Annotated in this window: 446 protein-coding genes, 3 tRNA genes, 1 other RNA gene and 1 pseudogene; 216 read left to right on the top strand and 235 right to left on the bottom strand. The window is 70.9% G+C overall.

The genetic code is table 11. The features are described from left to right. Positions 1 to 30: 30 nt before the first annotated feature. Positions 31 to 318: an accessory factor UbiK family protein gene (locus tag EFJ44_RS07095; protein ID WP_125256496.1), complete on the bottom strand. Its 288-nt coding sequence runs from the start codon at positions 316 to 318 to the stop codon at positions 31 to 33. A 180-nt stretch (positions 319 to 498) separates the two neighbouring features. Here EFJ44_RS07095 and lgt point away from each other — a divergent pair, with 180 nt between their 5' ends. Genes lgt through pgeF form a run of 3 tightly spaced genes read left to right on the top strand, consistent with a single transcriptional unit; the run spans position 499 to position 3,214 of the window. Beyond that, entirely contained in the window at positions 499 to 1,371 is an 873-nt protein-coding gene (lgt, locus tag EFJ44_RS07090; RefSeq protein WP_125256495.1) for a prolipoprotein diacylglyceryl transferase, read from the top strand. Further along, entirely contained in the window at positions 1,368 to 2,447 is a 1,080-nt protein-coding gene (locus EFJ44_RS07085; protein WP_125256494.1) for a class I SAM-dependent methyltransferase, read from the top strand. Before lgt ends, EFJ44_RS07085 begins: the two co-directional genes overlap by 4 nt. Then, positions 2,444 to 3,214 (top strand): peptidoglycan editing factor PgeF, encoded by a 771-nt coding sequence (gene pgeF, locus EFJ44_RS07080; RefSeq protein ID WP_125256493.1) that lies wholly within the window; start codon positions 2,444 to 2,446, stop codon positions 3,212 to 3,214. Before EFJ44_RS07085 ends, pgeF begins: the two co-directional genes overlap by 4 nt. A gap of 41 nt (positions 3,215 to 3,255) precedes the next feature. On the opposite strand, the gene lpxC is transcribed toward pgeF, so the two are convergent. From lpxC to murC, 8 genes are all read right to left on the bottom strand, one after another. After that, the gene (gene lpxC, locus EFJ44_RS07075; RefSeq protein ID WP_125256492.1) at positions 3,256 to 4,155 is read right to left on the bottom strand and encodes a UDP-3-O-acyl-N-acetylglucosamine deacetylase; all 900 of its coding nucleotides are present in this window, start codon (positions 4,153 to 4,155) and stop codon (positions 3,256 to 3,258) included. A 181-nt stretch (positions 4,156 to 4,336) separates the two neighbouring features. After that, positions 4,337 to 5,911, bottom strand: coding sequence for a cell division protein FtsZ (ftsZ, locus tag EFJ44_RS07070; protein ID WP_125256491.1), 1,575 nt, complete (start codon positions 5,909 to 5,911; stop codon positions 4,337 to 4,339). Between the two features lie 236 nt (positions 5,912 to 6,147). Beyond that, positions 6,148 to 9,486 carry a TonB-dependent receptor gene (locus EFJ44_RS07065; RefSeq protein ID WP_164511876.1) on the bottom strand — a complete coding sequence of 1,113 codons (3,339 nt, stop codon included), beginning with the start codon at positions 9,484 to 9,486 and terminating at the stop codon, positions 6,148 to 6,150. A gap of 229 nt (positions 9,487 to 9,715) precedes the next feature. Further along, positions 9,716 to 11,029, bottom strand: a complete 1,314-nt coding sequence (gene ftsA / locus EFJ44_RS07060; RefSeq protein ID WP_277596063.1) for a cell division protein FtsA — start codon at positions 11,027 to 11,029, stop codon at positions 9,716 to 9,718. Continuing rightward, a complete protein-coding gene (locus EFJ44_RS07055; protein ID WP_125256489.1) occupies positions 11,016 to 11,942 on the bottom strand; it encodes a cell division protein FtsQ/DivIB in 927 nt (308 codons plus the stop codon). The genes ftsA and EFJ44_RS07055 overlap by 14 nt, the downstream gene beginning before the upstream one ends. Next, positions 11,930 to 12,868, bottom strand: coding sequence for a D-alanine--D-alanine ligase (locus tag EFJ44_RS07050; protein ID WP_125256488.1), 939 nt, complete (start codon positions 12,866 to 12,868; stop codon positions 11,930 to 11,932). The genes EFJ44_RS07055 and EFJ44_RS07050 overlap by 13 nt, the downstream gene beginning before the upstream one ends. 93 nt (positions 12,869 to 12,961) lie before the next feature. After that, positions 12,962 to 13,864 carry a UDP-N-acetylmuramate dehydrogenase gene (gene murB / locus EFJ44_RS07045; protein WP_125256487.1) on the bottom strand — a complete coding sequence of 301 codons (903 nt, stop codon included), beginning with the start codon at positions 13,862 to 13,864 and terminating at the stop codon, positions 12,962 to 12,964. Then, positions 13,861 to 15,306, bottom strand: coding sequence for a UDP-N-acetylmuramate--L-alanine ligase (gene murC, locus EFJ44_RS07040; protein ID WP_125256486.1), 1,446 nt, complete (start codon positions 15,304 to 15,306; stop codon positions 13,861 to 13,863). Before murC ends, murB begins: the two co-directional genes overlap by 4 nt. 135 nt (positions 15,307 to 15,441) lie before the next feature. Here murC and EFJ44_RS07035 point away from each other — a divergent pair, with 135 nt between their 5' ends. From EFJ44_RS07035 to EFJ44_RS07020, 4 genes are all read left to right on the top strand, one after another. Next, on the top strand, positions 15,442 to 16,365 hold the full coding sequence (locus EFJ44_RS07035) for a hypothetical protein (RefSeq protein ID WP_125256485.1): 924 nt from the start codon (positions 15,442 to 15,444) through the stop codon (positions 16,363 to 16,365). A gap of 64 nt (positions 16,366 to 16,429) precedes the next feature. Continuing rightward, the gene (locus EFJ44_RS07030) at positions 16,430 to 17,509 is read left to right on the top strand and encodes a site-specific DNA-methyltransferase (protein WP_125256484.1); all 1,080 of its coding nucleotides are present in this window, start codon (positions 16,430 to 16,432) and stop codon (positions 17,507 to 17,509) included. Positions 17,510 to 17,642: 133 nt separating this feature from the next. Further along, positions 17,643 to 18,758: a glycosyltransferase family 4 protein gene (locus EFJ44_RS07025; RefSeq protein ID WP_125256483.1), complete on the top strand. Its 1,116-nt coding sequence runs from the start codon at positions 17,643 to 17,645 to the stop codon at positions 18,756 to 18,758. Positions 18,759 to 18,856: 98 nt separating this feature from the next. Beyond that, entirely contained in the window at positions 18,857 to 21,016 is a 2,160-nt protein-coding gene (locus EFJ44_RS07020) for an amylo-alpha-1,6-glucosidase (RefSeq protein WP_125256482.1), read from the top strand. Here the strand turns inward: EFJ44_RS07020 and EFJ44_RS07015 are convergent. Next, positions 21,013 to 22,086, bottom strand: coding sequence for an A/G-specific adenine glycosylase (locus tag EFJ44_RS07015; protein WP_125256481.1), 1,074 nt, complete (start codon positions 22,084 to 22,086; stop codon positions 21,013 to 21,015). The two genes, EFJ44_RS07020 and EFJ44_RS07015, sit on opposite strands and share 4 nt — an antisense overlap. Before the next feature lie 63 nt (positions 22,087 to 22,149). Between EFJ44_RS07015 and EFJ44_RS07010 the strand changes: the two genes are divergently transcribed. The 5 genes from EFJ44_RS07010 (at position 22,150) to EFJ44_RS06990 (ending at position 27,810) form a co-directional block, all read left to right on the top strand. Beyond that, positions 22,150 to 22,692, top strand: coding sequence for a DUF721 domain-containing protein (locus tag EFJ44_RS07010; RefSeq protein WP_125256480.1), 543 nt, complete (start codon positions 22,150 to 22,152; stop codon positions 22,690 to 22,692). Continuing rightward, the gene (locus EFJ44_RS07005) at positions 22,692 to 22,988 is read left to right on the top strand and encodes a hypothetical protein (RefSeq protein WP_125256479.1); all 297 of its coding nucleotides are present in this window, start codon (positions 22,692 to 22,694) and stop codon (positions 22,986 to 22,988) included. Before EFJ44_RS07010 ends, EFJ44_RS07005 begins: the two co-directional genes overlap by 1 nt. A gap of 106 nt (positions 22,989 to 23,094) precedes the next feature. After that, positions 23,095 to 23,754, top strand: a complete 660-nt coding sequence (locus EFJ44_RS07000) for a thioredoxin domain-containing protein (RefSeq protein ID WP_241209707.1) — start codon at positions 23,095 to 23,097, stop codon at positions 23,752 to 23,754. 2 nt (positions 23,755 to 23,756) lie between these two features. Then, positions 23,757 to 24,362, top strand: coding sequence for a DsbA family protein (locus EFJ44_RS06995; protein WP_125256478.1), 606 nt, complete (start codon positions 23,757 to 23,759; stop codon positions 24,360 to 24,362). A 10-nt stretch (positions 24,363 to 24,372) separates the two neighbouring features. Further along, entirely contained in the window at positions 24,373 to 27,810 is a 3,438-nt protein-coding gene (locus EFJ44_RS06990; protein ID WP_125256477.1) for an AAA family ATPase, read from the top strand. Here the strand turns inward: EFJ44_RS06990 and EFJ44_RS06985 are convergent. Next, positions 27,807 to 28,658 carry a WecB/TagA/CpsF family glycosyltransferase gene (locus tag EFJ44_RS06985; RefSeq protein WP_125256476.1) on the bottom strand — a complete coding sequence of 284 codons (852 nt, stop codon included), beginning with the start codon at positions 28,656 to 28,658 and terminating at the stop codon, positions 27,807 to 27,809. The genes EFJ44_RS06990 and EFJ44_RS06985 overlap by 4 nt on opposite strands. Before the next feature lie 48 nt (positions 28,659 to 28,706). Next, positions 28,707 to 29,816: a mechanosensitive ion channel family protein gene (locus EFJ44_RS06980; protein WP_125256475.1), complete on the bottom strand. Its 1,110-nt coding sequence runs from the start codon at positions 29,814 to 29,816 to the stop codon at positions 28,707 to 28,709. Between the two features lie 275 nt (positions 29,817 to 30,091). On the opposite strand from EFJ44_RS06980, the gene EFJ44_RS06975 reads away from it, so the two are divergent. Further along, the gene (locus EFJ44_RS06975) at positions 30,092 to 30,448 is read left to right on the top strand and encodes a hypothetical protein (protein WP_125256474.1); all 357 of its coding nucleotides are present in this window, start codon (positions 30,092 to 30,094) and stop codon (positions 30,446 to 30,448) included. Here EFJ44_RS06975 and murG read toward each other — a convergent pair. From murG to sppA, 14 genes are all read right to left on the bottom strand, one after another. Continuing rightward, positions 30,445 to 31,521, bottom strand: coding sequence for an undecaprenyldiphospho-muramoylpentapeptide beta-N-acetylglucosaminyltransferase (gene murG / locus EFJ44_RS06970; RefSeq protein WP_125256473.1), 1,077 nt, complete (start codon positions 31,519 to 31,521; stop codon positions 30,445 to 30,447). The two genes, EFJ44_RS06975 and murG, sit on opposite strands and share 4 nt — an antisense overlap. Beyond that, a complete protein-coding gene (locus EFJ44_RS06965) occupies positions 31,518 to 32,714 on the bottom strand; it encodes a peptidoglycan glycosyltransferase FtsW (RefSeq protein WP_125256472.1) in 1,197 nt (398 codons plus the stop codon). The genes murG and EFJ44_RS06965 overlap by 4 nt, the downstream gene beginning before the upstream one ends. A gap of 6 nt (positions 32,715 to 32,720) precedes the next feature. Next, complete coding sequence (gene murD / locus EFJ44_RS06960) at positions 32,721 to 34,103, bottom strand: UDP-N-acetylmuramoyl-L-alanine--D-glutamate ligase (protein ID WP_125256471.1); 1,383 nt, start codon at positions 34,101 to 34,103, stop codon at positions 32,721 to 32,723. Position 34,104: 1 nt separating this feature from the next. After that, entirely contained in the window at positions 34,105 to 35,214 is a 1,110-nt protein-coding gene (gene mraY / locus EFJ44_RS06955; protein WP_125256470.1) for a phospho-N-acetylmuramoyl-pentapeptide-transferase, read from the bottom strand. Continuing rightward, positions 35,214 to 36,632, bottom strand: coding sequence for a UDP-N-acetylmuramoyl-tripeptide--D-alanyl-D-alanine ligase (locus EFJ44_RS06950; protein WP_125256469.1), 1,419 nt, complete (start codon positions 36,630 to 36,632; stop codon positions 35,214 to 35,216). The genes mraY and EFJ44_RS06950 overlap by 1 nt, the downstream gene beginning before the upstream one ends. Then, entirely contained in the window at positions 36,625 to 38,082 is a 1,458-nt protein-coding gene (locus tag EFJ44_RS06945; RefSeq protein WP_125256468.1) for a UDP-N-acetylmuramoyl-L-alanyl-D-glutamate--2,6-diaminopimelate ligase, read from the bottom strand. The genes EFJ44_RS06950 and EFJ44_RS06945 overlap by 8 nt, the downstream gene beginning before the upstream one ends. Continuing rightward, the gene (locus EFJ44_RS06940; protein ID WP_125256467.1) at positions 38,079 to 39,803 is read right to left on the bottom strand and encodes a peptidoglycan D,D-transpeptidase FtsI family protein; all 1,725 of its coding nucleotides are present in this window, start codon (positions 39,801 to 39,803) and stop codon (positions 38,079 to 38,081) included. Before EFJ44_RS06940 ends, EFJ44_RS06945 begins: the two co-directional genes overlap by 4 nt. After that, positions 39,800 to 40,189 carry a cell division protein FtsL gene (ftsL, locus tag EFJ44_RS06935; RefSeq protein WP_125256466.1) on the bottom strand — a complete coding sequence of 130 codons (390 nt, stop codon included), beginning with the start codon at positions 40,187 to 40,189 and terminating at the stop codon, positions 39,800 to 39,802. The genes EFJ44_RS06940 and ftsL overlap by 4 nt, the downstream gene beginning before the upstream one ends. Continuing rightward, positions 40,186 to 41,127 (bottom strand): 16S rRNA (cytosine(1402)-N(4))-methyltransferase RsmH, encoded by a 942-nt coding sequence (gene rsmH / locus EFJ44_RS06930; protein ID WP_125256465.1) that lies wholly within the window; start codon positions 41,125 to 41,127, stop codon positions 40,186 to 40,188. Before rsmH ends, ftsL begins: the two co-directional genes overlap by 4 nt. Continuing rightward, complete coding sequence (locus EFJ44_RS06925) at positions 41,124 to 41,597, bottom strand: division/cell wall cluster transcriptional repressor MraZ (protein ID WP_125256464.1); 474 nt, start codon at positions 41,595 to 41,597, stop codon at positions 41,124 to 41,126. Before EFJ44_RS06925 ends, rsmH begins: the two co-directional genes overlap by 4 nt. 300 nt (positions 41,598 to 41,897) lie before the next feature. Next, positions 41,898 to 42,274, bottom strand: an RNA gene (gene rnpB / locus EFJ44_RS06920) — RNase P RNA component class A. 44 nt (positions 42,275 to 42,318) lie between these two features. Continuing rightward, a complete protein-coding gene (locus EFJ44_RS06915; protein ID WP_125256463.1) occupies positions 42,319 to 43,083 on the bottom strand; it encodes an N-acetylmuramoyl-L-alanine amidase in 765 nt (254 codons plus the stop codon). A 7-nt stretch (positions 43,084 to 43,090) separates the two neighbouring features. Then, on the bottom strand, positions 43,091 to 43,408 hold the full coding sequence (locus tag EFJ44_RS06910) for a hypothetical protein (protein ID WP_125256462.1): 318 nt from the start codon (positions 43,406 to 43,408) through the stop codon (positions 43,091 to 43,093). 91 nt (positions 43,409 to 43,499) lie between these two features. After that, the gene (gene sppA, locus EFJ44_RS06905; protein ID WP_125256461.1) at positions 43,500 to 45,281 is read right to left on the bottom strand and encodes a signal peptide peptidase SppA; all 1,782 of its coding nucleotides are present in this window, start codon (positions 45,279 to 45,281) and stop codon (positions 43,500 to 43,502) included. A gap of 220 nt (positions 45,282 to 45,501) precedes the next feature. On the opposite strand from sppA, the gene panD reads away from it, so the two are divergent. Next, positions 45,502 to 45,858: an aspartate 1-decarboxylase gene (panD, locus tag EFJ44_RS06900; protein WP_125256460.1), complete on the top strand. Its 357-nt coding sequence runs from the start codon at positions 45,502 to 45,504 to the stop codon at positions 45,856 to 45,858. Here the strand turns inward: panD and EFJ44_RS06895 are convergent, their stop codons facing one another. The 9 genes from EFJ44_RS06895 to EFJ44_RS06855 all read right to left on the bottom strand — a co-directional run bounded on the left by EFJ44_RS06895 (position 45,859) and on the right by EFJ44_RS06855 (position 52,676). Continuing rightward, complete coding sequence (locus EFJ44_RS06895; RefSeq protein WP_125256459.1) at positions 45,859 to 46,368, bottom strand: methylated-DNA--[protein]-cysteine S-methyltransferase; 510 nt, start codon at positions 46,366 to 46,368, stop codon at positions 45,859 to 45,861. Next, complete coding sequence (locus tag EFJ44_RS06890) at positions 46,358 to 47,458, bottom strand: bifunctional transcriptional activator/DNA repair enzyme AdaA (RefSeq protein WP_125256458.1); 1,101 nt, start codon at positions 47,456 to 47,458, stop codon at positions 46,358 to 46,360. Before EFJ44_RS06890 ends, EFJ44_RS06895 begins: the two co-directional genes overlap by 11 nt. A 55-nt stretch (positions 47,459 to 47,513) precedes the next feature. Further along, positions 47,514 to 48,638, bottom strand: coding sequence for an HAAS signaling domain-containing protein (locus EFJ44_RS06885; protein ID WP_125256457.1), 1,125 nt, complete (start codon positions 48,636 to 48,638; stop codon positions 47,514 to 47,516). Between the two features lie 13 nt (positions 48,639 to 48,651). Next, on the bottom strand, positions 48,652 to 48,981 hold the full coding sequence (locus EFJ44_RS06880) for a PadR family transcriptional regulator (protein WP_125256456.1): 330 nt from the start codon (positions 48,979 to 48,981) through the stop codon (positions 48,652 to 48,654). Positions 48,982 to 49,062: 81 nt separating this feature from the next. Continuing rightward, the gene (locus EFJ44_RS06875) at positions 49,063 to 49,272 is read right to left on the bottom strand and encodes a helix-turn-helix transcriptional regulator (RefSeq protein WP_125256455.1); all 210 of its coding nucleotides are present in this window, start codon (positions 49,270 to 49,272) and stop codon (positions 49,063 to 49,065) included. Further along, the gene (locus EFJ44_RS06870) at positions 49,265 to 49,936 is read right to left on the bottom strand and encodes a hypothetical protein (RefSeq protein WP_125256454.1); all 672 of its coding nucleotides are present in this window, start codon (positions 49,934 to 49,936) and stop codon (positions 49,265 to 49,267) included. The genes EFJ44_RS06875 and EFJ44_RS06870 overlap by 8 nt, the downstream gene beginning before the upstream one ends. Positions 49,937 to 50,002: 66 nt before the next feature. Further along, positions 50,003 to 51,298, bottom strand: coding sequence for a dicarboxylate/amino acid:cation symporter (locus EFJ44_RS06865; RefSeq protein WP_125256453.1), 1,296 nt, complete (start codon positions 51,296 to 51,298; stop codon positions 50,003 to 50,005). Between the two features lie 39 nt (positions 51,299 to 51,337). Beyond that, a complete protein-coding gene (locus EFJ44_RS14065; protein WP_125256452.1) occupies positions 51,338 to 51,865 on the bottom strand; it encodes a methylated-DNA--[protein]-cysteine S-methyltransferase in 528 nt (175 codons plus the stop codon). A 58-nt stretch (positions 51,866 to 51,923) separates the two neighbouring features. Then, positions 51,924 to 52,676: an extensin family protein gene (locus EFJ44_RS06855; protein ID WP_125256451.1), complete on the bottom strand. Its 753-nt coding sequence runs from the start codon at positions 52,674 to 52,676 to the stop codon at positions 51,924 to 51,926. 128 nt (positions 52,677 to 52,804) lie between these two features. Here EFJ44_RS06855 and uvrB point away from each other — a divergent pair, with 128 nt between their 5' ends. The 8 genes from uvrB to EFJ44_RS06815 all read left to right on the top strand — a co-directional run bounded on the left by uvrB (position 52,805) and on the right by EFJ44_RS06815 (position 59,965). Next, positions 52,805 to 55,144: an excinuclease ABC subunit UvrB gene (gene uvrB / locus EFJ44_RS06850; RefSeq protein ID WP_125256450.1), complete on the top strand. Its 2,340-nt coding sequence runs from the start codon at positions 52,805 to 52,807 to the stop codon at positions 55,142 to 55,144. A gap of 226 nt (positions 55,145 to 55,370) precedes the next feature. Next, entirely contained in the window at positions 55,371 to 55,802 is a 432-nt protein-coding gene (locus EFJ44_RS13810; RefSeq protein ID WP_164511875.1) for a hypothetical protein, read from the top strand. 649 nt (positions 55,803 to 56,451) lie between these two features. Next, the gene (locus EFJ44_RS06845) at positions 56,452 to 56,670 is read left to right on the top strand and encodes a hypothetical protein (protein WP_125256449.1); all 219 of its coding nucleotides are present in this window, start codon (positions 56,452 to 56,454) and stop codon (positions 56,668 to 56,670) included. 27 nt (positions 56,671 to 56,697) lie between these two features. Further along, a complete protein-coding gene (locus tag EFJ44_RS06840) occupies positions 56,698 to 57,501 on the top strand; it encodes a DpnI domain-containing protein (protein ID WP_125256448.1) in 804 nt (267 codons plus the stop codon). 368 nt (positions 57,502 to 57,869) lie between these two features. Continuing rightward, on the top strand, positions 57,870 to 58,328 hold the full coding sequence (locus EFJ44_RS06830; RefSeq protein WP_241209706.1) for a DUF305 domain-containing protein: 459 nt from the start codon (positions 57,870 to 57,872) through the stop codon (positions 58,326 to 58,328). Between the two features lie 585 nt (positions 58,329 to 58,913). Next, complete coding sequence (locus EFJ44_RS06825) at positions 58,914 to 59,222, top strand: hypothetical protein (protein WP_125256446.1); 309 nt, start codon at positions 58,914 to 58,916, stop codon at positions 59,220 to 59,222. A gap of 84 nt (positions 59,223 to 59,306) precedes the next feature. Beyond that, positions 59,307 to 59,531 (top strand): hypothetical protein, encoded by a 225-nt coding sequence (locus EFJ44_RS06820; protein WP_125256445.1) that lies wholly within the window; start codon positions 59,307 to 59,309, stop codon positions 59,529 to 59,531. A gap of 23 nt (positions 59,532 to 59,554) precedes the next feature. Continuing rightward, positions 59,555 to 59,965: a hypothetical protein gene (locus EFJ44_RS06815; RefSeq protein ID WP_125256444.1), complete on the top strand. Its 411-nt coding sequence runs from the start codon at positions 59,555 to 59,557 to the stop codon at positions 59,963 to 59,965. 56 nt (positions 59,966 to 60,021) lie between these two features. On the opposite strand, the gene EFJ44_RS06810 is transcribed toward EFJ44_RS06815, so the two are convergent. Further along, the gene (locus tag EFJ44_RS06810) at positions 60,022 to 60,816 is read right to left on the bottom strand and encodes an RNA methyltransferase (protein ID WP_241209705.1); all 795 of its coding nucleotides are present in this window, start codon (positions 60,814 to 60,816) and stop codon (positions 60,022 to 60,024) included. Further along, positions 60,789 to 61,811, bottom strand: a complete 1,023-nt coding sequence (locus EFJ44_RS06805; protein ID WP_125256443.1) for a phospholipase C/P1 nuclease family protein — start codon at positions 61,809 to 61,811, stop codon at positions 60,789 to 60,791. The genes EFJ44_RS06810 and EFJ44_RS06805 overlap by 28 nt, the downstream gene beginning before the upstream one ends. 271 nt (positions 61,812 to 62,082) lie before the next feature. Here EFJ44_RS06805 and EFJ44_RS06800 point away from each other — a divergent pair, with 271 nt between their 5' ends. After that, positions 62,083 to 62,619: a 3D domain-containing protein gene (locus tag EFJ44_RS06800; RefSeq protein ID WP_241209704.1), complete on the top strand. Its 537-nt coding sequence runs from the start codon at positions 62,083 to 62,085 to the stop codon at positions 62,617 to 62,619. Here the strand turns inward: EFJ44_RS06800 and EFJ44_RS06795 are convergent, their stop codons facing one another. Together EFJ44_RS06795 and EFJ44_RS06790 are read right to left on the bottom strand one after the other, a co-directional pair. Then, positions 62,620 to 62,943, bottom strand: a complete 324-nt coding sequence (locus tag EFJ44_RS06795) for an Mpo1-like protein (RefSeq protein WP_125256442.1) — start codon at positions 62,941 to 62,943, stop codon at positions 62,620 to 62,622. 38 nt (positions 62,944 to 62,981) lie between these two features. Continuing rightward, a complete protein-coding gene (locus EFJ44_RS06790) occupies positions 62,982 to 63,659 on the bottom strand; it encodes a winged helix-turn-helix transcriptional regulator (protein ID WP_125256441.1) in 678 nt (225 codons plus the stop codon). 65 nt (positions 63,660 to 63,724) lie between these two features. Here EFJ44_RS06790 and EFJ44_RS06785 point away from each other — a divergent pair, with 65 nt between their 5' ends. The 4 genes from EFJ44_RS06785 to EFJ44_RS06770 all read left to right on the top strand — a co-directional run bounded on the left by EFJ44_RS06785 (position 63,725) and on the right by EFJ44_RS06770 (position 65,481). After that, a complete protein-coding gene (locus EFJ44_RS06785) occupies positions 63,725 to 64,120 on the top strand; it encodes a hypothetical protein (RefSeq protein WP_125256440.1) in 396 nt (131 codons plus the stop codon). Between the two features lie 68 nt (positions 64,121 to 64,188). Then, complete coding sequence (locus tag EFJ44_RS06780) at positions 64,189 to 64,680, top strand: VOC family protein (protein WP_125256439.1); 492 nt, start codon at positions 64,189 to 64,191, stop codon at positions 64,678 to 64,680. Between the two features lie 29 nt (positions 64,681 to 64,709). After that, complete coding sequence (locus EFJ44_RS06775) at positions 64,710 to 65,063, top strand: DUF1428 domain-containing protein (RefSeq protein ID WP_125256438.1); 354 nt, start codon at positions 64,710 to 64,712, stop codon at positions 65,061 to 65,063. Between the two features lie 70 nt (positions 65,064 to 65,133). Continuing rightward, positions 65,134 to 65,481, top strand: coding sequence for a DUF1428 domain-containing protein (locus tag EFJ44_RS06770; protein WP_125256437.1), 348 nt, complete (start codon positions 65,134 to 65,136; stop codon positions 65,479 to 65,481). 61 nt (positions 65,482 to 65,542) lie between these two features. On the opposite strand, the gene EFJ44_RS06765 is transcribed toward EFJ44_RS06770, so the two are convergent. Both EFJ44_RS06765 and EFJ44_RS06760 read right to left on the bottom strand, forming a co-directional pair. After that, positions 65,543 to 66,073 carry a hypothetical protein gene (locus tag EFJ44_RS06765; protein WP_125256436.1) on the bottom strand — a complete coding sequence of 177 codons (531 nt, stop codon included), beginning with the start codon at positions 66,071 to 66,073 and terminating at the stop codon, positions 65,543 to 65,545. 71 nt (positions 66,074 to 66,144) lie between these two features. Then, the gene (locus EFJ44_RS06760) at positions 66,145 to 67,008 is read right to left on the bottom strand and encodes a helix-turn-helix domain-containing protein (RefSeq protein ID WP_125256435.1); all 864 of its coding nucleotides are present in this window, start codon (positions 67,006 to 67,008) and stop codon (positions 66,145 to 66,147) included. A 195-nt stretch (positions 67,009 to 67,203) separates the two neighbouring features. On the opposite strand from EFJ44_RS06760, the gene EFJ44_RS06755 reads away from it, so the two are divergent. Beyond that, positions 67,204 to 68,328, top strand: coding sequence for a hypothetical protein (locus tag EFJ44_RS06755; RefSeq protein ID WP_125256434.1), 1,125 nt, complete (start codon positions 67,204 to 67,206; stop codon positions 68,326 to 68,328). A gap of 67 nt (positions 68,329 to 68,395) precedes the next feature. Here the strand turns inward: EFJ44_RS06755 and rpoD are convergent, their stop codons facing one another. Both rpoD and dnaG read right to left on the bottom strand, forming a co-directional pair. Next, positions 68,396 to 70,339: an RNA polymerase sigma factor RpoD gene (gene rpoD / locus EFJ44_RS06750; protein ID WP_125256433.1), complete on the bottom strand. Its 1,944-nt coding sequence runs from the start codon at positions 70,337 to 70,339 to the stop codon at positions 68,396 to 68,398. A 304-nt stretch (positions 70,340 to 70,643) separates the two neighbouring features. Then, positions 70,644 to 72,521: a DNA primase gene (gene dnaG, locus EFJ44_RS06745; protein ID WP_125256432.1), complete on the bottom strand. Its 1,878-nt coding sequence runs from the start codon at positions 72,519 to 72,521 to the stop codon at positions 70,644 to 70,646. Positions 72,522 to 72,813: 292 nt separating this feature from the next. Here dnaG and EFJ44_RS06740 point away from each other — a divergent pair, with 292 nt between their 5' ends. Together EFJ44_RS06740 and EFJ44_RS06735 are read left to right on the top strand one after the other, a co-directional pair. After that, a complete protein-coding gene (locus tag EFJ44_RS06740) occupies positions 72,814 to 73,077 on the top strand; it encodes a hypothetical protein (RefSeq protein ID WP_125256431.1) in 264 nt (87 codons plus the stop codon). A 65-nt stretch (positions 73,078 to 73,142) separates the two neighbouring features. After that, positions 73,143 to 73,601, top strand: a complete 459-nt coding sequence (locus EFJ44_RS06735; RefSeq protein ID WP_206426883.1) for a nuclear transport factor 2 family protein — start codon at positions 73,143 to 73,145, stop codon at positions 73,599 to 73,601. Here the strand turns inward: EFJ44_RS06735 and carA are convergent. From carA to EFJ44_RS06710, 5 genes are all read right to left on the bottom strand, one after another. Further along, positions 73,598 to 74,755, bottom strand: coding sequence for a glutamine-hydrolyzing carbamoyl-phosphate synthase small subunit (gene carA, locus EFJ44_RS06730; RefSeq protein ID WP_125256430.1), 1,158 nt, complete (start codon positions 74,753 to 74,755; stop codon positions 73,598 to 73,600). The two genes, EFJ44_RS06735 and carA, sit on opposite strands and share 4 nt — an antisense overlap. Before the next feature lie 45 nt (positions 74,756 to 74,800). Then, a complete protein-coding gene (locus EFJ44_RS06725) occupies positions 74,801 to 76,111 on the bottom strand; it encodes an amino acid permease (protein WP_125256429.1) in 1,311 nt (436 codons plus the stop codon). Beyond that, on the bottom strand, positions 76,108 to 77,103 hold the full coding sequence (locus EFJ44_RS06720; protein ID WP_125256428.1) for an aromatic ring-hydroxylating oxygenase subunit alpha: 996 nt from the start codon (positions 77,101 to 77,103) through the stop codon (positions 76,108 to 76,110). Before EFJ44_RS06720 ends, EFJ44_RS06725 begins: the two co-directional genes overlap by 4 nt. 37 nt (positions 77,104 to 77,140) lie before the next feature. Then, on the bottom strand, positions 77,141 to 77,911 hold the full coding sequence (locus tag EFJ44_RS06715; RefSeq protein ID WP_125256427.1) for a hypothetical protein: 771 nt from the start codon (positions 77,909 to 77,911) through the stop codon (positions 77,141 to 77,143). Positions 77,912 to 78,021: 110 nt separating this feature from the next. Next, positions 78,022 to 78,708: an SDR family NAD(P)-dependent oxidoreductase gene (locus EFJ44_RS06710; protein ID WP_125256426.1), complete on the bottom strand. Its 687-nt coding sequence runs from the start codon at positions 78,706 to 78,708 to the stop codon at positions 78,022 to 78,024. 79 nt (positions 78,709 to 78,787) lie between these two features. On the opposite strand from EFJ44_RS06710, the gene EFJ44_RS06705 reads away from it, so the two are divergent. From EFJ44_RS06705 to carB, 3 genes are all read left to right on the top strand, one after another. Next, on the top strand, positions 78,788 to 79,489 hold the full coding sequence (locus EFJ44_RS06705; protein WP_125256425.1) for an HAD family hydrolase: 702 nt from the start codon (positions 78,788 to 78,790) through the stop codon (positions 79,487 to 79,489). 148 nt (positions 79,490 to 79,637) lie between these two features. Beyond that, the gene (locus EFJ44_RS06700) at positions 79,638 to 79,916 is read left to right on the top strand and encodes a ribonuclease E inhibitor RraB (RefSeq protein WP_125256424.1); all 279 of its coding nucleotides are present in this window, start codon (positions 79,638 to 79,640) and stop codon (positions 79,914 to 79,916) included. A gap of 10 nt (positions 79,917 to 79,926) precedes the next feature. Next, positions 79,927 to 83,232, top strand: a complete 3,306-nt coding sequence (carB, locus tag EFJ44_RS06695; RefSeq protein ID WP_125256423.1) for a carbamoyl-phosphate synthase large subunit — start codon at positions 79,927 to 79,929, stop codon at positions 83,230 to 83,232. On the opposite strand, the gene mnmH is transcribed toward carB, so the two are convergent. Next, the gene (mnmH, locus tag EFJ44_RS06690) at positions 83,217 to 84,281 is read right to left on the bottom strand and encodes a tRNA 2-selenouridine(34) synthase MnmH (RefSeq protein ID WP_125256422.1); all 1,065 of its coding nucleotides are present in this window, start codon (positions 84,279 to 84,281) and stop codon (positions 83,217 to 83,219) included. The two genes, carB and mnmH, sit on opposite strands and share 16 nt — an antisense overlap. Next, the gene (gene selD / locus EFJ44_RS06685) at positions 84,278 to 85,387 is read right to left on the bottom strand and encodes a selenide, water dikinase SelD (protein WP_241209703.1); all 1,110 of its coding nucleotides are present in this window, start codon (positions 85,385 to 85,387) and stop codon (positions 84,278 to 84,280) included. The genes mnmH and selD overlap by 4 nt, the downstream gene beginning before the upstream one ends. Between selD and EFJ44_RS06680 the strand changes: the two genes are divergently transcribed. From EFJ44_RS06680 to EFJ44_RS06650, 7 genes are all read left to right on the top strand, one after another. Next, on the top strand, positions 85,386 to 87,221 hold the full coding sequence (locus tag EFJ44_RS06680; RefSeq protein WP_125256421.1) for a family 43 glycosylhydrolase: 1,836 nt from the start codon (positions 85,386 to 85,388) through the stop codon (positions 87,219 to 87,221). The genes selD and EFJ44_RS06680 overlap by 2 nt on opposite strands. A 44-nt stretch (positions 87,222 to 87,265) precedes the next feature. Continuing rightward, positions 87,266 to 87,457 (top strand): cysteine protease, encoded by a 192-nt coding sequence (locus EFJ44_RS06675; RefSeq protein WP_125256420.1) that lies wholly within the window; start codon positions 87,266 to 87,268, stop codon positions 87,455 to 87,457. Between the two features lie 50 nt (positions 87,458 to 87,507). Then, the gene (locus EFJ44_RS06670; protein WP_125256419.1) at positions 87,508 to 88,170 is read left to right on the top strand and encodes a glutathione S-transferase family protein; all 663 of its coding nucleotides are present in this window, start codon (positions 87,508 to 87,510) and stop codon (positions 88,168 to 88,170) included. Between the two features lie 63 nt (positions 88,171 to 88,233). After that, positions 88,234 to 88,881, top strand: coding sequence for a hypothetical protein (locus EFJ44_RS06665; RefSeq protein WP_125256418.1), 648 nt, complete (start codon positions 88,234 to 88,236; stop codon positions 88,879 to 88,881). A 33-nt stretch (positions 88,882 to 88,914) separates the two neighbouring features. After that, positions 88,915 to 89,103 (top strand): hypothetical protein, encoded by a 189-nt coding sequence (locus EFJ44_RS06660; protein WP_125256417.1) that lies wholly within the window; start codon positions 88,915 to 88,917, stop codon positions 89,101 to 89,103. 122 nt (positions 89,104 to 89,225) lie between these two features. Continuing rightward, entirely contained in the window at positions 89,226 to 89,699 is a 474-nt protein-coding gene (greA, locus tag EFJ44_RS06655; RefSeq protein WP_125256416.1) for a transcription elongation factor GreA, read from the top strand. Then, positions 89,690 to 90,676 carry a mitochondrial fission ELM1 family protein gene (locus EFJ44_RS06650; RefSeq protein WP_241209702.1) on the top strand — a complete coding sequence of 329 codons (987 nt, stop codon included), beginning with the start codon at positions 89,690 to 89,692 and terminating at the stop codon, positions 90,674 to 90,676. Before greA ends, EFJ44_RS06650 begins: the two co-directional genes overlap by 10 nt. On the opposite strand, the gene EFJ44_RS06645 is transcribed toward EFJ44_RS06650, so the two are convergent. Further along, positions 90,673 to 90,960: a glycine zipper domain-containing protein gene (locus EFJ44_RS06645; RefSeq protein ID WP_125256414.1), complete on the bottom strand. Its 288-nt coding sequence runs from the start codon at positions 90,958 to 90,960 to the stop codon at positions 90,673 to 90,675. The two genes, EFJ44_RS06650 and EFJ44_RS06645, sit on opposite strands and share 4 nt — an antisense overlap. Positions 90,961 to 91,029: 69 nt before the next feature. Between EFJ44_RS06645 and trxB the strand changes: the two genes are divergently transcribed. Then, positions 91,030 to 92,040: a thioredoxin-disulfide reductase gene (trxB, locus tag EFJ44_RS06640; RefSeq protein ID WP_125256413.1), complete on the top strand. Its 1,011-nt coding sequence runs from the start codon at positions 91,030 to 91,032 to the stop codon at positions 92,038 to 92,040. 6 nt (positions 92,041 to 92,046) lie between these two features. Here the strand turns inward: trxB and EFJ44_RS06635 are convergent, their stop codons facing one another. The 4 genes from EFJ44_RS06635 to EFJ44_RS06620 form a co-directional block, all read right to left on the bottom strand. Next, on the bottom strand, positions 92,047 to 92,454 hold the full coding sequence (locus EFJ44_RS06635) for a response regulator (RefSeq protein ID WP_125256412.1): 408 nt from the start codon (positions 92,452 to 92,454) through the stop codon (positions 92,047 to 92,049). Beyond that, complete coding sequence (locus EFJ44_RS06630; RefSeq protein WP_125256411.1) at positions 92,451 to 94,463, bottom strand: PAS domain-containing protein; 2,013 nt, start codon at positions 94,461 to 94,463, stop codon at positions 92,451 to 92,453. The genes EFJ44_RS06635 and EFJ44_RS06630 overlap by 4 nt, the downstream gene beginning before the upstream one ends. Positions 94,464 to 94,533: 70 nt before the next feature. Then, positions 94,534 to 95,715 (bottom strand): cell wall hydrolase, encoded by a 1,182-nt coding sequence (locus EFJ44_RS06625; RefSeq protein WP_125256410.1) that lies wholly within the window; start codon positions 95,713 to 95,715, stop codon positions 94,534 to 94,536. Between the two features lie 51 nt (positions 95,716 to 95,766). Beyond that, positions 95,767 to 96,246, bottom strand: coding sequence for a Dps family protein (locus EFJ44_RS06620; protein ID WP_125256409.1), 480 nt, complete (start codon positions 96,244 to 96,246; stop codon positions 95,767 to 95,769). Positions 96,247 to 96,433: 187 nt separating this feature from the next. Between EFJ44_RS06620 and EFJ44_RS06615 the strand changes: the two genes are divergently transcribed. Continuing rightward, complete coding sequence (locus EFJ44_RS06615; protein WP_125256408.1) at positions 96,434 to 99,295, top strand: PAS domain S-box protein; 2,862 nt, start codon at positions 96,434 to 96,436, stop codon at positions 99,293 to 99,295. A gap of 7 nt (positions 99,296 to 99,302) precedes the next feature. On the opposite strand, the gene EFJ44_RS06610 is transcribed toward EFJ44_RS06615, so the two are convergent. After that, positions 99,303 to 99,650: a DUF6481 family protein gene (locus tag EFJ44_RS06610; protein WP_125256407.1), complete on the bottom strand. Its 348-nt coding sequence runs from the start codon at positions 99,648 to 99,650 to the stop codon at positions 99,303 to 99,305. A gap of 120 nt (positions 99,651 to 99,770) precedes the next feature. Then, a complete protein-coding gene (locus tag EFJ44_RS06605) occupies positions 99,771 to 99,953 on the bottom strand; it encodes a hypothetical protein (protein WP_125256406.1) in 183 nt (60 codons plus the stop codon). Positions 99,954 to 100,403: 450 nt separating this feature from the next. Between EFJ44_RS06605 and EFJ44_RS06600 the strand changes: the two genes are divergently transcribed. Beyond that, positions 100,404 to 101,513, top strand: a complete 1,110-nt coding sequence (locus tag EFJ44_RS06600) for a cell wall hydrolase (protein WP_241209701.1) — start codon at positions 100,404 to 100,406, stop codon at positions 101,511 to 101,513. Here the strand turns inward: EFJ44_RS06600 and EFJ44_RS06595 are convergent, their stop codons facing one another. The 7 genes from EFJ44_RS06595 to EFJ44_RS06570 form a co-directional block, all read right to left on the bottom strand. After that, on the bottom strand, positions 101,514 to 101,744 hold the full coding sequence (locus EFJ44_RS06595; protein WP_125256405.1) for a hypothetical protein: 231 nt from the start codon (positions 101,742 to 101,744) through the stop codon (positions 101,514 to 101,516). 2 nt (positions 101,745 to 101,746) lie between these two features. After that, positions 101,747 to 101,923 (bottom strand): hypothetical protein, encoded by a 177-nt coding sequence (locus EFJ44_RS13805; RefSeq protein ID WP_164511874.1) that lies wholly within the window; start codon positions 101,921 to 101,923, stop codon positions 101,747 to 101,749. Between the two features lie 53 nt (positions 101,924 to 101,976). Beyond that, the gene (nadC, locus tag EFJ44_RS06590) at positions 101,977 to 102,852 is read right to left on the bottom strand and encodes a carboxylating nicotinate-nucleotide diphosphorylase (RefSeq protein ID WP_125256404.1); all 876 of its coding nucleotides are present in this window, start codon (positions 102,850 to 102,852) and stop codon (positions 101,977 to 101,979) included. Further along, entirely contained in the window at positions 102,849 to 104,363 is a 1,515-nt protein-coding gene (locus EFJ44_RS06585) for an L-aspartate oxidase (protein ID WP_125256403.1), read from the bottom strand. The genes nadC and EFJ44_RS06585 overlap by 4 nt, the downstream gene beginning before the upstream one ends. Beyond that, positions 104,360 to 105,199: a metalloprotease gene (locus EFJ44_RS06580; RefSeq protein ID WP_125256402.1), complete on the bottom strand. Its 840-nt coding sequence runs from the start codon at positions 105,197 to 105,199 to the stop codon at positions 104,360 to 104,362. Before EFJ44_RS06580 ends, EFJ44_RS06585 begins: the two co-directional genes overlap by 4 nt. Before the next feature lie 109 nt (positions 105,200 to 105,308). Further along, positions 105,309 to 106,388: a quinolinate synthase NadA gene (gene nadA / locus EFJ44_RS06575; protein WP_164511873.1), complete on the bottom strand. Its 1,080-nt coding sequence runs from the start codon at positions 106,386 to 106,388 to the stop codon at positions 105,309 to 105,311. A 139-nt stretch (positions 106,389 to 106,527) separates the two neighbouring features. Beyond that, positions 106,528 to 107,163, bottom strand: a complete 636-nt coding sequence (locus tag EFJ44_RS06570; protein WP_164511872.1) for a DUF2799 domain-containing protein — start codon at positions 107,161 to 107,163, stop codon at positions 106,528 to 106,530. Positions 107,164 to 107,257: 94 nt separating this feature from the next. Between EFJ44_RS06570 and EFJ44_RS06565 the strand changes: the two genes are divergently transcribed. The 4 genes from EFJ44_RS06565 (at position 107,258) to rpoH (ending at position 110,338) form a co-directional block, all read left to right on the top strand. Then, the gene (locus EFJ44_RS06565; RefSeq protein WP_420897382.1) at positions 107,258 to 108,265 is read left to right on the top strand and encodes an RluA family pseudouridine synthase; all 1,008 of its coding nucleotides are present in this window, start codon (positions 107,258 to 107,260) and stop codon (positions 108,263 to 108,265) included. Between the two features lie 107 nt (positions 108,266 to 108,372). Continuing rightward, on the top strand, positions 108,373 to 108,960 hold the full coding sequence (locus tag EFJ44_RS06560; protein ID WP_125256398.1) for a hypothetical protein: 588 nt from the start codon (positions 108,373 to 108,375) through the stop codon (positions 108,958 to 108,960). A 12-nt stretch (positions 108,961 to 108,972) separates the two neighbouring features. Continuing rightward, positions 108,973 to 109,251 carry a GNAT family N-acetyltransferase gene (locus EFJ44_RS06555; RefSeq protein ID WP_125256397.1) on the top strand — a complete coding sequence of 93 codons (279 nt, stop codon included), beginning with the start codon at positions 108,973 to 108,975 and terminating at the stop codon, positions 109,249 to 109,251. A 202-nt stretch (positions 109,252 to 109,453) separates the two neighbouring features. Next, the gene (gene rpoH, locus EFJ44_RS06550) at positions 109,454 to 110,338 is read left to right on the top strand and encodes an RNA polymerase sigma factor RpoH (RefSeq protein ID WP_125256396.1); all 885 of its coding nucleotides are present in this window, start codon (positions 109,454 to 109,456) and stop codon (positions 110,336 to 110,338) included. A gap of 17 nt (positions 110,339 to 110,355) precedes the next feature. Here rpoH and EFJ44_RS06545 read toward each other — a convergent pair whose 3' ends face one another. From EFJ44_RS06545 to EFJ44_RS06510, 8 genes are all read right to left on the bottom strand, one after another. Further along, positions 110,356 to 111,168: a response regulator gene (locus EFJ44_RS06545; RefSeq protein WP_125256395.1), complete on the bottom strand. Its 813-nt coding sequence runs from the start codon at positions 111,166 to 111,168 to the stop codon at positions 110,356 to 110,358. Between the two features lie 80 nt (positions 111,169 to 111,248). Next, a complete protein-coding gene (locus EFJ44_RS06540; protein ID WP_125256394.1) occupies positions 111,249 to 112,544 on the bottom strand; it encodes an adenylosuccinate synthase in 1,296 nt (431 codons plus the stop codon). A 70-nt stretch (positions 112,545 to 112,614) separates the two neighbouring features. Then, the gene (locus EFJ44_RS06535) at positions 112,615 to 113,766 is read right to left on the bottom strand and encodes a phosphoserine transaminase (protein WP_125256393.1); all 1,152 of its coding nucleotides are present in this window, start codon (positions 113,764 to 113,766) and stop codon (positions 112,615 to 112,617) included. A gap of 7 nt (positions 113,767 to 113,773) precedes the next feature. Then, positions 113,774 to 114,670, bottom strand: a complete 897-nt coding sequence (locus tag EFJ44_RS06530; protein ID WP_125256392.1) for a DnaJ C-terminal domain-containing protein — start codon at positions 114,668 to 114,670, stop codon at positions 113,774 to 113,776. A gap of 51 nt (positions 114,671 to 114,721) precedes the next feature. Then, positions 114,722 to 118,387, bottom strand: a complete 3,666-nt coding sequence (locus tag EFJ44_RS06525; protein WP_125256391.1) for a baseplate multidomain protein megatron — start codon at positions 118,385 to 118,387, stop codon at positions 114,722 to 114,724. After that, positions 118,388 to 118,813 carry an NlpC/P60 family protein gene (locus tag EFJ44_RS06520; RefSeq protein ID WP_241209700.1) on the bottom strand — a complete coding sequence of 142 codons (426 nt, stop codon included), beginning with the start codon at positions 118,811 to 118,813 and terminating at the stop codon, positions 118,388 to 118,390. 86 nt (positions 118,814 to 118,899) lie between these two features. Beyond that, entirely contained in the window at positions 118,900 to 119,532 is a 633-nt protein-coding gene (locus tag EFJ44_RS06515; RefSeq protein ID WP_125256390.1) for a baseplate hub domain-containing protein, read from the bottom strand. A 3-nt stretch (positions 119,533 to 119,535) separates the two neighbouring features. Continuing rightward, positions 119,536 to 120,132 (bottom strand): DUF2460 domain-containing protein, encoded by a 597-nt coding sequence (locus EFJ44_RS06510; RefSeq protein WP_125256389.1) that lies wholly within the window; start codon positions 120,130 to 120,132, stop codon positions 119,536 to 119,538. A 122-nt stretch (positions 120,133 to 120,254) separates the two neighbouring features. Here EFJ44_RS06510 and EFJ44_RS06505 point away from each other — a divergent pair, with 122 nt between their 5' ends. Then, positions 120,255 to 120,743 carry a DUF805 domain-containing protein gene (locus EFJ44_RS06505; protein ID WP_125256388.1) on the top strand — a complete coding sequence of 163 codons (489 nt, stop codon included), beginning with the start codon at positions 120,255 to 120,257 and terminating at the stop codon, positions 120,741 to 120,743. An 8-nt stretch (positions 120,744 to 120,751) separates the two neighbouring features. On the opposite strand, the gene EFJ44_RS06500 is transcribed toward EFJ44_RS06505, so the two are convergent. Genes EFJ44_RS06500 through EFJ44_RS06490 form a run of 3 tightly spaced genes read right to left on the bottom strand, consistent with a single transcriptional unit; the run spans position 120,752 to position 121,712 of the window. Next, on the bottom strand, positions 120,752 to 121,255 hold the full coding sequence (locus tag EFJ44_RS06500) for a phage tail tape measure protein (protein WP_125256387.1): 504 nt from the start codon (positions 121,253 to 121,255) through the stop codon (positions 120,752 to 120,754). Continuing rightward, complete coding sequence (locus tag EFJ44_RS06495) at positions 121,252 to 121,428, bottom strand: phage tail assembly chaperone (RefSeq protein WP_241209699.1); 177 nt, start codon at positions 121,426 to 121,428, stop codon at positions 121,252 to 121,254. The genes EFJ44_RS06500 and EFJ44_RS06495 overlap by 4 nt, the downstream gene beginning before the upstream one ends. Next, positions 121,425 to 121,712 (bottom strand): GTA-gp10 family protein, encoded by a 288-nt coding sequence (locus EFJ44_RS06490; RefSeq protein WP_125256386.1) that lies wholly within the window; start codon positions 121,710 to 121,712, stop codon positions 121,425 to 121,427. The genes EFJ44_RS06495 and EFJ44_RS06490 overlap by 4 nt, the downstream gene beginning before the upstream one ends. Between EFJ44_RS06490 and EFJ44_RS06485 the strand changes: the two genes are divergently transcribed. Beyond that, on the top strand, positions 121,711 to 122,190 hold the full coding sequence (locus tag EFJ44_RS06485) for a DUF805 domain-containing protein (RefSeq protein WP_125256385.1): 480 nt from the start codon (positions 121,711 to 121,713) through the stop codon (positions 122,188 to 122,190). The two genes, EFJ44_RS06490 and EFJ44_RS06485, sit on opposite strands and share 2 nt — an antisense overlap. Here EFJ44_RS06485 and EFJ44_RS06480 read toward each other — a convergent pair. The 5 genes from EFJ44_RS06480 to EFJ44_RS06460 all read right to left on the bottom strand — a co-directional run bounded on the left by EFJ44_RS06480 (position 122,187) and on the right by EFJ44_RS06460 (position 124,891). Beyond that, a complete protein-coding gene (locus EFJ44_RS06480) occupies positions 122,187 to 122,597 on the bottom strand; it encodes a phage major tail protein, TP901-1 family (protein ID WP_125256384.1) in 411 nt (136 codons plus the stop codon). The genes EFJ44_RS06485 and EFJ44_RS06480 overlap by 4 nt on opposite strands. Continuing rightward, complete coding sequence (locus EFJ44_RS06475) at positions 122,597 to 123,001, bottom strand: DUF3168 domain-containing protein (RefSeq protein ID WP_125256383.1); 405 nt, start codon at positions 122,999 to 123,001, stop codon at positions 122,597 to 122,599. Before EFJ44_RS06475 ends, EFJ44_RS06480 begins: the two co-directional genes overlap by 1 nt. Next, entirely contained in the window at positions 122,998 to 123,300 is a 303-nt protein-coding gene (locus EFJ44_RS06470) for a phage head completion protein (protein WP_241209698.1), read from the bottom strand. The genes EFJ44_RS06475 and EFJ44_RS06470 overlap by 4 nt, the downstream gene beginning before the upstream one ends. After that, positions 123,297 to 123,563 carry a head-tail connector protein gene (locus EFJ44_RS06465; protein ID WP_125256382.1) on the bottom strand — a complete coding sequence of 89 codons (267 nt, stop codon included), beginning with the start codon at positions 123,561 to 123,563 and terminating at the stop codon, positions 123,297 to 123,299. The genes EFJ44_RS06470 and EFJ44_RS06465 overlap by 4 nt, the downstream gene beginning before the upstream one ends. Before the next feature lie 116 nt (positions 123,564 to 123,679). Next, complete coding sequence (locus tag EFJ44_RS06460) at positions 123,680 to 124,891, bottom strand: phage major capsid protein (RefSeq protein ID WP_125256381.1); 1,212 nt, start codon at positions 124,889 to 124,891, stop codon at positions 123,680 to 123,682. Between the two features lie 159 nt (positions 124,892 to 125,050). Between EFJ44_RS06460 and EFJ44_RS06455 the strand changes: the two genes are divergently transcribed. Continuing rightward, on the top strand, positions 125,051 to 125,881 hold the full coding sequence (locus tag EFJ44_RS06455) for a hypothetical protein (protein ID WP_125256380.1): 831 nt from the start codon (positions 125,051 to 125,053) through the stop codon (positions 125,879 to 125,881). On the opposite strand, the gene EFJ44_RS06450 is transcribed toward EFJ44_RS06455, so the two are convergent. The 7 genes and pseudogenes from EFJ44_RS06450 to EFJ44_RS06420 form a co-directional block, all read right to left on the bottom strand. Then, the gene (locus tag EFJ44_RS06450) at positions 125,862 to 126,293 is read right to left on the bottom strand and encodes an HK97 family phage prohead protease (protein WP_125256379.1); all 432 of its coding nucleotides are present in this window, start codon (positions 126,291 to 126,293) and stop codon (positions 125,862 to 125,864) included. The two genes, EFJ44_RS06455 and EFJ44_RS06450, sit on opposite strands and share 20 nt — an antisense overlap. Beyond that, positions 126,290 to 126,514, bottom strand: a complete 225-nt coding sequence (locus EFJ44_RS06445) for a hypothetical protein (protein ID WP_125256378.1) — start codon at positions 126,512 to 126,514, stop codon at positions 126,290 to 126,292. The genes EFJ44_RS06450 and EFJ44_RS06445 overlap by 4 nt, the downstream gene beginning before the upstream one ends. Beyond that, complete coding sequence (locus EFJ44_RS06440; RefSeq protein ID WP_125256377.1) at positions 126,511 to 127,659, bottom strand: phage portal protein; 1,149 nt, start codon at positions 127,657 to 127,659, stop codon at positions 126,511 to 126,513. The genes EFJ44_RS06445 and EFJ44_RS06440 overlap by 4 nt, the downstream gene beginning before the upstream one ends. Positions 127,660 to 127,673: 14 nt before the next feature. Continuing rightward, the gene (locus tag EFJ44_RS06435; RefSeq protein WP_125256376.1) at positions 127,674 to 128,786 is read right to left on the bottom strand and encodes a DNA-packaging protein; all 1,113 of its coding nucleotides are present in this window, start codon (positions 128,784 to 128,786) and stop codon (positions 127,674 to 127,676) included. Continuing rightward, the gene (locus EFJ44_RS06430; RefSeq protein ID WP_125256375.1) at positions 128,731 to 129,297 is read right to left on the bottom strand and encodes a hypothetical protein; all 567 of its coding nucleotides are present in this window, start codon (positions 129,295 to 129,297) and stop codon (positions 128,731 to 128,733) included. The genes EFJ44_RS06435 and EFJ44_RS06430 overlap by 56 nt, the downstream gene beginning before the upstream one ends. 41 nt (positions 129,298 to 129,338) lie before the next feature. Continuing rightward, complete coding sequence (locus EFJ44_RS06425; protein WP_164511871.1) at positions 129,339 to 131,750, bottom strand: PAS domain-containing protein; 2,412 nt, start codon at positions 131,748 to 131,750, stop codon at positions 129,339 to 129,341. 34 nt (positions 131,751 to 131,784) lie between these two features. Further along, a pseudogene (locus tag EFJ44_RS06420) lies at positions 131,785 to 132,252 on the bottom strand (YcgN family cysteine cluster protein); the annotation flags it as partial. Positions 132,253 to 132,360: 108 nt separating this feature from the next. Here EFJ44_RS06420 and EFJ44_RS06415 point away from each other — a divergent pair. Beyond that, positions 132,361 to 134,190, top strand: a complete 1,830-nt coding sequence (locus EFJ44_RS06415) for an ABC-F family ATP-binding cassette domain-containing protein (RefSeq protein WP_125256372.1) — start codon at positions 132,361 to 132,363, stop codon at positions 134,188 to 134,190. 1 nt (position 134,191) lies between these two features. Here the strand turns inward: EFJ44_RS06415 and EFJ44_RS06410 are convergent, their stop codons facing one another. Then, positions 134,192 to 134,467, bottom strand: coding sequence for a hypothetical protein (locus EFJ44_RS06410; protein WP_125256371.1), 276 nt, complete (start codon positions 134,465 to 134,467; stop codon positions 134,192 to 134,194). A gap of 693 nt (positions 134,468 to 135,160) precedes the next feature. Here EFJ44_RS06410 and EFJ44_RS06405 point away from each other — a divergent pair. Genes EFJ44_RS06405 through EFJ44_RS06380 form a run of 6 tightly spaced genes read left to right on the top strand, consistent with a single transcriptional unit; the run spans position 135,161 to position 140,363 of the window. Continuing rightward, positions 135,161 to 135,730, top strand: a complete 570-nt coding sequence (locus tag EFJ44_RS06405; protein WP_125256370.1) for a hypothetical protein — start codon at positions 135,161 to 135,163, stop codon at positions 135,728 to 135,730. A gap of 37 nt (positions 135,731 to 135,767) precedes the next feature. Beyond that, complete coding sequence (locus EFJ44_RS06400) at positions 135,768 to 136,793, top strand: ABC transporter substrate-binding protein (RefSeq protein ID WP_125256369.1); 1,026 nt, start codon at positions 135,768 to 135,770, stop codon at positions 136,791 to 136,793. Then, entirely contained in the window at positions 136,786 to 137,538 is a 753-nt protein-coding gene (locus EFJ44_RS06395; RefSeq protein ID WP_125256368.1) for an ABC transporter ATP-binding protein, read from the top strand. Before EFJ44_RS06400 ends, EFJ44_RS06395 begins: the two co-directional genes overlap by 8 nt. Next, positions 137,535 to 138,308 carry an ABC transporter permease gene (locus tag EFJ44_RS06390; RefSeq protein WP_241209697.1) on the top strand — a complete coding sequence of 258 codons (774 nt, stop codon included), beginning with the start codon at positions 137,535 to 137,537 and terminating at the stop codon, positions 138,306 to 138,308. Before EFJ44_RS06395 ends, EFJ44_RS06390 begins: the two co-directional genes overlap by 4 nt. A 58-nt stretch (positions 138,309 to 138,366) precedes the next feature. Further along, positions 138,367 to 139,278 (top strand): hypothetical protein, encoded by a 912-nt coding sequence (locus tag EFJ44_RS14060; RefSeq protein WP_164511870.1) that lies wholly within the window; start codon positions 138,367 to 138,369, stop codon positions 139,276 to 139,278. Then, on the top strand, positions 139,275 to 140,363 hold the full coding sequence (locus EFJ44_RS06380) for a DUF2336 domain-containing protein (RefSeq protein ID WP_125256366.1): 1,089 nt from the start codon (positions 139,275 to 139,277) through the stop codon (positions 140,361 to 140,363). The genes EFJ44_RS14060 and EFJ44_RS06380 overlap by 4 nt, the downstream gene beginning before the upstream one ends. 62 nt (positions 140,364 to 140,425) lie before the next feature. Here EFJ44_RS06380 and EFJ44_RS06375 read toward each other — a convergent pair whose 3' ends face one another. From EFJ44_RS06375 to cysK, 7 genes are all read right to left on the bottom strand, one after another. Next, the gene (locus EFJ44_RS06375) at positions 140,426 to 140,854 is read right to left on the bottom strand and encodes a Ros/MucR family transcriptional regulator (protein WP_125256365.1); all 429 of its coding nucleotides are present in this window, start codon (positions 140,852 to 140,854) and stop codon (positions 140,426 to 140,428) included. A gap of 153 nt (positions 140,855 to 141,007) precedes the next feature. Next, positions 141,008 to 142,225, bottom strand: coding sequence for a DUF2336 domain-containing protein (locus EFJ44_RS06370; RefSeq protein WP_125256364.1), 1,218 nt, complete (start codon positions 142,223 to 142,225; stop codon positions 141,008 to 141,010). A gap of 25 nt (positions 142,226 to 142,250) precedes the next feature. Continuing rightward, positions 142,251 to 142,820, bottom strand: a complete 570-nt coding sequence (locus EFJ44_RS06365; RefSeq protein WP_125256363.1) for a hypothetical protein — start codon at positions 142,818 to 142,820, stop codon at positions 142,251 to 142,253. A 10-nt stretch (positions 142,821 to 142,830) separates the two neighbouring features. Then, positions 142,831 to 143,451, bottom strand: coding sequence for a TetR/AcrR family transcriptional regulator (locus EFJ44_RS06360; RefSeq protein ID WP_125256362.1), 621 nt, complete (start codon positions 143,449 to 143,451; stop codon positions 142,831 to 142,833). Next, the gene (locus EFJ44_RS06355) at positions 143,448 to 144,002 is read right to left on the bottom strand and encodes a DUF5655 domain-containing protein (RefSeq protein WP_125256361.1); all 555 of its coding nucleotides are present in this window, start codon (positions 144,000 to 144,002) and stop codon (positions 143,448 to 143,450) included. Before EFJ44_RS06355 ends, EFJ44_RS06360 begins: the two co-directional genes overlap by 4 nt. A gap of 71 nt (positions 144,003 to 144,073) precedes the next feature. Further along, a complete protein-coding gene (locus EFJ44_RS06350; protein ID WP_125256360.1) occupies positions 144,074 to 144,565 on the bottom strand; it encodes a hypothetical protein in 492 nt (163 codons plus the stop codon). Positions 144,566 to 144,630: 65 nt separating this feature from the next. After that, on the bottom strand, positions 144,631 to 145,608 hold the full coding sequence (gene cysK, locus EFJ44_RS06345; protein ID WP_125256359.1) for a cysteine synthase A: 978 nt from the start codon (positions 145,606 to 145,608) through the stop codon (positions 144,631 to 144,633). Positions 145,609 to 145,821: 213 nt separating this feature from the next. On the opposite strand from cysK, the gene EFJ44_RS06340 reads away from it, so the two are divergent. From EFJ44_RS06340 to EFJ44_RS06325, 4 genes are all read left to right on the top strand, one after another. Continuing rightward, positions 145,822 to 148,866, top strand: coding sequence for a GAF domain-containing protein (locus EFJ44_RS06340; protein WP_125256358.1), 3,045 nt, complete (start codon positions 145,822 to 145,824; stop codon positions 148,864 to 148,866). Positions 148,867 to 148,987: 121 nt separating this feature from the next. Further along, positions 148,988 to 150,334, top strand: coding sequence for a flagellar protein export ATPase FliI (gene fliI, locus EFJ44_RS06335; RefSeq protein WP_125256357.1), 1,347 nt, complete (start codon positions 148,988 to 148,990; stop codon positions 150,332 to 150,334). A gap of 4 nt (positions 150,335 to 150,338) precedes the next feature. Beyond that, the gene (locus tag EFJ44_RS06330; RefSeq protein ID WP_125256356.1) at positions 150,339 to 150,749 is read left to right on the top strand and encodes a flagellar export protein FliJ; all 411 of its coding nucleotides are present in this window, start codon (positions 150,339 to 150,341) and stop codon (positions 150,747 to 150,749) included. 5 nt (positions 150,750 to 150,754) lie between these two features. Next, on the top strand, positions 150,755 to 151,798 hold the full coding sequence (locus EFJ44_RS06325) for an endo-1,4-beta-xylanase (RefSeq protein ID WP_125256355.1): 1,044 nt from the start codon (positions 150,755 to 150,757) through the stop codon (positions 151,796 to 151,798). Here EFJ44_RS06325 and bglX read toward each other — a convergent pair. Continuing rightward, positions 151,795 to 154,050 (bottom strand): beta-glucosidase BglX, encoded by a 2,256-nt coding sequence (gene bglX, locus EFJ44_RS06320; protein ID WP_125256354.1) that lies wholly within the window; start codon positions 154,048 to 154,050, stop codon positions 151,795 to 151,797. The two genes, EFJ44_RS06325 and bglX, sit on opposite strands and share 4 nt — an antisense overlap. Before the next feature lie 213 nt (positions 154,051 to 154,263). Continuing rightward, positions 154,264 to 154,965: a response regulator transcription factor CtrA gene (gene ctrA, locus EFJ44_RS06315; RefSeq protein WP_125256353.1), complete on the bottom strand. Its 702-nt coding sequence runs from the start codon at positions 154,963 to 154,965 to the stop codon at positions 154,264 to 154,266. Positions 154,966 to 155,231: 266 nt separating this feature from the next. Between ctrA and EFJ44_RS13795 the strand changes: the two genes are divergently transcribed. Further along, the gene (locus tag EFJ44_RS13795; RefSeq protein WP_164511869.1) at positions 155,232 to 155,585 is read left to right on the top strand and encodes a chromosomal replication initiator DnaA; all 354 of its coding nucleotides are present in this window, start codon (positions 155,232 to 155,234) and stop codon (positions 155,583 to 155,585) included. Between the two features lie 26 nt (positions 155,586 to 155,611). After that, entirely contained in the window at positions 155,612 to 156,286 is a 675-nt protein-coding gene (locus EFJ44_RS06305; protein ID WP_125256352.1) for a DUF6456 domain-containing protein, read from the top strand. 1 nt (position 156,287) lies between these two features. Here the strand turns inward: EFJ44_RS06305 and EFJ44_RS06300 are convergent, their stop codons facing one another. Next, complete coding sequence (locus tag EFJ44_RS06300) at positions 156,288 to 156,713, bottom strand: SufE family protein (RefSeq protein ID WP_125256351.1); 426 nt, start codon at positions 156,711 to 156,713, stop codon at positions 156,288 to 156,290. Between the two features lie 176 nt (positions 156,714 to 156,889). Between EFJ44_RS06300 and EFJ44_RS06295 the strand changes: the two genes are divergently transcribed. After that, positions 156,890 to 158,578 (top strand): sensor histidine kinase, encoded by a 1,689-nt coding sequence (locus tag EFJ44_RS06295; RefSeq protein WP_125256350.1) that lies wholly within the window; start codon positions 156,890 to 156,892, stop codon positions 158,576 to 158,578. Here EFJ44_RS06295 and EFJ44_RS06290 read toward each other — a convergent pair. Beyond that, positions 158,575 to 159,432: a hypothetical protein gene (locus EFJ44_RS06290; RefSeq protein ID WP_206426882.1), complete on the bottom strand. Its 858-nt coding sequence runs from the start codon at positions 159,430 to 159,432 to the stop codon at positions 158,575 to 158,577. The two genes, EFJ44_RS06295 and EFJ44_RS06290, sit on opposite strands and share 4 nt — an antisense overlap. A gap of 56 nt (positions 159,433 to 159,488) precedes the next feature. Between EFJ44_RS06290 and EFJ44_RS06285 the strand changes: the two genes are divergently transcribed. From EFJ44_RS06285 to EFJ44_RS06275, 3 genes are all read left to right on the top strand, one after another. Continuing rightward, complete coding sequence (locus tag EFJ44_RS06285) at positions 159,489 to 159,815, top strand: DUF1491 family protein (RefSeq protein ID WP_125256349.1); 327 nt, start codon at positions 159,489 to 159,491, stop codon at positions 159,813 to 159,815. A 116-nt stretch (positions 159,816 to 159,931) separates the two neighbouring features. Beyond that, positions 159,932 to 160,312, top strand: coding sequence for a hypothetical protein (locus tag EFJ44_RS06280; protein ID WP_125256348.1), 381 nt, complete (start codon positions 159,932 to 159,934; stop codon positions 160,310 to 160,312). A gap of 67 nt (positions 160,313 to 160,379) precedes the next feature. Beyond that, positions 160,380 to 161,906: a hypothetical protein gene (locus EFJ44_RS06275; RefSeq protein WP_125256347.1), complete on the top strand. Its 1,527-nt coding sequence runs from the start codon at positions 160,380 to 160,382 to the stop codon at positions 161,904 to 161,906. Here EFJ44_RS06275 and EFJ44_RS06270 read toward each other — a convergent pair. Both EFJ44_RS06270 and folE read right to left on the bottom strand, forming a co-directional pair. Continuing rightward, the gene (locus EFJ44_RS06270) at positions 161,894 to 163,033 is read right to left on the bottom strand and encodes an acyltransferase family protein (RefSeq protein WP_125256346.1); all 1,140 of its coding nucleotides are present in this window, start codon (positions 163,031 to 163,033) and stop codon (positions 161,894 to 161,896) included. The two genes, EFJ44_RS06275 and EFJ44_RS06270, sit on opposite strands and share 13 nt — an antisense overlap. 49 nt (positions 163,034 to 163,082) lie before the next feature. Further along, positions 163,083 to 163,661 (bottom strand): GTP cyclohydrolase I FolE, encoded by a 579-nt coding sequence (gene folE, locus EFJ44_RS06265; RefSeq protein WP_125256345.1) that lies wholly within the window; start codon positions 163,659 to 163,661, stop codon positions 163,083 to 163,085. A 105-nt stretch (positions 163,662 to 163,766) separates the two neighbouring features. On the opposite strand from folE, the gene fliQ reads away from it, so the two are divergent. The 4 genes from fliQ to cckA are packed head-to-tail and all read left to right on the top strand — an operon-like array spanning position 163,767 to position 167,994. After that, positions 163,767 to 164,030, top strand: coding sequence for a flagellar biosynthesis protein FliQ (gene fliQ / locus EFJ44_RS06260; protein WP_125256344.1), 264 nt, complete (start codon positions 163,767 to 163,769; stop codon positions 164,028 to 164,030). Between the two features lie 4 nt (positions 164,031 to 164,034). After that, positions 164,035 to 164,808: a flagellar biosynthetic protein FliR gene (gene fliR / locus EFJ44_RS06255; protein ID WP_125256343.1), complete on the top strand. Its 774-nt coding sequence runs from the start codon at positions 164,035 to 164,037 to the stop codon at positions 164,806 to 164,808. After that, positions 164,801 to 165,901: a flagellar biosynthesis protein FlhB gene (gene flhB, locus EFJ44_RS06250; RefSeq protein WP_125256342.1), complete on the top strand. Its 1,101-nt coding sequence runs from the start codon at positions 164,801 to 164,803 to the stop codon at positions 165,899 to 165,901. Before fliR ends, flhB begins: the two co-directional genes overlap by 8 nt. A gap of 47 nt (positions 165,902 to 165,948) precedes the next feature. Continuing rightward, a complete protein-coding gene (gene cckA / locus EFJ44_RS06245) occupies positions 165,949 to 167,994 on the top strand; it encodes a cell cycle histidine kinase CckA (RefSeq protein WP_206426881.1) in 2,046 nt (681 codons plus the stop codon). Here cckA and EFJ44_RS06240 read toward each other — a convergent pair. Both EFJ44_RS06240 and EFJ44_RS06235 read right to left on the bottom strand, forming a co-directional pair. Further along, positions 167,991 to 168,314 (bottom strand): hypothetical protein, encoded by a 324-nt coding sequence (locus EFJ44_RS06240; protein WP_125256341.1) that lies wholly within the window; start codon positions 168,312 to 168,314, stop codon positions 167,991 to 167,993. The genes cckA and EFJ44_RS06240 overlap by 4 nt on opposite strands. A 72-nt stretch (positions 168,315 to 168,386) precedes the next feature. After that, positions 168,387 to 169,607: an NADP-dependent isocitrate dehydrogenase gene (locus EFJ44_RS06235; protein WP_125256340.1), complete on the bottom strand. Its 1,221-nt coding sequence runs from the start codon at positions 169,605 to 169,607 to the stop codon at positions 168,387 to 168,389. A gap of 168 nt (positions 169,608 to 169,775) precedes the next feature. Here EFJ44_RS06235 and EFJ44_RS14055 point away from each other — a divergent pair, with 168 nt between their 5' ends. The 5 genes from EFJ44_RS14055 to EFJ44_RS06215 all read left to right on the top strand — a co-directional run bounded on the left by EFJ44_RS14055 (position 169,776) and on the right by EFJ44_RS06215 (position 173,320). Next, positions 169,776 to 169,904, top strand: coding sequence for a hypothetical protein (locus EFJ44_RS14055; protein WP_277596057.1), 129 nt, complete (start codon positions 169,776 to 169,778; stop codon positions 169,902 to 169,904). Next, a complete protein-coding gene (locus EFJ44_RS06230; RefSeq protein WP_125256339.1) occupies positions 169,901 to 170,113 on the top strand; it encodes a hypervirulence associated TUDOR domain-containing protein in 213 nt (70 codons plus the stop codon). Before EFJ44_RS14055 ends, EFJ44_RS06230 begins: the two co-directional genes overlap by 4 nt. A 26-nt stretch (positions 170,114 to 170,139) precedes the next feature. Beyond that, positions 170,140 to 171,204 carry a DUF1176 domain-containing protein gene (locus tag EFJ44_RS06225; RefSeq protein ID WP_125256338.1) on the top strand — a complete coding sequence of 355 codons (1,065 nt, stop codon included), beginning with the start codon at positions 170,140 to 170,142 and terminating at the stop codon, positions 171,202 to 171,204. Beyond that, positions 171,201 to 172,106: an NAD(P)/FAD-dependent oxidoreductase gene (locus EFJ44_RS06220; RefSeq protein WP_125256337.1), complete on the top strand. Its 906-nt coding sequence runs from the start codon at positions 171,201 to 171,203 to the stop codon at positions 172,104 to 172,106. Before EFJ44_RS06225 ends, EFJ44_RS06220 begins: the two co-directional genes overlap by 4 nt. Before the next feature lie 227 nt (positions 172,107 to 172,333). Then, positions 172,334 to 173,320, top strand: a complete 987-nt coding sequence (locus tag EFJ44_RS06215) for a LysR substrate-binding domain-containing protein (RefSeq protein ID WP_125256336.1) — start codon at positions 172,334 to 172,336, stop codon at positions 173,318 to 173,320. Between the two features lie 163 nt (positions 173,321 to 173,483). Here the strand turns inward: EFJ44_RS06215 and EFJ44_RS06210 are convergent, their stop codons facing one another. Both EFJ44_RS06210 and EFJ44_RS06205 read right to left on the bottom strand, forming a co-directional pair. Next, positions 173,484 to 175,334: a DUF885 domain-containing protein gene (locus EFJ44_RS06210; protein ID WP_125256335.1), complete on the bottom strand. Its 1,851-nt coding sequence runs from the start codon at positions 175,332 to 175,334 to the stop codon at positions 173,484 to 173,486. Positions 175,335 to 175,346: 12 nt separating this feature from the next. Then, positions 175,347 to 177,143, bottom strand: coding sequence for a DUF885 domain-containing protein (locus EFJ44_RS06205; protein WP_125256334.1), 1,797 nt, complete (start codon positions 177,141 to 177,143; stop codon positions 175,347 to 175,349). A gap of 137 nt (positions 177,144 to 177,280) precedes the next feature. Here EFJ44_RS06205 and EFJ44_RS06200 point away from each other — a divergent pair, with 137 nt between their 5' ends. Together EFJ44_RS06200 and EFJ44_RS06195 are read left to right on the top strand one after the other, a co-directional pair. Next, the gene (locus EFJ44_RS06200) at positions 177,281 to 177,880 is read left to right on the top strand and encodes a DUF2939 domain-containing protein (RefSeq protein ID WP_125256333.1); all 600 of its coding nucleotides are present in this window, start codon (positions 177,281 to 177,283) and stop codon (positions 177,878 to 177,880) included. Positions 177,881 to 177,946: 66 nt separating this feature from the next. Beyond that, the gene (locus tag EFJ44_RS06195) at positions 177,947 to 178,498 is read left to right on the top strand and encodes a DUF2939 domain-containing protein (protein ID WP_125256332.1); all 552 of its coding nucleotides are present in this window, start codon (positions 177,947 to 177,949) and stop codon (positions 178,496 to 178,498) included. A gap of 3 nt (positions 178,499 to 178,501) precedes the next feature. Here EFJ44_RS06195 and alaS read toward each other — a convergent pair whose 3' ends face one another. Further along, a complete protein-coding gene (alaS, locus tag EFJ44_RS06190; RefSeq protein ID WP_125256331.1) occupies positions 178,502 to 181,150 on the bottom strand; it encodes an alanine--tRNA ligase in 2,649 nt (882 codons plus the stop codon). Positions 181,151 to 181,260: 110 nt separating this feature from the next. Here alaS and EFJ44_RS06185 point away from each other — a divergent pair, with 110 nt between their 5' ends. Continuing rightward, positions 181,261 to 181,611, top strand: coding sequence for a DCC1-like thiol-disulfide oxidoreductase family protein (locus EFJ44_RS06185; protein ID WP_125256330.1), 351 nt, complete (start codon positions 181,261 to 181,263; stop codon positions 181,609 to 181,611). Here EFJ44_RS06185 and EFJ44_RS06180 read toward each other — a convergent pair. Together EFJ44_RS06180 and recA are read right to left on the bottom strand one after the other, a co-directional pair. Then, entirely contained in the window at positions 181,595 to 182,065 is a 471-nt protein-coding gene (locus tag EFJ44_RS06180; protein WP_125256329.1) for a hypothetical protein, read from the bottom strand. The genes EFJ44_RS06185 and EFJ44_RS06180 overlap by 17 nt on opposite strands. A 389-nt stretch (positions 182,066 to 182,454) precedes the next feature. Next, a complete protein-coding gene (recA, locus tag EFJ44_RS06175; RefSeq protein ID WP_125256817.1) occupies positions 182,455 to 183,534 on the bottom strand; it encodes a recombinase RecA in 1,080 nt (359 codons plus the stop codon). A gap of 213 nt (positions 183,535 to 183,747) precedes the next feature. Here recA and EFJ44_RS06170 point away from each other — a divergent pair, with 213 nt between their 5' ends. Beyond that, complete coding sequence (locus tag EFJ44_RS06170; protein WP_206426880.1) at positions 183,748 to 184,230, top strand: PH domain-containing protein; 483 nt, start codon at positions 183,748 to 183,750, stop codon at positions 184,228 to 184,230. Continuing rightward, positions 184,224 to 185,753: a PH domain-containing protein gene (locus EFJ44_RS06165; protein WP_164511868.1), complete on the top strand. Its 1,530-nt coding sequence runs from the start codon at positions 184,224 to 184,226 to the stop codon at positions 185,751 to 185,753. The genes EFJ44_RS06170 and EFJ44_RS06165 overlap by 7 nt, the downstream gene beginning before the upstream one ends. Here the strand turns inward: EFJ44_RS06165 and EFJ44_RS06160 are convergent. The 4 genes from EFJ44_RS06160 to chpT all read right to left on the bottom strand — a co-directional run bounded on the left by EFJ44_RS06160 (position 185,750) and on the right by chpT (position 189,624). After that, on the bottom strand, positions 185,750 to 187,615 hold the full coding sequence (locus EFJ44_RS06160; RefSeq protein WP_125256327.1) for a M20/M25/M40 family metallo-hydrolase: 1,866 nt from the start codon (positions 187,613 to 187,615) through the stop codon (positions 185,750 to 185,752). The genes EFJ44_RS06165 and EFJ44_RS06160 overlap by 4 nt on opposite strands. A gap of 59 nt (positions 187,616 to 187,674) precedes the next feature. Beyond that, positions 187,675 to 188,490: a CheR family methyltransferase gene (locus EFJ44_RS06155; protein ID WP_125256326.1), complete on the bottom strand. Its 816-nt coding sequence runs from the start codon at positions 188,488 to 188,490 to the stop codon at positions 187,675 to 187,677. Continuing rightward, complete coding sequence (locus EFJ44_RS06150; protein ID WP_125256325.1) at positions 188,487 to 188,858, bottom strand: response regulator; 372 nt, start codon at positions 188,856 to 188,858, stop codon at positions 188,487 to 188,489. The genes EFJ44_RS06155 and EFJ44_RS06150 overlap by 4 nt, the downstream gene beginning before the upstream one ends. A 118-nt stretch (positions 188,859 to 188,976) precedes the next feature. Then, positions 188,977 to 189,624 carry a histidine phosphotransferase ChpT gene (chpT, locus tag EFJ44_RS06145; RefSeq protein ID WP_125256324.1) on the bottom strand — a complete coding sequence of 216 codons (648 nt, stop codon included), beginning with the start codon at positions 189,622 to 189,624 and terminating at the stop codon, positions 188,977 to 188,979. A gap of 63 nt (positions 189,625 to 189,687) precedes the next feature. On the opposite strand from chpT, the gene cysQ reads away from it, so the two are divergent. Further along, positions 189,688 to 190,473 carry a 3'(2'),5'-bisphosphate nucleotidase CysQ gene (gene cysQ / locus EFJ44_RS06140; protein ID WP_125256323.1) on the top strand — a complete coding sequence of 262 codons (786 nt, stop codon included), beginning with the start codon at positions 189,688 to 189,690 and terminating at the stop codon, positions 190,471 to 190,473. Between the two features lie 3 nt (positions 190,474 to 190,476). Here the strand turns inward: cysQ and EFJ44_RS06135 are convergent, their stop codons facing one another. Then, on the bottom strand, positions 190,477 to 191,682 hold the full coding sequence (locus EFJ44_RS06135) for a hypothetical protein (RefSeq protein WP_125256322.1): 1,206 nt from the start codon (positions 191,680 to 191,682) through the stop codon (positions 190,477 to 190,479). A gap of 146 nt (positions 191,683 to 191,828) precedes the next feature. Here EFJ44_RS06135 and EFJ44_RS06130 point away from each other — a divergent pair, with 146 nt between their 5' ends. Next, positions 191,829 to 192,935 (top strand): alkene reductase, encoded by a 1,107-nt coding sequence (locus EFJ44_RS06130; protein ID WP_125256321.1) that lies wholly within the window; start codon positions 191,829 to 191,831, stop codon positions 192,933 to 192,935. Positions 192,936 to 192,939: 4 nt separating this feature from the next. Here the strand turns inward: EFJ44_RS06130 and EFJ44_RS06125 are convergent, their stop codons facing one another. The 7 genes from EFJ44_RS06125 to flgB form a co-directional block, all read right to left on the bottom strand. Beyond that, complete coding sequence (locus EFJ44_RS06125) at positions 192,940 to 193,962, bottom strand: hypothetical protein (RefSeq protein WP_125256320.1); 1,023 nt, start codon at positions 193,960 to 193,962, stop codon at positions 192,940 to 192,942. A 75-nt stretch (positions 193,963 to 194,037) separates the two neighbouring features. After that, on the bottom strand, positions 194,038 to 195,669 hold the full coding sequence (locus EFJ44_RS06120; RefSeq protein ID WP_125256319.1) for a peptide chain release factor 3: 1,632 nt from the start codon (positions 195,667 to 195,669) through the stop codon (positions 194,038 to 194,040). A 33-nt stretch (positions 195,670 to 195,702) separates the two neighbouring features. Continuing rightward, on the bottom strand, positions 195,703 to 196,086 hold the full coding sequence (locus EFJ44_RS06115; protein ID WP_125256318.1) for a VOC family protein: 384 nt from the start codon (positions 196,084 to 196,086) through the stop codon (positions 195,703 to 195,705). 53 nt (positions 196,087 to 196,139) lie between these two features. After that, entirely contained in the window at positions 196,140 to 197,465 is a 1,326-nt protein-coding gene (locus tag EFJ44_RS06110) for an amidohydrolase family protein (protein ID WP_164511867.1), read from the bottom strand. 91 nt (positions 197,466 to 197,556) lie between these two features. Continuing rightward, a complete protein-coding gene (fliE, locus tag EFJ44_RS06105; RefSeq protein WP_125256316.1) occupies positions 197,557 to 197,862 on the bottom strand; it encodes a flagellar hook-basal body complex protein FliE in 306 nt (101 codons plus the stop codon). A 10-nt stretch (positions 197,863 to 197,872) separates the two neighbouring features. Next, positions 197,873 to 198,259 carry a flagellar basal body rod protein FlgC gene (gene flgC / locus EFJ44_RS06100; protein ID WP_125256815.1) on the bottom strand — a complete coding sequence of 129 codons (387 nt, stop codon included), beginning with the start codon at positions 198,257 to 198,259 and terminating at the stop codon, positions 197,873 to 197,875. Positions 198,260 to 198,305: 46 nt separating this feature from the next. After that, a complete protein-coding gene (flgB, locus tag EFJ44_RS06095; RefSeq protein ID WP_125256315.1) occupies positions 198,306 to 198,710 on the bottom strand; it encodes a flagellar basal body rod protein FlgB in 405 nt (134 codons plus the stop codon). A gap of 115 nt (positions 198,711 to 198,825) precedes the next feature. Between flgB and EFJ44_RS06090 the strand changes: the two genes are divergently transcribed. From EFJ44_RS06090 to EFJ44_RS06080, 3 genes are all read left to right on the top strand, one after another. After that, complete coding sequence (locus EFJ44_RS06090) at positions 198,826 to 199,095, top strand: flagellar biosynthetic protein FliO (protein ID WP_125256314.1); 270 nt, start codon at positions 198,826 to 198,828, stop codon at positions 199,093 to 199,095. Between the two features lie 11 nt (positions 199,096 to 199,106). After that, entirely contained in the window at positions 199,107 to 199,913 is an 807-nt protein-coding gene (fliP, locus tag EFJ44_RS06085; RefSeq protein ID WP_125256814.1) for a flagellar type III secretion system pore protein FliP, read from the top strand. A 115-nt stretch (positions 199,914 to 200,028) separates the two neighbouring features. Continuing rightward, positions 200,029 to 200,307 carry an HU family DNA-binding protein gene (locus EFJ44_RS06080; RefSeq protein ID WP_125256313.1) on the top strand — a complete coding sequence of 93 codons (279 nt, stop codon included), beginning with the start codon at positions 200,029 to 200,031 and terminating at the stop codon, positions 200,305 to 200,307. Positions 200,308 to 200,328: 21 nt separating this feature from the next. Here the strand turns inward: EFJ44_RS06080 and EFJ44_RS06075 are convergent, their stop codons facing one another. Continuing rightward, positions 200,329 to 203,232 (bottom strand): tetratricopeptide repeat protein, encoded by a 2,904-nt coding sequence (locus EFJ44_RS06075; protein ID WP_125256312.1) that lies wholly within the window; start codon positions 203,230 to 203,232, stop codon positions 200,329 to 200,331. A gap of 327 nt (positions 203,233 to 203,559) precedes the next feature. Here EFJ44_RS06075 and EFJ44_RS06070 point away from each other — a divergent pair, with 327 nt between their 5' ends. Together EFJ44_RS06070 and EFJ44_RS06065 are read left to right on the top strand one after the other, a co-directional pair. Continuing rightward, positions 203,560 to 203,970 carry a DUF983 domain-containing protein gene (locus EFJ44_RS06070; RefSeq protein ID WP_125256311.1) on the top strand — a complete coding sequence of 137 codons (411 nt, stop codon included), beginning with the start codon at positions 203,560 to 203,562 and terminating at the stop codon, positions 203,968 to 203,970. Between the two features lie 136 nt (positions 203,971 to 204,106). After that, positions 204,107 to 205,846 carry a hypothetical protein gene (locus tag EFJ44_RS06065; protein ID WP_125256310.1) on the top strand — a complete coding sequence of 580 codons (1,740 nt, stop codon included), beginning with the start codon at positions 204,107 to 204,109 and terminating at the stop codon, positions 205,844 to 205,846. A gap of 6 nt (positions 205,847 to 205,852) precedes the next feature. On the opposite strand, the gene EFJ44_RS06060 is transcribed toward EFJ44_RS06065, so the two are convergent. Next, positions 205,853 to 205,929, bottom strand: a tRNA-Arg gene (locus EFJ44_RS06060). Positions 205,930 to 206,185: 256 nt separating this feature from the next. Between EFJ44_RS06060 and EFJ44_RS06055 the strand changes: the two genes are divergently transcribed. The 6 genes from EFJ44_RS06055 to EFJ44_RS06030 all read left to right on the top strand — a co-directional run bounded on the left by EFJ44_RS06055 (position 206,186) and on the right by EFJ44_RS06030 (position 212,481). Next, on the top strand, positions 206,186 to 208,615 hold the full coding sequence (locus tag EFJ44_RS06055) for a helicase-related protein (protein ID WP_125256309.1): 2,430 nt from the start codon (positions 206,186 to 206,188) through the stop codon (positions 208,613 to 208,615). Positions 208,616 to 208,647: 32 nt separating this feature from the next. Further along, complete coding sequence (locus EFJ44_RS06050) at positions 208,648 to 209,970, top strand: MFS transporter (RefSeq protein ID WP_125256308.1); 1,323 nt, start codon at positions 208,648 to 208,650, stop codon at positions 209,968 to 209,970. Beyond that, positions 209,967 to 210,263 carry an RNA-binding S4 domain-containing protein gene (locus EFJ44_RS06045; protein ID WP_125256307.1) on the top strand — a complete coding sequence of 99 codons (297 nt, stop codon included), beginning with the start codon at positions 209,967 to 209,969 and terminating at the stop codon, positions 210,261 to 210,263. The genes EFJ44_RS06050 and EFJ44_RS06045 overlap by 4 nt, the downstream gene beginning before the upstream one ends. A gap of 62 nt (positions 210,264 to 210,325) precedes the next feature. Next, positions 210,326 to 211,198 (top strand): hypothetical protein, encoded by an 873-nt coding sequence (locus EFJ44_RS06040; protein ID WP_125256306.1) that lies wholly within the window; start codon positions 210,326 to 210,328, stop codon positions 211,196 to 211,198. A gap of 80 nt (positions 211,199 to 211,278) precedes the next feature. Then, positions 211,279 to 211,620, top strand: coding sequence for a ferredoxin FdxA (fdxA, locus tag EFJ44_RS06035; protein WP_125256305.1), 342 nt, complete (start codon positions 211,279 to 211,281; stop codon positions 211,618 to 211,620). Between the two features lie 309 nt (positions 211,621 to 211,929). Continuing rightward, entirely contained in the window at positions 211,930 to 212,481 is a 552-nt protein-coding gene (locus EFJ44_RS06030; protein WP_125256304.1) for a CarD family transcriptional regulator, read from the top strand. 63 nt (positions 212,482 to 212,544) lie between these two features. On the opposite strand, the gene EFJ44_RS06025 is transcribed toward EFJ44_RS06030, so the two are convergent. The 3 genes from EFJ44_RS06025 to EFJ44_RS06015 all read right to left on the bottom strand — a co-directional run bounded on the left by EFJ44_RS06025 (position 212,545) and on the right by EFJ44_RS06015 (position 214,485). Further along, entirely contained in the window at positions 212,545 to 213,669 is a 1,125-nt protein-coding gene (locus EFJ44_RS06025; RefSeq protein ID WP_125256303.1) for a putative peptidoglycan glycosyltransferase FtsW/RodA, read from the bottom strand. Beyond that, positions 213,666 to 213,935, bottom strand: coding sequence for a PadR family transcriptional regulator (locus tag EFJ44_RS06020; protein ID WP_241209696.1), 270 nt, complete (start codon positions 213,933 to 213,935; stop codon positions 213,666 to 213,668). Before EFJ44_RS06020 ends, EFJ44_RS06025 begins: the two co-directional genes overlap by 4 nt. A gap of 94 nt (positions 213,936 to 214,029) precedes the next feature. Continuing rightward, positions 214,030 to 214,485, bottom strand: coding sequence for a DUF3617 domain-containing protein (locus EFJ44_RS06015; RefSeq protein ID WP_125256301.1), 456 nt, complete (start codon positions 214,483 to 214,485; stop codon positions 214,030 to 214,032). Between the two features lie 208 nt (positions 214,486 to 214,693). On the opposite strand from EFJ44_RS06015, the gene rpmB reads away from it, so the two are divergent. The 3 genes from rpmB to EFJ44_RS06000 all read left to right on the top strand — a co-directional run bounded on the left by rpmB (position 214,694) and on the right by EFJ44_RS06000 (position 218,573). Next, a complete protein-coding gene (gene rpmB / locus EFJ44_RS06010) occupies positions 214,694 to 214,990 on the top strand; it encodes a 50S ribosomal protein L28 (protein ID WP_125256300.1) in 297 nt (98 codons plus the stop codon). A 155-nt stretch (positions 214,991 to 215,145) separates the two neighbouring features. After that, a complete protein-coding gene (locus tag EFJ44_RS06005; protein WP_241209695.1) occupies positions 215,146 to 216,840 on the top strand; it encodes a M1 family metallopeptidase in 1,695 nt (564 codons plus the stop codon). Between the two features lie 11 nt (positions 216,841 to 216,851). Further along, positions 216,852 to 218,573: a M1 family metallopeptidase gene (locus tag EFJ44_RS06000; protein ID WP_125256298.1), complete on the top strand. Its 1,722-nt coding sequence runs from the start codon at positions 216,852 to 216,854 to the stop codon at positions 218,571 to 218,573. Between the two features lie 2 nt (positions 218,574 to 218,575). On the opposite strand, the gene EFJ44_RS05995 is transcribed toward EFJ44_RS06000, so the two are convergent. After that, positions 218,576 to 218,770, bottom strand: a complete 195-nt coding sequence (locus EFJ44_RS05995) for a hypothetical protein (RefSeq protein WP_125256297.1) — start codon at positions 218,768 to 218,770, stop codon at positions 218,576 to 218,578. 230 nt (positions 218,771 to 219,000) lie between these two features. Here EFJ44_RS05995 and EFJ44_RS05990 point away from each other — a divergent pair, with 230 nt between their 5' ends. The 4 genes from EFJ44_RS05990 to EFJ44_RS05975 are packed head-to-tail and all read left to right on the top strand — an operon-like array spanning position 219,001 to position 222,158. Next, positions 219,001 to 219,405, top strand: a complete 405-nt coding sequence (locus EFJ44_RS05990; protein ID WP_125256296.1) for a hypothetical protein — start codon at positions 219,001 to 219,003, stop codon at positions 219,403 to 219,405. Beyond that, a complete protein-coding gene (locus EFJ44_RS05985) occupies positions 219,402 to 219,599 on the top strand; it encodes a helix-turn-helix transcriptional regulator (protein WP_125256295.1) in 198 nt (65 codons plus the stop codon). Before EFJ44_RS05990 ends, EFJ44_RS05985 begins: the two co-directional genes overlap by 4 nt. Further along, on the top strand, positions 219,592 to 221,178 hold the full coding sequence (locus EFJ44_RS05980; RefSeq protein ID WP_125256294.1) for a serine hydrolase domain-containing protein: 1,587 nt from the start codon (positions 219,592 to 219,594) through the stop codon (positions 221,176 to 221,178). The genes EFJ44_RS05985 and EFJ44_RS05980 overlap by 8 nt, the downstream gene beginning before the upstream one ends. 29 nt (positions 221,179 to 221,207) lie before the next feature. After that, complete coding sequence (locus EFJ44_RS05975; protein ID WP_241209694.1) at positions 221,208 to 222,158, top strand: alpha/beta fold hydrolase; 951 nt, start codon at positions 221,208 to 221,210, stop codon at positions 222,156 to 222,158. 34 nt (positions 222,159 to 222,192) lie between these two features. Here the strand turns inward: EFJ44_RS05975 and EFJ44_RS05970 are convergent, their stop codons facing one another. Together EFJ44_RS05970 and EFJ44_RS05965 are read right to left on the bottom strand one after the other, a co-directional pair. Next, a complete protein-coding gene (locus tag EFJ44_RS05970; protein ID WP_241209693.1) occupies positions 222,193 to 223,527 on the bottom strand; it encodes an MFS transporter in 1,335 nt (444 codons plus the stop codon). Next, the gene (locus EFJ44_RS05965; RefSeq protein ID WP_125256293.1) at positions 223,524 to 224,000 is read right to left on the bottom strand and encodes a cupin domain-containing protein; all 477 of its coding nucleotides are present in this window, start codon (positions 223,998 to 224,000) and stop codon (positions 223,524 to 223,526) included. The genes EFJ44_RS05970 and EFJ44_RS05965 overlap by 4 nt, the downstream gene beginning before the upstream one ends. Before the next feature lie 42 nt (positions 224,001 to 224,042). On the opposite strand from EFJ44_RS05965, the gene dapE reads away from it, so the two are divergent. Further along, a complete protein-coding gene (gene dapE, locus EFJ44_RS05960; RefSeq protein ID WP_125256292.1) occupies positions 224,043 to 225,185 on the top strand; it encodes a succinyl-diaminopimelate desuccinylase in 1,143 nt (380 codons plus the stop codon). Here dapE and EFJ44_RS05955 read toward each other — a convergent pair. Then, entirely contained in the window at positions 225,182 to 226,465 is a 1,284-nt protein-coding gene (locus EFJ44_RS05955) for an amidohydrolase (protein ID WP_125256291.1), read from the bottom strand. The genes dapE and EFJ44_RS05955 overlap by 4 nt on opposite strands. A gap of 82 nt (positions 226,466 to 226,547) precedes the next feature. On the opposite strand from EFJ44_RS05955, the gene EFJ44_RS05950 reads away from it, so the two are divergent. Genes EFJ44_RS05950 through EFJ44_RS05940 form a run of 3 tightly spaced genes read left to right on the top strand, consistent with a single transcriptional unit; the run spans position 226,548 to position 228,654 of the window. Further along, entirely contained in the window at positions 226,548 to 226,889 is a 342-nt protein-coding gene (locus EFJ44_RS05950) for a hypothetical protein (RefSeq protein WP_125256290.1), read from the top strand. A 4-nt stretch (positions 226,890 to 226,893) separates the two neighbouring features. Then, positions 226,894 to 228,183, top strand: coding sequence for an MFS transporter (locus EFJ44_RS05945; protein WP_125256289.1), 1,290 nt, complete (start codon positions 226,894 to 226,896; stop codon positions 228,181 to 228,183). 39 nt (positions 228,184 to 228,222) lie between these two features. Then, positions 228,223 to 228,654 (top strand): SRPBCC domain-containing protein, encoded by a 432-nt coding sequence (locus EFJ44_RS05940; RefSeq protein ID WP_125256288.1) that lies wholly within the window; start codon positions 228,223 to 228,225, stop codon positions 228,652 to 228,654. Positions 228,655 to 228,658: 4 nt separating this feature from the next. Here the strand turns inward: EFJ44_RS05940 and EFJ44_RS05935 are convergent, their stop codons facing one another. The 10 genes from EFJ44_RS05935 to EFJ44_RS05890 form a co-directional block, all read right to left on the bottom strand. Further along, the gene (locus tag EFJ44_RS05935) at positions 228,659 to 229,642 is read right to left on the bottom strand and encodes a type II secretion system F family protein (RefSeq protein WP_125256287.1); all 984 of its coding nucleotides are present in this window, start codon (positions 229,640 to 229,642) and stop codon (positions 228,659 to 228,661) included. Between the two features lie 9 nt (positions 229,643 to 229,651). After that, positions 229,652 to 230,635 (bottom strand): type II secretion system F family protein, encoded by a 984-nt coding sequence (locus tag EFJ44_RS05930; protein ID WP_125256286.1) that lies wholly within the window; start codon positions 230,633 to 230,635, stop codon positions 229,652 to 229,654. Between the two features lie 4 nt (positions 230,636 to 230,639). Further along, positions 230,640 to 232,286: a TadA family conjugal transfer-associated ATPase gene (locus EFJ44_RS05925; RefSeq protein ID WP_420897379.1), complete on the bottom strand. Its 1,647-nt coding sequence runs from the start codon at positions 232,284 to 232,286 to the stop codon at positions 230,640 to 230,642. Between the two features lies 1 nt (position 232,287). Then, positions 232,288 to 233,778 carry a CpaE/TadZ family protein gene (locus EFJ44_RS05920; RefSeq protein ID WP_125256285.1) on the bottom strand — a complete coding sequence of 497 codons (1,491 nt, stop codon included), beginning with the start codon at positions 233,776 to 233,778 and terminating at the stop codon, positions 232,288 to 232,290. Positions 233,779 to 233,784: 6 nt separating this feature from the next. Next, positions 233,785 to 234,453 carry a CpaD family pilus assembly protein gene (locus EFJ44_RS05915; protein WP_125256284.1) on the bottom strand — a complete coding sequence of 223 codons (669 nt, stop codon included), beginning with the start codon at positions 234,451 to 234,453 and terminating at the stop codon, positions 233,785 to 233,787. An 8-nt stretch (positions 234,454 to 234,461) separates the two neighbouring features. Further along, on the bottom strand, positions 234,462 to 235,868 hold the full coding sequence (locus tag EFJ44_RS05910; RefSeq protein ID WP_125256283.1) for a type II and III secretion system protein family protein: 1,407 nt from the start codon (positions 235,866 to 235,868) through the stop codon (positions 234,462 to 234,464). Continuing rightward, positions 235,865 to 236,776 carry a Flp pilus assembly protein CpaB gene (gene cpaB / locus EFJ44_RS05905; protein WP_125256282.1) on the bottom strand — a complete coding sequence of 304 codons (912 nt, stop codon included), beginning with the start codon at positions 236,774 to 236,776 and terminating at the stop codon, positions 235,865 to 235,867. Before cpaB ends, EFJ44_RS05910 begins: the two co-directional genes overlap by 4 nt. A gap of 100 nt (positions 236,777 to 236,876) precedes the next feature. Then, positions 236,877 to 237,395 carry an A24 family peptidase gene (locus tag EFJ44_RS05900; protein WP_125256281.1) on the bottom strand — a complete coding sequence of 173 codons (519 nt, stop codon included), beginning with the start codon at positions 237,393 to 237,395 and terminating at the stop codon, positions 236,877 to 236,879. Positions 237,396 to 237,521: 126 nt separating this feature from the next. Beyond that, entirely contained in the window at positions 237,522 to 237,701 is a 180-nt protein-coding gene (locus tag EFJ44_RS05895) for a Flp family type IVb pilin (protein ID WP_125256280.1), read from the bottom strand. 247 nt (positions 237,702 to 237,948) lie between these two features. Further along, positions 237,949 to 238,128, bottom strand: a complete 180-nt coding sequence (locus EFJ44_RS05890; RefSeq protein ID WP_125256280.1) for a Flp family type IVb pilin — start codon at positions 238,126 to 238,128, stop codon at positions 237,949 to 237,951. Between the two features lie 279 nt (positions 238,129 to 238,407). On the opposite strand from EFJ44_RS05890, the gene EFJ44_RS05885 reads away from it, so the two are divergent. Genes EFJ44_RS05885 through EFJ44_RS05875 form a run of 3 tightly spaced genes read left to right on the top strand, consistent with a single transcriptional unit; the run spans position 238,408 to position 239,932 of the window. Then, positions 238,408 to 238,851, top strand: a complete 444-nt coding sequence (locus tag EFJ44_RS05885; protein WP_125256279.1) for a pilus assembly protein N-terminal domain-containing protein — start codon at positions 238,408 to 238,410, stop codon at positions 238,849 to 238,851. A 5-nt stretch (positions 238,852 to 238,856) separates the two neighbouring features. Next, positions 238,857 to 239,384 (top strand): TadE/TadG family type IV pilus assembly protein, encoded by a 528-nt coding sequence (locus tag EFJ44_RS05880; protein WP_125256278.1) that lies wholly within the window; start codon positions 238,857 to 238,859, stop codon positions 239,382 to 239,384. Further along, the gene (locus EFJ44_RS05875) at positions 239,384 to 239,932 is read left to right on the top strand and encodes a TadE family protein (RefSeq protein ID WP_164511866.1); all 549 of its coding nucleotides are present in this window, start codon (positions 239,384 to 239,386) and stop codon (positions 239,930 to 239,932) included. The genes EFJ44_RS05880 and EFJ44_RS05875 overlap by 1 nt, the downstream gene beginning before the upstream one ends. On the opposite strand, the gene EFJ44_RS05870 is transcribed toward EFJ44_RS05875, so the two are convergent. From EFJ44_RS05870 to EFJ44_RS05855, 4 genes are read right to left on the bottom strand one after another with little or no spacing between them, the layout of a single operon-like run. Beyond that, complete coding sequence (locus tag EFJ44_RS05870; RefSeq protein WP_125256276.1) at positions 239,920 to 241,218, bottom strand: anthranilate synthase component I family protein; 1,299 nt, start codon at positions 241,216 to 241,218, stop codon at positions 239,920 to 239,922. The genes EFJ44_RS05875 and EFJ44_RS05870 overlap by 13 nt on opposite strands. Continuing rightward, on the bottom strand, positions 241,215 to 241,991 hold the full coding sequence (locus EFJ44_RS05865; protein ID WP_125256275.1) for a tyrosine-protein phosphatase: 777 nt from the start codon (positions 241,989 to 241,991) through the stop codon (positions 241,215 to 241,217). Before EFJ44_RS05865 ends, EFJ44_RS05870 begins: the two co-directional genes overlap by 4 nt. A 32-nt stretch (positions 241,992 to 242,023) precedes the next feature. Beyond that, complete coding sequence (locus EFJ44_RS05860) at positions 242,024 to 242,341, bottom strand: winged helix-turn-helix domain-containing protein (protein WP_125256274.1); 318 nt, start codon at positions 242,339 to 242,341, stop codon at positions 242,024 to 242,026. 2 nt (positions 242,342 to 242,343) lie between these two features. After that, on the bottom strand, positions 242,344 to 242,970 hold the full coding sequence (locus tag EFJ44_RS05855; protein WP_125256273.1) for a hypothetical protein: 627 nt from the start codon (positions 242,968 to 242,970) through the stop codon (positions 242,344 to 242,346). A gap of 128 nt (positions 242,971 to 243,098) precedes the next feature. Here EFJ44_RS05855 and EFJ44_RS05850 point away from each other — a divergent pair, with 128 nt between their 5' ends. Further along, the gene (locus tag EFJ44_RS05850; protein ID WP_125256272.1) at positions 243,099 to 244,070 is read left to right on the top strand and encodes a retropepsin-like aspartic protease; all 972 of its coding nucleotides are present in this window, start codon (positions 243,099 to 243,101) and stop codon (positions 244,068 to 244,070) included. On the opposite strand, the gene ypfJ is transcribed toward EFJ44_RS05850, so the two are convergent. Then, positions 244,067 to 244,900 (bottom strand): KPN_02809 family neutral zinc metallopeptidase, encoded by an 834-nt coding sequence (ypfJ, locus tag EFJ44_RS05845; protein ID WP_125256271.1) that lies wholly within the window; start codon positions 244,898 to 244,900, stop codon positions 244,067 to 244,069. The two genes, EFJ44_RS05850 and ypfJ, sit on opposite strands and share 4 nt — an antisense overlap. Positions 244,901 to 244,967: 67 nt before the next feature. Beyond that, positions 244,968 to 245,333 (bottom strand): hypothetical protein, encoded by a 366-nt coding sequence (locus tag EFJ44_RS05840; protein WP_125256270.1) that lies wholly within the window; start codon positions 245,331 to 245,333, stop codon positions 244,968 to 244,970. A 70-nt stretch (positions 245,334 to 245,403) separates the two neighbouring features. Between EFJ44_RS05840 and EFJ44_RS13965 the strand changes: the two genes are divergently transcribed. From EFJ44_RS13965 to gcrA, 12 genes are all read left to right on the top strand, one after another. Beyond that, positions 245,404 to 245,814 (top strand): hypothetical protein, encoded by a 411-nt coding sequence (locus EFJ44_RS13965; protein ID WP_125256269.1) that lies wholly within the window; start codon positions 245,404 to 245,406, stop codon positions 245,812 to 245,814. Next, complete coding sequence (locus EFJ44_RS13960) at positions 245,811 to 246,257, top strand: YbgC/FadM family acyl-CoA thioesterase (RefSeq protein ID WP_125256268.1); 447 nt, start codon at positions 245,811 to 245,813, stop codon at positions 246,255 to 246,257. Before EFJ44_RS13965 ends, EFJ44_RS13960 begins: the two co-directional genes overlap by 4 nt. Before the next feature lie 102 nt (positions 246,258 to 246,359). Beyond that, positions 246,360 to 247,106 carry a protein TolQ gene (tolQ, locus tag EFJ44_RS05825; protein WP_125256267.1) on the top strand — a complete coding sequence of 249 codons (747 nt, stop codon included), beginning with the start codon at positions 246,360 to 246,362 and terminating at the stop codon, positions 247,104 to 247,106. 3 nt (positions 247,107 to 247,109) lie between these two features. Beyond that, on the top strand, positions 247,110 to 247,586 hold the full coding sequence (locus EFJ44_RS05820) for an ExbD/TolR family protein (RefSeq protein ID WP_125256266.1): 477 nt from the start codon (positions 247,110 to 247,112) through the stop codon (positions 247,584 to 247,586). A gap of 4 nt (positions 247,587 to 247,590) precedes the next feature. Then, complete coding sequence (locus EFJ44_RS05815) at positions 247,591 to 248,349, top strand: energy transducer TonB (protein WP_125256265.1); 759 nt, start codon at positions 247,591 to 247,593, stop codon at positions 248,347 to 248,349. A gap of 133 nt (positions 248,350 to 248,482) precedes the next feature. Beyond that, entirely contained in the window at positions 248,483 to 249,844 is a 1,362-nt protein-coding gene (tolB, locus tag EFJ44_RS05805) for a Tol-Pal system beta propeller repeat protein TolB (RefSeq protein ID WP_125256264.1), read from the top strand. 101 nt (positions 249,845 to 249,945) lie between these two features. After that, on the top strand, positions 249,946 to 250,503 hold the full coding sequence (gene pal, locus EFJ44_RS05800) for a peptidoglycan-associated lipoprotein Pal (RefSeq protein WP_125256263.1): 558 nt from the start codon (positions 249,946 to 249,948) through the stop codon (positions 250,501 to 250,503). Between the two features lie 113 nt (positions 250,504 to 250,616). Further along, on the top strand, positions 250,617 to 251,726 hold the full coding sequence (locus EFJ44_RS05795) for a DUF3667 domain-containing protein (protein WP_125256262.1): 1,110 nt from the start codon (positions 250,617 to 250,619) through the stop codon (positions 251,724 to 251,726). A gap of 21 nt (positions 251,727 to 251,747) precedes the next feature. Then, a complete protein-coding gene (locus EFJ44_RS05790; RefSeq protein WP_241209692.1) occupies positions 251,748 to 252,608 on the top strand; it encodes a tol-pal system protein in 861 nt (286 codons plus the stop codon). Between the two features lie 62 nt (positions 252,609 to 252,670). Beyond that, the gene (gene tilS / locus EFJ44_RS05785) at positions 252,671 to 253,861 is read left to right on the top strand and encodes a tRNA lysidine(34) synthetase TilS (protein WP_241209691.1); all 1,191 of its coding nucleotides are present in this window, start codon (positions 252,671 to 252,673) and stop codon (positions 253,859 to 253,861) included. Further along, a complete protein-coding gene (ftsH, locus tag EFJ44_RS05780; RefSeq protein WP_125256260.1) occupies positions 253,858 to 255,783 on the top strand; it encodes an ATP-dependent zinc metalloprotease FtsH in 1,926 nt (641 codons plus the stop codon). The genes tilS and ftsH overlap by 4 nt, the downstream gene beginning before the upstream one ends. 213 nt (positions 255,784 to 255,996) lie before the next feature. Next, a complete protein-coding gene (gene gcrA, locus EFJ44_RS05775; protein ID WP_277596070.1) occupies positions 255,997 to 256,506 on the top strand; it encodes a cell cycle sigma 70 cofactor GcrA in 510 nt (169 codons plus the stop codon). A gap of 175 nt (positions 256,507 to 256,681) precedes the next feature. On the opposite strand, the gene apaG is transcribed toward gcrA, so the two are convergent. After that, positions 256,682 to 257,089, bottom strand: a complete 408-nt coding sequence (apaG, locus tag EFJ44_RS05770) for a Co2+/Mg2+ efflux protein ApaG (RefSeq protein WP_125256258.1) — start codon at positions 257,087 to 257,089, stop codon at positions 256,682 to 256,684. A 44-nt stretch (positions 257,090 to 257,133) separates the two neighbouring features. Between apaG and EFJ44_RS05765 the strand changes: the two genes are divergently transcribed. Beyond that, positions 257,134 to 258,159, top strand: coding sequence for a 2'-deoxycytidine 5'-triphosphate deaminase (locus tag EFJ44_RS05765; protein ID WP_125256257.1), 1,026 nt, complete (start codon positions 257,134 to 257,136; stop codon positions 258,157 to 258,159). A gap of 135 nt (positions 258,160 to 258,294) precedes the next feature. Next, the gene (locus tag EFJ44_RS05760) at positions 258,295 to 259,029 is read left to right on the top strand and encodes a transporter (RefSeq protein WP_164511864.1); all 735 of its coding nucleotides are present in this window, start codon (positions 258,295 to 258,297) and stop codon (positions 259,027 to 259,029) included. 133 nt (positions 259,030 to 259,162) lie between these two features. On the opposite strand, the gene EFJ44_RS05755 is transcribed toward EFJ44_RS05760, so the two are convergent. Continuing rightward, positions 259,163 to 259,513 carry a hypothetical protein gene (locus EFJ44_RS05755; protein ID WP_125256255.1) on the bottom strand — a complete coding sequence of 117 codons (351 nt, stop codon included), beginning with the start codon at positions 259,511 to 259,513 and terminating at the stop codon, positions 259,163 to 259,165. Between EFJ44_RS05755 and EFJ44_RS05750 the strand changes: the two genes are divergently transcribed. Next, positions 259,506 to 259,706 carry a hypothetical protein gene (locus EFJ44_RS05750; protein WP_125256254.1) on the top strand — a complete coding sequence of 67 codons (201 nt, stop codon included), beginning with the start codon at positions 259,506 to 259,508 and terminating at the stop codon, positions 259,704 to 259,706. The two genes, EFJ44_RS05755 and EFJ44_RS05750, sit on opposite strands and share 8 nt — an antisense overlap. A 63-nt stretch (positions 259,707 to 259,769) precedes the next feature. Here EFJ44_RS05750 and EFJ44_RS05745 read toward each other — a convergent pair whose 3' ends face one another. The 4 genes from EFJ44_RS05745 to EFJ44_RS05730 form a co-directional block, all read right to left on the bottom strand. After that, entirely contained in the window at positions 259,770 to 260,582 is an 813-nt protein-coding gene (locus EFJ44_RS05745) for a DUF3298 and DUF4163 domain-containing protein (RefSeq protein WP_125256253.1), read from the bottom strand. A gap of 90 nt (positions 260,583 to 260,672) precedes the next feature. Next, positions 260,673 to 261,659, bottom strand: coding sequence for a 4-hydroxybenzoate octaprenyltransferase (ubiA, locus tag EFJ44_RS05740; RefSeq protein WP_125256252.1), 987 nt, complete (start codon positions 261,657 to 261,659; stop codon positions 260,673 to 260,675). A 61-nt stretch (positions 261,660 to 261,720) separates the two neighbouring features. Next, positions 261,721 to 263,892, bottom strand: coding sequence for a 3-hydroxyacyl-CoA dehydrogenase NAD-binding domain-containing protein (locus EFJ44_RS05735; RefSeq protein WP_125256251.1), 2,172 nt, complete (start codon positions 263,890 to 263,892; stop codon positions 261,721 to 261,723). 17 nt (positions 263,893 to 263,909) lie between these two features. Continuing rightward, positions 263,910 to 265,115: an acetyl-CoA C-acetyltransferase gene (locus tag EFJ44_RS05730; protein ID WP_125256250.1), complete on the bottom strand. Its 1,206-nt coding sequence runs from the start codon at positions 265,113 to 265,115 to the stop codon at positions 263,910 to 263,912. Positions 265,116 to 265,214: 99 nt separating this feature from the next. Here EFJ44_RS05730 and EFJ44_RS05725 point away from each other — a divergent pair, with 99 nt between their 5' ends. Further along, positions 265,215 to 265,673, top strand: coding sequence for a hypothetical protein (locus EFJ44_RS05725; protein WP_125256249.1), 459 nt, complete (start codon positions 265,215 to 265,217; stop codon positions 265,671 to 265,673). Positions 265,674 to 265,694: 21 nt separating this feature from the next. Here the strand turns inward: EFJ44_RS05725 and EFJ44_RS05720 are convergent, their stop codons facing one another. Continuing rightward, a complete protein-coding gene (locus tag EFJ44_RS05720) occupies positions 265,695 to 266,909 on the bottom strand; it encodes a PQQ-dependent sugar dehydrogenase (protein ID WP_125256248.1) in 1,215 nt (404 codons plus the stop codon). Between the two features lie 169 nt (positions 266,910 to 267,078). Here EFJ44_RS05720 and EFJ44_RS05715 point away from each other — a divergent pair. Then, positions 267,079 to 267,155, top strand: a tRNA-Met gene (locus tag EFJ44_RS05715). A 13-nt stretch (positions 267,156 to 267,168) separates the two neighbouring features. Here the strand turns inward: EFJ44_RS05715 and EFJ44_RS05710 are convergent. Next, positions 267,169 to 267,525: a hypothetical protein gene (locus EFJ44_RS05710; RefSeq protein ID WP_125256247.1), complete on the bottom strand. Its 357-nt coding sequence runs from the start codon at positions 267,523 to 267,525 to the stop codon at positions 267,169 to 267,171. Further along, on the bottom strand, positions 267,522 to 267,893 hold the full coding sequence (locus tag EFJ44_RS05705) for a hypothetical protein (protein ID WP_125256246.1): 372 nt from the start codon (positions 267,891 to 267,893) through the stop codon (positions 267,522 to 267,524). Before EFJ44_RS05705 ends, EFJ44_RS05710 begins: the two co-directional genes overlap by 4 nt. Before the next feature lie 59 nt (positions 267,894 to 267,952). On the opposite strand from EFJ44_RS05705, the gene EFJ44_RS05700 reads away from it, so the two are divergent. Further along, positions 267,953 to 268,294 (top strand): hypothetical protein, encoded by a 342-nt coding sequence (locus EFJ44_RS05700; protein ID WP_125256245.1) that lies wholly within the window; start codon positions 267,953 to 267,955, stop codon positions 268,292 to 268,294. A 38-nt stretch (positions 268,295 to 268,332) separates the two neighbouring features. Here EFJ44_RS05700 and EFJ44_RS05695 read toward each other — a convergent pair whose 3' ends face one another. Beyond that, positions 268,333 to 268,953: a TlpA family protein disulfide reductase gene (locus EFJ44_RS05695; protein ID WP_125256244.1), complete on the bottom strand. Its 621-nt coding sequence runs from the start codon at positions 268,951 to 268,953 to the stop codon at positions 268,333 to 268,335. 61 nt (positions 268,954 to 269,014) lie between these two features. Here EFJ44_RS05695 and argH point away from each other — a divergent pair, with 61 nt between their 5' ends. The 3 genes from argH to lysA are packed head-to-tail and all read left to right on the top strand — an operon-like array spanning position 269,015 to position 271,890. Then, complete coding sequence (argH, locus tag EFJ44_RS05690) at positions 269,015 to 270,382, top strand: argininosuccinate lyase (protein WP_125256808.1); 1,368 nt, start codon at positions 269,015 to 269,017, stop codon at positions 270,380 to 270,382. Beyond that, entirely contained in the window at positions 270,379 to 270,609 is a 231-nt protein-coding gene (locus EFJ44_RS05685; protein WP_125256243.1) for a hypothetical protein, read from the top strand. The genes argH and EFJ44_RS05685 overlap by 4 nt, the downstream gene beginning before the upstream one ends. A 6-nt stretch (positions 270,610 to 270,615) precedes the next feature. After that, positions 270,616 to 271,890 (top strand): diaminopimelate decarboxylase, encoded by a 1,275-nt coding sequence (lysA, locus tag EFJ44_RS05680; RefSeq protein WP_125256242.1) that lies wholly within the window; start codon positions 270,616 to 270,618, stop codon positions 271,888 to 271,890. On the opposite strand, the gene EFJ44_RS05675 is transcribed toward lysA, so the two are convergent. Further along, on the bottom strand, positions 271,887 to 272,423 hold the full coding sequence (locus tag EFJ44_RS05675; RefSeq protein WP_125256241.1) for a phosphoribosyltransferase: 537 nt from the start codon (positions 272,421 to 272,423) through the stop codon (positions 271,887 to 271,889). The genes lysA and EFJ44_RS05675 overlap by 4 nt on opposite strands. Next, the gene (locus EFJ44_RS05670) at positions 272,416 to 273,318 is read right to left on the bottom strand and encodes an MJ0042-type zinc finger domain-containing protein (protein WP_125256240.1); all 903 of its coding nucleotides are present in this window, start codon (positions 273,316 to 273,318) and stop codon (positions 272,416 to 272,418) included. The genes EFJ44_RS05675 and EFJ44_RS05670 overlap by 8 nt, the downstream gene beginning before the upstream one ends. Positions 273,319 to 273,384: 66 nt before the next feature. On the opposite strand from EFJ44_RS05670, the gene EFJ44_RS05665 reads away from it, so the two are divergent. From EFJ44_RS05665 to EFJ44_RS05650, 4 genes are read left to right on the top strand one after another with little or no spacing between them, the layout of a single operon-like run. Next, positions 273,385 to 274,068 carry an ATP-binding cassette domain-containing protein gene (locus EFJ44_RS05665; RefSeq protein ID WP_125256239.1) on the top strand — a complete coding sequence of 228 codons (684 nt, stop codon included), beginning with the start codon at positions 273,385 to 273,387 and terminating at the stop codon, positions 274,066 to 274,068. Beyond that, complete coding sequence (locus EFJ44_RS05660; RefSeq protein ID WP_125256238.1) at positions 274,065 to 274,949, top strand: cell division FtsX domain-containing protein; 885 nt, start codon at positions 274,065 to 274,067, stop codon at positions 274,947 to 274,949. Before EFJ44_RS05665 ends, EFJ44_RS05660 begins: the two co-directional genes overlap by 4 nt. A gap of 12 nt (positions 274,950 to 274,961) precedes the next feature. Then, positions 274,962 to 275,609, top strand: a complete 648-nt coding sequence (locus EFJ44_RS05655; RefSeq protein ID WP_125256237.1) for a YdcF family protein — start codon at positions 274,962 to 274,964, stop codon at positions 275,607 to 275,609. Between the two features lie 32 nt (positions 275,610 to 275,641). After that, the gene (locus tag EFJ44_RS05650; RefSeq protein ID WP_125256236.1) at positions 275,642 to 276,355 is read left to right on the top strand and encodes a lysophospholipid acyltransferase family protein; all 714 of its coding nucleotides are present in this window, start codon (positions 275,642 to 275,644) and stop codon (positions 276,353 to 276,355) included. On the opposite strand, the gene EFJ44_RS05645 is transcribed toward EFJ44_RS05650, so the two are convergent. Next, positions 276,291 to 277,046 carry a hypothetical protein gene (locus tag EFJ44_RS05645; RefSeq protein WP_125256235.1) on the bottom strand — a complete coding sequence of 252 codons (756 nt, stop codon included), beginning with the start codon at positions 277,044 to 277,046 and terminating at the stop codon, positions 276,291 to 276,293. The genes EFJ44_RS05650 and EFJ44_RS05645 overlap by 65 nt on opposite strands. A gap of 78 nt (positions 277,047 to 277,124) precedes the next feature. On the opposite strand from EFJ44_RS05645, the gene EFJ44_RS05640 reads away from it, so the two are divergent. The 3 genes from EFJ44_RS05640 (at position 277,125) to EFJ44_RS05630 (ending at position 278,033) form a co-directional block, all read left to right on the top strand. Next, positions 277,125 to 277,319 (top strand): hypothetical protein, encoded by a 195-nt coding sequence (locus EFJ44_RS05640; protein ID WP_125256234.1) that lies wholly within the window; start codon positions 277,125 to 277,127, stop codon positions 277,317 to 277,319. Positions 277,320 to 277,495: 176 nt separating this feature from the next. After that, positions 277,496 to 277,705: a cold-shock protein gene (locus EFJ44_RS05635; RefSeq protein ID WP_125256233.1), complete on the top strand. Its 210-nt coding sequence runs from the start codon at positions 277,496 to 277,498 to the stop codon at positions 277,703 to 277,705. An 85-nt stretch (positions 277,706 to 277,790) separates the two neighbouring features. Continuing rightward, a complete protein-coding gene (locus tag EFJ44_RS05630; RefSeq protein WP_125256232.1) occupies positions 277,791 to 278,033 on the top strand; it encodes a hypothetical protein in 243 nt (80 codons plus the stop codon). A 3-nt stretch (positions 278,034 to 278,036) separates the two neighbouring features. Here the strand turns inward: EFJ44_RS05630 and pdeM are convergent, their stop codons facing one another. Further along, a complete protein-coding gene (gene pdeM / locus EFJ44_RS05625) occupies positions 278,037 to 278,768 on the bottom strand; it encodes a ligase-associated DNA damage response endonuclease PdeM (RefSeq protein ID WP_125256231.1) in 732 nt (243 codons plus the stop codon). After that, positions 278,765 to 281,287, bottom strand: coding sequence for a ligase-associated DNA damage response DEXH box helicase (locus EFJ44_RS05620; RefSeq protein WP_125256230.1), 2,523 nt, complete (start codon positions 281,285 to 281,287; stop codon positions 278,765 to 278,767). Before EFJ44_RS05620 ends, pdeM begins: the two co-directional genes overlap by 4 nt. Positions 281,288 to 281,355: 68 nt before the next feature. On the opposite strand from EFJ44_RS05620, the gene EFJ44_RS05615 reads away from it, so the two are divergent. Continuing rightward, a complete protein-coding gene (locus EFJ44_RS05615) occupies positions 281,356 to 284,202 on the top strand; it encodes an ATP-dependent DNA helicase (RefSeq protein ID WP_241209690.1) in 2,847 nt (948 codons plus the stop codon). On the opposite strand, the gene EFJ44_RS05610 is transcribed toward EFJ44_RS05615, so the two are convergent. After that, positions 284,186 to 284,620, bottom strand: coding sequence for a VOC family protein (locus EFJ44_RS05610; protein WP_125256228.1), 435 nt, complete (start codon positions 284,618 to 284,620; stop codon positions 284,186 to 284,188). The two genes, EFJ44_RS05615 and EFJ44_RS05610, sit on opposite strands and share 17 nt — an antisense overlap. A gap of 88 nt (positions 284,621 to 284,708) precedes the next feature. On the opposite strand from EFJ44_RS05610, the gene EFJ44_RS05605 reads away from it, so the two are divergent. The 4 genes from EFJ44_RS05605 (at position 284,709) to EFJ44_RS05590 (ending at position 287,876) form a co-directional block, all read left to right on the top strand. Next, a complete protein-coding gene (locus EFJ44_RS05605; protein WP_125256227.1) occupies positions 284,709 to 285,704 on the top strand; it encodes a DUF2125 domain-containing protein in 996 nt (331 codons plus the stop codon). After that, positions 285,704 to 286,372, top strand: a complete 669-nt coding sequence (locus EFJ44_RS05600; protein WP_125256226.1) for a hypothetical protein — start codon at positions 285,704 to 285,706, stop codon at positions 286,370 to 286,372. Before EFJ44_RS05605 ends, EFJ44_RS05600 begins: the two co-directional genes overlap by 1 nt. Before the next feature lie 11 nt (positions 286,373 to 286,383). Beyond that, positions 286,384 to 287,472 carry a histidinol-phosphate transaminase gene (hisC, locus tag EFJ44_RS05595; RefSeq protein ID WP_125256225.1) on the top strand — a complete coding sequence of 363 codons (1,089 nt, stop codon included), beginning with the start codon at positions 286,384 to 286,386 and terminating at the stop codon, positions 287,470 to 287,472. 74 nt (positions 287,473 to 287,546) lie between these two features. Next, positions 287,547 to 287,876 carry a hypothetical protein gene (locus EFJ44_RS05590; protein ID WP_125256224.1) on the top strand — a complete coding sequence of 110 codons (330 nt, stop codon included), beginning with the start codon at positions 287,547 to 287,549 and terminating at the stop codon, positions 287,874 to 287,876. A 3-nt stretch (positions 287,877 to 287,879) separates the two neighbouring features. On the opposite strand, the gene EFJ44_RS05585 is transcribed toward EFJ44_RS05590, so the two are convergent. The 3 genes from EFJ44_RS05585 to EFJ44_RS05575 all read right to left on the bottom strand — a co-directional run bounded on the left by EFJ44_RS05585 (position 287,880) and on the right by EFJ44_RS05575 (position 292,387). After that, positions 287,880 to 288,689, bottom strand: a complete 810-nt coding sequence (locus EFJ44_RS05585) for a TIGR02186 family protein (RefSeq protein ID WP_125256223.1) — start codon at positions 288,687 to 288,689, stop codon at positions 287,880 to 287,882. After that, positions 288,686 to 289,609 (bottom strand): sulfite exporter TauE/SafE family protein, encoded by a 924-nt coding sequence (locus tag EFJ44_RS05580; RefSeq protein ID WP_125256222.1) that lies wholly within the window; start codon positions 289,607 to 289,609, stop codon positions 288,686 to 288,688. The genes EFJ44_RS05585 and EFJ44_RS05580 overlap by 4 nt, the downstream gene beginning before the upstream one ends. 105 nt (positions 289,610 to 289,714) lie before the next feature. Further along, entirely contained in the window at positions 289,715 to 292,387 is a 2,673-nt protein-coding gene (locus EFJ44_RS05575) for a hypothetical protein (protein WP_241209689.1), read from the bottom strand. A 230-nt stretch (positions 292,388 to 292,617) separates the two neighbouring features. Here EFJ44_RS05575 and EFJ44_RS05570 point away from each other — a divergent pair, with 230 nt between their 5' ends. After that, a complete protein-coding gene (locus EFJ44_RS05570) occupies positions 292,618 to 292,812 on the top strand; it encodes a hypothetical protein (RefSeq protein WP_125256220.1) in 195 nt (64 codons plus the stop codon). Between the two features lie 66 nt (positions 292,813 to 292,878). Then, positions 292,879 to 293,382 carry a pyridoxamine 5'-phosphate oxidase family protein gene (locus tag EFJ44_RS05565; RefSeq protein WP_125256219.1) on the top strand — a complete coding sequence of 168 codons (504 nt, stop codon included), beginning with the start codon at positions 292,879 to 292,881 and terminating at the stop codon, positions 293,380 to 293,382. On the opposite strand, the gene argF is transcribed toward EFJ44_RS05565, so the two are convergent. From argF to EFJ44_RS05545, 4 genes are all read right to left on the bottom strand, one after another. Beyond that, positions 293,383 to 294,297 carry an ornithine carbamoyltransferase gene (gene argF / locus EFJ44_RS05560; protein WP_125256218.1) on the bottom strand — a complete coding sequence of 305 codons (915 nt, stop codon included), beginning with the start codon at positions 294,295 to 294,297 and terminating at the stop codon, positions 293,383 to 293,385. After that, on the bottom strand, positions 294,294 to 295,493 hold the full coding sequence (locus EFJ44_RS05555) for an aspartate aminotransferase family protein (RefSeq protein ID WP_277596054.1): 1,200 nt from the start codon (positions 295,491 to 295,493) through the stop codon (positions 294,294 to 294,296). Before EFJ44_RS05555 ends, argF begins: the two co-directional genes overlap by 4 nt. 99 nt (positions 295,494 to 295,592) lie before the next feature. Next, positions 295,593 to 295,997 (bottom strand): SRPBCC family protein, encoded by a 405-nt coding sequence (locus tag EFJ44_RS05550; RefSeq protein ID WP_125256217.1) that lies wholly within the window; start codon positions 295,995 to 295,997, stop codon positions 295,593 to 295,595. Beyond that, positions 295,997 to 296,815, bottom strand: coding sequence for an ABC transporter permease (locus EFJ44_RS05545; protein ID WP_125256216.1), 819 nt, complete (start codon positions 296,813 to 296,815; stop codon positions 295,997 to 295,999). The genes EFJ44_RS05550 and EFJ44_RS05545 overlap by 1 nt, the downstream gene beginning before the upstream one ends. A 151-nt stretch (positions 296,816 to 296,966) precedes the next feature. Between EFJ44_RS05545 and EFJ44_RS05540 the strand changes: the two genes are divergently transcribed. Genes EFJ44_RS05540 through folP form a run of 4 tightly spaced genes read left to right on the top strand, consistent with a single transcriptional unit; the run spans position 296,967 to position 299,973 of the window. Next, a complete protein-coding gene (locus EFJ44_RS05540) occupies positions 296,967 to 298,175 on the top strand; it encodes an acyltransferase family protein (protein ID WP_164511863.1) in 1,209 nt (402 codons plus the stop codon). Positions 298,176 to 298,234: 59 nt separating this feature from the next. After that, on the top strand, positions 298,235 to 298,864 hold the full coding sequence (locus EFJ44_RS05535; RefSeq protein WP_125256214.1) for a hypothetical protein: 630 nt from the start codon (positions 298,235 to 298,237) through the stop codon (positions 298,862 to 298,864). Between the two features lie 3 nt (positions 298,865 to 298,867). Further along, on the top strand, positions 298,868 to 299,170 hold the full coding sequence (locus tag EFJ44_RS05530) for a winged helix-turn-helix domain-containing protein (RefSeq protein ID WP_125256213.1): 303 nt from the start codon (positions 298,868 to 298,870) through the stop codon (positions 299,168 to 299,170). Then, positions 299,170 to 299,973, top strand: coding sequence for a dihydropteroate synthase (gene folP / locus EFJ44_RS05525; RefSeq protein ID WP_125256212.1), 804 nt, complete (start codon positions 299,170 to 299,172; stop codon positions 299,971 to 299,973). Before EFJ44_RS05530 ends, folP begins: the two co-directional genes overlap by 1 nt. Here folP and EFJ44_RS05520 read toward each other — a convergent pair. Genes EFJ44_RS05520 through EFJ44_RS05505 form a run of 4 tightly spaced genes read right to left on the bottom strand, consistent with a single transcriptional unit; the run spans position 299,970 to position 301,610 of the window. Continuing rightward, entirely contained in the window at positions 299,970 to 300,326 is a 357-nt protein-coding gene (locus tag EFJ44_RS05520; protein ID WP_206426879.1) for an iron chaperone, read from the bottom strand. The genes folP and EFJ44_RS05520 overlap by 4 nt on opposite strands. Next, a complete protein-coding gene (locus EFJ44_RS05515; protein ID WP_125256211.1) occupies positions 300,323 to 300,748 on the bottom strand; it encodes a DUF1579 family protein in 426 nt (141 codons plus the stop codon). The genes EFJ44_RS05520 and EFJ44_RS05515 overlap by 4 nt, the downstream gene beginning before the upstream one ends. Continuing rightward, positions 300,745 to 301,299, bottom strand: coding sequence for an SRPBCC family protein (locus EFJ44_RS05510; protein ID WP_125256210.1), 555 nt, complete (start codon positions 301,297 to 301,299; stop codon positions 300,745 to 300,747). The genes EFJ44_RS05515 and EFJ44_RS05510 overlap by 4 nt, the downstream gene beginning before the upstream one ends. Beyond that, positions 301,296 to 301,610 carry an ArsR/SmtB family transcription factor gene (locus tag EFJ44_RS05505; RefSeq protein ID WP_125256209.1) on the bottom strand — a complete coding sequence of 105 codons (315 nt, stop codon included), beginning with the start codon at positions 301,608 to 301,610 and terminating at the stop codon, positions 301,296 to 301,298. Before EFJ44_RS05505 ends, EFJ44_RS05510 begins: the two co-directional genes overlap by 4 nt. Positions 301,611 to 301,690: 80 nt before the next feature. Between EFJ44_RS05505 and EFJ44_RS05500 the strand changes: the two genes are divergently transcribed. Genes EFJ44_RS05500 through EFJ44_RS05490 form a run of 3 tightly spaced genes read left to right on the top strand, consistent with a single transcriptional unit; the run spans position 301,691 to position 303,401 of the window. Continuing rightward, on the top strand, positions 301,691 to 302,044 hold the full coding sequence (locus EFJ44_RS05500; RefSeq protein ID WP_125256208.1) for a DMT family protein: 354 nt from the start codon (positions 301,691 to 301,693) through the stop codon (positions 302,042 to 302,044). A gap of 36 nt (positions 302,045 to 302,080) precedes the next feature. Beyond that, positions 302,081 to 302,893 carry a bifunctional hydroxymethylpyrimidine kinase/phosphomethylpyrimidine kinase gene (thiD, locus tag EFJ44_RS05495; RefSeq protein WP_125256207.1) on the top strand — a complete coding sequence of 271 codons (813 nt, stop codon included), beginning with the start codon at positions 302,081 to 302,083 and terminating at the stop codon, positions 302,891 to 302,893. A 40-nt stretch (positions 302,894 to 302,933) separates the two neighbouring features. Next, positions 302,934 to 303,401, top strand: coding sequence for a cytochrome c (locus EFJ44_RS05490; RefSeq protein WP_125256206.1), 468 nt, complete (start codon positions 302,934 to 302,936; stop codon positions 303,399 to 303,401). A 2-nt stretch (positions 303,402 to 303,403) separates the two neighbouring features. On the opposite strand, the gene EFJ44_RS05485 is transcribed toward EFJ44_RS05490, so the two are convergent. Continuing rightward, positions 303,404 to 304,426 (bottom strand): YeiH family protein, encoded by a 1,023-nt coding sequence (locus tag EFJ44_RS05485; protein WP_125256205.1) that lies wholly within the window; start codon positions 304,424 to 304,426, stop codon positions 303,404 to 303,406. A gap of 34 nt (positions 304,427 to 304,460) precedes the next feature. Next, the gene (locus EFJ44_RS05480; protein ID WP_125256204.1) at positions 304,461 to 306,509 is read right to left on the bottom strand and encodes an OPT family oligopeptide transporter; all 2,049 of its coding nucleotides are present in this window, start codon (positions 306,507 to 306,509) and stop codon (positions 304,461 to 304,463) included. A gap of 181 nt (positions 306,510 to 306,690) precedes the next feature. On the opposite strand from EFJ44_RS05480, the gene mutM reads away from it, so the two are divergent. The 6 genes from mutM to EFJ44_RS05450 all read left to right on the top strand — a co-directional run bounded on the left by mutM (position 306,691) and on the right by EFJ44_RS05450 (position 311,117). After that, positions 306,691 to 307,554, top strand: coding sequence for a bifunctional DNA-formamidopyrimidine glycosylase/DNA-(apurinic or apyrimidinic site) lyase (gene mutM, locus EFJ44_RS05475; RefSeq protein ID WP_125256203.1), 864 nt, complete (start codon positions 306,691 to 306,693; stop codon positions 307,552 to 307,554). Between the two features lie 52 nt (positions 307,555 to 307,606). Beyond that, a complete protein-coding gene (locus EFJ44_RS05470; RefSeq protein WP_125256202.1) occupies positions 307,607 to 308,491 on the top strand; it encodes a TraB/GumN family protein in 885 nt (294 codons plus the stop codon). After that, on the top strand, positions 308,491 to 309,033 hold the full coding sequence (locus tag EFJ44_RS05465; RefSeq protein WP_125256201.1) for a DUF1697 domain-containing protein: 543 nt from the start codon (positions 308,491 to 308,493) through the stop codon (positions 309,031 to 309,033). Before EFJ44_RS05470 ends, EFJ44_RS05465 begins: the two co-directional genes overlap by 1 nt. Beyond that, positions 309,030 to 309,473: a hypothetical protein gene (locus EFJ44_RS05460; RefSeq protein ID WP_125256200.1), complete on the top strand. Its 444-nt coding sequence runs from the start codon at positions 309,030 to 309,032 to the stop codon at positions 309,471 to 309,473. Before EFJ44_RS05465 ends, EFJ44_RS05460 begins: the two co-directional genes overlap by 4 nt. Before the next feature lie 58 nt (positions 309,474 to 309,531). After that, a complete protein-coding gene (locus EFJ44_RS05455) occupies positions 309,532 to 310,254 on the top strand; it encodes a hypothetical protein (RefSeq protein WP_125256199.1) in 723 nt (240 codons plus the stop codon). 74 nt (positions 310,255 to 310,328) lie between these two features. Then, entirely contained in the window at positions 310,329 to 311,117 is a 789-nt protein-coding gene (locus EFJ44_RS05450; protein ID WP_125256198.1) for an enoyl-CoA hydratase-related protein, read from the top strand. On the opposite strand, the gene EFJ44_RS05445 is transcribed toward EFJ44_RS05450, so the two are convergent. Beyond that, positions 311,114 to 311,770, bottom strand: coding sequence for a cyclase family protein (locus EFJ44_RS05445; RefSeq protein WP_241209688.1), 657 nt, complete (start codon positions 311,768 to 311,770; stop codon positions 311,114 to 311,116). The genes EFJ44_RS05450 and EFJ44_RS05445 overlap by 4 nt on opposite strands. Positions 311,771 to 311,887: 117 nt before the next feature. Between EFJ44_RS05445 and rpsT the strand changes: the two genes are divergently transcribed. The 5 genes from rpsT (at position 311,888) to recF (ending at position 317,060) form a co-directional block, all read left to right on the top strand. Further along, a complete protein-coding gene (gene rpsT, locus EFJ44_RS05440; protein WP_125256197.1) occupies positions 311,888 to 312,157 on the top strand; it encodes a 30S ribosomal protein S20 in 270 nt (89 codons plus the stop codon). Positions 312,158 to 312,622: 465 nt separating this feature from the next. Beyond that, on the top strand, positions 312,623 to 314,032 hold the full coding sequence (dnaA, locus tag EFJ44_RS05435; protein WP_241209687.1) for a chromosomal replication initiator protein DnaA: 1,410 nt from the start codon (positions 312,623 to 312,625) through the stop codon (positions 314,030 to 314,032). A gap of 206 nt (positions 314,033 to 314,238) precedes the next feature. Then, positions 314,239 to 315,357: a DNA polymerase III subunit beta gene (gene dnaN, locus EFJ44_RS05430; RefSeq protein ID WP_125256196.1), complete on the top strand. Its 1,119-nt coding sequence runs from the start codon at positions 314,239 to 314,241 to the stop codon at positions 315,355 to 315,357. Between the two features lie 148 nt (positions 315,358 to 315,505). Further along, positions 315,506 to 315,850, top strand: a complete 345-nt coding sequence (locus EFJ44_RS05425) for a GIY-YIG nuclease family protein (protein WP_125256195.1) — start codon at positions 315,506 to 315,508, stop codon at positions 315,848 to 315,850. 46 nt (positions 315,851 to 315,896) lie between these two features. Then, the gene (gene recF, locus EFJ44_RS05420; RefSeq protein ID WP_125256194.1) at positions 315,897 to 317,060 is read left to right on the top strand and encodes a DNA replication/repair protein RecF; all 1,164 of its coding nucleotides are present in this window, start codon (positions 315,897 to 315,899) and stop codon (positions 317,058 to 317,060) included. Here recF and EFJ44_RS05415 read toward each other — a convergent pair. Then, positions 317,057 to 317,920, bottom strand: coding sequence for an alpha/beta fold hydrolase (locus EFJ44_RS05415; protein WP_125256193.1), 864 nt, complete (start codon positions 317,918 to 317,920; stop codon positions 317,057 to 317,059). The two genes, recF and EFJ44_RS05415, sit on opposite strands and share 4 nt — an antisense overlap. A 101-nt stretch (positions 317,921 to 318,021) precedes the next feature. Between EFJ44_RS05415 and EFJ44_RS05410 the strand changes: the two genes are divergently transcribed. Beyond that, complete coding sequence (locus EFJ44_RS05410; RefSeq protein ID WP_125256192.1) at positions 318,022 to 318,504, top strand: surface-adhesin E family protein; 483 nt, start codon at positions 318,022 to 318,024, stop codon at positions 318,502 to 318,504. 36 nt (positions 318,505 to 318,540) lie between these two features. On the opposite strand, the gene EFJ44_RS05405 is transcribed toward EFJ44_RS05410, so the two are convergent. The 4 genes from EFJ44_RS05405 to recQ form a co-directional block, all read right to left on the bottom strand. After that, entirely contained in the window at positions 318,541 to 319,659 is a 1,119-nt protein-coding gene (locus tag EFJ44_RS05405) for a hypothetical protein (protein WP_125256191.1), read from the bottom strand. Positions 319,660 to 319,814: 155 nt separating this feature from the next. Further along, positions 319,815 to 319,973, bottom strand: coding sequence for a hypothetical protein (locus EFJ44_RS13785; protein WP_164511862.1), 159 nt, complete (start codon positions 319,971 to 319,973; stop codon positions 319,815 to 319,817). A gap of 102 nt (positions 319,974 to 320,075) precedes the next feature. Further along, positions 320,076 to 322,502 (bottom strand): DNA topoisomerase (ATP-hydrolyzing) subunit B, encoded by a 2,427-nt coding sequence (gene gyrB, locus EFJ44_RS05400; RefSeq protein ID WP_125256190.1) that lies wholly within the window; start codon positions 322,500 to 322,502, stop codon positions 320,076 to 320,078. Between the two features lie 121 nt (positions 322,503 to 322,623). Continuing rightward, the gene (gene recQ / locus EFJ44_RS05395; RefSeq protein WP_125256189.1) at positions 322,624 to 324,504 is read right to left on the bottom strand and encodes a DNA helicase RecQ; all 1,881 of its coding nucleotides are present in this window, start codon (positions 324,502 to 324,504) and stop codon (positions 322,624 to 322,626) included. Positions 324,505 to 324,554: 50 nt separating this feature from the next. On the opposite strand from recQ, the gene EFJ44_RS05390 reads away from it, so the two are divergent. The 9 genes from EFJ44_RS05390 to EFJ44_RS05350 are packed head-to-tail and all read left to right on the top strand — an operon-like array spanning position 324,555 to position 332,764. After that, on the top strand, positions 324,555 to 325,454 hold the full coding sequence (locus EFJ44_RS05390; protein ID WP_125256188.1) for a class I SAM-dependent methyltransferase: 900 nt from the start codon (positions 324,555 to 324,557) through the stop codon (positions 325,452 to 325,454). Further along, positions 325,451 to 326,191 (top strand): pseudouridine synthase, encoded by a 741-nt coding sequence (locus EFJ44_RS05385; RefSeq protein WP_125256187.1) that lies wholly within the window; start codon positions 325,451 to 325,453, stop codon positions 326,189 to 326,191. Before EFJ44_RS05390 ends, EFJ44_RS05385 begins: the two co-directional genes overlap by 4 nt. A gap of 31 nt (positions 326,192 to 326,222) precedes the next feature. Then, complete coding sequence (locus tag EFJ44_RS05380; RefSeq protein ID WP_125256186.1) at positions 326,223 to 327,434, top strand: NAD(P)/FAD-dependent oxidoreductase; 1,212 nt, start codon at positions 326,223 to 326,225, stop codon at positions 327,432 to 327,434. Positions 327,435 to 327,465: 31 nt separating this feature from the next. After that, positions 327,466 to 328,104, top strand: coding sequence for a phosphoribosylanthranilate isomerase (locus EFJ44_RS05375; RefSeq protein ID WP_125256185.1), 639 nt, complete (start codon positions 327,466 to 327,468; stop codon positions 328,102 to 328,104). Between the two features lie 11 nt (positions 328,105 to 328,115). Further along, a complete protein-coding gene (trpB, locus tag EFJ44_RS05370) occupies positions 328,116 to 329,333 on the top strand; it encodes a tryptophan synthase subunit beta (RefSeq protein WP_125256184.1) in 1,218 nt (405 codons plus the stop codon). Between the two features lie 2 nt (positions 329,334 to 329,335). Beyond that, positions 329,336 to 329,755 carry a hypothetical protein gene (locus EFJ44_RS05365; RefSeq protein ID WP_125256183.1) on the top strand — a complete coding sequence of 140 codons (420 nt, stop codon included), beginning with the start codon at positions 329,336 to 329,338 and terminating at the stop codon, positions 329,753 to 329,755. Then, positions 329,752 to 330,582 carry a tryptophan synthase subunit alpha gene (gene trpA, locus EFJ44_RS05360; RefSeq protein ID WP_125256182.1) on the top strand — a complete coding sequence of 277 codons (831 nt, stop codon included), beginning with the start codon at positions 329,752 to 329,754 and terminating at the stop codon, positions 330,580 to 330,582. The genes EFJ44_RS05365 and trpA overlap by 4 nt, the downstream gene beginning before the upstream one ends. An 11-nt stretch (positions 330,583 to 330,593) precedes the next feature. Continuing rightward, complete coding sequence (locus EFJ44_RS05355; protein ID WP_125256181.1) at positions 330,594 to 331,484, top strand: acetyl-CoA carboxylase carboxyltransferase subunit beta; 891 nt, start codon at positions 330,594 to 330,596, stop codon at positions 331,482 to 331,484. A gap of 5 nt (positions 331,485 to 331,489) precedes the next feature. Further along, positions 331,490 to 332,764 carry a bifunctional folylpolyglutamate synthase/dihydrofolate synthase gene (locus tag EFJ44_RS05350; RefSeq protein WP_125256180.1) on the top strand — a complete coding sequence of 425 codons (1,275 nt, stop codon included), beginning with the start codon at positions 331,490 to 331,492 and terminating at the stop codon, positions 332,762 to 332,764. A gap of 4 nt (positions 332,765 to 332,768) precedes the next feature. Here the strand turns inward: EFJ44_RS05350 and trxA are convergent, their stop codons facing one another. The 7 genes from trxA to EFJ44_RS05315 form a co-directional block, all read right to left on the bottom strand. Continuing rightward, complete coding sequence (trxA, locus tag EFJ44_RS05345; RefSeq protein ID WP_125256179.1) at positions 332,769 to 333,101, bottom strand: thioredoxin; 333 nt, start codon at positions 333,099 to 333,101, stop codon at positions 332,769 to 332,771. 62 nt (positions 333,102 to 333,163) lie between these two features. Beyond that, positions 333,164 to 336,592, bottom strand: a complete 3,429-nt coding sequence (addA, locus tag EFJ44_RS05340) for a double-strand break repair helicase AddA (RefSeq protein ID WP_125256178.1) — start codon at positions 336,590 to 336,592, stop codon at positions 333,164 to 333,166. Further along, complete coding sequence (addB, locus tag EFJ44_RS05335; RefSeq protein WP_125256177.1) at positions 336,589 to 339,657, bottom strand: double-strand break repair protein AddB; 3,069 nt, start codon at positions 339,655 to 339,657, stop codon at positions 336,589 to 336,591. The genes addA and addB overlap by 4 nt, the downstream gene beginning before the upstream one ends. Beyond that, positions 339,654 to 340,343 carry an N-acetylmuramate alpha-1-phosphate uridylyltransferase MurU gene (murU, locus tag EFJ44_RS05330; protein ID WP_125256803.1) on the bottom strand — a complete coding sequence of 230 codons (690 nt, stop codon included), beginning with the start codon at positions 340,341 to 340,343 and terminating at the stop codon, positions 339,654 to 339,656. The genes addB and murU overlap by 4 nt, the downstream gene beginning before the upstream one ends. A gap of 17 nt (positions 340,344 to 340,360) precedes the next feature. Next, positions 340,361 to 341,449, bottom strand: coding sequence for an N-acetylmuramate/N-acetylglucosamine kinase AmgK (amgK, locus tag EFJ44_RS05325; protein WP_125256176.1), 1,089 nt, complete (start codon positions 341,447 to 341,449; stop codon positions 340,361 to 340,363). Beyond that, a complete protein-coding gene (gene tsaE, locus EFJ44_RS05320) occupies positions 341,436 to 341,900 on the bottom strand; it encodes a tRNA (adenosine(37)-N6)-threonylcarbamoyltransferase complex ATPase subunit type 1 TsaE (protein ID WP_125256175.1) in 465 nt (154 codons plus the stop codon). The genes amgK and tsaE overlap by 14 nt, the downstream gene beginning before the upstream one ends. Further along, positions 341,897 to 342,733 (bottom strand): GNAT family N-acetyltransferase, encoded by an 837-nt coding sequence (locus EFJ44_RS05315; protein WP_125256174.1) that lies wholly within the window; start codon positions 342,731 to 342,733, stop codon positions 341,897 to 341,899. Before EFJ44_RS05315 ends, tsaE begins: the two co-directional genes overlap by 4 nt. Positions 342,734 to 342,845: 112 nt before the next feature. Between EFJ44_RS05315 and EFJ44_RS05310 the strand changes: the two genes are divergently transcribed. Then, entirely contained in the window at positions 342,846 to 344,912 is a 2,067-nt protein-coding gene (locus EFJ44_RS05310) for a S9 family peptidase (RefSeq protein ID WP_125256173.1), read from the top strand. Positions 344,913 to 344,971: 59 nt separating this feature from the next. Here the strand turns inward: EFJ44_RS05310 and EFJ44_RS05305 are convergent, their stop codons facing one another. Next, complete coding sequence (locus tag EFJ44_RS05305; RefSeq protein ID WP_125256172.1) at positions 344,972 to 345,262, bottom strand: hypothetical protein; 291 nt, start codon at positions 345,260 to 345,262, stop codon at positions 344,972 to 344,974. Positions 345,263 to 345,432: 170 nt separating this feature from the next. Between EFJ44_RS05305 and EFJ44_RS05300 the strand changes: the two genes are divergently transcribed. Continuing rightward, positions 345,433 to 346,287, top strand: coding sequence for an alpha/beta hydrolase (locus tag EFJ44_RS05300; RefSeq protein WP_125256171.1), 855 nt, complete (start codon positions 345,433 to 345,435; stop codon positions 346,285 to 346,287). A 91-nt stretch (positions 346,288 to 346,378) separates the two neighbouring features. Then, a complete protein-coding gene (locus EFJ44_RS05295; protein WP_125256170.1) occupies positions 346,379 to 347,824 on the top strand; it encodes an AMP nucleosidase in 1,446 nt (481 codons plus the stop codon). Between the two features lie 3 nt (positions 347,825 to 347,827). Here the strand turns inward: EFJ44_RS05295 and EFJ44_RS05290 are convergent, their stop codons facing one another. From EFJ44_RS05290 to EFJ44_RS05280, 3 genes are read right to left on the bottom strand one after another with little or no spacing between them, the layout of a single operon-like run. Further along, positions 347,828 to 348,031 (bottom strand): hypothetical protein, encoded by a 204-nt coding sequence (locus EFJ44_RS05290; protein WP_125256169.1) that lies wholly within the window; start codon positions 348,029 to 348,031, stop codon positions 347,828 to 347,830. A gap of 47 nt (positions 348,032 to 348,078) precedes the next feature. Next, positions 348,079 to 348,825, bottom strand: a complete 747-nt coding sequence (locus tag EFJ44_RS05285) for an SAM-dependent methyltransferase (RefSeq protein ID WP_164511861.1) — start codon at positions 348,823 to 348,825, stop codon at positions 348,079 to 348,081. Beyond that, positions 348,822 to 349,646 carry an LD-carboxypeptidase gene (locus EFJ44_RS05280; RefSeq protein WP_125256167.1) on the bottom strand — a complete coding sequence of 275 codons (825 nt, stop codon included), beginning with the start codon at positions 349,644 to 349,646 and terminating at the stop codon, positions 348,822 to 348,824. Before EFJ44_RS05280 ends, EFJ44_RS05285 begins: the two co-directional genes overlap by 4 nt. Positions 349,647 to 349,710: 64 nt before the next feature. On the opposite strand from EFJ44_RS05280, the gene EFJ44_RS05275 reads away from it, so the two are divergent. The 3 genes from EFJ44_RS05275 to EFJ44_RS05265 are packed head-to-tail and all read left to right on the top strand — an operon-like array spanning position 349,711 to position 354,196. Next, positions 349,711 to 351,099 (top strand): glutamate ligase domain-containing protein, encoded by a 1,389-nt coding sequence (locus EFJ44_RS05275; protein ID WP_125256166.1) that lies wholly within the window; start codon positions 349,711 to 349,713, stop codon positions 351,097 to 351,099. After that, a complete protein-coding gene (locus tag EFJ44_RS05270) occupies positions 351,099 to 353,099 on the top strand; it encodes a TonB-dependent receptor (RefSeq protein ID WP_125256165.1) in 2,001 nt (666 codons plus the stop codon). Before EFJ44_RS05275 ends, EFJ44_RS05270 begins: the two co-directional genes overlap by 1 nt. A 38-nt stretch (positions 353,100 to 353,137) precedes the next feature. Next, positions 353,138 to 354,196, top strand: coding sequence for an FAD:protein FMN transferase (locus tag EFJ44_RS05265; protein ID WP_125256164.1), 1,059 nt, complete (start codon positions 353,138 to 353,140; stop codon positions 354,194 to 354,196). A 4-nt stretch (positions 354,197 to 354,200) separates the two neighbouring features. Here EFJ44_RS05265 and EFJ44_RS05260 read toward each other — a convergent pair whose 3' ends face one another. Next, positions 354,201 to 356,162, bottom strand: coding sequence for a M1 family metallopeptidase (locus EFJ44_RS05260; protein WP_125256163.1), 1,962 nt, complete (start codon positions 356,160 to 356,162; stop codon positions 354,201 to 354,203). Between the two features lie 55 nt (positions 356,163 to 356,217). After that, positions 356,218 to 357,477: a multidrug effflux MFS transporter gene (locus tag EFJ44_RS05255; RefSeq protein ID WP_125256162.1), complete on the bottom strand. Its 1,260-nt coding sequence runs from the start codon at positions 357,475 to 357,477 to the stop codon at positions 356,218 to 356,220. A gap of 117 nt (positions 357,478 to 357,594) precedes the next feature. Between EFJ44_RS05255 and arsC the strand changes: the two genes are divergently transcribed. Both arsC and EFJ44_RS05245 read left to right on the top strand, forming a co-directional pair. Beyond that, positions 357,595 to 357,957, top strand: a complete 363-nt coding sequence (gene arsC / locus EFJ44_RS05250; protein WP_125256161.1) for an arsenate reductase (glutaredoxin) — start codon at positions 357,595 to 357,597, stop codon at positions 357,955 to 357,957. Continuing rightward, positions 357,954 to 358,817, top strand: coding sequence for a class I SAM-dependent methyltransferase (locus tag EFJ44_RS05245; RefSeq protein ID WP_125256160.1), 864 nt, complete (start codon positions 357,954 to 357,956; stop codon positions 358,815 to 358,817). Before arsC ends, EFJ44_RS05245 begins: the two co-directional genes overlap by 4 nt. A 76-nt stretch (positions 358,818 to 358,893) precedes the next feature. Here EFJ44_RS05245 and EFJ44_RS05240 read toward each other — a convergent pair whose 3' ends face one another. The 6 genes from EFJ44_RS05240 to lepA form a co-directional block, all read right to left on the bottom strand. Then, entirely contained in the window at positions 358,894 to 359,595 is a 702-nt protein-coding gene (locus tag EFJ44_RS05240) for an SseB family protein (RefSeq protein WP_125256159.1), read from the bottom strand. A 31-nt stretch (positions 359,596 to 359,626) separates the two neighbouring features. Continuing rightward, positions 359,627 to 360,409, bottom strand: a complete 783-nt coding sequence (locus EFJ44_RS05235) for a hypothetical protein (protein ID WP_125256158.1) — start codon at positions 360,407 to 360,409, stop codon at positions 359,627 to 359,629. Between the two features lie 181 nt (positions 360,410 to 360,590). After that, on the bottom strand, positions 360,591 to 361,811 hold the full coding sequence (locus EFJ44_RS05230; RefSeq protein ID WP_125256157.1) for a type II restriction endonuclease: 1,221 nt from the start codon (positions 361,809 to 361,811) through the stop codon (positions 360,591 to 360,593). Beyond that, positions 361,789 to 362,262: a very short patch repair endonuclease gene (locus EFJ44_RS05225; RefSeq protein WP_125256156.1), complete on the bottom strand. Its 474-nt coding sequence runs from the start codon at positions 362,260 to 362,262 to the stop codon at positions 361,789 to 361,791. The genes EFJ44_RS05230 and EFJ44_RS05225 overlap by 23 nt, the downstream gene beginning before the upstream one ends. Then, on the bottom strand, positions 362,255 to 363,460 hold the full coding sequence (dcm, locus tag EFJ44_RS05220; protein ID WP_277596053.1) for a DNA (cytosine-5-)-methyltransferase: 1,206 nt from the start codon (positions 363,458 to 363,460) through the stop codon (positions 362,255 to 362,257). The genes EFJ44_RS05225 and dcm overlap by 8 nt, the downstream gene beginning before the upstream one ends. Before the next feature lie 86 nt (positions 363,461 to 363,546). After that, positions 363,547 to 365,361 carry a translation elongation factor 4 gene (lepA, locus tag EFJ44_RS05215; RefSeq protein ID WP_125256155.1) on the bottom strand — a complete coding sequence of 605 codons (1,815 nt, stop codon included), beginning with the start codon at positions 365,359 to 365,361 and terminating at the stop codon, positions 363,547 to 363,549. Between the two features lie 192 nt (positions 365,362 to 365,553). Between lepA and EFJ44_RS05210 the strand changes: the two genes are divergently transcribed. Together EFJ44_RS05210 and EFJ44_RS05205 are read left to right on the top strand one after the other, a co-directional pair. Then, a complete protein-coding gene (locus EFJ44_RS05210; protein WP_241209686.1) occupies positions 365,554 to 366,684 on the top strand; it encodes an efflux RND transporter periplasmic adaptor subunit in 1,131 nt (376 codons plus the stop codon). Then, complete coding sequence (locus EFJ44_RS05205) at positions 366,684 to 369,881, top strand: efflux RND transporter permease subunit (RefSeq protein WP_125256154.1); 3,198 nt, start codon at positions 366,684 to 366,686, stop codon at positions 369,879 to 369,881. Before EFJ44_RS05210 ends, EFJ44_RS05205 begins: the two co-directional genes overlap by 1 nt. Before the next feature lie 209 nt (positions 369,882 to 370,090). Here EFJ44_RS05205 and EFJ44_RS05200 read toward each other — a convergent pair whose 3' ends face one another. Continuing rightward, a complete protein-coding gene (locus EFJ44_RS05200) occupies positions 370,091 to 372,694 on the bottom strand; it encodes a TonB-dependent receptor (protein WP_125256153.1) in 2,604 nt (867 codons plus the stop codon). A gap of 224 nt (positions 372,695 to 372,918) precedes the next feature. Then, entirely contained in the window at positions 372,919 to 374,127 is a 1,209-nt protein-coding gene (gene nhaA, locus EFJ44_RS05195) for a Na+/H+ antiporter NhaA (protein WP_125256152.1), read from the bottom strand. A 199-nt stretch (positions 374,128 to 374,326) separates the two neighbouring features. Here nhaA and EFJ44_RS05190 point away from each other — a divergent pair, with 199 nt between their 5' ends. Further along, on the top strand, positions 374,327 to 375,715 hold the full coding sequence (locus EFJ44_RS05190; RefSeq protein ID WP_125256151.1) for a protein adenylyltransferase SelO family protein: 1,389 nt from the start codon (positions 374,327 to 374,329) through the stop codon (positions 375,713 to 375,715). Positions 375,716 to 375,965: 250 nt separating this feature from the next. Beyond that, positions 375,966 to 376,388 carry a DoxX family protein gene (locus tag EFJ44_RS05185; protein ID WP_125256150.1) on the top strand — a complete coding sequence of 141 codons (423 nt, stop codon included), beginning with the start codon at positions 375,966 to 375,968 and terminating at the stop codon, positions 376,386 to 376,388. Here the strand turns inward: EFJ44_RS05185 and EFJ44_RS05180 are convergent. After that, positions 376,345 to 376,536: a DUF2256 domain-containing protein gene (locus EFJ44_RS05180; RefSeq protein WP_125256149.1), complete on the bottom strand. Its 192-nt coding sequence runs from the start codon at positions 376,534 to 376,536 to the stop codon at positions 376,345 to 376,347. The genes EFJ44_RS05185 and EFJ44_RS05180 overlap by 44 nt on opposite strands. A gap of 56 nt (positions 376,537 to 376,592) precedes the next feature. On the opposite strand from EFJ44_RS05180, the gene EFJ44_RS05175 reads away from it, so the two are divergent. The 7 genes from EFJ44_RS05175 to EFJ44_RS05145 all read left to right on the top strand — a co-directional run bounded on the left by EFJ44_RS05175 (position 376,593) and on the right by EFJ44_RS05145 (position 383,484). Then, positions 376,593 to 377,099 carry a MerR family transcriptional regulator gene (locus tag EFJ44_RS05175; protein ID WP_125256148.1) on the top strand — a complete coding sequence of 169 codons (507 nt, stop codon included), beginning with the start codon at positions 376,593 to 376,595 and terminating at the stop codon, positions 377,097 to 377,099. A gap of 3 nt (positions 377,100 to 377,102) precedes the next feature. After that, positions 377,103 to 378,884: an acyl-CoA dehydrogenase C-terminal domain-containing protein gene (locus EFJ44_RS05170; protein WP_125256147.1), complete on the top strand. Its 1,782-nt coding sequence runs from the start codon at positions 377,103 to 377,105 to the stop codon at positions 378,882 to 378,884. Positions 378,885 to 378,886: 2 nt separating this feature from the next. Next, positions 378,887 to 380,050 carry an acyl-CoA dehydrogenase family protein gene (locus tag EFJ44_RS05165; protein ID WP_125256146.1) on the top strand — a complete coding sequence of 388 codons (1,164 nt, stop codon included), beginning with the start codon at positions 378,887 to 378,889 and terminating at the stop codon, positions 380,048 to 380,050. A gap of 59 nt (positions 380,051 to 380,109) precedes the next feature. After that, positions 380,110 to 380,907: a hypothetical protein gene (locus tag EFJ44_RS05160; protein WP_125256145.1), complete on the top strand. Its 798-nt coding sequence runs from the start codon at positions 380,110 to 380,112 to the stop codon at positions 380,905 to 380,907. A 78-nt stretch (positions 380,908 to 380,985) separates the two neighbouring features. Further along, positions 380,986 to 381,705, top strand: coding sequence for a 16S rRNA (uracil(1498)-N(3))-methyltransferase (locus tag EFJ44_RS05155; protein ID WP_125256144.1), 720 nt, complete (start codon positions 380,986 to 380,988; stop codon positions 381,703 to 381,705). 64 nt (positions 381,706 to 381,769) lie between these two features. After that, entirely contained in the window at positions 381,770 to 383,128 is a 1,359-nt protein-coding gene (locus tag EFJ44_RS05150) for a glutamate--cysteine ligase (protein WP_125256143.1), read from the top strand. Between the two features lie 35 nt (positions 383,129 to 383,163). Continuing rightward, positions 383,164 to 383,484: a hypothetical protein gene (locus tag EFJ44_RS05145; RefSeq protein ID WP_125256142.1), complete on the top strand. Its 321-nt coding sequence runs from the start codon at positions 383,164 to 383,166 to the stop codon at positions 383,482 to 383,484. Here the strand turns inward: EFJ44_RS05145 and EFJ44_RS05140 are convergent. Further along, positions 383,439 to 384,530, bottom strand: a complete 1,092-nt coding sequence (locus tag EFJ44_RS05140; RefSeq protein WP_164511860.1) for a winged helix-turn-helix domain-containing protein — start codon at positions 384,528 to 384,530, stop codon at positions 383,439 to 383,441. The genes EFJ44_RS05145 and EFJ44_RS05140 overlap by 46 nt on opposite strands. 109 nt (positions 384,531 to 384,639) lie before the next feature. Between EFJ44_RS05140 and EFJ44_RS05135 the strand changes: the two genes are divergently transcribed. Next, entirely contained in the window at positions 384,640 to 384,915 is a 276-nt protein-coding gene (locus tag EFJ44_RS05135) for a 2TM domain-containing protein (RefSeq protein WP_125256140.1), read from the top strand. After that, entirely contained in the window at positions 384,912 to 385,661 is a 750-nt protein-coding gene (locus EFJ44_RS05130) for a DUF72 domain-containing protein (protein WP_125256139.1), read from the top strand. The genes EFJ44_RS05135 and EFJ44_RS05130 overlap by 4 nt, the downstream gene beginning before the upstream one ends. A gap of 9 nt (positions 385,662 to 385,670) precedes the next feature. Here EFJ44_RS05130 and EFJ44_RS05125 read toward each other — a convergent pair whose 3' ends face one another. Beyond that, positions 385,671 to 387,710, bottom strand: a complete 2,040-nt coding sequence (locus tag EFJ44_RS05125) for a TonB-dependent receptor plug domain-containing protein (protein ID WP_164511859.1) — start codon at positions 387,708 to 387,710, stop codon at positions 385,671 to 385,673. A gap of 181 nt (positions 387,711 to 387,891) precedes the next feature. On the opposite strand from EFJ44_RS05125, the gene EFJ44_RS05120 reads away from it, so the two are divergent. Next, a complete protein-coding gene (locus EFJ44_RS05120; protein ID WP_125256138.1) occupies positions 387,892 to 388,794 on the top strand; it encodes a TraB/GumN family protein in 903 nt (300 codons plus the stop codon). Between the two features lie 244 nt (positions 388,795 to 389,038). Here EFJ44_RS05120 and tldD read toward each other — a convergent pair whose 3' ends face one another. The 4 genes from tldD to EFJ44_RS05100 are packed head-to-tail and all read right to left on the bottom strand — an operon-like array spanning position 389,039 to position 392,204. Next, positions 389,039 to 390,469, bottom strand: a complete 1,431-nt coding sequence (tldD, locus tag EFJ44_RS05115) for a metalloprotease TldD (RefSeq protein WP_125256137.1) — start codon at positions 390,467 to 390,469, stop codon at positions 389,039 to 389,041. Positions 390,470 to 390,520: 51 nt separating this feature from the next. Beyond that, entirely contained in the window at positions 390,521 to 391,261 is a 741-nt protein-coding gene (locus tag EFJ44_RS05110) for a GIN domain-containing protein (protein ID WP_125256136.1), read from the bottom strand. A gap of 14 nt (positions 391,262 to 391,275) precedes the next feature. Then, complete coding sequence (locus EFJ44_RS05105; RefSeq protein ID WP_125256135.1) at positions 391,276 to 391,845, bottom strand: DUF1700 domain-containing protein; 570 nt, start codon at positions 391,843 to 391,845, stop codon at positions 391,276 to 391,278. Continuing rightward, complete coding sequence (locus EFJ44_RS05100) at positions 391,842 to 392,204, bottom strand: PadR family transcriptional regulator (protein WP_125256134.1); 363 nt, start codon at positions 392,202 to 392,204, stop codon at positions 391,842 to 391,844. The genes EFJ44_RS05105 and EFJ44_RS05100 overlap by 4 nt, the downstream gene beginning before the upstream one ends. A gap of 245 nt (positions 392,205 to 392,449) precedes the next feature. Between EFJ44_RS05100 and coxB the strand changes: the two genes are divergently transcribed. The 11 genes from coxB to EFJ44_RS05050 all read left to right on the top strand — a co-directional run bounded on the left by coxB (position 392,450) and on the right by EFJ44_RS05050 (position 402,510). Further along, the gene (gene coxB / locus EFJ44_RS05095) at positions 392,450 to 393,445 is read left to right on the top strand and encodes a cytochrome c oxidase subunit II (protein WP_125256133.1); all 996 of its coding nucleotides are present in this window, start codon (positions 392,450 to 392,452) and stop codon (positions 393,443 to 393,445) included. A 23-nt stretch (positions 393,446 to 393,468) separates the two neighbouring features. After that, a complete protein-coding gene (gene ctaD / locus EFJ44_RS05090; RefSeq protein WP_125256132.1) occupies positions 393,469 to 395,121 on the top strand; it encodes a cytochrome c oxidase subunit I in 1,653 nt (550 codons plus the stop codon). A 76-nt stretch (positions 395,122 to 395,197) separates the two neighbouring features. Next, the gene (locus EFJ44_RS05085; RefSeq protein WP_125256131.1) at positions 395,198 to 396,202 is read left to right on the top strand and encodes a heme o synthase; all 1,005 of its coding nucleotides are present in this window, start codon (positions 395,198 to 395,200) and stop codon (positions 396,200 to 396,202) included. Further along, on the top strand, positions 396,193 to 396,366 hold the full coding sequence (locus EFJ44_RS13780) for a hypothetical protein (protein WP_164511858.1): 174 nt from the start codon (positions 396,193 to 396,195) through the stop codon (positions 396,364 to 396,366). Before EFJ44_RS05085 ends, EFJ44_RS13780 begins: the two co-directional genes overlap by 10 nt. Further along, positions 396,363 to 396,902, top strand: coding sequence for a cytochrome c oxidase assembly protein (locus EFJ44_RS05080; protein ID WP_125256130.1), 540 nt, complete (start codon positions 396,363 to 396,365; stop codon positions 396,900 to 396,902). Before EFJ44_RS13780 ends, EFJ44_RS05080 begins: the two co-directional genes overlap by 4 nt. 73 nt (positions 396,903 to 396,975) lie before the next feature. Then, positions 396,976 to 397,872, top strand: a complete 897-nt coding sequence (locus EFJ44_RS05075) for a cytochrome c oxidase subunit 3 (protein WP_125256129.1) — start codon at positions 396,976 to 396,978, stop codon at positions 397,870 to 397,872. Continuing rightward, positions 397,869 to 398,261, top strand: coding sequence for a DUF983 domain-containing protein (locus EFJ44_RS05070; RefSeq protein WP_125256128.1), 393 nt, complete (start codon positions 397,869 to 397,871; stop codon positions 398,259 to 398,261). Before EFJ44_RS05075 ends, EFJ44_RS05070 begins: the two co-directional genes overlap by 4 nt. Further along, on the top strand, positions 398,251 to 398,937 hold the full coding sequence (locus EFJ44_RS05065) for an SURF1 family protein (protein WP_125256127.1): 687 nt from the start codon (positions 398,251 to 398,253) through the stop codon (positions 398,935 to 398,937). Before EFJ44_RS05070 ends, EFJ44_RS05065 begins: the two co-directional genes overlap by 11 nt. A gap of 14 nt (positions 398,938 to 398,951) precedes the next feature. After that, positions 398,952 to 400,193 (top strand): M16 family metallopeptidase, encoded by a 1,242-nt coding sequence (locus EFJ44_RS05060; protein ID WP_338142278.1) that lies wholly within the window; start codon positions 398,952 to 398,954, stop codon positions 400,191 to 400,193. Positions 400,194 to 400,230: 37 nt separating this feature from the next. After that, the gene (locus EFJ44_RS05055) at positions 400,231 to 400,806 is read left to right on the top strand and encodes a GNAT family N-acetyltransferase (RefSeq protein WP_125256126.1); all 576 of its coding nucleotides are present in this window, start codon (positions 400,231 to 400,233) and stop codon (positions 400,804 to 400,806) included. A gap of 39 nt (positions 400,807 to 400,845) precedes the next feature. Continuing rightward, complete coding sequence (locus EFJ44_RS05050) at positions 400,846 to 402,510, top strand: putative bifunctional diguanylate cyclase/phosphodiesterase (protein WP_125256125.1); 1,665 nt, start codon at positions 400,846 to 400,848, stop codon at positions 402,508 to 402,510. Here the strand turns inward: EFJ44_RS05050 and EFJ44_RS05045 are convergent. Continuing rightward, positions 402,507 to 403,079, bottom strand: coding sequence for a YqgE/AlgH family protein (locus EFJ44_RS05045; RefSeq protein ID WP_125256124.1), 573 nt, complete (start codon positions 403,077 to 403,079; stop codon positions 402,507 to 402,509). The genes EFJ44_RS05050 and EFJ44_RS05045 overlap by 4 nt on opposite strands. 110 nt (positions 403,080 to 403,189) lie before the next feature. Between EFJ44_RS05045 and EFJ44_RS05040 the strand changes: the two genes are divergently transcribed. After that, positions 403,190 to 403,675, top strand: a complete 486-nt coding sequence (locus EFJ44_RS05040; protein WP_125256123.1) for a peroxiredoxin — start codon at positions 403,190 to 403,192, stop codon at positions 403,673 to 403,675. Here EFJ44_RS05040 and EFJ44_RS05035 read toward each other — a convergent pair whose 3' ends face one another. The 5 genes from EFJ44_RS05035 to EFJ44_RS05015 all read right to left on the bottom strand — a co-directional run bounded on the left by EFJ44_RS05035 (position 403,676) and on the right by EFJ44_RS05015 (position 408,271). Beyond that, entirely contained in the window at positions 403,676 to 405,562 is a 1,887-nt protein-coding gene (locus tag EFJ44_RS05035) for an ATP-binding protein (protein ID WP_164511857.1), read from the bottom strand. Between the two features lie 67 nt (positions 405,563 to 405,629). Then, positions 405,630 to 406,664: a quinone-dependent dihydroorotate dehydrogenase gene (locus EFJ44_RS05030; protein ID WP_125256122.1), complete on the bottom strand. Its 1,035-nt coding sequence runs from the start codon at positions 406,662 to 406,664 to the stop codon at positions 405,630 to 405,632. Further along, positions 406,657 to 406,998 carry a DUF952 domain-containing protein gene (locus tag EFJ44_RS05025; RefSeq protein WP_125256121.1) on the bottom strand — a complete coding sequence of 114 codons (342 nt, stop codon included), beginning with the start codon at positions 406,996 to 406,998 and terminating at the stop codon, positions 406,657 to 406,659. The genes EFJ44_RS05030 and EFJ44_RS05025 overlap by 8 nt, the downstream gene beginning before the upstream one ends. Next, the gene (locus EFJ44_RS05020; RefSeq protein ID WP_125256120.1) at positions 406,995 to 407,507 is read right to left on the bottom strand and encodes a SixA phosphatase family protein; all 513 of its coding nucleotides are present in this window, start codon (positions 407,505 to 407,507) and stop codon (positions 406,995 to 406,997) included. Before EFJ44_RS05020 ends, EFJ44_RS05025 begins: the two co-directional genes overlap by 4 nt. Before the next feature lie 11 nt (positions 407,508 to 407,518). Continuing rightward, positions 407,519 to 408,271, bottom strand: a complete 753-nt coding sequence (locus tag EFJ44_RS05015) for a class I SAM-dependent methyltransferase (protein ID WP_125256119.1) — start codon at positions 408,269 to 408,271, stop codon at positions 407,519 to 407,521. Positions 408,272 to 408,316: 45 nt separating this feature from the next. On the opposite strand from EFJ44_RS05015, the gene gloB reads away from it, so the two are divergent. Continuing rightward, a complete protein-coding gene (gene gloB, locus EFJ44_RS05010; protein WP_125256118.1) occupies positions 408,317 to 409,045 on the top strand; it encodes a hydroxyacylglutathione hydrolase in 729 nt (242 codons plus the stop codon). A 3-nt stretch (positions 409,046 to 409,048) separates the two neighbouring features. Here gloB and EFJ44_RS05005 read toward each other — a convergent pair whose 3' ends face one another. From EFJ44_RS05005 to EFJ44_RS04995, 3 genes are all read right to left on the bottom strand, one after another. After that, positions 409,049 to 409,819 carry a DUF4908 domain-containing protein gene (locus EFJ44_RS05005; RefSeq protein WP_125256117.1) on the bottom strand — a complete coding sequence of 257 codons (771 nt, stop codon included), beginning with the start codon at positions 409,817 to 409,819 and terminating at the stop codon, positions 409,049 to 409,051. Positions 409,820 to 409,867: 48 nt separating this feature from the next. Next, positions 409,868 to 410,593: an acetoacetyl-CoA reductase gene (phbB, locus tag EFJ44_RS05000; protein ID WP_125256116.1), complete on the bottom strand. Its 726-nt coding sequence runs from the start codon at positions 410,591 to 410,593 to the stop codon at positions 409,868 to 409,870. A gap of 240 nt (positions 410,594 to 410,833) precedes the next feature. Continuing rightward, positions 410,834 to 411,310 (bottom strand): hypothetical protein, encoded by a 477-nt coding sequence (locus tag EFJ44_RS04995; RefSeq protein WP_125256115.1) that lies wholly within the window; start codon positions 411,308 to 411,310, stop codon positions 410,834 to 410,836. 154 nt (positions 411,311 to 411,464) lie between these two features. Between EFJ44_RS04995 and EFJ44_RS04990 the strand changes: the two genes are divergently transcribed. Continuing rightward, positions 411,465 to 412,547, top strand: coding sequence for a Kelch repeat-containing protein (locus EFJ44_RS04990; protein ID WP_125256114.1), 1,083 nt, complete (start codon positions 411,465 to 411,467; stop codon positions 412,545 to 412,547). Positions 412,548 to 412,592: 45 nt separating this feature from the next. On the opposite strand, the gene EFJ44_RS04985 is transcribed toward EFJ44_RS04990, so the two are convergent. Both EFJ44_RS04985 and clpB read right to left on the bottom strand, forming a co-directional pair. Continuing rightward, positions 412,593 to 413,012 (bottom strand): hypothetical protein, encoded by a 420-nt coding sequence (locus EFJ44_RS04985; RefSeq protein WP_125256113.1) that lies wholly within the window; start codon positions 413,010 to 413,012, stop codon positions 412,593 to 412,595. A 93-nt stretch (positions 413,013 to 413,105) separates the two neighbouring features. After that, positions 413,106 to 415,694 carry an ATP-dependent chaperone ClpB gene (clpB, locus tag EFJ44_RS04980; RefSeq protein WP_125256112.1) on the bottom strand — a complete coding sequence of 863 codons (2,589 nt, stop codon included), beginning with the start codon at positions 415,692 to 415,694 and terminating at the stop codon, positions 413,106 to 413,108. Positions 415,695 to 415,847: 153 nt separating this feature from the next. Between clpB and EFJ44_RS04975 the strand changes: the two genes are divergently transcribed. Both EFJ44_RS04975 and EFJ44_RS04970 read left to right on the top strand, forming a co-directional pair. Then, on the top strand, positions 415,848 to 416,486 hold the full coding sequence (locus tag EFJ44_RS04975; protein WP_241209685.1) for a LysE family translocator: 639 nt from the start codon (positions 415,848 to 415,850) through the stop codon (positions 416,484 to 416,486). A 68-nt stretch (positions 416,487 to 416,554) separates the two neighbouring features. Next, a complete protein-coding gene (locus EFJ44_RS04970; RefSeq protein WP_125256111.1) occupies positions 416,555 to 418,186 on the top strand; it encodes a serine hydrolase in 1,632 nt (543 codons plus the stop codon). Between the two features lie 4 nt (positions 418,187 to 418,190). Here the strand turns inward: EFJ44_RS04970 and upp are convergent, their stop codons facing one another. From upp to EFJ44_RS04945, 5 genes are all read right to left on the bottom strand, one after another. Beyond that, a complete protein-coding gene (gene upp, locus EFJ44_RS04965; protein ID WP_206426889.1) occupies positions 418,191 to 418,820 on the bottom strand; it encodes a uracil phosphoribosyltransferase in 630 nt (209 codons plus the stop codon). A gap of 11 nt (positions 418,821 to 418,831) precedes the next feature. Next, positions 418,832 to 420,064, bottom strand: coding sequence for a DUF1688 family protein (locus EFJ44_RS04960; protein WP_206426878.1), 1,233 nt, complete (start codon positions 420,062 to 420,064; stop codon positions 418,832 to 418,834). Beyond that, a complete protein-coding gene (locus EFJ44_RS04955; protein WP_125256109.1) occupies positions 420,051 to 421,307 on the bottom strand; it encodes a GTP cyclohydrolase II in 1,257 nt (418 codons plus the stop codon). The genes EFJ44_RS04960 and EFJ44_RS04955 overlap by 14 nt, the downstream gene beginning before the upstream one ends. Before the next feature lie 272 nt (positions 421,308 to 421,579). Further along, a tRNA-Arg gene (locus EFJ44_RS04950) sits at positions 421,580 to 421,656 on the bottom strand. Positions 421,657 to 421,738: 82 nt separating this feature from the next. Beyond that, positions 421,739 to 422,275: a nuclear transport factor 2 family protein gene (locus EFJ44_RS04945; RefSeq protein WP_125256108.1), complete on the bottom strand. Its 537-nt coding sequence runs from the start codon at positions 422,273 to 422,275 to the stop codon at positions 421,739 to 421,741. Positions 422,276 to 422,359: 84 nt separating this feature from the next. On the opposite strand from EFJ44_RS04945, the gene EFJ44_RS04940 reads away from it, so the two are divergent. After that, entirely contained in the window at positions 422,360 to 424,102 is a 1,743-nt protein-coding gene (locus tag EFJ44_RS04940) for a gamma-glutamyltransferase family protein (protein WP_125256107.1), read from the top strand. Positions 424,103 to 424,106: 4 nt separating this feature from the next. Here EFJ44_RS04940 and EFJ44_RS04935 read toward each other — a convergent pair whose 3' ends face one another. Then, complete coding sequence (locus EFJ44_RS04935) at positions 424,107 to 424,967, bottom strand: lipid A-modifier LpxR family protein (RefSeq protein ID WP_125256106.1); 861 nt, start codon at positions 424,965 to 424,967, stop codon at positions 424,107 to 424,109. 128 nt (positions 424,968 to 425,095) lie between these two features. Continuing rightward, on the bottom strand, positions 425,096 to 426,979 hold the full coding sequence (locus EFJ44_RS04930; RefSeq protein WP_125256105.1) for a ribonucleoside-diphosphate reductase subunit alpha: 1,884 nt from the start codon (positions 426,977 to 426,979) through the stop codon (positions 425,096 to 425,098). A gap of 258 nt (positions 426,980 to 427,237) precedes the next feature. Here EFJ44_RS04930 and EFJ44_RS04925 point away from each other — a divergent pair, with 258 nt between their 5' ends. The 3 genes from EFJ44_RS04925 (at position 427,238) to EFJ44_RS04915 (ending at position 429,253) form a co-directional block, all read left to right on the top strand. Then, positions 427,238 to 427,978 (top strand): phosphatase PAP2 family protein, encoded by a 741-nt coding sequence (locus EFJ44_RS04925; RefSeq protein WP_125256104.1) that lies wholly within the window; start codon positions 427,238 to 427,240, stop codon positions 427,976 to 427,978. A 272-nt stretch (positions 427,979 to 428,250) separates the two neighbouring features. Then, positions 428,251 to 428,811, top strand: a complete 561-nt coding sequence (locus EFJ44_RS04920) for a TMEM165/GDT1 family protein (protein ID WP_125256103.1) — start codon at positions 428,251 to 428,253, stop codon at positions 428,809 to 428,811. Positions 428,812 to 428,854: 43 nt separating this feature from the next. Then, positions 428,855 to 429,253, top strand: coding sequence for a hypothetical protein (locus tag EFJ44_RS04915; protein WP_125256102.1), 399 nt, complete (start codon positions 428,855 to 428,857; stop codon positions 429,251 to 429,253). Here EFJ44_RS04915 and EFJ44_RS04910 read toward each other — a convergent pair. Together EFJ44_RS04910 and EFJ44_RS04905 are read right to left on the bottom strand one after the other, a co-directional pair. Then, a complete protein-coding gene (locus EFJ44_RS04910; protein WP_125256101.1) occupies positions 429,250 to 430,050 on the bottom strand; it encodes a metallophosphoesterase family protein in 801 nt (266 codons plus the stop codon). The two genes, EFJ44_RS04915 and EFJ44_RS04910, sit on opposite strands and share 4 nt — an antisense overlap. A gap of 1 nt (position 430,051) precedes the next feature. Further along, complete coding sequence (locus tag EFJ44_RS04905; RefSeq protein WP_125256100.1) at positions 430,052 to 430,831, bottom strand: nucleotidyltransferase family protein; 780 nt, start codon at positions 430,829 to 430,831, stop codon at positions 430,052 to 430,054. 210 nt (positions 430,832 to 431,041) lie between these two features. On the opposite strand from EFJ44_RS04905, the gene EFJ44_RS04900 reads away from it, so the two are divergent. Then, a complete protein-coding gene (locus EFJ44_RS04900; RefSeq protein ID WP_206426877.1) occupies positions 431,042 to 433,075 on the top strand; it encodes a hybrid sensor histidine kinase/response regulator in 2,034 nt (677 codons plus the stop codon). On the opposite strand, the gene EFJ44_RS04895 is transcribed toward EFJ44_RS04900, so the two are convergent. Then, complete coding sequence (locus EFJ44_RS04895) at positions 433,072 to 433,734, bottom strand: glutathione S-transferase family protein (RefSeq protein WP_125256098.1); 663 nt, start codon at positions 433,732 to 433,734, stop codon at positions 433,072 to 433,074. The genes EFJ44_RS04900 and EFJ44_RS04895 overlap by 4 nt on opposite strands. Positions 433,735 to 433,970: 236 nt before the next feature. Here EFJ44_RS04895 and EFJ44_RS04890 point away from each other — a divergent pair, with 236 nt between their 5' ends. Then, complete coding sequence (locus tag EFJ44_RS04890; RefSeq protein WP_125256097.1) at positions 433,971 to 435,023, top strand: ribonucleotide-diphosphate reductase subunit beta; 1,053 nt, start codon at positions 433,971 to 433,973, stop codon at positions 435,021 to 435,023. A gap of 7 nt (positions 435,024 to 435,030) precedes the next feature. On the opposite strand, the gene EFJ44_RS04885 is transcribed toward EFJ44_RS04890, so the two are convergent. The 6 genes from EFJ44_RS04885 to EFJ44_RS13920 all read right to left on the bottom strand — a co-directional run. After that, a complete protein-coding gene (locus tag EFJ44_RS04885) occupies positions 435,031 to 436,587 on the bottom strand; it encodes a carboxylesterase/lipase family protein (RefSeq protein ID WP_125256096.1) in 1,557 nt (518 codons plus the stop codon). Next, positions 436,569 to 437,324 (bottom strand): molybdopterin-binding protein, encoded by a 756-nt coding sequence (locus EFJ44_RS13955; RefSeq protein WP_125256095.1) that lies wholly within the window; start codon positions 437,322 to 437,324, stop codon positions 436,569 to 436,571. Before EFJ44_RS13955 ends, EFJ44_RS04885 begins: the two co-directional genes overlap by 19 nt. Further along, a complete protein-coding gene (locus EFJ44_RS04875; protein WP_125256094.1) occupies positions 437,311 to 438,051 on the bottom strand; it encodes a cytochrome b/b6 domain-containing protein in 741 nt (246 codons plus the stop codon). The genes EFJ44_RS13955 and EFJ44_RS04875 overlap by 14 nt, the downstream gene beginning before the upstream one ends. Before the next feature lie 46 nt (positions 438,052 to 438,097). Then, the gene (gene galU, locus EFJ44_RS04870; RefSeq protein WP_125256093.1) at positions 438,098 to 438,979 is read right to left on the bottom strand and encodes a UTP--glucose-1-phosphate uridylyltransferase GalU; all 882 of its coding nucleotides are present in this window, start codon (positions 438,977 to 438,979) and stop codon (positions 438,098 to 438,100) included. Positions 438,980 to 439,035: 56 nt separating this feature from the next. Further along, positions 439,036 to 440,850: a glutamine--fructose-6-phosphate transaminase (isomerizing) gene (gene glmS, locus EFJ44_RS04865; RefSeq protein ID WP_125256092.1), complete on the bottom strand. Its 1,815-nt coding sequence runs from the start codon at positions 440,848 to 440,850 to the stop codon at positions 439,036 to 439,038. A 58-nt stretch (positions 440,851 to 440,908) separates the two neighbouring features. Continuing rightward, positions 440,909 to 441,100: hypothetical protein (locus EFJ44_RS13920; RefSeq protein WP_206426875.1), on the bottom strand; the 192-nt coding region annotated here is incomplete at its 5' end.

Below are 441,100 nucleotides of genomic sequence, written 5' to 3'. Positions count from 1 at the left end.
GGGGACCGTAGGCGGGGCGTCGGATTCGGCTCAACCGGCTGCGTCCTTGGGGGGAACCGCGCCTGTGGACCTTCCCGTTTCAGGTTTCTTTTTCGCCGCGGCGGCGGGCTTCAACGCCGCCAGTTCCGCCCGCAGCGCGGCGATCTCGGCCTTCAGAACGTCGAACTCGTCGCGGCGGACCAGGTCCAGCTCGGCGACCAGACGGTCGGTCTGGGCCCGCATCGCCGATTTCGCCTCCTCGCCGGCCGCCTGCGCCAGGCCCATGGCGCCGGTCGTCAGCTTGGCGAACTCGTCCAGCAGGGGATTGCGCGTCTGCATCTGAATGTCTCCTGCCCTGAAGGTCCGGCGCGTCGGTTGCCATATGGTAAACGAAACCTTGCCGCAGCGGTGTGTTCCCAACCGAAGATGGCGGCGGCGTGACGCCGCACGTCGATCTTCACGCGACGCCGGCCCCCACGCTTGCTAAAGCGCGAACAGACACCCCAGCGGAGGTTCCCCTTGGTCTTTCCCGAGTTCGACCCGGTCCTGATCAACATCGGCCCCCTGCCGATCCGCTGGTATGCGCTGGCCTATGTGGCGGGCCTCGGTCTCGGCTGGTGGTATGCGGCGCGGCTGGCGAAGAGCGTCGCGGCCTGGGCCCCCAACCGGGCGCCGCTGACCTCGACCCAGTTGGACGATCTCGTCATGTGGGTGGCGCTGGGCGTCATCGGCGGCGGGCGGCTGGGCTTCGCCCTGTTCTACAAGCCCGAGCTCTACGCCCAGCTGTTCACCGGCCCGGACAACTTGGCCCTGTTGCGCCTGTGGGACGGCGGCATGAGCTTCCATGGCGGCCTGATCGGCGTCTGCCTGGCCATCTTCCTGCACGCGCGCGCGGTGAAGGCGCCCCTGCTCAGCGTGGGCGATCTCGTCGCTCCGGCCGTGCCCATCGGCCTGTTCTTCGGCCGCATGGCCAACTTCATCAACGGCGAGCTGTGGGGCCGCCCCACCGACGTGCCGTGGGCCGTCCGCTTCTGCAACGACCGCATCATCGACGCCTATGGTTTCTGCCCCGCGGGCGACGCTCCGCGGCATCCCAGCCAGCTGTACGAGGCCGGGCTTGAGGGCCTGTTGCTGTTCGCGATCCTGTGGCTGGCCGTCTGGAAATGGCGCCTCCTGTCCAAGCCCGGCTACGTCACCGGCCTCTTCCTGACGGGCTACGGCCTCAGCCGCGCCCTGCTTGAGACCGTCCGTGAGCCCGACGCCCACATGCCCGAGCTGCTGCGCGGCACGGTCACCATGGGCATGCTGCTGTCCATCCCGATGATCGTGATCGGCGTCTGGCTGATCTGGCGGGCGCGGTCCCGGCCGCCGGTGGTCGCCCCGGTCGAATGACGGAGACGCTGAAAGCCCGGCTGGCGCGCGAGATCGCCCTGACCGGGCCGATGCCCGTCGACGCCTACGTCACCCGCTGCCTGCACGATCCGCAGGGCGGCTATTACGCGACGCGGCCGGCGCTGGGCGCGACCGGCGACTTCATCACAGCGCCGATGGTCAGTCAGATGTTCGGCGAGCTGATCGGTCTGTGGGCGGTCGAGACCTGGCGGCGGCTGGGCGCGCCGGAGCGGCTGCGGCTGGTGGAGGTGGGTCCCGGCGACGGGGCCTTGATGGTCGACGCGCTCCGCGCCGCCCGCGTGGATCCCACCTTCCTCGAGGCCGTCGACCTGGTCCTGATCGAGCCCAGCGCGCCCCTCCGCCAGGTGCAGGCGCGCATGCTGGCCGAAGCCGACGTGCATCCGCGCTGGGTCGCCGACCTGGGTCGGGTGGAGACCGACGCCCCGGTCATCCTGATCGCCAACGAGGTGCTGGACTGCCTGCCCGCGCGTCAGTTCGTCCGCAAGGGGGGCGACTGGCGCGAGCGGTGCGTGGCGGTCGACGAGGCGGGCGAGTTCGGCTTCGTCCTGTCCCCCATCACCGGCGGCTTCCGGCGCCCGGCCTTCGACGTCGCCGACGGGCAGACCGTGGAGATGTCCGCCGCGCAGGCGGGCTTCGGCCGGGCGGTCGCGGAAGTGATCGCCGCCGCGACCGGCGCCGCCCTGCTGATCGACTACGGCCGCGACCGACCCGGCCCCGGCGACACGCTGCAGGCCCTGTCCCGCCACGCGAAGGTGGACCCGCTGGCGAATCCCGGGGCCGCCGATGTGACCCAGTGGGCCGACTTTCCCTCCGTGCTGGAGGCCGCCCTTCACGCGGGCGCCGACGTCACCGGCTGCCTGCCCCAGGGCGAGTTCCTGCGCCGTCTCGGCATCGAGGCCCGCGCGAAATCCCTGGCGACGGCACGGCCCGAGGCCGCCCCCGTCGTCGCGCGCCAGCTGGACCGTCTGACCGCGCCGAACCAGATGGGCGAGCTGTTCAAGGCCTGCGCCGTGTTCGCGCCGCGCAGCCTGGCGGTTCCGGGGTTCGAGCCATGACGCCGGACGCGATCACCCACCCGCTGCTGGAGCGCGCCGGCGTCCGCCACGGCTTCTTCACGCGCGAGGGCGGCGTCTCGACCGGCATCTACGAGGGGCTCAACGCCGGCCTCGGGTCGGCCGACGATCCGGCCGCGGTGCGCGAGAACCGCGCGCGCGTCGCCCGGGCGCTGGGCGGCGAGCTCGGCGATCTTGCGGGGCCCTACCAGATCCACTCGGCCGTCGCCCTGCTGGCCGAGACGGGATGGCCGGACGACCGGCCTGAAGGCGACGCGGTGGCCACCACCACGCCCGGGATCATCTGCGCCGTCCTTACCGCCGACTGCGCGCCCATCCTGTTCGCCGACCCGGTCGCCGGCGTCGTCGCCGCCGCCCACGCCGGCTGGAAAGGCGCGCTGGGCGGGGTGATCCAGTCCACCGTCGACCTGATGAAGACGGCCGACGCCGACCCGGCCCGCATCGTCGCCGTGATCGGCCCCTGCATCGCGCAGGAGAGCTATGAGGTGGACGAGGCCTTCGAGCGCCGGTTCCTGATCGAGGCCCCCGGCAGCGGCCGCTTCTTCCGCCTCGGCGAGCGGCCGGACCGCCGCCTCTTCGACCTGCCCGGATTCGTTCTGTGGCGGCTGGAACAGGCGGGCGTGGGCCAGGCCGCCTGGACCGGGCACGACACACGCCCCGACGCCGCGCGCTTCTACTCCAACCGCCGCGCCTTCCTGCACGGCGAGCCGGACTTCGGCCGGATGATGAGCGCGATCAGGCTGGGGTAGCGCTGCCGCTCACCTCTCGGTACGAGGAGAGGTCGATCCGTTCAGCCCGCCATCGCCAGTTCCGGGACGCGTTCGACCTCCCGCCAGGCGTGGGGGGCGGCCAGAAGGGCGCGGACCAGCTTGTTGTTGATCGCGTGGCCCGCCTTCACGCCCTCGTAGCGGCCCAGAAGGGGCGCGCCGAGCACGTACAGGTCGCCGATGGCGTCCAGCGCCTTGTGCTTCACGAACTCGCGGTCCATCCGCAGGCCGCCGGGGTTCAGGATCTGGTCGCCGTCGATGACCACGGCGTTTTCCAGCGAGCCGCCCCGGGCGAGCCCGGCCTGCCGCAGGGCCTCGACCTCGTGGGCGAAGCCGAAGGTGCGGGCGGCCATGATCTCGCGGCGGAAAGTCTCTTCGTCCACCACGAAATCGACGACCTGATTGCCGATGACCTTCGACGGGAAGTCGATCTCGAAGCGCATCTCGTAGCGATCGCAGGGCAGCAGGACGGCGGACTTGTCGCCGTCTTCGACCCGCACGGGCTCGAGGATCTCGACGTAGCGCACGGCGCGCGGCTGGCGGCGGAATCCGGCCCGGTCCAGCAGTTGCACGAACGGCAGGGCGGACCCGTCCAGGATCGGCAGTTCCGGCCCGTCCACCTCGACGATCGCGTTCGACACGCCCAGGGCGGCGAATGCCGCCATCAGATGCTCGATGGTCGACAGCGTCGTGCCCGCCCCGTTGGCGATCATGGTGTTCAGGCGCGCGTCGACCACGGCCTCGCCCGAGACCGGGATGCGATTGTCGGCGTCGGACACGTCGGTGCGGACGAAGACGATGCCGGTTCCGGTCGGCGCAGGACGCACGGCAAGGCGCACGCGGCGGCCCGTGTGCACGCCGACGCCCGCGATGATCGCGGGGCCCACCAGGGTCTTCTCGCTATGGTCTTCGACGACCGCCACCAGATTTCTCTTCGACTGCGCGTCCGCCTCTGCGTGCGGAATTTCGCCCCACGCTTCCTTAGTCGAAGCGGGTCAAGCCGGTAACCAAAGTCCGGTTTCGGATTGTTTCGGGTTCGAGCCGGGCCAGAAACGCGAAACGCCCCGGCGGGAGGCCGGGGCGTTCGACGGGCTCAGGATGGAATCAGTTCGCCAGTCGTCGCAGGAACGACGGGATCTGCAGGTCGTCCTCGCTCTCCGGCTCAGGCTCATAGGCAGGCTGCAGGGCGGTGGCGCCGCGGGTCGGCGCTTCGGCATGCTGCGAGGTGGTGCGCGACGGCCCGCCGTAGGCCGGGGACTGGGGCGGGCTGCGCTTCTTTCCGAACAGGCTCCACCCCGACTTGCGATGATGGTCCCGGTCGTCCCAGTCGTCCTCGTCGTGAGCCCGGGGCGCCGGCTGCGGCTGGGGCTCGGCCCGGACCTGCGGAGCCGGCGCGTCCATGTAGAGGTCGCCCTGCGAGGCGGCGGGGGCCGAGGCGGCCGGACGGGCTTCGTACTCCTCGACCCACGGATCGACGATCGGCTCCAGCTCGCGCGGGGCTTCCTGACGCGCGACGGGCGCGGGCTCGGCGGCCGGCGCGGCGGCGAAGGTCGGGACGACGGGCTCGCGGCGCGGCTCGGCCGGCCGGATGATCGGCTCGGGCCGCGGCTCGACGCGCGGAGCCGGGGCCTCCATGCGCGGGGCGGGCGTCGGCTGGGTCCGGCCCAGGCCGAGGCCGGTGCGCGAGGTCGACGGTTCGATGGTCTGCTTGACCGCCTCGTCCATGCCGGTGGCGACGACCGAGACGCGGATCTTGCCGTCCAGAGCGGGGTCGAACGCGGCGCCGAAGATGATGTTCGCGTCGGCGTCGACTTCGGCCGAGATGGCGTTGGCGGCTTCGTCGACCTCCAGCAGGGTCATGTCCATGCCGCCGGTGATGTTCACCAGCACGGCCTTGGCGCCCTTCAGACTGGTCTCGTCCAGCAGCGGGTTGGCGATGGCGTTCTGGGCCGCCATCAGGGCGCGGTCGTCGCCCTCGGCCTCGCCCGTGCCCATCATGGCCTTGCCCATCTCGGACATGACCGCGCGCACGTCGGCGAAGTCCAGGTTGATCAGGCCCGGCAGGATCATCAGGTCGGTGATGGAGCGCACGCCCGAGTGCAGGACCTGGTCGGCCATCCCGAAGGCGTCGGCGAAGGTCGTGCGCTCATTGGCGACGCGGAACAGGTTCTGGTTCGGGATGACGATCAGCGTGTCGACGTAGCGCTGCAGCTCGGCGATGCCGGCGTCGGCCAGACGCATGCGGTGACGGCCCTCGAAGGTGAAGGGCTTGGTCACCACGCCGACGGTCAGGATGCCGCGGTCACGCGCCGCCTTGGCGATGACGGGCGCCGCGCCCGTGCCGGTGCCGCCGCCCATGCCGGCGGTGATGAAGACCATGTGGGCGCCTTCCAGGTGCCCGGCGATCGCCTCGGCCGATTCCTCGGCGGCGTTCATGCCGACTTCGGGGTGGGCGCCCGCGCCCAGACCCTGGGTGATGGTCTCGCCCAGCTGGATGCGGCGGTCGGTCTTGGCGAAGCCCAGGTGCTGGGCGTCGGTGTTCGCGACCACGAACTCCACGCCCTCCAGACCGGCGTCGATCATGTTGTTGACGGCGTTGCCGCCCGCCCCGCCGACGCCGAAGACGACGATGCGGGGTTTCAGTTCCGTGGTCTGCGGACGAACCAGCGACAGCGACATGTGAATTTCCGACCTCTAGGACCCTGCCCGACCCGCCAAGCGATCCCCGCCGATTCGCATTGGTTATGAGCGCGTTAAGGAAACACCCCGAACCGTTAACAGGGCGTTACCCGCCTTAGCGCGAGTCGGCCGAAGGCCAAGCGGAGCGGGGCTCCCACGGATCGATTTTCTTCCGCGCAAAGAGAAAGGGCGGCTCTTGCGAGCCGCCCTCCCGTTCTTGTTCGGTGAACCGTCGCTTACCAGGGGCGATAGTTCAGACCGATGTTGAAGCGACGACCGTACGGATCGAAGGTCGAGGCGAAGCCCAGGTAGGGCGGCGGCTCGGCGTCGAAGGCGTTGGTCACGCCGGCGCGCAGGGTCAGGTCGTCGCGGACCTGGTAGCGGACCGAGAAGTCGTTCCGCACGAAGTTGCCCGTCGTCCAGGACGACACCGGATCGATGTCCAGGTCGTTGACCGCGGCCTGTTCCCGCTTCTTGCGCAGGTCCTGCGAGGCCATCCAGTCGGCGGTCCAGGTGACGGACAGACGATCGGTCGGCGACCAGGTCAGGCGCGAGACGAACTCGGTGCGCGGGAAGAAGACGTTCGTGGTGGAGTCCGAGAAGAAGTTCGGGTCCGCCGGGTTGGTGAAGTTCTTCTGCTCGATCAGCCACAGGCCGCCGAGGCTCCAGTTGAACGTACCGATGTCCCAGCCGAACGCTTCATACGCGTCGAGGCGGTAGTTGATGGTGAAGTCCAGACCGCGCGTCTCCAGCTTGGCGTTATTGATGCCCGCCAGGATGAAGCCGCCGACCGGGTCGCCGTTGGGACGACCGACCTTGAAGTTGTTGAACGGATCGACGTTGGCGTTCGGGTTCTCACGGAACACGAAGGCGCAGGTGATCGGGTTCGGGGTCGAGCCCGACGACACGCAGTCGTTGGCCAGGAACTGGCCGGACGGGGTGATGATCACGTCCTCGATGGTGATCTCGTAGTAGTCGAGGATGATCGACAGGTCCGGGAAGAACCGGGGCTGCAGCACCGTCGAGAAGGTGAACGACTCCGCGGTCTCCGGACGCAGGTTCGGGTTCGGACCCAGCGAGGAGGCGATGCCCGACGAGTAGAAGGGCTCGAAGTCGTCCGCCGTGGACACCGTGGTCTGGCCGAAGTCGTAGCTCAGACCCTTGGCGGCGGCCAGGGTGGTGCAGTTGGCGATCCGGTTGGCCTTGATCGTGGCGTCCGTCACCGTGGCGATCACGCGGGTGTCGCAGGGATCCACGAAGCCGTTGACGAAGGTCTGGCTGAACGGACGGTCCGTTTCCTGCAGGTTCGGCGCGCGGAACGAGGTGTTGAAGCTGGTCTTGAAGGTGATGTCCGGGATCGGACGATAGACCAGGTTCACGCCGTACACGTCGCCCGAGCCGGCCTTCGAATAGTCGAAGGCGCGGAATGAGCCGGACAGTTCGGCGTACTCGCCCAGCCAGCTGTCGCGCAGCAGCGGGATGGCCACCTCGGCGAAGAACTCGTTCGAGTCGTACTCGGCCGGCAGGAAGTCGGCGCCGGTGTTCAGCTGCAGCACGCGGCCGGCGGTGTCGCGGCTGCGGCCGATGCCTTCCGTGTATTCACGACGGTACTCGGCGCCCAGGGCGAAGCCGATCGGGCCGGCGCCCCACATGTCCCAAAGGTCGCCGCCGAAGGACAGGATGGCGGCTTCCTGCTCGTTGGTCTCACGCACGTTGATCGCGGCGGTGATGTACTCCAGGGCCTCTGGGCTCTGGTTGCCGGCGCCGAACACGTTCAGCGGCACGCAGCCGGCCACTTCCGGGTTCGTGCCGGGGTCCGTGTAGACCGTGGTCGTCGTGTTCGGATTCTGCTCGGCGACCGGAAGGCCCATGGCGTCGATCAGCTGCACGCGGCAGACGATCTCGCCCGGGCGACCGTTTACGATGCCGGCGGTGTCCACCACGGAATCCATCGCGTGACCGAAGCGGATGGCGTCGGGGCCCACCTCACGGTTGACGTTGTTCATCTCGCCGTAGACGTACGAGAAGCTCCAGTTGAAGTTGTCGATGAAGGCCAGACGGTCCATGCCGCCGTCCAGCGCCGCGACGTACCGGGTGATCTCGCGGTTGTTGGTCTGGTTTCGGTCGATGCCGAAGCCGCGGTGGTTGGCGATCTGACCCGTGCGGATGACGGTCGGAGCGCCGTCGGAGGTGGTGGTCGGCGGGCCGTAAGCCTGGAACGTGTTCGCGGCGATGGCTGCGGCCACGTTGGCCGGCAGGAAGGCGTTGTCCAGCCGGGTGGTGAACGTCGCGGTGCCCTGGATGATGCCGGGGCTGGTCGGACCGGTGAATAGGTTCGTGACGAAGATGTCCCAGAAGGACTTCTGGCCGACGTCGAAGGCGTCCTCGGTGGTGTACTTGGCCTCCAGCGACAGGCGCACGTCTTCGGTGACGTCGAAGTTGGCGCCGACCTGATAGCGCTGCGACTCCTGGAACGGGAAGTAGGACCTCTGGTTGAAGCTCGTGAGGTTCGCCGTCTCCCCGTCCCCGCCGATGTTCCACGGACGGTTCAGGCCGGTGGTGCCGATCCGCTGGCCGAAGTCGGCCAGACGGGCCGTCGTGCCGTCGTACCAGTAGGTGTAGCCCGGGGCCACGGCGAAGCAGTTGGCCGAGCTCGACTGGGCCGGGCAGTTGCCGAACGGCACGTCCGGATCGGTCGTCCGGCTCGGGCGCTGCATGTTGGCCAGGGTGGTCGAACCCCACACCGGGCGATCCAGACGGCGGGCGTCATAGAACTGACCGATGTCCAGGAAGCCGTCCGTGGCCGGACCGATCGCGGCGTTCGTCGGGTCCGCGTCGATGCCCAGACGGATGCGCCCGTCGCGCAGGTGGTTCATGTGTTCGCCGTACACCTCCTCGCTCCGCTCGTACTCGGCGTGCGCATAGAGATTGAGGCGGTCGTCCAGCAGGTTGACGCCGACCAGGGCCGAGATGCGGCGCGAATCGGCCGCGCCGCCCTGGACCAGCTGGCCGTAGTTGGCGTCGATCTCGAGACCTTCGAAGTCCTTGCGCAGGACGTAGTTGACCACGCCCGATACGGCGTCGGCGCCGTAAACCGACGAGGCGCCGCCGGTGATGATCTCGATGTTCTCGATCAGCAGACGCGGAATGACCGACACGTCGACGGCCAGGACGCCGGCCTGCGAACCCACGTGGCGACGACCGTCGACCAGCGTCAGGGTGCGGCCCGAGCCCAGCGAGCGCAGGTTGGCGAACTCGAGGCCGCCGTCGTTCAGGTTGGAGCCGGTGGTGTCCGAAGGAACCAGCGAGTTCGACAGGGCCGGGATGGTGGCCAGATAGTCCACCACGGTGGCCAGACCGGTATCCAGCAGTTGCTCGCGCTGAACCTGGATCAGAGGGGCCGGCGCGTTGGCCGGATCGCGACGGATGCGCGAGCCGGTGACGACGATTTCCTCGACCTCGGTGGTCTGCGGATCCTGAGCCGGAGCCTCCTGCGCGAAGGCCGGAGCGGCGGCGGCCGCCATGACCCCGGCGAGGATGGTAGTTCCGAAGAGATGCTTGCGCTTCAACAGCATGTGTCTGGCCCCAATCAGAAATAAGGTGTGCAACGACGCAGGGCCCGCTCCCACAGGCTGCGTCCCCACCGTGCACGCTAGCAGCAAAGACCCCGGCCACAAGGCTTTGTGGCCTGATCGTGACCACTGAGCGCCGCAGATGTTACAATCCGGACACACTCTCGCCATGTGCGCGAAATGAACGCCTCCGCGGCGGCGCGTCACGGGACTGCGCCTTGCCCGGGCGGCGTCAGAGGTTGTCGCGCAGCCAGCCCGCGACCCGCGCCGTCAGGCCGCCCGCCTGGGCTCGTGGCGCGTCGCCTGCGCCGATCTGTCGCGCCATCAGCTTGCGGGCCGACACCGACTCGCGGGGACCGTAGGCGGCGCGCAGCAGCACGCCCGCCGCGGCGCAGAAGGCGGGCCCCGACGCGGCGTCCGCGAGGTGCGGCGCCCGGAACGGGCGGGCCAGGCGAACGGGGCGGTCGAACACGCGCAGCGCCAGTTCGCGCACGCCGTTCAGCTGGCTGGCCCCGCCGGTCAGAACCACGCCGGCGCCGGGCTCGGGCCCCACGCCCGCCGCCTTCAGCCGGTCGCGGATCAGCTCCAGCGTCTCTTCCACCCGCGGCGCGATGACGGTCTTCAGCATGGCGCGGGGCACGTGCACCGTGGCGGCGTCGGGGTCTTCCCCCCGCTGCGGCGCCTCCAGCATCTCGCGGTCCTCGTTGGCGCTGGCCATGGCCGAACCGTGCAGCGTCTTCAGGCGCTCGGCGCCGGCGCGCGAGGTCGACAGGCCGCGCGCGACGTCCGCCGTCACGTGGTCGCCGCCGACGTTCAGCCCGTCGACGTGCAGCAGGCTCCGACCGCCCCACACCGCCGCCGAGGTCACGCCCGCGCCCATGTCGATGCAGACGCAGCCCAGGTCCATCTCGTCCTCTTCGAGGGCCGCCAGCGACGAGGCGAGAGGCGCGGCCACCACGCCCTGCAGATCGAGATGCGCCAGTTCCATGCAGTGGCTCAGCGCGGCGAAGGTCGCCTCGGCCATCGACACGACCAGCAGGTCCAGCCCCAGGGTCCGGCCCTTCATGTTGCGCGGATCGCGCAGGCCGCGCGCGCCGTCCACCGACCAGGCCACCGGCATGACGTGGATCGGCCGGCGGTCGGGCATGCGGATCTCGTCCAGCGCCAGGGCGATGGCCCGCGCCAGATCGGCGTCTCCGACGGGGTTTGCGCCAAGCGACACCCGGGTCTGCACCCGGCGGCTGCGCATCTGACCGATGGAGGTGGTGACCACGACGCCGGACACCGGCGAGGCGGCGGCGCGCTCGGCCCGCTCCACCGCGCGGCACACGGCCTGGGCCGCCTCCTCCATGTTGATCAGGGCCCCGCCCTGCACGCCGCGCGACTGCACGTGGCCGAACCCGGCGACGCGCACCGTACGGTCGGCATGGCGAGCCCCCTCGGGCTTCATGATGAAGCAGGCGACCTTCGACTGGCCAAGGTCCAGCGCCGCCGTCACCGGCGCGCGGCCGGCCGTTCCTTCCAGCTCAAGCTTACGCGGACGCACCCGACGCTCCCTCTTCCGGCGGAACGGCCCCCGCCGCTCCGTCGCGAACCACCACCGCGCCCGCCGTGCGCAGATCCACCAGATCGAAGCCGCGCTCGAACAGGCCGCGCCGCGCGTCCAGACCGTCCAGGGCGATCAGCGCCGCCTCCTCGTCCTGCGCCGGCAGGCGGATCAGGGCGCCGTCCTTCAGCCGCACGTCCCAGCGCCGCTCGTCCACGCGCACCAGAGCGTCGACCCGGGCCGCCAGTCGCGGCCGCTCGGCGATCAGGGGCAGGATGGCCGGCGCGGCCGCGTCGGCCCCCTCGCCCACGACCAGAGGCAGCTCGGCGTGGGCGCCCGCGTCCGCCCCCGGGATCGGCCTGCCGGATCCGTCGATCACCCACGCCCGCTCGCCGTCCTGCCAGACGGCCAGACGGTCGTGCTCGGCCACCTGCACCATCAGCAGATCGGGGTACAGACGCACCACACGGACTTCGCGCACCCAGCCGACGGTCCGCACGCGGTCGGCGACCGCATCCAGGTCCAGCGTCGTCATGGGCGCGTCCAGCGTCAGGTCCAGCGCCGCCTGCACCTGGGGCCGCACCGCCGCGCTGGCGCCCTCGATCCGCACGCGCTTCAACCTCAGGCCCATCGCCGCCGTGGCGTCGCCATAGGCGCCGGAGGCGGCCTCGCCCAGCTTCTCCGCCCGCGAGCCGGTCGCCATCACCAGCGCCAGCACCGCCACGCCCGCCGCGATGGAGATCACCACCGCGCGCGGCGACAGATCCAGCCGTCCGATCGCCGCCAGCTTGCCCGGCACGCCGCCCGCCGGTCCGCGCGACGGCCGACGCTTCGGCGCGGGTCCGCGCGGCGCGCCGCCCCGGCCGCCGCCACGCCCCTCCTGCCGCCGGCCGCCGCGAACTACCGCGGGCATGAGGCGTCCTCCACCATCCAGGTCACAAGGTCTTCGAACCCGATCCCCACGTGCGCGGCCTGCTCAGGGACGAGCGAGGTCGGCGTCATGCCGGGCTGGGTGTTGACCTCCAGAAGGACCAGATCGTCCTTAATGCCGTCATAACGGAAGTCCGCCCGCGACACGCCGCGGCAGCCCAGCGCCGCGTGCGCCTTCTCGGCCAGCCGCAGACAGGCCTCGAACACCGCCTCCGGCAGCTCCGCCGGCAGCCGGTGGGTCGATCCCCCCGGGGCGTACTTGGCCTCGTAGTCGTAGAATCCCTTGGCCGGCGTGATGTCCGTGACCGTCAGGGCCCGCGGGCCCGAAGCCTCGTCCAGCACGGTGACGCACAGCTCCTTGCCGGCGATGAAGGGCTCGACCATCACCTGCTCGCCGTAGGTCCAGCCGTCGGCGCCGACCTCGGCCACCGGCGCCTCGCCCTCGCGGACCAGATAGACGCCGACTGAAGAGCCCTCGGCGTTGGGCTTGATGACGTAGGGCGGCGGGATCACGTGGCCGGCCCCGACCGCGCGCCGGTCGAACAGGCCGCCGCCCGGAACCGGCACGCCCGCGGCCTTCAGCACCGCCTTGGATTTGTCCTTGTCCATCGTCAGCGCCGACGGCAGCACGCCGGAGTGGGTGTAGGGGATCTGCAGCGTCTCCAGGATGCCCTGGACGCAGCCGTCCTCGCCCCATTCGCCGTGCAGGGCGTTGAAGACCACGTCCGGCCGGATCAGGCCGCTGAGCACGTTGGACAGGTCCCGCCCGGCGTCGACCTCGGTGACCTGAAAGCCCGCGCGCCGCAGCGCGGCGGCGCATTCGCGGCCGGAGACCAGCGACACCTCGCGCTCGGACGACAGCCCGCCCATCAGGACGGCGACGTGGGTGTCGGCGGGATTGCGGGACATCGGAACACTCGGGCGCGGGCGAAGCGCCTGTTTCGACCCGGCTTGGTTTACGCCCGGTTTACCGAGACGAAGATTCCCTGAATCCGCGCCGGATCAGCCCGGCCGCCCGATCCGCTTGATCTCCCAGTCCAGCCGGACGCCGGTCTTCGCCAGGACGTCGGCGCGCACCGCGTCTCCCAGGCCCTCGATGTCGGCCGCGGTGGCCTCGCCGGGATTGATGATGAAGTTGGAATGCAGCTCGCTGAACTTCGCCCCGCCGCCGGTGACGGCGTGCAGCTTCCCGCGCCAGCCGGCCTCGTCGACCAGTTTCCACGAAGAATGCCCGGGCGGGTTCTTGAAGGTCGAACCGCCGGTCTTCTCGCGGATCGGCTGGGTCTGCTCGCGACGGCCGGTGATCTCGTCGATGCGGGCCTGCACGGCCTCGGGCGCGTCCGGAGTGCCGCGGAAGGTCGCCTCGACCCAGATGATCTCGTTCTCCGGAACATCGGAGTGGCGGTAGGTGTAGCCGAAGTCGGCCAGCGAAAAGTCCACCCGCTCGCCGCGTCGGTTCAGGCCCCAGGCGGAAACGAGCACATCCTTCGTCTCGGCGCCGTAGCAGCCGGCGTTCATCGTCAGCGCGCCGCCGATCGTGCCGGGTATGCCGGCATAGAACTCCAGCCCCGCGATCCCCGCCTTCGCCGACGCCTTGGCCACCATGGCGTCCAGCGCGCCCGCGCCCGCCGTGATGGTTTCGCCCTCCGCCGCCACCTGTCCCCAGGCCCGGCCGGCGAGACGGACCACCACGCCCTCGACCCCGCCGTCTCGTACGATGACGTTCGACCCAACGCCCAGCACCGTCAGCGGCACGGACGGGTCCAGCGCCTTCAGGAACTCCGCCAGATCCTCGGCGTCGGCCGGAATGAACAGCGCGTCCGCCGCCCCGCCCACCCGGAACCAGGTGTAGGGCCCCAGCGGCTCGTCTCGCAGCACCTTGCCGCGCACCTCGGGCAGGATCACTTGGCCGCCTCCAGCTGCCCCGGCAGGGCGTAAGCCCACTGGGTGATGTCGCCGGCGCCCAGCAGGACGACCAGATCGCCCGACTTCGCCTCGGCCTTCACGATGTCCGCCAGCGACGCCGGCCCCTCCAACGCCTGCACCGAGCGGTGGCCGAAGCGGCGGATGCCGTCGACCAGGGCGTGCTTGTCCACGCCCTCGATCGGCTGCTCGCCCGCCGCATAGACGTCGGCCACGATCACCGCGTCGGCGTCGGAGAAGCAGGTGGAGAAGTCCTCCATCAGGTCCCTCAGGCGCGTGTACCGATGCGGCTGCACAACCGCGATCACGCGGCCGGGGTCGTCGCCCCGGTTCGCCACCTGCCGCGCCGCCTTGAGCACGGCGGCGATCTCGACCGGATGGTGCCCATAGTCGTCGACCACGCGCACGCCGCTCACCACGCCGGTCGTGGTGAAGCGCCGCTTGACCCCGCCGAAGCCGGCCAATCCCTCGCGGATCGCCTCGTGCGACACGTCAAGTTCCAGCGCCACGGCGATGGCCGCCAGCGCGTTCGAGACGTTGTGCCAGCCGGCCATGGGCAGGTGCAGGCCCTCGATCCGCTCAGGTTCCTCCAGCGCGGCGACGCCCGGGCGCTGGATCAGCACGTCGAACCGGCACCCGTCCGGCCCCATGTCGCAGGCGTCGGCGCGCACCATGGCCTGGGGGTTCAGCCCGTAGGTGACCAGCCGTCGGTTGTCGATCGACGCCACCAGCCGCTGCACCTCCGGGTGGTCCAGACAGACCGCCGCGAAGCCGTAGAAGGGGATGTTCTCCACGAAGTCGCAGAAGGCTTTCCGCACCCCGTCGAAGTCGCCCCAGTGGTCCAGATGCTCCGGATCGATGTTGGTGACGATCGCCACCGTCGACTTCAAGCGCAGGAAGCTGCCGTCGCTCTCGTCGGCTTCGACCACGATCCAGTCGCCGTCGCCGACCTTCGCATTCGTCCCGTACGCGTTGATGATGCCGCCGTTCACCACCGTCGGGTCCAGCCCCCCGGCGTCCAGAATGGCCGCGACCATGCTGGTGGTCGTGGTCTTGCCGTGCGTGCCGCCCACCGCGATCGAGAACTGCAGTCGCATCAGCTCGGCCAGCATCTCGGCGCGCCGCACGATCGGGATGCGCCGCTCGCGGGCCGCCCGCATCTCGGGATTGTCCGCCTTCACGGCGGTGGAATGGACCAGGGCCGAAACGCCCTCGCCCACGTTCCCGGCGTCGTGGCCGATGAAGATGCGCGCGCCCAGCTTCTCCAGCCGCTCGGTGTTGGCCGACGGCTTCGCGTCCGAGCCCTGCACCTGATAGCCGATCTTCAGCATGATCTCGGCGATGCCGCTCATGCCGATGCCGCCGATGCCCACGAAGTGGACGGGGCCGAGCTGGAACGGGACGGGGCGAAGGCGGGCGATCATCACGGCGTCTTAGCGGCCGGCGCGGTCGGCGCAAGGGCGGGACCTGACGGTTTCTGGCGTCGCACGTCAGGTCTCTGGACGAACACGGAAATCTCCCGTTCTCTCGCCGCGGCAATCATCGTTGGGGAACTCGACATGCGTCTGATCATCGCCTCGGCGGCCCTCGCCCTGTTCGCCGCGCCCGCCTCCGCCCAGGTCTTCGCCGTCGATCAGCGCGTGCCGCTGAAGGTCGTGGGCGACACCGACGAGTTCGTGACGCTGGCCCAGATCGCGCCGGGCGGAGCGGCGCCGGGCGGACCATTCGACTCATGGGTCTGGACCTTCATGCGGGCCCCGCAACTGACCGGAGCCGCCCGCTTCGACGCCAGCGCCGTTCTCACCCGCTTCGACTGCCGCGCCGGCACCCGCCAGCGCCTCAGGTACGAGTTCTACCTGGGCGAGGTGGCGGTCAACGACACGGCCCATGACGAAGCCCCGGCCCGGCCGGTTGCGGGCTCTCCCGAAGCCGCCGCCCTGCGGACCGTCTGTGAGCCGACGTTCCAGCCGGCGTCCGCCGTGTATCCGAACGGCGCGCGGGGAGTCCGTCGGCAGGTGCAACAGTTCTGGAGCGCGGTGGCGTCCGACGCGTCGGGCTGGGCTCTGGACCGTCAGGCGCCGCTGAAGCCGACGGCCGAGACGGGAGAGGCGCTGGGGTTCGTTGAGGTTCCGGCAGACGGCCGCGCCCCTCCCGCGCCGTTCGAAGCCTGGACCTGGACCTTCACGAAGCAGATGCGGCCCGGCTCGGACGGCGCCTGGAACGGGGTGGCCGTCCTGACGCGGTACGACTGCGCGGCCGGCACGCGCCGGGCGCTGCGCATGCAGTTCTATCAGGGCGAGACCCTGATCCACGAGATGGACGCCCCGGCGGAGCCCGCCGCGGCGCCTTCCGCCGGTTCCATGGAAGACTTCGCGCTGAAGACCGCGTGTGATCCGGCGTTTCAGGCCAACATGCCGGTCGACCGGCGCGGGGCCCGCGCCGTCCGCACCTCCGTCGCCGGCTACTTCGCCTCGTTGCGCTGACGGTCAACCCCGCCTTAACCGTGATGATTCAGGACTGACGGCTCAGTTTCCTTCCGGGGCCGTCATGTCCGAACTTCCCTTCGATCAGGTCCTGCGCGGCGACTGCCTTGCGGTGCTGCGGACCCTGCCGGACGCCTCGGTGGACATGGTCTTCGCCGACCCGCCCTACAATCTCCAGCTGGGCGGCGACCTGCTGCGGCCGGACAATTCGAAGGTCGACGCGGTCGACGACGACTGGGACAAGTTTTCGGACTTCGCCGCCTACGACGCCTTCACCCGCGCCTGGATGGCCGAGTGCCGGCGCGTGCTGAAGCCCGACGGCACGATCTGGGTGATCGGCAGCTATCACAACGTCTTCCGCCTGGGCGCGGCGATCCAGGACCTTGGCTTCTGGGTCCTGAACGACGTCATCTGGCGCAAGTCCAACCCCATGCCGAACTTCAAGGGCACGCGCTTCACCAATGCGCACGAGACCCTGATCTGGGCCGCGCGCAGCCGCGAGCAGAAGCGCTACACCTTCAACTACGACGCGCTGAAGGCCTTCAACGAAGACGTGCAGATGCGGTCCGACTGGACCCTGGCCCTGTGCACCGGCGAGGAGCGCATCAAGGGCGAGGACGGCAGGAAGGCCCATCCGACCCAGAAGCCCGAGGCCCTGCTGCACCGCGTCCTGCTGGCCGCGTCGAAGCCCGGCGACGTGGTGCTGGATCCCTTCTTCGGCACCGGCACCACCGGGGCCGCGGCCAAACGGCTGGGCCGCCGCTGGATCGGCATCGAGCGGGACGCGACCTATGCGAAGGTCGCCGAGGACCGCATCGCCGCCGTCGTTCCGGCGAATCCGGAAGACCTCGCCGTCATGGGCTCCAGGAAGCAGGAACCCAAGGTGCCGTTCGGCGCCCTGGTCGAGGCCGGGCTGCTGCGTCCCGGCGACCGCCTGTACTGCCCCAGGGGCGAGCGCGAGGCGCGCGTGCGCGCCGACGGCTCCCTGATCGCCGGTTCGCTGACCGGCTCCATCCACAAGCTCGGCGCCCTGATGGAGAACGCGCCGGCCTGCAACGGCTGGACCTATTGGCGCTTCAAGACCGATCAGGGACTGAAGCCCATCGACGCCCTGCGCGCCGAAATCCGCGCCGCGATGCAATGACGGCTTCCGGACATAGCAGCTTCGCTGTAACAGGCTGAACTTGCATCCGAAAAAGTGAACGCGTCCGACGGGAACGCGGGACGGCCTCCACGCTTTATTGCAGCGCCGCATTTCCGCGTCGGGATCCGTCATCATGAAGATCGCCCAGGTCACTCCGCTGTACGAGGCCGTCCCCCCGAAACTCTACGGCGGGACCGAACGCGTGGTGGCTCATCTGACCGACGCGCTGGTCGATCTGGGCCATGACGTCACCCTGTTCGCCTCCGCCGACGCGGAGACGAAAGCGCGGCTGGTGCCCGTGCGCGACCAGGCCATCCGCCTCGATCCCGCGCCGCTGAAGTCGGACCTCGCCGCGCACATGACCATGCTGTCCGAGGTCCTGACGCGCGCCGACCAGTTCGACGTGATCCACTTCCATACGGACATGGTCCACTTCCCCTTCTTCTCGAAGTGCGCGGACAAGACCCTGACGACGCTGCATGGCCGGCTCGACCTCAAGGACCTGGCCGGTGTGTACGCCCGCTGGAACGAGTTCGCCCTGGTCTCGATCTCCGACGACCAGCGCCGGCCGCTGCCCTTCGCCAACTACGCCGCGACGGTGCACCACGGCATGCCGGCCGAGCTGTACGTCCACTCGGCGCAGTCGCAGGGCTATTTCGCCTTCCTGGGCCGCATCTCGCCGGAGAAACGGCCTGACCGCGCGATCGAGATCGCCACGCGCCTGGGCCGCCCGCTGAAGATGGCGGCCAAGGTCGACTCCGCCGACAAGGTCTATTGGGAGACCGTCATCAAGCCGATGGTCGACGCCAATCCGCTGGTCGAGTTCATCGGCGAGATCGGCGACCACCAGAAGTCGGCCTTCCTCGGCGGGGCCGAGGCCCTGTTGTTCCCGATCGACTGGCCGGAGCCCTTCGGTCTTGTGATGATCGAGGCCATGGCCTGCGGCACGCCGGTGATCGCCTTCCGCTGCGGCTCGACGCCCGAGGTGATCGAGGACGGCGCCACGGGCTTCATCGTCGACACGATGGAGGAGGCCGTCTCCGCCGCCGGACGCGCCCACCTGCTGGATCGCGACGCCATCCGCGCCCGGTTCGAACTGCGCTGGTCGGCCACGGCCATGGCGCGGCGCTATCTGGACGTCTACGGCGAGCTTCTGGCCCGCCGACCGTTCGGCAAGCCCGTGCCCGCCCCGGACGCCTTCATGCTGAACGCGACCGCGGCCCGCGAACATCTGGCCGCCACGGCCTGAAACCGACCCGGCGTCGCCGCATTCTGTCGGGGACCCGCCTCATCGCCTCCGCATTCCGCGGTCACGAAGAGGCGTCTCCGTCAGCGGCCGGGATTCTCATGGACGACGCCTATTCGGTGCAGACCACGGCTCTGGACAGCGGCCTCGAGATGGGCGAGCCCGAGCCCGTCGAACAGCTGCAGGCGCTGAAGAGCGGCAACGCCTTTCTGGTCGCCGACGCCTGGGGCGACGTGAAGTCGGGGGCCGACGGCCTGTTCGACGAGGACACCCGGATCCTGTCGCGGCTGATGCTCAGGGTCGGCGGCCAGCGGCCGTCGCGGCTGACGTCCGGCGTCAGTCAGGACAACGTCTTCTTTACCTTCCACGGCACCAACCGGCCCCTGCCGCCCATGGGCGGAAAGCAGGCGCCGGGCGGCATCCTGCATCTGGAGCGGCGGCGCTTCCTGTGGGACCGACGCCTGTTCGAACGCATCCGCGTCACCAACCACGGTGGCGAGGACGTGATGCTGCCGCTCGAGGTCGAGTACGGCGCCGACTTCGTCGACATCTTCCAGGTCCGCGGAACGCCCCGCGAGAAATCGGGAACCACTCACCAGCCGATCATCGACGGCCGTCGCGTCACCTTCGCCTATGACGGGCTGGACGGCGTCTCCCGCACGGGCTGTCTCTGTTTCTCCGAGCCGCCTCACCGGATGTCGGACCGCAAGGCCGAGTTCATGCTGACGCTCCCCCGCGGGCGCCGCCTCGACCTGTTCCTCGAATGCGGGCCCGACCGGTGCGAGCCGCCGACGGCCGAGCGCTTCCGCCGTCACGCCGTCCAGGCCCGACTGGCCATGCGGGCAAAGCGACGCCGCGGCGCCTCCGTCCGCGGTCCGCGCAGCCCGCGGTTCAACGACTGGCTTGACCAGAGCCGCGCGGACGTCGCCCTGCTGACCACCGACCTGCCGACGGGCCCCTATCCGTACGCGGGCACGCCGTGGTTCTCCACGCCCTTCGGCCGCGACGGCATCATCACCGCCTGGCAGATGCTGTGGCTGGACCCCAGCCTTGCCAAGGGCGTCCTGACCTATCTGGCCGCGCGTCAGGCCACCGAACGCTCGGCCTTCCAGGACGCCGAGCCCGGGAAGATCATGCACGAGACCCGGCGCGGCGAGATGAGCGCGCTGGGAGAGGTGCCCTTCGGCCTCTACTACGGCGGGGTCGACACCACCTGCCTGTTCGTGGCCCTCGCCGGGGCCTATGCCCGGCGCACCGGCGATCTCGACCTGATCCGGACCATCTGGCCCAACCTGCTGGCCGCCGCCGGCTGGATCACCGGTCCGGCGGACATGACCGGCGACGGCTTCGTGCGCTACGCCCGCGCCGCCGAGACGGGCCTGTCGAACCAGGGCTGGAAGGATTCGTACGACTCCATCTTCCACGCCGACGGGCGCTTCCCGGAGGGGCCCGTCGCGCTCGTCGAGGTGCAGGGCTACGCCTTCGCCGCCTTCCAGGCCCTGGCCGACCTGTCCAACGTTCTGGGCGAACCCGACGCGGCGAAATGGGCGGAGCGGGCCGAGACGATGCGCGCGCGGGTCGAGGAGAAGTTCTGGCAGGACGATCTGGGCTGGTACGCCGTCGCCCTGGACGGACAGGGCGCGCCCTGCCGTGCGATCGGGTCGAACCCCGGCCACCTGCTGTTCTGCGGCCTGCCGTCCGCCGAGCGCGCCCGGATCGTGTCGCGCCGCCTGATGAGCGCCCAGTTCCGCTCCGGCTGGGGCCTGCGCACCCTTGCGACGGGTCAGGCGCGGTACAATCCGATGAGCTATCACAACGGCTCGGTCTGGCCGCACGACACCTCGCTGTGCGCCGCCGGCATGGCGCGCTATGGCGAGCGTCAGGCGGTCGCCCTGCTGCTGTCCGAAATCTACGCCGCCGCCGCCCATTTCCACCTGCGGCTGCCCGAGCTGTTCTGCGGCTTCGAGCGCCAGACGGGCGAGCCGCCCATCGCCTACCCCGTCGCCTGCCTGCCGCAGGCCTGGGCCGCCGGCTCGGTCTTCCTGATGCTGCAGGCGGCGCTGGGCGTCTCGATCGACGCCTTCGACGGCCGCGTCGACGTCGACGACCCCGTGCTGCCGCCCGGGATCGAGCGTCTCAACGTCTGGAACCTGAAGGTCGGCGACGCCCGTCTGGACCTCGCCTTCCGCCGACTCGACCACCACACGGTGGTCACCAGTCAGAACCGCGAAGGCCCGGTGCGTCTGAGGCAGTCCCGCTAGGTTCGGACGCCCCTGGACGATCCCGCCGCACTTACCTGGAGACTGTGCAGCGAAAGGTCCTGGCCCAATCCCCGTTCCAGCGCCTTGCGGAACACGGTCGGCAGGGCCGTCCGGGCCGCCTCGACCCCGGTCCAGACCAGATCGCCCTCGCCCGGCCCGACGCGCACGTCGAGCGTCAGGCGGAAGTGGGTGAAGACGTGGACGACCGCCCCCGCCTCGCGCCACGGTCCCGGGCCGGGCGCGGCGTCCTCGCCACCGCCCCAGCCCGAGGTGGGCAGGCCCAGCATGCCGCCCAGCAGGCCCTTGTCCGGTCGGCGCGTCAGCCCGACGCGGCCGGCGGGATCCAGCGCCACCCACGCCACGCCCGCGCGCTCCGGCTTCGCGCCCTTCGCCGCCCTGACCGGGAACCGCTCCGGCGCGCCCGAGGCGAACCCGGCGCACCACGTCGAGACCGGGCAGCGTCCGCACTCCGGCGAGCGCGGCCGGCACACCATCGCGCCCAGATCCATCAACGCCTGGGCCCAGTCGCCCGGCCGGTCGTCCGCCGTCAGCCCCTCGGCCAACCGCCTCAATGCAGGCCGCGCCGCGGGCACGGGCGTCTCCACCGCGAACAGCCGCGCCATCACCCGCTCGACGTTGCCGTCCACCACGTTGGCCGCCCGGCCGAAGGCGATCGCGGCCACCGCGGCCGCGGTGTAGGGCCCCAGTCCGGGCAGGGCGCGCAGCCCTTCCTCCGTGTCCGGGAAGACGCCGCCGCGCTCCCGCGCCACGGCCCGCGCGCAGGCCAGCAGGTTGCGGGCGCGCGCGTAGTAGCCCAGCCCCGCCCACGCCCCCATCACGTCCGCGTCGTCGGCCGCCGCCAGAGCCGACACCGTCGGCCAGCGCCGGGTGAAGGCCTCGAAATAGGGCGCGGCGTGAACCGTCGTGGTCTGCTGCAGCATCACCTCCGACAGCCAGACCCGATAGGGATCGACCGCCGCGCCCGACCCCGGCGGCGCCCGCCAGGGCAGGGTCCGCGCGTGGGCGTCGTACCAGTCCAGCAGGGCGCGGCGCAGCGAAGCGGGATCCATCGCTCCACCCCTAGCCGCTCACGGGCGCGCGACAAGCCCGGCGTTCGCGGCTATGAAAATCGCATGCGCCGCCCCCTGCCGACCGAAGCCGAAGCGCGCGAGATCCTCGCCCGCCGCCGCACGCGTCCGGCGCCCCGCCCCGCGCCGCGCGCCGGCCGGGCGCTGCAGGACTTCATCCGGGAGATGGACCAGAAGCTGGGCCGCGGCGCGGGAGCGCTGGAGCCGCGCTGGCGCGAGATCGTCGGCGAGCGTCTGGCCCGCGTCTGCCGGCCCCGGAAGCTGACCCGGGGCCGCGACGGCAGGGGCGGGACGCTGGAGCTGCGCGTCGCCGGGGCGGCCGCCCTTCTGGTCCAGCACCAGGCCGAGGAGATCCTGGGCAAGGTGAACCTGTTCCTCGGTGCCGGCGCGGTCGAAAAGCTGCGCATCGCCCAGGGGCCGGTGAAGCCCTTGGCCGAACCGACGGCCCGCCCCGCGCGGCCGAAGGGCCCGCCGCCGCTCAGCGCCGCGGAAGAGGCGGAGCTCAAGGCCGCGACCGCTTCCGCACCCGGTCCACTTGCCGAGGCGCTCGCGAAGCTGGGGCGTGCGGTCCGGTCGACCGACCGCTGATGGGGCCGCTCTTCTCCGGCATTCTCGTCCTGATGGTCGCCAGCACGGTGCTCGTGATCGCATTCTGCGCCGCCAAACTGTTTCTGTCGTGGAGGGATGCCGTCATCTCGGCCGCGTTGTTCACCGTGTTCAGCGGCCTGGGCACGCTCTTAGGCTTGTTCGGCCAAGCCGTCTGGCTGCCTCCGACTCTCGAAGCTGGCCAGGCTGGTACGTATCTGGCGATCAGTCTCGCATGCGGCCTCATCTCAGGCCTCGGTGCAGTTGCGATTTTTGTGGCAAGACGCCGTTCGCGCTAACTGCGCACTTGACCTTTTTCCGCCGCACCTGTTCTCGAAAGCTTCGGATCGCGCGCTTCGTCGGGAATCGCGCGACGATCCTCGTCCGCATCACGGGAAATCCGCCATGTCCGCTTCGCGCACCCCCTTCCGCTTCGCCGCCATGAGCCGCCGGGCGGCCATCACCGGCGCGGCGCTGGCCGCCATGGCCCTGTCGGCCTGCGGAGGTTCCGGCGGCGCGGGCGCGGCCGAGGGCGACATGGCCAAGGGCGCCGCCGAGGGGGCCAAGGTCACCCTGGTCGAGTACGCCTCGGTCACCTGCGTCGGCTGCGCCGCCTGGCAGCGGGACGTCTGGCCGCAGATCAAGTCGAAGTACGTCGACACCAACCAGATCCGTTTCGTGTTCCGCGAGTTCCCGACGCCCCCGCAGGACGTGGCCGTCGCCGGCTTCCTGCTGGGCCGTTGCGCCGCCGCGAAATCGGGCAATCCGGACGACTATTTCCGGGTGGTGGACGAGATGCTGGCCAGCCATCCGCAGCTCACCCCCAACCAGCCCGGCTTCGCCGAGACGCTGCAGCGCATCCGCACCGGCCTGGGCTTCAGCCAGGAAGAGTATCTGGCCTGCGTCACCGACGAGGCCGCGATCGCCCAGATGGAGGAACGCATCCGCGCCGGCCAGGCCCAGGGCGTCAGCGGCACCCCGACCTTCTACGTCAACGGCAAGGTCGTGGCCGACCGCTCGGTCGAGGGCCTGTCCGCCGCCATCGACGCCGAGCTGGCGAAGTAACCGTGCGCCTCGCCGCCCTGATCGGCGCGATTTTTCTGGCCTGCGCCGCCCCTGCGGCGGCCCAGGTCGCGGCGGTGCCCCCGGTCATCGCGGGTGAACGCGTGTTGGGCCGGGCCGACGCTCCGGTGACGGTGATCGAATACGCCAGCTTCACCTGCCCGCACTGCGCCGAGTGGGCGCATCACGTCTTGCCCGACTTCAAGGCGCGCTGGATCGACACCGGGAAGGTCCGGCTGGTCTATCGCGACCTGCCGACCCCACCCGGCGAGGCGGCCGTCCTCGCCGCCAAGGTGTCGCGTTGCGTCGCGCCGGAGCGCGCCTTCCCCGTCATCGAGCTGCTGTTCGCCCAGCAGGGCTCGGCCCGGCTTATGCGCTGGCCCGCAGGCTGGTTCATCAACGCCGTCGAGCAGGGCGGGCGCCCGCCCCAGCAGATCGCGGACTGCGTCGAGGACCCGGCCACGGAGGCGGCGTTGAACGCCGACCTCGACGCGGCACGCGCGGCGGGCGTCACCGGCACGCCGACCTTCTTCGTCGACGGCGTCCGCGTCGCCGACCCCACGCTGGAAGGCCTGGCCGCCGTGATCGATCCCCTGCTGGCGGGACGCTGACCCCGGACCCATGCAGTTCCAGCGCCTCCGGCTCGTCGGCTTCAAGTCCTTCGTCGATCCGACGGAGGTCTTCATCGAGCCCGGGCTGACCGGCATCGTCGGGCCCAACGGCTGCGGCAAGTCCAACGTGCTGGAATCCATGCGCTGGGTCATGGGCGCCAACTCGGCCAAGGCCATGCGCGGCCAGGGCATGGAGGACGTCATCTTCGCCGGCGCGGCGGAGCGCCCGGCCCGCAACTGGGCCGAGGTCCAGCTGACCATCGACAACGCCCAGCGCCGCGCGCCCCAGCCCTTCACAGACGCGGCGGTGTTGGAGGTGTCGCGCCGCATCGACCGCGGCTCCGGCTCCACCTACCGCATCAACGGCAAGGAGGTGCGCGCCCGCGACGTCCAGCTGCTGTTCGCCGACGCCTCGACCGGCGCCAACTCCCCGGCGCTGGTGCGTCAGGGCCAGATCAGCGAGCTGATCGCCGCCAGACCGCAGAACCGCCGCCGCATCCTGGAAGAGGCGGGCGGCGTGGCCGGCCTGCACACGCGCCGGCACGAGGCCGAACTGCGCCTGCGCGCGGCCGAGACCAATCTGGAGCGGCTGGAGGACATCGGCCGCGAAATCGAGGGCAATCTGTCCCGGCTGAAGCGCGAGGCGCGGCAGGCCGAGAAGTACAAGAAGATTTCGGCCGAGATCCGCGCGCTGCAGTCGGCGCTGGTCTGGGTGCGCTGGAACGACGCCCGGGTCGCCGACGAACAGGCCCGCGAGGAGCTGGGACAGGCCGACCGCGCCGTGGGCGAGACCGCCTCCGCCGCCGCACGGGCCCGGACTGCCGCCCTGAACGCGCAGGAGGCCATGAAGCCGGCGCGGGAGGAGGACGCCGTCGCGGCCGCCCTGCTGCACCGGGCGACGCTGGAACGCGACCGGCTGGACATGGCCGAGCAGGCCGCGCGCGCCGAGGTCGAACGGCTGGAGGCCGAACGCGCCCGCATCGCCGCCGACGTGGAGCGTGAGGAGGCTCTGGCCCGCGACGCGGAGGCCGAGTTGGCCCGGCTCGACGAAACCCTGACCGCCCTGAGGGCCGAAATCGCCGCCGCGCCGCAGCGGGGGCCGGAGCTTGAGGCGGCCCTGTCGCAGGCCGAGAGCGCCCGCGCCGAAGCCGACGCCGAGGTCGAGCGCCGCGCCGGCGCCGTCGCCGCCACCGAGGCCCGCGTCGCCGCCGAGACCGCCCGCCTGCGCGACGCCGAGGCGCGCGTCGACCGCGTCCGCGGGCAGCTGGAGCAGACGAGGCGGGAGCGGGCTGCGCTCGGTCCGCTTGAGACGCCGGAGCTGGGGGAGGCCCGCGCAGCCGTCGACGCGGCGCAGGCCGAGCTGGCCGCCGCGCGCGCCGCCGTGGAAGCGGCCGAGGCCCGCCGCGGCGATCTGGCTCGCGCCGAACAGGAGGCCCGCACCGCCGCCCGCGCCGCCGAGGACCGTCTGGGCCGCCTGCAGACCGAGGCGCGCGGGCTGGCCCAGCTGCTGACCTCCGCCCGCCGCGACCACGCCCCGGCGCTGGACCAGGTCACGACCGCCAAAGGATTTGAGGCGGCGCTCGCCGCCGCCCTGGGCGACGATCTGGACGCCGCGCTGGACCCCAAGGCCGCCGTCCACTGGGCCGGCGCCGAGCCGACCGCGCCGGTCTGGCCCGCCGGGGTCGAGCCGTTGTCGGCCCACGTGATCGCGCCGCCGCAACTGGCCGCGCGCCTGGCCCTGTGCGGCGTCGCCTCGGCCGATCAAGCCGCGACGCTGGCGAAATCCCTGCCCGTCGGCGCGCGGCTGGTCACGCGCGAAGGCGACCTGTTCCGCTGGGACGGGTTCGTCGCCCGCGCCTCGGCCCCCCGCCCGGCCGCCGTCCGCTTGGCCCAGCGCACCAGGCTGTCCGAGCTTGAGGCGGAGATCGACGAAGGCAAGCCGGCGCTGGAGGCGCAGCAGGCCGCGCTGAAGGCCGCGACCGACGCCTTCCGCACCGCCGAGGACGACCTGAAGACCGTCCGCCAGACGCCCTTCTCCGCCGACAAGGCGCTGGCCGCCGCGCGCGATCGCGCCGAGAGCCTGAACCGCGATCAGGCCCGCCGCGAGGCCCGCGCCCAGGCCCTGACGGAGACCGCCGCCCGGCTGCAGACGGAGCTGGCCGAGGCCGAGCAGGCGCTGGCCGCCGCCCGTTCCGGCGACGCCCCCTCCGAAACCCTCGACGCCCTGCGCGCGGAGCTGGCCGAGGCCCGCACGTCTGCCGAGACCGCGAGGCAGGCCGCGTCCGCCGCCCGCGCCGCCCGCGACGCCGAGGCCCGCGACCATGCCTCCCGCGAGCAGCGCCTGACCGGCCTGGAGCGCGCCCGCGACGGCTGGGCCGCCCGGTCGACGGACGGCGCCGCCCGCATCAGGGCGTTGGAAGCCGACGCCGCCCGCGCCCTGTCGCTGCTGGAGACCGCGCGCGCCCAGCCCGAGGCGCTGGCGCAGAAGCGGGCCGGCCTGATGGACGCGCTGACGTCGGCCGAGGCCCGCCGTCGCGCCGCCGCCGACGCCATGGCGGTGGCCGAAGGCGCCGCGCAAGAGGCCGACCGCGCGTCCCGCGCCGCCGAAGCCGAGGCGGGCAGGGCGCGCGAGGTCCGCGCCGGCATGGCCGCCCATGCCGAGGCCGCCGCCGCCCGGCTGGACGAGGCCGACCGCAAGGTGCGCGAGACGGCGCAGATGTCGCCCGACGAGCTGGGCCAGAAGCTGACCGACGACGCCATCGCGCGTCCGCCCGACGCCGCCGGGGCCGAGAGCCTGCTCTACGGTCTGGAGCGCGAGCGCGAGGCGCTGGGCGCGGTCAACCTGCTGGCCGAGGAGGAGGCCCGCGAGAGCGAGGATCGGCTGCAGACCATGCGCGGCGAACGCGCGGACCTGACCTCGGCCATCGCCAAGCTGCGCGACGGCATCGACGAGTTGAACGCGGAAGGCCGCGAGCGTCTGCTGGCCGCCTTCGACGTCATCAACGACAACTTCAAGACCCTGTTCGAGGCCCTGTTCGACGGCGGTCAGGCCGAGCTTAAGCTGGTTGAGAGCGACGATCCGCTGGAGGCCGGTCTCGAGATCTTCGCCTGTCCCCCCGGCAAGCGGCTGGCCGTCATGTCGCTCATGTCGGGCGGTGAGCAGGCCCTGACGGCGGCGGCCCTGATCTTCGCGGTCTTCCTCGCCAATCCGGCCCCCGTCTGCGTGCTGGACGAGGTCGACGCCCCGCTGGACGACGCCAACGTCGACCGCTTCTGCCGCATGCTGGACGAGATGCGGAAGCGCACCGACACCCGCTTCATCGTCATCACCCACAATCCGGTGACCATGAGCCGCATGGACCGGCTGTACGGCGTCACCATGCCCGAGCGCGGCGTCAGCCAGCTGGTCGGCGTCGACCTGAAGCAGGCCGAGACGCTGGTGGCCTAGCGCCCCAGCGCCCGCCTCACGTCCGCCAGCGCCGGCCCCGCCAGCGCCCACGGCTCGACCACATAGCGGTGGGCCAGGCGCTTTGGATCGGCGACCAGGCGGAACAGCCACTCCAGCCCCAGCCGGCCCACCCACCGCGGCGCGGCCTTCTGCACGCCGGCCTCGTAATCGAAGGCGGCGCCGACGTTCAGGATCACGCAGTCCGGCAGGGCGTCGAGATGATCCGCGATCCACAGCTCCTGCCGCGGCATGCCCATGCCCACCATCAGCACGTTCGGCTGAAACGCCGCGATCTCGCGCAGGATCTCCGCATTGTCGACCGAGCCGGCGGCGGCGTCGAAATGCCCGTGACGCGTCCAGATGCGGGCGCCGGGACGCCTGCGGCCGAGCCGTTGCGCCGCCTCGTCGGCGACCCCGGGCGCCCCGCCCAGATAGAAGACCCGCCACCCCTCGCGGTCGGCCAGGCTCCAGAAATGCTCGCGCCAGTCCAGATAGGTGCACCGGTGCATCGGCCGCGCCGACAGCTTCAGCAGCCGCGCGAAGGCCAGCAGCGGCCGCGAGTCCACCTCGACCAGGTCGGCCCGCGCATAGAAGCGTCGCAGCTCCGGCGTCGAGCGCAGCAGGGCCAGACTGTGCAGGTTGTGATTGGCGACGACCGCCTTCCTGCCGTCCTGGATCCAGCGCCGCATCCACAGCATGACCTCTTCGGGCCGAATCAGATCCATGGTTTCGCCCAGCACGGTCACGCGCTCGTCCGCGCGCCGCGCCTGACGGTGCGGCGTCCGCGCCTGACGACGGCGGTCGGGAACGGCCATGGCGGCCGGAAGGCCCAGAGTTTCCTCGAACATGCCGCCACCCTGCCCCGGCGGCGCTGAAGGTCCGGTTCCCGGACGCGGTTAACCGCCGGTTTGCGGAGCCGCCCGGTCCAGCGCCAGCCGGTCGCGCGGCAGCGCCTCCGGCAGTTCGTCGCGCAGGAAGGCCAGCATCTTCTCGCGGATCTCGCAGCGCAGGTCGAAGGCGGCGCCCGCGTTCCGCGCCGAGGCCAGGCACCGCACCTGCGCCACCCGTTCGGTCACGTCCGTGACCTGCAGGTTGATCACGTCGCCGTCCCACAGCGGACTGGCGCGGCAGATCTCCTCCAGCTTCGTCCGCAGCCGCTCGACCGGGGCCTCGTAGTCCACATAGAGGAAGGCCGAGCCGATCAGCCGCGCGCTCTCGCGCGTCCAGTTCTGGAACGGCGTCGTGATGAAATAGGTCAGCGGCAGCACCATCCGCCGCCAGTCCCACAGCCTGACCACCACATAGGTCGAGGTGATCTCCTCGACGTTGCCCCACTCGCCCTCGACGATGACGGCGTCGTCCAGCCGGATCGGCTGGGCCGTGGCGATCTGCACGCCGGCGATCATGTTCGTCAGGAAGGGCTGCAGCGCCAGGCCCGCGACGATGCCGACCACGCCCGCGGACGCCAGCAGCGACAGGCCCCACTGCCGCACCTCCGCGATGGTCAGCAGCGCCAGCCCCAGGGTGACCACGCCGATCAGCAGGCCCGCCACCCGCTGCAGGATGCGCGCCTGCGTCACATGCTTGCGGGCGATCAGGTTGTCCTCGGCGCCCACGTTGAAGCGCCGCAGATAGACCACGGTAGCCATGTCCATCGCGCCGGCCACGATCCAGCCGATCACGAGGATCAGGCAGAACAGCAGCCCCTGCCGGATGGCCGCCGACGGCTCCGGGTCCAGCGTCGAGACGGTCACGCCGATCCCGACGGCGACGATCAGCACGACCAGCCGCACCTTGGTCCGCGCCCGGCCCACCAGCCCGCGCCAGAAAACGTCGCGCTTGCGCACCGCCCATTTCAGCAGGCCGAAGATCGCCTGATTGGCCAGCCAGCCCGCGCCGGCGAAGGCCAGGACCACGAGCAGGATCGCGGCCCATTCCGGCAGCCACTCGAACCGGCCCTGCAACGTGACCAGGTCCCTGTGGAGGTTCAGCAGTTCGGGGGGCATGGCGTCCTCTGAAGCTTGGCCGAAGGGAGGTAACGGCTGCGGGCGGCTTCGGATGCGGACGGCCGACGCCGCCTGCGTCAGCCTCAGGCCTTTCGGGCCGGCGGTCAGATGCGGTCAGTGTCGGCCGACGGCGACGCGCGCTATCCCTCGACCAGGAAGGCGCGGCGTCTGCGCAACAGCTCGCGTCTCTTTCCAGCAACGCTGCTGGGCAGGCGGTCGATCCGGCGCCATGGTGGCGCCAGGGACCGTCCGGTCCGCATCATCGAGAGAAAACCATGATCCTCGCCGCCCTCGCCGCCGCCGCCCTGTCGGCGCCCGCCGCCCCCGCCGCCCAGGACCCGCTGTCGTTCGACGACACGGTGACCTGCGCCGCCATGTTCTTCGCCCAGTCCAAGCAGCTGACCGCCCAGGACGAGGTCGAAGCCTTTCAGATGGGCATGGTCGAGATGATCACCCGCGCCGAGGGCATGAACTCGGGCCTGAATCAGGACCAGATCATCGAGCGCGCCGCCGCCCAGGCCGATGAGATCCTGGTGCGGGTCGACGCCGCCTCGGGCGCCGACGCCAGGAACCAGATCATCTGGACCTGGGGTCCCGGTCTGGAAGTCTGCATCGACGCGGTGCTGGCCTAGGCCTTCTTCGCGACGGTCGCCTCGACCAGATCGGCGAGGCGGCCGGCCGCGTCGGGGATGGCCACCGACCGCGCCCCCGCCGACATGGCGGACAGGCGCGCCGGATCGGCCAGGATCTCCGCCAGGATCGAGGTCAGGCGCCGCGGCGTCGCCTCGGCTTCCGCCACGCTGATCGCGGCGCCCGCTCCCACCAGGGAGCGGGCGTTCTGCGTCTGGTGATCGTCGGTCGCTATGGCCAGCGGGATCAGCACCGACGGCATCGCCGCCACCGCCAGCTCGGCGCAGGTCGAGGCGCCCGCGCGGCCGACCAGCAGATGCGTCGTCGCCAGCATCCCCGCCATGTCGCGGAAGAAGGGGGCGACCTCCGCCCTGATGCCGGCCTCCAGATAGGCCTGTCGCGCGGCCTCAAGGCTCTCCGCCCGCGACTGCTGGAACACCTCGAGCCGCGCGCGCATATCGACCGGCAGGGCCGCCAGCGCCTGCGGCACGGCCTCGGACAACAGCCGCGCGCCCTGGCTGCCGCCGGTCACCAGCACTCGGATCGGCCCGCCGTCCGCCGGCGCCGCATAAGGTCGATCGTGCAGAGGCCGGATCTCCGGCCGCACCGGGCTTCCGACCACATGGACGCCTTCTCGCCCGGCGATGGGGAAGGTCGAGGCGACCTCGTCCACCCGTCCGGCCAGCATCCGGTTGGTGCGGCCCAGCACCGCGTTCTGTTCGTGGATCAGCGTCGGACGCCGGTCGATCAGGGCCGCGATCAGGGCCGGGGCGGAAGGGTAGCCGCCGAATCCGACCACCGCCTTCACCTCCGCCTTGCGGAAGGCCGCGCGCGCCTGACCCGCGCCCTTCAGGATCGCCAACCCGGCCTTCATCAGGCCGATCGGACCGCGCCCCGTCGCCGCGTCGAGGAACAGCCTGTCGTCGGCGGGGAAGCCGTGCGCGAACTTCTCCCCGCGATGATCGGTGGCCAGGATCACGCGCCAGCCGCGCGCGGCCATCTCGCGAGCGAGGGCCTCGGCCGGGAACATGTGGCCGCCGGTGCCTCCGGCGGCGACGACGCAGGTCCGGCTCATGCCCGGCGCATCCGCCGCATCAGGCCCGCCCACGGCCACTGCATGGGGCCGGGCTCATACGCGCCGGGCCGCTTGCGGGTCAGCGCCAGGGCGAACCCCATGGTCAGCCCCATGGCCAGCATCGAGGAGCCGCCATAGCTGATGAAGGGCAGGGTCATCCCCTTGGTCGGGATCAGGTTCAGGTTCACCGCCACGTTGATGCAGGCCTGCAGCCCGATGAGCATGAACAGCCCCGCCGCCGCCGTCTGCTCGAACGGGTCGCGCAGGCGCAGGGCCCGGCTCATTCCGCGCACCACGATGAAGGCGTACAGACCGATGATCAGCAGCGAGAGCATCAGCCCGAACTCCTCGGCCCCCACGGAATAGATGAAGTCGGTGTGCAGGTCGGGCACGTGGCGCTTCATGACGCCCTCGCCCACCCCTCGCCCGACCAGGCCGCCGGCGCGGATCGCCTCCGAGGCGCGGTCGATCTGGTGGGTGTCCTCCACGCCGGGAGAGACGAACTTGGCCACCCGGGCGCGCACGTGGTCGAAGGCGAAGTACAGGCCGAACACGCCGGCCAGAACCATGCCGCCCAGCGCCGCCATCCACTTGAACGGCACGCCGGCCATGAAGAAGACGGCCATGAAGGTGGTGGTGATCAGCAGGGTCTGACCGATGTCCGGCTGCATCAGCAACAGGCCCACGGTCAGGGCGTAGGCGACGAAGGCGATGGTCACGCCCGGCACCCCCTGCCCCTTCTGCGCCTCGGCGAACATCCAGGCGGAGAAGACGATGATGGCCGGCTTGGCGAACTCGCTGGGCTGCAGGCCGAAGGGGCCGATGTTGATCCAGCGCGCGGCGCCCTTGGCCTCGTGGCCGATGAAGGGCAGCAGCAGCATCACCCCGATCGCGCCCAGCAGGGCCAGCACCGCGATGCGCCGCACGCCGCGCGGGCTCAGCAGCGAGGTCGTCAGCATGGCGCCGAGGCCCAGCGAGACGAAGACGATCATCCGGATGGAATAGTGGAAGGGGTCGGTGATCCCGTCCTCGGCCAGGATCGCGGCGGGGCTGGAGGCGAACGACAGCGACACGCCGATGGCCATCAGCGCCAGGGCCGCGCCCAGCAGGCCGCGATCCACCGTCCAGAACCACTTGGCGACGGCGCTCTGGTCCGAGCGGGAGAAGGCGGGCGTGTAGGCCTGGCTGGTCATCTTCCGTCAACCATGTCCGAAAGGTGTGGCCCCGAGGTTAAGCACCGCGGCGCGGAACGCCTCTCCCCGCGCTTCGAAATCCGGAAACTGGTCGAAGCTGGCGGCGGCGGGGCTGAGCAGCACCGTCTCCTCGCGCCCGGTCGCGGCGGCGGCGTGGTACGCCTGACCGACGGCGGTCGCCATGTCGCCGCTGATCCGCTGCGGCGTCTCGCCCAGCGCCGCTGCGAACGGCCCGGCCGCCTCGCCGATCAGGAAGGCCTCCTGCACGCGGGGGAACAGGTCCTCCAGATCGTCGATCCCGCCCGCCTTGGCTCGACCGCCCGCGATCCAGAAGATCCGGTCGTAAGATGAAAGCGCCTGCCGCGCCGCGTCGGCGTTGGTGGCCTTGGAGTCGTTGACGAAGGAGACCTTTCCCAGCCGCCCGACGGGCTCCATCCGGTGCGCGAGGCCAGGGAAGGAGAGAAGGCCGGCGACGGCTTTTTCATGATCGACTCCCAGCGCCCGCGCCGCCGCAAATGCGAAAGCTGCGTTCTGCGCATTGTGGCGACCGGCAAGAGAGCGGGCGGCGGTCAGGTCGATGGTTCTTCCATCTGCTGTGAGGCCGCCGGGCCACGCCACGACGCCGGCCTCCCTCGCGGAGGAAGGGAATGAGCGCACCGGGACCGCGCCGGACAGCCCTTCGGCAAGCCCCTGCCCCCATCGCTCATCGACGCCGATCAGGGCCGTCTGGCCCTCGCCCAGATTCTGAAAAATCCGCGCCTTCGCCGCGACGTATCCCTCCATCCCCCCGTGCCGGTCGAGATGATCCGGCGTGACGTTGGTCAGGATCGCCACGTCGGGGGCGAAGCTCCCGGTCAGGTCCAGCTGATAGCTGGACACCTCGACCACGTAGACGGCGTCCGGCGTCGGCGCGGGCAGGGCCAGCACGCCGATGCCGATGTTGCCGCCCATGTGCACGGTCAGGCCCGCCTGCTTCAGCACCCAGGCCGTCAGCGCCGTCGTGGTCGACTTCCCGTTGGTTCCGGTGATCGCCACCACCCTGGGCCGCTCGCCCTCCGGCAGCGCCGCGATCGCACGCGCGAACAGCTCGACGTCGCCGACGATCTCGACGCCCGCGGCCTTGGCCTTGTCGACCGTCCAGTGCGGTTTGGGGTGCGTCAGGGGCACGCCGGGCGACAGCACAAGGGCCGCGAACCCCCACCAATCGGCGGTCGTCAGATCCTCGACCGCGAAGCCCTCGGCTTCCGCCTGCATGCGGCTGGAGATGCCGTCGTCCCACAACACCGGCGCGGCTCCGCCGGCCTTCAGCGCCCGCGCCGCCGTCAGCCCCGACCGCCCCAGGCCGAAGACCGCGACGCGCCGCCCCTCGAACCCCGGGACCGCGATCATCTCAGCGCAGCTTCAGCGTCGCCAGGCCCGCCAGCGCCAGCATGGCCGACACGATCCAGAAGCGGATCACCACCGTCGATTCCGGCCAGCCCAGCTTTTCGAAATGGTGGTGGATCGGCGCCATCAGGAAGATGCGCTTCTTCGTGGCCTTGAAGTAGCCGACCTGGATCATCACCGAGGCCGCCTCCAGCACGAACAGGCCGCCGACGATGCCCAGCACCAGCTCGTGCTTGGTCATCACCGCCACCGCGCCCAGGGCTCCGCCCAGCGCCAGCGAGCCGGTGTCGCCCATGAAGATCTTGGCCGGCGGCGCATTGTACCAGAGGAAGCCCGTGCCCCCGCCGATGATGGCCGCCAGGAACACCGCCAGCTCGCCCGAGCCCGGCACGTGGTGAATGCCCAGATAGTTCGAGAAGATGAAGTTGCCGGCCAGATAGCTGATCACGCCGAACGCCGCGGACGCCATCATCACAGGCACGATGGCCAGGCCGTCCAGGCCGTCGGTCAGGTTCACGGCGTTCGAGAAGCCCACGATCGTGAACGCCGCGAAGGCCACGTAGAACCAGCCGACGTTCAGCAGCACGTCCTTGAAGAAAGGGAAGGCGATCGACGTCTCGAGCCCGGGCGACGTCGGCGACGCCGTCATCCACAGCACCGTCAGCACGCCGGCGATCACCGCCACGACGACCTGGGCCGCCAGCTTCTGCTTCGAGGTCAGCCCGGCCGAGGTCTGTTTCGAAACCTTGGCGTAGTCGTCGACGAAGCCCAGCACGGCGAATGCCGCCGTCACCAGCGACACGATCCAGATGTAGGGATTGGTCAGGTCGCCCCACAGCAGGACGGCCACGGCGATGCCCGCAAGGATCATAAGCCCGCCCATGGTGGGCGTGCCCACCTTCGACAGGTGGCTGACGGGCCCGTCGTCGCGGATCGGCTGACCCTTGCCCTGCTTGGCGCGCATCCAGGCGATGAAGCGGCTGCCCATGGCCACCGCCACGATCATCGCCGTCGCCATGGCGAGCGCCACCCGCACGGTCTGGTACTGGACAAGGTTCAGCAGGGGGTAATCCTGCGCCACGTCGGCGTAGTAGAGGTACAGCAGGTAGAACATCAGGCGGTCCCCTCTTCGGCCCCTCGGTCCAGGTCGGCCAGCGCCCGCGCGATCTGCGACGCCTTCGACCCGTTCGATCCCTTGACCATCACCACGTCGCGCGGGGCGACCAGATCGCCGACCGCGTCGGCCAGATCGGCTGCGGTTTCCCGCCATTCGCCGCGGCGCTCGGGCGCGATCGCCTCATGCAGCGCCCGCATCTCCGGCCCCGCCGTGTGCACGACGTCCAGCCCCGCCGCCTCGATCGCCTCGGCCAGCCCGGCGTGAAGGGCGCGCGACTGGCCACCCAGTTCCAGCATGTCGGTCAGCATGACGATGCGTCGCCCCCCCGGCTCCACCGCCCGCGCGCCGAGGCTGGCGAACCCCGCCTTCATCGACAGCGGATTGGCGTTGTAGCTCTCGTCGATCAGGGTGAAGGCGCCGCGCGGCAGCCGCACGGTCCGCACCTGCCCCCGACCCGCCAAGGGCGAGAAGTCGGCCAGCGCCTCCAGCCCGACGTCCACCGGCACGTCCAGCGCGTCGAGCATCAGCAGCACCGCCAGGCTGTTCAGTCCCCAGTGGAAGCCGGACTGGCGCAGACGGAAGACATGGTCGCGGCCCAGCACGATCGCCTCCACGCGGGCGCCGTCGGCGTCGGGCGTGAAGTCGATCAGGCGCGCGGCGTCGTCCTGCGACGTGCCGAAGGTCAGCACCCGCGCGCCCTTGCGCAGGGCGGCGCCGCGCAGGACCTCCAGCCAGGCGTTGTCGGCGTTGATCACCGCCGTGCCGCCCGGGCCCAAGCCCTCGAAGATCGCCGCCTTCTCGCGCGCCACGCCCGCCTCGCCGTCGTCGAAGGCCTCGATGTGCACCGGCCCGACCGTGGTCACGCAGGCGGCGTGCGGCTGCACCATCCGCGCCAGCGGCCCGATCTCGCCGGGCGCGTTCATGCCGATCTCGAAGACGGCCCGCTGCACCGTCGCCGGCATGCGGGCCAGGGTCAGCGGCACGCCGATGTGGTTGTTGAAGCTCTTCACCGACCCGTGCGCGGGTCCGGCCAGATCCAGTCCCGCCTTGATCGCCTGCGTCACGCTGGTCTTGCCGACGCTGCCGGTCACCGCGCCGCGCCGCACCTGCGGGGCCCGGTCGCGCGCCGCGGCGCCGAGCCGCTCCAGCGCCCTGAGCGTGTCGTCGACGACGATGCAGGGCCCGCCGTCCACCGGCCGTTCGACCAGGGCGCCCGCTGCGCCGGCCTCGAACGCGGCGCCCGCGAACTCATGCCCGTCGCGCACGCCGCGCAGGGCCACGAACAGGTCGCCCGGTTCGACCTCGCGGCTGTTGAAGGTGACGCCGTTCGCCTCGAACGCCCCGCCCTCGATCCGCCCTCCGACGGCTAGGGCGATGTCGGTGGCGGTCCACAGCGGTCCTGCGGTCTCAGGCATGCAGTCTCAGGGCCTCGGCTGCGACGGCGACGTCGTCGAAGGGATGAGTCGTGGAACCCACGATCTGGCCCCTCTCATGCCCCTTTCCGGCGACGACGACCACATCTCCCGCGCGGCCCATCCCGACGGCGTGGAAGATGGCCTTGCGCCGGTCCCCGACCTCCTCGGCGCCCACCGCGCCCTTCAGCACCTCGGCGCGGATCGCGGCCGGGTCTTCCGAACGGGGATTGTCGTCGGTCACCACGGCCACGTCGGCCAGCCGCGCCGCGACCTGGCCCATCAGGGGCCGTTTGCCGCGGTCGCGGTCGCCGCCGGCGCCGAAGACCACGATCAGCCGCCCGCGCGCGTGGGGCCGCAGCGCCGTCAGCACCGTCTCCAGCCCGTCCGGCGTGTGCGCATAGTCGACGTAGACCTCGGGCCCTCCCGCCGGTCCGGCGACGCGCTGCAGCCGGCCTTCGGCGCCCTGGATGTGCTCCAGTGCCGCCAGCACGTCCTCGGGCTTCGAACCCGAGGCCACGCACAGGCCCGCCGCCACCAGGGCGTTCGAGGCCTGGAAGGCCCCGGCCAGGGGCAGCAGGATCTCGTGGGTCAGACCGCCGGCGTCGATCGTCAGCCGCTGACCCTCGGGCACCGCCTCGCGCCCGATCAGGGTCAGGTCGCGGCCGCGCTGACCCACGCCGTAGACGCCCAGCCCGGACATCAGGCCGGCGGCCGCGAAGCGCGAGTAGGCGTCCGAGTCGGCGTTCAGCACCGCCGTGCGTCCGCGCGGCAGCAGGGTCTCGAACAGGCGCAGCTTGGCGGCGCGATAGGCCTCCATGTCGCCGTGGTAGTCGAGGTGGTCCTGGGTCAGGTTGGTGAAGCCCGCGGCCGTCAGCCGGATGCCGTCGATGCGGCGCTGGTCGATGCCGTGGCTGGACGCTTCAAGCGCCAGATGGGTGACGCCGCGCCCGGCCAGTTCGGCCGTCAGGCGCGCGGCGTCGCCGGCGTCGGGGCTGGTCAGGCCGGGGGGCGTCAGGTTTTCGACGCGGCCGCCCGTCTGCATCACCGTGCCCAGCGTGCCCATGCTGGCGGAGGCGTGGCCCAGCCGCGTCCAGATCTGGCGACAGAAGGCCGCGACCGAGGTCTTGCCGTTGGTGCCGGTGACGGCCACGCAGGTCTTCGGCTGGGCGCCGTAGAAGCCGCGCGCCGCCAGGGCATAGGCGCGCCGCACGTCAGCCGAGGTGACCAGCACGGGCGCGGCGTCGCGCGGCGTGTCCGTGGGGGCCAGCACCGCCGCCGCCCCCTTGGCCAGGGCCTGAGGGATGAAGGCGCGTCCGTCCGCCGTCGTGCCCGGCAGGGCGACGAACAGGGTGCCGGCGTCCACGCGGCGGCTGTCGGCCGTCACCCCGGTGATGACCGGGTCGGCGGGCACGTCGCGGCGCAGGATGTCGGACAGACGCAGCGCGCTCATCCCAGATCGCGCTCCATGTCCTCGAGCGTCGGAATCTTCTCGCCGTCGGCGGTGCGCCAGCGGTCGGCGCGGCGCTCCACGCCCACCAGCGGCGCGATGCGGTCGGCGATCCGGCCCACGGCCGGGGCGGCCACGAAGCCGCCCGTGCGCGGTCCGTTCGACGGCTCGTCGACCAGCACGAAGATGGCGTAGCGCGGACCGTCCAGCGGCCCGTCGGTCGGGAAGACCGCCGCGAAGCTGCCGATGCCCAGCGTGGCGTCGTAGCGCGTGCCGGTCCACTTGTTGGCCGAGCCCGTCTTGCCGCCGACGCGCAGGCCCGGCGCATCGGCCCGCGTGCCGGAGCCGCGCACCACATTGCGGCGCATCAGGTCCAGCAGCAGCACGCTGGTCGAGGCCTGCACCACGCGGACCGGCTCGGCGCCGGCGCCGCCCTTGCGGATGGACAGGGGGACGTAGAAGCCGCCGTTGGTCAGGGCGCCCATGGCGGCGATCGCCTGCACCGGCGTGACCATGATGCCGTAGCCGAACGACAGCGACGCCAGCGTCGAGTTGGACCATTCGCGCGGCAGCACCGGCGCGGCCGACTCCCTGAGCTCCAGCGGCGCGGCGTCCAGCAGTCCCAGCTTCTCGAAATAGGCCCTCATGCCGTCCGGCCCCAGCTGCATGGCCAGCTGCGACGTGCCGATGTTGGACGAGTGCAGATAGACGTCCTCCAGCGTCATCACCCGGTTCTGGGCGTGGAAGTCGGTGATGCGACGGTTGCCGATGACCAGCGCCTGCGAGGCGTCGAAGGTCGTTTCCATGTCCGCCAGACCCCGGTCGATGCCGGCGGCGACGGTGAAGCTCTTGAACACCGAGCCCATCTCGTAGTGGCCCGAGGTCGCCAGGTTCTTCGACTGGTTCGTGGGCCAGCTGGCCATGGCCAGGATCTCGCCGGTGTGCACGTTGGTGACGATGGCGACGCCGTTCTTCGCGCCGGTCTGATCCATCGCCGCGGCCAGCTCGCTCTCGACGATGCCCTGGATGCGCAGGTCGATGGACAGGGGCACGGCGGATCCGTCTATCCCCGCCTGCCGCAGCTGCCCGTCCAGCGCCAGCTCGGCGCCGGTCAGACCCTTGCCCCACGCGTCCGACACCCCGATCACGTGACGGGCGGAGCCTCCCAGCGGATAGACGCGCCCGTCCTCCTGCTCGAAGCCGACGCCGCCCAGACCCAGGGCGTGCACCCGGGCCTTCTGCTGCGGCGTCATCGCGCCCTTGACCAGCACCCGACGGTCTCCGTCCAGCGCCCGGCGCAGGCGGCGCGCGTCCACCTCCGGCAGGGCGCGGCGGATCTGCGTGAAGGCGAAGTCCTTGTCCCAGACCTCGGTGGGATCGACGTACAGGCCCCAGAAGACGACGTTCGTCGCCAGCAGTCGGCCGTTGCGGTCGACCAGATCGCCGCGCGTCAGCTGGCGCTCAACGCCCGCCCCGGCGCCGTTCAGCACCGGCGCCGCCAGCGCCGACCACGCCGCGCGCATGCCCAGACAGGCGAAGACCACGCCGAACACCGCCAAAATCAGGAAGATGCGGACCCGCGTGTCCTCCTCCGGCCGGGCCTGCGCCCGCGACCGTTCGAAGGCGTGCTCGACCCACCAAAGGACGGCGGTCAGTCGACGCCACGACGGGGGGCGCGGCAGGCGGGGCGCGGGGGCCGGTCGGTGATGCGGCGTGACCGTCACTGCGGCGCCTCCTGGACCGTCGCGGCCGGCGAGGCGGCGGCCTCGGCCGGGGGCGCCGGAGCCGGCTCGACGTCGTCAAGCTCGGTCTCCTCGACGCGCTGATCCGCATCGATCGGTGCCAGCCCCAGCCCCTTGGACAGGGCGTCCAGCCGCGCCGGGCTTTCCAGCCGCGCCGCCTCGGCGCGAAGCAGCCGAACGCGCTGGCGGTCCTGCGCGATGTCGGCCTCCAGCTCGGCCATGCGGGTCGCCTCGCGCTGCGCGCCGGCCTTCACCAGATAGACCGAGCACAGCATGGCGCCCACGCAGACCACGCCGATGATCTCGATCCAGCGGACGCCGCGGATCTTCCAGTCGAACAGGCGGCGGATCGCAGGGGGCGGCTTCATGCGGCCACCCCCCACGCCGGAGCCTCCGTCCGCACCGCGGCGCGCAGCTTGGCAGAGCGCGCCCGCGGATTGGCCGCGATCTCGGCCTCCGTCCCGCCACGCGCGCCCTTGAACAGCAGGGTGAAGCTGGGCGCCCGCGTCGCCGCCGCCTGCGGCAGGTGGCGGGAACCGCCCGGCGCGTTGCCGCTGCGTTCGGCCAGGAAGGCCTTCACGATCCGGTCTTCCAACGAGTGAAAGGTCACTACGGCCAGACGTCCTCCCGGCTTCAGCGCGGCTTCAGCCGCCGCCAGCCCGCGCTCCAGCTCGCCCAGTTCGTCGTTCACGGCGATGCGCAGGGCCTGAAAGGTCCGCGTCGCGGGATGGATCGGCGCCCCCCGCCGGCCGCCCAAGGCCTTTTCGACCACCTCGGCCAGATCCAGCGTCCGTTCAAACGGCCGCTCGACCCGGCGACGCAGGATCGCCGTGGCGACGCGTCCCGACTGCCGCTCCTCGCCGTACTGCTTGAGGATGTGGGCCAGCGGCCCGTGATCCCAGGTGTTGACCAGATCCGCCGCGGTGGGGCCGCTGCCGGACATCCGCATGTCCAGCGGCCCGTCGCGCAGAAAGGAGAAGCCGCGGTCGGCCTCGTCGATCTGCATCGACGACACGCCGATGTCGAACACCACGCCGTCGACCGGACGGTCCACGGCCTCGGCCATGTCGCCGAACGGGGTCTCGACCAGCCCGAACTTGCCGGGGAAGTCGTTCGCCACGGCTTCGGCGTGCGGACGCACGGTCGGGTCGCGGTCCAGCCCGATCACCTCCGCCCCCGCCGCCAGGATGGCGCGGGTGTAGCCGCCGGCCCCGAAGGTGGCGTCGACCATCACGTCGCCGGGCTTCGGCGACAGGGCCTCGATCACCTGATCGATCAGAACGGGGACGTGCGGCGCGCCGGTCATTGACCGCCCTGCGTCTTCAACTGCGCCGCCAGCCGCAGCGCGCCCAGCTCGGCCAGACCTTCGCGCGCCACCTTGCGCTGCTCGGCGCGGCGCGCGGCCCAGGCCTCCTTGCTCCAGATCTGGAAGCGGTCGCCCAGGCCGACGATCATCACGCTGTCGCCCAGCCCGGCCTCGGCGATCAGGCTTTCCGGGAGGGTGATGCGGCCGCCGCCGTCGAAGGTCAGCCGGTTCTGCTCGCCCAGCACCTGCCACTCCAACGCCGAGCGCTGGGCCGAACCGAACGGCAGGGACTGGATCATCTCGACGTAGACGGCGAACAGGTGGTCGCCGCCCGCCTCCAGACAGTCGGCCTCGATGGAAGGGAAGCAGAAGACCCGGTGCTCGGCGCCGTTGTCGGCGGTGCGGAACTCCTGCGGGATCAGCAGGCGGCGCTTGCCGTCCAATTGTTTCTCGAACGTCGAGAGAAACACGCCCCGCCCCGTTTCCGGTCCGTCAGGACCGTCTGAAATCCCCCGAACGCGCCACGCGCGCCCGTCGTGCCCAAATCATGGGTTCTGGGATATCATGGGATCAGATGGGTCACAATGGGATTGGTTGACGGATTTTAACCTCGACGGTGGGCCGAACGACAGAACAGAGCGGAACAATCACAGAACATCGCCAAGTAATCCCCAGTCTGTGGACAGCCTGCGCCACGCCGCCGCCCCAAGGGTTAACGAGCGCCTTCAAGCAGCGAGCGCCCGCGGCGCGAGCGACAGGGCAATAAAGAAAGCGCCAGACGGTCTGTAAGCCGGGTTCTGTCCCCGCAAGCGGGTGACGGTCATTCCTCTGGGCCGGCCCTCGCGGACCGGCTCTCGCGACCAACCCGGACGCCTCGGGCGGTGAACCCTGCGAGCCGAAGCCCGCGCGACGTCCCTATTCGGTCTTGCTCCCGGCGGGGCTTGCCATGCCGTCCACGTTGCCGGGGACGCGGTGGGCTCTTACCCCACCCTTTCACCCTTCCCGACCCCGAAGAGCCGGAGGTTTGCTTTCTGTGGCGCTGTCCCTCGGGTCGCCCCGGGCGGGAGTTACCCGCCGCCGTTTCACCGTGGAGCCCGGACTTTCCTCGACGGGACCGAAGCCCCGCCGCGACCGCCCGACCGTCTGGCGCGGGCACAGATGCGCCTTGCGGGCCCCGCCGTCAAACCGGCGTCAGTTCAGCACGCCCGTCACGCTCTCCACGCTGGCCAGCTGCAGCAATCCCACCAGCCGTGCGCGCGTCTCGCCGTCGGCGACTCCGTCGACCGCCGCCGGCCGCCAGTGGCGCTGGAAGGCCTCGACGGTCAGACGCAGCTCGCCGTCATAGGTCGTGCGCGCCGTGACGCCGTAGCCCAGCCGGTGCAGGCCCGCGCTCAGCACCGTCACGCCGATGCCCTCGTCGCCGGGGCTCAGCGGCGCGCCCAGGGCCGCGACCCGTTCCATCGCCGGTTCGAACCACAGTCCGTGACGCGCCTCGGCCAGCCGCTTCCACGGGAAGCGCTCGCCCGGATCCTGCTTGCGGTCGGGCGCCAGGTCCGAATGGCCGATGATGCGCGCGTCCGGGATCGACCAGCGGGAGCGTATGTCGCCGACCAGCGCGATCACCGCGTCGATCTGCGCCTCCGGGAAGTCGCGATAGCCGAACTCGTGCCCCGGATTGACGATCTCGATGCCGATGGAGGCGGCGTTGCAGTCCGTTTCGCCCTGCCAGACGCCCTTGCCGGCGTGCCAGGCGCGGCGCTCTTCGGGCACCAGCCGCAGGATCGAGCCGTCCTCGTCGACGACGTAGTGAGAGGAGACCTTCGCCACGGGATCGCGCAGGCGGTCCACCGCCTCCTGAGCCGTCCCCATGCCGGTGTAGTGCAGCACCACCATGTCCGGGGGCGCGCGGCGGGCGTCGAAATTCGGAGACGGCGCCTCGACGATCGAGAGCGTCATGTGAGGATCAGCGCCGATCCCAGCCGTAGGCGACCCAGGTCCCGTCGACCTTCTTCGCCTCGATGATTTCCGGGTCCGTCGCGCGGCGCGACCGGCCGCCGAACGCGCGGCGAGCCTTCAGCGCGAACGCCGCCAGCGCGAGGACCAGCCCCCCGACCACGGCCATCACCGCCACGGCGGCGGCGGCGAACACCGCCAGAACGGCCCCCACGGTCATGGCGACGGCGGCGGCGATCACGCCAAACAGGGCGGTGAACGGCCCCATCAGGCCGCGGCCCTTGCGGGCGTCGGGGCCGAGGGCGGCGAGGCGGTCGAACTGGGTCATCGGGCGTCCTTCAACCTTCGCAATGTCGTCTCCGCGACCTGAACGGTCAAGGAATGCGCCGTTCACGCCTCGGTGTCCGGGTCGTTTCGCCTCAGCCCAGCGGCCGGTCGGCCAGCACGACGGCGCCCTCGCGCCGCATGCGGTCGGCCTCGACGCGACGCGCCACGGCCTGGGCCTGCGGGTCCTGCGCCACGCCGCCGAGGAAGACCAGGGCCCGCGCCGCCTCACCCGAGACGCCGAAGGCTTCCGACAGCGCCTCCCACGGCGACATCGGCGCCGGGAAGCGCTTCAGCCGGATGCGCGCGTCGTTCGGGATCTTCGCCAGCTGGCGGGCCTTGGCGATGGCCTCCTCCAGACCGCCCAACTGGTCGACCAGTCCCAGACCCAGCGCCTGCGCGCCCGTCCAGACCCGACCCCGGGCGATCTCGCGCACGCGCGCCGGCGGCAGATCCCGCCCGCGCGCCACCCGCGTGATGAAGTCGTCGTAGATGCGGTCCATCTGCTGCGAGATCTTCGCCCGCTGCTCGGCGGTCCACGGCTCGGAAATGGCGTAGGCGTCGGCGAACTCGCCGCCGACCGAAAGGCCGCGCACGTCGACGCCGAACCGGCCCAGCGCGTCGGCCAGCACGAACTTGCCGCCGAACACGCCGATCGAGCCCGTCAGGGTCGCGGGCTGGGCCACGATCCAGTCCGCCTCGGCCGAGATCCAGTACCCGCCGGACGCCGCGTAGGCGCCCATGGACACCACCACCGGCTTGCCCGCCCTCTGCGCCGCGCGCACCGCCGCGGCGATCTGCTCCGACGCCTCCGGAGAGCCTCCCGGCGACGAGACGCGCAGCACGATGGCCTTGACCGACTTGTCCTCGATGGCGTCGTAGATGGCCTCGGCCGTGTCGTCGGACATGATGCTCGAGCCGCCGCCGAACGGGTCGCCGCCGCGGCCCGTGCCCGTCATGATCGGCCCCTCGGCATAGACGATGGCGATGGCGTCGGAGCCCGTGCCCTCGCGGGCGCCCTTGGCGTCGACGTAGTCGCCGAACTCGACGATCTCCGCCCCGCGGCCGGCCCGTCGCTTCGCCTCGGCCTCGGCCTGCTCGACCTCGCCCAGATGGGTGATCAGCCCGCGCGCCCGCGCCTCCTCGGCGGTCCACGGCCCGGCCTCCACCACGGTCTTCAGCGCCGCCGGCGTCATCTTGCGGTCGGCGGCGGCCGCGGCGATCGAGGTGTCGTAGATCGAGCCGACCCACGCCAGCGTCGCCTCGCGGTGCGCGGCGGTGAAGTCCGACTGGGTGTAGGCGTTGACCGCGTTCTTGTACTCGTGCCGCTGCTCGAACTGGGCGTTCACGCCGTACTTCTCGAACGCGCGGCCGAAGAAGATCTCTTCCGTCGCCAGGCCGGCCATCTGGAAGCTGGCGCTCTCCTGCATCCACAGCTCCGAGGCCGAGGCGCCGACCATGTAGGCCGAAACCGAGGCCCCCGCGGGCATGAAGCCCTGCGAGTGGGCGATGACGATCTTGCCCTTGGCGCGCAGCCGGCGGATCGCCTGACGCACCTCGTCGGCCGCGGCGGGGCTCAGTCCCGTTTCGGGCAGACGCACCAGCACCGCCTTGACGGCCTCGTCGTCGCCCGCCTGGGCCAGACCGTCGACGATCTCGATCACCGACAGCGCCGCCCCGCCGAAGCTCAGCGGATTGGTCGACGGGCTGTCGCTGACGCCTTGGCGCAGATCCAGCTCCAGCACCGTGTTGCGCGGAATCGACGGCTTCGATCCGGCCGAGGCCACGGCCATCATGATCAGCACCATCGGCACGACCACGAGGAACAGCACCAGCCCGGTGAAGACCCCGAGCACGGTCAGGAAGAATTGTTTCATGGGGAAGTCGTCGTCCGGTTCCGGTCGGCCGAGGCGGCGCGAAGCCTCGACCATAGGGGCCGAACCGTCACCGTCAAATGAACCTCCCGTAACGGGCGAAAGCGTCGCAGCGCCGCGATGCTGCATTGCGGCGCCCGCGATTGATGCAGGGCGGCGAAGTGCCTATATCGACCGCGCGCCGCGGGGGCGTTCCTCCCCGCGCTGAAGGACCGCGCTCCCCATGCTGGTCACCCTGATGAAGTCCAAGCTGCACCGGGCCACGGTGACGCAGGCCGACCTCGACTACGAGGGATCGATCGCGATCGACGGCGACCTCCTGGACGCCGCCGACATCCTGCCGCACGAGCAGGTCGACGTGCTGAACATCACCACGGGCGCGCGCTTCACCACCTACGCCATCCCTGCCCCGCGCGGCTCGAAGGTGATCGGGGTCAACGGCGCGGCCGCGCGTCTGGTCCAGAAGAACGACAAGGTGATCGTCGTCACCTACGGCCAGCTGCCGCAGGAAGAGGCGCGCAACTACGCCCCCACCGTGGTCCTGCTGGACGACGACAACCGCATCAAGCGCGCGGCCTGATCAGACCATGACGCCCTCGTGGGCCAGCAGCGCCCGCTTGCGCTCCACCCCGCCGGCATAGCCCGTCAGCGTCCCGTTCGCCCCGATCACCCGGTGGCACGGCACGATCACGCCCACCGGGTTCCTGCCGTTGGCCAGGCCGACTGCCCGCACCGCCCTCGGCCGCCCGATCCGTGCCGCCAGGGCGCCGTAGCTGACCGTCTCCCCCGCCGGGATGGACCGCAGCGCCGACCACACGTCCTTCTGGAACGTGGTGCCGTTGGTCTTCACCGGAACCCGGTCCAGGGCGGTCAGGTCGCCGGCGAAATAGGCCGCGATCGCGTCGCGCACCCGGTCCGGCGCCCGTCCCGGCGTCAGGTCGACCGGGCCCCAGTGCCGCGCCAGCAGCCGCAGCATCCGCGGCTCATAGTCGGCGAAGTCCAGCGCCCGCACCGCGCCCCCGGCGTCGGTGACCACCAGCATCTCGCCCACGGGTGTGGCCAGTCGATCCAACGTCAGTTCAGGCCGCATCTCTCGTCTCCTCGATCAGGCCGCGCGGATCGATCCCCGCCGCGCGCAGGTGGGCCAGGGCATAGGCGCGCCATGGCCGCCAACCCTCCGCCCTCGGTTCCAGTGCAGGCACGTCGAGCCGGTCGCCGGGCGCGACCTCGCCCGCATCCGTCCAGTCGCCGGCCGCTCTCAGTCCGGGCCGCGCCGCCACCAACGGCGCCAGGAGCGGGTCGGCGGACAGGTCGCGCGCCACAGCCTCCGGATCGCAGCCCAGGTCGAACACCCGGCGCACCCGCGCCAGCACGCCCGGCAGCGCTCTCAAATCGTCCACCTCGGCCCGAACGGCGGCTTGACCGGGCCCCGCCCGCTCGACCGTGACGACGCCGTCCGCGCCGTCCACGTCCTTTGTCAGCGCCCGCGTCCACACGCCGCCCTCGACCCGTTCGCCGCGGTCGGCCAGCGCCGCCAGCAGGGCGTCCCAGTCGTGCGGCTCGCGACAGGGCAGGCTGATCCGCACCCCGCCGTCCCACGCACGCTCCGCCCGTCGCCGCAGCGCCGACGGCGGCCGCCCGTACAGCGTCTGAAACGTCTCGTTGAAGCGCCGCACGCTGCCGAAGCCGGCGGCCAGCGCCACCTGCGCCATCGGCAGGTCGCCCTCCTGGATCAGGGCCTTGGCCAGCAGCACCCGCCGCGTCTGCGCCACGCTGACCGGCGCCGCGCCCAGATGCTTCCGGAACAGCCGCCGCAGCTGCCGCTCCCCCACGCCCAGCCGGCCCGCCAAGGCGTCGACGTCGCCCTCGTCCAGCGCACCCGCCTCGATCAGGGCCAGCGCCCGCGACACGGTGTTCGAGGTGCCGTTCCACGCGCCCATCTCGGGCGCCGTCTCGGGCCGGCAGCGCAGGCAGGCGCGGAAGCCCCGCTCCTCCGCCGCCGCGGCCGTGGGCACGAAGATCACGTTCTGCCTCAACGGCGTCCGCGCCGGGCACACCGGCCGGCAATAGATCCCGGTCGTCCTCACGCAGGTGAAGAAGCGCCCGTCGAACCGCGCGTCGCGGGTCCTCACCGCGCGCCAGCAGGCCTCCTGATCCAGTTCGGGTCCGCTCGTGAACATGGGCGGAGAATGCGCCGGAGGCGGCGCGAAGTCTCGCGGTTTTCGGACATGGACCTCAGCGGCCGCGCGCGACCTTCGCCAGATCGCCGAGGACGGCGAACACCAGCGTGACGCCGAACCCGGCCAGCACGAAGCTCAGCACCGTGCCCAGCACCTGCGCCTGTCCGGCCAGGGTCCGGTCGGCCCGGTCGATCGCGTCCAGCGCGTCCCAGCGCAGCAGCTCGACCCCGCCGCGCACCTGGGCGACGGCGCCGTCCGCAGCGGTCAGGTCGAACCAGTGGCCCCACTGGAAGATCGTCCACGCCAGCGCCAGACTGGCCAGGCTCAGCCCCATGGCGAAGACGGCCCGCACGCGGACCATGTCCGGCCGCAGCACGCCCATCAGATCGACCGCCATGTGGGCCAGCGCCAGCGCCAGGATCGGCGCGAACAGGGCGGTCCACACTGGCGCGCCCGAGACGGTCACCAGCTGGTCGCCCAGCTCGAAGGCGCCGCCCCACGGCCACTCCCACGCCCCGATCCACCAGGCCACGAACAGGCCGCCGAAGATCAGTCCGAACAGGGCGTCCGACCCCGGCCACTTGCCGGCCGAAACCTTCACCGCCAGGGGCTTCACCGTGCCGGACGGCCGCTCGACCCCGGCCTTGACCGATCCGGTCAGCCCCCACCGCGCCGGATCGGCCAGGGTGAAGGCGTGCAGGTCCTTGACCCGCCAGTCGGTCATCCAGCGGGGCTTGCCTCCCCAGCGCTCCATCGACCACGCCACCGCCGTGATCACGCCGACCAGGACGAAGGCCCCGTCGAAGAAGCCGGCGAAGGCCTGACCGATCGCCTGCCCGAACGTCTGCGGCCCGCCCGCCAGCGCCGCCAGCGCGCCGATGATCGAAACGGCCGCGACGATGAACAGCCCCGCCTTCACCGCGAACAGCCAGTAGGGATACAGCTCCGGACCCACCAGGCTGTCGGGCCCGCCGGAATAGCGCTGCGCCACCACCAGCGGATGGCCGATCTCCTGCAGGATCGCCTCCTGCTCCGCCTCGGTCAGCGGCCGCCCCAGCTCCTCCTCCTTCGCCTCGAACCGGCTCAGGATCAGCTCGCGCAGCTCGGCCGTGATGTCCTCGCGCTTCTCCGTCGGCAGCTGCGCCGCCACGGCGTCCAGATATTGGTCGATCAGGGCCATCGGTCCCCTCCCCTCAAAGCATGCGATCAAGGGACGCGCCGATGCGCCGCCATTCGGCGGTCAGCGCCTCCAGCATTTCGGATCCGGCGGGCGACAGGCGATAGAAGCGCTTGTTCCGCTTCTCCTCCTCGCGCCATTCGCTCAGCAGCAGGCCTTGGCTCTCCAGCCGGCGCAGCAGGGGATAGAGGGTCGATTCCTCCATCTCCAGCCCGTCCGCCGCCAGCGCCTGCCGCAGGGTGTAGCCGTACCGCTCGGTTCGCAGACAGGCGAGCACCGCCAGCACCAGCGACCCGCGCCGCAGTTCCAGCCGCATCGCCTCGAACAGACCGCCGTCCACCGGCATCGCGCTTCACCCTGCCCGCCACATAGTGTGTGACACACAGTGTATGCCGCGAAGTGAAGGGCGGAGTCAACTCCGCCCTGATCAGTCCTGCAGGAAGAACAACTCCTCCACCGTCACGCCCAGCGTTCGGGCCAGCAGCAGCGCCAGCGTCGTCGACGGCGTAAAGACCCCGTTCTCGACGGTGTTGATGGTCTTGCGCGACACCCCGGCCCGCTCCGCCAACTCGGCTTGGGTCAGGCCGGCGGCGGTGCGGACCTCCTTCAGGTGCGAGCCCAGCCGGGCGTCACCCATCGTAGGACCGGCTCAGCCAGGCGAACCTCAGCGACGCGGTCGAGGCCGCGGCCCACAGCACCGCCGGCAGGGCGATCACGGCCCAGTCCGCCCGCCACAGGCCCAGCAGATAGACCCCGCACGCGCCGGTCATCAGCACGAAGAAGGCCGCGATGATCGCCCTCGCCTGCATGGCGCGGATCAGCTCGTCGTCGAGATACTTCCGCATCTTTCGCGCATGCGCATCCCAGTTCATGACCATGACCGGCAGCAGCAGGGCGTACAGCGCCGGAACCGCGGCGGTGGCCCACTCCAGCCCGTCCGCCGCGCCGTGCACCATGCGCTCCGCGGCCAGCATGGCCGCGGCGGTCATCGCCAGCATGGCCATCGGCAGGATCGTCAGCTGCCATACCCGGGCCGCCTGCTCACGGTCGCGACGACCCGAAGCCGACTCGAGACGCCGTCCGACCCGGTAGCCCGCCCAGGCGAACAGCGCCGCGGTGACGCCGACGCCGGTGGCGACGCCGGCCGCGGTCATCAGCCCGTCTCCGATCACGACGTCGCCGCGCCGGTTCGCCAGCCAGCCCACGATTCCCGTCATCGCGCCGACGAGGGCCAGCACCAGCGCCGGCTTGAACACCCGCGCGCCCAGCTTCTGATATCCCGTAAGGGTGTCTTCGGTCATGACCGATCTCCCGTGTAACTCACGGGTTACATATCACCTATAGGTGACACGCCTGTCAAGCCGGCGTCAGATCGCGGGGTCGGCCTCCTCGACCGCGTCTCCGCCCTGCACGATCCGCGTCACCGCCAGATCGGCCGTGACGTTGCCCAGCGTGCGGAAGATGTCGGGGATCACCTCCACCGCCAGCAGGATGGGCAGCAGCTCCAGCGGCACGCCCATGGCGATGCAGATCGGCGCGATCGAGACGAAGAAGCTGACCTGTCCGGGCAGGCCCACCGAGCCGATCGACACCAGAACGGCCGTCAGTCCCGCCGCCGCCATGGCCGCCGGCGTCACCTCCACGCCGAACACGTGGGCGCACCAGATGACCACGCCCAGATTGGCGACCGGGCTGGTGATGCGGAACACGGCCACCGCCAGCGGCAGGACCAGACCCGCCGTCGCCCGCGACACGCCCAGCGCGTCCACCGCCCGTTCGACCATCACCGGCAGGCTCGCCAGCGACGACTGCGTCGAGAAGGCCACCACCTGCGCCGGCGCCGCGGCCCGCGCGAACCGCGCCAGACCGACCCGTCCGAAGACCACCACCAACGGGTAGCACAGCAGGATCAGCCCGATCTGGACCAGAGACAGCACCGACACGTACTGCAGCAGCACGCCGGCGGCCCCGATCCCGGCCGTCAGCCCCACGCCCATGGCCAGGGCGAACACTCCGACCGGCGCGACCGTCAGCACCCAGCGCACGATGACGATCATGGTCTCGCCGACCGCCTCGAAGAAGCTCACCAGCGGCAGGCGCAGACGGTCGGGCAGGCGGGTCGCCGCGAAGCCGAAGAAGACGGCGAACACCACCAGCCCCAAAATGGCGTCCTCGGCCGCGGCCCGGATCGGGTTGGCCGGCGCCAGGGTCTTAAAGAACTCGCTGAACGGCGCCCCCGGCCCCAGCCCCTCGGGCGGCGCCGGGGCCCCGGCCCGCACCGCCGCCGCGCCCGCCTCGTCCACCGGCCAGATCGCCAGCAGGCCGAAGTTGGCGACATAGGCGTAGAGCACCGCGAAAGTGATCAGGATGGCGAACCACAGGATCGCCTTGGCCGCCAACCGCCCGGTCCGCGCCGCGTCGGCGATCGAGGCGATGCCCGTCACCAGCAGGCTGAACACCAGCGGCACGATGGTCATCTTCAGCGCGTTCAGCCACAGGGCGCCCAGGGCCGAGATCATGTCCGCCGTGCCGGCCCCGCCCGGCAGGCCCCACTCGCTGGCCGCCGCCCCCGCCGCCAGGCCGCCGACCAGCGCCAGCAGAACCCACAGGCTCAGGGACGAGAAGAAGCTGCGCGACGACGTCGGGGATGCGGGCGGGGTCATTCCGGCAAGCTAGGAGGCATTTCGCGCCTGCGAAAGGGCCTAGATGAGGAGGGCGCCTTCGTGCCGCAGCAGCCAGGTCTTGCGCTCCAGCCCGCCGCCGAAGCCGGTCATCGATCCGTCCGCCCCCACCACCCGGTGGCACGGCAGGATCAGCGGGATCGGATTGCGGTTCAGTGCTGTCCCCGCGGCCTGCGCCGCCCCCGGCTCCCCGGCCCGCTTCGCCGTCTCGCCATAGCTGATCGTCGCGCCCGCCGGCACCTCGGCCAGCAGCCGCCAGACGCGCCCCTGAAACCCGTCCGCGCCCGCCGCCCCGTCCAGCGTCCACGGCACGCGCGCCAGCGCCGCCCGGTCGCCGGCGAAATAGTCCGCAAGGCCTCGCCGCACCGGCTCCGGCGCCGAACCGCCCACCAGCGCCGCTTGCGGCCATTCGCGCTGCATCGTCCGCGCCAGCCCGTCCGGCCGGTCGCCGTCGAAGCTCACCCCGCGCACCCGCCCCTCCCCGTCGCACGCGACCGCCAGCGGCCCGATCGGGCTGGGCAGGACGGACAGGGTCAGCGTCGGCGTCACCCGCCCATCCTGCCGCGCCGGCGCAGCCGCGTCCGGCGGCTTTCGGACCTGCTGCCCCTCACCGGCAGAACGCCCGCCCGCCCGGCTCCAGATGCAGGTGGTCCTGGTGCGGCGCGTCATAGTCGGGGCTCAGCACCGTGCCGAACACCCGGCAGCCCTCGTCGCGGATCCGCTTCAGGAAGCGCGACTTCTCCGTCTCCGCGTACCAGTCGTCCTTGACCATGATCCGCGTGCCGTCGCGCAGCACCACCCCGGCGAAATCCACCGCCGCCGCGCGCGAATGCGCGCTTGGCCGCGCGCCCGGCCGGTTCGACACCGAGCGGCAGGAATAGGTCCCCATGTGCACGATCTCGACCACGTCCTGGCCGAAGATCTCGCGGGCCGCCGGCTCGACCACCTGACGCCGCCACACCGACAGCGCCAGCGCCGTCTGGCAGGTCATCACCGGGGCCGCGGGCCGCAGCCGCGCCACTGTGCCGCGGTCGACGTCCAGCGTCCCCGCCCCCGTCAGCCCGCAGGTCTCGGTCATCACCTTGTCCGGCACCGGCGTGAACGTCACCCGCGCCGCCTCAAGCTCCGCCAGACACAGCCCCAGATGCCCCCCGGCCTCGTCCACCCGCCCCCGCGTCGCGCCGTCCAGCCGACCGTCCACGATCCCCGACGTCGCGAAACTCTCCGCCCGCACCCCCGTCGGCGACGCCACCGTCGGCGCCGCCGGCCGCTCCCTCCACCCCGGCGGCGGCGGATTCGGCCCTCCGAAGCAGGAGGCCGTCAGCAGCAGCAGGGCGAGGGCGGAAACGGTGCGGCGCATGAGCGCGGAGGGTACCGGGATTCGCGGCGGGGATGGGGCGCACCCTCCCGCCACCTGCCGTCAGCATCCCCTCCCCGCCCCGCGCGTTCGTCTGGCGTCAGCCCCTCGCCGGACCTATCTTCGCGTTCATGAACCGTTCCAGCACGCCCGCGCCCGGCAAGACGAAATCCGCGAAGCCCGTGCACACGCCCGGCGCCGGGCTGCAGGAGGCGCCGGCCGCCTTCCTGCGCGACTCCAAGGCGCCGATGTTCGCGCCCGTCACCGGCCCCCGCCTGACGCCGTCCGAGGCGCCCGGCGCGCCCGACGGCTGGACCCCGCACCGCCCCGACCGGGCGGGTGCCAAGCGCCACCGCCCCTTCCGCATGGTCTCGCCGTTCGAGCCCTCGGGCGACCAGCCCGCCGCCATCGCCGAACTGGTCGAACAGGCCCAGGCCGGCGAGCGGGACCAGGTGCTGCTGGGCGTCACCGGCTCGGGCAAGACCTTCACCATGGCCAAGGTCATCGAGGCGACCCAGCGCCCGGCCCTGATCCTGGCCCACAACAAGACCCTGGCCGCCCAGCTCTATTCCGAGTTCAAGTCGTTCTTCCCCGACAACGCGGTCGAGTATTTCGTCAGCTACTACGACTACTACCAGCCCGAGGCCTACGTCCCGCGCACCGACACCTACATCGAGAAGGACAGCTCCATAAACGAGCAGATCGACCGCATGCGCCACTCGGCGACGCGGGCGATCCTGGAGCGCGACGACGTCATCGTGGTGGCCTCGGTCAGCTGCATCTACGGCATCGGCTCGGTCGAGACCTACACCGCCATGACCTTCGACCTGAAGGTGGGCGACCGCATCGACGAGGCCAAGCTGCGGGCCGACCTGATCGCGCTGCAGTACAAGCGCAACGACGCGGCGTTCGAGCGCGGCATGTTCCGCAAGCGCGGCGACGTGATCGAGATCTTCCCCGTCCACCTGGAGGACCGCGCCTGGCGCATCCAGCTGTTCGGCGACGAGCTGGAGTCGATCCAGGAGTTCGACCCGCTGACGGGCAGGAAGACCAACGACCTCGAGGAGATCACCGTCTACGCCGCCAGCCACTACGTCACCCCGCGCCCGTCGCTGAACCAGGCCATCACCGGCATCAAGGCCGAGCTGAAGGAGACGCTCGACTGGATGGTCGAGAACGGCAAGCTGCTGGAGGCCCAGCGCCTGGAACAGCGCGTCCGCTTCGATCTGGAGATGATGGAGGCCACCGGCTCCTGCGCCGGCATCGAGAACTATTCCCGCTGGCTGACCGGCCGCGCGCCGGGCGAGCCGCCGCCCACCTTCTTCGAATACATCCCCGACGACGCCCTGCTGTTCGTCGACGAGAGCCACGTCACCGTGGGCCAGATCGGCGGCATGTACCGCGGCGACTACGCCCGCAAGTCGACGCTCGCCGAATACGGCTTCCGCCTGCCCAGCTGCATCGACAACCGCCCGCTGAAGTTCGACGAGTGGAACGCCATGCGGCCCCAGACCATCCACGTCTCGGCCACCCCCGGCCCGTGGGAGATGCAGCAGACCGGCGGCGTCTTCGTCGAACAGGTGATCCGCCCCACCGGCCTGATCGACCCCCCGGTCGAGATCCGCCCCGTCTCGGGCGAGACGCGCAACCAGGTCGACGACGTCATCGACGAGGTCAAGGCCACCACCCGCGCCGGCTACCGCAGCCTGGTCACCACCCTGACCAAGCGCATGGCCGAGGACCTGACCGAATACATGCACGAACAGCGGGTGCGCGTCCGCTACATGCACTCCGACGTCGACACGCTGGAGCGGATCGAGATCCTGCGCGACCTGCGCCTGGGCGCCTTCGACTGCCTGATCGGCATCAACCTGCTGCGCGAGGGGCTGGACATCCCCGAGTGCGGCCTGGTCGCCATCCTGGACGCGGACAAGGAGGGCTTCCTGCGGTCCGAGACCTCGCTGATCCAGACCATCGGCCGCGCCGCCCGCAACGTCGACGGCCGCGTCATCCTGTATGCCGACCGCATGACCGGCTCGATGGAGCGCGCCATCGCCGAGACCAACCGCCGGCGCGAGAAGCAGCAGGCGTACAACGCCGAACACGGCATCACGCCCGAAAGCGTCAAGCGCGACATCAAGGAGATCCTGGCCAGCCCCTATGAGAGCCGCGCGCTGGACCAGCTGACCCGCCCCGACGGGGTGAAGGAGGACGCCCGGCCCTTCGTCGGTTCCAACTTCCAGGCCGCGCTCAAGGATCTGGAGGCCCGCATGCGCGAGGCCGCCTCCAACCTGGAGTTCGAGGAAGCCGCCCGCCTGCGCGACGAGATCAAGCGCATGAAGCTGATGGACCTGGAATTCGCCAACGACATCCTCACGGCCGAGGGGGAGCAGGTGGACAAGTCCGCGCCGAAGAAGTGGCGGCAGGAAGCGGCGGCGGAGAAGGCGGCGGCGTTCAGGAAGGGGCGCTAGGGGGGCGTTTCCGAAGCTGAAGAACCGTTAGTCTGCCGAGAGGAGACCGCCGGAGGGAGCAAGTCGACACTAAGAACCAAACGACAACGCAGACTCCGTTACACATTAACGCTCGCAACAATGTGTAAGGCTATGTCACCCATGACGCATTGCAGCATTCGGCATCTGTGGTAACCATCGTCGTCCGCCATTGTCGAATCCTTCGACGGCGAATGGAGGACATACTATGCCCCCCAAATTCGATTGCGCGGTGTCCGCTCGGGAGGCAGAACTCCCGGAGCGTTCGAGCAATCCCTCCCATAAAGTCGATCCGGACCCATACGAGGGAAGGGATAGGCGGCTGCGAATTTATAGTCGTCTATCCGAGCAACTCAGCAAAAACCGCAAGCGCGTCAGCGCATACATCCACATCTCCGAAGAGTCGTTCGAGCGGCTGGCAAAGGGCCAGCCAATGCGCGCAGACACATGGCTCAAGGTTTTTCACTCTCCGGGCGGGCGGACGCTTCCAACCGATCTGAAGCGAGACGTAGTGCTGGAGTTCGCGAGTAGCCCTACTGCCTCATTCGGTCCTCTGCTTGCCGCACTCGCAGGTAAACTGGCCGGTGTTTCCAGCCCCGAAACCGTTGTGGAAATGTTTGACGCAGTCCTTGCCTCGTAATGTTTTCGGTTTGGCCTGTTGGACCCTATCTCGAGGATTGAGACAGTACATTGCTGTCGCATCGACAGAGTCCAGCGGAGCGAAGAAAAATGTCTGGTAAAACGACTTACCGCCATAACGGCAACTCCTGCACCAAGACCACTCGCTACTCAGACGGCTGTCGTCAAACGACTACGACGAGCCGCAGCTCAGGAAAGGTGCTGTCGAGCACCAAATACCCAACTTCCCGGCATCAGCGTTGGTGACCGGCCTAGATAACTCAGGCCTCACGCCGCGATGTTTGGGTTAAGGGGTGCGACCTAGGTCGCACCCCATTTATTCTGCCGCGGCCGCCGAGTTGTAAGCATACGTTTTCCACATCGGCGCATAGGTCTGGTCCGCCTGATTGCCCCACACGGCCCGGCCCGGCCGCTCTCCCCGGGCGAACCGTTCCAGATAGTCGGGCGGGGTGCACGCTCGATAGGTTCGTACTGCTCGTCCGGCTTGTGGCTGTGCTCGCGCTTGCGCGTCTCGATCTTGTTGGCGCGGCGCCGACCCGGCGGCTCGGTGCGGGCATCTTGCCGCGCGCTCGCGGAGGACCAGAACGCGCCCCTCTTGCGCCTAACCCATTGTTGTGGATCCCTGAATCGTCCAATCGGGAGCCACCGCAATGCCGACGTTCACCATCCTGTCGCGCGTCGACGCCTACGTCGATTACACCTGTAAGGTCAAAGCCCGCACCGCTGAGGAGGCCGTCGATCTGGCCTATGAGGGTCTAGTGAAGGTGGATTGGCAGGAGGGCGGCGTGACCGAGTTCGACGCCGTCCGCATGTCCGCCATCGACAAGAACGGCAACGACATCGACGGCTACACGCGCGGTAAGGCCTGACTAACCCAAGGTTCGCCATGCTGCGGCATGGCCGAGGACGATCACAGCTGGAGCCCGCTCGGCTTCGCCGAGGAGCAGGCCGTCTATCGCGGGCCGACCCAGAACGTCCGCGCCCTGTCCGAGGGCTGGGCCGCCGCGCATCTGTTCTGTCCGGCTTGCGGCGCGGAGCGGCTGCGACAACTGCCGAACAACTCCCCCGTGGGCGACTTCGTCTGCGACGCCTGCGCCGAGGAATTCGAGCTGAAGGCCAAGGCCGGCGGGCTGGGTCGGTCGATCCCCGACGGCGCCTATGGCGCCATGATGCGGCGGCTGTCGGAGCGCAACAATCCCAGCCTGTTCGCCATGAGCTATGACCCGGGCGCGCGGACCGTCACCGACCTGATCGTGGTGCCCCGCCACTTCTTCACCCCCGACGTCATTCAGGCCCGCAAGCCGCTGTCGCCGACCGCGCGGCGCGCGGGCTGGCAGGGGTGCAACATCCTGATCGGCCAGGTGCCGGCGTCGGGGCGCATCCCCCTGATCGCGCGCGGCGCCCACGTGCCCAAGGGCGAGGTGCTGGACCGCTGGCGCTCCACCCTGTTCCTGAAGGACGCTGGCCTGAACGCGCGCGGCTGGTTGCTGGCCGTGATGAAGGCGGTCGAGGCCGTGGGCCGGCCCGAGTTCACGCTGGACGACGTCTATGCCCACGAGGCGGCGCTGTCGGCCCTCTATCCCGACAACCGCAACGTCCGCCCCAAGATCAGGCAGCAGCTTCAGGTGCTCCGCGACCGGGGCTGGCTGGAGTTCACCGGGCGAGGCGCCTATCGTCGGGCCGTCAACTTCGGGGCCTAGAGATGCCAGCACCCAACTCTGACGACTTCAGGAAAGAACTCTCGGCCCAGCTTCGCCGCGCCAGAACGCGGGGCGCGGCAGAGGTCGAGATCAACGCGGGCGAGCTACATCGCTCCGTGGGCGAGTACCCGAGCGGCGAGCATCGGATGCCATCCTGCTGTGAGGTCATGAGAGCGGCGATGCGGAGCGGCGACGAGGTCGTCAGCGAGCCGCCAAAGGGCAAGGGTGCATCGCTCACCATACGGTACCGCCTCTAAGCCCCCCGGAACCCTCCCCTCCCTCCCCCATTCCCCCCCCATGCCGGAGGGAATGAGCTATCGCCGCTTCGCGGCCATGATCGTCGCCTCGACCGTGATCATGTTCGGGCGATGTACCTGAACACCTATGCGATCGAGCACGTGCGGTTCAGTCAGACGCGGCTGTGGATGGCCCTGGTCATGGGGGCGACCATGGCGGTCGTCATGCTCGGCTTCATGTGGGGCATGTACCGGGACCGGCAGCTGAACCTGATCATCCTGGGCTGTGCCGCCCTGGTCTTCGCCGGCAGTCTGGCCCTGGTCCGCAGCCAGCGGACGGTGGACGACGTCAGCTATATGAAGGCCATGATCCCGCACCACTCCATCGCGATCATGACCAGCGAGCGCGCCCGCATCCGCGACCCGCGCGTGCGCGACCTGGCCGACGGCATCATCGAAGCCCAGGTCCGCGAGATCGCCGAGATGAACGCCCTGATCGCCGATCTGGAGCGCGACCCGCCGCCGAAGGACGCGCCGGCGCTGGCCGACTATCGCGAAAAGGGTCTGGATGCGGCGCCGTCGGGCGGCTGATTGCGACGACGCCTCCCCGTTTCCCCTTTCCCTTCAACGCCCGTCCCCTTTCTCGCGCCTTTCCTCCGCCGTCGGTTCCCGCATCCCCCACCCTCTGCCCGTCCCGTCGCTCGGGGAGGTGCGCTCGGCCGGCGTTCCGAGGCGGCGGCGGGAGCGTGGGGAGCGGGGTTTGTTGGACGCGCCCTCCGTCGCCATTCGGCGTCCGCCGCGACGGGCCTTCCGGCCTCAAGCAGTGAGCCGCCGCGCGGCGAACGGTAGGCCCGAACAACGAAGCCGATCGGGGTCACCAAGAGATGATCCCGGGCAAGGGTCGGGGGGGATACCCGGACCGTTCCAGGAGGGCGCCGCCGGCGCCCCCTGCCCGCCGGGGGCGACTGCGGTAAGGCGCAAACAGCGCCACCCGCCGCAAGCTGCCGGAAAACCCCGCGCGCGGAGCGTCACGCGAAGCCGAAACGGTACACCTACTCCATCCCGGGCCTCGCGCCCGCCGCTCCGCCCACCTCCCCACCTCCGCGCCGTCCGGCGCGGGGGCGTCGAAACGCGTCCTTCTCCCCTCGTGCGAGAAGGAGAAAGAGACGGAGCCGCATGCCCCACCCCCGCCCCCCTCGCGCGCCGCGCGTGGCCGAAGACGACGATCCGGCCGAACACGCGCGGCTGATGCACGAGCTCCGGACCCGCGTCCGCGCCATCGACTGGCTGCTGGAGTGTCGACGCGAGATGTGGCGCCGCGTTCGGCTCGACTCCCCGCCGAACGGCCCCTGGGTCGCCGCGCCCGGCCTGGTCGACCGGATCAGCCGCGAGCGCGTCGCCGCGGGCGAGGCGCCGCCGCCCGGCCTGCCGCCGGAGATGTATCCGCCGGGCTGGACGGCGCCGACCCCCCGTCCCCACCTGTGAACGTTTCAGGAACATTTTGACTCGCGCCCGCGTTCGGGACGCGGCATGAAGCCGTCGGGGTCGGGCCCGTTTCGAGAGTTCGTCATGCGCGATCCCGCGCCGCCCGTGCGGCTGCACGTCCGATGTCTGAGGCCCTTCTGCGGGCACGAGGCCCTGCTGGATCCCGTGCCCCTGTTCGGCGCGGCGCGCGACGGCTGGCCGCCGGACGGGCTGTCGCGGCGCTTCGTCTGCGGCTGCGGCGCGCGCGCGGCCCACGTCAGCCGGGCGGTGGGCCGGGCGAACCGCGACAATCCGTGCGGGTGGCTGTGATGGAATGGGAGGGTCATCCCGACATGAAGCCACGCGGATCGGGCCGGCGGCCCATGCCGCCGCCGGAGCTGACGACGCTGGAGGCGGCGCGGCTGGGGCGGATGTCGCTGACGGTGGAATGCTTTCCCTGCCGGAGGCGGCGCGAGGTGCCGGCCGACCGCCTGCCGCGGGCGCTGGGCCCGGCGGCGGTGGGCGAGCTGTGGCTGGCGGGGCGGTTCCGCTGCACCGGCTGCGGCCTGGCCGCGGGCGCGGTGGCCGTGGTGGTCCACGACCGCCTGCCGGTCGAGATCGAGCGCTGGGGCGTGGGCGAGCCGGACGTGGCCGGACGCCTCCAGCGCTGGTGGCGCCGCGACCCCACCGGCGGGCGGGACTGGAACGACTGGTTTCCGGAGCGGGGGCGGAAGGGAGGGGGCAGGCGTCAGGGCCGGGCGTGAGGGGAGCGTCGGAGCGGAACCCCCTGGCCCCGGGAAAAGGACGCGGCGGCCCTGCCCTACCCCTCGCCCCGCGCCTGCGCCGCCAGTTTCGCCAGCACCCGCCCCCGCCCCTTCGCCAGGGCGTGGACGGCGCCGCGCAGGGTGGCCACCTCCTGCTCGCTCAACTGGGCGCGGGCGAACAGGGCGCGCAGGTTGCGCATCATCGACGGCTTCTTGTCCGGCGGATGGAAGAAGCCGCCCGCCTCCAGCTCGGCCTCCAGATGGCCGATGAAGCCCTCGACCAGCTCGGCCGAGGCCGGGGGGTCGGCCTCGCGGAACCGCGGCGGCGGGGCGTCCAGCACCGTGGTCCGCCACTCATAGGCCGTGATCGCCACCGCCTGGGCCAGGTTGAGGCTGTGATGGCGCGGGTCGATCGGGATGGTGACGATGCCGGTGCAGCGCACCACGTCCTGGGTCTCCAGCCCGGCCCGCTCGCCGCCGAACAGCAGGCCGACGGACTGGCCTTCGGCGGCCGCCGCGTTCAGCTCCGCCGCCGCCTGCCGGGGCGTCAGGACCGGCTGGCGCGTCTCCCGCGGCCGGGCCGTGGTGGCGTAGACCGTCTGCAGGTCCGCCACCGCCGCGGCCACGTCCTCGAAGACGCGGGCGCCGTCCAGCACCCAGTCGGCGCCCGAGGCCGTGGCCCAGGCCCGGTCCTGCGGCCAGCCGTCCCGGGGGCTGACCAGCCGCAGGTCGCTCAGGCCGAAATTGGCCATGACGCGGGCCACGGCGCCGATGTTGTCGGCCAGCTGGGGCCGGTCGAGGATGACGCAGGGCGGGGTCAGGCTCAGTCCCCGCCGATCATGGGCAGCCACGGATCGGCCGTGCCCGCCTCGACGTCCGCGACCTTCACCTTGGGCCAGCCGACCTCCGAGTTGGCCGACAGGCGCCAGGCGATGGTGATGAGGTCCCGCAGCTCCGCCGCGCCGGCGGCCAGACGGCCGGTGGCGAACTGTATCCCGCGCGCGTCGCCCGGGGCGAAGCCGCCGGCCTTCTCCAGCCGGTAGAAGGGCGTCACCTCGGCCAGCGTGGTGCGCAGATAGCCGGCGATGCGCGGGCGCAGCTCGAACCCCTCCAGCACCGGCGCGGGCATGGCGGCCTCGACCTCCTGGAAGCGCACGTGATCGCGCACGAAGTCGCCCTCGAACAGGCCGTGCGTCCGCCGCGAGGTCGTGAACCCCTCCGGGTTCGGCACGCCGGAGGACCAGCCGTTGTAATGAATGGTCACGTGATGCGGCTGCGAACCGTCGCCGACGTAGTGGCTCAGCTCGCCGATGGTGCGCAGGATCAGGCCCTCGCGGCGGATGCGATCCTCGCGGTACCAGGCGCGCCGGGCCAGATCGGTCTCGCGGGCTTCGGCGGCATTGAGCACGCGCCAGTGCGCCAGGTCGGAGACCAGCTGCTGATGCGCGTCCATCAGGGCGAAGGGCAGATAGCCCGCGTCGTCCACCTTGATGCCCACGGCCAGCAGGGCGGCGTCGTACTCGGATTTCAGCCGGGGCAGATCGTCGATCGAGGGGCCGGCCTCGGTCATGATCCGGCCGTCCTCGATCATGTCGACGAAGTGGGCCGTGTCCCGCTCGCGGTCGTGCGGCTGGCCGGCGCCCTTGCCGCGGTCCGGCTCGCGCGACAGCTCGCCGACCTCGGCCGCCGCCGCGGGATCGCGCAGGAAGGCCGGCAGCTCGTCCGGCAGGGCGCGCATGGCCGCCATGCCGACCATGCGGTGGCCGGTGGCGCCCCAGGCGGAGACGTCGGCGGCGGGGGCGGCGAGGACGACGACGGCGGCGGCGGCGAGGAGCAGGCGTTTCATGCGGCGGTCTCCGGAGACTTCGCCGCCCTCATAGGCCGCGGCGCGGCGCAGGGGGAGAGGAGCTCCGACTTATCCCCAGGCGACGACCGGTCGCACCTCCGCCTGTGGAACCGGGCCAAGCCGCCGGAAAGGCGTGACTTTCGGGATGAAGGCGCGGCCGCGACGGTCCTGCCTCGCCGCCGAACGAAGGTTCGTCGCCCGGTTTCCGCCCCAATTCGCCCGGAAAAGCCCCCCGCCGGCGGTCGGGTCCGGCGTCTCCGCGAGTCTCCGCGTGTCCACCGCAGCCGCCGTGCTGGCCCTCGTCTGGGCCATGACCTTCACCCCCAGCGCCCCCGCGGATCCGGTCCCCTACGACCAGCTGATCGCGGCCGAGGCGGCGGCGAAGGCGGCGGCGGAAGCGGCGACGGGGGCCACCCTCAGCGCCGAGCAGGCGGAGCACATGGCGGCGGAGGCCGACTGGCGTCTTTCGGCGCGTCTCTATCATGCGGGCGGCGGCGGAGCGACGGGCAACGACTCGCTCGGGTGCCGGCCCATCGCCATGCGCACCGTGGCCATCGACCCCCGCGTGGTCCCCCGCCGCACGCGCCTGTTCATCAAGGAAACGGTCGGCATGCAGATGCCGGACGGCACGGTCCACGACGGTTACTGGTACGCCTCCGACACCGGTGGGGCGATCAAGGGGAACAAGATCGACCTGTACACCGGCCACGGCCGGGGCTCGATGCGTCCCGCCATGCCGCTGAACATGTCGACGCTGACCGTCGTCGAGGCCGGCCGCTTCGACGGCTGCCCGCCCGCCTGGGACTGATCAGAACCGGCGCCTGCCGCTGATCGTCTCGAAGAACATCCGCCAGTCGCCCATCAGGCTCCACAGCGGATACTTGAAGGTGGCCGGGCGGTTCTTCTCGAAGAAGAAGTGGCCCACCCAGGCGAAGCCGTAGCCGATCACCGGCATGGCCAGCAGCCACCAGGCGTTGCGCGTCACGATGGCCGCCGCCAGCGCCAACAGCACGAGGCCTGACCCCACCACGTGGATCCGCCGGCACGTGCGGTTCGAATGCTCGTGGATGTAGAAGGGATAGAACTCGTCGAACGAGGCGAACCGGTCGCCGAATGCGGGTTGCGGGCTCATGGGGGAACCCTGCCCCCGGCGCGGGGCCTTGGCAATCTTCAGACGACGCAGGCCTTGTCCGGAAGGCCGAACAGGGCGGCGTAGCGGTCGAGCGCCTCGGCGTCGCCCGCCACGGCGCCCGGCGGCAGCGGCGCGCCGACGTACAGGAAGCCGGCCAGCTCTTCCGGCGACGCCGTGACGACGGCGTCCGGCGCCTCGGCTTCTCCCCGTTCGGCGGTGAGCCGGCCGTCCTTGATCCGGGCGCGGAACGCTTCCTCGCCGATGAGGAAGCCGATCGACAGGTCGGCGGCGCCCGCGCGATCGGCGGCGAACATGGTCCGCATCGACAGCATGAAGGAGACGGCACTGAGCGGCAGGGTCGGGTCGTGGTCGGGCGAGCGCGCGGCCCAGCGGCCCAGGCTCTTGATCGCCTCCTCGGCCTCCATGCCCCAGTCAGTCAGTTCATAGACCTGCACCGAGGCCGGCGGCGGCAGCTTGCGGCGGGCGGCGACGCCCGCGGCCTCCAGCCCTTCCAGGCGCTGGGTCAGGACGTTGGCGCTGATTCCCTTCAGCGAGGACTTGAGGTCCCCGAACCGGCGCGGGCCCAGCAGCAGCTCGCGCACGATCAGCAAGGACCAGCGCTCGCCCACCAGTTCCAGCGCATGGGCGGTTCCGCAGGCGTCGTCATACCAGCGGGACGCTTTTGCGGACTTACTAGTTATTTTTTCTAACTTCATGGTTGACTAATGTAATCCAGGGGCGCAGGAGTCGCAACATCGAAGCCCCGGACAGGAGGGACACCGTGACCGCCATCGACGTCAGGCCCGTCCGCCGGGCCGCCCTGCCCTCTCCCCTTGCGTGGACCGGGCGCGCGTTGACCGTCGTGGCCGGCGCCTTCGCCGCGGCGGACGGGATCACCCGCCTGACCGTGGACCACTCGATGGTTCCGGGCGCGGCCTCGCTGGACCGCCTTGAGCCGTTCGTCGGCGGCGCCCTTCTGGCCGGGGCGCTCCTGGTCGCGACCCGCCGTCTGCGCCTTCCCGGCGCCGCGACGCTGGCCCTCGCGCTGACCGCGCTGGCGATCGCGGAAGGCCGCGCGGCTACCCCCTCGGCCGATCATCTGTTGTTCTGGCTGTACGTGGCGGCGATGTCCGTCGCGGGCGGCGTGCTGCGACGTTCCTCACAACCGAAGACCTGACTGCGAACCCCCGCCCCAGGCCGCGCCGCCCGCGGGCCGAGCCCGGCTCCCCAAGAAGGAGACTTCCGATGCCCGACAAGATCACGCCCTGCATCTGGTACGACGTGAACCAGGCGGAGGAGGCCGCGAAGTTCTACGTCTCGCTGGGCCTGCCCGACAGCCGGATCGACACCGTGGCGCGGGCGCCCGCCGACAATCCCTCGACCAAGGCCGGCGACGTGCTGGTCGTGGAGTTCACTCTGGCGGGCAAGTCGTTCGTCGGCCTGAACGGCGGGCCGATCTTCCCGCAGACCGAGGCGATCTCTTTCCAGATCTACACCGACGACCAGGCCGAGACCGACCGGCTGTGGGACGCCATCGTCGGCAACGGCGGCGCGGAAAGCATGTGCGGCTGGTGCAAGGACCGCTGGGGGGTCAACTGGCAGATCACCCCCAAGGCGCTCATGGACCTGCACCGCGACCCGAACCCCGCGCGGGCCAAGGCCGGCTTCGACGCCATGATGAAGATGAAGAAGATCGACATCGCCACCATCCAGACCGCCGCGGACGCCGCGGGCTGACCCCTCGACCACTCAGAAAGGAGACTGTCATGACTTACTATTCCGGCTTCCTGACCCCGGTGAAGAGCGCCGACAAGGACCGCTACATCGCTTCGGCCGCGAAATCCTGGCCGGTGTTCCAGAAGTACGGGGCGCTTCAGCTGGTCGAGACCTGGGGCGACGACATCCCGCCGGGCAAGGTGACGGGCTTCGATCTGGCCGTGAAGCTGGAGGAGGGAGAGGTCCCGGTCTTCTCCTGGATCAAGTGGCCGGACAAGGCGACGGCCGACGCGTGCTACGCCACGATGGAGACGGACCCAGCCTGGCAGGAGATGGACATGCCCTTTGACGGCAAGCGCATGATGTGGGGCGGCTTCGCGCCGATCTTCGAACAAGGCGTCTGATCCCTCAGGCTCAACCCCCACCTGCGGCCGGGACCCGACGTTCCGGCCGCACCCTCATCCGGAGACCGACATGCCCTTCGTCGACATCACCGTCATCCCCGTGAAGACCGCCGACAAGGAGGCGTACCTGGCCCATTCGGCGAAGCAGTCGCCGCTGTTCAGGGAACACGGCGCGATCGCCGTGACCGAGTGCTGGGGCGCCGAAGTGCCGGACGGCAAGCTGACCGACTTCAAGAAATCCGTGGCGCTCCAAGACGGCGAGACGGTCGCCGTCGGCTGGATCACCTGGCCGGACAAGGCGGCGCGCGACGCGGGCTGGGAGGCGATCATGCAGGACGCGCGCATGCACGGCGCCACGCCGCCGTGGGACGGCAAGCGGATGATCTACGCCGGCTTCGAGGTGATCGCCGAGCACTGAGCCTCGCCCTGTGGCAGCGAGCGCCCGCGGCACGAGCGGCAGGGCCAGAAAGGGAGAGCCGTCAGGCCGGCGTCGGCTCCTGGCCCAGCAGGCGCTTGATGACCGGCCAGGCGTTCACCCAGGCGGAGATGAAGCCGACGATGCTGGCGACCCACTGAAAGGCGCTCCACAGGGCGTCGAGGAAGCCGCCGTATCCGATGAGCTGCGAGGCCGACCACAGCACGTCCGACACGCCCAGCCGGAAGGCGACGTAGGCCTGGGAGTATTCGATCGGGCGGTCGGCGACGAAGGCGATGGCCGCCGCCGCCGCGACGGGCGACCAAAGCAGGGGGAGCAGCAGAAGCAGGGCGAGGACCAGGACGAGAATTTTGGTCATCGGCGTCTCGGTCGAGAAGAAGCTGATCACCACCCCCGCCCCCAGCGTCAGGGCCGTCAGGGACAGCAGGACGGGCAGGGCGAGATCGGCCGCGTCCATCAGGTCCGCGCCGGTCGCCATGAGCCCGAGCATCACGGCCCCCGCCAGCAGGAACGACCCGACCCAGACGCCGGCGTACTGCCCCAACCGCCGCTTCAGATGTCCTATGCCGACCATGACGCCGCCCCCGCCAGACCCGCGTTCACCATGATCGCGGTTTCCGGGCCCGTCCAGTCGCCGCGCGCCGATCAGCCCGCCGGGGCCTCCAACAGGGCTCCGCGCGAGAGGGAGTGGGCGAACAGCAGCCGCAACAGTCCGGGCGCCTCTGGCGAATAGGTGCGCTCAAGCCGATTCCGCACCTCCTCGGACACGGCGCCCTCCGGAGCCAGCGGCGTCAGCTCCGCGACGGCGGTCTCGAAGCGCCGATCGTCTTCCTCCCGATCGCCGGTCAGGTCGCCGATCCGCTCCATCACGCAGGCCGCCGCCAGGGGCGATCCCCCCGCGTCCCGAAGCGTTCCCAGGGACAGCCCCTCGATGACCTCAGCGCGCTGGCGGGCGATGCCGCTGAAGATGCCGAAGATGACGGTCCCGTGCTGGGCGTCGGCGCCGAAGGAGAACAGCTGGTTCTGGAGGATCAGGGCGGAGCCCCGATAGCGCACGCCCTCGATGCCGCTGCGGAACCGGATCGCGTCCTCGGGCTCGTTCCGGATCTCGGTGACGTCGCACAGGAACCGGCCGGGCAGATCGCTCGACGGCCGGGTGCTCCGCCACAGGCCCTCATAGGCCCAGCCGCGCTGTCTGGCCCCCCGTCGCGCCTCGTCCATCACCTGGGCCGGAATCCAGTCCGGCGCGGCGCCGTGGGCGCTGACGCCCAGAACGGCGGCGAACTCCGCCGTCGAGCGGTCCCAGTCCAGCATGGTGAAACCGTCGACGTGGCCGGCGACGAAGCGCGTCAGCTTGGCGAGGTTGTGCTCGGACGGGATCACGCTCCCCGCGGCCCAGCGTCCCACCAGGGATTTGTCCGCGTTCAGGGCCGAGGCGAGGCCCGTGCGGCTGAGCACGAGCGCCTTGAGCACGAGGCGGAGCTTTTCCGCGAAGGAGTCCGGCCGCATCCCCGGACGATCTCACGGCGAGCCCCTGCGTGCAACTCGCGTGCAACTTCATGCAACCCCCAGCGCGCGCCGCCGCACGGCGCTGCACCTGCCCGGCTGCGCCGGCCTGGGCCAGAAGCCCCCGCATCGCCGGACCCCCGGCGGCCGATCCAGAAGGTGGAGCTTTTCCGCCCTCCTAGAACCCGGAGATCCGAAGTGAAGACCCTCGTTCCCCTGCTCGCCGGCGCGACCCTGTCGACGCTGACGCCGGTCCCCGCGTTCGCGGGCATTCCCGTCATGTCCTTCGCCGTTCACGACGTCAGCGTGACGTCGAACGTCCCGGCGTTGAACGTCTCGGTGCGCAACCAGTCGGCCAGCACCGACCCGGCCCAGCGCGACCTGCGCGTCGTCTCTCCCACGCCGGTGCTGAACGTCACCGGCCAGGTCTGGTGCAAGTCCTTCCAGAACGCCCACACCCGGGCCGACGCCGCCCAGATCCTGTTCGGAAACGCCAACCTGCACTCCACTCCGGACGGCGTCGACGTCCATCCGATCGGCACCTGGTCGCACTCGCCGATGGCGGCCCTGGGCGCTGACGAGGAGCTCCGCAACTACAACATCCAGGCGCCGGTGGCGTTTCCGGACCACTGGGGCGGCGGCATTTCCCTGGGATTCAACCCCGTCCGCGAGGTGGAGGAGCGTCTGGAAAACTACGTCCAGAACGGCGCAGGCTCGGAAGCCGACTTCCTGCGCGTCGACGACGTGTTCGAGACGACCATCACCATGAACGCGGTCGGCTGGTGCGAGTACGACAGCCAGAACCTGAGCGACAAGCGTTACGCCGGCCTGCGCCGGATCGAAGTGCCGGTCCACATCTTCTATCATGGCGATCCCGACCTGGAGGACCAGAGCGCCGTCGGCTCGGCCGGCACGGTCCAGGCGCAACAGCCCGCCCGCGGGCGCCGCGACGCCTCGCCCCCGCGCCGTCAGAACCCGGCGCGACGCGACGACCGTCGCGCGCGTCCGGACCGCGACGACCGGACCGCCGGCCGGGGTACCGACGCCGGACGGGGCGGCGTCCACGTGGCCTCGGGCGACGTGGACGGAGATGGCCGTGGCGAGGGCCTTCTGGTGCCCGCCGTCCAGCGCCAGCACGAGCCGGAACTCTCCCGGGACGAGCCGCGCCAATGCTCGGCGTTCGAAGGCGCCGTGCGCCGCGAGGCGGGAAACTTCGTCTCGAACTGGATCCTGGGCTCCGACCGCCCCCGCCGCGACTCCGGCCGCCAATCCAGCCGCGACCGCCTGGTCGAGGACACGGTGGATCGCATGGTGAGCTGCTGAGCCGCACCCGGCGGGCGGGCGGCGCGCGGGCGGCTCTCCGGAGCCGCCCGCGTCGCCACGTGCCGGATCAGCTGTCCAGGAAGCTCCGCAGCTTCCGCGAGCGGCTGGGGTGCTTCAGCTTGCGCAGCGCCTTGGCCTCGATCTGGCGGATGCGTTCGCGGGTCACCGAGAACTGCTGGCCGACCTCTTCCAGGGTGTGGTCGGTGTTCATGCCGATGCCGAAGCGCATGCGCAGCACCCGTTCCTCGCGCGGCGTCAGCGACGCCAGCACGCGGGTCGTGGTCTCGCGCAGGTTCGACTGGATGGCCGCGTCGATCGGCAGGACGGCGTTCTTGTCCTCGATGAAGTCGCCGAGGTGGCTGTCTTCCTCGTCGCCGATCGGGGTTTCGAGCGAGATCGGCTCCTTGGCGATCTTCAGGACCTTGCGGACCTTCTCCAGCGGCATGGCCAGCTTCTCGGCCAGCTCCTCCGGGGTCGGCTCCCGGCCGATCTCGTGCAGCATCTGGCGCGACGTCCGCACGATCTTGTTGATCGTCTCGATCATGTGGACCGGGATGCGGATGGTCCGCGCCTGATCCGCGATCGAGCGGGTGATCGCCTGACGAATCCACCAGGTGGCGTAGGTCGAGAACTTGTAGCCGCGGCGATACTCGAACTTGTCGACCGCCTTCATCAGGCCGATGTTGCCCTCCTGGATCAGGTCCAGGAACTGCAGGCCGCGGTTCGTGTACTTCTTGGCGATGGAGATCACGAGGCGCAGGTTGGCCTCGACCATCTCCTTCTTGGCCTGACGCGCCTCGCGCTCGCCCTTCTGCACCTTCTGGACGATGCGGCGATAGTCGTCGATCGGCAGGCCGGCCTCGGTGGCCACCGCCGCCACGTCGCCGCGGATCTGGGCGATCTGCGCGGCCTCGTTCTCGGAGAACTTGGTCCAGCGGACGCCCATGTCCTTGACCTGTTCGGTCCAGGCCGGGTCCAGCTCGGCGCCGAAATAGGACTTGAGGAACTCCGGACGCGAAATGCCGTAGCTGTCGGCGAGGCGCAGCAGGCGGCCTTCCAGCCCCATCAGCCGCTTGTTGATGGCGTACAGCTGCTCGACCAGCGCCTCGATGCGGGCGTTGTTCAGCTTCAGCGTCTTCAGGCGACCGGAAATGGCCGCGGTCAGCGCCTCATAGGTCTTCTGGTCCTTGGGCGAGAGCGTGTCGCCCTTCAGACGGGCCTCGACCAGCTTGTCCTGCAGCTTGCGGAAGGCGCCGAAGTCGCCGGCCACGGCGTCCAGAACCTCCATGACGCCGTCGCGCAGCTCGGCCTCCAGCGCGGAGATCGACAGGCCGCCGCCGTCGTCGAAGTCGTCGTCGTCCTCGTCGTCCGCCCCCTCGGCCTTCTCCTCGGCCGGCTCTTCCTCGGCGTCGTCGGTGGCGGTCTCGGCGGCGCCCGGCGCGGCGGCCGGGTTGAGGACGGCGTAGGTCGCGTCGAGATCGATGACCTCGCGCAGCAGGATCCGGTTGGCGGCCAGTTCGTCGCGCCACACCATGATGGCCTCGAACGTCAGGGCGCTCTCGCACAGGCCCGAGATCATGGCGTCGCGGCCGGCCTCGATGCGCTTGGCGATGGCGATCTCGCCCTCGCGGCTCAGCAGTTCGACCGAGCCCATCTCGCGCAGATACATGCGGACCGGGTCGTCGGTGCGGTCGTAGGCGGCCTTGGCCGGGGTCTCGGCGACCGAGGTGTCGGCGCGCTCGGCGATCTCGCCGCCCTCGCCTTCCTTCTGCTCGGCGTCTTCCTCGGCCTCGACGACGTTGACGCCCATCTCGGACAGCATGGCCAGGGTGTCCTCGATCTGGTCGGGGGTCACCTCTTCCGACGGCAGGACCTTGTTCAGATCCTCCATCGTCACGTAGCCGCGGGTCTTGGCCTGCTTGATGAACTTCTTGACGCCGGCGTCCGTCAGGTCGAGCAGCGGACCGTCCGAAGAGGTCTCGGTCTCGGGCGTGTCGGTCTGTGCGGTCATTCAGTCCAGTCTCCGGCGGGCGAGGCGAGGCCTGCGGCAAATGTGCAACGCGCGGCGAAAAGGATCGTCGATCCCCGTCCGCGTCGAATTTCGATCGGTTCCGGTCGTGCGTCGGGCAGGACCCGGCGGAGGCGCGGCGAAGGCCGTCCTGATGACCGTTCGATCGGGTCCCGGGGCGGGGGGCGACGTTTCGGCCCGGAAGCGCGGGAGGCTCGAGGCCCCGCCTTCTCGACCTCGCGCGCGCGGGCGGTTCGATCAGGGGCGCAGATGGCGAGCGAACCCCCTCGTGTCAAGACGGGACGGATCAGTGGACCGTCTCCGACGGCTCCCAAAGCGCGCCGCTGGCCAGCAGGCGGGCCTGGGCGTCGCGTTCGGCCTTGAGGCGCGCGAACGGCTGGGCGTCGAATTCCGGCTCGGACTTCAGCTCGTCCATGGCGCGGCTCAGCGCCAGTTCGTTCAACAGACCGTCGATGGCGCGGATCAGGTCGGCGCGCGCCTGATCCACGGGGCGCGAGCTGTCGAGGAAGGGCGCGTGCGACACGCGGGCGGTGCGGTCCACGGCCTTCAGCGCCTCTCCATGGCCCAGCGCCGTGAGCCGGGCGCGCAGCAGGCCGTCGCCGAAGTCGGCGAGGTCCCAGGTCAGACGCACCAGATCGGCGACGAGCCGGTCCAGCCCGGCGTCGCCCAGACCCTGGCTGGCCAGCAGCTCGGCCTTCTCCTGCAGCACCTCGGGGTGTTCGATCAGGCCGGTCAGGACCGCGGCGACCAGTGGACGGGGCGCGCGACGCAGGCCCTCCGTGGCGGATTGGCCCTCGGGCGTCACGTCCATGACGGCGGTCGCCTTCCGCGCCCTGCGGTCGCGGTAGATCGTCCGGTTGGCCTGTTTGCGCTCCGCTTCCAAAGGTCGCGTGAGCTGATAGACGGCGCCCAGCAGGTGATCCTTGTAGGTGCGGGCCAGATCGGGGTCGGCGACGGTGGCGGCGGCCTTGCGCAGGCGCGCGATCAGCTGGGCCTCCTTCTCCGGCCCGTCGAGCGGCCCGACGGCCTCGCGCTCGCGGTCGAACAGCATGCGCGAGAAGGGCACGACGTGGCCAAGAGCCTCCCGCAGGGCCGGTGCTCCGCGCTCGCGCAGCATGTCGTCGGGGTCCAGCCCGTCCGGCAGGGTGACGAAGCGCAGGGTGCGGTCGGACCTGATCAGCGGCAGGGCGCGTTCCACGGCGCGGAAGGCGGCGCGGCGGCCCGCGCCGTCGCCGTCGAAGCACAGGATCGGCTCGGGGCTGACCCGCCAAAGCAGGCCCATCTGGTCCTCGGTCAGGGCCGTGCCCATCGGCGCCACCGCCGGCACGCCCGCGCGCTGGCAGGCTATGACGTCCATGTAGCCCTCGACCACCACGATCGCCTGTTCGGACTTGCTCTCCGCTCCGAGGATGCGGCGGGCCTCGGGCAGGCCGTAAAGGGTCGCGCCCTTGTGGAAGAGCGGGCTCTCGGGTCCGTTCAGATACTTGGCCCGGTCGTCCGGATTCATCGCCCGGCCGCCGAAGGAGACGACGCGGTTGCGCCCGTCCAGGATCGGGAAGATCAGCCGGTCGCGAAAGCGGTCATAGGGCTGGCCGCCCCCCTCCGGAGAGATCAGCAGCCCGGCCTCGACGAGGTCGCCCGGGCGGGCGCCGCGCTGAACCAGCGCGTTCTTCAGTCCCTCGCGGTCGTTAGGCGCATAGCCCAGACCGAAGCGGTCCCACTGGTCCTCCGGCAGGCCGCGCCGCTCCAGATATTCCCGCGCCGGCTTGCCGACCGAGCGGCGCAGGTTGGCGGCGAACCACTTCTGGGCCAGGTCCATCCAGTCCGACAGGCCCTGACGCTTCTGCTCGCGCTCGCGCGACTGCGGGTCCTCGGCCGGCAGGGCCATCCCCGCCTCGGCGGCCAGCCGCTGCACCGCCTCGACGAAGGACAGTCGCTCGGTTTCCTGCAGGAAGGAGATGACGTCGCCGTGCTTGCCGGAGCTGAAATCGTGGAAGAAGCCCTTGTCGTCGTTGACGAAGAAGCTGGGCGACTTCTCCTTCGAGAAAGGGCTCAGGCCGACGAACTCGCGCCCCTGCCGCTTCAGCTTGACCGTCCGACCGATGACGTCGGAGGGCCGCAGCCGGGCCTTCAGTTCCTCGATGTAGCGGTCGTCGAAGCGCACCCGATGACATGCTCCCGAAGCCCCTCCGGACGCCAGCCCGATTCGCCGCGCGCAGCTTCCGCGCCACAGAAACGGTCGTCCACAGGCTGGGATGTGTGGGGATGAGAGCGCCTGAAGTTAATCCCTCGTTAACCAAAAAGGCGCGCCGCGCCCCGGAACGTTCTGATTCCGGACGGATTTCGAGACTAGCAGGACCATTCTTCCACAGGCCCTGTGGATCATGTCGAGGCCCATGAAGGGGGCCTGAGGAGTCCGGAAGGCAGCACGCCCACGCCGGACGAGAGTGAGACCGATGTTCATTTCCATCCAGCGCCCCGCCGTCGAGCCGACGGGCCCCGACGCCGTCGCGACGCCGTGGTCGCCCCGGGTGCACAGCCTGAGCCCGCGCGCTCTGCACGCCCGCCTGCTGGACAACGCCGCCCAGCGCCGCCTTCGCGGGCTTCAGCGCCGCGCCTGCGGCCGCGCGGACGACGCCGACTACTGGCTGGGCGCCGCGCCGCAGGCGGTGCGGAAGGCCTGCGATCTGCGCCGCGGCGGTCTGTCCACCTTGCCCTGAAGCGACGCCGCCACGGCGGCGCCATGATCCCGGTCAAGCTTCGCGGATCGACCGGGGAGATCGCCATGAAGTCCATCGCCGCCCTCGCCTTCGCCGCCGGCCTGATGACGTCCGCTCCCGCCCTGGCCCAGGATCACTGGATCGCCCACAACGCCGAGGTCGCCGCCGTCGACGCCGCCGTCCGCGCGCCGCTGGAGGCCTATCTGACGGGGCATGCGACGGGCGCTCAGGAGGCGTTCCGGGCCGCCTTCCACCCGGACGCCGAACTGTGGGGCACCCGGAACGGCGCCCTGATCCGGATGACGGCCGAGGAGTACGTCGGCCGCGCCTCGGGGGCTCCTGCAGCCGACGAGGCGCAGCGGCGCCGCTGGATTGAGTCCGTCGAGGTCGTCGGCGACACCGCCTATGCCAAGATCGTGCTCGACTATCCGGCGGTGCGCTTCACCGACTGGATGACGCTTATGAAGATCGACGGCCGCTGGCTGATCGTGAACAAGGCCTTCCTGGCCGAGCCGAAGAGCTAGCCCTTCATCGCGTCCGCGAAGCGCTGGAACAGGTACAGGCTGTCCGTCGGCCCGGGCGAGGCCTCGGGGTGATGCTGGACGCTGAACACCGGCCTGTCCTTCAGCGCGATGCCGCAGTTGGTGCCGTCGAAGAGGCTGACGTGCGTTTCCTGCACGTGGTCCGGCAGGCTGTCGCGATCGACCGTGAAGCCGTGGTTCATGGACACGATCTCGACCTTGCCGGTGGTCAGATCCTTCACCGGATGGTTCGCGCCGTGGTGCCCCTGGTCCATCTTCACCGTCCTTGCGCCCAAGGCGATGGCCAGCATCTGATGGCCGAGGCAGATGCCGAAGACGGGCTTGCCGCTGTCGACCAGCTTGCGGATTTCCGGGACCGCGTATTCGCCGGTCGCGGCCGGGTCCCCCGGACCGTTCGACAACACGACGCCGTCGGGATTGCGGGCCAGTATCTCCTCGGCGGTGGTCGTCGCCGGCACCACGGTGATCTTGGCCCCGGTCGAGGCCAGGGCGCGCAGGATGTTGCGCTTGACGCCGTAGTCGACGACCACGACCGACCGGTCGCCGGCCTGCACGCGCGGATGACCCTCCGGCCAGTCCCACAGCCCTTCGTCCCATTCGAACGCCTGCAACGTCGAGGCGGGTTTGGCGAGGTCGAGGCCGACGAGCCCTGACCAGTCGCGGGCCTTGGCCACCAGCGCCGGCAGGTCGAACTCGCCCCGGGCGTTGTGCGCGATCACGGCGTGCGGGGCGCCGGCGTCGCGGATGCGGGCGGTCAGCGCGCGGGTGTCCACGCCGGACAGGCCGACGACGCCACGCCGCTTCATCCACGCGTCCAGCGAGCCCTCGCTGCGCCAGTTCGCCGGGTCGGTCGGCAGGTCGCGGAACACCGCGCCGACGGCCGAGGTGTCGGAGCCGCCGCCCATCTGTTCCACGTCCTCCACGTTCACGCCGACGTTGCCGACGTGCGGGAAGGTGAAGGCCAGGATCTGGCTCATGTAGGACGGGTCGGTCAGGATTTCCTGATAGCCGGTCATGGCGGTGTTGAAGACCACCTCGCCCAGCGCCTCGCCCTCGGCGCCGACGCCGATCCCCTGCAGCACGGTCCCGTCGGCCAGGGCCAGCACGCCGGTCACGCCGGGCAGGAGGTCGGTCATGGCGGGCAACTCCGGGGCGGCGACGGCGGACAAACGGCGCGGGGGTTAGGCCCCCTCGCCCTCCGGGTCAACCGCGGGCTTGCCGCCTCGCAGCAAGGTGAACCACGCCAGGGTGGTGATCGCCACCACCACGAGGGTCGGCACGATGTAGCCCGCGGCCGCCGCGATCACCGCCGCGCCGGCGAACATGAGGCCGAACGCGCCCAGCACGTGGCCCCCCGTTCCGGGAGACAGGCGGATCAGCGCGGCCGAGCACACTCCATAGATCGTCAGCGTCAGCACCGAGGTCACGCCGACCAGCATGCCGAACTGCTCGCCAAGGGTCGGCTGGCCCGAGAGGACGGCGACGATCGTCATGATCGCGGCCCCGGTCAGCGGATTGACCAGCGGTGTCTTGTCGCCCTGCGCGAAGCCCTTGGGCAGGAAGCCGGCCCTTGCCGCGGCGCGTGCTGTCTCGCCGCCCATCATCACCCAGCCGCCGACGGTGCCGATCGTCTTGGCCACGGCGCAGACCGCGACGAAGCCGGCCAGCGACGCGCCGAAGACGCGGGCGGCGAGGTCGGCGTAGGGGCTGGTCGAGGCGGCCAGCGCGTCGAGCGGGATGACCCCGAAGACCGCCACGGTCGCTCCGACGTAGACCAGGGTGGCCAGCGCCACGCCGGCGAGCGAGGCCCGGCCCAGGTTCTTGCCCGGATGTCGGATGCGCGACGACAGGGCGGCGGCGCTCTCCACGCCCAGATAGGCCCAGAAGATCAGCACCAGCGAGGCCGGCACGGTCTCCTTCAGCGAATCGCCGGACGGATTCCACGAAGCGGCGAACAGTTGGGGGTCGAACGCGGCGACGCCGGCGGCCACGGCGATGACGATGGGGATGAGGCCGACGACCAGGGCGCCGGCCGCCAGCCAGGACGCCGTCCGCGTGCCGGCGACGTACGCCAGCGTGGCCACCCAGATGATGGCCAGATTGCACAGGGTGGCGGCGACCGGATCCTTCAGCACCGGCCAGAAGAAGGCGAGATAGCCCGTCGCCGCCACGGCCACCGCGACGTTGCCGACGAGACAGGCGGTCCAGAAGGCGATGGCCACCTGAAATCCGAAGAAGCGGCCGAGCCCGGTCTCGGCGAAGCCGGCCAGGCCGTCGGCGCCGGGCTTCAGCCGGCCCAGCGCCCCGAAGACGAGCGCCAGCACGGCCGCGCCGACGCCTGCGACCAGCCAGCCGATCAGCGAGGAACTGCCGAACGGCGCGAGGGTCACAGGCAGCAGATACAGGCCCGAGCCGATCATGTTGCCGGCCACAACGAGAGCCGCGAGGCCCCATCCCAGCTTGCGCCCGGTTTCCGGGACGACGTCGGTCATGCGTGGATCCCCCCGATCCGATCCTGGAACCAGCCGACCGCCGCCTCGTGGCGGCCGGACAGCACGCCGGCTTCATACGCTCCCGCGGACAGGTTTGTCTGCACCGCCTCGCAGATGGCCGCGTCCTCGGCGGTCAGCCGGTCCGAGGCCGCGAGGGTCGCGTCAGACGGCGGACGGCCTTCGGGTCCGAGATACAGATAGTCCAGCCGGGTGCGGCCCGGGCCGGTCGGCGTCATGCGCTCGATCATGGCGCCGTCGGCGTAGACGTTGATCCCGAGGTTGGGCCAAAGCCAGCCCCAGACGCCCGCCTGGGTCGCGCCGGAGGCGCCGACCGCCCGCTGGATCACGCACTCGCCGTCGACGCGGACCTCGTAGTCCGTGCCCGCCAGTTCCTGCGCCAGCTCCGGGTGGACGGCGCCGATGTGGTAGCCCTCGAGATAGTTCTCGACGTAGGTCTTCCAGTCGCAGGCCAGTTCATGGCTGCGCCGCAGGGCGGGCGCCGGCAGGTCGAGGCCGCGGTCGACCAGCAAGGCCTCGACGGGGGCCACGGCCGCGGCCAGGCGGCCGGAGGGGGCCATGGCCGCGAAGATCAGACCTCGCCACGTCTCGACGGTCAGGGACAGGAGTCCGAACTCGCGCGGGTCGAAGCCCGCTTCCGCGCCGAAGCCCGTGGCGGCGCGCAGCCGGCCGTCCAGGGCATATCGCCAGCCGTGATAGGCGCAGGTCAGCTCCTTGCCGCAGGATCCGGCAAAGCCTGTGACAAGCGGCCCGGCGCGGTGGCGGCAGACGTTGTGGAAGGCCCGCACGACGCCGTCGGCGCCGCGCACCGCCATCAGGGGCCAGCCCGCGACGTCCCCGGCGATCCAGTCGCCGGGCGCGGGCAGCTCCGCTTCGTGGCCCAGAAACAGCCAGGCGCGCCGAAAGACGGCGTCGCGTTCGCGCGACCAGGCGGTCGGGTCGCCATAGAACCGGGCCGGAAGGGTGAGCCGCATGGGTCGATGAAGGCGCGGGCCGGGCCCGACGTCAACGTCAGACGCGGATCGGGTCCAGACCGGCGAAGACGGCGTGGGTGGCGCCGGCCGTGCGGGCGTCCTTCGCCCGCTCCGGCCGGAGGTTCAGCAGGACCAGATGATCGCAGACCGCGCGACCCTCGGCGATCAGTTCCGCCGCGTCGGGCCAGTCGCGGGCCGTCTCGTGGGCCACGCCGGCGAAATCGAGCGCGAGGCAGCGGGCCCGCACGCCCGCGAGACGTCGCACGGCGCCGAGATCCGGCGCCACGTGCAGAACCGCGCCCAGGGCGGCGGTCTCGAAATGCGAGACAGCGTCGGCGATGGCTTCGGCCGGCGCCTGCTCGAGCCCGCCCATGACCTCGATCAGCAGGGCGCCGGGGGCGGCGCCGTGCTGAAGCTCCGCGCACAGGATGGCGAAGCGACCGCCGGACGAGGCGATGGTGCGCCAGAAGGCGGGGACGATGCCGCTGTCGCCGGGCTGGAGCCGCAGCAGGTCGAGGCCGTGCTTCAGCGTCTGGAGGTCGATGCGCTTCAGGTCCATCGGCTCCAGCGAGCCCCGGCCGCGCGCCAGCGCCGCCTCGCCGCCCGTGTGGCGCACGCAGCGGCGGATGCGGCGGCTCATCGGCACGCCCGTGGCGAGGTCGAAGACCGGCTGGGCGGCGAGCGTGATCGACAGCTCGTGCCGGGCGCGCGTCACCAGCGGAAACGTCAGGCTTTCGTAGGCGGCCGCATAGGCGGCGTGCAGCGAGGCCGTTCCGGCCGGCGGGGCGGCGCGTTCAAGATCCGTCATGACCGCCTCCTCTGGCCGCCTCCGGGATCCCCCCGACGATCACGATGCGCCCCGTCCGTCACCAGACGGCTTACGAAGGCGGTGAACCGGGGATTCACCGTGATGGCCGCTCACTCGGGGACGCGCAGCCCGTCCCAGTCGAACACCCGGCCGGAGTCCGCCGACGTCAGACCGTCGAGGACGGCCAGCAGCCGTCCCGCGGCGGCGTCCGGGGCGAACAGCTTCGCGGGGTCGACTCCCTTGCGGAACGGCGCGCTGAGCGCGGTGTCGACGGTTCCGGGATGCAGTCCGGCCACGATGGTCTGGGGATGGGTGCGTGACAGCTCGATGGCGAGGTTGCGCAAGATCATGTTCAGGGCGGCCTTGGACGCGCGGTAGGCGTGCCAGCCCCCCAGGCGATTGTCGCCTATCGAGCCCACACGGGCGGACAGGGCCGCGAACACGGCCCGACTGTCGCGCGGCAACAGCGGGAGAAAATGCTTCGCCACGAGCGCGGGCCCGACGGCGTTGACGCGGAAGTCGCGCAGCAGATGGTCGGACGTCAGAGCCCTGTGGGTCCGCTCGGGCTGATGCCCGTCGTGCAGCACGCCGGTGGCAACGAAGACCAGGGTGGGCGCCGGGCCGTCGGACACCCGTGCGGCGGCGGCGGCGATCGTCGCCTCGTCCTCCAGATCCAGCCCGGTGCGCGACCGCGACAGGGCGTGGACGACCTCGAACCGGCCCGACGTCCCCAGACGCTCGGCCACGGCGGCGCCGATCCCGCCGGAGGCTCCGATGACGACTGCCGAATTCCGCATGGAACGCACATCGCCCGTGGCTTCAGGTCAGGCAATGAGGCGCGTTGACCCGGAGCCCGTCCGGGGCCAATCCCCCGGCATGACCCTGACGACCATCGGCCTCGATGCCGACGACACCCTCTGGCACAACGAGACGATCTTCCGTCTGACGCAGGCGCGGTTCCTCGACCTGCTGGCGCCGCACGGCGAACGGGCGGACGTCGAGGCGCGGCTGGCGCAGGTCGAGGGGCGCAACCTTCGGCTCTACGGCTACGGCATCAAGGGCTTCACCCTGTCGATGATCGAGACCGCCATGGAACTGTGCGACGGCGCGGCGCCGCCGGAGGTGGTGCGTGAGATCCTGGCGGCGGGGCGCGAGATGATCGCCCATCCGGTGGAGACCCTGCCGGGGGTCGACGAGGCGCTCGCGGCCCTGGCCGAAACCCATCGCCTGATCCTGATCACCAAGGGCGACCTGCTGGATCAGGAACGCAAGCTGGCGGCCTCGGGCCTGGGCGAGTTGTTCAGCGCCGTGGAGATCGTGTCGGAAAAGGACGAGCGCACCTATGAGCGCGTGTTCGCCCGCCACGGCACGGGCGCGACGGAAGCCCTGATGGCCGGAAACAGCATGAAGTCCGACGTCCTGCCGGCGGTGCAGGCCGGCGCCTGGGGCGTGCACATCCCCTATCACGTCACGTGGGCGCACGAACTGGCCGAGGCGCCTGAGGGCCATCCCCGCTACGTCTCGCTGGCGTCGATTTCCGAGCTTCCCGACTGGATCGCGACGATCGCGGATCAATAGGCTTGCGGGGTCGCCCCCTCGGCCTTAGACGGGCCGCTTGACCGACAACCCGAACCGCTCCGGCCGCAGATCGCCTGCGCCGCCGGCGCCCGCGCGCGAGGCAAGACCCCTGTCCGACCCGTCCGTCAGCCATGACGAGAGAGACGCCATGGTGCGCGCCGCCCTGGCCGAGCACGGCGATTCCGGCGTCACGCCGCGGCACACCTTGTTCCATTTCCACGGCGACGACGAAGGCCTGGGCGAGCTGAACGAGGTCGCGCGCCGCGCGGGCTACATCACGCGCGGCGACGCGGAGTCCCTGGTGTTGGAGACCACCATGCCGGTGGACCCGGCCTCGTTCGCGCCTGTTTCTTCCATGATGCAATCCTGGGCCGCGGCCTTCCAGCTGGACTACGACGGCTGGGAATGCGCGGTCGTGACCAACTGAGGAGGCTGAGATGCCCAAACGCACGGACATCCAATCCATCCTCATCATCGGCGCCGGCCCGATCGTCATCGGTCAGGCCTGCGAGTTCGACTACTCGGGTGTGCAGGCGTGCAAGGCGTTGAAGGCCGAGGGGTACCGGGTCGTCCTGGTCAACTCGAACCCCGCCACCATCATGACCGACCCGGAGGTGGCCGACGCCACCTACATCGAGCCGATCACGCCGGAGTTCGTCGAGAAGATCATCGAGAAGGAGCGGCCCGACGCCCTCCTGCCCACCATGGGCGGCCAGACCGCGCTGAACACCGCGCTGGCGCTGGAGAGCAACGGGGCCCTTGCGCGCTGGGGCGTGGAGATGATCGGGGCGCGCGCCGAGGTCATCGACAAGGCCGAGGACCGGCAGAAATTCCGCGACGCCATGGACAAGCTGGGGCTGGAGAGCCCGCGCAGCCGCGCCATCCACAGCGTCGACGAGGCGGACGACGCCCTGGCCTTCGTCGGCCTGCCGGCGATCATCCGTCCGTCATTCACCCTGGCGGGCACCGGCGGGGGCATCGCCTACAACGTCGAGGAATACCGCGAGATCGTGGAGCGCGGTCTGGACCTTTCGCCCACCACCGAGGTGCTGGTCGAGGAGTCGGTGCTGGGCTGGAAGGAGTATGAGATGGAGGTCGTCCGCGACAAGGCGGACAACTGCATCATCGTGTGCTCCATCGAGAACGTGGACCCGATGGGGGTGCACACGGGCGACAGCATCACGGTCGCCCCCGCGCTGACGCTGACCGACAAGGAATACCAGCGGATGCGCACGGGCTCGATCAACGTGCTGCGCGAGATCGGGGTCGAGACCGGCGGGTCGAACGTGCAGTGGGCGATCAACCCGGCGGACGGCCGCATGGTCGTGATCGAGATGAACCCGCGTGTGTCGCGGTCCTCGGCCCTGGCGTCGAAGGCCACCGGATTTCCGATCGCCAAGGTCGCCGCGCGGCTGGCCGTCGGCTACACGCTGGACGAACTGACCAACGACATCACCCGGGTCACGCCGGCCAGCTTCGAGCCGTCGATCGACTACGTCGTCACCAAGATTCCGCGCTTCGCCTTCGAGAAATATCCGGGCTCGGAGCCCTATCTGACGACCTCGATGAAGTCCGTGGGCGAGGTCATGGCGATCGGCCGGACTTTCCAGGAAAGCATGCAGAAGGCCCTGCGTGGGCTGGAGACCGGCCTGTCCGGCTTCGACGAGATCGAGATCGAGGGCACGGCCACGGCCGAGGACGACGCCGGGGCCAAGGCCGCCGTGGTCCGCGCGCTGGGCCAGCCCACCCCGGACCGCATCCGCGTCATCGCCCAGGCCTTCCGCCACGGCCTGACGGTGGAAGAGGTCGAGGCCGCTTGCGCCTATGAGCCGTGGTTCCTGCGCCAGATCGCCGAGATCGTGCGCTGCGAGGGTCATCTGCGGGTCACCGGCCTGCCCACCACGGCGGCGGAGTTCCGCAAGCTGAAGGCCATGGGCTTCTCCGACGCGCGGCTGGCGAAGCTGACCGGGTCGACCGAAGCGGCGGTGCGCAAGGCGCGTCGCGCGCTGGACGTGCGGCCCGTGTTCAAGCGGATCGACACCTGCGCCGCGGAGTTCGCCAGCGCCACGGCCTACATGTACTCGACCTATGAGACCGGTGCCCTGGGGCAGGTCCCGCAGTGCGAGGCGGACCCGTCGGATCGCCGGAAGGCGATCATTTTGGGCGGCGGGCCCAATCGGATCGGTCAGGGGATCGAGTTCGACTATTGCTGCTGCCACGCGGCCTTCGCCTTCGCGGACGTCGGCGTCGAGTCGATCATGGTCAACTGCAACCCGGAGACGGTCTCGACCGACTACGACACCTCCGACCGCCTGTATTTCGAGCCGCTGACGGCCGAGGACGTGCTGGAGCTGATCGACGTCGAGCGGTCGAAGGGCGAGCTGATCGGGGGGGTGGTGCAATTCGGCGGCCAGACGCCGCTGAAGCTGGCGCACGCGCTGCAGGAGGACGGGGTGCCGATCCTGGGCACGAGCGTCGACTCCATCGACCTGGCCGAGGACCGCGAGCGGTTCCAGAAGATGCTGCACGACATCGGCCTGATGCAGCCGCCCAACGGGCTGGCGCGCTCGGCCGAGGAGGCCGCGCAGAAGGCGGAGGAGGTCGGCTATCCGGTCGTGCTGCGGCCCAGCTACGTCCTGGGCGGTCGGGGCATGATGATCGTGCACGATCGTGAGCAGCTGGACCGCTACGTCCACGAGGCCATGCGGGTGTCCGGCGACGATCCGGTGCTGATCGATCACTATCTGAACCGCGCCACCGAGGTGGACGTGGACGCCCTTTGCGACGACGAGACGGTCTTCGTGGCCGGCGTCCTGGAGCACATCGAGGAGGCCGGGGTGCACTCCGGCGACAGCGCCTGCTCCATGCCGCCGCATTCGCTGCGGCCGGACGTGGTGGCCGAGCTGAAGCGCCAGACCGAGGCCATGGCGAAGGCGCTGAAGGTGCGCGGGCTGATGAACGTGCAGTTCGCGATCGAGGAGCCGCACTCCGACCACCCCCGCATATTCGTGCTGGAGGTCAACCCGCGCGCCAGCCGCACCGTGCCCTTCGTCGCCAAGACCATGGGCGCGCCGGTCGCCGCCATCGCCGCCAAGGTGATGGCCGGCGAGACGCTGGCCTCGTTCGGCCTGACCGACCGGATCCTGGACCATATCGCGGTCAAGGAGGCGGTGTTCCCCTTCGCCCGCTTCGCCGGCGTCGACACCGTGCTGGGGCCCGAGATGCGGTCCACAGGAGAGGTCATGGGGCTGGACTTCCGTCGCGAGGGCGAGGCGGACCTGACCGAGGCCTTCGCGCGCGCCTTCGCCAAGTCCCAGATCGGCGGCGGCACGACCCTGCCGACCGAGGGCTGCGCCTTCGTCTCGGTCAAGGACGACGACAAGCCCTTCGTGCGCGAGGCCGTGGCCCTGCTGCTGAAGCAGGGGTTCTCGGTGATCGCCACCGGCGGCACCCATGCCTACCTCACGGCCGAGGGGCTGCAGGTCGGTCACGTCAAGAAGGTGCTGGAAGGCCGTCCGAACGTGGTCGACGCCATGAAGAACGGCGAGGTCCAGCTGGTCATCAACACCACCGAGGGCAAGCAGTCGCTGGCCGACAGCTTCTCGATCCGACGCACGGCCCTGATGGGCAAGATCCCCTACTACACCACGATCTCCGGCGCCCTGGCCGCGGCGCAGGCGATCGAGGCGGTGCGGGCGGGCGACATGGACGTGCGCCCGGTGCAGGACTACGCGGCCGTCTGAGCCTCGATCAGGGGCAGAAGGCCGGCGGCCGCCGCGACGAGCGCGGACGGATCCAGCCCGGCGAGCTCCACCTTGGTGAGGGGCGCGCGTCCGTCCCGCGCGGTCCGCGATCGCGCATAGGCCGGGTCGTAATGCTCGCGGATCAGGGCCTCGGCCAGGTCGCGGGTGCGGCCCGCGGCGGCGAGGGCGCGCCAGTCGGCGATCATCGCCTTCGACAGGTGGCGCGGAAGGCGCGACAGGGCGGCGTCGAGGGCGGCGGGGTCGGCGGCGACGTCGACATAGGCGGCGCAGGTGAAGTCGGCGCGGGCGGCCACAGGGGCGGAAACCTCGACGACCGGTGAGGCCTGCATGGCGGACCAGAGGGCTTTGGGCAGGACGATGCGCCCGATCTTGCTGGACTCCGCTTCGACGACGACGGGCCGCGCGGGATCCAGCGCCTCGACCGCGGCGAACAGGCGGCTTTCGAACAGCTTCTGCGACGGCTGGCCGCCCGGCATGGCGCCGAACAGGCTGCCGCGATGGTTGGCCAGACCCTCCAGATCCAGCGTCTGGACGCCGCGCGCGGCCAGCTCGCCCAGCAGGGCCGTCTTGCCGCAGCCCGTGGGGCCGTCCAGCAGGATCAGGTTCAGGCCCAGCGCGCCCTCGTGCAGCCGGTCCACCACGGCACGCCGCCAGGTCCTGTAGCCGCCCTCCAGCAGGGTCACGGGCCAACCGACCTGATCCATGACGGTCGCCATGGCGTGCGAGCGTTGGCCCCCGCGCCAGCAATGGACCAGCGGACGGAAGCCGCCGCCGCGTCCGGCCAGAGCGCCATCCAGATGCGCGGCGATGTTGCGGGCGACCAGAGCCGCGCCGTGGCGGCGAGCGAGGAATTTCGACCCTTGGACATACTGCGTGCCGACCTCTGCCCGCTGGGCGTCGTCCAGCACCGGCAGATTGACGGCGCCGGGCAGGTGATCCTCGGCGAACTCCGACGGACTGCGCACGTCGACGATCGCGTCGAAGGCCGCCAGGGCCTGAAGCGACACGTCGGTCGTGGTGCGGATCACAGGGTCACGACGTCCACGCCGGGGGCGCCGTCGACCACCCGGCCGACGACCATCGCCGACGTGCCGTTGAGCCGGGCGAGGGCCTGCAGCGACGTCAGCTCGGCCTCGGCCACGGAGATGAGCAGCCCCCCGGAGGTCTGCGGATCGGTCAGGAGGTCGCGCAGGACGCCGTCGGCCACGCCGTTCACATGGTCCCCATAGGCCGCCCAGTTGCGGGTCGAGGCGCCGGTCCGGACGCCCTCGGCCATCAGCCGATCGACGCCGGCCAAAGTTGGCGGCCGATCGGTGATCTGGATACGGACGCCCCCGCCACGCGCCATCTCGAGGGCATGCCCCAGCAGGCCGAAGCCCGTCACGTCGGTGACCGCGTGGACGCCGGGTTGATCGATCAGCTTCGACCCGAGCGTGTTCAGCCGGGTCGTCGTGTCCATCAGGGCACGATAGCCCGTCTTGACCAGACGCCCTTGCTTGAAGGCCGCCGACAGCACCCCGACGCCCAGCGGCTTGGTCAGAACCAGGACGTCGCCGGGCCCGGCGCCGGTGTTGGTCAGCACCCTGTCGGGGTGCACCAGGCCAAGGGCCACGAGGCCATAGATGGGCTCCACGCTGTCGATCGAATGCCCGCCCGCCACGGGGATGCCGGCGGCGGCGCAGACCGAGGCCCCGCCCTGCAGCACGCGGCCGATGGTGCGGGGCGACAGGACGTTCACGGGCATGCCGACCAGCGCCAGCGCCATGATCGGAGTGCCGCCCATGGCGTAAACGTCGGACAGGGCGTTCGTCGCCGCGATCTGGCCGAAGTGGAAGGGGTCGTCGACCACCGGCATGAAGAAGTCGGTGGTGGCCACCAGCGCCTGCTGATCGTTCAGCCGCCACACCGCCGCGTCGTCGTTCGTCTCGTTCCCGACCAGCAGGTCGGCGAAGGGCGCGGCCTGCGGCGTCCATTTCAGCATGTCGGCCAGCACGCCCGGCGCGATCTTGCAGCCGCAGCCGCCGCCGTGGGCCAGTGACGTGAGGCGGGGTTCGGCGGCGTCGTCCATGACGACGGTGTGGGCGAAACGGCTGTTGAACTCAACGGGCGCCGCGGCGTGATAGCCTCCGGCCATGCGTCTGATCCTGAGCCTCGCCCTCGCCGCCTTCGCCCTGCCCGCCTCGGCGCAGGAGCGGCCGCGGACCTGGGCGAACCCGGTCGACGTCGATTACAAGTACAATTTCGAGCAGACCCACCGGCGGATCAGCTATCGCACCGGGGCCGACCCCGTGATCGTGCTGCACCGGGACCGCTACTACCTGTTCCAGACTCTGGCGGACGGCTTCTGGGTGTCGGACGACCTGCTGGACTGGACCTACGTCGCCTCCGAACGCTGGCCGTTCGAGTCCAACGTGGCCCCCGCGGCCGTCTCGGACGGAGAGCGGCTTTATCTGATGCAATCGGCGTTCGAGCCCCGGCCGCTGCTGGTCGCGGAGCGGCCCGAAGTCGACGGCTGGGACTGGCACACGCGCCTGCTGCCGCCCGTGCCCGGCGCGGTCAGCCGGCAGGAAGAGGGGACCTTCGGCGAGGGCGGGCTCCCGGCCGACCGCCTGCCCCCGGGGCCGTGGGACCCCGCCCTGTTCATCGACGACGACGGCCGCTGGTACCTCTACTGGGGCTCGTCCAACGTCTATCCGCTTTATGCTGCGGAGATCGATCCGACGCCGCCGACGGCGTTCCGGAGCGAGGTGGTGAAGCTGCACGTGCTCCACCCCGACCGGCACGGCTGGGAGCGGTTCGGCGAGGACCACTCCGGCGGCCTGCCGGACGGCACGACCATCGACCCCTACATGGAGGGGGCCTGGATGACGAAGCACGCCGGGCGGTATTACCTCCAGTACGGCGCGCCCGGGACCGAATACAACGCCTACGCCAACGGGACCTACGTCGGCTCAGCACCTCTGGGGCCGTTCGAATACGCGCCGTGGAACCCGGTCAGCTACAAGCCCGGGGGCTTCGTCGAAGGGGCGGGGCACGGCTCGACCTTCCGGGACCGGCACGGCAACTGGTGGAACAGCGGAACGCCCTGGCTGGGCCATAACTGGACCTTCGAGCGGCGCATCGCGATGTTCCCCGGCCGCATCGAGGACGACGGTCAGATGTGGTTCACCAGCCGCTTCGGCGACTTTCCGCAGGTCATCCCGGACGGGCCGGTCGACGACCCGGAGAGCCTGTGGACCGGCTGGGTGCCGCTGTCCTATCGCGCCGTCGCGACCGCCAGTTCGACGCGGGACGATTTCACCCCCGACCGCGCCACGGACGAGAACCCGCGCACCTTCTGGGCCGCCGCCCGCAACGCCCCGGGCGAGACGCTGACGCTGGACCTGGGCGGAGTGAAGTCGGTTCAGGCGGTTCAGGTGAACTACGCGGACCTGGAGTCGGGCGTTTATGCCGAGAGCCCGTCGATCCGGACGCGGTTCCGCCTGTGGGGCTCGACGGACGGGGCCGACTGGCGGGTGATTGCGGACCTGTCGGAGTCGCGGCGGGACCGGCCGAACGCTTACGTCCCCCTGCCGGCGGCCGAGCGGCTGAGGTTTGTGCGCTACGAGCATGTGGAGTCGCCCGGCGCCAATCTGGCGATCGGCGATCTGCGCGTGTTCGGAAACGGCGACGCGCCGGCGCCCGCGACGCCGGAGGGGCTGGCCGTCGACCGCGGCCAGGACCAGCGGAACGCCACGGTCCGGTTCGCCCCGGTTGAGGGGGCCATGGGCTACAACGTCCGCTGGGGCGTCCGGCCCGACCGGCTGACGCTGACCTATCAGGTCTGGGCCGACGAATTGCGGGGGCGCGGCGGCGCCGTGGAGGTGCGGGCGCTGAACGTCGGCGTCGACTACGTCTTCGCGGTCGAGGCGTTCGGCGAAGGCGGCGTGTCGCCCCTCAGCGACGTCGTGTCCGCGCCCGCGCGCTGAACCGCGCGGCGCCGGCCTGCGTTGAAGGCGGGAAGGAGACGACCATGACCCGCATCGCCACGCTTCTGGGCGGACTTCTGCTGAGCCGGGGCGGCCGCCGCATGGCCGGACGCCACGCCGGCAAACTGGCGCTGGCCACCCTGGCCTTCGAACTGTGGCAGCAGCGCCGCCGCGGCGGCGCTGCGCCCAACGCCCGTCCGGCTTCGCGCCGCCGCTGGAGCGGCCGCCGACCCTAGACGCCGCCGCGGCGAAGGCCCAGCTTGGCCCGATCAAGCGGGAGCGCGCCATGTTCATCGTCCACCACCTCGAGGATTCCCGGTCGCAGCGGGTGCTTTGGCTGCTGGAGGAGATGGGGCTGGAGTATGAGGTCGTTCGGTATGCCCGCGATCCCGCTACGAAGCTGGCCCCGCCGGAGCTGAGGGCCATCCATCCCTTGGGCAAGTCGCCCGTGCTGCAGGACGGGGACGCGGTCATCGCCGAGACGGGCGCGATCGTGGAGCACCTGCTGGACTTGCGGCCACAAGCCGGTCTGAGGCCGCCGCCGGGAACGGACGAGCGGCGGCGCTTCACCTACTGGATGCACTATGCCGAGGGATCGGCGATGACGCCCCTGCTGCTGAAGCTGATCTTCGGCGAGATCCCGAAGCGCACGCCCGCGCTGGTCCGGCCGGTGGCCAAGGCCATCTCGGCTAAGGTCGGAGCGACGTTGATCGAGCCGCAGATCAAGGCGCATCTCGACTTCTGGGAGGCCGAGCTCGGGCGTTCGGACTGGTTCGCCGGCGACCACTTCACCGGCGCCGACGTGATGATGAGCTTCCCGCTCGAGGCCGCCGCGACCCGGGCGGACCTGAGCCGTCGCCCGAACGTCCGTGACTTCCTTGAGCGCATCCATGCACGGCCCGCCTATCAGGCGGCGTTGGAGCGTGGCGGCCCCTACGCCTACGCCTGAACCGTCAGGCTTCGTCGGAAGTCGTCAGTGTCGGGGCGGCATGCGCCCGTCTAGCGTCTTTGCATGCCCGTGACAGCGCGCCGCATCCTGCCCTTCGTCCTGGCCCTGGGTCTGGCCGCCTGCGCGGGTCCGCCCACCCGGGGCCCCGTCGACGCGTGGGCGACGAGGGCCGCCCCTCCCGCCCCGGCACTTTCTGCGCCCCCGCCTGCGCGGGCCCGGGCCGCCCATGCGTCGAAGGCGGCCGTGCTGGTGCGGCCGCGGATGCTGGGGCGCGCCCTGACCTTCGAGACCCTGAGCCCGGCGGTGGCGGTCCAGCCGTTCGAGGCGGCCCTGTATGAGGGTGAACAGACGCCCGCGCTGCGCAGCGCGGGCCTGCGCCAGCTTTCCGCCCAGCACTTGGGCGAAGGCCGGGCGGAGGCGGCGGTGGGCGCGGCGCGGGCCGGCCATGATCTGGCGCTGGAAGCCTATGGCCCGGACCACGTCGAGACGATCACGGCGCTGATCGGACTGTCGGACGCCCTGACGGCGGCCGGACGGACGACCGAAGGGGAGGCCGCCTTGCTCGTGGCCTCGAGTCAGGCGCTGCGGCTGTTCGGCCCGGCCCATCCGGCCGCCCAGGCGGCGGCGCGACGGCTGGCCCTGCACCGCGGCCTGACGCCGCTGGGACCGTTGCTCAGAAGCTTCAACCGACGCACCAACCGCCTGGGGTGAAGAACCCGGACGCGCCGGAAGCGTTAACGGGTCATGCTGCTGAAGAAATCCCAGGTCCTTGCCTTGCTGGTGGCGGCGCTGTCGTTCTGCCTCGCCTTCATGGCGGCCGGCGTCCTGCTGATCTCTGCGGCCTTCATGGCCGCGGGGCTGGCCGTCACCTTCTGGGTCACGCGCAGCCTGGTCCGGGACGTGCGGCGTCGTCGCCTGAACCGCCCGGCCTGACGCCCGCTTGAGTTCGCCCTGATCCTGACCTAGTCTCTCTCCCCGGTCGCGCGCGCCCGGCGACCGATCTCCTGAAATCCCACGCCTCCCAGTCGGGCGACCGAACAGAAACTCACCATCCTATGGAAAAAGTGCCGATGACGGCCGAGGGCTATCGCGTCCTCGACGATCAGCTGAAGCAATTGAAGTCGGTGGAACGCCCGAGCGTGATCGCCGCCATTTCGGAAGCGCGCGCCCACGGCGACCTGTCCGAGAACGCGGAGTATCACGCCGCCAAGGAACGCCAGGGCTGGATCGAAGGCCAGATCGCCGAGATCGAGGACAAGATCAGCCGCGCCCAGGTGATCGACGTGTCCAAGCTGAGCGGAGACGTCGTCCGCTTCGGCGCGACCGTGACGGTCGTCGACGAGGACACCGAGGAAGAGGCGACCTACCAGATCGTCGGCGAGCACGAGGCCGACGTGAAGCAGGGCCGCATCTCCATCGCCTCGCCGATCGCGCGGGCCATGATCTCCAAGTCCGTCGGCGACGTCGTCGAGGTCAACACGCCCGGCGGCGTGAAGGCCTATGAGATCGTCAAGGTCGAGTGGAAGTAGGCGGCCCTCAGCCCCTTCTCATCCAGGCCGTTTCGGACGGCCGCGCCGGCATGGAGAACCAGGCCCTGGGCCTGGCGGAGGCGGTCGCGCGGCTGACGCCCGCCGAAATCGTCGTCCGGCGGGTCAGGTGGCGGACGGGCTTCGACCGCCTGCCGTCGTCGCTCAAGATCTCATGGATGCTGGATCCGGCGTCGGACGCCTTCGGTCCCGGGCCGGGCGGGCGCTGGCCCGACGTGTGGATCGGAACGGGCCGCGCCACCCTGCCCCTGTCGGCCGCGGTGAAGCGCCGGTCGGGCGGAGGGACCTTCGTCGTCCAGACCCAGGATCCCCGCTGGCGCACGGAGGCCTATGACCTGGTCGTGGCGCCCGAACACGACGGCGTGAGCGGGCCGAACGTGCTGTCCATCGTCGGTTCGCCGCATCGGGTGACGCCCGGACGACTGGCCGAGGGCGCGGCGGAGCTTCCGGAGCTTGCGGACCTGCCCAGACCCCGCGTGGCCGTGCTGGTCGGAGGCCGGTCCCGGGCTCATGACCTGCCGGAGAGCCATGCCAGACGGCTGGCGGATGAGGTCGCGCGAGCCGTGGAGGCGGCCGGGGGATCCGTGATGGTCACCTTCTCGCGGCGCACACCCGAGGCCGCGAAGGCCGCGATGACGGCGCGCCTGTCCGCCCTGCCCGGCTCGATCTGGGACGGGGCGGGCCTCAACCCCTATTTCGCCTTCCTGCACTTCGCGGATCACGTCCTGGTCACCGAGGACAGCGCCAACATGGCGGCCGAGGCGGCCTCGACGGGCAAGCCCGTCCATGTCCTGCCGATGGTCCCCCTGAAGCCCGCGCCGAAGTTCGAGCGCCTGCAAGCCGCCCTGCGCGCGCACGGGGCGACGCGGGCGTTCGACGGCCGGCTGGATGAATGGAACTACGAGCCGCTGGACGAAACCGGCCGGGCGGCGCGGGAGATCCTGCTCCGACGGGGCTAGTCGCCGCCGCCGCCCCCGCCGTCGCTCCCGCCGGCGCCGTCGGCGTCTCCGCCTTTCGTCCGGCTTCCCCCGTCGGAGGCGACGAAGGACCCCGCCCCGCCGCCGTCCGCGCCGGGCTTGCGACGGTCCCGCTTTTGCGAGGCGTCGATCACGGCCCCGAAGCCCAGACCCAGGGCCACGCCGACGCCGATGCCTATGGCCAGCTGGCCCATGGCGATGCCCACGGCGACGCCGATCGCCATGCCGAGCGCCAGCCCGACCCCCATGAAGCTGCGACCTTCCATCCCCGTCTCCATGCTGCGCGCCGCCAAACTACCATCGCATGAGGCGGAATCACCGCCTAAATGGAGGCCATGAGCACGCCCCGTACCGTCCGCTGCGCCATCATCGGCTCCGGTCCCGCCGGATGGACCGCCGCCATCTATGCCGCCCGCGCCAGCCTGAACCCCGTCGTGATCGCCGGCATCCAGCCCGGCGGCCAGCTGACGATCACCACCGACGTCGAGAACTATCCCGGCTTCGCCGACGTGATCCAGGGCCCCTGGCTGATGGAGCAGATGCGCGCCCAGGCCGAGCACGTCGGCACCGAGGTGATCGAGGACATCGTCACCCGCGCCGACCTGTCCTCACGGCCGTTCCGGCTGACGCTGGACTCCGGTCAGGAGATGCTGGCCGAGACGGTGATCATCTCGACGGGCGCCCAGGCCAAGTGGCTGGGGCTCGAGAGTGAGGCCACCTATCAGGGCTTCGGCGTCTCGGCCTGCGCGACCTGCGACGGCTTCTTCTATCGCGGCAAGCAAGTCGTGGTGGTCGGAGGCGGCAATACGGCCGTCGAGGAGGCGTTGTTCCTGACCAACTTCGCCGAGAAGGTCACCGTCGTGCACCGCCGCGACGAGTTCCGCGCCGAGAAGATCCTGCAGGAGCGGCTCTTCGCCCATCCGAAGGTCGAGGTGATCTGGAACCACAAGGTCGACGAGATCGTCGGCGTGGTGGACGGCATGGCGAAGAACGTCACGGGGGTTCGCCTGTCTTCGACCGTCGACGGGTCGGCGCGCGAGGTCGCGTGCGACGGCGTCTTCGTCGCCATCGGGCATGCGCCGTCGTCCGAGCTGTTCGCGGGGCAGCTGGAGACGAAGGCAGGCGGCTATCTGGTCGTGAAGCCGGGCACGACGGCGACGGCGATCGAGGGCGTCTACGCCGCCGGCGACGTGACCGACGACGTCTACCGGCAGGCTGTGACCGCCGCAGGGATGGGCTGCATGGCGGCGCTTGAGGCCGTCCGCTTCCTCGCCGAGGAAGACCACAAGGCGGCCGGCAGGCCGATCAGCCACAAGGAAGCGGAAAAAATCGGCGCCTGGGACTGAGCCGACTCAGCCGAACAGCTGCAGCTCCGGCGGCGCCATCGGCGGCGGCGTTCCCGCGCGCTTGCCGAGCGCATAGTCGACCGCCGTGCGCACGGCCCGCTCGTCGGTGGGCTTGGACAGAACGCCGATCGTGCCCGCCACGCCGTTGCGGACCATGCCCGGATTGGCCGTCATGAACAGCACCGCCACGCGGTGATCCTGACCGAGGTGGCGCCCCAGCTCGATGCCGGTCGGGCCGTCGGACAGGTGGATGTCGACGAGGGCCAGGTCGACGTCGCTGGTCCTGATGATGTCCTCGGCCTGACGCGAGTCCGCGGCGACGCCGACCACGTCGTGTCCGAGATCCTCGAGCACGAAGCGCAGTTCGAGCGCCACGAGGGCCTCGTCTTCGATGATGAGGATGCGGGCGGTCATTTCAAAGTCTCGGTCTCGGTCGAGTCAACGCGAGGAAGGGTTGCAGGTTTCATGCCGCCCCCGGCCGCCTCGCCGGCCTTCAGAGCGTGGCGCCGCCGCGACAGGGCCGTGGCGGGGAGATCGACGAACACCTTCAGGCCGTCGGGGTTCCAGTCGTGCGACAACCTGCCGCCCAGCTGCCCCTCGACCGACAGCTCGGCCAGCGACGATCCGAATCCCCGGCGCTGCGGCGGCCCCTCGACCGGCGGCCCTCCGCTCTCGGTCCAGTGGAAGTGGAAGCGGTCTTCGTCGAACGCGGTCTCCAGCGAGACCCGGCCGTCATCGTGGCTCAGAGCGCCGTACTTGGCCGCGTTGGTGGCGAGTTCGTGGAACAGCAGGGCCACCGAGGTGGCGGCCTGGTCGTCGAAGACCGTGTCGTCGCCCGACACCACGATGCGAGGGGCCCCGGCGTCGTCCAGATAGGCGGCGAACAGGGCGCGCAGGAAGGCGTGCAGGGTCATCGATCCCACGGTGGGACGCGACGTTTCCGTGTGCGGGCGCACGAACTCATGGGCTCGCGCCAGCGCCCCTATCCGTGTGCGAAGCGCCGTCGCGAACGCTCTCGCCTCGGGGTGCTGCCGCGCCGACAGGGCGACCAGCGCCGAAACCACGGCGAAGATGTTCTTGATCCTGTGGCTGAGCTCCTGACTGAGCAGCTCCTTGCCCTGCTCCATCCGCTTCAGATCGTCGATGTCCGTGCAGGTGCCGAACCACCGGGTGATCTCGCCCGCCTCGTTCCGGATCGGCATCGCCCGGCCGAGGGTCCAGCGATACATGCCGTCGGCGCGCCGCAGGCGATACTCGATCTCGTAAGGCTCGCCGGTCTCCAGCGAGTGCCGCCAGCGGACCCGGGCGCGCTCCTGGTCCTCGGGGTGGAACATCCCGTTCCAGCCCTCGCCGTCGGTCGATCCGGCCGGAACGCCGGTGAATTCGTACCAGCGCGCGTTGTACCAGTCGTGGAACCCGTCGGGCAGGGTGGACCAGACCATCTGCGGCATGGAATCGGCGATCGCCCGGAACCGCGCCTCGCTCTGCGCCAGCGCCGACATCGTGGCCGCCAGCTCGTTCTCGACGGTCTTGCGGCGGGTGATGTCGACGACGACCCCGGGGAAGCGGACGGCGCGGCCGGACCCGTCGTCATAGGCCTGGCCGCGGGCCAGCACCCAACGATCCTCCCCTCCGACCCTCAGCCGATACTCGCTCTCGAACTCTCCGACGGCGGCGACGGCCGCGTCGATCTCCCGGGCGACCCGGTCCCGGTCGTCGGGATGTATGGAGGCGGTGAACTCTCCCAGGGGCACGCCCGCCAGGGCCCGGTCCGCGTCGACCCCGAACATCCGCGCGAAACGGGCGTCGGCGGTGACCCGGTCGTTCACCAGATCCAGATCCCAGGCCCCGACCATCTCGGACGCGTCGAGGGCGAGGTCCAGACGCTCCTGCATCTCCGTGCGCTGATGGAGGGCGCGGCGCAGTTCCAGCTGGGTCATGACCTGACGGGCCAGAACCTCCAGCGTGAGGGTCTGCACCCCGGTCAGACCCTCGGGGCGAGGCGCCCTGTCGAGCACGCACAGCGTCCCGATGGCATGGCCCTGCGGCGACTTCAGCAGCACCCCTGCGTAAAATCGCAGGCCCGCTTCGCCGGTCACCAGGGGATTGCAGGCGAACCGTGGGTCCTGCGTGGCGTCGGGCACGACCATCCGGTCCTGCTCAAGCAGGGCGTGGCGGCAGAACGACGTCTCCAGCGGAGTTTCGCGGACGCCGAGGCCGACTTCCGCCTTGAACCACTGTCGATCGGCGTCGATCAGGTTCACGACGGCGATGGGCGTTTCGCAAATGCGGGCGGCCAGGTCGGCGATCTCGTCGAAGGCCCTCTCGCGCTCGGTGTCGAGCACGGCATAGTTCCGAAGAGCCTGCAGACGCGCCTTCTCGCCGGCCGTGTTTCCCGCGCTCGCTTCGCCGTCCAGTCCCAAAGTCCGGTTTCCTACGCCGCCCCGTGACAGGCGTGAACGGCGAAGGTGGCGCTTGGTTGCAGCGTCCTGATCAGGAGCCGGGGCGGCCGACCTCCTCGACCTCCATCGGCGTCACGCCCGCCGGGGGCGGATCGGCCCTGGCCGGCGCGGACTGCCCCGACTCGAAGGCGGCGATGCCGGCGTTGACGGCGGCGACCTCTTCGGGCGTCGGCAGGCGGCGGCCGCCGAGGCTGGCGACGCCCACGGTCCGCGTCACGCCGTCGATCTCGACCGTGCGCACAGCGGGGCGGCCGGCCGCCGCGGCGGCTTCCAGCTCCGCGTCGGTCGTGACCGTTTCGGCGGAGGCCAGCAGCACGCGCGGCCGGGCGAAACGGGCCTCGTCGATCAGGGGCTCGCGGCCCGCGTAGGCCTGGCTGAAGGCGGCCGTCTCACCGTAGACGCCCTTCCAGCGATAGAAGATGTGCGCGCCGATCTGGTCGATCTTCAGCAGGGTCGGCGCCCACCACGGATGGACGTAATCGGCGTGATAGTGGGTCGCGGTGCCGACGCGGGCGGCGACGTGGCCGTTCAGCGCCCGGGCGGCCACGGCCTCGGCCCGTTTCCACGCCCACGGAACCGGCCCCTGGGAAAGGGCGCCGTCGCAGGTGAAGCTGAACTGGCAGCCCGTGACGCGCTCCGCGCCCTGGAATACCACGCCGCAGACGGTGTTGGGATAGTTGGGATCGCGCACGCGGTTGAGAACCACCTGCGCAACGGCCTCCTGCCCTTCGGTGGGCTCCAGAGCCGCCTCGTAATAGACGGCCTGGGTCAGGCAGCGCAGGGCCCTTCGGCGGTCCTCGCCCGTCGTGCGCAGGATGAAGGCGCGGGCCGGGCGCAGCGCGCCGAGGGCGCTGGGCACGCTGGCGTTCAGCCGCTGGGCCTCCACGCCGTTCTGGCCCCAGACGAGGCTGGGCTTGCCCGCGAGGGTCAGCGTCTCCCAACCGGGCGTCAGGCCATAGGTCGCGGGCTTGAGCAGCAGGGGGTCGTGGCGGGAGGCCAGCGCCAGTTGGGCGGGGTCCAGCCGCGCACTGACGGCGGCGAAGGCGTCGGCCCCGATGTCGCCACGGGTGGCGCGCGCGACGGCCTCCACCGACAGGTCGCCGTCTGGACGCGGCATGGAGCCGGCGGTCGCCGCGCAAGCCAGCACTACGCCGGCGGCGGCCAGCGCCACCGCCCTGCGTCCGTCCAGCCATGTCCGCAGGCGCACCATCATGCGAGCGACGTTATCCGGGATTGTCGGCGAAATTCCGACGGGTTTCTGACCTCACCGCCCGCCGAGGGTCGAACGCAGCATCCAGGCGGCCTTCTCATGCGCCGCCAGACGCTGGGTAAGAAGGTCGGCGGTCGCGTCGTCGCCCGCTTCCTCGGCCACTTCGATGCCCGCGCGGGCGGTGGCGATGACCGTCTCGTGGTCGCGCATCAGCTCGCGCAGCATGTCCATGGCCTCGGTCTCGGGCTTGCCCTCCTTGATCGAGGTCAGGTTGGCGAAGGCCGACTGGCCCTGCGGAGCGTATTCGCCCAGCGCCCGGATGCGCTCGGCGATCTCGTCGAGGGCCTCCCACATCTCGCGGTACTGGGTTTCCAGCAGGGTGTGCAGCTGGAAGAATTCGGGACCCCGGACGTTCCAGTGGAAGCCGTGGGTCTTGGAATAGACCGCGAAGCTGTCGGCCAGCATCTTGGACAGTTCGTGCGACACCTGTTTGCGGGCGTCGGCCTTGATGCCGGTCTTGATGGCGTCCGCCATGGGTGGTCCTCCTGAGAATGCGGCTCCGATCTAGGGCCGCGGCGCCGCCGCGCCAAGGGCCGGCGGCCGCCTTACGGCAAAGTCCGGAGCCGGGGGAACGCACGAAGTCGAAAAGCGTTGTGGGGAGTCGCGCCACGGCGCAGCGTCGGGGGAAGTGTTGGGGTCATCGACCAGCGAGCGACGATTCATGGGTCCGGGCGCGGCCCTGACGGCGCTAGCCCGTTTCGAGCCCGGCAGCTGGTGGGTCAGGGTCCTGATCGGCGTCGGCTTCGCGGTCGCCGCCGCCCTTGTCCGTCTGGTCACGGCGCCTCTGTACGGCTCCATCACCGGCTTCATGATCCTCCTGCCCGGCGTCCTGCTGGCGGCCCTGGCCGGCGGCCGCGTGGCCGGCGTCGTGTCCGTGCCCGTGGCCCTGCTTTGCGGATGGCTGATCGTCGGGCCGGGCGGCGCCGGCGTCGGGGTGACGCAAGGCCTGGGACAGGTGGCGACGCTGAACTTCGTCATCGTCGGACTGTTCAGCACGTGGGTCGCCGCCTCCCTTCGCGACCAGGTCGCCGGACGCGCCCGGACCGAAGCGCTGCTGGACGAGGGCGAGCGGCGATTTCAGCTCATGGCCGACACGGCGCCCGCGCCGGTCTGGATCACCAACACCAACGCGGAGGTCGAGTTCGTCAACAAGGCGCTGGTGGAGTTCTACGGTCGCGAGGGCAAGGACATCCTCGGATCCGCCTGGCGCGACTCCATCCATCCGGACGACCGCGCCGACGTGGCCGCGGTCATGTCGGAAGCGAGGCCGAAGCGTCTGCCCTACGGGTTCGAATGCCGATTCCGCCGCGGCGACGGGGAATGGCGCTGGCGCCGGGTGGTGGTGAACCCCCGCTTCGACGGTCAGGGGGAGTTCCTCGGCTACATCGGCATGTCCTTCGACCTCACCCAGACGCGCGAAGCGATGGCGCATCTGGAAGAGGTGGAGCGGCGCCAGTCCCTGCTGCTGGCGCTGGGCGACAGGCTGCGCGACCTGGGTGATCCGGAGGCCGTCATGCTGGAGGCCGCCCGGACGCTGGGCGAGGCGCTGGACGCGCTGCGCGTCGGCTATGGCGAGATCGACGCCGACGGAGCCTCGGTGCTGGTGCGGCGGGCCTGGCACGTGCCGGGCACGCACAACCCCGAGGGCCAGTGGTCGCTGAACGGCAGCATAGGCGCCGCCGCCGCCGACGATCTCCGCGCGGGCCGCCTGCTGCGGATCGTCGCCCCCGGAGACCTGGTCGAAGCGCCCGGCAAGGCCGAAGACTACTGGGACAAGGACACCGGCGCCCTGCTGGCGGCGCCGATCCTGCGCGCGGGCCGGCTGGAAGCGGTGCTCTACGCCATCCGTCGGGAGCCGCGTCCGTGGACGGAGGACGAGGCGGCCCTGATCGAGGAGGTCGCCGCACGGACCTTCGCCGAGGTGGAGCGCACCCGCGCCGAGTTGGAGGTGCGCGAGAGCGAGCACCGGTTCCGATCCATCGCCGACACGGCGCCGGTGCTGATCTGGGTCACCAACGCCGACCGCACCCGCGCCTTCGTCAATCAGGCGTACGTCGCCTTCCACGGCGGGACCTATGAGGAGGCGCGAACCGCCGATTGGCGCGCCGCCCTGCACCCCGACGATCACGAGCGCATCGCCCGGGAGTCGATCGCGGGCGAGGCGACGGGCAAGCCGTTCTCGCTGGAAGGCCGCTACCGGCGGCACGACGGGACGTGGCGCTGGCTGAAGTCCTTCTCACGCCCCCGCCTGGGCATGGGCGGAGACGTCGTCGGCTTCGTCGGCGTGGCCTTCGACGTGACCGACGCCAAACGGCTGCAGGGCGACCTGACCCGCGTCAACGAGCTGCTGGAGGAACGCGTCGGCGAGGCGCTGGCGGAAAAGGCCAAGGCGGAGGCGGACCTGATGCACGCCCAGCGGATGGAGGCCGTCGGCCGCCTGACCGGCGGGGTGGCGCACGACTTCAACAACCTTCTGACCGTGGTGATCGGGGCGCTGGACATGATGCTCCGCGCGCCGGAAGACGGGGCGCGGCAGAAGCGGTTGGGCGAGGCCGCGCTGGCGGCCGCGCGACGGGGCGAGCGGCTGACTCACCAGCTTCTGGCCTTCTCGCGCCGGCAGACGTTGCGCCCGGAGCCGACCGACCTGAACGCCCTGATTCTCGAGGGAGAGCCGCTGCTGCGGCGCGCGGTGGGGGAGGCCGTGACCCTGGACCTGCGGCTTTCGGACCGGCCGGCGTGGGTCAACGTGGATCCGGCGCAGTTCGAGGCCGCGCTGCTGAACCTCGTGGTCAACGCCCGCGACGCGGTGAGCGAGGGCGGTCGGATCACGGTCGAGACGCGCGCGCGCCGGCTGAAGCCGGGGCAGGTGGCCGAGCTGGACGGCGGCGATCATGTCTGCATTTCCGTGACGGACGACGGCGCGGGCATCGACCCGGAGATAATGGGGCGCATCTTCGAGCCCTTCTTCACCACCAAGTCGGTGGGCAAGGGCACCGGGCTGGGCCTCAGCCAGGTCTACGGCTTCAGCCGGCAGAGCGGGGGCGGGCTGGAAGTGTCCTCGCGCCCCGGCGAGGGCGCGTCGATCCGCATGTTCCTGCCCGCCTTGCGGCGGACCCGACCCGATCCCGTGACCATGGCCGTCGCGCCCGAACGCAGCGCGCGCCACGGCCGCCGCCTGCTGCTGGTCGAGGACGATCCGGCGGTCGCAGGCGTCGCGGCCGAGATGATCGAGAGCCTCGGCTTCTCGGTGAGGACGTCCGAAGACGCCGCGTCGGCCCTCGGCCTTCTCGGGCGGGAGGAGTTCGACGTCATGCTGACCGACGTCGTCATGCCCGGCGGCATGTCGGGGGTGGAGCTGGCGCAGGAGACCACGCGCCGCTGGCCGCGCATGGCGGTGGTGCTGGCGTCGGGCTATGCGGGCGACGAGATGGACCGCCGCATGGCGGACGCGCCATGGCCCTTCGTCCGCAAGCCCTATTCGCGGGAGACGCTGGCAGAGGTGCTGACCGCCGAGGCGGCCTGAGCTCCGCTCAGCGCTTCATCTTCTTTTCGGCGCGGCGCTGGCGCTGTTCGGCCTTGATGGCGGCCTTGCGTTCGCGGCGCTCGTTGCGGCGAGCCTCTTCCTGGGCCTCCACCGACATGACCTTGGCCGCCTCGGCGGCGGCCTTCTGCGCCTCCTTCTGGCGCTGGGCCTCGGCCTTTTCGGCGGCGCGCTGCAGACGCAGGGCCTCGCGCTCGGCCTCGCGCCGCTTCTGCAGCGCCTGGGGATCTTCGGCCTGGACCGTCGGCTTGGGCTTGAAGCGGGCCAGCATGGCCTTCTTGGCCTCGGCCTGGGCGGTCAGTCGGTCGGCGAAGCCGGTTTGCTTGAGGTCTCTCATTCCATCCAGTCGGGTCGGGGGCGTCACGGGCGGCCGAACGGCCTCGCCCGGCAGGGCGGCTAAAGAACTCGGGCGCGGAAATCAAGGCGCGGGGCCATTTCAGACCCCGCGCCCCGAAGATCAGTCGTCCTTCGCGGCCTGTCCGACCGCGGTGCCGGCCGCGCCGCCGACGGCCGCGCCGACGGGACCGGCGACCACGGCGCCGGCGACGGCGCCGGTCGCGGCGCGCTGTTCGATGGTCTGGCCGCAAGCCGCCAGCCCCGTGGCGGCGATCATGACGGTGAGGGCGAGGGCGGTGCGCATGGGGAGTCTCCTGAACGTGTGGACGCCGGCAAAACGCCCGTCAGGCTGAGCCGTTCCGGTCCGTCATGCCTCGTCGGGGAGTCTTCGGCATAAGGAACGATCCACAGGTTGCGTGCATCCGGAGACCTTGGACAGGTTCATCCGCCCGCCGACTTGAATGCAAAAGAGGTGTATTGATAAGCAGATCAGTGGCTGTACTGATCAGTATATCAGTCATGTCATTTCAGATGATCCGGATACGGGGCTACGAAGACACAGGAACGGTGGCGATTTTGTCGCGGCTTGCGAATCAACCACATTGACGCCACATTCCGACGTATAAGGCGCGTCCTCCGGATCGTCGGTCGTTCGCCGAACGCCGGAAGCTGCGGGCCCGCTGTGGAGACCACGGTCGGGCCTGAAGACTGCTTAGGGGGCGGCATTGCGCCCTGCGGATCAGGCGTTGAGTGCGTGTCGATTTCCCGTGAGCCGAAGCCGGCGTCGGAGCTGTCCGGTCGCCTGAAGCTGAAGCCCGCCGCCGTCGCGGCCGTCTTCGGGGCGGTCGTCGGCGCGACGGTGGGCGTCGCCTACCTCGGCGGCGCGATGGCCAAGGCCACAACCGTCCGCATGCAGGCGCTGAAGCTGGACGCGGTCGCCGCGGCCGGGTTCACCGACGAGGCCATGGCAGCCGCCGCCGGGGGGCTGGACGCCAGCGCCCTGGCCATCGCCCAGCGCCACGACCCCTACACCGTCGCCGGCTCGACGCGTCGAGACCGTCAGGCGGAACTGATCGCCGCCCGCCTGGACGCCCTGCCCCGCGCCGGCTCCGCCCTGCGCCGGCCGGAACTGGGCGGCCTGCACCCCGCCGCCTCGCCCTTCCGCCTGGCCAACGCCCTGGACGCCAGCCGCGACCTCGAGTGCCTGACCCAGGCCGTGTATTACGAAGCCCGCGGGGAGGGCCGCGACGGCCAGCGCGCGGTGGCCCAGGTGGTCCTGAACCGCGCCCGCCACGCCGCCTTTCCCAAGACGATCTGCGGGGTGGTCTTCCAGGGCGCCGGGCGCCGGACCGGCTGCCAGTTCAGCTTCACCTGCGACGGCTCGATGCGCGGCCGCGTTGATCGCGGCGCCTGGAACCGCGCCCGCTCGGTGGCGACGGAGGCCCTTTCGGGCCGCGTCTATGCCCCGGTCGGCACCGCCACCCATTTCCACACCACCGCCGTCTCGCCCGGCTGGCGCGGCTCGCTGGTGCGCGTCGGTCAGGTCGGCGACCACGTCTTCTATCGCTTCGGCGGCGGGCGCGGCGCGCCGCGCACCTTCGCCTATGAACCGCGCCCGTCGACGCAGATCCAGGACGAGCCGCGCCTGATCCAGGCGGGCATCGATCCGATCACGCCGATCCGCGAGGCCGGCGGCATCGCCTATGACGCCCTGGTCCAGCGAGACGGAACGGCGCGGGACGAGGCGACGACGTCGGCTCCGGCGGCCCAGCCGGCCACAAAGGCGCCGCCCCATGCTCCGGTCGCGACGCCGGCGACCCCACCGGCCACCACGGCCTCGGCTCCCGCCTCGACCGAGGCCTGATCAGGCGTCGCGGTTTCCCTTCGACGACCGGAAGTCGTCGTCGTGCGAATGCTTGAGATCGCGCTCGCCGCCGCCGCCTGAGACCTTGCTGTTGCGCGGATTGGTCGGCCCGTCGCCGCGCGGGTCCTCGAATTCCGGAGGATCCCGGTCGGCGTTCTGGTGGCTGGAGCCCGGCCCGCCCCAGCGCTTCTCGTCGACGGGCTCGGGCGTGTGCTGATTGTTGTCGCCCATGATCAGCGATCCTGCGTCTTGTGCTGCGGCGTCAGGTTCTGCTTGGCGTTTCCGAAGCGACCCTGCTGATCCAGATTGACGTCGGCGTCGCCGGGCTGGCCTGACTGGGAGCCCGTCGCGACGTCGCGACGGTCGCGGGCGCCGCGCTGGTCCTCGGGGATGGGGGGCGTCTTGCTCATGGCGGTCTCCTTCCGTGCAGAAAGGTAACCGCTACCGGCCCGTGCCGTTCCCCTCAGGCCACGTCCAGTCCGACGTCCAGCGACGGCGCGGAATGCGTCAGCGCGCCCACGGAAATCACGTCCACGCCGGTCTCGGCGATGGAGCGCACGGTGTCCAGGGTCACGCCGCCCGACGCCTCCAGCGTCACCCGGCCATCGGTCAGGGCCACCGCCTCCCGCAGCTCGGGAAGGCTGAAGTTGTCGAGCATGATGACGTCCGGGCCGGCCCGGCCGGATTGAACGCCGGGCTGAACCAGTTCCAGAAGCGGCCCGAGCTGATCCAGCCGGTCGATCTCGACCTCGATCTTCGTCAGATGTCCCGCGTGGGCTCGGGCCCGGCGCAGCGCCTCGGCCGCGTCGCCGCCGCACAGGGCGACGTGGTTGTCCTTGATCAGGATGGCGTCGTCCAGGCCGAACCGGTGATTCAGCCCGCCGCCCAGCGCCACCGCCCGCTTCTCCAGCGCGCGCAGGCCCGGGGTCGTCTTGCGCGTGTCGGCGATCCGGGCCCTCGTGCCGGCGACGGCGTCGACGTAGGCCCGCGTCAGGGTGGCGATGCCGCACAGGCGTCCCGTCAGGTTGAGGGCGGTCCGCTCTGCGGCCAGAAGCGAGCGGGCGTTCCCGTCGACCCGGACCAGCGCCGCTCCGGCGTCGAAGGCGTCGCCGTCCCGAACCGGCTCGTCGACCCTCGCGTCCGGATCCAGCGCCCGGACGGCCAGGCGCGCCGCGGCCAGCCCGGCGGCGACGCCGGCCTTGCGGGCCACGAAGGTCGCCGACAGGCGCGCGTCGGCGGGCACGCAGGCCTGAGCCGTCAGATCGCCCGCCCGGCCCAGGTCTTCGGTCAGGGCCAGCCGGACCACGGCCTCAAGGGCGTCGTCGTGAAATCCGCTCATGCCGCCGCCTTGTTCCGTTCGTCCGCGCGTCCCGACACGCGCGTGTGTGCGGCGCGTGCCGCCGGGCTGGAGAAGTCCGTGCGGAAATGGGCGCCGCGGCTCTCCCGCCGCGCGAGGGCCGCCTCGATCATCAGCCGGGCCGCGACCAGCGGCAGGGCCGCGCCCTCGCCCGCCTCCAGTCGCCCGATCTCCGCGAGGGCGCGCTCCAGCCCCGCGCCGTCGCGCACCACGCCCATGTCGCGGCTCATCAGCTGCCTCAGCCGTGCGAGCGCCTCCGCGCCCAGCTCCGGCGGGAGGTCCGGAACCGGGGCGGTCGGGACCGGACCGGCGGCCTCGGCCGCCGCCGCGCGCCCCGTCCGGCGGCCGAAGGCCGCGGCCTCCAGAAGGCTGTTCGAGGCCAGACGATTGGCGCCGTGGACGCCCGTCGCGGCGCACTCGCCGACGGCGAACAGCCCCGGGACCGTGGTTCGCCCGTCCGCGCCGGCCGCCACGCCGCCCATGTGATAGTGTGCGGCAGGCGCCACCGGGATCGGCGCCTCGCGCGGGTCGAGTCCCGCCGCGATGCAGGAGGCGAAGACGGCGGGAAAGGCTTCGGGGAAGCGGGCTCCCACGGCCGTCCGTGCATCGAGGAAGGCGCCGCGCCCTTCGCGGTGGGCCAGATGCACGGCCCGCGCGACGACGTCCCTCGCTTGCAGGTCGGCGTCGGCCGCGGCGCCCAGCAGCGGCCTTCCATGCCCGTCGACCAGACGCGCGCCCTCGCCCCGCAGCGCCTCGGTCGCCAGCGGCATGGGATCGAGGCCGACGTCGATCGCGGTCGGATGAAACTGCACGAACTCGGGATCCAGAACGTCCGCCCCGGCCAGCCACGCGGCGGCCAGACCCTCGCCGCGCAGCGCCGTCGGCGTCGTCGTCTCGGCGAACAGCCCGCCGATCCCGCCTGTGGCCAGAACCACGGCGGTCGCCGTCACCAGGACCGGTCCGTCCGGACGGGCGACGACCGCGCCGCAGACGCGGCCCGCCCCGTCCCGGGCCAGGGCCAGCAGGCGCGCGTCCTCGCGGAGGGTCAGATGCGGAGAGGCCCGGGCGGCCGTCACGAGGGCGGACAGCACCGCCCGCCCCGCCCCGTCGCCCCCGACGCGGGCGACTCTGGCGCGCGAGTGCGCCGCCTCGCGGCTGACGGCATAGGCGCCGTCGGCGTCGCGGTCGAACGGCGCGCCCAGCGAGGACAACCAGTCGACCGTGGCCGGACCATCGGCGGTCAGAGTCTCCGCCCTCTGCGCGTCCACCAGCCCCGCGCCGGCCGCCACCGTGTCCGCGGCGTGCAACGCCGGCGCGTCTCCCGGGGCCACGGCCGCCGCCACGCCGCCCTGTGCCCAAGCTGAGGCCGAAGCCCGCAGAAGAGGCTCCGGCGAGATCACCAGAGTCGGGCGCGGCGCGGCCGCCAGCGCGGCCGACAGGCCCGCCAGGCCGCCGCCGACGATCAGCGGCCCGTCGTGAACCACGCGTCTCACTGAACCACGCCGAGGGCGCGGCCGGCCTGCCCCATCCCGCCGATCAGCCCGGCGTCGCCCATGGGAAGAATGGCGCCCACCGCCACGGCGGCGCAGGCGGCGGCCACGGCGAGGAACAGCAGGGCGCTCATCCCCGCTTCGCCCCAGGTCAGGGGCCTCCCGTACGGCCGCCACTTGCCGCGCCGCAGATGGCCGATCAGGGCGATGCCCAGGAACGCGGCGAACAGGAAGCTGCCGTTGGTCAAGCCCCACCAGACGACCGCCGCGCCGGTGGCCAGCAGCGCCGCCCACTCCAGCGTGGGATGGATGCGCGCCAGAACCGGCCCCAGCGCCTTGGACCCGTCGAGCGGGGGCGCCGGCGCCAGGTTGATCAGGTTGATCATGGCGATGGCGAAAACCCCGTCCAGCCACGCCGCCTGCCCCGTGATCTGCCACAGGCCGAAGAAGGGCGCCGCCGCCAGCAGGCCGAACGCCGGTCCCGCCAGTGAGACCAGCACGCCGTCCCACTCGCTCTTCGGATTGCGCTGCGCCTTCGCCAGCCCGCCGAGGAAGGGGATGATGTAGATCTTCGCCGGTCCCATGCCGAGCCGGTTCATCGCCAGCACGTGGCCATACTCGTGAACCAGCAGGCCGAAGATCAGGGCGACCACGATCACCCAGCTGCCCGTCAGCCACCAGATCAGCCCGCCCAGCAGGAGGGTGGAGAGCAGGGCCCACGGCAGGCTCTGGCCCTTGTCAGCTTCGGGCTGCCGCCCCGCGGACGTCGCCGCTTGCGGCACGGGGCCGGCGTCCGGTTTGGGATCCCATGGCCCGGGGCGGCGAGGTGCGTCGGTCATCGCCGAGACTTGGACTTCCGGTCCTGCAACAGCAAGGCCAGGACGGCGAGAAGCCGCAGACTGCGCGGTTCCGGCGCGACGATGGCGCGGACGGGCGGGACGTAGTGCATCAGATCAGCTCCACCGCCACGTGATGCCGCGCCTTGACCATGTCGTATCGGGCCGGAACCGCCGGCGGCGGCAGGTCGACCATGCGCTGCACCGCCAGACGTGCCCGGTCGGCCACGTCCTCGGCGACCGTGACCTCGAACTGCATGTGCAACAGCGCGTCCCGGATGTTCTCCAGGGTGATCCGCTTCATGTGGGGACACAGGTTGCAGGGGCCGATGAACTGCGTCCCCGGTGCTTCGGCGGCGATGTTCGACGCCATGGAGCATTCGGTGATCAGCACAACCTGCCTCGGTTTCCGGGTCGTGACGTAGTCCGCCATGGCGCCCGTCGAACCCGCGAAATCGGCGGCGGCCAGGATCTCCTCCGGGCACTCCGGGTGAGCCAGTATGTCGGCTTCCGGCCAGGCCTCGCGCATGTCGGCGACGTCCTGCGCCGTGAAGCGCTCGTGCACCTCGCAGCGGCCCTTCCAGGCGATGATGCCGACGGTCGTCTGCGCCGCGACGTTGCGGGCCAGGAATTCGTCGGGGATCAGGATGACCTTGTCGACGCCCCATTCCTTCGCCGCCCATTCGACCACCTGGACGGCGTTCGCGGAGGTGCAGCAGATGTCGGTCTCGGCCTTCACGTCGGCCGACGTGTTCACATAGGTGACGACCGGCAGGCCCGGATGCCTCTGCCTTATCAGCCGCACGTCCGCGCCGGTGATCGAGGCCGCCAGACTGCATCCCGCCCGCAGGTCCGGGATCAGCACCGTCTTCTCCGGCGACAGGATCTTCGACGTCTCGGCCATGAAGTGGACGCCGGCCTGGACGAGGACCTTCGCCTTCGACTTCGCCGCCTCCTTCGCCAGACCCAGGCTGTCGCCGACATGGTCGCCGACGCCGTGAAAGACGTCGGGCGTCATGTAGTTGTGGGCCAGGATCACGGCGTCGCGCTCGCGCTTGAGCCGGTTGATCTCGGCGATCAGCTCGGCCTTGGCCGGCCACTCCAGCGGCGTGACGTGGTCCTTGACCTTGTCCCAGACGCCGGCGGTCTCCCGGGCCGTCTCCGCCGAAACTCCGAATGCGCCGTCCGCCATCTCATCACCCCTTCTGCTCGCGTTGAGCATATCTGAGGGCCGAAGAACGGCGGTTCCGCCCCGCGGCCGGCCGCCGACTTATGCTCACTTTCAGCATAAGCGCGTGCAATCTAGGCTCCTCGCAGCGAAATGCAAGCCGTCAGAAGCTGTAGAGGGAGCCCATCCGCCAGCGGACGTCCTGCAGTTCGCGCTCGGCCCATCGCAGATCGTCCTGCGCGCGCCGCCATTCCGACAGCGTGCCCTCGCGTTCGTCGCGCAACTCGTCGATGCGGTCGCAGGCCCTCTGGCGCTCCGCTTCGGGCAGGTTCTCGTCACGGCACTCGCGCCGCTTGGCCGCGATCTTGTCGTCCAGCTCTTCTGCGCGGGAAGCGTACGACGACACGCGCGACGCCGCGTCGGACACGGCGCGCTCCGCCGTGCCCAGCATCTGACCGTCTCGATACGCGGACAGGAACGGCCCCTCGACGGAGGCCGGACAGACGCCCTCGTAGGTCGAGCCGTTGCGCCCGACATGAAAGCCGTTCGCGGGAATGCAGTAGCTGCGCAATCCCTCTTCGCGAGCGGCGAAATAGACCGCCTCGTCCGGCACGACGCCCACCTTGGCGCAGGCCTCGGCATGCGATTGCAGCCGGCCCGGGCCGTGGCCGGCGCGGCCGTCGGCGAGGCCGACCTCGCCCCAGGCCCCGGCCAGACACTGGTCCTCGCTCATGGTCGCGCAACTGCCGAGCGACAGCGCCAGCGCGGCTCCCCCCAAGGCGATCATGAAAGTCCGCATCGTCCCCTCCCCCGAGTGGTCACGCGCACTATGCCGCGAAGCTGCGCGACGGCCAAGTTTGCGCGGTCCGTGCGGCCGCATGCTATGCGGGGGCGTGAACGACGACGACTTTCAGGACGACGGGACCGGCGACGCGGGTGAGGTGCTGGAGGTCAGCCTGCACGGCGACGAAGGCCGACTGGACCGTGCCCTGGCGATCGCCCTGCCGCAGTTGTCCCGCGCCCGCATCCAGGCCCTGATCGCCGCGGGCGCGGTGAGCCGTGAGGGCGCGCGCCTGTCGGACGGCGCGTCGAGGGCGCAGGCCGGCCTTCACCGCCTCGTCCTGCCCCGGCCGGTCGCCGCCACGCCCCGGCCCGAGGCCATCCCCCTGACCGTCCTGTTCGAGGACGCCGACCTGATCGTCGTCGACAAGCCGGCCGGCATGGCCGCCCATCCGGCGCCGGGCAGCTGGACCGGCACCCTCGTCAACGCCCTTCTGCATCGCTGCGGCGCTTCCCTGTCCGGCATCGGCGGGGTCGCCCGGCCCGGCATAGTTCATCGGCTCGACAAGGACACGTCCGGCGTCATGGTCGCGGCCAAGTCCGACCGCGCCCACGCCGGCCTCTCCGCCCTGTTCGCCGCCCACGACATCGAGCGCAGCTACGTGGCCCTGACCCGCGGCGCGCCCGAGCCGGCCAAGGGCCGCATCCAGACCTTGATCGGCCGCGCCTCGTCCGACCGCAAGAAGATGGCGGTGCTGCGCTCGGGGGGGCGCGAGGCGATCACGGAGTACGCGGTCCAGCAGACCTTCGGCGCGCCGAGGAAGCCGGGCGCGGCGCCCATGGCCGCCCGCGTTCTGTGCACCCTGCACACCGGTCGGACCCACCAGATCCGGGTGCATCTCGCCTCGAAGGGCGCGCCGATCCTCGGCGATCCCACCTACGGCTCGGGCAGCCCCGCCGCCCCCGTCCGCGAGGCCGTCGCCGCAGCCGGCCTGTCGCGCCAGGCTCTCCACGCTGCGGTCCTCGGCTTCGTCCACCCGGTCACCGGCGAACCCCTGCGCTTCGAGACGTCGCCGCCGGCCGACATGGCCGCCCTCGAACGGCTGCTTTCCGAACTGTGAGGGCGACGATCCTCACTCTGGTCCTCCTGTTGGCCGGATGCGACGTCGCATCGGACGCGGACGCCTGGCGTCGTCCGGCCTCAGCGACCCCGGACGCGTCGGGACTCGTGTCCCTTCCGTGCGACGCGTCGACGCCGCTGGAGCCGACACGGCCCCGATACTGCCGGGACGACCGCCACTGGGTCACGCCGCAGGCCCGGGCGGCTTTGATCGACGCGGCCGACGCCGTGCGGTCGGCCTATCCCGGCGAGGTCCTGCGCTTCATGGACGCGTCCGGCCCCGACGGGGTGAAACCCTTTCCGCCGCATCTCAGCCACGGCGACGGTCGCCAGATCGACCTCGGCCTCTACTACACCGACGTTCAGGGCCGCCCGCTGCGGGCCTTTCCGGCCTATGAGCGACACGGCGGATACTGGCCTGCCGAACCGCCACGTCCCGGCGAGATCGTCGCCTGTCCCCAAGGACGGGTCGGGCGCGCGGAGAAGCCGGACCCTCCCCCGGATCGCCCCTGGCGCCTCGACGAAGCGAGAACCCGGACCTTTCTCCAGGCGTTGATCGCAGATCCGCGCGTGCGTCGCGTCCTGATCGAGCCTCATCTCGAGCGACGTCTCGGGCTCTGGGGACACCCCAAGCTCCGGTTCGCCGGATGTCAGGCCGCACGGCACGACGACCACATCCACGTGGACTTTCACTGAAGGAGCGCCGGAATGACCGAACTGACCTTCGACCTCCCCGGGTCTCGCTACGTCTTGCCCCTCGAAGGCGGCGAGGAGGGGCAGGTCGACGTCCGCCTGTCCGAGGGCATTCTGACGATCCGTCGCGTCTTCGTGCCGCCGTCGCACGAGGGAAAGGGCATCGCGGCCGAGATGATGAAGGCTGTCGCCCATGACGCGCGGGACAAGGGCTACAGGATCGTCCCCGTCTGCTCGTACGCGGACGTCTGGTTCCGCCGGAACCGCGACCAGCAGGACCTTCTCGCGAACTGAGTGGGTCTTGATTTAGGACGCACTATCCGCTACACGGACGATCACAGTGGCGTCCGGGCCACGGTCGCGCTTGAGTGCGACGACGCGCCTCTTTCGCGGACCGAAACCCGGACCCATCTCATTCGCTGAGGGGTGAGGCGCCGGCGCGCATGGTGCGGCCGGAACCGAAGGACCCGCTCGATCGGTCGGAGGGACCACACACATGGCCAACGCCACGCTCGCGGTGATGTCGCCTGAACAGGGGCTGTCGCGCTATCTCACGGAAATCCGCAAGTTTCCGATGCTCACCAAGGACGAGGAGTTCATGCTCGCCAAGCGGTGGAGCGAACACCAGGATCCTGAGGCTGCGCATCGCCTCGTCACCTCGCACCTGCGCCTGGTGGCCAAGATCGCCATGGGTTATCGCGGCTACGGCCTGCCGATCGGCGAAGTGATCTCAGAGGGCAACGTCGGCCTGATGCAGGCCGTCAAGAAATTCGACCCGGACAAGGGCTTCCGCCTGGCCACCTACGCCATGTGGTGGATCCGCGCCTCGATCCAGGAGTACATCCTGCGCAGCTGGTCGCTGGTGAAGATGGGGACCACCGCGGCGCAGAAGAAGCTGTTCTTCAACCTGCGGAAGGCCAAGAGCCAGATCTCCGCCTTCGAGGAAGGCGACCTGCACCCCGAACACCTGTCGGCGATCGCCACAAAGCTGGGCGTGACGGAACAGGAGGTCACCGACATGAATCGCCGCCTCGGCGGCGACGCCTCGCTGAACGCGCCCCTTCGCGCCGACGGCGAAAGCGAATGGCAGGACTGGCTGGCCGACGACACGGCCGTCTCCCAGGAGACCCAGCTGGCGGAGGATGAGGAGAAGTCGATCCGCATGAGCCTGCTGCAGGAGGCCATGGAGGAGCTGACGGACCGCGAGAAGCACATCCTGACCGAGCGCCGCCTCAAGGACGATCCGGTCACGCTGGAAGAACTCGCCGGCCAGTACGGCGTCAGCCGCGAACGCGTCCGGCAGATCGAGGTCCGCGCCTTCGAAAAGCTGCAGAAGGCCATGCGCGCCGCCGCCGAGGAGCGGAACCTGGTCGACGCCTGACCGCCCGGGTCAGGCGCTCAGCCCGCCTTCCTCAGCGGCGCCCCCGCCGCCTGATGCATGGCCAGCAGGCCGCCGATCGGCGCCGACAGCGTCGCCTTGCTCGGCGGTCCGCCCGCCAGCGTGACCTCCAGCGCGCCCACGGCGACCACCAGCCGGCTGTCCGCCGCCTTTATGCCGATGGCCTTGAGCTGGACGGCCTGTTCCTTGACCGCGCGCGCCGCCTGGGCCGGATCGGCGTCGAACTGGTCCAGCGCCGCCGCGAGGATGCGCATGGCCTGATCCTTCGCCTCCGCCAGCGCCATGGCCGCGTCGCTCGGCTTGTCCGACTTGCGCTTGGAAGGTCCGGAGTATTCGCCCGAGTTGAATCGGCGCCGGTCGGGGCCGACGTACATCACCCCTTCGACCCAGTTCCGCGGCTTCAGGGCCACGTTCTCGACCCGCTTGGTCAGATCGGCGCTTGTGAAGGGCTTGCGCAGGAACTCGTGCACCCCGGCGTCGCGCGCGCCCTTGATCGAGCTGGCCGTGGCTTCCGCCGTGACCATGATGATCGGCGCCCGGCGGCAGACGAGATCCGACCGTCGCAGGGCCCGGGCGAACGCCTCCCCGTCAAGATCCTGGCCGGTGGACTCGGTGAAGATCAAACCAGGGTCCAGCCGCGCCGCCGCCTTCAGGGCCGCATGCTGGTCCGCCTCGACCATGATCTCGCGCGTTCCCAGCCCTTTCATGATGTCGGTGATCAGGCGCGCGGCGTGGGCGTTCGGATCGACGATCAGCACCCGCCGCACGACGGGCTCCAGCCGGGTCAGCAGGCGACGGTCGACGGCGAACACATGGGGCTCCACGGCACGTTGAACCGGCCACGCTTAGCCGGTCGTCCGTTAAAGCCCGTTGAACGCTGCGCTTTCGAGACTCAACCCTGGAAGGGATCCCGCATCAGGATCGTGTCGTCCCGCTCCGGACTGGTCGACAGCAGGGCGACAGGGGCGCCGATCAGCTCCTCGATGCGCCGCACGTATTTGATGGCGTTGGCGTTGATGTCCTTGAAGCTGCGCACCCCCGCCGTGCTCTCGCTCCAGCCCGCCAGCTCCTCGAACACCGGCTCGGCCGCGCCCTGCGCCTTCAGGCTTGAGGGCAGATGATCCAGCACCTCGCCGTCCACTCGATAGCCGACGCAGATCTTCAGGGTCTCCAGCCCGTCCAGCACGTCCAGCTTCGTCAGCGCGATCCCGTCGATCCCGTTGATCGCCACCGACTGCCGCACCAGCACCGCATCGAACCAGCCGCAGCGCCGCGCCCGTCCCGTGTTGACCCCCACCTCGCGCCCCACGGTCGCCAGATGCTCGCCGACCGCGTCGTTCAGCTCGCAGGCGAACGGTCCTTCGCCCACGCGCGTCGTGTAGGCCTTCACGATCCCCAGCACATAGCCGACGCCCTTGGGTCCGATGCCCGAGCCCGCCGCCGCCTGTCCGGCGACCGTGTTCGAGCTGGTGACGTAGGGATAGGTGCCGTGGTCGACGTCCAGAAAGGCCCCTTGGGCGCCCTCGAACAGCACTCGCTTGCCCGCCTTCTGCGCCTGGTCCAGCACCCGCCACGCCGGCTTCACGAACGGCAGAACCTTGGGCGCGATCTCCAGCAGCTGCGCCAGCAGCGCCTCCGGATCGATCGGCTCCAGCCCCAGCCCCGCCCGCAGCGGATCGTGGTGCGACCTCAGACGGTCGATCTTGACCCTCAGGTCGTCCGCGTCGGCCAGGTCACAGACCCGGATCGCGCGCCGCCCCACCTTGTCCTCATAGGCCGGCCCGATGCCCCGCCCCGTCGTCCCGATCTTCGCGCCCGGCGCCTTCGCCGCCGCCTCGCGCGCGACGTCCAGCGCTGGATGGATGGGCAGGATCAAACAGGCGTTGTCGGCGATCGTCAGCACCTCCGGCGTGATCGCCACGCCCTGCGCCGTGATCTTCTCGATCTCCCCGACCAGATGCCAGGGGTCGACCACCACGCCGTTGCCGATGATCGACGGCTTGCCCTGCACCACGCCGCTGGGCAGCAGCGCCAGCTTGTAGACCTTGCCGTCGACGACCAGCGTGTGGCCCGCATTGTGCCCGCCCTGGAACCGCACGACCACATCGGCGCGGTTCGACAGCCAGTCGACGATCTTGCCCTTGCCCTCGTCGCCCCACTGGGCGCCGACCACCGCGACGTTCGCCAAGGATCACTCTCCGCTGCTTGCGGGCGGAGGCTATAGCCCCGGAATCGTCGGATGTCGTCCGTGCGGCGGATTATTCCGCCAGCGCCTCCGCGAACGCCCAGTCAAGCCACGGGCCCAGCGCCCCCACGTCGGCCGCCTCGACGGTGCAGCCGCACCAGACGCGCAAGCCCGGCGGCGCGTTTCGGTGGCCCTCGACGTCGAAGGCCGCGCCCTCGGCTTCCAGCAAGGCCTTCATCCTCAGGACCAGCGCCCGTTGCGCCGCCTCGTCCCGGGCCGCCACGCGCGGATCGACGATCTTGAGGCAGACGCTGGTCGTCGACCGTTCTTCCGGCAGTTCGGCCAGCCAATCGATCCAGCCCGTCCGCTCCACCCACGCCGCCAGCGCCGCGAAGTTCGCCTCCGTGCGCCGGATCAGTTCCGGCAGACCGCCGGCCGAAAGTCCCCAATCCACCGCGTCGACCCAGTCCTCCAGCGTCCAGACGCTGAAGGTGTTGATCATCGACCCGGATGCCAGCGACCTGTCGAACCCCTTGCCGTCGCGCAGCCGCAGGACTTTCGGCACCGGCCGCTCGGGCACATGGGCATCCAGGCGCGCGACCGCCCGCGGTCCCAGCGCCGTCACGCCCAGCCCCGCCTCGCCGCCCAGCGCCTTCTGGAAACTGAAGGTCACCACGTCCAGCCGGTCCCACGGCAAGGGCATGGCGAACGCGGCCGACGTCGCGTCGCAGATCACCAGTCCTTCACGGTCCGCGGCGATCCAATCCGCGCCCGGCGCCCTGACCCCGCTGGTCGTGCCGTTCCAGGGAAACACCACGTCGGCCTTCGGATCGACCTTCGTCACGTCCGGGAAACGTCCCCACGGAGCCGTCAGGATCTCGGGCGCCAGCTTCAGGGCGTCGCGCACGTCCGTCGCCCACACCTGGCCGAAGTTCTCGAACGCCAGCACTTGCACCGGGCGCGGCCCCAGCAGGTTCCACATCGCCTGTTCGACTGCGCCGGTGTCGGAGCCGGGCGCATAGACGAGCGCCCAGTCGTCCGGGACCTGCAGCAGTTCGCGCGTCAGCGTCAGCCCATGGGCGAACCGCGCGACGACCTCCGGCGCGCGGATGCCGCGCCCCAACAGCTCGGTGGAGATCCCCTCGCGCGACCACCCCGGCCGCTTGGCCGTCGGTCCCGACGAGAACCAGGGTCGCGCCGGCTTGAGGTTGGGCTTGCCCGTCATCCCCGCCTCAGTCGCGGAAGGGCTTGATCGGCCCCTCGTCCCGCGCCGCCTCGGCCAGCCTCTTCAAGCGCTCGTCCCCCTCCGGCAGCACGATCATCAGCTTCGCCAGCAGATCGCCCCGCTTGCCGTTCTGGAACGCTCCCCGTCCTTTCAGGCGGAGAATCTTGCCCGAACTGGACCCTGCCGGAACGGTCATCATGACCGTCCCCTCGGGCGTGCGCACCGGCGCCTTGCCGCCCAGCACCGCGTCGTAAAGCGCCACCGGCTGGTCCATCGTCAGGTCTGCGCCGTCGCGCGTGAACACAGGATGCTTTGCGATCCGCAATTCAATCAGGGCGTCGCCGGCGGGCCCGCCGCGACCGGGCGCGCCCTGCCCCTTCAGCCGTATCACCTGGCCGTCGCCCGCCCCCTTGGGAATGGCCACGTCGAGCATGCGCCCGTCGGAGAACTGGATGCGCCGCGTGGCCCCCGAAATGGAGTCCTCCAGACTGATCTCCAGCGTCGCCCGCACGTCCTGGCCCTTCGAGGCGAAGCCGCGTCCGCCTCCGGCGCGCGCGCCGCCCCCGAACATGCCGCCGAAGATCTCCTCAAGGTCGACGTCCTCGAAGGCGCCGCGTCCCCCGCCGCCCTGGCCGAACGGACTGCCGCCCGGCCTTCCGGAGAAGCCGCGGAACTGCTCGCGCCCGTCCGCGTCGATCTCGCCCCGGTCGAACTTCGCCTTCTTCTCCGCGTCGCCCAGGATGTCGAAGGCGGCCGTCACGCGCTTGAACCGCTCCTCGGCCGCCTTGTCGCCGGGGTTGGAATCCGGATGCAGCTGCTTGGCCAGCTTGCGATAGGCGGACTTGATCTCCGCCGCGCTCGCGCCGCGCGCCACGCCCAGCTCCTTGTAGGGATCACCCGCCACGTCGGCCGTCGCTCCGTCTGCTTCGACCGTCAGTTAGGACAGGAACGCGCCTCATGCGAGGGGGATCGTCGCCTCCTGTCCCCAACCCCAGCGCTCGCCCCACTGCGAGACCGCCGCGTGGCTCTCTCCAAGCCCCCCAGGAAACAGGACTCCCAGCGCGGCGCCGGTCGTCACAAGTTCCGGGGCCTCCACCTCGGCCTTGCCGACTTCGGTCTCCCCGTCCAGCCATCGCACCCGGAACCGCATCGGATCCGCGCCCGCCTCGGGGCCTTCCCAGCGGTCCCCGTCCAGCCGAGACCTCGCGATCCAGCTCAACCGCCGCCCGCCGTCGGACGTCTCCTCGGCCGCAAGATGCGCCGGCGCCCACGGCCGCGCGTGCACGCCCCTCACAGTCGCGAAGACCTCGGCCGCCAAGGGGCCGCCCGGAGGCGCTCCCGCCGGCGCCGCGCGCCAGATTCGCTCGAGGCCCGTCTCGCCCGCCGACAGCTGGACGCGGTTCAGGCCTTCCAGCGACACCACAAGGGCGCCCGCCGGGACCGCCGCCGCGTGCGTCCCCTGCTGCCCGCGCAACAGACCGGTCAAGCGCCACTCATCCGCGCCCAACGGTTCGGCTGACCGGAACTGCACGACCTCCCACCCCTCGGCGCCCATCACGGCCAGAGCATTGGCTCCGCCCAACACCGCCGCCTCCGGGCGCGAACTGGGCGCCCGACCCTCGAGCCGCACCGCCATCTCCGCCGCCCGCATCCAGCGATGCCGGACGCCCGGTCCCAACGGCGTCTTCAGCACGCCCACGGTCGCCGGCCGGTTCACCTCGCCGCGCGGCGTCAGCGTGTCCGTCGACTCACCGACCCAGACCGCCTGCGGTCGCCACGGCTCGCCCGCCACGGCGACGAGCGGCCGCGCGTCGTCCTCGGCATTCGCCAGCGGCGGCAGGTCCAGGACCGCCAGGAACGGGGCCCCGAACGGGTCCGCCGGCTCCTCTCCGGCCGGATCGCCCGCCGCGCCCGCGACCGGCGCTCCCGGCGCCCGCGTCAGGATCGCGCGCGGCGCCTCGTCCCGCACGATCCGGTCGACGCGCCAGACTCCCGCGAAACCCTCGACCGTCGCCACGTCGCCCGGCTCCAGCCTCAGGACCTCCAGCGGACCCGGCGCCAGCGTCAGCCTCTCGCCGTCGTGATCGCCCGCCAGTCGCCTCCGCGCGGCGCCTTCCGCCGTAACGGCCGGACAGACCACCGCCAGGTCCAGCGCCGCCTCCATGCCGTCGCCTTCGCCCCGCACGGCGATGGAGCCCGTTCGGTAATCCGCGTCGCCGTCCACGAACCGCGCCCGCACCGTCGCCGGCGGGGCCTCCAGCCGGCGGTCCCGCCTCACCGCGGGCTTGCCGGCCTCCAGTGCCAGCGCCGCACGCGGCAAGTGCAGATCAGTCGGACCCGGCGCGATCAGCCTCACGCCCGCGCCCCGCTCCACGATCGTCAACCCCAGCGCCTCGCACAACGGGACCAAGGCCTCGCGCGCCGCCGTCGGACCTTCCAGGACGATGCCGTCCACCCGAACGGGGCTGGCGTCGACCGGGGCCGCTTCCGCCGCATAGCCCGCGCGCTCCAGCACAGCCTCGGCCAGCGCGGTCCCCTCGCCGTGCAGCCGACCGTTCAGCCAGTGCCCCGTCGCCCAAGCCCCGGCGTCGGTCCACAGATCAGAGCGCGCCGGAAACGCGGGCCACGGTCGCGCGTCCCAGCACCAGGCGTCGGCCGCCTCCAGCATCCGACCGCCATAGACGCTCGAGACCGGATTGTTCGCCTCCGCGCGATACCAGCGCAGCACCGCCTCCAGCGCCCGCCTCTGGACCCGGTCGTCCCGTGATCCCGTCGAGAACGGCGGGAGGTCGCCTTCGTCGCTCTTCGAATCCTGAAACAGGTTCGGCGCGTTCGCCCCGCGATCCACCGCCGCGCAGCCGAACTCCGTCAGCCGGATCGGCTTCATCCCCGGAACCCAGGCCGTCGGCGTGGCGGACCTCACCCCTCCCGGGCGGTCGTGATGCGCATGGCTCCACCACCCCGCCAGATCCTTCGCCCGGAACGCCCAGTCCTCGTCGTGCGCCGCGTCCAGGATCGGCGTGCGCACCTGCCCCGCCCGGTCTTCCGGCGACGCGTAGAACCAGTCGAAGTTCTCCCCGCCCGCGACCTGCGCCGCCAGATAGGCCGGATCGGCCGGCCCGGCGAACGCGCCGGCGTCCAGCCCACCCGCTCCCGCACGCCAGTCTCCCAGCGGCGGGTAGAAGTCGATGCCGACGTGATCGATGTTTCCATCGGCCCACAGCGGGTCGAGATGGAAGATCACGTCTTCGCCATCGTGACGTCCGAACCACTCGGTCCAGTCCGCGGCATAGGACAGCTTCACCTGCGGCCCCGCGATCGCCCTGCATTCCGCCGCCAGACCGCGCAGCTGCTCCACCGCCGGAAACTCGCCCGCCGCGTCTCGCGTCCACGTCAGACCGCGCATCTCCGAGGCGATCAGCAGGCCGTCCGCCCCCGTTTCCGCCGCCAGCGCCGCATAGTGCAGCGCCATCCGACGCAGGCCCTGGCCGTCCGCCGTGCCGAAACAGGCCGCCACGTCGCCCGCCGCCTCGGCCCCGTTTCTTCCCGCCACCCGTCCGCGCCAGGGATATCCGGGACAGTCCATGAAGACGAACGGGTACAGCGTCACCTCCAGCCCACGCCCCTTCAGCTCCGCCACCGCCTGCCGCACGCTGACGTCCGAGGGCGTGCCGCCATAGGCCGGCGCGCCCTCGATGGCCGAAATCAGATGCGCTTCGGCCCGCCCGAGCCCCGCGACCGACCAGCCCATCGGCTCCGTCGGCTTGTCCCGCCGCTCGACGCCCGGCTTCACCGTGAACTCATGCGCCGCCGTCGACGACCCGAACCACCCGACCACCAGGCTGACCCGCTTCAGGTTCGGCGCCTGCGCCTGCAGCTGGTCCAGGCCGACGACGAGCCCCGGCCGCCCGTCACCCGAATGCACGTTCTCCGCCGCCGTGCGCGTCAGTCCGTCTCGCCTTACGACGGCGTCCGTCGCCAGCACGAACTCGCCCGCCCCGGGGATCAGGCACACGCCCTCCAGCAGATCCTCCAGCGCCGGCTCGGCGACGCGCGGCCGCCGGAACACCTCGAAGCCCAGCTGCGGCGCCCGGTTTCCGTATGGCCCCAGAGCCAGATCCTCGAACACCGCATAGGCGACGCCGCGATACGCCGGAGCCTCCCCCTCCACCGCCTCGATCAGCGGATCGGGCGACTGGTCCTCGCCGCCCCGATGCACCCGCATCGTCACGCCCGTCAGGTCCATCGCCCTTCCGTCGGCCCAGACCCGCCCGATCCCGCCGATCTCGCCCTCGCAGATCGCAACCGCGAAGCTCAGCGAATAGGCGCTCGTCTCCGTCCGCGGCCCGCCCTTGCCCGCGCTCTGGGCGCGGCGATCCTCGAGGAACCGCGCCGCCCAGATCACCTGCCCCGTCACCCGCGCGCGCCCGGCGACCCAGGCCATCGGCGCGCCCTCCGCCGTGCCCTGCACCTTCAAGGTCTCGATCCGCGGCCCGCGCCTGGCCGGCGCCAGCGAAGAGATCAGCCGGGCGTCCAGCACCCCGCCCAGCGCCCGCCCGACCGCCGCCCCCAACGGCCCTGCGACGCCCGCGCCGACGGCGCCCAGAACCGTTCCGGCCATCTATGCCTCCACTGCCTCGGGCCAGCGGAAAACGGCCACCAGCCGCTCTTCCCAGAACCGTCCCATCCAGCTTTCCACCACCGCGCGGCCCCAGTAGGCGTGGATCATCTTGCGCGTCGGCCCGACGACGCTCAGCACGCCGCAGTGCTTCGCCGGCGCGCCCCGGCCCATGCGGAACAGCAGCACGTCTCCGACCCGCGCCTGCGCCGGATGGACCTCGACCAGCCACGCCCGCGCCGCCTCCAGCAGCGTCTCCGCCCCGCCGACCTCCGCCCAGTCGGGCGAATAGGCCGGCACGACCGCCGGCTCCGGCCCGATCACCTTGCGCCAGATCCCCCGCACCAGCCCCAGGCAGTCAGCCCCCACGCCCTTGACGCTCGCCTGATGCCGGTACGGCGTCCCGATCCAGGCCCGCGCCTCACGCACCGCAGCCTCTCCCTCCCTCTCCGAGGGAGGGTGGTCGCGCAGCGACCGGGTGGGAGGGACGCGGCGAGCCGCGCTCGATCCCGCCTTCACCTCTTCCCCCCGTCATGCCGCCCGCCCTCGACCGGCGCCGCGGCGATGAAGTCGTCGCCCGGCACATGTGGAAAGCCGCGGAAATTCGCTCCGTTGCCGAACGCGTCAACGCACGTCCGCCACCGCTTGTCGCAGCTCATGCCCGGAAAGGCCTCGCTTGCCACCCCGCACCGCGCGTCACGGAACCTCGCGTCGCACGCCCGCCCATAGGTCCGCCCCACGGCCCGATCCAGCTTCGCCGCCGGCCCGTCCAGCTCCGCCGTGAAGGCCCCGTCGACGAGCGTCAGTCGCGCCATCGACCCGGCCCACAACGGAACTCTCAGTTCCGGCTCGGACCAGTCCACGCGCCACAGTTCGACGGAAGCCTGATCGAACGTGCCCGGATCGAAACCCTCCCCCGCGGCGCCCTCGGCCGTCGCCGTGCCCGCGGCGCCTCCGGTCTCCGCCTCGCCGGCCCCGACGCCCCAGCCCTCGCTCGGAGAACAGGCGACCCCGTCCACCGTCAGCGGCCGATCATGATCCGTGAACCCCAGCCGCCCGCCGTCCGCCCGCGTCACGATCCAGGCATGGCACAGCCTCGCCGCCCCGCTCTCGATGCGGGCGGCCAGATCTTCAGGAACGTCGCGCATGACCTAGATCCGGATTTCCACCAGCGGCACGGCCGCCATCCGCCCGGCGTCGAAACTTTCCAGCGTCACGTCGATCCGGTCCGCGTCGAACCGCACCGGCACGTCGAAAAGAAAGCCCGCCGTCACCGCCGCGCCCTCGCCCGGCGCCGTCTCCAGCGTGACCATCCCGTTCGTCGTGTCGACCTCGGCCTCCACGACGAAGCCGTCCACGGCCACGACCACCGACCCGGCCACCGGCTTGCGGATCACACGCCCCCGCTTGGTCAGCTGGAACGCCGACGTCTCCCCGTCGCCCGTTCCGATCGCTTGGTCCGTCGCCGCCGGTTCGCCGCCCGGCGCGCACGACCGGAAGTCCATGAAGTCCCGGAACCGAAACCCGTGCAGCCGTCCCGCCCGCGCCTCGAAGAAGGCGACGAGCTCGGCCATGTCGGCCAGCGACCTCAGGTTGGCCCCGATCAGCCAGCGCCTGCGCCCCTCGGCCCACGGCGTGGATCGCCGCTCGAAGCCCGACGCCAAGGCGACCACCTCCGTCCGCCGCTCCACGCCCCCGGTGGACCCGAAGGCCAGGCGCGCCGGCAGGCTCACCTCATGGAAACTCATCCCCATCTCCCGGCGTCGAATGGTCGTCCCCACGCGCGTGGGGACCTGTCTCTTCTTTCACTTGTCCGGCGAACGACGGTCGGCCATGCTCCCCGCGGTCTCGGGATTTCAGGGAGGGCCTCATGACCGTCGAACCCGGCTCCAGCCACATCCAGGCTTTCGATCTTCAGAGGCTGATGCTCTCGTTCGAGGGGCGGACGCGCCGTTCGCACTTCTGGATCGGCTGGCTGATCCTGCTCGGCGCGGGCGTCGTCGCCGGATGGATCCCCATCATCGGCTTCCTGATCTCGATCGCCCTGATCTGGCCGAACCTGGCCATCACGGCCAAGCGGCTGCACGACATGGGTCACACCGCGTGGCTGATGGTCATCCCGTGGGTCGTGAACATCGTCGGCGGGGTCTTCATCTTCATGTCGGTCGGCGTGACCGCCATCTTCAACGCCTCGGCGCTGGAGAACGAGGACCCGGCCGCCATTCTGGCCTTGCTCGGGCCGATGGTCGGTGGCCTCGGCCTCCTGGCGCTGATCAACCTCGGCTTCCTGCTGTGGATCGGCCTGACCGACTCCCAGGCCGGATCGAACCGCTTCGGTCCGAACCCCAAGGGGCTCTGACCCGGCGGTCAGAGCCTGCGGGCTCCCAGCGCCACCGCGCGCGCCAGCGCCTGCGCCACCTGCGCCTCGCTCCGCAACAGGGTCTCTGCGCCGCCCTGCACCGTGACGTTCACCGTCACCGGCGCAGCGGCGGCCGGTCCGATCTCTCCGCCCGTCGACGGACGGAACACTTCCGGCCCACGTTCTCCGACCAGATAGGCGCCGCCCGCGCTCACCGGTCCGCCGTCGGCCCGCGAGCCCCGGAACAGCCCGCCGACGGCCTGCGTGATCGCCTGCCCGAGCCCCGCGCCCGCTGCCGCATTGACCGCGCCCAGCACGGCGCGCGCCAGCTCCTGCAGGGTGATCTCCCCGTCCGCCGCCGCCCGCGCCAGCGACCCCGCCAGCCGCTCGCCCGCGCGCCCGAACGCCGCCTCGATCGCCCCCGCCGTCCGCTCCGCCGGCTCCCGCAAGGCCTCCAGCGCGGCCTGAGCCTCCGCCGTCCGGCGCGGAATGTCTCCGAACGCGTCCGTCATCTGTTCACCTCGTCCGGCCACCGCGCCATCAGCGCCTCCAGCCCGTCGCGACCCAGCGTCGGCGCCCCGGCCCGCTCCGTCAGCATCCGCCACTCCTTCAGCGACAACCGCCAGAACGCGTCCGGCGGCACCCCCAGCGCCATCGCCGTCCGCAGCATTGCGGCCCAGCTCACGCGCTCGCCGCGAATGCCGCCGCCACGGCTTGCGCCGCCTCCACCGGCGTCACCGCCGCCCGATCCAGCTCGCTCGCGAACGCCGCCTCGCCCCCGCCCCGCAACAGCGCCGCCAGCACCGCCGCCAGATCCCGCGCCGACAGGCTGCGCATCCGCTCGGCCAGGGCGCCCGGCCCCTCCAGACCCAGCGCCCCCTCGATCTCCGCCAACGCCCCCAGCGTCAGACACAGCCTCCGATCGGCCCCGGCCAGCTTCACCGTGGCCTCGCCCCGTGCCCTGTTCATGGCCTCTGCTCCCTTGAAACTTGCCGGTCGCTCGCCTGCTGATATCCTCGGCGGCATGGGAACACGGCCCGATTTCCTGAACCCCAACGGCCGTAGCGGTCGGGTCTGGTTTTTCGTCGCGGCCTCGGGCCTCGCCGTGTTCGAGCGTGCAGAACGGCTGACCGAAGCGTCGGCGTTGAAGCAAGGCTTCGGCATCGCCGGCGCCGTCTACAGCCTCTGGTTCCTCTTCACGGCGCTTCCGCGTCGGGCTCACGACGTCGGTCACACGGCGATCGCCTTCTGGCTCCTTTATCTGGTGCTCGGTCTGCCGTTCCTGCTGATCTATTTTCTGTCCGGGAGCGGTGCCGTTCCGGTCTGGATGACTGGGGCTCTCACCTGGGGTCTCATCTTCGTCCTGCTGCTGATCTGGCCCGGCAAGCCCGACGAAAATCAGTGGGGCCCCGCTCGCGGCAAGGAGCCGTCGCCCCAGCCCGCCTAGACCGCCCCGAACGTCACTTCCCCCGCGCTCGCCAGGCTCAGCGCGAAGCTCGCCTCCCCCTCGTGCTCGCCGGCGTATTCCAGCGCGGCGACCAGGAACGACCCCTCCAGCACGCCGAAGTCCGGCACGATCAGACGCCAGGTCTCCGCCGCCTGCGAGAAGAAGGCCTCGCGGATCAGGGCGTCCGAGGCCGCGTCGCGGAACACGCCGGTCCCGCTGACCGCCGCCGACTTCACCCCCGCGCCGGCCAGCAGCTCGCGCCATCGCCCGGCCGAGTCCGCGTCGGTGGCGTCCACCGTCCGCGCGTTCAGCGCGATCGTCCGCGCCCTCAGCCCGGCCACGGTCGTGAACCCGCCCGCCCCGTCCGAAATCTTCAGCAGCATGTCCTTGCCGGCTTGCGCGGCCATCAGTCCGTCTCCTCCGTCACCGCCCTCAGCCGCATCACCGCATATCGGCGCGCGCCGTCGGGGCTCGAAAACACTTCCGAGAAGGTCACCCGGGCGCTCACCGTCCGCACCCCGTCGGCCTCCAGCGCCGCGTCGTTCAGACACGCCCGCACCGCCGCCAGGATCGCCCGCGCCTCCTCGGCTCCGCGGAAGCCGCTGACCGCCGTCAGGGTCAGCGACTGCTCGACCCCGCAGCCGTCGGCCCCCACCGGCCGGCTCTCGCCACGCCCGATCCGGACGTGGGGCAGCGCGGCGCCGACCGGCGCTTCGTCCCACACCCGACCGGCGAGCAGCGCATCCACGCCCGCATCAGACTTCAGCCGCGCGATCACCGCCCTGGTCAGGCCCGTCTCGTGAGCGCTCATCGGCGACGCTCCAGACTCAGCTTCGCCCAGCCCGGCCGTTCGGCCTCAACCTCCACGAAGACGATCGTCCAGTCCGCCCCGCCGAAGCGCAGCACCCGCCCCGGCCTCAGCCGCGGATCGACCCGCGTCTCCGCCGTCGTCGTCTCGACCGAAGCGGCGCGCCCCGCCTCCGTCCGCTCCCGCCGCCTGCGCGCGCCCAGCTTCAGCCACGCATGCCCCAACGGTTCATAGCTGACGGCCATCCCGCCATACGGCGTCTCGGCCTCTTCTGCCTCGAACAGTCCGGCCAGCGCCCTCACAGCCGCACCACGCGATAGGGCGCGATCCACGCCTCGACCGGGGCGACCGGCATCTCCCTCTCGCCCCGCTCATAGGCCCGCAGCGCCAGCATCAGCACCGCCAGCCGCAGCGGCGCAGGTGAGGTGGAGGTCAGGCTCAACCCCACCTCCCCTTCCACCCGCGCCCGCGCGGCGTCGACCAGGGTCTGGATCAGCCCATCCTCCGCCTCATGCTCGACGCGCAGGAACGTCTTCGCCTCGTTGAGGCTCACCGGTGCGGTCATCTGGACACCTCGATTGTCTGGAAAACGAGGCGGTAGGCGTCAGGGGCAGTCGGTAGGGCGCCCCTGCCGCCCGCCGCCCTGACGACTACCGACTGCTGCCTGAGCCCGCGCGAGCGTCAGCTCGCGGCGAACTTCATCACCTTGATCGCGTCGAAGTTCTGCACCCCGCCGCCCACGCGCTTCGTGGTGTAGAACAGCACGTACGGCTTGGCCGAGTACGGGTCCCTCAGCACCCGCACGCCCGCCCGGTCGACGATCAGATAGCCCTTCTGGAAGTCGCCGAACGCGATCGACAGACTGTTCGCCGCCACGTCCGGCATGGTCTCGATCTCGGTGACCGGATAGCCCAGCAGCGACGCCGTCTCGCCCGGTCGTCCCGCCGGCTGCCAGACGTAGTTCCCGTCCGCGTCCTTGAACTTGCGCACGGCCGACACCGTCTTGCGGTTCATCACGAACCGCCCGTTCGGCCGGTACTGGGCCTTGGGCGCGTAGATCAGGTCGATGAGCCGATCGACCGGGCTGGCACTCGCGAAGGCGCCGGCCGCCCCGGAGGCGACGTAGCCGATCTCGCCCCACTCCGCGTCGGCGTCGGCCACCGCGTCATAGGCCAGGAAGCCCCTGGGCTTGTTGACCCCGTCGCCGGCCACGAACGCCTGCGTCTCCTGCGCGGCGAAGGCGTCCTCGACCTCGCTCGCCAGCCAGTCGTCCAGGTCCACCAGCGCGTCGTCGAGCAGCGCCTGCGTCGCCGCCGGGCAGGCGTAGAGATCCGCCGACGGGAACTCCAGCAGGGCCAGCGTCGCCGGATCGGTCTCCGGCCGCGCCGCCGTCTCGGCCACCCAGCCCGCCTCGATCCCGGCGATCGACACCGGCTTTCTGAACACGCCCGACGCCACCGTTCGCACCGTGGCGATCTCCCGCATCGGGCTGGCCGCCATCAGCCGCCGCTCGATCGCCCGCTCGGTCTGCTCCGGCACGACGTGCCCGGCCGAGTTCGACGCCGTCGAAAGGCCCGCCTTCACCTCCAGCCCGAACCCCGACCGCATGTAGTCGGCGAAGCCGCCGGCGTCGCCGCGCGGCGCCGGTCCCTTGACCTCCAGCTCCGGCCGCCGCGCCTCCGACACCACGCGATCCAGCCGCGCCTGCGCCCCGGCCACCGCCGCGTCGATGCGCGCCACCTTCTCCTCCAGCAACGCGTCCGCCGCCGACTTCCGCTCGATCTCCGCCAGCCGCTGGTCGTTCGCGTCCCTGAACGCCTCGAACGCCGCCATCACCGCGTGCAGCGCATTCCCCGCCTCGGGCGAACCCGAGACCTGCTTGGTCTCTTTCATCTGTGCTCCAGCTTCAGAAAAGGGCGGCCCGATCTGTGGCCCGCCGTCGTTTCCCTCCCCTTGAGGGGAGGGTGGTCGCGCAGCGACCGGGTGGGGGCGCCCCGGCGATGCGGAGCGCCGACCTTCTCAATCCCCGCCGTTCCCGGTTAGGGTGCGCCGATGCGCGACGCCTTCACCCCTCTCGAACGCGCCGCGCTTGACGGCCTTGCGTGGGAGCTGTCCGCCGTCGCGCCCGACCTCGCCGGCCAGATCGCCGAGAGCCTGCCCGGCCAGCGCCGCGTCCAGGGTCCGGTCTTCCTCACCGAGACCATCGTCGACCGCCAGCGCCCGAACCCGCCCGAGGTGACCCACGGCCGCCTCGGCACGATCCACGTCCAGATCGACCACCTCGAGCACCCGATCGCCTTCCAGGCCGAGCTCGTGAACGGCCGCCTGATCGCCCTGCACGGCGACGCCTACGGCCAGGACCTGACCCGCGTCGACCTGACGGGCGACGTCGTCGACCAGGTCTTCCGCCTCCGCGACGACGGCCATCCGGTCCCCTACGACCTGCGCGACCGCGCCGACGCGCTCCGCGAGGCCAGCCCGCTGCGTCGCCTCCAGGCAAACCCGGATCCCTCCGATCACGCGCCGCGCGTCCCGGCGCCGGAGGCGCCTTCCAACGTCGCTTTGGACGTGCTCTTCGGCAAGAAGGCCGACGCGGCGCCGAAGCAGGCGCGCGCTCATTCCGGGCTCGCCGCGCAGGCCGTCTTCGGCCGCGGCCTCGAGGCCCCGCCACCCCTTGACCCCGGCGAGCCGACGGAGGCCGATCTCGCCACCGTCCGCGTCGGCGTCGTCGTCCTCGCCGGCGTCCTGTTCGGCATACTCGTCTTCCTGGCGGACCTGCCCTTCATCTTCGCCGGGATCGTCGTGTTCTGGACCGCCCGCATGGCGCTGCAGAAGACCGCCGTGGAGTCGATCGCGCGGGGTCTTAGCCGGCGGCGCACCTGAACCTCGCCCCCGGCAGCATCGGGAAGGTCACCAGCGAGACCTCCCACAGGTCCACCTCGACCAGCACGCGCAGCCGCCCCTCGCGCCGCGCCCGCACGCTGCGGAACCCGATCGACAGCCCGTCCATCGCCCCCGCCCGGCTCAACGCCCGCGCGAACCGCGCCTCGGGCGACCAGTCGAAGATCCGTCCCCGCACGAACAGCCCGACCTCGTCCTCGCGCACCTCGTCCCACACCCCCACGGGGGCCCGGCCCTCGTGCTGGTGCAGCATCTTCACCGCGCCGACGCCGCCCTTGGCCAGGCTGGTCGCGAAGGCGCCGCGCGCCACCACGTCCCCGTTCAGATCGGCCATGCCCCACAGCGAGGCATGACCCTCGATCAGCAGTCCTGCGTCGACGACCGCGCTCGTCATCCGCCCTCCAGCCTCCGCTCGATCCGCTCCAGCGCCCGCCGCGTCGCGACTCCCTGCTCCTCCAACCGCGCCAGCCGCTCGGCCACCAGCCGCTGCTCGTCGACCCGCTGCTCCAGCGCCCCGATCCGGGCCGCCGCCCCTCCGGCCCACACCAGCCCGCCGACCGTCTGCACCGCCAGCGCGCTGATCAGGGCCACCGGCCACCTGCGCCCTTCGCTCATGCCCCCAGCCCCGCCATCGCCCGCCTTTCCTCCGGCGTCAGGAAGCTGGCCGCCTCCAGCCGGGCCCAAAGCGCGTCGCGCTCACCCGACAGCGCAGGGACCTGGTCCAGATCCGGCGCGATCCGCAGCCCCGCGAACCGGCCGCCCAGCCACCCCGTCAGGGCCGCCGCCGTCTTCCGCACCAGCGGAACGACCGTCCCGCGCCAGAAGGCCTGGTTGGCCTCGCGATAGTTGGCGTAGGTCGCATCGCCGGGGATGCCCAACAGCTGCGGGGGCACGCCGAACGCCAGCGCGATCTCGCGCGCCGCCGCGTGCTTGCCGGCGATGAAGTCCATGTCGGCGGGCGTCCAGCTCATGGGCTTCCAGTCCAGCCCGCCTTCCAGCAGCAGAGGCCGTCCGGCGTTCGCCGCCCCCATGTGCGCCTCGACCATCTCCGCCTTCAGGGCGTCGAACTGCTCGGCCGTCAGCCGTTCCCCGTCCTTGGCCCCGAACACCAAGGCGCCGCTGGGCCGCGCCGCATTGTCCAGCAGCGCCTTGTTCCAGGCGCCCGACGCATTGTGCACGTCGATGGCGAAGGCCGCCGCCTCCAAGGGCGAGAGCCCGTAATGATCGTCCGTCGGGTGAAACAGCTTCAGCTGCATCACCGGAGCCCAGCCGTCGGCCGCCCGCGCGATCCGCACCGAGCGTCCGTCCACGGAATATTCCCAGGTGTCGGCCCAGCCGCCCCGCCCGGGCACGACCTTCATCCGATCGGGCCGCAGCGCCCACAGCTCCTCCGGCGCCGCGTCGCCCACCGCCTCGACATAAGCGTTGCCCGCCGTCTGCAGCTGGGCATGCAGCCCTTCAAGGAACTCCACGCCCGACTGCTCCGCGTTCGGCTGGTCCAGCAGCCGCGCGACCGGATCGTCCGTCTCCGCCCGCACGCCGTCGCGGAAAACGACCAGCGGCGTCGACGCCGCCGCCTCCGCCACCATGCGCACGCAGCGATAGGCGACGGCGTTCTTGCCGAACCCCTCGCTGGCCAGATGGGCATAGTCGCGCGGCGTCCACCGCGGCCGCCCCGCCCCGGTCAGCGCCATGATCGCGCCGGTGCGGCTCGCCTTCGCCTCCGGCGGCCGCGGCCGCAACGGGTTCCACATCCGCATGTCCTCTCGTTCTCTCAGAAGGTCCGCACGCGCGGTCCCGCCCGCCGCGCCTCGACCAGCAGGTGGGTCACCGCCCACACCAGGGCGTCGGCTCTGTCCGGGCTCGCCCCGCCCTCGCCCAGCGCCATCATCTCTTCTTCCAGGGCCGGGAACTCGCCGCAGTGCACGACCCGGCCCTGCTCATAGAGGGCCGCCACCGGCTCGGCCCGCGCCCGCTTGGCCCGCCCGGCCCAGACCAGCCGGATCGGCGCCGCGCAGCCCGCCTGCGCCAGCAGGGTCCGCACCATCTCGCCGCCCTGATTGGACTCCGCCACCACCGTCTGCGCGTCATGCCTGACCACCGTGGCGGCGACGTGCGCAGCCCACCCCGCCGGCGAACGCCCCCGCACCGTGGCGTCCTCCAGCACGAAGACCTGTTCGTCCCTCCGCCCCACCACCACGATCCCGCAGGCGTCGCCGTGCGCCGTGGCCGGCGGATCGACCGCCACCACGACCCGATCCATCCGTGCCGGCCTGGCGCCTCGCGCCCGCCTCAGGTCCTCGATGCGGAACAGGGCGCCGTCGCTCTCGACGATGACCCCTTCCAGCTCCTGCGCCTCCAGCCGCGTCCCGCCGTACAGCGACCTCAGATGCGCAAGGAACCCGGGCGACAGGTTCGCCGAATTGGCCGCTGTGGGCGCCACTTCACGGACCAGCGCGGGCTCCGCCAACAACCGCCTCAACGCCGCGATCGGCCGGGGGGTCGTGGTCACCGTCAGCCGCGGCCGCTCGCCCAGCCTCAACCCCATCCTCAAATTGGCCAGCACCTCGTCCGGCTTTCGCCACGCACAGAGTTCGTCGGCCCACGCCGCATGAAACTGCGGCCCGCGCAGACTGTCCGGATCCTCGGCGGAGAAGGCATAGGCGACGGTCCCGCCCGGAAACACCAGCCGCCGTCGCCCGGCCTCCCAGCGCGGGCGTCCCTCGCCGCGCCAAAGTGCTTTGACGCCGGACGGCCCCTCCACCATCACCTCACGCACGTCGTGCAACGTAGGCCCGACCAGCGCCAGGGTCAGGTCGTTCGTCCTCGCCTCATTCGCCAGCCAATGCGCGCCCGCGAAGGTCTTGCCCGATCCCCGCCCGCCCATCAGCAGCCAGGTGGACCAGTCCTCCAGCGGCTCCGCCTGATGCTTCGCCGGCTTCCGAAGCTCCGCCAGGATCCGCCTCGACTCGGCGATTGAAGGTCCAGCCCTCCCGCCGCTTGGCTTCCAGAACGGAATGTATTTCCGCGACTCTGGACTGCAGCTCGCGATGAAGCCGATCCAGTTCTTCGGGGTCGTCGGGTTCGGCTCCACGGTCGTCGTCGCTCATCTCCGCCTCGTCCTCGTCGTCCGGAGCCAGCGCGACGATCAGCTTCGCCGCACGCGCGATGTCGGCGATGAAGCGCACGCGTTTGCTCATCTCGCCGACGTCCTCGACGGGCACGGGCGTCGCCCGCAACCCCGCCACGCACTGATCCACGTCGGCGCGCAGGGCCAGAACCAGGCTTGCCGCCCAGTCCCGCGTCGCGCTGTTTCCTTTTCCGGCCATGTCGAAACCATAGCGCCCGACCGCACCCACGACGGCCGATTGCCTGAAGTATTCCATCAGGCCTTGCAATTACTCAGGTTTTCGTCGCCGGCTGACGTAATCGGGGCCTCTCAGCCAGCGCTTCTCAGCCCGTCCTCGCCGGGTTCGACCGTCACCGCGGCCATGGCCCGCAGCAGTTCTGCGATCTGGATCGGCTTGCCGACGTGGGCGTCCATGCCCGCCTCGCGGCAGCGCTCGGCCTGTTCCGGCTGCACGTTCGCGGTCAGCGCGATGATCGGCGTTCTCGCCGTGGAGCCGCCGCCCGCGCGGATCGCCCGCGTGGCGTCCAGCCCGTCCATGACCGGCATGTGCACGTCCATCAGGATGACGTCGTAGCCCCCCGTCCGCGCCGCCTCGACCGCCTGGGCCCCATCCTCCACCACGTCGACCGTCAGGCCCAGCCCGCCCAGGATGGCGCTGACCAGCTCGCGGTTCGCGGGCGCGTCGTCGGCGACCAGCACCCGCATCTCCAACGCCGCGCCTTCCGGAGCCTCCGGCGCCGCCTCCGGCGCCTCCGCCGCCGGCGCGGGCGCCTCGAACCAGAACGTCGAGCCCCGACCCGGCGCGCTCTCGGCGCCGATCTGGCCGCCCATCATCTCGACCAGCCGCCGGCTGATCGCCAGCCCAAGCCCCGTCCCGCCGTACAGGCGAGTCGTCGACGCGTCGGCCTGGGCGAAGCGCTGGAACAGCGCCGCCATCTTGGCCTCGGGAATGCCGATGCCGGTGTCTTTGACCTCGACCCTCAGACGCCCGTCGCGCCAGCTGGCGCACAGCCGGATCTCGCCGTCCGTGGTGAATTTCGCCGCATTGGACAGGAAGTTCAACGTCACCTGCCGCAATCGCCCGACGTCCCCCATCAACCAGGTCGGCGCATCCTCGGCCAACTCCAGCCTCAGCGCCGTGCCGCGCGCGGACGCCGATCCCTCCACCATCGCCGCGGCGGCGTCGATCATGGCGCGCAGGTCGAAGGCCATCGGCTCCATCTCGACCCGCCCGGCCTCCAGCTTGGAATAGTCCAGAATGTCGTTGATCACGCCCAACAGGCTGTCGCTGGCCGCCGCGATCCGCTCGACGTGCCGGCGTTCCTGGTCCGGCAGGTTGGGGCTGTCCTTCAACAAGCCGGCGAACCCGATCACGCTGGTCAGCGGCGTTCTCAGCTCGTGGCTCATGTTGGCCAGGAACTCCGACTTGGCCCGCGCGCCGGCTTCGGCCCGGTCGCGGGCCTCGACCAACTCGTCTTCCAGCATCTTGGTGGCCGTCACGTCGCGGACGAGGTCCTGGAACTCGATGGCGCGGCCCTCGGCGTCCCGAGTCGCCGTGGCCCGGGTCTCGAACCAGCGGATCTCGCCGGTCTTGGTCAATACGCGGTAGCGCCGGGTGTGGTGGGTGGCGCTCCGGTCCTTCGCGAACTCCCGGAAGCCGGCGATCATGTCGGCCACGTCGTCCGGATGGATCAGCGCGGTCACGGGCTTGCCGACCAGCTCGTCGGGCCGATACCCGGTCAGCGTCTCCACCACGGGCGAATAGTACCGCGTGGTCCCGTCGAAGCCGTAGGTTATGATGACGTCGGTGCTGCGCTCGGCCAGGAGGCGATGGCGCTCCTCGCTCTCCTGCAGTCGGCGCCGGCGTTCCTCTTCCTCGGTCACGTCGCGGAACACCCCGAACATGCCCGTGATGCGGCCGTCCGGCGCCCGCTCGCAGTCGGCGTGCGTCTCCACGAGCCGCATCTCGCCGTCGGTGCGGATCAGCCGCATCGTGAAGCGATAGCCGACGCCCTGGCTCAGTCCCCGCTCGATAGCCGCCATCAGCGGCGCCCGATCTTCCGGATGGTAGAAGCTCACCGCATCGTCATAGCTCGGGTCGAACGCGGTGCGCTCGACCCCGTGGATGCGATAGACCTCGTCGGACCACGTCACCGTCATCGTGGCCGCGTCCAGCCGCCACTGGCCGACGCCGGCCATCTCCTCGGCCAGACGCAGCAGTTCGAACCGTTCCGTCTGGCGCGCCAGAAGGTCCGCCTGATCGACGATCTCCGCGGCCATCCTCGCCAGCACGCGCAGGTTCTCGATCTCCGCCTCGCCCGGCGCGGGACGAGGCTTCACGTCCATGACGCCGATCGCCCCGACCGCCCGACCCTCCGCGTTCTTGATCGCCACTCCGGCGAAGAAGCGCAGAAATGGCGGCCCGACCACCATCGGATGCCCTGCGGTGCGCGGGTTCTCCAGGGAGTCCTCGACCACCAGGACGGCGTCGGGTCCCATGCCCACCACCATGTTCGTGACCGACAGATCGCGCGGAAGTTCCGACTGACCCAGTCCGACGTTGGACCGGAAGAGCGTCCGCTCGCCGTCGACGATGCCGACCATGGCGTGCTTCGTGCCGAACATCGCACAGGCCAGAGCCGTCAGCCGGTCGAACGGGCTGTCCAGATTGAGCGACTGCGTCGTCGCCTGTTTCGGCGATCTTGCACGGGCGTTTCCCATTCCGCCAGAATGCGACGGAATCCGGAAAAAATGGTTAGCGCGGCGGGGGTTGCGTTCCGCGCTCGGCGTTCCACTCCGGGGCCTCCAGGTCCAGCGCGTCCTCCTCCTCGACCAGCGTCGTCTCCGACACCGTCTGGTTGCGGATCGACACTCCGGCCTCATGAACCGTCGCCCGGCTGCCGCTGACCAGATGGTGCCACCAGGCCAGGTCGCGGCCTTCGTGCAGCCGGCGATACCCGCACGACTTCGGCATCCATTGGAGCGCCTCGATGTTGTGCGGCGTCAGCTGGATGCAGTCCGGCACGTGGGCCTTGCGGTTCGCGTAGTCCGAGCACCGGCAGGCGGCGGGATCGAACAGCTTGCAGTGCACCTTGGTGGGAATGACCTCCCCGGTGTCCTCGTCCTCGAACCGCACCAGGCAGCACAGCCCGCACCCGTCGCACAGGCTTTCCCACTCGGCGGTCGTCATTTCCTCGAGACGCTTGGACCGCCAGAAGGGCTGGTCCTCCCCGGCTCGTGGCGAAGGCGGATCGTCAAACGTGTTGGAGGCGGGGTCGGAAGGCTCTATGTCCACGCCCTCCCCATAGCCTCTCCGTCCCCGCAAAGCACCATGGCCGCGCGCCCGCCCCTCGTCGCCCTCAAGGACGTCCGCCTGCAGGACGGTCCGCGCCCCCTGTTTGACGGCGTCGATCTGGCGATCGAGCCACGCAGCCGCGCCGCCCTGGTCGGCCGCAACGGCGCCGGCAAGTCCACGCTGATGAAGCTTGTCATGGGACTGGTCGAACCCGACGCCGGCGACCGCTCGGTGCAGGCCGGCACCCGCTTCGCCTATGTGCCGCAGGAGCCCCTGATCACGGGCGACACGCTGCTCGACTACGCCGCCTCGGGCGCCGCGGAACGCTGGGACGCCGAAGCCTGGCTGACCACCTTCGGGCTCGATCCGCAGAAGCCCGCCGTGAACCTGTCCGGCGGCGAGACCCGTCGCGCGGCGCTGGCCCGGGCCTTCGCCGAGGCCCCCGACCTCCTGCTGCTGGACGAACCGACCAACCACCTCGACGTGCTGGCCATCGAGCTGCTGGAGAACGAATTGCTCCAGGCCCGCTTCGCCGTTCTGGTCGTCAGCCACGACCGCGCCTTCCTGAACCGCGTCACGGACCGCGTGCACTGGCTGGAGCACCGCCGCGTCCGCACGCTGGACAAGGGCTTCAAGGCCTTCGACGACTGGGCCGACAAGGTCATGGACGAGGAGGCGGAATCCCTGCGCCGGCTCACGAAGAAGATCGAGGCCGAGACCTACACCTTCTACCGCTCCATCACGGCCCAGCGGACCCGAAACGAAGGCCGGGCCCGCGCCCTTCAGGCCATGCGGGCCGACCGCGCCGAGCGCATGAAGGACCTGCCGAAGGACCTGAACCTCGGCGTCGACGCCGGCGTCTCCTCCGGCAAGCTGGTCGCCGAGCTGAAGGGCGTGTCCAAGAGCTTCGGCGACCGCGTCATCCTCAAGCCCTTCACCACCCGCGTCATGCGCGGCGACCGGCTGGCCATCGTCGGCCCCAACGGCGCGGGCAAGACGACTTTGGTCAAGCTTCTGCTGGGCGGGCTGCCCGCCGACACGGGCGCGATCCGCCTCGGCGCCAATCTCGACCCCGTCTACCTCGACCAGTCGCGCGAGGGGCTGAAGTCGGACATGACCCTGTGGGACGCCCTGACCCCCGGCGGCGGCGACAGCATCCTGGTCCGCGGCCACTCGAAACACGTCGCCGCCTACGCCAAGGACTTCCTGTTCCAGGAAAGCCAGCTGAAGCAGCCCATCTCGACGCTCTCGGGCGGAGAGCGGAACCGCCTGCTGTTGGCCCGCGCGCTGGCGAAGCCCGCCAACCTTTTGGTGCTCGACGAGCCCACCAACGATCTGGACATGGACACGCTCGACAAGCTGGAGGAGCTGCTGGAGGGCTACGACGGGACGCTGATCCTGGTCAGCCACGACCGCGACTTCGTCGACCGCCTCGCCACCTCCACCATCGCCCTGAACGGCCGCGGCGATCTGGTCGAGACCCCCGGCGGCTGGACCGACTTTCTCAGGCAGAACCCCGGGTTCCTCACGACATCCCCCTCCCCCGTGGGGGGAGGGTCGGCGGCGCGCGGCGACGCCGGGGTGGGGGGGACGCGGCACTCCACCCCGCAACCAGTCGACCGCAGACCCGCCAAGCTCTCCTACAAGGACGCCCGCCGCCTCGAGGAAGTCGAGCGCCTGATGGAAACCCTCCCCGCCGAGATCGCCCGGCACGAGGCCACCCTGGCCGACCCCGACCTCTACGCCCGCGACCCCGCCGCCTTCGACCGCGCCATGAAGGCCGCCGAAAAAGCCCGCGCCGACCTCGACGCCGCCGAGGCCGACTGGCTGGAAATCGAGGAAAAGAAGGCGGCGCTGGCGGGCTGACTCAGGTCGCGCTCAGCGAGAAGTCCAGCATCGCTTCCGGCTCCCCCACCGGCTCTTCATAGGGCTGGGACGCCGGCGGCAGCGGATTGCCGTAATCGTCCTCGAACAGGTAGTCGTAGCAGCCCGGCGAGGGCACGCCCTGAGCGTCATAGGTGCACGGCGTGGAGTCATAATAGCCCGTGCCGCAAGTGTAGCAGGGCGCGTTCATGTCGATGAGGCCGCAGCCGCTCATCGCTAGCGCGGCCCCCACGATCGCCGCCAGTCGAAGAATCCGCATGTCCATCTCCCCTTCTGAGGGGGCGATGAAACGGCGGTTTTCCAACCCGGGTCAAGCTTTTCGAACCTGACGGAGGCGCTGAAAACGGCCTTCGGCGGTCTTTCTGTGGAAATCTCAAGCACCGGAATCCGCGGGCCGAATTCCGTGCGTCCACAGATATACACAGGGTTATGCACCGATCGCGGGCGGCTTTCGCACAGCGGGGCGAGTTCGGGCGCTTGCCTCATAGCGGCTTTCGTCGGAACGTCAACGGGCCGAGGGACACGGCGGCGCGGAAAACCGGGGAGACCCGGGGCTCAAGGCGAACCGGCCCGGCTCTCTGACCCGACGCTTCGGAAGGTCTTCGGACCCGACGGGCGGGAGGCAGGAACCAGGCTCCCGAACTCAAAGGCTTCGGCCGGCGGGTTCACGGAGAACCGGATCGGGATCGACGGACGACGCGGGCTTGCCCCGTGGGACGCCGGAGACCCTGAGCGCGACAGGAAGCAGCCGACCTTCGTCGGGGTTCGCCCCGCCGCAGCGAGGCCAAGCTCCTGAACCTCAATGGCCAAGTCCAACCCGGACTTGGCGGGGGGACGAGGTAAACCGGTTCGCCGGGGAGCCTCGTCCCCCCGCTCAATTCCGGCGCAGGGCCGACTGGCGATTTCCTTCAGACGCGATACCGTGAAGCCTCCTGAGGGGGGGCTTCCGATTATGCGTTTCATAGCCGCCACAGCCGCCGTCCTGATCGCCGCCGGTCTGTCCGGCCACGCCGCCGCCCAGGACCGACCGGCCGCATACGCCAACGCCGAGGCCTGCCTCGACGCCAACGTCGACGCCGCCGTCGCCGCATCGTCGGGGGCTGCGGACGCGGCGGAGTTCCTGCTCGGCTACCTCTGCGCCGAGACAGTCTCCTACGCCCGGGCTTATCAACGCAACTCAGCGGCATTGGAGGGCGCCAAGGCGATGATGTCCGGAGTTTTCGAAGAGGCCGAAGCAGCAGCCGTACAAGCTGAAGATCCCACCGATCCCGACGCGGTCCAAGCTTGGGAAGAGTATGAAGAGGACTTCGGCGAGTTCGACCGTATGTTCGACGAAATCAATATCGACCCGGTGACCGGCGCAGTCGTGGTGTCTTCGACCCCCAACAATGCCATGGGCAAGGCCGTCGCGAGCCTGATCACTAATCAAATGGCACAGCTTGGGCCTGAAGCTGGCGACGACGTACCCGTGTTTCTTCGCCAGCGCGCCGGTCAACTCGTGTTGGCTCGCCGTTCCCGCTGACCTTCCCAAGCCCGCGCGCTCGCCCTATGCCTTGACCATGCGCCGCCTGACGTCTCCAGCCCTGCCCGACCGCCGCGCCATTCTGGCCGGGGGCGCGGCGCTGGCCCTTTCGGCCTGCGGCGGGTCGGAGCCCCAGGTCGACGACGAGGGCCGGGTCCGCATCCGCTTCGCCACCGACTGGCGGGCCCAGGCCGAGCACGGGGGCTTCTATCAGGCGCTGGCCTCGGGGGCCTATGCCCGGCGCGGTCTGAACGTCCAGATCGTCCAGGGCGGCCCCGGCGTGAACGTGCCCCAGTTGCTGGCCGCCGGCGCGGTAGAGCTGGGCATGGGCTCGAACAGCTTCATCCCGATGAATCTGGTCGCGGAAGGCGCCCCGGTGAAGGCCGTCGCGGCCTTTTTCCAGAAGGACCCCCAGGTCCTGATCGCCCACCCCGATCCGGCGCTGGAGAGCATCGCGGACCTGGCCGGACGGCCCTTCCTGCTGGCCGCCGCCTCGCGCGACGCGTTCTGGGTCTGGCTTAAGGCGAAGTACGGCTTCACCGACGATCAGGTCCGCACCTACAACTTCAACTCCGCGCCCTTCCTCGCCGATCCGCGCGCGGTGCAGCAGGGCTATCTGACCAGCGAGCCCTACACGATCCAGAAGGAGGCGGGGTTCGAGCCGCGGGTCTTCCTGCTGGCCGACGAGGGCTATCCCTCCTACGCCTGCATGGTGCTGGCTCCCGACCCCTTCGCGCGCGACAACGCCGCGGCGCTGCGCGCCTTCCTCGCCGCCTCGGCCGAGGGCTGGCGCGACTACATGCAGGGCGACGCCAAGGCCGCGGACGCCCTCATCCGGAAGGACAATCCGGAGATGACCCAGGACGTCCTCGATCAGGCCCGGGCCAAACTGCGCGAGAACGCGGTCGTTTCCGGCGGCGACGCGGCCCTCTACGGCCTCGGCACGATGACGGAGGAGCGCTGGCGCGACTTCTATCAGGTGGCGGCCGAGGCGGGAGTCTATCCGCCCGGGCTGAACTGGCGCGACGCCTTCACGACCCAGTACCTGCCGGGCCGTGGTTGAGAAGGGGCGCCCCATCGCCCTGCTTGAGGGGGCGACGGTCCGCTTTCCGGAACGCGCGGTCGGCCCCCTCGACCTGGCGCTGCTTCCCGGGACGATCACCGCCCTCGTCGGCGCCTCGGGCGCGGGCAAGTCCACCGCCCTGAACCTGCTGGCGGGCCTGCGTCGGCCCGATGAAGGCCGTGCCGTGCCCGGCGCCCGCGGTCGCGTGTCGATGGTGTTCCAGAGCCCGACCCTGCTGCCTTGGGCCGACGCCGTCAGCAACGTCTCCCTGCCGCTGGAGCTGGCCGGGACCCCGCGCACGGAGGCCCGCGCACGCGCCGGCGACCAGCTGGCGGAAGTGGGTCTGGGCGACCGTCTCAGCGCCTTGCCGCGCGAGCTGTCCGGCGGCATGGCCATGCGCTGCGCCCTCGCCCGGGCCCTTGTGACCCGTCCGGAGCTGCTGCTGCTGGACGAGCCCTTCGCGGCGCTCGACAGCGTCACACGCACGCGCCTGATCGACCTGACATGCCGCGTCTGGGCCCGCGCGGAGCGCGGCCTCGCCGTCGTTCTGGTGACGCATGACGTCCACGACGCCGCCCGCATGGCCCACCGCGTCGTGATCCTTGATCCCCGTGGTGCGGTCGCGGCCGACGTCGGCGGCGCCGGGCCCATCGGGGACGGTCTCCCCGCCGATCCCGATCAGACCCGCGACGCGGTCGCCCGCGTCGCCGCCGCCCTCGCCGCCACCATGGAGCCCGCGGCGTGAGCCGGGCCTGGACCGAGCGCCTCAGCGGCCTTCTCGCGGTCGTCGTCCTTCTGGCGGCGTGGGAGATCGGATGCCGCGTCATGGCCCCGCCCGCCTACCTGCTGCCGTCGCCGTCGGCGGTCGGCGCCGCCCTAATCGAGGCCTCGCCCCGCCTCGTGCCCTCTGCCGGCCAGACGTTTCTGCAGGCCGTCCAGGCCCTGCTGCTCGCCACCGTCGTAGGCGTCTCCGCCGCCGTCTCGGCGTCGATGCACACGACGGCGCGAGGGGCCCTGCGCCCGATCGCCACCCTGCTGCAGGTCACCCCCGTCGTGGCGATCGCGCCGCTGCTGATCCTGTGGGTCGGACTGGACCGCGCCGACCTGTCCGTCGTTCTGCTGGCCGCGACCATCGCCCTGTTCCCGTTGTTCTCCGCCACCCTGACCGGCCTGACCTCCGCCGATCCCGATCTGGAGCGGCTTTTCGACCTGCACGGCGCCCGGCCGCTGGACCGGCTGCTGCGCCTGCGCCTGCCCTCGTCGCTGCCCTTCATGGTCGAGGGCCTGCGCATCGGCGCGGGTCAGGCCATCGTCGGGGCGGTCGTCGCCGAGTTCGTGGCCGGCACCGGCGCCACCCAGGGGCTGGCCTGGCGCATCCTCGAAGCCGGCAACCGCCTGCGCACCGCCGAACTTCTGGCCGGGCTCGCCTGGCTCGCGATGATGGGCCTGATGCTCAACCTCGTCCTCGGGGCGCTGGAAAGCGCGGTCAGACGGCGGTTCGGCCTGACGCGTTAACGCCCGCGCAAGCCCGACGCGCCTAGGCTTCCGCCCTGTTCCGCCGGGAGTCCGCCGCGTGCCCAGATCCCTGCTCATCGGCGTCGCCGCCCTCACGGCCCTGTCGGCCGTCCCCGCCCGCGCGCAGGATCGCGACGACCGCCCCGCGCTGCGCCGCCTCGAGTGGGCCGGCCGCCCCGCCGCCACGACCGCCGAAGCCCGCGGCGTCCGCGCCGTCATCCCCCATGCGGGCGCCGAGCCCAGCCGCGTCGCCCTGCGGCCTGCCCAGCCATGGCGCCCGACCGCCGGCTCCGTGGATGGCCGCCCGGGACTGACCCCCGCTTCCGCCTTCTCGGGCGCCGCCGCGCCGGCGCCCGTCTGGACGCCGCCCGCGGCCGAGTTCGCGCCGCCGCCTCCGAGCGCGGAACGACGGCCCACGCCTCCGCCTCAGCCGGCCCCCCGGTCGGAATCCGCGCCCCGCCCGGCTCCTGCCGCCGTACTGCCCGCCCCGACGCCCGCCTCCGAACTCCAGCCTCAGACCCGCCTGGTCCAGCCGTCGCCCGTCGCGCCCCAGCCCCGGCCGCAGACGCCGCAGCCGGTCGCCGATGAACCTTTGGATCCCATGGCGCCGCGACGCGACGCCCCCATCTTCCGGGTCCCGGGCGCTCGCCAGCCGGCCGCGCCGGTGGCCGCTCCCTCTTCCGGCGCCGGAACCGAGGCCGCGCCCGCCCAGCCCCGGCCCGAGCCGTCGTCGGTCCCGCCCGCCCGCCAGCAGGGCGCCCGGTACTACTCGGTGCACCGCCAGAACGGCCGCGCGCCCGATCCGACCGTCCTGCCCGAACCCGTCTGGCTGGACCGCATGCCGGTCGATCTGGACTCCGCGCCGCGGTCCGAGGACCTCGCCGCTCCTCCGGAGACGCCGCAGATGATGCGCGGCGCGGACGGACGGATGCGCCCGGTCCAAAGCGCCCAGCACGACCCGATCCCGTGACGGCCGTCGTCTCGCGCCTTCCAGATCTGATCGCGCTGGCGGAGGAAACCTCCAGCGACAAGCGCCGTGCGCTGCTGCGCGAGCTCAGCGACCAATTCTTCGGCCCGGTCGAACCGACCGCCACCGAGACCGCCCTCTATGGCGACGTCCTGGGCAGGCTGGCCGCCGACATGGAGACGGCCGTCCGCGCCGAGCTGTCGACGCGCTTCGCCTCCAGCCCCCAGGCCCCGCATTCGCTGATCCGCCGCCTGGCGTCGGACGAGCCCGAGGTGGCCGAACCCGTCCTGCGCGCCTCGCCCGTCCTGACCGAGGCCGACCTTCTGGACGTGGTCCGTTCCAAGGGGCAGGCCCATCTTCGCGCCGTCTCAGCCCGCGAGACCGTGCCCGAGGCCGTGTCGGACGTCATCGTCGAACGCGGCGACGACGAGACCCTGGGAACCCTGCTGGGCAACGAGGGCGCGTCGCTGTCCCGTCGCGCATCCGAGGCCGCCGTAGAGCGCGCCAAGGGCAATCCCGCCCTTCACGCCGCGGCGGTCGAGCGCAAGACCCTGCCCCCCGACCTGCTGAACGAGATGTATTTCGTGGTCGAGGCCCGCCTTCGGGCGCGCATCCTCGAGCAGAACGCCCGCATGGATCAGGCCCTGCTGGAAAGCGCGCTGAGCGCCGGCCGCGCCCGTCTGGCCGAGGTCGACGGCGCCCTGCCCGCCGACTATTCCGCCTGTCTCGCCTACGTCGACGAGATGCGAGCCGCCGGGCAGCTGACCCCCCAGATGCTGGCGCGCTTCCTGCGCTCGGGCTCGAAGACCAGCTTCCTGATCGCCCTGTCGCAGCTGGCCGACGTCGATTTCCATACCGCGCGGGGCATCATCGAGCGCCAGGATCTGGACGCGCTCGCCGTCATCTGCCGCGCCGCCGACCTGGACCGCGCCCTGTTCCTGACCTACGCCGTCGTCCTGCTGAACACCGACGGCGACGCCATGGGCAAGGCCCACGCCTACGCCCGGATGTACGCCGAACTCGGTCGCGACGCCGCGCTGCGGACGCTGAGGTTCTGGAAGGCGAGACGCGCGGCGCAGGCGGCGTGATCCAAAGAAAAAGCCCGCCGGATCGCTCCGGCGGGCCTCGTCTTTCCAGCTTTCGCTGAGGCTTACTTCTTGGCGCGGCCGGCGCGGGCGGGTTTGCGGCCGCCCTGGCCCAGGCCCATCTGCTTGGCCAGGTCCGAGCGGGCCTTGGCGTAGTTCGGGGCCACCATCGGATAGTCCTTGGCCAGGCCCCACTTGGCCCGGTATTCCTCGGGCGACATGTCGTACTTGGTGCGCAGGTGGCGCTTCAGCGACTTGAACTTGCGGCCGTCTTCCAGACAGATCAGGTAGTCGGGCGTGATCGACTTGCGGATCGGCACGGCCGGTTCCTTGTTTTCCGGCTCCGGCTCGACCGCGCCGGTCGACAGCTGCGTCATGGTCGAATGGATCGTGCCGATCAGGGCGGCGACGGCGTCCGGCGACACGGTGTTGTTGCTGACGTAGGCCGAGAACATGTCGGCCGTCATTTCCAGCAGGTTCGCATTTTCTTCCATGAGCGGGGCCTTCTCCATCGCCGTCGCGCGGCGTTGCTGACCGGGATTCGGTCGCGTCAGGACTTTTCCCTAGTCCGCGTCGGCGCTGAAAGCAATGCGTGGGGGAGATGCTGACGCTGATCTGATCAGACTTGCCTCATTTCGGAACAACCATCAGCGCCCGAAGTCTTCCGCCAGCGCCAGCATGGCCGCCCGCTCCGGCGCCGAATATTCGTCCAGCGCCTCCATGTCGCCCTCGCGGATGGCCTTCATCAAGGCAGGCGTCAGCGCGGAGGACAGCGACCAGTTCCAGTATCGCAAAACGGTCTGGGCCCGGTCGACCGCCAGCATGTCGAAGGTCGTCTGCACCCGCGCCAGGTCGGGGTGCACGTGCCCGTCGGGCCCGGTCTCCGGCCGCCGGGTCGAACGCCACAGGGCCAGCAGGTCGTCGCGCCCCATGCCCGTCGCCTTGCACAGTATGGCCAGCGGCTCGCCGCCCACGTCGCCCAGGATCTTGGCCCCGGTCAGCGGCTTGATCCCGGCGAGATAGGCGATCTCCGAGGCGGTCTCGCGCGTGACCCCCGCCTGTCCGGCGGTCGCGACGGCATGCTCCAGACTCTCGAACGGACTCTTCTCGACCGCGGCGCGGTTCCTCTGGCGCCGCTCGATGAACTGCAGGGCCTTGCGCGAGACGGGATCGCCCCAACCCTCCGCCGCCGCCATGGGGAAGACGTCTTCCGAGACCTCCTGCAGAGGCTCCCGCGACACGGCGAACCTCTGCAGGATGGTGCGCCGCTCGTCGGGACCGACCCACCAGAACATCACATAGGCCCCGGAAGGCCGCAGCTCGGGCCGCCGGAGCAGATGGGGCGCCAGCTCGCGGTGGGTGCGGCTCAGCGCCACGGCGTCCTCCAGCGCCGGCTGGCTGAACCGCGCCGTCGGGTTGCGCAGCACCCTCTCGACGTTGGCCGGTTCGGCCGCGCGCACGATGGCCTCGACGACCACCTCGGGGACCTCGCGTCTGCCGGCGATCAGCCAGCGGTGGTCCGCCGAAGCGTCCAGCGCGCAGGACAACAGGTCGCTGTCCGACAGTGCCGGGCAGTTCTCGATCAGCACCGCCGCGATCTCGGGCTGATCCCGCAGCAGCAGCCGGGTGATGCTGTTGGGCAGCTCCGCCAGCGGCGCCAGCCTCTGGGCCACCCGCATGCGGTCCTCCGGCGTCGCCAGCCGCAGCATGTCGACCAGCAGGTCGCCCGTCACGGCGCGCTCGAAGGCGTTGATCCGGCTGGCCGGCAGGGACACGACGTCGGCCAGGCGCTTCAACAGCGCGTGGCGCGCCCTCAGCGTCGGCTGGGGCGGGGCGTCGTCCGGGACGGAAGCGGGCTCCGACATCGCGCGGGAGTCTGGGCCCGGCGGGTTAACCGGGGGTGGAGGCCGGCGCCAAGGGCGGCATGACCGGCACGGCACCGGGCGCCTCGCGATAGTCGAAGCCGCCCTTCTCCACCCATTCGCCGTTCTGCTGCTGGAAGCCCCGGCTGCGGTTCACTCCGTCCTCGCCCATGACGATGGTCGAACGGAGGGGGGCGAAGCCGTCCAGACCATGGACCGTCTCCTCCACCTCGAAGGCGCCCTGACCAATGGGGCGCATCGTGCCGGTCGTGTGGAAGCCGCCGGAGGTGAAATAGTGGAAGACGTAGGCCCCGGAGTCCTTGTCGCGGAAGATCACCGTCTCTCCGGCATAGGCGCCGTCCCCGACCGAATGGACCACGCGCACGGCATGGCCGCCGACGGCCCATTCCCACTTCTGCACGTCGACCACGCTGGCGTCCGGCACGCCCGTGCCGCGCCAGCTCTTGCCGATCAGATGCTCGAACGGGGCATAGGCGGCGCGTCCGACGCCGGGAGGCGGCAGCTCAGCCACCTGGGCGAACGCCGACGCGGCGAACGTCAGCGACAGCACGGCGGCGGCGATCATACGCAGTTTCATACCGGCATCCTCAGGCGATTTCGGGCCGGCGCGCGGCGCGGGCCAGAAGCATGTCGAAATGATCGCGAAGCATGGCCACGCCCCGGTCGAAGTAGGCGACGTCGCGATAGGTGCGGGCCTGCATGACGCCGCCCTCCATCGTCGTCAGCACGAACTCGGCCAGCGCGCGCCGGTCCAGATCGGCCGGCAGCCGGTCGCCCGCGGCGTCCAGACATTCGCGGATGGCGTCGGCCCAATTGGTGAAGTTGATCGCCAGCAGGTCGCGGACCGCGGGGTCCGCCTCGTGCAGTTCCAGCGCCAGCGAGCCGATCGGACAGCCGAAGGTGCAGTCCGTCTCCACGATCATCCAGTGATAGCGGTCCAGCAGGGCGAAGATCCGGTCGATGGGGTCGTCGACGCCTTCCCACGCCAGATCCAGCAGGTTCTCGCGGATGCCGTCGCGGTACCATTCCAGCACGGCGATCAGCACGTCCTGCTTGCCCGGGAACACGTGATACAGGCTGCCCGCGTTCAGCTGGGTGCGGCTCAGGATGTCGGCGATCGACGTCGAGTTGAACCCTTTGGCGAAGAACAGCTCCATGGCGGCCAGCACGATCCGGGTCCTGACGTCCAGCTTCTCGTTCGGGCTCATGCCGCTTCCCACGCCCGCTTGATCCAGCCCAGAACCTCGGCATCGACCTCCTCGGCCGAGCCGATGCGGATGCGGTGGCTGACCATGGCGTTCCACGATCCGGCCGCTTCCAGCCGTCCGGCGGGCTCGACCCCTTTCAGGACAAGTCCGACGTCCAGACGATCCTTCGTCGACGGCTGCAACAGAGCGAACTGCTTCGAGCGGCGCAGGGACATGTAGCCCTTCTTCGGCGCGAACTCGACGCCGCCCAGCCCTTCGACGAACCCCGCGGCCTTGTCGTAGGCCGGCCGCATCGCCGCCTTCGGCCCCGCGAACATCGCCTCCACCAGATCGTCGCCCGCCTGCGACCCGGCGTCCGAGGCCATGGCCTTGTGCGCCACCAGATTGGCGTAGCCGTGGGTCAGCCCCCGGTCGGCCTTCAGCCACGCCACCAACTGCCCGTGCTTCCCGTGCCCGGACGCCTTCGCCTCTGCGATCCAGTCGGCAAACGACCGGCCGGTGTTCGCTTCCAGATTGGCGATCATCTTCGCCGTCGCCGCGTCAACGTCCATCGCCGTCCTCCCGCGCCCCCGCATTGAACGCGCATTCAAGAACGAGAGTCAACGAGGTTTTGAGCGGACGTTCAAATCGTCGAGACGGCGGGCCTGAAACCCTTCCAGGCAAGGAAGCCGATCGTCGCGAACACGGCCAGGGTGACGCCCTGGGCCATGGCGAAGGGCGGCTCGGTCCCCGTCGGCGCGAGGGCGTTCAGCGCCGGAACCTTCAGGAACAGCTGCACCACCAGGACGAACACGTTCAGGTACAGCGACGCCACGGCGCCGATCACATAGACCTCGCGCCAGCGGCCGCGCATGCCCTTGCCGTATCGGGCCAGCAGGGTCGCGGCCATCACCAGCGTCGAGACGATCCCGACGCCCAGCGCGGGCGTGAAGCTGGTGATCGGGAAAAAGAACCCGGTCAGAAGGGTCACCAGCGTCGTGCCGAGGAAAACCGCCGTGGCGAACGGCGCCCGGTTCGAGGCGATCAGCTGCAGCATGACCCACAGGCCGACCGCGATCCCGACCAAGCTGATCGCCACGTGAAAGCTCTGAAGCGCCGACACTCCGAAGAACATGCCCTGCCCCCTGCCCGCGGAAGCGTCAGCATATCATCGTTCGCCCGAACGACGAAGTTCGCCGGTCACAGCCCCTCGAACAAGGCCGTCGACAGATAGCGTTCGGCGAAGCTGGGAATGATGGCGACCACCGTCTTGCCGGCGCTTTCGTCCAGGGAGGCCTGGCGGAAGGCAGCGACCAGGGCGGCGCCGGAGCTGATGCCCACCGGGATGCCCTCCACCGATGCGACCTTGCGGGCCATGGCGAAGGCGTCCTCGTTGGAGACCTGCTCGACGCCGTCGATGACCGAGCGGTCGACGATGGAGGGAATGAAGCCGGCTCCGATGCCCTGGATCTTGTGCGGCCCCGGCTCGCCGCCCGACAGCACGGGGGACGCGGTCGGCTCGACCGCGATCATGCGGACCGAGGCCTTGCGCGCCTTCAACACTTGGCCGACGCCGGTGATTGTGCCGCCGGTGCCCACCCCGGCGACGACCACGTCGACCTCTCCGGCCGTGTCGTTCCAGATCTCCTCGGCGGTGGTCTTGCGGTGGATCTCGGGATTGGCGGGATTGTCGAACTGCGCCGGCGAGACGGCGCCGGGCGTGGCCTCCAGCAGGTCCTGGGCCATCTGGATGGCGCCCTTCATGCCCTTTTCGGCCGGGGTCAGGACCAGTTCCGCGCCCAGCAGGGCCAGCATCTTGCGCCGCTCCATCGACATGCTCTCGGGCATGACCAGGATCAGCTTGTAGCCCTTGGCCGCCGCCACGAAGGCCAGGGCGATGCCGGTGTTGCCGCTGGTCGGCTCGATCAGCACGCTGCCGGGACCGATCTTCCCGACCGCCTCCAGCGCCTCGATCATGGCCACGCCGATGCGGTCCTTGACCGACGCGATCGGGTTGAAGAACTCCAGCTTCGCCAGCACGCGGCCCTTCGGCCTCAGCTCGGCCGACAGGCGCGGCAGTTCGACCAGCGGGGTGTCGCCGATGGTGTCGACGATGGAGGCGTAGACCTTGCCCCGGCCGGACTTCGTGTGGCGGGAAGCGTCATAGGCGCCGGTCATGGAAAGTCTCCGATCTGCGTGTCGACCAAAGATAGGGCTTGCCGGCCGATCGCAAGCGCACCAAGGCGATTTTACACGGTCCACCCGCTGAACCTTGGCAACACGGCGGCGTTGGTTCGTGACGCGCTTCACACGCCTGGGGGGAGAGGAACGCTGAAGGGGGAAGGGGACATCGCGGACGGAGCCGCCGACTTCCTGCCTTCAAGCGGGGAGATGGCGTCGCGCATCCGCGGGTTCGACTGGGCCTCGACCTCGCTTGGGCCGTTAGACCGCTGGCCGCAAAGCCTGAAGACCGCCACCGGCCTCCTGATCGCCTCCCCCGTGCCCCTCGTCATGCTGTGGGGTCCCGACGGCGTGATGATCTACAACGACGCCTATTCCGTGTTCGCCGGACGTCGCCACCCTGCGCTTCTGGGCAGCGAGGTGCGCGAAGGCTGGCCCGAGGTTGCCGACTTCAACGACAACGTCATGAAGGTCGGGCTGGCGGGCGGAACCCTGTCCTATGTGGATCAGGAACTGACCCTGCATCGGCACGGCGCGCCCGAGCGCGTCTGGATGAACCTCGACTACTCTCCGGTCCCGGACGAAAGCGGACGGCCGGCAGGCGTGCTGGCCGTGGTCGTCGAGACCACCGGACGCAAGGCCGCGGAGGCGCGGCAGGCCGCCCTCCTGGCGCTGGACGAGGCCGTCCGGGACCTGACCGATCCCGCCGAGATCGCGCACGCCTCCTCCCGCGTCCTGGCCGAGACGCTGCAGGTCAGCAGGGTCGGCTACGGCGTCATGGACACGACGGCCGAGACCATCACCATCGACCGCGACTGGAACGCGCCGGGCGTGAAGAGCATCGCCGGCGTCATTCATTTCCGCGACTTCGGCGACTACATCGAGGATCTGTCGCGCGGCGACGCCGTGGTCTTCGCCGACGCCGCCGACGATCCGCGCGTCCAGGACGGCGGCGCCGCCCTGGACACCATCAGCGCCCGCGCCCTGATCAACCTGCCGCTGATCGAGCACGGGCAGGTCGTGGCCCTGCTGTTCGTCAACAATGCCACGCCTCGGGTCTGGAGCGACGACGACGTGGCCCTGGTCCGTGAAGTGGCCCAGCGGGTGCGGACCGTCAGCGAGCGCGCCCGGGTCACCGCCGCTCTGCGCGAGAGCGAGTCCCGGCTGCGCTTCCTCGACGACCTGACGACCGCGGCCCAGACGGCGATCGACCCGGAGGAAATCCTGGCGATCGTCACCCGGATGACGGCGCGGCATCTGGGGGTGACCAACTGCGCCTACGCCGACATGGACCCGGATCAGGACGGCTTCACCATCCGCGGCGACTGGGCCGCGCCGGGCACGCCCTCGATCGTCGGCCATTACAGCCTGGCCGACTTCGGCGAGCTGGCGGTCCAGGAATTGGGCGCGGGCCGGCCCCTGATCATCAACGACAACCTCAAGGAGATCGCTCCGGAAGAGGCGGCGACCTTCCAGTCGATCGGCGTCTCCGCGACCATCTGCATGCCGCTGGTCAAAGAGGGCCGCTTGCTGGCCCTGATGGCCATCCACCACAAGGACCCTCACGTCTGGACGTCCGCCGAGCTCGCCACCATCCGCGAAGTGACGACCCGCTGCTGGGCCCACATCGAGCGCGTGCGCGACGAGGCGGCGCTGCGCGACAGCGAGGCGCGCTACCGCGACCTGTTCAAGACCATGGACGAGGGCTTCTGCGTCATCGAGTTCGTCGACGGTCCGCGCGGCCGCTTCGACGACTACGTCCACGTGGAAGCCAACGCCGCCTACACCACCAACGCCGGCATCCCCGACGTGGTCGGCCAGTATGTGCGCCAGATGGTTCCCGACGAGGCCGAGGCGTGGATCGACCTGTACCGGGAGGTGCTGGTCACCGGTCGCCCGATCCGTTTCGAGAAGGAGCTGGAGGCCACCGGCCGCTGGCTTGAACTGGCCGCGTTCCGCATCGAGCCGCCGGAGCGAAACCAGGTCGCGGTGCTGTTCAAGGATTTGACGGCCCGGAAGCTGGCGGAGCGGGCTCTGGAGGATCTGAACGTCACCCTCGAGGAACGTGTGGAGGCGCGGACCCGCGAGCTTGCGGCGGCTCACGAAGCCTTGCGCCAGAGCCAGAAGATGGAGGCCGTCGGCCAGCTGACCGGCGGCATCGCCCACGATTTCAACAACCTGCTGGCCGGAATCTCGGGCAGCCTCGAACTGCTCGGCAAGCGCCTGGCCGAGGGGCGGACCGCCGGCATGGAGCGCTACATCGACGCCGCCCAGGGCGCGGCCCAGCGCGCCGCCTCGCTGACGCAGCGCCTGCTGGCCTTCTCGCGTCGACAGACGCTGGATCCCAAACCCACCGACGTGAACCGGCTGATCGGCGGCATGGAGGAGCTGATCCGCCGCAGCGTCGGGCCGGACGTCGAGGTCGAGGTGGTGCAGGCGGGCGGCCTGTGGGCGACGCGGGTCGACCAGCCCCAGCTCGAGAACGCCCTGCTGAACCTGTGCATCAACGCCCGCGACGCCATGGCGCCCGACGGCGGACGCCTGACCATCGAGACGGCCAACAAATGGCTGGACGAACGCCACGCCCGCGAGCGCGACCTGCCGCCGGGCCAGTACGTTTCGCTCTGCGTCACCGACACGGGCTCGGGCATGGCCCCGGAGGTGATCGAGCGCATCTTCGACCCCTTCTTCACCACCAAGCCGATCGGTCAGGGCACCGGTCTGGGCCTGTCGATGATCCACGGCTTCGTGCGCCAGTCGGGCGGCCAGGTGCGCGTTTATTCCGAGGTCGGATCAGGCACGACCATGTGCCTGTATCTGCCGCGCTGGTCGGGCGAGGTGTCGGATGAGGACCCCGTCCGGGTCGCCCTGGCCGGGGCGCCCGGGCACGGAGAGACGGTGCTGGTCATCGACGACGAGCCGACCGTGCGCATGCTTGTGGTCGAGGTGCTGCAGGAGCAGGGCTACGCCGCGATCGAAGCGCCGGACGGCCCCACCGGCCTGGCCATTCTGCGGTCGGACGTCCGCATCGACCTTCTGATCACCGACGTCGGCCTTCCGGGCGGACTGAACGGTCGCCAGGTCGCCGACGCGGCGCGCGAAACCCGGCCGGACATGAAGGTGCTGTTCATCACCGGCTACGCCGAGAACGCCGCCGTCGGCAACGGTCTGCTGGCCCCCGGCATGGAGGTGCTGACCAAGCCCTTCGTCATGGCCGACCTCGCCGCCAAGGTCACCGAGATGATCGACGGCTGACACCGGGCCCGGCGCGCACCACCATGCGGTCGATGGAGACGCGCTCTCACGAAGGGCGGCCGATCTTCATTTCCGGTTAACCACGATCCCGCATCCCTGAAACCTGGTTCCGGGGTTCCTCTTGCGCAACTTGATCGCCGCCGTCGAAGCCGTCGATCCGCTGGTCGTGACCGGCAAGGTCGCGGGCGTGTCGGGCCTTCTGATCGAGAGCCGGGGCGGCCTGTCGCGTCTGGCCGTCGGAGCCCGGGCCGAGATCGGTCGAGGCCGCGGGCTGGATCCCCTGCCGGCCGAGGTCGTCGGTTTCCGCGACGCAAAGGCCCTGCTGATGCCCTTCGGCCCGGTGGAGGGCGTGGCCCCGGGGGCCGACATCCGCATCGTCGACGCCGCCGCCGCCGTTCGCCCCACAACAGGCTGGCTGGGCCGCATCGTCGACGCCTTCGGACAGCCCATCGACGGCAAGGGCCCCCTGCCCCTCGGCCCCGCCGCCTATCCCCTGCGCGCCTCGCCGCCGCCGGCCCACTCGCGCGGTCGCGTGGGCGAACGGCTGGATCTCGGCGTGCGGGCCATGGACGTCTTCACCACCACCTGCCGGGGCCAGCGGCTGGGCATCTTCGCCGGCTCCGGCGTGGGCAAGTCGGTGCTGCTGTCCATGTTGGCCAAGGAAGCCAGCTGCGACGTCGTGGTCGTCGGCCTGATCGGCGAACGTGGCCGCGAGGTGCGCGAGTTCGTGGAAGAGACGCTGGGCGAGGAGGGCCTGCGCCGCGCTGTGGTGGTGGTGGCCACCTCCGACGAGCCGGCGCTGAAACGGCGCCAGTCGGCCTACATGACCCTGGCTCTGGCGGAATACTTCCGCGATCAGGATCTCGAGGTCCTGTGCCTGATGGACTCGGTCACCCGCTTCGCCATGGCGCAGCGCGAGATCGGTCTGGCGGCGGGCGAACCGCCGACGACCAAGGGCTATACCCCCACCGTCTTCACCGAACTGCCCAAGCTGCTGGAGCGGGCCGGTCCGGGCCCGCGACGGCCCGACGGCACCACGGCGGCGCCGATCACCGCCCTGTTCACCGTCCTGGTCGACGGCGGCGACCACGACGAGCCGATCGCCGACGCGGTGCGAGGGATCCTGGACGGCCACATCGTCATGGACCGCAAGATCGCCGAGCGCGGGCGTTTCCCCGCCATCGACGTGCTGAAGTCGATCAGCCGAACCATGCCGGGCAACCAGACCGAGCCGGAGCGCGAGCTGAACAAGCGCGCGCGGCAGTGCCTCAGCGCCTACTCGAACATGGAGGAGCTGATCCGCATAGGCGCCTATCGCAGCGGGGCGGATCCCATCGTCGACCGCGCCATCGCCCTGAACCCGGCGCTGGAGGCCTTCCTCAGCCAAAGACCGGAAGAGGCCACGCCTCTTACCGAATCCTTTACCCGGCTGGAGGCCATATTGAATCAGGGCATGGTGAGGGAGTGACGACATGACGGCCTGGGCGCAGTCGCTGATCCGCATTTCCAACTATGAGGTCGAGACGCTGCAGAAGCGTCTGGCCGAGATCACCGCGCGCCGCGCCTCGGCCGAGATGCGCATCGCCGTGCTGGACGCCGAGGTCGAGGTGGAGCGCGAGCGCGCCCGCTCCGACGCCGAGGCCCGCATGCTGCTGGACGCCTACGTCACCGGGTGGAAGGCCCGTCGCGGCGCCGCCGAGGCCGACGTCCTCCAGATCGGCGCCGAGGAGGCAGGCGCCCGCGACGCCCTGACCGGGGCCTTCGAGGAGCTGAAGAAGTTCGAACACGTGGCCGAGACCACCCGTCTGAACGCCCTCGTCGCCGCCGCGCGCAAGGAAACGGCGCGGTTCGACGAGCTGGGCCTGAGGCGCCGCGCGGGCTGAGGCCCATGCCGACGCGCCGCTCGGTCCTTTCCGGTTCCTTCGCCCTCGCCGCCTGCGCCGGCGCGCCGTCGGCACCCGCGGCGACGCGTCCGCTGAAGGACCTGCTGCCCTGCCCCGTCGGCGTGTGCGGCATGAGCGGCCAGTTCGGCGACGCCGGCTGGCGCGAGCTGGTCGCGCGCGAATTCGATCAGTTCACGCCCGAGTGGGAGATGAAGATGGAGGCGATCCTGCGGCCCGACCGGTCGCTGGACTTCTCCCGCGCCGACGCCTGCGCCGACTTCGCCGGGCGGAACGGCATGCGCCTGCATGGCCACGCCCTCGTCTGGTATTCGCAAGGCGCCGAGCCCTTCGCCGGGCTCGACAAGTCGACCTTCGCCCGGGACTACGACCGCTACGTCCGCGAGGTGACCGCCCGCTATCGCGGCCGCGCCGTCAGCTGGGACGTGGTCAACGAGCCGGTCGCCGAGGACGGAGACGGCCTGCGCACTCACCACTGGTCGCAGTCCCTCGGCGAGATCGACCACATCCGCCGCGCCTTCGACGTGGCTCACGAGGCCGATCCGGACGCGGTGCTGTTCCTCAACGACTACAATCTGGAGAACCTGCCGCGGAAGGGCGCCGCCTTCCTGCGGCTGGTCGAGACCCTGATGAAGGCGGGCACGCCGATCCACGGCATCGGGACGCAGAGCCACCTGGACGTCGAGATCGCCGAGGGCCAGATCGCCGGCTTCTTCCGCGAGGCCGCGCAGTTCGGCCTCAAGATCCACGTCTCGGAACTGGACGCGTCGCTGAAGTCCGACCGTCGCGTCGATCTCCGACCCGACGGCCAGAAGCGGGCGCAGCAGGCTGCGCGCGTGACGGAACTGACCGAGAGCTTCATGGCCTTGCCGGACGATCAGCGCTTCGCCTTCACCGTCTGGGGCGCAAGGAATTCGGACAGCTGGCTGAACCGCGACGCCAGGGCGGGATCGGGCGATCAGCCGCTTCTGTTCGACGCGTCCGGTGCGCCCACGCCGATGCACGGCGCGGTCGTCGCCGCGTTGGATTAGGGCTTCAGAAGCTCGAACTCGCCCTCGACGCCGGTCTCCGCAGAGGGCGCGATCCATACCGTGAAGCGGCCGGGCTCGGCGATCCAGGTCAGATCGGGCCCGACGAAGGTCAGGTCCGCGCGCGTCAGCGTGAAGGCCACGCGTTCGGACGCGCCGGGAGCCAGGGTCACCCGCTTGAAGCCCTTCAGTTGACGGATCGGACGGGTCACCGAGGCGGCGCGGTCGTGGATGTAGAGCTGGACCAGTTCCTCGGCCTCGCGGGCGCCGCGGTTCGTGATGGTCGCGGCGACTTCCAGCGAGCCGTCCCACGCCATCCGGCCCGCGCCCGCATCGAGATCGGCATAGGCCACGTCGCCATACGTCAGGCCGTGACCGAACGGCCAGGCGGACAGGTTCAGGCTTTCCCGATAGCGCGCCTTGAACTCCTCGCCGTGCTGGAGGCTCAGCGGCGGACGCCCGGTGATCTTGCGGTCGTAGTGGAAGGGCGACTGGGCCACGTGGCGCGGGAAGCTGACCGGCAGTCGGCCCGACGGAGCGTGGTCGCCGAACAGGACGTCGGCCAGCGCCCCGCCCGTCTCGACGCCGAGGAACCAGGCGACCAGCAGCGCCTTCGACGCCTCGGAGGCGGGATCCAGGGTCATGGCGCGCCCGCACTTGAGGATCAACACGGTCGGCTTGCCGACCGCGCGAACCGCCTCGACCAGCGCGCGCTGAGGCTCGGGCAGGCCGATGTCGAGACGCGACTGCGCCTCGCCCGACATGCGCTCGCCCTCGCCGACGACCAGCACGACGACGTCGGCGGCGCGGGCGGCGGAGACGGCTTCGTCGATCCCGCCCGCGATCTCCGCCTCGGCCGCGCATCCCGCGGCCACGGTCAGCGCCTGCGGGTCGGCCATGGCGGCGCGCAGGCCGTCCTCGACGGAGGTGGCCTGTCGCGGATCGCCGAAAAGAACCCACGGTCCGTTCAGGTGATCGTGACCGGCGGCGAACGGGCCGATCAGGGCGATCTTCGCCGAGCGCGCCAGCGGCAGCAGGCCGCCCTCGTTCTTCAGCAGGACCAGCGACTTCCGCGCCGCCTCGCGGGCCAGTTCCCGGTGCGTCGGCGCGTGCCCCTTCTCGGTGCGGGCCGGGGCGAGGCGGTTGAACGGGTCTTCGAAGAGACCCAGCGCCGCCTTCAATTTCAGAACCCGTCGGACGGAGGCGTCCACCTCCGCCTCGTCCACCTCCCCCGCGCGGACGAGGTCCGGCAGGAAGCGGGCGTACAGCGCGCTGGACATGCTCATGTCCACGCCGCCGGCGAAGGCCAGACGCGCCGCGTCGCGCTCGTCCTCGGCCAGGCCGTGGGCGATCAGTTCGAAATCGCCCGTGTAGTCGGACACCACGAAGCCTTCGAAATCCCACTCGCCGCGCAGCACGTCCTTCATCAGCCACGAGTTGGCGTGGCATGGCACGCCGGCGACGTCATTGAAGGCCGCCATGGTGGACAGGGCCCCGGCGCCGAACGCCGACTGGAAGGGCGGAAAATAGACCTCGCGCAGCGTGCGCTCCGACACGTCGGCGCCCGCATAGTCCAGGCCGCCGGCGGCGGCGCCGTAGGCGGCCAGATGCTTGGGCGTGGCCAGCATGGCGTCGGCGTCGTCCAGCCGCGCCCCCTGGAATCCCTCGACGCGGGCCGCGGCCAGCAGGGATCCCAGCAGAACGTCCTCGCCTGCGCCCTCGACGCCCCGGCCCCAGCGTGCGTCGCGGGACACGTCGACCATGGGGGCGAAGTTCCAGGCCAGACCGACGGCCGTCGCCTCCTCGGCCGCCGCGCGGGCGGTGCGGCGGGCAAGCTCCGGATCGAAGGCGGCCGCCTCGGCCAGGGGCACGGGGAAGATGGTGCGGAAGCCGTGGATGACGTCGGCGGCGAACAGCAGCGGGATGCCCAGCCGGCTCTCGTGCACGGCCACGTGCTGCATGCGCCTGTGCCAGTCGGCCGAGTCCCCGTTGAACACGCCTCCCAGCCGGCCCTCGCGGACCGCCTGCTCCTGCTGGGAGGGCGTGCCGGAGATCGCTTCCGGATTGGCGGCGTTGGCCAGAGAGGGGGCCAGCGCCGCGGGCATGATGGTCAGCTGCCCGGCCTTCTCCTCCAGCGTCATCGCCGCGATCAGGGCCTCGATCCCTTCGGGCGTCCCCGCCTGCGCGCCCCGGGGCAGGTCCGGAGCCGATCGGGCCTGCGGCGCTTCGGAGCGGATCGGCGCGGCGTTGGGCATGGAGGGAGGAATCTCGTGTAAGCGGTTACAGTCCGCTTGATAGCCGACAGTGAACCGGGGGCACAAACCCTTACGGCGCGTCGGGCGCAAACGGAACCTCGCGGGGCAATGTGAGGCGCGCGAGCGGGCCGGCGCGGACGGTCGGCCCCTGAACGCGGAAACGCCCGCCGGCTTCCCGGCGGGCGTCTTAGGGTCAGGCGTGGCTGAAGGGGATCAGGCCGCGGCGCTGACGGAGCCTTCGGCCGGGTCGCGCAGGACGTAGCCGCGGCCCCAGACGGTCTCGATGTAGTGCTTGCCGCCCGCGGCCGTCGCCAGCTTCTTGCGCAGCTTGCAGATGAAGACGTCGATGATCTTCAGCTCGGGCTCGTCCATGCCGCCGTACAGGTGGTTCAGGAACATCTCCTTCGTCAGGGTCGTGCCCTTCCGCAGGGAGAGGAGCTCCAGCATCTGGTACTCCTTGCCGGTCAGGTGGACGCGGTGGCCGTTCACCTCGACCGTCTTGGCGTCCAGGTTCACCGCGATCTCCCCGGTGGTGATGATGGCTTGGGCGTGGCCCTTGGAGCGACGGACCACCGCATGGGTGCGGGCGATCAGCTCGTCCTTGTGGAAAGGCTTGGTCAGATAGTCGTCGGCGCCGCCGCCGAAGGTCTTCACCTTGGTCTCGATCTCGGTCGAGCCCGACAGGATCATCACCGGCGTGTTGACCTTGCCGACGCGCAGCTGACGCAGCACCTCGATGCCGTTCATGTCGGGCAGGTTCAGATCCAGCAGGATCAGGTCGTAGTCATAGATCTTGCCCAGATCGATGCCTTCCTCGCCGAGGTCGGTCGTGTAGACGTTGAAGCCTTCCGACTTCAGCATCAGCTCGATGCTCTGCGCGGTCGCGTGATCGTCTTCGATAAGCAGGACGCGCATTCATGCCCCTCCAGGCAAAGCTTGGCCGTAATCTCGTGCACCCGAGCGCCGGGTAACCTTGTTCGGACGTTAACCGCGCAAAAGCTTAAGAACCCTTAACGCCGCCTTCGGGGCGAATCGTAGGCTGATTTGCGAATCGCCGTCGAGAGTCCTGCGTCAAGCGCCGTGCGCTTTGGCGGCTGCGACCGATTCCGGCGCATCTTAGGACTATTTTCCCATTCTTCGGACGCCATCAGACGCGCCGCGGGAGAGTGGAGAAAGTGAGGATGAGCAAGGACGTCTATCGCGTGCCCATCACCGGCGCCGACCGGGCGCGGGCGGCGCTGGCGCTGCACATGGCGGCCGCGCTGACGGATCTCGCTCCCGAGGCGGTGGCCCAAGGGGGGCGCGGCCAGACCGCCTGCCGAGCGCGGTGGCTGGCGCTGTATCTGACGCACGTGGTGCACGGATGGACCCTGGACCGCGTGAGCCACGCATTCGGCGTGACGCGCAGCACCGCGGCGACGGCCTGCAGATGGGCCGAGCAATCCCGTGAAGCCGGCGCGTTCGATCACACCCTCGACCGGATCGAGGCCCTGATGCGCGCCGTCTTCGACGGCCCGGCGCTGGAGGTGGCGTGAAGGGCGCGGCGAGAGCCCGGGCGCTGATGACCCGATCCCGGGGCTGGCTGGAACAGACGCCCGCCGGCTACGTCCTGCGCACGGGGCCCGACCGGCGTGCCCGGGTGATCCTGACGCTGGACGAGGCCGCCTTTCTTGACCTCGCGCGCGATCCCGGCCTGCGGGCCCGGCGGGGCGGCGGATGGCTGGCCCGAGAGGTCGGGACCGGGGAGCCGGACCGGGCCGCACGCCCCGGGACGGACGAGGGGGAGCGCGTGGTGATGGAGACCGACGGCGTTCCGACCCGCCGCCGCGCCAACCTGACGCCGACGGCGCTGCAGTGGCTCGCTGCACGACGCGACGCCCATGGTCGGCCGTGGCTGACCCCGGCGGAGCGGGCCGCGGGCGAGCGGCTGACCCGGGACGCGGAGGACGCCCTGCGCGGACCCTCGCTGACCCTGCGTTGGGACGCCCTGCCGATCTCCCGCTCCGGCACCTCGACGCGGTTCGAGCCGGACGACCGGGCGCACAGGGCGGGCGAGCGGGTCGAGGCGGCGCTGCGCGCCGCCGGGCCGCGCCTGCGTCCCGTTCTGGAAGCCGTCTGCGTGCGCGGATCGGCCCTGCAGGCCGCCGAAGACCAGCTGGGTCTGCGCCGCCGCGCCGCCCGCGACCAGCTGAGAGCGGGCCTCCAGGCGCTGGCCCGGCACTACGGCATCGGCTGACTCAGCCCGCGGCCAGCGCGGCCTCGCGGATGCGGCCGACCATGCTGTTCAGGCCGTTGGCGCGCTGACGGGTCAAAGCCTGGGGCAGGCCGAGGCGGTCGAGCGCGGCGCGGGCGTCGAAGGCGAGGATTTCGGCCGGCGTGCGGTCCGAGTAGAGCCGCAGCAGCAGGGCGACGTTGCCCTTCGACAGGGCGCTGTCGGAGTCGGCACGGAAGGTCAGACGGTCGCCGTCACGGCCGGAGACCAGCCACACCTGGGCGGCGCAGCCCGGCACCTTGTTGGCCTCGACGCGATCCGCGTCCGGCAGGGGTTCCAGTTCGCGGCCCAGGTCGATGACGTACTGGATGCGGCTCTCCCAGTCGCCCAGCAGGTCGAACTCCTCGACCAGTTCGGCCAGGACGTCGTCGATCGAGGGGCGGTCGGTCATGGGCGCCAGATAGTCCGTGGGGCCGCCGGCCACAATCGGTCGGACCGTCCCCAGCCGTCCCGCGTCGATCCCCTCATTCCGTTCCCCCGGCGCGGGAGCGCGGTCGCGGCGACTCGCGCGCATCGCTAGTCTACGTTCCGTGCGCCCCGTCCGGGCGCGGAACGAGTTTCGCCTGCTTGCCCCCCGACGCCGACAGCCGGATCCCCGACGCCGACCCCACACTGCCCGGCCTCGCCGCCTGGCATGCAGGCTGGGCCGTGGCCGTGGCCGTCATCGCCCTCGCCCTCCGCTGGCTGGGCGGCGAGAGCGGACCCGCAGTCTGGGGCTTCCTGGCCGCGGCGGTGCCGGGCCTGATGGGCCTGTCGCTGCTCTGGCGCGACGGCCTGGGCCATCGCGTCCTGATCCTGGGCGTCTGGTCGGCCGCCGCCGGCGTCGCGGCCCTGCTGGGCGGCGGCGTCGGGGGAGATCTGGCGGGGTTGATGGTCATGCCGGTGGCGGCGGGCCTGTCGCTGGGCGGGGGACGACCGTTCGCGCTCCGTCTGACGGCGCTCGGAGCCGCGGGCTCGGCGCTGGCGGTGGTGGTCGGTCTGGCCTCGGCGCTCTACGGCGTCGCGCCCTCCGCTTCGCCCCAGACCGCCGCGACGGCAGGACTTCTGGCGTTGGCCGCCTTCCTGCTGTCCCTGCGGCTCGGATGGCGCGCGACCGAGCGTGGCCTCGACGCCGCGCGCGGCGGCGTGCGGCGGGTCGAGTCCGTCCTCGCCGGCCAGCCCGGCCTGACCCTGATCATGGATCCCTCGGGGCGCGCCCTGGCCGCCTATGGCGCGGCGCCCGCGGCCCTGCCGATCGAGCCGCTGTTCGAGACCGGGCTGTTCGCCGCCGTGCATGCGCCGGACCGCACCGCGGTCATGGCCGCCATCGACCGCGCCCTCAGCGGACCCACGGCCAGCGTGCGCTTCGCTCCGCGCACGGCGCTGGACCGGCGCGTCACCCTGCTGCTGCGCCGCTTCGAGGACCCCGCCGCCCCCGGGCCGCGCCTGATCGTCCAAGCCTTCGAGACCACCACGGACCATGCGCGTGAAGTGGCCCTGGACGCCGCCCGCGCCGAGGCGGAGGCCCAGAACCAGGCCAAGAGCCGCTTCCTGGCGAACATGAGCCATGAGCTCCGCACGCCGCTGAACGCCGTGCTCGGCTTCGCCGACATCATGCGCCAGCGCCTGTTCGGCCCCCTGCCCGACCGCTACGCCGACTACGCCGCCTCGATCCACGAAGCGGGCGCGCACCTGCTGGACCTGATCAACGACGTGCTCGACGTGTCGAAGATCGAGGCCCAGCGCTATTCCCTGACGTTGGAGGGTATGGACGCCCGGGAACCGGTCGCCGCCGCCATGGCTCTGGTCCGTCCCCTGGCCGACGAGCGCGGCGTGCACCTGACCGGGGTGCTGCCGACCGAGGCGCTGCCGGTCACCGCCGACCGGCGCGCCCTGAAGCAGATGGCCCTGAACCTGCTGTCGAACGCGGCGAAATTCACCCCGCCCGAGGGGTCCGTCACCGTGACGCTCGGCGTCATCGGCCCCTACCTGGAACTGGTCGTGGCCGACACCGGCGCCGGGATCGCCCCGGAGGACCTGAAGCGGTTGGGCCGGCCCTTCGAGCAGGCGGGCGGGCCGGATCAGAAGGCGCAGGGAACCGGACTGGGGCTGGCGCTCGTGCGCTCGCTTGCCGAACTGCACGGCGGGCGGCTGACGCTGGACAGCACCCTGGGCGAAGGCACGGCCGCGACCGTGCGTCTGCCCGTCGCCGCGGCCCCGGCCGCGAACGCGCCGGCGGGGGGAGCGGAGATCATTCCGCTGCCGCAGCGGGGCTAGAGCGTTCCGAGCTCGAGGAAGGCCTCGGCGGCGGCCAGATCGCCCACCTCGAACTGCGCGCGAGCCACGCTGCCGTCGCGGAAGACGAACTCCACGACGAAAGCCTCGCGCGGATCCAGCGCCGCCAGCTCGGCGACGGCGCGCTCGGGGAACGCCCACGCCTCGCCCCCCCGGCGGCCGCCGGGGAACAGCGCCTTCGCGGCCGGAGCCGTTTCGCCGGCCCACACCGCGCGACGCTGCGCCTCGGGGGCCAGGGTCGGGCGCGAGCCGATCCACGGGTTGGGGAAGCGGCCCACGTCGCGCATCACGATGCGGGCCGAGGTCGGACGCGGCTTGCCGACGAAGGAGACGGCGACGGTCAGACCGGTCTCGCCCCACACACGTCCGACGACCACCGGCGACGCGCCGGTGAGGCCGGTCTGCGAGAGACGCCAGCGGGGGGCGTCGAAGCCGGCGCGGTCGGCCGACCACGCGGCCGACAGTCCGGGAAATTCCATGCGCCGCAGGCCCAGCCAGCCGGCGAAGGCCTGATCCACCCGTCCCGCGACCATACGCAGCTCCGGATGGTCGCAACGGGTCGCCGCGGCGCGCGCACGGGCGCGGCGCGCGGTCTCGGCCGCTTGGACCGCCGTGGCCCCGCCGCGCAGCTGGGCCCCGCGCGCCTGCAGCGTCGCCGCCGTCAGGGCGACGCGGACCGGCGGGGCGAACAGGCCGCAACGGGCGTCGGCCGCCAGCATGAAGGCGCGGTCGTAATGAGCGTCCGCCGCCACGGCGGGCGCGGCCGTCAGAGCGGTCATGGCCGCGACGACGGCGGCGGCCCACAGGCGCGATCGGGGTTGGCGGGACGTCCTCATGCCGCCATACCAGCACGGCGACCCTTCCCGTCCGGTTCCCGAGCAAGGTTGACGAATTGCTGATCGCCTCGCACGTCTGGGTCGCCGCCCTGATCCGCCGGGCGGAACTGGAGGGCGCCTCCGCCACCGTCGCCCGGCATGGCGACGATCGCGCCGGCGCGGTGCTGGTGAAGGTCTGGAACTCTTCCGAACGGCGCGCGCGCGTATGGAGCGAGACCGTCGCGCCGGACGGGGCGCCCATGTGGATCGAGCCCATGGAGAGCGAGTTCGAGAGCGAGGTCGACGCGTGGATCCGTCGGCAGATCGACTATGATCCCGACCTCTGGGTGGTCGAGATCGAGGACCGGCAAGGACGCCATTTCCTGACCGAGAGGCTTGGTTAAGCCCCCGGAAACCATCACACTTTCTTAGCCGCGTTCGTGAACCGGACCGCAAGCGGCGGCGCCTATCTTCCCATCAACGGGCCGATCTGAGCCCGACGTGATGGTGGTGGGTTCGCATGCTCTTTCTTCTGAACGACGTCGTGTTCGACCTGGACGAGACCTGCCCGGTCACGCCCGGCGACGCGCGCCGGTTCGAGAAGCTGGGCTTCGACTATGTGCTGGAACTGGGTTGCGAGCTGTTCGCCGAGGACCCGGAGCTGCACCGCAACGACCCCGCCCGCGCGCGCCGCCTGGCCTGGCTTCTGCATGATCGCGAGCCCGGGCTGAACGCGGCCATGTTCGCCGCTCCGGCCCGGGACTGCCTGCCCGAGCTGGTCGAGCCCCGGTTCTGCGCCCTGCCCGAAGCCGTGCTGGCCGATCTGGACGGCAAGGCCCGCCGCGGCCGCCTGACCCCCGTCGCCGCCGACCGGGCGGTCTGGAACCGCCTGGCGGCGTGATCCGGCCAGGCTTGGCCTGGCCCCGCTCCGCCGCTAGCCTCGCCCAGGGCAGTTCGGGGTGAGGTCGATGTTCGGAATCTTGAGGGCGCTCGTCGGCGCCGTGACGCTGGCTCTTTGCGCGGGTCCCGCCTTCGCGCAGACCTGGCTCAAGGCCGAGAGCGAGCACTTCATCGTCTATTCCGACGGCGGCGAGCGGGCGTTGCGCGACTACGTCGTCAAGCTGGAGCGGTTCGACCAGATCCTGCGCCTGCGTTTCGGCGTGCCGCTGGACGAGCCGACCCTGCGCAAGCTTCCCATCTATCTCGTCGCGCGTCAGGCCGGACTGGAGGCCGTGGCGCCCGGGATCGGTCGCGGGGTCGCCGGCTTCTACACGACGAACGAGGAAGACGTCTTTGCCGTCGCCATCCGCAACGACGGCGACGAGACGGTGCTGCACGAATATGCCCACCACTTCTTCTATCAGCACCTCAGCGCCCCCTATCCGGGCTGGCTGAGCGAGGGGCTGGCCGAGTACGTGATGACCGCCCGGATCCGCGACGACGATTTCGTCCTCGGCGAACCCAACGAGGGCCGCGTCAGCTGGCTGAACTACGGCGCGTGGATTCCGCTGGACATGCTGCTGAGCAAGCGGTTCGGCCAGATCGAAAGCGGGGAGTACCGGGGAACCTACTATTCGGTCGCCTGGTTGCTGACCCACTGGTTCTTCTCGACCCCGGAGCGGTCGCGGCAACTGGACGCCTATCTGCGCCTGGTGGCGTCCGGCGTGGGACCGTCCGACGCCATCGTTCAGGCGACCGGCATGAGCATGGTCCAGCTCACCCAGACCCTGACGACCTATGGCCGCGGCAACGTCTATTCCTCGACCTATCCGATCGAATATCGCCCGATCGAAGTGGAGATCACCCGCATGCCGGCCTCGGCCCGCGACCTGATCCTGCTGGGTCAGCGCATCAAGAGGGGCCAGACGGAGGAACGGCGGCAGGAGGCGCTGGCGGAGATCCGGACGCGCGCCGGACGCTGGCCCGACGACGCCTTCGCCCAGCTGATCCTGGGCCACGCCGAACTGCACATTGGCGATCCGGCGGTCGGCGAGGCGACGCTGCTGCGGGTGCTGGAGCTGGATCCCGAGAACGACGAAGCGCTGCAGTTCCTGGCCACCGGCCGCATCCGTCAGGCCGACGACGTCGAGGACCCGGAGCAGCGCCGCAGCCTGCTGGCTCAGGCCCGCGGCTTCCTGGCCCGGGCCTATCGGATCGACCCTGACGACTATTTCACCCTGCTCCTGATCGCCCGGACGCGGGAGGGCCAGCCCGGCTATCCCAACGAGAACGACATGATGACGTGGGAGGCCGCCTTCGACGGCGCCCCCCAGTTGGCCGAGGTCAGACTGGGCTACGGCGCCGCCCTGATCGCCGACGGTCGCGTGGGGGAGGCGCTGGGCATCCTGACGCCTCTCGCCAACTCGCCGCACGGCGGGACCGCCGCCGATGCCGCGAGGGCCCTGGTGGCGCACGCCCTGGGTGAGGCGCCGCCACCGGCCGAAGCCGAACCGGAGCCGGAGACCGGACCCGCCGCGGCCGATCAGGCCGGCTGAGGTTCCGTCGACGCGGCGGGGGCGGCCCGGCGCGTCTTCAGCCACGCCTTGATCCGGCCCTGCAGCGGCCAGTCGATCAGGAAGTGGAAGGCGAAGGCGAACCCGACCGCCGCCAGCACGCCGGCGCTCCACAGCGCCCACTGCACCGGCTCCGACAGGCCGAGGCGGGCCACGGCCACGTTGACCGCGCCGAACCAGGCGATGCGCACGACCTCGTTCGAGATGAACATGGAAAAGCTGACCAGGGCCGCCTTCTCCACCCACTTCGACCGGCGGGTCACCGGGATCGCGCCGGCGGCCAGGATGATCAGGCCGATGCAGGCGATCGAGGCCAGGGCGTTCTTGTCGAACCATTGCAGGGCCGCGAACCCCGCCGTCGCCGCCAGCATCGTCCAGCCCGCCAGACGGGGATGGATCCAGGCGCGCGAGGCGAACTGCGCCAGACACATGCCCAGGAAGAACAGCGGCAGGGCTCGGAGGAAGCCGTACTTCATCGGCATCTGCCACACCGGCAGGCCCAGGGCGGCCCAGGTGGCCTCATTGACGAGCAGATAGACGCCGACGCCCAGGCCCAGAGCAGTCCACGCACCGACGCGGTTCAACCCCTTCAGGATCCACGGGAAGGCCAGGTAGCAGCCGATCAGCGCCGAGATCGACCAGGTCGGCGCGTTCCAGCCCAGCCCGCCGGGGACGCCGAAGCTCTGGACGAGGAGGAGCTGCGCCGGGAACTGACTCCAGTCGAACCATTCCGGATTGCGCGGCGCCACGCCAGCCGCGGAGCTCAGAATCACCAGTCCCGCCAGCGACAGGATCATCATCAGGTGCGCCGGGACGACCCGAAGAACCCTCTTCAGCACGAAGTCGCCCGGGGACATCGTCCCGCGCCGCAACGCGTCCTGGTAGACCCGCATCAGAACGTAGCCGCTGTCGATCAGGAAGAAGTTGGTCAGCAGGAAGCCGCCCCGCTCGAACACGGGGTGCAGGGTCTCGGCGAGCGCATGCGGACCCGCGGCCTGGAAGTGATGCAGGATGATCAGGAAGGCCACGATGAAACGCAGCGCGTCCAGCCAGCCCCCTCGCGCGATGGCCGTTGTCTCATTCCGGGTCGAAATCAGGGCCTGAACCATGACGAAGGGTCCTTTCGGGCCGTTCGCCGCAAGGAGCGGGCCGGGAAAATCACCCGCGGCGCGTCAGGCGCAGGAACTCTTCCCGCGTCCTCGGATCGTCCCGGATCACGCCGCTGAGGTGGCTCGTCGTCAGGCTGGCGCCCGGCGCGTTGACGCCGCGCAGGGTCATGCAGCTGTGTTCGGCCTCGATGACCACGCCCACGCCCTGGGGGCGCAGCACCTCCTCGATCGCGAGGGCGATCTCGGACGTCATCTTCTCCTGAATCTGCAGGCGGCGGGCGAAGCCGCGCACCACGCGCGCCAGCTTGGAGATGCCGACCACGCGGTCCGTCGGCAGGTAGCCCACGTGCGCCACGCCCACGACCGGCAGCATGTGATGCTCGCAGGCGCTGACGAAACGGATGTCCTTCAGGACGACCATCTGGTTGTAGCCGCCGACCTCCTCGAAGGTCCGCTCCAGATATTTGCGGGGGTCGATGTCGTACCCTTCGTAGAGCTCGCGATAGCTGCGCGCGACGCGGGCCGGCGTGTCCAGCAGGCCTTCGCGGTCGGGGTCGTCGCCGGCCCATTCGATGAGGGTGCGCACGGCGGCTTCGGCGTCGGTCTGGGTCACGGGGGGACGGGTCATGCCTTCATCTACGGCAAGCGCGGCCGTCCGTTCCAGCGTTCATCCCTAACCCGCCGTTAACCATGCACCGGGCACTTTCTGCCCGGTTCGAGTTGGAGTTTGGCCATGAGCGGAGCGGAAGTGCTGGACGTGGGGCGCGATGCCCTGTGGCTGACGATCCAGCTGTGCGCCCCGGCCCTGATCGTCGCCCTGGTGGTCGGCGTCGGCATCGGCCTGTTCCAGGCCCTGACGCAGATTCAGGAGCAGACCCTGGTCTATGCGCCGAAGATCCTCGCCATCTTCGTCTCCCTTCTGCTGTTCCTGCCGCTGATGGGCGGCCTGCTGGGCGGCTTCATGCGAACGATCGCCGAACGCATCTCGGGCATGTGACCGGGTGAACGCGTTCGCCGCCGCCGACGAGGTCTGGGCCGCGGCCCTGATCTTCGCGCGTCTGGGCGCCGTGCTTCTGATGTTGCCCGGCATCGGCGAGAGCTATGTGCCCCCGCGCATCCGCCTGTCGCTGGCCCTGGTCATCACCCTGGCCCTGTGGCCCGTGCTGACGGCCTTGCTGCCACCCCTGCCCGCAAGCCTGGGCGCCACCGTCGGCTGGATCATCCGCGAGGTGCTGGTCGGACTGGCGATCGGTGCGGTCCTGCGCGCCTTCATGACGGCGCTGGCCACCGCGGGCGAGGTGGTGTCGTTGCAGACCACGCTCAGCTTCGCCCAGACGGCCAATCCGCTGCAGGCCCAGCCGGGCACCACCATCGCCGCCTTCCTGACCGTGATGGGCGTGACCCTGGTGTTCGCCACGGACACCCATCACCTGTTCTTCGCCGGTCTCGTCGGCAGCTACCGGCTGATCGCGCCGGTCCAGCCGCTGATCGCCGGGGACTTCACCACGCTGGCGATCCGGACGCTGGGCGACAGCTTTCTGCTGGGCGTGCAACTGGCCGGGCCGATCCTGGTCTTCGCCTTGGTGCTGAACATCGGTTCGGGCCTGATCGCGCGGGTCATGCCGCAGTTCCAGGTCTTCTTCGCCACCGCGCCGCTGAGCATCCTCGGCGGCCTGGCCATCTTCGCCCTGTCGCTGGGCACGCTGGGGACGGTCTTCATCGACCGCTACCGCGCGTTGGCGCAGGTCTTCGTTTCGGGAGGCGCCGGTGGCTGACACGCCGGATCCCGAGTCGAAGACAGAAGACGCCACCCCACGAAAACTTGCGGAAGCCCGCAAGAAGGGCGACGTCGCCCGCAGTCCCGACGTCGGGTCGACACTGTCGCTGGTCGGGGCGGCGGCGGTGATCCTGACGCTGGGCGGCGGATTCGCGACCCGGATGGCCGGCGATCTGCTGCCCTTCATCGCCTCGCCCCATCGCATGACCGGGGCGCTGGACGCGGGCGCGGGGGTGGAGATCGGGGCGCGGGCCCTCTGGGCCGCGGCCCCCTTCCTCGGCGCCCTGGCGCTGGCGGTGCTGATCGGCGGCGTCGGCGGCAACGTGGCCCAGTCGGGCGGCATCGTCTTCTCGGCCGAGAAGCTGAAGCCCGACCTGAAGAAGCTGAGCCCCATCAGCGGCTTTCACCGCATCTTCGGCCCGGACGGGCTGGTCCAGTTCCTGAAGACCTTCATCAAGCTGGTGGTGCTGGGCATCATATGCTGGCTGACGATCAAGCCGCACATCGCGGGGCTCGAGACCCTCGCCGCCCTGCCTCCCGCCGCCATGCTGCCGCTGGTGCGGGACCTTTGCCTGACGCTGGCGGTGTCGGCGATCGCCTTCATGTCGGTGACCGCGGGCGCCGACTACCTGTGGCAGCGGCTGCGCTTCGCCAAGCGGATGCGGATGACCAAGGAGGAGGTCAAGGAGGACTTCAAACAGTCCGAGGGCGATCCGCACGTCAAGGCGCGGCAGAAGCAGATCCGCATCCAGCGCAGCCGTCGCCGCATGATCCAGAACGTGCCCAAGGCGACGGTGATCGTCACCAACCCGACCCACTATTCGGTGGCCCTGCGCTATGAGCCGGATCAGGGCGACGCCGCGCCCGTGTGCGTGGCCAAGGGCGTCGACGCCCTGGCGCTGCGCATCCGGCAGGTCGCGGCGGAGCACGACGTGCCGACGGTCGAGAACGTGCCGCTGGCGCGCGCCCTCTACGCCACTGTCGAGGTCGACGAGACGATCCCGCGCGAGCATTTCGAGGCGGCCGCGAAGATCATCGGCTTCGTCATGCAGAAACGGCGCGGACGCCGTCCAGCCGCCACGAAGGGCTGAGGACGATTTCGTCGTATGCTCCTCCATCCGAATCGGGCGCACGCACCATGACCCCATCCCGCCGCCTGCCCTTCGATCCCCTGCTGATCGTGATGGCGCTGGGCGCCGGGCTGGCCGTGGCCGCCATGGCCTATCCGGCCTTCCGGACGGATCCGTTCAGCACGCCGGGCATGATCCTGATCTGCGCCGCCGCGGGCGTTGCCCTGATCGGCCTGCTGGCGTTCGGCAGGAACGAGGCCGCGCAGCGGCCCAGCGGCGACGCCGCGGTCGAAATTCTGGACGCGCTGGCCGAGCCCGCCGCCCTCGTCTGGGCTTCCGGCCAGGTTCTGGCGTTCAACGCCGCCTGGGCCGAAGCCAACGGCGACACGACGCGCCTGCCCAAGGCCCGCGCCGGCGGTCAGGCCCTGTACGCCGCCTTCGCGGAGGCCCGTCGCGGCGGCGAGGGACGAGCGATCGTTTCGGTCGGGGCGAAGGAGATCGAGGTCGTGATCGGCCGGGCGGGCGAAGGCCGTTTCCTGCTGCGCGCCGCGCCCGACGCCCTGCTGGCCCCCTCCAGCGAGCCGGCCCGGCCCGCGCCGATGCGGGCGGACACGGGCGAGGCCCGCGCCATGGCCGCCGGCGCGCCCTTCGGCTCCGCCCTGATCGAGAGCGACGATCTGTTCGCCGGCAAGCTGACGGCGCCCAACGCGGCTCTTGCCGAACTGACCGGACCCGCGGCCGCGCGTGACGCCGCGTTCGGTCACCTGTTCGATCCGGCCGGCGTGGTCGAGGCGCGAGCGCGGCTTGAGGCGGGCTCGCACGGTCCGATCGAGTTGCAGCCGCGCGCCCATCCCGAGCGGATCCTGCACCTCTACGTCGCGCCCGAGGGTCAGGGCCGGCGCATCTGGCTGTTCGACGCCACCGCCCAGAAGTCGATGGAGCTGCAGCTGACGCAGGCGCAGAAGATGCAGGCGGTGGGCCAGCTGGCCGGCGGCGTGGCGCACGACTTCAACAACCTGTTGACGGCCATCCAGCTGCAGCTGTCGGGTCTGCTGGAACGGCACCCGGTGGGCGATCCCTCCTACGAAGGGCTGAACGAGATCCGCCAGACGGCGGTGCGGGCCGCCGACCTGGTCCGCAAGCTGCTGGCCTTCTCGCGCAAGTCCACCGTCCGGCGCGAGCGGCTGGACCTCGGCGAACTGGTCGGCGAGTTCGCCGTGCTGCTGCGCCGGCTGCTGCGCGAGGACGTTCGGCTGGAAACCGATCACGGGCGCGACCTTCCCGTCGTGCTGGCCGACAAATCGCAGCTTGAGACGGCCGTGATGAACCTGGCCGTCAACGCGCGCGACGCCATGCGCGGCGTGGTGGAGCCGGGTGCCGGCGTGGTCACCATCAAGACGCGCCGCCTGACCGCGGATCAGGCCCGGCAGATGGGCTGGGCGCATCCGTCGACCGAAGCCGTGGCGCTGATCGAGGTGTCCGACACCGGGCCGGGCGTTCCGGCCGAGATCATCGACAAGATCTTCGAACCCTTTTTCACCACCAAGGCGGTGAACGAGGGCACGGGGATGGGTCTGGCCACCGTCTACGGCATCGTCGAGCAGGCGGGCGGCCACATCAACGTGGTCAATCTGGAAGGGGCCGGGGCCGCCTTCCGCATCTTCCTGCCTGAGGCGGCGGCGGCCGACCTGGCCGAGGCGCCGGTGGTCGAGAAGGCGGCCAAGGCGCCGCGCGACCTGGCGGGATCCGGCCGCATCCTGTTCGTCGAGGACGAGGCCGCGGTGCGCGGCATCGCCGCCCGACTGCTGCGCCAGCGCGGCTATGAGGTCATCGAGGCCGCGGACGGCGAGGAAGCCCTGATCCTGGCTGAGGAGCACGCCGGCCAGATCGACATGTTGATCTCCGACGTCATCATGCCGGGGCTGGACGGGCCCGCCCTGCTGAAGAAGGCCCGCCCCTTCCTCGGCGACGCGCCGGTGATGTTCATCTCGGGCTATGCGGAGAGCGACTTCTCGGACCTGCTGCAGGACGAGGTCGGCGTGTCCTTCCTCCCCAAGCCGCTCGACATCAAGACCCTGGCCGAGCGGGTGAAGCAGGAGCTTCGCGGCGGCTAGGCGCGGTCGCGATCCCTGCGGCCGTCATGGTCGCGATCACGCCGACGGCGGTCCGGGTATCCGTCGCAGTCGCGGTCGCGCGGCGCGCAGGTAACGACCACGACGGGCGGCTGGTATCCCCAGTCGCCGGGGCAGTATTTCTGGGCAGCGCCGTAGGGAATGCCGGGAGGCGGCGCCCAGTAGCAGTTGCGGTTCTCCCATTCCAAGTCGGCCGCGGCCTGCTCCAGGCCCATGGCGATGGCGTTCCACACCTCCGGGTCGGTGGTGCAGGCGGTGAGGCCCAGCGAGGCGGCGGCGAGAACGAGGGCGGTTCGGCGCATATGAAAATCCTCCCGCCGGCACCCTGACCGGACGGGAGGATTTCGTCGTCCCACGAAAGCTGACGGCGACGCTTACGCCGCCCGGGCCATCTCCGCGGTCAGGTTTTCGGCGACCTTGTCGAGGAAGCCCTCGGTGGTCAGCCAGCCCTGCTGGTCGCCGACCAGAAGGGCCAGATCCTTGGTCATGTGACCGGCTTCGACGGTGTCGACCACGACCTTTTCCAGCGTCTCGGCGAAGCGGGCCAGCTCGGCGTTGTCGTCCAGCTTGGCGCGGTGCTTGAAGCCGCGGGTCCAGGCGAAGATAGAGGCGATCGAGTTGGTCGAGGTGGCCTCGCCCTTCTGGTGCTGGCGGTAATGGCGGGTCACGGTGCCGTGGGCGGCCTCGGTCTCCATCACCTTGCCGTCCGGCGTCATCAGCACCGAGGTCATCAGGCCCAGCGAGCCGAAGCCCTGCGCCACCACGTCGGACTGCACGTCGCCGTCGTAGTTCTTGCAGGCCCAGACGAAGCCGCCCGACCACTTGATGGCCGCCGCCACCATGTCGTCGATCAGGCGGTGCTCGTAGGTCAGGCCGCGCGCCTTGAACTCGGTGGCGTACTCGGCGTCGAACACCTCCTGGAAGATGTCCTTGAAGCGGCCGTCGTAGGCCTTGAGGATCGTGTTCTTGGTCGAGAGATAGACCGGGTAGTTGCGGTTCAGGCCGTAGCTGAACGAAGCGCGGGCGAAGTCGCGGATCGAGTCGTCCAGATTGTACATGCCCATCGCCACGCCCGCGCCCGGCGACTTGAACACCTCGTGCTCGATCACCTGGCCGTCGTCGCCGACGAACTTGATGGTCAGGACGCCCGGGCCGGGCATCAGGAAGTCGGTGGCCTTGTACTGGTCGCCGAAGGCATGCCGGCCGACGACGATCGGCTGGGTCCATCCCGGGACCAGCCGCGGCACGTTCGAGCAGATGATCGGCTCACGGAAGACCACGCCGCCCAGGATGTTGCGGATGGTGCCGTTCGGCGACTTCCACATCTTCTTCAGGCCGAACTCCTTCACACGGGCCTCGTCGGGGGTGATGGTGGCGCACTTCACGCCGACGCCGTGCTTCTGGATCGCGTGGGCCGCGTCGATGGTCACCTGATCGTCGGTGGCGTCGCGATGCTCCATGCCGAGGTCGTAATAGTCCAGCTCGACGTCCAGGAACGGGAAGACCAGCTTGTCCTTGATCATCTGCCAGATGATGCGGGTCATCTCGTCGCCGTCGATGTCGACGATGGGGTTGGCGACCTTGATCTTGGCCATGGGACGTCCTGTTCGAGAGGGGAGTTGCGCGGCGGTATAGCGACCGGCGCGCCGCCGCGCAAAGGCGGCGGCCGCGGCCCTTAACCGTGCCTTGAAATCGCCGCCTGCGGCAAAGCTGAACCTCCGGGGCTCCTGCGCCTTCCAGTGGCTCGAGAGTGGGATGGCGACATGAACGAAGACACGGATCGGCTGGTCGAACGATGGATTCTGGCCTTTTGCGAACCGCCGCCGCTGATCGACGCGGAACTGATGCGCCGGATGCTGGCTGAAAACGACGCGAAGGAGCGGGCGGGGTGAGCGAAAATACCTTCAGGCCCGGCGACGCGGTGAGGTGGGATCACAGCCAGGGCACGACCCGGGGCAAGGTGGTGCGCAAGCTGACCCAGCCGATCAAGATCAAGGGCCACAAGGTCGCGGCGTCGCCGCAAAATCCGGAGTATCTTGTCGAAAGCGGCAAGACCGGCGCCCGCGCCGCGCACAGGCCGTCGGAACTGCGCAAGGCCTGACCGCCGCGCCCTGATCGGGGGACGACATGATCCGCACCGCCGCCATGCTCACGCTGGCCACGCTGGCGCTGGGCGCCTGTTCTCCGCCGGCCGAGAAAGCCGCCCCCGGACCGGCCGGGGCGAAGACGGAGACGGCCGGGGCCGCGACGCCTTCCGGCGCGGCGCGGCGCCCCCAGGACGGTCCGAACGGGATGGCCCCCCGGACGCGCGTGTTCCGTGACTGGATGGCGGTCTGCGACAACGTCAATCGCTGCGTGGCCCTGACCGGGTCGGGCGGCGACGGCGCGTGGCTGAAGGTGGAGATCGGGCCCGAGGGCGACGCCCGGCCGACGGTGAGCTTCGGCGCCGCCGACTTTCGCGACGGCGAGGCGGCGGCGCGGCCGGCCCTGACCGTCGACGGAAGCCCGCCGGGCGCCGACGCGGTTTCGGCGCTGGGGCGCGGGCGCCGGGCCACGATCACCGGCTTCGGCCGCGCCCGTCCGGTCTCGCTGGGCGGAGCGGCCGCGGCCTTCCTCTGGATCGACGAGCAGCAGCGGCGTCTGGGCACGACGACGGCCCTTATCCGGCGTGGCGACGCCGCCCCGAGGGCCGTCGAGCCGGCGCGCGAGAGGCCGCGCGTGACGCCGCTCCGGATCTCCGGCGGCGGGAGCGGCGACGAGCGACCCGTCCCGGCGGCGCTGGAGGCCCTGCCCGCCGTCAAGGAATGCCGCGTCGACGTTCCGGACGGACAGGCCCGCGTCTGGCGCATCGGCGTCGAGAAACTGTTGTGGGAGGTGCCCTGCTATCGCGGCGCCTACAATGCCGGATCGCGGCTGTTCATCGCCGGGCCGGACGGCGACGACGCCCATCCGCTGGGCCTGCCGGTGGCCCGGGGCGAGCCGACCCCGTTCATCGTCAACGGCGACTTCGACCCGGAGAGCGGCCTGCTGACCAGCTTCGACAAGGTACGCGGCGTCGGCGATTGCGGCGTGGCCCGGGCCTGGGCCTGGACCGGGCGCGGCTTCGTCCTGACCGGCGAGGCCGCGATGGAGGAGTGCTGGGGCCTGCCCTCCGACGAATGGCCGGTGCTGTACGAAGCGGTGGTCGAATGAGCGACGTCGATGTCCTGATCGTGGGCGCCGGCCCGGCCGGCCTGACGTCCGCCACCTATCTGGCGCGGTTCCGCCGATCGGTGCTGGTCGCGGACGGAGGCAAGCCGCGGGCCTGCTGGATACCGGTCAGCCACAACATGCCCGGTTTTCCGGAGGGCATCACCGGCGAGCTGATGCTGAAGCGGATGACGGCGCAGGCGACGGAGTACGGAGCCGTGGTCGAACCCGGACGGGTCGAGGCGCTGGAGATCGACGGCGACGGGTTCCGCGCCGACCTGAACGGACGATCCGTGCGGGCCCGGGCGGTGGTGCTCGCCACAGGCGTCGTCGACCGGAAACCGTCCCTGCCCGGCGTGGACGACGCCATCGAGCGGTCGCTGGTCCGCATCTGCCCGATCTGCGACGGCTATGAGGCGACCGGCAAGGCGGTCGCGGTCATCGGCGACGACGACATGGGACTGAGAGAGGCCGCCTTCCTGCGCACCTATTCGGACCGCGTGACGCTCATCCACGTCGGCGAAGGCCCGGCGCCGCGGGCCGAGGAGGCGGCGAGGCTGGGCGTCGAGGTGCTGGTCGGCCCCGTGGAGGCCGTGCGCCTTCGGGACGACCGGGCCACCTGCCTGACGTGGGGTGGGGCAGAGCGCTCGTTCGACCACGTCTATTCGGCGCTGGGCACGACGCCCGCCGTCGACCTGGCCGTGCGATTGGGCGCACGGCGGGCCGACGACGGGAGGCTGATGACGGACGATCACCAGACCACCAGCGTGCCGGGTCTGTGGGCGGCCGGCGACGTGGTCAGGGGGTTGAACCAGATCGCGGTGGCCACGGCCGAGGCTGCGGTGGCCGCCACCGCCGTGCACAACGAACTCCGGCGGGCCGAGGGGATGGTGGTTCGGGACTAGAGCCCGCGACGGGCCGGCCAACGACCCGTCGCGCGCATCACGCGACGCGTGCGCGACCGCCGCCAGTCGTTCAGAACGGCGACCCAGCCCCACGAGGCTTCCTTATGCGTGCGATGAGCTTCTTCCATGGCGGCCTCCGGTGAGTTACGGCTTTCGATGCCCACACCTTGCGCCTTGTCCGGATTTGCGACAAACGGGACTCTCGGAGCTTCGAACAAGGTAAGCTTATGCCTGACCCTTTGGCCTCCATCCCGCTGGCCTCCCTGCGCGTGTTCGAGGCCGCGGCGCGACTGAACAGCTTCACCCGCGCGGCGCAGGAACTGGGCATGACCCAGGCGGCCGTCAGCTGGCAGATCAAGGCGCTGGAAGGCCGGCTGAACCAGAGCCTGTTCCACCGCCTGCCGCGTGAGGTGCGCCCGACCGAGGCGGGCGAGCGCCTGTCGAGGGCGGCGACGGAGGCCATGACCCTGCTCCGGCGGGCGGTGATGGACCTGACGGAGGCCGACGTGGGCGTGCTGTCCATCACCACTCTGGCGACGCTGGCGACCCAGTGGCTGGCGCCCCGGCTGGGCGGCTTCCAGCTGGCGCATCCGGAACTGGCGGTGCGGCTCGACACCGCGCCGCACGTCGTCGACCTGGGCCGCGACGGCTTCGACGTCGGCATCCGTTCCGGCTCGGGCGACTGGCCGGGGGTGGAGGCGGTCAAGGTGATGCCCAGCGTCTTCACGCCGCTGTGCAGCCCGCGTTGCGTGCAGCGTCTGGGCATCCGCGAGCCGAAGGACCTGCTGAACGCCCCGCGCATCGGTCTGGAGAAGGAATGGGCCGTCTGGTTCGCCGCCGCCGGCGTGCCGGCCGAAGGCCAGACCCCGTCGCGCCTTCGGGCCGACTATCAGGCGCTGGAGGTGGCGGCCGCGCTGGGCGACCAGGGCGTGGCGTTGGCCAGTCCGATCCTGTTCGCGCGCGAGATCCAGGCCGGTCTTCTGGTCCGGCCGTTCGACCTGGCGGTCGAACTGGTGCCCGGCTGGGCCTACTGGCTGTGCTGGCCGCAGGGACGCCGCCGGGTCGGCAAGATCGCCCGCTTCCGCGACTGGCTGCTGGCCGAGGCGCGATCCGATCCGGCGGTGCAGGCCGCGTTCGCGTCCGCCGGGATCGAGGGCGACCCGGCGCAAGGTCAGATCCCGTCACCTTCCGTCACGGGCGAGATCCGCGGCTAGCGACGACGGCGGGCGGCGGAGGAACCGCCCATGATCCGTCGCACAGGCGCGGAGGTCGCCGCCCTGGCCGTGGCGCTCGATGACGACCGCAGGATCTCTACGAACACGCCTACATCGTCTGCGACGACGAATCGCCGCCGCATCGGCCGCACAGGCCGCGGCGCTAGCCCCGGCGCGAGGCGATCCAGTCGTCGACGACGCGTTCCAGCACCGTCAGCGGCACGCCGCCGGTCTCGAGCGACGCGTCATGGAAGCCCCGCAGGTCGAAGCGCGGGCCCAGCTGGTCCTGCGCCTTCTTCCGCAGGCGGACCCATTCATTGTGGCCGACCTTGTAGGTGCAGGCCTGACCCGGCCAGGCGCAATAGCGTTCGACCTCGGACGTGGCCGCGCCCTCGCCGTCGCCATAGGCCTCCATCATGTACTGGATGCCCCGTTCGCGGCTCCAGCCCTTCGAGTGAATGCCCGTGTCGACGACCAGACGGGCGGAGCGGAACATCAGCGACTGCAGATAGCCGATGCGGCCCAGCGGATCGTCCTCATAGGCCCCAAGCTCGTCCGCCAGCTGCTCGGCGTACAGGCCCCAGCCCTCGACGTAGCTGGAGAAGAAGACCGTGTTCATCAGCTTGGGCGCCGACGGGCTCTCCTGCTGCAGGGCGATCTGCAGGTGATGGCCAGGCGACGCCTCGTGATAGGTCAGGGTCGGCAAGGTCCACAGCGGCCAGTCGGCCGTGTCCTTCAGATTGATCCAGTAGATGCCGGGCCGCGACCCATCGAGGCTCGGTGAGTTGTAGTAGCCCAGCGACGCCCCCTGCTCGATCGCGGGCGGCACGCGGCGGATCTCCACGGGCGATTTCGGCAGGCGACCGAAGGCGGCCGGCAGTCGCGCGTCCATGGCCCGCATCTGCGCGTTCAGTCGGGCGATGATGCCTTCCTTGCCGGCGTCCGTGTTGGGGGCGATGAACTGCGGGTCCTCGCCGAGGGCGCGGATGCGCTGGGCCACCGTGCCCTGGGTGAAGCCCTGCGCCTTCAGCAGGAGGTCTGCCTGCGCCGACAGCTGGGCGATCTGGTCCAGTCCGATGCGATGGATCTCGTCCGGCGTCAGCGTGGTGGTGGTCAGGTATCTCAGGCTGTTCCGGTAGTATCGCTCGCCCTGCGGCAGGCGCGCCACCGAGGCGTCATGGCCGGCGCGCGGCTGAACGGCCTTCAGGGCCGCGGTCTGCGCCGCCAGCGCCGGGTGCACCTTGTCGGACACCAGGCGCTCGACGCGGGCGGCCCAGTCTCCCGTCAGGCCCTTCGCCGCCGTCCGGCGCGCGACCGACGCCACCAGCGGCGTGTCGCCCGGCGCGATCGCCGTCATCGCTTCCTGCTGGGCGATGGCCTTGGCGAGGATGAAGTCCGGCGGGATCACGCCGCGGCCGAAGTCCTCCCGCATCCGCTCGGTCTCGGCGGTCAGGACGTCGGCCAGCATGCTGACGCGCGCCACATAGGCTTCGGCGTCCGCCACCGTCTCGATCGTGTGCTGGGTGTCGAGGAAGTCGGGCGCCGACTGATAGGCGCCGCTCAGCTGACTGACGCGATAGATCTGGGGCCAGCCGCCCTGGCCGTAGGGGATGTCGAAGGTCGCGATGACCGCGTCCCAGTTGGTCGCCAGCGTGTCGTGCCGGATGGCGTCGATGCCGGCCAGTCTGGACCGGTCCACGGCCGCCAGTTCGGCGCGGAACTCACGCACGAGCCGACGACCGTCCTCCTCCTCGGCGAGGGTCGGCACGGTCAGCCGCGACTTGGCGGCGGCGCGGGCGCCCGTGTCGAGGCCGAAACCGGTGACCGTCTCCGGCGAGGCGTCCAGTGTCCGCTCCCAGGCGTCGTCCATGAAGGCGGTCAGCTGCGCCGCCACCGCGGGATCGGAGACGGCGGGCCCGGCAGGCGCCGTTCCGGTCAGGGCGGGCGCGCAGCCCGCGGCGACGAGCCCGGCGCCGGCGGCTGAGCCCAGCAGGACGCGGCGATTCATGGACATGGACGCTTTCCTTTACGCGAAGCGGGCGCGGACCCGCTCCTGAAGCACGGACAGGGGCACGATGCCTTCCAGCAGCACGGCGTCGTGGAAGGCCTTGATGTCGAAATTCCCCTTGGCCTCGACCTCCTGCCGCAGGCCCTCGATCACGGTCTGGCCCAGCTTGTAGGAGCACGCCTGCCCGAGGGTGACGATGTAGCGGTCGATCTCCTTCTCCGCGGACTCGGGCGGCTCGCCGCATTCGGCGACCATCCAGGCGATGGCCTGATCGCGGGTCCACTTCTTGTGATGCAGGCCCGTGTCCACGACCAGACGCACCGCGCGGAACAGATAGGACTGCAGATAGCCGACGCGGCCGACCAGATCGTCGCCGTACACGTCCAGATCGTCAGCGGCGACGCGCTCGGCGTACAGGGCCCAGCCCTCCGTGTAGGCCGAGTTGCCGGCCAGACGGCGGTACAGGGGCAGGTCGCCGGCCTCCTGCGACAGGGCGATCTGGAAGTGATGGCCTGGCGACGCCTCGTGGTAGGTCAGGGTCGGCAGCGACCACTTGGGCCAGTTCGCCGTGTTGGACAGGTTGATGTAGTAGGCGCCCGGCCGCGACCCGTCGAGCGACGCCCGCTGATAATAGCCGCCCGGTGCGCCCAGTTCGATGGCCGGAGGGACGCGGCGGATCTCGACCTTCGACTTCGGCAGGGTGTTGAAGACGCGCGGCAGCAGCGGCTCCAGCTCGGCCATCTGGACGTTCAGCGATTCCAGCAGCTGGGCCTTCCCCTCGTCGGTGTTGGGCCAGAGGTATTGCGGGTCCTCGTTCAGCACGCGGATGCGATCGCCCACACTGCCCTCGGTCATCCCCATGCGGCGGAACAGGCCGTCCATCTCGGCCTGTATGGAGGCCACCTGCTTCAGACCGATCTGGTGAATCTGGTCGGCCGTGTAGTCGGTGGTCGTGTAGCCCCGCAGGGCCAGCGCATAGGTTTCCGCCCCGGCCGGAAGCTTCCAGGCGCCTGCGTCGTCGGTCGCCGACGGGCGCTGGGCTTCGAACACCGCGATCTGACGACCGAGCGCGGGCTTGACCTCCGCGTCGACCACCGCCGTGGCCTGCGTCGTCCAGTCGCCCGTCAGCCCCTTGTCCGCGGTCTTCTTCGCCAGGGCCTGGATCATCGCCCAGTCGGCGGTCGGCATGTCGCGCAGGGTCCGAAGCTGCGTCAGGGTCTTGTCCATCAGGAAGGCGGGCAGGACCACGCCCTTCCGGCCGATCTCGGCGACGCGCTCGCTCTCATGGTCCAGCGTCCTCGCGAAGGCCCGGCAGCGCGACACGAAGGCGTCGGCGTCCTCCGCCGTCTCGATCCGGTGCTGATTGGCCATGAAGTCCGGCAGGCTGAAGTAGGATCCCCAGCGCTGGGTAACGACATAGGGACTGGAGCCGCCGCCGTGCGGCAGGGCCACGCCCATGGCCGCGCCCTCGGCAGAGAAGCGGAAGATGGCCAGCGTCACCTTCGACGCTTCCGACAGCTTCGACGCGTCGATGGTCTGGATCTCGGCCCATTGCGCCAGGGCGCGGGCGTCGTTCTCCGCCCGCGCCCCCGCGCTGGCGTCGGGCAGCTTGCCGGCCAGGTGGGCCCGGTCGCCGCGGTCGATGCCCAGGCTGGTGGCCAGGGTCGGATTGCGGTCGATCGTCTCCTCCAGCCAACGGGTCAGCATGGCGTCCAGCCGGGCGTCCTCCTCGGTCCGAACCGACGCCGCGGCGGGCGCGGCGAGCACGGCGCCGGTCGCGGCGGCGGTCAGCATGAGGTGGCGGCGGTTCAGCATGGATCCCTCCCGAGGACTCGTTCGGCGCGCATGGGCGCACGGGGCGCGGGCGTTCGCAAGCGCTCGCGCGGCGCGCGCGCCGGATTGAGGCATCGCCCCGGACGTGCTTGCCTGCCCGTTCACGGAAGGACCCCGGCATGATCCGCATCCTCGGCAATCTGATCGGCCTGATCGTGGCCGTGGCCGTGATCGGCTTCTTCGCGGCCCCCTACGTCGGCTTCTTCGGAATCCGTGCCGCGGCGGATGCCGGCGATCAGGCGGGGCTGGAGAAGCTGATCGATTACGCCGCCGTACGCCGGTCGCTCGGCCCGCAACTGGAGGGCCGCGCCGAGGCGACCGCGCCCGCGCCCGGCTTCCTCGAAGACCCGATCGGGGCGGTGGTGCGAGGGCTGGAGCGGCCCACGCCGGACCGGCAGGCGCAGGTGGACGCCTATCTGACGCCGGTGGCCCTGGGCGGGCTGACTCGCGGCGAGGGCCGGTTCGCCGCCCAGCGCTCGTCCAGCCCGGCTCCGGCCGAAGCGCCCGAAGGCGGGCCCTGGCCCACGCCGCGTCACTGGGGCGTCGATCGCGCCCGCATGACGGTGGAGGACGAGGGCGGGTCGCAGACGGTGTTCACGTTCGAACGCCGCGGCATCTATGAGTGGAAGCTGGTCCACGTCGGCCTTCCCGCGGGCGCGGCGACCGCGCCTCAGCCCGCCGTTCGCGACGGCCGCACGGCCCCCCGGGTCGGCGGCTGACGGCGGCGCTGGCGGACCGGCGCGAAACCGGTCTAGGCTGACCCGTCGCAGCGTGGAGTGAACCCTTTGAACCGCAAGCTGATCAACGGCCTCGCCGCGGCCGTCGCCGTCGTGTTTCTGGGCTGGTTCGCGGCCTCGCCGTGGCTGGCGGCGAAGGCCTTGGGCGACGCGGCCGAGCGGGGCGACGCGCAGGCGCTGGAGCGGCTGGTCGACTTCCCGCGCTTTCGCGACAGCATGAAGCAGGAGTTCAACGCCCGCTTCGTCGAGGAGATGCGGGCCAGCTCGGGCGACGATCCGCTGGCCGGACTGGGCGCGCTGCTGGGGCCCGCGCTGATCTCCGGCGCGGTCGACGCCCTGGTCACGCCGCAGGCCATCGCCATGATGGTCCGCACCGGCGAGGCGCCGAAGGCCGAAGACGTCGCCCGGCCCGAACCGAAGGCGGACGAGCCGGAGCCGAAACGCACTCTGGGCTATCGCGACCTGAACACCTTCGCCATCAACTTCGAGGATGGTCGACGCGCGGACCGGTCCATCACCCTGTTGATGAAGCGCGACGGCCTGTTCGGCTGGAAGCTGGCGGCGGTCGACCTGCCGGAGCGCGAGGTTCCGGCGGCCTGATCCTCACCCCGCCAGCGCGTCCCGCACGGCCTGCAGACCCGCCTCGGCCTTCGAGCCGTCCGGGGCGCCGCCCTGGGCGAAGTCGGGTTTGCCGCCCGCGCCCTGCCCGCCCATCGCGACGACCGCCGCCCGCGCCAGATCCGCGGCGTTCACCTTGCCGGCCATGTCCAAGGTCGCCGCGACGGTGACCGCCGCCTTGCCGTCGGTGACGCCGATCAGGGCGACGACGCCGGAGCCGACCTGCTTGCGGAAGTCCTCGGCCACGCCGCGCAGGCCCTTTCCGTCGACGCCGTCCAGCACGCGGGCGATCAGCTTGACGCCGCCGATCTCCTCCGGCGCCGAAGACGCGCCCGAGCCGCCGCCCAGCGCCAGCTGCCTCTTCAGCTCGGCGACCTGCTTCTCCAGAGCCTTGACCGAGGTCTGCAGGCCCTCGACGCGGGCGGTGACGTCCGCCGGCTGGACCTTGAAGTCGCGCGCCAGGCCGCGGGCGACCCTCGCCTGGCCTTCGACGTACAGGCGCGCGGCCTCACCGGTCAGGGCCTCGATCCGGCGCACGCCGGCGGCGATGCCCTGCTCGGCCACGATCTTGAACAGGGCGATGTCGCCGGTGCGGGTCACGTGGGTGCCGCCGCACAGTTCGACCGAATAGGGCTTGTTGTCCGTCGTCAGCGACTGGCCAAGCGTCAGCACGCGGACCTCGTCGCCGTACTTCTCGCCGAACAGGGCGATGGCGCCGGCCTCGATGGCCTCCTGCGGGGCCATCAGCCTGGTCTCCGCGGGGACGTTCTGGCGGATGACGGCGTTGACCTCGGCCTCGATCGCTTCCAGCTCGGCCTCGGTCACGGGGGCGCCGTGGCTGAAGTCGAAGCGGGCGCGCTCGGCGTCGACCAGCTGGCCCTTCTGCGCCACGGCGGCGCCCAGGACGTTCTTCAGCGCGGTGTGCAGCAGGTGGGCGGCGGAGTGGTTGGCGCGGGTGGTGCGGCGCTTTTCGGCGTCGACCCGCTGGGCCACCCGGGCGCCGATCGTCAGCGTGCCCGAGGTGATCTCGGCCGACAGGACGTGCAGGTCGCCGGCGTGCTTCTTGACGTCGATGACCTCGGCCGAGCCGCCCGGCCATTCCAGCGATCCGTGATCGCCCGCCTGGCCGCCGCTTTCGGCGTAGAAGGGAGTCGTGTCGAACAGCACTTCCACGATGTCGCCGGAGTTCGCCGCGTCCACCGCCGCGCCGTCCTTCATCAGGACCAGCACTTCGCCCGAGCCGTCGACGGCGTCGTAGCCGGTGAAGACCGTCGGTCCCAGCCGGTCGCGGATGGCCAGCCATTCGCCGGCGTTCGCCGTCTGGCCCGAGCCCTTCCAGTGCTCGCGCGAACGCGCGCGCTGTTCGGCCATGGCGTTCTGGAACCCGTCGACGTTGACGCCGAAGCCGCGCCGGCGCGCCTCGTCCTGCGTCAGGTCCAGCGGGAAGCCGTAGGTGTCGTAGAGGGTGAAGGCGGTCTGGCCGTCGAGCATGTCGCCGGCCTTCAACTCCCGGGCCGCGTCCTCGAACAGGCTCATGCCCTTGGACAGGGTGGTGCGGAAGCGGATCTCTTCCTGCCTCAGCGTGTCCTCGACGAAGGCCTGGGCGCGCTTCAGTTCGGGATAGGCCTCGCCCATCTCGGAGACCAGCGTCGGCACCAGCCGGTGCATCAGGGGCTCGGTCGCGCCCAGCAGGTGGGCGTGACGCATGGCGCGGCGCATGATGCGGCGCAGGACGTAGCCTCGCCCCTCGTTCGAGGGCGTCACGCCGTCGGCGATGAGAAAGGACGAGCTGCGCAGGTGGTCGGCGATGACGCGGTGCGACGGCGCCCGGTCGCCCTCGGCCTTCGTCCTCGTCGCCTCTTCCGAGGCCGCGATCAGGGTCTGGAACAGATCGGTGTCGAACACCGAGTTCTTGCCCTGGAGCACGCTGGCGATGCGTTCGAGGCCCATGCCGGTGTCGACGCTGGGTTTCGGCAGGGAACGGACGATCTCGTCGTTCTCCTTCTCGAACTGCATGAAGACGTTGTTCCAGATCTCCACGAAGCGGTCGCCGTCCTCGTCGGGCGAGCCGGGTGGGCCGCCGGGGACATGGTCGCCATAGTCCCAGAAGATCTCGGTGCAGGGGCCGCACGGACCGTTGTCGCCCATGGCCCAGAAGTTGTCCGAGCCGGCGATGCGGATGATCTTGTCGTCGCCGAAGCCCGTGACTTTCTTCCAGATCGCCGCCGCCTCGTCGTCGTCGACGTAGACGGTGACCAGCAGACGCTTCGGATCGAGGCCGAAGTCCTTCGTCACCAGCGACCAGGCGCGGTCGATCGCGTGGTCCTTGAAGTAGTCGCCGAAGCTGAAGTTCCCCAGCATCTCGAAGAAGGTGAGGTGGCGGGCGGTGTAGCCGACGTTGTCCAGATCGTTGTGCTTGCCGCCGGCGCGGACGCACTTCTGGGAGCTGACGGCGCGGGGCGACGGCGGGCGGGCCGCGCCCGTGAAGTAGTCCTTGAACGGCACCATGCCGGCGTTGACGAACAGCAGGGTCGGGTCGTTCTGCGGCACCAGCGGCGCGGAATGGATCTTCTGGTGCCCGTCGGCCTCGAAGAAGTCGAGGAAGGTCGAACGGATCTGCTTCAGGCTGGCCATGGTGTCGGACGCGCGTCAGGGGGAAGGATCGGGCGTCATATAGGGTTTCGACGGGTCGCGCATCATCTTGCCGCATGGCGGGCCGGGCCGGGCGGGCGTAGCCGGCGCGCATGGCCCAGCTGGACGTCTGGTTCGACGGCGACTGCCCCCTGTGCGTGCGGGAGATCGCCCTGATGCGACGGCTCGACCGACGCCGAGCCATCCGGTTTCACGATCTGGCCGACGGCACGGGCGGCTGCCCGATCGACCGGGGGGAGATGCTGGCCCGGTTCCATGCGCGGGAGGACGGGCGGCTGCTGTCGGGCGCGGCGGCCTTCGCCGCCATGTGGCGCGCGATCCCGCTGCTGCGACCGCTGGGGCTGGCGGCGCGGGACCGGCGGGTGCTGGCCCTGCTGGAGCGCGCCTACGTGGCCTTCCTCCGGATCCGGCCGCGGCTGCGGCGGCTCATGTTCGGGGGCTGACCACCGTTCGTGCGACCCAGGCGACGGGCAGGCCGACGCAGAGAACGTGGACGACCAGGCCCTGGAGGATGGGCCGGGCGCCGTCGGCGACGTCGAAGGGGGCCGCGGACAGGGGCACGACGATCAGGCTCATGACAGCCCAGGTCGCCACGCCGCAGACCACGCCGGCGAGCGGCCAGGACAGGTCGCGGATGAGGGAGACGCGCGGCGCCAGAACGACCCAGACCCCGGCGATGACCGCCATGAGGGCGTAGTGGGTCAGGGCGCCGAGCGCGGCGAACGTCCCGCCGCCCTCGAAGGCGGCCGGGCCGGCCCAGCCCGAGGCGATGGACTGCAGCACCGTCGCGGGTCCCAGATGAAGGTTCAGCAGGACGGCGGCCCCGAGGTCCAGCGTGCCGGCCAGAAGGGCGCCGAGGGCGACGGCGCGCAGCGCCGCGTCGCGGGATGTGGTCATGGGTCGCCCCTCCCCGGGGATCGTCGGTCGCGCAGGCTGGACCCGCGTCGCGCGGGGCGCAAGGGTCCCGCGAAGGCCGGACACGCGGAAGCTGTTTCGAGGGAGAATGGCCGCCTGACCCGGCGGGGGTCAGGCGGCCGGCTCCGGCCCGGCCCCCACGGGGTCGGGTGGCGGGTCGCGGGGACCCGGCCGGAGAAGCGGGGTGAAAGTGGGAGTCGAGAAAAAAAGACTCCCAAAACTTCCACCGGGGTCAGGCGTCGTCCTTGCCGGTAAGGACCGCGACGCTTCTTCCGTTTCGCGCCGAGGGCGCGATTTCCTCGCCTCAACGCCTTCGGCGTCCAGGCTCGACCCCACGGCGTTGCCCTCGCGGGGAGGAGACGTGGACCTCGTCAGCCTTCGAGATCCTGCCCCTCGTCGGGCTCGGGGGCGCCCATGAGCTCGTCGGCGATCTTGTTGGTCGACTGGCGCACCGCCTTCTCGATGGCCACGGCGACGTCCGGATTGGCCTTGAGGAAGTCGCGCACGTTCTCACGGCCCTGGCCGATGCGGGTGGAGTCGTACGAGAACCAGCTGCCCGACTTCTCGATCACGCCCGCCTTGACGCCCAGATCGATGATCTCGCCGATCTTGGAAATGCCCTCTCCGTACATGATGTCGAAGATGACCTCGCGGAACGGCGGGGCGACCTTGTTCTTGACCACCTTCACCCGGGTGGTGTTGCCCACCACCTCGTCGCGGTTCTTGATCGCGCCGGTGCGGCGGATGTCGAGGCGCACCGAGGCGTAGAATTTCAGCGCATTGCCGCCCGTGGTCGTCTCCGGGCTGCCGTACATCACCCCGATCTTGTGACGGATCTGGTTGATGAACAGGACGATGCATTTCGACTTGTTGATCGAGCCGGTCAGCTTGCGCAGCGCCTGCGACATCAGACGGGCCTGAAGGCCCGGCAGGCTGTCGCCCATCTCGCCCTCGATCTCGGCCTTGGGCGTCAGGGCCGCCACGGAGTCGACCACCACGATGTCCACCGCGCCGGAGCGCACCAGGGTGTCCACGATCTCCAGGGCCTGCTCGCCGTTGTCCGGCTGAGACACCAGAAGATCGTCCAGGTTCACGCCCAGCTTGCCGGCGTAGGTCGGATCCAGCGCGTGCTCGGCGTCGACGAAGGCGGCGACGCCCCCGGCCTTCTGGATCTCGGCGACGGTGTGCAGGGCCAGGGTGGTCTTGCCCGAGCTTTCCGGCCCGAAGACCTCGATCACCCGCCCCTTCGGCAGGCCGCCGATGCCCAGCGCCATGTCGAGGCCCAGGGAGCCGGTGGAGACGCTTTCGATCTCGGCCACCACGCCGGCCTTGCCCAGCTTCATCACCGAGCCCTTGCCGAAGGCGCGGTCGATCTGGGCGATCGCCGCCTCCAGAGCCCGCGCCTTGTCGCCGTCTTCCTTGCCCACCAGTTTCAAAGCCGCCTGTGACATCGCCTTCGTCTCCCTTGCCATGATTCCCGTCGTGGTTCGGGAGAGACCCGCCATGGACCCGCCCCCTGTTTCGTGAGGCGGACTATGTGCACGGTTTGTTCCGGTTGCCAATATGTTCTTTTCGGCGCCCCGGAGACTACGACCGAAACTGTCGCAGACCCGCACGCCGTATCCCGCTTGAGCCCCGCCACCCGCGCGTCGCATAAGGGCTGCATGGCCTTCGACATCGTCCCCCTGCAGCGTCTGGAGCGCGGATATCTGCAGGTCATGCGGATCAATGCGTTGATCGGTTGGGGACTGCTGGCGGGGCTGGCGGCGGCGGGGGAGTTCTTGCTTCGATCGCGGACGGGGTGGCCGTTCGGCGTGGTGTGGGGACCGGTCGCGGCGCTGGGGCTGCTGTCCGTTCTGGTGTTGGCGCCCGGGCGTTGGCGGCGATGGGGCTATGCCTTCACGGAGCGGGAGCTGCACGTCGCGCGGGGCTGGCTGGTGCGGGTGCACACGGTCGTGCCGGTGGCGCGGGTGCAGCACATCGACGTGAGCCAGGGGCCGCTCGAGCGCGGGGCGGGCGTGGCGACCCTGAGGCTGCACACGGCGGGCACGGAGGGCAGTCTGGTCACCCTGCCCGGCATATCGGCGGCGCGGGCCGAGGAGATCCGCGACGCGATCCGCGCGCGGATCGACGACGCGCCGTGGTGAAGCCCGACTCACCGGACGAGGCGGCGCCGCGCCGCCTGGACCCTCGCACCCTGCTGCTGCTGCCGTTCCGCGTCGGCTGGGGCTCGCTGATCCTCGCCCTGCCGGCCGTGTTGGGGTGGTCGCGGGGGGAAGGGTTCAATCCGGGGCTGCTGACGTTCGGGCTGGCGCTGTTCCTGATCGTGTCGATCGCGAGCGGCCTGCTGGGCTGGCTGACCTTCACCTATCAGGTCCTGCCTGACCAGGTCGTGATCGCGCGAGGTCTGCTGAACAGGTCGCGGCGGTCGATCCCGGCGGAGCGCATCCAGGACGTGTCGATCACGCGGGGCCCCGTGTCGCGGCTGATCGGTCTGGCGGAGGTGCGGCTGGAGACCGGCGGCGGGGAGAAGGACGAAGGCGTGCTCGCGAGCGTCAGCCTGGCGGAGGCGCGGCGTCTGAGGGAGGTCCTGCGGCGGCAGGCGACGGCGCCGGCGGCGGCCGCAGACGCGGCGGCGGGCGCGGTGGCTGTCGAAGACGAGGCGGTGCTGTTCAGGCTGGGGACCGGGCGGCTGCTGTTCCTGGGTCTGTTCAAGTTCTCCCTGGTGTGGATCGCGGCGATCTTCGGCCTGCTGCAGTACGGCGGAGAGCTGACGACCTACGACCTGGAATGGTGGATGGGGCGGCTGAGGGACGTGGTGGTCGAGGCGCGGCCGCAGGACGATCCCGGGTTCGGGCTTTGGATCGTGGGCGCGGCGATCGCCCTGGGTCTGGCGACCGGGGTCGGGCGGACGGTGCTGAAGAACTGGGGCTTCACCCTCACGCAGGACGAGCGTCGCTTCCGGGTGCGACGCGGTCTGCTGACGCGGTCCGAGGTGGCGGTGGCCCGGCGACAGATCCAACTGGGTCTGGTCGAGCACGGGCCGATCAGCGGCAGGCTGGGCTGGCGCGTGTTCAAGGTGCAGACCCTGGGGGGCGGCGGCGAGGCCTCCGGCATGCAGGAGCTGCTGCCGTTCGCGCGGCCGCGGGAGGTGACGCCGATCGTGGGCCTGGCCGGGCTGCCGCCGTTCCGGGAGGACGACCTGGCGGCGGTGTCCCCGGCCCACGCGGTGGGCGGACTGATCGGGTTCGTGGGGATCCCGGCCGTCCTGACCGGCGTCGCCAGCGTGTTCCTCTGGCCGGCCCTGCTGCTGCTTCCGCTGCTCGGGCTGGGTCTGGCGGTGGCCCTGCTGAGGCCGGGGCGGCACCGCTTCGCCGCGACGGAGGAGAGCGTGCAGGTGCGGCGCGGCGTGCTGGGGCGGCGCGACTGGACCGTGCCGCACGGCGCCGTGCAGACGCTGACGATGCGGCAGGGGCCGCTTCAGCGACGCCTGGGCGTGGCGACGGTGAGGATCGACACAGCGGCCGGCGGCGCGGCGGGCGGACCGCACGTCCACGACGTGGAGACGGCGCGGGGCGCCGCTTTCGTGGGCGAGGTCATGGCGCGGGTGCACGCCCTGCCGCCGCGCGTCCGGTCCCGGGCGACGGCGGGCGTCGACGAAGGAGCCTAGCCGACCTGCCGCGCCTCGGCCTGCGCCGGGCGGGCCTGGGTTCCCCAAACCGCGACGGCCGCCCCGGAAAGCAGCACCGCCGCGGAGAGGACCGCGAGGACGCGGGAGGCGTTGGGGGCCAGGGGACGCAAGGCCGTCAGGGCGAGCAGACCCAGGACGGCGAGCACGCCGGGCAGATCCATGCCGACGCCGAGGAAGACCGGGTGCGCCATGGCCAGCACCCAGCCGGCGGCGACCGCGCCGGTCAGGGCCACCACGATCGCGCCGCCCGCCCGCTCGAGCGCCGGGTCGAGGCGGGCGGCGACCGCCGCGGCCAGGGCCGCGGCCAGCACCGGCCAGGCGAACAGGAAAGCGGCGACGGGCGCGGCGACCTGGGCGATCAGGGCCAGCGTCCAGACCAGCGCCAGCAATCCCAGCCAGGCGGGCCATCTGCCGCGAGGGCCGGCGACGAAGGACAGGCCGATCCCGAGGACGGCGGCCCCCAGCAGGATCGGGTTCGCCCCCTCCCCCACCACGCCCGGAAGGGTCAGAAGGCCGACGAGTCCGGCCGTCGCCCGGCGGTCCAGCGCGGCCCGCCCGCCCAGCGCCAGCAGGGCGACGGCGAGGACGGCCAGACCCGCCCCGGCCTCCAGCCACGGCAGACGGGCCAGCAGGGCGTAGTAGGTCTCGGCGTCCTCGGCCCGGGCGGCCGACGGTCCGCCCAGAGCCCTCACGGCATGCGCGGCGACGACGCCGACCGAGAGGAACCACACCCCCTCCAGCGCCCCGCGCGCCACCTCGCCCCGACGGACGCCGCCACGACGCCCGAGGGCGATGAGGACGAAGGCGGCGAGCAGGGCCGCCGCGGCCAGAACGATCCAGCCCGCGGCCGGCGTCGTGACGACGACGAAGCGGCCGAAGACGTCGGCCCAGACGGCGTTCGTTCCGGCCCGCGGGAGGGCGTCGGCCGAGACCAGCAGGGCGGCCGTCTCCAGCGTCTGGGAGCCGATGTGCTGGACGCTGCCGCGGTCCAGATTGGCGGGCGTGGACAGGGGCGTGTGGTACTGCCCGGGGCGGCCGATGAAGGCGAGGTTCACCCCCTGCAGGCCGCGGTCGCGCGGCACGGTGAAGTCGGAGCCGTTCGGCATCAGCTCATAGACGAAGGCGGCGAGTGAGTTGGTGGTGACCCCGCCGTCGGGGCGGATGCGCGCGAACAGGGCCACGGTCTCCGCATTGCCCCTGCCGGTCTCGAACATCATGGCCCGGCCGCCGCCGCCGCGCGCCTCCAGATTGATCACGGCCCCGACCCGGTCGCGCAGCGGATCGCCGCCGAAGAAGCCGCGGGCGCCGTCGAGGTTCAGCTCCTCCGCGTCGGTGATCAGGACGATCACGTCGCGGGCGCGGGGGCCCCGGGCCTGAAGGGCGCGCACCGTCTCCAGCACGGCGGCCACGCCGGTCGCGTCGTCGGCCGCGCCGGGCGACCCGGCCACGCTGTCGTAGTGGGCCATCAGCAGCACCGCCGGCAGATCCGGGCGCGTTCCGGGCAGGACGCCGATCAGGTTGGTGACGCCCAGGCCGGTCGCGTCGACCTCCCAGCGCTCGAGCCGGCGCACCGCCGAGGGCGACAGGACGCCCTGACCCGTCGTCGGGGACAGGCCCAGCGCCCTCATGCGCGCCAGGAGGTGGTCGCGGACGCGCGCATGGGCTTCCGATCCCACGGGATGCGGTTCGGTGGCGATGATCCGCACGTCGGCCATGGCGCGTTCGGCGGAGAAGGCGGTCGCGGGGGCGTCGGCCCCGCGCGGCGCAGGCGTCAGACTGGCGAAGACGGCGAGCCCGAGCGCGACGAACGACGCAAGCGGCAACCAGATCCAGCGCGGCATCGGCCTCTCCCCCAAAGGTCGCGGGGCAGACTAGATCGCCTGACGGGCAAGCGTAAGGGTCAGGCGGCGCGGCGCAGGGCGCCGTGGGACTTCACGTACAGCCCCGGCCGGCCGGCGACGGGGCGGAAGGCGACGGTGTCGGAAGACAGGCTCTCGTCGGGACCGACGAAGAGACAGCCGTCGTCGGCCAGCGCCCGCTCCAGATTGTCGAGCGCCAGGGCGCGGCGCTGGGCGTCCATCGTGCCCAGCACGTGGCGGCAGAAGATCACGTCGAACCGGTCGCCGTCCGGCGCCGGCTCCAGCAGGTTGGCGCGCCGGACCTCGACGCGGTCGCGCAGATCCTGACGGGCGACCCAACGGTCCTCGTCGCGCACGAACCAGCGGATCATGGCCCGGGCCGACAGCCCGCGCTGGATCTCGAAGCCGGAATAGGCGGCGGCGCGGACGCGCTCCAGCGAGACGCGGTTCAGATCCGTGGCCAGCACCTCGGCCTCGACGCCCTTCTCGGCGGCGGCCATGGCCATGGACCAGGCCTCCTGACCCGTCGAGCATCCGGCGGACCACAGCCGGACGCGCCCGCCCGGACGGGCGGCCGAAAGGGCGGGCAGCAGCTGGTCGGCGAAGACGGCGAAGCCGTCGCGGTCGCGCCGGAACCAGGTCTCGGGGTCCAGCAGGGCCTCGATCACCGACCAGGCGGTGGAGGCGACGGGCTTGTCCCACAGGCCGGCCAGCAGGGCGGATGCGTCGTCGAAGCCTTCGCGCCGGGCCACGGGGGCGAGGCGGTGCTGCGCCAGCTTCATGCGGTCGCGGGCCAGACGCTGACCGGTGCGTCCGAGCACCAGGGCCTGCAGGCGCTCGAAGTCCTCGGGCGTCATGTCATGCCCGCCTCTTCGAACTTGGAGGCCAGAACCTCACCGTCGAACGGCTTCATGACGTATTCGTCGGCCCCCGCGGCGAGGGCCTCGGCGATGCGGTCGGGATCGGATTCGATGCTGCAGAACAGCACCTTGGGCCGGTCGCCCTGCGGCAGTCCGCGCAGGCGGCGCAGGAAGGTCAGACCGTCCATGACCGGCATGTTCCAGTCCAGCAGGACGACGTCCGGCAGGGCGGCGGAACAGCTGGCGAGGGCCTCGGCGCCGTCGGCGGCCTCGTCGACCTCATAGCCCAGGCCCTCGACGATCCGGCGCGAGACCTTCCGGATGATCCGGCTGTCGTCGACGATCAGGCAGGTGCGGGGGTCCAAGGGCGGCGTCCGAATCGACGGTGGGCGCGATTTTGCGAGGCTCCCCCATGATCGCCGCGCGCAAGTTAACGAGTGGTTGGAACTCAGTCCTAAGCGACGTTAGTCATGCCGTCGGCGGTCAGACCGGAAGGTCGGCGGCCAGCCGGACGCGGCCCTCGTCGGCCTGGACCTCCAGAGTGCCGTCCAGGCGCTTCACGGCCAGCCACAGCCAGTGCGGCTGGATCCACTGGCCCGGAAGACCTTCCTCGAGCGGTCGGCCGGCCAGGCCCGCCGCCGCCTCGGGCTTCAGCCGGGCGCGCGCGCCCGCGGCGACGCCCTCGATCTTCAGCCGATCGCCGTCGACGCGGGCCGACACCGTCGCCTCGCCGCCGGAGGGCAGGGCCCCCATGGTCATGTAGGCGAGGTTGAGCAGGACCCGGGCGGACGCCCTGGGAAGGCTCGACGGTTCGACGTCCCAGACCAGGGCCGCGCGCCCGCCGTCGGTCAGGTCCCGGACCAGCTTCTCCAGCGTCTCGCCGGTGAAGGTCTCGGCCGATGAGGCCGCGCCGAAGGCCACGCGGGCGAAGTCGACCACAGCGAGCAGGCGGGTCGCGCTCTGGCGGATCAGGGCCAGGGCGTCGTCGCGCATGTCGTGGGCCGACGGATCCTCCAGCAGGTCCAGCCCCTGCGACACGGCGCCGGCGGGGCTGATGAAGTCGTGGCACAGCTTGGCGGCGACGAGGGCGGCCAGCTCGGTTTCGTCGCGGTCGGCGAAGGCGTCTGTCATGGCGCCGAAGCTGGCCTGATTTGGCCCTTCGCGGGAAGGGGTCCGATGGGCTAATCCCCGGCGATGACCGCCGCCCCCTCCCCGCTCGACGCCCTGTCCGCCGGAACCCTGATCGACGCGCTGGCGGAGATCGCGGAGGCGGCCGCGGCGGTGATCCGGCCCTACTGGCGCAACGCGGTGGTCGCCGACGCCAAGGCCGACGACAGCCCGGTGACCCGCGCCGACCGCGATGCCGAGGCGCTGATCCTGGAGCGGCTGACCGCCCCGTGGCCCGACGTGCCGGCGGTGGCGGAGGAGGCGTCGGAGGCCCACGGGCGCCCCGAGAGGGCGCCGGAGCTGTTCTGGCTGGTCGATCCGCTGGACGGCACGCGCGGCTTCGTGCGCGGCGACGAACACTTCACGGTCAACATCGCCCTGATCCACGGCCGCCGCCCCGTGGCGGGCGTCGTCACGGCGCCGGCGCTGGACGTGACGTGGGCCGGCGGACCGGGCGGCGCCGTTCGGCGGCGCGCCGGCGGCGCCTGGGAGTCGATCCGGGTGCGGCCTCGCCCGGCGGTCGCCCTGGCCCTCATGAGCCGCGGCGTGAAGCCCGAGGACGCGGCGAAGCTGGCGGAACTTCACGGCTGCGTCGAATGGCGGGGCGAGGACAGCTCGCTGAAATTCTGCCGCATCGCCGAGGGCGACTGCGACGTCTATCCGCGCACCGGGCCGACGTCCGAGTGGGACACGGCGGCGGGACAGGCGGTGCTCGAGGCCGCGGGCGGACGCGTGCTGGGTCCGGAGGGCGCGCCGCTGGCCTATGGCAAGCCGGGGTTCATGAACGGCGCCTTCACGGCCTACGGAGCCTGAGCCTCAGAGGCTGAGGAGGGCCTCGGCCTGACGGGCGAGGAGCGGGCAGCCCTCCTCGGTCGCCACCTCGACGGCCGTGGCCAGCATCAGGCCGGTCTCGCCCGAGGGGGCGTCGCACAAGCGCGCGCGGGCCAGGGCGACGCGGGCCAGACCGATCTGGTCGGCGGCCCAGTCCAGCGGCGCGCCCGGCACGGAGACACGACGTCGCAGCTCGGCCTGAAGCGCGTCCAGCGCGGCGGGATCGCCGGCGGCCTCGGCCGCGGCGACGCGGTCGGCGGACAGACGCTCTCGCGCGAGAGCGCCCAGCACCAGACCGGGGCCGGCCGACCGGCACAGAGCCTCGACCGCGACCAGCCGCGCCGCGCCCGTGCCGGACGCCAACTGCACGGCGCACCAGTCCAGCGGGCTGTGATCCGGCGTGAACTGGTCGCCGGCGGCTTCCAGCATGGCGCGGGACTGTTCCCGCGCGGGGGCGTCGTCAGCGAGGGCCGCCAGCGCCGACAGGCCCGAGGCGCTCAGCGCGAGCGCGCGGGCGCGGGTCAGGGGTCGGCGATCGGAAGAGGACGCCTCCACGAGGGCGAACAGATCCCGCCCCGCCTGATCCAGCAGGCGGGCGTCGCGCTGGGCGATGCCGGCCTCCAGCGTCAGCCCCGCGCGGTCGAGCCGGACGGCCTCGGCCAGCGGGTCCGCCGACCCGGCCAGACCGTGAACGGCGAGGTCCAGCAGCGCCGCGGCCTCCAGCAGGCGGACAGGTCGACCGTCCAGCCGCGCCTTGCGGGCCGAAATTCGGGCGTGAACGGCGACGGTGGCCTGTCGGCCGGAGTCGCGGGCGATCAGCTCCGCCGCCTGATCCAGCAGGGCGGGTCGGCCGTACAGATCGAACCGCAACAGGCAGGATTGGGCCAACGCGCAGCGGGCTTCTTCCATGCGGCCCGCGGCGTGGGCGGCGCGCGCGGCGTCCCGGGCGGCGTCGTCGGCGTTGTCGAGAGCATCCCTGCGGCCGGTGCGGGCGGCGAGTTCGCGCCACAGGGCGGCGGCGATCAGCCATGCCTGATCGGGCTTGGCGCACGAGGTTCGGCCGGCGTCGATCGAGGCGCGGCGGGCCTCGGCCTCGACCAGTTCGACGCCGATCAGCTCCAGCCAGCCCAGATCCTCGCGGTCGCGCTCCCGACCGAACAGCCTCCGCAGATCCTTGCCGAACTCGAACATGCCGCCTCCTGGCGCGTCCCGGAACGGGACCGTGACTCCGTCTGTTTCGACCCACAAGCAAATGCGTGGCCGCGGGATGGGTTCGCCCCTTGCGGCCCACCGCCCGCCCCCTATCTGCATCAGCACCTGTTGCTGGAGCAGAACCGATGTCCTCCCCCCTTTTCGAACCGATCGCCCTCGGCGCGCTGGACCTGAAAAACCGGGTCGCCATGGCGCCCATGACCCGCAGCCGCGCCGGAGCGGGCGAGGTGATCAACGTCACCGCCGCGACCTATTACGCCCAGCGCGCGGGCGCGGGCCTGATCATCTCCGAGGCCACCCAGATCAGTCGGTCGGGTCAGGGCTATCCCAACACGCCGGGCGTCTTCACCGAGGACCAGGTCGCGGGCTGGAAGGTCGTGACCGACGCGGTGCATGCCGCGGGCGGCCTGATCGTCGCCCAGCTTTGGCACGTGGGGCGGGTATCCCTGCCCGACTATCAGCCCGACGGCGGCGCGCCGGTCGGGGCCTCGTCGATCGCGGCCGAGGGTCAGGCGATGAAGCCGGACTTCTCCATGACGCCCTTCGTCACGCCGCGCGCGCTGACGGAAGCCGAGATCGAGGGCGTGTTGGCCGACTATGCCCACGCCGCGCGGCAGGCCAAGGCGGCGGGCTTCGACGGGGTCGAGCTGCACGGAGCCAACGGCTATCTGGTCGATCAATTCCTGCGCGACGGCTCGAACCGCCGCACGGACCGCTGGGGCGGGCCGGTGGAGAACCGCGCGCGCTTCCTGGTGGAGGCGACGCGCGCCCTGGTCGACGTCTGGGGTCCGGAGCGGGTGGGCGTGCGCCTGTCGCCGACCGGGACCAGCAACGGCATGTCCGATTCCGACCCGGCCGCCACCTTCGGCCACGCGGCCGCGGCGCTGAAGCCGTTCGGCCTGGCCTTCCTGCATCTGATCGAGGCCGAGCCGCCTCATCCCATGGCGGGACCGGAGGGCTCGCCCCGTCTGGCGCGCGCCCTGCGCGAGGCCTTCGGCGGGCCGGTCATGCTGAACGGCGGCCTGACCCGCGCGACGGCCGAAGCGGCCGTGGCCGATGGCCGCGCGGATCTGGTCAGCGTCGGCATCCCCTTCCTCGCCAACCCCGATCTGGTGGACCGCTGGAAGACGGGCGCCGACCTGAACCCCGCCGACCGCGCCACCTTCTACGGCGGCGGGGATGCGGGCTACATCGACTACCCGACCCGGGGTCAGGCGGCGCAGGCCGCCTGACGCCTCAACGGGCGCGGATCACCCGGGCGAAGCGCCGCCGGGGATGGTCCGCGCCGACCAGGTCCCGGTCGCGCCGCGCGATCAGGTCCTCCTTGACCGGGACGGGCTCCAGTCCCGCGAAGCTGCGGTAGACCGCCATGGCGATCGCCGCGGGGATCGGCAGCATCAGCGCCGCGATGAGGAAAAGCGGCGGCCAAAGGATGCCGAGCACCAAAGGGGCCAGGAAGCCGACTCCGGCGTAGGCCCAGGTCTCGGTGCGCTTCAGCCCGCGCAGGGCATAGTGGCCCGCGAGCATGCAGACGGCGATCGGCACGGCGCCGATGACGGCCATGGCGACCATCTCCAGCCCGGCGTAGTCCACCATCGACCCGGCGCGCTGCAGCGCGGCCCGGCCGCTCAGGTCGGCGATCTGCGTCACCTCGAAGACGATGGTGAACGCGCCGCGCGCCAGCCCGAACACGATGCCGCCCAGCACCGCGGCCAGCAGCATCAGCGGGATGGAGGTCCGGACCTGCGTCGGCCCTGCGAAATAGTCGACGCCGCCCTGGGTGAAGGCGTCCATCTTCGCCTCCTGATCGGAAGTGACGCCCGCGATGCGGGCGCGCAGTCCGTTCAGGTCCTCCGCGTCGTCCACCTCCCAGCCCGCGCGCCAGGCGTAGAGGAAGCCGAAGGCCGCGCCGATGGCGAAGGGGATGATCAGGCCGATCACGCCCTGACCGCTTCCGAACACGACCGCCAGTCGCGTCGGTCCCTTGAAGCACAGATACATGGCGACCAGGCTGATCCCGCCCCAGACGGCGTAGGCCCAGCGCTCGCCGACGTTCCGGCCGCGCATCGCGAAGTGGCCCAGTGCGAACAGGCCGACATACATCGACGCCCCCGCCGCCAGCCAGATCAGCAGGCGATCATAGGTCCGCAGGGGGTCCGGCAGGTCCAGCAACCCGACCTTCAGATGCCCGAACATGAAGGCCGCCGCGAAGGCGAAGGCCAGGAACAGGGCGTAGGCGTCCGTGCGGATGCGCGGCATGGGGGAACTCCGGAACTGTCCCCAGCCCCATCGCCGCGACGCGCTTAAGGGCCGGTGCAGGCGATGGGTTAACGCCTACCCCCGCTCCTTCGTCTTCATGAAGCGGACCTTCGGGAAGCGCTCGCCGACGTAGCCCGTCTCCCAGCTCGACTTCGCCAGGAAGACGGGAGCGGCGTCGATGTCGGTGGCCATCTGGGGGCGGTATTTGCCCATGAAGTCGTCGAGGTCGGCCTTGTCGCCCGCGATCCAGCGGGCCTCGGCGTAGGGGCTGGGTTCGAAGACGACGTCCAGGCCGTACTCCTCGCCCAGACGGTCGGCCATGACCTCGAACTGCAGCTGGCCGACGGCGCCGACGATGAAGTCGCTGCCCAGCTCCGGCCGGAACAGCTGGGTCACCCCCTCTTCGGCCAGACCTTCGAGAGCCTTCTTCAGGTGCTTGGCCTTCAGCGGATCCTTGACCCGCACGCGCTGCAGGATCTCGGGCGCGAAGTTGGGCAGGCCGGCGAAGCGGATCAGGCCGCTTTCCGACAGGCTGTCGCCGACGCGCAGCACGCCGTGATTGGGGATGCCGATGACGTCGCCGGCATAGGCCTCCTCCGCCAGTTCGCGGTCGGAGGCGAAGAACATGATGGGGCTGTTCACCGACAGCGACTTGCCGGTGTTCTGCACCTTCAGCTTCATGCCGCGTTTGAAGCTGCCGGACGCCATGCGGAACATGGCGATGCGGTCGCGGTGGTTGGGGTCCATGTTGGCCTGGACCTTGAAGACGAAGCCGGTGACCTCGGTCTGGCCCGGCTCGACCACGACGTCGACCGGCCCGGGCGCGTTGCGGGTTTCCGGCGGGGCCTCCTTGCGGGCCTTGAGCGCCCTCGGCGGCGGAGCCCAGTCGGCGATGGCGCGCAGCAGCTCCTCGATGCCGAAGTGGCGGAGCGCCGATCCCCACAGGACGGGCGTCATGTGGCCCTCCAGGAAGGCCTGACGGTCGAAGGGCTTGTAGCCGCCTTCGACCAGCTCCAGAGCGTCGGTCAGGTCGGACTGTTCGGCCCCTTCGAAGAAGGCCGCGGCATCGGCCAGCGGCAAGGCGGCGGGGTGATCCGGGTCCTCATCGGACCCCGCGACCTTGCGGGCATAGGGCTGGAACCTGCCGGTGCCGACCTGAACCATCCCGCGCAGGCGGGCGCCGCTCTCGGCCGGCCACCAGATGGGCGAGGGGTCCAGCTGCAGGCGGCCGGCGATCTCGTCCAGCAGGGCCATCGGGTCCTGGGCCTCGCGGTCCAGCTTGTTGATGAAGGTGATGATCGGGATGTCGCGCAGGCGGCAGACCTCGAACAGCTTCAGCGTCTGCGGCTCGATGCCCTTGGCGGCGTCCAGCACCATGATGGCGCAGTCGGCGGCCGTCAGCGTGCGGTAGGTGTCTTCCGAAAAGTCCTCGTGGCCCGGGGTGTCGAGCAGGTTGAACATCCCGCCCTCGAACTCGAAGGTCATGACCGAGGCCGAGACGGAGATGCCGCGCTCCTTCTCGATCTTCATCCAATCCGAGCGCGTGCGCCGGTTCTCGCCCCGCGCCCGCACCGCCCCGGCCGCGCGGATGGCCCCCCCGGCCAGCAGGATGTGCTCGGTCAGCGTGGTCTTGCCCGCGTCGGGGTGGGCGATGATGGCGAAGGTCCGGCGGCGGCCGGCCTCCTCGGCGAGGGTGAGTTTCGACATGGCGGCGGGCCATAGCCCGAACGCCGCCTCAAGTCACATGCCCTGGACCAGATGCAGGATGTTGCCGTCCGGATCCTTGAACCAGACCATCCGCGCGTCGCCGGCGATGTGGATGCCGTCCACGTAATCGGTTCCGGGGAAGTCGTATCGCTCGAACGTCACGCCCCTGCCCCGCAGGTCGGCGACGACGTCCTCGATGCCGCCGTCGACCGGCCAGACCAGGGCGTTGGCCCTGTTGGTGCCCGCGAACTCCGACACGTAGAGCGTCAGGCGGGTCGACCCGGTGCGGTACGCGAGCATGTCCTCTTCGCCGTCGGCGGCGTCTTCGATCAGTCCCAGGGTCTCGCCGTAGAAGCGGCGGGCGCGGTCCAGATCGGACACGGCGAGGATGGGCCGGGCGTCGAGGTCTTTCAGCATGGCGGTCTCCTTCCGACGGAAGGGGAGCGCCGGGGGTCCGTCGCGGGTTCCCCTCAGCCGCCGCAGACGCGCTCCAGATCCGGCTTCTCGACGCGCCCGCCCTTCATGACGAAGCGCACGTCCTTCAGGGCGTCCAGACCTTGCGTCGGGTCCAGCGGCACGGCGATCAGGTCGGCGAAGGACCGGGGCCGCAGCACGCCCAGCCGGTCGTCTCCCAGCATGCGGCCGGCGTTCCACGTCGCCGTCTGCAGCGCCTCTCCCGGGGTCATCCCGGACTCGACGTAGGCGGACAGGGTGGCGCGGGAGCCCTGACCGCGCCCGGGGCCGTAGGGCATGTAGAGATCGGACCCCATGGCGATGGGCACGCCCAGCCGGTGGGCGCGCGAGAAGCGGTCGCGCGGCGCCGACAGCATGCCCTCGATCTCCTCCACCGGCGGGCGCGGCGTCCAGCCGGCGCTGAACTCCTGCGCCATCTCCAGCGAGGGGTCGGTGGGGACCAGATAGACCCCCTTCTGCGCCATCAGCCGCAGGGTGTCGTCCGAGACCTCGTAGCCGTGCTCGATGGAGGTGACGCCGGCCAGGACCGCCTCGCGGATCGCCGCGTCGGAGGTGGCGTGGGCCGCGACCGGAACGTCGTGGCGTCGCGCCTCGTCGACGATGGCCTCCAGCTCCGCCACCGACAGGCGGGTGCGCTGGGGCGTCGCCTCGGGATAGACCTTGATGACCCAGGCCCCGGCCGCGATGGCCTCGCGCACGGCCGCGCGGGCGTCGTCCACGCCCGTGACGATGCGGTACTCGGCGCCGACCAGGTGGTGCGGGTCGTGCGGCATCGGCTCCATCTGGCCGCCGGCCGGCGCCAGTCCGGGACCGGAGCCGTACAGGCGCGGTCCGGGGACCCGACCCTCGGCGAAGCCGCGCGACAGCTGCAGGTCCAGAAAGCGGCCGGAGTTGCCGAGGTCGCGGATGGTGGTGAAGCCGGCGTCCAGATAATCGCGACCGCGCCGGGCGCCGGACAGGGCGCGCAGGGCGTCGCCCTCGATCCCCGCGTCGATCGCGGCGACCTGGCCGAGCGGCTGACCCTGCGCCTGTTCCATCAGGATGTGGGTGTGGCCGTCGATCAGCCCGGGCAGGACCGAGCAGCGCGACAGGTCCACCACCGTGGCGCCCTCCGGAACGGCCAGGCCCTGCCCCACCTCCACGACCTGGTCGCCACGGATCAGAAGGTCGCGGGGGCCGACCATGCGACCGGCCTCGGAGTCGAACAGGTTTCCGGCGCGGACCAGCAGCGCGGGCCCTTGCGGCCGGCGCTGCTGGGCCTCGGCGGCTGTGGCGAGGCAGGCCGCGGCCAGGGCGGCGAGGGCGGTGAGGGTGCGGGTCATCATGGCTCCGAAGGCGTCGGAGGAAGAGGCCCGGCGTCAGGCGGACGGATGCGCCGGGACGGATGAATTCGCGGTAAGCTTGGCCGACCCGTCAGATCGGCATCCGCATGATCTCCTGGTACGCCTGGATCACCTGGTCGCGGACGGCCATGACGGTTTCGAGCGAAGCCTCGGCTGAGCTGACGGCGGTGACGACGTCGATCAGGCTGCCCTGACCCTGCACGGCCATGGACATCTGGGTCTCGGCGGCGCGGGTCTGTTCGACCGCGCCCTTCATCACGCCGTCCAGAATGGCCCCGAATTCCGAGCCGCCGGCCGGATCCATGCCGCCCGCCCCCCCGACGGCGGCGCCCGACTGGACCGACTGGTAGGCCTTGATGGCGGCCATGGGGTTCATCGATCAGTCCTCATCGCTTCAGGATGTCGAGGGTGCGCTGCTCCATGGCGCGCGCCGTCTCGATGACGTTCAGGTTGGCCTCGTAAGCCCGCTGCGCCTCGCGCATGTCCATGGCCTCGACGAGGGTGTCGACGTTGGGCCGCAGGACATAGCCCTCGGCATCGGCCGCAGGATGGTTGGGATCGTAGTCCCGGCGGAACTGGCCCGGGTCGGCGCGGACCTCGGCCAGGGCCACGCCGGTGGCGCCGTCCACCTCCCGCGCCCGGAACACCGGCACCTGCCGGCGATAGGGCTGACCGCCCGGCGCGTCGGAGGTCGAGTCGGCGTTGGCGATGTTCTCGGCGATCACGCGCATGCGCGACTGCTGCGCCTTCAGGGCGCTGGCGGCCACGGCCATGGTGGTGTTTCGGGGCGGGATGGGATCAGGCACGGGTCAGCCCTCCTCAGCGGCCGGGCGGCCGGGCGGCCATGCGCAGGAGCGACATGGACTTCTGGTACAGGCTGATGGCGGCGTCGTAGGCCATGCGGCTCTCGGCCATCTTCAGCATCTGCTCCTCGACCACCACGGCGTTGCCGTCGAGCGTGGTCTCGGAATCGGGACTGTCCTGCACGGCGAAGCGTGCGGGCGGGTTCGCCGGCGCCATGTGGGACGCCGAGGTGCGGGTCATCTGCACTCCGCCCGAGTTGCGCAGGGCCGAGGCGAAATCGGTCGGCTGGCGCAGGTCGCGCGCCATGTAGCCGGGGGTGTCGGCGTTGGCGACGTTCTGGGCGATGACGCGCTGGCGCTCGTCCAGCCAGGTCAGCCGGCCCTTGATCTGGTTCAGCAGCGGCAGGTCGGCGATCGACACGGCCGTTTCCTTTCGCGACGCGGGCGGAGGCGCCCGAGCGAAATCGTGACCGGTCGTGGTTAATCAAAGGTTTTCTAAACCGGCCGTTAACCCTGATCCTTAACGATCCGGGGCGATGGATTTCCTCGACCTGCTCCGCGCCGTGTTCGGCCTGGCCTTCACCCTGGGCCTGATCGGGGGCGCGGCGTGGGCGGCGCGGCGCTATGCGCCGCAGCTTATGGCCAAGCTGTCGGCCCAGCGCGGCGAGCGGCGCATGCAGGTGATGGAGACGCTGGTCCTCGATCCCGCCCGCCGTCTGGTGCTGGTGCGGATCGACGACGAGGAACGGCTGCTGCTGCTCGGCGAAGGCAAGGAACTCATCGAGCCGCGGAGCGCTGGCAAGTGAAGCTGCTGGGCATGCCGACGCGCGCGGAGCTGAAGCGCGCCGCCCTGCTGTCGCTGTGCGCCACCCTGGCCTGCCTGATCTGGCCGCTGGGCGCGCTGGCGCAGGAGGTGGCGCAGGCGCAGGCGGCGGCCGGGTCCTCGGCCATCAACGTGGATCTGGGCACAGGCGCCGGTCTGACCACGCGGGTGGTTCAGCTGGTCGGCCTGATGACGGTGCTGAGCCTGGCGCCGTCGATCGTCATCATGACCACCAGCTTCGTCCGCATCGTGGTGGTGCTGTCGTTGCTGCGGACGGCGCTGGGCATGCAGCAGTCGCCGCCGAACGCCGTGCTGGTGTCGCTGGCCCTGTTCCTGTCGGCCATCGTCATGGCCCCGACCTGGCAGGACGCCTATGATTCGGGAATCAGGCCGCTGATGGATCAGCAGATGGAACTGCCGCAGGCGTTCGATCTGGCCGCCGATCCGGTCAAGACCTTCATGCTGGGCCAGGTCGACCGGGGCGACCTTGAACTGTTCACCCGACTGTCGAACATCGAGGTTCCGCCGACGGCCCAGGACCTGCCCCTGCGGGTGGTCGTTCCGGCCTTCATGATCAGCGAGCTGAAGACCGCGTTCGAGATCGGATTTCTTCTTTTCGTTCCGTTTCTTGTGATCGATCTGGTCGTGGCGAGCGTGCTCATGTCCATGGGCATGATGATGCTGCCGCCGGTGGTCGTCTCCCTGCCCTTCAAGCTCATCTTCTTCGTGCTGGTGGACGGCTGGAGACTGGTGGCCGGCAGCCTGGTCGAGAGCTTCCAGAGGGCGTCGGGCGGAGGGTGAATCCCCAGCCCGTGGGGCTTTCAGCGCCGAACACGCTTGCCAAGCGAACGAAAAGCGGCGTCAATCCGTCCGTCGTCGCCCAGTCGGGGCGGCAGAAAATCGGAAACGACCCAACATGACCACTCAAGCCGAACTGATCGCCGCCGTCGCCAAGGACGCGGGCGTGTCGCAGGCCGACGCCGGCCGCGTGCTGACCGCCATCGTCGACAACATCCACAAGTCGCTGAAGTCCGGCGGCGACGTGCGCATCTCGAACCTGGGCGTGTTCGACACCGCCGCCCGCGCCGCTCGCGAAGGCCGCAACCCGGCCACCGGCGCGACCATCAAGATCGCCGCCTCGAAGGCCGTGCGCTTCCGCGTGTCGAAGCCGCTGAAGGACGCGGTCAACAAGTAAGCCGTTCGGCTTCTTGAGAGATCAGGCCCCTGCGGGGGCCGGACGGGCGGGCGGAGCGGCGGGCGTCGCTCCGCCCGTCTTCGTTTGGGCCGCCGGCGTCTGCTCACGAAACCTCGCCCGCGCGCCCTCGACCCAGCCGGTGAAGGTGTTGGAGCTCTGGATCGCCGCGGCCAGCCCGGACGGCGACGACAGGGTCAGCGGGTCGTACAGGGCGATGCGCAGGGCGTCGGGACTGCGCGCCTTCTCCACGAACGGCGCGTAGCGCTGGGCCAGCCGGGACAGGCCGGCGTCGTCCTTGCCCAGCGAGTAGCCGACCCCGGCGCGGATCAGGCGGGTCTCGTCCGCGGCCGACAGGGGCGTGGCCGCGTCGAGGTGGCGGTCGCCCAGAAGGCGCTCATACAGGGCCCCGGCGCCGGCCCAGGTCTCCTGTTTCCACAGAACTTCGGCCCGGACCTCCAGCGCGGCCGGAGAGGCGTCGTCCCCCAGCACCTCCAGCGCGTGATCGAATCGGCCGAGGTCCATCAGGGCCCGGGCCTCCAGAGCGCGGCGCTCCGCGTTGAGGGCGGAGGGCAACAAGGTGGTGCGGCTGGACCAGATGGCCTGCAGGGCCGCCTCGGGCTGGCGGTCCATCAGATAGACGGTGGCCAGATCGGTGGCGACGACGGCCCTGGCGACGCCGTCCAGACGCTGGTCGACCTGGTATTTCAGCAGCTCGGCGGCCTGATCCAGCAGGTCGACGTCCACCAGCCGGCGGGCCAGGCGGCGCACCATCTCGTCGCCGTCGGCGCCGATCGGCGTCAGTTCGCGGAAGTCGTAGAACAGACCCAGCGCCTGGATCGGCTGAAGGCCGTCGGCGCCGCCCTCGAGGAACAGCATGCGGAACGCGGCCTGCACGTCGGCCTGCAGCTCGATCCCGCCGGGCATGGTAGCCATGCGGGGCCCGGCCGCGCGCAGGGCGGTCAGGGCCTCGCGATACAGGCCCTGCGAAAGGTAGAGCCGGCCGAGCGTGCGGATCACCTCCAGCTCGGTCGCGTCGCCGCGCCAGCGCCAGCGCAGGGTCTCCAGTTCGGCCGCCGCGTCCTTCGCCGGCATGACGCCCCGCGCCAGACCGATGCGGACCACGCCGAGGCGGGCGGGCACGGCCACGGCGTCCAGGGGCGCCTTGCCGACCGCGGCGAAGACGGCGGACGCCTTGTCCAGCTCGCCCGTCCGTTCGAACAGCCGGGCCTGAACGAGCCGGATCTGCAGCTGCTCGGCGGCGCCGATCGGCTGGCTGAGCGCATAGGCCAGAAGGGCGCGCGCCGCCTCGAGGTCGCCAAGCTCGATGGCCGCGAGGGCGTGAGCGCAGCCGAAGCGCGCGCGCCATTCCGGCGGGAATGCGTCGACGACGCCGGCGGCGGCGGCGAACTGGCGGCGCGCCTCTTCCCAATCGCCGCGCCGGCTGGCGATCAGCCCCAGCCAGGCCTTGGCCGAGGGGTCACCGGAGATGGCGGCGCCGGACAGGTCGGCCTGGGCCTCGTCGAGCCGGCCGACGGACACACGTGCGGCGGCGCGCAGGCCGCGCACCTCCGGCTCGCCCAGCATGCCGGGCTGCGTCTCGACGAGGGCGTTCAGGACGCCGAGAGCCTCATAGCCCAGACCCGAACCGACCAGGAACCGGGCGTAGGCGAGGCGTTTCTTCGCCGGAGCGCGCGGGTCTGCGGCGGCGTCGGCGCCTTCCTCCGCGGCCTCGGCCTGGAGCTTGCGGTGGCGGGCCAAGAAGCCCCCGTCGTCGGACGCCTTCCAGTTCTCGAGGATGAGCGCGGGGTTCGGCGCCTTGCGCGGCGCCTCGTCCGCGGGGGCGTCGGCCGCCTCCAGCAGGGCCGCCGGCGACGACAGGATCAGGCCGCGCGGGCGCGAGACGACGACCAGGTCGCCGTCGGCGACGATGCTCAGGTCATCGGCCAGGGTCTCGATCGCCAGCCCCTGCGCGGTCGGGAGGACGTGCAGGTCGACGGTGCGGCGCCGCTGGGGAAACCCCTTTGCCGGTCCGACGGCCGTGACGGCGGCGAAGCGGTCGCCGACCACCGGATCCGTCAGCCAGATCGCCCGGCCGGAACCCGCCATGTTGAACGCCAGCGCCGGCTCGCCGGACGGATCGCGGTCCACCCTGACGCCGCCCGCAGGCGTCGCCCCCCCGCCGATCCTCACCGTCCAGGCGCCGCCGTCGGCCGAAGCGGAGACGGTCAGGGCCTTGGGCGCCTCCAGGCGCAAGGCGACGTAATCCGGCCCGGCCGCCCATCGCGCGCCCTTCGCCGGGCCCAGGTCCGCGGCGTCGGCCAGATCCAGCTTCGCCGCGCCGTCGAACACCACCCAGACGGCGTCGCCGCGCCGGAAGACGGCGGCGCCGACCGACCGGGGCCAGTCGAACCTCAGCGTGAGCGCGGTCGCCGTCGCTTCGGTCCGCACGCCGACGGTCGGAACCGCCGCGTCCGCCTGCGTCTCTCCGGCGGCCCGTTCGGGCGCGCGGCCGGGCGCGTACAGGTTCAGGAAGACGGCGCCGTCGGCCATGCCGGTTCGGGCTTCGGCGCCCTCGGCGAGGGTCAGGATCAGTTCGGTGCCGCCCTGCACCGCCCGCGTTTCGACGGACTCGACTCCGGAGGGCGGATCGACCTTCAGGCGCGAGACGTCGGGCGCGGCGGTGGTGCCGATGCGAACCACGACGCGCCGGCCGTCGACGGTGACCCGCGACCGCGCCCCGACCACGCCCGCGAACTCGACCCGGGTGTAGTCCTCCGCCGCGCCGATGCGGATGGCGACGGGGTCCATGGAGGCCGGCTGGTATTCCTGCGCCAACGGCAGAACCGGCGACAGGGCCACGGCCCCGGCCGCGGCCAGGGCCACGGTCGAGTTCAGGACCCGGCGGGAGGTGCGGCGCGCGGACATGCGCGCGCACCGTGGCCCGCGCGCGGTTTCATCGCGGTTAACGGAGGGTGACCGCCGGCCTCAGGCGCGGCGGTACAGTCGACACCTGCCGCAGACGAGATGGCCCGGCTTGCTGCGGCTGTAGCGGAACAGGTGCGCGCAAAACGGCCGTTTCAGCAAATTCTTGAGAGCATTTCGGCCCTCGCGGGCCAATCTTGTGCGCTCGCCGCCGACGTTCGTCAACCATCGTTACCCGGAGTTGTTGCGGCGCAACATCGACACAACCCGCCCCGCGACATCTCGTCCGAAGGCTTGCGGAGCGAGCCCGCCGGGCGCACCTGACGGCCCATGACCCAACCGACCCCCGTCGCCCCCGAGAGCGCTTTGAGGCGCGGGTTGAGATGTCGCTGCCCGAGGTGCGGAGAAGGCCCGCTGCTGCGCGGCTTTCTGAAGATCCGCGACTCCTGCCCCGCGTGCGGCCTCGATTACGGCTTCGCCGATCCTGCGGACGGGCCGGCCTTCTTCGGCATGAGTCTGGTGGGAACCCTGGGCATGGCGGCGTTCATGGCGTTCGACTTCACCGTGCGGCCGCCGATCTGGGTCCACCTGGTCGTCACCTTTCCCCTGCTGGCCATCGCCTGCCTGGCGGTGCTCAGGCCGCTGAAGGGCTGGCTGGTCGTCGAGCAGTGGCGACGGGGCGCGGGACCCGACACCTGGGAGAGCGTCGGCAAGCATGGCGAGGGCCGCCGGTGGCGATGAGGCGGTTTGTCCCCAGCATAGCCGCGGTCTGCCCAAGATTGTGAACGGCCTCCCGGCCCTTTCCCGGCTAGCTTGGCCATAGGCGTTCCCCCGGCGCGGCGGACGCGCCGGCCCGCATCGCAACCGGAGACCGCCGATGACCCAGGAACTGATCGTCTTCACCGAGCCCATGCTGCGGGCGAATCCGTCGCAGGAGACGTACTTCCTGGCCGGCGCCGGAAATCTGACGAGCACGTCCCAGTGCAGCATCGGCGTAGGCAAGGACGCGCTGGCCTCACTGACCAGCGGCGGTCACAACATCGGCTTCGGCTATCGCTCTCTGGTCAATGCCACCACCCCGGGGTCCAACGTCTTCGTCGGGAGCTTCACCGGTGAGGACGCGATCGACGTCATCGACTCGGTCGCGGTAGGCTTCGGCGCCCTGCGCCACGCGACTACGGGCATCGGGGGCGTCGCCGTCGGCATCTATGCCCTGGAAGACGCGACGAACGTCGGAAACAACACGGCCGTCGGCGACAGCTGTTTCCGCCACACGACGACGGGCGAACAGAACGTCGGCTTGGGCTACACCTGCGCCGACAGCAATCTGACCGGCAGCTACAACGTCTATCTGGGGCAAGGCTGCGCCTTCGCCCGGACGCAGGGAGACTACAACTTTCTCGGCGGTTATCGCGCCGGCGCCGACGCGGTTCTGGCGGGGAGCCGCAACGTCGGCATCGGCACGGCGGCGCTGCTGGACCACACCGGCGACGACGTCGTCGCGGTCGGCCAGGAGGCGGGGCGCGGCGTGACCACGGCGGGCAGCTGCGTGTTCGTCGGGGCCCTGGCCGGCGCCCAGTCCGGCGGCCAGAAGATCGACGCCGTGAACGCCACCGCCATCGGCGCCGGCGCGGTGACGACCAAGGACGACCAGGTCGTGATCGGCAATGCGGCGGTGACGGAGACCGTGCTGCGCGGCGCCGTCAGCGTGGGCGGGGCGATCGCCCTGCGCCAGTTCGGGGCGTTGGACACAACCTTCGTGGGCGGGGCCGGACCGGACGCGGAGCCGACCGGCACGGGCAACCTGGGACTGGGGGTCGGGGCGCTGGACGCCGTGACCGGCGGGTCGGCCAACGTCGCCTTGGGCGGCGGAGCCCTGGCCGCCGTCGTCGGCGGCGCCGACAACGTCGCGGTGGGCGCCGGCGCGGGAGGCGTGGTCACGTCCGGCTCGGCCAACACCTTCCTGGGCGACGGCGCGGGGCACGACGCCGGGCAGAAGGTCGACGCGGTCAACTCCACCGCCGTCGGCGCCGGGGCGTTCACGACCAAGGACAATCAGGTCGTGCTGGGTGCGACCACCGTGGTCGAAACCTTGGTTCGCGGCAAAGCCATCGTGAACCCGACGTCCGGCGTCACCGCCACGCCCGGGCGTCTCGACGTGCAGAACCCAAAGCCGGCGGCGGGAGTGGCGAACCCTGCCGAAGGCAATCTGGTCGTCACCGACACGACGTCGGCGGCGGCAAACGTCGGTGGATCGATCGTGTTCCGGGGTTGCTATACCGGAACGACCGTCACGGAGGCGGCGGCCATCCAAGCCCTGAAGTCCAATGGCACGGCGGGACAGTTCGGGTTCGACATGTCGTTCCACACCCGCGTCAACGGAGGCACGAACACCGAGAAGATGCGGATCGCAAGCGCCGGTAACGTCGGCATCGGAGAGGCGTCTCCAGACTACAAGCTGGACGTCAACGGGCCGATCGGCTTCACGCCCGGAGACAGCGTGACCCCCGTCGACAATGGGGATGTGGTGTTCGAACTGACGAACAACACCACGTTGACGATCAAGGCGAAGGGGTCGGACGGCGTGGTGCGTAGCGTCGCCTTGACGCTGGCATGACGAGACTGGCGACCCCGGGAGGACTCCAACCTCCGACCTCGGCTTTAGGAAAGCCTTGCTCTATGCAGCTGAGCTACGGGGCCGTCGGCGGGTGAACTAGCGGATGGCGGGGTCGAGGGGAAGCGATGAACGCCCCAGACCGCCATTTTCGCATTGTGGTTAATCGGCTTTAAGATACAACATCTTGCGGAGAACGGATCGGGAATCGGGCCGAGTCGGTGATTCGGTCCTGATTCGTTTCGTCCCTGTTCCGGACGCCCGGCCCGCGTCGTTAAGCGTCGCCATGCCGGGCGCTGCGACGCTTGAGGAACCGGCGCGGGCGGACCACTTTTCCCCATCATGAGCGACCGCGGCACAGGCCGGGCGCCGGGTCGCGTCGTCGCCGTCCTGGGCCCCACCAACACCGGCAAGACCCATCTGGCGGTCGAGCGGATGCTGGGCCACGGCTCGGGCATGATCGGCCTGCCGCTGCGGCTGCTGGCGCGGGAGATCTATGAGCGGATCGTCGCCAGGGCCGGCAAGGCCTCGGTGGCGCTGGTCACCGGCGAGGAGAAGATCAGCCCGCCGCACGCGCGCTTTCACGTCTGCACGGTCGAGGCCATGCCGATGGAGCGGTCGGTCGACTTCCTGGCGGTGGACGAGATCCAGCTGGTCGCCGATCCGGAGCGCGGGCACGTCTTCACCAACCGGCTGCTGCACGCGCGGGGGCGGCAGGAGACGATGTTCCTGGGCGCGGGGACGATGGAGCCGCTGATCCGGCGGCTGGTCGAAGACGTGGAGATCCAGTCGCGCGACCGCCTGTCGACGCTTGGCTATGCGGGGCCGAAGAAGCTGACCCGCCTGCCCCGGCGCAGCGCCGTGGTCGCCTTCTCGGCCGAGCAGGTCTACGCCATCGCCGAGCTGATCCGGCGCCAGGGAGGCGGCGCCGCCATCGTCATGGGCGCGCTGAGCCCGCGCACCCGCAATGCCCAGGTCGAGCTGTTCCAGTCGGGCGAAGTCGACTTTCTGGTGGCGACGGACGCCATCGGCATGGGGCTGAACATGGACGTCGACCACGTGGCCTTCGCCGGCCTGCGCAAGTTCGACGGCACACGGACCCGCTGGCTGCACGCGCACGAGATCGGCCAGATCGCCGGGCGCGCCGGGCGGCACCTGCGCGACGGCACCTTCGGCGTGACGGGCGAGGCCGAAGAACTGGACGACGACCTGGTCGAGCAGGTCGTGGAGCACCGCTTCGATCCGGTGGAAGGCGCGGAGTGGCGCAACGGCAAGCTGGATTTCGACAGCCTGCCCGACCTGCTGCGGTCGCTGACCGAGCCGCCGCGCCGCGCGGGCCTGCGGCTCACGTCGCAGGCGCTGGACGAAACCTTGCTGCGCCGCGCGGTGCAGGACGAGGGCGTGCAGCGGATCGCCCGCTCGCGCGGCAGCCTCATGCGGCTGTGGGACGCCTGCCAGGTGCCTGACTTTCAGAAGACCACCGCCGACGAGCATTTCAAGCTGACCATGGAGGTGTTCCACGCCCTGATCGGTCCGAGCGGTCGTCTGTCCGAGGACTGGATCGCCCGGCGGTTCCGCGGACTGGACCACGAGGACGGTCAGATCGACCAGTTGTCCGCGCGGCTGGCGGGGATGCGGACCCTGTCCTACGTCGCGGCGCGGGCCGACTGGCTGGAGAACGCTGCCCACTGGCGCGAGCGGACGCGGGCGCTGGAGGACCGGCTGTCAGACGCTCTGCACGCGCGGCTGACGGCGCGGTTCGTCGACCGAAAGACCACGGCCCTGATGCGCGCGCTGCACGCCGAAGACGAGGCGGCGGTGCAGGTGGATGCGGGCGGGTCGGTCAGGATCGAGGGCGCCGAGCTGGGCCGGATCGAGGGCCTGCGCTTCGTCGCCGACCGGGACGCGGGCGCCCATCCGTCCCAGCGACGGCTGGCGACGCGCGCCCTCGAGCCGGAGGTGGCGCGCCGACTGGGCCGGCTGGCGGCGGACGGCGACGAGGCCTTCGCCCTGGCGCCCGACGGGTCGGTGACCTGGCGCGGCGACTTGGTGGCGCGCGTCGCCAACGAAGATCCATGGTCTCCGCGCGTCCGCCTGATCGGCGATCAGGGCGTGGAGGCCGCCCGCGAGCGGGCCCGGCGGCGGATCGAGGCGTGGCTGGCGCAGGAGGCCGGACGCGCCCTGCGCGGCCTGTCGCGGCTGAGGCGGGCGCTGGAAAGCGGCGGGCTCAAGGGCCTGACGCGTGGACTGGCCTTCCGGCTGGTGGAGGCGGGGGGCGTCCTGCCGAGGCGGGACGTCGAGGCCGAACTGACCGCTCTGAGTCAGGTCGAGCGTCGCACGGTGAAGACCTTCGGCGTGCGGGTCGGCGCGCATTCCGTCTGGCTGCCGGGCGACCATAGGCCGCGCGGGCGCGGCTTCGCGCAGGCCTTCTGGGCCCGAGAAGGCGCCGACGCGACCAGCGCGCGGTGGGGCTCCGCGCGCGGGCTGCGAACGGTCGCCGGACGCACGATGCCCCTGGAGACGCTGGAGCGCATGGCCGAACTGCGGGCCGCCGGTCAGGGACGGCTGGACGAGGCGGCGCTGACGGAGCTGGGCCTGTCGGAGAAGCAGGCGGTCGAACTGGCCAAGGCTCTCAAGGCGCCGCGTCCGAACCCGGAGGCGCGGTCGATGAAGGCGGCGGCCGGATCGCCCTTCGCCGCGCTGGCGGGTCTCGCGGGTCTGCCGTCCCCCGCCCGCCCGACGCGCAAGCGCCGCCGCAAACCCCGCGCTTGAACCGCGACGCTTCCCGCGCTTTTCAGGTCGACATGACCCCGTTCCACCACCTGCTGACCAACAATCTGGTCGCCAACGTCACCAATTTCACGGTGTGGTTCGCGGTGACCTTCTGGATCTGGCTGGAGACCCGGTCGGTGTTCGCCACCGGCATGATCGCCGGCATGTACCTTGTGCTCACCGCGGGTCTCGCCTTCTGGCTGGGCAGCCTGGTCGACCATCATCGCAAGAAGCGGGTGATGATGGCCTCCAGCGCGGTGTCGATGCTGTTTTACGGCTCCGCCCTGACGGTTCTTCTGGCCGCGGGAGAGCCGGCGATGCGCGACGTCGCCTCCCCGCTGCTGTGGGGGTTCGTGGGCCTTGTCATGCTCGGCGTGATCGCGGGCAACATCCGGTCGATCGCCCTGCCGACGCTCGTGACCGTGCTCGTGCCGGAGGATCGGCGGGACCGGGCCAACGGCCTCGTGGGCATGGTGACGGGGATCGGCTTCCTGACCACGTCCGTCATCTCCGGCTTCCTCGTCGCGGGGGGCGGCATGGAGGGGACGCTGGCCTTCGCCCTTATCCTGACGGCGGCGGCCTTCATGCATCTGCGCTTCGTCGGCGTGGACGAGCCGGATCCGCGCGCGGCCTCGGCCGAGGCGGACGGGACGCCGGGCCGCCGGCGCGTGGACCTGCGCGGGACGTTGAAGGTCGTGGGCGCCGTGCCGGGCCTGTTCGCCCTGATACTGTTCGCCACCTTCAACAACTTCCTCGGCGGCGTCTTCATGGCGCTGCTGGACGCCTATGCCCTGTCGATGATGGCGGTGCAGCACTGGGGGTTGCTGCTGGGCTGCGTCTCCAGCGGCTTTATCCTGGCGGGGCTGGTGGTCTCGCGCACCGGCCTGGGCAAGAGCCCGCTGCGGACCCTGATGCTGGTCAACCTGCTGGCGTGGACCGCCGGAGCCCTGTTCACCGTCCAGCCGTGGATCTGGCTGCTGGCCATCGGCTGCTTCGTCTGGTTCTTCATCACCCCCGTGGCCGAGGCGGCGGAGCACACCACCCTGCAGAAGGTGGTGCCGTACGAGCGGCAGGGCCGCGTCTTCGGGTTCGCCCAGTCCGTGGAACAGGCGGCCTCGCCCCTGACCGCCTTCCTGATCGGGCCGCTGACGCAGTTCCTGGTGATCCCCTTCATGTCCGACGGCGGCGCGGGGGCGGCGGCGATCGGAGACTGGTTCGGCACGGGGCCGGCGCGGGGGATCGCCCTGGTCTTCACCGTGGCGGGGTTGGTGGGGATCGTGGCGACGACGATCGCCTTCAACTCGCCCCAGTACCGGCGGCTGTCGCGGGTCTATGCCGAGAGCGCGGCGTCGTGACCGAGGCCTGCCGCATCGACGTCTGGCTGTGGCGGGCGCGGTTCGCGAAGACGCGGTCGGCGGCGGCGGCGATGGTCGAGGGCGGCCGGGTGCGGCTGACGCACAACAGCCTGCAGACGCGGCTCGACAAGCCCAGCCGCTCGGTCCACGTCGGCGACGTCCTGCTGTTCCCCGTCGGATCGCGGCTGATCGAGATCGAGGTGCTCGCTCTCGGCGAACGGCGCGGACCGGCGGAGGAGGCACGCGGACTCTATCGCGACGTCGCATCCGCGAGCGGCCACGATCAGGTTTGAGGAGTTTGCCCGGAGCGACGATCTGACCCAAGGTCGCGTCCAGAATTCGGGAGACACCACAGATGTTCGACGCCCTGTTGCTCGCCGCCGCTCCGCCCGCCGTCGAACAGGTCGCTCCGAATCCCCATGTCGCCAAGTGGGGCGCCTATGCGACGCTGGTGGAGGTCGGGTGGTGGCAGGCCTACGACGGTTTGGTCAGACGCTACAGCTGGGTCGTTCCGGGCGAAAGGCTCAGGCTGGATTCGTTCAAGTCCGACGGAACGCTCGACAGCCACGCCGTCTATCGCATCGAGAGCGACGTCCTCGTCAACGAAACCGCCGGAACCCGGCAGCCCATCACAGCGCGCAGCGCGAGCCGGATCGCCTTCGGGACAAGCGACCTCATCGAGGTGACTGAGGGCCTGCACGGGTTCGAATGGACGACCGTGCAGGGAGGGCAGGAGAAGTCTTTTTATTTCAGCCGTGTGCCGCAGCCCGCCTTTCCGGACGCCGCGGCCCTGGCTCGCGCCCGAGGCACGCCCGCCTGTCCAGCCACCATCTCGGCCCTTGAGGCGAGGTGGCGGTCCGCGACGGTGCTTCAGGCGACGGAAGAGGTTTTCATGGGCATCTCGAACGTGGACCGGTCCTTGGCGCCCGGGGAGTTCCGCTTCCTGGAAACCACGCCGGTCAGCGTCGAGGTGACGTCGAGCGGCGGGCAGGCCCACATTCTGGCGGCCATGCTGCCGGGATACGACATCCGCCGGTACGAGGCGCGTTTCCGGGCCGCTCATCCGCGAGGCCTGGTGCGGTGTGACGAGGACAGGTGCCAATGGCGGCCCCAAGCCAACGACCGTACCCTGCCCGTCGGCGCGCTGCGTGAAGCAAGTCTGGGACGGGTGATCGACAGCGACGCGAACGTGCGCTTCCTTTGCACCTACAAGACCTACGACTACTGATCAGCGCCGACATTGACAGCCGCGCCGCGCGGGGTCATTTGCCGCGTCCGCCCCAGCCACAGCGTGTCTCGCCCGCCGCAATGACCTACATCGTCACCGACGCCTGCGTCCGCTGCAAATTCATGGACTGCGTCGAGGTGTGCCCGGTCGACTGCTTCTATGAGGGCGAGAACTTCCTGGTCATCGCGCCGGACGAATGCATCGACTGCGGCGTGTGCGAGCCGGAATGTCCCGTCGACGCCATCAAGCCCGACACCGAAGACGAGCCGGACGGCAAGTGGCTGCAGATCAACGCCGAATACGCCAAGGTCTGGCCGAACATCACGGTCAAGGGCACGCCGCCCGCGGACAAGGAACAGTTCGAGCGCGAGACCGGCAAGTTCGAGAAGTATTTCAGCGACAAGCCCGGCAAGGGCAGCTGAGGCCGGACTCAGGCGTCTGGCGGCGAGGATTCACGCGACCGGCTCAGGTCACGAAGCCGACATTTTGAAATCTTGCGGTTTTGTGATAGGTTCCTTCGCATTGGTCGAGCGCCCGGCGACGGATCGTGCTCGACCGCTTTTGCGACAGACCCCTGCCGAAGAGCGGGGGCGGCCCCGAGGTCTGGTGATCCGTTTCCGTAGCTGAAGACCGATCCTGCACCCCCGACGGAGCGATCCGGCGGCGGGCGAAGCATCGTCTGACGCTCACGGCGCGCCTTCACCCTTCCCATCGGCCGGAAAGGAAGAACGATGACGAACAAGAGCGGTCTGGAGTTCAAGGTCGGCGACGCGGTCGTCTATCCGGCGCATGGCGTCGGCAAGGTGGCGGCGATCGAGACGCAGGAAGTGGCGGGGATGAGCCTGGAGGTCTACGTCGTGACCTTCGATCACGAGAAGATGACCCTGCGCGTTCCGACCAAGAAGGCCAAGACCGCGGGTCTGCGCTCGCTGGCGGGCGAGGACATCGTGACCAAGGCCCTGACCACGCTGAAGGGCCGCGCCCGCATCAAGCGCACCATGTGGTCGCGCCGCGCGCAGGAATACGAGGCCAAGATCAACTCCGGCGACCTGATCTCGATCGCCGAGGTGGTCCGCGACCTGCACCGCGCCGACAGCCAGCCCGAGCAGTCCTACTCGGAGCGTCAACTGTACGAGAGCGCCCTGGACCGCATGGCCCGCGAAGTCGCCGCCGCCAACAAGATCGACAAGGACGCCGCGGTGGCCCTGCTGGGCAAGTCGCTGAGCGCCAAGAAGGCGGTCATCGCCGCCGCGGAAGCCGCGGAAGAAGCCGAAGCGGCCTGATCGGCCCTTTCAGCGTCGAAAGAACGAGGGCCCGGGAGCGATCCCGGGCCTTTTTCCTGCGCGTCAGCCGCCGAGGCGGATGCGGATGGCGAACAAGGCCGAAGCATCGGGCGGCGTGCCGCCCTGCGTCGGCGCGGCCGAGCCTTTCCGGGCATGCGCCGGGGCGCCGCCGGGAAAGGCGATCAGGCTGAGCAGGTAGCCGACCACGGCGCTGCCCCCGTAGCCGACCAGAGGCGTCGGATGGTTGGCCAGGGCCGCGGCCGCCAGGAGGCCCGCCCACATGACGCCGAATGCGGTCGCGGCGGGATCGGTCCGACGCCCGAGGACGGCTGGGACGACGAGCAGCGCGGAACCGGCGATCACCGCGGTCCCGGCGACCCAGCCGGCGTCGAAGGCGGTCTGGAGGACGCCGTCGACGTAAGGTACCGCCGGCGAAGCGTCCGGTCTGATCAGGGTCACCGCGAAGGCGAGCGCTGCGGCGGCCAGCGCCGTCAGTTCGCGTCGACCGGGACGAAGGACGGTCAGAGCGATCAGCGCGGCCGCCAGAGGTCCCGCCACGCCGCGGTCCGGCTGGATCGCGACCGCGGCGGCGGCGATCACGAGCCCAAGCGTGGACAGGCCGTCGCGCGCCTTCGTGAAGAGAGCGAGCATCAGGGGCGTCGCGACCAGGGACGGCTGGACCACCAGTCCGCCGAGGTTCGCCCATCGCCGCACACCGTTCGCCTCGACGCCCCACAGGGAGACGGCGAGAATCGTCAGTCCGAGCGCCAGCGCGAACGGTCCCGCCGCCAGATGGCCGCGCCGCTCCGCCAGACCCAGGGCGGCCAAACCCACCAGACCGAAGGCCGCGGCGGCGGCGTTGAGGATCGGATATCCCGGCGGCGCGCCCGCCGAACCCATGTAGACGACGCCGAGGCCCGTCGCCGCCAGCGCGCAGGCGACGCCCGTCGCACGGCGCGTCAGTCCGGATGCAAGGCCGGGCATGGTGTTCTCCTCGATCGAGTTGCGGACCCGGGCGATCGCCGCCTCGCGGGCGGCCCAGCAAAGACATCCGACGGCGAACCGCAGCTTGCGGCCGCCATCGGAGATGACCTCGGCCTCGCGCGCGGCGGCGGCCACCCAGGGTCTGAGCGACGGCGGCGCGAGGCGTCCGGCGAGGGCGAAGGTAATGCGGATCGGGGAGATCATGCGGGCCGCTCCGCCGGGCGCCGCTCCGGCGCCAGTGCGTCACGGACAGGATTGGCGGCCGCAAGGCGCATTCCCGACGCGGTCAGCCGGTAGACGTGGCGCGGCGGACGGCCGGGCTCTTCGGCGTCCCGCCATTCCGCCTCCAGGTGGCCCTGCGCCTCCAGCCGGATCAGGAGCGGATACAGGGTGCCGGACTTCAGGCCCGCCTCCCGGCAAAGGTCGTAGCCGTGCCGCCATCCGCCGGACGAGTCGGCGAGCGCGGCCAACAGGCGTCGTGCGGGGGCAGAGAGTGCGCGGGAACGGATCACGCCCTGATAACTCTACATATGTAGAGTTATGTCAACGGGCCCGTCCACCGGCTCAGAAATACTCCGCCCCCGCCGGGCAGTCGGCGGAGATGCGGTTGGCGGTGATCGAGGCCGGGAGATATGGCGTGCCGCGCGCCAGCTGGGCGCCGCCGTTGAAGCGGAAGCTCTCCTGACGATAGGTGCCCGAAAGACGCACGCGCACGGTGCGGCCCTTGCGGTCGCGGCAGGTGCCCTCGAACCGGGCGTTGCCGCCCCCGACCTCGCGAACCGGATAGGTGCAGCTCCACCGGCGCGTCGACAGGCCCCCGAAGAAGCGGTTGATCTCGGACGGGCGCACGCATTTGCGCTCGGTGTCGCGCACGCCGACGGCCGAGGTGGTGTATTCCCAGTAGCCCGGCAGGACGTGCTGGGCGTTCTGCACGGCCGGGCCGGCGACGGGACGGTCGGAGACGCCCAAGGCCAGCGCGGCGCCGGCGAGGGCGGCCAAGGCCAGAAAGCGGGTCTTCATGTCTTCAGGTCCCCCGAAGAAGGTGAACGTTCATGCTATGGGGCATATGTGGCGGGATTTGAACGAGGCCTGAACGGGCGCCGAAGCCTTGACGTGGCGAGGCGCCTTCCTCTATACGGCCCCCTCTCGCGCGGGAGCCCCTTCCGCGCGCTTTTGTTTATTGCGTCCAGGACCGGTTCCGAAGGCGCTCCGCGAAGGATCTGACGAAATGGCTCGTCGTTGCGAACTGACTGGCGTGGGCCCGATGGTCGGCCACTCGGTCAGCCACTCGAACATCAAGACCAAGCGCCGCTTCCTGCCGTCGCTGAAGACGGTCAAGGTCGCCTCGGAAGCGCTGGGCCAGACCTTCAGCCTGCGCATCTCCAACGCCGCGCTGCGCACCCTGGACTTCAAGGGCGGCCTGGACGCCTACATCGTCAAGGCCCGGGACGAGCAGCTGTCCCCGACCGCCCAGCGCATCAAGCGTCAGGTCCGCGCCAAGCTGGCCGAGGACGCCGCCGCCTGATCGGGCGACGACATCGAGTTCTGAAAAGGCCGGCGGAAACGCCGGCTTTTTCTTTGCGTGCGACCAAGATGACCATTCTGTAATGGTGGCCGCGACGACTCCCCTTTTCGATGACGACGCTTAAGGTCGGCGGACCCAATTTCGAGGAGTCCGCCGTGGCCGCATCCCGTCTCGCCCTGATCGCCGCCGCCTGCCTGGCCGTCGCCGCCCCGGCCGCGGCTCAGGACTCCGCCCGCACTTCGACCCCCTTCACGCTTGAGACGGACAATCCGCGCGCGCCGGAGCAGGAGGCGGTGCGGTTCGATCGCATGGACCTGCACCTGACCGTCGTGCCCGACCAGAAGGCCATCCGGGGCGAAAGCGTCCTGGAGTTCGCGGTGCTGGCCGCGACGGACAAGCTGTCGGTCGAACTGGACGCCGTCTTCGACGTGGCCGAGGTCACGGTCGACGGCGTGGTCGTGCCGCGTGAGCGCTGGAGCAATCCGGAGGGCCGGCTGACGGCCCAGCTGCCCCGCGCCCTGGCGGCCGGACAGACGGTGAAGCTGGGCGTCAAATGGTCCGGCAGCCCGCGCGTCGCGCCGCGCGCGCCGTGGGACGGCGGCGTCGTATGGGCCACCGCCCCGACCGGCGAGCCGTGGGTGGCCTCGGCTTTCCAGTTGAACGGCTGCGACCTGCTGTATCCCTGCATCGACAACTCGGCGGGCGAGCCGGCGCGGGCGGACGTGCGCTTCACCGTGCCGTCGAACGTCTCCGCGCCCGGACCCGGCACTTTTCAGGGCAAGACCGACAACGGCGACGGCACCACGACCTGGGCGTGGTCGATCAAGCGGCCGAACATCTACGCCATCACGCTGAACGTCGGGCCCTACGTCGAGCGGACGGCCACCTACCAGAGCCGGTTCGGCAACGAGATCCCGATGCATTTCTGGCATCTGAAGTCGGACAAGCCGGAGGATGTGGAGCGACTGTTCGCCGAATTCCCGCAGATGCTGGACTTCTTCGAGGCGACCGTCGGTCCTTTCCCCTTCGCCGACGAGAAGATGGGCGTGGTCGAGACGCCGCACCTGGGCATGGAACACCAGACGCTGAACGCCTACGGCAACCAGTACCGCATGGACGGACGCGGTTATGACTGGCTGCTGCAGCACGAGTTCGCCCATGAGTGGTTCGCCAACCAGCTGACCAACTGGAACGCCGACGACATGTGGCTGCACGAAGGATTGGGCAGCTACATGCAGCCGCTCTATGCGGGCTGGCTGCGCGGCGACCGCTACATGCACCGCGAACTGGCCGACCAGCGAGACGGCCTCCTGAACCGCGCGCCGATCGTGTCGCGGACGCCGAAGACGGTGAACGACGTCTACAACCGGCCCGGCGGACCGGGCGGCGACATCTACTCCAAAGGCTCGCTGGTGGCGCACACCCTGCGCATGACGCTGGGCGACGGGGATTTCTACGAGAGCCTGCGCATCCTGACCTATGGCCGGCCCGATCCGCGACCGGGGAATTTCGAGCCCCAGATCCGCTCGACGCCGCAGTACAACCAGATCGTCAACGAGGTGACGGGCCAGAACTACGACTGGTTCTTCAACGCCTATCTGTACGAGGCGTCGCTGCCGGTGCTGACGGAAAGCCGCGAGGGGAACCGGCTGAATCTCAGCTGGTCCACGCCGGCCGGCGTGTTTCCCATGCCGCTGGACGTGTCGGTGAACGGCGAGGTCCGGACCGTGCCGATGACCGGCGGGCGCGGCTCGCTGGAAGTGCCGGCCGACGCCGTCGTGGTGATCGATCCCGAGAACAAGGTGCTGCGCCAGGATCCGCTGGTCGATCGCCTGCGCCCGCGCCGCTGAGAGGAAGCCCGATGACGAAGACCCTGACCGCCGCTCTGGCGCTGACGGCGGCCCTGTCCCTGGCCGGCGTCGCCCTGGCCCAGGAGGCGCCGGCCCAGCGCACCTCGACCGAATGGACCCGCGACAGCGGCAGGCCCCGCGCGCCCGAACAGATGGCGATGCAGTTCGACAAGGCCGATCTGGCCTTCAACATCCTGCCCGAAACGCGGTCGATCGAGGGCGTCGCCACCCTGGACTTCACCGCGACCGCGCCGCTGCAGCGGCTGGTGCTGGATCTGGACGTCCGGTTCGACGTGTCCGAAATCGCCATCGGCGGGCGCGCCCTGCCCCGATCGGCCTGGACCAACCCGGAAGGCCGGATGACGATCACCCTGCCCCGGGCCCTGCGCGCCGGTCAGTCGGCGCAGGTGCGGATCAAGTACGCCGGCGTGCCGCATCCCGCCCGCAACGCGCCGTGGGACGGCGGCTGGGTCTGGCGCACCGCGCCGTCCGGCGAGCCGTGGATCGCCACGGCGGTGCAGGGCGACGGCTGCGACATGATCTGGCCCTGCATCGACTGGGGCACGGCGGAGCCGCGCGCGGTGGACATGCACATCACCGTGCCGTCGAACCTGGCCGCACCCGGCCCCGGCCGCTTCGTCGGCAAGACCGACAACGGCGACGGCACGACGACCTGGAACTGGTCGGCCGGGCAGATGAACACCTATGCCATCTCCATCAACGTCGGCCCCTTCGTGGAGCGGTCGGCCGTCTATCGCAGTCGGTTCGGCAACGACATCCTGATGAGTTACTGGCACCTCAAGTCGGACGACCCGGCCAAGGTCGAGGACCTGTTCGCCGAGTTCCCGCTGATGCTGCAGTTCTTCGAGGAGGTGGTCGGCCCCTATCCCTTCGCCGACGAAAAGCTGGGCGTGGTGGAGACCCCCCATCTGGGCATGGAGCACCAGACGCTGAACGCCTACGGCAACCAGTACCGCAAGGACCACAAGGGCTATGACTGGCTCCTGCACCACGAGATGGCGCATGAATGGTTCGGCAACCAGCTGACCCACACCGAGCTGGACGACATCTGGCTGCACGAGGGCCTCGGCACCTACATGCAGCCGCTGTACCTGCGCTGGCTGCACGGCGACCGCATCTTCCAGGCCGAGTTGCTGGAGCAGCGCCTGGGCCTCGGCAATGAGTATCCGATCGTGTCCGGCAAGGCGATCACCGACGAGGAGACCAGCCAGGCCGGGCCGGGAAACGACGTCTATTCCAAGGCCTCGCTGGTCGCCCACACCCTGCGCAACCTGATCGGCGACGAGGCCTTTTTCCGCTCGATCCGCCTGCTGGTCTACGGTCGCGACGATCCGGCGCCGGGCAATTTCGAGCCGCGCTTCGCCTCGACCCGCGACTACATGGACATCGTCAACAAGGTGACCGGCCAGGATCTGGACTGGTTCTTCGAAGGCTATCTGTACCAGGCCGCCATTCCGGATCTGGTCGAGACGCGCGAAGGCGACCGGCTGATCCTCGAATGGAAGACCGGGAACGGCGCGGCCTTCCCCCTGCCGGTCGAGGTGGAGGTGCGCGGTCAGGTGCAGACCGTGCCGATGACCGGCGGCCGCGGTGAGATCGCCCTGCCCGCCGACGCGCACTACGTCATCGATCCCTACGGCAAGGTGCTGCGCCAGTCGGACGTGGTCGACGAGTTCGAGGCGTGGCAGGCGGCGCAGCGGCGGCGGCAGTAGGCTCAGCGAGCGCGGGCGCCGTCGCGACGGATGACGGTATGCAGACGACGGTCGCCGAGGTGCAGGTGGATCCTGTTCACCGTAGGCTCGGCGGCCAGCCGCGCCTCGCAGTGGTCGTAGACCGCGGAGATGTGCTCGGCCTGATGCGGCTCGACTCGCACGCCGTCGGCGGTTTCGAAATGAAGGTCGTAGGTCACGTCTCAGTTCTCGCGTGATGGCGAAAGTCTGCGGCGTGCGTCACCGATCTCTTCCAGCCGCGGGCGCCGATGGTCTGCCCGCGATGCCGTCACCATACCTTCTCCTTCGGAAAGATGCGAACGGTGGAGGCCGAGAGCGATCGAAGTCAGGCCGTCCTGACGCAAAGTCATGTTGACCTGACATTTTCATGATGTCATGTTCTCCTTACATCACGTCAGGAGGACATGACATGCCGGGAAGCTTTCGGAACGGGACGGACGCCGGGCGCCGATACGTGGTCCGCACCCTGGCCTTCATGAGCGGCTACACGGCCGTGAACGTCGCCGCGATCTTCGGCGCCTTCGACGACCTGAGCTCCCCGGTCGCGGCCTGGCTGCTGGCCGCGACGGTCAGCGCGCCGGTGGTCGGCCAGATCTGGGCGACGCTGAGCTTCATGCGCGAGAGCGACGAGTTCGTGCGCGCCCTGATCGCCAAACAGTTCATCGTCGCCGCCGGCCTGACCATGGCGATCGGCACCTTCTGGGGCTTCGGCGAGAGCTATGCCGGCGCGCCGCATGTGCCGGCCTGGTTCGTTTACCCGCTGTTCTGGGCCTGCTTCGGCGTGATCGCGCCGTTCCTGAGATCGTCGCGATGAGGAACCGGCTGAAGCTGCTGCGCGTCGAGCGCGGCTGGACCCAGGAACAGCTGGGTCAGGCCCTGGGCGTGTCCCGTCAGGCGGTCAACGCGCTGGAGACCGAAAGGCACGATCCGTCGCTTGACCTCGCCTATCGCATCGCCGTGCTGTTCGAGCGGCCGGTGGAAGACATCTTCGAGAATCCTCATGCGTGACCTGACCCCTCCCGTCGCCGCTGTCGTCGCCCTGCTCGTGGCCGTCGGCCCCGCCGCCGGTCAGGAAGCGCCGGACGCGATCGACGCCCTGTTCGCTCGCTGGAGCGCCCGGACTCCCGGCTGCGCCGTCGGCGTGGACGCACCCGAAAGGCCGCCCCTCCGTCGCGTCTACGGCTTGGCGGAGATGGAGCACGGCGTGCCGGCGCGCGTAGACACCATCTACGAGGCCGGCTCGGTCTCGAAGCAGTTCACCGCCGCAGCGGTGCTGCTGCTGGTCGACGACGGGGTCCTGTCGCTGGACGACGCCCTGAGCAAATGGATCCCGGAACTTCCGGAATGGGCGGACGTGGTGACGATCCGCCGGATGCTGGATCATACGGCCGGCCTGCGCGACTGGGGGGCCGTGGCCGCGATGGAAGGCTGGCCGCGCGGCACGCGGGACAGCGACAACGCCGACGTGGTGCGCATCATGAGCCGTCAGACGGCGCTGAATTTCGAGCCGGGAACCGAGTGGTCCTACAGCAACTCCGGCTACAACCTGGCCGCGGTGATCGTGGAGCGGGCGTCCGGCAGGAGCCTGGCCGAGTTCACCCGCACGCGGCTGTTCGACCCGCTGGGCATGAGCCGCACCTCGTGGCGCGACGACCATGCCCGCGTCGTCCCGGGGCGCGCCGACGCCTACGCGCCGTCGGGGTCGGGCTGGCGCCGCGACATGCCGTTCGAGGACGCCTACGGCAACGGCGGCCTGCTGACCACAGTCGACGACCTGCTGATCTGGAACCGCGCCCTGGAGGAGGACCGCGCCTTCCCCGGACTGGGCGCGCGGCTGGCCGAACGCGGCTCGATCGGCGAGCGGCGCACCCACTATGGACTGGGGCTGCAGCACGACGCGCCGGGCGACCGGCCCGAGATTGGCCATGCGGGCGTCACCGCCGGCTATCGCGGCTGGGCGGCGCGCTACCCGGAGGACGGCGTGTCCGTCGCCATCCTGTGCAACGCCGGCGACGCCGACGCCCGGCTGCTTGGCCGGGCCGCCGCCGCCCGCTTCCTTCCGCCCGCACCCGCCGAGGGCGTCGCCGCCGCGGGAGACGCGCCCCTGCCCGAGGGGCTGTGGGTCGACGTGCGCACCGGCCAGCCCGTCACCTTCGGCCGGACGGCCGCTGGCGCGCTGACCATGGGCGGGCGCCCCCTCGCGGCGGCGGGACCCGATTTGTTCGCGGTCGGCGACGACCGGCTGCAGATCGTCGACGCGGGGACCTTGTTCCGCGTCACCGCCGACGGCGACCGGCGGCGTCTGGAGCGCCGTGAGCCCTGGGCGCCGACCACCGAAGATCTTGTCGCGCTGGAGGGCGTCTACGTCAGCGACGAGGCCGCGGCCCGGCTGGAGGCGACCGTCCGAAACGGCCGGCTGGTGCTGAGCCTGAACGGTCGCGGCTCGGCCCTGGCGCCGTCGCACACCGACGTCTTCACCGGGCCGCCCGGTCTGGTGCGCCTCGAGCGCGACGCCACCGGACGGGCGGTCGCCCTGCACATCGACAACGGCCGCGTGCGCGACATGCGCTTCCGCCGCCTCGACTGACCTCAACCCCGGAAGACTGGAGACACCCCATGTTCATCATGCGCCGCTTCGCGGGGCGTGCGATCCTGCGCGCCTTCCTCGTCGCCTCCGCCCTGGCTCTGGCCGTCGGCGGGGTCGTCCTCATCGCCGGTCGGGCCGAGGCCCAGGCCGTCGACGACGCCGAAGCCGAAGCCGTCTTCCGGGACGGGCGGATTTCGGTGGAGATCGTGGGTCAGGGCCCCGACGTCATCCTGATCCCCGGCTACGGCTCCAGCCGCGAGGTGTGGCGTCCGCTGGCCGAGCGTTTGAGCGCCACCCACCGGGTGCATCTGGTGCAGTACGCGGGCTTCGCCGGCGAGCCGTGGACGCACGGCGACGGCCCGCTGCTGGCGCCCGCCGTGGCGGCCGTGGCGGGATACATCGAAGCGCAAGGGCTGGAGCGGCCCGCCGTCATCGGCCACTCCATGGGCGGGCTGTCTGCCCTGCTGCTGGCGCAGGCGCGGCCGGATCTGGTCGGGCGGATCATGAGCGTGGACAGCCTGCCCTTCTTCAGCGCCCTGTTCGGGCCGACCGCGACGGTCGAGAGCGCCCGGCCGTTCGCGGCCCAGGCGGCGGCGCGGATGCTGAGCGGCGACGAGGCGACCCTGCGCGCCGGTCAGACCGCGGGCGCGCCCGGCCTGTCTAAGGATGCGGCCACGCAGACGGCCATGATCGACTGGGTCATGGCCTCGGACCGGCAAGCGCTGGCCACCGGCATCGCCGAGGTGATGACCACCGACGCGCGGCCCGGCCTGTCGGCCATGACCGTGCCGGTGTGGGCGATCTATGCCGCCGACGCCGACGGCGGCGCCCCGGCCGCCATGGCCGACGCGATGTGGTCGTCGCAGTGGGCGGACGTGCCCGACCTGACGCTGGAGCGCGTCGACGGCTCGCGCCACTTCATCATGGCGGACCAGCCCGAGGCCTTCTACGCGATCGTCGACCGCTTCCTGGCGGAGTGAGACCGGGTTCGGCCCCGACGTTCCGGCGTCGGGGTCAGCTCAGCCGGTCCGCCTTCCGCAAACCCGGGAACAGCCAGCTCCACAGGCCGACCGAGGCGACGGCCGCCGAGCCGCCGAACAGGGCGGCGCCGATGGGGCCGAGGATGCGGACGGCGAAGCCGGTGTAGAACTCGCCGAGTTCGTTCGACGCGCCGATGAAGAGCATGGACACCGACGAGACGCGGCCGCGCATCTCGTCGGGCGTGGCCAGCTGGATCAGGGTCTGGCGGATGTTGACGCTGATCATGTCGGCCGCGCCGGCCAGGAACAGGGCGACGCCCGCGACCCACGCCAGGTCCGTCCAGCCGAACTCCATCGCGCCCCAGCCCGAGACGCCGAAGGTCAGGGCGGACAGGCCGAACAGGGCCACGGCGCCGAACATCCACGCCCCGCCCCGGCGCACGATCGGGAACCGCGCCAGCCAACCCGCCATCAGCAGGGCGCCGAGGCCGAATGACGCGCGCAGAATCCCAAACCCCTCGGCCCCCACGTGAAAGATGTCGCGCGCGAAGATGGGCGTCAGCAGGGCCACGCCGGCCAGCAGAACCACGACCAGATCCAGCGAGATGGCGCCCAGCACCACCTTGGTGTTCCAGACGTACCTCAGTCCCACGCCGACCGCGTCGAACATGGCGCGCGGACTGAAGGGCGTGCGCTCGCGCAGCGGCTTGCCCGACGTCCTGATCGTGAAAATGCAGAACAGGCCGACCCCGAACAGGCCGAGCGCCACGGCATAGGCGTAAGGCACGGCGACGCCCACGATGAGGCCAGCCAGCGCCGGCGCGGCGATGCTGCCGGTCTGAAAGGCGATCGACTGGGCCGCGATTGCGCGGGGCAAGGCGGCGCGGCCCACCACCATCGGCAGGAAGGCCTGGCTGGCCGGCGCCAGGAACGCCCGCGCCGCGCCGAACAGGGCGGCCGTGGCCAGGAGGCTCCACAACGGCGGGCTGCCATGCAGGGCCAGGCCCAGGAAGATGGCCGCGCACAGCCCCTCGATCAGGATGGACAGGATGACGGTGCGCTTGCGGTCCAGCCGGTCGGCCATCTCGCCCGCGGGCAGGGTCAGGGCCAGCAGCGGCAGGAACTGCACCAGGCCGATCAGGCCCAGATACAGGCTGGCCTGTTCGATCGGGTGGTCGCGGCGGGCGATGTCGTAGACCTGCCACAGCAGGGCCGCGCCCTGGGTCTGAATCGCCAGCACCGCCGCCAGCCGCCCGACCCAGAGCTTGCGGAAGTCGGAGTTGCGCCACGGGTTGGTCCCATGCGCGTCCCGGGCGGCCTCGGCGACGGCGGGGGTGATCGGTGGCGGCGCCTCGGGTGCGTCGGTCACTTCACGCGGCCCCGCCCCTCGTAGGGCGTCCCGTCGCGGTGGCGATAGAAGGTCTCGCGCCCGTCGAAGGTCAGGTCGATGTCCGGATATTGCACCCGATCCTCGTCCGGATGGCGGCCGCCGACCTCCAGCACCACCGCGAGGGCGTCGGACCGGTTCACCAGATGATGGCCGTTGGCGACGCCCTTCGGAAAGCCGGCGCAGTCGCCGGCGCGCAGCACGGTCTCGCCGTCGTCCTCGATCAGCACCACCTCGCCCTCCAGAACCTGCACGAACTCATCCTCGCCGGAGTGCCAGTGCCGCTGCGAGGACCAGGTTCCCGGGTCGAGCTCCAGCCGGTTGACCCCGAACTGGCTCAGGCCGACCGCATTGCCCAGACGCTTGCGACGGCGGGCCCGGCACGGCGCGTCATAGGGCTCGGGATAGGCCGTGCCGTCCCGGCTCGGCGCGGCGTCCAGATCGATCTTGGGCATGACCCTTCTCCCCTGTGCGGACAGCCCCTAAAGCACGAGTCCATGAGCCTCGCACCCATCGATCCCGTCCAGCTGACCCGCGACCTGATCCGCCGACCCTCGGTGACCCCGATCGACGCCGGCGCGATGGACGTGCTGCACGCCCTGCTGGCGGGCATGGGCTTCGTCGTGCGGCGGATGGCCTTCGAGGGCATTGAGAACCTGTACGCCCGGCGCGGCACGGCGGGGCCGAACCTCTGCTTCGCCGGCCACACCGACGTGGTGCCGACCGGCGCGCCGGAGGCATGGAGCGCCGATCCGTTCGAGGCGGAGCTGCGCGAAGGCGTGGTCATCGGGCGCGGCGCCGTGGACATGAAGGGCGGGATCGCGGCCTGGGCGTCGGCGGTGTCGCGCGTGCTGTCGGCGGGCGACGTGCCGGGCAGCCTGTCCTTCCTGATCACGGGCGACGAGGAGGGCCCGGCGCTGCACGGCACCAAGCGGGTGGTGCAGACGCTGCAGGCCGAAGGCGAGGCGATCGACGCCTGCATCGTCGGCGAGCCCTCGTCGCAGCAGGCGCTGGGCGACATGATCAAGATCGGCCGCCGGGGCTCGCTGAACACCTGGATCACGGTGAAGGGCAAACAGGGCCACGTCGCCTATCCAGACCGCGCCGCCAATCCGGCGCCGGTGCTTGCGCGGCTGATGACCGAGCTGGCCGATCACCGCCTCGACGAGGGGTTCACGGCATTCCAGCCGTCGAACCTGGAGATCACCACCCTGGACGTCGGCAACACCGCGACCAACCTGATCCCGGCCGAGGCGCGGGGGCGGCTGAACATCCGCTTCAACCCCACCCATACGGGCGAAAGCCTGATGGCCTGGCTGGACGCGCGGGCGAAGGCGGCCGAGGTCCCGGGCGTGACGGTGACGACCGAGCACCTGTGGTCCGGCGACGCCTTCCTGACCGAGCCGGGTCCGTTCGTGCGCCTGGTGCAGGATGCGGTGGAGGCGGAGACCGGGCTCCGGCCGGAAGCGTCCACGACCGGCGGCACGTCGGACGCCCGCTTCATCCGCGCGCTGTGCCCCGTGCTGGAGCTGGGGCTGGTCGGCCAGACCATGCACCAGATCGACGAGCGCGTGCCGGTCGCCGAGCTGGAGGCCCTGACGCGGATCTATGAACGGGTGATCCGGGGCTTCTTCGCCTAGTCGGCCAGAAAGCTCAGCGCGATCGTGACGTGGGCGCGCACGCCGGTTTCCAGCACCCGCTCGTTCACGTCGAACTGCGGCGAGTGATTGGGCGGGCTGTCGGCCGGGTCGGCGCCGTCGGCCGAAGCGCCCAGGTGGAAGAAGACGCCGGGCACCTGCTTCTGGAAATAGCTGAAGTCCTCGGCCACCGTGGTCGGCGGGGCGGCGGGGTTCACCTTGCCCGGCGAGACCGTTTCCAGCACAGGGGCCAGCCAGCCGGACAGTTCGGGGTCGTTGTAGACGAGCGCCGCATTCTGACGGACCGAGAACTCGGCCGTGGCCCCATGCGCCGCCGCGACGTGGCCGATGGCGGTCTCGGCGCGGGCGACCAGGGCGTCGCGCTGCGCCACGTCGAAGGTGCGCAGGGTGCCGGAGAGGACCGCCTGATCCGGGATGATGTTGTACCGGACGCCGGCGTCCAGGGTGGCGATGGTGAAGACCGTCGGCGTGGTCGTCGGATCGACGGTGCGCGACGTCAGGGTGTTGACCGTCTGCACCACCGCGGCCGAGGCGGCGATGACGTCGACGCCCTTCCATGGCCAGGCGCCGTGCGTCTGCTTGCCCCTCAGGACGATGTCGACGCGGTCCGACGCCGCCATGAAGCCCTGCGGCCGCCACCAGACGGACCCCGGCTCGCCCGGGACGACGTGCAGGCCGAAGATGGCCTCGACGCCGAAGCGCTCCAGCACGCCCTCCTGAACCATCAGCGCCGCGCCGCCCAGGGGCTCTCCGGGAGGAGCCCCTTCTTCCGCCGCCTGGAAGATGAAGACGATCGTGCCCGAGATCCGGTCCTTCATTCCGGCCAGCACCTCCGCGGCGCCCATCAGCATGGCGACGTGGGCGTCATGGCCGCAGGCGTGGGCCACCGGCACCGTGTTTCCCATGTAGGTCCCGGTCGCGGTGGAGGCGAAGGGAAGCCCCGTCGCCTCCTGCACCGGCAGCGCGTCCATGTCGGCGCGCAGGGCGACCGTCTTGCCCGGACGGGCTCCGCGCAACACGCCGACCACGCCGGTTTTGCCCACGCCCTCGTGCACCTCCAGACCCAGCGACCGCAGGTGGGCGGCGACCGCGGCGGCGGTGCGGTGCTCGGCGAAGCCCAGCTCGGGATTGGCGTGGAAGTCGCGCCGCCAGGTCACGACGTCCGGCATGACGGCGGCGATCGCCGCGTCGGGCGCGCGGACCTGCGCCTGTGCCGGAAAGGCCGCGAGCACCGCGGCGGCGAAGGCGAGCGTGCGGATCATCTGAAGTCCCCCCGGCGTTCGCCCCACGATGCGGCCCTTTTCCGGGGTTGCGCAAGCGGCCCGGAACGTCGATCTGCAGACCATGCCCATCAAGGCCGCCAAGACCCGCTGGCAGGACGTCGTCCTTGTGTGCCGCAAGTGCTCGAAGAAGCTGGACGACGAGGGTTTCGGCCCGAACGGCGACAGGAGTCTGAAGAAGGCCCTGAAGAAGTATCTGAAGGCCGGCAAGGGTCGGAAGGCCGAGATCACCGTGCGGCACACCGACTGCTTCGACGTCTGCCCGAAGAAGGCCGTGGTGGCCGTCAACGCCGCGCGGCCGACCGAGCTGCTGGTGATCGAGCCGGGCACGGATCTGCTGGAGATCAAGGCCCGGCTGGGGCTGGACGACGGTCGGCGGCTGAAGCTGCTGCCGGCCGCGGAGTGAGCCGATGAACCTGCGCTCACAGGCCTTCGCCATCCTGTTCCTCGTCAGCCTGATCGCTGCGGGCGGGAACATGGCGCTGCAGTCCGTGCTGCCGACGATCGGGCGGGAGTTCGGTCTGGCCGACACCCTGGTGGCCGGCGCCTTCGCCCTGTCGGCCCTGCTGTGGACCGTGGCCAGCCCGGTCTGGGCGCGCCGTTCGGACGTCTGGGGCCGGAAGCGCACCATCCAGCTCGGTCTTTCGGGCTTCGTCGTCTCCATGGCCGGGTTCGGCGTCGCCACCACGGCGGGACTGGAGGGTTGGCTGGGCGCGGGCGTCGCCTTCGCCCTGATGGCCGCCGCGCGTGCCGTCTATGGCCTGTTCGGCTCGGCCGCGCCGATCGCCTCGCAGGCCTACGTCGCGGACCGCACGACGGCGCAGGAGCGCACGCGCGCCATGTCGATGCTGGCCTCGGCGCAGGGCCTGGGCACGGTGATCGGGCCGACGCTGGCGCCTTTCCTGGTCCTGCCGGTCGTGGGTTTGGCGGGGCCCATGTACGTCTTCGCCCTGATCGGCGCCGGCGTTCTGGCGTGGGTCTGGCGCTCGTTGCCCTCCGGCGAGGTCCCGCGCCAGACGCGCGAGCTGCCGCCCGCAAGGGGTCTGTGGAAGGACCCGCGCATCTCCGGTCACCTGGTCTTCGGCGTCCTGGTCACGGGCGTGCAGGCGGTCAACATCTCCGTTCTGGGCTTTCACGTCATCGACGAGCTGGCGGCGCAGGGCATGAGCGCGACCCAGGCCCAGCCTTTCATCGGCCTCGCCATGTTCGCCGGCGCGGCGGCGACCCTGCTGGCGCAGTGGGGCCTGATCCCCCTGCTGAACCTGCAGCCGCGCGCCCTGATGCGCTGGGGCGCCGGCCTGGCATTGGTCGGCAATCTGATGAGCGTGGCGGCGCCGGATTTCTTCTCGGTCGTGTTGGGATACGCCCTCGTCTCTCTGGGACTCGGCTTCGCCCGGCCGGGCTTCACCGCCGGGTCCTCTCTGGCGGTCGGCCCGGGGGAGCAAGGGGCGATCGCGGGCCTCATGATGGCGCTGGCCGGGATCAGCTTCCTGATCCCGCCGGTGCTCGGCGTCGCCCTGTACGAATGGACGGAGCCGGCGCCGTTCGTTCTGAACGTCGGCATGGCCGCCCTGGCCCTGGTTCTGGCTTTCGTGCTGAAGGGGCTGCGCGCGCCGCCGCCCGACCTGCCGGACCGCGAGGAACGGCCGGGGCCGGACGTCCAGCCCGCCAGCCAGCCGGGACCGGAAGGCGCGCGCTGAGGCCTTTTCTCCGCCATCCAGCCGTGCTGGAAGGACGCCATGGAAACCGCCCGCATCGAGAAGCGCGTCGGGGTGCGCGCCCCGTCCGACGACATCTGGAACCTGATCGCCGACCTGCCGTCGTGGGACCGCTGGAACCCTGTGGAGACCACCGTCGAGGGGACGATCGCCTTCGGCGGAAACCTGGCCCTCACCGAAACCGTCGAGGGCGTGGGCGAGCGCCGTGCCGTGGCCAGGGTCGTGGAATGGCAGCCGCGCGCCCAGCTCGTCTGGGCCGAAAGCCGCGGCCTGTGGTTCCGCTCGATCCGCTACTACGAGATCGAGGAGCTGGAGCCGGGATCCTGCATCGTCTCGAACGGCTGGATCTTCAAGGGTCTGCGCGGCGAGTGGTTCTTCGACCGGCACCGGCCGAAGCTGAGGACGGCGGCCGAGCGGATCGGCGAGGCGATCAAGGCCCACGCCGAGGGCTGAAGCCCTACTTCGCCATCGTGTCCTGGATGTTGATGATCGCCGGGGTCAGGATGACGATGAACAGCACCGGCAGGAAGAAGATGATCATCGGGACGGTCAGCTTGGCCGGCAGGGCCGCCGCCTTCTTCTCCGCCGCCGACAGACGCATCTCCCGGTTCTCCTTGGCCATGGTGCGCAGGGCGGTTCCCAGAGGCGTGCCGTAGGTCTCGGCCTGGGTCATGGCGGTGGCGACCGAGCGCACGCCCGGATGGTTGGTGCGCCTGGCCAGACCTTCATAGGCCATGCGGCGGTCCGGCAGATAGGACAGCTCGGCCGACAGCAGGGTCAGTTCCTCGGCTAGGTCGATCGATGAGCCGCCGATCTCCTGGCTGACCTTCTGGATCGCCGCTTCGATCGACATGCCGGCCTCGACGCAGATCAGCAGCAGGTCCAGCGCGTCCGGAAACGCCTGCATGATCGAGGTGCGGCGCTTGGATATGCGGTTCTCCAGAAACAGGTTCGGCGCGTAGAAGCCCAGCACGGTCGCCACGGCCACCGCCAGCACCCGCGTCATCAGCGGCAGGCCGAAGTCGTTGAAGATGAACAGGTAGAACGTCGCCACCGCCATGAAGACGAAGGGCATCGAGAAACGGAAGAAGTAGAAGGTCGTGAGCGGCCTGGGTCCGCGATAGCCGGCCTGGGCCATCTTCTCGGCGACCTTGGGATCCTCCAGAAGCTTGGTCAGGTTCAGCCGGTCGACGACCCGCTTCTTGAACCCGTCGTCGGTGTGGCGCAGACCGCCGCCGCCCTGGGCCTGCTGGGCGATGGCCTGACGCGACCGCCGCTTCAGCTCGTCGCGGCGCTCGGCCACGGCCTTCATCCGTTTGTCCAGCCCCTTGCCGCCGCTCAGGCCCGTGATCAGCCCCCAGATGGCGGCGAAGGCCAGCACGCCGACCGCGAGGCTGAGCAGGTTCTGCGTGTCCGTGAGGAAGCCCATCAGGTCCGACATGCCGCGCCCCTAGAACTTGAACGCGATCATCTTCTTCATGACGAACACCCCGAGGCTCATCATGAAGATGGCGACCAGCAGCATGAACTGGCCGCGCGGATCGGTGAACATCAGCATCATGTAGGCCGGCGTCGTCAGGGTCACGAGAATCATGACCGCCGGAGGCAGGGAGCCGATGATGCCCGCCGAGGCGGTGGCTTCGGACGACAGCGCCTTGATCTTCTCGCCCATCATCTTGCGCGCGCGCAGCACGGTGGTGAGGTTGGACAGCGCCTCGGCCAGGTTGCCGCCGGTCTTCTGCTGGATGGCCATGACGATGGCGAAGAATTTCAGTTCCGGCGTCGGCATGCGCTCGTACATCTTGTCCAGCGCCTGCGGCAGGGTCAGTCCCACGCCGAGACCGTCGACCAGCCGCTGGAACTCCGGCCCGAGCGGCGCCGGGCTTTCGCGGGCGATGATCTTGAAGCAGTCGTGCACGGGCAGGCCCGACTTGATGCCGCGCACGATAACGTCGACCGCGTCGGGGAACAGGCTGCCGAACTTCTTCATGCGCCGCTTGCCCAGCATGCCGACGAACCAGCGCGGCAGTCCCAGGCCGAACACCACGGCGAGGCCCAGGCACAGCAGGACGTTGGCGCCGAACAGGAGCGGCAGCAGGCCCGCGATCAGACCGATCACGACGCTGATGACGACGAAGGTCCGCACGGTGACGCCGAGACCCGCCTGCTTCAGCTTCGCGGCCATGGTCATGCGCGCCTTGCGTTCGGCGCGGTCGGCCTCCTGCAACTGGAGCAGGATCTGCTTTCGCCGCGCCTCGGGCGTGTTGGCGGCCGCGGCGGCCTTCTTCGCCTTTGCGTTCTGGTCCGTCTTCGGGCCCCCGAAGGTCTGGGCGCGCTTCAGGGCCTGTGCGCTGGAATCGTCGCCGCCGACGAAGACCCAGCCCAGAGAGCCGATGACGATGAAGCCGAGGACGCCGGCCAGGATCTCAAGCATGGGCCTACTCCGCCGCGTCCAGGGCTTCGGCCAGTTCGCGCTCGAGGCCGTAGTAGCGCGCGCGGTCCCAGAAGCGCGGGCGGGCGATGCCGGTGGAGCGATGGCGGCCGATGATGCGGCCGTTCTCGTCTTCGCCGGTGATCTCGTAGACGAACAGGTCCTGGGTGACGATCACGTCGCCTTCCAGACCCACCACCTCGGTGATGTGGGTGATGCGGCGCGAGCCGTCGCGCAGGCGCGCGGCCTGGATGATGACGTCGACCGAGCCGACGATCATTTCGCGGATCGTCTTGGACGGCAGACCGTAGCCGCCCATGGTGATCATGGACTCCATGCGGCTGATGGCCTCGCGCGGGCTGTTGGCGTGCAGCGTGCCCATGGAGCCGTCGTGGCCGGTGTTCATCGCCTGCAGGAGGTCGAACGCCTCGGGTCCGCGCACCTCGCCGACGATGATCCGTTCGGGACGCATCCGCAGGCAGTTCTTGACCAGATCCCGCATGGTGATCTGGCCCTGGCCCTCCAGGTTGGGCGGTCGGGTCTCCAGACGGACCACGTGGGGCTGCTGCAGCTGCAGTTCCGCCGCGTCCTCGCAGGTGATGACGCGCTCGGTAGGGTCGATGAAGGCCGTCAGCGTGTTCAGCAGCGTGGTCTTGCCGGAACCGGTGCCGCCCGAGATGACCAGGTTGCAGCGCGACGCGCCGATGACGCCCAGCACGCGCGCGCCTTCGGGGCTGATGGAGTTGTACTCCACCAGATTTTTCATCGTCAGCTTGTCTTTCTTGAACTTCCGGATCGTCAGCGTGGCGCCGTCGATGGCCAACGGCGGCGCGATGACGTTGACGCGCGACCCGTCGGGCAGACGGGCGTCGCAGATCGGAGAGCTCTCGTCCACGCGGCGGCCGACCTGCGACACGATCCGCTGGCAGATGTTCATCAGCTGGGCGTTGTCGCGGAACCGCACGTTGGTCAGCTGGACCTTGCCGCCGACCTCGATGAACACCCGCCCGGCGCCGTTGACCATGATGTCGGCGATGTCGTCCCGCGCCAGCAGGGGCTCCAGCGGGCCGTAGCCCAGCACGTCGTTGACGATGTCCTGGACCAGGTGCTCCTGCTCGGCCACCGACATGGAGACGTTCTTGATCGCCACCAGTTCCGCGACGATGTCGCGGATCTCCTCCGACGCGGCCTTGGTGTCCAGCTGGGCCAGTTGGGCCAGGTCGATGGTGTTCATCAACGCGTTGAAGATCGTGGTCTTCGTGGCGTGGTAGTAGTCGCTCTGCTCGCGGACGATCTCGGCGACCTGCTGGGCCTTCTTCAGCTGTTCGAAGCCGGCCGTGGCGCGCGGGCCGGGTCCGTCGGCCTTGGGGGCCTGCGGCTGCGGCTTGGGCCGCGAGGCCAGCGCGTCGAGGCGATCCGCCATGGGGGCGGCGCGGGACGCGGCGCCGGGGGCCGCCTCGGGAGCCGGCTGGGGCGCGGCGGACCGCTCCATGACGTCCGCCTCGCCGCCGAAGGCGAAGGCCTGGGTCTGGACGCCCTGGACGGGCTGGACGTCGGGAGAGGGCGCGAAGGCCTCCGGGGCTAGCGGCGGCGCGACGGGACGCATCGGCGGCGGGGCCGCCGCGCCGGGCTGTCCTGTGCGCTTGCCGAACACCTCAGGTCTTCTTCTTGAACAGGGATCCGAAGATCGACCTGGCCGCCGGCCTGGCGGCCTTGGGCCCCGTGAGCTGCGGCAGCTCGCGGCGGGAGACGATCTGGGCCAGGGTCTGGAAGCTCTCCGCCGCCTTCGACTTGCCGCCCAGGTCCAGGATCATCTGGCCGTTGTTGGCCGCCGCCCCGAACACCTTCGGCTCGAACGGGATGATCAGGCTGGGGTGGACGCCCAGCGCCGCGCCGAACTCCTTGGCGGGAATCTCCGGACGACCCGGCACGCCGACCTGATTGAGGACCAGCCGCGGCGGGGCGTCGTTGGGCCGACCCTGCCGGATCAGGTCGATCATGTTCTTGGCGTTGCGCAGGCTGGCCAGATCCGGCGTGGCCACGACCACGACCTCGTCGGCCGAGATCAGGGTACGGCGCATCCATCCGGACCACAGGTGAGGCAGGTCCAGCACCACGAAGGGGGCGGTGCCGCGGATCTGGGTGGTGACCTCCTCGAAGGCCTCGGGGCTGACGTCCCAGTCGGCGTCCAGGGTGGCGGGCGCGGCGAACAGGGAGAGCTTGTCGGTGCAGCGGACCATCATGCGGTCCAGCAGGGTCGGGTCCAGCCGGTCGGGCTGACCCAGGGCGTCGGCGACGCCGTTCAGCGGGTCCTGGTTGAAATCCAGTCCGGCCGTGCCGAAGGGCAGGTCGTAGTCGACGATGACCGTGTTCGCGCCGATCTTCTCCGACATCGCATAGGCGGTGTTGTGGGCGATGGCCGAGGCGCCGCAGCCGCCACGGGCGCCGACGAAGGCGATGGTGCGGCCGACGAAGGGCTGGGCCGGATCGGCGAACAGTCCGCCGATGGCGGCGATCAACTGCAGCGGCTGGACCGGGGCGACCAGATATTCGCTCACGCCGCGGCGCATCAGCTCGCGATACAGCAGGATGTCGTTGACCGAGGCGATCACCACCACCTTGGTGCCGGCGTCGCAGACCTCGGCCAGTTGGTCGATCTCGCCGAGCAGGGTCGCGGGGTCGGCCGTGGATTCGACCACGATCAGCGGCGGCGTGGGTTCGTGGCGGTAGGTCTCGACCGCGGCGGCGACGCCGCCGACGCGGACCTGGGTGGTGGCGCGCGACAGACGGCGGTCCTGCCCGGCGCGCTCGGCGGCGGCCAGCGTGTCCTGCCGCTCGGCGAAGACGTGGATGCCGATCCGCGGCACCGAGACGTCGGCGGCGACGGGCGCGAGCGCCGAGCCGGCGTGGGCGATCATCTCGCCGACCGGGTTGAACGGTTCGCCGGCGGCCGGCAGGGCGTGGGCGGGGACCTGGGCGCCGGTCGCCGGGGGCGTGAACTGCAGCGGCTCGCGCGGCGCCGGGGCGGCGGCCGGGCCGTCCTGGAACGGCTGCAACGCGCCCGGCTCCTCGCGGACATAGTCCATGTCGAGGTCGAAGGCGTCGTCCTCGAACGCGTCGCGATCATGAGCGAAGGCGTTGTTCATGCCGACCTATTCCACCGCCCGGGAGATGCGGCCCGCCACCAGTTCCTCCTGCGTCGCCGAGGTCGTCTCGCCGGTCCTGTAGGCGGAGAAGACCACGGCCGCTCGGCCGGAGTCCGACGGCGTCATGCCGCGCGGGCGCGCGATGTCGCGGGGATCGTCGATCTGGGCCGCCAGATTGGCGTTGACCGAGCAGCCGAGGCCCGGCGAGGGTCCGTTCGACAGGCGGCCGTTCAGCGTGCCGCGCTCGGCCGCGCAGTTGGGGATCACGGCCTGCACCGTCTCGAACCCGACCAGGACCGGGGCGCGGCGGTCGGGCGCGCCGTAGGCCTCGACCGTCAGCGCCGAAGCGGGGATGCCGAAGCGGACCAGGGCGTCGTGGACGGCCCAGGCCATGGCCGCGGAGACCTGGTCGTCGCCGGACGGCGCCTGGACGAACAGCCGGCCGGCGCCGCCTCGCTTCCAGCGGTTGCCGAGAGCGGCGAGGGCGTCCGTCTGCGCATCCGAGAGGCCGGTCTCGTGAACGGCCAACGCGATCCGGTCCAGCCCGGGTTCGACCCGCAGCGCATAGCGCGACAGCGACGTCAGCGGGGGCGTTTCGCCCTGGAACATGCCGCCGGTCTGGGCGCAGCCCCCGACGACGAGGGCGGCGGCGGAGGCCATCAGGAGATTGCGCATGGTCCGTCTCACTCGATCACGTAGCCCACGGGCCCCTGCCAGCCGGCCGAGGCCCCGGCCTGGGGCGCCGGCACCCCGTACCGCTCGGTCAGCCGGCCGAAGAGCATGGTCTGCAGATCGCCGGACACGACGAGGCCGTCGGCCGGGGTCTGCAGAGCGTTCGGAGACGTCGGGGAGACGATGTAGGCCTCGATGATGATGACCAGCTCGGTCTCGCCCGAGAGGTAGTCCCGGGACCGGAAGAGGCCGCCCAGGACCGGCAGGGAGCCGATCCCCGGGAGCTGGTCGATGTTCTGGCGAGTGTCCTCGCGCAGCAGGCCGGCGATCATCAGCGAGCCGCCGGACGGCAGCTCCACGGTGTTCGAGGTGCGGCGCACGGCGAGGGCCGGGATGACCAGGGCGTTGGGGCCGGTGCCGCCGAGGGTGAAGGCGCCGTTGGTGGTCAGCTCCGACACCTCGGTCGACAGCTGCAGCGAGATGCGGCCGCCCGAGAGCACGATCGGCCGGAAGGCCAGACGCACGCCGTAGGGCTTGAACTCGATCAGGATGTTGCCGCGGTCGTCGCGGCCGACGGGAACCGGGAACTCGCCGCCGGCCAGGAACTCGGCGTTCTCGCCCGACACCGAGGTGGCGTTGGGCTCGGCCAGGATGCGGACCAGGCCCGTGCGCTCGAAGGCCTTGATGGTGCCGGTGATGCCCTCGCCGTCGTTGTTGGCGTCGTTGTACGTCAGCTGACCGCCGCCCAGCTGGCTGCCCGAGACGGCGAAGGTGGCGATGTTGGACAGGGTCAGGCCGTCGCCGACCGTGTTCAGGATGGCGTTGACGTCGAAGCCCAGTTGCTTGACCGCGGTGCGCTGCACCTCGATCACGCGGGCACGGACGGTGACCTGATCGGAACCTTCGATGGTCATCATGTTGATGACCTTCTCCGGCGCGCTGACGAAGGCGCGGGCGATCTGCGTGACGCGGTCGGCCTCGCCGGGGCTCGAAACCGTGCCGGTCAGCAGGATGCTGTCGTTCACCGCCTCGGCGCGGACGTTCACGCCCGGCAGGGTGCGCGACAGCGTGTCCTGGAGCGCCGAGACGCCGGCGTCGACGCGCACGCGCAGGGTCAGGATCGAGCGGCCCGCGGCGTCCAGGAAGACGGCGTCCGTCTCGCCGGGCGCAAGGCCGATGATGGTGATGCGGCGCGGCGAATGGAGGACGGCTTCGGCGACGGCAGGGTTCGAAACGATCACGTCGCGCGCATCGGCCGGAAGGTCGATGGCCATGGAGCTGCCGCGCGGCAGGTTGACCAGTTGGGACGAGGAACCGGCCGCGACCACGGCGCGGCTCTGCGCCTGAACCGCAGTCGCCGGCGTCAGGGGCGCAAGCGCCATGCCTGCGGCGGTCAGGAGGACGGTCAGGCGTCTCATTGCACCACCACCACTTCGGGATCGCCGCCGCGGAAGACGCGGACCGTCGCCGTACGGCTCTGGTTCGGCGGAGGACCGACGCGGCCGGACGGACCGCCGGTGTCGGCGTAGGAGCGAAGGACCAGGCTCAGCTCGCCCTCGGACTTGGCGAGCGCCAGCGCTTCGGCGTCGGCGGGGCGAACTTCCAGCGTCGCCGTCGCGCCGACCACGGCCTTGGCGTCGTCGTCGACGCTGGTGGTCTGGTCGATGGCCAGAACCTTGACGTTGGCCATGACCGTGTTGGTCGCGAAGCGGCTGCGACCCGAGTTCTCGCCGGCGACGTCCGAGAGCTTCATCTCACGCGTCAGCAGCACGTCGACGCGATCGCCGGGCAGGATGAAGCCGCCGGCGGCGGTTTCGACCGTCACGCGGATGGCCATGGCCCGCATTCCGGGCTCCAGGTAAGCGGCGAGATAGCCGCTGTCGCCGGCGCGCACGACCTTGCGGTCCAGCATCGGCTCGCCGGCCAGAATGGGCTCGCGGACCACGGCGCCCAGCCAGTCGGACTTGGCCCCGCCGGTGGCGATGGCGTCCGCGGCGCGGGTGACGCGCGCCACGGCGCCGCCTTCGGCCGGCTTGACCTCGGCGGCGGGCTGGGCCGGGATCGGCGTCGTGCCGTCGGTGAAATGTTCGGGCAGCACCTCTGCGGCGGGGACTTCCTTCCACTCGAGGTCGTCGGCGACGAGGCGCTTGCCCGGTTCAAGGTCACGGGCCGCGACGAGCACCTTGGCCATCGGAACGGCCGGGGCCGACGCGGCGGCGGCGGTCTGGGTCGGCTCTCCGCCGGAGCCCATGGCGCGCACGACGAAAGCCAGGCCGATGGCGGCCACGGCGGCGACGCAGATCACGGCGATGCGGGCGGGTTTCATCCACGGTCTCCGACGCGGGCGAATCGCGGGAGTCACACTCCCGGCGCCTGCGTTAACGACCATGGCGGCCGCGGGTTAACGCGCCCCTAAACGCCGGTCTTCAAAGGCCGGCGGCGTAGATGTTCATCAGAGGGCTGGACGGCCAGGCCATCAGGGCGCCGGCGGCGATGGCGACGCCGTAGGGGATGTCGCCCCGCGGTTCCATGAGGCGCGACACCCAGCCGGGCGCTCCCGCGGGCATGAGGGCCGGCGCCTGGGCCCGGGCGAAGATCAGGAACAGGCAGAACAGGCCGCCCATCAGCCCGGTCCAGAGCAGGAACATGCCGGAGCCCGACACGCCCAGCCACAGACAGGCGGCGGCCGTCAGCTTGGCGTCCCCGCCGCCGATCCAGCGCAGGGCGAACATGCCGGCCGCGACGAACAGGGCGATCAGGGCCACGCCCAGATGGGCCGCCACCGTCATGACCGGTAGGCCCATCAGGAAGGCGGCGGGAAAGAAGGCCGCGACGAGGACGGCCGAGATCCAGTTCGGAATGGTCATGCTGGTCAGGTCCTTCAGCCCGGCGACGATGACCAGGGCCGGGAGGAGGCTCAGCGGCAGAAAGTGGAGGGCGTCCATGCGATAAGTCTGGACCGGGCGCGGTTAAGGGCGGGTTTTCGTCGGGCCGCGTGCGGCGGAGGCGAACGCAGGAAGGCCCGGAGCCGAAGCTCCGGGCCTTCCGCGATTTCGAGACGTGCCGTCGGCTCAGGCGCCGGCGGTGCCGCCCATGCCGGTCACGACTTCGTTGAACTTGGTCTTGATGGTCGTGCCCAGGGCCGTGACGGCCGTGATGATGACGACGGCGATCAGGGCGGCGATCAGGCCATATTCGATGGCCGTGGCGCCGGACTCGTCGGCCATGAAGCGCGAAACGAACTTGGTCATGTCAGTGTCCTTCAGATTGATCAGCGAGCGACTTCAATTCGGGAGGGCGGTCGCCCGCTGGACCCCCGGAATGCAGGGGCACTTTCGCGCGGCGGGGTTAAGCCGTGGTGCGCAGACAGGGTTACCTGCCTGTTCATGCTGATTTCTTGTCCCGGCCCGCGACGGTCGGCGCCGGGTTTCCGGACGAACGAAGAAGGCCCGGAGCCGAAGCTCCGGGCCTTCCGCGGTTTCGAGACGTGCCGTCGGCTCAGGCGCCGGCGGTGCCGCCCATGCCGGTCACGACTTCGTTGAACTTGGTCTTGATGGTCGTGCCCAGGGCCGTGACGGCCGTGATGATGACGACGGCGATCAGGGCGGCGATCAGGCCATATTCGATGGCCGTGGCGCCGGACTCGTCGGCCATGAAGCGCGAAACGAACTTGGTCATGTGATTGATCCTCGAGATTGGAAAAGGGAACGCGAGACGACTTCCACCAACTTGGGGCCGCCGCTTGTTGCGCCCGTTCCCCGTATGCCCAATCTGCACGGAGCCGCTTAAATCAGAGTAAATGCCAAGACGATCGATCATGTAATCGTGGTTATCGGGACGTTCATCAAGTTGAAGCTCGCTTCACTTGTCACGGCGTCATTTCAGACTTTCTTGAGGATTGCCCTGCAGGGTGGGCGACGCCCCTCGCGGGCGTGCGGCATTCCAGGGAGCGGCCCCATGGCCTTCGAACATCGATCGACGCGCGACCTCCTGATCGCCGCCGGCCTGTTGCTGGCGGCGGCCGTGCCCGGCGCGGCGCAGGCACAATCGCAGGCCCTGAACGTCGAGATCGACCAGTCGGCGCGCATCCAGCTGCGAGGCCAGGCCGGATCGGTGATCGTCGGCAATCCCCAGATCGCGGACGTGACCGTGGTCGACGCCAACACCCTGTTCGTGACCGGCAAGGGCTATGGCGTGACCGAAGTGGTGGTCGTCGACGGCCTGGGCCGGACCCTGTTCCAGAGCCAGGTGATCGTCGCCGGCGGCGACGTGGGCCGCGTCCGCGTCTGGCGCGGCGCCCAGGTCACCGAGATGGCGTGCGCCGCGTCCTGCGCCCCGACCCTGCGGTCGCCCAACGACGGCGCCTCGGCGGCCGCGGCCCCGGCGGCCGCGCCGAACTGACCGGCATGCGTCGGGCGCTTCTGCGTCGGCTCTTCCTTCGTCGCCCGCGCGAGGGCGCCGCGGCGGTCGAATTCGCCATGATCGCCCTGCCCTTCCTGTTCATGCTGTTCGCGATCGCCGAGATCGCCTTCGTCTTCGTGCTGGATTCAGTGCTCGAAAACGCCGTGATCGAGACCGGCCGGCTGGTCCGCACCGGCCAGGCGTCGGCGCAAGGCTTCACCAACGACACCTTCAAGACCCGGATGTGCGACCGGATGAACATCTTCGCCGCAGGCTGTCTGGGCAAGGTGCACGTCGACGTGCGGGTGGTCGGGAGCTACACCAATCCGAACGTGCCCGACCCGATGCAGGGCGGGACCTTCTCCGCCTCCGGCCTGACCTATCAGAACGGCCAGGCCGGCAACCTGATGCTGGCCCGGGCCTGGTACCGGCACACCCTGTTCACCCCCTTCCTGTCGCAGGGGCTGGCCCGGGGCGGCTCCGACAGCTGGCTGATGGCCTCGACCGCCTTTCAGAACGAGCCGTGGAACTGATGGCCGGGTCGGCACGCCGCGCGGGCCTGTTCCGTCGCCTGAGGGACGACCGACGGGGCGTGTCGGCGGTCGAGTTCGCCATGCTGGCCCCCGCCATGATCGCCATGTACTTCGGTCTCGCCGAGTTCTGCCAGGGCTTCATGGCGCAGAAGCGCGCGGGGCATTCGGCAGCCATCGTCGCCGACCTGATCACGCAAAGGAATTCGATCACAGGCGCCGAGCTGGACGATCTGTTCAACGTGGGCGGCCAGATCATGAAGCCCTTCTCGTCGGCCACCCTGAGGCTCCGGGCGTCCAGCGTGACGCGCGGAAACGACGACGTGAACCGCGTGGACTGGAGCCGCGGCAAGGGCATGACGGCGCGCGCGGCCGGCTCGACGGTGACCCTTCCAGCGGGACTGGTCGAACGCGGCCAGACGGTGATCTTCACCGAGACGACCTATGACTACGACTCGCCGGTCGACTATCTGATGCCGGCGATCACGCGGTTCTCGCACAGCTTCTACATGCGGCCGCGACAGGTCGAGACGATCCCCTACACGCCCTGATCGCCTGCGAGCGCCTGTCGCAGCGCCGCGATCTTGGCCCCGGTCTCGGCGAGCTCGGCGGCCGGGTCGCTGTCGGCGACGATCCCGGCGCCCGCCAGCGTCCGCCAGCGCCAGGTTCGGCCGCGCCTTTCGAAGGACGCGGTGCGGATGAGGACCGAGGCGGTGAGCCGATCCTCCTCCATCAGGAACAGCGAGCCGCACCACGGGCCGCGCGCCGCTTCATGTCCGGCGATGACCTTCATCGCCTGATGCTTGGGCGCGCCGGTGATGGACCCCGGAGGAAAAGCCGCCTCCATCAGATCGGCGGGACCTGCGCCGGCGGCCAGCGTGCCCGTCACGGTCGAAACGAGGTGATGCACGGTCGGATGCGCCTCAAGCTCGAAGAGCCGATCGACGCGGACCGAGCCCGGCACGCAGGCCCGCGACAGGTCGTTGCGCATCAGGTCGACGATCATCAGGTTCTCGGCCCGGTCCTTGGCGCTGGCCCGCAGATCGGCGGCGAGGGCGGCGTCGCGAGCGGGATCGGGATCGCGCGGCCGGGTCCCCTTGATCGGCCGGGTCTCGACGCGGCCCGTCGGACGATCGAGCGTCAGGAAGAGCTCGGGCGAGTTGGAGACCAGCGCCCGGTCGTCCATCCGCCAGAAGGCGCCGTAGGCCGAGGCGCGGCGCCCCAGTCGCGCGAAGGCGTCGAAGGGGTCGGCGCCGGACAGCAGGGCGCCGCTCCAGGCGCGGGCGACGTTGGCCTGGAACAGTTCGCCGGCCGCGATGCGGGCCACGACGTCGGCGACGGCGGCCTCGTAGGCGGGTCCGGGAGCTTCGGGGGAGAAATCGGGCGCCGGCGCCGCGACGGAGCCGGGCGCGCCGGCCGACCCGATCCAGGAAGCGGCCGCGTCGGCGGCGCGGCGGGCGGCGGCGGCGTCGCGCCCACGCCCGACGGCCGCGGCCTCTCCATCGGCGTCGATCCGGATCATCGCCGGATAGCGGGCCAGCATCAGGTCGGGCCAGTCGCCGCGCGGGCCGACCGCCGGCCGGGCGCCCATGTCGTAGGAGGCCAGGCCGACGACGCCGGCGCTCCAGAGCGGGTCGGCGAGGAGGGCGAAGGGCGCAGCGTCGTCCGCGGCCCCGACGAACGTCAGATCCGGATCGGCGGCGATCAGGCTGCGCCCCCCTCCCGGCGGGGCCGTCAGAACCAGGGCGCCTGGGCGATTGCGCAGACCTTGCGCCAAGCCCGCCGCGTCGATGCGGCCGAGCGGAACGTCGAGCCGCGCGGTGAAGGGTCCGCTCACGCCGCCAGCCGCTCCCCGATGCGGTCGCGGAGCGCCGCGTGGACGCCGAGCGCCCGCTCCAGATAGGCGTCGAGGGAGCCGTGCTCCGCCTCGATGGTCCGGAAGGCGACGTCGAGGAAATCCGCTTCCACGCCCAGGAAGGCCACGACGGCGCCGTGGGAAGCCTTGCGGCCCGTCATGGCGTGAAGCTGGCGCGCGATGTCCGGCGCGCGACGTTCCAGATCCACGGCCCGGTTGGTCAGCAGGTAATCCTCGATCATGTCCTCGCGGGAGACGCCAAGCAGGTGGTGGGTGAGAGCCGCCAGCAGGCCCGTCCGGTCCTTGCCCGCCGCGCAGTGGATCAGCACGGGGCCGTCGGCCTCGCCAAGGGCGCGGAAATAGCGGGCGAACAGGTCGAGGTGCGGCGCCTCGTGCGGCAGGCGGCGATACGCCTCGTGCATGAAGGCGCGGCCTGAGGCCTCGGTCAGGTCGGAGGTCTTCAGAAAGGTGATGTGCGGCGCCTCGCCGCCGTCGTCGTGATCGCTTTCGATCACCGCGCAGGCGGAGCCGACGGGACGGCGCGAGGGCTGGTGACGACGCTCACCGGGACGGCGCAGATCGACGAGGGTGCAGACCCCCAGGGTTCCCAGTCGGGCGAGATCGGCGTCGCTGGCCCGGGCGTGGTGCGCGGACCTGTACAGTCGCCCCGGCTTCACGCGGCGGCCGGCGGCCGTGGCGTAGTCGCCGTAGTCTCGGAAGTTGTCGATGGCGTCGAAGGACAGGAGGCGGCTCATGCCCCTGCCCATCTCACGTTCCGCGCCGGAAGTCAGTCCGGCCTCGGCTGGGCGGCGGCGTGCAAGGCGCCGACGGCGTCGAGGTACTGCAAGAAGGCCGCACGTCCGTCTTCGGTCAGCCGCGCCTCCGTCAGCGGCTTCCGGCCGACGAACCGCTTGGTCACTTCCACGAAGCCCGCGTCCTCCAGCTTGCGGAGATGGACGGACAGATTGCCGTCGGTCGTCTGCAGCCGGGTCTTCAGTTCGCCGAAGTCCGCCGTGCCGGCTCCCGAGAGATAGGCCATGATGCCCAGCCGGACGCGGCCGTGGATGATCTCGTCGATGCGGTTGATGTCGAAGTCGTCGGCCATGCTCAGACGGTCTCCGCCGGCTCCTGGCGGACCAGGACGACGCCGGGGACGAGGGCCAGCAGGACCAGACCGCCGGCATAGGCCAGCCAGATCCAGCTGGTGCCGACCAGTGCGGCGATGGCGGGCGCGGCCGCCCAGGCCGCGATGGCCAGCCACCACTGCCAGCGCGACTTCGACATCGCCGCGGACACGGCCCAGCCCGAGCCGTAGGCGGCGAAGATCATGGACGGGAAGATCAGCGTCAGGATCTCGCTCTGAACCCGCCACGAGATGACGGCGATCGAGATCGACATGACGAAGATCAACAGGCCGACGCCCATCCATGCCGTCCCCACCGCCTGATTGACCAAGGAAGCGGCGCCGGGCCGGCCCTTGTTGCGACCGATCAACACGAACAGACAGGCGAAGAAGGTCGCCATGGCGGACACCCAGATCACTGCATAGGCCACCGGACCGACGGCGATGGCCTCGATGGCGATCAGCCAGTGAATGATCGAGGTCAGGCCGAAGATCAGCCCGGCGGCGATCAGGATGCCGCCGCCCAGCACGGGGGTTCGACGACCCTCCTCGGCAAGGGCTTTGATGTAGGCGATCTCGTCCTTCATGGACCGGATGTCGTCCTGGGTCATGGTCGTGGCTCCGAATGCGATGACGGCACCATGCCGAAGTTACTTTATGAGGTAAAGTTCTTTCTGCGAGACCGTCCGCGACGACGTCCACACTGGACGACGAGGCGTCGGGACCCCATCAGTGAGGCATGAACCGGCGCGGCCTGCTGATACGACTGGGACTTCTGGCCGGCGCCGTGGGCGGGGGCTGGTGGTTCAAGGACAAGGTGCTGTGGCCCACCCCGCGGCCCGTCTTCGACGGCGGCGCGACGCCGTGGCTGGGCTATCGCGCGCCGGCGGTCACCCCGACCATCGACGTCCGGGTGGGCGGCGTCCCGACCGTCGCCCTGATCGACACGGGCGCCCAGTATTCCGTACTGGACCGCGCCCTGCACGAGCGGCTCGTGGCCGACGGACGCGAGCGGCTGAACTTTCCCCTTCCGCTGTTGGCCTATGGCGTCGGCGGTCGGCCCCAGGTCGGGCGAGGCGCCGTCGTCGACGTGGCGATGGAGGGACTGGCCCTGCCGGGCCTGCGCGCCGCCATCCTGGATCTGGGCCCCATCGCCGACCGCGAGCGCGGTCTGGGCGCGCAGCTGATCCTGGGACAGGACGCGCTGGAGACCATGGTTCTGGACGTCGAGACCGCGGCGCGGCGCAGCCGGCTGTCGGCTCCCGGGGCGCTGGCGCTGAGGCCTGACGCGCGCGCCTTGCCGGCGCGGCGGGCGGGCGGCTCGCTGCGGTTGGACGTGACCCTCGAAGGGCGCACGGTCGAGGCGCTGGTGGACACCGGGGCGTCGTCCCTGCTGGCCCTGTCCCGAAGATCGGCGGAGGCGGCGGGTCTGTATGACGGGCGCGAACTGACGCGCGGATCCAGCCTCGTGCTGGGCGGTCAGGTCGGCGCCGACGTGGCGCGCGCCCGCACGCTCGGCGTCGGCGGGCGCACCTTCGCCGACGCGCCCGTGGCCATCTTCGGCGACGTTTCGGCGCCCGGTTTTCCCGGCGCCCTGCTGGGCATGGCCGCGTTCGAGGGTCAGGCGGTGCGCGTCGATCTGGCCGCCGCCGGCCTGTGGACGGCGGAGACGCCGGATCTCAGCCTGGGGCGACGGCGCCGGCGGCGCTAACGCGCGGCGAAGGTGTCGCAGACGGCGGGGTCGCCGCTCTCATACCCGCGACGCAGCCAGGCGGCGCGTTCCTGCGACGTGCCGTGGGTGAAGCTTTCCGGAGAGGCGCGGCCCTGGGTCAGGCGGTCGTCGCCGATCGCCGAGGCGGTCTGCAATCCCGCCTCGATGTCGCCGGCGGTCATCGCCACCTCGCCGTTCGACACGGCCGAGGCGTTGGCCGCCCAGACGCCGGCGTAGCAGTCGGCCTGCAGTTCCAGCGCGACGGAATGGCGGTTCGCCTCGCCCTGGCTGCGCGCGTCGCGCTGGGCCTGCTGCACCTGCTGCGAGGCGCCTGTCAGGGTCTGGACGTGGTGTCCGAACTCGTGCGCGATGACGTAGGCGCGGGCGAACTCCGCGCCCGATCCGCCCAGCTGCTCGAGCTGCTGCCAGAAGGAGAGATCCAGGTACACGGTGCGGTCGGTGGGGCAGTAGAAGGGGCCCATGGCGGCCTGACCGAAGCCGCACTGCGTGCCCGTGCCGCCCTCGTACAGAACCACGCGCGGCGGACGGTAGCCGACCAGCTGACGGGCCCAGACGTCGTTGATGTTGGCGCCGACGACGTCGACGAACAGGCCGGCCTGGTCCTCGGGGGTGCCCGCCTTGCCCTGCTGCTGGGTCGCGGCGCCGAACTGGCTGGCGACCTGGGTCGTGGTCGAGGGGTCGATGCCGAAGAAGAGATAGCCCAGCAGGGCGATCACCCCGACGCCGAGGCCGCCGCCGACCACGCCGCCCGCGCCCATGCCGCGCCGATCCTCGATGCCGCCGCCGCGACGTCCGCCCTGCCAACGCATGCCGTCCCTCCCTTGGCTTCCGGTGAAGCTAGATCAGAACGACGGTCGGGCAAAAGGGATGCAGAGCTCAGTCGGGACGGCCCAGCCACGCGTCGATCTGGCCCACGTCGCCGCCCGGCGGCGACGTGGGGAAGCCGCCGTTCGGCCGCACCGGCGCGACCGGCGCGGGCTGGCGGGAGCCCGGATAGGGCAGGGCCGGGAGTCGCGCGGCCTCGACGCGGGCGGCGGCGGTCCGCGAGGCGGCATGGCTGCGCGCCGCCTCGGCCTGACGCAGATCCGCGTCACGGCGCCGCTGCTCCATGGCCTGCAGGTTGCGGTCGGCGTCGTACCGGTGACGGTCGAATTCGGACGCGCCCGGCCACGGCTCGACCTGGGCGCGGGCGGCTCCGGCGATCAGCGCCAGACCGGCGGCGAGGAGGAGAGGGCGCATCATGCCGTCACCCTGCGCGCGGCCGGCGGCGGGACCAAGACCGCGCCCATCACTTTCGGGCGAGGGGTTCCGCGTGACCGCGAAGCTGGGCAAACTGGCGCGGATGGCCGCCCGCCGCATCCGCACAAACCGCCTGATCGCCGTCCTCGGCGTGGCCGTGCTGGTGCTCGGCGGGTTGGTCGGATGGCGGCTGCTGGCCACCGGCGGCGCGGCGCCGTGGGAGACGCCGCCGCATCGGCGCGCCCTGCAGCAGGTGCGCGAGCGGATGGGGCCCACCGGGCAGGTGCGGCTGATCGAACGCGGCAAGGGACCGGTGGTGTGCGGCTACGCCGGGCTCAAGGGAGACCCCGGCACCGTCGCGTTCGTCTCCCGGCCGAACCGGATCCTGTTCGCCGACGATCCCCTGAAGGGCGAGTTCGAGGCGATGATCGAGGCCGACTGCCCGAACCTTCCGACGCCGCCGCCTTTGCGGGCCGTGCCGTGACGGAGACGCCCACCGCCGGAACCTTCGAGGGCCGCGAGCACCGTCTGCCGGTGCGGGTCTATTACGAGGACACCGACTTCACCGGTCTGGTCTATCACGGCAGCTACGTCCGCTTCCTCGAGCGTGGGCGTTCCGATTTCCTTCGGGCGGCGGGGGTGGGCCATGCGGAACTGATGGACGGACCGTCGCCCTTGGCCTTCGTGGTGGCCGGGATGAACCTGCGCTGGCTCAAGCCCGCGCGCATCGACGACGCCCTGATCGTGCGGACCCTGTACGAGCGCGTGCAGGGGCCGAGACTGATCATCGACCAGCGCATCACGCGCGGCGACGAGACTCTGTGCGAGGCTCAGGTGACGGCGGTGTGCATCCATCCCGACGGGCGGCCGCGGCGGCCGACGACTCTCCTGATGGAAAAGGTGCGCCCCTGGCTGGCGCCCGCATAAGCTGACCATAAGTGACGAAGGGGCCCCGGCCCGCTAGACCCGCCATGAAATCGCCTTGCCGCCCTCCACGATGAGCGGCGCAACCTTGACCGGAACGACCGCATGACCGTGCCCGCCGAAGCCAGCCTGTTGAACCCCGTCGAGCTGTTCATGGCCGCCGACTGGGTGGTGAAGGGCGTGATGGTCGGACTGGCGCTGGCGTCGCTGTGGTCGTGGGCGGTGATCATCGACAAGGCCTTCCGCTTCACCTCGATGAACCGGCGCGCCGACCAGTTCGAGGACGCGATCCACTCCGGCCGGCCGCTGGAGGACGTGGCGGCGCAGGCGGGCCCGAATCCCGCCGATCCCCTGCCCCGCATGCTGGTGCTGGCGGTGACGGACTGGCGCGACGCCCGGGCGAAGGGCCAACTGGGCGAAATTCAGGGCCAGATGCTGATGGCGCGCATCGACCGCGCGCTGGACAGTCTGATCGCGCGCGAGGGCCAGCGCATCGAGAACGGTCTGGGCGTGCTGTCGGTGGTCGCCACGGCGTCGCCCTTCATCGGCCTGTTCGGCACGGTGTGGGGCATCATGAATGCGTTTTCCGCCATCGCCTCGGCCGGCAACACCAACCTGACCACAGTGGCGCCGGCGATCGCCGAGGCCCTGTTCGCCACCGCCATCGGTCTGGCGGCGGCCATCCCGGCCTACATCGCCTACAACAAGTTCTCGATCGACGCGGGCAAGTTCACCGGGCGGATGGAGGCCTTCGCCGACGACCTGCAGGCCGCGGTGGCGCGCCGCGTGGGCGGGCCGGCGGCGCCGACGCCCGCGCCGGCGTCGGACTTCAACGACCGCAGGGGCTTCTGAGCCATGGCCCTGAGCGTCGGAGGCGGCGGGCATCAGAGGGGACGCAGGCGTCCCCGCAAGAAGCCGCTGAGCGAGATCAACGTCACGCCGCTGGTGGACGTCATGCTGGTGCTGCTGATCATCTTCATGATCTCGGCGCCGCTCCTCACCGTCGCCGTGCCGGTCGACCTGCCGGACACCGAGGCGGGTGCGGTGGAGGCCGAACAGGAGCCGGTGGTCGTGTCCATCGACCGCGCGGGCGAGGTCTTCGTGGGCGAGGCCCAGGTCGGCTACGACGGGCTGATCGCAGGGGTGCGGCAGGCGGGCGGGTCGCCCGACGCGGCGGTTTCCGTGCGCGCCGACGGCGCCGCGCCCTATTCCGAGGTGGCGAAGGTGATGGCCCGGCTGTCGGCCAACGGGTACGCCAAGCTGAACCTGATCACCGACACCGCGCCGCGCGCCGCGCCGGCGGCGGCCCCCGTCACGGCGACGGAGGGCTGACGGCATGAAGGCGCCCGGACCCGGCACGATCGGCTCGATCGTCCTGCACGCGGGACTGGGCGCCCTCCTGTTCGTGTCGTGGCCGGACAAGCCCCTGCCGCCCGCGCCGACCGAGGGCATCCGCGTCTCGGTCATCTCCGACGTGCAGGTCGAGGCGGCCGCGGCGGACAATCCGTCGGAAGAGCTGATCACCGAGGACGGCGCGACCGTGCCGCCGCCGGAGACCGAAGTCCCGCCGACGCCCGAGCCGGAACCGACGCCGCCCCCGCCGACGCCCGCCCCGCGGAAGACGCCGACCCCCGCGCCGCGTCCGCCGGTCACCCGCCCGCCGACGCCCCAGCCGCGGCCCCCCGCGCCGGCCCCGAAGCGCGAGGAGCCGTCTCTGGATCTGGATCGCCTGTCGAAGCGTCCGAACGAAGGGCGCACCGACCGCCGTCCGAACACGGGCGACGCGGGTCGCGGGCAGGCGCCCCGCGCGCTGGGCCGGGCCGACATCAGCGCGCTGGGACGGCAGGTGCGGCCGGTGTTCAACTGCGACCTCCCCGGCGCCGACTCCGTGACGGTGCAGGTGTCGGTCAGGCTGGCCCCCACGGGGGCGATCGTCGGCACGCCGCGGCTGATCGGTCCCCGCAGCGACCCGGCGTATCGCGCCATTTCCGAAGCCGTCCTGCGCGGCATCCGGGCCGCCGCGCCTTTCGACATGCCCGCGGGGTACGAGGAGCAGGACATCACCTTCGGGTTCAACAGCACCAGCCAATGCTGACCGCCCTGACGCGCCCTGACGCGTCGTCCTTAACCGCCAAGCTCGCCCGAAAGTCGCCGCATTGGGGCCGAGAGTGGCGTTTCGTCACGTCGCGCGTTCAGTATGCGGCGGAACAGCCAAGCCGGAGCTCCTGATGCGACTGAAGACCCTTCTGACCGCGTTCGCCGCCTGCGCCGTCGCCCTTCCGGGCGCCGCACTGGCGCAGGACCCGACGACGGGCGAGCCGCAGATCGTGGTGATCGATCAGGCCGAGTTGCGGCCCTTCCCCATCGCCATCGTCGGATTCACCGGCCAGTACGGCGACGACATCTCCAACGTCATCCGCGGCAACCTGCGGCGCTCGGGCTTCTTCGATCCGCTGAACCCCGCAGGCTTCACCGAGCGCCCCGGTCTGGGCGCGCGCCCGACCTTCCCCGCCTGGACCGGCATCGGCGCGCAGGCTGTGCTGTACGGCGGCGTCACCCCGCGCGCGGACGGCCGCGTCGACGTGGGCTTCCGCCTGTACGACACCTACCGCGAGTGCCAGCTGGTCAGCTACCAGTTCACCGCCACCGCCGAGCAGTGGCGCCGCATCGCGCACAAGATCAGCGACGTCGTCTACCAGCGCATGACGGGCGAGAGCGGCTTCTTCGACACGCGCGTGATCTACGTCGCCGAAAGCGGCACCCAGCTTGAGAAGCTGAGCCGCCTCGCGATCGTGGACCAGGACGGCTACAACCCCGTCTTCCTGACCCAGGGCGACGAAGTGATCATGTCGCCGCGCTTCTCCACGTCCAATCCGGACGAGGTGACCTATGTGGCGCTGGGCCGGGACTACAGCCGGATCTACCTGTACAACCTGTCGACCGGCCGGCGCGAAAGCCTGGGTCAGTTCGACGGTCAGGTGCTGGCCCCGCGTTATTCGAACGACGGGTCCAAGCTGGCCTTCTCGATCATCCGGGGCGGCAACACCGACGTCTACACGATCGATCTGAACACCCGCGAGCTGCGCCGCCTGACGACCGATCCGGGCATCGACACCTCGCCCAGCTTCTCGCCCGACAACTCCATGATCGCCTTCACCTCGGACCGGTCGGGATCGGCGCGGATCTACGTCATGCGCGCGGACGGCACCGGCCAGCGCCCGATCAGCCGCGGCGGCGGCCTCTACACCGCCCCGTCGTGGAGCCCGCGTGGCGACCTGATCGCCTTCACCAAGCAGCAGGGCGGCCAGTTCCACATCGGGGTGATGGGCACGGACGGTTCGGGCGAACGCATCCTTTCGTCCAGCTATTTCGAGGAAGGTCCCTCCTGGGCCCCCAACGGCCGCTACGTCATGTTCGCCCGTCAGACGCGCGGCGGCGACACCCGCCTGTGGACCGTGGACCTGTCCGGCCGCGTCGTGGCGCAGGCGGGGTACGAAGGTCGCGGCTCCGACCCCGCGTGGTCGCCCCTGCTGGACCAGCCGCCGGCCGACCTAGGCTTCAACCAGGGACCCGACAGCTGCCCGACCTAGGCCTCACAATCGCGTCATCGCCGATGGCGCGGTCCCCGTTCGCGCGTTAGCCGACCATCAACGGTGAAGCTTCACCGCAGAAAATCGAGGAGACCAACCCGATGAAGACGACCTCTCTCTTCCGCCTGACCCTGGTGGGCGCCTCCGTTCTGGCCCTCGCCGCCTGCTCGCGTCCGGCCCAGCCGGAGCCGGGCCTCCCGGACGGCCCCGTCGTTACGAATCCCGACACCCGGGGCCCGACCACCGGCGGCGGCACCGTCGGCGGCGGCGGCATTCCGGCCGCGGCCGGTTCGGTCGAGGACTTCGCCGTCAACGTGGGCGACCGCGTCTATTTCGACCTGGACAGCTACGAGATCCGTCGCGACGCCTATCCGCGCCTGGACGCCCAGGCCGAGTGGCTGCGCCGCTATCCGAACGTGATGGTCCGCATCGAGGGCAATGCCGACGAACGCGGCACCCGCGAGTACAACCTGGCGCTCGGCGCCCGCCGCGCGGAGTCGGTGCGCAGCTATCTGATCCAGCGCGGCATCCCCGCGACCCGCATCGACGTGATCAGCTTCGGCAAGGAGCGCCCGATCGCCGAGGGCTCGACCGAAGAGGCCTGGGCCCGCAACCGCAACGGCCGCACCGCGATCGTCTCGGGCGCGCCCGCGCGCTGATCCGGGACCTGTCAACGGGAACGAGGGCGGTCGCTGCGGCGGCCGCCCTTTTTCTTTGACCGACGCCCCGACGCGGGCGACATCTCGCGCATCTCTGACGCTTGGGGGCGGGCATGGAAATCGACGCGGCGGGCGGTGCGGCCACGGCGGGACTGATCGGCGCGGCCATCGAAAAGCCGACCGGCCACGCCGGCGACGAGCACGGGAACTGCACCGACTGCGGCCTGCCGGTCGAGGGCAACTTCTGCAGCAACTGCGGCCAGCCCACGCACGTGCACCGCAGTCTGCTGCATCTGGTCGAGGAGGTGCTGCACGGAGTCGTCCATTTCGACGGCCGCATCTGGCGGACGCTGCCGCTGCTGGCCGTCAACCCGGGCCGTCTGACGCGCGAATGGATCCAGGGGCGACGGACCCGCTACGTTTCGCCGCTGGCCATCTTCCTGTTCAGCGTTTTCCTGATGTTCTTCGTCTTCAGCTTCACCGGCGCCGGCTCGCCGGAGGTGAAGACGACGATGACGGCGGCGGAACGCGCCGAGGACACCGCCCGCCTCGAAGAGTCCCGCAAGGCGCTGGAAACCGCACGGGCCGAGCTGGCGGCCAATCCGGACTCGAACGCCCTGGCCGTGACGGTGCGCGCCAGCGAAGCGGCCGTGGCGATGATGGAGCGGCGCCTTGGCCTGCCCGTCACCGTCGGCGCGGAGGACCGGGCCGACGGGCTGGAACCCGGCACGTGGCAGGCGGAGGTCCGTGACGCCGTCGAGACCGGCAACATCAGCGTCAACCTCGGCAACGAGGGGCTGAACCACAAGGTCAAGAAGAAGCTGCTGAACCCGGATCTGGCGATCTACAAGATCCAGCAGACCCTGTATAAATTCAGTTTCCTGCTGATCCCGCTCTCGATCCCGTTCGTGGCGCTGCTGTTCCTTTGGAAGCGCGGGTTCACGTTGTACGACCACGGGGTCTTCGTCATCTATTCGCTGACGGCGGTGTCGATCCTGCTGTTGCTGACAGTCGCGCTGGGCAAGCTGTGGAGCGGGTTCGGCGTGCTGGGCGCCTTCCTGTTCGCCTTCGGCCTGCCGGTCCACATGTTCGCGCAGCTGAAGGGGACCTATGGCCTGTCGGCCTTCTCGACCCTGTGGCGCACGATCGCCCTGCTGTTCTTCTGCATCCTGGCCTCGACGCTGTTCCTGCTTGCGATCATCATGCTGGGCCTCACCGGCTGACCCGTTTTGGCCGCAAACCGCGTGAAAGCTGACCTTATGCTGAAGCTGCCCAAACCCTCCCGCAACGCCCTGATGACCGCGCTGGGCATCTCGCTGATCGCCGGCACGGTGATCGCACAGGCCGTGCCGACCGAGCCGATCATCTGGGACAAGCGCCGGCTGGACCAACTGGACCGCAACGTGCGCAAGCTCGAGCGCGCCATCTTCCAGCGGAACTCCAACGGCCAGCCCTTCCTGATGGAGCCGGATCCCGAGGTCGTGGCCCTGCAGGGCCGCGTCGGCGGCGTCGACCGCCGCCTGGCCGACGTGGAGGCCACGCTCCAGCGCATGAACGGCGACATCGAGCGCCTGACCATCGATCTGGAGAACATGAAGACCGAGAACGGCCGGCTGCGCACGCGGCTGGGCGAGAGCGAGGCGCGGCTCAGCACGCTGGAGACGCGAGCGCGCGAGGAAGCGGAGCTGAACGCGCCCATCGTCGCCAACAGCCCGACCGGCACGGCGGCGGGCGACCTGGCCGCGGCCAATCGTCTGCTCTCCACCAATCCGGCGCGCGGCGAGCGGGCGCTGGAGGTGCTGATCGTGACCTGGCCGGATGCTGAAGAAGCCCGCATCGCCAACGTCCGGCTGGGCGACCTGCGGCTGGAGGACGAGGACGCCGCGGGCGCCGTTCCCTATTTCGCCGCCGCCCTGCGCGGCTGGCCGACGGCGGGCTGGGCGCCGGAAGCGACGATCAAGCTCGCCGAGGCCCTGGAAGCCGAGGATCAGAGCACCGACGCCTGCATCGCCCTGCGCGAGTTCCGCACACGCTACGGCGCCGGCGCGCCTGCGTCGCTGACCTCGCGCGCCACGGCCGTGCGCACCTCGGCCGGCTGCCGCTGACCGACACCGGCGCCCTGACGGCACGGGTTCGGGCGCGGCTGGACGCGCGCCTGTGCCGGAACGTGGACGCTCCAGTCGCCCTGGCCCTGTCCGGCGGCGGCGACTCCGTCGCCCTGCTGGCCCTGTTCGTCGACTGGGCAGGCGTCAACGGTCGGCGGGTGCTGGCCCTGACCGTCGATCACGGACTGAGCCCCGACAGCGGGGAATGGTCCCGCCGGTGCGAGACGCAGGCGCGGTCCCTGGGCGCGGACTGGCGGGAGCTGCGCTGGATCGGCGACAAGCCCGCGACCGGCCTCCCGGCCGCGGCACGGAACGCGCGCCACGCCCTGCTGGCCGACGCGGCGCGCGAGGCGGGGGCGCGCGTGGTCCTGCTGGGGCACACGCTGGACGACGTCGCCGAGAGCGACCTGATCCGGTCCGAAGGCACCTCCATCGGCCGGCTGCGCGAGTGGGGCCCCAGTCCGGCGTGGCCCGAGGGCCGGGGTCTGATGCTGCTGCGGCCGCTTCTGGGCGAACGGCGAGAGGCGCTGCGCGATCTGCTGCGCGCGCGCCGGCTCGACTGGATCGAGGATCCCGCGAACCTGGACCTGCGGTTCGCACGAAGCCGCGCGCGGAAGCGCAGACCCGTCCCGACGGCAGACCGAGCCGCGGACGCCGCCTCCCGCGGACGGCGTCTGGCCGCGCTGCTGACCTGCGCGGGCGGGAGCGCGCGAACGCCCCGCGGAGATCGGCTGGCCTCGCTCCGGAGCCGCCTGTCCGAGGGCAGGGATTTCGACGCCGTCCTGTGCGGCGCGCGTCTGTCGATGCGCGACGGCGCGGTGGTCGTCCATCGTGAGCCGGGGGAGCAGCGGCGCGAGGGTCTGGCCCCGGTGCGGCTGAGGCCCGGTCTCCCCATCGTCTGGGACGGGCGATACGAAATCAGCGTCGAAGAGCCGGAGCTGACCGTGGTGCCCGCCCAGGGACGGCTGAACCGGCTGTCGCCGTCGGACCGCGCCGCGCTGGCCGCCCTGCCCCCCGCCGCGCGCGGCGCCGAGCCGGTCCTGATCCGGGACGGCGACCCGCGCCCGGTTCTTGCAAGGACGGCGGCGACGGTGCGGTCGCTGGTCGAGGCGCGCCTGGCGGCGGCGCTGGACGCGACGTCGCAGGAGGCCGACCTGATCCGCCCCCGGATGGCGCCCGACCGTCCGACCGCCTATTTTGAGACCGACGCGGCGGCCGCTGCCGGCGACCGCCTGACCGAGAGGACCGAATGAATCTGCGCAACATCGCCGTGGCCGCCATGATCGGCATGGCCCTGCTGGCCGGGTACGCCATGTTCAGCCAGGGCGGCGCGGGCGCCCAGGGCGCCAAGGGCGCGAACGCCCGGGCCGAGACGCTGACCTATTCCCAGCTGCTGGCCGCCGCCAACGACAGCCGCATCAAGTCCGTCCAGGTGCAGGGCGACACGCTGACGGGAGAGCTGAAGGACGGCACGAGGTTCAAGGCGACCACGCCGGTGCCGAACATCGATCTGGTCAACGAGATCGAGGCGCGGGGCGCCGAGGTGGACGTGAAGACCATGCGGACCCCGCTGTGGCAGCAGCTGCTGCTGGGCCTGCTGCCGATCTTCGTTCTGGTCGGCCTGTTCTTCCTGATCACGCGCCAGATGCAGGGCGGCGCCCGCGGGGCCATGGGCTTCGGCAAGTCCAAGGCGCGGCTGCTGACCGAGCACAAGGGCCGCAAGATGTTCGAGGACGTCGCCGGCGTGGACGAGGCCAAGGAGGAGCTGCAGGAGGTGGTCGATTTCCTGAAGGATCCGGGCAAGTTCCAGCGTCTGGGCGGCAAGATCCCCAAGGGCGCCCTGCTGGTCGGCCCTCCCGGCACCGGCAAGACGCTTCTGGCGCGGGCCGTGGCCGGCGAGGCGGGCGTGCCCTTCTTCTCCATCTCGGGCTCGGACTTCGTGGAGATGTTCGTCGGCGTCGGCGCCAGCCGCGTGCGGGACATGTTCGAACAGGCCAAGAAGAACGCGCCCTGCATCATCTTCATCGACGAGATCGACGCGGTCGGCCGTCACCGGGGCGCCGGTCTGGGCGGCGGCAACGACGAGCGCGAGCAGACCCTGAACCAGTTGCTGGTCGAGATGGACGGCTTCGAGGCCAACGAGGGCATCATCCTGATCGCCGCGACCAACCGTCCGGACGTGCTGGACCCGGCGCTGCTGCGCCCCGGCCGCTTCGACCGGCAGGTCGTGGTGCCCAATCCCGACGTCTCGGGTCGCGAGAAGATCCTGCGCGTGCACATGAAGGACGTGCCGCTGGCCGCCGACGTGAACGTGAAGACCATCGCGCGCGGCACGCCCGGCTTCTCGGGCGCAGACCTGGCCAATCTGGTCAACGAGGCGGCCCTGATGGCGGCGCGCAAGGACCGCAAGATGGTCACGCACCGCGACTTCGAGGACGCCAAGGACAAGGTCATGATGGGCGCCGAGCGCAAGTCCATGGCCATGAACGAGGAAGAGAAGCGCCTGACCGCCTATCACGAGGCCGGCCACGCGATCGTCGCCATGAACGTCAAGATGGCCGATCCGGTGCACAAGGCCACCATCGTGCCGCGCGGCCGGGCCCTGGGCATGGTGATGCAGCTGCCTGAAGGCGACCGCTATTCCATGAAGTACCAGCAGATGATCGACCGCATCGCCATCATGGCCGGCGGGCGCGTGGCCGAGGAGCTGATCTTCGGCAAGGACAACATCACGTCCGGCGCCTCGTCCGACATCGAGCAGGCGACGAAGCTGGCGCGGGCGATGGTGACCCGCTGGGGCTTCTCGGACGTGCTGGGCACGGTGGCCTACGGCGAGAACCAGGAGGAGGTCTTCCTGGGCCACTCCGTCGCGCGCAGCCAGAACGTCTCGGAGGAGACCGCCCGCATCATCGACAGCGAGGTGAAGCGGCTGGTGTCGGCCGGCTGGGACGAGGCCCGCAAGATCCTGAAGCGCAAGAAGGCCGACCACGAGAAGCTGGCCCTGGCCCTGCTGGAGTACGAGACCCTGTCCGGCGAGGAGATCAAGGATCTGCTGGAGAAGGGCATGGCGCCGAACCGCGACGAGACCGCCTTCCCCAACTCCGGACCCTCGGTCTCCGTGCCCGTGACGCCGGTGTCGGACGGGACGACGGTGGAGAGCCCCACGGTCCACTGATCGACGGTCGACGCCGAACGCTTGAACGCCGCTCCGGGAAACCGGGGCGGCGTTTTTTCATGCCGGGGAGACGCCCTCTAAATCTAGTCTCCTGTGGACGGCGGAAATCCACATATTGCGTGTCTTAAGGGCTGGTTTACGATTGGTGGTAGGTCGCCGGTCCGCGAACGTCGTTCCGGCACCAGATGTTGAATCGTGGAGGGCGACATGAGCCTGGGCTGGACCGAAGACCGCGTCGGCGCGCTGAAGAAACTCTGGCTGGAAGGCCAGTCGGCGAGCCAGATCGCCAAACAGCTGGGCGGCGGCGTGACCCGCAACGCCGTCATCGGCAAGGTCCACCGCCTGGGCCTGTCGGGCCGGGCCGCCCCTTCGCAGCCCGCGCGCACCACCTTCCGCCCGACACGCCCGCGTCCGGCCGCCACGGCGCCGGCCCAGCCCAGCGCCCCGCGCCGGATCGAGGCGGCCCAGCCGCGTCCGGCCGCGCCGGTCGCTCCGCGCCCCGAGCCGATCCCGGATCTGCCGGGGACGGCGACGGTGATGACCCTGGGCGCCCACATGTGCAAGTGGCCGATCGGCGACCCGTCGTCGGCGGAGTTCAGCTTCTGCGGCCGTCGTGCCTCGGAAGGCGTCTACTGCGTCGAGCACGCGCGCGTCGCCTACCAGCCGGCGCTGAAAAAGAACGGCGCCGGCGAGCTGGCGCGGTCGCTGCGGCGCTACATCTAGTCAGCCCTGCCACTCGCCGCGCGGCGGCTCGCTGCTTGAGGGCAGCGCCACACCGGCGTCATGAACGGCCTCTAACAGGCCCGCCGTCCACCCGGCGTCGCCCCGCAATGCGACGCCGGATCGGGACGGGGCTGCGGTTCTCCGGGTTGACGCAGCCCCGGTCTCGCCTTCCCGCTCAGTTCAGCGTGCGGCCCGCATCGGGAACGTCGAGGCTGAAGGCGGGGATGGCCACCTCGAACCGTCCGCCCTTTTCGTCCGCCATCGTGTAGGTCCCGACCATGGCGCCCGACGGCGTCGACAGGGGGCAGCCCGAGGCATAGCTGTGCGAGCCGCCCGGCGGGATGACCGGCTGTTCACCGACCACGCCCGGCCCCCTGACCTCCTCGACCCGCCCCATGGCGTCGGTGATGGTCCAGTGCCGCGCCAGCAGCTGAACGGGGTGCAGGCGGAGGTTCACGATCTCGATCTGATAGGCCCAGACCCAGCGCCCCGCCTCGGGGTCGGACTGGCCCGCCAGATAGCTGGGCCGGACGCGCACGACGACGTCGTGGGTTTCGGCGGAATAGGCGGGGCCGTCGTGCATCCCCCATGGTGACGCGCGCGCGCAAACCGTGCAAACCCGGTCACATGAGCTTGACCGACATTCCGGGCATCCTGCCCTGCCAGGGCATCGAGGCCCTGATCGCCGCGGGCGCGGTGACCACCGACACGCCGTGGGACGCCGACCAGGTGCAGCCCGCCAGCCTCGACCTGCGGCTGGGCGCCCGGGCGTGGCGCGTGCGCGCCAGCTTCCTGCCGGGCGCGCGGCGGGTCGAGGAGCGCATCGCCGACGTGGCCATGCACGCCATCGATCTGACGCCCGGCGTGGTCCTGGAAAAGGGCTGCGTCTACATCGCCAAGCTGCAGGAGCGGCTGACCCTGCCCAAGGGTCTGATCGCCCGCGCCAACCCCAAGAGCTCGACCGGCCGGGTCGACGTCTTCGTGCGCCTGCTGACCGATCGCGGCGACGCCTTCGACGACGTGGCCGAGGGCTATGACGGACCCCTGTATCTGGAGATCGCGCCGCAGACCTTCTCCATCCTGGTGCGGCCCGGCACCCGTCTGAACCAGTTGCGGCTGAAGGCCGGCGAGCCGCCGAAGCTGGAGACCCGCTCGGTCGGGGTGGATCTGGCTGGAGCCGCCGGAGAGATCGTCGGCTTCCGCGGCCGGCGCCACGCCGGCGTGGTCGACCTGGACCGCATCGACGGGCACGACCCGCGCGACTTCTGGGAGCCGCTTCACGCCCGCCGGGGCGAGCTGCTGCTGGATCCGGGCGAGTTCTACATCCTGGCCTCCAACGAGGCGGTCGAGATTCCGGTGCTGCAGGCCGCCGAGATGACGCCGATCGATCCGTCGGTGGGCGAATTCCGCGTCCATTACGCCGGCTTCTTCGACCCCGGCTTCGGCACCGACGAGGCGGCGGGCAAGGGGTCCAAGGGCGTGCTGGAAGTGCGCACCCACGACACGCCCTTCTTGCTGGAGCACGGCCAGACCGTCGCGCGGCTGGTCTATGAGCCGCTCACGGAGAAACCGTCACGCCTCTATGGCCAGGGCGGCAGCCACTACCAGCGGCAGGGGCTGAAGCTGAGCAAGCACTTCAGGGTGTGGGAATGAGCCACGTGGCCGGCCTCTCACGGCCGTAGGGCGTTCGGGCAACCGAAAGCCGCTCCCGGCATTACGGCCACGTTCAACATTGCCGGGAGGAACCCCTTGAACCGTGTCTCTCAACCCATCGCGGCTCTCGGGCTGGTGGGCGTTTGCCTTCTGATCACGGCGCCCGAGGCTCAAGCGCAGGTGCGCTGGGAGCCGTCGATCGGCCTTGACTATTCGCGTGGCTCCTACGGCGCGGCCGAGGACACCGAGGTCATCTACGTGCCCGTCGGTCTCCGGGCCAGCACGACCCGCTGGAGGTTCGACGCCAACGTCCCCTACCTCACCATCGAGGGGCCTGCCGGAGCCGTGGTGGGGGGCGTCGTCATCCCCGGCGCCGGACCGGTGGTGAAGCGAAGCGGACTCGGGGACGTCACGCTCTCGGGCACCTACCAGTTGGTCGAACCGCAGGCCGGTCGAACCCAGTGGGAGGTCGGCGCCACGGTCAAGCTGCCTACCGCGGACGATGATCTGGGCACCGGCAAGGCGGACTACCAGGTGCAGCTGGGAGTGCGGCAGCCCGTGGGAGACAAGCTCACCCTGATGGGCAGCGTCGGCTACCAGTGGCTGGGCGATCCCGCCGCCTTCGAGTTGGAAGATGGTCCCACGGCCATGCTGGGCGTGAACTACGCGGCCACGCCCCGCCGGAACTTCGGCGTGCAGGTGAACTACCGCAACGAATATCTCGCCGGCTTCGAAGAGCAGGTCGTCGTCAATCCTTACTTCCGGCTCGACGCGGCGAGCGGATGGTTCGTCACGGGCTACGCCACCGCCGGCCTCACCGAGACCACCCCCGATTATGGCGTGGGCTTCGTCCTGGGACGCGCATTCTGAGCTTTGCCTTAGGAACCCGCCGTGTGCATCCGAGTTTTCGGTCGGGGTAACGACAAGGATTTACTGTGATGAAACCAGCGCTTCTACTCTCCACTGCCGTGGCCGGCCTGCTTCTCGCCGGAGCCGCGTCCGCTCAGGTCCTGCCCGGCGTCCGTCCGGTCACGACCCCTCCGGTGACCGTGCCGCGCGTGACCACGCCGCCTGTGAACGTGCCTTCGGTGACGACCCCCGCCGTCAGCGTCCCGTCGGTGACGACTCCCGGCGTCAGTGCGCCCACGCCGCCCCGTCCGGGCGTGTCCGCCAACGGCGGCGTTTCGGCGAACGGGTCCGTGTCGGCCGGCCGCGACCGCGAAGTCTCGGCGGACGGGTCGGCCTCAGGCCAGGCATCGGCCACCGCCGGCAGGGTCAGCTCGACCGGCAACGCCGCGGGCGGCGCAGCGGCGACCGTCCGTCGGGGCGCGGCCTCGGCTTCCGGGATGACCACCGCCGAGCTGAACGCCCAGAGCGCCCGCGACGGCGGACGCCCCGTGGGCGGCGGGTCGAGCCCGGCGGCAGGCGGCGGCACGACCGGCGGCAGCTCCGGCGACGCGGGGAATCGACCCGACAACGAGGCGGCCCGCGGCCGCAGCCAGTCGGCGGATCGTCCGCCCCAGCAGGATCAGGTCGACCCGAACTGATCCCGGCTCAGTCGGCACACGCGACCCGGCCCGATCCACGATCGGGCCGGGTTTCCGTTTGGATCAGGGCGCCTTCGCCGGGCCGCCCGCGAACTCGTCGGCATAGGCGGGGGCCAGAAGCGACTGAAACGCGGACAGCGGCACGGCGACCTCGTACGGCCCCTCGGCGTAGGGGCCGACCTGATAGGGCCCGATCAGGAAGATCAGGCCGCCCGCCTTGCCGCCGGTGGTCGACGGCGCGAGCACGAACGGCGTCTCGGCCGCGCGGGGGCAGGCCCACATCTTCCCGCCCAGCGCCACCGGCTCCGCATCCGGCATGCGCGTGCGCCTGGCCGTGTTGATGGCCGCGCACAGCGCGCGGTCCAGGGCTGAGAAGTCCGCGCCTTTGGTGAAGACGTCGGCCCAGCCGATCTGGCGCTTCAGCGCCTTGTCCCACAGCACGCCCGTCGTGACGGTGTTCGGGTGGGCCCCGCCGGTGAATTCGAAGGCGGTGCGCTTCAGGCTCATCAGCTTGCCGGTCTCGTGGACCGCTGCCAGCTCGACCGACTGCTCATAGGCGACGTTGGGCGCGCCCGCCTCGGTGTTGTCGGCCTGCGCCCCCTCGGCGAACTCGCGCAGGTGGGCGACCTCCTGGGCATAGACCTTGGCGTGGAGATCGGGCTGGGCCTTGATCGCCTCGGGCAGTTTGAGGCTGACGCTGGCGAAGGCGGTCTTTTCCGAGAAGATCAGCGGCGCAGCGGCCTCCGCCGGCGTGACCGCGGCGCCGGGAGCGGCGGGCGCCGCGCCGTCGGCGGCCGGCTCCCTGTCGCGATTGCAGGCCGAGAGCGTCATCACGGCGGCGGAGGCGAGCAGCAGGAAGCGGGCGCGGGCGGTCATGGCGGTCTCCTTCGAGAGCTTCACCCTAGAGCCTGATCGTGGCGGACGGAACCGCGTCGCGGTTCAGGCCGGCGCGTGGATCAGGCGACTTCAGAGTGCGCCCAGGCCGATGGCGAAAAGAAGGATCAGACCCGCGTCGCGGTTGGACTTGAAGAGGCGCAGGGCCAGGGCGCCGTCCTCGCGCCGGACGCGCGCGGTCTGGAACGCGAGCTGCAGGGAGAACAGGGCGAGGCCGGGCCAGAACCAGGGGCCGAGGCCGGCGCTCGCCCCGGCAAGCGCCGCGAAGGCGACGCCGACCGCATAGAAGACGCCGACGCCCATGCGCACGTTGGCGCCGAGCCGCCGCGCCGACGACTTCACGCCGATCATGGCGTCGTCCTCGACGTCCTGCAGCGCGTAGATGGTGTCGTAGCCAAGCGTCCAGAAGACGCCCGAGAGCCAGAGCAGGACGGCGGGGGCCATAAGGGTGAGAATGGGATGGATGGGCGCGCCGCCTATCGTGGCCGCCAGCGGGATCGGCCAGGCCGCGATGAGGCCGCTGGCCCCCGCAAAACCCATCAGGGCGCCCCAGTTGAAGGTCATCCCCAGCCAGGCCTGAGGCCACCAGGTGATGCGCTTCATGAAGGGGTAAGCGGCGACCAGCGCCAGCGAGGCGACGCCCAGCGCGATGGCGACTGGCCCCAGAGTCAGCAGGACCCCCAGCGAGATCAGGCTGCATATGACGATATAGGCCCACGCCCCCTTCACCGAGATGCGGCCCGAAGCGACCGGGCGAGACGCCGTGCGCGCCACCTGCGCGTCGATCCTGCGGTCCACCACGTCGTTGAAGGCGCAGCCGGCCGCGCGCATCAGGCAGGCCCCGATCAGGAAGCCGACGTACAGCCAGACGTCGTAGGCGTCGGGCGTCTTGCGGTAGGCGGCCAGCGCGAGGGTGATCCCCTGCCAGCCGGGCAGCAGCAGCAGCCAGATTCCGATCGGCCGGTCGAACCGCCCCAGTTTCAGCCAGTCCTTCAGCCCCTCCGGCGCATGGCGGTCGACCCAGTTGGTCGGGGCGGCGTCGGGCAGGGGCGCGATCATGGGGACGGGATAGCGCGGGAAGGACGCGCGCCAAAGCGCCCCCTCGCGCTCCGGGCCGTCTCTATGCCGCCTGCTTGCCCACGAACTTCCCGTAGAAGGTCTCGCCCTTCGCCGCCATGTCGCGCAGCAGCTGCGGCGGGGCGAAGCGGTCGCCGTACTTCGCCGCATAGGCGTCGGCCTGTTCGACGAAGGCCTTGAGCCCGTACTGCTCGATGTAGGTGATCGGACCGCCCGTCCACGGCGCGAAGCCCCAGGCCAGGATGGCGCCGACGTCGGCTTCGCGCGGGTCGTCGATGACGCCCTCTTCCCAGCAGCGAGCCACCTCGACCGCCTGACGGAACAGCAGGCGACGCTTCTGGTCCTCGACCATTTCGGGGGTCGAATCGGCGATCGTCACCGGCGCGAGGTCGGACAGCCCCTTCCACAGGGTCTTCGGCTTCGACGCATAGTCGTAGAAGCCCATGCCGTTCTTGCGACCGTAGCGGCCCAGATCCTCGACCATGGTCTGGACGATCTTCCAGCCGGGAAGCGGGACGTAGGCGTCGCCCAGGTCTTCCTTGGTCTGCTTGGCGATCTTCACGCTGAGGTCCAGCGCGACGTCGTCGTGCATCTCCAGCGGGCCGCGCGGCATGCCGGTCATGCGGCCGATGTTGTCGATCAGCGCCGGGGCGTAGCCCTCCTCCAGCATGGCCAGGCCCTCGGCGACATAGGTGCCGAAGCAGCGCGAGGTGTAGAAGCCGCGGCCGTCCTGAACCACGATCGGCGTCTTCTTGATCTTCATGACGTAGTCGAGCGACTTCGCGATCGCCGCCTGACCGGTCTTCTCGCCCAGGATGATCTCGACCAGCATCATCTTGTCGACGGGCGAGAAGAAGTGGATGCCGATGAAGTCCTCGGGCCGCACGCTGGCCTTGGCCAGCCCCGTGATCGGCAGGGTCGAGGTGTTGGAGCCGAAGACGGCGCCGGGCGCGAGCTGGGCCTCGGCGCGCTTCGTCACGTCGGCCTTGATCTCGCGGTTCTCGAACACCGCCTCGATGACCAGATCGGAACCCTTGATCAGGTCGTAGTCGGTCGTGGCCGTGACCGAGCCCAGAAGGGCGTCGAACTTCGCCTGGTCGATCTGGCCGCGCGACAGACGCTTCTTCAGCAGCTCCTCGACGTGGGCCTTGCCCTTGTCGGCGCTTTCCTGATCGCGGTCGATCAGGATCGTCTCGATGCCGGCCAGCGCCTGCACATAGGCGATGCCCGCGCCCATCATGCCGGCGCCCAGAACGGTGACCTTCTTCGGATCGGACTTCGGCACGCCGGCGGGGCGCACGGCGCCCTTGTCCAGCTCCTGCTTCGACAGGAACAGCGAGCGGATCATGCCCTGCGCCTGCGGCGTCATCAGGGTCTTGATGAAATAGCGCGTCTCGACCCGCAGGGCGGCGTCCATCGGCAGCTGCACGCCCTCATAGACGGCCTTCATCAGGTTGGTGGCGGCGGGGTAGTTGCCGTAGGTCTGCTTGCGGATCATCGCATTGCCGACGAGGAAATTCTGGATGCCCGCGGGATGGTAGGGGCCGCCGCCGGGCAGCTTGAAGGACTTGTCGTCCCACGGCTGGACGGCCTTGCCGCCGCCCTTGATCCAGGCTTTCGCGGCCTCGACCTCGTCGCCGACCGGCACGACCTCATGCACGATGCCCGCGCCCCTGGCGTCGTTGGGCCGGAAGGACTTGCCCTCGGTCATGGCCATCATGGCGGCCTGCACGCCGATCAGGCGCGTCAGGCGCTGGGTGCCGCCGCCGCCCGGGAACAGGCCCACCTTGATCTCGGGCAGGCCCAGCTGGATCTTGGGGCTGTCGCCGACCACGCGGTAATGACAGGCCAGCGTCAGCTCCAGACCGCCGCCCAGCGCGAGGCCGTTGATGGCCGCCGCCACCGGCTTGCCGCAGGTTTCCAGCGCGCGCAGGGCGCCGTTCAGCCGCCAGCCCGCGTCGAAGGCGTCCTGGAGCGAGCCGCCGGCCAGCATGCCGCCGGCCATGTCGCCGAGATCGGCGCCGGCGCAGAAGCCGGACGTCTTGCCCGAGGTCAGGACCGCGCCCTTGATGCCCTCGTCGGACTTGATGCGCTCGACCCACTCCGGGATCTCCCTCATCACGCCCGAGGTCAGGGTGTTCATCGACCGTCCGGGGACGTCGAAGGTGATCATGGCGATGCCGTCGGCGTCGACGTCGATCTTGAAGTTTTCCATGTCGCTCAGCTCCCGGATCAGACGCGTTCGATGACGGTGGCGGTGCCCATGCCGCCGCCGATGCACAGGGTGATCAGGGCGGTTTCCTTGTCGGAGCGCTCCAGCTCGTCCAGCACCACGCCGGTGATCATGGCCCCGGTGGCGCCCAGCGGGTGGCCCATGGCGATGGCGCCGCCGCAGACGTTGATCTGGTCGTGCGGGATGTCGAGCGCCTGCATGAAGCGCAGCACCACGGCGGCGAAGGCCTCGTTCAGCTCCCACAAGTCGATGTCCGAGGTGGACATGCCCAGTTTGCCGAGCAGCTTGTTGGCCACGAACTCCGGGCCCGTCAGCATGATCGAGGGCTCCGAGCCGATCGAGGCGGCGCCCCGGATCTTCGCACGCGGCTTCAGGCCGAGCGCCTTGCCGGCTTCCAGCGAGCCGATCAGCACGCCCGCCGACCCGTCGACGATGCCCGAGCTGTTGCCCGGCGTGTGGACGTGATTGACGCGCTCGACCTCGGGGTAGCGCTGGTTGATCACGGCGTCGAAGGCCATCTCGCCCATCATGGCGAAGGACGGGTTCAGCGCGCCCAGCGTCTGCATGTCCGTGTTCGGACGGATGGTTTCGTCGTGGTCCAGGATGGTCAGGCCCAGCTGGTCCTTGACCGGCACGACGGACTTGGAGAAGCGGCCCTCGGCCCAGCTCCTGGCCGAGCGCTTGTGGCTCTCCACCGAATAGGCGTCGACGTCGTCGCGGCTGAAGCCCCACTTGGACGCGATCATGTCGGCCGAGACGCCCTGGGGCACGAAATACGTCGGAAAGGCCGAGGACGGATCGACCGGCCAGGCGCCGCCGTCCGAACCCATCGGCACCCGGCTCATGGCCTCGACGCCGCCGCCGACGGCAAAATCGGCCTCGCCGGACTTCACCTTGGCCGCGGCCATGTTCACGGCCTCAAGGCCCGAAGCGCAGAAGCGGTTGATCTGGACGCCGGCGGTGGTCTGGGCCCAGCCCGCGTTGAGCACGGCGGTGCGGGCGATGTCGGCGCCCTGCTCGCCCACCGGCGAGACGCAGCCCAGGATGACGTCGTCGACCCTCGACGTGTCGAGCCCGTTGCGGTCGCGCAGCGCCTCCAGCACCTGGGTCGCCAGCGACAGGGCGGTGATCTCGTGCAGGCTGCCGTCCTTCTTGCCCTTGCCGCGCGGCGTGCGCACCGCGTCGTAGATGTACGCGTCGGTCATGGGTCTCTCCTGAGCGCAGGTCGCTGATGGGGGGCGCGGGCCAGAAAGCCTACGTTTACGTCAACGTCAAGCATTTCCGCCGGACGGTTTGACACGACGGTGAACGCCGACGAACGCCAGGGCGCCAGTCAGGGAAAGGATTCTCACATGGGTCGCCTTGCGATCGCCGCGTCTTTCTTGCTCGTCGCGGGCTGCGCGAGCACCGACTACGTCAACGACGGCAACATTCAGTCCACGACCGAGGTCTATTCCAGCAACGGCATGCGCGTGGTCATCGAGCACGTGACCTTCGACTTCCTGCCTGGCCTGCCGGACGAGACCATGTACCGCTGGGTCGCGACGAACGGGAGCGACTGGATCATGTGCGCGAGGGCCCGGTTCGTCGAGCGTGTCGGCGACGGCGGCTACAGCCACAACGGCATTTATGAACTGCCGCCGCGGTCCGGCCGCACCCGCATCGCCTGGGTGCAGAATGCGTACGGTTCACCGGCTGGAGCCCGGGCCCGCCTCGCCGTCTGGCCGCTCAACGGCGAGAGCTGCGCGGCTAGCGCCCCCTGATCTCGTCCGACGTCGCTCGCCTCACCCGCCCGTCGACAGCCGCACCAGTTTGCCGTTTTCCTCGTCGGTGACGACCCAGACGGCGCCGTCCGGGCCCACGGCGACGTCGCGGACGCGCTCGCCCAGCTCGGTCAGCAGCCGCTCCTCGCCGACCACGCGACCGTCGCGGATGACCAGCCGCGCAAGGTGCTTCGAGCCGAGGCCGGCGATCAGGGCGTCGCCCCGCCAGCCGGGGAACATGGCGCCGTCGTAGAAGGTCATGCCGCCCGGCGCGATCACCGGGTCCCAGTAATAGACCGGTTGCTCCGTGCCTTCCTTCTGGGTGATGCCGTCGTTGATGGCGCCGCCGCGATACTCGATGCCGTACGCCACGTCGGGCCAGCCGAAGTTCAGCCCGGCTCGCTCAAGGTTCAGTTCGTCCCCGCCGCGCGTGCCGTGCTCGACGCTCCACACCTGGCCGTCCGGGGCCACGGCGACGCCCTGCACATTGCGGTGGCCCAGGGTCCAGATCTCGGGCAGGGCGCCCTCGCGGCCGACGAAGGGATTGTCCGCCGGCACGCTGCCGTCGGCGTTGATGCGGATGGTCTTGCCCATGTGGCTGCCCAGGTCCTGGGCCTGCGGCCGCATCTGCGGCACCGACCGGTCGCCGGTGGTGATGAACAGCGTGCCGTCCCGGCCGAACGCCAGGGACGAGCCATAGTGCATGGTCCCGTCGAAGGTCGGGCTCGCGCGGAAGATGACCCGCACCTGGTCCACCCGCGTCCCGTCGTCAGACAGCCGCCCGCGCGCCACCGAGGTGGCGTTGCCGCCCTGGCGAGGCTCGGCATAGCTCCAGTAGATCATGCGGTCCTGCCCGAACGTCGGGGACAGCACCACGTCCAGCAGGCCTCCCTGTCCGCGCGCGTCGACCGCGGGCAGGCCGGCGATCGGCTCCCCCACCTGTCCCTGCGCCGTGACGATGCGGAGGCGACCCGGCCGCTCGGTCACCAGCCAGTTTCCGTCCGGCAGCAAGGCGAGGCCCCACGGCTCGACAAGGCCTTCGGCCACCACCGCGTGCGTCAGAGCCGCCTCGGTGCGCACCCCGGGCGCCCGGGTCTGGCCCTCGAAGGCGGGGGTCTGGTTCGGCGCGTTGGGGGCGCGCGTCTCCACGGGGGCGCCCGGGGCGGGATCCTGGGCCGCGCCCTGTCCGCAGGCGGCGAGAAGGGCGGCGGTGGAGAGGGCGGCGAGGCGGATCATGGGACGAGCTCCGGGCGACGGGATGCGGCCCCCAACCTCGGACGCCCGCCGGCGATCCGCAAGGCTTCGAAACGTCGCGGAAGGCCGCTTGAACCGGAGGCCTTCGGTCGTTATAGGCCACGATCCCTCGCGCGGCCCTCGACCGGTCGGGCGCGGGCTCCCTTCTTGGGGCTGGGTAGCTCAGCTGGTTAGAGCGGTGGATTCATAACCCACAGGTCGGCGGTTCGAGCCCGCCCCCAGCCACCAAGGACGGGGCCGTTCAGTCGCCCCTCAGCCGGCGCCCCAGCGGGGTCACGATGCCGGTGTCTCCCGGGCAGACCTGTCGCACGCGCAGAGCCATGTTCCGGTCCCCCTCGGCGTTGGCCAGTTCGCGCGCCTCGCGGCAAAGACCCTGATGAATCAGGTGATCGACGCGGACGGCACGATCCACCCGTTCCAGACCGTGGTGTTCGATCAGCTCCAGCCACGACGGACCACGCCTGGACAGGCGCTCACGCTCGAAGCGGTCCCGGTACTGGTCCGACGACAGCTGGAACGGCGACTGTGCGGCGACCGCGCCGGCCAGCGCCCAGGCTCCAATCCCGGCGAGCAAGCCCGCCGGCAGTCCGACCGTCACCCGGCGCCCCGGCAGGTCTGCCGGATGCGGATGACCATGGCGCGCTCGCCCGCCGCCCGCGCCACGTCGCGGGCCTCGCGGCACCGGCCCTGTTCGATGAGTTCGGAAACCCGCAGCGCCAGATCGACCCGCTCCGCGCCGTACTCGGCCGCCAGTTCTTCGGTCGAGGGCGCCGATTCCCCCGCCCGACGCTGCTCTTCGGCCGTGAAGCGGTTGTAATGCTGGCTTTGGGTCATGCGGCCGACCATCTGGCCGTTCTGCTGCCGCACGCTCATCGTGCTGCCTCCGCCGCCCGTGGACTGGGCCGACGCGGCTCCGGCGATCAGGAGGGTGGAGGCGCCCGCGAGGGCGAAAGCCAGCATGCGCATCAAGATTCTCCTTCCGGTTTCCGCACCATGACACACGGGGGCCGGAGCGCAACCTCTCCGTGCCCGCCGCGTTCACGGCCAAGGTTCACATCGAGGAGACCGCCATGCGCATCCACAGCCTTTCGCTCGCCGCCGTCGCCGTTCTGGCCCTGGGGGCCGCCGCCTGTTCGGAGTCGACGCAGGAGAGCGCCGAAGCGGACGCCGAGGCCGCCGCGGCAAACACCGGCGAGGCCGCCGAGGACGCGGGCTCGGCCCTGGCCGAGGAAGCCGCCCAATTGGGGACGGCGGTCAAGGCCGGCGCAAAAGAAGTCGCGCAGGAGATCGACGAGGGCACCGATCGCCTGGCCCAGGAAGCCCGCGAGCAGGAAGCCGAGACGGCCGCAGACGCCCGCGGCAACTGATCACTTTCCTTGCTTTGTCGCCCGCGTCTTGAGGGCGGTCAGGCCGGTTCGGCCAGCAGGGCGTCGACCAGCGCCCGCGCTTCCGGACCGGCCCAGTCGGCCTCGCCCGAGAAGCTGGCGCGCATGCGCCCCTGACGGTCCAGGATCACCGTCTGGGGCATCTTGCCCTCGCCCGGCAGGACGAAGGGCAGTTTGAAGTCCCGGTCGCCGTAGAACGGCAGGGGCTCGTGCACGTCGATGAAGCTGAGGGCGTCGGCGACGGCGTCGTCGGTGGCGTCGACGTTGATCGGCAGGACGACCAGATCCTTGCCCTCGTAGGCCGAGGCCAGCGCCTGCAGGGTCGGCATTTCGGTCCGGCACGGCGCGCACCACATGGCCCACAGGTTGACCACCACCACCTTGCCCCGGAAGTCGGCGAAGCGGGCGTCCCGGCCGTCGCGGGCCTTGAACACGTAGTCGGGGGCGACGGGCGTTTCCGCGGGCGTTTCCAGCCGCGCCAGCGAGCGCGTTGCGAAGCGGGCCAGATCGCTCTTCCGCGCTTCCGCGGGCGTCGAGCCTTTGAACAGGGCGTCGGGTTTGGCATAGAGCAGCGCGCCCCCGGCCGCGCCGAGGATCACGATGCCCGCGATCGCCGCGATCGCCGCCCTGGACAGCCCCATGACCGAAAACCCCGCCTTCGACGCCGATCACAAAGCCCCCGGCCCGGCCGAAGGTCAAGACATGTGGGGCGGGCGGTTCAGCCGGAAGCCGGCCGAGATCATGCAGGCGATCAACGTCTCGATCGGCGTGGACCGGCGCCTGTGGGCACAGGATCTGACGGGGTCGGAGGCGCACTGCCGCATGCTGGCGGCGCAGGGGATCATCCGGCAGGAGGACGCCGACGCCATCCTGGGCGGGCTGGCGATCATCCGCGAGGAGATGGCCGCCGGGACCTTTCCCTTTCGCGACGCATACGAAGACGTCCACATGAACGTGGAGGCGCGGCTGGCCGAGCTGATCGGCGATCCGTCGGGACGGCTGCACACCGCGCGCAGCCGCAACGACCAGGTGGCCACCGACTTCCGCCTGTGGGTGCGCGACGCGTGCGACGAAGCGGCCGAGGGTCTGAAGGGACTGCAGCGCGCCCTGCTGGTTCAGGCCGAGGCCCACGCCGACGCCCTGATGCCCGGCTTCACCCATTTACAGCCCGCCCAGCCGGTGACGTTCGGGCATCACCTCATGGCCTACGTCGAGATGTTCGGACGGGACGCGGGCCGGTTCGCCGACGCGCGGGCGCGCATGAACGAGAACCCGCTGGGCGCCGCGGCGCTGGCGGGATCGCCCTTCCCCATCGACCGCCACGCGACCGCGGCGGCGCTGGGCTTCGACCGGCCGATGGCCAACAGTCTGGACGCCGTGTCGGACCGCGACTTCGCGCTGGAGGCCCTGTCGGCCGCCGCCATCTGCGCCGGGCACCTGTCCCGGCTGGGCGAGGAGATCGTGGTGTGGATGACGCCGCAGTTCGGCTTCGTCTCCCTGCCCGACGACCTGACCACCGGCAGCTCCATCATGCCGCAGAAGCGCAATCCGGACGCGGCGGAGCTGGTGCGGGCCAAAGCGGGGCGGATCTCCGGATCTCTGGTCGCGCTGCTGACGGTGATGAAGGGACTGCCGCTGGCCTATTCCAAAGACATGCAGGAGGACAAGCCGCCGGTGTTCGAGGCGTTCGACGCCCTGGGTCTGGCGGTCTCGGCCATGACGGCCATGGCGGCGGCGTTGACGCCGAACCGCGAGCGAATGGCCGCGGCGGCGGGCGCGGGCTTCTCGACCGCCACGGATCTGGCCGACTGGCTGGTGCGCGAGCTGGACCTGCCGTTCCGCCGCGCCCATCACGTCACCGGCGCGACGGTGAAGCGTGCCGAGGAGATGGGCGTGGACCTGGGGCAACTGCCCCTCTCGGAAATGCAGAAGATCGAGCCCCGGATCACCGAAGCCGTTTACAAGGTGCTGTCGCCTGAGGCTTCGTGCGCCAGTCGCACCAGCTATGGCGGCACGGCGCCGGAACAGGTCCGAGCGCGCATCGCAGAGTGGAAGGCGCGCCTGTCATGAGCCGTAAACTGACCCTGATCCTCGGCGCCGCCCTGCTGCTTTCCGCCTGCGGTCGCATGGCCGATCTCGAGGCCCCGCCCGCCCGCCAGACCGAGCGTGCCCCGCGGGGCGCCGAGACCGAGCCCATGCCCGACCCGGCGACGCAGAACCGCTCCTCGAACCAGATCCCCATCGACGGCGGGCCGAACAACCCCTACCGCGGCTCCGGCGCGCCCTTCCAGGAGTAGGTTCGGGTGCACCATTTCGCCCTGAACGGGGGGGCGCTTCACGCCGAGGACGTGCCGCTGAAGACGATCGCCGAGGCGGTCGGCACGCCCGTCTACGTCTACTCCGCCGCCACCTTGAGGCGACATGCCGACGCCCTGACCCGCGCGTTCGCCCCCCACGAGGCGACGCTGGGCCAACCGCTGGTGGCCTTCGCCGTCAAGGCCGCTTCCAACGTCTCGGTCCTGAGGGTTCTCGCCCGGTCCGGCCTTGGCGCCGACACCGTTTCCGAGGGCGAGATCCGGCGAGCGCTGGCGGCGGGCGTGCCGGCGGAGCGCATCGTCTTTTCCGGCGTCGGCAAGACCGACGCGGAACTGGCCTTCGCCGTCGGCCTGGGCCTGCGCCAGATCAACGTCGAGAGCACGGTTGAGATGGAGCGGCTGGCCGCCGTCGCCGGGCGGGCCGGGCGGGTCCCGGACGTGGCGGTCCGGGTCAATCCGAAGATCGGCGCCGGCGGCCACGCCAAGATCACCACCGGCGGCGAGGGCGACAAGTTCGGCGTGCCGGTGGAGGAGGCGCTGGATCTGTACCGCCGCTTCGGCCGGGATCCGCGTCTGAACCTCGTCGGACTGGCCTGTCACATCGGCAGCCAGATCACGGAGTTGGGCCCGCTGCGGGCCGCGTTCGGCGTGCTGGCGGCGATGACGCGGACCTTGCGGGCAGAGGGCCTGGACGTGCCCCGTCTCGACCTGGGCGGCGGGCTGGGCGTCGCCTATGCGGGCGACGATCCGACGGCGCCGCTGGCGGAGTATGCGGCCATGGTGGCGGAGACGGTCGGCGGGCTGGGCGTCGCGTTGACGCTGGAGCCCGGGCGGTTGATCGCCGCCAACGCGGCGGTGCTGCTGGCTCGCGTGATCCAGGTGACGGAACGCGGCGACGGCAGACGCATCCTGGTGCTGGACGCGGCCATGAACGACCTGCTGCGCCCCGCGCTGTACGACGCCTTCCACGACCTCGTCCCGGTCGCTCCTCGCGAGGGAGAGGCCCTGCCGCACGACGTGGTCGGGCCGGTGTGCGAGACGGGCGACACCTTCGCGCGGGACCGGCCACTGGCACCGCTGCAGGCCGGAGACCTCGTCGCCTTCACCGGCGCGGGCGCCTATGGCGCCACCATGGCCAGCGAGTACAACAGCCGCCCGCTGGTCCCCGAGGTGCTCGTCGACGGCAGTCGATGGGCGGCGGTGCGGAAGCGGCCGACCTACGAGGACATGCTCGCCCGCGAGCCGGCGCCGGACTGGCTCTAGTCCAGGGCGCAGACGTCGGGCAGGCCGCGCCACTTGCCGGCGTGGTCCAGGCCGTAGCCGACCAGGAATCGCTCGGGCGCCTCCCAGCCGACGAAGTCGGGGACCAGCGCCCGCGGCTCGGGCCAGGGCTTGCGGGCGAACACGCAGGTCAACACCTCGGCCGCCCCTTCCCGCTTCAGCAGGGCCACGGCCTCGGACAGGGACAGGCCGGTGTCGAAGACGTCGTCGAGGATCAGGACGCGCCGCCCCTGAACCTCGCGCTGGAATTTGCCATGCACGTCGATGCGGCCCCGGCTGGTGGTGCCGTCGCCGTAGGAAGCCAGCCACAGGGCGTCGAAGCGAAGATGCTTGCCCCGCCGCGCCAGCGCCCGGGTCAGGTCGGCGCCGAACCACAGCCCGCCGGTCAACAGGACCATGGCCACGGTCTCGTCGTCGACGACCGGCGCGATGCGGTCGGCCAGGGCCTCGACGGTCGCGGCCACCTGGTCGGCGGGGAGAAGGACGGTCGGGGTCGCGCTCGCGGGATCAGCCATGCGCCGAGGTCAATGGCGCCTCGGCATGGGCTTCGTCCAGAGGCACGGCATCGACCGGGGCCCCTCCGTTGGCGACGGCCGGCGACAAGGCCGGCCGGAGCGCGGGACGTGCGGCGGTCAGCGGCGTGGCCGGAACGTCCGCCTGCGGGAGAGGCCGCGCCGCCGGCGGCGGGGTCGCGGGCTTCTTCGGAGCGACCCGGGCGTCGGGCGCGAAGTCGGTCGCCACCTCCTGCGCGCGCCCCCCGGGATCGGACAGGCGCACGGCGAAGCCCTGCACCTTGCCCGGCAGCACGGGCGGCGCGTCGAGGCGGACGTAGTCGTGGGCGACCTCGTGCCCCTCCTCGTCCAGCAGGGCGACCCGGATGGTCGGCACCACGCGTTCGTCGTCGCGCACGTTGCGGACGGCGCCGGAGACGATGACGATCGCCGGATCGTCGGGGGCGGCGCGCGCGCTGAGCGCCTCGAAATCCAGACCGACCGGGTTCACGTCGACGCCGACTGCGGCGTAGGCGGCGGCCGTGCGCGGCAGCACGTCCACGACCTCCGCCCGGAACAGCCACGCCGCGCCGAGCATGCCCAGCGCGAGGCAGGCCGTGCCGGACCAGGCCACGCCGTGGGCGGCGGCGCGACGCAGGCGGCGCTGCTGCTCCGCCCGCGCGCGGAAGGCCTTGGGCAACTCGGGCGCAGGAGTTTCCGCGAGAGTCTCCAGGACGGGCTCGGCCGTCGGCGCCGACGCCACGACCGGCGTGGCGGACGCCGTCAGGTCCAGCGGCTCTTCCGGCAGCGCCTTCCAGGTGTGCTTGCAGGACTGGCAGCGGACGGTGCGGCCCAGCGGACCGATCGCGTCGTCGGGGGCGAAATAGCCGGTGGCGCAGGACGGGCAGGTCAGTATCATCGCCGACTGCGTGGCCCGAGGGCCGCCTCCCGTTGGGGCCTCAGGCCCCGTTCCGATCCTGGTCCCATGCCGACGACGCACGCCCGCCGCGCCCCTCCGGCCGCTTCCGCGACCGTCGCCCGCCTGTCGGGCGTGCGCGTGAAGGGGGCCGCACGACGCGGAATCCTCGACCTGACCATGCCGCGCGGCTCTTTCCACTTCCTTACCGGGCCGTCCGGCGCCGGGAAGTCGCGGGCGCTGGAGACGCTGGCGCTGCTCCGGAAGCCGGACGAGGGGTGCGCCGTCGAACTGTTCGGCATCGACCCATGGGCGGGCGACGAGTCGGGGCGGGCCGCCCTGCGCCGCCGCATCGGCTTCGCCGGCCGCCACGACGGCCTGGTCGATCGGCTCACCACCTTCCAGAACGCCGCCCTGCCCCTTGCGCTGGCCGGCGCTCCCGCCGAGGGCCGGGCTCACGTGGTGGAGATGCTGGACTGGTTGGGGCTGGCGCCGGTCGCCGCGCGGGCGGCCGGGACGCTGGACCGCGCGCGCCGTCGGGCGCTCTGCGTGGCCCGTGCGCTGGTGGCGCAGCCGGAGCTGATCCTGATCGATGACCCGATGGACGACCTGACGCCGGAAGTCGCCGACCGCGTGCTGGGGCTGCTGTCCGCCCTCGGCAAGGGGGAGGCCGCCGTGGTGATGACCGGGCGCGATCCCGCCGCCGCCCGCAAGGCGGGCGCGACCGTCCTGACGCTGGACGGCGCCGGATGAAGGGTTGGACGGAGTTTCGCGGAACCTCGCTGCTGCGCGCGCCCGTGCGGCGGGCGTCCGGCGTCGCCATAGGGCTGGCCGCCCTGCTGGCCTGTCTGGCCCTGCTCGGCGCGGTCGCCGCGGGCCGGGGCGCCAGCGGCTGGACGGCCGGGGTCGCGCGGGAGCTGACCATCGTCGTGAGGCCGCGCGTCGACGAGACGGGTCCCACCGCGGCCGCCCGCGCGGCCGAGGCGGCCGCGGGCGTGGAGGGCGTGACCGAGGCCCGCGCGCTGGATCGCGCCGAGGCCGAGGAGCTGCTTCGCCCTTGGGTGCGCGAAGCCGATCTGGCCGACCTGCCCCTGCCCATGCTGGTGGTGGCGCGGCTGGACCCCGAGACGCCGGCCGGGCCCCTGACCCTGAATCGGGCGCTGGCCGAGGCCGGGCTGGACGCCGAGGTGGACGACGCCGGGCCATGGCGGGCGGAGGCGGCGCGCGCCGCCGTCGGCGTGCGCGCGCTCGCCATCGCGCTGGCGCTGGCGGCTCTGGGCGCCCTGGCCGCGCTGGCCTGGGCCCGGGCGGCCTCGGCCGTCGTGGCGATGCGCCACGACCTCGCGGTGTTGCAGGGGCTGGGCGCGGGTCCGGGGCGACTGCGCGGCCTGACGCTGAGGGCGGTCCTCCCGTTCGTCGCGGCGGCGGCGGCGGGCGGCGCGGCCGGCGGCGTGGCGCTGGGAGCCCTCTGGAAGCTTCTCGCGTCCGGAGGGCAGGCGGCCTCGGCCCTCCCGCTGGCGTGGGGCGACCTGCTGCTGGCCCCGGCGGCGGTGGCGGTCGCGGTCCTCGCGGCCGCCCTGTCGACCGCTCGCGTCCTGCGCGAAGTCCTTGGCGGACCGTCCGCCCACGGCTAGGCTTCGTTCATCATGAAGCTGATCGCGGCTCTGGCCATCGTGGCCCTCGTCTGGCTGGTGGGGCTGTTCGCCTTCGCCGAGCGCGTACGCGGCCTGACGCCGGCCGACGAGCCGGCGCGCGCCGACGGCATCGTGGCCCTGACCGGGCCGTCGCCGGAGCGGGTCAACGCTGCCGTGCGACTGCTGGAGCAGGGCAAGGGCGACCGCCTGCTCATCTCGGGCGTCAACCGACAGGTCCGCCGACAGGAGTTGCGTGAGGTCACCCCCGGCTCGCGACGCCTGTTCAACTGCTGCGTCGATCTGGGTTTCGAGGCCGAGGACACCCGGGGCAACGCCGAGGAGATCGCCGCCTGGGCGCGCGCGCGCGGCTACGAGAGTCTGATCGTGGTGACGTCCGACTATCACATGCCGCGCAGCCTGGTGGAGATTCGCACCGCGGCGCCGGAGCTGACGCTGGTCCCGCACGCGGTGTCGACGCCGTCGCTGGACGATTCGCGCTGGTGGCGGGCCACCGTCACCGCGCGGCGCATGACGCTGGAGTACATGAAGTACCTCGCCGTCCTGTTCCGTGAGCTGGTCCGGCGCGTGTCCGGCGACGAGGGCGCCCGGGCGGTGCAGGACGCCGCCGAGGCGGCCGGCGACGCGCGCAAGGCGGCGTGACGGCCGCGCGTCCCGGGCGCTAGAACACGCTCATGACGACCGTCCGCTCCCTGCTCTTCGTGGCCTGGCTCTATCTGTCGATGGCGATCTTCGCCGTCGGCCTGTCGCCGGCGCTGATCCTGCCGCATCGGGCCGCCATGGGCGTGATCAAGGGCTGGGCGCGGTTCGTACTGTTCGGCCTGCGCTGGATCGCGGGCGTGCGGGTGGAGTTCCGCGGGCTGGAGCATCGGCCGACCGGCCCGGCGCTGGTCGCCGGCAAGCACCAGAGCATGCTGGACGTGATCGCCCCGTTCGCCGTCCTGCCGGACAACTGCTTCGTCATGAAGAAGGAGCTGATGCCCCTGCCCTTCTTCGGCTGGTTCGCGTGGAAGACGCGGATGATCCCCGTCGACCGCTCGGCCGGGGCCAAGGCGCTGAAGGACATGGTCCGCCACGCCCGCGCGCGGCTGGCGCAAGGCCGCCAGATCCTGATCTTCCCTGAGGGGACGCGTCAGGAGATCGGCGCCGCGCCCGACTACAAGCCCGGGATCGCGGCCCTCTATCGCGATCTCGACGTGCCCTGCGTGCCGATGGCCACGAACTCCGGCGAGCACTGGCCGGCCCACGGTTTCCGCCGCACGCCCGGGTTGGTGGTGTTCGAATTCCTCCCCGCCATCCCGCCCGGGCTGAAACGGGCGGAGTTCATGGAGCGGCTGGAGACCGAGCTGGAAGCGGCGTCGCGGGCGCTGCTGCCTGAGGTCCGTTGAAGCCCGCGGCCGCTTCCGGGCGATGCCGGCGAATATAGTCGCGGATGGAGGTGGGGCGCAGTTCCCGATCAGGCTCCATCCGCCAGCCCGTCAGTCCTAGCATTGCGACGCCCGCGCGAAACACGGCATCGTCCTCGGGCCCCCAGCGGTGAACCAGCCGGTAGCGCCCGGCCTCCACCTCCTCATGCACCCACCGCGTGCCGTCGACGCCGATGACGCAGTCCGTCGGAGCCATGGCCTTCAGGTCCTTTCGCCACCTGGCCACCTCGGCCCATTCCTCTGCCGACAACCGTCGCACGACACGGCAGTCCGCCGCGCCCGGCCGGCACGCGAAGCCGACGCCACGGACCGCCGACATTATCGCGCCGCCATCGACCTGTTCCTCAAGCCTGACCGAGATCGGAGAGAAAAAGCTGGGCAGGTAGGTGAAACGCATGACCGGGCGCCCCTCATTCGCGGATGCGTCGAGCGGCATCTCGCCCAGCTCGCGAAGCGCGTCGCCGTACCAGCCGGCCTCAAGCTCATCGAGCGCGGCCCCCTCCTTGGGCGAGGTCCGCCTCGCGCAAACCTCGTCGTCGACGAGTTCGGGTGGAAAGTAGGTGTCCACCGATCGCATCATGATCCATCCACCGACGACGACGACGGCTGTGAGCGGCAGCATGATCCCGGCGATGGCGGCGTTCGGTTTCACGACGGAACCCTGTCACGCCGGCGCGGCGCTGGACAGTCCGGGGTCGCAATCCAGCTTCACCTTGCCCATATGGGGGGCATGACTTTTCGACCCACGACGCTGGAGCGGGCCTATCAGCTGGCGGACTCCGGCGAGTGCCGCACCGTCGGCGAGGTGAAGAAGCGGCTGCAGGCCGAAGGCTACGACCGCATCGCCGACCAGCTGTACGGGCGCACCGTGACCAACGCCCTTCGCGACCGCTGCGCCGCCGCCCTCTCCCGCGTCGAGGACTGACGTCGGCCCCGCCTTGCTTTCGCCCCGCCGAAGGCGCAGGGTGCCGGGGTCGATCTCTTCTGCGTAACGCTCTCGTTCTCCCGCGCTTCGCCAGAGACTTCAGCCGCTCCCACAAAAGACCGACCTCGCCGGCGCGCGATCCTGCGCGTCGGTCACTCAAGACGGAGGTCCAGAAAATGGCGACCGGTAAAGTGAAATGGTACAATTCCACCAAGGGCTACGGCTTCATCGAGCCGAGCGACGGCGGCAAGGACGTGTTCGTTCACGCCACGGCGGTTGAGGCCGCGGGCCTGGGCTCGCTGAACGAAGGCCAGACGATCTCGTACGAGATCGAGCAGGACCGTCGCTCGGGCAAGGAATCGGCGGGCCAGCTGAAGGCCGGCTGAAGCCGCCAGGGCGGCCCCGGGGCCGCTCGACGATTTCGCCCCCGGTCGGTCCGCCGACCGGGGGTTTTTCCTGTCCGGAGGTCACATGCGCCATCGAAACGTCGCCCCGCACCGCTGGAGCGATCGCGGTTGGGCCATCTGGCTTCTGCTGGGGGCCGCCGTCGTGGCGATGATCGCCATGTTCGGGGCCCACGCCCTGCTCACGCGAGACACCGCCCGGAAAGACGCCCGTGACGCCCAGATCGAGGCGCAGGCGGTCGAGGCCGGTGCGCGTCAGGACGCGCGCCTCGCCGCGGAAGACGCCCGGCGGAAGGAGCGCGCCCGCTGACCCTCAGGCCAACCGGTCCCAGCCGATGGCGTGAACCTTGTCCCGCCCCAGCACGGCGACGAGGGGCAGGCCGGCGAACAGGCCCTCGAAAGCGGCGTGCCGCACGTCCAGCCCACCGGTGAAGGCGCCGAAGGCCGGCAGGATCAGACGCCGGCCGTCCGTCACGAACGCCGGCCGCCGCACCCCGCGCGCATAGGCGACCACGGCGGCGCAGGGGTGCAGGTGGCCCGCCACTTCTCCGGGCGCCGGCTCGGCCTGCGGTTCGTGGATCAGGGTCAGGGCGCCCACAGCCATGGTCGTGACGACCTCGCCCGTCAGCCGGTCCAGGGCGTCGGCCAGCGCCTTGAAGTCATGGTTGCCCTCCAGCCAGACCCAGGTTCGGCCCTGAGCGAGCCTCTCAAGCCGCGCGTGGTCGGCCCCGTCCAGACGTTCGATCGCGCGGGAATCGTGGAAACTGTCGCCCAACAGGACGACCGTCGCCGGCGCCAGCGCCTCGATCTCCGCTTCCAGTTTCGCGATCGTGGCCGGGCTGTCGTACGGCGGCAGCATCTGACCTCGCGCGGCGAAGGCCGACCCCTTCTCTAGGTGCAGGTCGGAGGCGACCAGCGTCCGCCGGTCCGGAACCCAGAGGGCGCCCGAGCACCGCAGCACGCAGGCCTCGCCGTTCACCCGCACCTTCAGCCCGCCGCACGGGTGGCGCAACGGAGACAGGCTCTCGCGCAGGGCGGCGTTCACGCCATCACTTCCGCGATCAGGGCCTCTTCGGAAAACTCCATGGCGTGCTCGTCCAGGATCATCTCGGCCGCGCCGCCGCCGACCCTTTCGCGGCCGATCTGAACCAGCACGGGGACGCAGAAGGGGGACGGCCGCTCCAGCGGCTGATGCACGATGCGACCCTGGATGCGGGTCAAAAGGGCGCCCAGCCGCGCCACGTCCAGCAGGCCGGCGGCCGCGTCGGCGCGCGCCGTTCGGAGCAGGAGGTGGTCGGGCTGATGGCGGCGCAGCACGTCGTAGATCAGGTCGGTGGAGAAGGTCACCTGGCGCCCCGTCTTCTCGGCGCCCGGCTGGCGGCGCTCGATCAAGCCGGAGATGAGGGCGCAATTGCGGAAGGTGCGCTTCATCATGAAGCTCTCCTCCAGCCAGGTCTCCAGATCGTCGCCCAGCATGTCGGGCTCGAACAGGGCGTCGAGGTCCAGCCCGTCCATCGGTCGGATCGACCAGATCGCCAGCGAATAGTCGGTGACGACGAAGCCCAAAGGCCCGACCCCGAGCCGGTCCAGTCGCCGGGTCAACAGCATGCACAGCGTCGAATGCGCCAGCCGCCCCTCGAAGGGATAGGCGACGAGGAAATGCCGCGACCCGCGCGGGAAGGTCTCGACCAGCATGTCGCCGGCCGTCGGAATGATCGATCGGTTCTCCTGCAGCTCCAGCCACTCCTGCACGTCGGGCGGCAGCACGCGCCAGTGGTCGCGGTCCTGAATCATGTCGCGCACCCGCTCGGCCAGCGACGTGCCCAGCGGGAACTTGGACCCGCCCCAGGAGGGTATCTTCGGATCGACGTCGCGGGCGTGGGTGACCAGGGCGTCGGTGCCGCTGATGCCCTGATAGGCCCAGACCTGACCGGCGAAGACGAAGGTGTCGCCGGGGGTCAGCTGCTCGAAATACCACTCCTCGGCCTCGCCGACCTTTCGGCCCGCGGTCCAGCGCGCCGCGCCGGTTCCGCCGCCCCGCCGGTGCGCGACCTTGATGTTCAGCGTCCCGGCCGAGACGATGGCGCCGACATTCATGCGGTGGCGCTGGGCGACCTGACCGTTGCGGACCCTCCACTTCCCGTCCTTCGTCCGGACGATGCGGGCGAAGCGCTCGTAGGTGCGCAGGGCATAGCCTCCGGTGGCGACCAGATCGACGACCTCTTCGAAGGTCTCATACGTCAGGCCGCGGTAGGGCCCGCAGCCGGCGATCTCCGCATACAGATCGTCGAGCGCGAAGGGCTCGGAGCAGGCGCAGCCCATGACGTGCTGGGCCAGGACATCCAGCGTGCCCGTATGAATCGGCTCCCAGTCGAAGGCGTTCTCGGCCACCGCCTCGCGCGCGGCCTGACATTCCAGCATCTCGAACCGGCTGGCGGGCACCATCAGGGCGCGGCTGGGCTCGTCCAGCCGGTGATTGGCGCGGCCGATGCGCTGGACCAGACGGCTGGCCCCCTTGGGCGCCGCCAGCTGGATGACCAGGTCGACGTCGCCCCAGTCGATGCCGAGGTCCAGGGTCGAGGTGCAGACCACGGCGCGTAGATCGCCCCGCGCCATGGCCGCCTCGACCTTGCGCCGCTGCTCGGCGGCGAGGGAGCCGTGGTGGAGGGCGATCGGCAGGTTCTCCTCGTTGATCTCCCACAGGCGCTGGAAGACGAACTCCGACTGCCAGCGCGTGTTGACGAAGATCAGGCTCATGCCCGAGCGCTTGATGGCCTCGTAGACCTCGGGAATGGCGTGAACCCCGGTGTGCCCGGCCCACGGCACGCGTCCTTCGGAGATCAGCACGTCCACGACCGGCTGCGCGCCGGGATCGCCGCGGACGAGGGTGACGGGGGCGTCGATCGTCGGCCTCAGCCAGTCCGCGATCATGTCCGGGTCGTCGACGGTGGCCGACAGCGCCACGCGGCGCATGTCCGGCGCGAACCGCTGCAGCCGGCCCAGACCGAGGTTCAGCAGGTCGCCGCGCTTGCCGCTCCAGATGGCATGCACCTCGTCCAGCACGACGCATTTCAGGTCGGCGAAGTACGCCCGCGCGCCCTCCCAGGCGCAGAACAGGGCCAGCTGCTCCGGCGTGGTCAAAAGAATGTCCGGGGGAAACTCGCGCTGGCGCGCCCGCTTGGACTGTTTCGTGTCGCCGGTGCGGCTCTCGACATGAATGTTCAGGCCGATTTCGCGGATCGGCGTCATCAGGTTGCGCTCGACGTCCGTGGTCAGGGCCTTGAGCGGGGACAGATAAAGGGTGTGCACTCCGGACCCCGGGCCATGCTCCGGCTTCGGGCCGCGCTCCGCCAGTTCGATCAGCGACGGCAGAAACCCCGCCAGCGTCTTGCCGCCCCCGGTCGGCGCGACCAGCAGGGCGTGCGACCCGGCCTCAGCCGCCGCGACCATCTCAAGCTGATGCCGCCGCGGCGCCCAGCCGCGCGAGGCGAACCAGTCGGCGAAAAGGGGGGGAAGGGTCGTCAGCGTCGGCTCCGGCTGTCCCGTCTCCAATGTCGGCAGCATCGGGATCGATCCACCCCTTAGCAGATGTTCCCGTTCCGTTTCATCCGTTTCGTCGCTATCTTTCCCGCGTGTCCCTCGACTCGCCGACATCCCTGACGACGCGCGCGGTCGCGCTCGCCGCCCTGCCCCCCGCACTGGCCGTGCCGCCCGGCAGCGGGGCGGTGGCGGACGCGGAAGGCGCGCGCCGGATCGGGCGGGGGGCGGCGGAGGGGCTGTTCACCGGCGGGCCGGTTCTGGTGTGCCACGCCAGCCTGACGGCGCGGCGGCTGGGCCTCGCGCCGCCGCCGCGGTCGCGGGACCTGCTGGACGTGCTGGAGCTGTTCGCCTTCGTCCGGCCGGCGCGGTTCTGCGCCCCCTCGCCGACCGGACTGGCGCTGGCCACCGGTCAGGCGGAGCCGAAGGGGGCGGAGGCGCAGGCCCTGGCCCTGCGCGAGGCGGCGCGGCTGCTGCTGGAGGAGATGACCGAGGCGGCCTGGCCGGGCCGCGAGGAGGCCGTGACCCTGGCCGAGACGCTGAACCGCGCGGGCTGGGCCTGGGGCGGGCGGGTGCTGGAGGCGCTGCGCGCCCAGCCGGTGCGCGAGCGGCGGCAGCGGGGATCCGGCCTCGACGCCTGGTCGCGCCTGCCGGAATGGGAGGACGAGGCGCCGCGCGGCGAGGCGGGCTCGGCGCCGGTCGACAGCGAGAGCGCGCGCATCCGGCTGGAGAAGCTGCTGCAGGCGTCGGGACTGGACGAGGCGCGGCCGACGCAGAGCGACTATGCCGCCGAGGCCGCCTTCGCCTTTTCGCCGCGCGACGAGGAGGGGCGGCCGCGCGTGCTGCTGGCCGAGGCGGGCACCGGCACGGGCAAGACGCTGGGGTATCTGGCGCCCGCCAGCCTGTGGGCCGAGCGCAATGCGGGCGCGGCCTGGGTGTCGACCTACACCCGCGCCCTGCAGCGGCAGATCGATCGCGAGAGCGCCAGCCTGTGGCCCGATCCGGCCGAGTGCAGGAAGAAGGCCGTCGTCCGCAAGGGACGCGAGAACTACCTCTGCCTGTTGAACCTGCAGGAGACGGTGCAGGCGGCGCAGCTGGGGAACGGCGACCTGATCGGCGCGGCGCTGGCCTCGCGCTGGGCCCTGCACACGCGCGACGGCGACATGACGGGCGGCGACTGGCCCGGCTGGCTGCCGACGCTTTTCGCCGTCTCGCCGGGGCAGCAGGCCGGCGCGGCCAATCTGGTCGACCGGCGGGGCGAGTGCGTGCATGCCGCCTGTCCGCACTATCGGACCTGTTTCGTCGAGAAGACGATCCGCGCCAGCCGCCGGGCCGATCTTGTCATCGCCAACCATGCGCTGGTGATGACCCAGGCCGCCTTCGACGGCGCCCGCACCGCCCGCGGGCTGAAGCAGGACGGGGAGACGGCGGCGCTGAAGCGCATCGTCTTCGACGAGGGGCACCACCTGTTCGACGCCGCCGACGGCGCCTTTTCCGCCGCCCTGTCGGGGCAGGAGGCGGCGGAGCTGCGCCGCTGGATCCGGGGGCCGGAGGGGCGCGGCCGGCGGGGGCGCGGGCTGGAGGCGCGCATCGGCGAACTGTGCGCCGACTCCGAAGCCGCGGTGACCGCCTTGAACGACGCCGTGCGCGCCGCGGCACAGTTGCCCGGCGAGGGCGTGTCCAGCCGCATCGCGCCCCCGTCGGGCGAGATCAACCCGGTCGGGCCGATCGAGCGATTTCTGGTGGCCGCGCTGGAGCAGCTGCGCGCGCGGACCAGCGAGAACAGCACGCCCGGCGGCGGCGAGTTCGGCATGGAATGTTCGCTGTTCCCCGTGACCGAGCCGGTGCTGGAGACGGCGCGGGCGGCGGCGCAGGCGCTGGCGGCGGTCGAGGCCCCCCTGCTGGCCCTGTCGCGTCATCTTGAGGACATCCTCGACGACGAGGCGGCCGATCTGGAGCCCTCGTCGCGCGCCCGGATCGAGGGCGCCCTGCGTGGGCTGGACCGACGCGCGCGCATGACCCTGCCCGGCTGGCGCGCCATGCTGCAGGCGCTGGAGTCGGACACCGGCGAGCCGGACCCGGACTTCGTCGACTGGCTGTCGGCCGAGGCGGCCTTCGGCCGGATCCACGACGTGGCCCTGAGGCGGCACTGGATCGACCCGACCGTGCCGCTGGAGGCGGCGGTGGTCATGCCGTCGCACGGCGTGCTGGTGACCTCGGCCACGCTCAGCGACCCGCTGGCGGAGGACCCGTTCGAGCTGGCCCGCCTGCGCACCGGGGCGGCGCGGCTGATCGAGCCGGCGCGGACGCTGAAGGTCGAGAGCCCGTTCGACTATGCGGCGAACAGCCGGGTGATCGTGATCACGGACCTGACCAAGGACGACCCGCGCCAGACGGCCACGGCGATGCGCGAGCTGTTCCTCGCGGCGGGCGGCGGAGGGCTGGGCCTGTTCACCGCCATCCGCCGGCTGAAGGCGGTGTACGAGCGGCTGGGGCCCGATCTGGCGAAGGCGGGCATCCCCCTGCACGCCCAGCACGTCGATCCGCTGGAGGTGGGCGCGCTGGTGGACGTGTTCCGGGCGGAGGAGGACAGCTGCCTGCTGGGCACCGACGCCGTGCGGGACGGGGTGGACGTGCCGGGAAGATCCCTGCGAATCCTCGCCTTCGACCGCGTGCCGTGGCCCCGGCCCGACCTGCTGCACAAGGCGCGGCGCGAGCGCTTCGGCGGCAAGGCTTACGACGACGCCCTGGCCCGCGGCCGCATGGCCCAGGCCTTCGGCCGCCTGATCCGCCGCGCCGACGACCGGGGCGCCTTCGTCATGCTGGACGCCGCCTGCCCGACCCGCCTGTTCGCCGGCCTGCCGCCCGGGACGGATGTGCAGCGCATGGGGCTGGCCGAGGCGGTCGAGACGGTCGGCGACTTCCTCAACCGTCGAACGTGATCTCCACGCTGTCGGCGCTCTTTCGCGCCTCGCCATGGAAGACGGCCTCGACGTTGTTGCCGTCGGGATCCAGCAGGAAGGCGGCGTAGTAGCCGGGGTGATAGGGCCGCTCGCCCGGGGCGCCGTTGTCCGTGCCGCCGGCCCTCAGCCCAGCCGCGTGCCACGCCTCGACCATGGCGCGGTCGCGGGCCTGAAAGGCCAGATGATGCCGGCCCGTCAGCCGGCCGGTGGCGGCCGGGCTGTCGGCGGACGAGACGAACAGTTCGTCGGCCCAGAAAAAGGTCTCTTCCTCGCCGCCGACGGGCACGCCCAGAACCTCGAGCAGGGCGCCGTAGAAGCGGCGGCTGGCCTCGATGTCGCGCACCACCAGGTGCAGGTGGTCGATCAGACGACCGCGATGAAGATGCTGCGTTTCCATGGCGACTCCTTCGCGCGATGAACGGCGCGGCGACCGGCCGCGTTCCCCCTCGGCTTGACCGCGCGCCCCGATCTGCCATGAGCCGCCCATGACCGACGCCCCCGTCCGCCATTCCCGCCGCGGCCTGATCGTGCCTTTCGCCATCGCGGGGCTGATCCTCGCGGCATGGACCGTCTGGTGGTTCGCGCTGGCGCGGCAGGTGGAGACCCGGGCGACCGGGCAGATCGAGAGCCTGCGGCAGGCGGGCTGGACCATCGACACGGCGCCCCTGTCGGTCGACGGCTGGCCCTTCCGGGTGCGGCTGAACCTGGGTCAGGCGCGGGTCGTCGCTCCGTCCGGCCACGGGCTGGAAGCGTCGCGGCTGGTCGCCGAGGCCAACGCCTGGGCGCCTCTGACCTGGGTCGCCATCGCGCCGGACGACCTGACCCTGACCCGTCCTGACAAGGGCCGCATCCGCATCGAGGGCGACGGCGCGCGCATGAGCCTGGCCGGCATCGACCGCCCGTGGCCGCGCTTCGCCATGGAGCTGATCCGCCCCACCTTCACGCCGGTGGGCTCGGCCGAGGCGTTTCCCATCTCGCGCGCGGAACACGTCTCGCTGGAAGCCAAACCGGGTCCGCAGAATCAGGCCGTCGACGTCCTGTTCCAGATGGTCGACGCGCGCGGCCGCGCGGGCGGCCCGGTGGAGGGCGTCACGGACAGCGGCCTGCTGAGCGCGCGGGTCGAGTTGCGGATGGAGAACGCCGAAGGTCTGCGCACCCCCTCGGACGAGGGGCTGATGGCCGGATGGAGCCGGGGCGGCGGGCGGTTCACCCATGTGCGCGGCCTCCTCGAGAGCGGCGACAACCGGGCGCGGATCGAAAGCGAGAGCCTGTCGGCGCGCGAGGACGGGCGGCTGGAAGGGCGCATCTCGATGAGCGCGGATCGCCCTGCGGCGGTCGTGGCCGGCATCGCCGGACGCGGCGCGGGGGCCGCCCGCATGGCCGGAGCGGCCGGCAGCGACGTCGCTCTGGTTCTCGACTTCCGCGACGGACGCGCCTGGCTGGGGCCGTTCGCGGTCGCGCCGGCCCCGCGCCTGTTCTGATGCTGGTCGAACCGGACGCCGATCCCGCGAGAGAGGTGGCGGACGACGCCCTGCTGGGCGCGCTTGCGGAACGCTTGAGGCTGGCGGCGACCGCGCCGGACGCGGAGGCTCTGGCCCTGCGCCGGCTGCTGGCGCGGGCGCCGGAGCGCACCGAAACGATCAAGGCGATGTGGGGCCGGCTGGACCAGCAGCCGCTGCACGTCCACGGCGCGGACGCGGCCCTGCTGGCCGCCGACCGTCACGGGCTGGGCTTCACCCTGCACGATACGGCGGACAAGGCGCTCGCCGCGGCCGAGGCCGGCGGCTCCGCCGTGATCGGCCTGTCCGGCGTGACGGCGTGGTGGGGGCGGCTGCTCGCGCGGCCGAGGCTGCGCGTGGTCGGCGCCCTGCCCGACGACGCGAACCGCGTGCCCCGCGCCCTGCGCGTCTCGACCGCCCGGCCCGGACCCACGGGCGAGGACCGCACCTTCTGGGTCACCGACGCGGCCCAGGGCGACCACGCCCTGCTGGCCGCGCTGGCGCAGAACGGTCTGGCCGGCACGCCCCTGTCGCAGGCGGGCGGGTTGAAGCTGTTCCTGCTGGCGGGCTATGTGCAGGCTGAAGATCCGCGCCTGATCGGGCTGCCGGGAACCCTGACCGGCGTCATCGGCGCCGCCCCCGTTTTCTGAAAGCTCGACACATGACCGACGCCCCCACGCCGAAGCCCGGCATTCTCGACATCGCCCCCTACGTCGGCGGCAAGTCGAAGATCGACGGCGTGGCCGAGCCGATGAAGCTGTCGTCCAACGAGAACATGCTGGGCGCGGGCGAGAAGGCGCGCGCGGCCTATGAGGCGGCGATCAGGAACATCCACATCTATCCCGACGGCCGGGCCACGAAGCTGCGCGCCGCGGTCGCCGAGCACCACGGGCTGGAGCCGGAACGGCTGATCTTCGGCAACGGCTCGGACGAGGTCTTCGCCCTGCTGAACCAGACCTATCTGACGCCGGGCGACGACATCGTGACGGGCCAGTACGGCTTCCTCGCCTATCGCATCTCCGCGCTGGCCAATCAGGCCAGCGTGCGCCTGGCCCCGGAGCCCCAGTTCAAGGCCACGCCCGAGGCCCTGCTGGAACAGGTCACGGACCGCACCCGCATCGTCTACGTCTCCAGCCCCTCGAACCCGACCGGCAGCTACAACACCCCCGACGAGATCCGCCGCCTGCACGAGGGCCTACGCCCCGACGTGCTGCTGGTGATCGACGAGGCCTATGCCGAATACGTCACCGAGCCGGACTGGGAGACCAGCTTCGAACTGGGGCGGACCAGCGAGAACGTCGTCGTGACGCGCACCTTCTCCAAGATCCACGGTCTGGGCGGCCTGCGCATCGGCTTCGGCTATGCGCCGCTGAAGGTGGCCGAGGCCGTCGACCGCATCCGCCTGCCCTTCAACGTCTCGGTGCCGGGCATCGAGGCCGCGGTGGCGGCGCTGGGCGACGAGGCGCACCAGAAGGCGTCGCGCGACCTGATCCAGACCTGGCGTCCCCGCCTGACACAGTCGCTGCGCGGCTTCGGCTTCGACGTCCTGCCGTCCGCCGGCAACTTCGTGCTCGTGCGGTTCAAGGACGTGGAAACGTGCCAGGCGGCCAACGACTGGCTGAACCAGAAGGGCATCATCGTCCGCCCCGTCGGCGGCTATGGCCTGCCCGAGTGCCTGCGGATCACCGTCGGCACGGACGACCAGAACCGCGCCGTCATCGACGCCATGAGCGAGTTCGCGGCGCGGTGATGTCTCGTCAGGCATCGTAATTTGCATCCCCTCACCGCACGTCTAGGCTGTGCGCCAGTGGAGGGAGTTCAGCCATGCGTAAGTTCGTCGTCGTCGCCGGCCTGCCGGCCCTGTTCCTGAGCCTGTCGGCCTGCGAGGCCACGCTGATGTCGGAGCAGCTCGACTATCACGAGATGCAAGGCGTCAGCTTCATGGTCTACCGGGAAGAAGACGCCGTTCTGGGCGGGGCCCAGATCGTCCACCGCGCGCACAATCCGCACGCCCAACCCGTGTGCGCCCGCGTGGCCGGACAGCGCTGGGTCATCGTGCAGCCCGGTCAGACCGCCGACATCGCCTATCAGGGCCCCGGCGCCACCAGCGCCCGCCACGAGGTCGGACCGGTCAAGCCCGGCGGCGGATGCTGAGGCTCACCCCCTCCTGAAGACCCGGCTCGCCGCCCAGCCCGTGAAGGCCGCCAGCAGCACGCACAGAACCCCGTAGAGCCACGGCCGGCGGTGGGCGAACTCGTAGACGTCGCGTTCGATCCCGACCTTCCGCACCGTCAGCGTCAGGTTGGACGAGGCGACCGGTTCGCCGTCCTGGAACAGCCAGACCTCGGCGAAATAGGCGCCGGTCGGCGCGGTGGTCGGCAGGTCCAGCTGGGCGCGGAACAGGCCGCGGTCGACGAAGGTCACGCCCTCGGGGCGGGTGGCGTACAGGCCGCCCTCCTCCCGCAGCCGGATCACGGCCCGGCGCCAGTCCAGATAGTCGTCGCCCAGCCGGCTGACGACGACGTCGCGCACGCCGTAGCGGGTCTCGACCCGCCGCTCCTCCGGCGCGGCGATGCGCAGATGGTCGACGCCGACGCCCAGCCGGCGCAGCTGGCCGAAGTTGGCGATGTCCGACAGGGGCCGAGTCGAGGCCGTCATGTAGAAGCCGGGCGCCCCCTCGAACACCACGGGCCGGCTGTTCAGCCAGAACGGCCCGGCCTGCACCTTGCGCACCAGACGCAGGGGGGCGTCGGGACCGCGCACCACCACGACCACGTCCACCGGCGCGTCGGTCGGATTGAACACCGCGCCGTAGAGCACGATCGACGCGCCCTGGAAGCCGGAGTCGACCTTGACCTCGGCATTGGTCAGGGCGGCCGAGACGCGCACCGGCTCGCCCGCGTTCAACGTCGTGATCGACCGCTCGATGACGACGGCCGGATCGGCGGGGGGCAGGTCCTGGATCATTCCGGAGCTCCCGGCGCGATCTCGAACATGTCTGACGGCCGCACGATCAGCTCCATCCCCATCTGGATGCCGACCAGAAGAACGATCAGGCCCAGCGCCGCGCGCAGGGTGTCGGCGCGGAACCGGCCCGACCAGCGCGCGCCGATCTGGGCCCCCACCACGCCGCCGAACAGCAGCAGCGAGGCCAGCACGATGTCCACCGTCTGGTTCCGCCCGGCCTGCAGCACCGTGGTCACCGCCGTCGTGATGATGATCTGGAACAGGCTGGTGCCGACCACGACCGACGCCTTCATCCGCAGGACGTAGAGCATCACCGGCACCAGGATGAAGCCGCCGCCCACGCCCATGATGGCGGACAGGACCCCGACGAACCCGCCCAGCGCCAGCGGCGGGATGGCGGAGATGTAGAGTCCGGACTTGGGGAACTTCACCTTCCACGGCAGGCCATACAGCCACAGCGGCCGGCGGCGGTCCTTGCGCGGCGGCGGCAGGCCGCGGCGGCGGCGGACGATCTGCTCCAGACTCTCCTTCAGCATCAGACTGCCGATGACGCCGAGGAAGATCAGATAGGACAGGGCCACCACGAGGTCGGCCTGACCCAGCAGACGCAGCCAGCGGAAAACCTCCACGCCCAGAAAGGCGCCCAGCACCCCGCCCGCCGCCATGATCCCGCCCATGCGGAAATCGACCTGGCCCGCACCGGAATAGGCGATCACGCCCGAGGTCGAGGAGGCGACCACGTGGCTGGCCTGGCTGGCCACGGCCACCGTCGGGGGGATGCCCAGAAACACCAGCACAGGCGCCATCAGGAAGCCGCCGCCGATGCCGAACAGACCGGACACGAAGCCGACCACGGCCCCCAGCATCAGCATCAGGGGCCAGTTCACCGAAACCTCGGCGATCGGCAAATACAGGTCCAAAGGGCGCGCCTTCGGTGCGGGGTGAAGGAAGGCCGCTCCGGGGAACGACGCCTCGGGTTTAGTGCGCGTCGCGGGCCGGCGCCACCGGCCGCACGCTTCGCGCGATCATTCCGCGCCGGTCTGGAAGTCGGCGGCGGCCTGCCGCGCCTCGGCGCGCTGGGCTTCGGTCAGGGTGGGCGCGAGGGCCTGGCCCTCCTCCCGCGCCTGAACGTCGCCGCCGCGCGCGGCGATCAGCAGCCAGCGATAGGCGCCGACCGGATCGGCCTCGGTCGCCGCCTCGCCCGTCTTCAGGATCAGACCGGCGTTGAACTGGGCGTCGACCAGACCGGCCTCGGCCGCCTTGAGGATCCAGTCGAAGCCCGCGGCCCGGTCCTGCGGCCCGCCCTGCCCCTCGAACAGGTACATGCCGTAGCCGAACATGCCTCGGGCGTCGCCGCTTTCGGCCGCGCGACGAATCCAGCGGCGGGCCTCGGTCATGTCCGACGCCAGGCCGGCGTCGCCCGTCTCGTACAGGCCCGCCATCATCAGCTGGGCCGGCGGATGTCCCAGTTCGGCGGCACGACGCAGCGTTTCGACGCCGGTCTGGTCGTCGGCGTCCAGGGCGGCGAGGGCCTCGTCGAACAGGCGGGCGCCCTCGGCCAGCTGGTCGGGCGTGGCGACGGGAGCGGCGTCCGTCGTGGCCAGCGCCAGCGTCGTCGGCGTCGCCTCCGCCGCGCCGACGCCCGTCAGGGCCGCCCACGGAGCCTCGATGCCCTGCACCCGGGCGAAGCCGTACAGACCGCCGGTCAGGGCCACGGCGATGGCCGAGGCGCCCAGCGCCTTGCGCACGGTCGATCCCTGCGACTGGCGGTCCAGCCGCTCCTGGAGGCGCGACTTGCCGCCCTTCTTCAGGCCGAAGGCGCCGCGCGCGGGGGCGTCGTCGGCGGCCGGGGCCGCCATGGCGGCGCGGGCCTGGTCGATGGCGGCGCGGGTCGAGGAGGCGCGGCCGGCCTGGGCGGCGGCCCGCAGGGCGCGCGGATCGACGAAGTCGGTCTCGGCGGCGAACTCCTCATGGCCCATATCCGGCGCGGTGGCGGCCAGGGCGTCCGACACGTCCGCGCCGCCGAAGCCGCCCGCCGCCGCGCGGCCGAAGGGACCGGGGGGCGGCGCCTCCGGCGACGAGTGCGGCTCCGCGGCGATCGACGTCGCGGCGCCGAAAGGTCCGCCGGCGGTCGGCTCCAGCGGAGCGGCGAACGGCCGCGCCGCCGCCTCGGACAGAGGCTCGAACGACGGCTCGGCCGGGGCGGTGAAGGGATCGTCCAGTCCCAGGTCGACGTCCGGGAAGGCGGCGGCGCGCCAGTCGGCCTGCACCGGCGCGGGCTCGATGGGCGCCTCGGGGATCGGGGCGAAGACGGCGTCCGGCCGGGCCGTCGGCTCGGGGACCGGCGCGGGCTTCGGCGCCGGAGCGGCGGCCGTGCGCGTCTCCATCGCCTCCCGCGCCTCGGCCAGAAGTCTCGCGGTGCGCTCCTCGGACTGACGCATCCGCTCGGCCAACTCGCCGGAGGCCCGGTCGTAGCGCTGCTCGATGCGGCCCGCGCCGTCGGCCAGCCGCCTGCCGATCTCCTCGATGGCCTGGGCCGACTTGCGCTCCGACTGGGCGATGCGGTCGGTCAGGCGGTCGGAGATGCGGGTGATCTCGACGCCCAGCTTCTCCAGCGCGAGCGCGTGGCGGTCCTCGGCCGCGGCCTGACGCTGTTCCAGCGCCTGGGCCTGACGCGCGCCCTGTTGCTCCACCACCTGCATGCGGCCGTGCAGGTTCTGGCCGATGCGCAGCACCTCCCGACCCATGGCTTCGATGCCTTGAGCCGACTTCTGCTCGGACGACTTCACCTGGTCGCCGATGGCCAGAACCGCGCGCTCGATCCGGTCCATCCGCCCTTCGGCCTCGGCGGCGTCCATGCGGCGCATCATCTCGGCGCGGTTGGCCTCGACCTGACGGCTCAGCGTCTCGGCTAGCTTCTCGAAGCGGGCGGCCTCGCGGGCGCCTTCGGGCTCGACGCGGCTCTCGGCGGCGTGCAGGCGTCGGTCCAGCTGCGCGAAGCTGGCCTCCAGCCGGCGCAGCGCGTCGGCCGTCTGGTTCTGGGCCGCGTCAAGCCGCCGGCCGACCTCGCCCAACACCTCGGCGCCCGCTCCGGGGGCGGACTTCTCGACCGCCTCGATGCGGCGACGCAGGTCCTCGGCCGTGCGCCCCTGACGGTCCTCGACCTCCAGCAGCCTGCCGGTGATGGCCTGCAGACCCTTCTCGACCTTGCCGAACGCCTCCTGCGTCGACGGCCCCGTCTCCTGCTCGAAGCGACGCAGGCGGCGATGGCCCTCGCGGAGCTCCTCGGCCACGTCGTCCATCCGGCGGTTCAGGGCAGCGGCCGCCTTGTCCTGCTCGTCCAGCCGGCGCAGCAGGCCGGTCACGGCCTGATCGACTCCCTGGATGGCGGTGGTCGAGCGGCGTTCGGCGGCTTCCAGCCGGGCGGCGATGGCGTCGACCGAGGCGCCGAGGCGGTCCCAGCCGCGCTCCTCCATCTGGTAGGCGTCGTCCAGCCGGCGGCTCCGCCCGCGGCGCTCATAGCTTTCGGCGGCGTGCGGACGGCGGCCCAGCGGCACCACGCCGTCGTCCTCGTCTTCCATGATCATGGAGTTCAGCCACTCGCCGAGCGTCATGCCCGAGCGACGCGCGAGGTCCTTGGCGATCTCGCGGGCCTTGGGGTCGATGCCCTTAACGCTCCACGGCGCGGCTGCGCTCACCTGATTCGCCTCCCGACCCATACGCAGACGCTACTTGTCCAAATCCGGGGTGTAAACGCGCTGTTAACCCCAAGATGTGGGGGCGCCGGGAGGTTCCTGTGGATGGCCGCCGCGCCCGCTCTCCATCTCGCCGCGCGCCGGTTAACGCTGCCTTAAGATTAAGGAGTCCGTAAGCTTTGCCTTGGGTCGCGCTTGCGCGCGCCGTTCCGGTCCGCCATCTGCCCGCGACCATGAGCCTGACCCTGACCCTGTTCCTCCTGGCGGTCGCCGTCGCCGTCACCGTCTTCGCCGGGTGGCGGGGCGCGCAGCTTCCGAACGTCGTGAAGGGCCCGCGGATGGTGCCCTGGCGCTTCGTCATGCTGCTGGGCGGCGTCCTCGTCTTTCTGCTTCTGGTGCATCTCGCCGCACTGGCCAAGGGCGGCTGACTTCCGGCCAAGCTGGAACGCGGTCCGAGGACGGGCATTGGCTTGGGACGCGAAAGGAGCCTCCCCATGTCCGACGATCTGACCCCGCAGAAAGCCGAAGAGGCGTTCTGGGACTCGCTGAAGAAATCCAACACCGGCATGCTGGGCATCGACCGTCCCGGCCACCACGCCCAGCCGATGACCGCCTTCCGCGAGGAGGAGACGGGGACGATCTGGTTCTTCACCCGCGACGACACCGACATGGCGCGCGAGGTCGCCTCGGGCGAGCAGGACGCCATGTTCCACTATGGCTCGAAGGACCAGAACGTCTGGGCCTGCATCGCCGGAACCCTGACGGCCCACGGACGCGATCCGGAGATCGTCGACCGTTACTGGAACCCGGTTCTCGCCGCCTGGTATCCCGACGGCAAGGACGACCCCCATCTGACGCTGCTGCGCTTCGACGCCGAGGACGGCCGCGTCTGGGTCAACGAGGGCGGCTTCTTCAAATTCGCCTACGAGATCGCCAAGGCCAACGTCACGAAGTCGATCCCGGACGCCGGCGGCGTGCAGGACGTGCGGCTGAACTGATCAGCCGCCGAAACACCAGGCGAGGACCGACTTCTGGGCGTGGATGCGGTTCTCGGCCTCGTCCCAGACCAGGGAGCGCGGGCCGTCGATGACGGCGTCCGTCACCTCCTCGCCCCGGTGCGCCGGCAGGCAGTGCAGGAAGACCGCGTCGGGCGCGGCGGCGTCCATCAGGGCGTCGTCGACGCCGTAGCCGTCGAAGGCCTCCAGCCGCTCCTCGTAATCCTGATCGCCCATCGACACCCAGGTGTCGGTGACCACGACGTCGGCCCCCCGCACCGCCTCGCGCGGATCGCTGATCAGGAAGACGTGGTCGCCGCCCCTGGCCAGGTCGTGCAGGTCGGGATGGTACGCCGCCGGGCAGGCGACGCGGAACCGGAAGTCGAACAGCGGCGCAGCGTGCATGAAGCTGTGGCAGACGTTGTTGCCGTCTCCGACCCAGGCGATCGTCTTGCCCGCGACCGGCCCGCGATGCTCCTCGATCGTCATCAGATCGGCCAGGATCTGGCACGGGTGACTGCGGTCGGTAAGGCCGTTGACGACGGGCACCGTCGCGACGCGCGCGAAATTCTCCACGTCCTCGTGCCGATTTGCGCGGATCATCACCGCGTCGACCATGCGTGACAGCACGCGCGCCGTGTCCTCCACCGGCTCGCCGCGCCCCAGCTGCATGTCGCCGGCGTTGACGATGATCGACGACCCGCCCAGCTGGCGCATCGCCGCGTCGAAGCTGAAGCGCGTGCGGGTGGAGTTCTTCTCGAACACCATGGCCAGCACGCGGTCCTTCGCCGGCGCGTCGGCGTCGACCCGGCCCTTGGGCCAGCCCTTGCGCGCCGCCTTGCGGGCGTGGGCGTCGTCGAGGATGCCGCGCAGGGCGGCGGCGTCCAGCCGGTGGATGTCGAGAAAGTGGCGAGTCACGCCGCCGCGCCCATCTTGCTCCGCGCCGCCTCGCACGTCGCCTCGAAGCGCGAGACCGCCTCGCGGGCCTCGTCCAGCGTGAGGTTCAAGGGCGGCAGGATGCGCACGCAGTTGTCGCCGCCGCCGGCGACCAGCAGGCGCTGGCCGTCGCGGGCCCAGCCCATGAACTCACGATTGTTGGGGACCAGCTTGACCCCGATCAGCAGACCCTTGCCGCGCACGTCGACGATCACGTCCGGGAAGCGGTCCTTCAGGCCCACCAGCTGCTGCTTCAGATAGCCCGCCACCTCGTTGACGTTGGCCAGGGTCTCGGGCTTCGAGATCTCGCCGAAGGCGGCGCGGCCGACCGCCATCGCCAGCGGATTGCCGCCGAAGGTCGAGCCGTGGACGCCCACGGTCATGCCCTTGGCCGCCCGCTCGGTGGCCAGGCAGGCGCCGACGGGGAAACCGCCGCCCAGCGCCTTCGCCACCGCCATGATGTCCGGCGCCATGCCGGCCCACTCGTGCGCCCACAGCTTGCCGGTCCGGCCCATGCCGCACTGGACCTCGTCGAAGATGATGAGCACGCCGTGCCGGTCGCACAGCTCGCGCAGGCCGCGCAGGCACTGCTCCGGCATGGCGCGGCAGCCGCCCTCGCCCTGCACCGGCTCGACGATGATCGCCGCGCAGGTCGGCGAGGCGATCGCCGCCTTGATGGCGTCGTGGTCGCCCCACTTCAGCTGGTGGAAGCCTTCCATCTTAGGGCCGAAGCCCTCGGTGTAGCTGGGGTTGGCCGCCGCATTGATCGCGCCGTAGGTGCGGCCGTGGAAGCTGCCGTCGAACCCGTAAACGTCGATCCGCTCCGGCTGGCCGTTCGCCACGTGGAACTTGCGCGCCGTCTTCAGCGCGCACTCGACCGCCTCGGTGCCCGAGTTGGTGAAGAAGACCACGTCGGCGAACGACTTGCTGCACAGATCGTCGGCCAGCGCCTCCTGATCCGGGATGCGGAAGATGTTGGACACGTGCCACAGCTTTTCGGCCTGGGCTTTCACCGCCTCGACCAGCACCGGATTGGCGTGGCCCAGGGCGTTGGTGGAAATCCCCATGACGCAGTCCAGGTATTCCGTGCCGTCGGTCGACCACAGGCGCGCGCCCTGGCCGCGATCCACCTCCAGCGGCGCGCGGTTGTAGACGCCCATCAGGTGCTCGGTCGACACGGCGGTATCCTCCCGGAAAAGCGACGCGGCCCCGAACGCGCCTGCGCCGGGACCGCCTTCAGTCTCGATGCCGTCTTGTCGAACCGGGGGCGCTTGGCGTCAACCCCGCTCCAGCAACGCCTTCAGCGCAGCCAGATCCTTCTCCACGTGGGCGGCGTCGGCCTCGAAGGCCGCGTCATCCATGTCGGGACGGTGCAGCAGGACGAAGGCGACCTCGGCGCCGTCGCCGTTGGGCGTGACGCGCAGCGCGTTGTGGACGACGAGACCGCTCTCCATCGTCACCACGTGGTCCGCGACCCCCAGATCGTTCGGCCGCGTGAAGCGGACGCGGACCTGACCGATCGGACCGCCGTCGGCGATCCAGTCGTCGCCGTCGCGGTTCAGGCCGGCGCCCAGGCCCGTCGCCCACGCGGGCATGTTGGCCGGGTCCATGACGAAATCCGCCACCTCCCGCCAGTCGCGGTCGATGCCGACGTGCAGGATGCGGGCGGGATGGACGGCCATCAGCTCTTCAGCCGCCAGCCCGAGCGGAACACGGCCCAGCAGGTCCAGGCCAGCACGGCGGTCAGAACCGCCGCCATGATCGCGCCGACCGTCACGTCGCTCTCGGCCCGGCCGATGAAGCCGGCGCGGAAGCCGTCGATCAGATAGAACATCGGGTTCCAGTGGCTGATCGTGGCGAACGGCTCAGGCAGTCGCTCGACCAGATAGAAGGTGCCCGACAGGAAGGTCATGGGCATGACGACGAAGTTCTGGACCGCCGCCAGCTGGTCGAACTTCTGCGCCCACAGCCCCGCGAACACGCCCAGCATGCCCATGATCAGGCAGGCCGCCAGACCGAAGCCCAGCACCATCGCGAGATTGGACACCGCCAGACCCGCGAAGGGCAGGACGCAGATCGCCGTCACGACCCCGACCACCAGCCCACGGGTCGCCGCGCCCAGGGTGAAGGCCGTCGTCACCTCGAACGGGCTGAGCGGCGGGGTCAGGAAGTCGGTCGCCGTCCCCATGATCTTGGCCTGGATCAGGCTGGACGAGGCGTTGGCGAAACTGTTGTTCAGCATGGCCATCATGATCAGGCCGGGCGCGACGAACTCCGGAAACGGCGTGCCGTGCAGCGGCGCGCGCGTGCCCTGCGTCGCGACCACGAAGACCAGCATGTAGAGCAGGGTCGTCACCACGGGCCCCGCCACGGTCTGGGCGCCGACCTTCCAGAAGCGCCGCACCTCCTTGAGGTACAGGGTCCTCAGCCCGATCCAGTTGACGCCGCGATGTTCCAGCGGCTGCGGCGGGGCGGGCGGGGTCAGGGCGTCGGCGGACATGGCGCGAGAGATGCGCCCCGGACCGCGAGTCCGCAAGCCTTCCACCGTCTTCGGCCGAGCAGCTGAACGCATGACTGCCCCTCTCTCGAAAGACTAGTTTGCACTATAAACAGGTTCGTGAGATATGCGCGTCATTCGAGGAGGAGGCGTCATGTCCCACACCCCATCAAACGGCGACCGCCTTCACGGTCTGGACGCCGCCCGCGCGATCGCGCTCTCGCTCGGCGTCGTCCTGCATGCGTCGATGTCATATCTGCCGTTTCCCATCTGGCCGGTGCCTGACGCGGAGACTTCGAGCGGCGCCTACGTCGCCTTCTTCGTCATCCACCTGTTCCGCATGGCGGCTTTCTTCGTCATCGCCGGGCTGTTCGCGCAGATGCTGATGGCGCGCCGCGGCGCCTGGGGGTTCACGAAGAACCGTCTGGCGCGGATCGCCAATCCCCTGTTCGGGATGTGGTGGATCGTGTTCCCGGCCATCGTCGCGGTGATCGTGTGGAAGGCCGCGATCGACAACGGCGGGTCGATCCCGACCGACGGCCCGCCGCCGCCTCCGCTGACGCTCGAGACGTTTCCGCTGACGCACCTGTGGTTTTTGTGGGTGCTGCTGATCTTCTACGCCGCCGCGCTGATGCTGCGGCCCCTGGCCCGACTGATCGATCGCGACGGCAGGACGGCCGACCGGCTGGCGACCCTGATGGTCGGGCCCTGGACGCCGCTGATCCCGGCCGTTCCGCTGGCCTTCGCGCTGAACGCCCATCCGCAGTGGTATCCGATGTTCGGCGTGCCGACGCCCGACTACGGCTTCGTGCCGAACGCAGCCGCCCTGGTCGCCTACGGCGCGGCCTTCACGGTGGGCTGGCTGCTGGCGCGGCGGCTGGACCTGCTGCCCCGACTGGCCCGGCTGTGGCCGCTGTTCCTGATCGTCGGCGCGGCGACCGGCACGGCGGCGTTCCATCTGTCCGGCGGCCTTCAGCCCGCGCTGGAGCCGATGGCGGACCCCGCCATGAAGACGACGCTGGCCTGGGTGGTCGCCCTGGCGACCTATGCCTCGGCCTTCGCCTTCCTCGGACTGTGCGTCACCCTTCTCGGCCGCGCCAACGCCGTGATCCGCTATCTGTCAGACGCGTCCTACTGGACCTATCTGATCCACCTGCCGTTGGTGATGGCGGCGCAGGTGCTGGTCCTCGGCCTCGATGCGCCGTGGTGGGCCAAGATGGGCACGGTGGTCGCCACGGTGATGATCGTCTGCCTCGTCACCTACGAGCTGCTGGTCCGTCACACCTTCGTCGGCAAGGCGCTGAACGGGCGCCGCGTGCCGTGGCGGAAGCCGCGCGAGGCGGCGCTCCGGCCCGCCGAATGACTTGCCAACCCCGACCGGCTCGTCCACCCCGGACGGGCCGGTCATCCGTGAGAGTCGACATGCCCGAACCCCGCGCCTCCGCCGAAGCCGATCTGGCCTTCCTGCGCTCGATCGTGGAGGGCGGCGGCCGTCCGCCCATGACTCTGGCGGTCTGCTACCTGGCCGGCGGCCTGCTGTACGGGCTGCAATGCCTGTTCCACGTCGGCCAGGCGTTCGGTCTGATCCGCTGGCCCGATCCGGCCAACCTGCTGTTCGTCGTCGGCATCTCGGCGACCTTCCTGGCCATCCTGACCTGGGCGATCCTGAAGGACCGCAAGGACGGCGGCGCCAATCGCGGCCCGGTCGCCGGCCGCACCTTGAACGCCGCCTTCAGCGCCACGGGCATGGCCAACACGGCGGTGATCATCGTCTTCGCCGTGGGCGCCTGGCGCGATCAGGACTTCGCCGTCTGGCTCTACTACGCGTCGATCGTCTTCGCGCTTCAGGCCGCGGCCTGGTTCGTGGCGTGGACGCTGAAGAAGAGGGGCTGGATGCTGGCCACGGCGCTGGGCGGCTGGGTGACTGCGGTGGCGCTGGGCGTGACGGTGCGCGAGCCGATGATCTATCTGGGCATCTGCACCGTCGCCCTGTTCCTGCTGTTCGCCCTGCCCGGCTGGATCCTGTTCCAAGACGCGCGCAGGGCCGGCTGACGCATGGGCCTGCACGATCTCGGACGCATCGACGAGGTCATCCACGGCCGCATGCGGCTGGGGATCATGGTGTATCTGGCCGACGCGGAGACCGCCGAATTCACCGAGCTGAAGACCGTGCTGGAGGCGACCCAGGGCAACCTGTCGGTCCACCTGAAGAAGCTGGAGGAGGCGGGATACGTGTCGATCTCCAAGAGCTTCCGGGACAACAAGCCGCTGACCCGGGCGTCGATCACCCCCGCCGGACGCAAGGCCTTCGCCGCCTATCTGGAAGCGCTGGGCGGCCTGATCGGAGGGCGCGGCTGATGGTCGGCCCCCGCGTCATGGGCATCGTCAACGTGACGCCCGACAGTTTCTCGGACGGCGGACGCCTGTCCTCGGTCGAGGCGGCGGTGGCGCACGGGCTGCGGCTGGTGGACCAGGGCGCAGATCTGCTGGACGTCGGCGGCGAGAGCACCCGGCCGGGGGCGGAGCCGGTGTCGGAGGCCGAGGAGATCGCCCGCGTCGTGCCCGTCATCGCCCGTCTGCGCGCCGCCTGGAATGGCCAGATCAGCATCGACACCATGAAGCCGCCGGTGGCACGGGCGGCAGTCGCGGCCGGCGCGACCATGTGGAACGACGTCACCGCCCTGACCTTCAGCCCCGACGCTCCGGCGGTCGCCGCCCAGCTGGGCTGTGACGTCGTCCTGATGCACATGAAGGGCGAGCCGCGCACCATGCAGGCCGATCCCCTCTACGACGACGTGGTGGCGGAAGTGCGCGACTGGCTGCTGGACCGCGCCGAGGCGGCGATGACCGCCGGCGTCGCGCGCGAGCGGATCCGGCTCGACCCCGGCATCGGGTTCGGCAAGACGGCGGCGCACAATCTGGCGCTGACCGCACGGCTCGACGCCCTGACCGCCACCGGTTTCCCGGTCCTGTACGGCGCCAGCCGCAAGCGCACGATCCAGTCGGTGGACCCCACCGCGACCGACCCGGGCGACCGTCTGGGCGGAAGTCTGGCGCTGGCGCTGGAGGCGGCGCGGCGGGGCGCGGAAATCGTCCGGGTCCACGACGTGCGCGAGACGGTTCAGGCGCTGGCCGTGCAGGCGGCGCTGGCCCGGCGCTAGAGCCCCTTCGCCCGTCGCGAGGCGAGGGCCAGTTCGGCCACCAGCGCGGCCGGGATCGGCCTGCCCGGCGTAAAGGTGACGCCCGTCTTCGTCGGCTTCAACTGCAGCGCCTTCAGCGCGTCCGCGTGCGCGGCGATTGCGGCGGGATCGATGTACAGGCCGCACTGCTTGCTGAAAGCGGCATAGCCCGCGACCACCACGCCCTCGATCGCGAAGCCCGGCATGCCGTACATCATGATCTCATCCGCGTCCGGCAGAGCGCTGGCCAAGGCGGCGCGGACGTCCTCCAGAAGCGGGCCAAGCGGCGCTGGCGCGGCGGCCACATAGTTCGCACGCGCGTCGGCCGTCATCATCCCTCCCGCCGCCGATACGTCGTCCGGCTGAAGTCCTGCCACGACCCGTCCGCCGCCCGCACGCGACCGATCGAGCGTCGCTCGTCCGGGGAGACGATCTCGAACACGTCGACGTAGTCCGTCTCCACTCCCCGGCCGGTCATGTCCGGGCCGCGGCTGTAAAGATGCAGGGCGCCGTCCTCCTCGACCGCGCCGTCATAGGTCCAGAGCTGCGGATGCTCCCAGTGCACGAAGTCGCCGGTCACGCGTCCGGTCGCGGGATCGTTCGCCAGCTGGAAGCGATAGCCCTCGCCCTCGATCACGATCCAGGCGTCCTGACGGATCACACGTTCGACGCCGGTCCGTACCTGGGCCGGATCGTCGGGCACGGAACGGCCCTCCAGAACCCAGTCGCCCACCATCTGGTCCAACCAGTCGGTCATGTCATGGTCTCCAGTCGCTCGGCGTAGGCGTCGCGCAGGGCGAACCAGCGGTCCCAGTCCCAGGCGTGGCGGGTCAGGGCGCAGGCGTCGTCCAGCCCCTCCATGTGGTGGTGCCAGCCGCTCAGCACGTTCCTCCGCGCGTCCGTCCAGCTTTCGGGCACGCGGTGCTCCAGCCGCAGCAGCGTGCCGTCGCCGTCGGGCGTCAGCGTCCAGACGACGATCGACTCGGGGTTGCCGCCGAAGGTGTGCTCGAACCGCGTGAAGGGCCGGGCGACCAGCACCTCGTTCTGCTGCATCCGCCGCTCCGGCACGTCGGGCATGAACTCGTGGTCCGGCTGGCGGAAATGCAGGTCCATGCGGCCGCCGGGCTCGGCGTCGATCTTCGCCTCGGCAAGCCAGCAGGCCAAGCCTTCGGGTGTCGTCAGCGCGCGCCAGACCCGTTCGGGAGAATGCCGCAGGCGGCGCTCGAAACGCAGCGCCCATCCGCCCTCGATCCGGCTCAGTTCGCCCGCGTCGGGGCCGAGCGCGACGCTGTCCGTACCTTCGGTCATTGCGGAAACTCCCTGGCCAGATGGGCCTCCAGCGCCTCCAGCCGGTCACGCCAGAAGCGGCGATAGGTCTCGAGCCAGGCGTCCAGCTCGGCCAGCGGCCGGGGGTCGAGGCTGTAGAGGCGCCGCGTCCCGTCCTTGCGCACGGTCACCAGACCGGCGTCCTTCAGGACGCCCAGATGCTTCGACACCGTCGGCTGGGCGATCGGCAGGGCGCGCACGAAGTCGCCCGCCGGCCGCTCGCCGGACGCGAGCATGTTCAGCATCGCCAGGCGGTTCGGTTCGGCCAGGGCGTGGAGGGCGGCGAGATTCATAACATCACCCTACAGCAATATTGCTGCATGGCAATCCTACATCGCTTGCCGACCGCCGGCCCCTGCGGCATGGGCGATCCATGAGCATGCCGCACCTCGCGCCGATCCTGCTGCTGATCGTGTCGAACGTCTTCATGACCTTCGCCTGGTACGGCCATCTGAAGGTCGACGGCCGCCCTCTTTGGGCGCTGGTGCTGATCAGCTGGGGCATCGCCTTCTTCGAGTACTGGTTCGCCGTGCCCGCCAACCGCATCGGCCACCAGGTCTATTCGGCGGCCGAGTTGAAGACGATGCAGGAGGTGATCACCCTGATCGTGTTCGCCGCCTTCTCGGTGCTCTGGCTGGGCGAGAAGCTGACCTGGAACCACGCCGTCGGCTTCGCCCTCATCGCCGCCGGCGCCTTCTTCGTGTTCAGGGCGCCGATCCCGGGCTGACTTGCCGGAGAGGCGGGCGCGGTCCATGTGGCGCGGATGACCTCAAATCTCGGCCGGGTTTTGATAATCGCAGGTTCCGACGCCGGCGGCGGGGCGGGACTTCAGGCCGACGTGAAGGCCGTGACCCTGCTCGGCGGGTTCGCCGCCACCGCCGTCACCGCGATCACGGTCCAGAACACCCTGGGCGTCCACGCCGTGCATCCCCTGCCCGTCGACCTGATCGCCTCCCAGGCCGACGCCGTGCTGGACGACATCGGTGCGGACGCGGTGAAGACCGGCATGCTGGGCTCGGTCGAGGTCGTGGAGACGGTCGCCGCCATTCTCGACCGCGCACAAGCCCCGGCCATCGTCGATCCGGTCATGGTGGCCAAGGGCGGCCACCCCCTGCTGCCGGTCGAAGCCGTGGCGGCGGTGAAGTCGCTGATGGTCCCCCGCGCCGCCCTGCTGACGCCCAACGCGCCCGAGGCCGAAGCCCTGACCGGGATCGAGGTGCGCGACCTCGACGGCCAGCGGCGCGCGGGAGAGGCGATCCTGAAGCTGGGCGCGCGCGCGGTGCTGATGAAGGGCGGCCATGTGCCGGGTGAGACTGTGATCGACCTGCTGCTGACGCCGTCGGGCGAGACCCTCCTGGAGGGGGAGCGGGTCGAGACGCGCCACACCCACGGCACCGGCTGCACGCTCGCCAGCGCCTGCGCCGCCGGTCTTGCACGGGGACTGCCGCTGGAGGCCGCGGTGGCGGAAGCCTGGGCTTACGTGGCCGAGGCCATCCGCCGCGCGCCGGGCCTGGGCGGCGGCCACGGCCCGCTGGATCACGGCTGGCCCGTGCGCGAGCGGCTGGACAAACGCTGAGTTCGGGCGGAGCGTGGCGGTTCCTCGGGAGGGACCCTTCATGCGAACCGTCGCCATCGCCGCCGTCGTCGGCCTGATCTGCACATCCGTGACCGCCGCCGCGCAGGATCCGGTCAGCGTGGGCGCGGCCGACGTGGTCGCCGGTCGCAAGGCGGCCATGGCCCTGTCGGGCGCCGCCATGTCGGCGATGAAGGCGACCATCGACGCCGGCGGCCCGGTGAGAGGTCAGGCCTTCGCCGCGGGCGGCGTCGCCCGCTGGGGCCAGGCCATCCCCGGCATGTTCCCCGCCGGTACCGGTCAGGGCGCGCTGGGCGCCGAGGCCACCGACGCGAAGGACGGGATCTGGACCGACCGCGCCGACTTCGAGGCGAAGGCCGCGAACTTCGCGACCGAGGCGGGCAAGCTGGGCGAGCTGGCCCGGGCCGACGACGCGGCGGGCTTCGCGGCGCAGTGGACCGTCGTTCGCGCCGCCTGCCAGTCGTGCCACGAGGCCTACAAGGCCGACTGATCTCAGGCGGTCGGCAGCGGCAAGAGCAGGATCGCGACCAGGGCCAGGGCCCCGATCAGCAAGGCCGACAGCGCCGCCGTCGCCGCGGTGCGCGGTCCGGCGCGCACCACGGCCTGCGGATCGACGCTCAGCCCCAGCGCGGCCATGGCCATGAGGGTCAGCACCGTCACCGTCGCCTCCAGCGGCGGCAGGACCGCTTCAGGGATCAGGCCGGCGGACCTGAGCGCCGTCAGGATCAGGAAGACGACGATGAACCACGGCGCCAGATGGTGCAGCGGCGGCCGCCGCCCCGGCGCCTCGCCGCCGAACCGCTCGGGCCCGAGCAGGGCCAGGATCAAACACAGGGGGCCCAGCGTCAGCACCCGCACCAGCTTGACGATCGCCCCCAGCTGGATCGCCGCAGCCCCGGCGGGCGCGGCGGCGGCCAGCACCTGCGGCACGGCGTAGACCGTCAGCCCCGCCAGCGCCCCGGTCTCCAGCGCGTCGAAGCCCACCAGGGCGCCGACGACGGGCACCAGCAGGACCACGGCGATTCCCAGCACGGCGGTGAAGCCGATGGCGGCGGCGACGTCTTCCCCCTCGGCCCGGATCACGGGCGCCACGGCGGCGATGGCCGAGTTGCCGCAGATGGCGTTGCCGCAGGCCACCAGCATGGCCATGGCCGGCGCCAGGCCGAGCATCCGCCCGAGGGCGTAGCCGCCGATGAGGGCGAGAGCGACCACCGCCACGACGGCCATCAGAAGGGCGGGCCCCAACGCCATCACCGCGGTCCCGCTGATGGTCGCGCCCAGCAGGGCCACGGCGATCTCCAGCAGGGTGCGGGCGCTGAGCCGGATGCCGGGCCGCCAGGTCTCCGACGGGGTCCAGATCAGCCGCAGCGCCGCCCCGATCAGGATGGCCAGCACCAGCGCCTCGATCCAGGCGCGGCCCATCATCCGGGCCTCCAGCGCCTGCGCCCCGAACGCCAGGGCGCCCACGGCCGCGCTCAGCAGCACGCCCGGCAGGAAGCGCAGGACGCCCGTCATGGCCTCAGGAGAGAATGAGGGGGCGTCGGCCCCCTCACACCCTGGCCGAACGGTTGATGATCCAGCCGTACAGCAGCAGGGTCAGGACCGCAAAGACGGCGATGCCGATCGTCATCGCCGGCCAGGTGTCGGCCAGACCCAGAACGTTGGCCCATTCGGCGTTCTGCGTGGCCACGATGGTCGCGGCGTTGAAGACCCCGAACAGGCTCTCGCCCACGATCAGGCCGGACGCCAGCAGCACGCCCATCCGCTTGGCCACCTCGCCGTAGGCGCGGCCGGCGACCATGCGGTTGTAGACGAAGCCGACCACAGCGCCGATCACCAGCATGAAGGTCACCGCGGCCGGCAGGTAGAAGCCGATGCCCACCGCCAGCGGCGGCAGCTTGATCCGGTTCTTCGTGGCCGCGCGGGCCACTTCGTCCAGAATGATGATGACGACGCCGATCGCCGCGCCGATGCCGATCAGATCCCAGCGCAGGTCGCCGGCGATGACGCCGCGCGCCAGGGCCGAGATCAGGGTCGCCTGCGGCGCGGCCAAGGGCTCGTCTGCCAGCCCCGGAGGGCCGCCTTCGAAGCCGAACGCCGCGTTCAGCTGGTTCAGCACGAAGGGGATGACCAAGGCGCCGGCGACGACGCCGACGATGAGGGCCGTCTGCTGGCGCCACGGCGTGGCGGCCACCAGCTGACCGGTCTTGAGGTCCTGCAGGTTGTCGTTGGCGATGACCGCCACGGCGAAGACGATGGCGGTCACGATCAGGGCGAAGGCGACGACGTTCGGGTTGGCCGGCAGACCGGTGATCCCCAGCACCACCAGCATCAACAGCGAAGCGATGACGATGGCCAGGATGCCGACGCCGGAAACGGGGCTGTTGGAGCTTCCGATCAGGCCGGCCATGTAGCCGCAGATGGCCGCGACCGCGAAGCCGATGACCACGACGTAGATGAGGCCGCCGATCACAAGGATCGGCGTCGCCGCGCCCAGCCCCATGCCGTTGGCGATCACCGCCAGCAGCACGCCGATGGCCCCCAGGGAGAGAAGCGACAGGATCGCCACGCGGGTGATCGGAATGTCCTGCTCGGTGATGTCCAGCGCCTCGCCCGACGTGCGGCGGCGGTTGGCCGCCAGCGCCGAGGTCACCCCGCCGATCAGGGGCCCGGCCAGCTTGATCAGGGTCCAGATGGCGGCGATGCCGATGACGCCGGCGCCCATGAAGCGGACTTCGCGCGCCCAGACCGTGCCCGCCAGTTCCTCGGCGCCCACGCCGGGCTCCAGCGTGGTGGCGATCGACGGAATTCCGTTCGCGGTCAGCCAGGCGATGGTGTCGGGGCTGGTCAGGATCGGCACGGCGATCAGCCAGGCCAGCGCCAGACCGAAGAGCTGCGCCAGACCGACGGCCAGACCGATCAGGTGACCGGCGCCCAGCAGGGCGAACTGCATGCCCACGCCGACGCCCGTCGCGCCGCCGCCCAGCGAGGCGGGCAGGCTGACGAACCGCGCCGCCTCGCCGGCGAAGGCCCGGGCCGCGGCGCCGAAGGCATAGGCGGCCGAGACGACCGCGCCCCAGATCACGACCCACAGGCCGGCCTTGTTCTCACGCACGGCCTCCTCGGTCTGCTCCGCGCCCGGCGAGCCGACCTTCAGCACCTCGGCGGCCGCCACGCCTTCCGGGTAGGGAAGCCCGCCGTTGACCACCAGCGCCCGGCGCAGGGGGATGGAGAAGGTCACGCCCAGAACGCCGCCCAGGCCGCAGATCAGCACCGACTCCCAGAACGGGAACTCCAGCCACCAGCCGACCATGACCAGGCCGGGCAGGACGAAGATGATCGCGCTCATCGCGCCGCCGACGGACGCCACGGTCTGGACCGTCATGTTCTCCCAGATGGTCGAACCGCGCAGCGCGCGCAGAACGGCCATGGAGATCACCGCCGCCGGAATGGCCGAGGCGAAGGTCAGGCCCACCTGAAGGCCCAGATAGGTGTTGGCGGCGGTGAAGATCACCGCCAGCAGGCAGCCCAGAACCAGCGCGCGCAGCGTCAGTTCGATGCGGCGCCCGCCCCCGGCGGAGCTCGGCACGTCGGTCATTGCGGAATTCCCTCTCCCAAGAGAGCGGGAAGTAAGCGCGAAACGGGCGTGGTTACCAGAGGGCACAGGGCTCAGGTCGCAGCCTTGGGAGACGGCGGGGCGGGGCGGCGCTTGAGCCTGACCCTCCCGGACCCGTACTAAGCCTGAGCCCAAGCCCCAAGTCCTGAGCCCGACCGACCCCATGCCCGAGCTTCCCGAGGTCGAAACCGTCCGCCGTGGACTGGAGCCCGTGCTGACCGGCGCGCGTCTGTCGTCGGTGCGGGTCAACCGGCCGGACCTGCGTTTTCCCTTTCCTGACCGGTTCGCCGCCCGGCTGGACGGCGCGCGGGTCGAGCGGGTGCTGCGCCGGGCCAAGTATCTGCTCATGCCGCTGTCCACCCGCGAGACCTGGGTGACGCATCTGGGCATGACCGGCCGCTTCACCCTGGACGGTCGCCAGTTGGGGGAGTTCGAGGAACCGGCGCCGATCACGGGCAAGCACGAACACCTGAGCCTGTGCGCCGACGCGGGATCCGGCCGCACCCGCATCGGCTTCGCCGACGCCCGCCGGTTCGGCTTCATGGGCCTGATCCCCGACGATCAGGTCGAGACGCACCCCTGGTTCGCCGCCCTGGGGCCCGAACCGCTGGGCAACGCCTTCTCGGCGGAGCACCTGAAGGCGGCCTTCAAGGGCAAGGCGCAGAACGTGAAGGTCAGCCTGCTCGACCAGCGCATCGTCTCGGGGCTGGGCAACATCTACGTCTGCGAGGCTCTGTGGCGCGCGCGCATCTCCCCTCGGCTGGCGGCGGGCAAGGTCTCCCGACCGCGACTGGAAGCCCTGACCATGGCGATCCGCGACGTGTTGGTCGAAGCCATCGAGGCCGGCGGCTCGACCCTGCGCGACTTCGCGAACGCCGACGGCGGCCAGGGCTATTTCCAGCACCGCTTCGACGTCTACGGCCGCGAGGGCGGGCCCTGCCGCCGTTCGGAGCGCCACCCCGTGATCCGCCGCATCGTCCAGGGCGGCCGCTCCACCTTCTTCTGCCCGGACTGTCAGAAGCGGTGACGCGCGCCGGGCGGCGCGCTACGACCCCGGGGTGAAAGTCACCGGAGCCGCCATGACCCGCCTGCCCGTCCTGTTCGCCTCCCTTGTCATCTACGTCGCGACCGCGCTGGCGGGGCCGGTCCGGGCGGATCCGGTCGTCTGGCGGGTCACCGACGACGATACCGAGATGCTTCTGGTCGGCTCCCTCCACGCCCTGCCGGACCACATCGAATGGCGGACGCCGGCGCTGGACGCGGCCGTCTCGGAGGCGGAGCTGGTGGTCTTCGAGGTGTTGATCCCCGCCGACCCGAATGAGGAACTGGCCCTCTACGCGCCCTACTTCCAGTACTTCTTCGCCGAACGGCCCCTGGACGAGATCGTCTCGGCGGACGTCTGGGCCCGGCTGGAGGCCGCCCTGTCGGAAGTCGGCGCCTCGGCGGACGAACTGAAATTTCTGCGTCCGTGGGCCGCGGCGTTCATGCTCGACAGCCTCGTCGGCGGCGACGGCGGCTCGGACTGGACGCTCGGGGTGGACCAGGTGATCGAGACGTCCCTCAGGCCCGATCAGCGAACTCTGGCGCTGGACACGCCGGAGCTGCTGCACGCCTCGTTCTCCGCCTTCGCCGACATGGCGGACGCCGAGGGGGAGGCCATGCTGGTCGAGGCGCTCGACATGCTTGAGGCCGAGGATGCTGAAACCTCATGGGAGTGGGAAGAGGCGTGGGCGGCCGGCGACCTCAGCATGCTGATCGAGGATGCGGAGATGATGAAGGCCGAGGCGCCCCATCTGTATGCCGCCATGATGACGGCCCGGAACGAAGGCTGGATGCCCGCCCTGATCGAAGTCATGGCGACCGAACGGCGCGTCGTCGTGGTCGTGGGCGCGCTGCATCTGGTGGGTCCCGACGGTCTGCCCACGCTGCTGCGGGCCGCCGGCTACGACGTCGAGGGTCCGTGATGGGCCATCGCGTCATCCTGTTTCGCGGCATGAACACCGGCGGCGTCCGCGCGCCGGTGACGGAGCAGCGCGCGATGGCGGCGCGCATGGGGTTGCGGAACCCCCGCACCCTGCTCGCCAGCGGCAATCTGGTGGTCGAGAGCGACCGCGATCCCATCGCCCTGGAAGGTGAGGTCGAGGCGGCCATGCAGGCGACCTTCGGCCTCAGGATCGCCGCCATGGTCCGCACGACGGCTCAGTGGGCCGGACTGATCGCCGCCTGCCCCTTTCCGGCCGAGGCGGTGGCGCATCCGTCGCGGACCCTGCTCATGGTCATGAAGGAGGCGGTGAAGGACGACGTGCCCGACGCCCTGCGCGCCTTCGCCGTCGGTGACGAGCGGCTCGAGGTCACGCCCGGCGCACTGTGGTTCTTCCATCCCGACGGCGTCGGCCAGTCGAAGCTGGCCGAGAAGGCCGCGCAGGTCCGCCTGACCGGCATGGGCACGGCGCGGAACTGGAACACGGTGACGAGACTGGCGGAGATGGTGGGGGCGGTTCCGTGAGAAAAGTCCACCTCTGGATCAGTCTGCTGGTCGGCGCCGGCGTCTGGGGCGCCTATTTCCTGCACGTGGCGCAGGCGGTGCGGGCCGACGATCTGTCGGGCCTGATCTGGTGGTTCCTGGCCGCGCTGGTCGGCGCCGTGGCGCTGGAGGCTGGGGCGACGTCCGTCGTAGCCTGGCTATTCCGCAAGCGCGCCCGCGATCTGGACGACGGCCCAAGCCTGAACGCGGCGCTGAAGGCGGGACACGTGGCGCTGATGGCGTTGATCGGCCTGCTGCTGGTCTGCGCGGCGGCGCTGGCGCTGGGCTCGCGCTTCGGCTGGAGCTTCGATCTGTCGACCGCGCGGGCGCAGGCGGTCGCGGCCAACGTGCTGCTGGCCCTCGTCGTGCTGACCGAGCTGGTCCGCGCGGCCTTCACCCTGATGCTGCTGCCGCGGCGCTGAGCGGAACCCCGCCGCCGCGCGGTCATTCAGCCTCCATCACGTTTCTGGAGGGACACCGATGACCGAGACCTTCGCGCACGACCCGTTGCGCCACCCGCTGCACACCCTGATCTCCTGGCCCGCCGTCATCGCCGGAGCCGTGGTCGCCGTGGCCGTCGGCGCCATGTTGAACCTGCTGGGCGTGGCGCTCGGCGCCTCCGCCTTCAACCCGTACGACTTCGACCGCGGCGACGTGGGCGAATTCACCGCCGCGGCCGGCATGTGGATGGCGCTGGCCAACGCCATCGCCCTGTTCGTCGGCGGCGCCGTGGCCAGCCGCGCCGCCAAGTACGGCGACCACCACAAGGGCGGCCTGCACGGCCTGGGCGTCTGGGCCCTGGCCTTCCTGCTGGCCATCACCGTGGCCGGCGCCGCCGCGGGCGGTTCGGCGGCCCTGATGGGCGCCGACGCGCAGGACGAGGCGGAGACCCGGGCCTATCTCGACTATCCGCCCAGCCGCGTGGTCGAGGGCGAGCTGATCGCCGCGCCGCCGCCGCCCGCCCCCGTCGAGACCGAGCGTGCGGCCGACGCCACCGCCACCCTGGCGCTGTGGGCCTTCCTGACCATGCTGCTGGGCGCCGTGGCGGCCGTCTTCGGCGGTCTTTACGGCGCGCGCCGCCATCGTTGGCTGGAGCGGGCCGCGGGCGACGGCACGGCGGCCGACGTGCGCCGCGACGAGCTGCGCCGTGAAGAGGCCCGTCGTGAGGAAGCTCGTCGCGACGATCTGCGCCCCCTGACCTGAGACCTGCCGCCCCGCGCCGCTTTACGCCCGCGGCGCGGGGCCGCTAGACAGGCGGTCCCCGCACGGAGCCCGCCATGACCGAAAGCTACGCCAATCTCCTGATCGAGCGCCACGCCGACGGCTATGCCGTGGTCACCCTGAACCGGCCCGAGGCGCTGAACGCGTTGAACTCGGCGCTGTTCAAGGATCTGGCGGACTTCCTCGACGCGGTGGAGCACGACGACGGCGTGCGCTGTCTGATCCTGACCGGCTCGGGCGAGAAAGCCTTCGCCGCCGGCGCCGACATCAAGGAGATGGCCGACCAGACCTATGCCCAGATGTACGTCGGCAACTACTTCGCGCTCGGCCACGACCGCATCACCCGCTTCCGCAAGCCGATCATCGCGGCGGTGAACGGCTTCGCCCTGGGCGGCGGGTGCGAACTGGCCATGCTGTGCGACTTCATCGTGGCGTCCGAGAAGGCGAGATTCGGCCAGCCGGAGATCAATCTGGGCGTGGCGCCCGGCATCGGCGGCTCGCAGCGCCTGACCCGTCTGGTCGGCAAGTCCAAGGCCATGGACATGTGCCTGACGGGCCGGATGATGGACGCGGCGGAGGCCGAGCGCTCGGGCCTGGCCTCCCGCGTCGTGCCGCACGACCAGCTGCTGGACGAGGTCCGCAAGATCGCCGCACGCATCGCCGAGCAGAGCCCGCTGGCCGTCATGGCCAACAAGGAGATGGTCAACGCCGCGCTGGAGACGACCCTGACCCAGGGCGTCCAGTTCGAACGCCGCCTGTTCCACTCCCTGTTCGCCTTCGAGGACCAGAAGGAAGGCATGGGCGCCTTCGTCGAGAAGCGGAAGCCGGCGTTCAGGGGGCGCTAGCCAATGCGGGCCATCGCCCGCACCGGAAACGTGCCCATGCCCCGGACCTTGGGCGGAGCGGCGGTGAAGCGGAACCCCTTCGGCGGCAGGGCGGCGAGGTTGGTCATGTGCTCGACGATCGGCACGCCGGCGCGCAGCAGGACCGAATGCGCCGGCCTGGTCCGCACGCGGGTGTCGTCGATGTTGTGGGAGTCGATGCCCACCAGCGCCGCGCCCCGGTCCCGCAGCTGGGTGGCGGCGACCTCGGTGAGGAAGGGGTGGTCCTCGAAATAGGCGTCGGTGCGCCAGTTCCGGCTCCAGTCGGTCCGCACCAGCACGGCGTGATCCGCCAACTCCAGCCCCTCGAACAGCTCCGGGCCCAGGGCCGGACCGTCCGCTCCCGTCGCGTCGACGCAGAGGCCGGGCAGGTCCGCCACCCGCTCCAGCACCACCGCCGCCAGATCGTCGCCGTCGCGCCATCGATGGGCGGGGACGTCGATGTAGGTGCCCGTGTTGGCGACCATGTCGATGCGGGCGATGCTGAACTCTTCGCCCCCTTCGTAGAGCGCCCGCGAGGCTTCGAACGTCAGGTGATCGCAGATCACCGGAGCGGGCAGACCCTTGTAGGTGACCATGCCGTGCTCGATCGGGTGGCTCAGATCGATCAGCCTCACGTCGCGTCTCCCATCGCCTTGCCTCCCCCGGACCTTTCCGCTATACGCCGCGCCTCTTGAGATTTCCGCGCCGTGGACGTGTGTTCCGCGGCGCTTTCCGTTCGATAGGTTTGACTGATGGCCAACAACGCCGGCGCCAAGAAGGCGATCCGCAAGATCGCCGCCCGCACCGAGGTGAACAAGTCGCGCCGCACGCGCGTCCGCACCTTCCTGCGGAAGTTCCAGGAAGCCGTCGCCGGCGGCGACGCCGAGGCCGCCAAGGGCGCCTTCATCACCGCCCAGTCCGAGCTGATGCGCGCCGTCTCCAAGGGCGTCGTTCACAAGAACACGGGCTCGCGCAAGGTCGGCCGTCTGGCCGCCCAGCTGAAGAAAATGTCGGCGGCCTGATCGACCGCTTCCGGATGGGGCTTCACCGCTCCGTCATGGTAAATGCGAACAATTTCAAAGGCGAGACAGGATCACCTGTCTCGCCTTCGTCATGTCCGGCGCTAACTCAATTCGTGAGATTCTGCCTCTCCGCAGACCGCCGCAGGGAAAAATTCCAAGGCCGTTTTTGGGCTTGCGCGAGTCAAGCGAATTAACTGCTTCGAAGGATTCGAATCAGCGTTGACGCTCCCTGCCCGGGGAGTAGTTTTCAGCCCTGACGCACTTCCATCCCACCACGGATGAAGACGGCGCGAGACGAACGTTTCGCGTCGGCGGGAGATGTCTGTCCGGTCGGTCGCCCAGCCCCTGAAACCTTCGGTTCAGGGATCGGGGAAGGCTTGCCCGGTCCCAGGCCTCCGGCGCGTCGCTGGCGGGGAACGAAGACCAAGGGTGGCGATGATGGCGGCAGAAGCGGCGCGTAGCGTGATGACCGATCCGGACCGGATCTGGGCGGAGGCGGCCGGCCGGCTGCGCGCCGAGATCGGCGACGGCCCGTTCAGCAGCTACATCGCCCCCTCGGCCGTGCGTCTGGACGGGGCCGGCCAACTGGTGCTGGTCACCCCCACCGGCTACGCCCGCGACTGGGTGCGCAAGAACGCGCTGCGCCGGCTCAACGAACTGTGGCTGGGCCTCGACGGCCTGTCGCGCCGCCTCGAGGTGCGCTGCCGCGCCGACATGCCGGCCGTCACCCCGTCCGTGATCGCCGCGACGCCCGCCGTCGCCCCGAGCCCCGCCCGTCCCGCCATGCCCGCCCCGACCGTGGGTCCGGTCGCCGACGGCGCGCGCGCGGTGCGCGCCGCCGGTCTGCAGGAGCGCCTGACCTTCGACGGCTTCGTCGAGGGCCAGGGCAACGGCTTCGCCCTGGCCATGGCGCGCCAGATCGCCGCCTGGGCCGACGGCCATTTCAACCCCGTCGTCTTCTGCGGCCCCTACGGCTACGGCAAGACGCACCTGCTGAACGCCATCGCCTGGGAGGCGCAGCGCCTGCGCCCCGACGCGAAGGTCATCTATCTGACCGCCGAGCGCTTCCTGTCGAACTTCATGCGTGCGGTTCAGGACCGCACCACCGCCGGCTTCAAGGAGGCCCTGCGCGGCGCCGACATGCTGCTGATCGACGACGTCCAGTTCGTCGGCAACAAGGCCGCGACCCAGGAAGAGCTGCTGTCCACGCTCACCTCGCTGATCGAGGACGGCAAGCGGGTCATCCTGTCGGCCGACCGCGCGCCGATGGCCCTGACCGAGATCGAGCCGCGCCTGCGCAGCCACCTGTCCGCCGGCCTGACCTGCCCGATCGAGGCGGGCGACCGTGCGCTGAAGCTCGCCGTGGCCCGCAACCGGTTCCAGACCCTGGCGGGGCTGGGCGTCGTCTCCGGCGAGGCGCCCGACGCGGTGCTGGAGCATCTGGTCGACCAGACCCCGGGGACGATGCGCGAGCTGGAGGGCGCGGTGAACACCGTCGCCGCCGCCGCCGGCGCCCGCCTGTCGACCCTGACCACCGACGAGGTGCGCGGCCTGCTGGGCGCGGCCTTCCGCGGCGGGCCGGAGCGCCGCATCACCGTCGACGAGATCCAGAAGACCGTCGCCGAACATTTCCAGCTGAAGCAGGCGGACCTGCTCAGCGACCGCCGCAACCGCGCCGTGGCCCGTCCGCGCCAGATCGCCATGTATCTGTGCAAGCAGCACACGACGCGGTCCTATCCCGACATCGGCCGGCGCTTCGGCGGGCGCGACCACACCACCGTCCTGCACGGCGTGCGCAAGGTCGGCGAGCTGATGACGCAGGACGACCAGGTCGCCCGCGACGTCGAGGCGCTGACCCGCAAGCTGCGCGGCTGAGGCCGAGGGCTTAGGGCTTAGGGCTTAGGGCTTAGGTCGCGATGGCGGCCGTCACCCCTTTGTCCACCGGCTTATCCACGGGCGGCGGCGATGCGTCCTGAACCCCAAGCCCTAAGCCCTACCGCCTTTCTTGCCCCCCATCCCCAATCCGCTAGTGTTCCGGGCCACAGTGTAAGGCGGCCTGTGAGTCGCCCGGGCGAGACGACATGCAGCTGACCATCGAACGATCCGCGCTCCTTCGGGCCCTGGGCCATGTGCAGAGCGTGGTCGAGCGCCGCAACACCATTCCGATCCTGTCCAACGTCCTGCTGTCGGCCGGCCGCGACAAGCTGTCGTTCGCCGCCACCGATCTGGACATGGAGATGGTCGACGAGGCCGAGGCGACGGTGAACGTCGAGGGCCAGATCACCGCCCCCGCCCACACCCTGTACGAAATCGCCCGCAAGCTGCCGGACGGCGCCGAGGTCTCCCTGTCCTACGACGGCGACGACCCCCGACTGGTGGTCCAGGCCGGGCGGTCCAAATTCAACCTGCCGGTCCTGCCGGCCGGCGACTTCCCCGTCATGTCGACCGAAACCGGCGGCGCCCGCTTCTCCATGCCCAAGGAGGATCTGGCCCGGCTGATCGACAAGACCCGCTTCGCCGTCTCGACCGAAGAGACGCGCTACTATCTGAACGGCCTGTATCTCCACACCGTGGCCGAGGGCGGCGTGCCCCTGCTGCGCGCCGTGGCGACCGACGGCCACCGTCTGGCCCTAGCCGAGACCCCCGCGCCCGAGGGCGCGGCCGGCGGCCCCGGCGTCATCGTGCCGCGCAAGACGGTGGATCAGGTTCGCCGCCTGCTCGACGACGGCTCCGGCCCGGTCGAGGTCATGGTCAGCCCGCAGAAGATCCGCTTCGAGTTCGGCCAGGCCAGCCTGACGTCGAAGGTCATCGACGGCGCCTTCCCCGACTACATGCGGGTCATTCCCAAGGGGAACGACAAGCAGGCCGACATCGACAATGCCGTCTTCGCCTCGGCCGTCGACCGCGTAGCCACCATCTCGGCCGAGAAGAGCCGCAGCGTGAAGCTGGCCTTCGACAACGACCGCGTCACCCTGACCGTGCGCAACATGGAGGCCGGCCAGGGCGTCGAGGAGGTCGAGATCGGCTATTCCGAAGAGCCCTTCGAGATCGGCTTCAACGCCCGCTACCTGCTGGACGTCGCCGGCCAGATCACCGGCGAGACCGCCCATTTCAAGTTCGCCGACCCGGCGTCGCCGACGCTGGTCCTCGATCCGGGCGACCCGGGCGTCCAGTACGTGCTGATGCCGCTGCGGGTGTGATTCCCCGAAAGTCCGCTCATCCCGGCGAAAGCCGGGATCCAGTGCTTTCGTGAGGCAGACTTTCCGGGATTGAGGTTCGCGTCTCCCCGCGCCACCGTTCGCCCAAAGGACTGGGTCCCGGCTTTCGCCGGGATGAGCGGAGGGGGAGATGGCCTTCTTCACCTACATCGTTGCGAGCCGCCGCAACGGAACGCTGTACACGGGGTCAACTGACGGACTCTATGTCCGGACCCTTCAGCATCGCGAGGGCACGTTCAGGGGTTTCACCAAGCGGCACGGCGTCGCGATGCTGGTCTGGTTCGAGAAGCATCCGACACGCGAAGCCGCCTTCATCCGCGAGCGTCGCATCAAGGAATGGAAGCGCCCTTGGAAGCTTGAACTGATCGAACGCGCCAACCCCGGCTGGCGAGATCTCTTCGCCGATCTGGAAGCCGGCCATGGCAGACAGGCCAAGGATTGGACACCTCCCTCAGACGACCCTGCGGCACCCTAGCGTCGTCGGCATGGCGGGAGCAGGCCAGCCCCGCTAAACCGGGCGCTTGATCACCGCCCTCACCCTCACCGACTTCCGCTCCTACGCCGCCGCGCGGCTGGAACCCGACCGCGCGATCACCGTGCTGCACGGGGCCAACGGGGCGGGGAAGACCAATGTGCTGGAGGCGCTGAGCCTGTTCACGCCGGGCCGGGGCCTGCGCGGGGCGACCGCGCCGGAGATGGGGCGGCGCGAGCCGGGCGAGCGGTCGGGCCGGGCCTGGGCCGTGGCGGCGGTCCTGACCGTCGACGGCGACGAGGTGAGACTGGGGACGGGCGTCCAGTCCGCCGGCGGCGCCCGGCGCACGGTGCGCATCGACGGCGAGACCGCCCCGCCCGGCCGACTGCTGGACTGGCTGCGCCCCGTCTGGGCGACGCCGGAGCAGGATCGGCTGTTCTCGGACGCGCGCGCCGAGCGGCTGAAATTCTTCGACCGTCTGGTGTTCGCCGCGGACCCGGACCACGCCGCCCACGTCGCCGCCTATGAGAAGGCCCTGCGCGAGCGGCTGCGCCTGCTCGTCGACGGAGCCGAGGGGCGCGCCGCCGACCCGCTGTGGCTGGACGCTCTGGAGAGCCGGCTGGGCCAGTCGGGCGCGGCCGCCGCCCTCGCCCGGGCCGGCGCGCGGAGGGACCTGCAGACCGCCATCGACGCGCGGGGCGACCGCCCCTTCCCCCAGGCCGACCTGGGCCTGACCGGAGAGGCCGAGACCATGGCCGCCGAGGGCGCCGACGCCGAGGCCATCGCCGCCTCGATCCGCGAGGGTCTGTCGCGCTCCCGTGCCCGCGACGCCGCCGCCGGCCGCAGCCTGTTCGGCCCGCACCGCTCCGACCTGACGGCGCTGCACCGCGAGAAGAATCGCCCCGCCGCCGAGGGCTCCTCCGGCGAGCAGAAGGCGCTCGTGTTGAATCTGGTCCTGGCCCAGCTCAACCGACTGACCGGTTCCCTCCTCATTCCGGACGCGGCGAAGCCCCGGGCCGGAACGCCCCTGCTGCTGCTGGACGAGGCGCCCGCCCACCTCGACGCCGCCCGCCGCGCCGCATTGTTCGATGAGGTCGAGGCGCTCGGACTGCAGGCCTTCATGACGGGAACCGAGCCCGAGCTCTTCGCCCCCTTGCGCGGCCGTGCCGGCTTCATCCGGGTCGAGGGCGGGGCCCTGATCCCGGAGACCTAGCGCAGGAACCTGAGAACCGCCGCCTCGAACCGCCGCGGCTGGTCGATCATCACCATGTGCTCGGCGCCCTCTATCGGCTCCAGCGTCAGCGGCGTGCGCAGTCCGCGGAAGGCGGGACGCAGGCGGCGCTCCAGATCGCGACGCGGCGAGTCCTCCAGCCGGCTCCAGCCATAGGCCACCGTCACCGGCGCCGTGAGCTCGTCCAGCCGGTGCCGCATGTCCAGCGTCATCACCTCGTACAGCCCCTGCGCCAGCACGCGGCGGTCGCCGCCTTGCCAGCCCATTCCGGTCATGACGGCGTCGGACGTGCCGCCCAGCGCGCCCTGCCTGAGGGCCTCGTCGCCCAGCAGCAGCACCGTCTGATAGGCCACCCGGGCCAGGGGCTCGACGTCCCGCGTCGACGTCGCGCCGTTGACCAGTCCGGGGAAGAAGGGCGAGGCGTCCACCACCATGACGCGGCCGATCTGGCGTCCGCCATCGGCGGCGACCCTCAGCGCCACCAGCCCGCCCATGGAATGGCCGATCACCGCCGGCGCGCGCAGGCCCTGCGAGCGGATGTAGCGCAGCACCTCCTGCGACACCGGGCCGACCAGAGGCCCCGAGCCGTTGGCCGCAGCCGGCAGCGTGCCGAAGCCGCGCACCGAGACCAGATGCACCCGGTGGTCGTCGTCCAGCCGGTCGGCCAGTCGGTTCCAGATCACCGGCGTCGAAGCCAGGCCGGGGATCAGCACCACATCCGGTCCGCGTCCGCGGGCCTCGACCGTGATGCGGTCCGACCGGAACGACTGGGCCTGCGCGAGCCCCGCGGCAGGCAGGGTCAGGACCAGGGCGGCGAACAGGGAGATCAGTCGGGCGAACATGGATCGATGCTGCCGCCGTCATGCGGCGAAGTCGGGGCGCCGGGGCTTGCCAATCCTGACCGAACGCGGATCATGGAGTCGGGCTGTTCTGGGAGGACGACATGAAGCTTTGGGGCTTGATGATCCTCGGCGCGTGCATCGTCGCGCCGGGCGTGGCCATGGCGCAGGAAGAAGTGCTGACGACGGAACCGACGGTGGCGGGGGCGGCGTCCTGGCGCACGCTGTCGCGGACCAGCGCGTACGTCTACCTGGCCGACGTCGGCGGCCTCGCGGACCGGGATGGCGTGAAGCAGGTCCGGATGGCCCGGGCGCCCCGCAATCCGACGTCCTCCGCCGACCGGGAGCACGCCGTCGAGACCTACCAGTTCCACTGCGAGAACAATCAGTGGCGCGTTGTCCGGACCGAGGAATACGGCGGCGACGGCGCCGAGCTCGACGCGTGGGACGAGCCGGATTCGACGTGGCTGGCCGTGCCGCCGGACACCAACATGGCCTTCCTCAAGGTGGTGGCCTGCGACGGCGAGATCCCGACCGGCCGGGCCTGGCCGCGGCTTGAAGACTTCCTCGCGTCGAACCGCAGCTGACGCCGGTCAGCGGCTGGGTCGGGGGGCGCCCGTCTCTCAGGACTCGTCGGGATCGTCGCCCTCACCGACCTGGCCGCCGGATGTGTCGGCGTCCGCTTCCCTCGCGCCGTCCTCGGGGGTCCCGGAATTCGTTTCACCGGTCCCGCCCGGGTCGTCGGCGTCCGGCTCGCGCGCTTCGCCTGCGGTCTGATCTTCCTCGGAAGCGGGCGTTTCGGTCGCCGGCGGTGTGATCCTCGTGAGCGTCTCGGCCTTCAGCGTCGGGAAGGAGGGTTGGACCACGGCGAGCGCGCCCAGAAGCTGCCGCAACTGCGCCCGGCTCTGGGGCGACAACGTCCACGCTCCTCGCGCGTCGCCGGCCGGCGGGGTCAGCGGCGGCTTCAGGGTGGCGGGGGCGTTCGCGAGGAGGACGGCCTGGCTCAGGCAGGTGGCCTCCGTGCACTCCCATTGCTCAAGCAGCAGCGCCAGATAGGCGGCGTCCTGGGAAGTGAGCGTGGCCAGAGGCGCCCCTCCATAGGCGTTACGGGCGTCCTCGTCGGAATTCACCGCGACCACCATCTGGTTCAGAAGAACCTGCCCGGCGCCGGACGTCGCCGCCGGATCGATCCGGCGCACCTCCTCTTCGATCGTCTCACTGATGATCCGGCGGATCCCCAGCGGCGTGCAATCATAGGCGTAGCCCTCGATGAAGGCCGCCGCGTCGGTGTAGCGCGTGAAGCCCTCGATCCGCGCCTCGGCGAGCGCCTTTTCCTGGCTCGCCTTCACCAGTCTGTAGGTCTGCATCGGCGCCGGATTGAGCAGCAGCAGGGTTTCCGCCGCCGTCAGGCCGCCGTCCAGCGCCGCCCGCGTGCCCGCCAGTATGGCGAGAGGTTTCGTCGCGCTTTCCGACAGGGCAAGCAGGATGGAGCCGTAGTTGGCCAGCACGCCGATGCCGTCGCGGGTCGCGTTCGACCCGCTGGCCAGGCGCTCGAGCCCCGAGAAATAGCCGAGACAGAGATGGTCGATCTGGGCCACCCGTTCGCGCACGTGCTCGACCACCAACCGCTGGTAGACGTCCCTGTTCAAGGGCTCGACGAGGACGACGTTGCGGTCATGGACCAGAGTGACGGCCTGCCGGCCCGGAGCCGTCGGACGGGCGCCGTCGGCGCCCGTCACCATTTCCAGGCTGTATGTCCATCGGGGCTGGCGGCAGGCGGCGGCCGGGGCCTCGCCCTGGCAGGCGGCATGGTCGGGGCTCCTGCCGTCCCTGCGCCAAACGAATGCGAGGTTGCTCGATCCCGTTTGTGAGACGCCGACCAGCGCCTGGGCGTCGCTCAGCGCGACGGCATGACGCGAGAGAGGGGGGTGTCGTCTCCCCCGACGACGCGCGCGTCCCAGATCTTGATCGTCTCCGCGCCCCGGAAAGCCTCTTTCCAACTGGCGCAGCCGCCCAGCACCAGCCCGCACGCCAACAGCCCCAAGATCGCCCGCATGTCCGACCCTCACCCCAAGCGGGTAGAGACCTTGCACGGAATGCGCGAACGCACAAGCTCGCGTATTGTCGTTCTTCGAGCCGTGCGGCTCCCGGCCGCGGGTCAGGCGTCGACTGCGGCGTCCAGGGCGTTTTCCTGAATGAACTCGCGGCGCGGCTCGACCACGTCGCCCATCAGCTTGGCGAACAGGTCGTCGGCGTCCTCCTGATGCTCCACCTTCACCTGCAGCAGGGTGCGGGCGTCGGCGTCCAGCGTGGTCTCCCAAAGCTGCTCGGGGTTCATCTCGCCCAGGCCCTTGTAGCGCTGGATCTTGATGCCCTTCTTGCCGGCGTCCAGCACCGCCTCGAGCAGGTCCAGCGGGCCGCGGATGGTCACGGACCTGTCCTTGCGGCGATAGACCGCCGGGGCGTCGAAAAGACCCTCGAAGGCCGCGGCCCGCTCGGCCAGACGGCGCGCGTCCAGCGACCGGATCAGCGCCTCCTCCAGCACGATGCGCTCGGTCACCGCCCGTCGCACGCGCTCGAACGCCACGGCGCCCTGGGCTCCGGGCGCGCCCGACCAGGCGCCGTCGCCCTCCTCTGCATAGAGGTTCAGGCGCACGGCCGCCCTGGCCGGATCGCCGCCGTCTTCGGCGAACAGACCGGCCAACGCCGCCTGCTCCACCGCGAAGGCGGGCGCCCGCTGCGACAGGCGGTCCACGCCGGCCTTGAACGCCTTGGCCTCGCGCACCAGCGCGGCCAGATCGAACCCGGTGCGGCGCTCGCCGGTGGGCAGGTCCAGCTCGGCCTCGGCCACGCCCTCCTCGATCAGATAGGCGTCCATCTCCGCCTGATCCTTCAGGTAGCGCGAGGTCTTGCCCTTCTCGACCTTGTACAGCGGCGGCTGGGCTATGTAGACGTGCCCGCGTTCGATCAGCTCCGGCATCTGCCGGTAGAAGAAGGTCAGCAGCAGGGTCCGGATGTGCGCGCCGTCGACGTCGGCGTCGGCCATCAGGATGATCTTGTGATAGCGCAGCTTGTCGGCGTTGAAGTCGTCGCGGCCGATGCCCGTGCCCAACGCCAGGATCAGCGTGCCGATCAGGTCGGACGACAGCATGCGGTCGAACCGCGCCCGCTCGACGTTCAGGATCTTGCCCCGCAGCGGCAGCACCGCCTGGTTCTCGCGATTGCGCGCCTGTTTGGCAGAACCGCCGGCGGAGTCGCCCTCGACGATGAACAGCTCGGACTTGGCCGGATCGCGCTCCTGACAGTCGGCCAGCTTTCCGGGCAGGCTTGAGATGTCCAGCGCCGACTTGCGGCGCGTCAGCTCGCGCGCCTTGCGGGCGGCCTCGCGGGCGGCCGCGGCCTCCACGATCTTGGCGACGATGGCCTTGGCCTCGACCGGATGCTCCTCGAACCAGGTCGCCAGGCCCTCGGTGCACAGGGCCTCGACCGCCGGCCGCACCTCCGACGACACCAGCTTGTCCTTGGTCTGGGAGCTGAACTTGGGATCCGGCACCTTGACCGACAGGACGCAGGTCAGGCCCTCGCGCGCGTCCTCGCCGCTGACGGAGACCTTCTCCTTCTTGGCCGCGCCGGCGGCCTCGATGTAGCCGCTCATGACCCGCGTCAGCGAGCTGCGGAACGCCGAGAGGTGCGTGCCCCCATCCCGCTGCGGGATGTTGTTGGTGAAGCACAGCATGGTCTCGTGGTAGCTGTCGTTCCACCACAGGGCGAGGTCCAGCTCGATCCCGTCGCGCTTGCCGCGGACGACGATGACCTCCTTCAGCAGCGGCGACTTCGACTTGTCCAGGTGGCGAACGAAGGCCTCGACCCCGCCCTCGTAGTGCAGGATCTCCTCGAACGGCTCGGCGTGCCGGTTGTCGGCCAGACGGATGACCACGCCCGAGTTCAGGAAGGCCAGCTCGCGCAGGCGGTGCTCCAGCGTCTTCAGGTCGAAGTCGATGTGGCTGAAGGTCGTCACCGACGGATAGAAGGTCACCTCCGTGCCCGTCAGGGGCTGACCCGCCTTGGGCCCCTCCGTCCGCGTCGGCGCGACGCCCGTGACCTCCAGCGACTTCACCGTGTCGCCACGCTCGAAACGCATCTCGTGCTGCTTGCCGTCGCGATAGATCTTCAGCTGCAGCCAGTCGGACAGGGCGTTGACCACCGACACGCCCACGCCGTGCAGGCCGCCGGAGACCTTGTAGGAGTTCTGGTCGAACTTACCGCCCGCGTGCAGCTGGGTCATGATGACCTCGGCCGCCGAGACGCCCTCGCCCTCGTGGATGTCGGTCGGGATGCCGCGCCCGTTGTCGGTCACGGTGACGCTGCCGTCCGCGTTCAGGATCACCTGGACGAGGTCGGCGTGGCCGGCCAGCGCCTCGTCGATGGCGTTGTCGACCACCTCATAGACCATGTGGTGCAGGCCGGAGCCGTCGTCGGTGTCGCCGATGTACATGCCGGGCCGCTTGCGCACCGCGTCCAGGCCTTTGAGAACCTTGATGGAATCGGCGCCGTATTCCGGCTGGTCGGCGGTCGTGTCGGTCATGCGGTCATCTGTCCGGGGATGCTGGGTCCGAGGCACGAATCCGCGCCGGTTCGGAACAGCGGAAATATAGGCGCCCGGGCCGTCGAAAGCGAGCGAATCCGGCGGATTCGGACGGGTTTTCCTACGCCGCCAGGGCCTTCAGCACCGCCTCCCCGTACCGCGCCATCTTGGCCTCGCCGACGCCGGGCACGGGGGCCAGTTCGGGCAGGCGCGCGGGGTTGATCCGCGCGATCTCCAGCAGGGTCCGGTCCTGGAAGATGACGTAGGGCGGCACGCGCTGTTCGGCCGCCCGGTCGCGGCGCCAGGCGCGCAGGCGCTCGAACCGCATCCGCACCTCCTCCGGCAGGTGCTCCAGCGCGGCCGAGGCCTTGCCCTCGCCCCGGCGCCGAGGCGCGACGCGCGCGGCGGAAGCCGGCGCCTGCGCCACCTCCACCGTCCGCTCGCCGCGATAGACGGCGCGCACGCCCGCGGGATCGCCCAGCCGCAGCAGGGGGCGGCCGTCGTTGGCGTCCTCCTCCAGCAGGCCCTCGAACATCAGATGGTCGATCACCTCCCGCCAACCGTGCGGAGAGAGGTCGGCCCCGACGCCCCAGGTCGACAGCCCCTGCTCCCAGCCCTGCACGTCCTTGGTGCGGCCCGTCAGGTGGTCGATCACCCGACCCCGGCCGAACCGCTGGTCCAGCCGCTGCACCGCCGCCAGCGCCTTCTGGGCGTGGACGGTGGCGTCATAGGTCTGCGGCGGATCCAGACAGACGTCGCAGACGCCGCAGATCTCCGCCCCGTCCTCCCCGAAATAGCGCCGCACCGCCTGCGGTCGACACACGGCGCCGTCCAGCATGGCGAACAGCCGCCGCGCCTTGCCGACCTGCGCCGCCTTCACCGCCTCGTCCATGGGCCGGCCGTCCAGCCGTTTCAGCGTCCAGGCGATGTCCGACGGGCCGTACAGCGTCAGCCCCTCGGCCGGCTCGCCGTCGCGGCCGGCGCGGCCGATCTCCTGCCAGTAAGCCTCCAGCGACCCCGGCGGATCGGCGTGGATGACGAAGCGCACGTCCGGCTTGTCGACGCCCATGCCGAAGGCGATGGTCGCCACCATCACGCCGGCGTCGGCCGCCAGAAACCGCGCCAGCCGCCGGTCGCGCTCTCTGCCGTCCATCCCGGCGTGATAGGCCAGGGCGTCGATCCCGGCGCCCTGCAACGCCTCCGCGAGCCGCTCGCAGCCGTCGCGCGATCCGCAATAGACCACGCCGGACCGCCCGCGCCGCGCCGAGACCAGTTCGACCACCCGCCGCTCGGTCCAGGCGCGGGTGCCCGCGCCCTTCTTCTCCGCCGCCAGCGCCAGATTGGGCCGGGCGAAGCTGTCGACGAAGACCCGGGCCTCGCCCAGCCGCAGCGAGGCGACGATGTCGTCGCGCGTCCGCGCGTCGGCCGTCGCCGTCACCGCCAGCCGAGGCACGCCCGGAAAGACTTCGGCCAGCCGGCCCAGGTTTCGGTAGTCGGGACGGAAGTCGTGGCCCCACTGGCTGACGCAGTGCGCCTCGTCGATGGCGATCAGGCTGAGTTCGATCTCGCCGAGCCGCTCCAGCATGGCGCCCGCCGCCAGACCTTCCGGCGAGACGTAAAGCAGGTCCAGCTCGCCCGCCCGCGCGGCGCGCCAGACGGCGGAACGGTCGTCCAGCGTCATGCCGGAGTCCAGGCGCGCCGCCCGCACGCCCTGCTGGCGCAGGCCCTCGACCTGATCTGTCATCAGGGCGATCAGGGGCGAGATCACCAGCCCCATGCCGGGTCGCAGGATCGCCGGCACCTGATAGCAGACCGACTTGCCGCCGCCCGTCGGCAGCACCGCCAGGGCGTCGCGCCCGGCCAGAGCCTCGGCCACCACGTCGGCCTGCAGTCCCCGGAAATCCGCATGTCCCCAAACGCGCTCCAGCAGGGCGCGGGCCTCGGTCAGGTCGATCGGGGATTCGGCGGGCACGGGGCGTGAGTGCCCCAGCGGCGCCCGCATGTCATGCGCGACATTTGATTTCGCCGTCGATCCCGTGGATTGAGCCGGGGATGACCGTGCTGCTTTACGGCCGCCCCCCGGCGGTCTTCGACCCGCCCGCCGAAGCGATCCAGACCTCGCCCCTGATCCCCGGATCGGCGGCGCTGGAGGACGTCGCCCCCGGCTCGGCCGAGGCGGCGGTCATCTACGCCCCGCCCGGGGCGCTGGAACGCCGCGCGGTGCTGGCCCACGCCCTGCGCGCGCTGAAGCCCGGCGGCCGCATCGACGCCATGGCCCTCAAGGACAAGGGCGGCTCGCGCCTGAAGAAGGAGCTGGAGGCCTTCGGCCTGACGGTGGTGGACGAGCCCAAGGCGCACCATCGCCGCTGCCGCGCGACCGTGCACGGCCGCCTGACCGGCTTGGGCGAGGCGATCGAGGCCGGCGCCCCGCGTCAGGTGCACGAGACGGGCCTGTGGTCGCGGCCCGGTGTCTTCGCCTGGGACCGGATCGACGCCGGGACCGCGATGCTGGCCGCCCTGCTGCCTCCGATGAAGGGCGCGGGGGCCGACCTGGGCTGCGGGGTCGGAGTTCTGTCGGAAGCCGTGCTGACGTCCACCGCCGTGACGCGGATGACCGGCGTCGACCTCGACCGCCGCGCTGTGGAGGCCGCCCGCCTGAACGTGACCGACTCCCGCGCGTCGTTCGACTGGGCCGACGCGCGGACCCTGCCAGCCTCCGGCGACCTCGACTTCGTGGTCATGAACCCGCCCTTCCACGACGGCGGGCAGGAGGATCGTCGCCTCGGACAGGCGTTCGTGCGCAAGGCCGCCGGGATGCTGAAGAAGGGCGGGGCCCTGTGGATGGTCGCCAACCGTCACCTGCCCTACGAGGCCGACCTGAACGAAGCCTTCCGCCGCGTCCGCGTCGTCGAGGAGAGCGCCGGCTACAAGATCTTCGAGGCCGTGAAATGAAGCCCGTCCGCCTCGACCGTCTGCTCGGCGGCATGGGCTATGGATCCCGGCAGGAGATCGCAAAGCTGGCGAAGGTCGGCGGGATCACCCTCGACGGCCGGGACCTGACCGACGCCTCTCAGAGGATCGCTCCGACGCCCGATTTGCCCGACCGCATGACGGTGGACGGACGGCCGGTCGATCCGCCGCCCGGGCTGGTGATCCTGCTGAACAAGCCGCTGGGCATGACCTGTTCGCACAAGGAGGACGGGGCCTTGGTCTACGACGTGCTGCCCTCGCGCTGGCGTCGCCGCGACCCCGCCATCTCGGCCGTGGGCCGGCTGGACAAGCAGACGTCCGGTCTCCTGCTGCTGACCGACGACGGCGACCTGCTGCACCGGATCATCAGCCCGCGCCGCCACGTGGCAAAGGTCTATCGCGCGACCCTGGCCAGGCCGCTGGAGGGTCATGAAGGGGCGCTTTTCGCCTCGGGCGATCTGATCCTCGAGGGCGAGGACAAGCCGCTGGCGCCCGCCGCGCTGGAGGTGATCTCGCCCACCGAGGCGCGCCTGACGGTGCACGAGGGCCGCTATCATCAGGTCCGCCGCATGTTCGCCGCCGCCGGCAACCATGTGGAGGCCCTGCACCGCGAGCGGGTGGGCGCCCTGACGATCCCCGTCGACCTCGCGCCCGGGGACTGGCGCCTGCTGGGGCCCGCGGAGGTCGATCTCGTGTTTCGGGAACCCGACACAGGGTGACGGCTTATGGCTTCGCTTCGACGGAGCCCGCATGTCCGCCACCCACGAACGCGATCTCCGCACCGGCGCCTCGCTGTGGGCGCACGGCCCGGGTCTGGGCGTGCCGACCCGACCTCTGACCCAGGCGATCAGCGTGGACGTCGTCGTGGTCGGAGCGGGCATCTCAGGCGCCTTCATGGCGCACGGGCTGGCGACGGAGTTCAGCGTGGCCGTGCTGGACCGTCGCCCGCCGCTGATGGGCTCCACCATAGCCTCGACCGCCCTGCTGCAGTGGGAGATCGACCTGCCGCTGGTCGAGCTGTCGAAGAAGATCGGGCCGGCGAACGCCCGGCGCGCCTACGCCCGCTCCCGCAGCGCCGTCGACCACCTGATGGACATCGTCCGCCGCGAGCGCATCCCCTGCGGCCTCAGGCCCAGCCGGACCCTGTATCTGGCCGGCGACGAGCACGGCTGCCGCGCCCTGGAAGCCGAGGCAAACGCGCGCGCGGCGATGGGGCTGGAGAGCGCCTTCGTCCCCGCCGCGACTCTGCGCGAAGACTACGGCATCGACCGCACCGGCGCGATCCTGTCGGACGGGTCCGCCCGCGCCGACCCCGCCCGTCTGGCCGCCGGTCTGCTGCGCCGCGCCCACGACGCCGACGCCCGCGTCTTCTCCCCGGTCGAGGTGCTGGACGCCGCGTCCGACCCCGACGGCGTCACCCTGCTGACCGACGTCGGTCACGCCGTGCGGGCGAAGCACGTCGTCTTCTGCTGCGGCTACGAGTTCCCCAAGGGCGTGCCGACGCCCGGCGCGAAGGTGATCTCCACATGGGCGCTGGCGACCAGGCCGCGCACGCCCTGCCCCGACTGGCTGCGCGACATGCTGGTGTGGGAGGCGTCGGACCCGTACCTCTATTTCCGCATGGCCCGCGACGGCCGCCTGATCGTCGGCGGCGAGGACGAGGACGGCCCCACCGCGCACGCCTCGATGCCGAAGCTCAGGGCCAAGACCGGCCGCATCGCCCGCAAGCTGAAGGCGCTGTTGCCCATGGTCGACTTCGAGATCGACCACAGCTGGGCGGGCGCATTCGGCGAAAGCGCCACCGGTCTGCCGTCGATCGGCCCCGTGCCGGACATGGACCACGCCTTCGCCGTCATGGGCTTCGGCGGCAACGGCATCACCTATTCGGTCATCGCGTCCGAGATCGTCGGCGCGGCGATCCGGGGACGGGTCGATCCGGACGCGGACCTTTACCGCCCTTGACCCCGGGCGCGCGCCGCCGCACCAGCGACGGATGACCCTCGCCAAGATCTGCGGCCTGACGACGCCCGAGACGCTGGACGCCGCGCTGGATCACGGCGCGGCCTTCGTCGGCGCGGTGACCTTCGGCAGGAGCCCGCGCCATCTGGATCCGCTGGAGGCCGCGACCCTGTTCGACCGGGCGCGGGGACGGGCGAAGGTCGTGTCGGTGGTGGTGAACCCCGACGACATGCTGCTGACGACGCTGGCGCTGAGCCTGCGCCCGGACTTCATTCAGCTGCACGGGTCGGAGACGCCGGAGCGGGCGGTCGAAATCCGCCGTCTGACCCGGGCGCGGCTCATCAAGGCCCTGCCGGTGCGCGACGCCGCCGATCTTGCCGCCGCCGACGCCTGGACCGGCGTCGCCGACCATCTGATGTTCGACGCCAGGCCCCCCGAGGGCGCCGACCTGCCCGGCGGGATCGGCCACGCCTTCGACTGGTCGATCCTGTCGGGCCGCGCCTTCGACCGGCCGTGGTTCCTTGCCGGAGGACTGGACCCGGACAACGTGACGCGGGCCATCCGCGTCACGGGCGCGCCCCTGGTCGACGTCTCCTCTGGCGTGGAAAGCGCCCCGGGTGTTAAGGAGCCGGCCCGCATCGCGGCCTTCCTGAAGGCCGTCGCCGAGGCCTGAAAGCCGGACCCGTGAACGCCCCCATTCCGAATTCCCAGTACGCCTGGCCCGACGCCGAGGGCCGTTTCGGTCCCTTCGGCGGGCGCTTCGTCGCCGAAACCCTGATGCCCGCCGTGCTGGAGCTGCAGGAGGCCTATGAGGCCGCCAGGGCCGACCCCGCCTTCCAGGCCGAGCTGGACCAGTGGCTGGAGCACTACGTCGGCCGCCCCAGCCCGCTGTATCTGGCCCAGCGCCTGACCGACCACCACGGCGGCGCCGACATCTGGTTCAAGCGCGACGAGCTGAACCACACCGGCGCGCACAAGGTGAACAACTGCATGGGCCAGATCCTGCTGGCCATGCGCATGGGCAAGACGCGGATCATCGCCGAAACCGGCGCCGGCCAGCACGGCGTCGCCACCGCCACCGTCTGTGCCCGCTTCGGCCTGCCCTGCACCGTCTACATGGGCGCGGTCGACGTGGAGCGTCAGGCCCCGAACGTCTTCCGCATGAAGCTGCTGGGCGCGGAAGTCGTCCCCGTGACCAATGGCCGCTCGACGCTGAAGGAGGCGATGAACGAGGCCATGCGCGACTGGGTCACCAACGTGGCCGACACCTATTACATCATCGGCACGGCGGCCGGGCCGCACCCCTATCCGGAGCTGGTGCGCGACTTCCAGAGCGTGATCGGCAAGGAGACGCGGGCCCAGATGCAGGCGCGGCGGGGCAAGCTGCCCGACGCCTGCGTGGCGGCCATCGGCGGCGGGTCCAACGCCATCGGCCTGTTCCACCCCTTCATCGAGGACCCCTCGGTGCGCCTGATCGGCATCGAGGCCGCGGGCCGCGGTCTGGACGGCCCAGACCACGCCGCCAGCCTGCAGGGCGGACGCCCGGGCGTGCTGCACGGCAACCGCACCTATCTGCTTCAGGACGACGACGGCCAGATCCTGGAGGGTCACTCCATCTCGGCCGGTCTGGACTATCCCGGCATCGGCCCGGAACACGCCTGGCTGCACGACAGCGGCCGCGCCGAGTACCGCGCCGCGACCGATCAGGAGGCGCTGGAAGCCTTCCAGCTGTGCTCGAAGCTGGAGGGCATCATTCCGGCGCTGGAGCCGTCGCACGCCCTGGCCCGCGTCGGCGAGATCGCACGGGAAGTTGGCAAGGGCGGCGACGTCGTGCTGAACATGTGCGGGCGGGGCGACAAGGACATCTTCGCCGTGGCGAAGCATCTGGGCGTGGAGTTGTGACGATGCGGGCTCTCTTTTTGACGGCGCTCGGCGCCGGACTTCTGGTCGCCGGCGGCGCCGCCGCCCAGTCGACCGCCGCTCCCGAGGTCGACCTGCCGCTGGTGGCGGGCATGGAGTTCGACGACACCTGCGGCCCCCGCCCCCAGTACCAGGGCAAGGCCGTCTGCGTGCGCGGGAACCTCGCCGCGATCGAGCCGGTCGCCGGAACCTACATCGGCCATTTCACCGGCCAGGGCTGGCAGGTCGTCGGCGGCGAGGCGAACGGCGTGATCTTCGCCCGCGCGCGCGCCGGCGGCGGCTGCGACGGCCTCGAGATGGTCGCCTTCTACGACGAGAGCCGCCCGGTGGCGCCCGCCACCCAGGCGTGGCTGGCGTTCGCCCCCATCCCCGGCGACGTGTGCCCGGGCGCCGCCGCCCAGTGACCGTCGCCCGCATCGACGCGCGCTTCGCGGCGCTGAAGGCCGAGGGCAGGGCGGGCTTCGTGACCTACGTCATGGCCGGCGATCCCTCGCGCGAGGCGACTCTGGAGATTCTGCGGGGCCTGCCCGCGGCGGGCGCCGACCTGATCGAACTCGGCTTCCCCTTCTCGGATCCCATGGCCGAGGGCCCGACCATCCAGAAGGCCGCCGCGCGAGGCCTGCAGTCGGGTCTGACGCTGAAGGGCACGCTCGATTTGGCCCGCGCCTTCCGCGAGGGCGACGCCGACACCCCCCTGATCCTCATGGGCTATCTCAATCCCATCGAGACCTACGGCCACGCCCCCTTCGCGCGCGACGCGGCGGCGGCGGGCGTCGACGGCCTGATCGTCGTCGATTGCCCGCCCGAGGAGGCGGGTCCCCTCACCGACGCCCTGGACGCGGAAGGGATCGCCCTGATCCGTCTGGCCACCCCGACCAGCGACGATCACCGGTTGAAGACGGTGACCGCCCGCACCTCGGGCTTCGTCTACTACGTCTCCGTCGCCGGCGTGACCGGCGTGAAGTCGGCGGACGCCGACGTCGTCGCCCCCGCCGTGGCCCGCGTGCGCGCCGCCTCGGGCCTGCCGGTCGCGGTCGGCTTCGGCATCCGCACGCCGGAGAGCGCCGGCCGCATGGCCCGCGTCGCCGACGCCGTGGTGGCCGGCTCGGTTCTGGTCGACGAAGGCGCGGCCGCCGTGGCCGAGAACGCCGACCCTGTCCGGCGCGTTCTGGACAAGGTGCGCAGCCTGGCCGACGCGGTCAGGGGTGCGCGCGCTTCACAGATGGCGTAAAGGCGCCGCCCATGGCCAATGAGAAGTCCCCCGAGAACCGCCCGCTGACCGGCTGGCTCAGCCGCTTCGCCCCCGGCGTGCGCAAGATCGTCAACCGCCGCGACACGCCGGACAATCTCTGGATCAAGGATCCGGACACCGGCGACATGCTGTACCGAACGGATCTGGAAGCGGCCCTGTGGGTCACCCCGTCCGGCCGACACATGCGCCTGAACGCCCCGCAGCGCCTGAAGGTCACCTTCGACGACGGCCTGTGGGAGGAGATCGCGCCGCCGGACGTGCCCGAGGACCCGCTGAAGTTCTCGGACGGCAAACCCTATCGCGACCGCCTGTCGCAGGCGCGCAAGGCGGCGGGGCGCAAGGACACCATGGCCATCGGCGTGGGGGAGATCGACGGCGTCGAGGCGGTCGTGATCGTCCAGGACTTCTCCTTCATGGGCGGGTCGCTGGGCATGGCGGCCGGCGAGGCCTTCGTCGCGGCCGCGCAGGAGGCCGTGAAGCGCGGCCTGCCGTTCGTTTGCTTCACCGCCGCCGGCGGGGCTCGCATGCAGGAGGGGGCCCTGTCCCTCATGCAGATGGCGCGGACCACCCTCGCCATCCAGGAATTGAAGGCCGCGCGCCTGCCCTACGTCGTGGTCCTGACCGACCCGACCACCGGCGGCGTCACCGCCAGCTACGCCATGCTGGGCGACGTCCACCTGGCCGAGCCGGGCGCCCTGATCGGCTTCGCCGGCCCGCGCGTGATCGAGGCGACCATCCGCGAGAAACTGCCCCCCGGCTTCCAGCGCGCGGAATATCTGCAGGAGAAGGGCATGGTGGACCGCGTCGTCCCCCGCGCCGACCTGCCGCGCACGCTGGGCCTAATCCTGTCCATGCTGATGGACGGCAAGCGCGCCGCCTGACGGCCGTGGACCCCATCTCCGCCCGCCTGCGCCTGCGCCATCCGCAGCGGATCGACCTGTCGCTGGATCGCATGGCGGCGCTGTGCCGGGCGCTGGGCGATCCGCAGGAGCGGCTGCCGCCCGTGGTCCACGTGGCCGGCACCAACGGCAAGGGCTCGACCGTCGCCTTCGTGCGCGCCATGGCCGAGGCGGCGGGTCTGCGCGTCCACGCCTACACCTCGCCGCATCTGGTGCGGTTCAATGAGCGCATCCGGCTGGCCGGCGCCCTGATCGACGACGCGGTCCTCAACGACATCCTTGACCGCATCGATGCGACGGAGCTGGAGGCGACGGTGTTCGAAAGCACCACCGCCGCCGCCTTCCTGGCCATGGCAGAGACCCCGGCCGATCTGGCCGTCATCGAGGTCGGGCTGGGCGGCCGGCTGGACGCCACCAACGTCATTTCGCGCCCGCTGATCACGGCCGTCGCTCCGGTCGATCTGGACCACGCCGAGTTCCTGGGGACCGACCTCGCGGGCGTGGCGGGCGAGAAGGCCGGCATCTTCAAGCCCGGCGCCCCCGCCATCCTCGGCCGCCAGTCGGAAGTCGCCCATGCGGCCCTCGTCGCCCGCGCCGAAGCGGTCGGCGCGCCCGTCACCGCCATGGGGACCGACTTCGACGCCTGGGCCGAGCGGGGCGGCATGGTGGTGCACACCGCCGAGCGGCTTCTGGACCTGCCCGCCCCCCGCCTGCCGGGCCCGCACCAGATCGACAACGCCGGACTGGCGGCCGCCGTCGCGCTGGAGCTGGGGCTGCCCGACGACGCGATCGCGCGCGGGATCGAGGCCGCGACCTGGCCCGCGCGCATGCAGCGGCTGACCGCCGGTCCCTACGGCCGCGCGGCGACGGCGGCGGGCGCCGAGCTGTGGCTGGACGGCGGGCACAATCCGCATGCGGGCCGGGCGCTGGCGGCGCTTCTGGCCGAGCGTCAGGCGCGCGATCCGCGCCCCACCGCCCTGATCGTCGGCATGCTCGCCAACAAGGACCACGCCGGTTTCTTCGCGGCCCTGCGCGGTTCGGCCGCCCAGGTCTTCACCGTCGCCTTCGACGGCGCCTGCGCCCCGCCGGAAGCGCTGGCGGCGGTGGCGACCGGCCACGGCCTGGGCGCCATGGCCGTCGGTCAGGTCGACGCCGCGCTCGACCGCGCCCTGTCGCTGGGGGCCGGCCGCGTGGTCATCTGCGGTTCGCTGTATCTGGCCGGCGAGGTGCTCGGAGCGGCGGAGGAGACGTGGCCGGCCTGAAGGGTCAGCCCGCCGTCACGCCCGCTTCGGCCAGCCATTCGACCAGCTTGCCCTTCGGCATGGGGCCGACCTTCATCGAGGTCATTTCGCCGTCGCGGAACAGCATCAGGGTCGGGATGCCCTTCACGCCCAGCCTGGACGGGGTCATGGGGCTGTCGTCGATGTTGACCTTGGCCACCGTCACGGCGCCGGCCATCTCGTCGGCGATCTGCTCCAGCGCCGGGCCGATCTGCTTGCAGGGGCCGCACCACTCCGCCCAGAAATCCACCAGCACGGGGGTGGAGGACTTCAGCACGTCGGTCTCGAAGCTGTCGTCGGTGACCTTGACGGTGGGCATGGGCGCATCCTGAAACGGGGAGAAACTCGGTCGGCCATGATGTGGGGCGAATCGGGCCGCGTTCAATCCTTCGCCAGCAGCGCGTCGGGGATCGGCATCAGCCGCGGCCCGTCGGTCCAGACCAGGGCGGCCTCGACCCGCCGCCCCGGCCACACCGTTCTCAGCGCCGCGACGTACAGCGCCATCTGCGTCAGATAGGCGGGGTCGGCGTCCTCGATGCGGTCCGGGGCCGGCCGATTGGTCTTGAAGTCCACCACCAGCACGCGGTCCGGCGTGATCGCCAGACGGTCGATGCGGCCCGACACCGTCAGCCCGCCGACCTTGCCCGCCACGGCCACCTCGGCGCGCGACCCGGGGCCGAACACCTCGGCGAAGACGTCGTCGTCCAGCACGCCGAGCGCCGCGCCGACCATCTCGTCCATCCGCGCCTGATCCAGATCCGGCTCGCGCGCCAGCATCCGCCGCGCCGTCGCCTCGCGCCGCAGGGGCTCCACGTCCGGCAGCCGCTCCAGCAGGCGGTGGATCAGGTCGCCGCGCCGGAACCGTCCCAGAGGCGCCCCCGGCCCCGCGGCCGTGGCCAGCGGAGAGGGCGCCGGCAGGCGGATCGACCCCTCCAGCCGCGACGGCGACGACGGCCGCGCCAGCACGTCGGCCGGCGGCGCGCGCCTCGCCCAGTCCGGCACGGCCGGCGACGCCGGCCCGGCCGCCTTCGCCGCGCCGAGCGTCTGCGGGTCGAAGCCGAAGCGCCGGATCTTCATGTCCCGCGGGCCTTCCAGATCGCGCACGCCGTCCAGCCGGTCGAACGTCTCCGCGATCACCTCGCGCCAGCTGCCGGCCGCCGGCGTCCGGCCCGCCGCGACGCGGCCCATCACCACCAGCCGGTCGCGGGCCCGCGTCAGGGCGACGTACAGCAGACGCAGGGTCTCCGCCTGGGTCCGCGCGTCCCGCGCCGCGCGCGCCTCCATGGCCGCCGGACAGTCCTCGACCTTCGACGAGGCGCACAGGATGCGTCCCTCGCTTCCGTCCGCCAGCGTGAACGGCAGCAGCGGCGCCCCGCGCCCCGCGCCCGGCACGCCTGTGGTGTCCGGCAGGACCACCACCGGCGCCTCCAGCCCCTTGGCCCCGTGCACCGTCATGACCCGCACCTGTCCGTGCGCGCCCTCCAGCTCGCGCTTCACCTCGACCTCGGCGGTCTCCATCCGCGCCAGCGCCGTCTCCAGATCGACCGCGCCGCGCCCCTCGCCCGCCAGCACCAGGTTCAGCGTCTCGTCGATCGCCTCCGCCGCCTCGGCGCCGAGCCGGTTCAGGATCCGCACCCGGCCGGTGAGCCCGTGTCCGTCCACCCGGTTCAGCAGGCCGGAGAAGAAGCCGAACGCGTCCCTGTCCGCCATGTCCCGCGTCGCCGACAGCAGGTCCAGCGCATGCGCCCACTCGGCCCGCTCGCCCGCCCGCGCCGTCAGACGGGCCCACAGCCCCGGACGCTTCGCCTCGGCCCCCGCGAGATCGAACAGCGACGCCTCCGACACGTCGCAGAAGGGCCCGCGCAGAATCTCCGCCACGGTCAGGTCGTCGTGCGGGAACAGGGCGAACCGGGCCAGAGCCCGCAGGTCGTGGAACGCCACGTGTTCCGACAGCTTCAGCCGGTCGGCCCCCGCCACCGGCACGCCCGCCGCCTTCAGCCCGCGCAGGATCTCCTCGAACGTCGCGTCGCGCCGGCGCACCAGCACGAGGAAGTCGCCGTACCCGCACGGCCGCAGCTCGCCGTCCCTTCCGTAAACCGCCACGCCCGCCTCGACCTGCCGACGGATGTCGGCGGCCAGATCGCGCGCCAGCAGCTTGCGGGCGTTCTCGCGCGGGGCGGCGTCCAGCGGCGCGTCCCAGGCTCCCTGATCCGGCGCCGGCCCTTCCTCATGGAGGTCCCACAGGTCGACCGCGCCGCGGTGCTCCGACCGCGCCGCCAGATGTTCCAGCTCGACGCTGAAGTCCCCCGCCCCCATCAGCGCCTCCAGCCGCGTCGGCGAGCCCGGCAGGTTGAAGACCCGGTCCACGAAGCCCAGCACTTCGGGCGTCGACCGGAACGAGGTGTGCAGTTCCACCGGCTCGAACGGCAGACCGGCCTCCTGCGCCAGCCTCTGGTACCGCTGGTTCTCCTGCCGGAGCCGCTCGGGCCGGGCCCCCTGGAAGGAATAGATCGACTGCTTCTCGTCGCCGACGGCGAACACCGTGCGCGGCCCGTCGCCCCGGGCCGTCCCGGCGCCGGCGAAGAAGCCCTCGGTCAGCGCCTGCAGGATCTCCCACTGCTCCGGGGCCGTGTCCTGGGCCTCGTCGATCAGCACATGGTCGATGCCCCCGTCCAGCTTGAACAGCACCCAGGCCGCGTCGGCCTTCACCGTCAGCAGCCGAACCGCCGAGGCGATCAGGTCGGCGAAGTCCAGCGCGCCCGACGCCCTCTTGGCCGCCTCGTAGAAGGCCGCGTGCACGCCGGCCAGCGCCAGCACGTGCTCGGTCTCCTCCGCCGTGCGGATCTTCCGGGCGTCCTCCACGGCCTGCCAGTAGGCGACGTCCAGCGCCTCCATTTCGGCCTTCGCGGCCGGCGGGCACTTGCCCGTCACGATCGACGCCCGCCGCTTGCCCGACGTCAGGAAGACCCCCGCCAGGCCCTCGAAGGTCCAGGGGGCGGCCCTCATGCGGTCGGCGCACTTGCCGTCGTTCGCGCTCCCCTGCGCCACCTCATCCGCCAGCGCCAGCCAGCGCGCCCGGTCCATCCGCCGCATGAAGCCGTCATGGTGCTCCGCCAGCGTCGCCGCCGGCGCGCCGAAGGCGGCGCGCGGCCCGTCGGCCTCGCCCCGTCCGATCCGGTCCAGCCACGCCGTCAGCACTTCCCGGTCGCCCTCGATCCGGCCCAGCAGGCCCTGGAACGCCTCCCAGTCCAGCGTCACGGCGAAATGCGCATAGGCGCGTCCGACCCGCCCGTCGGCGTCGGCCAGCGCATGCCGGGCGAGCTCGTCGCGCGCCGCCTTCGACAGCTCCGCCGCCGCCACGTCGTCCAGGACCTCGAACCCCGGGTCGACGCCCGCCTCGATCGGGAAGCGCCGCAGCAACTGCTCGCAGAAGGCGTGCAGCGTCTGGATCTTCAGCCCGCCCGGCGTCTCAAGCGCCCGTGCGAACAGCGTCCGCGCCCGGCGCGTCGACACCCGCAGTCCCGCCTCGTCGACGCCCTGCAGAGCGGCCAGTTCGGCGCGCAGTTCGGCGTCGGCCATGATGGCCCAGCGCCCCAGCCGGTCGTACAGCCGGCTCTGCATCTCGGCGGCCGCCGCCTTGGTGTAGGTGACGCACAGCACCTCGGCCGGCTTCGTCCCCGTGAGCAGCAGGCGCGCCGTGCGATCCACCAGCGTCGAGGTCTTTCCCGAGCCGGCGTTCGCCACCACGAAGACGCTGGCGGTGGGGTCCGCGGCGCGGCGCTGGGCGGGATCGGGCTGCGGGCGGCTCATGCCTCCTCCCCCTCGCCGCCGCCGGCCACGTGCCACTCCCAGACGCGCGCCAGATGGTCGTAGTTGCCGCCGAAATTGCCCATGAACTGCGGTGCGACCCAGCTGACGTACGGCGTCTCCGGATCGTCGAACCTCTCGACCCGCGCCTTCAGCCCGGCCAGCGCCGCCTGCGACAGGGCCACCGCCTCCGCGCCCGCCGCCCGCACGCAGACCTCGTCGGCCCGGTCCCGGCCGGTGACGCGGACATAGGTCAGCTCCTCCGGGTCGACCGCCGGCGCGTCCGCGAATCCCGCCTCGGCCAGAATGGCGCCGGTCAGCGTCAGCTGCGGGCTGAACCCGGCCTCGATCTGCTTCTTCGACGGGATGCCGCCGGTCTTGAAGTCCATGACCGCCGCTCCGGTCGCCGACACCTCGATGCGGTCGGCCTTCGCCGTCACCGTGAAGGGACCGAACGGCGCGGCGAATGTATGCCGCACCGTCTGCTCGACGCGGACCTCGATCCCCCTCGCGCGCCGGTCGGCCTCCAGCCGGGCCAGGGTCCGCGCGCAGTTCCGCGCCAGCGGCCCCTCTCGCGCCATCGCCGCCTCGTCGAATCCGGCCGAAGTCAGCTCCTCGACGAGCAGGTCGTGCAGGATCGCCTCGCAGTCCTCCGGCAGAACCTCCGGCCAGGCCAGCACCAGCCGCTCCAGCGCCTTGTGAACCGCCGTCCCCCGCGCCAGCGCCTCGGCCGACCGCCCCGGCCGCTCCAGCTCGCGCAGGCCCAGCACATAACGGGCATAGACGGCGTAGGGATCGCGCACCCAGCGCTCGACGGCCGTGACCGGCAGTTCGCGCGGACGGCGCTCCACCGGCGGCGCGTATCGGGCGCGGCTCGCGGGCGTGAACGCCAACGGCGCGTCCAGCGCCCGGGCCAGCGCCGCAGTCGCCGCATCGGCCCGCAACGTCACCGTCCAGTCGCCATGCGTCGCCCCCCGCGCCAGCATGCGCAGCCGCCACAGCCAGCGGCTGGGAACGGCCGGCTGTCCCCCCTTGCGTTCGCGCTCGACCAGAACGACGTCCGGCGCCGCGGCGGCCTGGATGAAGTCCTGCGCGGTCTGCCCCAGCCGTTTCTCCGGCGGCGGCAGGCCGACGGCCGCGCGCATCGGCCGCGACAGCAGAGGATCGGTCGGCGCCGCGCCCGGCCAGGTCCCTTCCTCCAGCCCTGCCAGGATCACCCGGTCGGCCCGCACCAGCCGCGCCTCGACCGCGCCCAAGATGCGCAACGACGGATGGGTCGCGTCGCCCGACCGCACCGTCTCCTCCCCCGCCAGATCGGTCAGCAGCCGCGCGAACGCCTTCGGCTCCACCTCGCCCAGCGGCGCGCCGTGCTCGATCAGCCCGGCCAGCAGCGCCGCCGCCGCCTCGCCGTCGTTGCCGGCCCAGGCGTCCAGCCCGGCGACGGCCTCCACGAAGCCGGTCAGAGCCCGCGTCGCCTCGTCCAGCCGCGCGCTCGGCGCGAAAACCGCCCGCGCCGCGCCGGTCAGGGTCTCGATCCGGTCCAGCAGAAGTTCCGCCGCCCGCACCCGCGCGACCGTCGTCTCCGACGCCTCGCGCCCGTCGTCGCGCGGCGATCGCGCCTTCAGCAGGGCCGCACGCGCCCTCGCGAAGTCCCGCAGTCGCGGCCCGCGCAGGGCGTGCGCCTCCAGCCCCCGCCGCGCCGTGACGAAATCCACGTCTCCCAGGTCGATCCGCACGCCCGGGTGCTTCAGCAGCCCAAGCAGCGCCTGCGGATCCAGCGGCTCGGCCAGCACCCGCGCGGCCAGCGACAGCAGCCGCCCCGCCGGCGTGCGCGGAAGCGGCGCGCCCGACGAGACGTCGGCGATCACACCCCAGCGTCGCAGCCGCGCCGACACGCGTCGGGACAGGTCCAGATCCGGGGTGACGAGGGCGCAGGTGCGGCCCGACGTCTCCAGCGTCTCGCGCATCATCAGGGCGATCGCGGCCGCGGCGTCCTCCTCGTTGCGCGCGGTGACGACCGACAGACCCTCCAGCCCCAGGGCCACCGGGTCCGCGCCCGACTCGCCGGACCAGTCCTCGCGCAGCTGGGCGATGGCGTCGCGCCAGTCGCCGGTCGTGTCGGCGGGACGCAGGGCCTCGGACAACACTCGCCCCCGCGCCCGGCCGCTCCGGTCGGCCGCGGGTTCGATCTCCGGCCGGAACCAGGGCCGGACGTCCCCGCGCGCCACCCCCGCCGCCGTCAGGAGCCGGCCCAGCGCGTGCTGCGGATGCTGCGCGTCCTCCGTGGCCGCGTCCCACACCGCCGCAGCCATCTCGCGATCCAGCCCCGGCAGGACCACGGCCCCGCGCGGCGCCGCCGCCACGGCCTTCAGCACCGCCGCAGCCGCCGGCGCCGTGCCGGTCGAGCCGGCGGCCAGAACCGGCCGCCCGGGCGGGCTTTCCGTCCAGCGTTGGGCCAGCAGGCGCAGCAGATTCGACCGCCGCCACGCCGGGTCCACCATCCCGAGTTCAGCCAGCCGCGCCGGCCAACGCTCGGTCGCCAGCCGGAGGAATTTCGCGCTTTCCTGCCAGTGCCGGGCCAGGTCGCCGGACACCATCTCGTCCAGCTTCGACAGGTCCTCGACCTCCTCGATCTGGCAGGAGTCCAGAAACTTGCCCAGCGCGTCGGCCAGACCCAGCGCCCCCACCGGCGTCAGGCCGGGCCGCAGGTCTTCCTCGACGATCAGCCGCGCCAGCTCGAACCGCCGTGCGCGCGCGTCGATGGCCGGCGGCAGGTCCAGGCCGACGTCGCCGGGCGAGAACGGCGGCTCGTCCTCCTCCAGGTCGCCCAGCGGCCGCACTTCGGGCAGCAGCACCGCCCGGTCTCCCGCCCTTCGCGCCAGCGCCTCCGAGAACGCCCGCGCCGCCCGCCGGTTGGGCAGCAGCACCACCGCGTCCGACAGGGCTTCCGGGTCCCGCTCGCCCAGCCACGCCAGCACCCCGTCGGCCAGATCCTCCAGAAACGGTCGGTGCGCGTCGATGGAGAACCAGCGGGGAGCCGGGCCGGAGAAGGGGTCGAATTGGCTCATGCCTTGAGCCGCGCCTCCGCCTCGTCGCGGGCCTGCGGGTCGCCTACGTGCATCCAGTCGCCGTCCAGCACGCAGCCGAACAGCCGCCCCTCCGCCGCCGACTTCCGCCACAGGGGGCTCAGCGAGAAGGGTCCGTCCGGCCCCTGATCGGCATAGCCGGGCCGCGTGACGTGCACGCCCATGTAGGCATAGGGCGCGGACGTCGCCTCGCCGCGGAACGTCAGCCGGCCGTCGTCGGCGAGGAAGAAGTCGCCGTCCCCCTCGAACCCGATCGAGCCCTCGCGCCGCGCCAGCAACAGGGCCGCGTCCATGCGGTCGGGATCCCAGAGGCGGACCAGGTCGCCCAGCGCGTCGCCCCGATCGATCCAGACGCTGTCGATGTTGGTCACGAACACCGGGTCGTCGCCCAGCAGCGACCGCGCCTTCTTCAGCCCGCCGCCCGTCTCCAGCAGTTCGGCGCGCTCGTCGGAGATCACGATTTCGGGCCCGCGCCCGCGCGCCCTCAGGCGCCCCTCCAGCCGGTCGGCGAACCAGTGGACGTTGACCACCGCCCGCTCCACGCCCGCCTCTGCCAGCCGATCAAGGACGTGGTCGATCAGCGCCCGTCCGCCGACCTCGACCAGCGCCTTGGGCCGGTCGTCCGTCAGCGGCCGCATCCGGGTGCCCAGCCCCGCGGCCAGCACCATGGCGGTCTTCGGGGCGGTCACAGCCGCGCCTCCACGGGCACGTGCCGGGCGAACCAGGAGGAGACCTTCTCAAGCCCCGGCTTCTGCAGGTTGCGATCCAGATGCGCCCACACGCGGGGCATGAACTGCGCGTAGCGCGGCTTGCCGTCGCGCGTGATCAGCCGCGCGAAGACGCCGAGGATGCGCGCCTCGTTCAGCGCCGCCAGCGCGGCGTAGTCGGCGCGGTATTCCTCGCGCGGGACCAGCGCCACGTCGCAGTAGTGGTCGAAGCAGACGGCCTCCAGCTCCGGCGGCACGTCCCGCCGCGCGTCCTGCAGCAGGGAGTGCAGATCCCACACGGGATGCGCCAGCACGGCGTCCTGGAAATCGATCAGACCGACGCGCCGGTGGTGCGTCCGCTCCGGCAGCCAGATCAGGTTCTCGGCGTGATAGTCGCGGTGGGCGATGGTCCAGGCCTTGGCCTCGCCCATGGCCGCGACCGGGGCCCAGGCCTCCGCCCATTCGTCCAGCGCCGCCCGCCCGAAGTCGACCTGCGGACGGAACTTCGGCCACCACTCCACGAACAGGTCGGCCCCGCCCTGCAGCGCCGTGGCGTCATAGGTCTGCAGCGGCCAGTCCCCGCCCGGCCCCTGCATCACCGGCGGCTGCAGCGCCGCCATGTGGATCCGCGCCACCGCGTCCACCGCCGCCAGATACAGCGGCGCCTGCGGCTCGCCGTCTTCGATCACCCTGGCGAAAAGGTCGTCGCCGAAGTCCTCGATCACCGCCAGACCGTTCGGGGCGTCCACCGCGATCACCTCCGGCGTCGACAGGCCGGCGTGGCGCAGGTGCTCGGCCACGGCGGTGAAGGCCTCGATGCGGCCGGCCGACAGGCGCGCCGTCGCGTTCCAGCCGGCCGCCTTCCGCTGCTCCGGCGTCCACGACGGGTCGCAGGGCGGACTCTCCGCCGAGGGCGCCTGATCCATCAGCATGAGGGTCTGCCCCGACGCGGTGGTCAGCCGCTCGTACCGGCGCGTCGAGGCGTCGCCGGGCAGCGGCGCGCGCGTCGCCCCTGACAAACCGGCGGATTTCAGGAAGTCGAGCCGCAGGGCTTCACGATCGGACATGGATCTCCTTCATCGCCTCTTCCCACCGCCCTGCGCCGGAAACGGTCGCAACGCGTCCTGCGCCGTCTTCCGCCAGCCGGATCGTCAGCCGGTCGGGCCCAAGCCAGGCGTCCGGATCCTCTCCGAGACGTTGCGGCCATTCGATGAGGGCCGCGCCCAAGTCCAGCGCCTCGTCCAGCCCGATCTCGGCGGCCTCGGACTCGCGTTCCAGCCGGTACAGGTCGAAGTGCGCGACGGGCGGCGCGGTCTCGTAGAATTGCACGATCGTGAAGGTGGGGCTGGGCACGTCCACGTCCTCGCCCGCCAGCGCCCGGATCAGGCCGCGGGCCAGCGTCGACTTCCCCATGCCCAGCGGGCCGTCCAGCAGCACGGCGTCCCCGGCGCGCACCAGCGGCGCGATCGCCCGCCCCAGCGCCGTCGTCGCCGCCTCGTCCGCCAGCCGGATCCTCATGCGAAGTCGGCGTCCGGCTGGGTCGGCAGCACCCGCTCGACGAAGGCCTTCAGCGCATAGGTCGCCTTGCCGGCGTCGACGTCCAGCCGCTCCGGCGGGATCGGCTTGCCGACCATCAGCCGGAACGGCTTCTTCCGCTTGTTCAGCAGTTCGTGGAACAGGGTCACGTCCCGCAGCTCGGCCGAGAAGCGGTTGAAGAAGTGGAACAGCCGGCTGTACGGCCCCGACACGTGGATGGGCACGATCGGCGCCCGGTACTTCCGCGCCAGCGACGCCGCGGTGGGCGCCCACTCGGGATCGGTCAGGGCCCCGTCCTCCATCCGCGCCAGCCGCCCGGCGGGGAACAGCACCACGCACCGCTCTGCCTCGAAGGCGGCCCGCGCCGCCTCCAGCGTCGCCCGCGTCTTCTCCCGCGTCCGCTTCTCGACCACCCACTCCACCGGGATCACCGTCTCGGCCAGCCGCGGGCAGACCCTGAGGGCGTCGGCGTTGGCGAAGAAGATGGCGTCGGGCCGCCGCTCGCGGACGGCGTCGAACACCGCCACCCCGTCGGCGATGCCGGTCGGGTGGTTGGCCACGACGACGCAGCGCCCCTGCGTCGGCAGGCGGTCGAGGTTCAGCGCCGAGACCTTCAGGTCCAGAAGGTCCGACACCTGCTCCAGGGCGATTCGGCCCGGGCTGTCGGCGACCATGTCGGCCATGCGCCGCGCCTGCCGATAGCCCAGCAGCCGGTACAGTCCCGGCCGCACCAGCGGCCACGTCCACGACCCCGTCAGCCGCGGCGCGCGCTCGGCGATCAGGACGTCGACGACATGGGGCGAGGCGTTCGGCATCGGCCCGGTTGTCGCCGCTCCCGCGCGGCCGGGCAAGCGGCTTCGACGGCCGGGGCTGACCCCGTCGAGCGCGCCGTGCTACGCCTCCCCCGACAGCCATCGGAGTATGCCCATGCGCAGCGCGCTTCTGTTCTCCGCCGCCCTCGCGGCCCTTGCGCTCGGGGCCGTCGCCCCCGCCGTCGCGCAGGAGATCGACCGCTTCACCTACGACGACCTGATCATGGTCAACCGCCTGTCGGATCCGCAGGTCTCGCCCGACGGCGCGACGGTGATCTATTCGGTCCGCGCCACCGACCTGCCGAACAACCGCGGCGTCTCCAGCCTGTACGCCCAGTCGGTGTCGGGCGAGGGCGAGCCGCGCCGACTCGCCATCTCCGACGGCGGGGCCAACACCGCGCGCTGGGCGTCGGACGGCAAGCTGTACTTCCTTTCCGGCCGCTCGGGCTCCAGCCAGGTCTGGGTCTCGGCCGATCAGGGCGCCACCGCCGCGCAGGTCACCGACCTGCCCGTCGACGTCCAGACCTACCGCCTCAGCCCCGCCGGGGACCGCGTCGCCGTGGCCCTGGCCGTCCACCCCGGCTGCGCCGACCTGGCCTGCTCGGTGGCGAAGACCGAGGCCGAAGCGGCCTCGAAGTCGACCGGCAGGGTCTACGACCGCGTCTTCGTACGCCATTGGGACACCTGGAACGACGGCACGCAGAACCACGTCTTCGTGGCTCCGATCGGCGCCGACGGTCGGGCCGGGGAGGCCGTCTGGGTCACGAAGGGCTTCGACGGCGACACCCCGTCCAAGCCCTTCGGCGACGAGGGCGACTTCACCTTCACGCCCGACGGCCGGGGCGTCGTCTTCTCCGCCCGCGCGGCCGGCAAGACCGAGCCGTGGAGCACCAATTTCGACCTTTGGCGCACCGACCTGTCGGGCTCCGGCACCTTCACCAACCTGACCGACGCCAACGACGCCTGGGACGCCGGCCCGGTCTTCTCGCCGGACGGCAGGACGCTGGCGTATCGCGCCATGGCCCGCCCGGGCTTCGAGGCCGACCGTTACGTCGTCACCCTCATGGACGTGGCCACGGGCCGGACGCGCCAGATCGCCACGGACTGGGACCGCTCGGCCGACAGCCTGCAGTGGTCGCCGGACGGGCGCACGATCTACGTCACCGCCGGCGACGTGGGCCAGACGCGTCTGTTCGGCATCGACGTGCGCTCCGGCGACGTCGTGCCCATGACCGGCCCCGGCCACGTCGGCGCCTTCGACCTGACGCCGACCGGCTTCGTCTTCTCGCGCGACGCGCTCGATTCCCCGGCGGAGCTCTGGTTCAAGACGTACCGCGGCCGCGAAATGCCGCGCCAGATCACCCGCGTGAACCCGCAACTGGCCGGCGAGACCTTCGGCGAGGCCGAACAGTTCACCTTCCCCGGCTGGAACGGCGAGACGGTCCACGGCTACGTCATCAAGCCCGCCGGTCTGGCCCCGGGCGAGAAGGCCCCGGTCGCCTTCCTGATCCACGGAGGGCCGCAGGGCTCGTTCGGCAACGCCTGGTCCTATCGCTGGAACCCCCAGAGCTACGCCGGCGCCGGCTATGCCGTGGTCATGATCGATTTCCACGGCTCCACCGGCTACGGCCAGGCCTTCACCGACTCGATCTCCGGCCACTGGGGCGACCGCCCGCTGGAGGACTTGCAGAAGGGCTGGGCCCACGCCCTGTCGACCTACGACTTCCTGGACGGCGACCGCGCCTGCGCGCTTGGCGCGTCCTACGGCGGCTACATGGTCAACTGGATCGCCGGGAACTGGAAAGAGCCGTGGAAGTGCCTGGTCAACCACGACGGCATCTTCGACACCTTCGGCATGGGCTACGCCACCGAGGAGCTGTGGTTCACCGAGTGGGAGAACGGCGGAACGCCCTATGACGTCCCGGAGAACTATCAGAAGTTCAACCCGGCCAACCACGTCCAGAACTGGTCCACGCCGATGCTGGTGATCCAGGGCGACCTGGACTTCCGCGTGCCCACCACCCAGGCCCTGTCGACCTTCAACGCCCTCCAGCGCCGCGGCGTCGAAAGCCGCCTGCTGGTCTTCCCGGACGAGAACCACTGGGTGCTGAAGTCGGCCAACAGCCTGCAATGGCACCAGACGGTCTTCGGCTGGCTGGACCAGCACCTCAAGGCCGAGTGACCGGGCACGAGAAAGGGGCGGAGCCCGCGGCTCCGCCCCTGTTTCATCCGGTCCGGGGATCAGCGCGCGGCGCGGACCCGCGCCTCGTTGACGCGCACCAGTTCGGCGTATTCGCGCTCGCTCATGCAGCGCGGGGCCTCCCAGCCCTTGTCGGCCTCCAGCACCTGACGCGCGGTCATGAAGACCGGCCGCTCGCCATAGGTCCGCTCATAGCTGCGCGCGGTCATCTGGTCCTGACCGCAGATCATGACGGCCTTGGTCAGGGGATCGGACGTCAGCGCCAGCGCGGGGCTCGAGGCCGCCACGAGGGTCGCGGCCAGGACAAGGGACGAGGTGAATTTCCGGATCATGAGCACGCCTCCACAGCTCGAAAAAGGTCAGGGTTCGGAGGGAAGAATGCGCCGATCTGCGTCGATGTAAAGCTTTTACGACAACTATTCCGCAGCCGACTCAAATGACGTGGAAATTTCATGGAGTGAGGGACGCGGCCGGGCCGTTGGTGGTCCCGTATCTCCCCGCCATGACCCGTCGCGCCGTCCTCGCTTCCGCCCTCGCCTCGCTCGCCGCCGCCTGCTCGCCGCTGGCGGCGCTGAACGCGCTCGGCCCGCGCGACCGCGGCGCCGGCCGGATCGCCCGAGACCTGGCCTACGGCGACGACCCGCGGCAGAGGTTCGATCTCTACGCCCCGCACGATCGGCCGCGGCCGTTGGCGACGATCGTCTTCTTCTACGGCGGGGGCTGGGACTCCGGCTCCCGCGCCCACTACGGCTGGGCGGCGCAGGCGCTGGCGGCGCAGGGCTTCCTCGTCGCCCTGCCCGATTATCGCGTCGTGCCCCAGGTTCACTTCCCCGCCTTCGTCGAGGACGCGGCCGCCGCCACTGCGGCCGTGAGCCGCATCGCGGCCGATCACGCCGGAGACCCCGCGCGTCTGGGCGTCGCGGGCCACTCCGCCGGCGCACATCTGGCGCTCATGATCACGCTCGACCGCCGCTACATGGCCGCCGTCGACCGTCCCGACCTGATCCGCGCCGCCGCGGGCCTGGCCGGTCCCTACGAATTCCTGCCCTTCGACGTGGCGGCCTCGGTCAACGCCTTCGGCCGCGCGCCCGACCCGACGCTGACCCAGCCCGTCACCTTCGCCCGCGCCGACGCCCCGCCCGTCTGGCTGGGCCACGGCACGGACGACGTCGTGGTCCATGCCGAGGACACCGAGATCCTGCGCGATCGCCTGCGTGCCGTCGGCGCTCCGGTCGAGGCCGAACTCTACGAGGGTTTGAATCACGCCGACCTGATCGCGACCTTCTCGCCGATGTTCCGCAAGAAGGCGCCCGTGCTGGCGGACGTCACGAGCTTCTTCAGGCGCACCCTGCGTTGACGCCCTCAAGCAGCGAGCCGCCGCGCGGCGAGCGGTAGGGCACAAGGGAGCCCCGTCTCGCCAAGGTCACGTTCCTCCGTTAAGGGAGGCCATGACAGAACAGATGAACGCATCGGCGGCGCTGGACCGCCTTGAAACCCTCTACGCACGATCCGTCGCCAACCTGCGCGCGGCGGTGAAGACCTTCCTCGACACCGGCGAACGCGCCGACGCAGAGGCCCGCGCGAACGGACTGTTCGCCTACCCCCGCCTCAAGGTGACCTGGTTCGGCGAGCGGCCGGCCAATCTGGAAGCCCGCGCCTACGGCCGCATGTCGCGCCCCGGCGTCTACTCCACCACCGTCACCCGCCCCGACCTGTTCCGGCCCTATCTGACCGAGCAGCTCTCGCTTCTGGCCCGCGACTACGGCGCGACCTTCGAGGTCGAGCCGTCGGATCAGGAAATCCCCTTCCCCTATGTGCTGGACGGGTCCGACGTGGTGCTGGACCGGACCCAGACGGCCGCCATCGCCCGCTGGTTCCCGACCACCGACCTGGCCCACATCGGCGACGAGATCTCCGACGGCCTGTTCGCCCCGGGCGAGGACTTCCCGCTGGCCCAGTTCGACGGCCTGCGAACCGACTTCTCGCTGGCCCGCCTGCGCCACTACACCGGGACGCCGGTGGAGGCGGTCCAGTCCTGGGTCCTGTTCACCAACTACAACCGCTACGTCGACGAGTTCGTGCGCTGGGCCATGGCCCAGCTGCGCGACCCGGACAGCCCCTATCAGAGCCTCGTCTGCGCCGGCGGCGTGGTCATCGACCGGGACACGCCCGATCCCGAGGCCGCCGTCATGGACGCGGCCTGGAAGAAGCACCAGATGCCGGCCTATCACCTGACGGCGCCGGGACATGAGGGCATCACCCTGGTCAACATCGGCGTCGGCCCGTCCAACGCCAAGACGATCTGCGACCACCTGGCCGTCACGCGCCCGCACGTCTGGATGATGATCGGCCATTGCGGCGGCCTGCGACCCAGCCAGACCATCGGCGACTTCGTCCTGGCCCACGCCTATCTGCGCGACGACCACGTGCTGGACGCCGTCCTGCCCCCCGACATTCCGATCCCGTCGATCGCCGAGGTCCAGCGCGCCCTCTACGACGCCACCAAGGTCGTCTCCGGCATGCCGGGCGAAGAGGTGAAGCGCCGCCTGCGCACCGGCACCGTGGTCACCACCGACGACCGGAACTGGGAGCTGCGCTACACGAAGTCGGCGCTGCGCTTCAACCAGAGCCGCGCCGTCGCCATCGACATGGAAAGCGCCACCATCGCCGCCCAGGGCTATCGCTTCCGCGTGCCTTACGGGACGCTTCTTTGCGTGTCGGACAAGCCCCTGCACGGCGAGATCAAGCTGCCCGGCCAGGCCAACCGCTTCTACGAAGGCTCGATCTCCGAACACCTGCAGATCGGCATCCACGCCGTCGACCTGCTGCGTCAGGAGGGCCAGCGCCTGCACAGCCGCAAGCTTCGCGCCTTCGACGAGCCGCCCTTCCGGTGAAGTTCAGACCCTGAGCGGGCCGTGGCCGCGGAAGGCGCGGCCGGGCTCGCCCAGTTCGCTCCAGCCCGCCGAGGTCAGCCGCGCGCCGGTCTTGCCTGCGGGTTCGGCCAGCCCCAGCACCATCAGCCGGCGGATGCCCCCGGCGGTGGGGGTGCGCTCCGGGTCGGCGAGGTCGAGCAGGGCCTCGAGGCGTTCGGTAGGGGTCATTCTGCGGCTATAGCCCATCCGGGCGCCGTGGCGCGCCGTTTCTGCGGTCAGGCTTTGCGGAACAGGTACAGTCCGAACCCCAGCCACGGCCGGCCGAAGTCGAACATGGACTTCACCCGGTCGGCCGAGGCCCCGACCATGCGGCGTTCCTCGGCATACGGATTGGCGGCGATCCAGTCGCGCGCGGCGGCGTCCATGGCGGCCAGATAGCGGTTCCAGGTCTCGTCGGACGACGCCCCGGCCGACACCACCTCGTAGCCCGCCTCGCGCGCGGCGGCCTGCCAGCCGTCGTGGGTGGCGTACAGGTTGGTCAGTTCCATCACCTGGCGCAGCGGCGCCGGCGGCTCGTCCTTCCAGAACAGGTCGCCCCAGATCACCCAGCCGCCGTCCCGCAGGTGCGGTTTCAGCCCCTCCAGCATGGCGCGCGGCTCGCGCACGCCCTCGCCCGTCGGCTCGGTCGCGCCGATGACGCAGATCAGGTCCAGCCCCCGCAGGTCGGCCAGCACCGTGTCCGACCGCAGCCGGTGCAGCGTCACCCGGTCGCTCACGCCCGCCGCGTCGATCCGCGCCTGCGCCAGCGCCGCCATGCCCCAGTCCAGCTCCACCGCGTCCACCGTCATGCCGAAGTCGCGCGCCAGCAGCACGGACACCTCGCCGTTGCCCGCCCCGATCTCCAGCGCCCGCGCGCCTTCGCCCAGCCCGGTCCGCGCTGTGCAAGCGGCCAGATCCGCCCGCTCCAGCGCGTTGCAGACCTCCAGCGCCGCATAGGCGATCTGGTGGAAGTTGCGCCTCACCCCCGCGGTCCGAACGGCACGATCCTGTTGTTCCGGTCGTGCCCGATGTCGGCAGTGCCCAGATACGGAATGCCCGACCGCTCGCACCAGTAGCGGGCGATCTCCTCGGCCGTCAGGCCGAAGTCCGGATCGTTCGGGACCACCGCCGAGACCCGTCCCATGCGGATGCCCGCCACCCTGCGGATGCTCGCCTGCCCCGTGACGTGGAACATCATCCGGTCGATCCGGTACATCGGCTCGGACACGTCCTCCAGCATCAGCACGTGGCCGGTCAGATCCGGCTCCAGCGCCGTGCCGACCAGCGCGTCGAGGATCGACAGGTTGAAGGCCACGGCCGGGCGCGGATCCTCATGCAGGCTGGGCTCCCAGCCCTCCGCGTCGCCCGACTTCAGCCAGTTCAGCGCCCGGATGGCCGTCGGGTCGTTCCTCACCGCGTCCGACGCCATCGGCCCGTGCGCGACCCGCCCGATGCCGTGTTTGTACAGGATCGCCAGCAGGCTGCCGGCGTCGGAATAGCCCAGATACCGCTTCTTCTTCGCCGCCGGGCCCAGCCGGGGCAGCACCGCCTCGGCGATCCGGCACGCGCCGTAGCCCCCGCGCGCGAACCAGACCGCGTCCAGCCGCGGATCGTTGGCGAACTCCACGAAGGCCTCGGCCCGGCTGCGGTCGTCGCCCCCGAAATGGCCGTGCTTGCCGAAAGTGGCGGGGTGGAAGACCACCTGCACGGACCGGTCGGGCAGATGCTCGGCGAACCAGGCCTGGATCGCCTCGGCCCGGTCCGGGTCGAAGCGCGAGCTGGCGTTGACGATGCCGATCTTCATCTGTGGTCCGCGCTCTTCGGCATGCTAGGTCAGGCCGTCCTCGACCCTCCCCGGTTTCGCCCTCATGAATCAAGCCTCCTACTTCTTCTGCGGCATCGGCGGGTCCGGCATGCTGCCGCTGGCGCTGATCGTCGCCGCCTCGGGCGCGCGCGTGGAGGGCTCCGACCGCAGCCGGGACCAGGGCCGCACCCCGGAGAAGTTCGCCTGGCTTGAAGGCAGGGGCTTCGCCCTGCACCCGCAGGACGGCTCCGGCGTGACGTCTCCGGACCAGATCGTCGTGGCGTCGGGCGCCATCGAGGACACCGTGCCCGACGTGGCCGCCGCCCGCCGCGTCGGCGCGACGCTGCTGACCCGGCCCGAGTTGCTGTCGCGCCTGTTCAACGCGGCCGACACCTCCGTCGGCGTGGCCGGCACCTCGGGGAAGTCGACCGTCACCGGCATGATCGCGCGCATCCTCGCCGACGCCGGCCGCGACCCCACCGTCATGAACGGCGCGGTGATGAAGGACGTCTCGGACCCCTCCAACCCCTTCGCCAGCGCCCGCGTCGGCTCGCCCGACCTGTTCGTCGCCGAGGTGGACGAGAGCGACGGCTCCATCGCCCGCTACGACGCCACGGTCGCGGTGGTGAACAACGTGGCCCTGGACCACAAGTCGCTGGAGGAGCTGCACGGCCTGTTCGGCGGCTTCGCCGGGCGCGCGGGGCGCTTGGTGATCAACCTCGACAATCCGGGCACGGCGGCGCTGGCGGCCGGGTTTCCCGACGCCGTCACCTTCTCCCTGACCGATCCGTCCGCCGTCCTGTTCGCCGACGCCCTGGAGCCGCGGCCCCACGGCGCCGCCTTCCGCCTGACGGCGCGCGGGCGGACCCCGGTCGACGTGACCCTGAAGACCCCGGGCGCCCATAACGTCGCCAATGCGCTGGCCGCCGTCGGCGCCGCCATGGCGCTGGGCGTCGACCCCGCCGACGCGGCCGAGGCCCTGTCGCGATTCTCGGGCATCCGGCGTCGGCTGGAGGTCGTCGGCACGGCGGGCGGCGTCACCGTCATCGACGACTTCGCCCACAACCCCGACAAGATCGCCGCCACGCTGAAGACCCTGCGCGACTTCCCCGGCCGCCTGCTGGTCTTCTTCCAGCCGCACGGCCACGGCCCGCTGAAGCTGATGGGCGCCGAACTGGCCGCCGCCTTCGATCAGGGCCTGGCCCCTGACGACGTCGTCATGATGCCGCAGCCCGTCTACTACGGCGGAACCACGGACCGCAGCGTGGGTTCGGAGGTCGTGATCGGGCCCCTCGCCTCCTCCGGCCGAACGGCCGAGGTCGTCGCCTCGCGCGAGGCCGCCGCGGACCGCCTGCTGGGCCTCGCCCGCGCCGGCGACCGCATCGTCGTCATGGGCGCGCGCGACGACACGCTGACTGAGTTCGCCGAGAGCCTGCTGGGCCGCCTGGCCTGATGTTTCAGGATCCGCCGGTCACCGTCGTCGACGAGGTCGTGGTCACCGCCCCGCGCCTGCCGCCGGCCGCCGGCGACGCCGCCTTCTCCATCACCCGCATCGGCGAGGAGGCGCTGGACGGCGAGGCCCGGCTGGACGAGGCCCTCGGCGCCGTTCCCGCCGTCGGCCTGTTCCGACGCAACACCAGCCTGACCGCCAATCCGACGACCCAGGGCCTGTCCCTGCGCGCCGTGGCGCCCACCGGCGCCGGCCGGGCCCTGGTGACGCTGGACGGCGTGCCGCTGAACGACCCCTTCGGCGGCTGGGTGATCTGGAGCCGCCAGCCGGTCGAGGGCCTGTCCGGCCTCGACGTCGTCCGCTCGGGCGGCACGGGTCCGTGGGGCGCCGGCGCCCTGACCGGCGCGGTCATCCTGCGCGAGCGCGACGAAGGCGGTGCGCTCACCGCCGCGATCGGACAGCGCGGCTCGGCCCGCGTCGCGGCCTCCGGCGCGGGCGACCTCGGTCCCCTGCGCTGGGTCGCCACGGCGGGGCATGAGCGCACCGAAGGTCACGTCCCCGTCCGCGCGCCCGACCGCGGCGCCGCCGACCGGCCGCTGGACCTCGACGCCCTCTCCGGTTCCCTGCGCTTCGACCTGCCCGCCGGGTCCGTCCTGATCTCCGCCAGGGCCTCGGCCTTCCGCGAGGCGCGCGGCTCGGGTCTCGAAGGCGCCCGCGCCACGACCGAGGGCACGGCCCTGTCCCTGACCGCCGCCCGCGCGCCGACGACAGGGGCGTCCGGCTGGCGCGTGCAGCTGTGGCGCGGCACGTCCGATCTCCAGAACTCATCGGCCGCCGTGGCCGCCGACCGGTCTTCGACCACCCCCGCCGCCGAGCAGTTCGCCACCCCGGCCGAGGCCTGGGGCCTCAACGCCGCCTGGCGCGTCCGGCGCGGCGGCCTCGAGGGCGAGCTGGGCCTCGACGCGCGCACGGCCGAGGGCGAGACCAACGAGCGCTTCCGTTTCATGGGCGGCCAGTTCACCCGCACTCGCGAAGCCGGCGGCGAAACCTCGGTGGTCGGCGCCTATGCCGAAGGATCATGGACCGCCGGCCCCTGGCTGGTCGCGGGCGGCCTGCGCCTCGACCTCTGGGAGGCGACCGGCGGCTTCAGGCGCGAGGCCGACGCCCTGACCGGCGCGCCGACGCTCGACAGCCCCTCGCCCGACCGTTCCGGCGACGTCGTCTCGGCCCGCCTCGGCGTCCGCCGTCAGATCGCGCCCGGCTGGTCGGCCCGCGCTGCCGCTTACACCGCCTTCCGTCCGGCCACGCTGAACGAGCTGCACCGCCCCTTCCGCGTCGGCAACGACATCACCGAGGCCAACGCGGCGCTGGAGCCCGAGCGCCTGTCCGGCGTCGAGTTTGGCCTGGCGCGCGAGACCGCCCGGCTGGACCTGCGCGCCACCGCCTTCGCCGTCCGGGTCGAGGACGCCATCGTAAACGTGACCGTCGGCGCCGGTCCCGGCACCTTCCCGGTCGCGGGTTTCGTCCCGGCCGGAGGGGTCCTGCGCCAGCGCCGCAACGCGGGCACCATCGACGCCATGGGTCTGGAGCTCGACGCCGCCTGGCGTCCGGCGGACGGCCTGACCCTTCGCGCGGCACTGTCGGCCACCGACGCCCGCGTGGACGGCGGCGCCGCCGAGCCCCGGCTGACCGGCCTGCGCCCGGCCCAGGCGCCGATCTGGTCCGCCACCGCCGCCGCCGACTGGAGCTTCGCCCCCGACTGGACCCTGTCCGTCGACGCCCGATGGGAGAGCCGCCGCTTCGACGACGATCTGAACTCCCGCATCCTCGAACCCGCACTGACGCTGGACGCCCGCGTCGAACGCGCCTTCGGTCCGACTGCGGTCTGGATCGAGGCCCTGAACCTGACCGACGCCGATCTGGAAACCGCCGAGACCGGCACGGGCGTCGCCTCCTACGCCCCGCCCCGCACTCTGTGGGTCGGCGTGTCGCGCCGCTGGTGAGGCTTGCCGCCCGGCCGTCGGACGGGCATTCGGGAGCCGTGAACGAACTCGACCCCTTCGCCCCGACCCCCGACGCCCCCGCGGACGCCCGGCCCCCGCGCATCCTGATCCCCCGCGTGACCAGCGCGCCGGTTCCGCCGCCCCAGGGGCCGATGTACGACCTCGCCGACCAGGCCTTCGGCGCCGGCTGGCGGGCGCAGGTCGTCGTGCCCTCGACCGTGGCCCCGCCCGACCTGTTGGAGGCCTGCAAGGACGAACTGGCGAAGATGGAGGCGGTGTTCAGCCGTTGGTCCCCGGCCAGCGAGATCAGCCGCTTCAACGCCGCCCCGGCCGGGACGTGGGAACTGTCGGAGACCCTGTGGGACGCCCTGATGGCCGGACTGGATCTCGGCGACGACACCGCGGGCGCCTTCGACCCGACGATCGGCGCCCTGTCCGACCTGTGGGGCTTCGGCCCCGGCGGTCGCCGCCCTGTCCTGACCCCCACGCCCACGGACGCGGAGATCGCGGCGGCGGTCGAGGTCTCGGGCTGGACGAAGCTGCGTCTGAACCGCGCCGCCCGCGCCGCGGTCCAGCCCGGCGGCATGAAGCTGGACCTGTCCGGCCTCGCCAAGGGTCTGGCGCTTGAGCGCCTGTCGCGCCGCCTGACGGGCATGGGCGCGACCTCTCACGTGATCGACTTCGACGGCGACGTGAAGGCGCGCGGCATCCGCCCCGACGGGCGTCCGTGGTCCGTCGCCCTGCCGCCCTTTCCGGGCCCGGCGACCCGCCCGCTGGTCGTCGCCTGCCACGATCTGGCGGTCTCGACCGCCACGGTCTTCCGGAAGGGCTTCCGCCACGGTGGGCGGGTGATCTCCCACCTGATCGACGGCCGCTCCGGACGCGCCATCGACGTCGACACGGTTGGCGTCACCGTGCTCCATCCGAACGCCACCCGCGCCGACGCCCTGTCGACCGCCCTGATGGTCATGGGCCGTTACGAGGGCTTCGAATGGGCCGAGGCCATGAAGGTCGCCGCCGTCTTCACCAACGACGATCCCCGCGGCCGCACAGTCAAGCTGACCGCCGCGGCCGAGGCGATGGCGGGCGAAGGCTGATCGCTCAGCCTGCCGGCCGTCCGACCACCGCGTCCACGCTGCCCGTGGTGATCGGGTGGTACAGCGGCCGCGCCTTGGCATAGATGCGGGTCGCCAGCGCCCGGCCCCAGTCGCCTTCGGCCCACATCGTCGTGAACAGCGGCAGGACGAACTTGCGCCGGCCCATCGACAGCAGGAACTGCTCCGCGCTGACCGCCGCCGGCTCGTACCGGTGCGCCAGACCGATCTGCAGCCAGGCGAAACGCACCTCGGCGTTGCCTTCCTCCGACAGGTCCAGCGCCTCGTCCAGCGCCGCCAGTTGGGCGGCGGTCAGCCAGTCGGCGCCGGCCTGCAGACCCTCGGGCCGCCACGCCAGGAAGCGCTGGCGCTGCTGCGTGTTCCAGCCGTCCCACAGGGCGCGCGGCGGCGGCGCCCCGTCGACGAAGGTCGCCTTGGCCGCCGCGTCGACCGGCACGAAGGCGTCCGACGTCGGCGCGATCGCGTTCGACGGCAGGCCGGGTTGATAGATCCAGGCGTCCATCATCAGCTGGGCCTCCAGCTGCTGGTCGCCCTTGATCAGATGCGCGCGGATGTCCTCCAGGAACATCTCGGTCGTCATCGGCACGAAGGCGTTGCGTTCGAAATAGCCCTTCAGCCAGGCGTCGAAGCGCTCGCGGCCGACCACCCGCTCGATGGTGCGCAGGAAGAAGGCGCCCTTCTCATAGGCGACGTCCGTCATTCCCTCGTCCGGATCGCGGCCCTCCAGTTCAAGCTTCAGACGGGTGTCCGCCGGCGGCAGGTCGGCGATGGTGGCCTCCAGGCTCTGCCAGCCCAGCACCTGCTCCATCATGGCGCGTTCGGGGCCGTAGACGGCCTCCATGATCCGGTTCTCGAAATAGACGGTGAAGCCCTCGTTCAGCCAGAAGTCGTCCCAGGTCGCGTTGGTCACCAGATTGCCGGACCAGCTGTGCGCCAGCTCGTGCGCCACCAACGCCACCAGCGACCTGTCGCCCGCGATGATGGTCGGCGTGGCGAAGGTCAGCCGCGGGTTCTCCATCCCGCCGAACGGGAAGGACGGCGGCAGCACCAGCAGGTCGTAGCGGCCCCAGCGATAGGGGCCGTACAGCGCCTCGGCCACGTCCACCATCTCGGCGGTCGGGGCCAGCTCGTCATGGGCGGCGTGCAGGCGCGACGGCTCGGTCCAGACCCCGGTGCGCTCGTCGATGGCCTCGAAGGCGACGTCGCCGACGCCGAGCGCGATCAGATACGGCGGCACCGGGTTGGTCATGCGGAAGCGGTAGGCCGTGCGGCCGTCTCCGGCCGGTTCGCCGTCCGGCGTCAGCATCTCGGCGCTCATGACCGCCTTCAGCTCCGACGGCACGACGATGCGGGCCGACCAGGTCTGGCGGATGCCCGGGCTGTCCTGCGTCGGGATCCAGGTCCGGGTCAGGATCGCCTGCCCCTGACTGAACAAATACGGCTTCTGCCCGCCCGCCGTCTGCTGCGGCGTCAGCCATTGAAGGGCCGCCGCTTCGGGCCGGGTCGCGTAGGAAATGACCACCTTGCGGGTCTCGCCGGCGGCCAGCGGCGGCATGTCGACCGTCAAGGCGCTGCCGACGAACTCCTGCGCCGGGCCGATCCCGAAGGCCAGGTCGGCGCCCTGCGCGTCGCGCACCGCCCGCACGTCCAGGTCGCGCACGTCCAGGATCAGCTCGGTCGCGCCCGCCTGACCGACCACGTCCAGCGTCGCCGTTCCCGACAGCGACTTCGCGGCGAAGTCGGCGCTCAGGTCCAGATCGACGTGCGTCACGTGGGCGATCTCGGGCCGGGCGTACGAGTGGACGTCGCGCACCCACTGCACCGGCCGCGCGGGCTGCGTCGCCGGGGGGACCTCCGGCGTCGCGCCCGGCGTCATCGACGACAGCTGGGCGCAACCGGACACGGCGACGGCGCAGGCGCCGGCGAGCAGCAGGGATCGGACGGGCATGGGCGGAACTCCACGGGCATTGGGGCGCGGATCACGCCCCGCCACCGTCCGAAGGTCAAGACTCGGCCGTCCGCACGCTCGCGTGATGGGCCTGGAACAGCCGCCCGCGCTCGGCCCAGAACACGCAGGCCAGCGCCACCGCGCCGCACGTCGCGACGCCCAGGATCATCGGCGTCGCCGTGCCGGCGAACTGCTGGCCGATCAGGAAGCCGGCGATGGAGCCGAAGGTGGTCGAGATGAAGCCCTGCGCCGAGCTGGCCGTGCCGGCGATGTGGCCCATCTTCTCCATCGCCATGGCCCCGAAATTCCCCGCCACGAAGCCGAAGCAGAACATCGTCAGCCCTTGCAGCACGCCGAAGATCCAGATCGTTTCGTGCCCCGCCATCGAGATCAGGGCGTGGACCGCCGCCACCGTCGTGAACCCGATCAGGGCCCAGTGCGACAGCATCCGGCTCCCGAACCGCTCCACGAAGGTGGCGTTCAGCAGGCTGGCCGCCGCGATGCCCGAGGCGATGGCCGCGAACACCAGCGGAAACGCCGCCTCCGCGTCGAAGACGTGGGCGAACACCTGCTGCGACGAATTCAGGAAGCCGAACAGCGCCCCCGTGATCGCCGTCATGGCGAGGGTGTAGCCGACGGACTGCCGCTCGGTCAGCGCTTCGCGGAAGGCGCCGGCGATGCGCCCGACGCGGATCGGCAGCCGGTCCTCCGGCTTCAGCGTCTCCGGCAGCCGGATCGCCGCCCACAGCATCACCGCCGCGCCCGAGATCGCCAGCACGCCGAAGATCCACGGCCAGGGCGCCACCGTCAGGATCGCCGCCCCGACGCTGGGCGCGATGATCGGCACGCCCAGGAAGACGAGGAAGCTCAGGCTCATCACCCGCGCCATGGTCCGCCCCTCATAGCGGTCGCGCACGATCGACACCGCCAGCACCCGCAGCGACGCCGCGCCCAGCCCGCAGCCCAGCCGCGCGACGATCAGCATCTCGAACGTCTGCGCGAAGGCCGCCATCGCCGCGAAGGCGACGTACAGCCCCACCCCCAGCATCAGGATCGGCTTGCGCCCGTACCGGTCGGCCAGCGGCCCATAGACGATCTGCGCCACGCCGAAGCCCAGCAGATAGGCGGTGATGATCCACTGCCGGTCGTTCTCGCGCGCCACGCCCAGCGCCTCGCCGATGGCGGGCAGGGCCGGCAGCATGGCGTCGATCGCCAGCGCGTTCAGCGCCATCAGGAAGGCGACCAGCGCCACGAACTCGGGAAAGCCCGGCCCCTGCTTCGCAGGCGGGGAGGCGGAGGAGGCGTCGACGGTCATCCGGGCCAGATGCGGCCGCCCGTCGCGGTCCGCAACCTCCGGCGCCTGCAAAAAAGTCCGCCGGAAACGCGACGTGACCCGCTTGCGGCCAAGGCCGCGCGCGGTCACCTTCGGACCATGTCCGCGTCCGTCACCATCTATCACAACCCCGCCTGCGGCACGTCCGGCCGCGCCCTCGCCCTGATCCGTCAGGCCGGCGTGGAGCCCCGGGTCGTCGAGTACCTCCGGACCGGCTGGACCCGCCCGCAGCTGCAGGGCCTCCTCTCCGACATGGGCCTGACCGCGCGCGACGTCCTGCGCGTCAGCAACAGCCCGGCCGAAGAGATGGGCCTGACCGACCCCGCCGTCCCCGACGACGCCCTCATCGACGCCATGGTCGCCCACCCGATCCTCGTCAACCGCCCCATCGTCGTCACCCCCGCCGGAACGATCCTCGCCCGGCCCGAGGACAAGGTCCTGCCCCTGCTGGGCGGTCTGTGACCGGTCTCCCGCCGGAAGAGCTCTGGCGCGACCGGCCGGTTCCTCCGCCCGACGCCTGGCCCGCCGCCCGCGTCTTCGACCGCTCGCCCCTGTGCCGTCAGGCCGACTTCGAGACCCCCTGGTTCGCCTGGTGGACCGCCGGCCTCGGCGAGCGCCTGCGCTATCACCGCAAGCTGTGGGAGTTCGTCTTCGTCGCCCAGGCCCTGCACGAGCGGGGCCTGTTGCGCATGGGCGCCCGCGGCCTCGGCTTCGGCGTCGGCCACGAGCCTCTGCCCGCGTACTTCGCCGCCCGCGGCTGCCGCGTCGTCGCCACCGATCTCGACCCGGACGAGGCCGCCCGCATCGGCTGGACCGACACCGCCCAGCACGCCGCCGACCTCGCCCCGCTCCAGCGCCCCGACCTGTGCCCGCCCGACGTCCTGATCGACCGCGTCGCCTTCCGGGCCGCCGACATGAACGCCGTTCCGTCCGACCTGACCGGCTTCGACTTCTGCTGGTCCGCCTGCGCGCTGGAGCACCTCGGCTCCATCGCCGCCGGCCTCGACTTCATCGAGGCCTCGCTGAACGCCCTGCGCCCCGGCGGCGTCGCCGTGCACACCACCGAGTTCAACCTGACCTCCGACGAGGACACCGTCGACCATCAGGGCACGGTCCTGTTCCGCGCCCGCGACCTGCGCGCGCTCGCCGATCGCCTGACCGCCGCCGGCCACCGCGTCGCCCCGCTGGACCTGACCCCCGGCGACGCCCCGCTGGACCGCTTCCTCGACCTGCCCCCGTACCGCGCCGAGCCCCATCTGAAGCTGGCGCTGGAGGGCTACGAGACGACTTCCGTCGGCATCATCGTCACCCGGGCGTCCTGATCGGCTGGAGGCGGCTCGCCGCGCCGGCCGTCCGAACCCGTGAACAGGGCGCCCAAAAGCGCCAGAGCGCCCGCGGTCAGCGCGGCGCGATCAGCTCCAGCCCCGCGCCGTCCGCCTCGCCCGGCCGCCGCGTCACCACGTCCAGCCGCGCGTCCAGCTCCACCTCCTTCAGCGCCGCGTCCAGCAGCGCCGGCAGGGCCCCCGCGTCCTCCGGCGCCATCCGCACGTCCAGCAGGAAGCCCGGCAGGTCCGAATCCGCCCACCGCGCCAGCGCCAGCCACGCCCCCTTCACCTGCGGCGCGGCGCCCAGCGCCCGCGTCGCGCCCTCGACCAGCCCCTTCGGCGTCTCCTTCGGCACGGCCACGGCCACCGGCGCGCGCAGCCCCTCGGCCGGCGCCGTCATCCCCAGCAGCGTCCCGATCGCGGCCGAGCTCCACTTCACCCCGTGGCCGTGCCCGGGGTTCAGCACCGCGTCGCGCCCCATGACCGAGGTCAGCAGGTCCCGGCCCGGAAAGCTCACCGGCGTGGCGTCAGGCAGGGTCGCCGCCGCCCGCTCGCGCGCGGTGAACAGGGCCGTGGCCATCGACCCGTCCTGCGCCCGGCCGACCACCAGCGTCAGCGGATCGCCCTTCGGGTCCGCCCCCGCCGGCACGGCCGCCCACAGCTCGTGCTCCGGCACGGCCGCCTCGAACGCCTTGCGCTCGTCCGCCCCGCCCCCCGTCGCCGCCACCAGCAGGCGTTCCAGCTCGTTCAGCGGCGTGAAGTCGGCGGCGGTCATGGGCAGGGCTCCGGAGGTTCAGCCGCCCGTCCTAGCCCGTCCCCGTCTCCGGAGGAACCGACCAGTACCCGTTCTCCCTCAGCCACCGCTCCGCGTGGGCCCTCTGCTCGGCCTCCGCCTCTCCATAGCCCTCGCGGGTCAGCTGCGCCGGTTTGCCGCCCGTGAAATTCATCCACATGCCGAACGCCACCGCCACGCCGGATTCGTGCTGTTCCTGCACCTTCCGCATGCGCCAGAATTCGTCCTTGACCGGGTGCGGCGGGTCGCCGGGATTTCTCCACATCAGCTCTCCGGCATACTCCGAATCCAGCAGCGCCCGCCCCACGTCCTCCAGCGTATAGGTCGCCTCCGGCGGCACCGGCCCCGCGCCGCCGCCACCGCCCGGCCCGCTTTCCAGCCGCGACAGCGACGCCGCCAGCCGCGCCAGATCGGCCGCCTCGTCCAGCCGCCCGGCCGCCATGGCGTGCTCCACCCCCAACAGGGCCCGCCGCTTCAGCGCCGCGGGATCGCCCCCGGACTGTTCCCCGGGCAGGGGACTGGGCGACAGGGCCTCCGGCGGCCGCGGCTCGACCCGGTCGGTCTTGGTCCACCCCTGCTTCCACGCGCGGCGCCAGATGGCCCACTCGGTCACGTCATAGCGACGCGCCAGCTGCTTGGCCGAGGCCCCCGCCAGATAGCTCTCGCGGATCAGGGCCCAGGTCTCGGGCCCCCGGATCTTGTAGGGGCGTCGCTCCTTCATCCGCTTCGGATCGGTGCGGGCCAGAGGGCGCGCGTCGGGGGTCGGGGTTTCGGTCGGTTCGGTGTGCTCGGTCATGAGACCAAGCCTGACCCCGTCCGCGACCATGGTCGGCCGATTCCTGAAAGCTCAAGGAAATCAGAGGCGGCGCCGAAAATGAAGGGTGTCCAGCCGTCGCATGTCGCGGGTCAAAGCGGTGTCCACGGGAATGTCCAAGGAAGTGCAGTCAACACCCGTCCGCACTTCGACGCCGAAGCGCTCAGGTCCTCAGTGTCCGAAGCTCGGCGACGAAGCTCTCCAGCGTCACCAATTCCGGCTGCACGGAGTTGGGATACTTCGACAGCAGGGGAGCCGGGACCACCAGCTTCACGTTCGCGGTCCGCATCTCGGCGTACTGGGTTTCCGAAACGCCCTCCTGCAGCGTCAGCAGATGTTTGGTGCCGATCCGATCCGCCTCGTTCAAAATTTGGCGCCACCGATCCCTAGCGGTCGTCTTCGCAGCCAACATCCTCAGCCGGCCTGGGGGGTAGGCGGGGTCCTCGTATGCCGCTTTCGAGGGAAAGACGAAGTCTGGGCGCTTACCCCCTTCGACCGCGGCGCCATGGCTGAAGTCGACGCCTTCGATCAGGCCCTGCTCGACGAAGATTTCTCTCGTCTGAAGTTCAAGCGAGCGGCCGGACCGGGACTTCCGACGCTGCAGGATGGTTTGAGACAGCGCCAAGAACTGGTTCAGATCGCTGAAGCCCGCCACCACCCTGGGCCCTTCCAGCGCCTGCTCCACCGCTTTGAAGATCTCGAACTCGCACTCGCGACGGCGGATCAGCCGGACGTCCGCAGACTCGCTCTGAAGCGGTCTCAGCTCCACGGCCTTTCGAACGATCTCCGACGCGGACGGAAACGCTCCCAACCACGCTGGCGGCATTTGTGGCGGCTTAAGCTGACAGGACGCGACCGTTCCTGCGCCGAACAGATTGATCGGGTCTCCAGGACGCCAGATCAGATGGGTTCCGGGATCAATGGGGCCGAGAACGTCTTCGAGAACTTCGTCTTCGTAACCGTTCTCGTCGGTGACCCAGACGTGAAGCGCCTTGGTTTCGCCTGAAGCGCCGCCCTCGAACACGAAGACGGCCAAGGCGCCGGTGCTTTTCGGATCGAGCATTGCCGAGCCCAACCCGCCCCAGCCCGTCACCCGCGTTTCGTTTCGGGTCTTCCCGAAAAGCTGACCGTTGTACCAGATGGCGCTCACGGTCCGGACGTCGGCATGAGAGTCTACGAAGGCATCCAGCGCGACTCGCGGGTTCTCCTCCGCGTTCTTGTTCAAGCCGGGCAAAACGCTGAAAAGAAGGGTCTTGGGGATGTACGGCCCGGCCTGATGCCCCCTCGTCTGCTGCGTGTCGTTCGCCGAAAGCCTCTTGGCGAACCAGATGTTCTCCGGTTGCGCATAATGCGCGATCCAGTCAGGCAGGCTCGTCACTGGCATCGTCGCGCCCCCGCACCGTCAGCTCCGGCGAGTCCGTCGGCAGCCATGCCGACAGCGTGTCGATGGCCTCGTCGAAATTCAACCGGGTCCGGCCTTTCAACGCGCATTCCCAAACTGTGGCGACCCGCCAGCCATCGATCCGCAGGCGCTCATGCGCGGTGGCGTCCACTTGCTGATTTCGAGCGATCTTGCCGAGCCAGAAGTCCGTCCTCGTGGTCGGCTTCTTAAACAGATGGCACTCGTGCCCGTGCCAGAAGCAGCCGTGCACGAAGATCACGGCCCGGTATTTCGGAAGGCATATGTCCGGCTTGCCCGGCAAGTCGCAGTGCAGCCGATAACGAAAGCCGCGCGCATGCAGCGCCTTGCGGATCATCAGTTCCGGCTTGGTGTTCTTGCCCCGGATGCCGGACATCATCCGGCTGCGCGTGGCCGAGTCTACGACGTCAGCCAAGCCCGGCCTTCGGCCGCTTCTCCAGCGCCGCGAACAGGTGCGGCTTCATGTGCTCGGCGACGGCTTTCACGGCCGGCACCACAACAGAATTCCCGAACTGGCGATAGGCCTGGGTGTCCGAGACCGGAATGACGAACTCGGCGCCGCGCGGCGTGTCGAATCCCATCAGGCGGGCGCATTCCCGCGGCGTCAGGCGGCGCGGCGGTTTGCCGTCCTCCTGTTTCACCAGGATCTCCGACCCGTCCTTGTAATAGCGGGCCGACAGGGTGCGGGCCACGTCGTCCGGCCCGACCAGACCGAAGCCGAAGCCGTTGCCGGCGGCCTGGTGCTTCTCCTTGTACCGCTGGAGATAGTTCCAGAGGTGGTCCGTCAGCGTGTACTTGTCCGCCACGCGGCCGGAGTTTCCGACGGTGTATTTCTGATCCGGGATTTCGGACTCGTCGCCTTCGCGGTGCAGGATCTCGACCAGCCTCGGCGCGGCCTGCGGCATCGTCATCGCATCGAAGCGGAAGCCCTGATCCTCGCGGAAGCCGACGATGAAGATCCGCTCGCGGTGCTGGGGCGTCCAGTGTCGTCCATCGATGATGCGGAAGTCGATGGTGTAGCCCAGCTCCTCCGTCAGCACGTCCTTGATGGTCTGGAAGGTGCGCCCCTTGTCGTGGCTGACCAGGTTACGAACGTTCTCCAGCAAGAAGGCCGCCGGCCGATGATGCGCGATGATCCGCGCAACGTCGAAGAACAGCGTCCCCTGCGTCGCGTCGGCGAAGCCGTGCGCCCGGCCCAAGGCGTTCTTCTTGGATACCCCGGCGATGGAGAACGGCTGGCACGGGAAGCCCGCCAGCAGCACGTCGTGCGCCGGAATGTCCGTCACCGCCACCTTGGTGATGTCGCCGTTGATCTCGTGATCGTCGTCCCGAAAATTCGCGCGATACGTCTGCTGGCTGTACTTGTCCCACTCCGACGTGAAGACGCACTTGCCTCCAATCGCCTCGAACCCGCGGCGCAGCCCGCCGATCCCGGCGAACAGGTCGATGAAGGTGAAGTCGGCTTGGGCCGGCGCTCCGCCCTCGACCACGCGCAACTTCGGCTGTGGGGAAATGACGTCCGCGGCGTCGGGAGCGTCGATGTAGCCCGCCGCCACGGCAAGGTCCGCCACGGCCTTCCCCGCCTGCTTCACCATCTGCGCGTACTCCGACACGGCCGAATCCCGTGCTGCTTCAGCCTGACAGGTTGTGGCGATTCAGCCAGGAGAACAAGCAGGGAACAATCAGGACTGGCCGCCCCTCAATCCTCGTCCATCTTCAGCGCTGCGATGAACGCTTCCTGCGGGATCTCGACCTTGCCGAACTGGCGCATGCGCTTCTTGCCGGCCTTCTGCTTCTCCAGCAGCTTCTTCTTCCGCGTGGCGTCGCCGCCGTAGCACTTGGACGTGACGTCCTTGCGCAGGGCGCGGACGGTCTCGCGGGCGATGATCTTGCCGCCGATCGCCGCCTGGATCGGGATCTGGAACATGTGCGGCGGGATCAGCTCCTTCATCTTCTCGACCATGCCGCGGCCGCGGGTCTCGGCCCGGCCGCGGTGGACCAGCATGCTCAGCGCGTCGACCGGCTCGCCGTTGACCAGAATGCTCATCTTCACCAGGTCGCCGGGTTTGTAGTCCGTCAGCTCGTAGTCGAAGCTGGCGTAGCCCTTCGAGATGGACTTCAGCCGGTCGTAGAAGTCGAACACCACCTCGTTCAGCGGCAGCTCATAGACCACCAGGGCGCGCGTGCCGACGTAGCTGAGCTCCTTCTGCTCGCCGCGGCGGTCCTGACACAGCTTGATGACCCCGCCCAGATACTCGTCGGGGGTCAGGATGGTGGCCTTGATCCACGGTTCGTGGATCTCGAGGATCTGCATCACGTCGGGCAGGTCGGCCGGGTTGTGCAGGTCGATGGTCGTGCCGTCGCGCTGCTTGATCTTGTAGACGACCGACGGGGCGGTCGCGATCAGGTCGAGGTTGAACTCGCGGCTCAGGCGCTCCTGGATGATCTCCAGATGCAGCAGGCCCAGGAAGCCGCAGCGGAAGCCGAAGCCCAGGGCGGCGCTGGATTCCATCTCATAGGTGAAGCTGGCGTCGTTCAGCCGCAGGCGGGCGATGGCGGCGCGCAGGTCCTCGAAGTCGGCGGCGTCGACCGGGAACAGGCCGCAGAAGACCACCGACTGGACCTCCTTGAAGCCCTTCAGCGGTTCGGCCGTCGGCTTCTTCTCGTCGGTGATGGTGTCGCCGACGGCGGCGTGGGCGACCTCCTTGATCTGGGCGGTGATGAAGCCGACCTCGCCGGCCGACAGGCTGTCGACCGGGGTGTTCTTGGGCAGGAAGACGCCGACGCGATCGACCAGATGGGTCGTGCCGTTCTGCATGAATTTGACCCGCTGACCGGCGCGCAGGACGCCGTCGAAGACGCGCACCAGCAGGACCACGCCCAGGTAGGGGTCGTACCAGGCGTCGACCAGCATGGCCTTCAGCGGCGCCTCCGGGTCGCCCCTGGGCGCCGGCAGGCGGGTGACGATGGCCTCCAGCACCTCCTCGATGCCGATCCCGGACTTGGCGCTGCACATCACGGCGTCGCTGGCGTCGATGCCGATGACCTCCTCGATCTGGGCGCGCACGCGCTCCGGCTCGGCCGCCGGGAGGTCGATCTTGTTCAGGACCGGCACGATCTCGTGGTCGTTCTCGATGGCCTGATAGACGTTGGCCAGCGTCTGCGCCTCAACGCCCTGACTGGCGTCCACCACCAGCAGGCTGCCCTCGCACGCCGCCAGGCTGCGGCTGACCTCGTAGGCGAAGTCCACGTGCCCCGGCGTGTCCATCAGATTCAAAACGTAATCGAGCCCGTCCTTCGCCCGATAGTTCAGACGCACCGTCTGCGCCTTGATCGTGATCCCCCGCTCTTGCTCTATCTCCATAGAATCAAGAACCTGGCTCGTCATCTCGCGCGCGGTCAGCCCGCCCGTCGTCTGGATCAGGCGGTCGGAGAGCGTCGACTTCCCGTGGTCGATGTGGGCGACCACGGAGAAGTTGCGGATGCGGTCTATGGGCGTCTTGGGGCTCGTCATTGCCGGGCGCGGTTAGCATGTGCGTCGGCCGGACGCCACGTCGCGCCGCCGGACGCGTCATGCGCTGCAACATTACTTTAGCGTAACGGCGTCGCGTCCCCCTTGGGGGATGGGCGGGAAACCTGTATGGAACCGCTTGTCAACGACGGTGGACCTCCCCGCCCACCGTCCTCCCAGAACTTGAGGTGTCTCGTGAAGATTGCGCGTCGATTGGGCGTCGTGGCCGTCGGGCTTGCGATGCTGGGCGTTCTGGCCGCGTGCGGCGGTCACGGCGACGAGGGCGCGGCCAAGGCCGACGAGACCCGGGGCCGGCAGACGGTCACGGCCGCGACCGTGCGGCTGGTCAACCTGCCGCGCGTCCTGACGGCGTCAGGCAGCGTGTCGGCGTGGGAGGAGGTGCCTGTGGGCGCCGAGACCGGCGGCCTGGTGGCCACGGCCGTCTACGTCGACGAGGGCGCCTACGTCCGCCAGGGCCAGCCGCTGGTTCAGTTGAACGACAGCGTCCTGCGCGCCCAGGTCCGCCAGCAGGAGGCCCAGGTCGCCACCGCCCGCGCCAATCTGGCCCGTGACGAGGCCGCCCTCGCCCGGGCGCAGGAGCTGAAGGAGCGGGGCTACCTCTCGCAGGCCTCGCTGGACACGGCGACGGCCAACCAGCGCGCCGCCGCCGCCGCCCTGCAGTCCGCCGAGGCGTCGCTTTCGGAATCCCGCACGCGCCTGTCGCAGACCGTCATCCGCGCGCCCGTCTCGGGCCGAATCATCAGCCGCAGCGTCACCCGCGGCCAGATCGTCCAGGCCGGAACGGAGCTGTTCCGCATGGTGCGCGACGGCCGTCTGGAGCTGGACGCCCAGGTGCCGGAGGCCGACCTGCCGCTGGTCCGCGCCGGCCAGACGGCCAGCATCGTCTCGGAAGAGGCGGGCGCCGTGGTGGGCACCGTCCGCATCGTGACGCCCGAAGTCGATCCGCAGACGCGCCTCGGCGTCGCGCGCGTGGCCCTGCCGGGGAGCGCCGCGCTGCGACCCGGCATGTTCGCCCGCGCCGAGATCAACGTCGGCGCCCAGCCGGCCTTCGTGGTGCCGTCCAGCTCGATCGTCTACCGGGAAGGCAAGGCGGGGGTTTATGTGATCGGGGCCAACAACGCCGTCGCCTTCCGAGCGGTCACCACCGGAGCCCGTCAGGGCGAGGATCTGGCCGTCACCGGCCTGCGCGCCGGCGAGCGCGTGGTGGTGGCGGGGGCCGGCTTCCTCGGCGACGGAGACCAGGTGACCATCGGAACGGCCCGTCCGGCCGCGGCCGCCACTCCGGCCAAGAAGGCCGCCAACTGATGAATTTCAACAACATCTCTTCCTGGTCGATCCGGAATCCCATCCCGATCGTCCTGATGTTCGTGGTCCTGACGATCGCGGGTATAGGCAGCTACTTCAACCTGCGGACCAACAACTTCCCTGACGTCGACCTGCCGGTCGTGGCCGTCACCATCGTCCAGGCCGGCGCCTCGCCGACCGAGATGGAGACCCAGGTCACAAGGATGATCGAGGACTCGGTCGCCGGCCTCGGCCAGGTGCGCCACATCACCTCGGTGGTGAACGAAGGCGTCTCGACCACGTCGATCGAGTTCCAGCTGGGCGTCGATCTGGAGAAGGTCACCAACGACGTCCGCAACGCCGTAAGCCGCATCCGCCAACAACTGCCGGCGGACGTGCAGGAGCCGATCGTCCAGCGCATCGAGTTCACCGCGATCCCCTTCGCCAACTTCGTGGTCCGGGCGCCGGGCATGAGTCCGGAGGAACTGAGCTGGTTCGTCGACGACACCGTGTCCAAGCGCCTGCTGGCCATCCGCGGCATCAGCCAGGTCAGCCGGGACGGCGGCGTGAGCCGTGAGATCCGGATCAAGCTGGACCCGGCCCGTCTCGAGGCCTTCGGCGTGACCGCTTCGGCGGTGTCGAACCAGCTGCGCGCCCAGAACATCAACCTGCCGGGCGGGCGCGGCGAGGTCGGCGGCACGGAGCAGGCGATCCGCACGGTGGGCTCGGCCCAGTCGGTCGAGCAGTTGCGAGAGACCCTGATCCCGGTGGCCGGCCGCACCGTGCGGCTGGGCGACCTGGGCGAGGTCACGGACGAGTGGTCCGAGCAACGCGGCCGCGCCCGTTTCAACGGCCAGGAGGTCGTGGGCTTCGGCGTCTCGCGCGCCATCGGCTCGTCCGAGGTGGACGTCTATGAGCGGGCCAAGGCCGAGCTGGAGAAGCTGGACGCCGAACGGGACGACATCACCGTCGAGGAGGTGGCCAACACCACCCAGGACGTCATCAACAACTTCCACGCCTCGGTCGAGACCCTGCTGCTGGGAGCCCTGCTGGCGGTCGCGGTCGTGTTCATCTTCCTGCGCGACTGGCGGGCGACGATCATCTGCGCCTGCGCCATCCCCCTGTCCCTGATCCCGACCTTCTGGATCATGGACCTGACCAACCAGTCGCTGAACGTGGTGACGCTGCTGGCCATCTCCCTGACCATCGGGGTTCTGGTCGACGACGCGATCGTGGAGATCGAGAACATCGTCCGGCACATCCGCGACGGGAAGGCGCCCTATCCCGCGGCCATAGAGGCGGCGGACGAGATCGGCCTGGCCGTGGTCGCCACGACGGCCACCCTGATCGCCGTCTTCGCCCCGACCGGCTTCATGCCGGGCGTCGTCGGCCAGTTCTTCAAGAGCTTCGCCATCGCGGCCTGCGTCAGCGTCTTCTTCTCGCTGGTCGTGGCGCGGACCCTGACCCCGCTGATGGGCGCCTATCTGCTGAAGCGCGACCAGGGCAAGGAGCATGGCGACCCGTTCTGGATGGGACCGTACCTGCGCGCCCTGCGCTGGACCCAGGGCACGTCGGCGTCGAAGGACCTGATCGAGGACCGCGCAGCCCGTCGCGGCGGCTGGATCCGGCGGAAGCTGCTGTGGCGCGTCTACGACCATCGCATCTGGGTTCTGGGCATGGGGACGGTGTTCTTCGTCTTCTCCATCTTCCTCGCCACGCGGATTCCGGGGGAGTTCATCCCGGTCGAGGACATCTCGCGCTCCACGGTGACGGTGCAAATGGCCCCCGGAACGACTCTGGAGGAGACGGACGAGGCGGTGGCGCGCATCACCGACGAACTGATGGAGCAGCCCGAGGTCCGCTCGGTCTATTCCTCGATCGGCTCGGCCACGGTCAGCTTCGGCCCGGGCGGCGGCGGCGGCGCGGGCGAGGTCCGCAAGGCCAACATGACGGTCAACCTCACCAAGCGGGCCGACCGGTCGCTGACCCAGCAGGAGTTCGAGCGCAAGATGGGCCCGATCCTGGCGCAGGTGCCGGGCGCACGCATCCAGTTCGGCGTGGCCGGCGGCGGCTCGGGCATGCTGACCATCGCCTTGGTCGGCGACGACGCCTCGGTTCTTGAGCCGGCCGCCGCGCGGGTGGAACGGGAGATGCGCGGCATCGACGGCATCTCCAACGTCATCTCCTCCTCGTCCCTGGTGCGGCCCGAGATCCTGATCACGCCCAAGGCGGACGTCGCGGCCCTGCAGGGGGTGTCCTCGGCGGACATCAGCCAGGTGGCGCGCGTGGCCACCCTGGGCGACGCCGACCAGCTGCTGCCCAAATTCAATCTGGGCGACCGTCAGGTGCCGATCCGCGTCATGCTGCGCGAGGACGCCCGTCAGGATCTGGGCGTTCTCCAGAATCTGAAGGTGCCGACCGCCTCGGGCGCCGTCGTGCCCCTGTCGGCCGTGGCGGACATCAGCTTCGGCGCCGGTCCGAACCAGATCGACCGTCTGGACCGCCGGCGCGTGGCCAACATCACGGCCGAACTGACGGACCTGACGCTCACCCAGGCGACGACCGCGATCGACGCCCTGCCCTCGATGCAGAACCTCCCCGACGGCGTGGCCAAGCAACCCTCGGGCGACGAGGAGAGCTTCCAGGAGCTGGGCATGGGCTTCATGTTCGCCATCGTGACCGGCATCCTTCTGATGTACGTCGTGCTGGTGCTGCTGTTCGGCAGCTTTTTCCACCCGATCACCATCCTGGCGGCGCTGCCGGTGTCGTTCGGCGGGGCCTTCTTCGCCCTGCTGATCACCGGCAAGTCGATGTCCATGCCCGCCCTGATCGGCATCATCATGCTGACCGGCATCGCGGCGAAGAACTCCATCCTTCTGGTGGATTACGCCATCATGGCGATGAAGGGCGGCATGACGCGCGACGAGGCCCTGATCGACGCCGCCCACAAGCGGGCGCGGCCGATCATCATGACCACCTTCGCCATGGGTCTGGGCATGCTGCCCATCGCCCTGGCCTTCGGCGAAGGCACGGCCTTCCGCAGCCCCATGGCAATCGCGGTGATCGGCGGCCTGATCACCTCGACGGCCCTGTCGCTGCTGTTCGTGCCGGTGGTGTTCTCGGTGATCGACGGACTGAAGGGCCGCATCACCCGCTACGGCGGCCGGCTGTTCCACGCGCAGCGCGAGGGCGAGCCGAAGGAGCGCCCGGCGGAGTGATCGCCGCGCCTCTGCAGGACTGAGGGCCGCCTCCCGTCGGGACGCGGCCCTTTTCCCTGGGGTGGGCGCGGCCGGTGGTGCGTTCCCCTGCCCTTCAGGCCGACGCGCGGGTCGTCCGCATCCCGTCCCGCCCCCTGCCGGAGAACGCAAAAGAAGACCGGCCGGGGATCGCTCCCCGGCCGGTCGTTCTCAGGTCCGGCGTCCGCCGATCAGTAGCGGTAGCGCAGCGTCAGGCCGTAGGTCCGCGGCGCGCCGTTGAAGGCGTTGTAGGTCTGGCTGTCCAGCGCCGGGTTGTAGAAGGTGCCGTTCGGCTGGACCGTCGACTGGAAGGCGGAGCCCTGCAGGAAGGCGTTGTACGCCACCTGGATGTACTCCTCGTCGGTCAGGTTCTGGACCCAGCCTTCGACCGTCCAGCGCTCGTCCTCGGTGCCGAGGCTGATGCGGCCGTTCAGCATGGTGAAGGCGTCCTGCGCCTTGTAGGGCAGCAGGTCCGACCCGGTGTTGTAGTCGCTCATGTACTTGGCCGAGAGGGAGAAGCCGCCGCGCAGGCCGCCGCCCAGGCTGCGGTCGAAGGTGACCGAGGCCGAGCCCGACCATTCCGGAGCGAACGAGGCCGTCGCGCCGGGCAGCAGCGACAGCTGCGGGAAGTTGCCCGGGTTGGCCAGGTCGGCGGCGGTGAAGTCGCCGTACTTGGTCTCGGTGTAGGTCACGCCGCCGGAGAAGCTCAGGCCCTCCACCGGGGTGAACCAGACGAAGTCCGCGTCCACGCCGCGCGAGGTCAGCTCGGGGATCGATTCGACCACGAACGACGTGCCCAGGAAGGTGTTCAGCTGGAAGTCTTCGAAGGTCTGGTCGAAGTAGGTGACGTTCAGCAGCAGGGTGCGGTCCAGAAGCGTCAGCTTCGCGCCGAGCTCATAGCTGTCCACGACTTCCGACGGGAACAGCAGCGAGGCGTTCGGGGTGATGCCCGTCTGCACGCGGTCCAGGTTGTAACCGAACGACTTGTAGCCGCGGGCGTAGGACCCGTAGACCATCGCTTCCGGCGAGATGCGGAACGAGGCCTTGACCGTTCCGGACAGTTCGCCGTCGCTCTCCGACTCCGCGACGGGACGGTTGTCGTAGAAGGGGTTCGACCACGGCAGGCACAGGCGGCCCAGGATCAGCGGGGCGTTGGCCGGGCCGACCGCGCCGGCGATGGCGGCCTGGTTGGCCAGACCCGCGGCGCAGGTCAGGCCGGCCTGGTCGGTGCCGTTGGTCTGCAGGCCCGTCAGGCTCTTGTCGTCGTAGGTGTAGCGCAGGCCCAGGGTCAGATCGAGCTGCTCGGTCACCGAGAAGGTGTTGTTCGTGAAGATGGCGAACGAGTCCGAGCGCTGGTCGTAGACGTCCTCGATCGACTGACCGGGCAGGAAGGTCGGGCCGCCGCCGAACACCGCGCCGCCCGTGCCGAGGCAGGCCTGAAGCTGCGGCGTGGTCTGGGCCGTGCGGGTGAAGCAGGGGATGATCGACGGGCTGACCGGGACGAGCGGGTTGGCCGCGTTCAGGGCCGCCGAGAGCTGGAAGGACAGAACCGGGGCATAGTCCGCGCCGAGGTAGAAGCTGTCGGTCCGGCCGATGTCCTCACGTGTGGCGAACACGCCGACCAGCCAGTCCAGACGGTCGGTGGCGCCGGCCAACCGGACTTCCTGGGTCAGGTTCTCGACGGTGAAGCCGAAGTCGCCGTCCTGCAGTCGGTAGGCGATGTCGGCGCCGGTGAAGTCGGCGTCCTGACCGTTGACGAAGCTCCAGTCGCGCCACGAGGTGATCGAGGTCAGGGTCGCGCCGCCGAACAGCGACGGCATGTCGATGTTGGCTTCCAGCGAGACGCCGCGATCCTCGACTTCCTGACCGGTCTCGCGGTTGGCGTAGGCCGTGCGGGAGAACGGCAGCATGCCGAAGCCGGGGGCCGGCGGACGCTGGCCGGTGCCGACCGACGTGGCGTCGATGAACGGATAGGTCGGCCCGGTGCGGACCTGGGTGCCGACGCAGCAGTATTCGTCGCGCTTCGAATAGTCCGCGATGAAGCGGATCGAGGTGTTGTCGTTGGGGAGCCACAGCAGCTGGCCGCGGACCGTGCCGAAGTCCTGGTTGTTGTCGTCCGTCTGCGGACGCGGGCCGTCGCCGACGTCGATGTTCATGAAGCCGTCGCGCAGGCGGCGGCCGGCGTAGAGGCGGAAGGCCAGCGAGTCGCTGATCGGGCCCGAGACCGAGCCCGAGACCGCGCGGGCGTTATAGTTGCCGATCGTGGCGTCGAAGTTGAACTCCGGCGTGAACGAGGGCTGTTCGGTGATGATGTTGATCACGCCGGCCGAGGTGTTCTTGCCGAACAGGGTGCCCTGCGGGCCCTTCAGGACCTCGATGCGCTGCAGTTCGCCCAGATCGCCGAAGCCGACCGAGTTGCGCGAGCGGTAGACGCCGTCGATCACGACGCCGACCGAGCTTTCCAGACCGGGGTTGTCGCCGACGGTGCCGACGCCGCGGATGCGGGCGGTGGTCGAGGCCTCGGAGGCGGTCGACGTCACGGTCAGGCCCGGGGTCAGGATCTGCAGGTCCTTGATGTCGCTGACGCCGGCGTTCTCGAGCGTCTCCTGCGACAGGGTCGTGACCACGATCGGCACGTCCTGCAGGCTCTGTTCCCGCTTCTGGGCGGTGACGATGATGTCGTCGACGCGCGTGACTTCCTGCTCCTGGGCGGCGGCGACGCCGGCGGCCCCGAAGACGGCCGCGCCGACGACGGCGGCGGACACGGTGGTGCGAAGAATGTGGTTCAGACGCATGTCTATCCCGGCTCCTAGAGCCCGGCCGGAAGCGGCCGGAGCGTTCCCAATCCCAATGACCCCGTCCTTCTTGGCGTGACGGCGATCGCCAACATCCGGGGTAATCCAACCGGTGTCGCGCGACAAGGATAACGCCACGTTACGGGCGCGCGCACGCCGCACGGAAGCCGGGACTGTGACAAGAAAGCGACGGAAACCGCTGACGCAGGGTCAATATTCGTGCGTCAGTCGCCAGTATTCGCCCGAGCCACGGCCAATTCCTTGCGCCGGAGTGCGGCGAGCGACAGGATCACGCCGCCGACCACGGCGGACAGGATAGACCCGCCCAGCACGCCCAGCTTGACCTCGACCTGTTCCGGCGAGTCGATGGCCCCGGGGAAGGCGAGGGCCCCGATGAACAGGCTCATGGTGAAGCCGACGCCGCAAAGCAGGCTGACCCCATAGACTTCGGGCCACGTGGCCCCGGTGGGCTTCGTTCCCACCTTCAGAGCCGAGGCCAGCCAGGCCATGGCCAGCACCCCGGCCTGCTTGCCGACGAACAGCCCCAGGGCGATGCCGATCACCAGCGGAGCGGCCAACTGGTCCAGCCCGATGCCCGCGAAGCTGACGCCCGCCTTGGCGAAGGCGAAGACGGGCAGGATGACGTAGGCGACGTAGGGGTGCAGGTCGTGCATGGCCTCCTTCAGGGGCGCCTGGCCGTCCTTACGCTCCCGGAGGGGAACGATGGCGGCGAAGGCCACGGCCGTCAGCGACGTCGACAGGCCCGCCTCCACCGTGAGCCACCAGGTCAGGCCGAAGCCCAGCACCCAGAACGGCGACGGGATCTTGCGCCATTGCGCGAAGGCGGCCCCCACCGCCAACAGGCCGGCGACCCAGATCAGATGGCCCCACACCACGCCCTCGGAGAAGAGCACCGCGATCAGGGCGATCGCCCCGAGATCGTCGACGATCGCGAGCGTCAGAAGGAAGACACGCAAGGACGACGGCAGGGTTCTGGCGAAGACGGCGAAGACGGCGAGGGCGAAGGCGATGTCCGTGGCCAGCGGGATCGGCCATCCCTGCGTGGGGCCTCCCAGAGGGGCCACGACCGCCAGATAGACCAGGCCCGGCGCGATCATGCCGCCGAGTGCCGCCAGGACCGGCGTGGCCAGCTTCTTCGGGTCGCTCAGTTCCCCCCGCATGATTTCGTATTTGATCTCCAGCCCCACCACGAGGAAGAAGATCGCCATCAGGCCTTCCTTGATCCATTCGGAGACGGACATCTCGAGGATCGCCGGGCCGATCTGCAGGACGTGCTCGCCCTTCAGGAAGCCGAAATAGTCCGCCGCGAACGGCGAGTTCGCCAAGGTCAGGCCGATCAGGGCGGCGACGCCCAGAACGGCGCCCGAGCCGGCCTCGGTCTTGAGGAATTCAAGGGTCAGTCTGCGCGCCATGGCGGCCTCCGGGATCACGAAAGGTCGAGGCGCCAGGTTATCGACGGGCGCCGGACCGGGTTCGCCCCGGAACGCGGGCGCCGGCCTGGCCCGCGCGAACGGCGGCGGGCCTGATCTCTGCCCCCGTTCATACCCGGCGAGGCGGCGGGTTCAAGCCGCCGCGGTTGCCTTCGCGCGCCGACGGCCGCATCTGCCCCCCATGCCCGTCGCCCGCGTCTACAGCCCGGAACCCCGCTTCTTCGACCTGGGAGAGGACTATGGCGACGCCGTCCGGGCGGCGGAGTTTCCGCAGGCGCTGCTGCGCTTCCGCAACGACCGCGCCGCCGCCGAAGTCGGACTAGAGACGCTGACCGGCCCCGAATGGATCGACCACTTCGGCCGTTTCGCCCCCCTGCCGGGCCAGCCCGGACCCGTGGCCATGCGCTATCACGGTCATCAGTTCCGCACCTACAATCCCGACCTCGGCGACGGCCGAGGCTTCCTGGCGGCGCAGATGCGGGACGCCGGGGGCCGCCTGGTGGATCTCGGCACGAAGGGCTCGGGACGGACTCCGTGGTCTCGCGGAGCGGACGGGCGGCTCACGCTCAAGGGCGGCGTGCGCGAGGTGCTGGCGGCGGAGATGCTGCAGAGACTGGGGGTGCCGACCAGCCGGGCGCTCAGCCTGATCGAGACCGGCGAGGCTCTGGAGCGTGGCGACGAGCCCTCGCCCACCCGCTCCGCCGTGCTCGTGCGACTGTCGCACAGTCATATCCGCTTCGGCACCTTCCAGCGGGCGGCGTATCTGGGGCGCAAGGACCAGCTTGAGATCCTGCTGGAGCACGCCCGATCGCTGTACCATCCCCACGTCGCGCCGGGCGACGCCGCCGGATTTCTTGCGGAGGTGGTCGACGCCTCGGCCCGTCTGGCGGCGCGCTGGATCGCGGCCGGTTTCGTTCACGGCGTGCTGAACACGGACAATCTGAACGTCACGGGGGAGAGCTTCGACTACGGACCGTGGCGGTTCCTGCCGCACTACGAGCCGGGCTTCACCGCCGCCTACTTCGACCAGTTCGGTCTCTATGCCTTCGCCCGCCAGCCGGAGGCCGTCTTCTGGGCCCTGACCCAGCTGGGCGGCGCTTTGAAGCCCATAGACGACGCCGATGCCCTGACTTCGGCGCTCAACGGCTTCGGACCCGCCTACATCCGGCATCTGCGCGCCGCGTTTCTGGAGCGGCTGGGCGTCCTCAGCCTCGGCGAGGCGGCGGACCAGCGTCTGCTGGACGCCGCGCTGGCCCTGCTGCGCGAAGGCGGGGCGGCCCTGCGGTGGGAGCCGCTGTTCCACGACTGGTTCGCCGGCTTCGCCTCCTCCGCCCGCGCGCTGTCCGGGCCGCGCGCGAAGCTCTACCAGGGCGAGACGTTCGACGCCTTCCGCTTCGCCCTGTTCGAGCACGAACCGGATCGCCCCGAGCGGCTGGAGGCGTCCCGGTTCGCCCGCGCCGAGCCGGAAGAACTGCTGATCGACGAGGTGGAGGCCATCTGGGCGGCCATCGATTCCGGGGACGACTGGGCCCCGTTCGAGGCGAAGATCGCCCGGATACGCGCCGACTGACGGACTGCTGACGGCGCCTTGGCAGCAGCGGCCGACTAGCATGATCGCCGTCGCCGCACCCTGCGGCTTCGGCAACGCTTCCTTACGGATTGTTATGCATACCGTCACGCTTCGGCCCCGGTGCTCATGCAGAAAGCGATCACGGATGGTTACGCTGAAGCTTCTCGCCCTTGCGGGGCTGATGCGGCGATCCGACATCGCATCTGTTACCAATAAGAACCGGAGCGCCCCTCCCCGGGCGACTTTGACAATGAGCTCTCAGGCCCTTTCCCCGTCGCAGGTCCGCCTGCGCGCAAGCTATCGCAACCTGACCCTGTGGACCCTGCAGGGCTGGCTTTCCATGTTCTTCCTTGCCGCGGGCTGGGCCAAGGCGACCGAACCCCTGCCGACCCTCGTCGAGCTGATGGGCTGGCCGGCCCTGGTTCCGCTCGAGATGGTTCAGGGCCTGGGTCTCGCCGAGATCGTCCTCGCCGTCCTGCTGCTGGCGCCCCTGGCCTCCTGGCAGTGGGGCAGGCCGCTGATGGTCACCGCCGCCGGGGGCCTGCTGGCCCTGCAGACGGTCATGCTGGGCGTGCACGCCGCGGCGCTGGACGTCGTCCCGGCCTTCACCAACCTCGGCCTGATCGCCGTCACCGCGCCGGTCCTGTGGATGCGGGCCCGCGAAGTCCGCTGATCCGGCACCGGTCGGAGCAGAACTTCACCTGATCCCAATCGCGCGCCCACTTGCGGCGCCAGGCGAACGACCTGCCGCAGACGACGCAGATCTTCTGCGGCAGGTCGGCCTTTCGCGTGCCGACGTCGTTGACGTGTTTGCGGCCCATGGCGCGACGGAACCTTCCCTTTACGTGCGCGTCAAGTTCGGGCAAGGATGCCCGCCATGGCGAGCGCCGACGACCATCGCACCTATTCCATCCGCCAGCTGTGCCGCGAATTCGGGGCCACGGCGCGGGCGCTGCGCTTCTATGAGGACAAGGGCCTGCTGACCCCGGCCCGCAAGGGCCAGACGCGGGTCTATTCCGCCCGCGACCGCGCCCGGCTGAAGCTGATCCTGCGCGGCCGCCGCATCGGCTTCTCCCTGGTCGAGATCCAGGAGATGCTCGACCTCTATGACCATAAGGACCACAACGCCCATCAGATGGCCGTGGCGCTGCGCCGCCACCGGGCGCAGATCGAGGCGCTGAAGCAGCAGCGCGCTGATCTGGACGCGGCCATCGAGACCGCCGAAGAGGCCTGCGCCGTCATGGAGGCGCGTCTGGGCGAGCACCGTCCCGACCTGCTGCCCGGCGCCGAGGAATACGCCAGCCTGCTGAAGGCCCGGCTGAACCCGGACCCGCTGCACGACGCCCACCTGTCCCGCCTGCACCCCCTAAAAGCGAGAGCCTGACCCATGGCCTACAAGGCGCCCGTCCGCGACCTGACGTTCATCCTGAGCGACGTTCTGGACATCGACCGCTACGCCAACCAGCCGGGCTTTCAGGACGTCTCGGCCGAGCTGGCGCAGCAGGTGCTCGAAGAGGCCGGGCGTTTCGCCGACGAGGTCATCGCCCCGATCAACAACCCGGGCGACAAGGAAGGCTGCCGCATCGAGGGATCGGTCGTGACCACCCCGAAGGGCTGGAAGGAGGCCTATGCGCAGATGGTCGAGGCCGGCTGGCCGTCGCTGACCATGGATCCGGAGTACGGCGGTCAGGGCATGCCGCAGGTTCTGGGTTCGGCCGTGGGCCAGTTCACGGCGGGAGCCTCGGCCGCCTTCTCCATGTACCCGGGCCTGACGGCGGGCGCCTGGGCAGGCATCCACGCCAACGCCTCGGACGAACTGAAGCGCAAGTACCTGCCGAAGATGACGACCGGCGAGTGGACCGGGACGATGAACCTGACGGAGCCCCAGTGCGGCACCGACCTGGGCATGGTCCGCACCAAGGCCGTCCCGCAGCCGGACGGCAGCTACAGGATCACCGGCCAGAAGATCTGGATCTCGGCCGGCGAGCACGACTTCGCCGAGAACATCATCCACACCGTCCTGGCCCGCGTCGAAGGCGCTCCGGCCGGCATCAAAGGTCTGTCCCTCTTCCTGGTGCCCAAGTTCCTGGTCAACGAGGACGGCTCGCTGGGCGAACGCAACGGCGTGCAGTGCGCCGGGCTTGAAGAGAAGATGGGCATCCACGGCAACGCCACCTGCGTCATGGCCTATGAGGACGCGACCGGCTGGCTGATCGGCGAGGAAGGCCGCGGCATGAACAACATGTTCGTGGTCATGAACGAGGCGCGACTGGGCACGGGTCTGCAGGGTCTGGCCATCGGCACCGCCGCCTATCAGGCCGCCGTCGACTTCGCCCGGGACCGCCTGCAGGGCCGCAGCCTGACGGGGCCGAAGAACCCCGAGGGCCCGGCCGATCCGATCATCGTCCACCCCGACGTGCGCCGCATGCTGCTGGAGGCCAGGGCCTTCGTCGAAGGCGGTCAGGCCTTCATCCTGTGGACCGCCCTGCACGCCGACCTGGAGAAGTCCGAGGACGAGGCCGTGGCGCAAAAGGCCAAGGACTACATGGGCCTGCTGACGCCCGTCCTGAAGGCCTATCTGACCGACAAGGGCTTCCACGCCGCCAGCCTGGCCATGCAGGTGCACGGCGGCAGCGGCTACACCGAACACTTCCCGGCATCGCAGTACCTGCGCGACGCGCGCATCACCATGATCTACGAGGGCACCAACGGCATCCAGGCGCTGGACCTCGTCGGCCGCAAGCTGCCCGCCAACGGCGGCCGCGCCATCATGAGCTGGTTCGCCGAGATCGACGCCTTCGTGAGCGAGAACGGCGGCGAGGGGCCGATCAAGCCCTTCGTCGACGGCCTGGCAGACAGCAAGAAGAAGCTGCAGGAGGCCACCATGTGGCTCATGCAGAACGGCATGGCCAATCCGGACAACGCCGGCGCCGCCTCCACCGACTACCTCAACATCTTCGGCATCACCGCCCTGGCCTATATGTGGGCCCGGATGGCCAAGGCGGCGCAGGCGAAGATCGACGGCGGCTCGGACGATCCGTTCTACGCCGGCAAGCTGGCCACCGGCCGCTACTTCGTCGAGCGCATCTTGCCCGACGCGCAGGCCCATCTCGCCAAGCTGAAGACCGGCGCCGACGTGCTTATGAGCGTGCCGGCGGAGGCGTTCTGAGCATGAACGTCCTCGCCGCCGCCGATCCTGATTTCATGCAGGAAGAAGAGATCACCCTCTTCTCCGACAGCGTCTCCAAGTGGATCGACGAGCACGCGCCGCCGGAGAAGGTGCAGTCGTGGATCGCCGACTCCTCGGTCCCGCGCTCGCTCTGGAACGACGCCGGCGAGGCGGGCCTGCTGGGCCTGTCGATGCCCGAGGCAGACGGCGGCTTCGGCGGCGATTATCGCCATGAAGTGGTGCTGATGCGCCAGCTGGGCTGGAAGGGCGCGGACCACTTCGGCATCAGCCTGCACAACGCCATCGTCATGCCCTACGTCTGGCACTACGGCACCGAGGAGCAGAAGCAGCGCTGGCTGCCGCGGCTTCAGTCCGGCGAACTGGTCGGCGCCATCGCCATGACCGAGCCGGGCGCGGGCTCGGACCTGCAGGGCGTGAAGACCACCGCCATCCGTCAGGGCGACCACTATGTCGTCAACGGGTCGAAGACCTTCATCACCAACGGCCAGCTGGCGAACTTCATCATCGTGGTGGCCAAGACCGATCCGGCCGAGGGGGCCAGGGGCACCAGCCTGATCGTCGTCGAAACCGACGGGCTGGTCGGCTTCGAGCGCGGCCGCAACCTGCACAAGATCGGCATGGAGGGGAACGACACCTCCGAACTGTTCTTCAACGACGTGAAGGTGCCGGCCGAAAACGTCATCGGCGGCGGCGAGGGCCAGGGCTTCGTCCAGCTGATGCAGCAGCTGCCTCAGGAGCGCCTGAACATCGCCATCCAGGGCGTCGCCGCCGCCGAGCGCGGACTTCAGGAAACGCTGGCCTACGTCAAGGAGCGCAAGGCCTTCGGCAAGCGCGTCATCGACTTCCAGAACACCCAGTTCAAGCTGGCCGAGGTCAAGACCAAGCTGACTGTGGCCAAGGTGTTCTGCGACTGGTGCATCGGTCTGCACCTGAAGGGCCAGCTGGACGCCGCCACCGCCTCCATGGCCAAATACTGGGTCACCGACGTCCAGGGCGAGACCATCGACGAGATGCTCCAGCTGCATGGCGGGTACGGCTACATGAACGAGTATCCGATCGCCCAGCTGTACAAGGACGCCCGCGTCCAGCGCATCTACGGCGGCACGAACGAGATCATGAAGCTGCTGATCGCGCGGACGTTGTAGGCCGACAGGTCTTGCCCCGCGTCGCGATCACCGGGATGATCGTCAGAGGGAGGACCATCATGAAGTTCACGTTCCTGGCCGCGGGCTTCTTCCTGGCCGGCGCATTGCCGCAATCCGCGGCCGCGCAGGACCCGCGCATCACGCCGGTGATGTCGACGACGACGATGCGCAGCTGTCAGTCGGAAGCGACCACCACGATCCTGGTGCGCGAAGGTCAACCGGTCGCCAATCCCATGCCGGCGATAGAGAAGCGTCGGGTGGAACTTGGCCTGAAGCCCAGCGGCGACGGCTATGCGATCAGCAACGTGACGGATTCGCCTGAAGGCCGCACGGGCCTCGAACTGACCACGGACGCGACCGGCGCGATCCGGGACGCCAGGATGACCGGCCGGGCGCTGGAGCTGGGACTGTCCGCGACCCAGCTGTCGGAACTGGCGCGCACGGCGGGCGAGGATTTGCCGGAACGCCTTCTGATCGGTCGCAGCTTCATGGTGGGCGACAGCTACTACCCCGACGCGCTCCGCTCCACGCTGATGCGGCGCATGGTGGACCAGATCGGGCTGCCGCTCGAATCCGAGGGAACGCTGGGCCTGACATATCGTGGGGAAGCCGAACATCTCGGACGCCGCGTCTGGGCCTTCGAAGGCCCGGTGACCCTGCGCGGCGAGGGAGCCTTGCAGGGCGGCGTCCCGGTCCTTCTCCAGATGAACGGCTCCGGCCGCGTCCTGCACGACGCGGAGACGGGCCTCGTGCTCCGCTATGAGTTGCGGATGGAGACCCGGATCGACCTCGACGGCGCGACCGTGGCGCGACTGGAAGCGTCCGACGTGTGGGACTGCCGGCTCGTGCCGGGCTGAGCGCACCCGACGGCCCGGCCGCCGCGGCGGGATCGGCCGAGGATGACGTGCGCGGCGTGCGCCGGTATGCCGTCGTCCATGATCCGCCTCCACATCCCCCAGCCCCTGTCTGAGGGCGCGGCGCTCGCCCCCACGCTCGACCAGTCGCGCTACCTGACCCAGGTCATGCGGCTGAAGGCCGGCGACGCCGTGCACGTCTTCAACGGCGCGGACGGCGAGTGGCGCTGCACGGTCGCCGAGGTGCTGAAGAAGGGCGTCGTCCTGCGGGCCGAGGCGCGTCTGCGCGACCAGATCAGGCCGCCCGACGTCCATCTGCTGATCGCGACTGTGAAGAAGTCCGCGCTCGAGTTCGCGGTGGAGAAGGCGACCGAGCTGGGGGCCGCGCGGATCCGCTTGATCACCACCGCCCGCACCCAGCCGCAGCACGTCCGCCTGGACCGGCTGGACGCCATCGCCGAGGAGAGCGCCGAGCAGACCGGACGGCTCGACGTGCCGCCGGTCGACGCGCCGCAGAAGCTGGACGCTCTGCTGGACGACTGGGCCCCGTCCCGCCGACTGATGTTCTGCGACGAGACCGGAGGGGCCCCCGCCATGGCGGCGCTGGCCGCAGCCGGCGCCGGCCCGTGGGCGATCCTGATCGGGCCGGAAGGCGGCTTCAGCCCCGAGGAGCGCGAGCGCCTGCGCGCCCTGCCCTTCGCCGTCGCCGCGTCCCTGGGCCCCCGCGTGCTCCGCGCCGACACGGCCGCGACCACCGCCCTGACGCTCTGGCAGGCGGCGGTCGGCGACTGGGAACGCTGATCCCCCTTGTGCGTCCCTCTCGCGTCGCCCATCTCGCGACGACCGAGGGGCTGGACTTCAACACATGACCGACGCGCCGCTGAACCGGACGGACCTGATCGAGGCCCTGTCCAAGGGCATGAAGCCGCGCGCCGACTGGCGCATCGGCGCGGAGCACGAGAAGTTCGGCTTCCACCGCGACACCCTTCGCCGCCCGGCTTATGAAGGAATCGGCGGCATCCGGGCCATGCTGGAGGGCCTGACCCGCTTCGGCTGGTCCGAGGTGTTCGAGGGTGAGCACGTCATCGCCCTGGAGCGGACGACGCCCGAGGGGCTGACCTCCTCCATCTCGCTGGAGCCCGGCGGCCAGTTCGAGTTGTCGGGCGCCCCGCTGAAGGACGTGCACGAGATCTGCGACGAGACCGGCCGCCACCTGATGGAGGTCAAGCAGGTCGCCGACCAGCTGGGCCTGGGCTTCCTCGGCGTCGGCTTCGATCCTCTGTGGACGCGCGAGGACGTGCCGGTCATGCCCAAGGGCCGCTACGACATCATGCGCGCCTACATGCCCAAGCGCGGCGGCTTGGGCCTCGACATGATGCTGCGCACCTGCACCATCCAGTCCAATCTCGACTTCGAGACCGAGGCCGACATGGTGCGCAAGTTCCGCACCTCGCTGGCGCTGCAGCCGATCGCCACGGCCCTGTTCGCCAACTCGCCGTTCACTGAGGGCCGGCCCAACGGCTTTCTGTCGGCCCGGGCCAACGTCTGGACCGACACGGATCCCGACCGCACCGGCATGCTCGACTTCGTCTTCCAGGACGGCTTCGGCTTCGAGCGGTACGTCGACTATGCGCTGGACGTGCCGATGTATTTCGCCAGGCGGGACGGGCGCTACGTCGACCTGTCCGGGCGCTCGTTCCGGCGCTTCATGGACGGCGGCCTGGACGACCTGCCCGGCGACCGGGCGACGAAGAAGGACTGGGCCGACCATCTGACGACCCTGTTTCCCGAGGTGCGGCTGAAGTCCTATCTGGAGATGCGCGGCGCCGACGGCGGGCCGTGGAGCCGGATTTGCGCGCTTCAGGCCCTGTGGGTGGGCGTCCTTTACGAAGACGCGGCGCTCTCGGCCGCCTGGGACCTGTGCAAGGGCTGGGACATCGCCGACCACGAGCGCCTGCGCCGCGACGTCACCCGTCTCGGTCTCAAGGCCGAAGTTGCAGGACGCAGCGTGCGCGACGTCGCCGTCGACATGGTCGCAATCGCCAAGCAGGGCCTGAGATCCCGCGCCCGCTTCAGCGGCGGCATGGTAGACGAGCGCGGCTATCTGTCCGAGCTGGAAGACATCGCGGACTCGGGCGTCACCCCGGCCGAGCGCCTGTTGGACCTGTATCACGGCGACTGGGAGCGCGACCTGTCGCGCCTGTACCGCGACTTCGCCTACTGACGGAACGTCCGGCCCAGCTTGGGCATTGATCCGGCATGACCGACCCGATCCTGCCCCACACCCAGCCGGACCCCCAGGGCGACGGCCCCGTCATCTCCGACGAGCGCGCCAAGGCGGGCCGCGGCGGCATGCACGTGCTGACGATCCTGGTGGTGTCGGCGACCCTCGTCGCGATCGGCTTCGCCCTGATCTACATCTTCACTGCTGGCCCCATGGGTCGCGCGGAGGACCGGACCGAGGCGGCCGCGACGTCCGCGGAGGCGGCGCAGCCCTTGCCGGAACGGCCGACGACGACCCTCCCGACCGAAGTTCAGCCGCGCACGCCCGACGCGCCGACCACGCCGACCGGGGCCTGACGCAGCGCGGGCCGGGCCGTCAGCAGGGCCACCACGCAGCCGACGAAAAGCCCCGCCTCAAGCGCCGCGGCGACCGTCTGCGCCGCCCGACCGAACGTCGCCTCTCCCGCCAGCGCGCCCAGCGGCGCCAGGTCCAGCCGCGCGTCGGGATAGGCCCGGATCAGCAGTTCCAGACTGCCGCCCATCAACCGTCCGCCGAGCAAGGACATCGTCAGGCCGGCGAAGAGGCCGGTCACCGACGAGACCGCGCCCGCAAGCCGCGCCGACCATCCGCGGCGCGCGGCCAGCCAGACCCCGAACCCGATCGCCGCGCCCAAGGCCAGCCCCTCGCCCGCACCGGTCATGTCGGCGGGCGCCTGCCCCGTCAGCAGCGCCAGGGCGTCCAGGCCGATCAGCCGCGTGACGCCGCCGACCAGCGCCCCGGCGAGGGCGCCGCCGAGGATGCCGCCCCACGCCCCGGGTCGCAGCAGCCGACCGGTTTCCACGCCGAACCCGACCGCCCCGCCCGCGCCGAGAGCGAGGACGGTGGTCACGCAGATCAGCACCAGCAGGGCCGAGGTGGCCCCCATGCCCTCCGGCGACACGGCGAGGCCGTAGACCACCCCGCCGATCAGGCCGGCCACGGCGCCGCCCGCCCCGCCGGAGGCCGCGCCGCTCAGGCCCTCGCGCCATGCCGGGCGCGCCGCCGCGGTGACGGCGGCGGCGACGGGGACGGCCGGCGCCTCTGCGGCCGCCTGGGTCTCGCCGTCGGCCACCTCGGCGACGAAGCGATAGCCATGCTTGGGCACCGTCTCGATGAAGCGCGGCCGGGTCGCGTCGTCGCCGAGCACGCGGCGCAGGCTGCGGACGCATTGGGTCAGCGCCTCGTCGGTCACGGGCACGCCCCTCCACACCTCGGCCATGAACCGGTCCTTGGTGACCAGCCGCCCGCGCTCGGCCACCAGCAGAGCCAGGGCGTCGAGATACCGCCCGCTCAGCTCGACGGTTTCCCCGTCCCGGGTCAGGCGGCGATCCAGCGGATCCAGGCGAAAGCGGTCGAAGCGCACGGGACTCATCCCTGCGACGGTCGATGATCCGGGCGGCGAAGGCAATGGGCGGGCCTCTACCGGCGCGACTGCGTCCGTGGCATGCTCGCGGCGTTCAGGGAGGGACGCCATGACCGACGCCGACGCCAAGCTGAGGGAGCAGGCCGAACGCCGCGTGGAGGCCAAGCGCAGCGTGGTCTCGCACCTGTTCGTCTTCGCCATCGTCAATGCCGGACTGTTCGCCATCGACTGGTGGACGGGCGGCGGCATCGACTGGGCCTTCTGGCCCCTGCTGGGCTGGGGCATCGGCCTGCTGTCCCACATGGCGTCGGTCTGGATGGCGCTGTCCGGCAACCACGAGGCGGCCGTGCAACGGGAGATGGAGCGCCTGCGGGGCCGGCGGTGACGGGCGCGATCCGCATCGGCGTCGGCGGCTGGACCTACGAACCCTGGCGCGGCGTCTTCTATCCGGAGAAGCTGAACCAGAAGAAGGAACTGGAGTTCGCCAGCCGCGCCCTGACGGCCATCGAGATCAACGGCACCTACTACTCCACCTTCAAGCCCGACAGCTGGATGAAGTGGCGCGACGAGACGCCCGAGGGCTTCGTCTTCTCGATCAAGGCCAGCCGCTACTGCACCAACCGCAAGGTGCTGTCGGACATGGGCGAGTCCATGGACCGCTTCCTCGATCAGGGGCTGACCGCGCTGGGCGACAAACTGGGCCCCATCAACTGGCAGTTCATGGGCACCAAGAAGTTCGATCCGGAGGACTTCGAAGGCTTCCTGAAGCTGCTGCCGAAGGAGAAGGACGGCCTGCGTCTGCGGCACGCGCTGGAGGTGAGGAACCCGACCTTCGACGTGCCGCAGTTCCACGACCTCGCCGCGAAGTACGGCGTCGCCATCGTCTATGCCGAAGACGACGAAGCGCCGGAATGGCCGCGCATCGATGCGCCGACGGCCGACTTCACCTACGCCCGCCTGATGTCCAGCCGCGAGGACGAGCCGACCGGCATGACGGGCCAGGAACTGGACGCCGTCGCCGCGCGCTGCCGCGCCTGGGCGAAGCGGGGCGACGTCTTCGCCTTCTTCATCGCCGGGGCCAAGGTGCGCAATCCGGCGGCGGCGCAGGCGCTGATCCAGCGCCTGGCCTGAGCCTGCCGGTCAAAAGGTCTTGCGGACGCGGACCTGGAAGAAGGTCCTCGGATCGACGTCGCGCACCTCGACGTAGTCGATGGCCTGGGTCGTGCGGTTCGCATATTGGGTGCGGCTGACGGTGAAGTCGTCCCAGATGTTGACCTGACCGCGGATCGACAGGTCGGTCGTCGGCTTCCACTCAACGAACAGGATCCGGTAGTTGCGCAGACGCACGTCGGTGCGGCTGTCGGGGTCGTACAGGGCCTCGTCGAAGCCGCGCAGCCACTCGAAGCCCCATTGGGTCTTGATGGACTGGATGTCCTGGGTGAAGGCGATGTTGGCGTCGAACGGGCGGATGCCGGAGATCTCACGCTGACGGCCGGTCGTCGGGTCGGTGACGCTGGACTCCTGCCAGGTCCCGGAAGTCCGCAGCCGGCCGCCGGAGATGCCCAGCCGGTCGGTCGGCAGAGTCAGGGAGAGGCGGGCGGAGTCGTAGGTCCCGTCGCCGATGTTGCCGACGGCCGAGAAACCGCCCACCAGCGGGATGCGATCGATCACATCCGAGATCTCGTCGTGGCGAAGGGTCAGGCTGACGACCCCGTCGCCCCAGAAGCGGCGCTCATAGGCGGCCTCGAAGATCCAGCGCTGGTCCGGCTCCAGGTCGGCGTTGCCGCCGAAGACCTGATCGGCCTGAAGGTCGGCCGAGGCCGCAAAGTCGCCGAAGTCCAGCTGGCCCACGTCGCGCTCGACGCGGAAGCGGAGCTGGTTGCCCTGGCCCGGCGTCCAGGTCAGCTGGGCCCGCGGCTTGGCGTAGAACAGGTCCTTCTCGGCGTCGCTGTCGCCCGACTGGCTGATGGTCGAGCTTTCCAGCCGCAAGCCGGTTTCCAGCGTCAGGGTTTCAGTCATGCGCCAAGTGGAGCGGGCGAAGGCCTCCATCCGCGTCTCTTCCACCTTGACCTGGTCGGACGGCAGGGGGACGGGCACGCCGCCGACGGTGAAGGCTTGGCGCGTGTCCAGGGCGTTGTAGGCGGCTTCCGCGCCGACCTCGGTGGTGACGGCGCCGTTCTCGTGGCGCAGTTGGCCGCGGACGATCGTCTCCGAGGCGTCGTTGGCGTAGCTGAAGACCTGCTGCGGCTGGTCGACGCCGGCCAGACGGGCGTCGCCGCTGGCGGCGCCCTCGGACGAGCTGAACTGGTGGATAAGCCGGCCCTCGAACTTCAGAGCGGGCGACAGCGGACGCTCGTAGACCGCGCCCACCTCGCCGCCGTCGCCGTCGTTGACGTTGCGGTTGGTCCGCAGGGCCGTGGCCGATTCCTGAACGCTCTCCTGGAACCAGTCGTTGACGCCGTAGCGGCCGGTCAGGTCGATCTTGCCGCCGGCGAAAGGGCCGGCCCAGGTGGCGCGGGCCGACTGGCCGCCGCCCTTGGCATAGCCGTCCACCGTCTCCGCGCGGGTGATCACGCCGGCGCCGTTGGTGCGCGTGACCGTGCCGGGGCCGAAGCTGTCGCTCATGCTGACGCCGTCGGACAGGGTCAGGCTCCAGTTCGTGTCGCCGTCACGGGCGGTGACCTGATAGCTGCCGCCGTACAGATCCTCGCCGCCGCCCTCGAAGAAGAAGGCGTTGGCGTTGACCACGTGCTGGATCGTGGCCTGGCTCTTCAGAATGACGTTCACGACGAGCGGGAAGCCCTGCATGTCGATCCCCGGCGCGCCGCCGCGCACCAGCTCGATCCGCTCGACTTGGGAGGCGGGGGTGCGGGACAGCACGGACGAGCCGGTGTCGGTCTTGGACGCCGGGCGCGCGCCGTTGATCAGGACGTTGCCGACCGCGCCCTCGAAGCCGCGGCTGCCGTCGCCGTCGACGATGCCGAAGCCGGGCACGCGCTGCACCATCTCCAGCGCCGTGTTCGGCCGCGCCTGGGCGAAGAAGTCAGGCTGGTAGACGATGACGCCCGACGCCGTCTCGGTGGCGGAAGCCGAGGCCATGGGGGCGGCCTCCTGCGCGTGGGCGGCCGTGGCGGCCAGGGCGATCGCGGCGGCGCCGGCGAGCAGGATCGACTTCTTCACTGGGGTTCCCTCTCCTTAGTTGGCGGGAACCTGACGATCGAAAAGGACCGTTTCCAGTTACAAGCTGGACAGGTACGTTAAATGACCGTCATAAATAAGATGTCCAACATTTCATCACTGTAATCATTGAGGCGGAAACAAGACTATGCGTGTAGTTGGACTGTTCGCCTTCTGTCTTTTCATGGCGTTGACGCCGGCGGTCTCCGTGGCCCAGGACGTCGAGGTGACCGAGGTCGACGACGTGGTGGTGGAGGCCCGGCGGTCCGGCGCCCCGACCTGGGAGGTGACGCGCGGCGGATCGACCCTTCTTCTGGTCGGCGCGATCCAGGCCCTGCCGAAGAGCCTGGAGTGGCGGCCGGACGCGCTGGAGCGGGCGGCCGAACGGTCCGACCGTGTCCTCTATTCGCATGCCGCGAACGTGTCGCCGGCGGACATCGTGCGCCTGATCTGGAGGTCGGGCACCCTGACGCGCATGCCGCGCGGCAAGACCAGCGCGGATTATCTCTCGCCGGAGTGGACGCAGCGACTGACGGCGCTGGACGCTCTGACGCGGGACGACCTGATGCGGCAGAGCTTCTTGATGACCCGCTCTGAATTGTTGCTGGGGTTCACTCGACTGAACCGCGGCCAGGGGCCGTCGGTGGAGGACGCCGTGCGCCGGACGACGCGCCGGGGCCGAACTCCCAGCCAGCGCATCGCCGACGTGCGCGGCGACGAGGTCATCGAGGACCTGCTGACCATGCCGCCGGAAAGCTGGGTCACCTGCATCGAACTGTCCATCGTGGCGGCGGAGGCGGGCGAGCCGGGGATGCTGGAGCGCGCCGCCGCCTGGCGCCGATTCGACGTCCCGGCGGTGATGGAGTCGCCACTGGAGATCGCCCTGACCGAATGCTGGCCATGGGGCGACCCGGAGTGGGGCGCCCTGCTGCGAAGCCAGTGGCTGGCGGGGGCGGAAGGCGCGCTGGCGCAGGACGGCACGACCCTGGCCATCGTGCCGCTGCGCGTGCTGGCCGAGCCGAACGGCCTGCTGGACACGTTGGAGGCGCGCGGCTTCGAGATCATCGGACCGGTCTGGAAGCGCTGACGCGGGGGACGTGCCGGAGGGGAGGTCGCGGGCGAAAGGTGCACTGCGCGCGGCGCAGGGAAAATTTTGAGCGCATGGAGTGCACACAGTGCACATCCTGCGGCCGGCCGAACGCATGACGGCGCCGACATGCAGCGACGCCGGCAAGTCGGGTTCAAATCAGACCGAAGCCTTGTTCCGTAGGGACAAGTCGGCACAAGCCATCACGGTTTCGCCGGGCGTTCCGCCGTTTCGGCGCGCGGGATCAGACCGCCGTGCCGCCCACGGTCAGGCCGCTGATCTTCAGGCTGGGCTGGCCGATGCCCACCGGCACGCCCTGCCCCGCCTTGCCGCAGGTGCCGACGCCGGGGTCGAAGGCGAAGTCGTCGCCGATCATGGTGACGCCCTTCAGCGCCGTGGCGCCGTCGCCGATCAGGGTCGCGCCGCGCACGGGCGAGGTGATCTTCCCGTCCTCGATCAGATAGGCCTCGGTGCACTGGAAGACGAACTTGCCATTGGTGATGTCCACCTGGCCGCCGCCGAAGTTCGCGGCGTAGAGGCCGCGCTTCGTGTTGGCGATCATGTCGGCACGGCTGTCCTTGCCGCCCTCCATGAAGGTGTTGGTCATGCGCGGCATGGGAATGTGGGCGAAGGATTGGCGCCGCCCGTTGCCGGTGGCCTGCTGCCCCATCTGCCGCGCCGACAGACGGTCGTGCATCAGGCCGACCATCATGCCGTCCTCGATCAGCACGGTGCGCGAAGTCGGCGTGCCCTCGTCGTCCACCGTCAGAGAGCCACGACGGCCGGCGATGGAGCCGTCGTCGACCACGGTGACGCCCGGCGCGGCCACGCGCCTGCCCATCATGCCGGTGAACACCGACGAGCCCTTGCGGTGAAAGTCGCCTTCGAAGCCGTGGCCCACGGCCTCATGCAGCAGGACGCCCGGCCAGCCGGCGCCCATGACCACGTCCATCTCGCCCGCCGGGCAGTCGACGGCTCCAAGGTTGACCAGCGCCTGACGCAGGCATTCGTCGACCTGCGCCTGCCAGCGCTCGGGGGCGGTCCATTCCTCGAAGCCCGCCCGGCCGCCGGCGCCGGCGGAGGCCGTTTCGCGACGACCGTTCTTCTCGACCGTCACCGAGACGTTGAAGCGGACCAGCGGGCGCACGTCGCGAACCGACCGGCCTTCGGCGCGCAGGATCTCGATGGCGCGCCGCTCGCCGATCAGGCTGGCCGAGACCTGCACCACGCGCGGATCGCGGGCGCGGGCCCAGGCGTCGATTTCCTGAAGCAGGGCGATCTTGTCGGAAAAGCCGGGCGCGGCCAGTGGGTCCAGCGGCGGATACAGCGACTGGTTGGTGGCGCGCGGCCCCTCGGCCGTCACGCCGGCGTGGCCCGACTTGGCCAGCGAGGCCGCCTCGGCCGCGCGACGGATGGCGTCAGGAGTGATTTCGTTGGCGTGGGCGTAGCCGGCGGTCTCTCCCGCCACGACGCGAAGGCCGAAGCCCTCGGTCGCGTCGTAGTTCGCGCCCTTCAGCCGGCCGTCGTCGAAGACGAGGGATTCGAGTTCGGACCGTTCGAGGAAGAGTTCCCCGTCGTCGGCGCCGGCCAGCGCCCCGCGCAGGATCGACAGGGCCTCGTCGGGATCGACCCCGGCGGTTTCGAGCAGGGGCGGCGGGGGAACGTGCGCGGTCATGCTCCGCAGATAGGACGGCGGAAGGGGCGCGTCACCCCTTCCGCCGCTTCGTCACCAGGCGTCGTTGACGTCTCCCGAGCCGGAGACGTTGGACTGGACCGACGCCGGGCGGCGGGTCAGGTCGACGTCGCCTGAGCCGGAGATCGTGATGGTCGCACGGCCGGTGGGGCCGACGTCGACCTCGCCCGAGCCGGAGACGTCGACGTCGGCGTCGACGACCGTCAGGGCCGTCAGATCGGCCTCGCCCGATCCGGAGACGTCCAGATCCAGCGTCCGGGCGCGCCCCTCGGCCACCACCTCGCCGGAGCCCGAAATGGCGATCCGCAGCGTCGGCACGTCGATGGCGCGCAGGGTCAGGTCCTGCGAGGCGTTCATCTCGAAGGTCGAGACGCCCGGCGCGGTGATCGTCACGCGGACCCGGTCACGCCAGCCGCCCCAGTCCCCGTTTCCCTCGGCGAACAGACGGCCGTTCTCAAGCCGGATGCGATCGACGCGGCTCCGGGGGCCGGCCACGGTGACCGAGGCGACGTCGCCCTGGGTGAAGACGACGTCGGCCGCGACGTCGAGGACCAGGCGGTCGCCGCCGGTCCATTCCAGCGAGCGGGTGACCTCCGGCCCGCGCTCGCGGGGGCCGTCGCGGGTGACGCGGACCCAGTCGCCGTCCCGGTCATGGAACGACCAGCTCCAGCCGTCGCGCATGATGGCGGGACCGCCGACGGCGAAGGCGCCGCCGATGCCGACCACGGCCATGATCAGGCCCACGCCCATGATGATGAGAAGATTGCGGATCATGTTCGGTCCCTCCCTCAGATCCGGCCCTGGTCGAGCGCGGGTTTCAGCACGCGATAGTGCAGGCGCGCGTACCAGACCGTGGCGTCGATCAGCCATTTGACGAAGACGGCGCACAGCGCGGTCATGAAGACGCCCAGTCCCATGATCCCGACGCCCGCCAGCAGGGCCGTCGCCGGGCCGCCGGGGAAGTCGAGGAAGGGCCCGGCCACCAGGGTGAAGCCTCCGGCCAGGAACACGCCGATGCCCGACACCAGCACGGCGATCAGGCTGCCGAACACGGGCAGGACGATCGGCAGGAGGATCAGGATGTCGATGGCGCCCAGGCCGATGATGGCGAAGATGGCTCCGGCCGCGGACGAGGCGCCCGGCTGCTGGTTCCAGGCGCGGGCGCCGGCCTCGGCCCGCAGTTCGCGGGCCAGACGGTCGGGATCGCCCAGGGCCTCGGCCACCTCGGCCTCGGACCGGCCGTCGGCGGCGCCCGCGTCGAAGTGCGCCTCATAATCCTGGACGATCTCGTCGGCGGCGGGGGCGGACAGGCCCACCAGTCCCCGTTTCAGGCGCGAGATGAATTCCGCGCGGGTCATTGCGTCAGCTCCCCTTTGGTTTCGGCCGTCGCCGCGGCGGGCTCGGCCAGGACGGCCTCGACCGCGTCGGCGAAGGTGCGCCATTCCGCGGTCTGGGCTTCGAGCGCCCGACGGCCGGCGGCGGTCAGGCGATAGTATTTGCGCGAGGGCCCGGCGGCGGATTCGACCAGATAGGTCTCGACCAGTCCGTCGGTCTGCATCCGCCGCATCAGCGGGTAGATGGTGCCTTCGCCCATGCCGATGGCCTTCGAGAGGTCCGCGGCGATGTCGTAGGCGTAGCCGTCGCGCCGGTTCAGGAGGGTCAGGACGCAGAGCGTCAGCACCCCCTTCTTCAGCTGCGTGTCGATGTGCTCGGGCACGGTTTGGGTCTCCCTTGACGACCAATGCGTATGACAAGGTAGCTTGCGTGGCAAGGTAGCTTGCGAAACATGACCTCGATTTAATGCGACCCGTTCTCACCTTGGGAGGGCAAGAGGTCGCGCGCCTTGGCAAAGGGGGGCCGGAGCGATATGGACCGCGCAAAGCTCCCGCGCCTGCGCTCGGGGGCCGTTCGGCGACAGCCCCGCGCCGGGGACCGGCGGGGCAAGGACTAGGGAAACACCGCATGAGCATGGGCAAGTCCGCCCTGGGGATTTCGGCCTTCATCGGCTCGGTCTTCATGACCGGCGCCGCCGCGGCCCAGGATCTGATCGGCCAGCCCACGCCGGGCGGCATCGGCCTTCAGCCGGCGGCCTCGCCGCTGAAGGAAGAGGCCCACATCTTCCACGACTTCATCCTGCTGCCGATCATCACGATCATCAGCCTGTTCGTGCTGGCGCTGCTCATCTGGGTGGTGATCCGCTACAACAAGAAGTCCAATCCGGTGCCCGCGCGCTGGAGCCACAACACCCTGGTCGAGGTGATCTGGACCGTGGTGCCGGTCTTCATCCTGGTCGGGATCGCCCTTTTCTCGTTCCGCCTGCTGTTCGCCTACGAGAACATGCCGGAGCCGGACCTGACGGTGAAGGTCACGGGCAACCAGTGGAACTGGGCCTATGAGTACCCGGACCAGGGCATCAGCGAGTACATCTCCAACATGCTGCCCGAGGCCGAGGCCGAGGCGCGGGGCGTGCCGTTCCGCCTGGCCGCCGACGAACCGATGGTCGTGCCGGTCGGCAAGACGGTGAAGCTGCTGGTCACCGCCGCCGACGTGATCCACGCCGTGGCCCTGCCGGCCTTCGGCCTGAAGACCGACGCCGTCCCGGGCCGGACGAACGAGACCTGGTTCCGCGCCGACCGCGTGGGCACCTACTACGGCCAGTGCTCGGAGCTGTGCGGCGTCGACCACGCCTTCATGCCGATCGAGATCCGCGTCGTCACCGAGGCCGAGTTCGCCGTCTGGGTCGCCTCGAAGGGCGGTTCCATGACCGCAGCGGCGGACGCCGCGGCCGCCGCCGCCGCCGTTCCGGCCGCGACGGCCCCGGTCGCCGACGGCGCCGCTCCGGTGGGCGCCACGACCGACGCCGCCGCGCCGGCCGCCAGCCAGACCGACCCGTCCGCGGCTCCGACCGCGGCCGCCCCCGCTTCCGCTCCGGCCGCCGCGCCGGCCGCGGCCCAGTAAGACACGCGAGAGAGCCGAAACAGATGGCCACCGCCGCCTACGGTCACGACGACCACGACCACAAGCCGGGCTTCTTCACCCGCTGGTTCCTGTCCACCAACCACAAGGACATCGGCACCCTGTACCTGATCTTCGCCATCATGGCGGGGATCGTGGGCGGCGCCCTGTCCGGCCTGATCCGCTGGGAACTGGCCGAGCCGGGCATGCAGATCTTCGCCGAGAACTCCTCGATCAGCCTGCTGGGCCTCGTGGAGCAGACCAAGCACGGCTACAACGTGACGGTCACGGCCCACGCCCTGATCATGATCTTCTTCATGGTCATGCCCGCCATGATCGGCGGCTTCGGCAACTGGTTCGTGCCGATCATGATCGGCGCGCCCGACATGGCCTTCCCCCGCATGAACAACATCTCGTTCTGGCTGCTGGTCGCGGCCTGGGTGCTGCTGTGCCTGTCGATGTTCGTCGACGGCGGCCCGGGCAAGGGCTTCGGCGGCGGGTGGACCATCTATCCGCCGCTGTCGACCGCCGGCCATACCGGCCCGGCGATGGACCTGGCGATCTTCTCGCTGCACGTCGCGGGCGCCAGCTCCATCCTCGGCGCGATCAACTTCATCACCACCATCTTCAACATGCGCGCGCCGGGCATGACCCTGCACCGCATGCCGCTGTTCGCCTGGTCGGTGCTGATCACCGCCTTCCTGCTGCTGCTCTCGCTGCCGGTCCTGGCGGGCGCAATCACCATGCTGCTGACCGACCGCAACTTCGGCACGACGTTCTTCGACCCCACCGGCGGCGGCGACCCGGTGATGTTCCAGCACCTGTTCTGGTTCTTCGGTCACCCCGAGGTGTACATCCTGATCCTGCCGGGGTTCGGCATGATCTCGCACATCGTCTCGACCTTCAGCCGCAAGCCCGTGTTCGGCTATCTGGCGATGGCCTACGCCATGGTGGCGATCGGCTTCATCGGCTTCATCGTGTGGGCGCACCACATGTACACGGTCGGCATGACGGTGAACCTGCGCGCCTATTTCGTCGCGGCCACCATGATCATCGCCGTGCCCACGGGCGTGAAGATCTTCAGCTGGATCGCCACGATGTGGGGCGGCTCCATCGACTTCAAGACGCCGATGCTGTGGGCGATGGGCTTCATCTTCCTGTTCACCGTCGGCGGCGTGACCGGCGTGGTGCTGTCCAACGCCGGCATCGACTACAGCCTGCACGACACCTACTACGTCGTGGCGCACTTCCACTACGTGCTGTCGCTGGGCGCCGTGTTCGCCATCTTCGCGGGCTTCTACTACTGGTTCGAGAAGATGTTCGGCGTGAAGTACAACGAGTTCCTCGGCGCGGCGCACTTCTGGATCATGTTCGTGGGCGTGAACCTCGTGTTCTTCCCGCAGCACTTCCTGGGCCTGCAGGGCATGCCGCGCCGTTACGTGGACTATCCGGAGGCCTACAGCCTGTGGAACTACGTCTCGTCGATCGGCTACGCCATCACCGCCATCGGCGTGGTCGTGTTCCTGATCATGCTGGTCGAGGCCGCCGTGCGTCGCCGCAAGGGCGTGCCGAACCCGTGGGGCGAGGGCGCGACCACCCTGGAATGGACCCTGTCCAGCCCGCCGCCGCACCACCAGTTCAACGAACTGCCGGTCATCAAGCCGACCGAGCACCACTGACCCCGTCCCTCGCGGACTGATCTGAGACCAAGGGAGGGGCCGCCTCGCCGATCCGGCGGGGCGGCCCCGAACCGTTATGACCGACGCCGAAACGCCCCCGTCCGACCTGCCCGAACGCCCGACCCTGTCGACGGCGCAGCCGGAGGAGTGGTTCCAGCTGCTGAAGCCGCGGGTGATGTCGCTGGTGGTGTTCACGGCCCTGACCGGCCTGTTCGCGGCGCCGGGCGATCCGCGCCTTTGGGAAGGACTGATCGCGGTGCTGTGCATCGCCGTGGGCGCGGGCGCGGCCGGGGCGCTGAACATGGCGCTGGAGAGCGAGACCGACGCCCTGATGCGGCGCACGCGCGGACGCCCCACCGCTTCCGGCCGGGTGCGCAAGAACGACGCCCTGGCCTTCGGCGCGGTGCTGAGCCTGTTCTCGGTGACCCTGCTGGGCATGAACGCCAACTGGTTCGCCGCCGGCCTGCTGGCCATGACCATCGCCTACTACGCCGGACTCTACACCCTCGTGCTGAAGCGCCGGACGCCCCAGAACATCGTCATCGGCGGGGCCGCCGGCGCCTTTCCGCCGGTGATCGGCTGGGCCGCCGCGACGGGCGACGCGCCGTGGCAGGCGTGGCTGATGTTCCTGATCATCTTCCTGTGGACCCCGCCGCACAGCTGGGCTCTGGCCCTGTACTCGGCAGGCGACTACGCCCGCGCCGGCATCCCCATGATGCCGGTGGCGAAGGGGGCGAAGTCCACGCGCCTTCAGGTCTGGCTCTATTCGCTGATCCTCGTGCCCGTCGCCGTCCTGCCCGCCTTCGTGGGCCTGGGCGGGCGCGGCTATCTGGCGGTTTCGGTCGCGGGCGGGGCGCTGTTCCTGCTGCTGGCCTGGCGGCTGTTCCGCAGCCGCGCCGGCGATCAGCCGGACAAGGCCGAGGCCGTGGGGCGAGAGGCCGCATTGTATGACGTCCGCGCCGAGGCCAAACCGGCGCGCAACCTGTTCGCCTACTCGATCCTGTGGCTGACGGCCCTGTTCGCCGCCCTGTTGATCGAACACCTGCCGGCCGCCGGCCTGGAGTGCCCCACATGCGTCTGACCGATCAGGAATTGGCCGCCCGCAAGCGCCGCAATCTGTGGATCGCCGGCGGCCTGATCGCCTTCATGATTCTGGTCTTCCTGACCACCTTCCTCCGCATGCAGCGCAACATGGAGGAGGCCCGCGCCGCGCGCGCCGGCGTGGCGGCCGAGGCCGCGCGATGAGGAAGGATCACGCCGTCGCCCTTGCCTGCGCCGGGGCCGTCATGTTCATGACCGGCGCCGCCTTCGCCGCGGTGCCGCTGTACGATCTGTTCTGCCGGGTGACCGGCTTCGACGGCACGACCATGCGGGCGGACAAGCCGTCCGAGGTGGTGCTGGACGACACGGTCATGGTGCGGTTCGACACCAACGTGCGGGACCTGCCCCTGACCTTCAAGGCGCGTCAGGTGCGCCAGCAGCTGCGCATCGGCGAGACCGGCATGGCCTGGTTCGACGTGACGAACACCTCCGACCAGCCGGTCGGCGCCACCGCCAGCTACAACGTCGTTCCGGAAAAGGCCGGCCCCTATTTCCAGAAGCTGCAGTGCTTCTGCTTCGAGGGTCAGGTGATCGCGCCGGGCGCCACGGTGGCCTTCCCGGTGCAGTACTTCATCGCGCCGGAGATGGCGACCGATCGCGACGGTCGCGGCGTGCGCGAGATCACGCTCAGCTATACCTTCTGGCCGACCAGGGAGTTCGACCCCGACGCCGCCGGCTGAGGGTCTGGCGTCCCGCCGAGACGGACGCTATAGCCACCCGAACCTCCGTTTCCGCTAGAGACGACGCACGCCCATGGCCGACGCCCACGCCGCTCCGCACCACGACTATCACCTGGTCGATCCCAGCCCCTGGCCGCTGGTCGCCTCCATCGCCGTGACGGTGATGATGGTCGGCGCCGTGGCGTGGATGAAGGGGCTCTTCGGGCTGCCGGAAGGCACCTCGTGGCTGTTCTTCGCCGGTTTCGCGGGCGTGCTGTACTCGATGTTCGGCTGGTGGTCGGACGTCATCAAGGAGAGCCGCCGCGGCGATCACACCCCGGTGGTGTCGATCGGCCTGCGCTACGGCATGGTGCTGTTCATCGCCTCGGAAGTGATGTTCTTCGCCGCCTTCTTCTGGATGTTCTTCGAGATGGCGATCTTCAACGAGGCCCGGGGCGCCATCCCCCAGGTCGGGCTGTGGGCCGACACGGCCGCCGCCTGGGCCAACGCCGACGGCAGCATGGTCTGGCCGCCGCGCGGCGTCGAGACGCTGGACCCCTGGGCCCTGCCGCTGCTGAACACCGTCATCCTGCTGCTGTCGGGCACGACCGTGACCTGGGCCCACCACGCCCTGCAGGTCGGCGACCGCAAGGCCGCGAAGACGGGTCTGGCCATCACCGTGGCGCTGGGCGTGCTGTTCACGGCGGTGCAGGCGTACGAGTACTACCACATCATCCACGAGCACCTGTTCTTCAACGACGCGGCCGTGAACTCGGGCCTGTACGGTTCGATCTTCTTCATGGCGACCGGGTTCCACGGGTTCCACGTGCTGATCGGCACCCTGTTCCTGACGGTGTGCTTGCTGCGCCTGCTGGCCGGTCAGATGACCCCGCAGAAGCATTTCGGCTTCGAGGCGGCGGCCTGGTACTGGCACTTCGTGGACGTGGTCTGGCTGTTCCTGTTCGCCTTCGTCTACGTCACCTTCGGGTGACCGGGACGCCGACAAGGCAAGACGTCCAGCCGGCGCGGATCGACCCGATCCGCGCCGGTCTGCTTTGCCGCTGTCCCAATTGCGGTCGCGGGCCCCTGTATGCGGGCTTCCTGGAGGTCGTCGACCGGTGCCGCGCCTGCGGCTTCGACTTCACCCGGCTGAACACCGGGGACGGCGCGGCGGTCTTCATCATCCAGATCGTCGGCTTTCCCGTCGTGTTCGGCGCGCTGGCCGTCGAGATCGCCTTCGCTCCGCCGATGTGGCTGCACCTGCTGGTCTGGCCCGCGCTGGCGGTCGTCGGCTCCCTGGCCCTGATGCGCCCCGGCAAGGGGGTCATGATCGCCCTGCAGATGCGCAACCGCGCCGCGGAGGCCCGCAATGACGACTGAGCGCGCCGGATTTCCATGGATCCTGACGGTCGCCTGCGCCGCCGCCCTGGCTCTGCTGATCGGCCTGGGCGCCTGGCAGGTGCGGCGGCTGGCGTGGAAGGAGGGGCTGATCGCGCAGGCGCAAGCGGCCGGTCTGGCCGCGCCGGTCCCGTTGGCCGATCTCGCCGCCCTGCCGGACCCTGAGTTCCGGCGCGTGGTCCTGCCGTGCGACTTCCAGAATCGACCGCACGTGGAGCTTCAGTCGATCCATGACGGCCAGCCGGGGATGAGACTGATCGCCGCCTGCGAGGGCTGGCTGGTCGACCTCGGGTTCGTGCCCGAAACCATCAGCGCCCGGCCGGCGAGGGCGTCCGCCGCCATCCCCGCCATCACCGCCGTGGTCCGCCGCACCGACCCGCCCGGCGCGTTCTCTCCCCCGCCCCGGAACGGCCGCTTCTTCGCGCGGGACGCGGAGGTCATGAGTGGGGCGCTGGGGGTGGAGGCAGCGCGCCCGTTCACCCTGTACGCCGAGGAATCGGCTTGGCCGCAATGGGCCGCCCTCACGCCCTCGCCGCCGCCCCCCGCCTTCTCCAACAACCACCTCGGCTATGCCCTGACGTGGTTCGGACTGGCGATCGTGCTGATCGGCTTCTATGTGGCCCTGCTTCGCCGTCGCCTGAGAAAGTCCGCGTCCTGACCGCCATAAACACCTTGCCCAACGGCGTCCGCGTGGTCGCGGACCCCATGCCGGGGCTGAAGACCTTCGCCCTGACCGTCACGGTCGACGGCGGCTCGCGCTGGGAGACGCCGGATCGCGCGGGCTGGTCCCATTTCCTCGAACACCTGGTGTTCAAGGGCGCCGGCGAGATGGATTCCCGCGAGATCGTGGAACGGATCGAGCGCGACGGCGGCCACATCAACGCGGCCACGGGACACGAGCGCACGTCGTTCGAGGTGCGCGGGCTGGAGGGCTCGCTGGAGACGGCGCTGCAGGTCGTGTCCGACCTCTTGCTGCGGCCCACCCTGGATCCGGAAGAGATCGAGCGCGAGAAAGACGTGGTGGCGCAGGAGATCGCCGAAGCCTTCGACACGCCCGACGACCACGTCTTCGAGATGGCGCAGGACAGGGCCTATCCGGGACAGGCGCTGGGGCGGCCGATCCTCGGCACGGTCGCCGCGCTGAAGCCGGCCCGGCGCGAGACGGTGGAGGCCTGGCGCGCCGCCCTGTACGCGCCCGAACGGATGGTCGTGGCGGTGTCCGGCGCCGTCGACGCCCACCGGCTTCGAGACGCCGCGCAGGGCCGGTTCGGCGACGCCCCCGCCGCGCCGGACGCCGCGCGACCGGCGTCCGCGACCTTCGGCGGCGGCCACGCCATGCTGAAGCGGCGGATCGAACAGGCCAACGTGGTCTTCCTGACGCCCGCATGCGGGACCGCCGATCCGGCCTACCCGGCCACGCGCCTGCTGGCGGAGATTCTGGGCGGCGGGATGGCTTCGCGCCTGTTCCAGAAGGCGCGCGAGGAGCTGGGGCTGGCCTACGCGGTCGACGCCTGGTTCGACGCCTATGCCGAGACCGGCCTGCTGGGGATCTACGCCGGCTGCGCCCCGGAACGGGCCGAGGCGCTGGCGCAGGTCTGCGCCCGGGAACTGGCCGATCTGGCGGCGAACGGCCCGACGGCCGACGAGCTGGCACGGGCCAAGGCCGTGCTGGTCGGCGGGCTGATGATGTCGGACGAGAGCCCGGCGTCGCGCGCCGGCCGCGCCGCGGCTCAGACCCTGATCTTCGGCGCCCCGATCCCGACGGAAACCGCCGTGGCCCGGCTGCGGGCGCAGACGGTCGACGACGTCCGCGCGGCGGCGAGGCGTGCTTGCGCCGCGGGGGCCGCGACCTCGGTGCTGGGGCCCGCGGGGGCCCACGGGGCGGGCCGCGTCTTCGCGGACGCCCTCGGCTGAGGTTGCCGACCGGGCCGCTCGCGCGTTAGCTGTGGACATGGCCCTTCTGGACTGGATCGGCGAACGCACCGCGCCGGCGCTCAGCGCCCACGGCGTCCTGCTGCGCGCGCCGCGCCCGACCGACTACTCCGCGTGGGCCTCCCTGCGCGCCGAGTCCCGGGATTATCTGACGCCGTGGGAGCCGACCTGGCCCGAGGACGACCTGACGCGCACGGCCTATCGCCGCCGCCTGTCGATCTATGCCCGCGAGCAGGAGCAGGGAAACGCCTGGCCGATGTTCGTCTTCACCGACGAGGGCCTGGTGGGGGCCATCACCCTGTCGAACGTCCGCCGCGGCGTGGCCGAGACGGGGACCCTGGGCTACTGGATCGGCCGACCGTTCGCCGGGAGGGGATTCGCCACGGCGGCGGTCCGGGCGATGGTCGATCACGCCTTTGCCGATCTGGGCCTGCACCGGGTGGAGGCGGCCTGTCTGCCGGCCAACCACGCTTCGCGCCGGGTGCTGGAGAAGGCGGGGTTCGAGGCCGAGGGCCGGGCCCGGGCTTATCTCAAAATTAACGGCGATTGGGCAGATCATCTGCTGTTCGGCAGGGTCCGCGACGAGGCGTCCTGACGCCTTCGCGCCCGCCGCTTGAGGGGAGCGCCCGGGCGCGTGCAGACAGGCTCCAGAGCGCTCGCATGGGACGCGACCACGGCGATCGAGGCCCTCGCCGGGGCCGGCGCCGCCCTGTGGGAATGGACCCCGGCCTCCGACCGACTGCGATTCACGGGCGCGACCGGCGCCCTCGGGCTGGGCGCGCTGGCGCCGGAATGTTCCGGCGCGGCCTTCGTGGCCCTGACCCTGCCGCAGGACAGGGCGCTGGCCGAGCGCCTGCTGAAGCCGCGTGACGAGGGCGAGGAGGTGGTCCTGCGCCTGCGCATGCGCGACGGCCAGCTGTGCCTTTGGCGTGGCGTCTGGCTGGAGGACGGCCTGCGGGCCGCCGGCCTGGTGGCTTCGGACGTCAAGTTCGCGGGCACGGATCGAGATCCACTGACCGGGTTGCTGGACCGAAGGGCCTTTCTGGCCCGGGTCGGCGAGACCCTGACCCGGCCGGGTCCGGTCGAGATCGTGGTCGCCGACGTCGACCGCCTGCGCCGTCTGAACGAGGCGCTGGGGCACGAGCGGGCCGACATGGTGCTGTCGGCGCTGGGGTCGCGACTGGCGGCGGCCTTCCCGCCGGACGCCGCGCCCGCGCGCATCGGGGAGGACGAGTTCGCGGTGGTCTGCGCCGGCGCCGGCGCCCCTGCGGCCCGGCTGCGCGAGGCGCTGGAGCAGCCGCTGAGGCTGGCCGGGTTCGACATCTACCCCACGGTCTCGATCGGGGCGGTGGACGCCGAAGGCGGGCCGGACGCGCCGGACGCGGCCGAATTGCTGCGCCGGGTCGAACTGGCGGTGGAACAGGCCAAGACCGCCGGGCGCGGCGGGGCCGCCGCCTATGGCCGGGCGCTGGAGAGCGACAGCCTGAACCGGCTGGCGCTGGAGGCCGACCTGCGCAACGCCTTCGTGCGCGGCGAGATCGAGCCCTTCTTCCAGCCGATCGTGAACCTGGCGACCGGCGCGGTGGCGGGCTTCGAGGCGCTGGCGCGCTGGCGACATCCGACGCGCGGCCTCGTGCCGCCGGACGAGTTCCTGGGTCTGGCCGACGAGATGGGTCTGATGAACGATCTCGGCCTGCTGATGATGAGCCGGGCCTCGCGTCAGCTGTCGGAGTGGCTGCGACGGCACCCGGAAGCGGGCGACCTGTTCTGCAGCGTCAACCTGTCGGTCGGCGAGATCGAGCGGCCGGATCTGGTCGAGGACGTGTCGCGCATCATCGCCGACCACGGCCTGCCGAAGGGCGCGCTGAAGCTGGAGGTCACCGAGGGCGACATCATGCGCGACACGGCGCGGGCGGCCGAGGTGCTGGCGCGTCTGAAGGCGGCCGGGGCGTCGCTGGCGCTCGACGATTTCGGCACCGGCTTCTCGTCGCTGACCTGGCTGGCCAAGCTGCCGTTCGACACGCTGAAGATCGACCGCTGGTTCGTGCTGACAATGGACAAGGACGAGGGCTCGGCGAAGATCGTCAAGTCGGTCGTCGCCCTGGGCCGCGACCTTTCGCTGGAGGTGGTGGCCGAAGGCGTGGAGAACGCCGGACTGGCGCGCCGCCTGATCGACGCCCAGTGCCACTACGGTCAGGGCTACGGCTACGCGCCCGCGCTGACGGCGCAGGAGGCCGAGGTCTATCTGAACGAATCGCTGGCGGACGGCACGGCCCCGTTGAAGCAGCGCAGCGCCTAGGCTCGCCCGCCTTGCCCTGAGAGGGCGCCCGCCTCGGGCACGCCGACGGCCTTCAGCGCGCGGGACCATTTCGAGGCGTGGTCGAGGTCGAAGATGATGTCCTGCTCGGCGTCCGCGACCAGCCAGACGTTTTCGGCCAGCTCGCTTTCCAGCTGCCCCTCGTCCCACCCGGCGTAGCCGAGGGCCAGCACGGCGCGGCGGGGGCCGGCGACGGGATCGCCCATGGCCACCAGGGCGTCGCGCGTGGCGGTCATGGCCAGACCCTCGCCGAACGGAAGGCTGGAGTCGGCGGACAGCCAGTCGTCGGAATGGATCACGAAGCCGCGCTCGCGATCCACGGGGCCGCCCACGAGAACCGGTCGCGCCTCCGGCGTTTCGGAGGGCGGCAGGTCCAGACGTTTCAGCACTTCGGCGACGTCGACGCCGGGCGCGGGCGCGTCGAGCCGCACGCCCATGGCGTGCTCGTCGTCGTGGGAGCAGACCAGAATCACCGCGTGCTCGAAGCGCGGATCGCCGATTCCGGGCATGGCCACCAGAAGGCGGCCCGCGAGAGTGGAGGGGTCGTCCATGCCCTGATGATCGGCGCCGGGGCCCTTGCATGCAAGGGGCGGGTTGGCGCGGGCCGGGCAAGGCCCTATCTGGCCAGCATCCGTTCACCCGAACCTTCGGAGCCTGCCCCGTGACCATTCAGATCGGCGACCGCATCCCCTCGGCCACCCTGTCGCAGGCCACTACGGAAGGGCCGAAGCCGGTTACGACCGACGACTTCTTCAAGGGCCGCACCGTCGCCCTGTTCGCCGTGCCGGGCGCCTTCACCCCGACCTGCTCGGCGCGGCACCTGCCGGGCTTTACCGACAAGCGCGAGGAGCTGAAGGGCAAGGGCGTGGACGCCGTGGCCTGCGTGTCGGTGAACGACGCCTTCGTCATGCGGGCCTGGGGCGACAGCCAGGGCGTGGGCGACGACGACATCGTCATGCTGGCCGACGGCAACGGAGACTTCACCCGGGCGCTGGGTCTGTCTCTGGACGCCAAGGGCTTCGGCATGGGCGAGCGGTCGCAGCGCTATTCCATGATCGTCAAGGACGGCGTGGTCGACCAGTTGAACGTCGAGCAGGGCGGCGAATTCCGCGTCAGCTCGGCCGAGCACCTGCTGACCCAGCTCTGATCAGGCGGCGACCGTCTCGGCCGGGGCCTCCGCCTCGGCCGAGAGGCCGGAGAGGACATGCTGGACCGCGCCCAGCAGGGCCGGCGGCGTGATCGGCTTGGGCACGAAGTAGGACATTCCCGCAGCCAGACAGGCCTCGATGTCCTCGGGGCTGGTGTCGGCCGTGACGGCGATGACGGGCACGCGGGCGTTCGGCCCGCCGGAGGCCCGCAGGCGTCGCGTGGTCTCGCGACCGTCGAGTTCGGGCATCCGCACGTCCATGAAGATCATGTCGAACTCGCCCTGATCGCAGGCGCGCAGGGCGGCCATGCCGTCCTCGGCCGTGGTCACCTCGACGCCGAGCGGCGCGAGGATCAGCTGGACCGCCCGGCGGTTGATGTCGTGGTCGTCGACGACGAGCACCTTCATGGCCCGGCCTTCGTCTTCGGCCTCCGGCGGGGGTTCATCCGCAGCCGGTTCGTCCGCGGCCGGAGCCGCGGCGACGACCGGCTCGGCGGGCGCCGGCGCCTTCAGCGCCTGGGCCACGACGCGGCGGCCCGTCTCGTCGGGAGCGGCCGGAGCGAGGACGTCCGAGGCGGCGGGCGCGAAGGTCACGGCGACCGTGAAGGCGGCGCCCTCGCCCGGCCGGCTGCGCACGGTCAGGCGACCGCCCATCAGGCCCACCAGCTCGCGGCTGATCGCCAGCCCCAGGCCGGTGCCCCCGTGGCGGGCCTGGACTCCGTCGGCGGTCTGGTCGAAGGGCGTGAACAGACGGGCCACCTGCTCCGCGGTCATGCCCGGGCCGGTGTCGGCGATCTCGAACACCACGGAATGCAGACCGCCGTCCTCCTCCCAGGCCGAGAGGCGCAGGGTGACCGAGCCGGTCTGGGTGAACTTCACCGCATTGGAGATCAGGTTGTTCAGGATCTGGCGCAGCCGCATCGGGTCGCCACGGACGGCGCGGGGGAGAGAGGCGGCGCCTTCCAGCCGCAGGCTCAGCCCCTTGGCGCGCACCGGCTGCTGCCACAGCTTCAGGGTCTGCGCGGTCAGGGCGCGGAGGTCGAAGTCGACCGCGTCGACCGTCATCCGGCCCGCTTCCAGTTTGGCATGATCCAGCAGGTCGTCCAGCAGGGCCTTCATCATCAGCCCCGCGTCGGCGATCAGCCGCGCCTGGCTGCGCGAGGCGCCGTCGGCGGCGCGCTCGATCTCCATGGCGCCGCTCATGATGGCGCCTATCGGCGTGCGGAGGTCGTGGCCCACGGCGGCCAGGAAGGCCGAGCGGCTGTTCATGGCGGCCTCGGCCTCCACCCGCTTGCGGTCGGCCTCCAGACGGGCGGCCGCCTCGGCGTTCCGTGCGCGCTCCATCTGGCGCCAGACGGAAAGGCAGTAGGTGATGAAGACGGCGATGCCCGTGGCCACGGCCGTGCAGAAGGCCGGCGGCGCGCCCCAGGCCAGCATGAAGAAGGGGGTCGCGGCGAGGTAGAGGAACTGGGGCGCGATCGACAGCGCCAGCACGAGGTTCGACCGAGGCGCGTTGACCACGGCGTAGATGGCGCCGGAAGACAGCAGCATGGCGGCGCAGATGCCGCCCATCGGACCGCCGGTGAACCAGAGCGCCACCGACAGGCTTCCGAAATAGAGGGCGTTGGCCACCAGCATGACGTTGGCCGCGAGCATGCGGACCGGTCCCATGCGGTCGACCTTGCCCGAGTTGACCGGCCCGAAGACCCAGAGGTCCAGCAGCTGAACCACGAAGTAGCCGGCCACCCACAGGGCCGCGAAGTCCCATGTCAGCACCGGGCTGAACACGAAGGCGGCGGCCGCGCCCATGCCGAGACGCTGCAACAGCGCCTTTCGACGCTGGCGCACGGCCGTGGCCCAGGGGCTGGCGTCGCTCGTGGTCGGCATGCGGTCTCCCCGACAAGGAAGCGGACTTCCGGTCCGTCAGCATGCCCGCCTCTGCCCTAACGCCCCGTCAACGGGACGCGCCGACGGCCTCGGAAATCGTGGTGAATCCCTCGGCGCGCAGGCGTGCCTTGAGGTCGGCGAGGATCCTGCGGACCAGGCCGGGACCGTGGTGCACGAGAGCGGAGTAGAGCTGCACCGCCGCGGCGCCCTGGCGGAGGCGATGCAGAACCTCCTCGCCCGAGTCGATTCCGCCCGCGGCGATCAGCGCCAGACGGCCTTCGGCCGCCTCCACAGCGAGGCCCAGAGCCCGGCGCGCCAGAGGCTTCAACGGGGCGCCGGAAAGTCCCCCGGTCTCGCCCGCGCGGGCCGAACGCAGGTCGGCGGGTCGGGAGATCGTGGTGTTCGACACGATCAGGCCGTCCAGCTTCCACACCCGGGCGGCCTGCACGATCTCGACGATCTCGGCCGGTTCCAGATCGGGCGCGATCTTCAGAAACACCGGCGCTCCGTCGGCCGGGCGCGCCTCGGCCACGCGGCCCAGCAGGTCGTCCAGCGCGTCGCGGCCCTGCAGGGCGCGCAGGCCGGGGGTGTTGGGGGAGGACACGTTGACGGTGAACCAGTCGGCCTTGCCGGCGAGACGCCGCAGGCCGGTCACGTAATCCGCGGCGCGATCTTCCGAGTCCTTGTTGGCCCCCAGATTGGCCCCGACCAGCACGCCGGGCGGCCGGCGGTCCAGCCGCGCGGCGAAGGCCTCCAGCCCCGCGTTGTTGAACCCCATGCGGTTGATCACCGCCGCGTCCTCGTTCAGCCGGAACAGCCGCGGCCGCGGGTTGCCCTCCTGTGGCCGGGGCGTGACCGAGCCCGCTTCGACGAAGCCGAAGCCGAGCCGGGCGAGGCCGCCCAACGCCTCCGCGTTCTTGTCCAGCCCGGCGGCGAGGCCGACCGGGTTGGGCAGGGTCAGGCCGGCCAGACGGGTCGTGAGCATCGGATCGGGCGCGGCCGGACGCGGCGCGGGCATGAGGGCCAGCCCCCGGATCGCCAGCCGATGGGCCGTCTCCGGATCCATGCGGCGCAGGACGGGCGCGGCGAGGGCCTCAAGCATCCGTCGCGCCCACGATCATGACGCCGTCGGCCGAGACGGACAGGGACCGGTCGCCCACCACCGCCGCGACGGGCAGCTCGCCGTGCTGATGCGGAAACAGGGCGCCGCCGCGAGAAGGCTCCCACTTCACCGCGCCCAGCCGGTCCAGATCCACCTCGAGGAGGCGCAGGCCCTCGCGACCGGCGTAGTGACGGCGCGCGGTCTCCTCAAGCTGGTCCGCGGTCGACAGGTGGATGTAGCCGTCCTGCAGGTCGACGGCCGATCCGGCGTAGGCGCCGGCGGCGCGGGCCGCGTCCCACTCGGCCGCGTCGACGATCTTGAACGCCGTGGTCACGCCTCGGCCCCGCCGCCGACGTCCCGAGGCTTGAGGAACAGCTCCAGGGAGGCCCGGCCGTTGGCGTCCAGCGCGAAAACCGCCGCGGCGCCGGTGGGGAAGCCGCTCGCGAACCGCTCGATGGCGGTGGGCGAGGCGGCCCCTTCGATCAGCAGCTCAACGGCCAGTTGGTGGACGCCGGGATTGTGCGCGATGAGGATCAGGCAGCCGGCCCGGTCCCCCTGCGCCTCGACGGCGCGGCGCAGGGCGCCGGCGGAGGCGTCGTAAAGCGCCGGCTCGATCGCCACCTGCACGTCGCCGAAGGCGTCGTGGGCGGCGTCCCAGGTCTGACGCGTGCGCGCCGCCGCCGAAACGAGAGCCACGTCCGGGCGCACGCCGCGGTCGGCCAGGGCGCGGGCCACCAGTCCCGCGTCCGCCACGCCCCGCGAGCTGAGCGGCCGGTCCATGTCCCTGCCGGACCCGCTGTCGCGCTCGGCCTTCGCGTGCCGCATGAGGATGAGCCGGTTCATGAGCCGCCGGTCTAGTGCGGTTCGCCGTCCGCGACCAGACGCGCGCCGCGCGCGGCCGGCGCCGGCTGGAGACCCGGCGTGACCGGGACCGTCGCCACGGCGCCGGAGGGCCGGACGCGGGCGTACGCCTGACGCGTGGCCTCCAGCAGGATCAGGCCGGCGAAGCCCGGCGCGACGCGGCGGCCGATCTCCTCGAAGCCGTCGGCGGCGCCCAGCAGAGGACGCCACGGCGGCACGTACAGGGTCTGGGACCAGGCCGAGGGCTCCAGCCCCACCTGCCGCACCAGTCCCTCGAGCTGGCGGCGCGTGAAGGGGCGGCCATGGCCGAACGGCGTCGAATCCGCGCGCGCCCACAGCCCCCCGCGCGCGGCGGCCGCGAGGATGACGCGGCCCGTGGGGCTCAGAACCCTGACCGCTTCGGCCAGCACCTGGGCGGGGGCGTCGGCCTCTTCCAGCGCATGGACCAGCAGAATGCGATCGAAGGTCCCCGCCGCGAACGGCAGGGCGCGCTCGTCGACCAGGACCGTGCGGTTGCGCCCCACCGGGGGCCAGGTCTCGGCCCCCTGCCCGCCCGGCATGGCCGCGACCTGCCGACGAGCGCCGACGAAGGCGTCGAGCCACGGCACGGCGTAGCCGAGGCCCAGGACGTCGCAGCCGGCGGCCTCGCCCCAGGCGTCGTCCAGACGCCGCGCGACCAGGCGGCGGACGACCTGTCCGGCCGCCTCACCGTAGAAGGCCCGCAATTCCTCGACGCCACGCCGCATGCCTGCAGGATAGGCCGGGCGGACGCGCGCCGCTAGGATGCGGTCATGACCCTGGACGTGCGCCTGTTCCCCTGCCTTTCGGACAACTACGGCTTTCTGGTCCGCGACTCCGCGAGCGGGGCCGTGGCGGCGGTGGACGCGCCGGACGCGGCGGCGATCCTCGCCGATCTGGAGGCCAGCGGCTGGGGGCGGCTGGACCTGCTGCTGAACACCCACTGGCATCCGGATCACACCCAGGGGAACGGGGCGCTGAAAGGCGCGACGGGCTGCGAGATCGTCGGGCCGGAAGAGGTGCGCCGCGCCGCGCCGCTGGATCGCGTCGTGGCCGGCGGCGACCGGGTCGGGCTGGGAACGACGACCTTCGAGGTTCTGGACACCCCGGGCCACACCCTGGGGCACGTCGTCTTTCTGGCACGAGAAGCGCGCGAGGCGTTCGTCGGCGACGTGATCTTCCCGCTGGGCTGCGGCCGCCTGTTCGAGGGCGCGCCGGCGCAGATGTGGGACAGCCTGTCGGCGGTCGCCGGCTGGGACGGGGCGACGCGGCTGTGGGGGGCGCACGAATATGCGCTGGGCAATGCCGCCTTCGCCGTGACCGTGGACGACCGGCCGGAACTGGCGGCCCATGTGGCGGAGCTGCGGGCCCGGCGGGCGCGGGGCGAGCCGACCGTGCCGACGACGGTCGGGACGGAGCGGCGCTTCAACCCCTTCCTGACGGCGGGGGACGCGGAGACCTTCGCCCTGCGCCGCGCGGCCAAGGACGCGTTCGTCGGCTGAGGCCTATTCGACGCCCGAGATGACCCGGGCGATGCGGGCCGAGGAGGGTCGGCCGGCGTAGCCGGCGGTCGGGTCGATGACGATGGTCAGGACCCCGCGCGCGAAGGTGATGCGGGGACGGCCCTGATCGGTCACCACGATGCGGCGCACGCGGCCCGCGTCCTGGCGCAGGCCGGCGGATCGCGACATGCGCACCAGGGCCTCGACCGCGGTCGACAGGGCGTCGGCGGCCACGGCCTCGGAGCCCCGGCCGATCTCCATGTCGACGATGACCAGCCGGCCCACGGCGTTGGTCGCGCGGCCGCTCTGGTGAATGATGAAGTTGGCCATCTGCACGGCCGTCAGGGTCGGCGGCAGCAGGCGGGCTGCGGAGCCCTCGGACGACACGGGCACGCCCTGCGGCGCGGCCGCCGTGTACAGGGTCATGGCCCCGTCGGGCGTGACGCGCAGCACCTGGTCGCCGGCGTCGTTGCGCAGGATGACGTCGCCGCGCGGGGCCGGCTGGGGCCGCAGGACCCAGACCTCGTTCGAGCGCTCGAACCGCATCAGGGTGCGGGGACCCGAGCGGTCCAGCACGAAGCTCTGCCCCGTCTCGGCGACGTAGCGGCCGGTTTCGGGCATGGCCTGGCGGCTGCGGCCGGGCGCCTCCCCGCGGAGGATGGCGCCGCTCTGGGCGGCGGCCGCGTCGGCGCACAGGCCCAGCCCCGCGACGGCCAGCGCCGTCGCGGTCAGCAGCGGCGCGAACGCCGTCCTGAGCCGCACCGAAGACTTCATGAACCGCACTTGAATGGGGAGCCGCGGCGGATTTTGGGCCGGATTCCGTCAGCCGACGAGATACTGACCGCCGTTCAGGGAAAGGGTGCAGCCTGTGACATATCCGGCACGTTCGCCCGCAAGCCACGAGACCATGTCCGCGATTTCCTCACCTTTTCCGAGTCTTCCAACCGGGATCTGGGCGACGATCCCGGCCAGCACCTTCTCGTCCATGGCCCCGACCATCTCGGTGTCGATGTAGCCCGGCGCGATGCAGTTCACCGTCACGCCCTTGCGCGCGTTCTCCAGCGCCAGCGCCTTGGTGAAGCCGATCATGCCGGCCTTGGCGGCGGAATAGTTGGTCTGGCCGATCTGGCCCTTCTGGCCGTTGATCGAAGAGATGTTGACGATGCGGCCGAAGCCGCGGTCGCGCATGCCGCCGATGACCTGGCGCGTCATGTTGAAGACCGAGTCCATGTTGACGCGGATCACGTCGGACCACTGGTCGTGGGTCATCTTGTGGAAGAAGCCGTCGCGGGTGATGCCGGCGTTGTTCACAAGGACGTCGATCGGCCCCAGCCGGTCCTCGACCTCCTTCACGGCGCGCTCGCAGTCCTCGAACGAGCCGACGTTGCCCTTGACCACCATGACGCCCAGCTCGCGCGCGGTCGCCTCGGCCGCCTCGACGTTGCCGGAGTAGCCGGCGGCGACCTCCATGCCGTCGGCCTTCAGCCGCTCGACGATCGCCTTGCCGATGCCGCGGGTCCCGCCCGTCACCAGTGCCACTCGAGCCATGTGCGCTTCCTTGTTTCCTGACCGGCGGCGCCTCTCACCCGGGCCCCTGCTTCGAAATACGCTTTAGCTTGCCGGGCGTTGCGCGAAAAGCGGCGTTCGCCCGCCGCGGGGCGGCCGGCCGTCACCCCGAAAAACAGGGTCCGGACAGTCCGGACAGTCCGGATGGGGGGGCGTCGTCCTTCATCCCGGCGATGATCGCAGGCGTCCGCGTCAGGACCGGACGTGGCGGGATCGCCCGGGTCAACCGCCGCCGATGCAGTCCATGGCGGCGCGGAGGGCGGCGATGCGGGTCTCGCCCTCGCCGAATATGGCCGCGCGGGCGTCGACGCGGGCGCGGCGCAGGGGCCGGACCGCCTCCGTGCCGGCCCGCAGACAGGACAGGGCCAGGCCCTCCCCGCCGTCGGCCTCGGCCCGGATCACCACGTGCGGCGGGTCCTGCCAGTTGGCCTGAAGCGGCACCAGCGGGGCGACGCAGGTCTCGTACTCCGCCGCGGTCAGACACGGTTCGAACCGGTGGCGATGGGCGGTGGGCTCGGCCCGAAGGAAGGCCTCGTGGGCGCTCATGTACTGCACCAGGGCGTCGGTCCGGGCCCGCGTCTGGGCGTCGGTGGAGACCACCACGATGCGGTAGGACGGCGGGATCGAGGCCGCGCCGCCCGTGGGCGCCAGAACCGCCGTCGCCCCGAGCGCCGCCGCCGTCAGACCGATCATGCGCATGCCGTCGTCCTCCTCCACCGGCCCGACCGTGCCCCCCGCAGCCCGCCGGGGCAAGGCGTGGAGGGGGCGGCGTCAGGAACGGTGGGGCCACCCTCCGCCTTGCCTCCGCCACGAAACGGCGATTTCCTGACCGTCGGAACAGGGAGGAGAGAGGATGCGGGCAGTTCTGATCGCGACGGCGGCGGCGACCGCGCTGGGGAGCGCGGCCTGGGCCCAGCAGGGGCCGCCGCAGGGTCCGGCCGTGCCGGTCGAAAGCGGCGAGCTGAGGGAGGCGTGGAACCCGCGCGTCTCGGCCGGCCCGCCGCCGGGGACCATGCCGGAGTTCGACGGCTGGAGCCTGGGCACGGCCATGCCGCTGGCGCGGTCGGAGCATTCCGTGGCGCTGTTCCGGGGCCAGATCTGGGTGCTGGGCGGCTATCCCCCCGGCCGCCTGCCGACCAGTATGGTCCAGGTCTACGACCCCAGCACCGGCCGCTGGACCCTGGGCCCGCCGCTGCCGCACGCCCTGCACCACGCCATGGTCGCCGAGGTGGACGGCAAACTCTACGTCATCGGCGGCGAGCGCGACGGCGCCAGTTCGGGCAAGCCCGAGGTCTATGTGAACGACGTCTGGATGCACGATCCGGCCGTGGGCGGCTGGGTTCCGCGCGGGCCCATGCCCACGCCCCGCAGCGGCGGCGGCAAGGCGGTGATCGACGGCAAGATCTACGTCGCCGGCGGCCGTCCGCCCGGCGGCCACGCCTTCGAGGTCTATGACCCCGCCACCGACAGCAGGGAGCGGCTGCCCGACCTGCCGACCCAGAGGAACCACCTCGCCATGGTGGCCCTGAACGGCAAGGTGATCGTCGCCGGCGGGCGCTTCGGCCCCGGCGCGGGCGCCGAGCGCACCGACGTGGTGGAGATCTTCGATCCCGCGACCGGCGCCTGGAGCCGGGGCGCCCCCCTGCCCGCGCCGCGCGGCGGCATCACCGGCGCGGTCGTCAACGGCTGCATGTTCGTGTTCGGCGGCGAGGGCGAGCCGACCCATGTGCTGGGCCTTACGCCCACCACCTACGGCTATCATCCCGGCGAGGACCGCTGGACGCAGCTTCCCGACCTGCCCATCGCCGTGCACGGACTGAAGGGCAGCGCGGTCATCGACGGCCGGGTCTTCCTGCCCGGCGGGGCGGTGACGATCGGCGGCAACACGGGCACGAACGCCATGCAGGTGTATCGGCCGGAGATGAGCTGCGGGTGAGGGGCGTAAGCCGGGGCACGCGCTGAGCTCGGGCTTCGGTCGACGTCAGTCCGTGGCAGGCCTGCGCAGGCTCGCCGCGACGAGGCAGAGGATCGCGCCGGTGAGGCCGATCAGAAGCACGAACGCCGCCTCTGCGTAATGGGGCGCGTAGACGTAGAACGGAATCGGCGGGTTCATGTTGATGAGCATCAGCCGCGCGGTGGCCGTGCCGTAGACGGCCCCCAGCGCGCCCCAGCCCAGCGCCCACCCGGCCCCAATGACGGCGTGGGTCCGAGCCCGGACGACCCCCAGCACCGCCGAGATCACCGACAGCGCCGCCAAGCCCTTCAGCACGAAGTCCCCGTGCATCAGACGAAGCGGGACGTGCACGAGCAACATGTCCGCCGCGACAGCCAGGCAGACGACGCCGACGGCGGCGGCGAGCCAGGCGAGGCCCAGTACGATCGGCGCTGAGCGGGCGAACATGCCGGGACGCTAGCGACTGGCCGGGCCCCTGTCATGCGGCCGCCGGGAGTGACCGATCTCACGGGCCGAAGCGCCGCGAGCGACTCCGACCGCCTAATGCACCCGCGCCTTCCCGATCTCCAGCCCGCCCTCGCCGGCTGACACGGCGATCACCGACCCGTCCGCGATCTCGCCGGCCAGCAGTTTCCGCGCGATGGGGTCGACCAGTTCCTTCTGGATCACCCGCTTCAGCGGCCGGGCGCCGTAGACCGGGTCATAGCCCTTGTCGGCCAGCCAGGCGGCGGCGGCGTCGTCCAGGGCGAGGGTCAGGCGGCGGTCGGCGAGGAGGCGCTCGAACCGGGCCAGCTGGATGCGGACGATTCCGCCCATCTGTTCGCGGCCGAGGCGGCGGAACAGGATGATCTCGTCGATGCGGTTCAGGAACTCCGGTCGGAAATGGGCGCGGACGGCCTCCATGACCACGGGGCGCACGGCCTCGACGTCCTCGCCCTCGGCCTGATCGGCCAGAACGCCTGAGCCGAGGTTGGAGGTCAGGATGATCAGGGTGTTCCTGAAATCGACCACCCGGCCCTGACCGTCGGTCAGGCGGCCGTCGTCCAGCACCTGCAGGAGCACGTTGAAGACGTCGGGGTGGGCCTTTTCCACCTCGTCGAACAGCACGACCTGATAGGGGCGGCGACGCACCGCCTCGGTCAGGGCGCCGCCCTCGTCATAGCCGACGTAGCCCGGAGGGGCGCCGATCAGGCGGCTGACGGAGTGCTTCTCCATGTACTCCGACATGTCGATGCGGGTGATGGCCGCCTCGTCGTCGAACAGAAATTCGGCCAGGGCCTTGGTCAGCTCGGTCTTGCCCACGCCCGTGGGGCCCAGGAACAGGAAGCTGCCCAGCGGGCGGTTGGGGTCGTTCAGACCGGCGCGGGCGCGGCGCACGGCGTCGGACACGGCGATCAGGGCGTCGTCCTGACCCACCACGCGGCCGCGAAGGGCGTCCTCCATCTTGAGCAGCTTCTCGCGCTCGCCCTCCAGCATCTTGTCGACGGGCACGCCGGTCCAGCGGCTGACCACCGCGGCGATCTGTTCGGCGTCGACCACCTCGGGCGTCAGCGGGCCCGAGGCGTCGGCCTCGTTCGCTTCGGCTTCCGCCAGTTGCTTCTCGATCTGCGGGATCTGGCCGTAGGCGATCTCGGACGCGCGGCCCAGGTCGCCGGCGCGCTGGGCGGCGGCCAGTTCCGCGCGCAGGCGGTCCAGCGTCTCGCGCAACTGGGCGCCGCCGGCGACCTTTTCCTTCTCCGACTTCCAGCGGGCGGTCAGGTCCTCGGACTGGCCCTCCAGATCGGCGATCTCGTCCTCCAGCTTCTCCAGACGCTGGCGGCTGGCGGAGTCGGTCTCCTTCTTGAGCGCCTCGCGCTCGATCTTCAGCTGGACCAGGCGCCGGTCGATCTCGTCCAGCGCCTCGGGCTTGGAATCCACCGCCATGCGCACCCGCGACGCGGCTTCGTCGATCAGGTCGATCGCCTTGTCGGGCAGGAAGCGGTCGGTGATGTAGCGGTTCGACAGGGTGGCCGCGGCGACGATGGCCGAGTCCGAGATGCGCACCCCGTGGTGGACCTCGTACTTCTCCTTCAGTCCACGAAGGATCGACACCGTGTCCTCCACAGTCGGCTCGGAGACGAAGACGGGCTGGAAGCGGCGGGCCAGGGCCGCGTCTTTCTCCACGTGCTTGCGGTATTCGTCGAGCGTGGTGGCGCCGACGCAGTGCAGCTCGCCGCGGGCCAGCGCGGGCTTCAGCAGGTTGGACGCGTCCATGGCGCCGTCGCCTTTGCCGGCGCCGACCAGGGTGTGCATCTCATCGATGAAGAGGACGATCTGGCCCTCGGCGGCGGCGGTTTCGTTCAGCACGGCCTTAAGCCGTTCCTCGAACTCGCCGCGGTATTTCGCGCCCGCGATCAGGGCGCCCATGTCCAGCGCCATGACCTTCTTGTCGCGCAGGGACTCCGGCACGTCGCCGTTGACGATGCGCAGGGCCAGCCCCTCGACGATGGCGGTCTTGCCGACGCCGGGCTCGCCGATCAGGACGGGGTTGTTCTTGGTGCGGCGGGCCAGCACCTGGATGGTGCGGCGGATCTCCTCGTCCCGGCCGATGACCGGGTCGATCTTTCCGTCGGCGGCGGCCAGGGTCAGGTCGCGGGCGTAGCGCTTCAGGGCGTCGTAGGCGTCCTCCGCGCCTGCGGAGTCGGCGGTCTTGCCCTTGCGCACCTCGAGGATGGCGGCGTCCAGCCCGTCCGGCGTCACGCCGGCGGCGGCCAGCACCGTCCTGGCCACGCCGCCCTCGCGGGCGAGGGCGGAGAGGATGCGCTCGGTGGTGACGAAGGCGTCGCCGGCCTTCTTCGCGGCCTGTTCGGCGGCGGCGAAGACGCGGGCCGTGTCGCCGTCGAGGTAGAGCTGGCCGGAGCCGCCCTCGACCTGGGCGCGCTTGGACAGGGCGGTCTCCACGTCCGCCTCGGCGCGCTTCGCGTCGCCGCCGGCGGCGGTGATCAGGTTGCGGGCCAGGCCGTCGCGCTCCTCCAGCAGCACCTTGAGCAGGTGCTCGGGCGCGAACTGCTGGTGCCGGCGCGCCAGCGCCAGGCTTTGGGCCGACTGGACGGCCTGTTTGGCGCGGTCGGAGTAGAGGTCGAGATTCACGGTGCATCCCTTCGAGAAGCGGACTTCCGCCGGGGCGTCCTCATGCAAGCGACGCGCCGTGCGGCTGGGCCTGAGTTGGGTGTGGCGTACGCGTCACACAAGGGCGTTGGCGCGGGATTTCGCGGGGCCTAGGGTCGGCGCGAGGAGGCGTCCGTGATCCCCCATTCGGCCTGGCCCGTCGACCCGGGCGTGATCCTGCCCTTTCTGGTCGCCGTGCTGCTGATCGAGCTGACTCCCGGACCCAACATGGGCTGGCTGGCGCTGGTCGCGGCGGGGCGCGGGCGGGCGGCGGGGCTTGCGGCCGTGGCGGGCGTGGCCCTGGGTCTTGGCGCGTGGATGGTCGCCGCCGCCGTGGGGGTCAGTCAGGCGCTGGCGCGTGCGCCGGCGCTGTATCAGGGTCTGCGGTGGGCCGGCGTCGGCTTCCTGCTGTGGCTGGCGTGGGAGGCGTGGCGCGCGCCGCCGCACGACGTGGCCGTGGTCGACGCTGACCCCCGGCGGGGACTGTTCCTGCGCGGGCTGGTCGGCAATCTGCTGAACCCGAAGGCGGCCGTGCTGTACGTGGCGCTGCTGCCCGGCTTCATGCGGCCTGACCACGCCGCGCCCTGGATGCAGGCGCTGACGCTGGGGGCCGGGCATGTGGCCGTGGCGACGGCGGTGCACGGGGCCATCGTGCTGGGTGCCGACCGCGCTGGGCGGGTCGCCCTCGCCCGGGCGCAGGGGCCCGTCGTGCGCGCCCTGATGGCCGGCGGGATCGCGGCGGTGGCGATCTGGACGGCGTGGCAGACGCGGTGAGGCGCGGCGTGGACGGCCCCCGTCGGCCGCGCTAGCGTCCGCGCCACAGTCTTCGGGAGCGTCGCCTCATGTCCGTTCGTCTCAGCCGCCGGTCGGCCCTGTTCGCCACGGCCGGCGCGGCCGCCGCCCTGCCCTCGATCTCGTGGGCGCAGGACGCCGCCAACGACGACGCGGCGCTGGCGGAGGCCGTCGACGCGTACGTGCGGAAATGTCTGGAGGCGTGGCCCGACCAGCCGGCGCTGTCGGTGGCGGTGGTCAAGGACGGACAGGCGATCCTGACGCGGGGCTATGGCGTGAAGGCGATGGACCGGCCGGGGGCGGCGGACGAGCGGACCCTGTTCGCCGTGGCGTCCAACACCAAGGCGGTGACCTGCGCCGCGCTGGCCATTCTGGTCGACGAGGGCAAGGTGAAGTGGGACGCGCCGGTGCGCGACTACCTGCCCGGCTTCAGCCTGTCGAAGCCCGGGCTGAACGACATGGTGACGGTGCGCGACCTGGTCAGCCACCGCATCGGCTTCGGCCTGGGCGCGGGCGACCTGCTGTTCTGGCCGAACTCGGACCGGACGCGGGCGGAGATCATGGCGGCGATCCCGCACGTGCCGATCGAGGACCAGTTCCGCACGCGCTACCACTACTGCAACCTGATGTTCGTCGCCGCCGGCGAGGTGGTGGCGGCGGCGTCGGGCCTGCCGTGGGAAGCCTTCGTCCAGACGCGCATCCTCGACCGGCTTGGCATGGCCGACACCCTGCCCGTCATGCGCGGCGCCGATCCGGCGAGATGCGCCCTGCCCCACGGCCGGGTGGGTCCGCCGCTCCGCTATCAGGGCGCCATGACGCGCATCGCCGACAGCGTGCAGGAGGTCTGGGACTGGTCGGCCGCCGGGGCCGCGGGCGGCTTCCTGACCAACGCCGTCGACTGGTCGAAGTGGATGGCCGTGCAGCTGGCGAACGGCGCCCTGCCCGACGGCACGCGGCTGTTCTCGGAAGCTCAGAGCCGCGAAATGTGGCGACCGAACGTGATCGTCTCCAACTCCGGCGGGCCGACGCCGGACATGCCGGGCCGCGCCGTGACGGCCACCTACGCCACGGGCTGGCAGGTCATGGACTATCGCGGCGAGCGGCTGATCACCCACGGGGGCGGCTCGCCGGGCGGCATCTCGGGCACGGTGCTGCTGCCGGGCCGCAAGGTCGGGTTCAGCTACTTCACCAACGCCGAGGAGAGCTTCCTGCTGCGCGCCCTGCGCTCGGGCATCGCCGACGTGATCATGGGACCGACGCGCATGGGTCCGGCCTTCGACTGGATCGCGGACTCGAAGCGGCTGGAGACCGAGGGGAACGCCCGCTCGCTCGCCGCGGCGGCCGAGATCGACGCGAAGCAGGCGGCGGGGGCCAAGCCCTCACTGCCGCAGTCGGCCTATGCCGGGACCTGGCGCGATCCCTGGTACGGCGACGTCAGGATCACGGCGCGCGACGTGCAGCTGTGGCTGGAGTTCACGCGGTCGCCCGCCCTGAAGGGGCCGCTGGAACCGTATGACGGCGAGACCTTCCGCACACGCTTCCCCGACAAGCGGGAGGAGGACGTCTTCGTCACCTTCGAGCTGGAGAACGGCCACCCGGTGCGCGCCACCATGAAGGCCGTCAGTCCGGACGCCGACTTCAGCTACGACTTCCACGACCTGAAGCTGACGCGGGTCGGCTGACGGCCTACCGCGTGCCGAACAGGCGGTCGCCGGCGTCGCCGAGGCCGGGCGCGATGTAGCCGTGCTCGTTCAGCTGGCGGTCGACGGCGGCCGTCCAGACCGGCACGTCGGGATGGAAGGCCTTGAGCCGCTCGATGCCCTCCGGCGAGGCGACCAGGCAGACGAAGCGCAGGTCGGTGACGCCGCGCTCCTTCAGCCGTTCCAGGGCGGCGACGGCGGTGTTGCCGGTGGCCAGCATGGGATCGACGACGATCACCAGCCGGTCGGCGACGTCCAGCGGCGCCTTGAAATAGTATTCGACCGCGACCAGCGTCTCCGGGTCGCGGTACAGGCCGATGTGGGCCACGCGGGCGGCGGGGATCAGATCCAGCATGCCCTCAAGAAGGCCGACGCCGGCGCGGAGGATGGGCGCCAGAACCAGCTTCTTTCCGGCCAGCCGCGCGCCCTCGGCGGGCTCCACCGGCGTCTGGATCGACACGGGCTCGAGCGGCAGGTCGCGCGTGACCTCGTAGCAGAGCAGGGTCGAAATCTCGCGCAGGAGGCGACGGAACTGGGCCGTGGAGGTGTCCCGGTTCCGCATCAGGGTCAGCTTGTGCCGCACCAGCGGATGGTCGACCACGGTCACGCCGGGAATGCGGTGGGTCATCAAAACACGGTCCCGTCGGAAAGGATGGTGAGGGGCGGACCGCCGCCGGCGCGGCGTTCGGCGGCGAGGCGACGTCCGGCCGCCCAGGTGCCGCCTTCGAGGATGCTGGCCAGAGGCATGGCTTCGGCCGACGCGCCCAGTTCGGCGCGCACCAGCGGCGCGACGCGGTCCAGCAGGGCCACGGTCAGGGCGCGCCAGGCGACGATGCGCGGATCCGAAACGGGCCACGATCGGTCCGCGTCGGCCGGATCGGCGAGGGCCAGAACGCCCGAGTCGAGGAACAGGCCGCCGTTGCGATACTCGGCCAGACCCGTGAGGCCGTCGAGGTCGGCCACCGCGATCCCGGCCTGCACCAGCGGCTCGACGAGCGAATAGCTGAGCCACTGGCTGAGCTTGTGGATCGGCACGAGGCCGTCCGTCGCGTCGTCGCGCTTCAGGGCCGGATGCCGCCAGACGTCGCCCAGATCGACGCCGCCGAGGCTGAGGCGGTCGCGCCAGATCGGGCCGAGCGCGTCCAGCAGCACCTCGAGGATGACGGGCGCGGAAAGGACGCCGTCGACGGCGCGGGCCGCCATGGCGTCGAACAGGCCGCCGGGTCGCGGGGCGTCGGCGCGGGCGAACAGATCGGGCCGGGCGCGGACACGGTCGCCGAGCCGGTTCATCAGGGCCGCGCGTCCCGCCAGCCCCGCCAGAGGATTGTCCTCGCCGACCTGGAATCCGCGCCCCAGCGCCTCGACCGACAGGGCCGCCAGGGCGCCCGCGTCGGCGCGCAGCGGATCGGCGGGCCGGTCGGAAAAGACGCCGGTCCGGAACAGGCGGAGCGAGGCCAGCGCCAGCCCCTCGGATCGCGCCGCCTCAATGCCCGTCTGCGCGTCGCGCCAGCGCCAGCCCGGCCCGGCGCCGGCGTCCAGCAGGACCGAGACCACGGCCAGATCGAACGCGGCCCGCGCCCGCGCCGCCGGGTCCGGCGTCCCGCGCGCCGCCTCGGTCCAGAGGTCGTGCCCGTCGAAGACGAAATGCCGCCAGCGCGCGTGGAAGGGGACCTTCAGATCCGGATACCGGTCGCGGATCACCCCCGCGACGAACCGGGCCGTCGCCGGCAGACGATCGAGATCGACGCGCCAGCCCTCGACGCGGCCGTCCAGCGCCAGCTCCAGCATCTCATGGGCGCGGGTGCGCACGGCGGCGGCCGTCAGCAGCTCCCGCGCGGCGGCGGAGTCAGAACTTGCCAAGGTCTCGGCCCACCACCTGCGTCAGCTCCTCGGCCGACCTCGCGCCCTCGGGCGCGAAGTAGCCGGCGGCCTTCTTGGCCTCCATCTCGACCGAGGCGTCGTCGGGAATCAGATCGTCGGGGATGGGCACGCGTTCGCCGATCTCTATGCCGGCGCCGGTCAGGGCGTCGTGCTTCATGTTCGACATGGAGACGAAGCGGTCGATGCGGCGGACGCCCAGCCAGTGCAGGACGTCGGGCATCAGCTGCTGGAAGCGCGCGTCCTGCACCCCCGCCACACATTCGGTGCGCTCGAAATAGGTGGCGGCCTGGTCGCCGCCCGGCTGGCGCTTGCGGGCGTTGTAGACGAGGAATTTGGTCACCTCGCCCAGCGCCCTGCCCTCCTTGCGATTGTAGACGATCAGGCCGGCGCCGCCCTCCTGCGCCTGGCGTACGCACTCCTCGATGCCGTGGGTCAGGTAAGGGCGGCAGGTGCAGATGTCGGAGCCGAAGACGTCCGATCCGTTGCACTCGTCGTGCACGCGGCAGGTCAGCCTGTGGGCCGGATCGCCGATCTTCGCCGGGTCGCCGAACACGTACAGGGTGATGCCCCCGATGGGCGGCAGGAAGACCTTCAGGTCCGGCCGGGTCACCAGGTCGGCGTACATGCCGCCGGTCTCCTCGAAGAGGGCCCGGCGCAGGGCCGTCTCGGTCACGCCGAAGCGTTCGGCGATGCCGGGCAACCACCAGACGGGGTCGATCGCCGCCTTGGTCACCGCCACGTCGCGGGTTTCGTGAACGACCGTCCCGTCGACGGACAGGCGGCCGGCGTCGATGGCCTGACCGATCTCCGGCAGGCTGAGCCGCGCTTTCGTCACGGCGATGGTCGGCCGCACGTCCAGTCCGTCGCGGATCTCGTCGGCGAAGGCCTCGGCCACCAGATGGCCCCAGGGGTCCAGCGACACGATCCTCGCCGGATCGCGCCACTGCTCGAAGGGCCCGAAGGCGTGGGTCGGGAAGGTGTCGGTCAGGTCCGGCCGCGCGCCGGCGCTCATCGCGCCCGACGAAATGGCCAGCGCCCTGTACAGGGAGTAGGCGCCGCCGTGCGCGCCCATGGCGTTGCGATCCGACCCGGCGCGCGCCGAGGCCACGACCGGGCCGCGCTCCCGCGCCGTCGCCGCGCCCCAGTCGACCGGAAACCGGGTGGCCGCGCCGCCGCCGGGGTGGGAATTGAGCCGGATGTGCCCGCTGCGGTTCGACGTCATGCGAGAGTCCTGATCGAAGGAATCTCGCAGTCAGGCACCAAGCGGGGCCGCTGTCGAGAGGGCGGCGTCCGCGCGTCCCTCAGTGCGCGAACAGGACGCTCACCTTCACAGACGCAAACGTCTGCCGACGGTCGGGGCGCATGGGGCGATTCCCGCCGCCGGGAGCCTCAGGGAAATGAACCTCAAGACCTTCCTTCTGACCGCCTTCGCGGCCGCCGGCCTGGTCCAGGCGTCAAGCCGTCTCCAGCCACCGAAACCGGCTGGAGAGGAAATGGCGCACCCGAAGAGATTCGAACTCCTGACCCCCAGATTCGTAGTCTGGTGCTCTATCCAGCTGAGCTACGGGTGCGCACTGGCCTTGACGGCGAGGGCGGTCATCTAACGGTTCGGGCGCGGCAAGGCAAGCCGTGCCCGAACGGTTTTCGGTCCGGTCACCAGTCCGTGGGCATGGGCCGATCCTCGGCCGATCCGGCCCAGGTGATGGAGGTGATCCACCACCGCTTGCCGTCGTTGAACAGGGTGACCGAGTTGACTCCGCTCTGGACCACAGGGCCGCCCTCGACCTCCAGCGTCTCATAGGCGCTCAGCACCTGGGTCAGGGGGCCCCACTGCTGCACCTTGCGTCCGACCTCGCGCTCGAAGAAGGCGTGCTCCATGAAATAGGCGCCGGAGTTGCGGGCGTAGTCGGCGGTGCCGCCGAGGCGCAGCCGGGCGACCCCGTCGCGCACGGGGCCGGAGCCGCCCATGATCGCGCCGGGCAGGAACAGGCCGTTGAACCGGTCCCAGTCGCGCGGGCCCGCCGGGCCGGAGATGACGTCGTAGAGGGCGGCCATGATGCCGTCGAGCGTCTCCACGTCCGCCGGGTTCGGCACGTGGGCGGGGGCCGCGGCCGTGGCCGGCGCCTCCTGCGACAGGGCCGGCGTGGCGGCGAGGGCGAGCACGAGGGCGGCGGCGAGCGGGCGGATCATGACGGGCTCCGTGACGGGTCTGCCGCGCATGAGGCACGGCGCGCGGGGTTGGCGCAAGCGCCCCCCTCCCCTAGGTGTCGAGGCATGACCGCCAGCTTCTCCCGTCGCGCCTTGCTCGCCCTGGCTTCGGCCGCCCTGCTGGTCGCGGGAGGCTGCGTCGGCGCGCCGACGACGACGCCTGCGCCGGCGGCGGCTCCGGCCCCGCCGCCGGCGCGGGGGCCGTTCGTCGCGGCGGCCAATCCGCTGGCGGTCGAGGCGGGAATGAAGGTGCTGCGCGAGGGAGGGTCGTCCGTCGACGCCGCGGTGGCGATCCAGGCGGTGCTGGGGCTGGTGGAGCCGCAGTCGTCGGGCCTGGGCGGCGGCGCCTTCATGATGCATTACGACGCCGAAACCGGCGACATCACCAGCTTCGACGGGCGCGAGACGGCGCCGGCCGCGGCGACGCCGGAGCTGTTCCATGAGGACGGCAAGCCGCTGGATTTCCGAGACGCCGTGCTGTCTGGCCGCTCCACCGGCGTGCCCGGGGCGGTGGCGATGCTGGGCATGGCGCACGAGAAGCACGGCCGGCTGGCATGGAGCGCCCTGTTCGACGACGCCGAGCGGCTGGCGCGCGACGGCTTCGTCGTGTCGCCGAGACTGGCCGGCTTCGCCGCCTCGCGCAGCGGGCAGGGCGGCACGCCGTGGGCCGAGGCCTATTTCAGCAAGCCGGACGGGAGCCGCGTGGTCGCCGGCGACGTCCTGAAGAATCCGGCCTATGCGCGTACCGTGGCCGAGCTGGCCGCGGGCGGGCCGGACACACTGTACGAAGGCCGGATCGCCGCCGAGATCCTGACCGCCGTGGGCGCCCAGCCGCGCCCGGGAGCGCTGTCGGCGGCCGATCTCGCGGCCTATGAGCCCAAGGAGCGCGGGGCGCTGTGCCGACCCTACCGCCTCTATCTCGTCTGCGTGCCGCCGCCGCCGTCGTCGGGAGTGGCGGTCCTGCAGTTCCTCGGCATGGCCGAGACCGTGCCGGCCATCCTGGAGGGCCCCGGGAGCGTCGACGCCTGGGTGACCTTCGCCCAGCTGCAGCGCGTCATGTACGCCGACCGTGACCGGTACGTCGGCGACCCGGCCTTCACCGGCGTGCCGGTGCAGGGGATGCTGGACGAGGGCTACGTCGCCGAACGGGCGGAGCTGGCCCTGACCCTGACGGGCGCGGCCGAGGCCGGGCGGCCGCCGGGCGGCGTGATCCGCGGTTTCGACGCGACGCAGGAGCCGTCGGGCACCAGCCACTTCGTCGTGGTGGACGCCGAGGGCGACGTGGTCAGCATGACGACCACGGTCGAAAGCGTGTTCGGTTCGGGCCGGATGGCGGCGGGCTTCTTCCTGAACAACCAGCTGACCGACTTCTCGTTCGAGCCCCTGCGCGAAGACGGCCGGCCGGCCGCCAATGCGGTCGCGCCGGGCAAGCGGCCGAGGTCGTCGATGTCGCCGATCATCGTGCTGGACATGAACGGCCGCTTCGTCGCGGCGCTGGGCTCGCCCGGCGGGACCTCGATCCTGGCCTACAACGTCAAGGCGCTGGTGGGGGTTCTGGACTGGGGCCTGCCGATGCAGGCGGCCTTCGACCTGCCCAATCTGGTGGCGCGCGGCGACGGCTTCGGCGCGGACGCCGAGCGGTTCTCGCCCGGCCTGCGCGCGGCCCTGGGCGAGCGGGGGATCGTGATCCGGCCGAACACCAGCGAGAACTCGGGCCTGCATGGCGCGATCTGGCGGCGAGGCCCGGACGACGTCTGGCGCTGGGACGGCGGCGCCGACGACCGGCGCGAAGGCGTGGTCGCCTACTAGCCGCTCACCATTCCGGCTTGATCGACAGCTGGAAGGCGAACAGGCCCTCGCTGACGTCGGTGTCGACGCCCTCGCCGAGGCGCATGCCCTCGACCTCGACCTCGCGGTAAACCAGTCCGACGGACCCGTGGACGGGGCCCTGACGCATGGCGACGCCCAGCGAGGCGTCGCCGATGAAGGCCCCGGAGTCGTGGCTGACGCCGGATCGGGCGAAGCCGCCGTCCCGGGTGCGGGCGAAGTTGTAGCCGACGGCGCGGCCGGAGCCGGCGGCGTAGACGTACCAGCGCGGACGGTCGCCGAAGGCTTCCGAACCGTCCGGCACCATGCGCTCCAGATCGTTGCCGATCTTCAGCGTCGCCCCGGCCTCGGCCGAACCGCCTCGCGAGCCCAGGCCGATGCCGGCGTGCGGCGTCAGCGACACCTCAAGGCCGGACTCCGTGCGGGCGATCGCCGTCGGCCAACCGCGCGTGTAGCTCAGATCGAAGGCTTCGGAATCCAGCATGGCCGCGTCCATCGGCCCCGGCGGCAGGGGGGAGCCGTCGACGCGCTGCATCTGGCCGGAGCGGGTCAGGCGGAAGCGGTCGGTGGCGCCTTCGCCCTCGACCCAGACGTCGCGCTGGACCGCGACCCAGGGCGAGTCCGGCTGGGCCATGACGCGGGTCGCGGACGGGCCGGGGTCGGAAAAGCCGGAGCTGGAGGCCAGCGCGGCGGCCGGCGCCGCGCGGTTCAACCGCGAGGTCGCGTCGGTCCCGTCGCCCCAGGTCTGGCGGATGGAGGTCTGGGCCGCGGCCGCGCCGGCGACGAGGCACAGCGCCGCCGTGACGGTGCCCCCCGCGATCCGGCGTCCTGCCTCGGTCCAACGCATTCCGGTCCCCTCAAACCGTCGGTCAGGTCCTCAGCATGCCCCAAGCGGCAAGGCTGCGCCACCGACGATTTCGCCGGGAAAACGGCGCCTTGAGGTCAAGGTTCCGAATCCGCCGGTATGCGACGGCGTCACTGGCAGGCGAGGCACTCGTCGTAGTCGGTGCGGGCGGCCGAGAAGAGGTCGGGCTGGTTCGGATCGACCTCGGCTTCGGCCTTGTCCTCGGCGCCGGCGAAGGCGGCGCGCTGGACCGACTTGGAACGCAGATAATACAGCGACTTCACGCCCCGCTCCCACGCCGACCAGTGCAGCATGTGCAGGTCCCACTTGTCGACGTCGCCGGGGATGAAGAGGTTCAGCGACTGGGCCTGGCAGATCTCCGGCGCGCGATCCGAGGCCAGGTCGATCAGCCAGCGCTGATCCAGCTCGAAGGCGGTCTTGAAGATCGACTTCTCGTCGTCGGTCAGTCCCTCGAGGTGCTGGACCGAGCCCTCGTGCTCGAGGATCGACGACCAGACGGCGTCGGTGTTCAGACCTTTGCCCTCAAGCAGTTCCTCCAGATACGGGTTCTTGACCGCGAAGGAGCCCGACAGGGTCTTGTGGGTGTAGATGTTGGCCGGGATCGGCTCGATGCCGGCCGAGGTGCCGCCGCAGATGATCGAGATCGAGGCGGTCGGGGCGATGGCCAGCTTGTGGCTGAACCGCTCCATGACGCCGCGCTCGCGGGCGTCCTCGCAGGGCCCCTTCTCCTCGGCCAGCACGCGGCTGGCCTTGTCGGCCTCGCGGCGCAGGTGCTTGAACAGGCGCATGTTCCACGACTTGGCCATGGCCGACTCAAAGGCCACGCCCTGCGACTGCAGGAAGGAGTGGAAGCCCATCAGGCCGAGACCGACGGAGCGCTCGCGCATGGCGGAATAGACGGCGGCCTTCATGGCCGGCGGCGCGCGGCGGATGAAGTCCTCCAGCACGTTGTCGAGGAACCGCATCAGGTCCTCGACGAACATGGGCTCTTCGCGCCACTCCAGGAACTTCTCGGCATTGACGGACGACAGGCAGCACACGGCGGTCCGGTCGATGCCCAGGTGGTCGCGGCCGGTGTGCAGCATGATCTCGGCGCACAGGTTCGACTGCTTGACCTTCAGTCCCAGGTCCTTCTGGTGCTGCGGCATCTGCCGGTTCACCGTGTCGGAGAAGATCAGATAGGGCTCGCCGGTCTGCAGCCGGATCTCGAGGATCTTCTGCCACAGGCCGCGCGCGTCCACGGTCTTCATCACCTCGCCGTTCTTGGGCGAGATGAGGTCGAAGGTCCTGCCGTCGCGCACCGCCTCCATGAAGGCGTCGGTGATGTTGATGCCGTGGTGCAGGTTCAGGGACTTGCGGTTGAAGTCGCCGGACGGCTTCCGGATCTCAAGGAACTCCTCGATCTCCGGGTGGTGCACGTCCAGATAGACGGCGGCGGAACCGCGGCGGAGCGACCCCTGCGAGATCGCGAGGGTCAGGGAGTCCATCACGCGGATGAAGGGGATGATGCCCGAGGTCTGGCCCGCGCCCTTGACCTTCTCGCCGATGGAGCGGACGCCGCCCCAGTAGGTGCCGATGCCGCCGCCGTTGGAGGCCAGGGCCACGTTCTCGTTCCAGACGTTCTGGATGCCGTCCAGACTGTCGCCGACGGCGTTCAGGAAGCAGCTGATCGGCAGGCCGCGATCCGCGCCGCCGTTCGACAGCACCGGCGTGGCCGGCATGAACCACAGCTTCGACATGTAGTCATAGACGCGCTGGGCGTGCCCGGCGTCGTCGGAGAACGCCGTGGCGACCCGGGCGAACATGTCCTGATAGGACTCGCCCTTCAGCAGGTACCGGTCTTCCAGGGTCTTCTTGCCGAACTCGGTCAGCAGGGCGTCGCGCGAGCGATCCAGCTGGATCGAGGGCACCACGGAAAGCTGCGGCTTGGGGGTCGAGCCGACCTCCGCAACCGTCTGGAATTCAACCGTCTTCACAGCTTCGCCGCCAGCCATTTCGTACAGCCCCGAACAGATTTGATGCCAAGCCACCGACGCCTCAACCACATCATCTAGTGGGCGAAGCGCTTCCCGAACCCACATATGGGGCGCAGATGGTGAACGGGCCGTCAACGGGCTTGACGATCACTTTCTGGGCGAATCGTCGTCGCGGCGGGGGATGAGCCTGTGGACGGCCCGCGACGACGGCGTGACGACCGGCATCACGAACCCGTGATCGGGAACGGCCGTCAAGCGTGGCCGTTGAAGCCGGCCATGACCGAGACCCAGATCGCCACCTTTCTGCGCCGCGCCCTGCGCATGGCCCGTTCCGAGATCGCGGCGCTGGCCGCCCTGCTGGTCGTCACCCTGGGCGTCATGACCTTCGTCGAGGTCGCCGACGACGCGACCGAAGCGGACGGCCAGGCGTTCGACATGGCGGTGCTGACCTGGCTGCAGCCGACCCCCGGAGACGCCCGGGGCCCCTGGTGGCTGGAGGAGGCCGCGGCCGACCTGACTTCCCTCGGCGGCATCTCGGTCCTGACCCTGTTCGCCGTCATCGCCGTGATTTTCCTGATCATGCAGCGGAAGCGGCTGTCGGCCCTGTTGCTGGTGCTCGGCCTGCTGGGCGGAGTGGCCCTGAGCGAGGGGCTGAAGGCCGCCTTCGAACGGGCGCGGCCCCCTGCGGCCTATCAGGCCGTGGAGACGATCAACGCCAGCTTCCCCTCCGGCCACGCCCTGCTGTCGACGGTCTTCTACCTGACGCTTGGCGTGATGCTGACCCGCGCCTTCCAGCAGCGACGGTTCAAGGCGTTCGCGCTGGGATGGGCGCTGACGATCGCCCTGATCATCGGAATGACGCGGGTCTATCTGGGCGCGCACTGGGCCTCGGACGTGATCGCCGGCTGGTGCGCCGGTGCGGCCTGGGCCATGGCCCTTTGGCTGGCCAGCTATGCCGTCGAGCGGCGGCAGGCGGCGCGGCTGTCGGGCTTGCACGACGATCCCTCCCCGCGCTAAGGCGGCGCCGTCATCGGGGAGTAGCCGCCCGCAGCGTCTCATGCGGGGTCCGCGTCAACATGCTTTCCCTCGCCCGGAGGGAATGGCGCGGGAAAGATGCCCGTCTGGCCAGACACGCCAGACCGCCCTCAAGCAGCGAGCCTCCGCGAGGCGAGCGTCAGGGCAAGCATCATGGCAAGACCGCTGGCTTCGCAGGGCGCTTCCACGCGGGGGTCCGGCTGCGAACGCCACAGGTCCGCCCGTCGAGGCCCCCGCGCATACGGTGACGTCCCTTGGACGCGTTTCTGATTTCGACCGGTTTGGTCGCGGTCGCCGAGATCGGCGACAAGACCATGCTGCTGGCCGTGGTCCTGGCCGCGGCCTGGCGCCGACCGGCCCCGATCATCCTCGGCATCCTCGCCGCCACGGTGCTGAACCACGCCTTCGCCGCCGTCGCCGGATCGGTGCTTGCGCGGTTCATGGACGGGGAACACCTGAAGTGGGTCGTCGGCCTGGCCTTCCTCGGCTTCGGCGCCTGGACCCTGATCCCCGACCGGCTCGACGAGCGCACGGACGCGGATGAAAGGACCTTCCTCGGCGTCTTCCTGACCACGGCCGCCGCCTTCTTCGTGCTGGAGATCGGCGACAAGACCCAGATCGCCACCGCCTTGCTGGCCGCGCGGTTCGACGCGCCCGCCTGGGTGCTGCTGGGCTCGACGCTCGGCATGATGATCGCCAACGTCCCCGCCGTTCTGCTCGGCGAGGCGCTGGCGAAGCGGCTGCCGCTGAAGTGGATCCGCGTGGCGGCGGCCCTGGGCTTCATCGCCACGGGGGCATGGATGCTGCTGAGGTGACGAGCACTTGCGGACGCCGCGACCGACCAACTACCGTCGGTGCATGGTCGCGAGATCTCTGGTCCTGTCGCTGGGGGCGGCGCTGGTGTTGGGCGTCGCCGCTGCGCTGGCATGCAGCTGCGTTCGGCCCGCAAGCCCCGAGGCGCAGTTGCGGCAGACGGACGTCATGTTCATCGGCGTCGCTCAAGAGACGGTCATTCTGTCCGAGTTCAGGGGCGCCACGCGCTTTGCCGTCAGCCGGACCCTCAAGGGCGAGTCGCTGGAAACGCGCTGGGTAGAGCACTCCCTAGCGGCACCCAGCACCTGCGGTCTGAACTTCGAACGCGGTCGGTCGCATACCGTCCTAGCCCGCATGGACCAAGGGAGCCTGCGGTCGGCCGCGTGTGTGGACTCGCTCCACTTCCCGCTCGCCGACTACGAGCGCGCGCTCGGCCTTCGCTAGACCTCGAACACCCGGTACGGCACGTCGCCCAGCGTGCGCAGCACCGGCAGGGCGACGTTGTAGACGGGCACGCCCTTGTTGGTCCGTCCCTCGGGCGCGCCGCGGTGGGCGTGGCCGTGGACCACCAGGGAAACGTTGTCGTAGCGGTCGATGGTCTCGCCCAGCCGCGAGGAGCCGAGGAAGGCGTGGATCTCGGGCGGCTCGCCCACCACCGTGTCGACGATCGGGGCATAATGCAGCATGACGACCGACCGCTCGGTGCGCAGAGTCCGGATCGAGTTCTCGATCAGGTTTGCGTCGTCCACCGCCTCCTGCACGAAGCGCTTGATCTCGGTCTCGCCGAACGCGCTCAGCATGTAGCGGCCGAAGCCGCCGACGAAACCCTTGCCGCCGGCGAAGCCGACGCCCTCGATCTCATAGGCCTGGCCGCCGTCCAGCACCTTGACCCCGGCGTCGCACAGCAGCTCGCGCACGCGCTCCGGCTGGCCGCACTCATGCTCGTGGTTGCCCAGCACGCCGACCATGGGGATGCGGCAGGCCTTCAGATCCTCCAGCAGGATCTCGACCTCGCGCGTCTTGCCGAAATTCGTCAGGTCGCCGGCCAGGCACAGGACGTCGGCGTCCTCGTGAACACGGTCGAACAGGTCGCGGTGGGGCCGGTCCTGGCCTTCGCCCACGTGCAGGTCGCCGACGGCGGCGACGCGAAGCTTCTTCGCGGGTCCGGGCTCGAGCCCCGGCTGCAGCGTCTGGGGCGCGGCGTCCTGGTTGGCGGGCGCAGGGGCGACGGGATCGGTCATCTCAGTGCACCGGGTCGTGGCGCTCTTCCAGGCCCTTGCCGACGACGTCGCCGAAGCCCCATTCGGCCACGTCGGAGATGTAGTCGCGCGGGCTGAACAGGCGGCCGCGGCACACCTTCACCCGCGGCGCGGGCAGGTCGATCTGGGCCTTCAGCCGCCCGGTCAGTTCCCCCATGAGCCAGCCCGGAACGCGATCGCGCTCGGTCGGATAGGCGAAGCGAAAGTTGAGCAGGTGCGCCATCAGCACCTCCCAGTACAGGTCCATCTGGTCGAGCAGGCTCTTCCAGTCGATGGCGTCGGCCTGTTTCAGGATGACGTGGTTCACGTCGGCGCCGTCGTAGCGGTAGCGGTCCTGGATGAAGACCTTGGACAGGATCAGGGCGGTGGGCGGCGTGATGCCGACCCGGTGGCCGTAGACCTCGATCGCGTCGTCGCCGAACCAGCTGTCGTTCACCGCGATGGTGCCGTTCGACATGGCGAAGATGACGTCGAAGAAGTGCTTGTCGTCCTTCCAGACCTTGGCGATCCAGCGCTCGTCCTCGACGTCGGTCCGGTATCCGCGGGCCTGGAAGAAGGCGAGGATGCGGGGGTAGTCGCCGGGCTTGCAGAAGACGTCCAAATCCTTGGTCGGACGCCGGATGCCCGTGTAGGCGGTCACCGCATAGGTGCCCGACAGCAGGAAGGGCACGCCCGATTCCCTCAGGAGGCGCAGGCTCTCCTCGTAGAACTCCACCGCCTCCTCGGGCGGATGAAAGCTGGGGTCGAGCACGGTGTCGGACATCAGGGCCTCTGGACGCGAGGCAACGGGAACGGCTCCGCCTGAACCCCGGTTCCGGCCCTGCGAGCTGTGGACCGATTTGTTTACGGCTCGCCTCTAGTCCTGACTTCAGTGGGAGTGGGAGGGCCCGTCTTGAAGGGTCGGTGGCGTTTGTTCAGGCATGAGGCCGGCCGGAAGGCGGGGCCCGCGCCCTGGGTCTATGTGGCGTTGTTCGTGACGTCGCTGGCGGTCGGCTTCTGGTCGGCGCGGGAGTTCGGATCGGTCGCGGTCTGGCTGTCGAACGGGATCATGGCGGCGGCCCTGCTGCAGCTGCACCGACGCGAGGCGATCGGCGTCCTGCTGGCCTGTTTCGCGGCCAATCTGCTCAACAACGTCTTCCGCGGCGACCCCGGGATCTTCCTGTGGCTGAACGCCGTCCTCAACATGGGCGTGGCGGTGATCACCGCCGTGCTGGCACGCCGGTTCTGCGGTGCGGCTCTGGACATGCGGCGCCCACACCGGCTGATCCGGTTCACCCTGCTGGCCGCCCTGCCGGCGGTCGTCGCCTCCGCGGCCGTCGCGCTGGGCGTGATGCACGCCCTGAATCCCATGACGCCGACCCTGCTCCTGTTCTTCATCCAGACCTACGTCTCGGTGGAATTCCTCGGGGTCATGCTGATCACCCCGCCCCTGCTGATGTTCGCGCGGGCCTATCGCTTCCGCGGCATGAGCCGGGCGTCGCCGCGCGAGGCGGCCATGCTCATCGCCTTCAGTCTGGCGGTGACGCTGCTGACCTTCTGGCAGACGTCGGCGCCGCTGCAGTTCCTGACGATGATGCCGCTGCTGCTGATCGCCCTGCGTCTGTCGCCGCCCACGACGGCGGGCGCCGTTCTGGCGACGGCGATCCTGGCCGGCGCCCTGACCCTGACGGGACACGGCCCCGTGCACCTGACCCGGCTGTCGACCGATCCGGCGCTGGCGGGCGCCCCGGAGATGATGCAACGACTGTTCATCCTCAACCTCTTCCTGACCTGCATCGTCATCACCGCCCTTCCGATCTCGACCGTGGTGACCGAGCGGCGGCGGCTCGAGTCCCGCTTGCGCGCGCGCACCCTGGCCGCCCAGGACGCCCGCCGTCGCGCCGAGCACGCCGCGGAGGCGCGGGGCCGCTTCCTCGCGCTGATGAGCCACGAGATGCGCACGCCGCTGAACGGCGTCGCCGGATTCGCCGATCTGCTGGCGGCGCGGCCGGGGCTGGACCCCGAGGCCGTGCGGCAGGCGCGCCAGATCCGCCGCTCCAGCGACGGGCTGCTGATGCTGGTGGAGGACATTCTGGATTTCGCCCGCGGCGACGCCACCCTGTCTCCCGAGCCGGTCGCCCTGGCCGAAGTCGTCGACGACGCGCTGAAGCCCAGTCTCGACGCGCTGGAGGCCAAGGGACTGTCGCTGCGGATCGAGACCCTGCTCGCGCCCGGCGCCCGGCACATGGCGGACCGGCGCGTGCTGCGTCAGGCGCTGCACGCGCTGATTTCCAACGCGGTGAAGTTCACCGATCGCGGCGGCGTCGAGATCACCGTGCGCGAGCGCGGCGACCGCATCGCCCTGCGCGTCGCCGACACCGGCCGCGGCCTGGACCCGGCCGAGCGCGACCGCCTGTTCCAGGCCTTCGAGCAGGCCGACGTCACCCTGTGCCGCGCGCATGAGGGCGCGGGGATGGGCCTCGCCCTCGCCTCCCGGAACGTCGCGCGCATGGGCGGCACGATCGAGGTCGAGGGCGGCGAGGGACGGGGCGCCGCCTTCACCCTGGTCCTGCCGCTGGCGCGTGCCGCCGACGCGGCGAGGACCGAGCCCGTCGCCGAAACCGTGCCCGACTCCGGGCGGGCGCCGCGCGTGCTGGTGGTCGACGACCACCCGGTGAACCGCGAGGTCGCCCGGGTGATGCTGGAGGCCTTCGGCTGCGAGGTGGCCGAGGCCGTCGACGGCGTCGAGGCGGTGGCGGCCGTCGACGCGGAAGCCTTCGATCTGATCCTGATGGACGTGCGCATGCCGCGCATGGACGGGCTGGACGCCACGCGGGCCGTGCGCGCCGCCGGCGCCCGGACTCCGATCGTGGCCATGACCGCCGACGCCATGCCCGAGGACGTCGCCCGCTGCCTCGCGTCGGGCATGGACGCCCACATGGCCAAGCCGATCAGTCAGGCCGGTCTGCTGCGGGTCCTGACCCAGGCCCTAACGGCGGAGGGCGACGCGGCCTCGAGAGCGGCCTAGGCCGGGTCGGCGTAGTCTCCTTCGAACGGAAAGCGTTCCGCCCAGAGGTCCTGCAACTCCGGCAAGGCGTCGACGCGGCGAGCCACCCGGCCGAGCCGCGGCGCCACCTCATGGAAGCGCTTGCGCAGCGGCCGCCAGCGGCTGACCACCGCCATGTAGAGATCGAGCACGGTCAGCTGATCGCCGAGGACGAACCGCCCCGGATCGGTCTGGCCCTCCATCACGCCCCAGCATGCCGCTATGCGGTCCTTCGTCCGCCGCCGGATCTGGGTCTGGGCTTCCTCGTCCTCGCCGACCAGCCGCGAGGGCACGTCGCGGACCCAGTACATCGAATAGATTTCGGCCGGGATGAAGGTCATCCAGCGCAGGAACTGCCCGCGACGCGGATCGCCCGGCGGGGGCGCGAGGCCGGCCTCGGGATGCCGTTCGGTCAGCCAGAGCAGGATGGCCGCGCTTTCGGTGATCGTCTCGCCCTCCGGCGTGACCAGCACAGGCACCTGCCGCATCGGATTGTGCGGCGCCATGCGCGCCCGCTCCGCCTCCGAGGCGTAGGTGACGATCTCCTCCACCCTGTACGGGGCCCCGATCAGGGTCAGGGCCGCCTCGACCGGCACCGAGCCGGAGCCCAGCGCGCCGTAGACGAGATAGGTCATGCGCATTCTCCTGCGATCAGTCTGGCACGGACGGGGAGACGAACGCCCCGAGTTCGTCCGCGTCCGGCATCAGGGCGGCTGATCCATCCCCCACGGCGCCCACAGGAACCTGTTCTTCCCACACCACATATAGCGGTCCTGAAAAATGTGATCGCAATATAGCCGCAATTCGGCTTGGCGCCGCGCCGGTTCGCCCGCATGGTGGACGCCTGTTCCCGCCTCCAGAATCGCCGAGCTCCCGAATGAACGCGCACGTCCCGTCCTCGTCGCTCAAGGTCCCCGGCCTGCTGACGCCCTCGGCCGCATACAAGCCGTTCCGCTACCCGTGGGCCTTCGACATGTGGAAGAAGCAGCAGCAGGTCCACTGGATGCCCGAAGAGGTGCCGCTGGGCGAGGACTGCAAGGACTGGGCGGCCAACCTGAACGACGGCGAGCGCAACCTGCTGACGCAGATCTTCCGCTTCTTCACCCAGGCCGACATCGAGGTGCAGGACAACTACATGGAGCGCTACGGTCGGGTGTTCAAACCGACCGAGGTCAAGATGATGCTGGCGTCCTTCGCCAACATGGAGACCATCCACATCGCCGCCTATGCCCTGCTGCTCGAGACCATCGGCATGCCCGAGGCCGAGTTCGGCGCCTTCATGGAATACGAGGCCATGCGGGACAAGCACGACTACATGGGCCGGTTCGGGGTGGACACCGAGGCGGACATCGCCCGGACCCTTGCCATGTTCGGCGGCTTCGCCGAGGGGCTTCAGCTGTTCGCGTCGTTCGCGATGCTGATGAACTTCCCCCGCCAGAACAAGATGAAGGGCATGGGCCAGATCGTCAGCTGGTCGGTGCGCGACGAGAGCCTGCACTGCGAGGGCATCATCAAGCTGTACCATGCCTTCAACAAGGAGACGGGCGCGGTGACCAGGGCCGTCGCCGACGACATCGTGCAGTGCTGCGAGACGGTGGTGACGATGGAGGACAAGTTCATCGACCTCGCCTTCGAACAGGGCCCGGTGAACGGCATGACGCCCGACGACATCAAGAAATACATCCGCTTCATCGCCGACTGGCGGCTGCGCCAGCTGCAGCTGCCGGAGCTGTACGGCGGCTCGCGCGAGAATCCCCTGCCCTGGTTGCAGGCCCTGCTGTCCGGCGTGGAGCACGCCAACTTCTTCGAGGCCCGCGCCACGGAATATTCCAAGGCCGCGACGCAAGGCAGCTGGCACGGCGCCGAGGGCGTCTGGGACAGCTTCGACGCCCTGATGAAGAAGCGCGCGGCGGAGACGGCCGGGGCCTGATCAGGTCTCACGTCCCGGGCTGGACATAGGGGATGCGGGCGAAGAAGGCGCGTTCGTCGCCGCGGGGGTCGTTTTCCCTGCGCGGCGGCAGGTCGAGGATCAGCGTCTCGCGCCGCTCCAGCGAATAGGGCGTCCATGCCGGAAGGCCCGGACCGCCGGGGGAGCCCGTGCGGGCGTAACGGACCAGCATCTCGCTCATCAGGTCCGCCATGCCCTGCGCCTCCGGCCCGATCGTGCCGGAGCCGGGCGCGGACAGGGTGTCGAACATCAGGGGGATGTCGCTGGCGTGGTGCGCGCCCGTGCGCCCCGACGGCAGGCGGGCGGGCCAGTCCAGCTGGTAGACCCAGGCGGGCGCCCCCTGCGCCGCCCGCGCCTCGGCCTCGATCACGGCGGCGCGCCAGCTGCGGCCCGCCGTGGTGGCGCGGATCAGCACCTCGTCGGGCGTCAGATGCGGATGGTGCTCGCGATACCAGGCCACCACCGCCTCGGGCGCCACGTCGATCCGCATCTGCGCCGGCGTCAGGCGCGCGGGCAGGGCGTCCCACGTCAGGCCCTGATTTGCGGGGTCGTTCCCGAGAAAGGCCAGGGTCTCCTCGCGCGTGTTGCCGATGATCATCGGAATGTGCGCCGACTGGGCCGGGGCGTCGGGGAAGAAGGGGTGTCGGGGCAGGCCCAGCCCGTCCATCACCGGCCCGAAGTACAGCGAGCCGCCGAGGATCGGGTCGGCCACGCCCGCCGCCTCGATCAGCCGTTCGACCGGCAGGGTCCGCACCTCCCCTGCCCGGTCGCGGCTCAGGCCCAAGGCGTCCAGCCAAGCCTCGGCGCGCCGGGTGGCGTTCAGCGGCCCTGACGCCGTCACCTGCTGGCCGCTCATGGTCAGGACGCGGTGGAACAGGCCGGCGGCGGCGGGCGTGGCCATCAGGGTGGCGATCTTGGCTCCGCCGCCCGACTGGCCGAAGACTGTGACCCGATCCGCGTCTCCCCCGAAGCGCGCCGCATGCGCCCGCACCCACTCAAGCGCCCGGATCAGATCCAGCTGCCCCAGATTGCCCGTGTGCTGAAACCCGGGCGCCAGCCGGTCCAGATAGGCGTAGCCCAGCGGCCCCAGCCGGTGGTTCAGCGTGATCACGACCACGTCGCCGCGCGCGGCCAGACGCGCCCCGTCGGTCAGCGGACTGGAGCCCGAGCCGGTCGAGTAGGCGCCGCCGTGGACGTAGACCAGAACCGGCCGGCGTCCGGCGTCGGCGCCGGGCGTCCAGACGTTCAGGCGCAGGCAGTCCTCAGACTGGTCCGGCTCGCTCCCCCGCTGCGGACTGGCCGGGCCGTGGCGGTCGGCGACGAACGGGGCGCGCCACGCGCGCGGCGCGGTCGGGGGCTCGAACCGGGTCGCGGCGCCGTAGGGGACGCCGAGGAAGGTCGCGACGCCGTCGCGGACGACGCCCCGGACCGGGCCGCCGGCGGTGTGGACCTCCGGATCGTCGGCGCGGGCCCGGGCGACGCCGGCCAGCGGCAGGGCGGCGGCGGCCAGCCCGAGCCCCCGACGGGTCAGATTCCCGCGTACCACTCGTAGCCCCGGTCTTCCCAATAGCCGCCCTTGCCCTTGCCGATGTGGGCGAAGCTTTCCACGGCCTCGATGCGCTTGATGTATTTGGCCATCTTGTAGCCCAGCTGGCGCTCGGCCCGCAGGCGGATCGGCGCGCCGTGCTTGATGGGCAGGGGTCGGCCGTTCATCTCGTAGGCCAGCAGGGTCTGGGCGTGGAAGGCGTCCACCAGGTCGATCGAGGTGTAGTATCGCTCGCCGTCCTCGGTCTGATCCAGGGCGTCGAAGCAATAGAACATGATGTATTTCGCGTTCGGCTTCAGGCCCGCCTCGTCGAGGATGGCGGACAGGCGCGCGCCCTTCCACTTGCCGATCGACGTCCAGCCCTCGACGCAGTCGTGCTTGGTGATCTGGGTCCGCGAGGGGCGGCGCTTCAGGTCGGCGAGAGACAGGCTCAGCGGCCGCTCCACCAGGCCGTCGACGACCAGGCGATAGTCGCGGAAGCCGTTGGCCCTGAGGGCGCGGTACTCGCGGTCGGCCGGGTCGATGGAGCCGTTGGCCCGGAAATTCTTCGAAATCTCCCGCTCGGTGTACTCCGGCGCCAACGCCGTGCGCGGGATCACGGCGCGCTGCGCGCCGCGGGTCAGCCCCTCGGCCTTCTTCACCGTGCAGGTGGCCTGGGGGTTGCGCACCAGGGCGTCGCATCCCGAAAGGAAGGCGGCTCCGCCGAGGATCAGCAGGCGGCGGTCAGGCCGGATCATCGGTCGCATCCTCCGGTTCGGTGCGGATCACGTACCAGCCCGTGACCATGGCCTGCAGGGTGTTGATCGGGCCCGACAGGAAGACCAGCAGCACGTGCACGACCGTGAAGGCCACCAGTCCCATGGCCGCGAGGAAATGCAGGGTCCGCGCCGACTGGCGGCCGCCGAACAGCTCCAGCAGCTCCGGCAGCACCGCGTTCATGCCCGGCGACATCGCCAGCCCGGTCGCCAGCATGAGCGGCAACAGCAGGAACAGCACGACCAGATAGGTCAGCTTCTGGATCACGTTGTAGGTCCGCGCGGCCTCGCCTTCGGGAAACCGCAGACGGGCGTGCTGCACCACGCTCTGCGGAATGTCCCGGAGCTCCTCGCGCGACGGCTCCATCAGCCGCCGCACCCGGCCGGAGATCAGCGCGTAGGTCAGATAGATCAGGCCGTTGATCACGAAGATCCAGGCGAAGAAGAAATGCCAGTTGCGGCCGGCCGCGAGGTCACGCCAGCTGGGCAGGGTCATCCAGCCGGGGATGACCGGAAAGCTGAGCCACGGATCGTCGAAGTCCGACGCCAGCCCCCAATAGAGATGCGGGTGCGCCCGCAGGATCTGCAGCCCGGTCATCAGCAGGACGACCACGCACAGGACGTTGATCCAGTGGGTCAGCCTCACCGGCAGCGGATGCCGCCAGATCGCGAGGCGGCCGTCGGTCAGCGGGCGATCGGGCCTGGCCATGGGCCGACCATGACAGGGAAGCGGAGCCGGGCCTAGGCCCGGGCCGTCACAGCAGGTCGCGGATCGCCGCCCGCGCCGCATCGCCCAGATCGGGGCGTTTCAGGGCCAGAGCCACGTTGGCCCGCAGGAGGCCGATCTTGTCGCCGCAGTCGTGGGTGACGCCGTCGTACTTCACGGCCGTGAAGGTCTGGTCGCGCATCAGCCGCGCCATGCCGTCGGTCAGCTGGATCTCCCCGCCCGCGCCGCGCTCCTGCGTGGCCAGGATCTCGAAGATCTCGGGCTGCAGGATGTAGCGGCCGGAGATCGACAGGGTCGACGGCGCCTCGCCGCGCGGCGGCTTCTCGACCATGCCCTTCATGCGGATGCGCGCGCCCGAGGCGTCGCCGTCGGGATCGATGATGCCGTACTTGTGAGTCTCGGTCTCCGGCACCTGCTCCACGCCGATGACGTTGCCGCCGACCTCGGCGTAGACGTCGGCCAGCTGCTTCAGAGCGCCCGGCTGCGAATCCACGATGACGTCCGGCAGGATGACGGCGAAGGGCTCGTGGCCGACGATGTCGCGGGCGCACCAGACGGCGTGACCCAGACCCTTGGGCTGCATCTGGCGGGTGAAGCTCATCTCGCCGGCCTCGGCCAGTTCGGCGTTCATCATCTGCAGGATGTCGGTCTTGCCCTTGGCCTCCAGCTGGGCCTCCAGCTCGATCTGGTGGTCGAAATAGTCCTCGATCGCCTGCTTGGCGCGCCCGGTGACGAAGACGATGTGCTCGATCCCCGCCTCGCGCGCCTCTTCCACGATGTAGGACAGGATCGGCCGGTCGACGACGTTCAGCAGTTCCTTGGGCGTCGTCTTGGTGCCCGGCAGGACGCGCGTGCCCAGACCGGCGACGGGGAGCACGGCCTTGCGCAGACGACGGGGAGCGGCGGTCATGGCGAATCCTGAACGGTGAAGGTCGGCCACCCTAACGCATCAGGCGGCCGAGGCGATCACTCGACGGTGACGGACTTCGCCAGATTGCGCGGCTGATCGACGTCGGTGCCCTTCTGGACCGCCGTGTAATAGGCCAGCAGCTGGATCGCCACGGCGTGAACCAGCGGCGCGACCAGCGGATGGCAGGCCGGGGCGTCGACCCGGCGGATGCCGGCGCCGTGCGGCTCGGGCGCGTCGGCCGGGGCGATCATGATCACCGGCCCGCCGCGCGCGGCGACTTCCTGCAGGTTCGACGCCGTCTTCTCGTAGACGTCGTCCAGCGGGGCCAGCGCCACCGTCGGCGTGAACTCGTCGATCAGGGCGATGGGGCCGTGCTTCAGCTCGCCGGCGGCATAGCCCTCCGCATGGATGTAGCTGATCTCCTTCAGCTTCAGCGCGCCTTCCATGGCCAGCGGGAACATCGGCCCGCGGCCGAGGAACAGCACGTCGGTGGCCTTGGACAGATCGTTCGCCACCTCGCGCAGGGCCTCGTCCATCTGCATGGCCTCGGCGATCAGGCGGGGGGATTCGAACAGGGCCTGGATCAGTTCGGCCTCTTGCGCCGCGTCGATCCGCCCGCGCTGCACGCCGGCCGAAACGGCGAGCGCCAGCAGGGCCGCGACCTGCGCGGTGAAGGCCTTGGTCGAAGCCACGCCGATCTCCGGCCCCGCGTGCGTCGGCCACAGCACCGCCGCCTCGCGCGCCATGGACGAGGAATGGACGTTGACCAGGGCGGCGGTCTGCAGTCCCTGAGCCTTGCACCAGGTCAGCGACGCCAGGGTGTCGGCCGTCTCGCCGGACTGGCTGACCGCGACGGCCAGCGTGCCCTTCGATACCGCCGGGCGGCGATAGCGGAACTCCGAGGCGATCTCGACGTCGCACGGCAGGCCGGCCAGACGCTCGAAGGCGTAGCGGCCGATCTGGGCGGCGTAGAAGGCGGTGCCGCAGGCCACGACCTGGATGCGGTCGATCGCCGCGAAGTCGACGGCGGTCGGCCGGGCCGTGCCGTTCACGAAGTCGAGGTACTCCGACAGGGTGCGCTGCACGCTGTCCGGCTGCTCGTGAATCTCCTTGAGCATGAAGTGGCGGTACTCGCCCTTCTCGACCATGGCCGACGAGCCCGAGACCTGAACCACCGGGCGTTCCACCGCCGCGCCGGAAACGTCGAACATGCGCGCGCCCGAGCGGTCGAGCGCGACGTAGTCGCCCTCTTCCAGATAGCTGATCGAGGTGGTGAAGGGGCCGACCGCCAGGGCGTCGGACCCCAGGTACATCTCGCCCTCGCCCCAGCCGACGACCAGCGGGCTGCCGCGGCGCGCGCCGAGGATCAGCCCGTCCTCGCCGTCGATCAACACGGCCAGGGCATAGGCGCCGGTCAGCCGGTCCAGAACGCGCTTGAACGCCACCAGCGGATCGTTGGTGGTCGCCAGTTCGGCGTCCAGCAGGTGGGCCACCACCTCGGTGTCGGTCTGGCTTTCGAAGGTCCGTCCGTGGGCGGCCAGTTCGGCCTTCAGCTCGGCGAAGTTCTCGATGATGCCGTTGTGCACCAGGGTCACGCGCCCGGCCTTGTGAGGGTGGGCGTTCTCGGTCGTCGGCGCGCCGTGGGTGGCCCAGCGCGTGTGGCCGATGCCGACGGTGGCCTCCAGCGGCTCGGCCGCCAGCACGGCCTCCAGTTCGCGGATCTTGCCCTTGGCGCGGCGGCGCTCGACGCGCCCGTCGACCACGGCGGCGACGCCCGCGGAATCATAGCCCCGGTATTCCAGCCGCTTCAGGCTGTCGATCAGGCGGGGAGCCACAGGGCCGGTGCCCGTCACGCCGATGATGCCGCACATGCAAGTCGCCTCGTCTTTCGCCGTTCCGGCCAGCCTTTGCACCGCCGGAGACGAAAGGTCATAAGCCTTCACGTTCCGGAAGCGTCCCGGCGATAGGGGATGCGGGAAGGCGTGACGACTGAAAAGTCATTACGCAAGGTTTCTCGGCCCCCGCGGCCGACAGGAGGAAGCCCTTGGGCGACAGGCGATATTTCGGCACCGACGGCATCCGCGGCCGGGCCAACAGCCATCCGATGACGCCGGAGGTGGC

The sequence above is a fragment of the Brevundimonas fluminis genome (genome assembly GCF_003934285.1).
Lineage (GTDB): Bacteria > Pseudomonadota > Alphaproteobacteria > Caulobacterales > Caulobacteraceae > Brevundimonas > Brevundimonas fluminis.
Note: the sequence above shows the minus strand (reverse complement) of the source record. Positions and strands in the feature narration are given on the sequence as shown.

Bases quoted from the DNA above. Each gene is read 5' to 3' on its own strand.
- EFJ44_RS07095 (WP_125256496.1), bottom strand. From the start codon at position 318: ATGCAGACGCGCAATCCCCTGCTGGACGAGTTCGCCAAGCTGACGACC.
- EFJ44_RS07085 (WP_125256494.1), top strand. From the start codon at position 1,368: ATGACGGAGACGCTGAAAGCCCGGCTGGCGCGCGAGATCGCCCTGACC.
- pgeF (WP_125256493.1), top strand. From the start codon at position 2,444: ATGACGCCGGACGCGATCACCCACCCGCTGCTGGAGCGCGCCGGCGTC.
- ftsZ (WP_125256491.1), bottom strand. From the start codon at position 5,911: ATGTCGCTGTCGCTGGTTCGTCCGCAGACCACGGAACTGAAACCCCGC.
- EFJ44_RS07065 (WP_164511876.1), bottom strand. From the start codon at position 9,486: ATGCTGTTGAAGCGCAAGCATCTCTTCGGAACTACCATCCTCGCCGGG.
- EFJ44_RS07055 (WP_125256489.1), bottom strand. From the start codon at position 11,942: ATGCCCGCGGTAGTTCGCGGCGGCCGGCGGCAGGAGGGGCGTGGCGGC.
- EFJ44_RS07050 (WP_125256488.1), bottom strand. From the start codon at position 12,868: ATGTCCCGCAATCCCGCCGACACCCACGTCGCCGTCCTGATGGGCGGG.
- murC (WP_125256486.1), bottom strand. From the start codon at position 15,306: ATGATCGCCCGCCTTCGCCCCGTCCCGTTCCAGCTCGGCCCCGTCCAC.
- EFJ44_RS07035 (WP_125256485.1), top strand. From the start codon at position 15,442: ATGCGTCTGATCATCGCCTCGGCGGCCCTCGCCCTGTTCGCCGCGCCC.
- EFJ44_RS07030 (WP_125256484.1), top strand. From the start codon at position 16,430: ATGTCCGAACTTCCCTTCGATCAGGTCCTGCGCGGCGACTGCCTTGCG.
- EFJ44_RS07025 (WP_125256483.1), top strand. From the start codon at position 17,643: ATGAAGATCGCCCAGGTCACTCCGCTGTACGAGGCCGTCCCCCCGAAA.
- EFJ44_RS07020 (WP_125256482.1), top strand. From the start codon at position 18,857: ATGGACGACGCCTATTCGGTGCAGACCACGGCTCTGGACAGCGGCCTC.
- EFJ44_RS07015 (WP_125256481.1), bottom strand. From the start codon at position 22,086: ATGGATCCCGCTTCGCTGCGCCGCGCCCTGCTGGACTGGTACGACGCC.
- EFJ44_RS07010 (WP_125256480.1), top strand. From the start codon at position 22,150: ATGCGCCGCCCCCTGCCGACCGAAGCCGAAGCGCGCGAGATCCTCGCC.
- EFJ44_RS07005 (WP_125256479.1), top strand. From the start codon at position 22,692: ATGGGGCCGCTCTTCTCCGGCATTCTCGTCCTGATGGTCGCCAGCACG.
- EFJ44_RS07000 (WP_241209707.1), top strand. From the start codon at position 23,095: ATGTCCGCTTCGCGCACCCCCTTCCGCTTCGCCGCCATGAGCCGCCGG.
- EFJ44_RS06990 (WP_125256477.1), top strand. From the start codon at position 24,373: ATGCAGTTCCAGCGCCTCCGGCTCGTCGGCTTCAAGTCCTTCGTCGAT.
- EFJ44_RS06985 (WP_125256476.1), bottom strand. From the start codon at position 28,658: ATGTTCGAGGAAACTCTGGGCCTTCCGGCCGCCATGGCCGTTCCCGAC.
- EFJ44_RS06980 (WP_125256475.1), bottom strand. From the start codon at position 29,816: ATGCCCCCCGAACTGCTGAACCTCCACAGGGACCTGGTCACGTTGCAG.
- EFJ44_RS06975 (WP_125256474.1), top strand. From the start codon at position 30,092: ATGATCCTCGCCGCCCTCGCCGCCGCCGCCCTGTCGGCGCCCGCCGCC.
- murG (WP_125256473.1), bottom strand. From the start codon at position 31,521: ATGAGCCGGACCTGCGTCGTCGCCGCCGGAGGCACCGGCGGCCACATG.
- EFJ44_RS06965 (WP_125256472.1), bottom strand. From the start codon at position 32,714: ATGACCAGCCAGGCCTACACGCCCGCCTTCTCCCGCTCGGACCAGAGC.
- murD (WP_125256471.1), bottom strand. From the start codon at position 34,103: ATGATCGCGGTCCCGGGGTTCGAGGGGCGGCGCGTCGCGGTCTTCGGC.
- mraY (WP_125256470.1), bottom strand. From the start codon at position 35,214: ATGTTCTACCTGCTGTACCTCTACTACGCCGACGTGGCGCAGGATTAC.
- EFJ44_RS06950 (WP_125256469.1), bottom strand. From the start codon at position 36,632: ATGCCTGAGACCGCAGGACCGCTGTGGACCGCCACCGACATCGCCCTA.
- EFJ44_RS06945 (WP_125256468.1), bottom strand. From the start codon at position 38,082: ATGAGCGCGCTGCGTCTGTCCGACATCCTGCGCCGCGACGTGCCCGCC.
- ftsL (WP_125256466.1), bottom strand. From the start codon at position 40,189: ATGAAGCCGCCCCCTGCGATCCGCCGCCTGTTCGACTGGAAGATCCGC.
- rsmH (WP_125256465.1), bottom strand. From the start codon at position 41,127: ATGACCGGCGCGCCGCACGTCCCCGTTCTGATCGATCAGGTGATCGAG.
- EFJ44_RS06915 (WP_125256463.1), bottom strand. From the start codon at position 43,083: ATGACGCTCTCGATCGTCGAGGCGCCGTCTCCGAATTTCGACGCCCGC.
- EFJ44_RS06910 (WP_125256462.1), bottom strand. From the start codon at position 43,408: ATGACCCAGTTCGACCGCCTCGCCGCCCTCGGCCCCGACGCCCGCAAG.
- sppA (WP_125256461.1), bottom strand. From the start codon at position 45,281: ATGAAACAATTCTTCCTGACCGTGCTCGGGGTCTTCACCGGGCTGGTG.
- panD (WP_125256460.1), top strand. From the start codon at position 45,502: ATGCTGGTCACCCTGATGAAGTCCAAGCTGCACCGGGCCACGGTGACG.
- EFJ44_RS06895 (WP_125256459.1), bottom strand. From the start codon at position 46,368: ATGCGGCCTGAACTGACGTTGGATCGACTGGCCACACCCGTGGGCGAG.
- EFJ44_RS06890 (WP_125256458.1), bottom strand. From the start codon at position 47,458: ATGTTCACGAGCGGACCCGAACTGGATCAGGAGGCCTGCTGGCGCGCG.
- EFJ44_RS06885 (WP_125256457.1), bottom strand. From the start codon at position 48,638: ATGGCCCTGATCGACCAATATCTGGACGCCGTGGCGGCGCAGCTGCCG.
- EFJ44_RS06880 (WP_125256456.1), bottom strand. From the start codon at position 48,981: ATGCCGGTGGACGGCGGTCTGTTCGAGGCGATGCGGCTGGAACTGCGG.
- EFJ44_RS06875 (WP_125256455.1), bottom strand. From the start codon at position 49,272: ATGGGTGACGCCCGGCTGGGCTCGCACCTGAAGGAGGTCCGCACCGCC.
- EFJ44_RS06870 (WP_125256454.1), bottom strand. From the start codon at position 49,936: ATGACCGAAGACACCCTTACGGGATATCAGAAGCTGGGCGCGCGGGTG.
- EFJ44_RS06865 (WP_125256453.1), bottom strand. From the start codon at position 51,298: ATGACCCCGCCCGCATCCCCGACGTCGTCGCGCAGCTTCTTCTCGTCC.
- EFJ44_RS06855 (WP_125256451.1), bottom strand. From the start codon at position 52,676: ATGCGCCGCACCGTTTCCGCCCTCGCCCTGCTGCTGCTGACGGCCTCC.
- uvrB (WP_125256450.1), top strand. From the start codon at position 52,805: ATGAACCGTTCCAGCACGCCCGCGCCCGGCAAGACGAAATCCGCGAAG.
- EFJ44_RS13810 (WP_164511875.1), top strand. From the start codon at position 55,371: ATGCCCCCCAAATTCGATTGCGCGGTGTCCGCTCGGGAGGCAGAACTC.
- EFJ44_RS06845 (WP_125256449.1), top strand. From the start codon at position 56,452: ATGCCGACGTTCACCATCCTGTCGCGCGTCGACGCCTACGTCGATTAC.
- EFJ44_RS06840 (WP_125256448.1), top strand. From the start codon at position 56,698: ATGGCCGAGGACGATCACAGCTGGAGCCCGCTCGGCTTCGCCGAGGAG.
- EFJ44_RS06830 (WP_241209706.1), top strand. From the start codon at position 57,870: ATGTACCTGAACACCTATGCGATCGAGCACGTGCGGTTCAGTCAGACG.
- EFJ44_RS06825 (WP_125256446.1), top strand. From the start codon at position 58,914: ATGCCCCACCCCCGCCCCCCTCGCGCGCCGCGCGTGGCCGAAGACGAC.
- EFJ44_RS06820 (WP_125256445.1), top strand. From the start codon at position 59,307: ATGCGCGATCCCGCGCCGCCCGTGCGGCTGCACGTCCGATGTCTGAGG.
- EFJ44_RS06815 (WP_125256444.1), top strand. From the start codon at position 59,555: ATGAAGCCACGCGGATCGGGCCGGCGGCCCATGCCGCCGCCGGAGCTG.
- EFJ44_RS06805 (WP_125256443.1), bottom strand. From the start codon at position 61,811: ATGAAACGCCTGCTCCTCGCCGCCGCCGCCGTCGTCGTCCTCGCCGCC.
- EFJ44_RS06795 (WP_125256442.1), bottom strand. From the start codon at position 62,943: ATGAGCCCGCAACCCGCATTCGGCGACCGGTTCGCCTCGTTCGACGAG.
- EFJ44_RS06790 (WP_125256441.1), bottom strand. From the start codon at position 63,659: ATGAAGTTAGAAAAAATAACTAGTAAGTCCGCAAAAGCGTCCCGCTGG.
- EFJ44_RS06780 (WP_125256439.1), top strand. From the start codon at position 64,189: ATGCCCGACAAGATCACGCCCTGCATCTGGTACGACGTGAACCAGGCG.
- EFJ44_RS06775 (WP_125256438.1), top strand. From the start codon at position 64,710: ATGACTTACTATTCCGGCTTCCTGACCCCGGTGAAGAGCGCCGACAAG.
- EFJ44_RS06770 (WP_125256437.1), top strand. From the start codon at position 65,134: ATGCCCTTCGTCGACATCACCGTCATCCCCGTGAAGACCGCCGACAAG.
- EFJ44_RS06765 (WP_125256436.1), bottom strand. From the start codon at position 66,073: ATGGTCGGCATAGGACATCTGAAGCGGCGGTTGGGGCAGTACGCCGGC.
- EFJ44_RS06760 (WP_125256435.1), bottom strand. From the start codon at position 67,008: ATGCGGCCGGACTCCTTCGCGGAAAAGCTCCGCCTCGTGCTCAAGGCG.
- rpoD (WP_125256433.1), bottom strand. From the start codon at position 70,339: ATGACCGCACAGACCGACACGCCCGAGACCGAGACCTCTTCGGACGGT.
- EFJ44_RS06740 (WP_125256431.1), top strand. From the start codon at position 72,814: ATGTTCATTTCCATCCAGCGCCCCGCCGTCGAGCCGACGGGCCCCGAC.
- EFJ44_RS06735 (WP_206426883.1), top strand. From the start codon at position 73,143: ATGAAGTCCATCGCCGCCCTCGCCTTCGCCGCCGGCCTGATGACGTCC.
- carA (WP_125256430.1), bottom strand. From the start codon at position 74,755: ATGACCGACCTCCTGCCCGGCGTGACCGGCGTGCTGGCCCTGGCCGAC.
- EFJ44_RS06725 (WP_125256429.1), bottom strand. From the start codon at position 76,111: ATGACCGACGTCGTCCCGGAAACCGGGCGCAAGCTGGGATGGGGCCTC.
- EFJ44_RS06720 (WP_125256428.1), bottom strand. From the start codon at position 77,103: ATGCGGCTCACCCTTCCGGCCCGGTTCTATGGCGACCCGACCGCCTGG.
- EFJ44_RS06715 (WP_125256427.1), bottom strand. From the start codon at position 77,911: ATGACGGATCTTGAACGCGCCGCCCCGCCGGCCGGAACGGCCTCGCTG.
- EFJ44_RS06710 (WP_125256426.1), bottom strand. From the start codon at position 78,708: ATGCGGAATTCGGCAGTCGTCATCGGAGCCTCCGGCGGGATCGGCGCC.
- EFJ44_RS06705 (WP_125256425.1), top strand. From the start codon at position 78,788: ATGACCCTGACGACCATCGGCCTCGATGCCGACGACACCCTCTGGCAC.
- EFJ44_RS06700 (WP_125256424.1), top strand. From the start codon at position 79,638: ATGGTGCGCGCCGCCCTGGCCGAGCACGGCGATTCCGGCGTCACGCCG.
- carB (WP_125256423.1), top strand. From the start codon at position 79,927: ATGCCCAAACGCACGGACATCCAATCCATCCTCATCATCGGCGCCGGC.
- EFJ44_RS06680 (WP_125256421.1), top strand. From the start codon at position 85,386: ATGCGTCTGATCCTGAGCCTCGCCCTCGCCGCCTTCGCCCTGCCCGCC.
- selD (WP_241209703.1), bottom strand. From the start codon at position 85,387: ATGGCCGGAGGCTATCACGCCGCGGCGCCCGTTGAGTTCAACAGCCGT.
- EFJ44_RS06675 (WP_125256420.1), top strand. From the start codon at position 87,266: ATGACCCGCATCGCCACGCTTCTGGGCGGACTTCTGCTGAGCCGGGGC.
- EFJ44_RS06670 (WP_125256419.1), top strand. From the start codon at position 87,508: ATGTTCATCGTCCACCACCTCGAGGATTCCCGGTCGCAGCGGGTGCTT.
- EFJ44_RS06665 (WP_125256418.1), top strand. From the start codon at position 88,234: ATGCCCGTGACAGCGCGCCGCATCCTGCCCTTCGTCCTGGCCCTGGGT.
- EFJ44_RS06660 (WP_125256417.1), top strand. From the start codon at position 88,915: ATGCTGCTGAAGAAATCCCAGGTCCTTGCCTTGCTGGTGGCGGCGCTG.
- greA (WP_125256416.1), top strand. From the start codon at position 89,226: ATGGAAAAAGTGCCGATGACGGCCGAGGGCTATCGCGTCCTCGACGAT.
- EFJ44_RS06645 (WP_125256414.1), bottom strand. From the start codon at position 90,960: ATGGAAGGTCGCAGCTTCATGGGGGTCGGGCTGGCGCTCGGCATGGCG.
- trxB (WP_125256413.1), top strand. From the start codon at position 91,030: ATGAGCACGCCCCGTACCGTCCGCTGCGCCATCATCGGCTCCGGTCCC.
- EFJ44_RS06635 (WP_125256412.1), bottom strand. From the start codon at position 92,454: ATGACCGCCCGCATCCTCATCATCGAAGACGAGGCCCTCGTGGCGCTC.
- EFJ44_RS06625 (WP_125256410.1), bottom strand. From the start codon at position 95,715: ATGATGGTGCGCCTGCGGACATGGCTGGACGGACGCAGGGCGGTGGCG.
- EFJ44_RS06620 (WP_125256409.1), bottom strand. From the start codon at position 96,246: ATGGCGGACGCCATCAAGACCGGCATCAAGGCCGACGCCCGCAAACAG.
- EFJ44_RS06615 (WP_125256408.1), top strand. From the start codon at position 96,434: ATGGGTCCGGGCGCGGCCCTGACGGCGCTAGCCCGTTTCGAGCCCGGC.
- EFJ44_RS06610 (WP_125256407.1), bottom strand. From the start codon at position 99,650: ATGAGAGACCTCAAGCAAACCGGCTTCGCCGACCGACTGACCGCCCAG.
- EFJ44_RS06605 (WP_125256406.1), bottom strand. From the start codon at position 99,953: ATGCGCACCGCCCTCGCCCTCACCGTCATGATCGCCGCCACGGGGCTG.
- EFJ44_RS06595 (WP_125256405.1), bottom strand. From the start codon at position 101,744: ATGGGCGACAACAATCAGCACACGCCCGAGCCCGTCGACGAGAAGCGC.
- EFJ44_RS13805 (WP_164511874.1), bottom strand. From the start codon at position 101,923: ATGAGCAAGACGCCCCCCATCCCCGAGGACCAGCGCGGCGCCCGCGAC.
- nadC (WP_125256404.1), bottom strand. From the start codon at position 102,852: ATGAGCGGATTTCACGACGACGCCCTTGAGGCCGTGGTCCGGCTGGCC.
- EFJ44_RS06580 (WP_125256402.1), bottom strand. From the start codon at position 105,199: ATGACCGACGCACCTCGCCGCCCCGGGCCATGGGATCCCAAACCGGAC.
- nadA (WP_164511873.1), bottom strand. From the start codon at position 106,388: ATGGCGGACGGCGCATTCGGAGTTTCGGCGGAGACGGCCCGGGAGACC.
- EFJ44_RS06570 (WP_164511872.1), bottom strand. From the start codon at position 107,163: ATGCGGACTTTCATGATCGCCTTGGGGGGAGCCGCGCTGGCGCTGTCG.
- EFJ44_RS06555 (WP_125256397.1), top strand. From the start codon at position 108,973: ATGACCGAACTGACCTTCGACCTCCCCGGGTCTCGCTACGTCTTGCCC.
- rpoH (WP_125256396.1), top strand. From the start codon at position 109,454: ATGGCCAACGCCACGCTCGCGGTGATGTCGCCTGAACAGGGGCTGTCG.
- EFJ44_RS06535 (WP_125256393.1), bottom strand. From the start codon at position 113,766: ATGACGGGCAAGCCCAACCTCAAGCCGGCGCGACCCTGGTTCTCGTCG.
- EFJ44_RS06525 (WP_125256391.1), bottom strand. From the start codon at position 118,387: ATGGCCGGAACGGTTCTGGGCGCCGTCGGCGCGGGCGTCGCAGGGCCG.
- EFJ44_RS06515 (WP_125256390.1), bottom strand. From the start codon at position 119,532: ATGCGCGACGTTCCTGAAGATCTGGCCGCCCGCATCGAGAGCGGGGCG.
- EFJ44_RS06510 (WP_125256389.1), bottom strand. From the start codon at position 120,132: ATGAGTTTCCATGAGGTGAGCCTGCCGGCGCGCCTGGCCTTCGGGTCC.
- EFJ44_RS06505 (WP_125256388.1), top strand. From the start codon at position 120,255: ATGACCGTCGAACCCGGCTCCAGCCACATCCAGGCTTTCGATCTTCAG.
- EFJ44_RS06500 (WP_125256387.1), bottom strand. From the start codon at position 121,255: ATGACGGACGCGTTCGGAGACATTCCGCGCCGGACGGCGGAGGCTCAG.
- EFJ44_RS06485 (WP_125256385.1), top strand. From the start codon at position 121,711: ATGGCCTCTGCTCCCTTGAAACTTGCCGGTCGCTCGCCTGCTGATATC.
- EFJ44_RS06490 (WP_125256386.1), bottom strand. From the start codon at position 121,712: ATGAACAGGGCACGGGGCGAGGCCACGGTGAAGCTGGCCGGGGCCGAT.
- EFJ44_RS06480 (WP_125256384.1), bottom strand. From the start codon at position 122,597: ATGGCCGCGCAAGCCGGCAAGGACATGCTGCTGAAGATTTCGGACGGG.
- EFJ44_RS06475 (WP_125256383.1), bottom strand. From the start codon at position 123,001: ATGAGCGCTCACGAGACGGGCCTGACCAGGGCGGTGATCGCGCGGCTG.
- EFJ44_RS06465 (WP_125256382.1), bottom strand. From the start codon at position 123,563: ATGACCGCACCGGTGAGCCTCAACGAGGCGAAGACGTTCCTGCGCGTC.
- EFJ44_RS06460 (WP_125256381.1), bottom strand. From the start codon at position 124,891: ATGAAAGAGACCAAGCAGGTCTCGGGTTCGCCCGAGGCGGGGAATGCG.
- EFJ44_RS06455 (WP_125256380.1), top strand. From the start codon at position 125,051: ATGCGCGACGCCTTCACCCCTCTCGAACGCGCCGCGCTTGACGGCCTT.
- EFJ44_RS06450 (WP_125256379.1), bottom strand. From the start codon at position 126,293: ATGACGAGCGCGGTCGTCGACGCAGGACTGCTGATCGAGGGTCATGCC.
- EFJ44_RS06445 (WP_125256378.1), bottom strand. From the start codon at position 126,514: ATGAGCGAAGGGCGCAGGTGGCCGGTGGCCCTGATCAGCGCGCTGGCG.
- EFJ44_RS06440 (WP_125256377.1), bottom strand. From the start codon at position 127,659: ATGCGGATGTGGAACCCGTTGCGGCCGCGGCCGCCGGAGGCGAAGGCG.
- EFJ44_RS06435 (WP_125256376.1), bottom strand. From the start codon at position 128,786: ATGGGCGGGCGGGGATCGGGCAAGACCTTCGCGGGCGCGCATTGGCTG.
- EFJ44_RS06425 (WP_164511871.1), bottom strand. From the start codon at position 131,750: ATGGGAAACGCCCGTGCAAGATCGCCGAAACAGGCGACGACGCAGTCG.
- EFJ44_RS06415 (WP_125256372.1), top strand. From the start codon at position 132,361: ATGGCCGCGCGCCCGCCCCTCGTCGCCCTCAAGGACGTCCGCCTGCAG.
- EFJ44_RS06410 (WP_125256371.1), bottom strand. From the start codon at position 134,467: ATGCGGATTCTTCGACTGGCGGCGATCGTGGGGGCCGCGCTAGCGATG.
- EFJ44_RS06405 (WP_125256370.1), top strand. From the start codon at position 135,161: ATGCGTTTCATAGCCGCCACAGCCGCCGTCCTGATCGCCGCCGGTCTG.
- EFJ44_RS06400 (WP_125256369.1), top strand. From the start codon at position 135,768: ATGCGCCGCCTGACGTCTCCAGCCCTGCCCGACCGCCGCGCCATTCTG.
- EFJ44_RS06375 (WP_125256365.1), bottom strand. From the start codon at position 140,854: ATGGAAGAAAATGCGAACCTGCTGGAAATGACGGCCGACATGTTCTCG.
- EFJ44_RS06370 (WP_125256364.1), bottom strand. From the start codon at position 142,225: ATGTCGGAGCCCGCTTCCGTCCCGGACGACGCCCCGCCCCAGCCGACG.
- EFJ44_RS06365 (WP_125256363.1), bottom strand. From the start codon at position 142,820: ATGAAACTGCGTATGATCGCCGCCGCCGTGCTGTCGCTGACGTTCGCC.
- EFJ44_RS06360 (WP_125256362.1), bottom strand. From the start codon at position 143,451: ATGAGCCCGAACGAGAAGCTGGACGTCAGGACCCGGATCGTGCTGGCC.
- EFJ44_RS06355 (WP_125256361.1), bottom strand. From the start codon at position 144,002: ATGGACGTTGACGCGGCGACGGCGAAGATGATCGCCAATCTGGAAGCG.
- EFJ44_RS06350 (WP_125256360.1), bottom strand. From the start codon at position 144,565: ATGTTCTTCGGAGTGTCGGCGCTTCAGAGCTTTCACGTGGCGATCAGC.
- cysK (WP_125256359.1), bottom strand. From the start codon at position 145,608: ATGACCGGCGCCTATGACGCTTCCCGCCACACGAAGTCCGGCCGGGGC.
- EFJ44_RS06340 (WP_125256358.1), top strand. From the start codon at position 145,822: ATGGCGTCGCGCATCCGCGGGTTCGACTGGGCCTCGACCTCGCTTGGG.
- EFJ44_RS06330 (WP_125256356.1), top strand. From the start codon at position 150,339: ATGACGGCCTGGGCGCAGTCGCTGATCCGCATTTCCAACTATGAGGTC.
- EFJ44_RS06325 (WP_125256355.1), top strand. From the start codon at position 150,755: ATGCCGACGCGCCGCTCGGTCCTTTCCGGTTCCTTCGCCCTCGCCGCC.
- bglX (WP_125256354.1), bottom strand. From the start codon at position 154,050: ATGCCCAACGCCGCGCCGATCCGCTCCGAAGCGCCGCAGGCCCGATCG.
- ctrA (WP_125256353.1), bottom strand. From the start codon at position 154,965: ATGCGCGTCCTGCTTATCGAAGACGATCACGCGACCGCGCAGAGCATC.
- EFJ44_RS13795 (WP_164511869.1), top strand. From the start codon at position 155,232: ATGAGCAAGGACGTCTATCGCGTGCCCATCACCGGCGCCGACCGGGCG.
- EFJ44_RS06305 (WP_125256352.1), top strand. From the start codon at position 155,612: ATGACCCGATCCCGGGGCTGGCTGGAACAGACGCCCGCCGGCTACGTC.
- EFJ44_RS06300 (WP_125256351.1), bottom strand. From the start codon at position 156,713: ATGACCGACCGCCCCTCGATCGACGACGTCCTGGCCGAACTGGTCGAG.
- EFJ44_RS06290 (WP_206426882.1), bottom strand. From the start codon at position 159,432: ATGAGGACGTCCCGCCAACCCCGATCGCGCCTGTGGGCCGCCGCCGTC.
- EFJ44_RS06280 (WP_125256348.1), top strand. From the start codon at position 159,932: ATGCTCTTTCTTCTGAACGACGTCGTGTTCGACCTGGACGAGACCTGC.
- EFJ44_RS06275 (WP_125256347.1), top strand. From the start codon at position 160,380: ATGTTCGGAATCTTGAGGGCGCTCGTCGGCGCCGTGACGCTGGCTCTT.
- EFJ44_RS06270 (WP_125256346.1), bottom strand. From the start codon at position 163,033: ATGGTTCAGGCCCTGATTTCGACCCGGAATGAGACAACGGCCATCGCG.
- folE (WP_125256345.1), bottom strand. From the start codon at position 163,661: ATGACCCGTCCCCCCGTGACCCAGACCGACGCCGAAGCCGCCGTGCGC.
- fliQ (WP_125256344.1), top strand. From the start codon at position 163,767: ATGAGCGGAGCGGAAGTGCTGGACGTGGGGCGCGATGCCCTGTGGCTG.
- cckA (WP_206426881.1), top strand. From the start codon at position 165,949: ATGACCCCATCCCGCCGCCTGCCCTTCGATCCCCTGCTGATCGTGATG.
- EFJ44_RS06240 (WP_125256341.1), bottom strand. From the start codon at position 168,314: ATGCGCCGAACCGCCCTCGTTCTCGCCGCCGCCTCGCTGGGCCTCACC.
- EFJ44_RS06235 (WP_125256340.1), bottom strand. From the start codon at position 169,607: ATGGCCAAGATCAAGGTCGCCAACCCCATCGTCGACATCGACGGCGAC.
- EFJ44_RS14055 (WP_277596057.1), top strand. From the start codon at position 169,776: ATGAACGAAGACACGGATCGGCTGGTCGAACGATGGATTCTGGCCTTT.
- EFJ44_RS06225 (WP_125256338.1), top strand. From the start codon at position 170,140: ATGATCCGCACCGCCGCCATGCTCACGCTGGCCACGCTGGCGCTGGGC.
- EFJ44_RS06220 (WP_125256337.1), top strand. From the start codon at position 171,201: ATGAGCGACGTCGATGTCCTGATCGTGGGCGCCGGCCCGGCCGGCCTG.
- EFJ44_RS06215 (WP_125256336.1), top strand. From the start codon at position 172,334: ATGCCTGACCCTTTGGCCTCCATCCCGCTGGCCTCCCTGCGCGTGTTC.
- EFJ44_RS06210 (WP_125256335.1), bottom strand. From the start codon at position 175,334: ATGTCCATGAATCGCCGCGTCCTGCTGGGCTCAGCCGCCGGCGCCGGG.
- EFJ44_RS06205 (WP_125256334.1), bottom strand. From the start codon at position 177,143: ATGCTGAACCGCCGCCACCTCATGCTGACCGCCGCCGCGACCGGCGCC.
- EFJ44_RS06200 (WP_125256333.1), top strand. From the start codon at position 177,281: ATGATCCGCATCCTCGGCAATCTGATCGGCCTGATCGTGGCCGTGGCC.
- alaS (WP_125256331.1), bottom strand. From the start codon at position 181,150: ATGGCCAGCCTGAAGCAGATCCGTTCGACCTTCCTCGACTTCTTCGAG.
- EFJ44_RS06185 (WP_125256330.1), top strand. From the start codon at position 181,261: ATGGCCCAGCTGGACGTCTGGTTCGACGGCGACTGCCCCCTGTGCGTG.
- EFJ44_RS06180 (WP_125256329.1), bottom strand. From the start codon at position 182,065: ATGACCACATCCCGCGACGCGGCGCTGCGCGCCGTCGCCCTCGGCGCC.
- recA (WP_125256817.1), bottom strand. From the start codon at position 183,534: ATGTCACAGGCGGCTTTGAAACTGGTGGGCAAGGAAGACGGCGACAAG.
- EFJ44_RS06170 (WP_206426880.1), top strand. From the start codon at position 183,748: ATGGCCTTCGACATCGTCCCCCTGCAGCGTCTGGAGCGCGGATATCTG.
- EFJ44_RS06160 (WP_125256327.1), bottom strand. From the start codon at position 187,615: ATGCCGCGCTGGATCTGGTTGCCGCTTGCGTCGTTCGTCGCGCTCGGG.
- EFJ44_RS06155 (WP_125256326.1), bottom strand. From the start codon at position 188,490: ATGACGCCCGAGGACTTCGAGCGCCTGCAGGCCCTGGTGCTCGGACGC.
- chpT (WP_125256324.1), bottom strand. From the start codon at position 189,624: ATGACAGACGCCTTCGCCGACCGCGACGAAACCGAGCTGGCCGCCCTC.
- cysQ (WP_125256323.1), top strand. From the start codon at position 189,688: ATGACCGCCGCCCCCTCCCCGCTCGACGCCCTGTCCGCCGGAACCCTG.
- EFJ44_RS06135 (WP_125256322.1), bottom strand. From the start codon at position 191,682: ATGTTCGAGTTCGGCAAGGATCTGCGGAGGCTGTTCGGTCGGGAGCGC.
- EFJ44_RS06130 (WP_125256321.1), top strand. From the start codon at position 191,829: ATGTCCTCCCCCCTTTTCGAACCGATCGCCCTCGGCGCGCTGGACCTG.
- EFJ44_RS06125 (WP_125256320.1), bottom strand. From the start codon at position 193,962: ATGCCGCGCATCCGCACGGACGCCTACGCCCTGTTCCTGGCCTTCGCC.
- EFJ44_RS06120 (WP_125256319.1), bottom strand. From the start codon at position 195,669: ATGTCGAAACTCACCCTCGCCGAGGAGGCCGGCCGCCGCCGGACCTTC.
- EFJ44_RS06115 (WP_125256318.1), bottom strand. From the start codon at position 196,086: ATGCTGAAAGACCTCGACGCCCGGCCCATCCTCGCCGTGTCCGATCTG.
- EFJ44_RS06110 (WP_164511867.1), bottom strand. From the start codon at position 197,465: ATGACCCGCACCCTCACCGCCCTCGCCGCCCTGGCCGCGGCCTGCCTC.
- fliE (WP_125256316.1), bottom strand. From the start codon at position 197,862: ATGAACCCCATGGCCGCCATCAAGGCCTACCAGTCGGTCCAGTCGGGC.
- flgC (WP_125256815.1), bottom strand. From the start codon at position 198,259: ATGGCCGTGGCCGCCAGCGCCCTGAAGGCGCAGCAGTCGCGCATGCGC.
- EFJ44_RS06090 (WP_125256314.1), top strand. From the start codon at position 198,826: ATGGATTTCCTCGACCTGCTCCGCGCCGTGTTCGGCCTGGCCTTCACC.
- fliP (WP_125256814.1), top strand. From the start codon at position 199,107: ATGCCGACGCGCGCGGAGCTGAAGCGCGCCGCCCTGCTGTCGCTGTGC.
- EFJ44_RS06080 (WP_125256313.1), top strand. From the start codon at position 200,029: ATGACCACTCAAGCCGAACTGATCGCCGCCGTCGCCAAGGACGCGGGC.
- EFJ44_RS06075 (WP_125256312.1), bottom strand. From the start codon at position 203,232: ATGTCCGCGCGCCGCACCTCCCGCCGGGTCCTGAACTCGACCGTGGCC.
- EFJ44_RS06070 (WP_125256311.1), top strand. From the start codon at position 203,560: ATGACCCAACCGACCCCCGTCGCCCCCGAGAGCGCTTTGAGGCGCGGG.
- EFJ44_RS06065 (WP_125256310.1), top strand. From the start codon at position 204,107: ATGACCCAGGAACTGATCGTCTTCACCGAGCCCATGCTGCGGGCGAAT.
- EFJ44_RS06055 (WP_125256309.1), top strand. From the start codon at position 206,186: ATGAGCGACCGCGGCACAGGCCGGGCGCCGGGTCGCGTCGTCGCCGTC.
- EFJ44_RS06050 (WP_125256308.1), top strand. From the start codon at position 208,648: ATGACCCCGTTCCACCACCTGCTGACCAACAATCTGGTCGCCAACGTC.
- EFJ44_RS06040 (WP_125256306.1), top strand. From the start codon at position 210,326: ATGTTCGACGCCCTGTTGCTCGCCGCCGCTCCGCCCGCCGTCGAACAG.
- fdxA (WP_125256305.1), top strand. From the start codon at position 211,279: ATGACCTACATCGTCACCGACGCCTGCGTCCGCTGCAAATTCATGGAC.
- EFJ44_RS06030 (WP_125256304.1), top strand. From the start codon at position 211,930: ATGACGAACAAGAGCGGTCTGGAGTTCAAGGTCGGCGACGCGGTCGTC.
- EFJ44_RS06025 (WP_125256303.1), bottom strand. From the start codon at position 213,669: ATGATCTCCCCGATCCGCATTACCTTCGCCCTCGCCGGACGCCTCGCG.
- EFJ44_RS06015 (WP_125256301.1), bottom strand. From the start codon at position 214,485: ATGAAGACCCGCTTTCTGGCCTTGGCCGCCCTCGCCGGCGCCGCGCTG.
- rpmB (WP_125256300.1), top strand. From the start codon at position 214,694: ATGGCTCGTCGTTGCGAACTGACTGGCGTGGGCCCGATGGTCGGCCAC.
- EFJ44_RS06000 (WP_125256298.1), top strand. From the start codon at position 216,852: ATGACGAAGACCCTGACCGCCGCTCTGGCGCTGACGGCGGCCCTGTCC.
- EFJ44_RS05990 (WP_125256296.1), top strand. From the start codon at position 219,001: ATGCCGGGAAGCTTTCGGAACGGGACGGACGCCGGGCGCCGATACGTG.
- EFJ44_RS05985 (WP_125256295.1), top strand. From the start codon at position 219,402: ATGAGGAACCGGCTGAAGCTGCTGCGCGTCGAGCGCGGCTGGACCCAG.
- EFJ44_RS05980 (WP_125256294.1), top strand. From the start codon at position 219,592: ATGCGTGACCTGACCCCTCCCGTCGCCGCTGTCGTCGCCCTGCTCGTG.
- EFJ44_RS05975 (WP_241209694.1), top strand. From the start codon at position 221,208: ATGTTCATCATGCGCCGCTTCGCGGGGCGTGCGATCCTGCGCGCCTTC.
- EFJ44_RS05965 (WP_125256293.1), bottom strand. From the start codon at position 224,000: ATGCCCAAGATCGATCTGGACGCCGCGCCGAGCCGGGACGGCACGGCC.
- dapE (WP_125256292.1), top strand. From the start codon at position 224,043: ATGAGCCTCGCACCCATCGATCCCGTCCAGCTGACCCGCGACCTGATC.
- EFJ44_RS05955 (WP_125256291.1), bottom strand. From the start codon at position 226,465: ATGATCCGCACGCTCGCCTTCGCCGCCGCGGTGCTCGCGGCCTTTCCG.
- EFJ44_RS05950 (WP_125256290.1), top strand. From the start codon at position 226,548: ATGCCCATCAAGGCCGCCAAGACCCGCTGGCAGGACGTCGTCCTTGTG.
- EFJ44_RS05945 (WP_125256289.1), top strand. From the start codon at position 226,894: ATGAACCTGCGCTCACAGGCCTTCGCCATCCTGTTCCTCGTCAGCCTG.
- EFJ44_RS05940 (WP_125256288.1), top strand. From the start codon at position 228,223: ATGGAAACCGCCCGCATCGAGAAGCGCGTCGGGGTGCGCGCCCCGTCC.
- EFJ44_RS05935 (WP_125256287.1), bottom strand. From the start codon at position 229,642: ATGTCGGACCTGATGGGCTTCCTCACGGACACGCAGAACCTGCTCAGC.
- EFJ44_RS05930 (WP_125256286.1), bottom strand. From the start codon at position 230,635: ATGCTTGAGATCCTGGCCGGCGTCCTCGGCTTCATCGTCATCGGCTCT.
- EFJ44_RS05920 (WP_125256285.1), bottom strand. From the start codon at position 233,778: ATGAACAACGCCTTCGCTCATGATCGCGACGCGTTCGAGGACGACGCC.
- EFJ44_RS05915 (WP_125256284.1), bottom strand. From the start codon at position 234,453: ATGCGCAATCTCCTGATGGCCTCCGCCGCCGCCCTCGTCGTCGGGGGC.
- EFJ44_RS05910 (WP_125256283.1), bottom strand. From the start codon at position 235,868: ATGAGACGCCTGACCGTCCTCCTGACCGCCGCAGGCATGGCGCTTGCG.
- cpaB (WP_125256282.1), bottom strand. From the start codon at position 236,776: ATGAAACCCGCCCGCATCGCCGTGATCTGCGTCGCCGCCGTGGCCGCC.
- EFJ44_RS05900 (WP_125256281.1), bottom strand. From the start codon at position 237,395: ATGGACGCCCTCCACTTTCTGCCGCTGAGCCTCCTCCCGGCCCTGGTC.
- EFJ44_RS05895 (WP_125256280.1), bottom strand. From the start codon at position 237,701: ATGACCAAGTTCGTTTCGCGCTTCATGGCCGACGAGTCCGGCGCCACG.
- EFJ44_RS05890 (WP_125256280.1), bottom strand. From the start codon at position 238,128: ATGACCAAGTTCGTTTCGCGCTTCATGGCCGACGAGTCCGGCGCCACG.
- EFJ44_RS05885 (WP_125256279.1), top strand. From the start codon at position 238,408: ATGGCCTTCGAACATCGATCGACGCGCGACCTCCTGATCGCCGCCGGC.
- EFJ44_RS05880 (WP_125256278.1), top strand. From the start codon at position 238,857: ATGCGTCGGGCGCTTCTGCGTCGGCTCTTCCTTCGTCGCCCGCGCGAG.
- EFJ44_RS05875 (WP_164511866.1), top strand. From the start codon at position 239,384: ATGGCCGGGTCGGCACGCCGCGCGGGCCTGTTCCGTCGCCTGAGGGAC.
- EFJ44_RS05865 (WP_125256275.1), bottom strand. From the start codon at position 241,991: ATGAGCCGCCTCCTGTCCTTCGACGCCATCGACAACTTCCGAGACTAC.
- EFJ44_RS05860 (WP_125256274.1), bottom strand. From the start codon at position 242,341: ATGGCCGACGACTTCGACATCAACCGCATCGACGAGATCATCCACGGC.
- EFJ44_RS05855 (WP_125256273.1), bottom strand. From the start codon at position 242,970: ATGACCCAGGACGACATCCGGTCCATGAAGGACGAGATCGCCTACATC.
- EFJ44_RS05850 (WP_125256272.1), top strand. From the start codon at position 243,099: ATGAACCGGCGCGGCCTGCTGATACGACTGGGACTTCTGGCCGGCGCC.
- ypfJ (WP_125256271.1), bottom strand. From the start codon at position 244,900: ATGCGTTGGCAGGGCGGACGTCGCGGCGGCGGCATCGAGGATCGGCGC.
- EFJ44_RS05840 (WP_125256270.1), bottom strand. From the start codon at position 245,333: ATGATGCGCCCTCTCCTCCTCGCCGCCGGTCTGGCGCTGATCGCCGGA.
- tolQ (WP_125256267.1), top strand. From the start codon at position 246,360: ATGACCGTGCCCGCCGAAGCCAGCCTGTTGAACCCCGTCGAGCTGTTC.
- EFJ44_RS05820 (WP_125256266.1), top strand. From the start codon at position 247,110: ATGGCCCTGAGCGTCGGAGGCGGCGGGCATCAGAGGGGACGCAGGCGT.
- EFJ44_RS05815 (WP_125256265.1), top strand. From the start codon at position 247,591: ATGAAGGCGCCCGGACCCGGCACGATCGGCTCGATCGTCCTGCACGCG.
- tolB (WP_125256264.1), top strand. From the start codon at position 248,483: ATGCGACTGAAGACCCTTCTGACCGCGTTCGCCGCCTGCGCCGTCGCC.
- pal (WP_125256263.1), top strand. From the start codon at position 249,946: ATGAAGACGACCTCTCTCTTCCGCCTGACCCTGGTGGGCGCCTCCGTT.
- EFJ44_RS05795 (WP_125256262.1), top strand. From the start codon at position 250,617: ATGGAAATCGACGCGGCGGGCGGTGCGGCCACGGCGGGACTGATCGGC.
- ftsH (WP_125256260.1), top strand. From the start codon at position 253,858: ATGAATCTGCGCAACATCGCCGTGGCCGCCATGATCGGCATGGCCCTG.
- apaG (WP_125256258.1), bottom strand. From the start codon at position 257,089: ATGCACGACGGCCCCGCCTATTCCGCCGAAACCCACGACGTCGTCGTG.
- EFJ44_RS05765 (WP_125256257.1), top strand. From the start codon at position 257,134: ATGAGCTTGACCGACATTCCGGGCATCCTGCCCTGCCAGGGCATCGAG.
- EFJ44_RS05750 (WP_125256254.1), top strand. From the start codon at position 259,506: ATGACCACCGCCGAGCTGAACGCCCAGAGCGCCCGCGACGGCGGACGC.
- EFJ44_RS05745 (WP_125256253.1), bottom strand. From the start codon at position 260,582: ATGACCGCCCGCGCCCGCTTCCTGCTGCTCGCCTCCGCCGCCGTGATG.
- ubiA (WP_125256252.1), bottom strand. From the start codon at position 261,659: ATGATCGCGCCCCTGCCCGACGCCGCCCCGACCAACTGGGTCGACCGC.
- EFJ44_RS05735 (WP_125256251.1), bottom strand. From the start codon at position 263,892: ATGGAAAACTTCAAGATCGACGTCGACGCCGACGGCATCGCCATGATC.
- EFJ44_RS05730 (WP_125256250.1), bottom strand. From the start codon at position 265,115: ATGACCGACGCGTACATCTACGACGCGGTGCGCACGCCGCGCGGCAAG.
- EFJ44_RS05720 (WP_125256248.1), bottom strand. From the start codon at position 266,909: ATGATCCGCCTCGCCGCCCTCTCCACCGCCGCCCTTCTCGCCGCCTGC.
- EFJ44_RS05705 (WP_125256246.1), bottom strand. From the start codon at position 267,893: ATGCGCATGCTGGCTTTCGCCCTCGCGGGCGCCTCCACCCTCCTGATC.
- EFJ44_RS05695 (WP_125256244.1), bottom strand. From the start codon at position 268,953: ATGGGGCTGTCCAGGGCGGCGATCGCGGCGATCGCGGGCATCGTGATC.
- argH (WP_125256808.1), top strand. From the start codon at position 269,015: ATGTGGGGCGGGCGGTTCAGCCGGAAGCCGGCCGAGATCATGCAGGCG.
- EFJ44_RS05685 (WP_125256243.1), top strand. From the start codon at position 270,379: ATGAGCCGTAAACTGACCCTGATCCTCGGCGCCGCCCTGCTGCTTTCC.
- EFJ44_RS05675 (WP_125256241.1), bottom strand. From the start codon at position 272,423: ATGGCTGATCCCGCGAGCGCGACCCCGACCGTCCTTCTCCCCGCCGAC.
- EFJ44_RS05670 (WP_125256240.1), bottom strand. From the start codon at position 273,318: ATGATACTGACCTGCCCGTCCTGCGCCACCGGCTATTTCGCCCCCGAC.
- EFJ44_RS05665 (WP_125256239.1), top strand. From the start codon at position 273,385: ATGCCGACGACGCACGCCCGCCGCGCCCCTCCGGCCGCTTCCGCGACC.
- EFJ44_RS05660 (WP_125256238.1), top strand. From the start codon at position 274,065: ATGAAGGGTTGGACGGAGTTTCGCGGAACCTCGCTGCTGCGCGCGCCC.
- EFJ44_RS05655 (WP_125256237.1), top strand. From the start codon at position 274,962: ATGAAGCTGATCGCGGCTCTGGCCATCGTGGCCCTCGTCTGGCTGGTG.
- EFJ44_RS05650 (WP_125256236.1), top strand. From the start codon at position 275,642: ATGACGACCGTCCGCTCCCTGCTCTTCGTGGCCTGGCTCTATCTGTCG.
- EFJ44_RS05640 (WP_125256234.1), top strand. From the start codon at position 277,125: ATGACTTTTCGACCCACGACGCTGGAGCGGGCCTATCAGCTGGCGGAC.
- EFJ44_RS05635 (WP_125256233.1), top strand. From the start codon at position 277,496: ATGGCGACCGGTAAAGTGAAATGGTACAATTCCACCAAGGGCTACGGC.
- EFJ44_RS05630 (WP_125256232.1), top strand. From the start codon at position 277,791: ATGCGCCATCGAAACGTCGCCCCGCACCGCTGGAGCGATCGCGGTTGG.
- EFJ44_RS05620 (WP_125256230.1), bottom strand. From the start codon at position 281,287: ATGCTGCCGACATTGGAGACGGGACAGCCGGAGCCGACGCTGACGACC.
- EFJ44_RS05610 (WP_125256228.1), bottom strand. From the start codon at position 284,620: ATGGAAACGCAGCATCTTCATCGCGGTCGTCTGATCGACCACCTGCAC.
- EFJ44_RS05605 (WP_125256227.1), top strand. From the start codon at position 284,709: ATGACCGACGCCCCCGTCCGCCATTCCCGCCGCGGCCTGATCGTGCCT.
- EFJ44_RS05600 (WP_125256226.1), top strand. From the start codon at position 285,704: ATGCTGGTCGAACCGGACGCCGATCCCGCGAGAGAGGTGGCGGACGAC.
- hisC (WP_125256225.1), top strand. From the start codon at position 286,384: ATGACCGACGCCCCCACGCCGAAGCCCGGCATTCTCGACATCGCCCCC.
- EFJ44_RS05590 (WP_125256224.1), top strand. From the start codon at position 287,547: ATGCGTAAGTTCGTCGTCGTCGCCGGCCTGCCGGCCCTGTTCCTGAGC.
- EFJ44_RS05585 (WP_125256223.1), bottom strand. From the start codon at position 288,689: ATGATCCAGGACCTGCCCCCCGCCGATCCGGCCGTCGTCATCGAGCGG.
- EFJ44_RS05570 (WP_125256220.1), top strand. From the start codon at position 292,618: ATGAGCCTGACCCTGACCCTGTTCCTCCTGGCGGTCGCCGTCGCCGTC.
- EFJ44_RS05565 (WP_125256219.1), top strand. From the start codon at position 292,879: ATGTCCGACGATCTGACCCCGCAGAAAGCCGAAGAGGCGTTCTGGGAC.
- EFJ44_RS05550 (WP_125256217.1), bottom strand. From the start codon at position 295,997: ATGGCCGTCCATCCCGCCCGCATCCTGCACGTCGGCATCGACCGCGAC.
- EFJ44_RS05545 (WP_125256216.1), bottom strand. From the start codon at position 296,815: ATGTCCGCCGACGCCCTGACCCCGCCCGCCCCGCCGCAGCCGCTGGAA.
- EFJ44_RS05540 (WP_164511863.1), top strand. From the start codon at position 296,967: ATGTCCCACACCCCATCAAACGGCGACCGCCTTCACGGTCTGGACGCC.
- EFJ44_RS05535 (WP_125256214.1), top strand. From the start codon at position 298,235: ATGCCCGAACCCCGCGCCTCCGCCGAAGCCGATCTGGCCTTCCTGCGC.
- EFJ44_RS05530 (WP_125256213.1), top strand. From the start codon at position 298,868: ATGGGCCTGCACGATCTCGGACGCATCGACGAGGTCATCCACGGCCGC.
- folP (WP_125256212.1), top strand. From the start codon at position 299,170: ATGGTCGGCCCCCGCGTCATGGGCATCGTCAACGTGACGCCCGACAGT.
- EFJ44_RS05520 (WP_206426879.1), bottom strand. From the start codon at position 300,326: ATGATGACGGCCGACGCGCGTGCGAACTATGTGGCCGCCGCGCCAGCG.
- EFJ44_RS05515 (WP_125256211.1), bottom strand. From the start codon at position 300,748: ATGACCGACTGGTTGGACCAGATGGTGGGCGACTGGGTTCTGGAGGGC.
- EFJ44_RS05510 (WP_125256210.1), bottom strand. From the start codon at position 301,299: ATGACCGAAGGTACGGACAGCGTCGCGCTCGGCCCCGACGCGGGCGAA.
- EFJ44_RS05505 (WP_125256209.1), bottom strand. From the start codon at position 301,610: ATGAATCTCGCCGCCCTCCACGCCCTGGCCGAACCGAACCGCCTGGCG.
- EFJ44_RS05500 (WP_125256208.1), top strand. From the start codon at position 301,691: ATGAGCATGCCGCACCTCGCGCCGATCCTGCTGCTGATCGTGTCGAAC.
- thiD (WP_125256207.1), top strand. From the start codon at position 302,081: ATGACCTCAAATCTCGGCCGGGTTTTGATAATCGCAGGTTCCGACGCC.
- EFJ44_RS05490 (WP_125256206.1), top strand. From the start codon at position 302,934: ATGCGAACCGTCGCCATCGCCGCCGTCGTCGGCCTGATCTGCACATCC.
- EFJ44_RS05485 (WP_125256205.1), bottom strand. From the start codon at position 304,426: ATGACGGGCGTCCTGCGCTTCCTGCCGGGCGTGCTGCTGAGCGCGGCC.
- EFJ44_RS05480 (WP_125256204.1), bottom strand. From the start codon at position 306,509: ATGACCGACGTGCCGAGCTCCGCCGGGGGCGGGCGCCGCATCGAACTG.
- mutM (WP_125256203.1), top strand. From the start codon at position 306,691: ATGCCCGAGCTTCCCGAGGTCGAAACCGTCCGCCGTGGACTGGAGCCC.
- EFJ44_RS05470 (WP_125256202.1), top strand. From the start codon at position 307,607: ATGACCCGCCTGCCCGTCCTGTTCGCCTCCCTTGTCATCTACGTCGCG.
- EFJ44_RS05465 (WP_125256201.1), top strand. From the start codon at position 308,491: ATGGGCCATCGCGTCATCCTGTTTCGCGGCATGAACACCGGCGGCGTC.
- EFJ44_RS05455 (WP_125256199.1), top strand. From the start codon at position 309,532: ATGACCGAGACCTTCGCGCACGACCCGTTGCGCCACCCGCTGCACACC.
- EFJ44_RS05450 (WP_125256198.1), top strand. From the start codon at position 310,329: ATGACCGAAAGCTACGCCAATCTCCTGATCGAGCGCCACGCCGACGGC.
- rpsT (WP_125256197.1), top strand. From the start codon at position 311,888: ATGGCCAACAACGCCGGCGCCAAGAAGGCGATCCGCAAGATCGCCGCC.
- dnaA (WP_241209687.1), top strand. From the start codon at position 312,623: ATGACCGATCCGGACCGGATCTGGGCGGAGGCGGCCGGCCGGCTGCGC.
- dnaN (WP_125256196.1), top strand. From the start codon at position 314,239: ATGCAGCTGACCATCGAACGATCCGCGCTCCTTCGGGCCCTGGGCCAT.
- EFJ44_RS05425 (WP_125256195.1), top strand. From the start codon at position 315,506: ATGGCCTTCTTCACCTACATCGTTGCGAGCCGCCGCAACGGAACGCTG.
- EFJ44_RS05415 (WP_125256193.1), bottom strand. From the start codon at position 317,920: ATGTTCGCCCGACTGATCTCCCTGTTCGCCGCCCTGGTCCTGACCCTG.
- EFJ44_RS05410 (WP_125256192.1), top strand. From the start codon at position 318,022: ATGAAGCTTTGGGGCTTGATGATCCTCGGCGCGTGCATCGTCGCGCCG.
- EFJ44_RS05405 (WP_125256191.1), bottom strand. From the start codon at position 319,659: ATGGTGACGGGCGCCGACGGCGCCCGTCCGACGGCTCCGGGCCGGCAG.
- EFJ44_RS13785 (WP_164511862.1), bottom strand. From the start codon at position 319,973: ATGCGGGCGATCTTGGGGCTGTTGGCGTGCGGGCTGGTGCTGGGCGGC.
- gyrB (WP_125256190.1), bottom strand. From the start codon at position 322,502: ATGACCGACACGACCGCCGACCAGCCGGAATACGGCGCCGATTCCATC.
- recQ (WP_125256189.1), bottom strand. From the start codon at position 324,504: ATGCGGGCGCCGCTGGGGCACTCACGCCCCGTGCCCGCCGAATCCCCG.
- EFJ44_RS05390 (WP_125256188.1), top strand. From the start codon at position 324,555: ATGACCGTGCTGCTTTACGGCCGCCCCCCGGCGGTCTTCGACCCGCCC.
- EFJ44_RS05385 (WP_125256187.1), top strand. From the start codon at position 325,451: ATGAAGCCCGTCCGCCTCGACCGTCTGCTCGGCGGCATGGGCTATGGA.
- EFJ44_RS05380 (WP_125256186.1), top strand. From the start codon at position 326,223: ATGTCCGCCACCCACGAACGCGATCTCCGCACCGGCGCCTCGCTGTGG.
- EFJ44_RS05375 (WP_125256185.1), top strand. From the start codon at position 327,466: ATGACCCTCGCCAAGATCTGCGGCCTGACGACGCCCGAGACGCTGGAC.
- EFJ44_RS05365 (WP_125256183.1), top strand. From the start codon at position 329,336: ATGCGGGCTCTCTTTTTGACGGCGCTCGGCGCCGGACTTCTGGTCGCC.
- EFJ44_RS05355 (WP_125256181.1), top strand. From the start codon at position 330,594: ATGGCCAATGAGAAGTCCCCCGAGAACCGCCCGCTGACCGGCTGGCTC.
- trxA (WP_125256179.1), bottom strand. From the start codon at position 333,101: ATGCCCACCGTCAAGGTCACCGACGACAGCTTCGAGACCGACGTGCTG.
- addA (WP_125256178.1), bottom strand. From the start codon at position 336,592: ATGAGCCGCCCGCAGCCCGATCCCGCCCAGCGCCGCGCCGCGGACCCC.
- addB (WP_125256177.1), bottom strand. From the start codon at position 339,657: ATGAGCCAATTCGACCCCTTCTCCGGCCCGGCTCCCCGCTGGTTCTCC.
- murU (WP_125256803.1), bottom strand. From the start codon at position 340,343: ATGGTGCTGGCCGCGGGGCTGGGCACCCGGATGCGGCCGCTGACGGAC.
- amgK (WP_125256176.1), bottom strand. From the start codon at position 341,449: ATGTCCGATCGTGAAGCCCTGCGGCTCGACTTCCTGAAATCCGCCGGT.
- tsaE (WP_125256175.1), bottom strand. From the start codon at position 341,900: ATGAGGATCCGGCTGGCGGACGAGGCGGCGACGACGGCGCTGGGGCGG.
- EFJ44_RS05315 (WP_125256174.1), bottom strand. From the start codon at position 342,733: ATGCCGAACGCCTCGCCCCATGTCGTCGACGTCCTGATCGCCGAGCGC.
- EFJ44_RS05310 (WP_125256173.1), top strand. From the start codon at position 342,846: ATGCGCAGCGCGCTTCTGTTCTCCGCCGCCCTCGCGGCCCTTGCGCTC.
- EFJ44_RS05305 (WP_125256172.1), bottom strand. From the start codon at position 345,262: ATGATCCGGAAATTCACCTCGTCCCTTGTCCTGGCCGCGACCCTCGTG.
- EFJ44_RS05300 (WP_125256171.1), top strand. From the start codon at position 345,433: ATGACCCGTCGCGCCGTCCTCGCTTCCGCCCTCGCCTCGCTCGCCGCC.
- EFJ44_RS05295 (WP_125256170.1), top strand. From the start codon at position 346,379: ATGACAGAACAGATGAACGCATCGGCGGCGCTGGACCGCCTTGAAACC.
- EFJ44_RS05290 (WP_125256169.1), bottom strand. From the start codon at position 348,031: ATGACCCCTACCGAACGCCTCGAGGCCCTGCTCGACCTCGCCGACCCG.
- EFJ44_RS05280 (WP_125256167.1), bottom strand. From the start codon at position 349,646: ATGAAGATCGGCATCGTCAACGCCAGCTCGCGCTTCGACCCGGACCGG.
- EFJ44_RS05275 (WP_125256166.1), top strand. From the start codon at position 349,711: ATGAATCAAGCCTCCTACTTCTTCTGCGGCATCGGCGGGTCCGGCATG.
- EFJ44_RS05270 (WP_125256165.1), top strand. From the start codon at position 351,099: ATGTTTCAGGATCCGCCGGTCACCGTCGTCGACGAGGTCGTGGTCACC.
- EFJ44_RS05260 (WP_125256163.1), bottom strand. From the start codon at position 356,162: ATGCCCGTCCGATCCCTGCTGCTCGCCGGCGCCTGCGCCGTCGCCGTG.
- EFJ44_RS05255 (WP_125256162.1), bottom strand. From the start codon at position 357,477: ATGACCGTCGACGCCTCCTCCGCCTCCCCGCCTGCGAAGCAGGGGCCG.
- arsC (WP_125256161.1), top strand. From the start codon at position 357,595: ATGTCCGCGTCCGTCACCATCTATCACAACCCCGCCTGCGGCACGTCC.
- EFJ44_RS05240 (WP_125256159.1), bottom strand. From the start codon at position 359,595: ATGACCGCCGCCGACTTCACGCCGCTGAACGAGCTGGAACGCCTGCTG.
- EFJ44_RS05235 (WP_125256158.1), bottom strand. From the start codon at position 360,409: ATGACCGAGCACACCGAACCGACCGAAACCCCGACCCCCGACGCGCGC.
- EFJ44_RS05230 (WP_125256157.1), bottom strand. From the start codon at position 361,811: ATGCCAGTGACGAGCCTGCCTGACTGGATCGCGCATTATGCGCAACCG.
- lepA (WP_125256155.1), bottom strand. From the start codon at position 365,361: ATGACGAGCCCCAAGACGCCCATAGACCGCATCCGCAACTTCTCCGTG.
- EFJ44_RS05205 (WP_125256154.1), top strand. From the start codon at position 366,684: ATGAATTTCAACAACATCTCTTCCTGGTCGATCCGGAATCCCATCCCG.
- EFJ44_RS05200 (WP_125256153.1), bottom strand. From the start codon at position 372,694: ATGCGTCTGAACCACATTCTTCGCACCACCGTGTCCGCCGCCGTCGTC.
- nhaA (WP_125256152.1), bottom strand. From the start codon at position 374,127: ATGGCGCGCAGACTGACCCTTGAATTCCTCAAGACCGAGGCCGGCTCG.
- EFJ44_RS05190 (WP_125256151.1), top strand. From the start codon at position 374,327: ATGCCCGTCGCCCGCGTCTACAGCCCGGAACCCCGCTTCTTCGACCTG.
- EFJ44_RS05185 (WP_125256150.1), top strand. From the start codon at position 375,966: ATGAGCTCTCAGGCCCTTTCCCCGTCGCAGGTCCGCCTGCGCGCAAGC.
- EFJ44_RS05180 (WP_125256149.1), bottom strand. From the start codon at position 376,536: ATGGGCCGCAAACACGTCAACGACGTCGGCACGCGAAAGGCCGACCTG.
- EFJ44_RS05175 (WP_125256148.1), top strand. From the start codon at position 376,593: ATGGCGAGCGCCGACGACCATCGCACCTATTCCATCCGCCAGCTGTGC.
- EFJ44_RS05170 (WP_125256147.1), top strand. From the start codon at position 377,103: ATGGCCTACAAGGCGCCCGTCCGCGACCTGACGTTCATCCTGAGCGAC.
- EFJ44_RS05165 (WP_125256146.1), top strand. From the start codon at position 378,887: ATGAACGTCCTCGCCGCCGCCGATCCTGATTTCATGCAGGAAGAAGAG.
- EFJ44_RS05160 (WP_125256145.1), top strand. From the start codon at position 380,110: ATGAAGTTCACGTTCCTGGCCGCGGGCTTCTTCCTGGCCGGCGCATTG.
- EFJ44_RS05155 (WP_125256144.1), top strand. From the start codon at position 380,986: ATGATCCGCCTCCACATCCCCCAGCCCCTGTCTGAGGGCGCGGCGCTC.
- EFJ44_RS05150 (WP_125256143.1), top strand. From the start codon at position 381,770: ATGACCGACGCGCCGCTGAACCGGACGGACCTGATCGAGGCCCTGTCC.
- EFJ44_RS05145 (WP_125256142.1), top strand. From the start codon at position 383,164: ATGACCGACCCGATCCTGCCCCACACCCAGCCGGACCCCCAGGGCGAC.
- EFJ44_RS05135 (WP_125256140.1), top strand. From the start codon at position 384,640: ATGACCGACGCCGACGCCAAGCTGAGGGAGCAGGCCGAACGCCGCGTG.
- EFJ44_RS05120 (WP_125256138.1), top strand. From the start codon at position 387,892: ATGGCGTTGACGCCGGCGGTCTCCGTGGCCCAGGACGTCGAGGTGACC.
- tldD (WP_125256137.1), bottom strand. From the start codon at position 390,469: ATGACCGCGCACGTTCCCCCGCCGCCCCTGCTCGAAACCGCCGGGGTC.
- EFJ44_RS05110 (WP_125256136.1), bottom strand. From the start codon at position 391,261: ATGATCCGCAATCTTCTCATCATCATGGGCGTGGGCCTGATCATGGCC.
- EFJ44_RS05105 (WP_125256135.1), bottom strand. From the start codon at position 391,845: ATGACCCGCGCGGAATTCATCTCGCGCCTGAAACGGGGACTGGTGGGC.
- coxB (WP_125256133.1), top strand. From the start codon at position 392,450: ATGAGCATGGGCAAGTCCGCCCTGGGGATTTCGGCCTTCATCGGCTCG.
- ctaD (WP_125256132.1), top strand. From the start codon at position 393,469: ATGGCCACCGCCGCCTACGGTCACGACGACCACGACCACAAGCCGGGC.
- EFJ44_RS05085 (WP_125256131.1), top strand. From the start codon at position 395,198: ATGACCGACGCCGAAACGCCCCCGTCCGACCTGCCCGAACGCCCGACC.
- EFJ44_RS13780 (WP_164511858.1), top strand. From the start codon at position 396,193: ATGCGTCTGACCGATCAGGAATTGGCCGCCCGCAAGCGCCGCAATCTG.
- EFJ44_RS05080 (WP_125256130.1), top strand. From the start codon at position 396,363: ATGAGGAAGGATCACGCCGTCGCCCTTGCCTGCGCCGGGGCCGTCATG.
- EFJ44_RS05075 (WP_125256129.1), top strand. From the start codon at position 396,976: ATGGCCGACGCCCACGCCGCTCCGCACCACGACTATCACCTGGTCGAT.
- EFJ44_RS05065 (WP_125256127.1), top strand. From the start codon at position 398,251: ATGACGACTGAGCGCGCCGGATTTCCATGGATCCTGACGGTCGCCTGC.
- EFJ44_RS05055 (WP_125256126.1), top strand. From the start codon at position 400,231: ATGGCCCTTCTGGACTGGATCGGCGAACGCACCGCGCCGGCGCTCAGC.
- EFJ44_RS05045 (WP_125256124.1), bottom strand. From the start codon at position 403,079: ATGGACGACCCCTCCACTCTCGCGGGCCGCCTTCTGGTGGCCATGCCC.
- EFJ44_RS05035 (WP_164511857.1), bottom strand. From the start codon at position 405,562: ATGCCGACCACGAGCGACGCCAGCCCCTGGGCCACGGCCGTGCGCCAG.
- EFJ44_RS05030 (WP_125256122.1), bottom strand. From the start codon at position 406,664: ATGCTTGAGGCCCTCGCCGCGCCCGTCCTGCGCCGCATGGATCCGGAG.
- EFJ44_RS05020 (WP_125256120.1), bottom strand. From the start codon at position 407,507: ATGAACCGGCTCATCCTCATGCGGCACGCGAAGGCCGAGCGCGACAGC.
- EFJ44_RS05015 (WP_125256119.1), bottom strand. From the start codon at position 408,271: ATGCGGCGTGGCGTCGAGGAATTGCGGGCCTTCTACGGTGAGGCGGCC.
- gloB (WP_125256118.1), top strand. From the start codon at position 408,317: ATGACCCTGGACGTGCGCCTGTTCCCCTGCCTTTCGGACAACTACGGC.
- EFJ44_RS05005 (WP_125256117.1), bottom strand. From the start codon at position 409,819: ATGAAGTCTTCGGTGCGGCTCAGGACGGCGTTCGCGCCGCTGCTGACC.
- phbB (WP_125256116.1), bottom strand. From the start codon at position 410,593: ATGGCTCGAGTGGCACTGGTGACGGGCGGGACCCGCGGCATCGGCAAG.
- EFJ44_RS04995 (WP_125256115.1), bottom strand. From the start codon at position 411,310: ATGCGCATGATCGGTCTGACGGCGGCGGCGCTCGGGGCGACGGCGGTT.
- EFJ44_RS04990 (WP_125256114.1), top strand. From the start codon at position 411,465: ATGCGGGCAGTTCTGATCGCGACGGCGGCGGCGACCGCGCTGGGGAGC.
- EFJ44_RS04985 (WP_125256113.1), bottom strand. From the start codon at position 413,012: ATGTTCGCCCGCTCAGCGCCGATCGTACTGGGCCTCGCCTGGCTCGCC.
- EFJ44_RS04970 (WP_125256111.1), top strand. From the start codon at position 416,555: ATGTCCGTTCGTCTCAGCCGCCGGTCGGCCCTGTTCGCCACGGCCGGC.
- EFJ44_RS04955 (WP_125256109.1), bottom strand. From the start codon at position 421,307: ATGACGTCGAACCGCAGCGGGCACATCCGGCTCAATTCCCACCCCGGC.
- EFJ44_RS04945 (WP_125256108.1), bottom strand. From the start codon at position 422,275: ATGATCCGCCCGCTCGCCGCCGCCCTCGTGCTCGCCCTCGCCGCCACG.
- EFJ44_RS04940 (WP_125256107.1), top strand. From the start codon at position 422,360: ATGACCGCCAGCTTCTCCCGTCGCGCCTTGCTCGCCCTGGCTTCGGCC.
- EFJ44_RS04935 (WP_125256106.1), bottom strand. From the start codon at position 424,967: ATGCGTTGGACCGAGGCAGGACGCCGGATCGCGGGGGGCACCGTCACG.
- EFJ44_RS04930 (WP_125256105.1), bottom strand. From the start codon at position 426,979: ATGGCTGGCGGCGAAGCTGTGAAGACGGTTGAATTCCAGACGGTTGCG.
- EFJ44_RS04925 (WP_125256104.1), top strand. From the start codon at position 427,238: ATGACCGAGACCCAGATCGCCACCTTTCTGCGCCGCGCCCTGCGCATG.
- EFJ44_RS04915 (WP_125256102.1), top strand. From the start codon at position 428,855: ATGGTCGCGAGATCTCTGGTCCTGTCGCTGGGGGCGGCGCTGGTGTTG.
- EFJ44_RS04910 (WP_125256101.1), bottom strand. From the start codon at position 430,050: ATGACCGATCCCGTCGCCCCTGCGCCCGCCAACCAGGACGCCGCGCCC.
- EFJ44_RS04905 (WP_125256100.1), bottom strand. From the start codon at position 430,831: ATGTCCGACACCGTGCTCGACCCCAGCTTTCATCCGCCCGAGGAGGCG.
- EFJ44_RS04895 (WP_125256098.1), bottom strand. From the start codon at position 433,734: ATGCGCATGACCTATCTCGTCTACGGCGCGCTGGGCTCCGGCTCGGTG.
- EFJ44_RS04890 (WP_125256097.1), top strand. From the start codon at position 433,971: ATGAACGCGCACGTCCCGTCCTCGTCGCTCAAGGTCCCCGGCCTGCTG.
- EFJ44_RS13955 (WP_125256095.1), bottom strand. From the start codon at position 437,324: ATGATCCGGCCTGACCGCCGCCTGCTGATCCTCGGCGGAGCCGCCTTC.
- EFJ44_RS04875 (WP_125256094.1), bottom strand. From the start codon at position 438,051: ATGGCCAGGCCCGATCGCCCGCTGACCGACGGCCGCCTCGCGATCTGG.
- galU (WP_125256093.1), bottom strand. From the start codon at position 438,979: ATGACCGCCGCTCCCCGTCGTCTGCGCAAGGCCGTGCTCCCCGTCGCC.
- glmS (WP_125256092.1), bottom strand. From the start codon at position 440,850: ATGTGCGGCATCATCGGCGTGACGGGCACCGGCCCTGTGGCTCCCCGC.